Source organism: Pseudomonas sp. BNK-7 (assembly GCF_048072025.1).
Classification (GTDB): Bacteria; Pseudomonadota; Gammaproteobacteria; order Pseudomonadales; family Pseudomonadaceae; genus Aquipseudomonas; species Aquipseudomonas danubii.
Genome location: NZ_CP182252.1, coordinates 487,705 through 936,803, shown reverse-complemented (window position 1 = coordinate 936,803; position 449,099 = coordinate 487,705). Strand labels below are relative to the sequence as shown.

The 449,099-nt window shown below is 63.0% G+C and carries 416 protein-coding genes, 1 other RNA gene, 5 pseudogenes and 1 riboswitch (2 of these 423 only partly in view); of the genes and pseudogenes, 230 read left to right on the top strand and 192 right to left on the bottom strand.

Annotated elements, in window-relative coordinates:
- The 3 genes from ACMGF8_RS04400 to ACMGF8_RS04390 all read left to right on the top strand — a co-directional run.
- Positions 1-221: the 3' end of a 5-(carboxyamino)imidazole ribonucleotide synthase gene (locus ACMGF8_RS04400; RefSeq protein WP_102862324.1), read on the top strand. It extends 862 nt beyond the left edge of the window; 221 of the gene's 1,083 nt are visible here — the last part of the coding sequence; its start codon lies beyond the left edge, outside the window; it ends in the stop codon at positions 219-221.
- 108 nt (positions 222-329) lie between these two features.
- Complete coding sequence (locus ACMGF8_RS04395; protein WP_102862323.1) at positions 330-575, top strand: GlsB/YeaQ/YmgE family stress response membrane protein; 246 nt, start codon at positions 330-332, stop codon at positions 573-575.
- 138 nt (positions 576-713) lie between these two features.
- Positions 714-1,250: a DUF3299 domain-containing protein gene (locus tag ACMGF8_RS04390; protein ID WP_102862322.1), complete on the top strand. Its 537-nt coding sequence runs from the start codon at positions 714-716 to the stop codon at positions 1,248-1,250.
- A 163-nt stretch (positions 1,251-1,413) separates the two neighbouring features.
- On the opposite strand, the gene ACMGF8_RS04385 is transcribed toward ACMGF8_RS04390, so the two are convergent.
- Positions 1,414-2,313 (bottom strand): D-hexose-6-phosphate mutarotase, encoded by a 900-nt coding sequence (locus ACMGF8_RS04385; protein WP_416758802.1) that lies wholly within the window; start codon positions 2,311-2,313, stop codon positions 1,414-1,416.
- Positions 2,314-2,353: 40 nt separating this feature from the next.
- Complete coding sequence (locus ACMGF8_RS04380) at positions 2,354-2,758, bottom strand: acyl-CoA thioesterase (RefSeq protein ID WP_003229628.1); 405 nt, start codon at positions 2,756-2,758, stop codon at positions 2,354-2,356.
- A gap of 394 nt (positions 2,759-3,152) precedes the next feature.
- Between ACMGF8_RS04380 and ACMGF8_RS04375 the strand changes: the two genes are divergently transcribed.
- The 10 genes from ACMGF8_RS04375 to ACMGF8_RS04330 all read left to right on the top strand — a co-directional run bounded on the left by ACMGF8_RS04375 (position 3,153) and on the right by ACMGF8_RS04330 (position 14,846).
- On the top strand, positions 3,153-4,451 hold the full coding sequence (locus ACMGF8_RS04375; RefSeq protein WP_102862320.1) for an MFS transporter: 1,299 nt from the start codon (positions 3,153-3,155) through the stop codon (positions 4,449-4,451).
- A gap of 262 nt (positions 4,452-4,713) precedes the next feature.
- Positions 4,714-5,697 carry a phosphate ABC transporter substrate-binding protein PstS gene (locus tag ACMGF8_RS04370; RefSeq protein WP_102881328.1) on the top strand — a complete coding sequence of 328 codons (984 nt, stop codon included), beginning with the start codon at positions 4,714-4,716 and terminating at the stop codon, positions 5,695-5,697.
- Positions 5,698-5,919: 222 nt separating this feature from the next.
- On the top strand, positions 5,920-8,205 hold the full coding sequence (locus ACMGF8_RS04365) for an ABC transporter permease subunit (protein WP_102862318.1): 2,286 nt from the start codon (positions 5,920-5,922) through the stop codon (positions 8,203-8,205).
- A gap of 15 nt (positions 8,206-8,220) precedes the next feature.
- Positions 8,221-9,891, top strand: coding sequence for a phosphate ABC transporter permease PstA (gene pstA / locus ACMGF8_RS04360; RefSeq protein WP_102862317.1), 1,671 nt, complete (start codon positions 8,221-8,223; stop codon positions 9,889-9,891).
- A gap of 90 nt (positions 9,892-9,981) precedes the next feature.
- A complete protein-coding gene (gene pstB, locus ACMGF8_RS04355) occupies positions 9,982-10,815 on the top strand; it encodes a phosphate ABC transporter ATP-binding protein PstB (RefSeq protein WP_102862316.1) in 834 nt (277 codons plus the stop codon).
- 113 nt (positions 10,816-10,928) lie between these two features.
- Positions 10,929-11,690 carry a phosphate signaling complex protein PhoU gene (gene phoU / locus ACMGF8_RS04350; protein ID WP_025130765.1) on the top strand — a complete coding sequence of 254 codons (762 nt, stop codon included), beginning with the start codon at positions 10,929-10,931 and terminating at the stop codon, positions 11,688-11,690.
- Positions 11,691-11,856: 166 nt separating this feature from the next.
- Positions 11,857-12,810 (top strand): response regulator, encoded by a 954-nt coding sequence (locus tag ACMGF8_RS04345; RefSeq protein WP_102862315.1) that lies wholly within the window; start codon positions 11,857-11,859, stop codon positions 12,808-12,810.
- 435 nt (positions 12,811-13,245) lie between these two features.
- The gene (locus ACMGF8_RS04340; protein WP_416758797.1) at positions 13,246-13,581 is read left to right on the top strand and encodes a type II toxin-antitoxin system RelE/ParE family toxin; all 336 of its coding nucleotides are present in this window, start codon (positions 13,246-13,248) and stop codon (positions 13,579-13,581) included.
- A complete protein-coding gene (locus ACMGF8_RS04335) occupies positions 13,574-13,888 on the top strand; it encodes a helix-turn-helix domain-containing protein (RefSeq protein WP_102862313.1) in 315 nt (104 codons plus the stop codon). The genes ACMGF8_RS04340 and ACMGF8_RS04335 overlap by 8 nt, the downstream gene beginning before the upstream one ends.
- A 61-nt stretch (positions 13,889-13,949) precedes the next feature.
- Positions 13,950-14,846, top strand: coding sequence for a peptidoglycan DD-metalloendopeptidase family protein (locus tag ACMGF8_RS04330; protein WP_102862312.1), 897 nt, complete (start codon positions 13,950-13,952; stop codon positions 14,844-14,846).
- A gap of 48 nt (positions 14,847-14,894) precedes the next feature.
- Here the strand turns inward: ACMGF8_RS04330 and ACMGF8_RS04325 are convergent, their stop codons facing one another.
- The 3 genes from ACMGF8_RS04325 to phoB all read right to left on the bottom strand — a co-directional run bounded on the left by ACMGF8_RS04325 (position 14,895) and on the right by phoB (position 18,462).
- Entirely contained in the window at positions 14,895-16,235 is a 1,341-nt protein-coding gene (locus ACMGF8_RS04325) for a hemolysin family protein (protein WP_102862311.1), read from the bottom strand.
- A gap of 117 nt (positions 16,236-16,352) precedes the next feature.
- Complete coding sequence (gene phoR / locus ACMGF8_RS04320; RefSeq protein ID WP_102862310.1) at positions 16,353-17,681, bottom strand: phosphate regulon sensor histidine kinase PhoR; 1,329 nt, start codon at positions 17,679-17,681, stop codon at positions 16,353-16,355.
- 91 nt (positions 17,682-17,772) lie between these two features.
- Entirely contained in the window at positions 17,773-18,462 is a 690-nt protein-coding gene (gene phoB / locus ACMGF8_RS04315) for a phosphate regulon transcriptional regulator PhoB (protein WP_003177195.1), read from the bottom strand.
- 151 nt (positions 18,463-18,613) lie between these two features.
- Here phoB and ACMGF8_RS04310 point away from each other — a divergent pair, with 151 nt between their 5' ends.
- Positions 18,614-18,997, top strand: a complete 384-nt coding sequence (locus ACMGF8_RS04310) for a hypothetical protein (RefSeq protein WP_102862309.1) — start codon at positions 18,614-18,616, stop codon at positions 18,995-18,997.
- A 107-nt stretch (positions 18,998-19,104) separates the two neighbouring features.
- Here the strand turns inward: ACMGF8_RS04310 and ubiA are convergent, their stop codons facing one another.
- Together ubiA and ACMGF8_RS04300 are read right to left on the bottom strand one after the other, a co-directional pair.
- Positions 19,105-19,995, bottom strand: a complete 891-nt coding sequence (ubiA, locus tag ACMGF8_RS04305; protein WP_416758793.1) for a 4-hydroxybenzoate octaprenyltransferase — start codon at positions 19,993-19,995, stop codon at positions 19,105-19,107.
- Entirely contained in the window at positions 19,995-20,558 is a 564-nt protein-coding gene (locus tag ACMGF8_RS04300; protein WP_416758791.1) for a chorismate--pyruvate lyase family protein, read from the bottom strand. Before ACMGF8_RS04300 ends, ubiA begins: the two co-directional genes overlap by 1 nt.
- Positions 20,559-20,761: 203 nt before the next feature.
- Between ACMGF8_RS04300 and ACMGF8_RS04295 the strand changes: the two genes are divergently transcribed.
- From ACMGF8_RS04295 to ACMGF8_RS04260, 8 genes are all read left to right on the top strand, one after another.
- Positions 20,762-20,929, top strand: a complete 168-nt coding sequence (locus ACMGF8_RS04295; RefSeq protein WP_025130776.1) for a rubredoxin — start codon at positions 20,762-20,764, stop codon at positions 20,927-20,929.
- Positions 20,930-20,971: 42 nt separating this feature from the next.
- Entirely contained in the window at positions 20,972-22,120 is a 1,149-nt protein-coding gene (locus ACMGF8_RS04290; RefSeq protein WP_102862306.1) for an NAD(P)/FAD-dependent oxidoreductase, read from the top strand.
- A gap of 189 nt (positions 22,121-22,309) precedes the next feature.
- A complete protein-coding gene (locus ACMGF8_RS04285) occupies positions 22,310-22,585 on the top strand; it encodes an HU family DNA-binding protein (protein ID WP_102862305.1) in 276 nt (91 codons plus the stop codon).
- A 166-nt stretch (positions 22,586-22,751) separates the two neighbouring features.
- A complete protein-coding gene (locus ACMGF8_RS04280; protein ID WP_102862304.1) occupies positions 22,752-23,276 on the top strand; it encodes a hypothetical protein in 525 nt (174 codons plus the stop codon).
- The gene (locus ACMGF8_RS04275) at positions 23,264-23,635 is read left to right on the top strand and encodes a hypothetical protein (RefSeq protein WP_102862303.1); all 372 of its coding nucleotides are present in this window, start codon (positions 23,264-23,266) and stop codon (positions 23,633-23,635) included. The genes ACMGF8_RS04280 and ACMGF8_RS04275 overlap by 13 nt, the downstream gene beginning before the upstream one ends.
- A 129-nt stretch (positions 23,636-23,764) precedes the next feature.
- Positions 23,765-24,199, top strand: a complete 435-nt coding sequence (locus ACMGF8_RS04270) for a DcrB-related protein (protein WP_102862302.1) — start codon at positions 23,765-23,767, stop codon at positions 24,197-24,199.
- Positions 24,200-24,221: 22 nt separating this feature from the next.
- Positions 24,222-25,481 (top strand): PAAR domain-containing protein, encoded by a 1,260-nt coding sequence (locus ACMGF8_RS04265; RefSeq protein WP_102862301.1) that lies wholly within the window; start codon positions 24,222-24,224, stop codon positions 25,479-25,481.
- 8 nt (positions 25,482-25,489) lie between these two features.
- Positions 25,490-25,753 (top strand): hypothetical protein, encoded by a 264-nt coding sequence (locus ACMGF8_RS04260; protein ID WP_102862300.1) that lies wholly within the window; start codon positions 25,490-25,492, stop codon positions 25,751-25,753.
- Between the two features lie 18 nt (positions 25,754-25,771).
- On the opposite strand, the gene ACMGF8_RS04255 is transcribed toward ACMGF8_RS04260, so the two are convergent.
- From ACMGF8_RS04255 to tssA, 13 genes are all read right to left on the bottom strand, one after another.
- Entirely contained in the window at positions 25,772-26,200 is a 429-nt protein-coding gene (locus ACMGF8_RS04255; protein ID WP_207166763.1) for an imm11 family protein, read from the bottom strand.
- 4 nt (positions 26,201-26,204) lie between these two features.
- Complete coding sequence (locus tag ACMGF8_RS04250; protein WP_416758786.1) at positions 26,205-26,831, bottom strand: hypothetical protein; 627 nt, start codon at positions 26,829-26,831, stop codon at positions 26,205-26,207.
- A gap of 15 nt (positions 26,832-26,846) precedes the next feature.
- On the bottom strand, positions 26,847-31,307 hold the full coding sequence (locus ACMGF8_RS04245; RefSeq protein WP_416758784.1) for an RHS repeat-associated core domain-containing protein: 4,461 nt from the start codon (positions 31,305-31,307) through the stop codon (positions 26,847-26,849).
- 9 nt (positions 31,308-31,316) lie between these two features.
- Positions 31,317-31,742, bottom strand: a complete 426-nt coding sequence (locus tag ACMGF8_RS04240) for a DcrB-related protein (protein WP_060844974.1) — start codon at positions 31,740-31,742, stop codon at positions 31,317-31,319.
- Positions 31,743-31,760: 18 nt separating this feature from the next.
- The gene (locus ACMGF8_RS04235) at positions 31,761-33,698 is read right to left on the bottom strand and encodes a type VI secretion system Vgr family protein (RefSeq protein ID WP_102862296.1); all 1,938 of its coding nucleotides are present in this window, start codon (positions 33,696-33,698) and stop codon (positions 31,761-31,763) included.
- Positions 33,699-33,880: 182 nt separating this feature from the next.
- Positions 33,881-36,556, bottom strand: a complete 2,676-nt coding sequence (gene tssH, locus ACMGF8_RS04230) for a type VI secretion system ATPase TssH (RefSeq protein ID WP_102862295.1) — start codon at positions 36,554-36,556, stop codon at positions 33,881-33,883.
- Entirely contained in the window at positions 36,549-37,601 is a 1,053-nt protein-coding gene (tssG, locus tag ACMGF8_RS04225; protein WP_102862294.1) for a type VI secretion system baseplate subunit TssG, read from the bottom strand. The genes tssH and tssG overlap by 8 nt, the downstream gene beginning before the upstream one ends.
- Positions 37,565-39,424, bottom strand: coding sequence for a type VI secretion system baseplate subunit TssF (tssF, locus tag ACMGF8_RS04220; RefSeq protein WP_102862293.1), 1,860 nt, complete (start codon positions 39,422-39,424; stop codon positions 37,565-37,567). Before tssF ends, tssG begins: the two co-directional genes overlap by 37 nt.
- Positions 39,421-39,936 carry a type VI secretion system baseplate subunit TssE gene (tssE, locus tag ACMGF8_RS04215; protein ID WP_102862292.1) on the bottom strand — a complete coding sequence of 172 codons (516 nt, stop codon included), beginning with the start codon at positions 39,934-39,936 and terminating at the stop codon, positions 39,421-39,423. The genes tssF and tssE overlap by 4 nt, the downstream gene beginning before the upstream one ends.
- A 171-nt stretch (positions 39,937-40,107) precedes the next feature.
- Positions 40,108-40,596: an Hcp family type VI secretion system effector gene (locus ACMGF8_RS04210; RefSeq protein WP_011064257.1), complete on the bottom strand. Its 489-nt coding sequence runs from the start codon at positions 40,594-40,596 to the stop codon at positions 40,108-40,110.
- A 118-nt stretch (positions 40,597-40,714) separates the two neighbouring features.
- Positions 40,715-42,208: a type VI secretion system contractile sheath large subunit gene (tssC, locus tag ACMGF8_RS04205; RefSeq protein WP_102862291.1), complete on the bottom strand. Its 1,494-nt coding sequence runs from the start codon at positions 42,206-42,208 to the stop codon at positions 40,715-40,717.
- Between the two features lie 16 nt (positions 42,209-42,224).
- Positions 42,225-42,740, bottom strand: coding sequence for a type VI secretion system contractile sheath small subunit (tssB, locus tag ACMGF8_RS04200; RefSeq protein WP_025130792.1), 516 nt, complete (start codon positions 42,738-42,740; stop codon positions 42,225-42,227).
- An 81-nt stretch (positions 42,741-42,821) separates the two neighbouring features.
- Positions 42,822-43,841: a type VI secretion system protein TssA gene (tssA, locus tag ACMGF8_RS04195; protein ID WP_102862290.1), complete on the bottom strand. Its 1,020-nt coding sequence runs from the start codon at positions 43,839-43,841 to the stop codon at positions 42,822-42,824.
- A gap of 392 nt (positions 43,842-44,233) precedes the next feature.
- Between tssA and tagH the strand changes: the two genes are divergently transcribed.
- From tagH to ACMGF8_RS04130, 13 genes are all read left to right on the top strand, one after another.
- The gene (gene tagH, locus ACMGF8_RS04190) at positions 44,234-45,697 is read left to right on the top strand and encodes a type VI secretion system-associated FHA domain protein TagH (protein ID WP_250329728.1); all 1,464 of its coding nucleotides are present in this window, start codon (positions 44,234-44,236) and stop codon (positions 45,695-45,697) included.
- 63 nt (positions 45,698-45,760) lie between these two features.
- Positions 45,761-46,267 (top strand): type VI secretion system lipoprotein TssJ, encoded by a 507-nt coding sequence (tssJ, locus tag ACMGF8_RS04185; protein WP_102862288.1) that lies wholly within the window; start codon positions 45,761-45,763, stop codon positions 46,265-46,267.
- 15 nt (positions 46,268-46,282) lie between these two features.
- Complete coding sequence (gene tssK / locus ACMGF8_RS04180; RefSeq protein ID WP_102862287.1) at positions 46,283-47,617, top strand: type VI secretion system baseplate subunit TssK; 1,335 nt, start codon at positions 46,283-46,285, stop codon at positions 47,615-47,617.
- Between the two features lie 6 nt (positions 47,618-47,623).
- Positions 47,624-48,949, top strand: coding sequence for a DotU family type VI secretion system protein (locus tag ACMGF8_RS04175; protein WP_102862286.1), 1,326 nt, complete (start codon positions 47,624-47,626; stop codon positions 48,947-48,949).
- Complete coding sequence (gene tssM, locus ACMGF8_RS04170; RefSeq protein WP_250329729.1) at positions 48,946-52,452, top strand: type VI secretion system membrane subunit TssM; 3,507 nt, start codon at positions 48,946-48,948, stop codon at positions 52,450-52,452. Before ACMGF8_RS04175 ends, tssM begins: the two co-directional genes overlap by 4 nt.
- Positions 52,449-53,102, top strand: a complete 654-nt coding sequence (gene tagF / locus ACMGF8_RS04165) for a type VI secretion system-associated protein TagF (RefSeq protein WP_416758776.1) — start codon at positions 52,449-52,451, stop codon at positions 53,100-53,102. The genes tssM and tagF overlap by 4 nt, the downstream gene beginning before the upstream one ends.
- Entirely contained in the window at positions 53,103-53,837 is a 735-nt protein-coding gene (locus ACMGF8_RS04160) for a PP2C family protein-serine/threonine phosphatase (RefSeq protein WP_102862283.1), read from the top strand.
- 2 nt (positions 53,838-53,839) lie between these two features.
- Positions 53,840-56,941, top strand: coding sequence for a serine/threonine-protein kinase (locus ACMGF8_RS04155; RefSeq protein ID WP_416758773.1), 3,102 nt, complete (start codon positions 53,840-53,842; stop codon positions 56,939-56,941).
- Entirely contained in the window at positions 56,941-57,657 is a 717-nt protein-coding gene (locus ACMGF8_RS04150) for an ABC transporter ATP-binding protein (protein ID WP_102862281.1), read from the top strand. Before ACMGF8_RS04155 ends, ACMGF8_RS04150 begins: the two co-directional genes overlap by 1 nt.
- Positions 57,657-58,859, top strand: a complete 1,203-nt coding sequence (locus ACMGF8_RS04145; RefSeq protein ID WP_102862280.1) for an ABC transporter permease — start codon at positions 57,657-57,659, stop codon at positions 58,857-58,859. The genes ACMGF8_RS04150 and ACMGF8_RS04145 overlap by 1 nt, the downstream gene beginning before the upstream one ends.
- Complete coding sequence (locus ACMGF8_RS04140) at positions 58,852-60,564, top strand: formylglycine-generating enzyme family protein (RefSeq protein WP_102862279.1); 1,713 nt, start codon at positions 58,852-58,854, stop codon at positions 60,562-60,564. Before ACMGF8_RS04145 ends, ACMGF8_RS04140 begins: the two co-directional genes overlap by 8 nt.
- Positions 60,565-60,647: 83 nt before the next feature.
- Positions 60,648-61,577 carry a type VI secretion system-associated lipoprotein TagQ gene (gene tagQ, locus ACMGF8_RS04135; protein WP_102862278.1) on the top strand — a complete coding sequence of 310 codons (930 nt, stop codon included), beginning with the start codon at positions 60,648-60,650 and terminating at the stop codon, positions 61,575-61,577.
- Between the two features lie 140 nt (positions 61,578-61,717).
- Complete coding sequence (locus ACMGF8_RS04130) at positions 61,718-62,101, top strand: helicase (protein WP_102862277.1); 384 nt, start codon at positions 61,718-61,720, stop codon at positions 62,099-62,101.
- Positions 62,102-62,135: 34 nt separating this feature from the next.
- Here ACMGF8_RS04130 and ACMGF8_RS04125 read toward each other — a convergent pair whose 3' ends face one another.
- The 6 genes from ACMGF8_RS04125 to exbB form a co-directional block, all read right to left on the bottom strand.
- On the bottom strand, positions 62,136-63,536 hold the full coding sequence (locus ACMGF8_RS04125) for an aminoacyl-tRNA deacylase and HDOD domain-containing protein (protein WP_102862276.1): 1,401 nt from the start codon (positions 63,534-63,536) through the stop codon (positions 62,136-62,138).
- 79 nt (positions 63,537-63,615) lie between these two features.
- Positions 63,616-65,691 (bottom strand): ATP-dependent DNA helicase RecG, encoded by a 2,076-nt coding sequence (gene recG / locus ACMGF8_RS04120; protein WP_102862275.1) that lies wholly within the window; start codon positions 65,689-65,691, stop codon positions 63,616-63,618.
- Positions 65,692-65,700: 9 nt separating this feature from the next.
- Positions 65,701-66,621: a hydrogen peroxide-inducible genes activator gene (locus ACMGF8_RS04115; protein ID WP_102881293.1), complete on the bottom strand. Its 921-nt coding sequence runs from the start codon at positions 66,619-66,621 to the stop codon at positions 65,701-65,703.
- 147 nt (positions 66,622-66,768) lie between these two features.
- Entirely contained in the window at positions 66,769-67,521 is a 753-nt protein-coding gene (locus tag ACMGF8_RS04110) for an energy transducer TonB family protein (RefSeq protein WP_102862273.1), read from the bottom strand.
- A complete protein-coding gene (gene exbD, locus ACMGF8_RS04105; protein ID WP_102862272.1) occupies positions 67,518-67,946 on the bottom strand; it encodes a TonB system transport protein ExbD in 429 nt (142 codons plus the stop codon). The genes ACMGF8_RS04110 and exbD overlap by 4 nt, the downstream gene beginning before the upstream one ends.
- A 6-nt stretch (positions 67,947-67,952) precedes the next feature.
- Entirely contained in the window at positions 67,953-68,957 is a 1,005-nt protein-coding gene (gene exbB / locus ACMGF8_RS04100) for a tonB-system energizer ExbB (protein WP_416758767.1), read from the bottom strand.
- Between the two features lie 190 nt (positions 68,958-69,147).
- Here exbB and ACMGF8_RS04095 point away from each other — a divergent pair, with 190 nt between their 5' ends.
- Positions 69,148-70,005 carry an SDR family oxidoreductase gene (locus ACMGF8_RS04095; protein WP_416758765.1) on the top strand — a complete coding sequence of 286 codons (858 nt, stop codon included), beginning with the start codon at positions 69,148-69,150 and terminating at the stop codon, positions 70,003-70,005.
- Positions 70,006-70,047: 42 nt separating this feature from the next.
- Here the strand turns inward: ACMGF8_RS04095 and ACMGF8_RS04090 are convergent, their stop codons facing one another.
- The 6 genes from ACMGF8_RS04090 to ACMGF8_RS04065 form a co-directional block, all read right to left on the bottom strand.
- Entirely contained in the window at positions 70,048-70,788 is a 741-nt protein-coding gene (locus ACMGF8_RS04090) for a hypothetical protein (RefSeq protein WP_115581209.1), read from the bottom strand.
- Between the two features lie 55 nt (positions 70,789-70,843).
- Positions 70,844-71,224 carry a RidA family protein gene (locus tag ACMGF8_RS04085; protein ID WP_007921133.1) on the bottom strand — a complete coding sequence of 127 codons (381 nt, stop codon included), beginning with the start codon at positions 71,222-71,224 and terminating at the stop codon, positions 70,844-70,846.
- 24 nt (positions 71,225-71,248) lie between these two features.
- Positions 71,249-73,354 (bottom strand): bifunctional GTP diphosphokinase/guanosine-3',5'-bis pyrophosphate 3'-pyrophosphohydrolase, encoded by a 2,106-nt coding sequence (gene spoT / locus ACMGF8_RS04080; RefSeq protein WP_102862268.1) that lies wholly within the window; start codon positions 73,352-73,354, stop codon positions 71,249-71,251.
- A gap of 57 nt (positions 73,355-73,411) precedes the next feature.
- Entirely contained in the window at positions 73,412-73,675 is a 264-nt protein-coding gene (rpoZ, locus tag ACMGF8_RS04075; protein ID WP_007921129.1) for a DNA-directed RNA polymerase subunit omega, read from the bottom strand.
- Positions 73,676-73,842: 167 nt separating this feature from the next.
- Positions 73,843-74,463 (bottom strand): guanylate kinase, encoded by a 621-nt coding sequence (gene gmk, locus ACMGF8_RS04070; protein WP_102862267.1) that lies wholly within the window; start codon positions 74,461-74,463, stop codon positions 73,843-73,845.
- A gap of 10 nt (positions 74,464-74,473) precedes the next feature.
- The gene (locus ACMGF8_RS04065) at positions 74,474-75,337 is read right to left on the bottom strand and encodes a YicC/YloC family endoribonuclease (RefSeq protein ID WP_102862266.1); all 864 of its coding nucleotides are present in this window, start codon (positions 75,335-75,337) and stop codon (positions 74,474-74,476) included.
- 272 nt (positions 75,338-75,609) lie between these two features.
- On the opposite strand from ACMGF8_RS04065, the gene rph reads away from it, so the two are divergent.
- Positions 75,610-76,332, top strand: a complete 723-nt coding sequence (gene rph / locus ACMGF8_RS04060) for a ribonuclease PH (RefSeq protein WP_016964145.1) — start codon at positions 75,610-75,612, stop codon at positions 76,330-76,332.
- 30 nt (positions 76,333-76,362) lie between these two features.
- Complete coding sequence (locus ACMGF8_RS04055) at positions 76,363-76,731, top strand: DUF4870 domain-containing protein (RefSeq protein WP_102862265.1); 369 nt, start codon at positions 76,363-76,365, stop codon at positions 76,729-76,731.
- Positions 76,732-76,788: 57 nt separating this feature from the next.
- Here ACMGF8_RS04055 and ACMGF8_RS04050 read toward each other — a convergent pair whose 3' ends face one another.
- The gene (locus ACMGF8_RS04050) at positions 76,789-77,568 is read right to left on the bottom strand and encodes an exodeoxyribonuclease III (protein ID WP_102862264.1); all 780 of its coding nucleotides are present in this window, start codon (positions 77,566-77,568) and stop codon (positions 76,789-76,791) included.
- Between the two features lie 81 nt (positions 77,569-77,649).
- On the opposite strand from ACMGF8_RS04050, the gene pyrE reads away from it, so the two are divergent.
- The gene (pyrE, locus tag ACMGF8_RS04045; RefSeq protein ID WP_102862263.1) at positions 77,650-78,294 is read left to right on the top strand and encodes an orotate phosphoribosyltransferase; all 645 of its coding nucleotides are present in this window, start codon (positions 77,650-77,652) and stop codon (positions 78,292-78,294) included.
- Positions 78,295-78,462: 168 nt separating this feature from the next.
- Here pyrE and argB read toward each other — a convergent pair whose 3' ends face one another.
- The 4 genes and pseudogenes from argB to coaBC all read right to left on the bottom strand — a co-directional run bounded on the left by argB (position 78,463) and on the right by coaBC (position 82,726).
- Positions 78,463-79,368, bottom strand: coding sequence for an acetylglutamate kinase (argB, locus tag ACMGF8_RS04040; protein WP_011064225.1), 906 nt, complete (start codon positions 79,366-79,368; stop codon positions 78,463-78,465).
- 24 nt (positions 79,369-79,392) lie between these two features.
- Positions 79,393-80,793: pseudogene (locus tag ACMGF8_RS04035) on the bottom strand (phosphomannomutase/phosphoglucomutase); the annotation flags it as partial.
- Positions 80,794-81,056: 263 nt separating this feature from the next.
- Entirely contained in the window at positions 81,057-81,512 is a 456-nt protein-coding gene (dut, locus tag ACMGF8_RS04030; RefSeq protein ID WP_102862261.1) for a dUTP diphosphatase, read from the bottom strand.
- 5 nt (positions 81,513-81,517) lie between these two features.
- Positions 81,518-82,726 carry a bifunctional phosphopantothenoylcysteine decarboxylase/phosphopantothenate--cysteine ligase CoaBC gene (gene coaBC / locus ACMGF8_RS04025; RefSeq protein WP_102862260.1) on the bottom strand — a complete coding sequence of 403 codons (1,209 nt, stop codon included), beginning with the start codon at positions 82,724-82,726 and terminating at the stop codon, positions 81,518-81,520.
- 132 nt (positions 82,727-82,858) lie between these two features.
- Here coaBC and radC point away from each other — a divergent pair, with 132 nt between their 5' ends.
- Positions 82,859-83,533, top strand: a complete 675-nt coding sequence (radC, locus tag ACMGF8_RS04020; protein WP_102862259.1) for a RadC family protein — start codon at positions 82,859-82,861, stop codon at positions 83,531-83,533.
- 48 nt (positions 83,534-83,581) lie between these two features.
- Here radC and ACMGF8_RS04015 read toward each other — a convergent pair whose 3' ends face one another.
- Positions 83,582-85,165 carry an ABC transporter substrate-binding protein gene (locus ACMGF8_RS04015; RefSeq protein ID WP_102862258.1) on the bottom strand — a complete coding sequence of 528 codons (1,584 nt, stop codon included), beginning with the start codon at positions 85,163-85,165 and terminating at the stop codon, positions 83,582-83,584.
- Positions 85,166-85,640: 475 nt separating this feature from the next.
- Between ACMGF8_RS04015 and rpmB the strand changes: the two genes are divergently transcribed.
- Together rpmB and rpmG are read left to right on the top strand one after the other, a co-directional pair.
- Complete coding sequence (gene rpmB, locus ACMGF8_RS04010; RefSeq protein ID WP_011064219.1) at positions 85,641-85,877, top strand: 50S ribosomal protein L28; 237 nt, start codon at positions 85,641-85,643, stop codon at positions 85,875-85,877.
- 11 nt (positions 85,878-85,888) lie between these two features.
- Positions 85,889-86,044 carry a 50S ribosomal protein L33 gene (rpmG, locus tag ACMGF8_RS04005; protein ID WP_003177274.1) on the top strand — a complete coding sequence of 52 codons (156 nt, stop codon included), beginning with the start codon at positions 85,889-85,891 and terminating at the stop codon, positions 86,042-86,044.
- 58 nt (positions 86,045-86,102) lie between these two features.
- Here rpmG and ACMGF8_RS04000 read toward each other — a convergent pair whose 3' ends face one another.
- A complete protein-coding gene (locus ACMGF8_RS04000; protein WP_102862257.1) occupies positions 86,103-86,465 on the bottom strand; it encodes a cupin domain-containing protein in 363 nt (120 codons plus the stop codon).
- Positions 86,466-86,703: 238 nt separating this feature from the next.
- Here ACMGF8_RS04000 and ACMGF8_RS03995 point away from each other — a divergent pair, with 238 nt between their 5' ends.
- Both ACMGF8_RS03995 and ACMGF8_RS03990 read left to right on the top strand, forming a co-directional pair.
- Positions 86,704-88,197, top strand: coding sequence for an aldehyde dehydrogenase (locus ACMGF8_RS03995; protein ID WP_102862256.1), 1,494 nt, complete (start codon positions 86,704-86,706; stop codon positions 88,195-88,197).
- A 173-nt stretch (positions 88,198-88,370) separates the two neighbouring features.
- Positions 88,371-89,519, top strand: coding sequence for an MFS transporter (locus ACMGF8_RS03990; RefSeq protein WP_102862255.1), 1,149 nt, complete (start codon positions 88,371-88,373; stop codon positions 89,517-89,519).
- A gap of 4 nt (positions 89,520-89,523) precedes the next feature.
- On the opposite strand, the gene ACMGF8_RS03985 is transcribed toward ACMGF8_RS03990, so the two are convergent.
- Complete coding sequence (locus tag ACMGF8_RS03985) at positions 89,524-91,095, bottom strand: phospholipase D family protein (protein ID WP_102862254.1); 1,572 nt, start codon at positions 91,093-91,095, stop codon at positions 89,524-89,526.
- A gap of 69 nt (positions 91,096-91,164) precedes the next feature.
- Positions 91,165-92,588, bottom strand: a pseudogene (locus tag ACMGF8_RS03980) (PLP-dependent aminotransferase family protein).
- 180 nt (positions 92,589-92,768) lie between these two features.
- On the opposite strand from ACMGF8_RS03980, the gene ACMGF8_RS03975 reads away from it, so the two are divergent.
- On the top strand, positions 92,769-93,011 hold the full coding sequence (locus ACMGF8_RS03975) for a DUF1127 domain-containing protein (RefSeq protein WP_102862252.1): 243 nt from the start codon (positions 92,769-92,771) through the stop codon (positions 93,009-93,011).
- 27 nt (positions 93,012-93,038) lie between these two features.
- On the opposite strand, the gene ACMGF8_RS03970 is transcribed toward ACMGF8_RS03975, so the two are convergent.
- A complete protein-coding gene (locus tag ACMGF8_RS03970) occupies positions 93,039-94,352 on the bottom strand; it encodes an NAD(P)/FAD-dependent oxidoreductase (RefSeq protein ID WP_102862251.1) in 1,314 nt (437 codons plus the stop codon).
- Positions 94,353-94,500: 148 nt separating this feature from the next.
- On the opposite strand from ACMGF8_RS03970, the gene ACMGF8_RS03965 reads away from it, so the two are divergent.
- Positions 94,501-94,854, top strand: a complete 354-nt coding sequence (locus ACMGF8_RS03965) for a YkgJ family cysteine cluster protein (RefSeq protein WP_102862531.1) — start codon at positions 94,501-94,503, stop codon at positions 94,852-94,854.
- A gap of 47 nt (positions 94,855-94,901) precedes the next feature.
- Here the strand turns inward: ACMGF8_RS03965 and ACMGF8_RS03960 are convergent, their stop codons facing one another.
- Entirely contained in the window at positions 94,902-95,390 is a 489-nt protein-coding gene (locus ACMGF8_RS03960; protein ID WP_011064210.1) for an Lrp/AsnC ligand binding domain-containing protein, read from the bottom strand.
- Between the two features lie 157 nt (positions 95,391-95,547).
- Between ACMGF8_RS03960 and dadA the strand changes: the two genes are divergently transcribed.
- From dadA to ACMGF8_RS03930, 6 genes are all read left to right on the top strand, one after another.
- On the top strand, positions 95,548-96,849 hold the full coding sequence (gene dadA / locus ACMGF8_RS03955; RefSeq protein WP_102862530.1) for a D-amino acid dehydrogenase: 1,302 nt from the start codon (positions 95,548-95,550) through the stop codon (positions 96,847-96,849).
- Positions 96,821-97,174: a RidA family protein gene (locus ACMGF8_RS03950; protein ID WP_102862250.1), complete on the top strand. Its 354-nt coding sequence runs from the start codon at positions 96,821-96,823 to the stop codon at positions 97,172-97,174. Before dadA ends, ACMGF8_RS03950 begins: the two co-directional genes overlap by 29 nt.
- A gap of 92 nt (positions 97,175-97,266) precedes the next feature.
- Positions 97,267-98,340: an alanine racemase gene (alr, locus tag ACMGF8_RS03945; RefSeq protein WP_250329735.1), complete on the top strand. Its 1,074-nt coding sequence runs from the start codon at positions 97,267-97,269 to the stop codon at positions 98,338-98,340.
- Between the two features lie 132 nt (positions 98,341-98,472).
- The gene (locus ACMGF8_RS03940) at positions 98,473-99,021 is read left to right on the top strand and encodes a cupin domain-containing protein (protein ID WP_102862248.1); all 549 of its coding nucleotides are present in this window, start codon (positions 98,473-98,475) and stop codon (positions 99,019-99,021) included.
- A 182-nt stretch (positions 99,022-99,203) separates the two neighbouring features.
- The gene (locus ACMGF8_RS03935) at positions 99,204-99,620 is read left to right on the top strand and encodes a c-type cytochrome (RefSeq protein ID WP_416758751.1); all 417 of its coding nucleotides are present in this window, start codon (positions 99,204-99,206) and stop codon (positions 99,618-99,620) included.
- 136 nt (positions 99,621-99,756) lie between these two features.
- The gene (locus ACMGF8_RS03930; RefSeq protein WP_207166750.1) at positions 99,757-101,685 is read left to right on the top strand and encodes an acetyl-CoA hydrolase/transferase family protein; all 1,929 of its coding nucleotides are present in this window, start codon (positions 99,757-99,759) and stop codon (positions 101,683-101,685) included.
- A 113-nt stretch (positions 101,686-101,798) separates the two neighbouring features.
- On the opposite strand, the gene ACMGF8_RS03925 is transcribed toward ACMGF8_RS03930, so the two are convergent.
- Together ACMGF8_RS03925 and rep are read right to left on the bottom strand one after the other, a co-directional pair.
- Positions 101,799-102,371 (bottom strand): xanthine phosphoribosyltransferase, encoded by a 573-nt coding sequence (locus ACMGF8_RS03925; protein ID WP_016968070.1) that lies wholly within the window; start codon positions 102,369-102,371, stop codon positions 101,799-101,801.
- A gap of 55 nt (positions 102,372-102,426) precedes the next feature.
- A pseudogene (rep, locus tag ACMGF8_RS03920) lies at positions 102,427-104,437 on the bottom strand (DNA helicase Rep).
- A 267-nt stretch (positions 104,438-104,704) separates the two neighbouring features.
- Between rep and ACMGF8_RS03915 the strand changes: the two are divergent.
- A complete protein-coding gene (locus tag ACMGF8_RS03915) occupies positions 104,705-106,378 on the top strand; it encodes a putative bifunctional diguanylate cyclase/phosphodiesterase (protein WP_102862244.1) in 1,674 nt (557 codons plus the stop codon).
- Positions 106,379-106,432: 54 nt separating this feature from the next.
- Here the strand turns inward: ACMGF8_RS03915 and ACMGF8_RS03910 are convergent, their stop codons facing one another.
- Entirely contained in the window at positions 106,433-107,833 is a 1,401-nt protein-coding gene (locus ACMGF8_RS03910) for a NorM family multidrug efflux MATE transporter (RefSeq protein WP_205413492.1), read from the bottom strand.
- A gap of 157 nt (positions 107,834-107,990) precedes the next feature.
- On the opposite strand from ACMGF8_RS03910, the gene ACMGF8_RS03905 reads away from it, so the two are divergent.
- On the top strand, positions 107,991-108,911 hold the full coding sequence (locus ACMGF8_RS03905) for a LysR substrate-binding domain-containing protein (protein ID WP_102862242.1): 921 nt from the start codon (positions 107,991-107,993) through the stop codon (positions 108,909-108,911).
- Between the two features lie 193 nt (positions 108,912-109,104).
- Positions 109,105-111,081 (top strand): methyl-accepting chemotaxis protein, encoded by a 1,977-nt coding sequence (locus ACMGF8_RS03900; protein WP_102862241.1) that lies wholly within the window; start codon positions 109,105-109,107, stop codon positions 111,079-111,081.
- Positions 111,082-111,167: 86 nt separating this feature from the next.
- On the opposite strand, the gene ACMGF8_RS03895 is transcribed toward ACMGF8_RS03900, so the two are convergent.
- Positions 111,168-112,094: an ABC transporter six-transmembrane domain-containing protein gene (locus tag ACMGF8_RS03895; protein WP_205413491.1), complete on the bottom strand. Its 927-nt coding sequence runs from the start codon at positions 112,092-112,094 to the stop codon at positions 111,168-111,170.
- 113 nt (positions 112,095-112,207) lie between these two features.
- On the opposite strand from ACMGF8_RS03895, the gene ACMGF8_RS03890 reads away from it, so the two are divergent.
- Positions 112,208-112,786 (top strand): TetR/AcrR family transcriptional regulator, encoded by a 579-nt coding sequence (locus tag ACMGF8_RS03890; RefSeq protein WP_416758746.1) that lies wholly within the window; start codon positions 112,208-112,210, stop codon positions 112,784-112,786.
- 113 nt (positions 112,787-112,899) lie between these two features.
- Positions 112,900-114,114, top strand: a complete 1,215-nt coding sequence (locus tag ACMGF8_RS03885; RefSeq protein WP_102862238.1) for an aldose 1-epimerase family protein — start codon at positions 112,900-112,902, stop codon at positions 114,112-114,114.
- A 4-nt stretch (positions 114,115-114,118) separates the two neighbouring features.
- On the opposite strand, the gene ACMGF8_RS03880 is transcribed toward ACMGF8_RS03885, so the two are convergent.
- Together ACMGF8_RS03880 and ACMGF8_RS03875 are read right to left on the bottom strand one after the other, a co-directional pair.
- Positions 114,119-115,612 carry a YifB family Mg chelatase-like AAA ATPase gene (locus tag ACMGF8_RS03880; RefSeq protein WP_416758743.1) on the bottom strand — a complete coding sequence of 498 codons (1,494 nt, stop codon included), beginning with the start codon at positions 115,610-115,612 and terminating at the stop codon, positions 114,119-114,121.
- Positions 115,613-115,790: 178 nt separating this feature from the next.
- Entirely contained in the window at positions 115,791-116,051 is a 261-nt protein-coding gene (locus tag ACMGF8_RS03875) for an accessory factor UbiK family protein (RefSeq protein WP_072451854.1), read from the bottom strand.
- A 415-nt stretch (positions 116,052-116,466) separates the two neighbouring features.
- Here ACMGF8_RS03875 and glnK point away from each other — a divergent pair, with 415 nt between their 5' ends.
- The 4 genes from glnK to sutA all read left to right on the top strand — a co-directional run bounded on the left by glnK (position 116,467) and on the right by sutA (position 119,237).
- Complete coding sequence (gene glnK, locus ACMGF8_RS03870) at positions 116,467-116,805, top strand: P-II family nitrogen regulator (protein ID WP_002555808.1); 339 nt, start codon at positions 116,467-116,469, stop codon at positions 116,803-116,805.
- A gap of 33 nt (positions 116,806-116,838) precedes the next feature.
- On the top strand, positions 116,839-118,176 hold the full coding sequence (locus ACMGF8_RS03865) for an ammonium transporter (protein WP_416758741.1): 1,338 nt from the start codon (positions 116,839-116,841) through the stop codon (positions 118,174-118,176).
- 209 nt (positions 118,177-118,385) lie between these two features.
- A complete protein-coding gene (locus tag ACMGF8_RS03860; RefSeq protein WP_102862235.1) occupies positions 118,386-118,811 on the top strand; it encodes a secondary thiamine-phosphate synthase enzyme YjbQ in 426 nt (141 codons plus the stop codon).
- Between the two features lie 102 nt (positions 118,812-118,913).
- Positions 118,914-119,237, top strand: a complete 324-nt coding sequence (sutA, locus tag ACMGF8_RS03855; protein ID WP_007926654.1) for a transcriptional regulator SutA — start codon at positions 118,914-118,916, stop codon at positions 119,235-119,237.
- 124 nt (positions 119,238-119,361) lie between these two features.
- Here the strand turns inward: sutA and ACMGF8_RS03850 are convergent, their stop codons facing one another.
- The 6 genes from ACMGF8_RS03850 to lptM are packed head-to-tail and all read right to left on the bottom strand — an operon-like array spanning position 119,362 to position 123,954.
- A complete protein-coding gene (locus ACMGF8_RS03850) occupies positions 119,362-120,066 on the bottom strand; it encodes an HAD family hydrolase (protein WP_207814966.1) in 705 nt (234 codons plus the stop codon).
- On the bottom strand, positions 120,066-120,962 hold the full coding sequence (xerC, locus tag ACMGF8_RS03845) for a tyrosine recombinase XerC (protein ID WP_102862233.1): 897 nt from the start codon (positions 120,960-120,962) through the stop codon (positions 120,066-120,068). The genes ACMGF8_RS03850 and xerC overlap by 1 nt, the downstream gene beginning before the upstream one ends.
- Before the next feature lie 2 nt (positions 120,963-120,964).
- A complete protein-coding gene (locus ACMGF8_RS03840) occupies positions 120,965-121,690 on the bottom strand; it encodes a DUF484 family protein (RefSeq protein WP_102862232.1) in 726 nt (241 codons plus the stop codon).
- A gap of 13 nt (positions 121,691-121,703) precedes the next feature.
- The gene (gene dapF, locus ACMGF8_RS03835) at positions 121,704-122,534 is read right to left on the bottom strand and encodes a diaminopimelate epimerase (RefSeq protein ID WP_102862231.1); all 831 of its coding nucleotides are present in this window, start codon (positions 122,532-122,534) and stop codon (positions 121,704-121,706) included.
- Between the two features lie 4 nt (positions 122,535-122,538).
- Positions 122,539-123,786 (bottom strand): diaminopimelate decarboxylase, encoded by a 1,248-nt coding sequence (gene lysA / locus ACMGF8_RS03830; protein WP_102862230.1) that lies wholly within the window; start codon positions 123,784-123,786, stop codon positions 122,539-122,541.
- A 9-nt stretch (positions 123,787-123,795) separates the two neighbouring features.
- Positions 123,796-123,954 (bottom strand): LPS translocon maturation chaperone LptM, encoded by a 159-nt coding sequence (gene lptM, locus ACMGF8_RS03825; protein ID WP_082729310.1) that lies wholly within the window; start codon positions 123,952-123,954, stop codon positions 123,796-123,798.
- Positions 123,955-124,193: 239 nt separating this feature from the next.
- Here lptM and cyaY point away from each other — a divergent pair, with 239 nt between their 5' ends.
- From cyaY to rnk, 3 genes are all read left to right on the top strand, one after another.
- The gene (gene cyaY / locus ACMGF8_RS03820; protein WP_102862229.1) at positions 124,194-124,526 is read left to right on the top strand and encodes an iron donor protein CyaY; all 333 of its coding nucleotides are present in this window, start codon (positions 124,194-124,196) and stop codon (positions 124,524-124,526) included.
- Positions 124,527-124,530: 4 nt separating this feature from the next.
- The gene (locus ACMGF8_RS03815; protein WP_102862228.1) at positions 124,531-124,764 is read left to right on the top strand and encodes a DUF1289 domain-containing protein; all 234 of its coding nucleotides are present in this window, start codon (positions 124,531-124,533) and stop codon (positions 124,762-124,764) included.
- 142 nt (positions 124,765-124,906) lie between these two features.
- A complete protein-coding gene (gene rnk / locus ACMGF8_RS03810) occupies positions 124,907-125,320 on the top strand; it encodes a nucleoside diphosphate kinase regulator (RefSeq protein ID WP_011064182.1) in 414 nt (137 codons plus the stop codon).
- 7 nt (positions 125,321-125,327) lie between these two features.
- On the opposite strand, the gene ACMGF8_RS03805 is transcribed toward rnk, so the two are convergent.
- From ACMGF8_RS03805 to ACMGF8_RS03795, 3 genes are all read right to left on the bottom strand, one after another.
- A complete protein-coding gene (locus ACMGF8_RS03805; protein ID WP_102862227.1) occupies positions 125,328-128,174 on the bottom strand; it encodes a class I adenylate cyclase in 2,847 nt (948 codons plus the stop codon).
- 167 nt (positions 128,175-128,341) lie between these two features.
- A complete protein-coding gene (locus tag ACMGF8_RS03800) occupies positions 128,342-128,587 on the bottom strand; it encodes a TIGR02647 family protein (RefSeq protein ID WP_025130885.1) in 246 nt (81 codons plus the stop codon).
- A gap of 193 nt (positions 128,588-128,780) precedes the next feature.
- A complete protein-coding gene (locus ACMGF8_RS03795) occupies positions 128,781-129,065 on the bottom strand; it encodes a hypothetical protein (RefSeq protein WP_416758734.1) in 285 nt (94 codons plus the stop codon).
- A 125-nt stretch (positions 129,066-129,190) separates the two neighbouring features.
- On the opposite strand from ACMGF8_RS03795, the gene ACMGF8_RS03790 reads away from it, so the two are divergent.
- Positions 129,191-129,838, top strand: coding sequence for a glutathione S-transferase (locus tag ACMGF8_RS03790; RefSeq protein ID WP_102862225.1), 648 nt, complete (start codon positions 129,191-129,193; stop codon positions 129,836-129,838).
- Between the two features lie 60 nt (positions 129,839-129,898).
- Here ACMGF8_RS03790 and argH read toward each other — a convergent pair whose 3' ends face one another.
- Positions 129,899-131,293, bottom strand: coding sequence for an argininosuccinate lyase (gene argH / locus ACMGF8_RS03785; protein ID WP_102862224.1), 1,395 nt, complete (start codon positions 131,291-131,293; stop codon positions 129,899-129,901).
- Positions 131,294-131,914: 621 nt separating this feature from the next.
- On the opposite strand from argH, the gene ACMGF8_RS03780 reads away from it, so the two are divergent.
- From ACMGF8_RS03780 to rsd, 7 genes are all read left to right on the top strand, one after another.
- Positions 131,915-132,661 carry a LytR/AlgR family response regulator transcription factor gene (locus ACMGF8_RS03780; protein WP_102862223.1) on the top strand — a complete coding sequence of 249 codons (747 nt, stop codon included), beginning with the start codon at positions 131,915-131,917 and terminating at the stop codon, positions 132,659-132,661.
- Positions 132,662-132,787: 126 nt separating this feature from the next.
- The gene (gene hemC, locus ACMGF8_RS03775) at positions 132,788-133,729 is read left to right on the top strand and encodes a hydroxymethylbilane synthase (protein WP_102881262.1); all 942 of its coding nucleotides are present in this window, start codon (positions 132,788-132,790) and stop codon (positions 133,727-133,729) included.
- On the top strand, positions 133,726-134,493 hold the full coding sequence (locus ACMGF8_RS03770; protein ID WP_207166745.1) for a uroporphyrinogen-III synthase: 768 nt from the start codon (positions 133,726-133,728) through the stop codon (positions 134,491-134,493). Before hemC ends, ACMGF8_RS03770 begins: the two co-directional genes overlap by 4 nt.
- A gap of 17 nt (positions 134,494-134,510) precedes the next feature.
- Entirely contained in the window at positions 134,511-135,650 is a 1,140-nt protein-coding gene (locus ACMGF8_RS03765; protein WP_170002945.1) for a uroporphyrinogen-III C-methyltransferase, read from the top strand.
- Positions 135,647-136,885, top strand: a complete 1,239-nt coding sequence (locus tag ACMGF8_RS03760) for a heme biosynthesis protein HemY (RefSeq protein WP_102862219.1) — start codon at positions 135,647-135,649, stop codon at positions 136,883-136,885. The genes ACMGF8_RS03765 and ACMGF8_RS03760 overlap by 4 nt, the downstream gene beginning before the upstream one ends.
- Before the next feature lie 166 nt (positions 136,886-137,051).
- On the top strand, positions 137,052-137,573 hold the full coding sequence (locus tag ACMGF8_RS03755) for a disulfide bond formation protein B (protein ID WP_102862218.1): 522 nt from the start codon (positions 137,052-137,054) through the stop codon (positions 137,571-137,573).
- Between the two features lie 209 nt (positions 137,574-137,782).
- Complete coding sequence (gene rsd, locus ACMGF8_RS03750) at positions 137,783-138,241, top strand: sigma D regulator (protein ID WP_102862217.1); 459 nt, start codon at positions 137,783-137,785, stop codon at positions 138,239-138,241.
- Between the two features lie 61 nt (positions 138,242-138,302).
- Here rsd and ACMGF8_RS03745 read toward each other — a convergent pair whose 3' ends face one another.
- Positions 138,303-138,968, bottom strand: a complete 666-nt coding sequence (locus tag ACMGF8_RS03745) for an FKBP-type peptidyl-prolyl cis-trans isomerase (protein ID WP_416758728.1) — start codon at positions 138,966-138,968, stop codon at positions 138,303-138,305.
- 193 nt (positions 138,969-139,161) lie between these two features.
- Here ACMGF8_RS03745 and ACMGF8_RS03740 point away from each other — a divergent pair, with 193 nt between their 5' ends.
- Positions 139,162-140,265, top strand: a complete 1,104-nt coding sequence (locus ACMGF8_RS03740; protein ID WP_102862215.1) for an AlgP family protein — start codon at positions 139,162-139,164, stop codon at positions 140,263-140,265.
- Here the strand turns inward: ACMGF8_RS03740 and ACMGF8_RS03735 are convergent.
- Positions 140,262-140,726, bottom strand: coding sequence for a TIGR02444 family protein (locus ACMGF8_RS03735; protein ID WP_102862214.1), 465 nt, complete (start codon positions 140,724-140,726; stop codon positions 140,262-140,264). The two genes, ACMGF8_RS03740 and ACMGF8_RS03735, sit on opposite strands and share 4 nt — an antisense overlap.
- A 50-nt stretch (positions 140,727-140,776) precedes the next feature.
- On the opposite strand from ACMGF8_RS03735, the gene ACMGF8_RS03730 reads away from it, so the two are divergent.
- The 3 genes from ACMGF8_RS03730 (at position 140,777) to ACMGF8_RS03720 (ending at position 144,090) form a co-directional block, all read left to right on the top strand.
- Positions 140,777-142,687, top strand: a complete 1,911-nt coding sequence (locus ACMGF8_RS03730; protein ID WP_102862213.1) for an ATP-binding cassette domain-containing protein — start codon at positions 140,777-140,779, stop codon at positions 142,685-142,687.
- The gene (locus ACMGF8_RS03725) at positions 142,687-143,268 is read left to right on the top strand and encodes a mechanosensitive ion channel family protein (RefSeq protein WP_305949114.1); all 582 of its coding nucleotides are present in this window, start codon (positions 142,687-142,689) and stop codon (positions 143,266-143,268) included. The genes ACMGF8_RS03730 and ACMGF8_RS03725 overlap by 1 nt, the downstream gene beginning before the upstream one ends.
- A gap of 189 nt (positions 143,269-143,457) precedes the next feature.
- Positions 143,458-144,090 (top strand): LysE family transporter, encoded by a 633-nt coding sequence (locus tag ACMGF8_RS03720; protein WP_102862211.1) that lies wholly within the window; start codon positions 143,458-143,460, stop codon positions 144,088-144,090.
- Between the two features lie 58 nt (positions 144,091-144,148).
- Here ACMGF8_RS03720 and ACMGF8_RS03715 read toward each other — a convergent pair whose 3' ends face one another.
- The 5 genes from ACMGF8_RS03715 to ACMGF8_RS03695 form a co-directional block, all read right to left on the bottom strand.
- On the bottom strand, positions 144,149-144,892 hold the full coding sequence (locus ACMGF8_RS03715; protein WP_102881252.1) for a penicillin-binding protein activator LpoB: 744 nt from the start codon (positions 144,890-144,892) through the stop codon (positions 144,149-144,151).
- A gap of 3 nt (positions 144,893-144,895) precedes the next feature.
- Positions 144,896-145,483: a penicillin-binding protein activator LpoB gene (gene lpoB / locus ACMGF8_RS03710; protein ID WP_060841666.1), complete on the bottom strand. Its 588-nt coding sequence runs from the start codon at positions 145,481-145,483 to the stop codon at positions 144,896-144,898.
- A gap of 33 nt (positions 145,484-145,516) precedes the next feature.
- A complete protein-coding gene (locus ACMGF8_RS03705) occupies positions 145,517-145,888 on the bottom strand; it encodes a YcfL family protein (RefSeq protein ID WP_060841665.1) in 372 nt (123 codons plus the stop codon).
- Positions 145,889-145,900: 12 nt separating this feature from the next.
- A complete protein-coding gene (locus ACMGF8_RS03700; RefSeq protein ID WP_305949113.1) occupies positions 145,901-147,394 on the bottom strand; it encodes a COG3014 family protein in 1,494 nt (497 codons plus the stop codon).
- A 204-nt stretch (positions 147,395-147,598) separates the two neighbouring features.
- Positions 147,599-147,871 (bottom strand): hypothetical protein, encoded by a 273-nt coding sequence (locus ACMGF8_RS03695; protein ID WP_416758723.1) that lies wholly within the window; start codon positions 147,869-147,871, stop codon positions 147,599-147,601.
- A 47-nt stretch (positions 147,872-147,918) separates the two neighbouring features.
- Between ACMGF8_RS03695 and ACMGF8_RS03690 the strand changes: the two genes are divergently transcribed.
- Entirely contained in the window at positions 147,919-149,817 is a 1,899-nt protein-coding gene (locus ACMGF8_RS03690) for a cytochrome c/FTR1 family iron permease (RefSeq protein ID WP_102862207.1), read from the top strand.
- 82 nt (positions 149,818-149,899) lie between these two features.
- Positions 149,900-150,355, top strand: coding sequence for a YaiI/YqxD family protein (locus ACMGF8_RS03685; protein WP_102862206.1), 456 nt, complete (start codon positions 149,900-149,902; stop codon positions 150,353-150,355).
- Between the two features lie 42 nt (positions 150,356-150,397).
- On the opposite strand, the gene elbB is transcribed toward ACMGF8_RS03685, so the two are convergent.
- Positions 150,398-151,066: an isoprenoid biosynthesis glyoxalase ElbB gene (gene elbB / locus ACMGF8_RS03680; protein WP_416758720.1), complete on the bottom strand. Its 669-nt coding sequence runs from the start codon at positions 151,064-151,066 to the stop codon at positions 150,398-150,400.
- A gap of 49 nt (positions 151,067-151,115) precedes the next feature.
- The gene (locus tag ACMGF8_RS03675) at positions 151,116-151,742 is read right to left on the bottom strand and encodes a DedA family protein (RefSeq protein WP_102862204.1); all 627 of its coding nucleotides are present in this window, start codon (positions 151,740-151,742) and stop codon (positions 151,116-151,118) included.
- A gap of 207 nt (positions 151,743-151,949) precedes the next feature.
- Here ACMGF8_RS03675 and hemB point away from each other — a divergent pair, with 207 nt between their 5' ends.
- Both hemB and ppk1 read left to right on the top strand, forming a co-directional pair.
- Positions 151,950-152,963: a porphobilinogen synthase gene (gene hemB, locus ACMGF8_RS03670; protein ID WP_060841658.1), complete on the top strand. Its 1,014-nt coding sequence runs from the start codon at positions 151,950-151,952 to the stop codon at positions 152,961-152,963.
- Positions 152,964-152,981: 18 nt separating this feature from the next.
- Positions 152,982-155,195, top strand: coding sequence for a polyphosphate kinase 1 (gene ppk1, locus ACMGF8_RS03665; protein WP_102862203.1), 2,214 nt, complete (start codon positions 152,982-152,984; stop codon positions 155,193-155,195).
- A 177-nt stretch (positions 155,196-155,372) separates the two neighbouring features.
- On the opposite strand, the gene ppx is transcribed toward ppk1, so the two are convergent.
- From ppx to ACMGF8_RS03640, 5 genes are all read right to left on the bottom strand, one after another.
- Complete coding sequence (gene ppx / locus ACMGF8_RS03660; RefSeq protein WP_102881245.1) at positions 155,373-156,875, bottom strand: exopolyphosphatase; 1,503 nt, start codon at positions 156,873-156,875, stop codon at positions 155,373-155,375.
- Positions 156,876-157,029: 154 nt separating this feature from the next.
- On the bottom strand, positions 157,030-157,764 hold the full coding sequence (locus ACMGF8_RS03655; protein WP_102862201.1) for an amino acid ABC transporter ATP-binding protein: 735 nt from the start codon (positions 157,762-157,764) through the stop codon (positions 157,030-157,032).
- Positions 157,751-158,401, bottom strand: coding sequence for an amino acid ABC transporter permease (locus tag ACMGF8_RS03650; RefSeq protein ID WP_102881244.1), 651 nt, complete (start codon positions 158,399-158,401; stop codon positions 157,751-157,753). The genes ACMGF8_RS03655 and ACMGF8_RS03650 overlap by 14 nt, the downstream gene beginning before the upstream one ends.
- The gene (locus tag ACMGF8_RS03645; protein WP_213665230.1) at positions 158,398-159,066 is read right to left on the bottom strand and encodes an amino acid ABC transporter permease; all 669 of its coding nucleotides are present in this window, start codon (positions 159,064-159,066) and stop codon (positions 158,398-158,400) included. Before ACMGF8_RS03645 ends, ACMGF8_RS03650 begins: the two co-directional genes overlap by 4 nt.
- 21 nt (positions 159,067-159,087) lie before the next feature.
- A complete protein-coding gene (locus tag ACMGF8_RS03640) occupies positions 159,088-159,873 on the bottom strand; it encodes a transporter substrate-binding domain-containing protein (RefSeq protein WP_102862198.1) in 786 nt (261 codons plus the stop codon).
- A 255-nt stretch (positions 159,874-160,128) separates the two neighbouring features.
- Here ACMGF8_RS03640 and ACMGF8_RS03635 point away from each other — a divergent pair, with 255 nt between their 5' ends.
- The 6 genes from ACMGF8_RS03635 to ACMGF8_RS03610 all read left to right on the top strand — a co-directional run bounded on the left by ACMGF8_RS03635 (position 160,129) and on the right by ACMGF8_RS03610 (position 166,213).
- Positions 160,129-160,833 (top strand): FadR/GntR family transcriptional regulator, encoded by a 705-nt coding sequence (locus ACMGF8_RS03635; RefSeq protein ID WP_416758715.1) that lies wholly within the window; start codon positions 160,129-160,131, stop codon positions 160,831-160,833.
- Positions 160,834-160,953: 120 nt separating this feature from the next.
- Positions 160,954-161,283 (top strand): thioredoxin TrxA, encoded by a 330-nt coding sequence (gene trxA, locus ACMGF8_RS03630; protein WP_016967174.1) that lies wholly within the window; start codon positions 160,954-160,956, stop codon positions 161,281-161,283.
- A gap of 247 nt (positions 161,284-161,530) precedes the next feature.
- Positions 161,531-162,790 (top strand): transcription termination factor Rho, encoded by a 1,260-nt coding sequence (rho, locus tag ACMGF8_RS03625; protein ID WP_017125454.1) that lies wholly within the window; start codon positions 161,531-161,533, stop codon positions 162,788-162,790.
- Positions 162,791-162,915: 125 nt separating this feature from the next.
- Entirely contained in the window at positions 162,916-164,382 is a 1,467-nt protein-coding gene (ubiD, locus tag ACMGF8_RS03620; RefSeq protein WP_011064155.1) for a 4-hydroxy-3-polyprenylbenzoate decarboxylase, read from the top strand.
- The gene (locus tag ACMGF8_RS03615) at positions 164,382-165,350 is read left to right on the top strand and encodes a CDP-6-deoxy-delta-3,4-glucoseen reductase (protein WP_102862196.1); all 969 of its coding nucleotides are present in this window, start codon (positions 164,382-164,384) and stop codon (positions 165,348-165,350) included. The genes ubiD and ACMGF8_RS03615 overlap by 1 nt, the downstream gene beginning before the upstream one ends.
- A 212-nt stretch (positions 165,351-165,562) precedes the next feature.
- Positions 165,563-166,213: a gamma-glutamylcyclotransferase gene (locus ACMGF8_RS03610; protein ID WP_102862195.1), complete on the top strand. Its 651-nt coding sequence runs from the start codon at positions 165,563-165,565 to the stop codon at positions 166,211-166,213.
- 12 nt (positions 166,214-166,225) lie between these two features.
- On the opposite strand, the gene ACMGF8_RS03605 is transcribed toward ACMGF8_RS03610, so the two are convergent.
- Positions 166,226-167,203, bottom strand: a complete 978-nt coding sequence (locus ACMGF8_RS03605) for an NADPH:quinone oxidoreductase family protein (protein WP_102862194.1) — start codon at positions 167,201-167,203, stop codon at positions 166,226-166,228.
- A 158-nt stretch (positions 167,204-167,361) separates the two neighbouring features.
- Here ACMGF8_RS03605 and ACMGF8_RS03600 point away from each other — a divergent pair, with 158 nt between their 5' ends.
- Positions 167,362-167,769 (top strand): flagellar basal body-associated protein FliL, encoded by a 408-nt coding sequence (locus ACMGF8_RS03600; RefSeq protein ID WP_102862193.1) that lies wholly within the window; start codon positions 167,362-167,364, stop codon positions 167,767-167,769.
- Positions 167,770-167,870: 101 nt separating this feature from the next.
- On the opposite strand, the gene ACMGF8_RS03595 is transcribed toward ACMGF8_RS03600, so the two are convergent.
- The 4 genes from ACMGF8_RS03595 to ACMGF8_RS03580 all read right to left on the bottom strand — a co-directional run bounded on the left by ACMGF8_RS03595 (position 167,871) and on the right by ACMGF8_RS03580 (position 173,299).
- The gene (locus ACMGF8_RS03595) at positions 167,871-168,989 is read right to left on the bottom strand and encodes an ABC transporter permease (RefSeq protein ID WP_115581180.1); all 1,119 of its coding nucleotides are present in this window, start codon (positions 168,987-168,989) and stop codon (positions 167,871-167,873) included.
- Positions 168,989-171,703, bottom strand: a complete 2,715-nt coding sequence (gene rbbA, locus ACMGF8_RS03590) for a ribosome-associated ATPase/putative transporter RbbA (protein ID WP_115581179.1) — start codon at positions 171,701-171,703, stop codon at positions 168,989-168,991. Before rbbA ends, ACMGF8_RS03595 begins: the two co-directional genes overlap by 1 nt.
- A complete protein-coding gene (locus tag ACMGF8_RS03585; RefSeq protein WP_416758709.1) occupies positions 171,700-172,665 on the bottom strand; it encodes an HlyD family secretion protein in 966 nt (321 codons plus the stop codon). Before ACMGF8_RS03585 ends, rbbA begins: the two co-directional genes overlap by 4 nt.
- Positions 172,666-172,849: 184 nt before the next feature.
- A complete protein-coding gene (locus tag ACMGF8_RS03580; RefSeq protein ID WP_416758707.1) occupies positions 172,850-173,299 on the bottom strand; it encodes an EVE domain-containing protein in 450 nt (149 codons plus the stop codon).
- A 47-nt stretch (positions 173,300-173,346) separates the two neighbouring features.
- On the opposite strand from ACMGF8_RS03580, the gene ACMGF8_RS03575 reads away from it, so the two are divergent.
- Positions 173,347-173,643: a hypothetical protein gene (locus ACMGF8_RS03575; protein ID WP_102862188.1), complete on the top strand. Its 297-nt coding sequence runs from the start codon at positions 173,347-173,349 to the stop codon at positions 173,641-173,643.
- 33 nt (positions 173,644-173,676) lie between these two features.
- Here ACMGF8_RS03575 and ACMGF8_RS03570 read toward each other — a convergent pair whose 3' ends face one another.
- The 4 genes from ACMGF8_RS03570 to ACMGF8_RS03555 all read right to left on the bottom strand — a co-directional run bounded on the left by ACMGF8_RS03570 (position 173,677) and on the right by ACMGF8_RS03555 (position 175,103).
- Positions 173,677-174,282: a 5-formyltetrahydrofolate cyclo-ligase gene (locus ACMGF8_RS03570; protein WP_102881235.1), complete on the bottom strand. Its 606-nt coding sequence runs from the start codon at positions 174,280-174,282 to the stop codon at positions 173,677-173,679.
- Between the two features lie 89 nt (positions 174,283-174,371).
- Positions 174,372-174,550, bottom strand: a non-coding RNA gene (ssrS, locus tag ACMGF8_RS03565) — 6S RNA.
- Between the two features lie 23 nt (positions 174,551-174,573).
- Complete coding sequence (locus ACMGF8_RS03560; protein ID WP_016962902.1) at positions 174,574-174,897, bottom strand: cell division protein ZapA; 324 nt, start codon at positions 174,895-174,897, stop codon at positions 174,574-174,576.
- Complete coding sequence (locus ACMGF8_RS03555; RefSeq protein WP_011064144.1) at positions 174,894-175,103, bottom strand: TIGR02449 family protein; 210 nt, start codon at positions 175,101-175,103, stop codon at positions 174,894-174,896. The genes ACMGF8_RS03560 and ACMGF8_RS03555 overlap by 4 nt, the downstream gene beginning before the upstream one ends.
- A 234-nt stretch (positions 175,104-175,337) precedes the next feature.
- Between ACMGF8_RS03555 and ACMGF8_RS03550 the strand changes: the two genes are divergently transcribed.
- From ACMGF8_RS03550 to gcvH, 9 genes are all read left to right on the top strand, one after another.
- Positions 175,338-175,895, top strand: a complete 558-nt coding sequence (locus ACMGF8_RS03550; RefSeq protein ID WP_102862186.1) for a YecA family protein — start codon at positions 175,338-175,340, stop codon at positions 175,893-175,895.
- Positions 175,896-175,918: 23 nt separating this feature from the next.
- Complete coding sequence (gene pepP, locus ACMGF8_RS03545) at positions 175,919-177,253, top strand: Xaa-Pro aminopeptidase (protein ID WP_102862185.1); 1,335 nt, start codon at positions 175,919-175,921, stop codon at positions 177,251-177,253.
- Positions 177,250-178,437 carry a 2-octaprenyl-6-methoxyphenyl hydroxylase gene (gene ubiH / locus ACMGF8_RS03540; RefSeq protein WP_102862184.1) on the top strand — a complete coding sequence of 396 codons (1,188 nt, stop codon included), beginning with the start codon at positions 177,250-177,252 and terminating at the stop codon, positions 178,435-178,437. Before pepP ends, ubiH begins: the two co-directional genes overlap by 4 nt.
- On the top strand, positions 178,430-178,915 hold the full coding sequence (locus ACMGF8_RS03535; protein ID WP_250329747.1) for a DUF4442 domain-containing protein: 486 nt from the start codon (positions 178,430-178,432) through the stop codon (positions 178,913-178,915). Before ubiH ends, ACMGF8_RS03535 begins: the two co-directional genes overlap by 8 nt.
- A 9-nt stretch (positions 178,916-178,924) precedes the next feature.
- Positions 178,925-180,142, top strand: a complete 1,218-nt coding sequence (locus ACMGF8_RS03530; RefSeq protein ID WP_250329826.1) for a 2-octaprenyl-3-methyl-6-methoxy-1,4-benzoquinol hydroxylase — start codon at positions 178,925-178,927, stop codon at positions 180,140-180,142.
- A gap of 137 nt (positions 180,143-180,279) precedes the next feature.
- Entirely contained in the window at positions 180,280-181,281 is a 1,002-nt protein-coding gene (locus ACMGF8_RS03525) for an extracellular solute-binding protein (RefSeq protein WP_102862181.1), read from the top strand.
- A gap of 241 nt (positions 181,282-181,522) precedes the next feature.
- Positions 181,523-183,139 carry an ABC transporter permease gene (locus ACMGF8_RS03520; RefSeq protein ID WP_102862180.1) on the top strand — a complete coding sequence of 539 codons (1,617 nt, stop codon included), beginning with the start codon at positions 181,523-181,525 and terminating at the stop codon, positions 183,137-183,139.
- A 154-nt stretch (positions 183,140-183,293) separates the two neighbouring features.
- Positions 183,294-184,376, top strand: a complete 1,083-nt coding sequence (gcvT, locus tag ACMGF8_RS03515) for a glycine cleavage system aminomethyltransferase GcvT (protein WP_102862179.1) — start codon at positions 183,294-183,296, stop codon at positions 184,374-184,376.
- Positions 184,377-184,428: 52 nt separating this feature from the next.
- A complete protein-coding gene (gene gcvH, locus ACMGF8_RS03510) occupies positions 184,429-184,812 on the top strand; it encodes a glycine cleavage system protein GcvH (protein WP_102862178.1) in 384 nt (127 codons plus the stop codon).
- A 58-nt stretch (positions 184,813-184,870) separates the two neighbouring features.
- Here the strand turns inward: gcvH and ACMGF8_RS03505 are convergent, their stop codons facing one another.
- Positions 184,871-186,010 carry a DegT/DnrJ/EryC1/StrS family aminotransferase gene (locus ACMGF8_RS03505; RefSeq protein WP_207814967.1) on the bottom strand — a complete coding sequence of 380 codons (1,140 nt, stop codon included), beginning with the start codon at positions 186,008-186,010 and terminating at the stop codon, positions 184,871-184,873.
- Between the two features lie 191 nt (positions 186,011-186,201).
- On the opposite strand from ACMGF8_RS03505, the gene gcvP reads away from it, so the two are divergent.
- Positions 186,202-189,075 (top strand): aminomethyl-transferring glycine dehydrogenase, encoded by a 2,874-nt coding sequence (gene gcvP, locus ACMGF8_RS03500; protein WP_250329749.1) that lies wholly within the window; start codon positions 186,202-186,204, stop codon positions 189,073-189,075.
- A 7-nt stretch (positions 189,076-189,082) separates the two neighbouring features.
- Here gcvP and ACMGF8_RS03495 read toward each other — a convergent pair whose 3' ends face one another.
- The 6 genes from ACMGF8_RS03495 to ACMGF8_RS03470 all read right to left on the bottom strand — a co-directional run bounded on the left by ACMGF8_RS03495 (position 189,083) and on the right by ACMGF8_RS03470 (position 195,435).
- The gene (locus ACMGF8_RS03495; protein WP_207166732.1) at positions 189,083-190,015 is read right to left on the bottom strand and encodes a fumarylacetoacetate hydrolase; all 933 of its coding nucleotides are present in this window, start codon (positions 190,013-190,015) and stop codon (positions 189,083-189,085) included.
- A 6-nt stretch (positions 190,016-190,021) separates the two neighbouring features.
- Complete coding sequence (locus ACMGF8_RS03490) at positions 190,022-191,299, bottom strand: MFS transporter (RefSeq protein WP_416758698.1); 1,278 nt, start codon at positions 191,297-191,299, stop codon at positions 190,022-190,024.
- A gap of 110 nt (positions 191,300-191,409) precedes the next feature.
- Entirely contained in the window at positions 191,410-192,459 is a 1,050-nt protein-coding gene (locus ACMGF8_RS03485) for a type III polyketide synthase (protein WP_102862173.1), read from the bottom strand.
- A 208-nt stretch (positions 192,460-192,667) separates the two neighbouring features.
- Entirely contained in the window at positions 192,668-193,108 is a 441-nt protein-coding gene (locus ACMGF8_RS03480; RefSeq protein ID WP_102862172.1) for a Zn-ribbon domain-containing OB-fold protein, read from the bottom strand.
- A 12-nt stretch (positions 193,109-193,120) separates the two neighbouring features.
- Positions 193,121-194,317 (bottom strand): thiolase family protein, encoded by a 1,197-nt coding sequence (locus ACMGF8_RS03475; RefSeq protein ID WP_102862171.1) that lies wholly within the window; start codon positions 194,315-194,317, stop codon positions 193,121-193,123.
- Between the two features lie 29 nt (positions 194,318-194,346).
- Positions 194,347-195,435: a hydroxymethylglutaryl-CoA synthase gene (locus ACMGF8_RS03470; protein ID WP_102862170.1), complete on the bottom strand. Its 1,089-nt coding sequence runs from the start codon at positions 195,433-195,435 to the stop codon at positions 194,347-194,349.
- Between the two features lie 463 nt (positions 195,436-195,898).
- Between ACMGF8_RS03470 and ACMGF8_RS03465 the strand changes: the two genes are divergently transcribed.
- Positions 195,899-196,501 carry a TetR/AcrR family transcriptional regulator gene (locus ACMGF8_RS03465; RefSeq protein WP_102862169.1) on the top strand — a complete coding sequence of 201 codons (603 nt, stop codon included), beginning with the start codon at positions 195,899-195,901 and terminating at the stop codon, positions 196,499-196,501.
- 52 nt (positions 196,502-196,553) lie between these two features.
- Here ACMGF8_RS03465 and phlG read toward each other — a convergent pair whose 3' ends face one another.
- Positions 196,554-197,438: a 2,4-diacetylphloroglucinol hydrolase gene (gene phlG / locus ACMGF8_RS03460; RefSeq protein WP_416758694.1), complete on the bottom strand. Its 885-nt coding sequence runs from the start codon at positions 197,436-197,438 to the stop codon at positions 196,554-196,556.
- A 142-nt stretch (positions 197,439-197,580) separates the two neighbouring features.
- Between phlG and ACMGF8_RS03455 the strand changes: the two genes are divergently transcribed.
- Positions 197,581-198,255, top strand: coding sequence for a TetR/AcrR family transcriptional regulator (locus tag ACMGF8_RS03455; RefSeq protein ID WP_416758692.1), 675 nt, complete (start codon positions 197,581-197,583; stop codon positions 198,253-198,255).
- 72 nt (positions 198,256-198,327) lie between these two features.
- Here ACMGF8_RS03455 and ACMGF8_RS03450 read toward each other — a convergent pair whose 3' ends face one another.
- The 7 genes and pseudogenes from ACMGF8_RS03450 to ACMGF8_RS03420 all read right to left on the bottom strand — a co-directional run bounded on the left by ACMGF8_RS03450 (position 198,328) and on the right by ACMGF8_RS03420 (position 204,143).
- The gene (locus tag ACMGF8_RS03450) at positions 198,328-198,645 is read right to left on the bottom strand and encodes a DUF2388 domain-containing protein (RefSeq protein WP_016966055.1); all 318 of its coding nucleotides are present in this window, start codon (positions 198,643-198,645) and stop codon (positions 198,328-198,330) included.
- 71 nt (positions 198,646-198,716) lie between these two features.
- Positions 198,717-199,166, bottom strand: coding sequence for an NfeD family protein (locus tag ACMGF8_RS03445; protein WP_102862165.1), 450 nt, complete (start codon positions 199,164-199,166; stop codon positions 198,717-198,719).
- 10 nt (positions 199,167-199,176) lie between these two features.
- Entirely contained in the window at positions 199,177-200,097 is a 921-nt protein-coding gene (locus tag ACMGF8_RS03440; protein WP_102862164.1) for an SPFH domain-containing protein, read from the bottom strand.
- Positions 200,098-200,235: 138 nt separating this feature from the next.
- Complete coding sequence (locus ACMGF8_RS03435) at positions 200,236-200,949, bottom strand: methyl-accepting chemotaxis protein (protein WP_371826187.1); 714 nt, start codon at positions 200,947-200,949, stop codon at positions 200,236-200,238.
- 141 nt (positions 200,950-201,090) lie between these two features.
- Positions 201,091-201,417, bottom strand: a pseudogene (locus tag ACMGF8_RS03430) (HAMP domain-containing protein); the annotation flags it as partial.
- Between the two features lie 506 nt (positions 201,418-201,923).
- Positions 201,924-203,702, bottom strand: a complete 1,779-nt coding sequence (locus ACMGF8_RS03425; RefSeq protein ID WP_416758689.1) for a GspE/PulE family protein — start codon at positions 203,700-203,702, stop codon at positions 201,924-201,926.
- A 111-nt stretch (positions 203,703-203,813) separates the two neighbouring features.
- On the bottom strand, positions 203,814-204,143 hold the full coding sequence (locus tag ACMGF8_RS03420) for a hypothetical protein (RefSeq protein ID WP_102881221.1): 330 nt from the start codon (positions 204,141-204,143) through the stop codon (positions 203,814-203,816).
- 124 nt (positions 204,144-204,267) lie between these two features.
- On the opposite strand from ACMGF8_RS03420, the gene ACMGF8_RS03415 reads away from it, so the two are divergent.
- Positions 204,268-204,738: an Lrp/AsnC family transcriptional regulator gene (locus ACMGF8_RS03415; RefSeq protein WP_065902318.1), complete on the top strand. Its 471-nt coding sequence runs from the start codon at positions 204,268-204,270 to the stop codon at positions 204,736-204,738.
- Positions 204,739-204,747: 9 nt separating this feature from the next.
- Here the strand turns inward: ACMGF8_RS03415 and ACMGF8_RS03410 are convergent, their stop codons facing one another.
- Positions 204,748-206,115 (bottom strand): inorganic triphosphatase, encoded by a 1,368-nt coding sequence (locus ACMGF8_RS03410; protein WP_102862160.1) that lies wholly within the window; start codon positions 206,113-206,115, stop codon positions 204,748-204,750.
- A gap of 159 nt (positions 206,116-206,274) precedes the next feature.
- Here ACMGF8_RS03410 and argE point away from each other — a divergent pair, with 159 nt between their 5' ends.
- The 11 genes from argE (at position 206,275) to coaA (ending at position 217,678) form a co-directional block, all read left to right on the top strand.
- Complete coding sequence (gene argE / locus ACMGF8_RS03405) at positions 206,275-207,432, top strand: acetylornithine deacetylase (RefSeq protein ID WP_102881220.1); 1,158 nt, start codon at positions 206,275-206,277, stop codon at positions 207,430-207,432.
- A gap of 136 nt (positions 207,433-207,568) precedes the next feature.
- The gene (argA, locus tag ACMGF8_RS03400) at positions 207,569-208,867 is read left to right on the top strand and encodes an amino-acid N-acetyltransferase (RefSeq protein WP_102862158.1); all 1,299 of its coding nucleotides are present in this window, start codon (positions 207,569-207,571) and stop codon (positions 208,865-208,867) included.
- A 499-nt stretch (positions 208,868-209,366) separates the two neighbouring features.
- Complete coding sequence (locus ACMGF8_RS03395) at positions 209,367-210,740, top strand: OprD family porin (protein WP_102862157.1); 1,374 nt, start codon at positions 209,367-209,369, stop codon at positions 210,738-210,740.
- Positions 210,741-211,014: 274 nt separating this feature from the next.
- Entirely contained in the window at positions 211,015-211,653 is a 639-nt protein-coding gene (locus ACMGF8_RS03390) for a peroxiredoxin (protein WP_102862156.1), read from the top strand.
- Positions 211,654-211,965: 312 nt separating this feature from the next.
- The gene (gene ssuE, locus ACMGF8_RS03385) at positions 211,966-212,559 is read left to right on the top strand and encodes an NADPH-dependent FMN reductase (RefSeq protein ID WP_102862155.1); all 594 of its coding nucleotides are present in this window, start codon (positions 211,966-211,968) and stop codon (positions 212,557-212,559) included.
- Between the two features lie 90 nt (positions 212,560-212,649).
- Positions 212,650-213,615, top strand: a complete 966-nt coding sequence (locus ACMGF8_RS03380) for a sulfonate ABC transporter substrate-binding protein (RefSeq protein ID WP_102862154.1) — start codon at positions 212,650-212,652, stop codon at positions 213,613-213,615.
- Positions 213,616-213,639: 24 nt separating this feature from the next.
- Positions 213,640-214,788, top strand: coding sequence for an FMNH2-dependent alkanesulfonate monooxygenase (gene ssuD / locus ACMGF8_RS03375; RefSeq protein ID WP_102862153.1), 1,149 nt, complete (start codon positions 213,640-213,642; stop codon positions 214,786-214,788).
- Positions 214,789-214,797: 9 nt separating this feature from the next.
- Positions 214,798-215,586 carry an aliphatic sulfonate ABC transporter permease SsuC gene (gene ssuC, locus ACMGF8_RS03370; protein ID WP_102862152.1) on the top strand — a complete coding sequence of 263 codons (789 nt, stop codon included), beginning with the start codon at positions 214,798-214,800 and terminating at the stop codon, positions 215,584-215,586.
- Complete coding sequence (gene ssuB, locus ACMGF8_RS03365; protein ID WP_416758683.1) at positions 215,583-216,389, top strand: aliphatic sulfonates ABC transporter ATP-binding protein; 807 nt, start codon at positions 215,583-215,585, stop codon at positions 216,387-216,389. Before ssuC ends, ssuB begins: the two co-directional genes overlap by 4 nt.
- Positions 216,390-216,424: 35 nt before the next feature.
- Positions 216,425-216,640: a TOBE domain-containing protein gene (locus ACMGF8_RS03360; RefSeq protein WP_011064106.1), complete on the top strand. Its 216-nt coding sequence runs from the start codon at positions 216,425-216,427 to the stop codon at positions 216,638-216,640.
- A gap of 120 nt (positions 216,641-216,760) precedes the next feature.
- Positions 216,761-217,678: a type I pantothenate kinase gene (gene coaA, locus ACMGF8_RS03355; protein ID WP_416758681.1), complete on the top strand. Its 918-nt coding sequence runs from the start codon at positions 216,761-216,763 to the stop codon at positions 217,676-217,678.
- Positions 217,679-217,682: 4 nt separating this feature from the next.
- On the opposite strand, the gene ACMGF8_RS03350 is transcribed toward coaA, so the two are convergent.
- Positions 217,683-218,321, bottom strand: a complete 639-nt coding sequence (locus ACMGF8_RS03350; protein WP_110594277.1) for a TetR/AcrR family transcriptional regulator — start codon at positions 218,319-218,321, stop codon at positions 217,683-217,685.
- A gap of 133 nt (positions 218,322-218,454) precedes the next feature.
- The gene (locus ACMGF8_RS03345; protein WP_085581012.1) at positions 218,455-219,831 is read right to left on the bottom strand and encodes a glutamine synthetase family protein; all 1,377 of its coding nucleotides are present in this window, start codon (positions 219,829-219,831) and stop codon (positions 218,455-218,457) included.
- Between the two features lie 278 nt (positions 219,832-220,109).
- Between ACMGF8_RS03345 and ACMGF8_RS03340 the strand changes: the two genes are divergently transcribed.
- From ACMGF8_RS03340 to ACMGF8_RS03305, 8 genes are all read left to right on the top strand, one after another.
- A complete protein-coding gene (locus tag ACMGF8_RS03340) occupies positions 220,110-220,892 on the top strand; it encodes a gamma-glutamyl-gamma-aminobutyrate hydrolase family protein (protein ID WP_102862148.1) in 783 nt (260 codons plus the stop codon).
- 38 nt (positions 220,893-220,930) lie between these two features.
- Complete coding sequence (locus tag ACMGF8_RS03335; protein ID WP_102862147.1) at positions 220,931-222,289, top strand: glutamine synthetase family protein; 1,359 nt, start codon at positions 220,931-220,933, stop codon at positions 222,287-222,289.
- Between the two features lie 56 nt (positions 222,290-222,345).
- Positions 222,346-223,710: an aspartate aminotransferase family protein gene (locus ACMGF8_RS03330; protein ID WP_102862146.1), complete on the top strand. Its 1,365-nt coding sequence runs from the start codon at positions 222,346-222,348 to the stop codon at positions 223,708-223,710.
- Between the two features lie 185 nt (positions 223,711-223,895).
- Positions 223,896-224,993 carry a polyamine ABC transporter substrate-binding protein gene (locus tag ACMGF8_RS03325; RefSeq protein WP_102862145.1) on the top strand — a complete coding sequence of 366 codons (1,098 nt, stop codon included), beginning with the start codon at positions 223,896-223,898 and terminating at the stop codon, positions 224,991-224,993.
- Positions 224,994-225,182: 189 nt separating this feature from the next.
- Positions 225,183-226,277 carry a polyamine ABC transporter substrate-binding protein gene (locus tag ACMGF8_RS03320; protein ID WP_110652456.1) on the top strand — a complete coding sequence of 365 codons (1,095 nt, stop codon included), beginning with the start codon at positions 225,183-225,185 and terminating at the stop codon, positions 226,275-226,277.
- Between the two features lie 71 nt (positions 226,278-226,348).
- Positions 226,349-227,491, top strand: a complete 1,143-nt coding sequence (locus tag ACMGF8_RS03315; protein ID WP_041120308.1) for an ABC transporter ATP-binding protein — start codon at positions 226,349-226,351, stop codon at positions 227,489-227,491.
- A 35-nt stretch (positions 227,492-227,526) separates the two neighbouring features.
- Positions 227,527-228,408, top strand: a complete 882-nt coding sequence (locus ACMGF8_RS03310) for an ABC transporter permease subunit (RefSeq protein WP_177431301.1) — start codon at positions 227,527-227,529, stop codon at positions 228,406-228,408.
- Positions 228,405-229,295, top strand: a complete 891-nt coding sequence (locus ACMGF8_RS03305) for an ABC transporter permease subunit (protein WP_102862142.1) — start codon at positions 228,405-228,407, stop codon at positions 229,293-229,295. The genes ACMGF8_RS03310 and ACMGF8_RS03305 overlap by 4 nt, the downstream gene beginning before the upstream one ends.
- A gap of 187 nt (positions 229,296-229,482) precedes the next feature.
- On the opposite strand, the gene ACMGF8_RS03300 is transcribed toward ACMGF8_RS03305, so the two are convergent.
- Both ACMGF8_RS03300 and ACMGF8_RS03295 read right to left on the bottom strand, forming a co-directional pair.
- A complete protein-coding gene (locus ACMGF8_RS03300) occupies positions 229,483-231,891 on the bottom strand; it encodes a penicillin acylase family protein (RefSeq protein WP_416758675.1) in 2,409 nt (802 codons plus the stop codon).
- Positions 231,892-231,998: 107 nt separating this feature from the next.
- Positions 231,999-232,577: a DUF6436 domain-containing protein gene (locus tag ACMGF8_RS03295; protein ID WP_110652454.1), complete on the bottom strand. Its 579-nt coding sequence runs from the start codon at positions 232,575-232,577 to the stop codon at positions 231,999-232,001.
- A gap of 111 nt (positions 232,578-232,688) precedes the next feature.
- On the opposite strand from ACMGF8_RS03295, the gene ACMGF8_RS03290 reads away from it, so the two are divergent.
- Positions 232,689-233,627, top strand: a complete 939-nt coding sequence (locus ACMGF8_RS03290; RefSeq protein WP_416758673.1) for an alpha/beta hydrolase — start codon at positions 232,689-232,691, stop codon at positions 233,625-233,627.
- Between the two features lie 147 nt (positions 233,628-233,774).
- On the opposite strand, the gene ACMGF8_RS03285 is transcribed toward ACMGF8_RS03290, so the two are convergent.
- Positions 233,775-234,527: a DUF2059 domain-containing protein gene (locus ACMGF8_RS03285; RefSeq protein WP_102862138.1), complete on the bottom strand. Its 753-nt coding sequence runs from the start codon at positions 234,525-234,527 to the stop codon at positions 233,775-233,777.
- Positions 234,528-234,689: 162 nt separating this feature from the next.
- Between ACMGF8_RS03285 and ACMGF8_RS03280 the strand changes: the two genes are divergently transcribed.
- Positions 234,690-235,322 carry a 2OG-Fe(II) oxygenase gene (locus ACMGF8_RS03280; RefSeq protein WP_162884161.1) on the top strand — a complete coding sequence of 211 codons (633 nt, stop codon included), beginning with the start codon at positions 234,690-234,692 and terminating at the stop codon, positions 235,320-235,322.
- Between the two features lie 2 nt (positions 235,323-235,324).
- Positions 235,325-235,813, top strand: coding sequence for a DUF523 domain-containing protein (locus ACMGF8_RS03275; protein ID WP_207166722.1), 489 nt, complete (start codon positions 235,325-235,327; stop codon positions 235,811-235,813).
- 151 nt (positions 235,814-235,964) lie between these two features.
- Here ACMGF8_RS03275 and ACMGF8_RS03270 read toward each other — a convergent pair whose 3' ends face one another.
- Positions 235,965-236,750, bottom strand: a complete 786-nt coding sequence (locus ACMGF8_RS03270) for a transporter substrate-binding domain-containing protein (protein ID WP_102862136.1) — start codon at positions 236,748-236,750, stop codon at positions 235,965-235,967.
- 132 nt (positions 236,751-236,882) lie between these two features.
- Between ACMGF8_RS03270 and ACMGF8_RS03265 the strand changes: the two genes are divergently transcribed.
- Positions 236,883-237,320, top strand: a complete 438-nt coding sequence (locus ACMGF8_RS03265; RefSeq protein ID WP_102862135.1) for a DUF4399 domain-containing protein — start codon at positions 236,883-236,885, stop codon at positions 237,318-237,320.
- A gap of 123 nt (positions 237,321-237,443) precedes the next feature.
- Here ACMGF8_RS03265 and serA read toward each other — a convergent pair whose 3' ends face one another.
- Positions 237,444-238,673, bottom strand: coding sequence for a phosphoglycerate dehydrogenase (gene serA / locus ACMGF8_RS03260; protein WP_011064084.1), 1,230 nt, complete (start codon positions 238,671-238,673; stop codon positions 237,444-237,446).
- Between the two features lie 204 nt (positions 238,674-238,877).
- Between serA and ACMGF8_RS03255 the strand changes: the two genes are divergently transcribed.
- The 4 genes from ACMGF8_RS03255 to ACMGF8_RS03240 all read left to right on the top strand — a co-directional run bounded on the left by ACMGF8_RS03255 (position 238,878) and on the right by ACMGF8_RS03240 (position 243,082).
- Positions 238,878-240,272 (top strand): FAD-binding oxidoreductase, encoded by a 1,395-nt coding sequence (locus tag ACMGF8_RS03255; RefSeq protein WP_115581162.1) that lies wholly within the window; start codon positions 238,878-238,880, stop codon positions 240,270-240,272.
- Between the two features lie 43 nt (positions 240,273-240,315).
- Positions 240,316-240,981: a fumarylacetoacetate hydrolase family protein gene (locus tag ACMGF8_RS03250; RefSeq protein WP_102862133.1), complete on the top strand. Its 666-nt coding sequence runs from the start codon at positions 240,316-240,318 to the stop codon at positions 240,979-240,981.
- Positions 240,982-241,143: 162 nt separating this feature from the next.
- The gene (locus ACMGF8_RS03245) at positions 241,144-242,076 is read left to right on the top strand and encodes an SdiA-regulated domain-containing protein (RefSeq protein WP_102862132.1); all 933 of its coding nucleotides are present in this window, start codon (positions 241,144-241,146) and stop codon (positions 242,074-242,076) included.
- Between the two features lie 97 nt (positions 242,077-242,173).
- Entirely contained in the window at positions 242,174-243,082 is a 909-nt protein-coding gene (locus tag ACMGF8_RS03240; RefSeq protein ID WP_102862131.1) for an SdiA-regulated domain-containing protein, read from the top strand.
- An 87-nt stretch (positions 243,083-243,169) separates the two neighbouring features.
- Here the strand turns inward: ACMGF8_RS03240 and rpiA are convergent, their stop codons facing one another.
- Positions 243,170-243,841: a ribose-5-phosphate isomerase RpiA gene (rpiA, locus tag ACMGF8_RS03235; RefSeq protein WP_102862528.1), complete on the bottom strand. Its 672-nt coding sequence runs from the start codon at positions 243,839-243,841 to the stop codon at positions 243,170-243,172.
- A gap of 227 nt (positions 243,842-244,068) precedes the next feature.
- On the opposite strand from rpiA, the gene ilvA reads away from it, so the two are divergent.
- From ilvA to ACMGF8_RS03215, 4 genes are read left to right on the top strand one after another with little or no spacing between them, the layout of a single operon-like run.
- Entirely contained in the window at positions 244,069-245,583 is a 1,515-nt protein-coding gene (gene ilvA / locus ACMGF8_RS03230; protein ID WP_102862130.1) for a threonine ammonia-lyase, biosynthetic, read from the top strand.
- A gap of 40 nt (positions 245,584-245,623) precedes the next feature.
- Positions 245,624-246,052: a DUF2269 family protein gene (locus ACMGF8_RS03225; RefSeq protein ID WP_102881203.1), complete on the top strand. Its 429-nt coding sequence runs from the start codon at positions 245,624-245,626 to the stop codon at positions 246,050-246,052.
- Positions 246,053-246,067: 15 nt separating this feature from the next.
- Positions 246,068-247,324, top strand: coding sequence for an SDR family oxidoreductase (locus ACMGF8_RS03220; protein WP_416758667.1), 1,257 nt, complete (start codon positions 246,068-246,070; stop codon positions 247,322-247,324).
- Positions 247,321-247,788, top strand: coding sequence for a DUF2269 family protein (locus ACMGF8_RS03215; RefSeq protein WP_102862127.1), 468 nt, complete (start codon positions 247,321-247,323; stop codon positions 247,786-247,788). The genes ACMGF8_RS03220 and ACMGF8_RS03215 overlap by 4 nt, the downstream gene beginning before the upstream one ends.
- A gap of 52 nt (positions 247,789-247,840) precedes the next feature.
- On the opposite strand, the gene ACMGF8_RS03210 is transcribed toward ACMGF8_RS03215, so the two are convergent.
- Positions 247,841-248,497, bottom strand: a complete 657-nt coding sequence (locus ACMGF8_RS03210) for an HAD family hydrolase (RefSeq protein ID WP_102862126.1) — start codon at positions 248,495-248,497, stop codon at positions 247,841-247,843.
- A gap of 144 nt (positions 248,498-248,641) precedes the next feature.
- Here ACMGF8_RS03210 and ACMGF8_RS03205 point away from each other — a divergent pair, with 144 nt between their 5' ends.
- Complete coding sequence (locus ACMGF8_RS03205; protein ID WP_011064073.1) at positions 248,642-249,121, top strand: RNA pyrophosphohydrolase; 480 nt, start codon at positions 248,642-248,644, stop codon at positions 249,119-249,121.
- A gap of 22 nt (positions 249,122-249,143) precedes the next feature.
- On the top strand, positions 249,144-251,423 hold the full coding sequence (gene ptsP / locus ACMGF8_RS03200; protein WP_102862125.1) for a phosphoenolpyruvate--protein phosphotransferase: 2,280 nt from the start codon (positions 249,144-249,146) through the stop codon (positions 251,421-251,423).
- A 73-nt stretch (positions 251,424-251,496) separates the two neighbouring features.
- Here ptsP and ACMGF8_RS03195 read toward each other — a convergent pair whose 3' ends face one another.
- On the bottom strand, positions 251,497-252,243 hold the full coding sequence (locus ACMGF8_RS03195; protein WP_110652445.1) for an NRDE family protein: 747 nt from the start codon (positions 252,241-252,243) through the stop codon (positions 251,497-251,499).
- Positions 252,244-252,366: 123 nt separating this feature from the next.
- On the opposite strand from ACMGF8_RS03195, the gene ACMGF8_RS03190 reads away from it, so the two are divergent.
- The 3 genes from ACMGF8_RS03190 to ACMGF8_RS03180 all read left to right on the top strand — a co-directional run bounded on the left by ACMGF8_RS03190 (position 252,367) and on the right by ACMGF8_RS03180 (position 255,058).
- Entirely contained in the window at positions 252,367-253,149 is a 783-nt protein-coding gene (locus tag ACMGF8_RS03190; protein WP_102862123.1) for a sulfite exporter TauE/SafE family protein, read from the top strand.
- A gap of 81 nt (positions 253,150-253,230) precedes the next feature.
- Positions 253,231-254,040, top strand: coding sequence for a prolipoprotein diacylglyceryl transferase (lgt, locus tag ACMGF8_RS03185; protein ID WP_102862122.1), 810 nt, complete (start codon positions 253,231-253,233; stop codon positions 254,038-254,040).
- A 46-nt stretch (positions 254,041-254,086) separates the two neighbouring features.
- Complete coding sequence (locus ACMGF8_RS03180) at positions 254,087-255,058, top strand: thymidylate synthase (protein ID WP_015637397.1); 972 nt, start codon at positions 254,087-254,089, stop codon at positions 255,056-255,058.
- 82 nt (positions 255,059-255,140) lie between these two features.
- Here ACMGF8_RS03180 and ACMGF8_RS03175 read toward each other — a convergent pair whose 3' ends face one another.
- Together ACMGF8_RS03175 and cadR are read right to left on the bottom strand one after the other, a co-directional pair.
- Positions 255,141-256,241, bottom strand: a complete 1,101-nt coding sequence (locus ACMGF8_RS03175) for a hypothetical protein (protein ID WP_305949100.1) — start codon at positions 256,239-256,241, stop codon at positions 255,141-255,143.
- 100 nt (positions 256,242-256,341) lie between these two features.
- On the bottom strand, positions 256,342-256,791 hold the full coding sequence (gene cadR, locus ACMGF8_RS03170; protein WP_092308673.1) for a Cd(II)/Pb(II)-responsive transcriptional regulator: 450 nt from the start codon (positions 256,789-256,791) through the stop codon (positions 256,342-256,344).
- A gap of 88 nt (positions 256,792-256,879) precedes the next feature.
- Here cadR and ACMGF8_RS03165 point away from each other — a divergent pair, with 88 nt between their 5' ends.
- The 7 genes from ACMGF8_RS03165 (at position 256,880) to ACMGF8_RS03135 (ending at position 266,049) form a co-directional block, all read left to right on the top strand.
- Complete coding sequence (locus ACMGF8_RS03165; RefSeq protein WP_305949099.1) at positions 256,880-259,189, top strand: heavy metal translocating P-type ATPase; 2,310 nt, start codon at positions 256,880-256,882, stop codon at positions 259,187-259,189.
- Between the two features lie 115 nt (positions 259,190-259,304).
- A complete protein-coding gene (locus tag ACMGF8_RS03160) occupies positions 259,305-260,168 on the top strand; it encodes a LysR family transcriptional regulator (protein WP_102881471.1) in 864 nt (287 codons plus the stop codon).
- Between the two features lie 232 nt (positions 260,169-260,400).
- Positions 260,401-261,477 (top strand): putative 2-aminoethylphosphonate ABC transporter ATP-binding protein, encoded by a 1,077-nt coding sequence (locus ACMGF8_RS03155; protein WP_102881196.1) that lies wholly within the window; start codon positions 260,401-260,403, stop codon positions 261,475-261,477.
- Between the two features lies 1 nt (position 261,478).
- Positions 261,479-263,203 carry a putative 2-aminoethylphosphonate ABC transporter permease subunit gene (locus ACMGF8_RS03150; protein WP_416758661.1) on the top strand — a complete coding sequence of 575 codons (1,725 nt, stop codon included), beginning with the start codon at positions 261,479-261,481 and terminating at the stop codon, positions 263,201-263,203.
- A 48-nt stretch (positions 263,204-263,251) separates the two neighbouring features.
- Positions 263,252-264,277 carry a putative 2-aminoethylphosphonate ABC transporter substrate-binding protein gene (locus tag ACMGF8_RS03145; RefSeq protein WP_207814976.1) on the top strand — a complete coding sequence of 342 codons (1,026 nt, stop codon included), beginning with the start codon at positions 263,252-263,254 and terminating at the stop codon, positions 264,275-264,277.
- A 90-nt stretch (positions 264,278-264,367) separates the two neighbouring features.
- Positions 264,368-265,501: a TIGR03364 family FAD-dependent oxidoreductase gene (locus ACMGF8_RS03140; RefSeq protein ID WP_102862116.1), complete on the top strand. Its 1,134-nt coding sequence runs from the start codon at positions 264,368-264,370 to the stop codon at positions 265,499-265,501.
- Positions 265,501-266,049: a phosphonate degradation HD-domain oxygenase gene (locus ACMGF8_RS03135; RefSeq protein WP_102881192.1), complete on the top strand. Its 549-nt coding sequence runs from the start codon at positions 265,501-265,503 to the stop codon at positions 266,047-266,049. The genes ACMGF8_RS03140 and ACMGF8_RS03135 overlap by 1 nt, the downstream gene beginning before the upstream one ends.
- Before the next feature lie 125 nt (positions 266,050-266,174).
- On the opposite strand, the gene ACMGF8_RS03130 is transcribed toward ACMGF8_RS03135, so the two are convergent.
- Positions 266,175-267,554, bottom strand: a complete 1,380-nt coding sequence (locus tag ACMGF8_RS03130) for a GTPase/DUF3482 domain-containing protein (RefSeq protein ID WP_207814977.1) — start codon at positions 267,552-267,554, stop codon at positions 266,175-266,177.
- A complete protein-coding gene (locus ACMGF8_RS03125; RefSeq protein WP_416758657.1) occupies positions 267,547-268,926 on the bottom strand; it encodes a DUF2868 domain-containing protein in 1,380 nt (459 codons plus the stop codon). The genes ACMGF8_RS03130 and ACMGF8_RS03125 overlap by 8 nt, the downstream gene beginning before the upstream one ends.
- A 96-nt stretch (positions 268,927-269,022) precedes the next feature.
- Here ACMGF8_RS03125 and ACMGF8_RS03120 point away from each other — a divergent pair, with 96 nt between their 5' ends.
- A complete protein-coding gene (locus tag ACMGF8_RS03120; RefSeq protein WP_102862112.1) occupies positions 269,023-269,535 on the top strand; it encodes a dihydrofolate reductase in 513 nt (170 codons plus the stop codon).
- A 57-nt stretch (positions 269,536-269,592) separates the two neighbouring features.
- On the opposite strand, the gene ACMGF8_RS03115 is transcribed toward ACMGF8_RS03120, so the two are convergent.
- Entirely contained in the window at positions 269,593-270,984 is a 1,392-nt protein-coding gene (locus ACMGF8_RS03115; RefSeq protein WP_102881188.1) for an L-cystine transporter, read from the bottom strand.
- Between the two features lie 240 nt (positions 270,985-271,224).
- Here ACMGF8_RS03115 and ACMGF8_RS03110 point away from each other — a divergent pair, with 240 nt between their 5' ends.
- The 4 genes from ACMGF8_RS03110 (at position 271,225) to ACMGF8_RS03095 (ending at position 276,427) form a co-directional block, all read left to right on the top strand.
- Positions 271,225-272,280 (top strand): phosphorylcholine phosphatase, encoded by a 1,056-nt coding sequence (locus tag ACMGF8_RS03110; protein ID WP_102862110.1) that lies wholly within the window; start codon positions 271,225-271,227, stop codon positions 272,278-272,280.
- A gap of 383 nt (positions 272,281-272,663) precedes the next feature.
- Complete coding sequence (locus tag ACMGF8_RS03105) at positions 272,664-274,064, top strand: MBOAT family O-acyltransferase (protein WP_240322051.1); 1,401 nt, start codon at positions 272,664-272,666, stop codon at positions 274,062-274,064.
- Positions 274,051-275,202 carry a DUF459 domain-containing protein gene (locus ACMGF8_RS03100; protein ID WP_115581152.1) on the top strand — a complete coding sequence of 384 codons (1,152 nt, stop codon included), beginning with the start codon at positions 274,051-274,053 and terminating at the stop codon, positions 275,200-275,202. Before ACMGF8_RS03105 ends, ACMGF8_RS03100 begins: the two co-directional genes overlap by 14 nt.
- Position 275,203: 1 nt before the next feature.
- A complete protein-coding gene (locus ACMGF8_RS03095; protein ID WP_110594312.1) occupies positions 275,204-276,427 on the top strand; it encodes an SGNH/GDSL hydrolase family protein in 1,224 nt (407 codons plus the stop codon).
- 148 nt (positions 276,428-276,575) lie between these two features.
- Here the strand turns inward: ACMGF8_RS03095 and ilvD are convergent, their stop codons facing one another.
- Positions 276,576-278,417, bottom strand: coding sequence for a dihydroxy-acid dehydratase (gene ilvD / locus ACMGF8_RS03090; protein ID WP_102862106.1), 1,842 nt, complete (start codon positions 278,415-278,417; stop codon positions 276,576-276,578).
- Positions 278,418-278,730: 313 nt separating this feature from the next.
- Here ilvD and ACMGF8_RS03085 point away from each other — a divergent pair, with 313 nt between their 5' ends.
- Complete coding sequence (locus ACMGF8_RS03085; protein WP_416758653.1) at positions 278,731-279,297, top strand: hypothetical protein; 567 nt, start codon at positions 278,731-278,733, stop codon at positions 279,295-279,297.
- Positions 279,298-279,509: 212 nt separating this feature from the next.
- Here ACMGF8_RS03085 and ACMGF8_RS03080 read toward each other — a convergent pair whose 3' ends face one another.
- Positions 279,510-280,706: a class I SAM-dependent rRNA methyltransferase gene (locus tag ACMGF8_RS03080; protein WP_102862104.1), complete on the bottom strand. Its 1,197-nt coding sequence runs from the start codon at positions 280,704-280,706 to the stop codon at positions 279,510-279,512.
- A 214-nt stretch (positions 280,707-280,920) separates the two neighbouring features.
- Between ACMGF8_RS03080 and ACMGF8_RS03075 the strand changes: the two genes are divergently transcribed.
- Positions 280,921-281,733 (top strand): HDOD domain-containing protein, encoded by an 813-nt coding sequence (locus ACMGF8_RS03075; protein ID WP_416760263.1) that lies wholly within the window; start codon positions 280,921-280,923, stop codon positions 281,731-281,733.
- 33 nt (positions 281,734-281,766) lie between these two features.
- On the top strand, positions 281,767-282,579 hold the full coding sequence (gene mutM / locus ACMGF8_RS03070) for a bifunctional DNA-formamidopyrimidine glycosylase/DNA-(apurinic or apyrimidinic site) lyase (RefSeq protein ID WP_416758650.1): 813 nt from the start codon (positions 281,767-281,769) through the stop codon (positions 282,577-282,579).
- 84 nt (positions 282,580-282,663) lie between these two features.
- Here the strand turns inward: mutM and ACMGF8_RS03065 are convergent, their stop codons facing one another.
- The 5 genes from ACMGF8_RS03065 to ACMGF8_RS03045 form a co-directional block, all read right to left on the bottom strand.
- Positions 282,664-282,915: a YfhL family 4Fe-4S dicluster ferredoxin gene (locus ACMGF8_RS03065; RefSeq protein ID WP_011064042.1), complete on the bottom strand. Its 252-nt coding sequence runs from the start codon at positions 282,913-282,915 to the stop codon at positions 282,664-282,666.
- Between the two features lie 133 nt (positions 282,916-283,048).
- Positions 283,049-283,528: a pantetheine-phosphate adenylyltransferase gene (gene coaD / locus ACMGF8_RS03060; protein WP_003195136.1), complete on the bottom strand. Its 480-nt coding sequence runs from the start codon at positions 283,526-283,528 to the stop codon at positions 283,049-283,051.
- Between the two features lie 115 nt (positions 283,529-283,643).
- Complete coding sequence (locus ACMGF8_RS03055) at positions 283,644-285,239, bottom strand: GMC family oxidoreductase (RefSeq protein ID WP_102862101.1); 1,596 nt, start codon at positions 285,237-285,239, stop codon at positions 283,644-283,646.
- A 175-nt stretch (positions 285,240-285,414) separates the two neighbouring features.
- Positions 285,415-285,960: a twin-arginine translocation pathway signal protein gene (locus ACMGF8_RS03050; protein ID WP_102862100.1), complete on the bottom strand. Its 546-nt coding sequence runs from the start codon at positions 285,958-285,960 to the stop codon at positions 285,415-285,417.
- Positions 285,961-285,987: 27 nt separating this feature from the next.
- A complete protein-coding gene (locus ACMGF8_RS03045; protein ID WP_102862099.1) occupies positions 285,988-287,418 on the bottom strand; it encodes a coniferyl aldehyde dehydrogenase in 1,431 nt (476 codons plus the stop codon).
- 145 nt (positions 287,419-287,563) lie between these two features.
- On the opposite strand from ACMGF8_RS03045, the gene ACMGF8_RS03040 reads away from it, so the two are divergent.
- Positions 287,564-288,235 carry a TetR/AcrR family transcriptional regulator gene (locus ACMGF8_RS03040; RefSeq protein WP_102862098.1) on the top strand — a complete coding sequence of 224 codons (672 nt, stop codon included), beginning with the start codon at positions 287,564-287,566 and terminating at the stop codon, positions 288,233-288,235.
- A 33-nt stretch (positions 288,236-288,268) separates the two neighbouring features.
- Positions 288,269-289,123, top strand: a complete 855-nt coding sequence (locus ACMGF8_RS03035) for a sulfurtransferase (RefSeq protein WP_102862097.1) — start codon at positions 288,269-288,271, stop codon at positions 289,121-289,123.
- A 102-nt stretch (positions 289,124-289,225) separates the two neighbouring features.
- Here the strand turns inward: ACMGF8_RS03035 and ACMGF8_RS03030 are convergent, their stop codons facing one another.
- From ACMGF8_RS03030 to ACMGF8_RS03010, 5 genes are all read right to left on the bottom strand, one after another.
- Positions 289,226-290,056 carry an AraC family transcriptional regulator gene (locus ACMGF8_RS03030; protein WP_207166712.1) on the bottom strand — a complete coding sequence of 277 codons (831 nt, stop codon included), beginning with the start codon at positions 290,054-290,056 and terminating at the stop codon, positions 289,226-289,228.
- Positions 290,049-291,050, bottom strand: a complete 1,002-nt coding sequence (locus ACMGF8_RS03025; RefSeq protein WP_416758645.1) for a hydrolase — start codon at positions 291,048-291,050, stop codon at positions 290,049-290,051. The genes ACMGF8_RS03030 and ACMGF8_RS03025 overlap by 8 nt, the downstream gene beginning before the upstream one ends.
- A gap of 74 nt (positions 291,051-291,124) precedes the next feature.
- Entirely contained in the window at positions 291,125-291,745 is a 621-nt protein-coding gene (gene rsmD, locus ACMGF8_RS03020) for a 16S rRNA (guanine(966)-N(2))-methyltransferase RsmD (protein ID WP_305949092.1), read from the bottom strand.
- Positions 291,745-293,235, bottom strand: coding sequence for a M16 family metallopeptidase (locus tag ACMGF8_RS03015; protein ID WP_102862093.1), 1,491 nt, complete (start codon positions 293,233-293,235; stop codon positions 291,745-291,747). Before ACMGF8_RS03015 ends, rsmD begins: the two co-directional genes overlap by 1 nt.
- Positions 293,228-294,583 (bottom strand): M16 family metallopeptidase, encoded by a 1,356-nt coding sequence (locus tag ACMGF8_RS03010; RefSeq protein ID WP_207166710.1) that lies wholly within the window; start codon positions 294,581-294,583, stop codon positions 293,228-293,230. The genes ACMGF8_RS03015 and ACMGF8_RS03010 overlap by 8 nt, the downstream gene beginning before the upstream one ends.
- 355 nt (positions 294,584-294,938) lie before the next feature.
- On the opposite strand from ACMGF8_RS03010, the gene ftsY reads away from it, so the two are divergent.
- From ftsY to rpoH, 4 genes are all read left to right on the top strand, one after another.
- Complete coding sequence (gene ftsY / locus ACMGF8_RS03005) at positions 294,939-296,474, top strand: signal recognition particle-docking protein FtsY (RefSeq protein ID WP_416758642.1); 1,536 nt, start codon at positions 294,939-294,941, stop codon at positions 296,472-296,474.
- Positions 296,471-297,142 (top strand): cell division ATP-binding protein FtsE, encoded by a 672-nt coding sequence (gene ftsE, locus ACMGF8_RS03000; protein WP_016967614.1) that lies wholly within the window; start codon positions 296,471-296,473, stop codon positions 297,140-297,142. Before ftsY ends, ftsE begins: the two co-directional genes overlap by 4 nt.
- The gene (gene ftsX, locus ACMGF8_RS02995) at positions 297,139-298,161 is read left to right on the top strand and encodes a permease-like cell division protein FtsX (RefSeq protein ID WP_102862090.1); all 1,023 of its coding nucleotides are present in this window, start codon (positions 297,139-297,141) and stop codon (positions 298,159-298,161) included. The genes ftsE and ftsX overlap by 4 nt, the downstream gene beginning before the upstream one ends.
- A 113-nt stretch (positions 298,162-298,274) precedes the next feature.
- Positions 298,275-299,129 (top strand): RNA polymerase sigma factor RpoH, encoded by an 855-nt coding sequence (rpoH, locus tag ACMGF8_RS02990; protein ID WP_016967616.1) that lies wholly within the window; start codon positions 298,275-298,277, stop codon positions 299,127-299,129.
- 97 nt (positions 299,130-299,226) lie between these two features.
- Here rpoH and mtgA read toward each other — a convergent pair whose 3' ends face one another.
- Positions 299,227-299,949, bottom strand: a complete 723-nt coding sequence (mtgA, locus tag ACMGF8_RS02985; RefSeq protein ID WP_102862089.1) for a monofunctional biosynthetic peptidoglycan transglycosylase — start codon at positions 299,947-299,949, stop codon at positions 299,227-299,229.
- 74 nt (positions 299,950-300,023) lie between these two features.
- Between mtgA and ACMGF8_RS02980 the strand changes: the two genes are divergently transcribed.
- From ACMGF8_RS02980 to trmB, 4 genes are all read left to right on the top strand, one after another.
- On the top strand, positions 300,024-300,404 hold the full coding sequence (locus ACMGF8_RS02980) for a DUF423 domain-containing protein (protein ID WP_102862088.1): 381 nt from the start codon (positions 300,024-300,026) through the stop codon (positions 300,402-300,404).
- Between the two features lie 71 nt (positions 300,405-300,475).
- Positions 300,476-300,676 carry a sulfur carrier protein ThiS gene (gene thiS / locus ACMGF8_RS02975; protein WP_162884096.1) on the top strand — a complete coding sequence of 67 codons (201 nt, stop codon included), beginning with the start codon at positions 300,476-300,478 and terminating at the stop codon, positions 300,674-300,676.
- 162 nt (positions 300,677-300,838) lie between these two features.
- Positions 300,839-301,633 (top strand): thiazole synthase, encoded by a 795-nt coding sequence (locus tag ACMGF8_RS02970; protein WP_011064024.1) that lies wholly within the window; start codon positions 300,839-300,841, stop codon positions 301,631-301,633.
- A gap of 9 nt (positions 301,634-301,642) precedes the next feature.
- On the top strand, positions 301,643-302,368 hold the full coding sequence (gene trmB, locus ACMGF8_RS02965; RefSeq protein WP_102862086.1) for a tRNA (guanosine(46)-N7)-methyltransferase TrmB: 726 nt from the start codon (positions 301,643-301,645) through the stop codon (positions 302,366-302,368).
- Positions 302,369-302,447: 79 nt separating this feature from the next.
- Here the strand turns inward: trmB and ACMGF8_RS02960 are convergent, their stop codons facing one another.
- The 11 genes from ACMGF8_RS02960 to ACMGF8_RS02910 all read right to left on the bottom strand — a co-directional run bounded on the left by ACMGF8_RS02960 (position 302,448) and on the right by ACMGF8_RS02910 (position 309,996).
- Positions 302,448-302,996: an RNA 2'-phosphotransferase gene (locus tag ACMGF8_RS02960; RefSeq protein WP_207166709.1), complete on the bottom strand. Its 549-nt coding sequence runs from the start codon at positions 302,994-302,996 to the stop codon at positions 302,448-302,450.
- 26 nt (positions 302,997-303,022) lie between these two features.
- The gene (locus ACMGF8_RS02955) at positions 303,023-303,346 is read right to left on the bottom strand and encodes a DUF3392 domain-containing protein (RefSeq protein WP_011064021.1); all 324 of its coding nucleotides are present in this window, start codon (positions 303,344-303,346) and stop codon (positions 303,023-303,025) included.
- A gap of 9 nt (positions 303,347-303,355) precedes the next feature.
- The gene (hemW, locus tag ACMGF8_RS02950; RefSeq protein ID WP_242553889.1) at positions 303,356-304,558 is read right to left on the bottom strand and encodes a radical SAM family heme chaperone HemW; all 1,203 of its coding nucleotides are present in this window, start codon (positions 304,556-304,558) and stop codon (positions 303,356-303,358) included.
- Complete coding sequence (gene rdgB, locus ACMGF8_RS02945) at positions 304,555-305,151, bottom strand: RdgB/HAM1 family non-canonical purine NTP pyrophosphatase (RefSeq protein ID WP_025131031.1); 597 nt, start codon at positions 305,149-305,151, stop codon at positions 304,555-304,557. Before rdgB ends, hemW begins: the two co-directional genes overlap by 4 nt.
- Complete coding sequence (locus tag ACMGF8_RS02940) at positions 305,148-305,582, bottom strand: DUF4426 domain-containing protein (RefSeq protein ID WP_060841544.1); 435 nt, start codon at positions 305,580-305,582, stop codon at positions 305,148-305,150. Before ACMGF8_RS02940 ends, rdgB begins: the two co-directional genes overlap by 4 nt.
- Before the next feature lie 26 nt (positions 305,583-305,608).
- Positions 305,609-306,229 (bottom strand): methionine biosynthesis protein MetW, encoded by a 621-nt coding sequence (metW, locus tag ACMGF8_RS02935; RefSeq protein ID WP_011064017.1) that lies wholly within the window; start codon positions 306,227-306,229, stop codon positions 305,609-305,611.
- 7 nt (positions 306,230-306,236) lie between these two features.
- Positions 306,237-307,376, bottom strand: a complete 1,140-nt coding sequence (metX, locus tag ACMGF8_RS02930) for a homoserine O-succinyltransferase MetX (RefSeq protein WP_102862082.1) — start codon at positions 307,374-307,376, stop codon at positions 306,237-306,239.
- Between the two features lie 163 nt (positions 307,377-307,539).
- Positions 307,540-307,833 carry a DUF167 domain-containing protein gene (locus ACMGF8_RS02925; protein WP_102862081.1) on the bottom strand — a complete coding sequence of 98 codons (294 nt, stop codon included), beginning with the start codon at positions 307,831-307,833 and terminating at the stop codon, positions 307,540-307,542.
- On the bottom strand, positions 307,833-308,420 hold the full coding sequence (locus ACMGF8_RS02920; RefSeq protein WP_102862080.1) for a YggT family protein: 588 nt from the start codon (positions 308,418-308,420) through the stop codon (positions 307,833-307,835). Before ACMGF8_RS02920 ends, ACMGF8_RS02925 begins: the two co-directional genes overlap by 1 nt.
- 24 nt (positions 308,421-308,444) lie before the next feature.
- Positions 308,445-309,263, bottom strand: a complete 819-nt coding sequence (gene proC, locus ACMGF8_RS02915; RefSeq protein ID WP_102862079.1) for a pyrroline-5-carboxylate reductase — start codon at positions 309,261-309,263, stop codon at positions 308,445-308,447.
- Between the two features lie 34 nt (positions 309,264-309,297).
- Positions 309,298-309,996, bottom strand: coding sequence for a YggS family pyridoxal phosphate-dependent enzyme (locus tag ACMGF8_RS02910; RefSeq protein ID WP_102862078.1), 699 nt, complete (start codon positions 309,994-309,996; stop codon positions 309,298-309,300).
- 183 nt (positions 309,997-310,179) lie between these two features.
- Between ACMGF8_RS02910 and ACMGF8_RS02905 the strand changes: the two genes are divergently transcribed.
- Positions 310,180-311,214 (top strand): type IV pilus twitching motility protein PilT, encoded by a 1,035-nt coding sequence (locus tag ACMGF8_RS02905; protein WP_115581139.1) that lies wholly within the window; start codon positions 310,180-310,182, stop codon positions 311,212-311,214.
- Between the two features lie 94 nt (positions 311,215-311,308).
- Here ACMGF8_RS02905 and ACMGF8_RS02900 read toward each other — a convergent pair whose 3' ends face one another.
- Entirely contained in the window at positions 311,309-311,932 is a 624-nt protein-coding gene (locus ACMGF8_RS02900; RefSeq protein WP_102862076.1) for a C40 family peptidase, read from the bottom strand.
- A gap of 251 nt (positions 311,933-312,183) precedes the next feature.
- On the opposite strand from ACMGF8_RS02900, the gene ACMGF8_RS02895 reads away from it, so the two are divergent.
- Positions 312,184-312,603 carry an NINE protein gene (locus tag ACMGF8_RS02895; protein WP_102862075.1) on the top strand — a complete coding sequence of 140 codons (420 nt, stop codon included), beginning with the start codon at positions 312,184-312,186 and terminating at the stop codon, positions 312,601-312,603.
- Between the two features lie 127 nt (positions 312,604-312,730).
- On the opposite strand, the gene ACMGF8_RS02890 is transcribed toward ACMGF8_RS02895, so the two are convergent.
- The 7 genes from ACMGF8_RS02890 to gshB all read right to left on the bottom strand — a co-directional run bounded on the left by ACMGF8_RS02890 (position 312,731) and on the right by gshB (position 318,789).
- Positions 312,731-314,002 (bottom strand): dihydroorotase, encoded by a 1,272-nt coding sequence (locus ACMGF8_RS02890; RefSeq protein WP_102862074.1) that lies wholly within the window; start codon positions 314,000-314,002, stop codon positions 312,731-312,733.
- Complete coding sequence (locus ACMGF8_RS02885; RefSeq protein WP_011064007.1) at positions 313,999-315,003, bottom strand: aspartate carbamoyltransferase catalytic subunit; 1,005 nt, start codon at positions 315,001-315,003, stop codon at positions 313,999-314,001. Before ACMGF8_RS02885 ends, ACMGF8_RS02890 begins: the two co-directional genes overlap by 4 nt.
- Before the next feature lie 25 nt (positions 315,004-315,028).
- Complete coding sequence (pyrR, locus tag ACMGF8_RS02880; protein ID WP_060841533.1) at positions 315,029-315,535, bottom strand: bifunctional pyr operon transcriptional regulator/uracil phosphoribosyltransferase PyrR; 507 nt, start codon at positions 315,533-315,535, stop codon at positions 315,029-315,031.
- A gap of 116 nt (positions 315,536-315,651) precedes the next feature.
- Positions 315,652-316,089, bottom strand: coding sequence for a Holliday junction resolvase RuvX (gene ruvX, locus ACMGF8_RS02875; protein WP_102862073.1), 438 nt, complete (start codon positions 316,087-316,089; stop codon positions 315,652-315,654).
- Positions 316,089-316,658, bottom strand: a complete 570-nt coding sequence (locus ACMGF8_RS02870) for a YqgE/AlgH family protein (protein ID WP_102862072.1) — start codon at positions 316,656-316,658, stop codon at positions 316,089-316,091. Before ACMGF8_RS02870 ends, ruvX begins: the two co-directional genes overlap by 1 nt.
- Before the next feature lie 129 nt (positions 316,659-316,787).
- Entirely contained in the window at positions 316,788-317,687 is a 900-nt protein-coding gene (locus tag ACMGF8_RS02865; protein ID WP_102881163.1) for an energy transducer TonB, read from the bottom strand.
- Positions 317,688-317,817: 130 nt separating this feature from the next.
- Positions 317,818-318,789 (bottom strand): glutathione synthase, encoded by a 972-nt coding sequence (gene gshB / locus ACMGF8_RS02860; RefSeq protein WP_102862070.1) that lies wholly within the window; start codon positions 318,787-318,789, stop codon positions 317,818-317,820.
- A 236-nt stretch (positions 318,790-319,025) separates the two neighbouring features.
- Between gshB and pilG the strand changes: the two genes are divergently transcribed.
- From pilG to ACMGF8_RS02830, 6 genes are all read left to right on the top strand, one after another.
- Entirely contained in the window at positions 319,026-319,430 is a 405-nt protein-coding gene (pilG, locus tag ACMGF8_RS02855) for a twitching motility response regulator PilG (protein WP_025131048.1), read from the top strand.
- 57 nt (positions 319,431-319,487) lie between these two features.
- Complete coding sequence (pilH, locus tag ACMGF8_RS02850; RefSeq protein WP_011064000.1) at positions 319,488-319,853, top strand: twitching motility response regulator PilH; 366 nt, start codon at positions 319,488-319,490, stop codon at positions 319,851-319,853.
- 10 nt (positions 319,854-319,863) lie between these two features.
- Positions 319,864-320,403: a chemotaxis protein CheW gene (locus ACMGF8_RS02845; RefSeq protein ID WP_102862069.1), complete on the top strand. Its 540-nt coding sequence runs from the start codon at positions 319,864-319,866 to the stop codon at positions 320,401-320,403.
- A 140-nt stretch (positions 320,404-320,543) separates the two neighbouring features.
- Positions 320,544-322,607, top strand: coding sequence for a methyl-accepting chemotaxis protein (locus tag ACMGF8_RS02840; RefSeq protein ID WP_102862068.1), 2,064 nt, complete (start codon positions 320,544-320,546; stop codon positions 322,605-322,607).
- A gap of 55 nt (positions 322,608-322,662) precedes the next feature.
- Positions 322,663-328,578, top strand: a complete 5,916-nt coding sequence (locus ACMGF8_RS02835) for an Hpt domain-containing protein (protein WP_102862067.1) — start codon at positions 322,663-322,665, stop codon at positions 328,576-328,578.
- Positions 328,571-329,020: a chemotaxis protein CheW gene (locus ACMGF8_RS02830; RefSeq protein WP_102862066.1), complete on the top strand. Its 450-nt coding sequence runs from the start codon at positions 328,571-328,573 to the stop codon at positions 329,018-329,020. The genes ACMGF8_RS02835 and ACMGF8_RS02830 overlap by 8 nt, the downstream gene beginning before the upstream one ends.
- A gap of 73 nt (positions 329,021-329,093) precedes the next feature.
- Here the strand turns inward: ACMGF8_RS02830 and ACMGF8_RS02825 are convergent, their stop codons facing one another.
- On the bottom strand, positions 329,094-329,654 hold the full coding sequence (locus tag ACMGF8_RS02825; protein ID WP_102862065.1) for an NADAR family protein: 561 nt from the start codon (positions 329,652-329,654) through the stop codon (positions 329,094-329,096).
- Positions 329,655-329,847: 193 nt separating this feature from the next.
- On the opposite strand from ACMGF8_RS02825, the gene mdcA reads away from it, so the two are divergent.
- The 9 genes from mdcA (at position 329,848) to madM (ending at position 337,130) form a co-directional block, all read left to right on the top strand.
- Entirely contained in the window at positions 329,848-331,524 is a 1,677-nt protein-coding gene (mdcA, locus tag ACMGF8_RS02820; RefSeq protein ID WP_102862064.1) for a malonate decarboxylase subunit alpha, read from the top strand.
- Positions 331,524-332,399, top strand: a complete 876-nt coding sequence (locus ACMGF8_RS02815; protein WP_207814992.1) for a triphosphoribosyl-dephospho-CoA synthase — start codon at positions 331,524-331,526, stop codon at positions 332,397-332,399. The genes mdcA and ACMGF8_RS02815 overlap by 1 nt, the downstream gene beginning before the upstream one ends.
- On the top strand, positions 332,399-332,698 hold the full coding sequence (locus ACMGF8_RS02810) for a malonate decarboxylase subunit delta (RefSeq protein ID WP_102862062.1): 300 nt from the start codon (positions 332,399-332,401) through the stop codon (positions 332,696-332,698). The genes ACMGF8_RS02815 and ACMGF8_RS02810 overlap by 1 nt, the downstream gene beginning before the upstream one ends.
- On the top strand, positions 332,691-333,542 hold the full coding sequence (locus ACMGF8_RS02805) for a biotin-independent malonate decarboxylase subunit beta (RefSeq protein ID WP_102862061.1): 852 nt from the start codon (positions 332,691-332,693) through the stop codon (positions 333,540-333,542). The genes ACMGF8_RS02810 and ACMGF8_RS02805 overlap by 8 nt, the downstream gene beginning before the upstream one ends.
- Complete coding sequence (gene mdcE, locus ACMGF8_RS02800; protein ID WP_416758625.1) at positions 333,539-334,342, top strand: biotin-independent malonate decarboxylase subunit gamma; 804 nt, start codon at positions 333,539-333,541, stop codon at positions 334,340-334,342. Before ACMGF8_RS02805 ends, mdcE begins: the two co-directional genes overlap by 4 nt.
- Complete coding sequence (locus ACMGF8_RS02795; protein WP_102862059.1) at positions 334,339-334,965, top strand: malonate decarboxylase holo-ACP synthase; 627 nt, start codon at positions 334,339-334,341, stop codon at positions 334,963-334,965. Before mdcE ends, ACMGF8_RS02795 begins: the two co-directional genes overlap by 4 nt.
- A complete protein-coding gene (gene mdcH / locus ACMGF8_RS02790) occupies positions 334,962-335,897 on the top strand; it encodes a malonate decarboxylase subunit epsilon (protein ID WP_115581132.1) in 936 nt (311 codons plus the stop codon). Before ACMGF8_RS02795 ends, mdcH begins: the two co-directional genes overlap by 4 nt.
- Positions 335,898-335,964: 67 nt before the next feature.
- Positions 335,965-336,357, top strand: a complete 393-nt coding sequence (madL, locus tag ACMGF8_RS02785; RefSeq protein WP_047306475.1) for a malonate transporter subunit MadL — start codon at positions 335,965-335,967, stop codon at positions 336,355-336,357.
- A 5-nt stretch (positions 336,358-336,362) separates the two neighbouring features.
- A complete protein-coding gene (gene madM, locus ACMGF8_RS02780; RefSeq protein WP_016968745.1) occupies positions 336,363-337,130 on the top strand; it encodes a malonate transporter subunit MadM in 768 nt (255 codons plus the stop codon).
- A 126-nt stretch (positions 337,131-337,256) separates the two neighbouring features.
- Here madM and ACMGF8_RS02775 read toward each other — a convergent pair whose 3' ends face one another.
- Positions 337,257-338,174, bottom strand: coding sequence for a LysR substrate-binding domain-containing protein (locus ACMGF8_RS02775; protein WP_047306474.1), 918 nt, complete (start codon positions 338,172-338,174; stop codon positions 337,257-337,259).
- Positions 338,175-338,329: 155 nt separating this feature from the next.
- Here ACMGF8_RS02775 and trhA point away from each other — a divergent pair, with 155 nt between their 5' ends.
- On the top strand, positions 338,330-338,947 hold the full coding sequence (trhA, locus tag ACMGF8_RS02770; protein ID WP_102862057.1) for a PAQR family membrane homeostasis protein TrhA: 618 nt from the start codon (positions 338,330-338,332) through the stop codon (positions 338,945-338,947).
- Here trhA and ACMGF8_RS02765 read toward each other — a convergent pair.
- Positions 338,942-339,847: a LysR family transcriptional regulator gene (locus ACMGF8_RS02765; protein WP_102862056.1), complete on the bottom strand. Its 906-nt coding sequence runs from the start codon at positions 339,845-339,847 to the stop codon at positions 338,942-338,944. The two genes, trhA and ACMGF8_RS02765, sit on opposite strands and share 6 nt — an antisense overlap.
- A gap of 106 nt (positions 339,848-339,953) precedes the next feature.
- Here ACMGF8_RS02765 and ACMGF8_RS02760 point away from each other — a divergent pair, with 106 nt between their 5' ends.
- Genes ACMGF8_RS02760 through ACMGF8_RS02750 form a run of 3 tightly spaced genes read left to right on the top strand, consistent with a single transcriptional unit; the run spans position 339,954 to position 342,499 of the window.
- Positions 339,954-341,195, top strand: coding sequence for a D-amino acid dehydrogenase (locus ACMGF8_RS02760; RefSeq protein ID WP_207814994.1), 1,242 nt, complete (start codon positions 339,954-339,956; stop codon positions 341,193-341,195).
- A 21-nt stretch (positions 341,196-341,216) separates the two neighbouring features.
- On the top strand, positions 341,217-341,567 hold the full coding sequence (locus ACMGF8_RS02755) for a RidA family protein (RefSeq protein ID WP_102862054.1): 351 nt from the start codon (positions 341,217-341,219) through the stop codon (positions 341,565-341,567).
- A 29-nt stretch (positions 341,568-341,596) separates the two neighbouring features.
- Positions 341,597-342,499 carry a transporter substrate-binding domain-containing protein gene (locus ACMGF8_RS02750; RefSeq protein ID WP_102862053.1) on the top strand — a complete coding sequence of 301 codons (903 nt, stop codon included), beginning with the start codon at positions 341,597-341,599 and terminating at the stop codon, positions 342,497-342,499.
- A gap of 126 nt (positions 342,500-342,625) precedes the next feature.
- Here the strand turns inward: ACMGF8_RS02750 and ACMGF8_RS02745 are convergent, their stop codons facing one another.
- Positions 342,626-343,345 (bottom strand): 16S rRNA (uracil(1498)-N(3))-methyltransferase, encoded by a 720-nt coding sequence (locus tag ACMGF8_RS02745; RefSeq protein WP_102862052.1) that lies wholly within the window; start codon positions 343,343-343,345, stop codon positions 342,626-342,628.
- A gap of 121 nt (positions 343,346-343,466) precedes the next feature.
- Positions 343,467-344,873 carry an adenosylmethionine--8-amino-7-oxononanoate transaminase gene (locus ACMGF8_RS02740; protein WP_207814996.1) on the bottom strand — a complete coding sequence of 469 codons (1,407 nt, stop codon included), beginning with the start codon at positions 344,871-344,873 and terminating at the stop codon, positions 343,467-343,469.
- A gap of 298 nt (positions 344,874-345,171) precedes the next feature.
- Between ACMGF8_RS02740 and ACMGF8_RS02735 the strand changes: the two genes are divergently transcribed.
- The gene (locus ACMGF8_RS02735; protein WP_016968753.1) at positions 345,172-345,723 is read left to right on the top strand and encodes a cytochrome b; all 552 of its coding nucleotides are present in this window, start codon (positions 345,172-345,174) and stop codon (positions 345,721-345,723) included.
- Positions 345,724-345,755: 32 nt separating this feature from the next.
- Positions 345,756-346,352 carry a YceI family protein gene (locus ACMGF8_RS02730; RefSeq protein WP_031320659.1) on the top strand — a complete coding sequence of 199 codons (597 nt, stop codon included), beginning with the start codon at positions 345,756-345,758 and terminating at the stop codon, positions 346,350-346,352.
- 303 nt (positions 346,353-346,655) lie between these two features.
- On the opposite strand, the gene ACMGF8_RS02725 is transcribed toward ACMGF8_RS02730, so the two are convergent.
- The 4 genes from ACMGF8_RS02725 to ahcY form a co-directional block, all read right to left on the bottom strand.
- Positions 346,656-348,524 (bottom strand): DEAD/DEAH box helicase, encoded by a 1,869-nt coding sequence (locus tag ACMGF8_RS02725; RefSeq protein ID WP_102862050.1) that lies wholly within the window; start codon positions 348,522-348,524, stop codon positions 346,656-346,658.
- 223 nt (positions 348,525-348,747) lie between these two features.
- A complete protein-coding gene (locus ACMGF8_RS02720) occupies positions 348,748-349,563 on the bottom strand; it encodes a substrate-binding periplasmic protein (RefSeq protein ID WP_102862049.1) in 816 nt (271 codons plus the stop codon).
- A gap of 120 nt (positions 349,564-349,683) precedes the next feature.
- Positions 349,684-350,529 (bottom strand): methylenetetrahydrofolate reductase [NAD(P)H], encoded by an 846-nt coding sequence (gene metF, locus ACMGF8_RS02715; protein WP_102862048.1) that lies wholly within the window; start codon positions 350,527-350,529, stop codon positions 349,684-349,686.
- Between the two features lie 189 nt (positions 350,530-350,718).
- Entirely contained in the window at positions 350,719-352,128 is a 1,410-nt protein-coding gene (gene ahcY, locus ACMGF8_RS02710; RefSeq protein ID WP_102862047.1) for an adenosylhomocysteinase, read from the bottom strand.
- Between the two features lie 21 nt (positions 352,129-352,149).
- Positions 352,150-352,256: riboswitch (S-adenosyl-L-homocysteine riboswitch) on the bottom strand.
- A 199-nt stretch (positions 352,257-352,455) separates the two neighbouring features.
- Between ahcY and ACMGF8_RS02705 the strand changes: the two genes are divergently transcribed.
- Both ACMGF8_RS02705 and ACMGF8_RS02700 read left to right on the top strand, forming a co-directional pair.
- Positions 352,456-352,851 (top strand): acyl-CoA thioesterase, encoded by a 396-nt coding sequence (locus ACMGF8_RS02705; protein ID WP_060841501.1) that lies wholly within the window; start codon positions 352,456-352,458, stop codon positions 352,849-352,851.
- 118 nt (positions 352,852-352,969) lie between these two features.
- Positions 352,970-353,857: a formate/nitrite transporter family protein gene (locus ACMGF8_RS02700; RefSeq protein WP_102862046.1), complete on the top strand. Its 888-nt coding sequence runs from the start codon at positions 352,970-352,972 to the stop codon at positions 353,855-353,857.
- On the opposite strand, the gene ACMGF8_RS02695 is transcribed toward ACMGF8_RS02700, so the two are convergent.
- The gene (locus tag ACMGF8_RS02695; RefSeq protein WP_102862045.1) at positions 353,858-355,117 is read right to left on the bottom strand and encodes a cation:proton antiporter; all 1,260 of its coding nucleotides are present in this window, start codon (positions 355,115-355,117) and stop codon (positions 353,858-353,860) included.
- 365 nt (positions 355,118-355,482) lie between these two features.
- On the opposite strand from ACMGF8_RS02695, the gene ACMGF8_RS02690 reads away from it, so the two are divergent.
- Positions 355,483-356,316, top strand: coding sequence for an EamA family transporter (locus ACMGF8_RS02690; protein ID WP_416758616.1), 834 nt, complete (start codon positions 355,483-355,485; stop codon positions 356,314-356,316).
- 34 nt (positions 356,317-356,350) lie between these two features.
- Positions 356,351-356,734, top strand: a complete 384-nt coding sequence (locus tag ACMGF8_RS02685; RefSeq protein ID WP_102862043.1) for an MAPEG family protein — start codon at positions 356,351-356,353, stop codon at positions 356,732-356,734.
- Between the two features lie 66 nt (positions 356,735-356,800).
- On the opposite strand, the gene ACMGF8_RS02680 is transcribed toward ACMGF8_RS02685, so the two are convergent.
- Positions 356,801-357,976, bottom strand: coding sequence for a murein transglycosylase A (locus tag ACMGF8_RS02680; protein ID WP_110652415.1), 1,176 nt, complete (start codon positions 357,974-357,976; stop codon positions 356,801-356,803).
- A 132-nt stretch (positions 357,977-358,108) separates the two neighbouring features.
- Between ACMGF8_RS02680 and ACMGF8_RS02675 the strand changes: the two genes are divergently transcribed.
- A complete protein-coding gene (locus ACMGF8_RS02675) occupies positions 358,109-358,558 on the top strand; it encodes a c-type cytochrome (RefSeq protein WP_025131121.1) in 450 nt (149 codons plus the stop codon).
- Positions 358,559-358,625: 67 nt separating this feature from the next.
- On the opposite strand, the gene ACMGF8_RS02670 is transcribed toward ACMGF8_RS02675, so the two are convergent.
- The 4 genes from ACMGF8_RS02670 to ACMGF8_RS02655 all read right to left on the bottom strand — a co-directional run bounded on the left by ACMGF8_RS02670 (position 358,626) and on the right by ACMGF8_RS02655 (position 363,250).
- Positions 358,626-359,021, bottom strand: a complete 396-nt coding sequence (locus ACMGF8_RS02670) for a DUF1090 domain-containing protein (RefSeq protein WP_416758613.1) — start codon at positions 359,019-359,021, stop codon at positions 358,626-358,628.
- A 125-nt stretch (positions 359,022-359,146) separates the two neighbouring features.
- Positions 359,147-360,829, bottom strand: a complete 1,683-nt coding sequence (gene ligB, locus ACMGF8_RS02665; RefSeq protein ID WP_416758611.1) for an NAD-dependent DNA ligase LigB — start codon at positions 360,827-360,829, stop codon at positions 359,147-359,149.
- 216 nt (positions 360,830-361,045) lie between these two features.
- Positions 361,046-362,236 (bottom strand): methionine adenosyltransferase, encoded by a 1,191-nt coding sequence (metK, locus tag ACMGF8_RS02660; protein ID WP_102862039.1) that lies wholly within the window; start codon positions 362,234-362,236, stop codon positions 361,046-361,048.
- 18 nt (positions 362,237-362,254) lie between these two features.
- Positions 362,255-363,250, bottom strand: coding sequence for an ArsR/SmtB family transcription factor (locus tag ACMGF8_RS02655; protein WP_110594379.1), 996 nt, complete (start codon positions 363,248-363,250; stop codon positions 362,255-362,257).
- 259 nt (positions 363,251-363,509) lie between these two features.
- Between ACMGF8_RS02655 and tkt the strand changes: the two genes are divergently transcribed.
- From tkt to fba, 6 genes are all read left to right on the top strand, one after another.
- Positions 363,510-365,507, top strand: coding sequence for a transketolase (gene tkt, locus ACMGF8_RS02650; RefSeq protein WP_102862037.1), 1,998 nt, complete (start codon positions 363,510-363,512; stop codon positions 365,505-365,507).
- Positions 365,508-365,664: 157 nt separating this feature from the next.
- Positions 365,665-366,744 (top strand): erythrose-4-phosphate dehydrogenase, encoded by a 1,080-nt coding sequence (gene epd, locus ACMGF8_RS02645; RefSeq protein ID WP_102862036.1) that lies wholly within the window; start codon positions 365,665-365,667, stop codon positions 366,742-366,744.
- Positions 366,745-366,761: 17 nt separating this feature from the next.
- A complete protein-coding gene (locus tag ACMGF8_RS02640) occupies positions 366,762-367,925 on the top strand; it encodes a phosphoglycerate kinase (protein ID WP_102862035.1) in 1,164 nt (387 codons plus the stop codon).
- 32 nt (positions 367,926-367,957) lie between these two features.
- Entirely contained in the window at positions 367,958-368,179 is a 222-nt protein-coding gene (locus tag ACMGF8_RS02635) for a hypothetical protein (protein WP_102862034.1), read from the top strand.
- Between the two features lie 60 nt (positions 368,180-368,239).
- The gene (locus ACMGF8_RS02630) at positions 368,240-368,569 is read left to right on the top strand and encodes an MliC family protein (RefSeq protein WP_305949077.1); all 330 of its coding nucleotides are present in this window, start codon (positions 368,240-368,242) and stop codon (positions 368,567-368,569) included.
- A gap of 209 nt (positions 368,570-368,778) precedes the next feature.
- A complete protein-coding gene (gene fba / locus ACMGF8_RS02625; protein WP_416758606.1) occupies positions 368,779-369,843 on the top strand; it encodes a class II fructose-bisphosphate aldolase in 1,065 nt (354 codons plus the stop codon).
- Between the two features lie 73 nt (positions 369,844-369,916).
- Here the strand turns inward: fba and ACMGF8_RS02620 are convergent, their stop codons facing one another.
- A complete protein-coding gene (locus ACMGF8_RS02620) occupies positions 369,917-370,588 on the bottom strand; it encodes a polysaccharide lyase family 7 protein (RefSeq protein WP_102862032.1) in 672 nt (223 codons plus the stop codon).
- Positions 370,589-370,907: 319 nt separating this feature from the next.
- Between ACMGF8_RS02620 and ACMGF8_RS02615 the strand changes: the two genes are divergently transcribed.
- Genes ACMGF8_RS02615 through ACMGF8_RS02605 form a run of 3 tightly spaced genes read left to right on the top strand, consistent with a single transcriptional unit; the run spans position 370,908 to position 373,906 of the window.
- Complete coding sequence (locus tag ACMGF8_RS02615) at positions 370,908-373,031, top strand: putative bifunctional diguanylate cyclase/phosphodiesterase (RefSeq protein ID WP_102862031.1); 2,124 nt, start codon at positions 370,908-370,910, stop codon at positions 373,029-373,031.
- A gap of 42 nt (positions 373,032-373,073) precedes the next feature.
- Positions 373,074-373,586, top strand: coding sequence for a M48 family metallopeptidase (locus ACMGF8_RS02610; protein ID WP_102881129.1), 513 nt, complete (start codon positions 373,074-373,076; stop codon positions 373,584-373,586).
- 23 nt (positions 373,587-373,609) lie between these two features.
- On the top strand, positions 373,610-373,906 hold the full coding sequence (locus ACMGF8_RS02605; RefSeq protein ID WP_102862029.1) for a winged helix-turn-helix domain-containing protein: 297 nt from the start codon (positions 373,610-373,612) through the stop codon (positions 373,904-373,906).
- Between the two features lie 3 nt (positions 373,907-373,909).
- Here the strand turns inward: ACMGF8_RS02605 and ACMGF8_RS02600 are convergent, their stop codons facing one another.
- A complete protein-coding gene (locus tag ACMGF8_RS02600) occupies positions 373,910-374,362 on the bottom strand; it encodes a GNAT family N-acetyltransferase (RefSeq protein WP_102862028.1) in 453 nt (150 codons plus the stop codon).
- A 277-nt stretch (positions 374,363-374,639) separates the two neighbouring features.
- Between ACMGF8_RS02600 and ACMGF8_RS02595 the strand changes: the two genes are divergently transcribed.
- Entirely contained in the window at positions 374,640-375,377 is a 738-nt protein-coding gene (locus ACMGF8_RS02595; RefSeq protein ID WP_416758602.1) for a substrate-binding periplasmic protein, read from the top strand.
- Between the two features lie 92 nt (positions 375,378-375,469).
- Here ACMGF8_RS02595 and yccS read toward each other — a convergent pair whose 3' ends face one another.
- From yccS to betI, 9 genes are all read right to left on the bottom strand, one after another.
- Entirely contained in the window at positions 375,470-377,662 is a 2,193-nt protein-coding gene (gene yccS, locus ACMGF8_RS02590; protein ID WP_115581123.1) for a YccS family putative transporter, read from the bottom strand.
- Positions 377,663-377,891: 229 nt separating this feature from the next.
- Positions 377,892-379,070, bottom strand: coding sequence for an NAD(P)/FAD-dependent oxidoreductase (locus ACMGF8_RS02585; protein ID WP_416758600.1), 1,179 nt, complete (start codon positions 379,068-379,070; stop codon positions 377,892-377,894).
- 160 nt (positions 379,071-379,230) lie between these two features.
- Entirely contained in the window at positions 379,231-380,568 is a 1,338-nt protein-coding gene (gene dbpA / locus ACMGF8_RS02580; RefSeq protein ID WP_242553955.1) for an ATP-dependent RNA helicase DbpA, read from the bottom strand.
- A 242-nt stretch (positions 380,569-380,810) separates the two neighbouring features.
- Positions 380,811-382,241, bottom strand: coding sequence for a multidrug transporter subunit MdtD (gene mdtD / locus ACMGF8_RS02575; RefSeq protein ID WP_102862025.1), 1,431 nt, complete (start codon positions 382,239-382,241; stop codon positions 380,811-380,813).
- A gap of 64 nt (positions 382,242-382,305) precedes the next feature.
- Positions 382,306-383,643 carry a TldD/PmbA family protein gene (locus ACMGF8_RS02570; protein ID WP_416758597.1) on the bottom strand — a complete coding sequence of 446 codons (1,338 nt, stop codon included), beginning with the start codon at positions 383,641-383,643 and terminating at the stop codon, positions 382,306-382,308.
- A complete protein-coding gene (locus ACMGF8_RS02565; protein WP_416758595.1) occupies positions 383,643-385,085 on the bottom strand; it encodes a TldD/PmbA family protein in 1,443 nt (480 codons plus the stop codon). Before ACMGF8_RS02565 ends, ACMGF8_RS02570 begins: the two co-directional genes overlap by 1 nt.
- Positions 385,086-385,326: 241 nt before the next feature.
- Complete coding sequence (gene betA, locus ACMGF8_RS02560; protein WP_102862022.1) at positions 385,327-387,030, bottom strand: choline dehydrogenase; 1,704 nt, start codon at positions 387,028-387,030, stop codon at positions 385,327-385,329.
- Positions 387,031-387,204: 174 nt separating this feature from the next.
- The gene (gene betB, locus ACMGF8_RS02555; RefSeq protein ID WP_250329779.1) at positions 387,205-388,677 is read right to left on the bottom strand and encodes a betaine-aldehyde dehydrogenase; all 1,473 of its coding nucleotides are present in this window, start codon (positions 388,675-388,677) and stop codon (positions 387,205-387,207) included.
- An 81-nt stretch (positions 388,678-388,758) separates the two neighbouring features.
- Positions 388,759-389,379 carry a transcriptional regulator BetI gene (betI, locus tag ACMGF8_RS02550; RefSeq protein WP_016966359.1) on the bottom strand — a complete coding sequence of 207 codons (621 nt, stop codon included), beginning with the start codon at positions 389,377-389,379 and terminating at the stop codon, positions 388,759-388,761.
- A 486-nt stretch (positions 389,380-389,865) separates the two neighbouring features.
- Between betI and ACMGF8_RS02545 the strand changes: the two genes are divergently transcribed.
- Positions 389,866-391,818: a BCCT family transporter gene (locus ACMGF8_RS02545; protein WP_240322063.1), complete on the top strand. Its 1,953-nt coding sequence runs from the start codon at positions 389,866-389,868 to the stop codon at positions 391,816-391,818.
- A 181-nt stretch (positions 391,819-391,999) separates the two neighbouring features.
- Here the strand turns inward: ACMGF8_RS02545 and choV are convergent, their stop codons facing one another.
- From choV to ACMGF8_RS02530, 3 genes are all read right to left on the bottom strand, one after another.
- Entirely contained in the window at positions 392,000-393,178 is a 1,179-nt protein-coding gene (gene choV, locus ACMGF8_RS02540) for a choline ABC transporter ATP-binding protein (protein WP_207166690.1), read from the bottom strand.
- Complete coding sequence (gene choW, locus ACMGF8_RS02535; protein ID WP_102862017.1) at positions 393,175-394,020, bottom strand: choline ABC transporter permease subunit; 846 nt, start codon at positions 394,018-394,020, stop codon at positions 393,175-393,177. The genes choV and choW overlap by 4 nt, the downstream gene beginning before the upstream one ends.
- A 65-nt stretch (positions 394,021-394,085) precedes the next feature.
- Complete coding sequence (locus ACMGF8_RS02530; protein WP_102862016.1) at positions 394,086-395,033, bottom strand: choline ABC transporter substrate-binding protein; 948 nt, start codon at positions 395,031-395,033, stop codon at positions 394,086-394,088.
- 427 nt (positions 395,034-395,460) lie between these two features.
- Between ACMGF8_RS02530 and ACMGF8_RS02525 the strand changes: the two genes are divergently transcribed.
- Positions 395,461-396,837, top strand: coding sequence for an L-serine ammonia-lyase (locus ACMGF8_RS02525; protein ID WP_102862015.1), 1,377 nt, complete (start codon positions 395,461-395,463; stop codon positions 396,835-396,837).
- Positions 396,838-397,283: 446 nt separating this feature from the next.
- Positions 397,284-398,387 carry a GlxA family transcriptional regulator gene (locus ACMGF8_RS02520; protein WP_060841469.1) on the top strand — a complete coding sequence of 368 codons (1,104 nt, stop codon included), beginning with the start codon at positions 397,284-397,286 and terminating at the stop codon, positions 398,385-398,387.
- Here the strand turns inward: ACMGF8_RS02520 and aac(6') are convergent, their stop codons facing one another.
- Positions 398,388-398,834 (bottom strand): aminoglycoside 6'-N-acetyltransferase, encoded by a 447-nt coding sequence (aac(6'), locus tag ACMGF8_RS02515; RefSeq protein WP_416758590.1) that lies wholly within the window; start codon positions 398,832-398,834, stop codon positions 398,388-398,390.
- Positions 398,835-398,899: 65 nt separating this feature from the next.
- The gene (locus ACMGF8_RS02510) at positions 398,900-399,163 is read right to left on the bottom strand and encodes a hypothetical protein (protein WP_025131152.1); all 264 of its coding nucleotides are present in this window, start codon (positions 399,161-399,163) and stop codon (positions 398,900-398,902) included.
- Between the two features lie 313 nt (positions 399,164-399,476).
- Between ACMGF8_RS02510 and ACMGF8_RS02505 the strand changes: the two genes are divergently transcribed.
- Complete coding sequence (locus tag ACMGF8_RS02505) at positions 399,477-399,905, top strand: DUF4952 domain-containing protein (protein WP_115581120.1); 429 nt, start codon at positions 399,477-399,479, stop codon at positions 399,903-399,905.
- Between the two features lie 245 nt (positions 399,906-400,150).
- Here the strand turns inward: ACMGF8_RS02505 and ACMGF8_RS02500 are convergent, their stop codons facing one another.
- The 5 genes from ACMGF8_RS02500 to ACMGF8_RS02480 all read right to left on the bottom strand — a co-directional run bounded on the left by ACMGF8_RS02500 (position 400,151) and on the right by ACMGF8_RS02480 (position 404,966).
- Positions 400,151-401,311, bottom strand: coding sequence for a gamma-butyrobetaine dioxygenase (locus ACMGF8_RS02500; protein ID WP_115581119.1), 1,161 nt, complete (start codon positions 401,309-401,311; stop codon positions 400,151-400,153).
- Between the two features lie 25 nt (positions 401,312-401,336).
- Positions 401,337-401,813: a thioesterase family protein gene (locus tag ACMGF8_RS02495; protein ID WP_102862011.1), complete on the bottom strand. Its 477-nt coding sequence runs from the start codon at positions 401,811-401,813 to the stop codon at positions 401,337-401,339.
- 109 nt (positions 401,814-401,922) lie between these two features.
- Positions 401,923-402,888, bottom strand: coding sequence for an L-carnitine dehydrogenase (locus ACMGF8_RS02490; RefSeq protein ID WP_207166689.1), 966 nt, complete (start codon positions 402,886-402,888; stop codon positions 401,923-401,925).
- Between the two features lie 157 nt (positions 402,889-403,045).
- Positions 403,046-403,933, bottom strand: a complete 888-nt coding sequence (locus ACMGF8_RS02485; protein ID WP_102862009.1) for a 3-keto-5-aminohexanoate cleavage protein — start codon at positions 403,931-403,933, stop codon at positions 403,046-403,048.
- Between the two features lie 88 nt (positions 403,934-404,021).
- A complete protein-coding gene (locus ACMGF8_RS02480) occupies positions 404,022-404,966 on the bottom strand; it encodes a choline ABC transporter substrate-binding protein (protein WP_102881109.1) in 945 nt (314 codons plus the stop codon).
- Between the two features lie 194 nt (positions 404,967-405,160).
- Here ACMGF8_RS02480 and ACMGF8_RS02475 point away from each other — a divergent pair, with 194 nt between their 5' ends.
- Both ACMGF8_RS02475 and ACMGF8_RS02470 read left to right on the top strand, forming a co-directional pair.
- Entirely contained in the window at positions 405,161-406,120 is a 960-nt protein-coding gene (locus ACMGF8_RS02475; protein ID WP_207166688.1) for a GlxA family transcriptional regulator, read from the top strand.
- A gap of 68 nt (positions 406,121-406,188) precedes the next feature.
- Entirely contained in the window at positions 406,189-407,364 is a 1,176-nt protein-coding gene (locus ACMGF8_RS02470; RefSeq protein ID WP_207166687.1) for an AAA family ATPase, read from the top strand.
- A gap of 318 nt (positions 407,365-407,682) precedes the next feature.
- Here ACMGF8_RS02470 and ACMGF8_RS02465 read toward each other — a convergent pair whose 3' ends face one another.
- From ACMGF8_RS02465 to ACMGF8_RS02455, 3 genes and pseudogenes are all read right to left on the bottom strand, one after another.
- On the bottom strand, positions 407,683-408,099 hold the full coding sequence (locus tag ACMGF8_RS02465; RefSeq protein ID WP_102862005.1) for a DUF3010 family protein: 417 nt from the start codon (positions 408,097-408,099) through the stop codon (positions 407,683-407,685).
- Between the two features lie 34 nt (positions 408,100-408,133).
- Positions 408,134-408,214 (bottom strand): annotated as a pseudogene (locus ACMGF8_RS02460) (transcriptional regulator); the annotation flags it as partial.
- 33 nt (positions 408,215-408,247) lie between these two features.
- Complete coding sequence (locus ACMGF8_RS02455; RefSeq protein WP_207166686.1) at positions 408,248-409,162, bottom strand: LysR family transcriptional regulator; 915 nt, start codon at positions 409,160-409,162, stop codon at positions 408,248-408,250.
- Positions 409,163-409,343: 181 nt separating this feature from the next.
- Here ACMGF8_RS02455 and ACMGF8_RS02450 point away from each other — a divergent pair, with 181 nt between their 5' ends.
- The 3 genes from ACMGF8_RS02450 to ACMGF8_RS02440 are packed head-to-tail and all read left to right on the top strand — an operon-like array spanning position 409,344 to position 411,596.
- Entirely contained in the window at positions 409,344-410,681 is a 1,338-nt protein-coding gene (locus tag ACMGF8_RS02450) for a nucleobase:cation symporter-2 family protein (RefSeq protein ID WP_102862003.1), read from the top strand.
- A 58-nt stretch (positions 410,682-410,739) separates the two neighbouring features.
- Positions 410,740-411,249 (top strand): nucleoside deaminase, encoded by a 510-nt coding sequence (locus tag ACMGF8_RS02445; protein ID WP_102862002.1) that lies wholly within the window; start codon positions 410,740-410,742, stop codon positions 411,247-411,249.
- Positions 411,250-411,257: 8 nt separating this feature from the next.
- Positions 411,258-411,596: a hydroxyisourate hydrolase gene (locus ACMGF8_RS02440; RefSeq protein WP_180988538.1), complete on the top strand. Its 339-nt coding sequence runs from the start codon at positions 411,258-411,260 to the stop codon at positions 411,594-411,596.
- Between the two features lie 116 nt (positions 411,597-411,712).
- Here the strand turns inward: ACMGF8_RS02440 and ACMGF8_RS02435 are convergent, their stop codons facing one another.
- Positions 411,713-412,114: a lysozyme inhibitor LprI family protein gene (locus ACMGF8_RS02435; protein ID WP_102862000.1), complete on the bottom strand. Its 402-nt coding sequence runs from the start codon at positions 412,112-412,114 to the stop codon at positions 411,713-411,715.
- 236 nt (positions 412,115-412,350) lie between these two features.
- Here ACMGF8_RS02435 and ACMGF8_RS02430 point away from each other — a divergent pair, with 236 nt between their 5' ends.
- The 9 genes from ACMGF8_RS02430 to ACMGF8_RS02390 all read left to right on the top strand — a co-directional run bounded on the left by ACMGF8_RS02430 (position 412,351) and on the right by ACMGF8_RS02390 (position 428,137).
- Entirely contained in the window at positions 412,351-413,328 is a 978-nt protein-coding gene (locus ACMGF8_RS02430) for a dipeptidase (RefSeq protein ID WP_102861999.1), read from the top strand.
- Positions 413,329-413,489: 161 nt separating this feature from the next.
- Entirely contained in the window at positions 413,490-414,020 is a 531-nt protein-coding gene (locus ACMGF8_RS02425; protein WP_115581111.1) for a 4-vinyl reductase, read from the top strand.
- 15 nt (positions 414,021-414,035) lie between these two features.
- On the top strand, positions 414,036-416,096 hold the full coding sequence (gene dgcA / locus ACMGF8_RS02420) for a dimethylglycine demethylation protein DgcA (protein ID WP_416758583.1): 2,061 nt from the start codon (positions 414,036-414,038) through the stop codon (positions 416,094-416,096).
- A 147-nt stretch (positions 416,097-416,243) separates the two neighbouring features.
- Entirely contained in the window at positions 416,244-418,193 is a 1,950-nt protein-coding gene (dgcB, locus tag ACMGF8_RS02415) for a dimethylglycine demethylation protein DgcB (RefSeq protein WP_416758581.1), read from the top strand.
- A complete protein-coding gene (locus tag ACMGF8_RS02410; RefSeq protein ID WP_207166684.1) occupies positions 418,193-419,413 on the top strand; it encodes an electron transfer flavoprotein subunit alpha/FixB family protein in 1,221 nt (406 codons plus the stop codon). Before dgcB ends, ACMGF8_RS02410 begins: the two co-directional genes overlap by 1 nt.
- Positions 419,414-419,422: 9 nt before the next feature.
- Positions 419,423-420,193, top strand: a complete 771-nt coding sequence (locus tag ACMGF8_RS02405) for an electron transfer flavoprotein subunit beta (protein WP_102861994.1) — start codon at positions 419,423-419,425, stop codon at positions 420,191-420,193.
- 1,180 nt (positions 420,194-421,373) lie between these two features.
- The gene (locus ACMGF8_RS02400) at positions 421,374-424,826 is read left to right on the top strand and encodes a GMC oxidoreductase (protein ID WP_416758578.1); all 3,453 of its coding nucleotides are present in this window, start codon (positions 421,374-421,376) and stop codon (positions 424,824-424,826) included.
- Between the two features lie 129 nt (positions 424,827-424,955).
- A complete protein-coding gene (locus tag ACMGF8_RS02395) occupies positions 424,956-426,824 on the top strand; it encodes a hypothetical protein (protein ID WP_250329792.1) in 1,869 nt (622 codons plus the stop codon).
- A gap of 47 nt (positions 426,825-426,871) precedes the next feature.
- Positions 426,872-428,137, top strand: a complete 1,266-nt coding sequence (locus ACMGF8_RS02390) for a metallophosphoesterase family protein (protein ID WP_207166681.1) — start codon at positions 426,872-426,874, stop codon at positions 428,135-428,137.
- A gap of 196 nt (positions 428,138-428,333) precedes the next feature.
- On the opposite strand, the gene gbcA is transcribed toward ACMGF8_RS02390, so the two are convergent.
- Positions 428,334-429,629: a glycine-betaine demethylase subunit GbcA gene (gene gbcA / locus ACMGF8_RS02385; protein ID WP_102861990.1), complete on the bottom strand. Its 1,296-nt coding sequence runs from the start codon at positions 429,627-429,629 to the stop codon at positions 428,334-428,336.
- Positions 429,630-429,919: 290 nt separating this feature from the next.
- Here gbcA and gbcB point away from each other — a divergent pair, with 290 nt between their 5' ends.
- Positions 429,920-431,020 carry a glycine-betaine demethylase subunit GbcB gene (gene gbcB, locus ACMGF8_RS02380; protein WP_102861988.1) on the top strand — a complete coding sequence of 367 codons (1,101 nt, stop codon included), beginning with the start codon at positions 429,920-429,922 and terminating at the stop codon, positions 431,018-431,020.
- A 70-nt stretch (positions 431,021-431,090) separates the two neighbouring features.
- Here gbcB and ACMGF8_RS02375 read toward each other — a convergent pair whose 3' ends face one another.
- From ACMGF8_RS02375 to ACMGF8_RS02365, 3 genes are all read right to left on the bottom strand, one after another.
- The gene (locus ACMGF8_RS02375) at positions 431,091-431,918 is read right to left on the bottom strand and encodes a nitrilase-related carbon-nitrogen hydrolase (RefSeq protein WP_250329794.1); all 828 of its coding nucleotides are present in this window, start codon (positions 431,916-431,918) and stop codon (positions 431,091-431,093) included.
- Positions 431,915-433,360, bottom strand: a complete 1,446-nt coding sequence (locus ACMGF8_RS02370) for a purine-cytosine permease family protein (RefSeq protein ID WP_115581106.1) — start codon at positions 433,358-433,360, stop codon at positions 431,915-431,917. The genes ACMGF8_RS02375 and ACMGF8_RS02370 overlap by 4 nt, the downstream gene beginning before the upstream one ends.
- Positions 433,361-433,713: 353 nt before the next feature.
- Positions 433,714-434,754 carry a threonine aldolase family protein gene (locus ACMGF8_RS02365; RefSeq protein ID WP_102861985.1) on the bottom strand — a complete coding sequence of 347 codons (1,041 nt, stop codon included), beginning with the start codon at positions 434,752-434,754 and terminating at the stop codon, positions 433,714-433,716.
- A gap of 116 nt (positions 434,755-434,870) precedes the next feature.
- On the opposite strand from ACMGF8_RS02365, the gene ACMGF8_RS02360 reads away from it, so the two are divergent.
- The 8 genes from ACMGF8_RS02360 to fdhA all read left to right on the top strand — a co-directional run bounded on the left by ACMGF8_RS02360 (position 434,871) and on the right by fdhA (position 445,001).
- Positions 434,871-435,611, top strand: a complete 741-nt coding sequence (locus ACMGF8_RS02360) for a TraX family protein (protein WP_250329795.1) — start codon at positions 434,871-434,873, stop codon at positions 435,609-435,611.
- Between the two features lie 393 nt (positions 435,612-436,004).
- On the top strand, positions 436,005-437,258 hold the full coding sequence (locus ACMGF8_RS02355) for a serine hydroxymethyltransferase (RefSeq protein ID WP_047289636.1): 1,254 nt from the start codon (positions 436,005-436,007) through the stop codon (positions 437,256-437,258).
- Between the two features lie 23 nt (positions 437,259-437,281).
- Entirely contained in the window at positions 437,282-438,532 is a 1,251-nt protein-coding gene (locus ACMGF8_RS02350) for a sarcosine oxidase subunit beta family protein (protein ID WP_060841439.1), read from the top strand.
- Between the two features lie 14 nt (positions 438,533-438,546).
- The gene (locus ACMGF8_RS02345) at positions 438,547-438,849 is read left to right on the top strand and encodes a sarcosine oxidase subunit delta (protein ID WP_011063902.1); all 303 of its coding nucleotides are present in this window, start codon (positions 438,547-438,549) and stop codon (positions 438,847-438,849) included.
- Positions 438,846-441,863 carry a sarcosine oxidase subunit alpha gene (locus ACMGF8_RS02340; protein WP_102861983.1) on the top strand — a complete coding sequence of 1,006 codons (3,018 nt, stop codon included), beginning with the start codon at positions 438,846-438,848 and terminating at the stop codon, positions 441,861-441,863. The genes ACMGF8_RS02345 and ACMGF8_RS02340 overlap by 4 nt, the downstream gene beginning before the upstream one ends.
- Before the next feature lie 158 nt (positions 441,864-442,021).
- The gene (locus ACMGF8_RS02335) at positions 442,022-442,654 is read left to right on the top strand and encodes a sarcosine oxidase subunit gamma (protein ID WP_016964293.1); all 633 of its coding nucleotides are present in this window, start codon (positions 442,022-442,024) and stop codon (positions 442,652-442,654) included.
- Positions 442,655-442,772: 118 nt separating this feature from the next.
- Positions 442,773-443,630, top strand: a complete 858-nt coding sequence (gene purU, locus ACMGF8_RS02330) for a formyltetrahydrofolate deformylase (RefSeq protein ID WP_161758537.1) — start codon at positions 442,773-442,775, stop codon at positions 443,628-443,630.
- 171 nt (positions 443,631-443,801) lie between these two features.
- Positions 443,802-445,001, top strand: coding sequence for a formaldehyde dehydrogenase, glutathione-independent (gene fdhA, locus ACMGF8_RS02325; RefSeq protein ID WP_047289632.1), 1,200 nt, complete (start codon positions 443,802-443,804; stop codon positions 444,999-445,001).
- 611 nt (positions 445,002-445,612) lie between these two features.
- Here fdhA and ACMGF8_RS02320 read toward each other — a convergent pair.
- The 3 genes from ACMGF8_RS02320 to ACMGF8_RS02310 form a co-directional block, all read right to left on the bottom strand.
- The gene (locus ACMGF8_RS02320; RefSeq protein ID WP_416758572.1) at positions 445,613-446,176 is read right to left on the bottom strand and encodes a hypothetical protein; all 564 of its coding nucleotides are present in this window, start codon (positions 446,174-446,176) and stop codon (positions 445,613-445,615) included.
- 151 nt (positions 446,177-446,327) lie between these two features.
- On the bottom strand, positions 446,328-447,002 hold the full coding sequence (locus tag ACMGF8_RS02315; protein ID WP_207166672.1) for an anti-sigma factor: 675 nt from the start codon (positions 447,000-447,002) through the stop codon (positions 446,328-446,330).
- Positions 446,999-447,643, bottom strand: a complete 645-nt coding sequence (locus tag ACMGF8_RS02310) for a sigma-70 family RNA polymerase sigma factor (protein WP_060841432.1) — start codon at positions 447,641-447,643, stop codon at positions 446,999-447,001. Before ACMGF8_RS02310 ends, ACMGF8_RS02315 begins: the two co-directional genes overlap by 4 nt.
- A gap of 185 nt (positions 447,644-447,828) precedes the next feature.
- Here ACMGF8_RS02310 and ACMGF8_RS02305 point away from each other — a divergent pair, with 185 nt between their 5' ends.
- From ACMGF8_RS02305 to ACMGF8_RS02295, 3 genes are all read left to right on the top strand, one after another.
- Positions 447,829-448,392: a DUF2780 domain-containing protein gene (locus ACMGF8_RS02305; RefSeq protein WP_416758569.1), complete on the top strand. Its 564-nt coding sequence runs from the start codon at positions 447,829-447,831 to the stop codon at positions 448,390-448,392.
- Between the two features lie 160 nt (positions 448,393-448,552).
- Positions 448,553-448,981, top strand: a complete 429-nt coding sequence (locus ACMGF8_RS02300) for a DUF350 domain-containing protein (protein ID WP_016963056.1) — start codon at positions 448,553-448,555, stop codon at positions 448,979-448,981.
- Between the two features lie 10 nt (positions 448,982-448,991).
- Positions 448,992-449,099, top strand: partial view of a DUF1190 domain-containing protein gene (locus tag ACMGF8_RS02295; RefSeq protein ID WP_416758567.1) — the 5' end (the start) only. It continues 648 nt past the right edge of the window; 108 of the gene's 756 nt are visible here — the first part of the coding sequence; its start codon is at positions 448,992-448,994; its stop codon lies beyond the right edge, outside the window.

The window sequence follows — 449,099 nt, the reverse complement described above, 5'->3', positions numbered from 1 at the left end:
CTCTGGGTTCCACAGCCAAAGTCGGTGAGAGCGCCATGATCAACTTCATCGGCCAGGTGCCGCCAGTGGACAAGGTCATCGCCATCGACGACTGCCACCTGCATCACTACGGCAAGGCCTTCAAGGCCGGGCGCAAGGTCGGCCACGCCAACCTGCGTTGCGCCGATCAGGCGACCCTGCAAGCGCAGATCCTCAAGGTGCAAGCGCTGATCGCCGAGTAACAAATCCTCCGGCTGGCGGGAACCTTCGTTTCCCGCCGTTCTCTGATAGCAGGATGCCAAAGTGCTGGCTAGGCTTTGGCTTGATCCCCCCCTTACAGAGGAACAGCCATGGGCATTATTGGAACCATTTTCATCGGCTTGATCGTTGGTCTGCTGGCGCGTTTCCTCAAGCCGGGAGACGACAGCATGGGCTGGATCATGACCATCCTGCTGGGTATCGGCGGCTCGCTGGCGGCCACTTATGGCGGTCAGGCGCTGGGTATTTATCAGGCTGGCCAGGGCGCCGGTTTCATCGGTGCGCTGGTGGGCGCGGTCGTCCTGCTGGTGATCTACGGCTTCGTCAAGAAAAGCTGATTCCCCCCTGCAAGCCCCCTCTGCCGCTCGTGCCGAGGGGAGCCCTTTTCTTCATCTGAAACTTCAACGCAGCCGACGCTTTGGGCACTAGAATGCCCGGGTTTTTCCGTCCTTCCTTTTTGACCGAGCCACCCTCTCATGCGCCGTCTTCTATTGACCTTTGTTCTGCTGGGCTGCGGCCTGGCCCAGGCTGGCGAACTGCCGGAAACCGACTGGCTGGAGCTGATGCCCAAGTCGGACCAGAAAGCCCTGGAGCAGATGCCTGAAATCGACCACAACTCCCCCGAAGCCAATGGCACCTTCACCGAAAAGGGCGGCCTGAAGCAGAGCAAGGGCTTGCCGGCGGTGATGTATTCCACCAAGACCGTGCCGGCGATGAACGACAAGCAGATCCGCCTCGGCGGCTATCCGGTGCCGCTGGAGGCTGATGCCAAGGGGCGCAGCACGCTGTTCTTCCTGGTGCCGTACCCGGGCGCCTGCATCCACGTGCCGCCACCGCCGCCCAACCAGCTGGTGCTGGTGCGCTTTCCCAAGGGCGTGAAGCTGGAGGACATCTACACGCCGCTGTGGGTAACCGGCACCTTGAAGATCGAGTCGGTCAGCAATGACCTAGCCGACGCGGCCTACGCCCTGGATGCGGCGAAGGTGCGGGTGGTGCAGGAATCGGATCTCTGAAGCCGCAGCGCTGAATGTGCCTTCCAAACGGCTCTGTTGAACTGGACCGCTGAAGGCATTTGTGAACGGTAGAGCCGGCTTGCCGGCGCTAGCGGCCTCAAGAACGCTGACGGTCCTGAGGGCCTCTTCGCTGGCAAGCCAGCTCCTACGCAGCTAGGTGGGGTCAGAGCGGGGCGGCGCCGATGCTCACGCTCAGGGTGTGGCGGGCGCCAGGTGCCAGGGTGACGATGTCGTCCATCACGTTGGCGGTCTCGATGCACAGCATGCGCTGCCAGCCGTCGTTGGCCATGTCGCTGAACTGCGCGGCGCGGTCGATCCAGGGGTTCCAGATCACGGCGGTGCGTGAGCCTGCGCTGGTCAGGCGAATCCGTCGTTGCCAGTCCGGATCGACGATATCCAGCTGCGCCGGGACGTTCAGGTAGATGCGGTCGGTCTCGCCGCTAAAGTGCAAGGCGCCGCTCTGGACCTTGGTGGTCCAGTCTTCCAGGGTTTCGATGTAGTTCAGCCCGTCCAGGCCTTCGACCTGCACGTTGCGCACATCGCTGACCGCGAAATAGCTGTGCAGCGCCTGGCTGATGCTCACGCTTTCTGTGCTCAGGTTATGGCTGGTGAGGCTGATGTGCAGTTGCTCGTCGAGGCGGATGCTCAGGCTCGGTTCCACCTGATGGGGCCAGCCAGGAAAGCCGCCAGCGGGGCAGGGCAGGCGCAGCCGTACCAGCAAGCTGTCGCCGTCGCTTTCGATGCCTTGCAGTTCCCAGTCGCTGGCCCGCACCAGGCCGTGGGCCGGTGCCGGTTCAGCGTTTTGGCGCATGGCCTGCACGCTTTGCGGGTTGCGTGCAAAGTTGCCGAACCAGGGCCAGCACACCGGAACCCCGGCGCGGATGCTCTTGCCGGTCTTGAACTGCGCCTCGTCGTTGAGCCAGATCAGCGGCTGTTGCCCGGCTACTTGATAACTGAGGATGTGCGCGCCTTGCTGGGCCACCAGCAGTTCGGCATCACCGTGGCGGATGCGCCAGCAGTTCAGTTCATCCAGTTTCACCGTTTCAACGTGGGGCGTGGGCATGCTGCTGATCTCGTTAGAGTGGCTTGGGCGTTGTAGGAACCTAGCGCGCTCGGGGCGGAACCGAACGGGTGCGGCCGCTGCCGTCGATGGCGACGAACACGAACACCGCCTCGGTGACCTTGCGCCATTCGCTGGACAGCGGGTCGTCGCTCCACACTTCCACCATCATCTGGATCGAGCTGCGGCCGATCTCCAGGGTCTGGGTATAGAAGGACAGTTGCGCGCCCACCGCCACCGGCACCAGGAACGCCATGCGATCGATGGCCACGGTAGCGACTCGGCCACCGGCGACGCGGCTGGCCATGGCAGTGCCCGCCAGGTCCATCTGCGCCACCAGCCAGCCGCCGAAAATATCGCCAAAGCCGTTGGTTTCCCGGGGCAAAGCGGTGATTTGCAGGGCCAGGTCGCCTTGCGGGATTGGATCTTCTTGTTCGAGTTCTATCATGCCGAGGGGCCTCTGACCCGTGACGCTTCATGGTGACTTCAGGTGAATAGCCGTCTTCAGGAAAAACGATTCAGCCCGAACACACTGCGTTCGTCACGTTCTTTCTAAGGCGTGCTAAAGGGAAACTCTGCGAAATCGACTGGCACTGTCCAGGGACTGGGGCGCGCAGCAGCGTTTTCGCACAGCAACCCTTGCCAGAAGCGGCTTTGCGCTTCGAGGTTTGCGAGTATATCGGTCGATAGACTCCGCGACGACCCACTCAGTTCGCAAATTTGTGAGTCATTTGTGCGCTGCTGTGTACGCATTCGAACAATTTGCTATCGTGCCGAACCTGCCAGGCCCCAACCAGCGCTGTTGCGGTTGCCGGAACCGACTAATAAGAGAAGCCCTTGCCATGACCACTGTGCCCTCGAGCGCCGCGCAGCCAGCGCAGCCCGCCCGTCCCTTGACCCGTAGTGATTACAAGACCCTGTCGCTGTCTGCCTTGGGCGGCGCGCTGGAGTTCTACGACTTCATCATCTTCGTGTTCTTCGCCACCGTGGTCGGCAAGCTGTTCTTCCCGGCGGACATGCCCGAGTGGCTGCGCCTGATGCAGACCTTCGGCATCTTCGCCGCCGGCTACCTGGCCCGTCCTCTGGGCGGGATCGTCATGGCGCACTTCGGCGACCTGCTGGGGCGCAAGAAGATGTTCACCCTGAGCATCTTCATGATGGCGGTGCCGACCCTGATCATGGGCCTCTTGCCGACCTACGCGCAGATTGGCCTATGGGCGCCGATCCTGCTGTTGCTGATGCGGGTAATCCAGGGCGCGGCCATCGGTGGTGAAGTGCCCGGCGCCTGGGTCTTTGTTTCCGAACACGTGCCTCAGCGGCATATCGGCTACGCCTGCGGCACCCTGACGGCGGGCCTGACCGCCGGGATTCTCCTGGGCTCGCTGGTGGCCACCGCCATCAATAGCATCTACACCCCGGTGGAAGTGGCCGACTACGCCTGGCGGATCCCGTTCCTGCTGGGCGGGGTGTTCGGCCTGTTCTCGGTGTACCTGCGCCGCCTGCTGCACGAAACCCCGGTGTTCGCCGAGCTGCAATTGCGCAAGGCCCTGGCCGAAGAGCTGCCCCTGCGTACCGTGCTGCGCGATCACCGTGGCGCCATTGTCATTTCCATGCTGCTGACCTGGCTGCTGTCCGCCGGGATCATCGTGGTGATCCTGATGACCCCGACGGTGCTGCAGACCGTCTATAAGTTCCCGGCCATCACCGCCCTGGAAGCCAACAGCCTGGCCATTGTGTTCCTGAGCCTGGGCTGCGTGATCTCCGGGGTTCTGGCGGATCGTTTCGGCGCTGGCAAGGTGTTCGTGTTCGGCAGCGCCTTGCTGCTGGCCACTTCCTGGACCTTCTATCACGGCTTGCTGGATAACCCGCAGTGGCTGTTCCCGATGTATGCCCTGACCGGTCTGTTTGTCGGCACCATCGGCGCGGTGCCTTATGTGATGGTCAAGGCGTTCCCGGCGGTGGTGCGTTTCAGCGGCCTGTCGTTTTCCTACAACCTGGCCTACGCGATCTTCGGTGGCCTGACGCCGATGGTGGTGACCTGGCTGCTCAAGGAAAGCCCGATGGGCCCGGCCTATTACGTTGCAATCATCTGCGGCATCGGCCTGCTGGTCGGCCTGTACCTGTGGGCCAAGGGCCGCTGATCGCCGCCAGCTTGTAGCCGCTGCCGCAGGCTGCGACAGGGCCGCAGGCCCTGCTGGGCGCTGAAGAGTGTCGCGACCCTGCGGGTCGGTCGCAGCCTTTGGCGGCGGCTACAGAGGTTTTTATCGCCTTATAAAGAAAGGCCAGCTTCCGTTCAGGAGTGCTGGCCTTTCATCTAATTGTCATATTCCGGACATAGAGTGTTCACACGGCCTACAGATACTTGGCCCCGACTTAACACACCCTATCTGCTAGGAGTAAGGCATGAAACTGAAGCGTTTGATGGCGGCAATGACCTTTGTCGCCGCTGGCGTTGCGACTGCCCACGCGGTTGCCGCTGTTGACCCTGCTATCCCGAGCTACACCAAGACCACTGGTGTGTCGGGCAACCTGTCCAGCGTCGGTTCCGATACTTTGGCGAACCTGATGACCCTGTGGGCCGAGAACTACAAAAAGGAATACCCGAACGTCAACATTCAGATTCAGGCCGCCGGCTCCGCCACCGCGCCACCGGCGCTGACCGAAGGCACCTCCAACCTGGGCCCGATGAGCCGCAAGATGAAGGACACCGAGCTGGCGGCCTTCGAGCAGAAGTACGGCTACAAGCCAACCGCTATCCCGGTGGCCGTGGACGCCCTGGCGGTGTTCGTGCACAAGGACAACCCGATCCAGCACCTGACCATGGAACAGGTCGACGCGATTTTCTCGTCCACCCGTCTGTGCGGCGCCAAGGCTGACGTAAAAACCTGGGGCGACCTGGGTGTGAAGGGCGATCTGGCCAACAAGCCGGTGCAACTGTTCGGCCGTAACTCGGTATCCGGCACCTACGGCTACTTCAAGGAAGAAGCCCTGTGCAAAGGCGACTTCAAGCCTAACGTCAACGAGCAGCCAGGTTCGGCTTCGGTGGTGCAGTCCATCAGCTCCTCGCTGAACGGCATCGGCTACTCGGGCATCGGCTACAAGACCGCCAGCGTGAAGACCGTGGCCCTGGCCAAGAAAGGCAGCAGCGACTTCATCGAAGACACCGAAGAAAACGCCCTGAACGGCAAGTACCCGCTGTCGCGCTTCCTCTACGTCTACATCAACAAAGCCCCGAACAAGCCTCTGGCCCCGCTGGAAGCCGAGTTCGTGAAACTGGTCCTGTCCAAGCAGGGTCAGGAAGTAGTGGTCAAGGACGGCTACATCCCGCTGCCAGCCAAGGTGGCCGCCAAGGCCCTGGCTGACCTGGGCCTGAAAGAAGGCGCATAAGCCGCCGCAGAAGGTCCGGGCTCCCCGGACCTTCTCGTTTTCGTAGGAGCGGGCCGGGCGGCGCAAGCGCCCGCAAGGGCGACCCAGGCTCAAGGCCGGCTCGTCGGCCAGCCGGCTCCTGCAACCTCATTTTTCAACCCGCTGCCGGCTTTGCCACGTGGCGGATTTGCTGCGTCACTGCATTGTCATCTTTCTGTCATACAGGATCGCTAGGGTGTGCGCATGAATGATCTGGCCAATTCCCCCATGACTACGACTTCTCCCCCCAAGCGCATTGACTTCAATACGCCTGAACTGCAACGCAAGCGTCGCATTCGCGCGCTCAAAGACCGCCTGACCCGCTGGTACGTCCTTGTTGGCGGACTGGCGGTACTGGGTGCGATCACCCTGATCTTTTTCTTCCTCGCCTATGTCGTGGTGCCGCTGTTCCAGGGCGCCGACCTGACCGTCAAGGACCCGCTGACCCCGGCCTGGATGCAGGACGCCGGCAAGCCGCTGATGTTCTCCCTGGAAGAGCAGAACCAGGTCGGCATGCGTGTCTCCGACAAGGGCCAGGCGCTGTTCTTCGACATCGACAGCGGTGCCGAGCTGCGCAAGGTCGACCTGCCGATCCCGGCCGGCGCCAACGTGGTGTCCATCGGCAAGGACCAGCCCGGCAATCCGCTGGTGGTGGTCGGTCTGTCCAACGGCCAGGCCCTGGTGTTCCGCCACACCTACAAGGTCAGCTACCCGGACGGCAAGAAGACCATCTCACCGGCCATCGAGTACCCCTACGGCGACAGCCCGATCACCCTGAACGAGCAGGGCGGTGCCCTGGAGCACGTCAACCTCAACGCCACTGATTCGTCGCTGATCATCGCCGGTTCCACCGGTGCGCAACTGCATGTGCTGAAGCTGACCCGCGAAGAAAACATGATGACTGGCGAGGTCACCAGCGAGCAGAGCCGCATCGAGCTGCCGCAGATGACCGAGGCGGTGAAGGCCATGTACATCGATCCGCGCCAGCAGTGGCTGTATGTGATCAATGGCCGGGCCCAGGCCGACGTGTTCAGCCTGCGGGACAAGAGCCTCAACGGTCGCTACAAACTGCTGGAAGACGCTGACACCGAAGTTACCGCCAGCACCCAGCTGGTGGGCGGCATCTCGCTGATCATCGGCACCTCCAAGGGTGGCCTGGCCCAGTGGTTCATGGCCCGCGACCCGGATGGCGAACTGCGCCTGAAGCAGATCCGCACCTTCCAGATGGGCACCGCGCCTATCGTTGAAATCACTGCCGAAGAGCGTCGCAAGGGCTTCGTTGCCCTGGACGCCGCCGGCAAGCTCGGGGTGTTCCACAGCACCGCCCACCGCACCCTGCTGGTGGATCAGGTGGTGGATGGCCAGGGCCTGTTCGGCCTGTCGCCACGGGCCAACCGGGTGATCGTCGAGGCCGGTGGCAAGCTGCAGCCGCTGCTGCTGGACAACCCGCACCCGGAAGTGTCCTGGAGCGCGCTGTGGAGCAAGGTCTGGTACGAGAACTACGACGAGCCTAAATACGTCTGGCAATCCACCGCGGCCAACACCGACTTCGAACCCAAGCTGAGCCTCTCGCCCCTGACCTTCGGCACTCTGAAGGCGGCGTTCTACGCCATGCTGCTGGCGGCACCATTGGCCGTGGCGGCAGCGATCTATACCGCCTACTTCATGGCCCCGGGCATGCGCCGCAAGGTCAAGCCGGTGATCGAGCTGATGGAAGCGATGCCCACGGTGATCCTCGGCTTCTTCGCCGGCCTGTTCCTGGCGCCCTATGTCGAAGGTCATCTACCGGGCATCTTCAGCCTCTTGATGTTGCTGCCAATCGGCATTCTGGTGGCCGGTTTCATCTTCAGCCGCCTACCGGAGTCGATCCGCCTGAAAGTGCCGGATGGTTGGGAAAGTGCGCTGCTGATTCCGGTGATCCTGTTCGTGGGCTGGTTGTCGCTGTACATGAGCCCCTTCATGGAAAACTGGTTCTTCGGCGGCGACATGCGCATGTGGATCTCCCACGACCTGGGGATCACCTACGACCAGCGCAACGCCCTGGTGGTCGGCCTGGCCATGGGTTTTGCGGTGATTCCGAACATCTACTCGATCGCCGAAGACGCCGTGTTCAGCGTGCCTCGCGGCCTGACCCTGGGCTCTCTGGCCCTGGGCGCCACGCCGTGGCAGACCATGACGCGGGTGGTGATCCTCACCGCCAGCCCGGGGATCTTCTCGGCACTGATGATCGGCATGGGCCGCGCCGTGGGCGAGACCATGATCGTGCTGATGGCCACCGGCAACACCCCGATCATGGAAATGAACCTGTTCGAAGGCCTGCGCACCCTGGCCGCCAACGTCGCGGTGGAAATGCCCGAATCGGAAGTCGGCGGCAGCCACTACCGCGTGCTGTTCCTCTCGGCGCTGGTGCTGCTGTTGTTCACCTTCGTCATGAACACCCTCGCAGAACTGATTCGTCAGCGTCTGCGCAAGAAATACTCGTCGCTTTAAGAAAGGTAGAAGTCTGTGAAACAGAACTCCCTAAAAGACTGGTTCAAGAGCGGCGCCCCGGGCGTCTGGATCAGCGGTGGCGCGGTGTCCATCGCGGTCATCATGACCATCGGCCTGTTGGCGGTGATCGCCGTGCGCGGCCTCGGCCACTTCTGGCCGGCCGACCTGGTGCACGCCAGCTATGACGTGCCGGGCCAGGCCAACCACCTGGTCATCGGTGAAGTGGTGCAGAAGGAAGAAGTGCCCCGCGCGCGCCTGAAGAGTGCCGGTTTGCCGGTGCCCGACCAGGGCCCGGAGTTCATGACCCGGGAGCTGATCAAGGTCGGCAACCGTGACCTGAACGGCAACGACTTCACCTGGATCGTCGGTGAGTGGCTGACCAACCAGAGTTACCCCAAGGAGCTGATGGCCATCGAGCGCCGTGAGTGGGGCAACTTCTACGGCTACCTGGTCAACGTCAAGGAAAGCGGCAAGGTGGTCGCCGAAGGCGAGGCCGCCTGGCCTGAGCTGCAAGCACGGATCAACCGCGTGAACCAACTGGCGGCCCAGCTCAAGAGCCTGGAGAAGTCCGACATCGGCGCGATCAACGCCGGTCTGGAGCGCCTCCGCCTGCACGGTCGCAAGCTGGAGCTGGAGGGCCGGATGAGCCCCGCCGCTCAAGCCGACATGGACGCCGAGCGGGCCGAACTCAATGCCCGTTACCAGGACATCGAAGCCCGGCTCAATGACCTGCACGCCCAGTTCAATCGCGACAGCCTGACCGCCCGCGATGCCAACGGCAAAGAGCTGGAGATCAGCCTGGGCAAGGTGGTGCACGCCTACCAGCCGAATGCCATGGGCACCTTCACCAAGATCGGTTTCTACTTCAGCAAGATCTGGGAATTCCTCAGCGACGACCCCCGTGAAGCCAACACCGAAGGCGGGATCTTCCCGGCGATTTTCGGCACCGTGATGATGACCTTGATCATGGCCATGATCGTCACCCCGTTCGGCGTACTGGCGGCGGTCTACCTGCGTGAATATGCCAAGCAGAACACCCTGACCCGGGTGATCCGCATCGCGGTGAACAACCTGGCAGGGGTTCCGGCCATCGTCTACGGCGTATTCGGCCTGGGCTTCTTCGTCTACGTGCTGGGCGGTTCCGTGGACCGGCTGTTCTTCCCCGAAGCTTTGCCGGCGCCGACCTTCGGCACCCCGGGCCTGCTCTGGGCTTCCCTGACCCTGGCGCTGCTGGCAGTGCCGGTGGTGATCGTGGCCACCGAGGAAGGCCTGGCGCGGATTCCCCGCACCGTGCGTGAAGGTTCCCTGGCCCTGGGCGCGACCAAGGCCGAGACCTTGTGGAAGATCGTCCTGCCGATGGCCAGCCCGGCGATGATGACCGGCATGATCCTCGCGGTGGCCCGTGCCGCCGGTGAAGTGGCGCCGCTGATGCTGGTGGGTGTGGTGAAACTGGCGCCGTCGCTGCCAGTGGACGGCAACTACCCGTACCTGCACCTGGACCAGAAGATCATGCACCTGGGCTTCCACATCTATGACGTTGGCTTCCAGAGCCCCAACGTCGAGGCGGCGCGGCCGCTGGTGTACGCCACCGCGCTGCTGCTGGTGCTGGTGATCGCCGTGCTCAACCTGTCGGCCGTATGGATTCGCAACCACCTGCGCGAGAAGTACAAGGCGCTGGACAGCTAATCGGCTGGTTTCTACAGAACAGAATGATGTCACCGCAGGCCAGACGCCTGCGGTTCACGACAAACGAATTGGTAGCACAGGGAGCATCCCATGCAACACGAAGCACATACTCACGGCATCAACATGTCCGCCCTGGGCCGCGACAAGCAGAGCCTGAGCCTGGAACAAGAGACCGTGGCCATCGAAGTGCCCGGCCTGAGCCTGTTCTACGGCGAGAAACAGGCACTGTTCGATGTCAGCATGAACATCCCCAAGCAGCGTGTGACCGCTTTCATCGGCCCGTCCGGTTGCGGTAAGTCGACCTTGCTGCGGACCTTCAACCGCATGAACGACCTGGTGGACGGCTGCCGTGTAGAGGGTGCGATCAACCTTTACGGCAACAACATCTACCGCAAGGGCGAAGACGTGGCCGAGCTGCGTCGTCGGGTCGGCATGGTGTTCCAGAAGCCCAACCCGTTCCCCAAGACCATCTACGAAAACGTGGTCTACGGCCTGCGTATCCAGGGCATCAACAAAAAGCGTGTGCTCGACGAAGCCGTAGAGTGGGCGCTCAAGGGCGCGGCGCTGTGGGATGAGGTCAAGGACCGCCTGCACGAATCGGCCCTGGGCCTGTCCGGCGGCCAGCAACAGCGTCTGGTGATTGCCCGGACCATCGCCGTGGAACCTGAAGTGTTGCTGCTGGACGAACCCTGCTCGGCCCTGGACCCGATCTCGACCCTGAAGGTCGAAGAACTGATCTACGAGCTCAAATCCAAGTTCACCATCGTCATCGTGACCCACAACATGCAGCAGGCGGCGCGGGTTTCCGACTACACCGCGTTCATGTACATGGGCAAACTGGTGGAATTCGGCGATACCGATACGCTGTTCACCAATCCGGCGAAGAAGCAGACCGAAGACTACATCACCGGGCGTTACGGCTAGAAAGCAGCTGCAAGCCGCACGCTTCAAGCGGCAAGTAACAGCAGTTCAACGCGACGAAACCTATCAACTGGCAGCTTGTAGCTTGCGGCTTACAGCTTTTGTGGAGCAGAACCATGATTTCGAAGGAAGGCCTCACCCACCACATCTCCGCGCAGTTCAATGCCGAGCTGGAAGAGGTGCGCAGCCACCTGCTGGCCATGGGCGGGCTGGTGGAGAAGCAAGTCAATGACGCGGTCACCGCGCTGATCGAAGCCGACTCCGGGTTGGCCCAGCAGGTGCGCGAGATTGACGATCAGATCAATCAGATGGAGCGCAATATCGACGAGGAATGCCTGCGCATCCTCGCCCGTCGCCAGCCGGCGGCTTCCGACCTGCGCCTGATCATCAGCATCTCCAAGTCGGTGATCGACCTGGAGCGCATCGGCGACGAAGCCACCAAGATCGCCCGTCGGGCCATCCAGTTGTGCGAAGAGGGCGAAGCTCCTCGTGGCTACGTGGAGGTGCGGCACATCGGCGACCAGGTGCGCAACATGGTGCGCGATGCCCTGGACGCTTTTGCCCGCTTCGATGCCGACCTGGCACTTTCCGTGGCTCAGTACGACAAGATCATCGACCGTGAATACAAGACCGCACTGCGCGAGCTGGCCACCTACATGATGGAAGACCCGCGCTCTATCTCGCGGGTTCTGAGCATTATCTGGGTGCTGCGTTCGCTGGAGCGGATCGGCGATCACGCGCGCAACATTTCCGAGCTGGTGATTTATCTGGTGCGTGGCACCGACGTGCGCCATTTGGGGCTCAAGCGCATGAAGGAAGAAGTTGAAGGCACAAGTGGCGAATCCGCTAATGTTCCGGATCAAGCTGACGATAAGTAAGAGTGCCCGAGAAGAGCGCCCGGCCCTTTGGCCGGGCGTTTTTGTTTGTGCTCCTCGAATTTGAAAAGCAGCACCCGCGAACGAAAAGTCCCGGCGTGACTGAAGAGTTTTGGCAAAGTGCCATCAGCCAGCGTTATGCTTGCCGGGATTTTTAAAGGGGTGGTCGATGAGTAAGGTAAGTGTGTTGGTGGTGGATGACGCTTCGTTCATTCGTGACCTGGTGAAGAAGTGCCTGCGCAACTACTTCCCTGGCATCAAGATCGAAGACGCGATCAACGGCAAGAAGGCCCAGGCGATGCTCGCCCGCGAAGCCTTCGACCTGGTCCTGTGCGATTGGGAAATGCCGGAAATGTCCGGCCTTGAGCTGCTGACCTGGTGTCGTGAGCAAGAGGCGCTGAAAACCATGCCGTTCGTCATGGTCACCAGCCGTGGCGACAAGGAAAACGTGGTGCAGGCGATCCAGGCCGGGGTTTCCGGCTATGTGAGCAAGCCTTTCACCAATGAACAGCTGCTGACCAAGGTCAAGCAGGCGCTGAACAAGGTCGGCAAGCTCGACACCTTGATGAACAGCGCGCCGACCAAGATGAACTCGGCCTTCGGCAATGACTCCCTGAGCGCCCTGACCGGCGGCAAGCCGGCGGTGGTGGGGGCGGCTTCGGCCCCGGTCAATCCGTTTGCCAAGCCGGCCGCCCCTGCGCCGGCCTCGGCAGCCGCAGCGCCGGCGCGTGGTTTGCTCAACAGCCCTCCGGTCAAGGCGCCGACGCCCGCAGCAGCGGCCAGTGGCGGTCGTGGCCAGGGCCAGCTGCGGTTGTCCAGCGGCAATCAGCCGTGCGTGATCAAGGCCCTGAGCATCAAGGAAGCGTTGCTGGTGGTGAAGCGTACCGACAGCCTGCCTCAAGTGCTGGAGAGCGCGGTGCTGGACCTGGAGCAGGGCGACAACGCTGAAGTGGCGCGGCTCAACGGCTACCTGCATGCGGTGGTGGCGTTGGAGCCCAAGCCGGACAGCGATTGGCTGCAACTGACCTTCCGTTTCGTCGACCAGGATGCCCAGAAGCTCGATTACATCTCGCGCCTGATCGCCCGCGGCACCGCGCAGAAGCATTTCGTTCCCGGCGCCTGATCCTCCCAGTCCGCTTTGTAGGAGCTGGCTTGCCAGCGAAAGCGTCCACAAGAGCAACACAAGGCTTGCGGGTCTCTTCGCCGGCAAGCCGGCTCCTACGAGGATCTAAGCTGCGGAAATCTGCGGAAAACACTTTTCCCGTTGCGGACTTTTGCCTTGCGCTGAGACGGCCTGCTGCACCATCCCGCTATCGAGCGAACCACTCGCAACATAGGCCGTAACCCTCAAGCCGCAAGGCTTTCGCCGTACCCCTCGATACTTTCTGGCGTACGTCCGATTGGTCTTTTTGTCCTTGATTTATATCTGTTTGGATATAGATCGTGCGTAGCGCTAAGTGCCTTTCAGCGCTTGTGGCCATGCCTTGAAACAACCCGGCGCGGCCGGTCCTGGCCGTGTTGATTAGCCTTGTTCCTGGTCATTAACAGGAGAGGTTCGATGCCCAGGCACAAGGATGTGGTGTTTGTCGGGAGCGCGCTGCGAGATCTCCGGGCGTTCCCTGAAGATACCCGTCGGGCCGCCGGTTTGCAGTTGGATCTGCTGCAGCAGGGTGAACAGCCCTACGATTGCAGGTCGGTGAAAACCATCGGCCCGAGCGTTTTCGAGATCAGGGTCCATGAGGATTCAGGGGCGTTTCGGGTGTTCTATGTGGTCAAGCGGCCGGCAACCATCTATGTGCTGCATGCGGTGCGCAAGACCACCCGCAAGACCGAAGCGCGGGAGATCGAACTGGCTCGCGCCAGATATCAGGAAGCAGGTTCACGCCATGACTGATTCACCGGTTACTCAGCGGTTCACCAGTGTCTGGGATGCCCTTGAGGCCACTCCCCAGGAAGCCGCCAACATGCGCCTGCGGGCCAAGCTGATGCTTGAGCTGGGCAAGACCGTACAAGCCTGGGGCCTCTCGCAGAAGGAGGCGGCCAAGCGCCTCAATATCTCCCAGCCACGTCTCAATGACGTACTCAGCGGCAAGATCAACAAGTTCTCCCTCGATGCCCTGGTCAACCTGTCGGAGGCCGCGCAACTGGGCGTGGATATCCATTTCGATGCGTCGGGCACGCACCCTCTGGCCCCGGCCTGATTCACACAAGCTCCATATCCGGCTGTTAGCGTGCCTGCATAACCTGCCAAGAGGCTGCCCAATGCTTGTGCGCCTGCTGCTGTTGTGCGGACTGTCCCTGCTGGCCACCTCGCTGGCGGCGATGACCGTCTACAAATCCGTCGACGCCGATGGCGTGGTGTCCTACAGCGACCGGCCTTCGCCGGGAGCCCAGGCGTTCGTGTTCCGCGATCGCATGGAGGAACACCTGGAGCGCCAGGTGCGCCTGGATATCCAGAAGCACAAGGACGGGGACGCGGTGTATGTGCGCAACGACCTCTACGCGCCGGTGGAGATCGAGTTGGGCTTTGCCGGTTTGCACAACGTCAGTGGAGCGCCCGGACGCCCGATCCGACAGGTACTGCCGGCCCGCAGCAGGCAGCGCCTGGCGCTGCTCACGGCGATTCGCGCCGATCAGCCCTTGAGCTATGTCCCCAGGTTCCGTTATTCCCTGGGCGACCCGGCAGGCGCCACCCAGGCCTATCGCTACCCGCTGCCCTGGCGCGGCGGGCCGTTTCGCCTGACCCAGGGCGCCAATGGCCAATACAGCCATTTCGGTCCCAGGAGCCGTTATGCCATGGACATCGCCATGCCCGTAGGCACGCCGATCATCGCCGCCAGGGGCGGGGTGGTGGTCAAGACCGAGAATGCGCAGAACGGGCGGGGCGACAACCCGGCGGGCAACTTCGTCCGGGTGCTGCACGACGACGGCACCATGGGCGTGTACCTGCACCTCAAGCAAGGTTCAGTGACTGTGCGCGAAGGGCAGCGGGTGGCGGTGGGCAGCCCGTTGGGGTTGTCGGGCAATACCGGCAACAGCAGCGGGCCGCACCTGCATTTTGTGGTGCAGCGCAATACCGGGCTGGGGCTGGTGTCGATTCCCTATCAGTTCAACCAGCCGCTGGGGGACCTGCCGAATTTTGCCTTGGGCAAGAAATGACCTGCTGCTGTAGGCGCCGGCGTGCCGGCGAACGGGCCGAGGGGCCCGTCAATCCAGCATCAACACCTTGGCCAGGATGATCTTCGGTCCCTTCATCTTCTTGATGATGATGCGCAGGCCTTCGACTTCCAGCACTTCTTCCTCTTCCGGCACCCGTTTCAGGGTTTCGTACACCAGGCCGGCGAGGGTTTCGGCTTCGATATGGTCCAGGTCGATGCCCAGCAGGCGCTCGACCTTGAACAGTGGCGTGTCGCCGCGCACCAGCAGCTTGCCTGGCTGATAGGCGAGGATGCCGCGCTCGGTCTTGCGGTGTTCGTCCTGGATGTCGCCCACCAGTACTTCCAGCACGTCTTCCATGGTCAGGTAGCCAATCACCTTGCCGTCGGCTTCTTCCACCAGGGCGAAGTGCGAACCGCCCTTGCGGAACTGCTCCAGCAACTGCGACAGCGGCATGTGCCGCGACACACGCTCCAGCGGGCGAGTCAGCTCGGCCAGGTTGAACGACTCGGGAATATGGTCCAGGGCCGCCAGTTCCAGCAGCAGGTCCTTGATGTGCAGCAGGCCGACGAACTCGTTGCGCTCGCTGTCGTAGACCGGATAGCGGCTGAACTTGTGGCGACGGAACAGGGCAAGGATTTCCTTGAGCGGCGCGTTGAATTCGACGCTGACCAGGTCCTCTCGGGAGTTGGCCCAGTCCACCACTTCCAGTTCGCCCATTTCCACGGCCGAGGCCAGTACGCGCATGCCCTGGTCGCTGGGGTCCTGGCCGCGGCTGGAGTGCAGGATCAGCTTGAGTTCTTCACGGCTGTAGTGATGCTCGTGGTGCGGGCCGGGCTCGCCCTGGCCGGCAATGCGCAGGATGGTGTTGGCGCTGGCATTGAGCAGGTAGATGGCCGGGTACATCAGCCAGTAGAACAGGTACAGCGGTACCGCCGTCCACAGCGACAGCAGCTCGGGTTTGCGGATCGCCCAGGATTTGGGCGCCAGCTCGCCGACCACGATGTGCAGGTAGGAAATGATGAAGAACGCGGTGAAGAACGAAACGCCGCGGATCACTTCCGGGGAGTTCACGCCTACGGCGCCCAACAGCGGCTCCAGCAGGTGGGCGAACGCCGGCTCACCGACCCAGCCCAGGCCCAGGGAGGCCAGGGTGATGCCCAGCTGGCAGGCCGACAGGTAGGCGTCCAGCTGGCTGTGCACGGTACGCAGGATCTGCCCGCGCCAGCCGTTCTTGTGGGCGATGGCTTCGACTCGAGTCGAGCGCAGCTTGACCATGGCGAACTCTGCGGCAACGAAAAAGCCGTTGAGCAGGACCAGGATCAGAGCAAAAAGAATCATGCCGAAGTCGGCGAACAGAGACGCGAGGGTGAAACCAGGGGAAGGGTCCATGATGGAGTTTTGCGGGTTCCGTGTATTCGAAGAAGAAGGAAAGGCGGTGCCTGAATGGCAGGCACAAGTGACGCAATGTAGCGGCTGACGGGGCGATTGCCTAGGGGCAAACCACGGTCAGCGCTGTTCGGTAAGGCTGCCAGCTGCGGCTTTTTTAACCTGGGCCGGGGCGAAATGGCAGGTAAAGGTACTGCCGTGGCCCAGTACGCTGCTGATTTCCAGGCGTGCGCGATGACGCAGCAGCACGTGCTTGACGATGGCCAGGCCCAGGCCCGTGCCGCCGGTATTGGAGTTGCGGCTCGAATCCACGCGGTAGAAGCGTTCGGTGAGGCGCGGCAGGTGCTTGCTGTCGATGCCGATCCCGGAGTCTTGCACGCTCAGGTGCGCGCCTTGGTCGTCGCCCCACCAGCGGATGCGGATATTGCCTTCGGCCGGGGTGTATTTCACCGCGTTGAACACCAGGTTGGAGAAGGCGCTGCGCAGTTCCGCCTCGCTGCCCTTGAGCTGTACCGAGGCGTCGGCTTCCAGGGTGATGCGCTGGTTGCGCTCCCCGGACAGGGCCTGGGCATCGCTCTTGATCGATTGCAGCAGCCCATCGATGGGCACCGGCTGGTTGTCCGAGGGATAGTCGGTGGCTTCCAGCTTGGCCAGCAATAGCAGGTCGTTGAGCAGGGTCTGCATGCGCCCGCCTTGCTGCTGCATCTGTTGCAGGGCACGGCTCCAGCGCGGATTCACTTCCTCGACGTTGTCCAGCAGGGTCTCCAGATAGCCGCAGATCACCGTCAACGGGGTACGCAGTTCGTGGGACACGTTGGCGATGAAGTCCTTGCGCATCTGTTCCAGCTGGTGGATGCGGGTCACGTCGCGCACCAGCATCAGGTGCTCATTGTTGCCGTAGCGGGTGATGTACAGCTGGATGCGCACCCGGTCGTTGGCCGGGGAGGGGATCTCCAGCGGTTCGGCGTAGTTGTCTTGCTCGAAGTATTCCTTGAAGCGCGGATGGCGCACCAGGTTGGTCACCGGCTGACCGCTGTCCTGGGGCGTCTTGAGGCCCAGCAGGGTTTCGGCGGCGCGGTTCCACCATTCCAGGTTGCCGTCGCTGTCGAGCATGATCACCGCGTCTTTCAGGGCCGCGGTGGACTCCTGGACCCGGTCGATCACCGCCTGCAGGCGCCCGCGCACCCGTTGGTCGCGGCGTTGCAGGTGATAGATGCTGTCGAACACCTCACCCCACAGGCCATAGCCGTCGGGCGGTGCTTCGTCGGGTTGATGCAGGCGCAGCCATTCGTGCAGGCGCAGCAGCTGCTTGAGGGTCCAGGCCAGGTAGAGCCCTAAGCCGGCGGCCAGGCTCCAGCCGTAGTAACCACTGATCAGGCCCACCAGCAGGCAGCCGGTGATCAACAGCAGCAGGTGGCGAATCAGGGTGCCATGCCAGTTTTGATTCACTTGAAACACGTCCGTGGGGGTGAAGCAGCTCCGAGCTGCAAGTGTTGAAGCGGTCACTCATCGGCGCGCCGCTTGTTGCTTGCCGCTGTTCTCAGGCCTTGGTGGAAAAACGATAGCCGGTGCCGCGCACGGTTTGTACCAGATTCTCGTAGGCGTCACCCAGGGCTTTGCGCAAGCGGCGGATGTGCACGTCTACGGTGCGTTCCTCGACATACACATTGCCGCCCCAGACCTGATCCAGCAGCTGGCCGCGGGTGTAGGCACGCTCCTGGTGGGTCATGAAGAATTGCAGCAGGCGGTATTCGGTGGGGCCCATTTCTGCTGGCTTGCCGTCGATGGTCACCCGGTGGCTGATGGGGTCCAGCAGCAGGCCGCCGACTTCGATCGGCGCTTCGCCATCGGTAGGGCCGGCGCGGCGCAGCACGGCCTTGAGGCGGGCCACCAGCTCACGGGGCGAAAACGGCTTGGTGATGTAGTCGTCGGCGCCGACCTCCAGGCCCTGGATCTTGTTGTCCTCTTCACCCTTGGCGGTGAGCATGATGATCGGGATGTCCCCGGTCAGCTCGTCGCGCTTGAGGCGTCGGGCCAGCTCGATGCCGGAGGTGCCGGGGAGCATCCAGTCCAGCAGGATCAGGTCCGGCTTGCGGTCGACGATAATGGCATGGGCCTGCTGAGAGTTCTCTGCCTCCATGCAGTCATAGCCGGCCATTTCCAACGCAACGGCGATCATTTCGCGAATCGGCGCTTCGTCGTCAACGATCAGAATGCTTCTGCCAACCATGCTGGAACCTCTTGTCATTTAACTGTCTTGCGCCGCATTAGATAACGGAATTATTGCAGTCGTGTGACAGTATTTCAGGTCGCGAGGCGCGGTGCAGCTTCGTCGACTACGCTTTGGGTCCGATTCCTGACAACCACAAAAGAAGGTTTCCATGACTCTGTTCAAGCAATCGTTGAAAGTCCTGCTGGTAGGCGCTGTCCTGGCCTTGCCGACATTTGCCCTGGCCGCCGACCCGGCGATGAGCAAGGACGGCGTGCTGGTCAATCTCCAGGGCATGACCCTCTACACCTTTGCCAAGGACACCGGTGGCAAGTCCATGTGCAACGACAAATGCGCCGCCAACTGGCCGCCGCTGATGGCCGAGGGCAGCGACAAGGACATGGGCAAGTGGACGGTGATCAAGCGTGACGACGGCAAGATGCAATGGGCTTATGACGGCAAGCCGCTGTACAGCTTCGTGATGGACAAGAAGGCCGGCGACATGACCGGTGACGGCAAGATGGACGGCGCCTGGAAGGTCGCCAAGTCCGACTGACCTTTTCGGGTCGTTCGCAGCCTGCGGCAGCGGCTACACCGATCTCTGTAGCCGCTGCTGAGCCATGGCGAAGCTGCGAAAAGGCCCGCAGGGCCTTGCTTGACGCTCTAGCGCAACGTGTAATCCAGGACCACGCCGATAAAGATCGCCATGCCGGCCCAGTGGTTGTGCAGGAAGGCCTTGAAGCATTTCATCCGATCGCGATCTCGGGTGTACCAGAACTCCCAGGCAAAACACGCCGCCGCCACCAGCAGCCCCAGGTGGAACCAGCCCCCCAGATGGAAGCGTGCGCCGGCCAGCAGCAGGCAGCCCAGGGACAAGCCCTGCAGGGTCAGGATGATCACCCGGTCGGCATCGCCGAACAGGATCGCCGTGGACTTGACCCCGATCTTCAGGTCGTCGTCGCGGTCGGTCATGGCGTAGTAGGTGTCGTAGCCCACGGTCCACAGCAGATTGGCGATGTACAGCAGCCACGCACTGGCTGGCAGTTCGCTGTTCTGCGCGGTGAAGGTCATCAGAATGCCCCAGGAATAGGCTGCGCCCAGGACCACCTGTGGGTAATAGGTGTAGCGCTTCATGAAGGGGTAGCAGGCCGCCAGGGCCAGGGCGCCGAACGACAGCCAGACCGTGGTGGCGTTGGTGCACAACACCAGCAGGAAGGCTGCGCCCATGAGGAGCGCGAACAGTGCCAGGGCTTCCTTGGCGCTGACCTTGCCGGTGGCCAGGGGCCGTTGGTCGGTGCGCTTGACCTGGCCGTCGACCTTGCGGTCGGCGAAGTCGTTGATGGCGCAGCCGCCGGCTCGGGTCAGGATCACGCCGAAGGTAAAAATCAGCACATGGCTCAGGGAGGGCTGGCCCTCGGCGGCGATCCACAGGGCCACCAGGGTCGGCCACAGCAGCAGGTAGATGCCGATGGGCTTGTCCATGCGGGTCAGTTGCAGGAAGTCCCAGGCCCGTGGATGCAGGCGATTGAGGGATTTGAGCAGGCTCAGGTACATCAGTAGGCCTCCGGTTGGGCTTCGATGGCGCGCCACAGGCTGGGCAGGAAGACCTCGGCGACCAGCAGGCTCAAGGGGCCGCGATCGAAACGCGAACGCCGGCCCCAGAGCCCTTCGGTGGCCACGGCGGTGGGCAGCCAGGCTTGCGGATAGCGGCAGACTTCGATGGGCTGGCGGGTAAAGGCTTCATCGCAGAACAGCAGTTCCCCGAGGGAGCGGCTGCCCAGTTCGTCGATGTTCAAGCCGCCTTGCTGCAAGGCGCTGCGGGCGGCCACGCTGCGGGCGAACACCCAGGCTTCGCCGTGGCCCCGCAGGTACACCTCGCGAACCCAGCCTTCACTCTGTTCGGGCAGGCCCAGGGCCACGCACTCGTCGTTGCGCAGGGTTTGCCATTCCTCCACCAGCGGCGTGACGCTGAAGCCGTCGCGGGAGAGTCGGGTCAGGCGCCGGGTCAGCGACCCTTCATCGAACAGCCAGTTGGCAACGGCTGAGCCGGGGAATGGGGACAGACGGCTTTGCACCAGCCAGGTCGGGGCCGGTGCGGGGGGCATTGAGTGCGGCACAGTGGGTCAGTATTGGCAGCAAATGAGGCGGCGAGCTTAGCATGGCAATCGCCGGTTTTGATTGATCCAGGACGCCTGGCAGCACGAACGTGCTTGCATCTGCCGGTAGTGATCAGTAAAAAACCCCCAGTGCCGGACGCTGATCAGCGTGGCCTTTAGAGTCGATCCATCGACCGAGCCTGAACTCCCGAGGAAATGCATCAATGAAAAAGTGGCAATGTGTGGTCTGCGGCCTGATTTATAACGAAGCGGAAGGCTGGCCGGACGACGGTATTTTGCCGGGTACCCGTTGGGAAGATGTGCCTGAAGACTGGCTCTGCCCGGACTGCGGCGTGGGCAAGATGGATTTCGAAATGATCGAGATCGCCTGATCGAATTCTGTGGATTGAACGACCAATAACAAGGAGCAGGGAATGAGCGCACCGGTGGTGATCGTGGGAACAGGTCTGGCGGGTTACAACCTGGCCCGGGAATTTCGCAAGCTCGACGGCCAAACGCCGTTGTTGCTGATCACTGCCGATGACGGCCGTTCCTACTCCAAGCCGATGCTGTCGACCGGTTTTGGCAAGAACAAGGACGCCGACGGCCTGAGCATGGCCGAGCCCGGCGCCATGGCCGAGCAGCTCAAGGCCGAGGTTCGCACCCACACCCGCATCAGCGGCATCGATCCGGGCCACAAGCGTTTGTGGATTGGTGAGGAGGCGGTGGCCTACCGGGATCTGATCCTGGCCTGGGGCGCGGAAACCGTACGGGTGCCGGTGCAGGGCGACGCATCCGAACTGATTTTTCCCATCAACGACCTGGAAGACTACGCACGCTTTCGCGCCGCGGCGGCGGGCAAGCGGCGGGTGCTGTTGCTGGGGGCCGGGCTGATCGGCTGCGAGTTTGCCAACGACCTGATCCTTGGCGGCTACAGCGTGGATCTGGTGGCCCCGTGCGAACAGGTGATGCCGACCCTGCTGCACCCGGCTGCTGCGGCGGCGGTCCAGGCCGGACTGGAAAGCCTGGGCGCGCGCTTCCACCTGGGACCGGTGCTCAACCGCCTGCAACGCTGCGCCGACGGCCTGGAAGCCCATCTGTCCGATGGCCAGGTGATCGCCTGCGATCTGGTGGTCTCGGCCATTGGCCTGCGCCCGCGCATTGATCTGGCCGCGGCTGCCGGGTTGGTGGTCAATCGCGGCGTGGTGGTGGACCGCGAGCTGAAAACCTCCCACGCCAATATCTATGCCCTGGGCGATTGCGCCGAGGTCGACGGCCTCAACCTGCTGTACGTGATGCCGTTGATGAGCTGCGCCCGGGCCCTGGCGCAAACCCTGGCCGGCAAGCCCACCGCAGTCAGCTACGGGCCGATGCCGATCACCGTGAAGACCCCGGTCTGCCCGCTGGTGGTGTCGCCACCGCCACGGGGCGCCGAAGGTGTCTGGACCGCTGAAGGGCAAGGGGCCGACATCAAGGTGCTGTGCCGTGACGCTAGCGGCCAGCTGCTGGGTTACGCCCTGACCGGGGCGGCGGTGATGGAGAAACTGGCCCTGAACAAGGAACTCCCGGCCCTGCTGGCTTAAATACCGGTCGTTCTGTCGGAATAACCGGGTTTTTGCACCTACAAAGGTCGTGGCAAGACTGGCGCCACTCTCAAGCGCGTGCCATCCTCACTCCCGTCTGCCGCAGCGTAGAGCCTGCGGCGCCTTGGGCGCTGTTCCCGTGAACAGCACGGACATAACAACAAAAAACCGTCAAAGAGGCTTCACACTATGCGTAAACCAGAACTCGCCGCAGCCATTGCTGAAAAAGCGGACCTGACCAAAGAGCAGGCCAATCGCGTGCTCAATGCCATCCTTGAAGAGATCACCGGGGCTCTGCACCGCAAAGACAGCGTCACCCTGGTTGGTTTTGGCACCTTCCTGCAACGCCACCGTGGCGCCCGCACCGGCAAGAACCCGCAAACCGGCGAGCCGGTGAAGATCAAGGCCAGCAACACCGTGGCATTCAAACCGGGCAAGGCGCTGAAAGACAGCGTCAACCCATAAGCATTGAGCGAGCTCCCGGCAGCGGGAGCTCGCAGGGGAAAATAGGCACGCCGAGCGCATCGGGTGCCTATTTTTTTTGCCCGCTGATTGCTTGCGGATCAGCTTGCGAAGCCGCGGTGGCGTGGCTAGGATGCGCGATTGTCCGACACGTGATCTAAGGCCAAGGATGACCCGTTCCACTGACAAACCCCCGGCACGGGTGGCCGCGTTGCGCTACCTGGGGCGCCCCGATATCGCCGCCATGCTACTGGGCTGCATCCTCTCCCTTGGCCTGTCATCGGCCTTTGCCGGCAGCGACTCGCGACTGGCCCAGATCGGCTATCGCGAGGCCCTCAACTGGTTCCACAGTCAGAAATACGACAGCGCCGGCGTCTGGCTCTGCGGCTATTCCCTGGCCCGCGAGGACTACAGCGTGGCGCCCAAGGCGCCGCGTTTGCTGGTGGAAGTGGATGAGCGCTTTCTCTACCTCAAGACCGGCGGGCAACTGGTGGAACTCACCGGCGCCGCCCAGGGCCCCGAGCGCAGCGAGTACCAGAATGCCGGCGCCCATATCCGCGTCACCCTGAACATCCTCAAGCGCAACAACTTCAGCGAGTACCAGGAATCCCACGACCGCCAGGTGCTGGCAAAGATCGAGATGAACGATCAGATCCAAACCCTGACCCTCAAGGGGCAATCATGCGGTACTTGAACCGGGTGGGCCTGAGCCTGCTGCTCAGCGCTTGCACCCTGCCGGCCCTGGCCGATGAGGCCAATCCGGGTCAAGGCTGCTACGGCTACCTCACCGAAATGGTCAGGAGCAGTGATTTTCCCTACCGCGACTTCACCACCCCAGAGCGACTCAAGCTGCTGATCGACCGCGATGATGGCGATGAACTGAGCCTGCAGCTGTTCTACGAAACCTCCGGCAGCGGGATCATCGGCTGGGTTCGCTACGACGTGCCGCAGCAAGCGCTGTGGAATGTCAGCATCGATCCCGAAGAGCCCCAGGCCCTCAAGTTCGACCGGCGCTTTGCCCAGGCTTACGCCTCCTGTCTGAAAGCACGCTGAGCCTGATCCGGGTGCCTTTGCCGGGGTGGATCGGTTTGTTCAAAGTTGCCGACGGGTTCCTTGATTGTTGCCGGTCATTGCTTGAAAATCCGCCGCTGTCCGACCCCCTCAGCATGGAACGCGAACCTCTTGTCCTCTTACCGCATTCAAGAAGCCGACCTCGACATCCCTGACGCCTGGCAGGACCAGAGCATCAATATCTTCAAGCTGCCGGCTGTGGGTGGCGCCCAGGAAGCCAGCTTCGTCATCAGCCGCGACCCGAGCCAGGGCGACGCTTCATTCGCCGATTACGTGGCCCGGCAGCTGAGCGGTGCCGAGCAGCAACTGCCGGGCTTCACCCTGATCAAGCGCTGGGAGTTCGACATGCACGGCCACGCCTCGGTCCTGCTGGACTACAGCTGGAAACGCGAAGGTCGCGAGCTGATGCTGCGCCAGGTGTTCATCGAGCGTAAGCCGGCGGTGCTGATCACCACCCTGACCACCACGCCGCAAGACCTGGTGCACCACGAGCCGGCCTGGAAACAGGCCATGCAGAGCCTCAAGCCTCAGCCTTCGCGGGCCTGATCCCTTCGCTGAGTAGCGCACCATGGATATGTTGGCAGCAGCGCGCCTGGGGGATGAGATCGCCCACGGTTTTGGCGTGGCGGCGATGGTGGCGGGGGCCGTTGTCGGTGCCCTGATTGGCGCCGCGGTGGTGGCGGCGACCGTGGCCACCGGTGGCGTGGCGATCGCCATCATCGCCGGGTCGGTTGCGGCCGGCGGTTTGTCGATGTTCCAGATCGCCAAGGGCCTGAGCACGATCTTCAACCTGCCCGAACCCAGCACGGGGGTGCTGGTGGAGGGCAGCTTCAATGTCCGCATCAACCTGCGCAACGCCATGCGCGCGGGCCAGGATCATTCGTCCTCGTGCAGTGGCCTGCCGCTGAATCATCCGATCTGGCCGTTCCCGGTGCTGATCGCCGAGGGCAGCGCCAAGGTCACCATCAACGGCAAGCCCGCCGCGCGCCTGCAAAGCAAGATGGTTTGCGGCGCCCACATCAAGACCGGCAGTGAAAACACCTTCATTGGCGGGCCCACGGTGCAGGTGGCCTTCGTCCTGGATATCGAAGGCTGGATGCACACTGGGCTGGAGGCATTGGGGCTGTTGGCGGCCGGCGGGGCCCTGGTATTGGCGGCCTGCGCCGGAGCGGCGGCATTTTTCGGGGCCCTGGCCATTGGTGGGGTGATGTTCGCCGGGATGTCCCTGCTGGGTGACCTGGGCGATCGCCTGGGCCCCGGCTATCGTGACTTGCTGCAAGGCGTTGCCGGCATGGCCTTGCTGGGCCTGGGGCCGAAGATGGCCAAGGGCATCAAGCCGCCCCAGTTCAAGCCCGGCTTCAGCGAGGCGGATATCCTGGCGATTCCCAAGGGCTCGCGCCCGGACCCTTCGGAATACCTGACGCCCCAGTTTATGTCCAAGCACCTGGCGCAGTTCGACAAGGGCGCCTCGCGCCTGATGAGCAAGGGCAACCTGGACAAGTACGGCATCGGCCAGAAGGACGGCACCTCGTTTATCGCCCCCAGGCACGAAATCGACCAGTTGCTGGCCCGCACCAAGGGCAATCCCCGGGCGCTGGAAGACGCCCTGGGCCTGCCGAAGAACTTTTTCGAATCCGGTGGCGAGCTGGTGCGTGTCGACCTGCCGAAGCCCCGGGACATGAACCTGCGCATTCCCTCAGGCAACGAGGCCGGCGCCAACGAGAGCTGGATCCCCGGTGGTAAGCTGCCCGAGGGCACCAGCGAGGCAGTGATCGACGCCGGCGGCCTCAAGACCAGTGACCTGGACTGGAAAATCCTCACCTTCTAAGGACCGAAATGAAATTCAACGATCTGTTTGTCAGCCGTGAAGAGATGTTCTCGATGGGCATCGAAGAAGTCTCCGGCCAGCACTACGTCTCCTTTCCGGTCAGCAACGGCATGGTCGATTACGAGGAGTACTACGCCATCGACCAGGCGACCTTTGAGCTGTTCCAGAACGACCTGCAAGCCGCGCTGGAATTTGTCGCCCGCGCCAGGAAGCGCGAGCTGGATCAGTTGCTGATCATCCAGCCGGGGAAGAATCGCGGTACCGCGATCTGACCCGGCTTCGCCTTGGCATCAGGCCTGGTTGCGGTATGGCATGAAGCGACCTTCGGCCCGGTAGAGGCCCAGGCCTTTATCGCCCTTGAAGCCTGTGTCGATCAGGCCATCGGCCAGGGCGCCCGAGATCAGCAGGTCTCCCGAATCCGGTTCCCTGGCGATCTGCTCCATCCCGGCGACGCTGTCGAGGAACCAGGTCTTGTTGAAGTAGAGAAGGGTGCCGTCGTCCGTCCGTTCCGCTTCGGAGCACGTGTGGTCGATGGCCTTGACGGCCTGGATGGCGTTGACGATGTAGTACGGCTGGCTGACCTCCTGGTGGTCGGCCACCAGGCGCAAGGGCTGGATCAGCTCGACATCGGCCGGCGCCTGCTGGTGGAGAAAGTCCGCCAGGCGCGCCGACACCAGGGGAATGCCCCCCAGCAGCCACAGGCAATCATGCTCCAGCAAGCGCTCAGCTCAGCGCCGCCAGGAGTTGCTTGTTGAACGACTCTTTCAGTTCCTGGTTGTTGGTGTAGCCCAGGGTCTGCTCGCTCAGAATCTTCGCTAGCGTTGCGTCGTCCGGTTGGATTGCGTTGGTTTTCAAGGCGATAACAATCAGCGGGACCGGATAGGCGTAATACTTTGGCCTCTCGATGACATCGCTCACCAGTGCGGGGCTGACGTTGAAGAGGTTGAACAGGATAGGCAGGTGAACATCCTGGAGCCGGCGCAGAATCACCTGGCAGGTATTTTCAATGCCTTGTTCGGTCACGGGCAGCAGTGGACAGCTGTCTTTTTCGCTGACCGTCGACATGCAGTAGAGCAATTTCGGATTGGCCAGGTTGGACGGGTAGGGCGGGCTTATCCGCTCGATCTCCGCCTGCAGGGCCGGGTGTTCGACAAAGATGATGATTTCGTAGGCGCGGGTGTTGGCCAGGTACTCGAAATGCAAGGTCGCCACGGCGCCCGATTCTTTATGTGCAATCACCACTTTGTTCCGGGTGACTTTGACTCCGGGATAAGCCGAGAGCTCGCTCTTCAAGAAAAGCTGGAGTGCCTTTTCGAAGTTGCTGCGCAATTCCTTGGTGTCTGCTTTCATTTCTCGATTACTCGTTCAATAGCGAAGAAGCCAGAAGTTGGCCGGATGCTGTGCGCCATTTCCACCGAACGGTGTGCCTTTGCCGCTTTTGGTCGCAACTTCGAACTGGCCTTGGGTGGCGCCCGACGGCTTGATCAGGCCGCCGCCCAGGCCACCGTTGGTATTGGCCGGGTTGCTCATGTCGAACATCCCCGATCCCTGTTGGTTCTTGGTCAGTTTGCCGCTGCCATTTTTGACTTCGAACACGTGGTAGTTGCCGGCTTTGTCCTTGGCGATGATATCTGCCCTGATGCGGTAGGACTTCTGGGTGACAGGATGCTTGACCTTCATGGTCAATTCTTCACCTACCACCGTGAAACCGTTCCTCTCGAGGTCGGCCTTGGCCTTTGTGGTGCCCCTTCTGCCGCTGTAGGCCGATTTGCAGATCCAGCCCAGCGGGTCGATCCAGCCGATGGGGTTGGGAGCATAGTGATAAAGGTTCAAGCCTCCGGCCAGGCCGATGGGGTCCGGCGTGGTGAAGCGCCCGATATCCGGGTCGTAGAAACGGAACGTGTTGAAGTGCAGCCCGGTCTCGCGGTCCAGGTACTGGCCCTGGAACCTGAGATTCTGTTCCTCGATGTAGTAGGGCTCGCGTATTTCTTCGAGGGTGTTGCCCCAGACCTGATAGCGGGCCTGCCAGACGCTGTGGCCGTCAGGCTCGCAAAGCTGGTGAGGCAGGCCATTCAGGTCGTTGTGGTAGTAGCGGATCTTCTGCTGCGCGCCGAGGCCATCGACCCGCGCCAGGGGCGCGTGGCCCAGGTCTTCATAGACATAGAGGCTGGTCTGTTGATTGCGCTGTTCCTGCAGCAGCCGCAGGCCATCCCAGATGAATCGGGTTTCACCCAGAAGGTTGCCCTGGCTGTCGTACTCACGCTTGCTGATGCGTCGACCCAGGACGTCGTAACGCATCCTGACCAGGGTTTCGCCGCTGGCGGTCTGATTGCGCACTTCGATCAAGCGGTGTTCGGCATCGTAGGCAAACCGTTGCACGCCTCGCCGACCACTGCGTTTTTCAATCATTCGCCCAAAGGCATCGTAGCGGTAGCGCTTGTCCTGGTAGGTCAGCAACTTGTTGTGCACCACCAGCCCGGCGCCTGCTTTCGGGCCGTCAAGCAAATTGGCGGCGGCGTCGTAGGCGAAGGTTTCCTTCTGGCCCTGCAGGCCGTCCTGGCTGGCGATGATTCGCCCGGTCGCGTCGTAATGGAACAGTTGCCGATATTGCCCGTTGACATGCCGCTCGGCCAGGCCCACCAGGTTATCGCTGTCGTCGTACTCGAGGTGCCGTTCCGGGGCTGTCGGCAAGGTGTTTGCCAGCAGGCTGGAATGCCGCAGGCGTGCGCGCAGGCGGCCACAACGGTCGTATTCGCTGTGGGTGCTGATCTGACCCTGGGTGCGCAGCACTTCACGGTGCAGGCGATCACGTTGAAAATCGCTGATTACCTGGCCATCGAGATTGATCTGGTGCAGATGGCCGCTGCCGTAATAGAGCCGATTGAGCCAGCGCGCGTCCGGTAGCTGGGTCTGAGTCAGATTGCCCAGTTCGTCGTATCGGTGTTTCAGGCTGCCGGCCGCTGTGTGTTCTTCGAGTAATTGGCCCAGGGCGTCGTAGCTGAAACTCAGTGCCTGCTGGTTGCCGAGGTTGTCGGTAAAGCTGGCGGCGGTCAGTTGGTTCAAGGGATCGTAGGTGTATTGGCTGCGCCCATCGTCCGTGATCTTGGCCAGCAGCCGCCCCACGGCATCGCGCTCGAACCTGTGGATGATCGGCGCGACTGGTTGCGCGGGCACGGCGCTCAGTCCGGTGCCATAAGGCGCGGCATGAGCCTGGAGTTCGACGACGTTGTTCAGTGGGTCATAGCCATAGCGCTTGGCACTGCCGTCGAGGTCCTGCTGTTCGCTCAGACGGTTGCCGGCATCCCAGGCAAAGCGATAGCTTTCGCCGTTTTCGTTGGTGAGTGCCAGCAGCCGTCCGAACGCGTCATAGTCGAACCGGACCTGCCGGCCGTGGGCGTCGGTGCGCTGGCGTATCTGCCCGCGCCGGTTGTACTGGTAGAGCGTGGTGTAGCCGGACGGGTCGGTGTAGCCCTGCAGTTGGCCGTTGCTGCTGCGTTGAAAATGCTCGGCGCGGCCATCGGCCAGTTGGCTGCTCAGCAACCGTCCCTGGCCGTCGTAATGGAACCGGGTGTACTCGCCAAGGGCATCGATGATGGCTTTCACGTTGCCACGTCGATCGTATTCGAAGCGGGTCGGATAGCCCGAGCAATCCAGGTGTTCAAGCAGTTGTCCGGACGAGTTCCAGCGCATCTTCCGGCTTCTTCCCGCGGCATCGATGATCTCCACCACCTGCCCGTGTGCGTCGTGGCGGTACTGAGTCACCTGGCCTAACGGGTCTGTTTCGGCGATGCAATTGCCTCGGGGGTCGTAGCGCAAGTGCCAGCTTTTGCCGGCAGGGTCGGTCAGGGTCTGTGGCAGCGACCAGTGCTCCAGCCACAAGGTCGAGTGGCTGTGTCCCAGAGGATCGGTCTCGGCGATCAGGTTGCCGGTTTCGTCGTAGCTATAGGCATAGCGCCCTCCCAAGGGGTCGGTGGCGCTGAGCAGTTGGCGTTCGTCGTTCCACTCGAAGGCCCATGTCTGGTTGAGGTTGTCGGTGTACTCGACGATCTGCAACTGGCTGTTCCAGCGACGGCGGCTGAGGCGTTGCAGGCTGTCGGTGACCTGGGTGATTCCGGCCTCCAGATCATAGTCGTACTGATAGCTATCGCCTTCGTCGGTCCAGTGACGGGTCACTCGCCACTGCTGGTCGGCGAACAGTGTCCACTGGTAGAAGCAGCGCAGTCCGGTGGCCAACTGGTGCTCGGTCATCCGGTGGCCGGCGTCATAGGCGAAGCGCCGCTGGACCTGCCCTTCGCTATCGCGGACCTGTGCCAGGTTCCCTGCGGCATCGTAGTCATAGCTGACCATCACTTCCCGTTGCTGGTCGGGGTACAGCCGTTCAACCTGGGCAATCCGACCGGGCCAGCGCGTGCTGTAGCCCAGTTCGAGCTGCGCCTGTTCAAAGGTATCGCGCAGCAGCCAGAGCCGCCCGGACGAGTCGTATTCCAGGTGCAGGCGATTGTCGTTGCGGTCCCCCAGCTGGCTCAGGCGCAACCGCGAAGGGTCGCCCGCCAGCGGCTCGAACAGACGGTAGAGGCCGTCGCTGCTTTCGATCAGCAACTGCCCGTTGTCGTTGCGTCGCACGCTCAAGCCTTCACCGGGGCTGAAGGCTCCGCCGCCCAGGGCAATGGCACCCATGTCGATGCGGCGTCCCTGCTCATCAATGTAGAGCAGGCGTTCGCCGCCCTCGGGATGGGGCTCGATCTGGATGCTGACCTCGTAAGGCAGGCTCCAGCCGGCCCCGAGCAGGCCGTCACGGCGTTCGTCGCGGCTGTTGTAGAAGCGTTGCCATTCGATGGGCATCAGCCCTGGCAGGGTGAAATCCAGATCGTCGTCGGCCCCGAGCACCTTGGCCCCGGTTGCGGCATGCACCGGATGGGTCGAGGCGACGACGGCCTGGGTCAGCGCATTGGTGGCCTGGCTGACGACAAACGAATTGACCCCGGCCATCAGCATGCACGGCAGGTTGCTGAGGAACTTGCCCTTGCCGCCCTTGAGCATCATCAGCGCGCTCACCGCCAGGCCAACCCCCGGGGTCTTGCCGCTGCGGATCTCGCGCACCACCACCGAGCCGCCGCCGATGGTCACGTCGGGAGAGATCGGTCCGGCGGACACCACCTTGGCGTCGCAGGTGCTGCGGTCGCCGCTGCGCACCGCCGGCTGGCCGTCGATGCTGACCTTCTCCGAGCCTTCGGCCAGGTACTGCAGGGGCATCGGCGGGTGCTTGGTGCAGGTCACCAGGTCCAGTTCCTTGGTCTGCGAGCCGGGCGCCGGGGAGGCCACGGTGGGCCGCCACATCTGCGAGAAGAATTCCTTGGCCATGTCGAGAAAGCCCGGGCCTTCTTCCGGGGTCGCCGAAGGGGTGTCGGTGGCTTCGCCTTCTTCGGCGCCGTCGCCGTTGATATGCGACGGCGGGGCGATACCGGCCGCGCGGGCCGCCGGTTTGTTGTTGGTCAGGACCTTTTTCGAACCGCTGGCGATGGTGGCCTGGATCGAGGGCGGGAACAGGGCATTGGCGATGCCCTCGCATAAATTGCTCAAGCCCTTGTCGGCGCCGGTCTTGCTCATGACCACGCCGACCACCACGCCCACCACCAGCCCCAGTACGCAGGCACCGAGGCCGCCGGTGGCCACGGTGATGCCCGCCGCCGCGGCCACCGCCATGGTCGCCAGGGCGCCGATGGCGACGTTGGCCGCCACCTCCAGCACGCCGCCGAGGATGTCGGCCATCATCGAGGTGTGTTCCAGCCCGTCGCCCAGTCGGGCGGCCCACAGCGCGTCAGACATGCCCCGGTCTCAGCCCAGCACCAGGCTGTGCTTGATCTGCGCCCAATGCGCGGCTTCGGCGTCGCCGAGTTTCTGCGCCTTGACGTAGCTCATGGCGAGCATCTGCCGGGTGCCCGGCAGCACCAGGGCCAGCTGGAACTGGAACACCTTTTCGCTGCCCTTGCTGAACTGGCTGCGCAGCTCCAGGCCCGGAATGTCCTGGGCCGGGCCCAGCAGCACCGGCTGCGGACCCTTGACCCGCAGTTCCTGCACTTGCTGTTCCAGCCGCTGCAACTGGCTGGCCAGGCTGCTCTCCAGGGTTTCGCCGTCGCCCAGCAGGCTGCGGCTGACGATCAGCGAAGTGCCCAGGGCCGGGAACTTGAGGATGTTGATCGAGGCGTCCTGCAGTTCGCCGGCAGGGGGCTGGAACTGCAATTCATTGAGGCGATAGGTCATGGCATGGGCATCCGTTCGTTAGCCTTTGGGGGCGGAAAAGGGGGCTTTGGCCTTGGCGCTGATGGCGCCCTGCACACCCTGGCCCTCGGTGGTGGTGCCCGGGCCGCCGCCGTTGTTCAGGTGCAGCACGCCACCGGTATTGATCTCGGCATCGGCCGAGGCATGCACGCTGATGTTGACCCCGCACAGGTTGATCTGGCCGCTGGCATTGAGCTCCAGGATGCTGGCCCCGCACACCAGGCGCAGGCGTTCGCCGACCTCGATCACGTAGCTCTGGCCGATGCTGTCGAGCTTCTTCTCGCCCACCGTCAGCTCATCCACGTGCTGGACGATGCGCGTGCGCTTGTTGCCGATGGTCACGTACTCGTCGTGGCCGATGCTCTTGTTGCGGTTGTTGCCCACCGAGTGGCTTTCGTTGACCTCGACCACGATGTCCTGGTTGCGCTCGGCGTGGATGTACAGCTGCTCGGCGCCCTTTTTGTCTTCCATGCGGATTTCGTTGAAGTTGGCCGGGCTGCCGCCCTTGCTCGAACGACTCTTCATCCCGCTCTGGGTGGCGTTGGCCGGCAGGTCGTAGGGCACGGTCTGCTCGGCGTTGTACACCCGGCCGGTGATGATCGGGCGGTCGGGGTCGCCTTCGAGGAAGCTGACGATCACCTCCTGGCCGATGCGCGGGATCTGCATCGAGCCCCAGTTCTTGCCGGCCCAGGCCTGGGACACGCGAATCCAGCACGAGCTGTTCTCGTTGGACTGGTCGTGGCGGTCCCAATGGAAGTGCACCTTGACCCGGCCATATTGGTCGGTCCAGATCTCTTCCCCGGCCGGGCCCACCACCCGCGCGGTCTGCGGGCCCTGGACGATGGGTCGCTGGGTCTTGGCCAGGGGGCGGAAACTCTGCTGGGCGTCGATGCAGGTCAGGTGGCTTTCGAACTGTGCCGAGCCGCCGCTGCCGCCGGTCTCCAGGCTCTCCTGGACCACGTAGTAGTGGATGCCGACGATCAGGTACTCGCGGTTCTGGTCCTGGCGGCTGAAGCCGGTGAGGTTGAACAGGTTGCCCACCCCCAGGCCACGGGCATTGCCGCTCAGTTCGATGCGCTCGTGCAGGCTTTGCAGGGCTTCGATGCGGGTCTGCGCGTAGTGCTCGCCGTCGCTGCTCTGCACGTAGGTGCCGGGGTAATCGTAAAGCGGGTAGTCGCCGGCGCTGTGGGGGCGCGGCATGGCCGAGCGCACGTCGATCCGTGCGCTGGGGCGCTGGAAGTCGTAGTCGTTGAGCTCAAGGGAGCCGGGCTGGACTTCCTGGGCCAGGTGCCAGTCGAAGATATGGTCGCGCTCGCGCTGTTGCTCGTCCCGGGGGTAGTAGGGCACCGAGGCGTAGCCGGGCACGCTGCTGTGGGCGCCGTAGGCGTCAGCCAGCACCAGCACGTGGCGGTCCTTCTCGTGGCGGAAGAAGTAGTAGATGCCTTCCTGTTCCATCAGCCGGCTGACGAAGTCGAAGCTGGTCTCGCGGTACTGCACGCAGTATTCCCACTCCCGATAGGGACGGCTCAGGGCGTCTTCGAAATCGGAAAAGCCCAGGTCGCGAAACACCTGCTTGATGATCTGCGGGATGCTCAGGTGCTGGAAAATCCGGCAGTCGGAGGTGCGGCTGAGCAGCCACAGCCAGGGGCGCAGGGTCACCTGGTAACTGGCGAACTGGCCGCTGTCGACGTTCTGGCTGCAGCGGGCCACGATGCCGTGGAAATAGCGCTGGCTGCCGTCGTCCAACTGCACGCTCAGGCCCATGGGTTTGCCCAGCAGCTGGTTGAGGTCGATGTTGGCGTCGCTGGAAGTCAGCTGCAGCTGGTAATCGAACAAGCGCCCCAGCTCTTCGCCGCCGCCCATGCTGTTGAGCAGCAGGACATCCGGTCCCAGTGGGCAATTGACCTGTGCCAGTCGTGTGGATTGCTGAAATAGCATCGTCAGTCTCGTTGAATGCGTGGTGTGCCTGAACACTGCGTTCGGCGCGCTCCCTGTAGCCGCTGCCGCAGGCTGCGACAAGGCCCGAAGGGCCTTCTCTGGCCCTCAAGGGCGCGACCGCTGCGGCGCAGTGCCGCCCAGCTCGTTCGCAGCCTGCGGCAGCGGCTACAGGGAACCCGGGCTCAGGCCGGCTCGCTGAAGTCGTAGTGCAATTCGTTGTCCCGCTGGCGAATGCGCACCCCGGCCAGCGCGCGGCCTTCGAGCATGCGGGTGAGGAACTCGCGGCTCATGTCCGGCAGCAGGCTGTTGGTGAGGATGGCGTCGATCATGCGGCCACCACTCTCGGTCTCGGTGCAACGGGAAACGATCAGGTCGATGACCTCGTCGTCGAAATCGAAATCCACCTTGTGGGTGCTTTCCACGCGCTTCTTGATCCGTCCCAGTTGCAGGCGGGTGATCGCCTTGAGCATGTCGTCGCTCAGCGGGTAGTAGGGGATGGTCACCAGGCGCCCCAGCAGCGCCGGCGGAAAGATCTCCAGCAATGGCTGGCGCAGGGCCTTGGCGATCTCTTCCGGCTCGGGCAGGGTCTGCGGGTTCTTGCAGACGTTGGCGATCAGCTCGGTGCCGGCGTTGGTGGTGAGCAGGATCAGGGTGTTCTTGAAGTCGATCATGCGGCCTTCGCCGTCTTCCATGACGCCTTTGTCGAACACCTGGAAGAAGATCTCGTGCACATCCGGGTGAGCCTTTTCCACTTCGTCCAGCAGCACCACGCTGTACGGCTTGCGCCGCACCGCTTCGGTGAGCACGCCGCCTTCGCCGTAGCCGACATAGCCCGGCGGGGCGCCCTTGAGGGTGGACACGGTGTGGGCTTCCTGGAACTCGCTCATGTTGATGGTGATGACGTTCTGCTCACCGCCGTACATGGCTTCGGCCAGGGCCAGGGCGGTTTCGGTCTTGCCCACCCCGGAGGTGCCCGCCAGCATGAACACACCAATCGGCTTGTTGGGGTTGTCGAGGCCGGCGCGGGAGGTCTGGATGCGCTTGGCGATCATCTGCAGGGCGTGGTCCTGGCCGATGATGCGTTTCTTCAGGTGCTGGTCGAGGTTGAGCACGGTTTCCAGCTCGTTGCGGGCCATGCGGCCCACGGGAATCCCGGTCCAGTCGGCGACCACCGAGGCCACCGCCTGGTAATCCACGGTCGGCAGGATCAACGGGGTTTCGCCTTGCAGGGCCGTCAGGCGCTGTTGCAGGTCCAGCAGCTTTTCCCGCAGGCCGTGGCTTGCGTCGCCAACGTCGCTGTCCACCAGGCCGACGTTTTCCCGCAGTTGGGCGCGGGTCGCCAGCAGTTCGTCCACCAGGGTCTTCTCTTGCGCCCAGCGGCTTTCCAGTTCGGCCAGGCGCTCGCGCTCGGCGGCCAGGAGGTTTTCGCTGTTGACCTGACGGTTGCCGATGGCCACGCCGATCGCCTGTTCCCGGGCGATGATCTGCAGCTCGGTTTCCAGGGCCTCGATGCGCCGGCGGCTGTCGTCCACCTCGGCCGGCACGGCGTGCAGGCTGATGGCGACGCGGGCGCAGGCGGTGTCCAGCAGGCTGACGGATTTGTCTGGCAACTGGCGCGCCGGAATGTAGCGATGGGACAGTTTGACCGAGGCTTCCAGGGCTTCGTCGAGGATCTGCACCTGATGGTGCTGCTCCATGGTCGAGGCCACGCCGCGCATCATCAGCAGCGCCTTGTCTTCCGACGGCTCGGCCACTTGCACCACCTGGAAGCGCCGGGTCAGGGCCGGGTCTTTCTCGATGTGCTTCTTGTACTCGGCCCAGGTGGTGGCGGCCACGGTACGCAGGGTGCCGCGGGCCAGGGCTGGTTTGAGCAGGTTGGCCGCATCGCCGGTGCCGGCGGCGCCACCGGCGCCCACCAGGGTGTGGGCTTCGTCGATGAACAGGATGATCGGCTTGGGCGAAGCCTGGACGTCTTCGATGACCTGGCGCAGGCGCTGTTCGAACTCGCCCTTCATGCTGGCACCGGCCTGCAGCAGGCCGACATCCAGGCTGCGCAGCTCGACGTCCTTGAGCGCGGGCGGCACGTCGCCGGCGACGATGCGCAGGGCGAAACCTTCCACCACCGCGGTCTTGCCGACCCCGGCTTCGCCGGTGAGGATCGGGTTGTTCTGGCGGCGGCGCATGAGGATGTCCACCAGTTGGCGAATCTCTTCGTCACGGCCGACGATGGGGTCGAGCTTGCCGCTACGGGCCTGCTCGGTGAGGTCAACGGTGAAGCGCTTGAGGGCTTCCTGCTTGCCCAGGGCGCTGGGGGCCATGGCGCCGCTGGCTTCGCCCGGCACCGCGCCGGCAGTGAAACCGTCGCTGGCGCTCAGGGCGTTTTCCGGCGAGTCGCCGATGTACTCGTCAAAACGCTCGCACAGGGCCTCGATCTTGATCTTGTCGAACTCCCGGGACAGCCCCAGCAGCGCGTGGCGCAGGCTCGGCGTCTTGAGGATGCCGATCACCAGGTAGCCGGTGCGCACCTGGCTTTCGCCGAACATCAGGCTGCCGTAGACCCAGCCGCGTTCCACCGCTTCCTCGACGTGGGACGACAGGTCGGTGATCGAGGTCGAGCCCCGGGGCAGGCGATCCAGGGCTTCGGTCAGGTCCTTGGCCAGGCGCGCCGGCTCCAGGTTGAACTGGCGGATGATGCGGTGCAGGTCCGAGTCCGTAAGTTGCAGCAACTGGTGCAGCCAGTGGGCCAGTTCCACATAGGGATTGCCCCGCAACTTGCAGAAGACCGTGGCGGCTTCGATGGCTTTGTAGGCAACGCTGTTGAGTTTGCCGAACAGCGCCGCGCGACTGATTTCACCCATGCTCTGTGCTCCTTGGTGTACGTGAGGTAGTGGCCAGGTCGGCGTAGTGCCGGGCCAGTATGAGATCCTTGGCATCACTGCCGGGTTGACCGAGCCAGGTGTTGAAACCCAGGCGCTGGCGGCCGTTGAGTTGCAGCCTGGGCACTTCGTCCTTGAGCAGGACCAGGTTCAGGTCCCAGTCCAGCTCGAAGCCCAGGTATTCGGCGACCCAGGCCACCAGTTCCTTGAACGGCTGGCCGTCGGGCAGCATCCCCTGGTAGTCCTCCAACTTCAGCGGACCCAGGCGAATGCGGAATTTGTGCTGGCGGTCCCAGACGTGGCTGCCCAGGCAGAAGTCCACCCCCAGCTGATGGGACTGCACCCCGACCCGGCTGCGCTCGGGCAGCTCCAGCCACTGGCCGACGTATTCCTCGATCGCCACCGGCAGGCCGAAGTACTCGCCGATGATGGCGCGCAGGCCGTCCGGGTAGCGGGTCTGGGCCGCCAGGTGGCCGCTGTAGTGCAGCTTGGCGGTGTCGGGAATCAACCCCTGCTTGAGCAGGCTGGGCATGCCCCGGCCACTCAGGGCCGCTAGGCGCGCGGACCAGTAGTCGTCGTCCGGGCGGTCGTGGCTCACCGTCGGCCGGGCTTCGGCCCAGGCGCGGTAGAACAGGCTCAGCAGGCGATGGTGGAACACATCGAGAAAGCGCTTGCTGGTGCTGTCGGCGTTGTTGCGCTGGCGTTCGCGCACGTACTCGGTGATGTGCAGCGGCAGGGGGCCGTTGGGCCCGCCCAGGCCGAAGAAGAACTGCTCCAGGCGCGTGGCCGCGCCGTCGCTGCCCGGGGTGACCGAAGCCAGGGTCGAGGGCGCGAAGGTGCAATCGGCCTGTTGGCCCAGGCGCAGCGGATCGTCCGCCAGGCGCAGGGAGTGACCGAAGCGCGGCAGTTGCGGCGACAGGCATTCGATACGCCGCAGGGCCTGGAAGAAGTCGTACTCCCAGGGCTCGGCGTGCATCGCCGTCAGCGTATTCAAAGAGTCGGACGACGTCCGGGCTTGGCTTTCCATCGCATGATCTCGCCGCGTTCGGTGGTACGGATCACCGTCTCGGTAAAACTGTTGATCGACACGTAACGTGCCAGGAAGCGCTCGAAGACCGCGCCGAGCAGGAACACCCCGGTACCGCGAAACGCGTTTTCGTCGAATTGCAGGGTGATCTCCAGGCCCCGGCCGAAGACGATCGGCCCGGGCATCGGCAGGCGCCGGGTCACCGCCTTGCTGCTGACTTCCCGCAGGCCCTCAATCTGCAATTGCAGAGCCGCGTCGTTGCTGTCGCCATACAGCCGCAACAGCTCGCGCAGGGCCGCTGCGCCCTGGCCCTGTTCGCTCAGGGACAGGTAGTTCAGCGACAGCTGGCTGATCAGGCGCCAGGCCTTGCCGTCATGGGCGTGGCTGGGGCGTGGTCGGCTGGGGCCGGCCAGGCAGCGGATGGCCTGCACCGGGGCGCTGTCGGCCAGGGTGAAGTCGGTCTTGGCGTTGCCGGTGTTCATGAACAGCGGCAGGTCGCGGTTGGTGCACAGGGCACTAACCCCGAGCTGGCGCAAGTCATGGCGGTAGGGCGCCTGCTGGCTGTCCACCAGGCTGACGAAGGATTCGCTGCCGATGTAAGTGGAGCGCGGGCCGTTGCGGCGCTGGTCGCTGGACAGCACCCGGGGTTCGCGGCGGACGATGTAGTAAGCCTGGTCGCGGCCGTAGCGGGACGGGTCGCGCACCGCGTAGAACGGCAGGAATGGCTGCTCCGGCCCGGTGCCGTGGCCACTGATGGCGGTCAGCGAGTGCACTTCGAAATCCATGGGCCGGGTGCGGTCGGCGATCACATGGTGCTCGTTGACCCGGTCGGACAGGTGGATGCGGTCCAGTCGCTTGGGAAACAGGTTGATCGCCGGGGTGCAGAAGGGCACGAACTGGGCGGTGCCGACGCCGCCTTCCAGGCTCTGGTCGAAGCGCTCGAAGAGTACGATCAGCTCCAGCTCCTGGCCGGCGCAGCGTTGTACCGCACGGCCCAGCTGGGCGAATTCGACGAACAGGAAGCGGTTGGGCAGGGCGAAGTATTCTTGCAGCAGGCGATAGCCCTGGAAGGCCTGGGGCACCACTGGCAGGGCCGCGTCGCGGTCGTCGAAGCCACGGGAGCGCAGGGCGTCCAGTGGCAGGCGCTCGACCCAGTCGCTGCCCGGAGCCCGGGCGAACACCGCACAGGCGTTGCCCAGCAACTGTTCGTAGAGACGGAACGGCAGCTCGTCGTTGCCATTCAGGTACAGCGGCAACTGCTCCAGGGCCAGGCTGTTGAACGGCAGTTCGGCGCCGGTGCGCAGGGTCAGGCGCAGCCCGGCCTTGGCCTTGGGCTCGTTGGCGGCCAGGCGTCCGAGCACCGCTGCCGGGTTGCCGAAGTATTCGGCCTGGCTGACTTGCAGCGGCCACAGCGTCACCGCGTGGGCGGTGCGGTACTCGCAGCAGGTCTGGGTGTCGCGGCTCAGGGCGGCCCGCAGGCTGGTGTCGCGCTCCAGGGTGAAGCCGCTGCTCAGGGAGCCTTCATCGGGATCGGCCTGTAACTGCACCACGGTCATCGACGGGGTCGGCGCCAGGTAGTGCGGGTAGGCGATCTCCAGCAGGTTGTGGGTGAAGGTCGGGTACTCGGCATCGAGCTTCAACTGCACCCGGGCGGTCAGATAGGCGAAGCCTTCCAGCAGGCGCTCGACATAGGGGTCGGCGCAGTCCATGCCCGACAGGGTCAGGCGGCTGGCGATCTTCGGGTATTCCTTGGCGAACTCCGCGGCGCTTTCGCGCACGTGGTGCAGTTCCTGGTTGTACAGCTCCAACAGGCGCGGATTCATGAGCGCCTCCGGGAGTCGGCTTGCACCACCCGGACATGCCCGGATTCCAGGTCCATGTCGGTTTGCAGCAGCAGGCGCAGGGGCATCGGCTGGGCCCACAGATCGCCCTCGATCTCGAAGCTCAGGGCGTTGTGGTTCATCTCGCCGGGCGCGGTGCGCGCGCGAACCCGCAAGGTGCTGCGCAGGATGCGTGGTTCGAAGGTGGCGATGGCCTGGTGGATCAGGCTTTCCAGGGCCGGAATATCGATGCTCGACGCGCTGTACCCGGCCAGGGCCGGCAAGCCGTAGTTGACCACCGACGTACCGGCGGGGGTGTGCAAGGTGGCATCGGCTTCCAGCAGGGAAGTGGTGTTGAGCAGCCAGGCCAGGTCGCGCAGTACCGAGGCCTTGAGCTGGCTCAGGGACAGCACGCGCTTGTCCGGGCTTTCTTTCAGGTTGCCGGGTTCATCGTCGGTCAGACGATCCAGCAAAGAGGGTTGCAAGCGATCGCGGGCGGCGATGTCGGTTACCAAAGGGTTCGCTCCAGGATCGGATTGCGCAGGCATGACGTCACGAAAAGGGGCACAGGCGCACACCCCTGTAGCCGCTGCCGCAGGCTGCGAACGAGGACAACGTCCTCGCAACCCGGGCCAAGCATGCAGCATGGCCCGGATCTTTCGCCGCCGCGGCGCGACCGCAGCGGATCAGCGCTTGGTGTTCGAGCGGATGTTCCAGCCGTACTTGATCGGGCCGCCGTCCTTGGTGCCGTCGGCTTTCTGCGGCTGGTACTCGACCATCACCTGAGCGAAGTTCAGGGTGATGTTTTCGGTCAGGCGGTCATCGCTGCCCGAACCGCCGGTGCTCAGCGAGGTGATCAGCACTTCTTCCAGGTCGATGATCATGTACTCGACCTGGCTTTCGCCGCCGGCCTTGCGCACGGTCAGGCGCACCTTGTCGATGTGCTTGCCGCTGGAGCAATGCATCATCAGGTTCGGCGAGGCCTTGTCGACGTACTTGGTCAGCGACAGGTCCTGGATGTTCACCTTGCCCGCACCGCCGCCGCCACCCACGTGCATGTTGCCGGACTGGGACATGCCCCAGCTCCAGTTCAGCACGTCGATTTCGTCTTTGTGGGCTTTGTCCATGGACTCGCCCTTGATGTCACCGATCTTGATGAAAATATCAACAGCCATGTTTTCTCCCTGTGTGGCACTTGCCACGATGTTGATTCAGCGTCTGGCGCCGCTGCGCGAGGCCCTGGGGACCTTGCGCGGCTTGTGGCGACGGCGACAGGTTTGAGTCGGTTATGGGTCAGGCGCCCTTGGCGGACGGCAGTTTGGATACCAGGCGCAACGACACGGTCAGCCCTTCGAGCTGGTAGTGCGGGCGCAGGAAGAACTTCGAGTTGTAGTAGCCCGGGTTGCCTTCGACTTCCTCGACCACCACTTCCGCCGCGGCCAGTGGGTGCTGGGCCTTGGTGGTTTCGGTGGAGTGCGCCGGATCACCGTCGACGTAGTTGAGGATCCAGTCCTGCAGCCAGCGCTGCATCTCGTCCTTCTCTTTGAAGGAGCCGATCTTGTCGCGCACGATGCACTTCAGGTAATGGGCGAAGCGGCAGGTGGCGAACAGGTACGGCAGGCGCGCGGCCAGGTTGGCGTTGGCGGTGGCGTCCGGGTCGTCGTACTCGGCGGGCTTCTGCAGCGACTGGGCGCCGATGAAGGCAGCGAAGTCGGTGTTCTTCTTGTGCAGCAGCGGCATGAAGCCGTTCTTCGCCAGTTCCGCTTCACGGCGGTCGGAGATGGCGATCTCGGTCGGGCACTTCATGTCCACGCCACCGTCGTCGGTGGGGAAGGTGTGGGCCGGGAGGTTTTCCACCTCGCCACCGGATTCCACGCCGCGAATCCGCGAGCACCAGCCGAAATGCTTGAACGAACGGTTGATGTTCACCGCCATGGCGTAGGCCGCGTTGGCCCAGGTGTACTTGGAGCTGTCGGCGCCGTCGGTGTTTTCTTCGAAGGCGAAGGCTTCCACCGGGTCGGTCTTGGCGCCGTACGGCAGGCGCGCCAGGAAGCGCGGCATGGTCAGGCCGATGTAGCGCGAGTCTTCCGACTCACGCAGCGAACGCCAGCCGGCGTATTCCGGGGTGGTGAAGATCTTGGTCAGATCGCGCGGGTTGGACAGTTCCTGCCACGAACCCATGCCCATCACGGTCGGCGAAGCCGCGGCGATGAACGGGGAGTGCATGGCGGCGCAGACTTTCGACAGCTCGCCCAAGAGCTCGACATCCGGTGGCGACTGGTCGAAGTAGTAGTCGCCCACCAGGCAGCCGTAAGGCTCGCCGCCGAACTGGCCGTATTCCTCTTCGTACATCTTCTTGAACAGCGGGCTCTGGTCCCAGGCCGTGCCCTTGAATTTCTTCAGGGTCTTGTGCAGCTCCGGCTTGGAGATGTTGAGCACGCGGATCTTCAGCTGCTCGTCGCTCTCGGTGTTGTTGACCAGGTAGTGCAGGCCACGCCAGGCGCTTTCCAGTTTCTGGAATTCCGGGTGATGGATCACCTGGTTGACCTGGGCGGTGAGCTTGGCGTCGATGGCGGCGATGATCGATTCGATCGACTTGATGGCGTCGTTGGACACCAGGTCGGTCTGCGCCAGGGCCTGTTCGGCCAGGGTCCGCACGGCGGTTTCCACGGCTTCGCGAGCGCGCTCGGTCTTGGGTTTGAATTCCTGCAGCAGCAGCGAAGCGAATTCGCTGGCCTGCTCGGTGGCGCCGGGTTGGGCCTGATTGTCACGCATCAATTCGGTCATGATCGTTGGTCCTGATTTACGCGTTCGGCTCGGAGTCCACAGGTTTTGGCGCACTCGCCAGGGCCTGGAGCAACGCCGGATCCTTGATGGCTTTCATGATGATTTCTTCAGCGCCGGTCTTGCCGTCCATGTAGGTCAGCAGGTTGGCCAGTTGGGTACGGGCCTCCAGCAACTGGTTCAGGGAGTCGACCTTGCGTGCCACCGCGGCGGGGCTGAAGTCGTCCATGCTCTCGAAGGTGATGTCCAGGCTCAGGTTGCCTTCGCCGGTCAGTTCGTTGGGCACGTGGAACGCGACCCGTGGCTGCATGGCCTTGAGGCGCGAGTCGAAGTTGTCGACGTCGATTTCCAGGAACTTGCGATCGGCCACCGCCGCCAGAGGCTCTGCAGGCTTGCCGGCCAGGTCAGCCATCACGCCCATGACGAAGGGCAGCTGGACCTTTTTCTCGGCGCCGTAGAGTTCGACGTCGTACTCGATCTGCACCCGGGGCGCGCGGTTGCGCGCGATGAACTTTTGAGAACTTTGCTTCGCCACGTTGTGCTCCTGGTCGCTGTTGCGACGGTGTTGGCGTCGGTCGGTGATTGCCGCTGACGATACTGTTCGGCCGTACCGGGGTTAGTCGGATTCGGGGCCGCGCAGGTTTTCAAATTGGGACATGCCATCGGGGATCAGATTGCGCACGATGGCCGCGAAATCGGCGTTGACCAGATTCTTGGCTCGGTTGAGCAGCACCGGCAGCGGGCTCGAAGGCTCGTGACGGCTGTAGTAGGCCAGCAGCCGGTCAAGGCTGCGCAGCACGTCCTCACGGCTGTTGATCTCGCCGGAAATCCGCGTTGCGGCTGGCGCCACGGGCGCGTTGCCGGCCTCGTTCGCGGGGGCTTCGGCGGGCTCATCGGCCGGGCTTTCGCTGGTTTGCGGGGCGTGCAGGCTTAGCACCTGCAGCGCCAGGCGCAGGGGCTGCTTGAGGGCGCTGAGGTCAACGCCGCTGGCGGAACCCACTTGTTCGCTGACCTGCTTTTCGATGGATTCGGCCGCCGAGCGAGCGCTGCTCAAGGCGTGGCGAATGGCTTCCAGGTGCTCTGGGTCGCTGTCTTGCAGGGCCCCGGCCAAGTGATCGGAACCCAGGCTTTCGCCCGAGAAGTGCTGCAGGCCGGCGGCGTTCAGCGCCGCGCGCACGCTCACCGGGCCGAAGGTCCGGGAACGGGTGAGGATGGCTTCGCGCAACAGGCCGATAGTGGAGTCTGCTGCCAGGCCGGCCAGGGCATTGATCCGCACCGTGGGGTCGTTGTCGTCGTCGGCGTCCAGGCGCGGGTGCAGCTCGGCCCAGTAATCACGGAGCAAACCGTTGATCAGGTCGAGACTGGTGGCCAGGCCCGGCAGGCCTTCAAGGGCCAGGGTACTTTGCAGGAGGAAATGGGTGATGCGCAGGTCTTTGCTGCGGGCCAGCAAGTCCAGGCTCTGTTGCTGGACGCTGCGCCAGTCCGGCGGCTCGGCCGGCAGGATCGAGTCGCCCATGCTGCGCTCGGGCTGGCCTTGTGCGGCCCGCTCCAAGTGCAAGAAATCCGCGTCATATTCCAGGTCTTCGCCACAAGGCGAAGTTGCTGAAATAGCGGCGAGCAACATCGGTACATCCACCTGGTTCGATCTCCCTATCAGCCTGCAGGACAGTCAGGCAATTAATGCACTAGTTGTTTGTGAACTCGCGCACATTTCTTGGTTAACATGGACTCATTGATATTAGTGAGCCATCATCCGTGTTCAAGAAGTTGTGCATTTTTGGTGTAGTAGTTGTGGCTTGTCAAGGTAAGCTATTCGCCCCGCATGACACTGTTATGTCGACTTACTTAGTTCCTTGACCGGCGAGTCAGATTGGGGCGGGACGAAAGGCTTTTGTCATCTGTGTAGTTTAAGTTGAGCGATCATGCTGTGAACGGTGCTGTTTAAAGGATTTTTTGCGGGTTTTTCTTTTTTTACGGAACTTTTTCCCCGCCGCCGGTTCGCACGCGGAAGTACAGCAAGGAGGCGCAATGTCGCTGTGTTTGACTATCACTAGTTATCACAAGATCACCCCTGGTCAATGCCCTGAGAAACTAATGGATCAGGGAATGATGGCAATTGGCCGCAGTTCCGATAATGACTGGGTACTTCCTGATCCCGAGCGCTTAGTTTCAGCGCGACATTGTGTCATCCAATACAAGGATGGCCGTTATTATTTGACCGATAACAGTACTAATGGTGTGGAGTTAGTCCGTGCCGGTATTCGTATGCGCCGGGGTAGCAGTGAGCCATTGGAAGATGGCGAGGTTATTCGCATTGGCGATTATGAAATCAGTGCGCGGATCGATTTCAGTCTCAATCGCGCCCAGGTTGAGGCCTTTTCCGGGGACAGCTCCAACAGTTTCGAAGCGCTGATGGGGCGCCACTCGTCGCCTCCCACGCCGATCGAGCCGATTGCCATGGCGCCGGTGGCGCATTTTCAGGGGGCTTCTGCCCAGGACACCTTTCCTGACCTGTTCGATTTCCTGACTCCGAGCGCCACGCCTCCGGCCACTCAGCCCGATCATGTGCCCGCCGAGCAGCACGACTTTCGCCCGCCGACCCCCACGACCGTGCCTCAGCCCGTAGCTGCGCCTCAGCCGGCTGCGCCCCAGGGCGCGGCGGTGATTCCGGAGGACTGGGACCTGTTCGGCGAAACACCGGCCCGACCGGCTCCGGTGGCGAGCGCAGCGCCAGTGGCAGCGCCGCCTGTTGTCCCGGACCCCTTTGCCAGCGTCGCTGAGTTCAGTGCAGTTGCGCCGCAACCGCAACTGCAACCGCAACCGATCGAGGTCGCAGCCGTGGTGCCCGTTGCCCCAGTCGCCCCTGCGGCTCCCGTTGCGCCAGCGGCCGAGCCGGAGCCACACACTGACCTGTTGCAAGCCTTCCTGCGGGGCGCCGGGCTGGACCAGCTGCGCATCGACCCGCAGCAGGCCCAGGCGCAGATGGAAAGCCTGGGGCGCAGCTACCGCTTGATGGTGGAAGGCCTGATCGATGTGTTGCGTGCCCGCAGCAGCCTCAAGGGCGAGTTCCGCATGCAGCAGACCATGATCCGCCCGGTGGAAAACAACCCGCTGAAGTTCGCCCCTAACGTGGACGAAGCCATGCTCCTGCTGTTGCGCCACAGCAACCAGGCGTTCATGGCCCCGGACCAGGCGGTGCAGGAGAGCTTCGACGATTTGCGGGCTCACCAGCTGGCCGTCATGGCCGGCGTGGAAGCCGCGATCAAACACCTGCTGGGGCGCTTCGAACCCACTGAGCTGGAAGCCCGCATGGCCCGCCCCGGTGGCCTGGGCAACCTGTTCAGCGGTTCGCGGCAGGCGCAGAACTGGCAGCAGTTCACGGCGCTCTACAAACAGATTTCCCAAGAAGCCCAGGACGATTTCCAGGACCTTTTCGGTCGTGAATTCAGTCGCGCCTACGAAGAGCATACCCACCGGCTGCGCCGTTCCTGAGCGCGCCTGGACCCCCCGAACACACGGATACACGGACAGCTGACACGTCATTGAGGACGCAGGATGATTCAACGATTACTGACATTGGTCGCCATGCTGGTACTGGCAGCCTGTGCCAAGGACGCACCAACGCCCGCCGAGCCGGCCAAGGACGAACCTGGCGCCACCACCGTGGAGCTGCGTTTCCAGGCCGTGGCCGGGCTCAACCCGGGCCCTGACGGCCTGAGCACCCCGGTGCGGGTGCGGATCTTCGAACTCAAGAACCCGGCCACCTTCATGCGCGCCGACTACTTCGCCCTGGCGGAGCGGGCCCCGGCCACCCTGGGCCCGGACCTCATCGACCAGGATGAAGTGCTGGTCAAGCCCGGCGACCAGTTCACCCTCAAGCGCACCCTGGACCCGGCCACCCGTCAGGTCGGCCTGTTGGTGGGCTATCGCGAAGTGGACCAGGCCCTGTGGCGAGTCGGGGTCAACACGGCGCAGCGCCTGAACAATCAGTATCAGATCGTCCTCGATGTCCGCGCGATCAGCGCCGAGCTCGTGGCCCCCCCATCCAGCCCTGCCCAATAGGCAATCGGAGCAACCATGTCCTGGAACAATCGCGTGGTCTGGTCGGAAGGCATGTTCATTGGAACCCAGCACTTCCAGCAGCATGACCGTTACCTGGAAAACCTCATCGATGCCCGCAGCCGTCCGCTGTCGGCGGGGGCCTGGGGATTCTCCGAGCTGCGTATCGATCAGGGCCTGCTGGCCCAGGGCAAGCTGGCCATTGTCAGCGCCCGCGGCCTGTTGCCCGACGGCACACCGTTCAACATTCCCCATGACGACCTGGCGCCGAGCCCGCTGAGCATCGACGACAGCCTGCGCGATGGCCTGGTGTACCTGGCGCTGCCGCTCAAGCGCGCTGGCGCCCGGGATACCGTGGACGAAGGCGAGGAACTGGGCGCTGCCCGCTACCTGAGCCAGGTGCGCGAGGTGCGGGACGACAACGCCCCCTTTGAAAACCGTGCGCCGGTGGCGGTGGGTTCCCGGGCCTTGCGCCTGCTGACCGCGGCGGACGGCCTCAGCGACTACGCCGCCATCGGTGTGGTGCGGGTCAAGGAAAAGCGCGCCGACCGTGCCCTGGTGCTGGATGACAGCTACATCCCGCCGCTGCTGGATGTGGCCGCGTCCAAGCCCTTGAGCGCCTTTCGCAGCGAGCTGCTGGGCCTGCTGCACCAGCGGGGCGAAGCCCTGGCCGGACGGGTGGTGGCTTCGGGGGCCGGAGGCGCTTCGGAAATCGCCGACTTCATGCTGCTGCAACTGGTCAACCGCGCCCAGCCGCTGGTCAGCCATCTGAACCAGATCAGCCCGCTGCACCCCGAGCGCCTGTACAGCGAGCTGGTGAGCCTGGCCGGTGAATTCTCGACCTTCTCCAACAGCGCTCGACGCCCCGCTGAGTACCCGCAGTACCAGCACGATGAGCTGGCCCTGAGTTTTGCCCCGGTGATGCAGGCCCTGCGCGAGGCCCTGTCGATGCTGATCGACAGCAAGGCGACGCCGATCCCGATCGTCGAGAAAGCCTATGGCGTGCATGTGGCGATGCTGGCCGACCGCACCCTGTTGGAGAGCGCCAGCTTCATCCTGGTGGTGCGCGCCGACGTGCCCGGCGAGACCCTGCGCGGGCGCTTTGCCCAGCAGAGCAAAGTGGGCTCGGTGGAGCACATCCGCGATCTGGTCAACCTGCAGTTGCCGGGCATCGGCCTGTTGCCGCTGCCGGTGGCGCCACGGCAGTTGCCGTATCACGCCGGCTCCACCTACTACGAGCTCGACCGTGGCAGCGAGCACTGGAAGCAGCTGGTTCATTCCGGCGGCTTCGCGTTCCACGTCGCCGGGGAATTCCCGGGCTTGAACCTGGCCTTCTGGGCCATTCGAGGATAAGTCGCGATGCATCCTTTCGACGATTCGGCAGGGCAGCCGTCCCCGGCCAATGACCGCACCCAATTCATGCCGCGCCCCGGTGGCCGTGCTCCCGAGCCCGGGCGTCCGGCTCCGGCGCCAGCGCCGTCCCTGGCCATGCCGGCGGCGCCGCTGCCGGCCGGCCAGGCCCAGGGCCTGAACCCCCTGGAGAGTGCTGCCGGCCCGCTGCTGGCCTTGCTCACCCGGCTGCGCAACACCCTGGCCCATCCGGCCCCGGCCAGCCTGCGGGCGCAACTGCTGGCCTACCTGCGCCAGTTCGAGGAGCGGGCCGAGGCCGCTGGCGTGCCGCGCAACGATGTGCTGCTGGCCCGCTATGCGCTGTGCACTGCCCTGGATGAAGCGGTGCTCAGCACCCCCTGGGGCAGCACCAGCGACTGGGGCAAGCAGAGTCTGCTGATCACCGTGCACAACGAAGCCTGGGGCGGCGAGAAGGTCTTCCAGTTGCTGGAGCACTGCCTGCAAAGCCCCCGCGAGCGCCTGTACCTGCTGGAGCTGCTGTACCTGTGCATGTGCCTGGGTTTCGAAGGCCGCTACCGGGTGATGATCGACGGTCGCAGCCAGCTCGAAGCGCTGCGCGAGCGCACTGCGGCGATCATCCGCAGTGCCCGCGGCGAGCACGAGCGCGAGCTCTCGCCGCATTGGCGCGGGGTCAGCGTGGCCCGTGACCGGCTGGCCCAGTTCATGCCGCCCTGGGTCGGTATCGCCATCGGTGTGGCCCTGCTCCTGGCGCTGCTGTTCGGCCTGCGCCTGAAGCTGGCGGCGGACGCTGAGCCGGTGTTCAAGAACATCCATGCCCTGGGCGAGATCCCGGTGCAGACCCTGGACCGCCCAGTGATCCAGCCCAAGATTGTCGAGCGTCCGCGCCTGGCGGGCTTTCTTGCCGAGGACATCAAGGCCGGGCGGGTGGCGGTGGAAGACGCCGTCGACCGTTCGGTGGTGACCATCCGTGGCGACGAGCTGTTCGCCTCGGCCAGCGCCAGCATCCTCGACGACTATCAGCCGCTGATGCTGCGCATCGCCGACGCGGTGCGCAAGGTCAAGGGCCAGGTGCGCATCACCGGCCACAGCGACAACCGCCCGATCGCCACCTTGCGCTTCCCGTCCAACTGGAAGCTGTCCCAGGCCCGCGCCGAATCGGTGTTGCAGATTCTCGCAGCGAAGACCGGCCAGCCGGAGCGCTTCAGCGCCGAAGGCCGCAGCGATACCGAGCCGTTGGCAACCAATGCCACCGCTGAAGGGCGGGCGCGCAATCGTCGGGTAGAAATCAGCGTATTGGCGGAGGGAGTCGAGTGAAGGCGTTTTTCAGTTTTGTGACGCGCTGGGTGATTCCACTGCTGGGGCTGATCGCCCTGAGCCTGATCATCTGGTTCATTGGCCCGCTGCTGGAGTTCCTGGTGCCGGAAGGGCGGCGTTGGGCGCTGATCATTGTCATTTTCGCGGTGTGGATCGGCTACCGGGTGTTTCGCATCATCCAGGCCCGCCGGCACGCGGCCAAAGTCCTGCAAAGCCTGGCCGCCGATACCCCGCCGGACCCGGACAGCGTGGCCACCGCCGAGGAACTGGCGGCCCTGCGCCAGCGCATGGACGAAGCCCTGGCGCTGTTGAAGAAGGCCAAGCTCGGCGGTGACGAGCGGCGCAACCTCTACGAGCTGCCGTGGTACGTGATCATCGGGCCACCGGGCTCGGGCAAGACCACCGCGCTGGTCAATTCCGGCCTGCATTTTCCCCTGGCCGCGCAGATGGGGGCCGGTGCCGTGCGCGGCGTCGGCGGCACCCGCAACTGCGACTGGTGGTTCACCGACCAGGCGGTATTGCTGGACACCGCCGGGCGCTACACCACCCAGGACAGCCATGCCGCGGTGGACAAGGCGGCCTGGCTGGGCTTTCTCGACCTGCTGAAAACCCAGCGTTCGCGGCGGCCCATCGATGGCGCCTTCGTCGCCATCAGCCTCTCCGACCTGCTGCTCAGCAGCGAAGCCGAGCGGGCGGCGCATGCGGCGGCGATTCGCCTGCGTATCCAGGAGCTGTACACCCAGCTGGGAGTGCGCTTCCCCATCTATCTGATGCTCACCAAGCTCGATCTGGTGCCGGGTTTCATGGAGTTCTTCGATTCCCTGAGCAAGGAAGAGCGGGCCCAGGTCTGGGGCATGACCTTCGCCCTGGACGACGGCAAGAGCGGCGACAGCCCCCTGGCCCAGTTGCCGGCGGAGCTGGCGGCCCTGGAGCAGCGCCTCAACGAACGCCTGGTGGAGCGCCTGCAACAGGAACGCGATCCGGCCCGGCGCGACCTGATCTACGGCTTCCCGCAGCAATTCGCGGCGCTCAAGGAGTCCTTGCAGGGCTTCCTCGAAGGCGTGTTCAAACCCAATGCCTTCGAAGAGCGCGTGCTGCTGCGCGGGGTGTATTTCACCAGCGGCACCCAGGAAGGCAGCCCTATCGACCGCCTGATCGGCGCCATGGCCCAGAGCATGAATCTGGACCGCCAGCACCTGGCGCGGCAGACCGGTACCGGGCGCAGCTACTTCATCGAGAAACTGTTCAGCGCGGTGGCCTTTGCCGAGCGCGGGCTGGTGGGGGTCAACCCCAAGGTCGAGCGGCGGCGCAAATGGATCGCCCGGGGCGCCCTGGCGGCCACCGTGGCCCTGGTGCTGGTGGTCAGCACCCTGTGGATCATCAGCTACCGGGCCAACCAGGCCTATATCGCCCAGGTCGACCAGCGGGTCGGCCCGGTGCGTCAGGACGTGCAAAGCCTCAGCCCGGCCCAGCGCGATGTGCTGGCGGTGCTGCCGCTGCTCAACGCCACGCGCAACCTGGCCGGCGATGCGCCGGGCTGGGCCGAGGGCCTGGGCCTGTATCAGGGCGACATGCTCGAGGCCGAGGCCGCCAGCGTCTATCGCAAGCTGCTGGTGGCGGTGTTCGCCCCGCGTCTGATGACCCGCATCGAAGAGCAGCTGCACAGCGGCGGCAACTCGGACTTCCTCTACGAGGGGCTCAAGGCCTACCTGATGCTGGCGGACAGCGAGCACTACGATCCGGACTTCATCAAGGCCTGGATCACCCTGGATTGGGACCGCACCCTGGCCCGCGACCTGCCGCCCGAGCAGCGCCAGGCCCTGACCGGCCACCTGCAGGCGCTGTTCGAAAAACATCCACCCAATGCGCGGCTGGACCAGCGCCTGATCGACGACCTGCGCCGCCAGCTGCAACAGCTGCCGGTGGCCCAGCGCGTATATGACCGGGTCAAGCGCGCCAAGCTGCCGGACGGTGTGCCGGACTTCCGCCTCAGCGAAGCCGGTGGCCGTGACGCGGCGCTGGTGTTCACCCGCAAGAGCGGCAAGCCGTTGAGCGAACCCCTGAGCGGGCTGTTCACCGCCAAGGGCTACCGCGAAGGCTTCCTCCTGGCCAGTCTCAACCAGGCCGGCACCCTGGCCGAAGAGCAGTGGGTACTGGGCCGCGATCAGGCCGACCAGCAGAACGTCGCCAGCCTCGCCGCCGACGTGCGCCGCCTGTACTTCCAGGACTACCTGCGCCAGTGGGACGCCTTGCTGGCGGACATCGACTTCGTGCCGATCACCAGCGTGGCCCAGGCCGCCGACGTGCTGCGGATTCTCTCCGGGCCCACCTCGCCGCTGAAGAAGCTGCTGGTGGCGGTGGCCAAGGAAACCGATCTGCAACAGGAAGAACGCCTGTTGGCGGCCCAGGGCCAGAAGGTCGAGGGCGGTGTGGATCAACTCAAGCAGCGCCTGGGTTCCCTGCTGGGCCAGGAACAGGCAGGCAATCCGGCGGCCGTGGCCAGCAGCGAAGACCCGGTAAGCGCGCACTTTGCCGAGCTCAACAGCCTGGTGAGCAAGGGCGAAGGCGAGCCGGCGGCCATCGACGGCCTGCTGGCGGACATGAATGCCCTGTACGTGCAGGTTAGTGCCATGGTCGGGGCCAGCGGCGATGCTCTGCTGGGCGAGGCCAAGAACCAGGCCAGTGCCGCGGCGGCGCGGGTCAGCCTGACCGCCGAGCGCCAGCCGCCGGTGGTCCAGGGGCTGGTGAAATCGGTGGTCAGTTCCACCACCAACACCATGATGGGCGGGGTGCGCAACCAACTGAATGCGGCCTGGGTCAGCGAGGTGGTGAACGTTTATCGCCAGTCCCTGAGCGGGCGTTATCCGATGTCGCCGGGCAGCTCGCGGGACGCGACCCTGGAAGACTTCGGGCAGTTCTTCGGCACCGGCGGGGTGATGGACAACTACTTCCGCAAGTACCTGCAGCCTTACGTCAACACCTCGACCACCACCTGGAGCTGGCAGCCGGGCGCGGCGCAGAAGCTGGGCATTTCCCCCGGCGTGCTGCAAACCTTCCAGCGCGCCTCGAACATCCGCGATGCGTTCTTCCGCTCCAGTGGCGGGACCCAGCCGGCGGTGCGTTTCGAGCTCAAGCCGGTGGCCATGGACGCCAACATCAGCCAGTTCCTGCTCGACCTGGATGGCCAGCAACTGAGCTACGACCACGGTCCGAGCCGGCCGGTGGCCATGCAATGGCCGAACCCGGGGAGCATCGGCGTGGTGCGCCTGTCGATCATGCCGCCATCGGCCACTGGGCGCTCCGGGATCACCCTGGACGGTCCCTGGGCCTGGTTCCGTTTGCTGGAGCAATCGGACCTGACCGCCACCAACTCGCCGGACCGCTTCAACCTGCGGCTGCGGGTGGATGGTGCGAGCATCTCTTACGAACTGCGGGCCAGCAGTGCCTTCAACCCGTTCAAGAGCCGGGTGCTCAGCGGCTTCAGCCTGCCGGAGCGGCTATGACGGTGGTCGGCCTGTACGGCAAGTTGGCCAGCCGCGGCGATTTTGTCAGCCGTGGCTTGCCGCAGAGTTTCATCGGCCCTTGGGACAGTTGGCTGGCGGCGGGGTTGCTGGCCAGCCAGAACGCCCTGGGCGAGCAGTGGCTGAACGCCTACCTGGTCAGCCCGCTGTGGCGTTTTGCCCTGGCCCCCGGAGTCTGTGGGCCCCAGGCGGCGGTGGGCGTGGTGATGCCGAGCATCGACCGGGTCGGGCGTTACTTCCCCCTGACCGTGGCCGCCTTGCTGGAGCCTGAAAGCGATGTGGCCTCCCTGGTGAGTGGTCCGGAGCTGTGGTTCGAACAGGTGGAAGAGCTGCTGCTGGCGACCCTGGACCAGGACGCCAGTTTCGAAGCCCTGGAGGACGGGTTGCAGGCCCTGGGAGCGCCGAGCCCGGCGACTCACGCCGAATGCAGCCATTTCGCCGGCCTGCAGCGGTTTTATGTCAGCGATCCACAGTCCCGTGGCGCGGTCCTCGCGACCCAGGGCAGTGAAGGGTCGAGCGCCTGGTGGGGCCGGGGTTCGCCGTCCATCAGCCCGATGCTCCTGCGTTGCCAGGGGCTGCCGCCGGCCAGCGATTTTGCGCAATTTTTGCTCGGACAAGAAGGTGCCGTCTAAATGGGTTCAGCGCCACAACTGTCCTACCAGTCCGCCAGCTACAGCCATGTCGGCATGGTGCGGAAAATCAATGAAGACGCCTGGCTCGAAGCCCCGGAAGCCGGCCTCTGGCTGGTGGCCGACGGCATGGGCGGGCACGCTGCCGGGGATTACGTCAGCAGCCTGATTGTCGATAGCCTGCGCGGCATTGCGCCGGTCGACAGCCTCGACCATTACGTCGCCGCGCTGCGCAATGGCCTGGCGGCGGTGAATGCTGCCGTGCGCGAGGAAACCGCCAATCGCGGGGTGACCATGATGGGCAGCACCGTGGTCCTGCTGGCGGTGCGCGGTGCTCGGGCGGTGTGCCTGTGGGCCGGCGACAGTCGCCTGTACCGGCTGCGGGACGAGCAACTGGAAAGCATTTCCAGGGATCACAGCTACGTTCAGGACCTGCAGGACAGCGGCCTGCTCAGCGAAGCCGAGGCGCGGGTGCACCCCCGGGCCAATATCGTCACCCGGGCCATTGGCGTCGAAGCCCAGTTGGAGCTGTCCCAGGTCGACCTGCAGGTGGAGGACGGCGACACCTTCCTGCTGTGCAGCGACGGCTTGAACAAGACCGCCGAAGACTTCGAGCTGCGCGATGTGCTCAGCCACAGCGAGCCCAACGACGTGGTGCGCAGCCTGATTCACCTGGGCCTGACCCGGGGTGCGCCGGACAACATCACCGCCATCGTGATCAAGGCCGCAGGACAGTGACCATGGACATTCTGATTCCCGGCTTTGACATCCAGGGCGAGATTGGCGAAGGCGCCATGGCCACCGTGTACCTGGCGACCCAGCGTTCGCTTGAGCGCAAGGTGGCGCTCAAGGTGATGGCCGCGGCGCTGGCCGCCGACCCGAGCTTCTGCGAGCGCTTTTTGCGCGAGGGCAAGACCCTGGCGCGCCTGTCCCATCCGCACACCGTGACCATCCACGACATCGGCAATGTCGGCGAGCTGTACTACATGGCCATGGAGTACCTGCCCAACGGCACCCTCAAAGAGCGCATTGCCGCCGGGCTGACCCCGGAGCAGGGCCTGGCCTACATCCGCCAGATCGCTTCGGCCCTGGGTTATGCCCACGCCCAGGGGTTGGTGCACCGTGATGTGAAGCCGGCCAACATCCTGTTCCGCGCCGACGGCACGGCGGTGCTTTCGGACTTCGGCATCGCCAAGTCCCTGGATGACCGTACCCAGTTCACCCAGGCCGGTTTTGCCGTGGGCACGCCGAGCTACATGAGCCCGGAACAGGCCCGTGGCCAGGACATCGACGGGCGCGCCGACCTCTATGCCCTGGGCGTGGTGCTGTATGAAATTCTCGTCGGCGAGTTGCCTTACAACGGCACCGACGCGCTGTCCACGGCCCTGGCCCACCTCACCGAGCCCTTGCCGGAGCTGCCGCTGCACCACGGGCGCTACCAGCACATCCTGCGCAAGCTGCTGGCCAAGGACCCGGCGGAACGTTATCCGGATGCGGCGGCCTTGCTGACGGCCCTGGACAACCTGCCGCCTGAGGCGACCGAGGTCGAGGCGACGCTGATCCAGCCGTTGCCGCTGCCGCCTCAGGCTGCACCTCAGCCTGTACCTCAGCCTGTAACTCAGAGCCACGACCTGGCCGGGTTGACCCCGGTGTCGATCGAGATTCCCCGGCAGGCGCCTGCGCCACAACCGGCGCCGCGCCGCGAGCCGCCCAAGGAGCCAGCGGCGCCGCCGCGCACCTCCAATCTGCCACCAGCCGGCAGTGGGGCTTCCGAACAGCACCGTGGCCCGGTGCTGGCCCTGGCCGGCGTCGCCGTGGCCGTCGCCCTGGCGGTGGCCGGCGCTGGTTATTGGTGGCTGTCCGGTGACAGCCCGGCGCCTGCGCCCAAGACCGCTTCGACGGTCAGCACCCCGCCTGCCGTGGTGGCGCCGCCGGTGGAGCAGCCACTGGCAGCGGATGTCGATGGCGGCCAGCGACCGTTGCTCATGCCGGGCAAGAAGACCCTGTTCCAGCGGGTGCTGAGCAAGCCGGGGGCGAGCTTTTCCAGCGAGCCGGGGGCCACGCCGGACAAGTCGGTGCCGGCGTTCTCGGTGCTTTACGTGTACCAGCGCAAGAACCTCGACGGCCGCTCCTGGCTGCGCCTGGGCGCCGCCAGTGACGGGCGCAGCGCCGGCTGGCTGCCGGCCGAGCAGGTCAGCGACTGGAAGCAGAGCCTGGTGCTGAAGTTCACCGAGCGTTCCGGTCGTGCACCGGTGATGTTCGTGCGTCAGGCCAGCGAACTGGAGCGTTTGCTGGCGGACCCGGCGGCGGCCAAGAACCTGCTGCTCAGGGCGCAGAAGAATCCTCAGGACGAGCAGCAGGTGCTGGCCCTGGAACCCAATGCCAGCGCGGTGCCCCAGGAGCAGTTCTACCTGCTGCCGATCTTCGATTCCAAGGAGAGCTTCGACGAGAGCGGCCAGCCGGTGCAGTTGCTCAATGTCGCCTCGATCGACCCGGGCAACAGCCCGCAGAGCATCAGCGACAGCAGTGGCCAGCGCCTGCCGGCGAACAGCCCGCCGGCCGCCGCCGATGCCTTCCGCACGGCAGTGGTGCTGGTGGTGGACACCTCGGTGTCGATGCAGCCGTACATCGATCAGGTGCGCGACGTGGTGCACGAGCTGCAGAGCAAGATCGCCGAGCGTGGCGAGCTGGACAGTGTCAGCTTCGGCCTGGTGGGGTTTCGCAACAACACCAGCAAGACCCCGGGCCTGGAGTACGTGACCAAGACCCTGGTGACCCTTGATCAGGGTCGTGACCCGCAGCGTTTCCAGGAGCTGGTGAGCCAGGTCAAGGCCACCAGTGTCTCCAGCCACTCGTTCAACGAAGACGCCTTTGCCGGGGTGATGCAGGCCGTGGAAGGCATGGACTGGAAGGGCTACGGCGGACGCCTGATCCTGCTGGTCAGTGATGCCGGGGCCCTGCGCAAGAACGATCCTTACAGCCGTACCCAGATGAACGAAGCGGAAGTGCGCCAGGCGGCTTTGGGCAAGCAGATCAAGATCTATGCCCTGCACCTGCGCACCGATGCCGGCAAGAAAAACCACGCCCAGGCGGAAACCCAGTACCGGGTACTGACCGCCGACGCCAACCCGAAGATCGGCGACCTGTACATTCAGGTGCCCGGCGGCGATGTGCGCAAGTTCGGCGAGCAGGTCGACGAGATCGGCACGGTGTTCGCCGACCTGGTGCATCAGGTGCGCAGCAACCAGAACCAGGACGTCCCGCAGCTGGCGGCGGCGCCGAGCATCGCGCAGAAGTCGGCGGCCATCGGCTACGCCATGCATATGGATTTCCTCGGTCGCAAATCCGCGAGTCAGGCGCCGCAGCTGGTCAGCGCCTGGACCGCCGACCGCGACCTGACCAACCCGGCGCTGCCGGCGTTCCAGGTCTGCGTGATGCTCACCAAGCTGCAGCTCAACGACTTGCAGCAGTCGCTGAAACTGATTGTCGATGCGGCACGCAAGACCCAGACTTCGCCCAAGGATTTCTTCCAGGAAATCGCCAGCGCCAGCGCCTACATGAGCCGCGACCCCTCGGCCCTGCGCAAGGGCGGCAACCTGGCCGACGGCGGCGTGCTGGGGGAATACCTGGAAGGGCTGCCGTACCGCAGCAAGTCGCTGAACATGACCCAGGACCTGTGGCTCTCCCTGAGCGTGGCCGAGCAGGAAGATTTCATCGACGAGCTGGATTCGAAGATCCGTCTCTACGAGACCTTCCACAACGACCTGGCCAACTGGGTGCGCTTCGGCGATGCCGAGCCGGGTGATGCCCTGTACCGCGTTCCGTTGTCGACCCTGCCGTGATGCTCGATCTGGCAGAGGTGCGCAAGAGTCGCGGCGAGGGTCGCCAGCGCTACAGCCTGGTGATCCCCAGGCTGCAATTGCGGGCGGGCGATCAACTGGCGGTGGTCGGCCCCAGCGGCTGCGGCAAGAGCACGCTGCTCGATCTGCTGGCGCTGGTGCTGGCTCCGGACTCGGCGGCGCGCTTTGAATTCGCGCCGGCCAATGACCCCATCGACATTGCCGGCATCTGGCGCGGCACTGGTCACAGCGCCCTGGCGCAGTTGCGCAGCCAGCACCTGGGTTATGTGCTGCAGACTGGCGGTCTGCTGGGGTTTCTTGATGTGCGCAGCAATATCAGCCTGCCCCGGCAGTTGCTGGGGCTGGCGGACGAGGGCATTCCACGGCGTTTGGCCGAACGCCTGGAAATCGCCGATCAACTGCACAAGAAACCCGCCGCCCTGTCGGTGGGCCAGCGTCAGCGGGTCAGTTGTGCCCGGGCCTTGGCCCATGGCCCGCAGGTGCTGCTGGCGGATGAGCCGACCGCGGCCCTGGACCCCTTGAACGCTCAGCGGGTGATGCAACTGTTGGTGCAACAGGCGCGGGATCAGCGGCTGTGCTGCGTGATCGCCACCCACGATGAGGTGCTGGCCCGGGCCAACGGCTTGCAGGTGCGGCGCATTGCCTGCCAGCGCGATGCCGACGGCGGAGTCACCGCGACGCTGGGGGAGGCCTGCTGATGCGTGCGTCCCTGACCGCTGCCCTGGCCTGGCAGGACTACCGCGCCGATACCTGGTTGTCGGCCTGTTCGGTGCTGGCCCTGGTGGCAGTGATTGCGCCGTTGCTGGTGCTGTTCGGGCTCAAGTTCGGGCTGGTGAGCAGCCTCACCGAGCGCCTGGAAAAGGACCCGGCGGTACGCGAGATCATTCCCCTGGGCGGTGGACGTTTCAGCGCCAGCTTCATTGCTGAACTGGGCCAGCGTCCGGACGTCGCCTTTGCCTTGCCGCGCACCCGGCAGATTGCCGCGACGGCGGACTTGTCCCGGGGCACGGGGGATATCGGACTGACCGTGGAAATGTTGCCGACCGCTGTCTCGGACCCCTTGCTCGGGCGTTTGCCGGTGCCGCGGAACATGAGTGGCGTGCTCCTGAGTCGTACCGCCGCCGAGAAGCTTGGCGTACAGCCTGGAGATTGGCTGCAGGCAAGCTTCGGCCGGCAGGTGGCGGGGCGCAGCGAAGTGCAGCGGACCCGGGTCCAGGTGGAGGGTGTATTGCCTCTGGAGGCCTTTGCCCGGGATGCCCTGTTCGCCCCGCTGGCCTTGCTGGAGGCCGCCGAGGACTATCGCGACGGCCGTGCCGTGGCGGCCCTGGGCTGGCTCGGCGAAGCGCCGGCCGCGTCCGCGCAGCGGGTCTACCCGGCCTTTCGCCTGTATGCCCGCAGCCTGGATGACGTCGAACCCTTGCGCCGCTATTTCGCCGAGCGTGGCCTGTTGGTGGCGACCCAGGCCCAGACCATCGCCCAGGTGCAGTCCTTGAGTCGCAACCTGTCCATTGTCTTCTGGGTGATCGCCGGGCTGGCCCTGGCGGGCGCCTTTGCGGCGATCTTCGCCGGGGCCCTGGCGGCGGTGGAGCGCAAGCGCCGGGAGTTGTCGGTGCTGCGCCTGCTGGGATTCTCCACCGGCGCCCTGTTGTTGTTCGTGGTGGCCCAGGCGCTGTACAGCGCCGGTTTCGCTGCGTTGTTGAGTGGCGCTCTGTATGGCCTGGCCCAGGCCGGGCTGAATCATTTGTTCATGCAGGTGCCCGGCGAGTACGCCAGTCATTTGCTGCCGGCCCATTACGGGCTGGCCCTGTTGGCGACGCTGGGCGTCAGCACCCTGGCCGCCGCGCTGGGCGGCTGGCGGGTGTCGCGCATTGAAGCCTGTGAAGGAATTCGCGATGTATAAGTTGATCGGCACCGTGTTGGCCATGACCCTGGCCGGCGCCGCGTGGGCGCAAGAGCCCGGTAACAAGATGGACAACCCCAAGCCCTTGCCGGACGACGTCAGTCTGCCGCTGCCCTGTGAAGGCGAGATGGTGTTCCGCTATGTCTACGTGTTGGCCCAGGGCACCCTGGACGACCGTGAGGTCAACCTCGGCTATCCCTTCAGCGAAGGTGAGAGCGGCTACCAGCAATCGTTCATCTCCGGTTATCGCCGGGACTACATCAATGGCCAGTTCACCCTCAAGGACCTGCCTGGTGCCTGGAGCAAGACCATTGCTCCGGCCTTGCCGAAAACCGGTGCCGGGGTGCCTCTCAAGCCGATGCTGTATTTCATCGGCAAGTACGAAGTCACCGCTCGCCAGTATGCCCAGGTGATGGCCCAGGCCCAGTCCCTGGCCAGCGGCGAGCCGGCCCCGGCCTGTGAAGCCTCGGAGGGGATGCAGGGGCGTTTGCCCAAGGTCAAGCTGTCGCGCTTCGAGGCCGAGCGTTTCGCGGCGGTGTACAGCGCCTGGCTGATGAAGCATCACCGTGACTTGCTGCCGGTCAGCGGCCGCGGCGGCTCCTCCGAAGACGGCGGCCTGGGCTTTGTGCGCCTGCCCACCGAAGTGGAGTGGGAATACGCCGCCCGTGGCGGTCAGGCGGTGAGTCGCCAGGAGCTGGAAGGGCGGCTGTTTCCACGGCGCCTGGAGGGCAGCGAGAGCGATGGCCCGCTGGCGGACTGGGCGGTGTTCAATCAGGTGGCCGGCGGCACGGGTCAGGCGGCGCGGCTGATGCCGATCGGCACCAAGCTGCCCAACCCCATCGGCCTGTTCGACGTGATCGGCAATGCCGCCGAGATGGTCCAGGAGTCGTTCCAGCTGGTGCGCGCCGGACGGCGCCAGGGCACCTACGGTGGCTTCGTGGTCAAGGGCGGCAATTACCTGGAAGGCGAGGGCACGCTGTTTACCGGCATGCGCCGCGAGTACCCGCTGTTTGGCGCCGACGGCACCGAGCAGAGCAATGAAACCACGGGTTTTCGGGTGGCCATCGGCGCCTTGTCGGCCCCGCGTTCGCGCTACAAGGAGCTGTTCGCCCAGTGGCAGAAGGAAGGCCGCCTGGCGTCCCTGACCGACGCCATCGATGACGCCCAGGACCCCACCAAGCGCCTGGACGCCATCATCGCCGCCAGTGTCGACCCGCGTCTGCAGGCGGAGCTGGGGCTGGTCAACGAAGAGCTCAAGCGCAACGTCTCGCTGATCGCCCAGCAGCGCGAGGAGGCGGCGGGCAACCTGATCCAGTCGTCGGCCCTGGTGGCCGAGACCATCAATAACTACAACATCCGCCTGACCAACCTGAAGAAGAGCCAGCAGCAGGCCATCGATGCCAAGGACGAACCCAGCGCCAAGCTGTTCGCCGAAGCCATCGACAACGGCCGCAGCGCGCTGGACGGGGCGGTGGCGATCTACATCGACAACCTGGCCACGGGCACCCGTTACACCGACGCGGTGATCCAGGCGCAATTTCAACGGATCAAGGAAGAACTCAATCGCAAGCCGGTGCTCGGCAAGAGCCTGGTGACGCGCGCTACGTTATTCGTCCGCCATGTCGGGAATTATCGCCAGCAACGGCGAGCCGACCCAGCGACGATTTTGAAGGAACTGCTCGCATCGACCGGTCAGAAGTCATGACCGGCCGCTGTCTGTCGAGCCTGGAGGAGCTCGGACGACCTGGCGTCGTACCGAGTTGGTCAAACTTAATCGAGATCACGAACATGCTTTTTTCCCGCAACCCATTTGCTTCAACATCCAAGCGTCACCTGCTGTTGGTTGCCGCCGGGTTCAGCACCGTATTGACCGGTTGCGCGACCTCTCCGGTGTCCAAGGTCGCCTCCACCACCAAGGTCGAGTACTACCCGAGCTGCTACGAGCCGGTGCAGCACCTGCGCGCCACTGATTCGGACATGACCAAGTCGGTGGTCACCGGTGCCGCCCTGGGCGCTGCTGGCGGTGCCTTGCTCGGCGCCCTGACCGGCGACGGCGACAACCGTGGTCGCAATGCGGCCATCGGTGCGGCCGGTGGTGCCCTGGCCGGTGGTGCCGCCGGTTACTACACCGAGCGCCAGAAGCAGATCGCCGATGACAATCAGCGCATCGCTTCCTACGCCGCCGACGTCAACAAGAGTGCTGCCGACATCGATCGCAGCACCGCCTACGCCCGTGCTTCGCAGACCTGCTACCAGCGTGCCTTCGACAGCCTGATCACTGCCCGCAAGGCCAACAGCATCAATGATGTGGAAGGGCGCAAGCGCCTGGCGGAGATCGTCAGCGGCCTGAAAGAGTCCAATGACCTGATCGCCGCGGTGAACGGCCGGGCCAGCGAAGACCTGAGCAAGTACAACCAGGCCTACGAGCAGGATCTGCAGCAAGTGGGCGTGCAACGTACCGACGTGGTGAAAGTTGCCACCGCCGACACCACCCCGGTGACCACCACCGGTGGCAGGAAGAAGCAGCAGAAGGTCAAGCAACCCAAGCTGCCGACTGTACCGACGGAAGCGGTGAGCACCGAGAAGTCGATCCAGCAGGCCAAGACCAAGCAGGCCGAGAGCAACAAGGTCGCTACCACCGGCCAGACCCAGGTCAACAGCATGTGCAAGAGCCCGGACCTGGGTGATTGGGCACCGGTGCCTTGCCCTAACGTGTGAGTCAGTGATTGTCTGACAAGATGTAGCGATAAGCGTTGAACGCCAGTCGATCTCCGAGTAATCGAGCAGATCGGCTGGCGCTCTTCGAGTTACAGGTTAAACTGCGGCGGCCATCCAATAATTCCACTGAGGCGCCGTGCATGAAATTCCGTTTTCTTCTCTGGGTGCTTGGCCTGTTGATGGGCAAAGCCAGCCGCAACAATCCTGCTTTTCAGCAACAGTTGGGTGACAAGGAACTGGTATTCCAGTTGCAGACGCTCGACGGCAAGGTTGCTCGACACTTCTTCGTCAAAGACCAGCGCGTGACCAGTCGTTCGGGGTTCTATCCGGAGCCGGCGTTCGCCATTGCCTTCAAGGATGCCGCTTATGGCTTCGCCACGATGCAGGCGAAGAACAAGCAGTTGGCGTTCATGACCGGGATTCAGGACAAGTCGATTCAGATCAAGGGCAATCCGGCGCTGGTGATCTGGTTCCAGGGCCTGACCAAGTATTTGAAACCGAAGAAGGCCAAGCCCAAGGCTTGAGGGTGGGACTTCGCCGGCTAGCCGGCGAATGGGGTCAGGCCTGGCTGAACTGCGAAGCCAGTTCCCGCAGCAGCACTTCCGCTTCCAGCACTTTGCTCACCACGTCTTCGGCCTTGTCACGGCTCAGGCCCAGGCGCTCGAACAGGGCGTCGGGAATTTCCTCGTGGGGGCCGGAACCGATGCCACGGCTGCGCAGCAGGCGCACCGCCAGGCACACCAGATTCGGGTACTCGGCGTAGGCGCCGTCGTAGCTCGGGTCGTGCTGGAAGCGCAGGGCGGTGGACAGCTCGTCCGGCATGTCCCAGTAACGCATCAGCCAGGAACCGATCTGTTCGCGGCTGATGCCCAGCAGGTGCTGCTCGACATAGCTGTGGCACAGGTGCGGGTTGACCTCCAGGTGCCGGCAGATCAGCGAGAAGTGCGGTGGGAATACGTGGGCCAGCAGCAGGTAGCCGAAGTTGTGCAGCAGGCCGGCGAGGTAGGTCAGGCCGGCTTCCGGGCGCTGTGCGCGGGGCATGGCGCGGGTCAGGCCTTCGATCACCGCGGCGGTGTAGATCGATTGCTGCCAGTAGGGAGTGGCGTGCTGCGGCTGGTCCTTGGGCAGGCTCAGGGTCTTGCCCAGGGCCAGGCCCAGGGCGAGGTTGATCACCAGGTCAAAGCCCAGCACGCGGACGATGGCGTCCTCCACCGAGCGGATCTTGCCCGGCGACGCGTAGTAGGGCGAGGCGGCCCAGCTGACCACTTGCGCGGCCAGGGCCGGGTCGGTCTCCACCACGCCGGTGATGTCGTCGATGGTGGCGTTGGGGTCGACCCGCAGCTTGATGATCTTCTGCGCGGTTTCCGCCAGCGGTGGGATCTCGATGGTGGCTTCCAGGCGTTGCTGGATACGCCGCGCGGTGAACGCCTGCATGGCCTGGGTGATTTCCTCGCGGTCGTCATCCGGGCGATCGAGGTTGGGGCGGATGCTGCTCAGGGGTTCGCCGAAATGCCCGGCGCTGGCCTTGTTGAGCATGCTCTTGAAGGCTTCGCTGGTGATTTCCAGAAGCACGCCCGGCTCGCCCGAATAGATCAGCAGGCTGGGTTCGCGCAGCAGGCTTTCTTCGTACAGGCAGGGGGAACTGGTGAGTGCCGGCAGGCCGGGCAGCAGGCTCAGGCTGTGTTTGCCGAGCATGCGCTCCAGGCGTTCGGTGGACACCGCGGTGAGACGGCGGCCGGTGAGTTCGGTGAGGCGGTTGAGGTCCAGTAGCTGGCTCTGCGGAAACAGCACCATCAGCGCGCCGACGGCATCGTCCAGCAGCACCGCCTGGACCTTGCGCGCAGCCGGCAGGCCCGGCTGGTCGAGCACTTCGTTGTAGCTGATGGCCAGCTTGCCGAGCAGCAACCGGATAACAGACGGAGCGTGTGGGGTTGCAATGTCGAGGGCAACTTCTGTCATGGTCTGGTATCCGTTTTTCTACAATTTGACGAGTATAACCAGCTTGGTTATGCCCATGGTCCATTAACTGAGCGTTGGTTCACACTTGGCCGTATTGCTGGCCGTGGCGCAGCCAGCGTTCCAGCAGCGGGCTCACATGGTCCGGCCAACGCTCCAGCAAGGCCTGCGCGGCGTCGCGCACGGCCGGTAGCAGGTCAGCGTCACGCATCAGGTCGGCGACCTTGAATTGCAGCAGGCCGGTCTGGCGGGTGCCGAGCATTTCCCCGGGGCCGCGCAGTTCCAGATCCTTTTCGGCGATGACGAAACCGTCGTTGGTCTCGCGCATGATGCCCAGGCGCTGCCGCCCGATTTGTGAAAGCGGCGGATGGTAGAGCAGCACGCAGTGGCTGGCGGCGCTGCCGCGTCCGACCCGGCCGCGCAGCTGGTGCAACTGAGCCAGGCCCAGGCGCTCCGGGTTTTCGATGATCATCAGGCTGGCATTGGGCACATCGACCCCGACCTCGATCACGGTGGTGGCCACCAGCAGTTGCAGGTTGCCGGCCTTGAACTCGGCCATCACCGCGGCTTTCTCCGCCGGTTTCATGCGGCCGTGAATCAGCCCCACCCGCAGTTCGCCCAGGGCGCTGGAGAGGTCTTCGAAGGTGGTTTCGGCCGCCTGGCAGGTGAGTTCTTCAGACTCTTCGATCAGGGTGCAGACCCAATAGGCCTGGCGCCCTTCGGCGCAGGCCGCGCGCACCCGCTCGATCACTTCGACGCGGCGACTGTCGGTCACCAGCACGGTGTTGACCGGGGTCCGGCCGGGGGGCAGTTCGTCGAGGATCGAGGTATCCAGGTCGGCGTAGGCGCTCATCGCCAGGGTTCGCGGAATCGGTGTGGCGGTCATGATCAGCTGGTGCGGACAGAGGCGGCCACCCACGCCTTTCTGGCGCAGGGCCAGGCGCTGCTGGACGCCGAAGCGGTGCTGTTCGTCGATGATCACCAGGGCCAGGTTCTTGAACTGCACTTCATCCTGGAACAGGGCGTGGGTGCCCACCACCATCGGCGCGCCGCCGGCAATCTGTTCCAGGGCCGCAGCGCGGTTCTTGCCCTTGAGCTTGCCCGCCAGCCAGGCGACTTCCAGGCCCAGGGGCTCGAGCCAGCGCTTGAAGGTAATGAAGTGCTGCTCGGCGAGGATTTCCGTCGGCGCCATCAGCGCCACCTGGTAACCGGCTTCCAGGGCCTGCAGGGCGGCGAGGGCGGCGACCACGGTCTTGCCGGCCCCAACGTCGCCCTGGATCAGGCGCAGCATGGGCTCCGGCTGGCTCAGGTCGTAGGCGATTTCGTTGCCGACTCGCTGTTGCGCGCCGGTGGGGGCGAAGCCGAGGTTCTTCAGGTATTTGGCCGGCAGCTTCTTGGCCAGGGGCAGCACCGGGGCGCGCTGGGAGCGCAGGCTGTCGCGCAGGCGTTGCTGGGACAGCTGATGGGTCAGCAGCTCTTCGAACGCCAGACGGTGCTGGGCCCAGTGGTGCCCCAGGGCCAGTTCGTCGACATCGGCGTCCGCCGGCGGGTGATGCAGGTAGCGGATCGCATCGTCCAGGGGCGCCAGCTGATAGTCGCGGGCCAGTTCTTCGGGCAGCCAGTCGGGCAGGCTACGCGGGCCCAGCAGCGCCAGGCTCTGCTGGCAGAGCAGGCGCAGGCGCTGTTGGGTCAGGCCTTCGGTCAGGGGGTAGATCGGCGTCAGGGTCTGATCCACCGGCGGCGGCTCGTCACCACTGATGGCGCGGTATTCGGGGTGGTAGATCTCCAGTCCTGAGGCGCCGGGTCGGGCTTCGCCGTAGCAGCGCACGCGGGTGCCGCGTTTCAGGCCGTCTTTCTGGGCGTTGCTGAAATGGTAGAAGCGCAGGCTCAGGCCGCCGGTGCCGTCTTGCAGGCGCACCAGCAGGCTGCGGCGTTTGCCCATGACCACATCGGCGCCGCTGACGGTACCTTCGATGACCGCATCCTGGCCGGGGCGCAGAGCGCCGATCGGCACCACTCGGGTACGGTCCTGATAGCGCAGGGGCAGGTGGAACAGCACGTCCTGAAGGTTCTCCAGGCCGACCTTGGCCAGCTTCTCGGCCATGGCTTCGCCGACGCCCTTGAGTGCCGTGACCGGCACTTTCGACAGCTCAGTCATTGCGCTTGCTTAGCTCGCGGCGGGCGGCTTGGCCACCGAGCACAGGCGGATCGAGTCGGCGAGGATCTCGATGGCCTTGGGCCGCGGGAAGCTGGCGCGCCAGGCGATGGCGACGGTGCGAAACGGCACCGGCGGGGTCAGTGGGCGGACTTCGATCACGCCGGGAGCGTAGTGATGGCTGTCCACTGCCGACAGCGGCAGGATCGAGATGCCCAGGCCGGAGGCGACCATGTGGCGGATGGTTTCCAGGGAACTGGATTCCACGGTGGTGTGCTTGGCGCCGTCGTTGCCCTTGGTCAGGGTCGGGCAGGCTTCCAGTACCTGATCGCGGAAGCAGTGGCCTTCGCCCAGCAGCAACAGGCTCTTATCGTTGAGCAGGCTGGCGTCGATGGTTTCCTTCTTGGTCCAGGAATGGCCGCTGGGCATCAGCACATAGAAGGGTTCGTCGTACAGCGGCAGGGTCAGGACATCGGCCTCGTTGAACGGGAGGGCGATGATGATGGCGTCCAGCTCGCCGTTGCGCAGTTTGTCGCGCAGGACGTGGGTGAAGTTCTCTTCGATATACAGCGGCATCTGCGGAGCGACCCGGTGCAGCTGGGGAATCAGGTGCGGGAACAGATAAGGGCCGACGGTGTAGATGGCGCCCACCTTCAGCGGTGCGGTCAGCTGGTTCTTGCCGGCCTGGGCCAGTTCGCGGATGCCTTGGGCCTGTTCCAGGACCTTCTGCGCCTGGGCAACGATGGTTTCGCCTACCGGCGTCAGGCGTACCGCGCTCTTGCTGCGCTCGAAAATCAGCACACCGAGTTCGTCTTCAAGCTTCTTCACGCCTACCGAAAGGGTCGGCTGGCTGACATGGCAACGCTCGGCGGCGTGGCCGAAGTGCTGCTCTTGGGCGAGGGTAACGATGTAGCGCAATTCTGTGAGAGTCATAGCGGGCGTCCATGAGGTTGCGGCCAAGCATAACGGCTGCAATCGATAGACGCACGTTATCAGACAGAGGGTGGAGTGCGACACCCGCCAATGTCTGCTTCAGGCTGCACAAGCGACAAGGGCACCCTGAGGTGCCCTTGCGTTGTATCAGCGGCGGCCGCGGCTTCTGTCGATCTCGTAGTTGTACGAGGCGGTGATTTCCACGCTGCCGTTGGTGAGCATGTCGGCCGGTGGCTTGGGCAGTGGCTGGGCCCGCCGGATCATGTCCAGGGTGGCCCGGTCCAGATCAGCGTTGCCCGAGCGTCCCACCAGCTCGTAGGACAGCACCTTGCCTTCGGCATCCACCACGAAGCGCAAGGAGTTGGTGCCTTCCTTGCCGCGCCGCTGGGCTTCGCCCGGGTAGCGCTTGTACTTCGCCAGGTGGGCCTGCAACTCACCCTGCCAGTTGGCCTTGGCGGCGGCCTGGGCCGGTGATGGGCCTGGGGTCGCTGGAGCGGGCTGCTTGGACGGCGACGGGGTTACCGGAGCGTCGCTGGGCTTTTCCTCGGAAGGTTTCTCCTTGGGCGGCTCGGGCTTGACCACCGGTTTTGGCGGCTGCGGCTTGGGCTTCTGCTTGGCCGGCTTGGGCACCGAAATAGTCGGCTTCGGTGCTTCGGCGAGCTTGGGCAGCGGCAGTTCTTCCACGGGCGCCGGCGGTTGCGGCGGGGTCACCACTTTCGGTGGTGCCGGGGGAGGCGGCACAGGGGCAGGCGCCAGTTCGACCACCATGGCTTGTGGTGGAATGGGCATCGGCTGTGGCTTGGACCAGTTGAGGGCGAGCAGGATCGCCACCGCATGGACGCCCAGCACCACCGCCAGGCTACCGCTGTAACGCGTCAGTCTTTGGCGCGTCGTGATCATTTCTTGGCTGCCGTCTCAAGTCCGACCAGGCCGACTTTCAGGTAGCCGGCGGCGCGCAGGGTGTCCATCACGCTCATCAGGTCGCCGTAGTCCACGCCCTTGTCAGCCTGGAAGAAGATCGTGGTGTCCTTCTTGCCCTGGGTACGGGCGTCAAGGATGGCCCCGAGGGTTTCGGCCTTGACCTCATCTTCACCCAGGAACAGACGCTGATCGGCCTTGACGCTGAGGAACACCGGTTTCTCTGGGCGCGGCGCCGGCTTGGCGCTGGAGGCAGGAAGATCAACCTTGATGTCCACGGTGGCCAGAGGGGCGGCCACCATGAAGATGATCAGCAGCACCAGCATCACGTCGATGAACGGCGTGACGTTGATTTCGTGGTTTTCGGCCAGGTCGTCGCCTGCGCCTTCTTTCAAATGCAAGCCCATGGCTGATTACCCCACTTTCACCATGTGCGGTTGTGCGGAGCGCTCGGTCGGCTGGTGATCCAGGTCACGGCTGACCAGCAGCAGGACTTCTGCCGAGGCGTCTGCCACCTGGGCCCGATAACCGGTGATGGAGCGAGCGAAGACGTTGTAGATCACCACCGCGGGAATCGCTGCGACCAGGCCCAGGGCGGTGGCCAGCAGGGCTTCGGCGATACCCGGGGCGACCACGGCGAGGTTGGTGGTCTGGGTTTTGGCGATGCCGATGAAGCTGTTCATGATGCCCCAAACGGTACCGAACAGACCGACGAACGGTGCGGTAGAGCCGATGGTGGCCAGTACCCCGGTGCCGCTGCTCATGTTGCGGCCGCAGGCGGCTACCAGGCGCTCCAGGCGGAAGCTGACCCGTTCCTTGATGCCTTCTTTCTCACGGCTGTTGGTCGACAGGCGCATTTCTTCCAGGGCGTCGTGCACCAGCAGGTGGGCGAGGGTGCCCTCCTTGGCGGCCGTGGCGCTGGCTTCTTTGAGCGTGGTGGCTTTTTTCAGGGCGGCGATTTCGCTGCGCAGGCGGCGCTTGGCGCCCAGCAGTTCGAAGCCTTTGGCGATCCAGATGGTCCAGGTGATGATCGAGGCGATGGCCAGCCCGATCATTACCAGTTTCACGATGATGTCGGCGTTCTGGTACATGCCCCACGGCGACAGGTCGTGGGCCATGCCCAGGCTGTTGTCGGCTTCGAGGACTTCGGGAGCGTCTTCAGCAAGCACTGGCTGGCCTTCGACCTGAGCCGGTTCGCCAGCCACTGGGGCGGCGGAGGGAGTTGCCGGGTTGGCAGCCGGAAGCTCGGCGGCCGGGGCCGTCGCGGTCGGTGCGGCGGCGGTGGCCGGTGCGTGTTGGTCGGCGAAGGCTGCGGTCGGTGCCAGCAGCAGGCTGCACAGCAGCGCTGCAACCGCGCTCACGGCGCGCAGTGGGCTTGGGCGTTTGGTTGGCGAGGCGGAGAGTTGATTGCTTGTCATGCTGGCCGGACCTGAGAGGAAAAAAGGGTGAAATGTCCTTCTAGGCCTCGCAGGGCCGAGAACAAAATGGGTGGGCATTATTGCAAGTAATTCTTGTTAACAGAAGTAATAGAGTATCTTTTTTTCCTTGATTGCTAGCCGTTCGTCCAGTGCCGAGGCTAGTCTTGACCTTTCTGAAAGGAGTTTTCTGATGTCCTTCCCCTCTGTTTTGATCGCCGGTTGCGGTGATGTCGGGAGTCGCCTGGCGACCCAATTGCTGGCCGAGCAATGGCAGGTTTATGGCCTGCGTCGCAACGTTTCGCGCTTGCCGCAGGGGGTGGTGGGTGTCGCCGCAGACCTGTTCAGCGAGCAATGTCCGGCCCAGTGGCCGCAAGCGCCCGTGGATTATCTGGTGTACTGCGCGGCGGCCACGGAGCATGACGAGGCCGGGTATCGTGCGGCCTATGTCGAGGGCTTGCAGCATGTCCTGAGCTGGCTCCAGCAGCATGGCCAGCAGCCCAAGCGCTTGTTGTTCGTGTCCAGCAGCAGTGTTTACGAGCAAAAGGGCGGCGAGTGGGTCGACGAGAACTCCCCGACCCTGACGACCGGCTACTCGGGCCGTTTGATGCTGGAGGCGGAGCAGGTGGCCTTGAACAGTGGGATTCCTGCCAGTCGGGTGCGTCTGACCGGTATCTATGGACCGGGCCGTGAATGGTTGCTGACTCAGGTGCGTCGCGGCTATCGGGTGGCGATTGATCCGCCGTTGTATGGCAATCGCATTCATGCCGACGATGCGGCGGGGTTGCTGGCGTTTTTGCTCAAGGCTGACCAGGGTGGTGCTGTCCTGGACGACTGCTATATAGGCGTGGATGACGCGCCTGCGCCTCTGGCGGAAGTGGTTGGCTGGCTGCGTGAACGCCTGGGCGTGACTGAGTGGTCCGATGATGCCAGCGTTCGGCGCACGGGCAGCAAGCGTTGCAGCAATGCCCGGGCCCGGGCCTTGGGCTGGGTGCCGCGTTACTCGAGTTATCGCGAGGGGTATGCGGAGATTCTTCAGGGCCAAGCTTGAACCGGGCTGTAGCCGCTACCGTTGGCAGCGGCTACAGGAGGGTCATTGTTTTTCCAGCAGCCATTGCTGACTGCCCGGTGTCAGCGAGGGCACTTCATCCGCCAGTGCGGTATTCACCGCCTGGAAAATTTCCAGCTGCTGATCCTTACGGACGAAGATCCAGGAGTTGCCCTGGCCATTGAGCTGCAGCCAGATGCTGTCGTTGCCACCGCTCATGGAGGCGCAGTCACCGGCCAGGCACAGGGCGTAGCGATCGGCGCCTGGCAGGCCTTGCACGGCGCCGTTGGCCTGGAACTGTACTTCGTTGCCCAGCCCCGGACCGCTGACGATTTTCCATTTGCCACCCAGATAGGCCGCATACAAGGCCCGCTCGAAGTTGGCGCCCAGTGGTGCGCCTTCAGGTGCCGGGTCTTTGGGCGTGGCAAACACTTGTTCAGGCTCGTTGTCGTTGGCCACTTGCAGCAATTGCTTGCCGTTGCGTTTGAGTTCGGTGGCGGCGCTGCCATAGAACTCGACCTTTGTGGTGTTTGAGCCGTCGCCGATGATCTTGCCTTCGATGGTCTCGAAGCCATTGGTGTAGCGTGCCTGGCCGGCTTTGGTGTTGAGTTCCCATTCCAGGTTCGGGCCGTAAGCCTGGAGGGCTTCACGCAAAGGGCCGCCCTTGGAGGCTGCGTCGATCGCTACCTGATTGATCCAGATGCCGCCTACATCGTTTTTGGCGGGGTCGCTGGCACAACCGCCGAGCAATAAGGCGAGCAGCGAAACAGCTAGCGCTTGGCGCATGACGAAATCCTTTCAGAACGAAAACGGCGCAGCCTGAAGAGCTGCGCCGCGGGTGTTACTCGATGACCAGAATGGCATCCATTTCAACCTGTGCGCCCTTGGGCAGGGCGGCCACGCCGATGGCGGCGCGGGCTGGGTAAGGCTGTTGGAAGTACTTGCCCATGATCTCGTTGACCTTGGCGAAGTGGCTCAGGTCGGTGAGGAAGATGTTCAGTTTGACGATGTCCTTGAACGAACCGCCAGCGGCCTCGGCTACCGACTTGAGGTTCTCGAAGACCTGGACGGTCTGGGCTTCGAAGCCCTCCACCAGTTCCATGGTTTTTGGATCGAGGGGAATCTGGCCCGACATGTAGACAGTGTTGCCCGCCTTGATGGCCTGGGAGTAGGTGCCGATGGCGGCCGGGGCCTTGTCGCTGGTGATAACGGTCTTGGTCATGAATGACTCCTTGTAATGGACGGGCTACGCGCGCATGCGGGTGATGCGGATGACCCCGGTCAGGGCGCGCAGTTTCTTGATCACGCGAGCCAGGTGCACGCGGTCGTGCACGCTGACCACCAGTTGGACCACGCTGATGCGACCATCGCGTTCGTCCATGCTGATTTTCTCGATGTTGCCGTCGGCGGCATTGACGCTGCTGGCCAGCAGCGCGATCAGGCCGCGCTGGTGTTCCAGCTCGACGCGCAGTTCGACGTTGAATTCGCCGGTGACATCCTTGGCCCAGGACAGCTGGATGCATTTTTCCGGGTTGTGACGGATTTCGCTGATATTGCGGCAGTTGTCCAGGTGCACCACCATCCCCTTGCCGGCGGACAGGTGGCCGACGATCGGGTCGCCGGGGATCGGCGTGCAGCATTTGGCGTAGCTCAGCACCAGGCCTTCGGTGCCGCGGATCGCCAGCGGGCCTTCCGGGCTCGGCAATTGTTCGCCTTCGCCCAGCAGGCGGCGGGCGACCACGTAGGCCATGCGGTTGCCCAGGCCGATGTCTTCCAACAGGTCTTCGATCAGCTCCAGGCGGTACTCCTGAAGAATCGCCTGGATACGCTCCGTCGGGATTTTTTCCAGGGAGCTGTCGAAGCCGTTGAGCACCTTGTTCAGCAGGCGTTCGCCAAGGCTGATGGACTCGGAGCGACGTTGCAGTTTGAGGGCGTGGCGAATGTGGGTGCGGGCCTTGCCGGTGACCACGAAGTTGAGCCAGGCCGGGTTCGGCCGTGCTCCCGGGGCGCTGACGATCTCCACGGTGGAACCGCTTTGCAGGGGTTCCGACAGCGGGGCCAGGCGGCGGTTGATCCGGCAGGCGATGCAGCTGTTGCCTACGTCGGTGTGCACCGCATAGGCAAAGTCCACCGCGGTGGAGCCTTTGGGCAGCTCCATGATCCGGCCTTTGGGCGTGAACACGTAGACCTCGTCCGGGAACAGGTCGATCTTCACGCTTTCGATGAATTCCAGGGAGTTGCCAGCGCGCTGCTGCATCTCCAGAACGCCCTTGACCCATTGGCGGGCGCGGGCATGGGTGCTTTTCGGCTGTTCGTCGCCACTGGATTTGTACAGCCAGTGAGCGGCGATGCCGTTGTTGGCCATTTCTTCCATTTCCCGGGTACGAATCTGGATCTCGATTGGTACTCCGTGCATACCGAACAGCGTGGTATGCAGCGACTGATAGCCGTTGGCCTTGGGAATGGCGATGTAGTCCTTGAAGCGCCCCGGCAGTGGCTTGTACAAATTATGTACAGCGCCGAGCACGCGATAGCAGGTGTCTACTTTGTCGACGATGATACGGAACGCATAGACGTCCATGATCTCGTTGAAGGCCCGGCGTTTGCCGCGCATCTTCTTGTAGATGCCATACAGGTGCTTCTGGCGACCGCTGACCTCGCCCTGTATGCCGTCGATGGCCAGGCAGTGGCTGAGGGACTCTTCGATCTTGTTGACGATTTCCTTGCGGTTGCCCCGGGCGCGCTTGACCGCCTGGTAGATCCGCGCGGAGCGCATCGGGTGCATCGCCCTGAAACCCAGGTCTTCGAATTCGATGCGGATGCTGTGCATGCCCAAGCGGTTGGCTATGGGAGCGTAGATCTCCAGGGTTTCCTTGGCGATTCGCCGACGTTTTTCGCCGGACAGCACTTCCAGGGTGCGCATGTTGTGCAGGCGGTCGGCCAACTTGACCAGGATCACGCGAATGTCGCGAGCCATGGCCATGGCCATCTTCTGGAAGTTTTCCGCCTGGGCTTCGGCCTTGGTCTCGAAGTTCATCTGGGTCAGTTTGCTGACCCCATCCACGAGTTCGGCCACGGTTTCACCAAACTGCGCACTGAGCGCTTCCTTGGCAATTCCGGTGTCTTCGATCACGTCATGCAGCATCGCGGCCATCAGGCTCTGATGGTCCATGTGCATGTCGGCAAGAATGTTCGCTACCGCGAGTGGGTGCGTGACGTACGCCTCGCCGCTGCGACGGCGTTGACCGTCATGGGCTTGTTCGGCGTAGAAATACGCTCGGCGGACCAGATTGACCTGGTCCGTGCCGAGATAGGTCGATAAGCGATCGGCGAGGGCGTCTATGCTCGGCATGATATCTCCTGCCGTAAGCTGTGATCCCGCGCCGTGCTACGTCGACCAGGCATAGGCTCAGACGGCCTCGTTGGACTCGTCCTCGAAAGCAGCAAAAAGCGGTTCATCTTCAACGATTTCGGCTTCGGCGATAGCTGCGTAGTCGATCAGGCCTTCAGCGATTTCGCGCAGGGCGACAACGGTAGGCTTGTCGTTTTCCCATGCTACTTTCGGCTCTTTGCCGCCGGTTGCCAGTTGACGGGCACGCTTGGTAGAGAGCATGACCAGCTCAAAGCGGTTATCCACGTGTTCTAGACAGTCTTCAACGGTTACGCGGGCCATGGTCTTCCTCGTAGCAAATGCAATATGCGCGCTGCCCGGATGGGCGAGCGGACTCAACAGTTTAAAAAATCACCAGCGTTTAGGGAAGCGCTGATTTTTTGACCAAGCTCTTCAACGCGCTGCAAGTGCCAATGTAAAGCGCTTGCAGCGGTTTTGGGAAGTGCTGTTTAACCAAGCAATTCAGCGAGCAGTTTGCCAAAGCGCTGCTGCTGACGTTTCTGTTGCAGCTGATTGGAGCGGAAAATCGCTTTCAGATCTTCCAGCGCGTGGGCGAAGTCGTCGTTGATGATCAGGTAGTCATAGTCGACGTAGTGGCTCATTTCGCTGACGGCTTCACGCATCCGCCCTTCGATGATTTCGTCGCTGTCCTGCCCGCGGTTGGTCAGGCGCTGGTGCAGGGCCTGCAGTGACGGCGGCAGAATGAAGATCGAGCGTGCCTGAGGCATGAGCTTGCGCACCTGCTCGGCACCCTGCCAGTCGATTTCCAGGATCAGGTCGTGGCCTTCGTCCAGGGTCTGCTGCAGGTGGCTTTGTGAGGTGCCATAAAGGTTGCCGAAGACTTCGGCGCGTTCGAGAAAGTCGCCGTGCTCGATCATCTTCACGAACTCGCTACGTTCGACGAAGTGATAGTTCACGCCATTCACTTCACCTGGGCGCATGGCGCGGGTGGTGTGGGAGACGGAGACGCGGATCTCCTGGTCGGCGTCGGTCAGGGCCTTGACCAGACTGCTTTTGCCCGCGCCCGACGGGGCGGAAATGATGTACAGGGTGCCGGTGCTGTGGGTCATGTCAGTTGCCTTACTCAATGTTCTGCACTTGTTCGCGCATCTGCTCGATCAACACCTTGAGGTTGACCGCAGCCTGGGTGCTGCGCGGGTCGAAGGCCTTGGAGCCCAGTGTGTTGGCTTCGCGATTGAGCTCCTGCATCAGGAAGTCCAGGCGCCGACCGGCAGCGCCGCCGGACTTGAGCACGCGGCGTACTTCGATGATGTGGGTGCTCAGGCGGTCCAGTTCTTCAGCGACATCGCTCTTCTGCGCCAACAGGACCATTTCCTGCTCGAGACGGGTAGGGTCCAGTTCGGCCTGCATGTCGGCGAAGCGGTCGAGGACTTTCTGGCGCTGGGTCGCGAGCATCTGCGGGACCAGCTCACGCAAGGTCGCCACGTCTTCTTCAATGGAGGACAGGCGCTCGTTGATCAGCCGGGCCAGTTCGGCGCCTTCGCGCTCGCGGCCATTCTTCAGGTCTTTCAGGCCCTGGTTGAACAGGGCCAGGGCATCGCTGTTCAAGGCTTGCGGGTCGGTGGCATCGGCCACCAGCACGCCGGGCCAGGCCAGGACTTCCAGTGGATTCAGGGCTGCCGGCTGCTTGATCAGGCTGGCGACGGTTTCAGCGGCGGCCACCAGTTGTGCCGCACGTTCACGGTCGACTTGCAGCGGCTTGCCGGTGGTCTCTTCAGTGAAGCGCAGGGTGCATTCGACCTTGCCCCGGGACAGGCCCTGGCGCAAGGCTTCGCGGACTGCGCTTTCGAGGTCGCGAAAGGCTTCCGGCAAACGCAGGTGCGGCTCCAGGTAGCGGCTGTTGACCGAGCGCAATTCCCAGCTCAGGGTGCCCTGAGTGCCGGCCCGTTCGACTCGGGCGAAGGCGGTCATGCTGTGCACCATGGAGGTACCTCCGATTCAGCGCCGGCACCAACCCCAGGAGGATTGAGCGGGCCTGATAGTGATGAATTGAAGCCGACAGGCTGCGAAGGCGCAGGATTGTAGCGCAGTGCGGCCGGAGGCCCCAATCCCTGGCGCTGACAATGGGCTGCAGGTCATCGCTACAGGACCGATCTGACGCGTAAATATGCCTTTGGCCGTTTTAGGCGTGCCCTGGCGCGGTTGCGGGCTTTATAATGCTCGGCAGTTTTCCGTCCTCGTACAGGTGTTCCCCTATGAAACGTCCAAGTGGTCGCGCTGCCGATCAGCTCCGCTCGATCCGCATCACCCGCAACTACACCAAACACGCCGAGGGATCTGTACTGGTCGAGTTCGGTGATACCAAGGTGATTTGCACTGTCAGTGTCGAGAATGGCGTGCCGCGCTTCCTCAAGGGACAGGGTCAAGGTTGGCTGACAGCCGAATACGGCATGCTGCCGCGGTCCACCGGCGAGCGTAACCAGCGTGAAGCCAGCCGTGGCAAGCAAGGCGGCCGCACCCTGGAGATCCAGCGCCTTATCGGTCGCTCCCTGCGCGCCGCCCTGGACATGTCCAAGCTGGGCGACATCACCCTGTATGTCGATTGCGATGTGATCCAGGCTGATGGTGGCACCCGTACCGCGTCGATCACTGGCGCGATGGTGGCTCTGGTCGACGCCTTAAAAGTGATCAAGAAGCGCGGTGGCCTGAAAGGCGGCGATCCATTGAAGCAGATGATTGCGGCAGTATCGGTGGGTATGTACCAGGGTGAGCCGGTCCTGGACCTGGATTACCTGGAAGACTCGGCCGCCGAAACCGACCTCAATGTCGTCATGACCAGCACCGGTGGTTTCATCGAAGTGCAGGGCACTGCCGAAGGTGCGCCGTTCCAGCCGGCCGAACTGAATGCGATGCTGGCCCTGGCCCAGCAAGGCATGAATGAAATCTTCCAACTGCAGCAGGCGGCACTCGCCGATTGATGGGCGCCGGTCTTCAGCAAGGAGAGCAGCATGAGTGATGAGCAGCTACCCCAGCCCACCCCGAGCCATGAAGTTCGGCAATGGGCAATGTTTTGTCACTTGTCCGCCTTGCTGGGGATCTGGGTTCCATTCGGTACATTGATCGGGCCGCTGATTCTTTGGCAGATGAAGCGCGAGACCGATCCCTTCATTGATGCACAAGGTAAGGAAGCGCTGAACTTTCAGTTGACTGTCGCTATCGCTTCGGCAGTCTGTTTCCTGCTGATGATCGTGATAATCGGTTTCTTTATGTTCGGCCTGCTGGCGATTGGTGCCCTGGTGTTGACCATCATCGGCGGAGTCAAGGCTGGAGAGGGAGTGCCATATCGGTACCCTTTCACCTGGCGCCTGATCAAATAGAGCGAGCACAAAAAAGCCGACTGTGATGTCGGCTTTTTTGTGGCTGTGAACGGACGCTTAGATGGTCAGTGTCCAGTCATAGTCCACGATCAGCGGCGCATGCTGCGAAAAACGCGGCTGACGCGGCAAGCGTGCGCTGCGGACAAAACGGCGCAGGCCGGGAGTCAGCAACTGATAGTCGAAGCGCGAGCCCAAGTTGAGCATCTCAGCCTGTTCGTTGTCCGGCCACCAGCTGTACTGGTCGCCTTCGCGACTGACTTCGCGCAGGGCATCGACATAGCCCATGTTGCCGATAATCTCGTCCATCCAGGCGCGCTCAGGTGCCAGGAAGCCCGGAGATTGCTGGCCGTCACGCCAGTTCTTGATATCCAGCTTCTGTTGCGCCACGTACAGCGAGCCACAATAAATGTACTCGCGACGTTTGCGTCGCTGCTTATCCAGATAGCGGGCGAAGTCGTCCATTAACTTGAACTTCTGGTTCAAGTCTTCATCGCCGTTCTGCCCTGATGGAAGCAGCAAGGTCGCGATGCTGACCTTGTCGAAATCGGCTTGCAGGTAGCGCCCGTAACGATCGGCTGTCTCGAAGCCGAGGCCGCTGATGACCGCCTTCGGCTGCAACCGCGAATACAAAGCCACACCGCCTTGGGCAGGGACTTCAGCATCGCAGGCATAAAGGAAGTAGCCATCCAGTTGGAAGGCTGGGTCGTCCAGTTCAAAGGCAGAGGCGCGGGTGTCCTGCAGGCAGATGACGTCGGCATTCTGTGCCTGCAGCCAACTGAGCAAACCACGCTCCACTGCAGCCTGAATACCATTGACGTTCACACTGATGATCCGCATAAATGGCCCCAAAAATCACGTGCGTGTATGATACCCGAGCTCTACCTAATTAGCTAAATCCGTGGTATCTGGGGTTTTTTCATGCAGGCGTATCAGCGCGATTTCATTCGTTTTGCCATCGATCGCGGGGTTTTGCGCTTCGGTGAGTTCACCCTGAAGTCCGGGCGCACCAGCCCTTACTTCTTCAATGCCGGCCTGTTCAACAGCGGTTCGGCCCTGGCCCAGCTGGGGCGTTTCTATGCGGCGGCGATTGTCGACAGCGGCATTCCCTTCGATGTGCTGTTTGGCCCGGCTTATAAAGGCATTCCCTTGGCAGCAGCCACTGCAGTGGCTCTGGCTGAACATCATCAGCGCGATCTGCCTTGGTGCTTCAACCGCAAGGAAGCCAAGGCGCACGGTGAAGGCGGTAGCCTGGTGGGTGCGCCATTGACCGGCGATGTGCTGATCATCGATGACGTGATCACCGCCGGCACGGCAATTCGCGAGGTGATGCAGATCATCGAGTCCCAGGAAGGCGCCAAGGCGGCAGGTGTATTGATCGCACTGAACCGCGAGGAGCGTGGCAACGGTGAGTTGTCGGCGATCCAGGAAGTCGAGCGTGACTTCGGCATTCCAGTGGTGAGCATCGTTTCCCTGACCCAGGTCCTGCAGTTCCTGGCGGACGATCCGGCGCTCAAGCAACATCTGCCGGCAGTGCAAGCCTATCGCGCGCAGTACGGAATCTGACACTGTAGGAGCCGGCTTACCGGTGAAGAGACCTTTGAGTCCTGAGTTGCGCGTGTGAGCGCCTTCCCTGGCAAGCCTGCTCCTACACGAGCCAGCTCCTACAAAGATTGCGTAAATAAAAAAGCCCCCGCCCGAGATACCGGGCGGGGGCTTTTTTGTGGCTGTCGCTTAAGGGCGCTTGCGGTTGCTGATCAGGGTGCCGACACCGGTATCGGTGAAGATCTCCAGCAGAATCGCATTGGGTACGCGACCGTCGATGATCAGGGAGCTGCCGACGCCACCTTGTACCGCTTCCAGGGCGCAGCGGATTTTCGGCAGCATGCCGCCGTAGATAGTGCCATCGGCGATCAGTTCGTCCACCTGCTGGGTGCTAAGGCCGGTCAGGACCTTGCCGGACTTGTCCATCAGGCCAGCGATGTTGGTCAACAGCATCAGCTTTTCAGCTTTCAGTGCTTCAGCCACCTTCCCGGCGACCAGGTCGGCGTTGATGTTGTAGGACTCACCGTTGGCGCCCACGCCAATCGGCGCGATCACCGGAATGAAATCGCCCTTGACCAGCAGGTTCAGCAGATCGGTGTTGATCCCGACCACTTCGCCCACATGGCCGATATCGATGATTTCCGGCGTGGTCATCTCTGGAGTCTGGCGGGTCACGGTGAGCTTTTTCGCACGAATCAGCTCGGCATCTTTACCGGTCAGGCCGATGGCGCTGCCGCCGTGACGGTTGATCAGGTTGACGATGTCCTTGTTGACCTGGCCGCCGAGGACCATCTCCACCACGTCCATGGTTTGCGCGTCGGTCACGCGCATGCCATCGACGAAGTGGCTTTCGATCGACAGGCGCTTGAGCAGGTCACCGATTTGCGGGCCACCGCCGTGCACCACCACCGGGTTGATCCCGACAGCCTTCATCAGGACGATGTCGCGGGCGAAGCCGGTTTTCAGCTCCTCGCTCTCCATAGCGTTGCCGCCGTACTTGATCACCAGGGTCTTGCCGACATAGCGGCGAATGTAAGGCAGCGCTTCGGATAGGACCTTGGCGGTATTGGCGGCGGCATCGCGTTCGATGGTCATTCAGGGCTCCGGTGCTTCAAACAGTCAAAACGGTAGTTGGAGGTCAGGTGCAACACGTTTCAGCTGGACGTGGAACACGTCCTTAATCCGCTGCAGCTCGGCTTCGTCATCAGCCTCGAAGCGCAGCACCAGCACAGGGGTAGTATTGGAGGCGCGAACCAGGCCCCAGCCCTTGGCATAGTCGACTCGCACCCCGTCAATGGTGGTCAGGTCAGCGCCTGCGCCCCACTGCGCGTCGTGCAAGGCATCAATGATGCTGAATTTGCTCTCTTCGGTCACATGGATATTGATTTCCGGCGTAGAAATATCGTTCGGGAAGGTCGCGAACAGCTCTTCTGCGGTGGATGTTTCCTTGCTGAGAATCTCCAGCAACCGTGCGGCGCTGTAAATGCCGTCGTCGAAACCGAACCAGCGCTCCTTGAAGAACACATGGCCGCTCATCTCGCCGGCCAGCAGGGCGCCGGTTTGTTTCATTTTCTTTTTGATCAACGAGTGACCGGTTTTCCACATTAGCGGGCGACCGCCATATTCCTTGATCAGCGGAATCAGGCGCCGAGTGCACTTGACGTCGAAGATGATCTCCGCATCCGGGTTGCGCGCCACCACGTCCTTGGCGAACAGCATCAGCAGGCGATCGGGGAAGACGATGCTGCCAGTGTTGGTCACCACGCCGACGCGATCGCCGTCACCGTCGAAGGCCAGGCCCAGGTCGGCGCCGGTTTCCTTGACCTTGGCGATCAGGTCTTCAAGGTTCTCGGGTTTGCCCGGGTCCGGGTGATGATTGGGGAAGTTGCCGTCTACCTCGCAGAACAACGGAATGACTTCGCAGTTCAAGGCCTCGATCAGTTGCGGAGCAATGACCCCGGCGGCGCCGTTGCCGCAATCCACCACGACTTTCAGGCGGCGAGCCAGCTTCACGTCTCGGGCGATCTCTTCGGCGTAGCGCGGCAGGATATCGACCTTGGTGATGCTGCCCTGGGCGCTGCTCAGGTTGTTGGTCTTGAGGCGCTGGTGCAGGGCTTGGATCTGTTCGTTGGCCAGGGTGTCGCCGGCGATGACGATCTTGAAACCGTTGTAGTTCGACGGGTTGTGGCTGCCGGTGAGCATCACCCCGGACTTGCCGGCCAGGACGTTGGCGGCGTAGTACAGGGCGGGGGTCGGCACCAGGCCGACATCGCTGACGTGGCAGCCGCTGTCGTGCAGGCCCTGAATCAGTTGCTCCACCAGCTCCGGGCCGGACAGGCGGCCGTCCCTGCCTACGCAGACGTTGGGTTCGCCCTGAGCCAGGCTCTGGGAGCCAACGGCGCGGCCGATCCAGTAGGCGGTCTCTGCGGTCAGGGTTTGCGGTACAACACCGCGGATGTCATAGGCGCGGAAGATGCTCTCGGGAAATGTCGGGGCGACTTTGGCTGCGTTGCTCATCACTGAGGGTGCTCCATTTGAAGAGGGGGCAGTACGGCCGGGGAAATGACGGGCCGGCGGGCTCAAACTGAAGGGTATGACGGCGTTTTCAGCGTAGAGTTCGTACTGTGTAAGTGCCATCTGGAGGGCACTTGCCGCTCCGCGGACGCTCAAGGGCCTGATTTGACGGGCCCGAGGGGGCATGCGGAAACCGGCGGTCATTTATCCTGAAGTGCCCTGCCGTCACCCTGGGGGCGGACCAGGTGTCCGGCCCCAGGGTGACGCAATCAGTGACTGCCGGAGTGGCCGAAACCGCCTGCGCCGCGCTGGCTTTCATCAAAAGCCTCAACCACTTCGAAGTGCGCCTGCACTACCGGCACCAGCACCAGTTGGGCGATACGCTCGCCGACGGCGATATTGAAGGCGGTCTGGCCGCGGTTCCAGCAGGAAACCATCAGTTCGCCCTGGTAGTCCGAGTCGATCAGGCCGACCAGGTTACCCAGCACGATGCCGTGTTTGTGGCCCAGGCCGGAGCGCGGCAGGATCAGCGCCGCCAGGCCCGGATCGCCAATGTAGACCGACAGCCCGGTCGGGATCAGCAGCGTCTGGCCTGGCTCCAGGATGGTGTCTTCCTTGAGCATGGCGCGCAGGTCGAGGCCGGCGGAGCCCGGCGTGGCGTACTGCGGCAGAGGGAATTCGTTGCCGATGCGTGGGTCGAGGATCTTGGCTTGTAGAGCGTGCATTGAAGTTAAACCTGGTTCAGCCGTTCGGCGATAAAAGAGATCAGTTGGCGGGCAATCTTGCCCTTGCTGGTCTGGGCGAAGAGAGTTGCGTGCAACTCCCGGTCAATCACGCTGCAGGCGTTTTCCTCGCTGTTGAAGCCAATGCTCGGGTTGGCTACGTCGTTGGCGACGATCAGGTCGAGGTTCTTGTCCTTCAATTTGCGTGCAGCGTAGTCGAGCAGATTTTCGGTTTCGGCGGCGAAACCGACACTGAATGGCCGATCCGGCCGCGTAGCGATGGTGGCCAGGATATCTGGATTGCGCACCATCTGTAGTAGCAGGCCGTCACCTTTCGTAGGGTCTTTCTTTAATTTCTGTGGGGCGACGACTTCCGGGCGGTAGTCCGCGACCGCCGCGGAGGCGATGAAAACGTCACACGGAATGGCCGCCTCGCAGGCCGCGAGCATGTCGCGAGCGCTGACTACGTCGATCCGAGTGACTCTGTCGGGGGTCGGCAGGTGCACCGGTCCGGTGATCAGGGTGACCCGGGCGCCGGCCTCGACGGCTGCCTCGGCCAGGGCGAAGCCCATTTTTCCTGAGCTATGGTTGGTGATGTAGCGCACCGGATCGATGTTTTCCTGAGTCGGCCCGGCGGTGATCAGCAAGTGTTTGCCGGTCAGTGCCAGGTGCTGGAAGCAGTCGGCGGCGCACAGCGCCAGATCGTTGGCTTCCAGCATGCGGCCCAGGCCGACGTCGCCACAGGCCTGGCTTCCGGAGGCTGGGCCGAAGACTCGCAGGCCACGGCTTTGCAGCAATTGGGTGTTGGCCTGGGTGGCCGGGTCGCGCCACATGGCCTGGTTCATCGCTGGAGCGATGGCGACGATGGCGTCCGTGGCCAGGACCAGGGTGGTCAGCAGGTCATCGGCGATGCCCTGGGCCAGGCGGGCGATCAGGTCGGCCGTGGCGGGGGCGATCAGCACCAGATCGGCCCATTTGGCCAGTTCGATGTGACCCATGGCGGCTTCGGCGGCCGGGTCCAGCAGGTCGAGGTGGACCGGGTGCCCGGAGAGGGCCTGCATGGTCAGCGGGGTGATGAACTCACTGCCGCCCCGGGTCATGACCACACGCACTTCGGCGCCCTGGTCGAGGAGTCGGCGAACCAGCTCCGCGCTCTTATAGGCGGCAATGCCGCCGCCGACGCCGAGCACGATGCGTTTCCGATACAGCCGCTGCATAGGCCTGTTTTTCCGTTAAGTGATTGCTGCGTGGCATGCCCCCTCCCCAGGTGAAATACCACGCAAAAAAGAGGGGGCTAAGATAGCACAGCGCCCGCTGCCGAACAGCGGCGCCATGCACAGGGAGGTGTGATGAGTATTCGTGATTGGCCTGCGGCGGAGCGCCCGCGGGAACGGCTTCTGGAGCAGGGCGCCATCAGCCTTTCCGACGCCGAATTGCTGGCTATTTTCTTGCGCACCGGGGTGGCTGGAAAAAGTGCGGTCGACCTGGCGCGGCACCTGTTGCATCGCTTCGGCAGCTTGCGCAGTCTGCTGGAAGCCGATCAGCTGACCTTCACCCGCCAGCTGGGATTGGGGCCGGCCAAGTACGCACTGTTGCAAGCGGTGTTGGAGATGGCGCGTCGGCATCTGGCAGAAAAACTCCACCGCCAGTCAGCCTTGGAAAGTCCGTTGGTGGTGCGCGATTACCTGAAGTCGATGTTGCGACATGAGCCCCACGAGGTGTTTGGCTGTCTGTTTCTCGACACCAAGCATCGGGTGCTGGCCTTTGAGGTGCTGTTCCACGGTTCCATCGACAGCACCACGGTGTACCCGCGACAAGTGCTCAAGCGCACCCTGGCGCATAACGCCGCAGCAGTGATTCTCTGTCACAACCACCCATCGGGTATCTCTGAGCCCAGCCCGGCCGATCGGGTGGTGACCCGGCGTTTGCAAGAAGCCCTGGAGTTGATCGATGTAAGGGTGCTGGATCACTTCATCGTGGGAGAGGGCGATCCGTTGTCCATGGCCGAGTATGGCTGGATCTGAAGGAAGCCAGCCTCAAGGTCGGTACTGACCCTGAAGCTGGCCGACGTGTCACTTGACGCTGACCTTCGAGTAATCCTGGCGGCCGAAGGGGCTCACTTGATAGCCCTCGACCTGTTTGCGGGTCAGGGCGAAAGCGGTCGGGTGAGCCAGAGGGAGCCACAGCGCTTGCTGCTGGATCTGGGTCTGGGCCTGCTGGTACAGCTTGCTGCGCACACCCTGTTCGCTGGTGGTCTTGCCGGCGGTAATCAGCTTGTCCAGGTTCTGATCGCAGTAGCGTGCGAAGTTGGTGCCGGATTTGACTGCTGCGCAGGTGAACTGTGGTGTGAGGAAGTTATCCGGGTCGCCATTGTCGCCGGCCCAGCCCATGAACAGCAGGTCATGTTCGCCGGCCTTGGCCCGGCGGATCAGCTCGCCCCATTCGATCACGCGGATTTCTGCCTGGATTCCCACTTGGGCCAGGTCCGCCTGCAGCAGTTGGGCGCCCAGGCTCGGGTTGGGGTTGAGCAGGCTGCCGGAAGGGCGGGTCCAGATTGTGGTCTCGAAGCCGTTTTTAAGGCCTGCCTTGGCCAGCAGCTGACGAGCCTTTTCCGGGTCGTGGGTGTAGCCCGGCAGCTCTTTGGCGTAGCTCCAGGTATTAGCCGGGTAGGGGCCATTGGCGGCCTCGGCGGTGCCTTCGAACACAGTCTTGAGGTAATGGGCCTTGTCAAAGGCCAGGTTGATCGCCTGGCGCACTTCGGGTTTGTCCAGGGGCGGATGCTGGCTGTTGATCGCAACGAAGGCTGTCATGAAGGCTGCCGTTTTCTCGATCTTCAGCGTTGGATCATCACTGGCGGCTTGTACGTCCAGGGGCTTGGGTGACAGGGCGATCTGGCACTCATTGCGCCGCAGTTTCTGCAGGCGCACGTTGGCGTCCGGAGTGATGGCGAAAATCAGGGAGTCCAGCGCCGGTTTGCCAGCAAAGTAGTCGCGGTTGGCCTTGTAGCGGATCGAGGCGTCTTTCTGGAAGCGCCCGAAAATGAACGGGCCGCTGCCGATGGGCTGGCTGTTGAGCTTCTCCGGGGTGCCGGCCTTGAGTAACTGATCGGCGTACTCCGCGGAGTAGATCGAGGCAAAGCCCATGCTCAGGGTGGGGAGAAAGGTCGAGTCGGCGTGATCCAGGGTAAAGCGCACCGTCAGCGGGTCCAGGGCGTCGATCTTCTTGATCAGGCTGGGCAACTGCAGGGATTGTGCGTGTGGGAAGCCGCTCTGGGCGATCTTGTGCCACGGGTGGGCTGGGTCGAGCATGCGCTCGAAGCTGAATTTGACGTCTTCGGCGGTCAGCTCGCGGCTGGGATTGAAGTAGTCGGTACGGTGAAACTTGACCTTGGGATGCAGCTTGAAGACATAGCTCAGGCCATCCGGTGAGACTTCCCAGCTATCGGCGAGGCTGGGGACCACCTTGCCGCTGACGGCGTCGAATTCCACCAGGCGGTTCATCAGCACGTCGGCGGACGCGTTGGTGGTGGTCAGCGAGTTGTACTGCACCACGTCGAAGCCCTCCGGGCTGGCTTCGGTGCAGACGCTCAACGCGGCGGCCTGGGCCAATGGGCTCAGAAGAGGGGCGAGCAGGAGCGGGAGGGCGGCAAGACGCATGGTCGGGTTCCTTGTGCAGATCGAAAGCCCATCTGCGAGTGCAGTCTGGAAATGCCTTACCCTAGTGGCCTCTTTGTAAAATGACTATCCCTTTTGTATTCGACATTGAAACCTGGGACGCGGTCAGGGCTGGAGCCGTGATTTTGTGTAGGGATGCCCGTGTTCAGCAGCAGATTTTTTCCCGAGGTTTCGAGAGAAATATATTCTGCGACGAGCGGTAGATTTCTGCGGTAGCCTTTGCCGCAGGCGTCCGGCGCAAGAAAATCAGGACTTTTCATCATCCTGCACACAGCGGCTGTTGTTGCTATGGGGTCTTTCTGGTATAAAGCAGCGCTCTTTTCTAGGGGCCCGGTTCCTTCGCTTGTAGGTGTAGCCGGTAAGACCCTAAAGAAACGCGGCGCCTGGCGCCAAATGACTGAGAGATTAAGCGGCCAACCCATGCCGGGTTGGGCATGTGGTTTTAGAGGGCTGAGGCATGTCTAGAGTCTGTCAAGTTACCGGTAAGGGTCCGGTGACTGGGAATAACATTTCCCACGCAAACAACAAAACCCGTCGTCGTTTCCTGCCGAACCTGCAGCATCACCGCTTCTGGGTTGAGTCCGAGAAACGCTTTGTGCGTCTGCGCGTATCTGCCAAAGGCATGCGTATCATCGACAAGCGCGGCATTGATGTCGTGCTGGCCGAAATCCGTCGCGATGGCGGCAAGGTTTAAGGGAGCTAATCATGCGTGAATTGATTCGTTTGATCTCGAGCGCCGGTACTGGTCACTTCTACACTACCGACAAGAACAAGCGTACTACTCCGGACAAAATCGAGATCAAGAAATATGATCCGGTTGTTCGTAAGCACGTGATCTACAAGGAAGGCAAAATCAAGTAATTGATTTTTCTTCTGACAAAAAAACCCGCCTTCAAGCGGGTTTTTTTGTGCCTGGGATTCAGGCCTTCTGTTCGAAGGCCACGTAGACCTTGCGGCAGGGCTCCAGCACTTCCCAGGTGCCTTTGAAGCCGGCCGGGATCACAAAGCGGTCGCCAGAGCGCAGGGTCTTGGCGTTGCCATCGTTGTCTCGCAGCACCGACACGCCCTGGAGAATCTCGCAGTATTCGTGCTCGGTGAAGTTCACCGTCCATTGGCCCACCGCGCCTTCCCAGATCCCGGCATTGAGTTGCCCGCACGGGCTGGCGTAATGGTTGAACACCGCTTGCTCGGGATCGCCCTTGAGCACTTTTTCCGGAGCGGGGCGGTAGCGTTCGCCCTCGGTGTTGGCCTGGCTGAAGTCGACGACGTTGTGGATGCTCATTCTTGTATTCCCCCGTGATTGCGGCGCGAGTGGCTATGAAGGCCAGAGTCTATGTTTATTAAAATGCACATAGCAATGCTGTTTTCCCGGGCTTTGTCAAATATATTGAAAGTACAGGGGTCGCTGGTTTAGGGTGGCGGGTGCCTTTGGCCGAAAACAGGCTGGCCGGGCAGAATTCTTCATGAGTGCCGGCGTAGTTCGCATGGCGCTTGTATTCAAATAAGAGGAGGACACTCGTATGACCACCCTGACTCGTGCCGATTGGGAACAACGTGCCCGCGACCTGAAAATCGAAGGCCGCGCCTACATCAATGGTGAATACACCGCTGCTGTTTCCAATGACACCTTCGAGTGCATCAGCCCGGTAGACGGTCGTGTGCTGGCAACCATTGCCAGCTGTGACGCCGCCGATGCCCAGCGTGCCGTGGACAATGCCCGCGCCACCTTCAACTCTGGCGTCTGGTCGCGCCTGGCGCCGGCCAAGCGCAAGTCCGTCATGATTCGTTTTGCCGGCCTGCTCAAGCAACACGCCCAGGAGCTCGCGCTCCTGGAAACCCTGGACATGGGCAAGCCCATCACCGACTCCCTGGAAATCGACGTGCCCGGCGCGGCGCAAGCCCTGAGCTGGAGCGGCGAGGCCATCGACAAGATCTACGACGAAGTCGCGGCCACCCCCCATGACCAACTGGGCCTGGTAACCCGTGAGCCGGTGGGTGTAGTCGCGGCCATCGTGCCGTGGAACTTCCCACTGATGATGGCCTGCTGGAAGCTGGGGCCGGCGCTGTCCACCGGTAACTCGGTGATCCTCAAGCCTTCGGAAAAATCCCCGCTGACCGCAATCCGCATTGCGGCTCTAGCGGTGGAAGCCGGGATTCCGGCTGGCGTGTTCAACGTGCTGCCCGGCTACGGTCACACCGTTGGCAAGGCCCTGGCCCTGCACATGGACGTGGACACCCTGGTGTTCACCGGCTCCACCAAGATCGCCAAGCAACTGCTGGTGTACTCCGGTGAATCCAACATGAAGCGCGTCTGGCTGGAAGCCGGTGGCAAAAGCCCGAACATCGTATTTGCCGATGCCCCGGACCTGCAGGCCGCCGCCGAATCCGCTGCCAGCGCCATTGCCTTCAACCAGGGCGAAGTCTGCACCGCCGGTTCCCGTCTGCTGGTGGAGCGTTCCATCAAGGACAAATTCCTGCCGCTGGTGATCGAGGCCCTGAAAGCCTGGAAACCGGGCAACCCACTGGACCCGGCCACCAACGTCGGCGCCCTGGTGGACACCCAGCAGATGAACACCGTGCTGTCCTACATCGAGGCCGGTCACGCCGATGGCGCCAAGTTGGTGGCCGGTGGCAAGCGCACCCTGCAGGAGACAGGTGGTACCTACGTCGAACCGACGATTTTCGACGGCGTCAGCAACGCGATGAAGATTGCCCAGGAAGAAATCTTCGGCCCAGTGCTGTCAGTGATTGCGTTCGACAGCGTGGAAGAGGCGATCCAGATTGCCAACGACACTCCGTACGGATTGGCGGCGGCGGTCTGGACTGCAAACATCTCCAAGGCGCACCTGACGGCCAAGGCGCTGCGTGCCGGCAGCGTCTGGATCAACCAGTACGACGGTGGCGACATGACCGCGCCGTTCGGCGGCTTCAAGCAGTCGGGCAATGGTCGGGACAAGTCGCTGCACGCGTTCGACAAGTACACCGAGCTGAAAGCGACCTGGATCAAGCTCTGAGTCTTCGGGGTTGAGGCAATGGCGTCCGCAAGGGCGCTTGCGCCGGCAAGCGCCACGCCTTACAGGCGTCTTTGTCCGAAGCTGTTGATCCACAGCGCAGCCGGACTTCCCGCGAGGGGAGTCCGGCTGTGTTGTCTGTGGCTTGCAGAATAATCATCCACAGGAGTGTGGAAATGCCTTGGGCGACTTATTTCGCCGTTTTATCCGCTGTCTTGAGTGTCGGCCTGGCCTTGGGCATGACCATGCCGCTGGTGTCCTTGCGCCTGGAAAGCTGGGGCTACGGACCCTTTGCCATCGGCGTGGTAGCGGCGATGCCGGCCATTGGCGTGCTGCTGGGCGCGAAGATTTCCAGTCGGCTGGCGGCCCGCTTCGGTACCGCCAACCTGATGCGCCTGTGCCTGTGGGCGGGTGCGCTCTCTATTGGACTGCTGGCGCTGTTGCCCAGCTATCCGGTGTGGCTGGCGTTGCGCCTGATTCTGGGCGTGGTGCTGACCATCATCTTCATTCTGGGGGAAAGCTGGATCAATCAGCTGGTGGTGGAGCAGTGGCGGGGACGGCTGGTGGCGTTGTATGGCAGCGGCTATGCCCTGAGTCAGCTGGCCGGCCCCTTGCTGCTTGGCGTCCTGGGGACCACGCAGGACTACGGCTTCTGGGTCTCGGTGGGATTGCTGGTGGCGGCGCCCTTGCTGCTGTTGGGGCGTAGCGGAGCGCCGAGCACCGAGTCTTGCAATGTCACCCTGATCGACCTCTGGCGCTTCTGTCAGACGTTGCCGGCGATTGGTTGGGCGGTGGCCTTGTTCGCGACTTTCGAGGCTCTGATCCTGACCTTGCTTCCGGTTTATTGCTTGAGCCAGGGCTTCACCGAGGACGTGGCCCTGGCCATGGTCAGCACCGTAGTGGTGGGCGATGCATTGTTGCAGCTGCCGATCGGCGCCTTGGCTGATCGCGTCTCCCGGCGCGGCCTGTTCACCGGTTGCGCGGTGATCCTGCTGTGCTCCAGCCTGGCCATTCCCCTGCTGTTGGACAGCGTATTGATCTGGCCGTTGTGGGTGCTGTTCGGGGCCAGCGCTGGTGGGCTGTTCACCTTGTCGCTGATCCTGATCGGCGAGCGTTATCGCGACGATGCTTTGGTACGAGCCAATGCTCATGTGGCGCAGCTGTGGGGTATCGGTTGTCTGATCGGTCCCTTGGTGGCAGGTGCGGGCAGCCAGTGGGTCAGCGGCCATGCGATGTTGCTGCTGGTGGCGGCGGGCGCCTTTGGCCTGTTGCTTCTGCTGCTGCGTCAGGGCGCTTTTGGCAGCGTCCAGGCGCAACCCTTGTAGCGCTTCAAAGCATGCGCTCCAGACCGATGCGAGTGCTCAGCCAGGCATTGATGCGTCGCCACCAACTGCCGGGCTCGTGGCTCAGACTGTGCAGCTGCCCATGGTCCTCGGTGATCCAGACCAGCTTGCCGTCCTCCAGTTTGACCTGGTAGCTGAGGGGCGGCGCCATCCCTTGCAGGGCCAGGGCGCGTACATGCTCGGCCAGTTCGGGGCTGTCCACCAGCACCCCGACCTCGGTGTTCCACAGCACTGAGCGTGAATCGAAATTGAATGAGCCGATAAAGCTCTTCTGTCGGTCGAAGACCATCGCCTTGCTGTGCAGGCTGGAGTCCGAGCCCTTCAAGGAACGGCTGTGGAACAGCCGCGGACCGCTGCCGCCGCCCCGCTCTGCGGGTTGCCTGCGCAACTCGTAGAGCTTCACGCCGTGTTCCAGCAAGGCCTTGCGATAGGGCGCGTAGCCGCCATGCACCACCGGCACGTCGGTGGCTTCCAGCGCGTTGGTCAAGAGGCTGACCGCGACCCCGGCGTCAGCCCGGCCGGTCAGGTACACCAGCCCCGGCTGGCCCGGGACGAAGTAGGCCGAGACCATGATCAGTTCCTTGCTCACGCCCTTGAGTTCCGGTGCCAACTGGGTGGTCAGCAGCAAGTGCGGGTCGGGATCGCCCTTGGCCAGGACCTTGGTGGGTGCGTCCCACAGGGCCTGGTTCCAGGCCCAGATCAGTTCCTTGCGCCAGATATCCATGCGCGGCTGGGTCTGGTAGGTCATCAGCTGGCGATACAGGGCCTGGTTTTGCCGGTGGCTGTCCTGTAGCGACTCTTCCAGGCGCTGGCGGGTGTTGTTCAGAGCCTGGGTTGAAGGTGCGTAAGACAGGAACTCGCCTATGGGCCGGCTCAGGGCACTGTTCCAGTATTGATCGAAGCTATGGCCCAGTTGTTCGGCCACGGGGCCTGCGCTGAACATGTCGATGTCGGTGAAGTTGAGATTGGGTTCGGCATCGAAGTATTCATCGCCGATGTTGCGCCCGCCGACGATGGCCACGCTGTTGTCCGCCAGCCACAGCTTGTTGTGCATCCGGCGATGCTGTTGCGACAGGTTGAACAGGCGGCCCACGGCTCGGGTAACGCCGGTGCTGCGGCCCAGGTGCAGCGGGTTGAACAGGCGGACCTGGATCTGCGGGTGGGCGGCCAGGGTGGCGATGATCTGGTCCAGCCCGTCGCTGGTGGTGTCGTCCAGCAGGATGCGTACCCGCACACCTCGATCGGCAGCCTTGAGCAACTCGTCCACCAGCATCCGTGTGCTGATGCCGTCATGAACGATGTAGTACTGCAGGTCGAGGCTGCTCTGGGCGTTGCGGATCAGCTCGGCGCGGGCCATGAAGGCTTCGGTGCTGTTGGGCAGCAGGCGAAAGCCGGAGCGTCCCTGGTAGGGGGCGGCCTGGGCCCGGATGGACTGGGCGAAGCTGGAGTCACTGGCGGCCAACGCTTGGCTGGGCTGGTAAGGCACTTCCTGGGTGGCGCAGCCGCCTAGCCCGAGGGTCAGGATCAGCGGCAGGATAAACCCCTGTTTACGGCTCAAGTCAGGTCGTCTCGCATCGCGGCGCGGGTTGGCATGGGGCAGTGGGCTTCCTGCAACGTGACCCGGGGTTCAGTCCTGGGTTTCGCTGAGCAGCTTGATGGCTGCGGAGCCGACTTTGCGTACCGCGTCTTCGATCTGCGCGGTTGGCTTGGCAGCGTAGTTCATCCGCAGGCAATTGCGGTATTTGCCCGAGGCGGAAAAGATACTGCCCACGGCGATCTGCACGCCTTGGTCGAGCAATGCCCGGTTGAGTTTCAGAGCGTCGAAGCCTTCGGGCAGTTCGATCCACAGCATGAAACTGCCCTGGGGGCGACTGGCGCGGGTGCCCGTGGGGAAATAGCGGCTGACCCAATCGAGCATCAGGTCGCGATTGCGCTGGTATTGAGTGCGCATCTTGCGCAAATGTGGCTCGAAATGACCGCTTTTCAGGAATTCGGCGATGGCCACCTGGGGTTGCGGGGCGGTGGAGCCGGTACTGATGTACTTCATGTGCAGCACCCGCTCCAAGTAGCGGCCGGGTGCGACCCAGCCGATACGCAGGCCGGGGGCCAGGGTCTTGGAGAAGGAACTGCACAGCAGAACCCTGCCGTCATCGTCGAAGGACTTGATGGTTCGCGGGCGTGGATAGGTGTAGGCCAGTTCGCCATACACGTCGTCCTCGATGATCGCCACGTCGAAGCGCTGGGCCAGGGTCAGCAGGGCCCGCTTGCGCGACTCCGGCATGATGTAGCCCAAGGGATTGTTGCAGTTGGGGGTCAACTGTATGGCCTTGATCGGCCACTGCTCCAGGGCCAGTTCCAGGGCTTCCAGGCTGATCCCGGTAATAGGGTCGGTGGGGATTTCCAGGGCCTTCATGCCCAGCCCCTTGAGGGTCTGCATGGCGCCGTGAAAGCTCGGCGAGTCTACGGCGACGATGTCCCCGGGCTCGCAGATAGCGCGAATGCTGGAGGACAGGGCTTCATGGCAGCCAGTGGTGATCACCAGGTCATTGGCCCCCAGCTGGCAGCCCGAATCCAGCATCAGCCGCGCCACTTGCTCGCGCAATTCCAGCACGCCGTAGATGTTGTCGTAGTGCAGGCCGGGCATGTCCTGGCGCCGGCTGAGCCGGGCCAGGGCCCGTAGCAAGGGCTTCATGGTTGGCGTGGTGATGTCCGGCATGCCGCGGCCCAGTTGCACCACATCCTTGCGCGGCACCGCGCGGATCAATTCCAACACCTGGTCCCACTGGGAGATTTCCACCGGCCGCTGGGCCGGGCGACCGACTGCCGGCAGCGCAGGCAACTCACGGCTGGGGGGACGAAGTACCCGGATTTTGGCTTGGGCATGGCCAGGCCGTTGTCTTCCAGTACACGGTAGGCCTGCTGCACGGTACTCAGGCTGACCCCGTGTTCTACGCTCAGCGCGCGCACCGAGGGCAGTCGATCACCGGGGCGATAGAAGCCCTGTTCGATGCGGGTGCCCAGGAGTTCGGCGAGGTTCACGTAGAGGGTCATGGCGTTGGCTCGAAGTGGCAGTCATGGAGGACCAGTACAGATGAGGCAAAAATACGGCATTCAGCGGGAATTTTGGCAAATCTGTATGGAAGTAATGCCGCTGTATTGGGTCTGTATTGGTTTTGCTATGGCGCCCATCATGCTCGCTCATGGCAACTTGAGTAAACAGGAGCAATGGAGATGAACGGCTTGAGCGATGTGCGGCTGTCGTTACGCGGTCAGGAGCTGGAAGTCGAGCAGGAGCGGGCGGCGGCGACCCTGTCGCGCACTACGCCGTCCGGGCTGGGAACCTGGGACCTGTACTGGCATCGATTGCGTACCCGCAAGGCGTTGCTGGAGTTGACCGCCGAGGAGTTGCGGGATGTGGGGCTGAGCCGCGAGGAGGCGCGGGCCGAAGGCCTCAAGCCTTTCTGGCGGCTGTAATCCGCGGCGACAAGGAGCCGCGGAAGATCAGGCCAGCTCTTTCAGGCGATGCCAGAGCATGCCCAGGGCCAGCAGTGGCGAGCGCAGGTGCTTGCCGCCAGGAAAGGTGATGTGCGGCACCTTGGCGAACAGGTCGAAGCCGCCGCCCTGTTGACCGCTGATGGCCTCTCCCAGCAACTTGCCCGCCAGGTGCGTGGCGTTCAGCCCATGGCCTGAATAGGCCTGGGCGTAATACACATTGGGCTGGTCCTTGAGTCGGCCGATCTGTGGCAGGCGGTTGGCGCCGATGCCGATCATGCCGCCCCACTGGTAGTCGATCTTCACCTTGGCCAGTTGCGGGAACACTTCCAGCATCTTCGGCCGCATGTACGCGGCGATGTCCTTGGGGTCGCGTCCCGAGTAGTGGCAGGCACCGCCGAACAACAGGCGCCGATCGGCCGAGAGCCGGTAGTAGTCCAGAGCGACGCGCTGGTCGCAGACCGCCATGTTCTGTGGCAATAGCTCTTGCGCCTGGGCCTCACTCAAGGGTTCGGTGGCAATGATGTAGCTGCCGGCCGGCAGCACCTTGCCCCCCAGCTCCGGGTTGAGGTCGTTGAGGTAGGCGTTGCAGCCCAGCACCAGGGTCTTGGCGCGGACCGTGCCGCGATGGCTGTGGACCTTGACCTCGGGCCCGTAGTCGATGCGAGTCACCGCCGAATGCTCGAACAGACGCACGCCCATCTGCTGCGCCGCCCGGGCTTCACCCAGGGCCAGGTTCAGTGGATGCAGATGGCCCGAGCCCATGTCGATCAGCCCGCCAACGTAGCGTGTGGAGCCCACTACGCTGTGCATTTCACTGGGCTGCAACAGGCGGGTTTCGTGGCGATAGCCCAGGCTGCGCAGCTCTTCGGCGTCTTCGGCAAAACCCTCAAGGTCTGCTGGCTTGTTGGCCAGGTCGCAGTAGCCCCAGGTCAGATCGCAGGGGATCTGCAGGCGTTCGATACGCTGGCGGACGATTTCCACCGCCTCCAGGCCCATGAGCTTCATCTGCCGCACGCCGTCGCTACCGATCACCTTGGTGAACTGCTCCAGGCCGTGGCCGACCCCGCGAATCAACTGCCCACCGTTGCGGCCGCTGGCGCCCCAGCCGATCTTGCGGGCTTCCAGCAGGATCACGCTGAACCCGCGTTCGGCCAGTTCCAGCGCGGTATTGAGCCCCGAGAATCCGCCGCCTACCACGCACACGTCCGCCGTCAGCTCGCCTGCCAGTGTCGGGTAGTCCGGCTGCGGCAGGCTGCTGGCGGCATAGTAAGAGGCGGCGTGCCGATCGCTGGCGGCGGATGGCTGAGCACTGGCGGGCATGGAAAGTGTCCTGATCAGGGGGTCTTTAAAAATTGCCGGAGCATAAGCCGCGGCTTTCGTTTGCGGCAACCGCAGGACGCCCGGCCCTGTCTGCTGCCAGGCATTTAGGGCAGAATTCATGGCTATTCATGCCCCGGTAGCCTTTTTCATGAGCTGTAACCGTCAAATCGTCCGTAGTTTGCGTCAGCAGATTCCCTCGTTCGAGTGCGTTCCTGGTTGCCACGACTGCTGCGGCCCAGTCACCACTTCGCCTGAGGAGATGTCCCGCCTGCCGCGCAAGACCGCTGCCGAGCAGGACGCCGCCATGGACGAGCTCAACTGTGTGCACCTGGGCCCCAATGGCTGCACGGTGTATGACGAACGCCCGCTGATCTGTCGCTTGTTTGGCACCACGCCGAGCCTGCCGTGCCCCAACGGCCGGCGTCCCGTGGAGATGATCCACCCCCGGGTCGAGAAGCAGATCCACGACTACATGGCCAGCAATCGTCAGGTCCTGGTCTAGCCCCTGGCGCTCCGAGCCAGCTTGCCGCGGAACCGGCGCCCCTCATCTCAATCCGGAATCGGCAGGCTCAGGCTTTCCTTCACTTCCTCCATCACGATGTAGCTCTTGGACTCCCGTACATGGGGCAGCTTGAGCAGGATGTCCCCCAGCAGCTTGCGATAGGACGCCATCTCCGAGATCCGCGCCTTGACCAGATAGTCGAAGTCCCCGGACACCAGGTGGCACTCCAGCACGTGCGGCAGCTTCAGCACCGCCCGGCGAAACTCCTCGAAGGTATCCCCTGACTTGTAGTCCAGGCTGATCTCGACGAACACCAGCAGGCTGCCCTTCAAGTGCTGCGGGTTGAGCCGGGCGTTGTAGCCCATGATGATTCCTTCGCGTTCCAGGCGGCGCACTCGCTCGGTGCAAGGGGTGGTGGAGAGTCCGACCCGTTCCCCCAGCTCGGTGAAGGAAATGCGTCCATCGGCCTGCAGAATTCGCAGGATATTGCGATCTATCTTGTCCAGGGCACGACGGGTCTGATGATTGGTGCGCATAGGGGATGCCCCTCCGTGAAAAGCGATATTGCCGAGAATTCTCGCCAAATATAGGCGGTTATATAGTGAAAATCACTGCTCAATGTTTCTTACACTGCGCCCATCTTTGCTCTGAATAACAAACGTCAGCGGTCAAGCCGCGATGAGGGATATGAAAATGCGCGTTCTGGTCTTGGGCAGTGGCGTTATCGGAACCACCAGTGCCTATTACCTGGCTCGAGCCGGGTTTGATGTGACCGTGGTGGACCGCCAGCCGGCTGCAGCCATGGAAACCAGTTTCGCCAACGCCGGTCAGGTTTCCCCTGGCTATGCCTCGCCCTGGGCTGCTCCGGGCGTGCCGCTCAAGGCCATCAAATGGCTGCTGCAGCGCCACGCACCGCTGGCAATCAAGGCCACCGCCGATATCGACCAATACCTGTGGATGGCGCAGATGCTGCGTAACTGCACTGCCAGCCGTTATGCAGTGAACAAAGAGCGCATGGTGCGTCTGTCCGAATACAGCCGTGACTGCCTCGACGAATTGCGCGCGGAAACCGGCATCGCCTACGAAGGTCGCAGCCTGGGCACCACCCAGCTGTTCCGCACCCAGGCGCAACTGGACGGTGCGGCGAAAGACATCGCCGTGCTCAAGGAATCCGGCGTACCGTTCGAGCTGTTGGATCGCGAGGGCATCGCCCGGGTCGAGCCGGCTCTGGCCAGCGTCACCGACATCCTTGCCGGTGCCCTGCGCCTGCCGAATGACCAGACCGGCGACTGCCAGATCTTCACCACGCGCCTGGCTGAAATGGCCATCAAGCTGGGTGTGGAGTTCCGTTTTGGCCAGGACATCCAGCGCCTCGACTTCGCCGGCGACCGGATCAATGGCGTGTGGATCGACGGCAAACTGGAAACCGCCGACCGCTACGTGCTGGCCCTGGGCAGCTACTCGCCGCAATTGCTCAAGCCGCTGGGCATCAAGGCCCCGGTGTACCCACTCAAGGGCTACTCCCTGACCGTGCCGATCACCAACCCGGCCATGGCCCCGACTTCGACCATCCTCGACGAGACCTACAAGGTCGCGATCACTCGTTTCGATAACCGTATCCGGGTCGGTGGCATGGCCGAAATCGCCGGTTTTGACCTGTCGCTGAACCCACGCCGGCGTGAAACGCTGGAGATGATCGTCAACGATCTCTATCCTCAGGGCGGCGATCTGTCCCAGGCCAGTTTCTGGACCGGGCTGCGTCCTACCACCCCGGATGGCACGCCCATCGTCGGTGCCACGCCGTTCCGCAATCTGTTCTTGAACACCGGTCATGGCACCCTCGGTTGGACCATGGCCTGTGGTTCCGGTCGTTTGCTGGCGGACCTGATGGCCAAGAAAAAGCCGCAGATCAGTGCCGAAGGCCTCGATATTTCCCGTTATGGCAACCCTCAGGAGTCAGCTAAACATGTCAATCCAGCGCCAGCTCACCAATGAGCGCATGAGTCAGATCGTCGTTCACAGCGGTACGGTGTATCTGTCCGGGCAAGTCGGCGATGACATGAGTGCCGGGATCGAACAGCAAACCCGGGAAACCCTGGCCAACATCGAGCGTCTGCTGGACCTGGCGGGCACCGACAAGAGCAAGCTGCTGTCGGTGACCATCTACCTCAAGGACATCGATGCCCACTTCGCAGGCATGAACAGTGTCTGGGACCAGTGGCTGCCAAAAGGCGTGGCCCCGGCCCGGGCCACTGTGGAGGCCAAGCTCTGCGAGCCGGAAATCCTCATCGAGCTTTCCGTGGTGGCTGCTCTGCCTTGAGCGACAAGATCCCTCTCCCGGTGCCGGTGGCGGCCAGCCGTTATCCAGCACCGGTTTTTTATTCCCCCATGACCGCCTAGAAGTCTGCCGCCATGCGCCCTGCCCGTGCCCTGATCGATCTCCAAGCCCTGCGTCACAACTACCAACTGGCCCGTGAAGTCTCGGGTGTTCGCGCCCTTGCGGTGATCAAGGCTGATGCCTACGGTCATGGCGCCGTGCGTTGCGCCCAGGCGCTGGAGGCCGAGGCCGACGGCTTTGCCGTGGCCTGCATCGAAGAGGCCCTGGAACTGCGCGCCGCCGGTATTGGTGCGCCGATCCTGCTGTTGGAAGGTTTCTTTGAGGCCTCCGAGTTGGCGCTGATCGTCGAGCATGATTTCTGGTGTGTGGTGCATTCGCTGTGGCAGCTCGAGGCTATCGAGCAGACACCGGTGGCCAAGCCGCTGACGGTCTGGCTCAAGCTGGATTCGGGCATGCACCGGGTTGGCCTGCATCCCAAGGATTACCAGACGGCCTATCAACGGCTGCAGGCCAGCGGCAAGGTCGAGAAGATCGTGCTGATGAGCCACTTCGCCCGTGCTGACGAGCTGGACTGCCCGCGCAGCAGTGAACAGGTCGCGGTATTCGAGGCGGCTCGTCAGGGGCTGGGGGCTGAAATCAGCTTGCGTAACTCGCCGGCGGTCATGGGCTGGCCGAGCGTGCCCAGTGACTGGGTGCGTCCCGGCATCATGCTTTATGGCTCTACGCCGTTCGAAGAAAACAACTCCGTGGCTGAGCGACTGCAGCCGGTCATGACCCTGGAATCCAAGGTGATCTGTGTGCGTGAGCTGCCCGCCGGCGAGCCGGTGGGCTATGGCGCCAAGTTCATCACCGACAAGCCGATGCGCATCGGCGTGGTCGCCATGGGTTATGCCGATGGCTATCCGCGCCACGCGCCGACCGGCACTCCGGTGCTGGTGGACGGCCAGCGCAGCCGCCTGCTGGGCCGGGTGTCCATGGACATGCTGTGTGTCGACCTGACGGATGTGCCACAGGCCGGGCTGGGTTCCCGGGTGGAATTGTGGGGCAAGAACATCCTCGCCAGCGAGGTTGCCCTGGCCGCCAATACCATCCCTTATCAGCTGTTCTGCAACCTGCGTCGGGTGCCGCTGGTGTACTGCGAAGACTGAGATTACGCGGGTTGTACCGAAAGTCGCCTGCCCTCGGGGGAATCGGGGCCAAGTGTTGTAAATACTGAACGCTGTCGCCATGATAACGCTCAATTACAACAACGCCTGATTCCCGCCTAGGAGGCTGCCGCATTGGACGTCGGTGAACGACTACAATCCATCCGTAAACTGAAAGGTCTTTCCCAGCGTGAACTCGCCAAGCGTGCGGGCGTCACCAATAGCACCATTTCAATGATCGAAAAGAATAGTGTCAGCCCCTCGATCAGCTCGCTGCGAAAGGTGCTGGGCGGCATTCCCATGTCCATGGTCGAGTTCTTTTCCGAGGAAATCCTCCAGGAAACGCCTTCTCAGATTGTCTACAAGGCCCACGAACTGATCGATATCTCCGATGGCGCAGTCACCATGAAGCTGGTGGGCCGGGCGCATCCGAGTCGTGCTATTGCGTTTCTCAACGAAATCTACCCGCCCGGCGCCGATACCGGGGAAGAGATGCTCACCCACGATGGCGAGGAAACCGGCATTCTTCTCGAAGGTCGCCTGGAACTGGTGGTAGGGCTGGAGACATTTGTCCTGGAGGCCGGTGACAGCTACTACTTTGAGAGTACGAAGCCGCACCGTTTCCGTAATCCGTTCGATGCTCCGGCGCGACTAATCAGCGCAGCCACTCCGGCAAATTTCTAGACCAAGAGGCATCCTGCAAGGTTTGCAGAGAGGCCCCCAGCGACATTTCGCCGCGATTAAGACCCCTTCGACTTTGGGGTTGTTTCAGTGTGGCGGGCTAACCGTTATACTTTCGCCCGCCTGCGAAACCGTGGCCGCAGGCGTGACTAGCCACCATTGAGGGTGTACGCGTGAACCTAATTATGAAAATGCTGGCCGCACCAGCAACCGTATTGGCCCTTTGGGCAGTCAGCGCTCAAGCTGCGACTAATGATGACATTGCCAAGCGTCTTGAGCCTGTTGGCCAGGTCTGCGTTCAGGGGCAGGAATGCAAGGGTATGGAAGTCGCTGCTACTGCAGGTGGTGGCGGTGGTGCGAAATCCCCGGATGACGTGATTGCCAAGCATTGCAATGCTTGTCACGGCACCGGCCTGTTGGGTGCGCCGAAAATCGGTGACACCGCAGCCTGGAAAGAGCGCGCCGATCACCAGGGCGGCCTCGACGGCATCCTGGCCAAGGCCATCACCGGTATCAACGCCATGCCGCCTAAAGGCACCTGCGCCGATTGCAGCGATGATGATCTCAAAGCTGCTATCCAGAAGATGTCCGGCCTGAAATAAGTCGCCATCTTCAGCGAAAAAGCCGCTTACGAGCGGCTTTTTTGTGGGCGTAATTCAGCCAGTGCACTGTTCAAGGCAGCAAACTCCCGGCAAGCTCGGTCCAACCTCAATTCATGGATGGTCCCCGGAGGGTCAGATGCTGCAATCCTGTTCTATCGAGCATGCGGTAGATGAAGTGCTCGCCCGTTTGCCGCAACACATTCACATGGGCATGCCCCTGGGCCTGGGCAAACCCAACCGTTTTGCCAACGCTCTGTATCGCCGCATTGGCCAATTGCCCGAACGCCAACTGACGATCTATACCGCCCTGAGCCTGGGCCGTCCGTCCCTGGGCGACGGTTTGCAGAAGCGCTTTCTCGAACCCTTCGTGGAGCGGGTGTTCGGCGACTATCCGGAACTGGATTTCCTTGCCGACCTGCACCGTGACAGCCTGCCGGCGAACATCCGCGTCGAGCAGTTCTTCATGCAGCCCGGCAGCCTTTTGCACAGCGCCGCAGCGCAGCAGGACTACGTCAGCAGCAACTACAGCCATGCCGCCCGGGACATCAACGCCGCCGGTCTCAACCTGGTGGCGCAACTGCTGGCCCGCGATCCGCAACACCCCGGCCGCCTGAGCCTGAGCTGCAACCCGGATATCACCCTCGACATGCTGCCGATGATCGCCAAGCGTCGTGCGGCGGGGGAGACCATCCTGATTCTCGGCCAGGTCCACAGTGACCTGCCTTATATGCCCGGGGACTCCGAGATCGATGCTGCGGACCTCGATCTGCTGATCGACGAAGAAGAGCGCAGCACCCTGTTTTCCACGCCGAACATGCCGGTGGGGATTCAGGATCATTGCATCGGCTTGCATGCCAGCACCCTGGTGCGCGACGGCGGCACCTTGCAGATCGGCATTGGCTCCATGGGCGACGCGCTGACCGCAGCCTTGCTGGCACGGCAGGCCGACAACGACGGTTATCGTGCCCTGCTGGCGGATCTGCAGGTTGACCACTGGCAGGCGCTGATCGACCGCGAAGGCGGCGTCGAGCCCTTTGCCCAGGGGCTCTATGGTTGCAGTGAAATGTTCGTCAACGGCCTGCTGGCCCTGGCGGATGCCGGCATCGTGCGGCGCAAGGTCTACCCGACCCTGGAGCTGCAACAGCAAGCCAACGCCGGCACTCTGGATGCGGCCACGGCTGGCGGGGTCTCGGTCCACGGTGGTTTCTTCCTTGGCCCGCGCAGTTTCTATCAGCGGTTGCGCGAGCTGCCCAAGAGCAAGCTGGCGCAGTTCAACATGACCGCCATCAGCTACATCAACGAGCTGTATGGCCATGAAGAACTCAAGCGCCTGCAGCGCCGGGATGCGCGATTCATCAACAGCGCGTTCACCATGACCCTGATGGGCGCGGCGGTGTCCGATCAGTTGCAGGGCGGGAAGGTGCTCAGCGGTGTGGGCGGGCAGTACAACTTCGTTGCCCAGGGACATGCTTTGGCAGATGCCCGATCGGTGCTGATCCTGCGCAGTTGGCGCGAATCCGCTGGCGAGGTCAGTTCCAACATTGTCTGGGAGTACGGCCATTGCACCATCCCGCGCCATCTGCGGGACATCGTGATCACCGAGTACGGTATTGCCGATCTGCGGGGTAAAACGGATGCGCATGTGATCGAGGCGCTGCTCAACATCAGCGACTCACGCTTTCAGCCGGGGTTGCTGGAGCAGGCACAGAAGGCCGGAAAACTGCCGAAGGATTTTCGTCTGAACCCGCGTTTTACCGACAACAGCCCACAGCGTTTGCAGAGCATTCAGGCGCGTCATCGCCACCTGTTTCCCGAGTATCCGTTGGGCAGTGATTTCAGCGATGAAGAGCGTGACCTGCTGCGGGCGCTGAACTGGCTCAAGAGCAAGTTCAAGCTCAGCGAGATCCTTGAGCTGGGCAAGGCGGCACTCGATGCGCCGGAGCCTGAGGCATTTGCGGCGCACCTTGAGCGCATGGGGCTGGAGCAGCCCGATGGGCTGCGCGAGGAACTGTATCAGCGCTTCCTGCTGGCCGGGCTGCAGGCCACGGCACCCACCTTGTCGTAGGTGCCGGCTTGCCGGCGAATGGGCCATCAAGCCTTGCGCTGCTCTCAAGGGCGTCTTCGCTGGCAAGCCAGCTCCTGCACAATTCAACTCCTGAGCAGGCCTGGCGGGCGAGGTTACTCGATGAAGGTGACCACGCCACCGGCCAGGGATTTGACCCGGGCCAGGGATTCCACGCGGTAGCCCTGGGCGTCCAGCTCGGCACGGCCGCCCTGGAAGGACTTCTCGATCACGATGCCCAGGCCGGCCACGGTGGCACCGGCCTGCTTGATGATCGAGATCAGTGCCTGGGACGCCTTACCGTTGGCCAGGAAGTCATCGATGATCAGCACACGATCGCTGCTGGTCAGGTGCCGTGGGGAGATGGCGACGGTGCTTTCCACCTGTTTGGTGAAGGAGTACACGGTGGCCGACAGCAGGTTCTCGGTCAGGGTCAGGGACTGGTGCTTGCGGGCGAAGATCACCGGCACGCCCAGGTTCAGGCCGGTCATGATGGCCGGGGCAATCCCCGAGGCTTCGATGGTGACGATCTTGGTGATGCCCGAGTCCTTGAACAGCGTGGCGAATTCATCGCCGATCAGCTTCATCAACTGCGGGTCGATCTGATGGTTCAGAAAGGCGTCGACTTTCAGTACTTGATCGGAAAGCACGATGCCTTCTTCGCGAATTTTCTTGTGCAGTGCTTCCACGGAGCTTCCTCAAATAGCGCCTGTTGCGCCAAAGGTCAGTTAAAAATAGTCGATTTTAGCGCTTTAACATCGCGCGTATATCCGCCAAAGCGCTATTGCCGCGAACGGCTTTGACTTCGGTCGGCGTGTCGTCGTTGCCTTCCCAGGCCAGGTCGTCCGGGGGCAATTCATCGAGGAAGCGGCTCGGTGCGCAGTCGATGATTTCACCGTATTGCTTGCGCTTGGCCGCGAAAGTGAAGGCCAGGGTCTGGCGAGCACGGGTAATGCCCACGTAGGCCAGGCGTCGTTCTTCCTCGATGGTATCGGCTTCGATACTGGAGCGGTGCGGGAGGATTTCCTCTTCCATGCCCATGATGAACACGTAGGGAAACTCCAGCCCCTTGGAGGCATGCAAGGTCATCATTTGTACACCTTCGGCGCCGTCTTCCTCTTCCTGCTGGCGTTCCAGCATGTCCCGCAGGACCAGCTTGCCGATGGCGTCCTCGACGGTCATTTCGCCGTCTTCGTCTTTTTCCAGGGTGTTCTTCAAGGCCTCGATCAGGAACCAGACGTTGCCCATCCGGTAGTCCGCGGCCTTGTCGCTGGAGCTGTTGGTGCGCAGCCAGTTCTCGTAGTCGATGTCCATGACCATGCTGCGCAGGGCAGATATCGGGTCTTCGCCGGCGCATTGTTCACGGACGCGGTCCATGAAGCGCTTGAAGCGCGCCAGGCGATCAGTGAAACGGCTGTCCAGGTGCTCGCCCAGGCCGATCTCATCGGTGGCGGCGTACATCGAGATCTTGCGCTCGGTGGCGTAGTTGCCGAGTTTTTCCAGGGTCGTGGAGCCGATTTCCCGGCGCGGCACGTTGATCACTCGGAGGAAGGCGTTGTCGTCGTCCGGGTTCACGATCAGGCGGAAGTAGGCCATCAGATCCTTGACTTCCTGGCGTCCGAAGAAGCTGTTCCCGCCGGACAGGCGATAGGGCACCTGGTGGTGCTGCAGCTTCAGTTCGATCAGCTTGGCCTGGTAGTTGCCCCGGTAAAGAATGGCGAAGTCGCTGTAGGGCCGGTCGGTGCGCAGGTGCAGGCTGAGGATCTCCATGGCCACCCGTTCGGCCTCGGCGTCTTCGTTGCGGCAGCGGATCACGCGGATCTCGTCGCCGTGGCCCATCTCGCTCCACAACTGCTTTTCGAACTCGTGGGGGTTGTTGGAGATCAGCACGTTGGCGCAGCGCAGGATACGGCTGGTGGAGCGATAGTTCTGCTCCAGCATCACCACTTTCAGGGACGGGTAGTCGTCCTTGAGCAGCATCAGGTTTTCCGGGCGCCGCGCCACGCCAGGCGTAGATCGACTGGTCGTCGTCGCCCACCACGGTGAACTGGTTGCGTTTGCCGATGAGCATTTTCACCAGCAGGTACTGGCTGGCGTTGGTGTCCTGGTATTCGTCCACCAGCAGGTAGCGGACCTTGTTCTGCCATTTCTCCAGGATGTCGGCGTGTTCTTCGAACAGCTTCACCGGCAGCAGGATCAAGTCATCGAAGTCCACCGCGTTGAACGCTTTGAGCGTGCGTTGGTAATGGGTGTAGACGATGGCTGCGGTCTGTTCCTTGGGGTTGCGGGCATTTTCCAGGGCTTGGGCCGGCAGGATCAGGTCGTTCTTCCACGAACCGATCATGTTCTTGATCTCGTCGACACCGTCGTCCCCGGAGTACTCCTTCTGCATGATGTCGGTCATCAGGGCCTTGACGTCGGCTTCGTCGAAGATCGAGAAGCCCGGCTTGTAGCCCAGCCGCGCATGCTCCTTGCGGATGATGTTCAGGCCCAGGTTGTGGAAGGTCGACACGGTCAGGCCACGGCCTTCGCCGGCGCGCAGCAGGGTGCCGACCCGCTCCTTCATTTCTCGCGCGGCCTTGTTGGTAAAGGTCATGGCGACGATGTACTGGGCGCGGATGCCGCAGTTCTGGATCAGGTGCGCGATCTTGCGGGTGATCACGCTGGTCTTGCCGGAGCCTGCGCCGGCGAGCACCAAAAGAGGGCCGCCGACATAGTTCACGGCTTCTTGCTGCCGGGGATTGAGTCGGGACATGACGGTAAAAAGGGATCGGTTACGAAAAGGGCGGGCATTTTAACAGGCTGGACAGATTCTGCTGCTCTCTCCGACTTGTGACGCACAACGCTATCTAAATTTGCCGGTTTTGATACTTTCCCTCAGGATGCGCGCTGAATATGCGTCTAATGTTCGAGTTAGAGCGGTACAAGAAATTGCGTATGATAATCAATATCAATTGTTATTGCTTATTTGCGCGCCATAATGCCCGCCGCCAACTCATTTTGCAGAGTCTAGGGAGCTAGCTTGTCTAAGCCTGTCGAACCCTTGCGTTTGCTGCTACTGGCCGAAGAGCCTGTGTGGACAGCGTTGTTGCGCGAGTGTGTCGCTCCGTTGGGAGACTCGGTGGTATTGATCAGTGCTCCCACCTGGGAGTCGGTCAGTCGTTTGTTCGAAGACGATCGCAATGCGGTCCTGTTGACCATTCCACGCCTGCAGCCCGGTCCCGGGCGTTGCAGTTTGCCCACCATTCTATTGCTGGACCATGAGCCCTCAGTAGCCCCGGTGGGTGTCAGCGACTGGCTGGTGGGTTCTTGCCTGAGTACCGACGCCCTGCGTCGCTGCCTGCGTCATGTACGCGAGCGCGGTGTGCTGGAAAACACCCTGCAACGCCTGGCCGAGCAAGACCCCCTGACCGGCATCGCCAACCGCCAGGGCTTCCAGACCCTGCTGGCCGCACGGCTGGCGGAAAACGACGGTCGCGGCCTGGCCCTGGGGCACCTGGACCTGGACAACTTCCGCCACGCCAACGACGCCCTCGGCCACCAGGCCGGCGACCGCCTGATCTTGCAGGTGGTGTCGCGGCTCAAGAGCCAACTGGAGGCTGGTGACCAACTGGCCCGCCTGGGCAGCGACGAGTTTGCCCTGCTGATCGACACCCGCCGCGCGCCGCAGCGCGCCGAATGGATGGCTGAACGCATCACCGAAGCCATGGCCGAACCCTATTGGGTCGATGGCGAAAGCTTGTTGATCGGCTGCAGCCTGGGGATTGCCCATGCCCGAGCCAATGCCGGCGCCGACCCGTTGATGTGGCATGCACATATCGCCATGCAGCAGGCCAAGAGCACCCAAGGCTGCACCTTTCATATCTTCAATGAGCGGATCAACCGCAACGCCCGCAGCCTCGCCGATCTGGAAAGCGAACTGCGCCGAGCCTTGCGCCGTGATGAGCTGGAGCTGCATTACCAACCCCGGCTGAACCTGCATGACGGCAAGATCGTCGGCCTCGAAGCCCTGGTGCGTTGGCGCCACGGCGAGCGCGGCTTGCTGCCTCCCAGCGAGTTTGTGCCCCTGGCGGAACAGAGCGGGCTGATCGTGCCCTTGGGCTACTGGGTGATTTCCCGTGCTCTGCGAGACATGCAGGCCCTGCGCGAGCGTGGGCTGCCCTCGCTGCACATGGCGGTCAACCTGTCGTTCCGCCAGTTTCAGGACAGCCAGTTGCTCTCGACCCTGAGCCGGCTGATCGCCGAGCGCGGGGTTGAGGCCCAGTGGCTGGAGTTCGAGCTGACGGAAACCGCAGTGATGCGCCGCAGCGATCTGGTGAAGCAGACCATGGATGCCCTGGGGCGCCTGGGGGTGCGTTTTTCCCTGGACGACTTCGGCACCGGTTTCTCTTCCTTCGTCCACCTCAACAGCCTGCCGATCACCCTGCTCAAGGTCGACAAGAGCTTTGTCGGGGGCATGGAGCAGCGTGAAGAGAACCGCAAACTGGTACACGCCATGATCAACCTGGCCCACAACCTCAATCTGGATGTGGTGGCCGAAGGTGTGGAAACCGCGGAGCAACTGGCGTTGCTACGAGGCTTTGGCTGCGATCAGGTCCAGGGCTACCTGATCAGCAAGCCGTTGCCCCTGGCGGACCTGATGGAGTACCTGACGTTCGGCAGCAGCCAGCAGTCGCTGCAGGAGGGGATGCTTTAAGCGACGGATACCGGTGCTGATCCAGCGCCTTGGGCGGCGGGGACCCGCTCCCCGTCAATCCGCGCTGCTGGCTTGAACGTTCATCGCCGCAACCACGGGCTCGTGCTTGATCATGCGGCGCATCCGCCACTCGAACGCCAGGGTCAGGCTGATGGCCGCGCAGGCCAGGCCCAGGGCCAGTCCCCACCAGACACCGGTCGGTCCCCAGCCCAGGGTAAAGGCCATCAGCCATGCCGATGGGGCACCGATCAGCCAGTAGCAGCCCAGGCCCACCAGGAAGGTGGTCTTGGCATCCTTGAGACCGCGGATGGCGCCCATGGCGATGGTCTGGGTGCCATCGAACAGCTCGAACCAGGCCGCTACCGCCAACAGGCTCACCGCCAGTTGAATCACCTCGGCGAAGGCCGGGTCGTTATGGTCGAGGAACAGCCCGATCAACTGGTTGGGCAGCAGCCAGAAAACCATCGCGAACCCCAGCATCGCCACCGCGCCGAAGGCGATGCCTACCCGTCCGGCCAACCGTGCATCCAGCAGTTGTCCGGCGCCGTAGTGCTGGCCGATGCGCATGGTGATGGCGTAGGAGATACCCGCCGGCACCATGAACGCCACCGACACGATCTGCAGGGCGATCTGGTGCGCCGCCAGCTGGGTGCTGCCCATGGTGCCCATGCACAGCGCGGCGAAGGCGAACAACCCGACTTCCACCGCATAGGTGCCGCCGATGGGCAGGCCCAGGCGCCACAGTTCGCGCAGGTAATGGGTGTTCAGCCGGGCCAGGCCCTGGCGCAATGGGTACGCGGCATAGGCTGGATGGCGCTTGATGTGCCAGGCCAGGGCCAGCGCCATGCAGTTGGCGACGATGGCGGTCACCAGGCCGATGCCCATCAGGCCGAGTTTCGGCAGGCCGAACATGCCGGTGATCAATGCATAGTTGAGCAGGAAGTTGGCCACAGTCCCTGCCAGGCTGATGACCATCACCGGCGTCGCCCGGCCGATGGCGCTGGTGAAGCCGCGCAAGGCCATGAAGCTCAAGTAGCCGGGCAGGGCGAACGGCAGGATCAGCAAGAACTGGCCGGCAGCCTGGACGTTGCTTTCAGTCTGGCCAAAAAGCAGCAACAGCGGTTTGAGGTTCCACAGCAGCAGGCCGGCGACCAGGGCCATGATCCAGGCCAGCCACAGGCCGGCCTGGGTCAGGCGGGCGGCGCCCTGAATGTCTCCGGCGCCCTGACGAATCGCCACCAGGGTGCCGACCGCGGCAATCACGCCGATGCAGAAAATCGAGACAAAGGAATAGCTGGCGGCGCCCAGGCCACCGCCGGCCAGGGCTTGCGGGCTGAGGCGGGCCATCATCAGGGTGTCGGTGAGAACCATCAGCATGTGCGCCAGCTGGGAGGCGATCAGCGGCCCCGCCAGCCGCAGGATGGCCCAGAGTTCGGTACGTGCTGGATGCTGCATGGTCATCAGGCTCGATCAGGGTAAAGTCGGGGAGAGCGCTGATTCTCGGCGCTTCCGGGCCATAGCACAAAGGGATAAAAATACTTGCTGGCATGATAAAAACTCATGCGAATATCTTTCTGGTAGCGTTGCGTCATTCCGCTGCTGGAGCGCGTCCATGTCCCGTCGTCTTCCTCCTCTTTATGCCCTGCGCGCTTTTGAAGCGGCGGCGCGGCACAGCTCGTTCACCCGCGCGGCCGAGGAACTGTCCATTACCCAGAGCGCTGTCAGCCGGCATATCCGCACCCTGGAGGAGCACTTCGCCTGCCGGCTGTTCCAGCGCAGCGGGCGCAATCTGCAACTGACCGAAGCGGCGCGCTTGCTGCTGCCGGGTATCCGCGAGGGTTTCGGTGCCCTGGAGCGGGCCTGCAATACCCTGCGGGCCGAAGACGACATCCTGCGCATGAAGGCGCCGTCGACCCTGACCATGCGCTGGTTGCTGGCCCGCCTCAGCCGCTTCCGCCATCTGCAGCCGGGCAACGAAGTGCAGCTCACCAGTGCCTGGATGGACGTGGACTCCGTGGACTTCAACCAGGAGCCCTTCGACTGCGCGGTACTGCTGAGCAACGGACACTTTCCACCGGACTGGGAAGCCAGCTACCTGTTCCCGGAGTTGCTGATCCCGGTGGGTGCTCCGAACTTGCTCGAAGACCCGCCCTGGGATGTGGCGCGGCTGGCGGCCACGGAGTTGTTGCACCCGACTCCGGACCGGCGGGACTGGCGCAGTTGGCTGGAGCAGATGGGGCTCACGGATCAGGTTTCCCTCAAGGGCGGGCAGGTGTTCGACACCCTGGAACTGGGGATGATTGCGGCGGCTCGGGGTTACGGCGTGTCCATGGGGGATCTGCTGATGGTGGCCGAAGATGTGGCTCAGGGTCGCTTGAGCCTGCCCTGGCCGACCGCCGTCGCCAGTGGCTTGAACTATTACCTGGTGTGGCCCAAGACCCGGCCGGGAGGCGAACGTTTGCGTCGCCTCAGCGACTTTCTCCAGGGCGAGGTCCAGGCCATGCAACTGCCCGAGGTAGAGCGCCTCGGCTGAAACGATGCAGTGCCCGGCCGACGGGGGCGCGGAGATATCCTTGCTAGGCGCTCAAGTATTCGTGGGCGCCGCCGAATCCATGGGTTATGGAACCAGCGTTCAGGAAGGTCCTAAATTACTAAAAATCCTAGAATAATTACTGCCGAGTGTGCTGATCGATCAGGATGATCCGCCTTCTCGGGAAGGAGCCATCATGTCCCAACCCCGTGCCCGGATAGCCTCCCAGCTAGGGCTTGCCCTTGCCCTGATACTCGCTCTGGTGATCAGCGGCAGTACCCTGTTTGCCCTGCGTTCTCTGGATTCGGCGAATCTCGACACTAGAGAGGAGCACCTGGCCAGCGAAGCGCGCCTGCTGGCCGATCAGCTCAACACCTTTCACAGCAGCCTGCGCGAAAGCACCCAGCGCCTCAGCGGCTTGTTTGAAAACCGCTTCCGCAGCGGCCTGAGTCTGCATCCCGAACAACCGGTGAGTGTGGCCGGGGTCCAGACCCCGGGCCTGCACCTGGGGGACGTGGTGCTGAACAACAACTTCGAGGAAGTGGACGAGTTCAAGCAGATGACCGCCGGGGTGGCGACCCTGTTCGTGCGCAGCGGCGACGACTTCATCCGGGTCAGTACTTCCTTGAGCAAGCAGGACGGCAGCCGGGCCATTGGCACCTTGCTCGACCACGCCCACCCGGCCTATCAGAAACTCATGGCGGGGCAGGGTTATGTCGGCCGGGCGCTGTTGTTCGAACGTTTCTACATGACCCAGTACACCCCGGTGCTGGATCGTGCCGGCAAGGTGATTGCCGTGTTGTTCGTTGGTTTTGACTACACCGATGCGCAGAACGCTCAGTTCGACAATCTCCAGCGCTTTCGCATCGGACACAGCGGCTCCCTGGCCTTGCTGGACGAACAGCACAAATGGCTGGTGCCACCGGCGGGCGTGCAAGGCCTGGATCAGGCCGCGCAGGTCATGACCGATGCAGCGCAGCAGCCGGGCAAGGGCCGCTTCTGGAGCGACCAGGGCGAAGACTTCTACAGCCTGGCGGTGCCTTTTGCCGGTGGGCCCTGGTCGGTGGTGGCGAGCATGCCCAAAGCCGAGATTCGGGCGGTGACCTGGAGCGTCGGCATCCGTCTGGTGATCGGCAGCCTGTTGGCGATGTTGTTGGCGGTGGGCGCTACGGTCTGGCTGCTGCGCAGCAAGCTGGCGCCCTTGAGTGATCTGGTGCGTCAGGCCCAGGCCTTGGGCGGCGGCGACCTGAGTGCGCGGTTGAATGTGTCCAGCCACGATGAGATCGGCCAACTGGCTCGCAGTTTCAACCAGATGGGTGAAGCCTTGTCGACCATGGTCGAGCACATCCGCCGTTCTGCCGCAGAGGTCAACGGTCGGGCCCAGGCCTTGTCTGGCCTGTCCAGCGGTGCCTATGAAGGCATGGAGCAGCAGTCGGGCGAGATCACCAGCATGGCGGGGGCGGTTGAGGAGTTCAGCGCCACGTCGCTGAACATCGCCGACAACATGGGCAGCACCCAGCGCCTGGCCGAGGAAAATGCTCAGCAGACCCATATCGGCCGCGAGTCCATGGAGCAGGCGTCATCGTCCCTGGAGCAGATTGCCGGGGCGCTCAACAGCACGGCTACGGTAATCAATACCCTGGGCCAACGCTCCCAGGAGATCGGCGGAATTGTCGGGGTGATCACCGCGATTGCCGACCAGACCAACCTGCTTGCTCTCAACGCCGCCATCGAGGCGGCCCGTGCCGGCGAGCAGGGTCGCGGCTTCGCCGTGGTGGCGGATGAGGTGCGCAACCTGGCGTCGCGTACCCGCGAGGCCACCGACGAAATCTCGCAGATGATCAACAGCATCCAGCAGGAAACCGGCCATGCCATCGAGACCATGGAACAGGGCAACCGGCTGATGCAGGAAGGCTTGTCGCGCAACGCCGATGTGGCTTCGGCCCTGGCCCTGATCGACGAGCAGAGCCGCAGCGCCGGCGAGCAGTTCGCCGCCATCACCACGGCCACCCAGGAGCAGAGCAGCACCGCCACGGTGCTAAGCAGCAACCTGCAGAGCATTGCCCAGGCCAACAGCGAGCAACGGGAGGTGGTGTCCAACCTGGCGCTCACTGCTCGTGAGTTGGAAACACTGGCCGCCGACCTGCGACAGGAAGTCGACCGCTTCCGCTGACAGTGGCCCTTTCGCCCCGCAACCCTGGGTTGCGGGGCAAGGTCCTGCTGCACGCCGGCGGCTATCGCGTCCGGCGGTTCTGAGGTTTAGCGGGGTTCGGTCGGTTCACCCAGCCCCGGGTCAACGCGCTTGCCGATGTCCCGCAGGCGTGCCAATTGATCGACCATGGTCGGGGCCTCGTCGACGCTGCTGACGAAGGTCCACAGATAAGTCATTACCGCATACACATGCCCGGCCTTGACCTCGGGTGACAGCGCCAGCTGACTGATGGCGATGACGAACAGAATCGCCGCCACGGTGCCCAGAAACAGATAGGCCGCCGCCTCCCGGTCCGAGAGCCAGATGCGCAGCCGCGACAGCAGCCGATAGTGACGCTTCAGCGAGGCGGCGCCGACCTTGGCCACCAGGCCGATTTCCTTTTCCAGTCGATCGTTCAGGCGTTCGTGCAACTGCTGATTGCGCCGTGCAAAGCGCGGCAGCAGGGTGACGCACAGCAGCAGGGCGCCCAGGCAGGCCAGGCCGATCCAGGGCTCGATCACCAGCAGCATGACCGCGGCACCGACAATCGATACCAGGGCGGTGGCGATGGTCGGCACATGCTTTTCGAAGAAGTCGACGAACTCCCTGGCCAGCACCACCCGCGCCGCTGCCGTGGAAGTGTTTTGCTGCTGCAGGCGCTGATTGAGGATCACCGGCACCGCCAGGTCGGCGTAGATGCGGGTGAAGGTGCGGGTGTCCACCGCTCGCCGCGCGGCCCCCACGACCCAGAAGCCCAGCACCACCAGGGCGTAGATCAGCGCGTGGGTGGTGTCACCCCGCAGGATCGAGTCTACGGCGAACCCGGCAAACAGCGGGTAGGCCAGCAGCAGGGCGTTCTCTAGCGCCACCAGGGACAACGTGACAAACAGCTTGCCCGGGTACGCCCGGGCAATGGCCTTGAGCGTCTGGCCGGCCGATTGCTGGCCGATCTTTTGTGTGGAGTCGACGATAACGGATGGGGTGACGACAGACATGAGTGCACCACAGGTGTGATAACGGTTAATATTGAGCGACTGCTCAATTATCTTTGAGCGATCGCTCAAAATGCAAGCGCCGTCCATCTCGGCGTCAAGAGGCCCGATTGCCCATGTCCCGTAACGACCGTAAAGACCAGATCATCGGCGCGGCCCTGGAGTTGTTTCGCAGCAAGGGGTTCGCCGATGTCTCCACTCGCGACCTGGCCGAACATGCCGGGTTGTCCCGCAGTCATGTCTATCACTACTTCAGCGATTGGAAGGAGCTGCGTCGCGAGGCCTTCGTCCGTTTTGCCAATGAGCAACTGGAGGCGGTGGGCGAACCGCTGCAAGGCGTCGCGCCCTTGGAGGCGCTGCAGGGTTTTCTTCGCGATTGCCTGCCCGATTCCGCCGAGGACGGCTGGGCGCTGTGGCTCGATGCCTGGGACGAGGCCATGTATGACCAGGAGCTGGCCGAGGCCTACCTGAAGATCAACGGTCAGTGGCAACGGATGTTGGCGCAGATCGTCCACCGTGGGGTCCAGGCCGGAGTGTTCCGCTGCTCCAGCCCCGAACGCGTGGCACGACAGTTGTTCGCGCAAACCATGGGCTATGCCGATGACCTGCTGCTGCGGGCCTCGCCCGAAGCTGCCGAGGCTGCCTTGGCAGAAGTCTTGGAAGTGGCGGGCTTGCTGTTGGGGTTCGAGGACTGAGGGCCTCAGTACAAATGATGGGATCTTGTGGTGGTTAGCGCGATTTATTGGCTTGCTGAAACGATTCTTCAGCGCTATAAAAATCGTACAACTCCAATAAAGGCAATCCCTCGATGAAGTCCCTCAAACTGCTTGTTTCCCTCGCCGCGCTGAGCGCCGCTTCCCATGCCATGGCCTGGGACTATGTATTGCTCGACAGCGACAAGGCCGCCGACAACCTGCACCTCACCAGCCAGCAACTGGGGGTAAAGACCGAGCGGCCTTTTTCCGTGACCTTGCGCACCTTGCATGGCGGTCGCCAGGAAGGGGTGAGCATCATCGACATCGACAATGGTGTGATGAAGCTCTCGGTGGTGCCGACCCGGGGCATGAATGTGTTGCAGGCCTCGGTGGGCGATGTGCGCCTGGGCTGGGATTCACCGGTCAAGGAAGTGGTCAATCCGGCGTTCATCGAACTCAATGGCCGTGGTGGCCTGGGCTGGCTGGAAGGCTTCAATGAGCTGGTGACGCGTTGCGGCTACGAGTGGGTCGGGCACCCTGGCCTGGACAATGGCGAGTTGCTGACACTGCATGGCCGCGCGGCGAACATTCCCGCCAGCAAGGTCACCCTGCATATCGACGAGAAACCGCCTTACGCCATTCACTTGCGGGGCGAGCTCAAGGAGCAGGCGTTCAAGAAGGTCGATTTCAGTGTCGCCACCGAACTGGTTACCGAGCCCGGCAGCACCAGTTTCACCCTCAATGACCGGTTGACCAACAACGGTGATTATCCGAAGGAATACCAGGCGCTGTACCACAGCAACTTCAGCACGCCGTTCCTCGAGCAGGGGGCCAAGTTTGCGGCACCGGTGAAACAAGTCTCGCCCTTCAACGACAAAGCAAAGGCCGATCTGGCGGACTGGCAGACCTATCGCGGCCCGACCCGCGACTATGACGAGACCGTCTACAACGTCGTGCCTTATGCCGACGCCAAGGGCGAGACCCTGGCGGTGCTGCATAACAAGGCGGGTAGTCTCGGCGTATCGCTGGGCTTCAATACCCAGCAGTTGCCGGTGTTCTCGCTATGGAAGAACACCGACACCCAGGGCCAGGGTTATGTGACGGGACTGGAGCCGGGCACCAGTTTCTCTTACAACCGCCGCTATCAGCGTCCGCTGAATCTGGTGCCGACCATCGGCGCCAAGGAGCAACGTCAATTCCAGATCCGCTACAACCTGCTGGCGGACAAGGCTGCGGTGGATGATGCGCTGAGTCTTGTCGGCAAGATTCAGGATGGACGCCAGACCGAAGTGCGTCCCACGCCGCTGGTGGATCTGTCCAAGGAGTGACCCTTCAACCTGTGCTCGGCCGGTAATGCAGGGCTTCTGCCAGATGCTCGCGGTTGATCCGTGCCGCCTGCTCCAGGTCGGCCAGGGTCCGGGCCACCTTCAGCAGGCGGTGGGCGGCTCGTAGCGACAGGTCCAGGCGTTCGCAGGCCGCTTCCAGCCAGCGTTCGTCTGCCGTGGATAGCCGGCAATGGCGCCTCAGGCCGGGGAGGTCGAGATGGGCATTGGCGCAACCCTGGCGTTGGCGTTGCAGCTCGCGAGCTTGAGCCACCCGGGCGGCGGCGCTGGCACTGTCGTCCCCCGGTTGCGGCTCGTGGTTCAGGGCGGTGGCTTCGCGGGCCACGGTCAGGTGCAGGTCGATGCGATCGAGCAAGGGGCCGGACAGCTTGTTGCGATAGCGCTGGATCTGTTCCGGCGTGCAGCGACACCGTCCGTTGGGGTCGCCAAGGTAGCCACAGGGGCAGGGGTTCATGGCGGCTACCAGTTGGAAGCGCGCTGGAAACTGTAGCCGGTCGCGGGCGCGCGCGATGACGATCTGGCCCGACTCCATGGGCTCGCGCAGAACCTCCAGGACCTTGCGGTCGAACTCCGGCAGTTCATCGAGAAACAACACACCGTGATGGGCCAGGGTGATTTCTCCCGGACGAGGTTTCGAACCGCCACCCACCAGTGCAGGGCCTGATGCCGAATGATGGGGCTGGCGGAAGGGGCGCTGCGGCCAGTGGCGCAGCGGCTTGTGGCTGCTCACCGATTGAATGGCTGCGACTTCCAGGGCTTCGTCTTCCTGCAAGGGTGGCAGCAGGCCGGGCAAGCGACTGGCCAGCAAGGTTTTGCCGGTGCCGGGCGGGCCGCTGAACAGCAGGTTGTGGGCACCGGCGGCAGCGACCAGCAAGGCACGCTTGGCGGCCAGTTGGCCCTGGACTTCCCGCAGGTCGGGGTAGGGCGTCTGATTCTCCTGCAAGCCGTCGCTGACGTAAGCCGCGATGGGGACGTGGCCATTGAAGTGGGCGACGGCCTCCAGCAGATGGTCTACGGCGATCACCTCCAGGCCCGAGGCCAGGCAGGCTTCCTCGGCATTGGCCCGGGGCACCAGCAGGGTGCGTCCCGCCTTGCGTGCCGCCAGCGCAGCCGGGAGCACACCGCGTACTGCTCGCACCGCGCCGGACAGAGCCAGCTCACCCAGGCATTCGATGTTGTCCAGCGCCAGGGCCGGCACCTGCACGCTGGCGGTGAGGATGCCCAGGGCGATGGCCAGGTCGAATCGTCCACCGTCCTTGGGCAAATCCGCCGGAGCCAGGTTGAGGGTGATGCGTCGCGGCGGGAAGTTGAATCCGGCGTTGAGGATGGCGCTGCGCACCCGGTCCTTGCTTTCCTTGACTGCAGCTTCCGGCAGCCCGACCAGGGTCAGGCTCGGCAGGCCGTTGGCCAGGTGCACTTCAACGCTGACAGCCGGAGCCTGTACGCCCACTTGGGCACGGCTGTGGATGATTGCCAGGGACATGGGAAGATCTTCCTTGAGACAGCGGGAACCGCGTCCTGCGGTGCTGCAAGGATAGATGAGGGCTTTGGCGGGAGGAGCTTTGAATGCGCACAGGATATGTCGCCGGCGCTACGGCTTTCGTTGGCAAACCGGCTCCAGGTTTGTAGGAGCCGGCTTGTCGGCGAATCGCGGGTTCAGCTCATTGCGCTGCCGGATTGAGCCGGGCTTCCAGCTCCGCCACTTTGGCCTCCAGGCTTTCCAGGCGTGCCCGGGTGCGGGCCAGGACCACCATCTGGCTGTCGAATTCTTCCCGGCTGACCAGGTCCAGTTTGCTGAAGCCGCTTTGCAGCAGGGCCTTGAACTGGCTTTCGATTTCATTGCGAGGCAGAGGTGTTTCACCGCTGAGCAAACGCGAGGCGTGGCCGCTCAGGGCATCGAGAAGGTCTTTGGGCGCGAGCATGGGAGTGTCCTGAATAGCAGATGGACCGCAGTGTATCACGCACGGCTCAAGGGCTTGGTGGTGCCCGCTCTGCACGTTTTTCGCGCATCCGGGCGGGCGCTCGCGCACCGTTATTGTGCGTATCCGCGGTGCCGATTTGTGCAAGCCCGAACGGCTGTGGGCAAGAGACTGAAATCACTGATTTTTCCCGAGCTGGCAAGCTTTCTGCTTAGACCTTGGTGACCCATGCACTGATGCAGTCGCTGTGACGAATGCAGTGCGGCAGGCGGAGCGGGGAGTGTTTCGTCAGAAGCGGTTAGCTGGCGTCGGTCTGGCTGAGGAAGGCCGACGATGCGTTACAAAGCCAGGCACTGCGCTTAGACTTGAGTCGGGTTTGTTTTCCTGGGGCAAGTCCACCAATTCGGGAGAGAGTTTCATGAAGCTAGTCACTGCCATCATCAAGCCGTTCAAGTTGGACGACGTGCGCGAGTCGCTGTCCGAGATCGGCGTGCAGGGCATTACCGTCACTGAGGTCAAAGGCTTCGGCCGGCAGAAGGGTCACACCGAGCTGTATCGCGGTGCGGAGTATGTGGTGGATTTCCTGCCCAAGGTGAAGATCGATGTCGCCATTGACGACAAGGATCTTGACCGGGTTATCGAGGCGATAACCAAGGCCGCCAACACCGGCAAGATCGGTGACGGCAAGATCTTCGTGGTCAATCTGGAACAGGCTATTCGCATCCGTACCGGCGAAACCGATACCGACGCAATCTAAGCCGCCAAACCCAACGCCCCAGGAGAAAACAATATGACTCTGCGTAAATTCGCAGGGCTAGGAGCCCTTTTGTCCCTCGTAATGCCTGGCCTGGCCATGGCGGCAGACGAAGTGGCAGCTCCAGTCCTCAATTCCGGCGACACCGCCTGGATGCTGACTTCCACAGCCTTGGTGCTGTTCATGACCATTCCTGGCCTGGCGCTGTTCTACGGCGGCATGGTGCGGTCGAAAAACATTCTTTCGGTGCTGATGCAGTGCTTTGCCATTACCGGCCTGATCAGCATTCTGTGGGTCATCTATGGCTACAGCATTGCGTTCGACACGACGGGCATGGAACAGGGCGTCGTCAACTTCAACTCCTTCTTCGGTGGCCTGGGCAAGGCCTTCCTGGCGGGCGTGACCCCAGCCAGCCTAACCGGCCCAGCGGCGCTGTTCCCTGAAGCGGTGTTCATCACCTTCCAGATGACTTTCGCCATCATCACTCCGGCGTTGATTGTCGGTGCCTTCGCCGAGCGGATGAAGTTCTCCGCCATGCTGATCTTCATGGGCGTCTGGTTCACCCTGGTGTATGCACCGATCGCGCACATGGTCTGGTCCGGCAACGGCGGCCTGATGTGGGACTGGGGCGTGCTGGATTTCGCCGGCGGCACCGTGGTCCACATCAATGCCGGTATCGCAGGCCTGGTGGCGTGCCTGGTACTGGGCAAGCGCAAAGGCTTCCCTACCACGCCGATGGCTCCCCACAACCTGGGCTATACCCTGATGGGCGCGGCCATGCTGTGGGTCGGTTGGTTCGGCTTTAACGCCGGCTCCGCTGCTGCGGCCAACGGTACTGCCGGCATGGCCATGCTGGTGACGCAGATCGCTACTGCCGCCGCGGCCCTGGGCTGGATGTTTGCCGAGTGGATCACCCACGGCAAGCCAAGCGCGCTGGGTATCGCTTCGGGCGTGGTCGCCGGCCTGGTAGCCATCACTCCGGCAGCGGGCACCGTTGGCCCGATGGGCGCCCTGATCATCGGCCTGGCCGCTGGCGTGGTGTGCTTCTTCTGTGCCACTAGCCTCAAGCGCAAGCTGGGTTATGACGACTCCCTGGATGCCTTCGGCGTTCACGGCATCGGCGGTATTCTTGGCGCGATCCTCACCGGTGTGTTCGCCGCTCCATCTCTGGGCGGCTTCGGCACCGTGACCGACATCGCCGCGCAAGTCTGGATTCAGTGCAAAGGTGTGGGCTTTACCGTGATCTACACCGCGATCGTGACCTACATCATTCTCAAGGTCCTGGATGCCATCATCGGGCTTCGGGTTACCGAGGAAGAAGAAGCGGTCGGCCTCGATCTGGCACAACACAACGAGCGGGGTTACAACCTGTAATCGCGCCTGAAAAAACGCCCGGCTCCGGCCGGGCATTTTTTTGCCTGGCATTTGTCATTGAGAAAGGCTGAATGGATTTACTGACAAGCATTGGCGTGTATGCCGTGGCGATTTCCAGCAGGACAAATGCTTACACTAAAGCAGGATTATTCGGCGCTTTGTTTTTTCCCTGAGCGCGCTAGAATGCGCGCCGAAGCGTGGAGATCGGTATGTGGCAACAGACCCTGATTACCCTGCGGGCCAGGCCCCGGGGCTTTCATCTGGTGACGGACGAGTTGCTCGCCGGCCTGCCTGAGTTGAGGGCATGTCGGGTTGGTCTGCTGCATTTATGGCTGCAACATACCTCGGCCTCGTTGACCATCAACGAGAACGCCGATCCGGCGGTACGGCGTGACTTCGAGCGTTTCTTCAACACCCTGGTGCCTCAAGGCATGGCCGGGTACGAACATGACGACGAGGGCGCGGACGACCTTCCGGCGCACTTCAAAGCCAGTTTGCTAGGCTGTCAGCTGACTTTGCCGGTAGCGGCGGGGCGCTTGGCGCTAGGCACCTGGCAAGGTGTTTATCTGGGCGAGCATCGCGATCATGGCGGTGCTCGCAAAGTCCTTGCCACCCTGCAGGGTGATAGGGCATAAGCCGCTGAGTATCAGTGGACGTTGATTTTTTTCCGGCAGCCTTCGACAGTCGGCGCAGCTGGGCTATAACTAATCTGCTTTTCGCAAGTCATGAGGTAGAACATGAGCGACGATGATCTGGAAAACGACGACCTCGAAGTAGGTGACGAAGACGAAACCGAAGAAGGTCTTGAAGCGGCCGCCGACGATGTGGCGGAAGACGACGGCAGTGATGTTCCTGCTCCGACCGCCAAAGGCAAGGCCAAGGCCGCGGTCTCGGTAGACGAGCTGCCGAGTGTCGAAGCCAAGAACAAGGAGCGTGATGCACTGGCGCGTGCCATGGAAGAGTTCCTGGCCCGTGGCGGCAAAGTGCAGGAAGTCGAGGCCAATGTGGTCGCCGATCCGCCCAAGAAGCCTGATAACAAGTACGGCAGCCGGCCGATCTGAGCCTTGTTACTTGCTTGCTGAAAAAGCCCGCCGTCGCTGCGGGCTTTTTCATGGGCGCGTGCCGGGTAAATGGCGCCGCGTGGCGGCGATCGCGAGCAAGCTCGCTCCTACAGAACGAGCCGCATCAGGTGCCGCTGTGCCAGCGACCCAGCAGTGCTGGCAGTTCTTTGAGGCTGCGAATCTCGGCATCAGGGGCGCGCTCGGCTTCCCAGGCCTTGCCCGCAGGATTGAACCAGATGGCCCGCAGGCCCGCCTGCTGGGCGCCGGCAATGTCGTCGCCCGGGTGATCGCCGATGTGCACGGCAGTATCCGCGGTGGCACCACCGCGCTGCAGGGCTTCATGGAACAGCCGTGCATCCGGCTTGGCGACCCCGATGTCTTCGGCGCACAGGGCGAACTTGAAGTAGTCCGCCAGGCCCAGGCGACGTACGTCGGCATTGCCGTTGGTGACGACCCCTAGGGCGAAATGATTGGCCAGGGCCTCCAGGGTCGGCAGCACCTCGGGGAAGATGTCCAGCTGATGCCTGGCATGCAGGAACACTTCGAAGCTCTGATCGGCCAGCTGGCTGGCTTGGCTGTGCTCATACCCGGCCTCTTGCAGGGCATGGAACAGCACCCGGCGGCGCAGGGCGCTGATCCGGTACTTGAGCGTCGGCTCGTCCTGCAGCACCCGTTCGCGAATGGCCCACAGATGCTCCACCGGCACGCCGCCGAGATTCGGTGCGTGATCGGTCAACCACTGGCGCAGGGTGGCTTCGGCGCTGACAATCACCGGCGCGGTATCCCACAAGGTGTCGTCGAGGTCGAAGGTGATCAGCTTGATGGTCATTACTCACCGCCTTTGTTGCGTTTGGCCCGTGGATGGGCGCTGTCGTAGACCGCTGCCAGGTGCTGGAAGTCCAGGTGGGTATAGATCTGTGTGGTCTTGATGTCCGAATGCCCCAGCAACTCTTGCACGGCTCGCAGGTCCTGGGAGGACTCCAGCAGGTGGCTGGCAAAGGAGTGGCGCAGCATGTGCGGGTGCAGGTTCTGCCCCAGTTCCCGCTCGCCGGCGGCCTTGACCCGCAACTGAATGGCTCGTGGCCCCAGGCGGCGCCCCTTCTGGCTGACGAACAGGGCGCCGTCCGGCGGGTTGCTCAGGGCTCGCAGCGGCAGCCACAGCGTCAGGGCTTCCCGGGCCTTCTTGCCCACCGGCAGCACACGGGTCTTGCTGCCTTTGCCCAGCACCTGCACCAGGCCGTCGGCCAGATCCAGCTGTTCGAGGTTCAGGCTGGTCAGCTCGGAGAGACGCAAGCCGCAGGAGTAGAACAGTTCCAGGATCGCCTGGTCGCGATGGGCCAGGAAGTCGTCTTCTACCGCGCCGTCGAGCAGTTGCAGGGCGCGATCGGTATCCAGGGTCTTGGGCAGGCGGCGTTCGCCCTTGGGCGGTGCCAGGCCGTTGGCCGGGTCGTGATCGCACAGCCCTTCGCGGTTCAGGTAGTGATAGAGCCCGCGCACGGCGGACAGAAGGCGTGCCAGGCTGCGTGATGACTGACCTTGCTGGTGCAGGCGGGCAATCATGCTGCGCAAGCCCTGGATATCCAGGTCGGTCCAACTGCGCACCTGCTGCTTTTCACAGAATCCCAACACCTTGTCGAGATCGCGCCGGTAGGCCAGCAGGGTATGGGCCGACACCTGGCGCTCACTGCGCAGGTGTGCGCAGTAGGCATCCAGTTGCTGCTGCATGGTCAGCGTACCGAGCGCAGCGAGTGAGTGAAGCGCGGCAGCACACGGCCGGTGACTTCAGCAATGTAATTGAGGAACAGGGTGCCTACCGAGCTCTTGTAGTGCTGCGGGTCACGGCTGGCGATGGCCAGTACACCGTGCATGCCCTGGTGCGCCAGGGCGACTACCGCAGTGGAGCCGATCTGCTTGCGCTGTTCTTCGCCGAAGAGAAAGTCCAGTTCGTGCTCGCGCAGACTGCCACTGACACTCTTGCCTTCTGAAAGCAGGCCGCCGATGGCGCCCTGGGCTTCGGCGGCGCAGACCCAGCGGCCTACCGGCATGGGGCTGTCGCTGAACAGAATCAGGCTGACGAAGGGCACCTGGAAATCCTGGCGCAGGCTGTCTTCGACACTCATCACCACCTCTTCCAGGCTGGTGGCGTCCATCAGGGCCAGGATCAGGCGTCGGGTCTTGTCGAACAGCCGATCGTTGTCCCGGGCCACGTCCATCAATTGCGACAGGCGATGGCGCATCTCGATGTTGCGCTCGCGCAGGATCTTCATCTGCCGCTCCACCAGCGATACGGTGTCGCCGCGCTGGTGTGGAATGCGCAAGGCCGGGAGCAACTCGTCGTGCTCGACGAAGAAGTCCGGATGGGCCTCCAGGTACGCGGCAACGGCGGCTGCGTCCAGGTCGGCAGAAGGCGTTGGGTCGGGCTTTGCGGCGGGAGCCTGCGGCTGATCAGTCATGGATTTCGCTCACTTAAAGACGCACCTGTCCTTCGTATACGCGCACTGCCGGACCGGTCATCATCACCGGTTGGCCAGGGCCTGCCCATTCAATGGACAGGCGCCCGCCCGGCAGGTCGATCAATAGGGGCGAATCCATCCACCCCTGGCTGATCGCGGCCACTGCGGCTGCGCAGGCGCCGGTACCGCAGGCCTGGGTTTCCCCGGCGCCACGTTCCCAGACCCGCAACTGCGCGCGTTGACGGTCCAGCACCTGGAGAAAGCCGACATTGACCCGCGCCGGGAAGCGCGGGTGATGCTCGATCTTCGGCCCCAGTTCGTGTACCGGCGCGCTGTTGATGTCATCCACCCGCAACACGGCGTGAGGGTTGCCCATGGACACGGCGGCCAGCTCGACCTGCAGGCCATCGACGTCCAGCGTGTAGCTGTCGGCCTGGGCCGGGGCCTGGAACGGAATGTCCGCCGGCACCAGGCGCGGAGCCCCCATGTTGACGCTGATCTGTCCGTCGTTGCGTACATCCAGTTCGATGACGCCGCTCTTGGTCTCGACGCGGATCTGACGCTTGGTGGTCAGGCGCTTGTCCAGTACGAAACGGGCGAAGCAGCGGGCGCCGTTGCCGCACTGTTCCACTTCGGAGCCGTCGGAGTTGAAGATCCGGTAGCGGAAGTCCACGTCCGGGTTGCTCGGGGCCTCGACGATCAGCAGTTGATCGAAGCCGATTCCGGTATGGCGATCACCCCATTGTTTGGCGTGCTTGGGCAGAATATGCGCGTGCTGGCTGACCAGGTCGAGAACCATGAAGTCATTGCCCAGGCCATGCATCTTGGTAAAACGCAGCAGCATGGTCTTACTCCGGCAGCAGGCTTTCGCCAGCGAATAACTCGGCTACCGTCTCGCGGCGACGCACTTCAACAGCCTGGTCACCATCGACCAGTACTTCAGCGGCACGGCCGCGGGTGTTGTAGTTCGAGCTCATGACGAAACCATAGGCACCAGCAGAATGCACCGCCAGCAGATCGCCCTCGGCCAGGGCCAGGTTGCGTTCCTTGGCGAGGAAGTCGCCGGTTTCGCAGATCGGTCCGACGATGTCGTATGTGCGGGGTTCGGCATCCCGCGGCTGGACGGCACTGACATCCATCCAGGCCTGGTACAGCGCTGGGCGGATCAGGTCGTTCATGGCGCCGTCGACGATGGCGAAATCCTTGTGTTCGGTGTGCTTGAGGTACTCGACACGGGTCAGCAGTACACCGGCGTTGGCCACGATGAAGCGGCCCGGTTCGAACACCAGGGCCAGGTCGCGGCCATCCAGGCGTTCACGCACGGCCTTGATGTAGTCGGCGGCCAGTGGCGGCTCTTCGTCGCGATAACGCACGCCCAGACCGCCACCCAGATCGATGTGGCGCAGGTAGATGCCGCATTCTCCAAGACGGTCCACCAGATCCAGCAGGCGGTCGAGGGCGTCGATGAAAGGGGCCAGGGTGGTGAGTTGCGAGCCGATGTGGCAGTCGACCCCGACGATATCCAGGTTCGGCAGCTGCGCGGCGCGGATGTACACGTCCTCGGCAGTCGCAATGTCGATGCCGAACTTGTTTTCCTTGAGCCCGGTGGAGATATACGGGTGAGTGCCGGCATCGACGTCGGGATTGACTCGCAGCGAGATTGGCGCGCGAACACCCAGTTCGGCGGCCACCAGCTGCAGGCGCTCAAGCTCTTCTGCGGACTCGACGTTGAAGCAATGGACGCCCACTTCCAGGGCTCGGCGCATGTCGTCACGGGTCTTGCCGACACCGGAAAAGACAATCTTGTCGGCTTGGCCGCCAGCCGCCAGGACGCGCTCCAGCTCGCCCCGGGAGACGATGTCGAAGCCTGCGCCCAAGCGCGCCAGGACATTCAGCACACCCAGGTTGGAGTTGGCTTTTACCGCGAAGCAGACCAGGTGCGGCATGCCGGCAAGCGCCTCGGCATAGGCCAGGTACTGGGCCTCGATGTGCGCTCGGGAGTAGACGTAGGTCGGCGTGCCGAAACGCTCGGCAATGGCGGACAGGGCTACGCCTTCCGCGAACAGCTCACCGTCGCGGTAGTTGAAAGCGTCCATGGTGAGCCCTTAGTAGGTGTCGTGCTTGTGCGACTTCGACTGCGATTTCGCCTGTTCTTCTGGGGATTTGCTGTCATCGGGCAGATACAGCGGGCCTTTCTGGCCGCAGGCGGTAACAAGGCAGGCAACCGCGACGAGCGCAGCAAGGGAAGAGATCAGGCGCTTCATGGCGAAATCCTTGAGAATGCGTAAATTGCGCCCGAGTATACCGGCCACCCGGCAGCTTGCCTATGCAGCGTAACTCCCGTCCAGCGGGCCTTTGCCAGGGGCTGCTCAGAGGCTTTGGTCGGCTTCCGACACAATGGGCGTCGCATTTATCCACCTGTTCGGTATCCTTTGCATTCGCCGGGGAGCGTCCGTATCTTGCGGCGCTTGAGCGTGAGTAGACACTTTTTGAGGTTCCTGCAATGAGTTTGACCGAAGCCCGTTTTCACGACCTGGTGGACGCCACCCAGCAGACGCTGGAGGATATTTTCGATGAGAGCGACCTGGACATTGACCTGGAAAGTTCCGCCGGAGTGCTCACCGTCAAGTTCGACAACGGCAGCCAGGTGATCTTCAGTCGCCAGGAACCTTTGCGCCAGCTGTGGCTGGCCGCCCGCTCCGGTGGTTTCCACTTCGACTACGACGAGGAAAGCGAGCGCTGGATGTGCGACAAGAGTGAAGAGCAGCTGGGGGAGATGCTGGAGCGCATCGTTCTCGAACAGGCGGATATCAAACTCGATTTCGAAGGGCTCTGAGGTCGTGACTCAGCCCGCCGCAGCCCGACCGCCCAAGCCGCTCTACAGTAATGTCAGCCCGGCGGTCAGTTCGCCGTGCATCAGTCTGTGCCGTCTCGATGAGGAGAAGGTCTGCCGCGGCTGTTTCCGCCATGTGGAGGATATTCGCGAGTGGCGTTCGGCCGATGACGAGCGGCGGCGAGTGATCTGCGCACAAGCGCTGCAGCGCAAACAGAGCGGTACAGCCGGGGGACTTTAGGTTCGTACTGGTACGGTTTGTTTATTCAGTGTGCTGTGATAGTGTCCGACTTCGCCTCGCTACATCGAGGCCGGTGAGAACCCCGTCTTATTTGGCGGGGTTTTGCTTTTTTGTGCAGAAAAAATAGGAGTCAGCCAGGATCATGAGTACTGCACCATCCATCATCCTTACCCGCCTTGACGTGCAACGTCTGGAGCGCCTGATCGACAGCCTGGACGACTCGCTGCCAGGCGTCATTGCACTGCAAACCGAGTTGGATCGTGCCGAAACGCTGGTGGGTCACGATGAAGTACCGGCCGGTGTCGTAACCATGAACTCGCGTGTGCATTGCCGTGAGGAAAGCAGTGGCAAGGACTATCACCTGACCCTGGTTTATCCACAGGACGCCAACGCCGACGAAGGCAAGATTTCGATCCTTGCACCCGTGGGCAGTGCCTTGCTGGGCTTGCAGGTGGGTCAATACATCGACTGGCCGGCGCCGGGTGGCAAGACCCTGAAGCTGACTCTGCTGGAAGTGGAATACCAGCCGGAAGCCGCGGGCGACTACCACCTCTGATTTGCGGCTAGACCTGCTCGAGCGCGTCGTTCAGTGCGCGCTCCAGGCTGGCCTTGTAGCGCAGATACACAATGCTCGAACTTTGCATATCACCGAGCAGGCCGGACAGGTCCAGGTCGGTGATGTAGCAGCGATAGCGTTCCGGTTCACGGCGCTGTCCGACGATTTCCTGGGCCACCGCGCTGAATAGCTGGTTGCCATATTCCAGTTCGGAAAACTCCCGTTGATTGCAGTACAGCGAGACTTGCACCTGGCCAGGTGCAGCCTTGCCGATGATCGCCTGCACGTCATAAAAGGCTTTGTCCACCGGGGTCGCAGGTGCTGGTCGCGGCTCTACCCGGCGCGCCCGACCGGTGCCTGAGGGCAGTATCTGCAAGTAGAGTGTGTCCAAAGGTTTCTCGCCCTGGCTACTGTCCATCGACTGTAGCGCTTCACGGCGGTAGAGGATCGACTGCAGGAAGCGCTGCAGGGGCACCAGCAGGCTTTGTTCGTCGTGGTACGCCAGGGTCTGCTGCCACAGGGCGTTGTGCTCGTCGAGGATATAGAGTTCGGCGTGCTGCTCGATGATCCGATAGAACACCTGAATGCAGTCTGGCTGGCCCATGGGCAGGATCAGCGCCAGGTCGTGATCTTCCAGGGCCATGGGATCGAGGTGCAGGGGGCTATAGCGGGCTTGCTCCTGGCCCAGGTATTCAAGCAGTGCGGCGGGTGTCGCCATGGCCCGATGCCGAACCTGGCCGGGTACCAGTTCGAGGACGTGAAAGTGCTGCTGGACCTGGATCAGGTAGCGGTAGTTGAGCTGACTGAGCAGGAGGTGGTGCGCGGTTTCGAACAGCTCCTCCACCCGCCGAGCGATGAACTGTGCGCGGTTGTGGCAGAAGCAGCGGACCCGCAACCGTGGTTGTGAGTCGGACGGCAGGTTATTGAGGTAGTCCCGCAGGCATTCGAGCAAGGCATGTTCAGCGTCATAGCGCCCGACCATGACCTCGTTCCAGCTATTGAGGGTGACCTGATCCAGGGTCAGCACCAGGTTTTCCCGCACCCCGGCGTAGCTCAGGGAGTCGGTGCGCTCGGTGGTCATGAGAATGTTCAGGTCGCGGTGATGCTTGAGCGGGTCGACTCCGACGTTCACCAGGATCAGCACTTCGCCGGGTACGCTGGCATGCAGCAGCTGTTCTTCGTCGACGGTGGTCAGTGGCAGGGCCACCGTCTGTTGCAGGCTGCCAAGCAAGTTGAACAGCTCGAACTCGCTCAGGTCGCTGCTGCCAGGGTGCAGGGCCAGGCGCGTGCTGCTATCGATCACCCCATTGCGATGGCACCAGGTCAGCAGCTCAAGCAATTCACGGCTGCGCTTGATAGGCGCGAAGTGCTCCCACTCCAGGGCGGTCAGATTGCCGTTGTACAGGCCCCAATGAGTCTGCCCTGGTTCTTTCTTGTTCGGCGATTGCACCAGGGTCAGGGTGTCTTCCGCGAGGTCCGGGGCGATGCCGGGATTGATGAACTCGATTTTCCCCGCCTTGCGTTCGAATGCCGCGTACAGGCGTCGGCCCAGCACGTTCAAGTCGCGTTTATTGATCAGGCTGGCGGCCTGTTCGGTGCGGGCGAACTGGGTCAGGAAGCGGTAGCTGTAGTTGAGCTCGTTGACCAGCGCCCGGCGCTCGCTGCTGACTTGGCGCACTTTCCATTGGCTGCGACTGTCCAGCAGGGCCAACTGGCGCTGATCCCAGCCCCATTCGCTGGCCAGGCGCTCAAGCAGTGCCCGCTGCCAGCTCGGGCTGCGAGCGCCATTGCCGCTGGAAAGCTTGCGGTTGACCTTGAGGTACAGGCTGCGCCGTACCAGTTCCAGACGCTCGGGCTCGCCACGGGCCTTGAGGTATTCCTCGATGCGTCGGTAAACCACGATATAGGGGTCGAGCTCGTCCAGGTCCAGGCGGTTGGCGAACACCGCCTGCTTGAAGCGCAGGCTCAGGCACTGGACCCTGGGATGCTCACTGGCGTAGACCTCGATCAGCAGCAGCTTGAGTACTGATTTGTAGGGGGACTCGATGCCCTTGAACAGCTGCCAGAGTCCGGCTCCGATGAACTCGCCGGGCGGAATGCGTGCCATGTGGCCCAGGTCCAGATTCTCTTCGGCGGGTACGAAGCGCTTGGAGAGCAGGGTGTGGATGTAGCGCTCGTAGCGGGACTCCTCGTACACCGGCACCAGCCACCACAACGGCGTGCGTCCGGCCAACCAGATGGCGGTGCGGTAGAACTCGTCGAGCAGCAGGTAGTGCTGGGTGGTGCCGCAATCATCCGAACTCAGCTGTGTATCCCGCTCACCGCGGACAAAGCGGTTGGGGTCGATCAGGAAAAAATGCGCCTCGGCGCCCTGGCCCGCGGCCCAGGCTTCCAGCAACTGGCATTTCTTCTGCAGTTCGGCCAGCTCGGTTTCGCTCAGGTCCGGCGCATGGCACACCCAGACATCCATGTCGCTCTGGTCCGCCTGGGCCAGGGTGCCCAGGCTGCCCATGAGAAACAGGCCGTGGATAGGTCGAGGTGGATTGCCATGACGAGGCTTGTAGGAAAAGGAACGGGTCAGGCGCTGGGCTTCAGCCAGGGCTTGCGGGTCGGGCTCGTAGTTGGACAGTCCCGCGGGGGTAGCGCCGGAAACGTAGCCGGGCAGCAGGGGGTGATTGACGTGAAAGAACAGTGGCAGCAGGTTGAGGACCAGCTGCTGGCGTGCCGACAACCCTTCCATTGCCCGAGCCATGCGTCCGGCATTGAGGGTGAGAAAACGCGCGCGCAGTTGACTGAGAACCTTGCGATCGATTCCTTCATCCAGATCGGGACGGATTTCATGGGTATGGGGCATTTCAAGCTGAGCTCGAACGTGGCGGTTTGAGGACGGCAGCAGTTTATCGTCAGACAAGACCGAGCCTTAAGCTGATTTTGTTTTTTGACGCCAGATTTCTAGCGTATTGGCGGGAGGGTGCCTACGGAATCCGACAGACGGGAACCCCGCAGGCCGAGGAACGGTGTTCAGGCGGTTTCTTTGACGCTCAGGATGGTCAGCAGGCCTTGAGCATGTTCAGCAGCATCCCGGCCAAGGCTGGTCAGGTAGCCCCCATCGGGCTGGGTAATCAGTTCTTTGTCAAACAGGCGTTGGGCGGCGGCGATGGCAGAAGGGGCGGCGGTCTGATGGATTTTCAGGCCTTCCTGGGAGTTGTCCAGGTTGAAGAGTGCAAGGATTTCCAGTTCGGCAACCAACTCAGGGGTATACGACATAAGGACTCCAGACTTTCTAGGAATGAGAGGTCAGCGTTCTTAAGGTGACCGCAGAACGGCGGCGTGTCCAGCATTCGCTGAGGACTTTTGTACCTGGGGGCAGCGGTCTTTGGCCGCAGGGTGCCTGCAGTGTAGTCAGGTCGGGAGTGGCGTGCCGGAGCGTTGCTGCGGGCAGCGCTCCGGTGGTAGCGGCTTACTGCTTCTCTGGAGGCAGTTCCGGCAGGGCGCGCAGCGCGGCTTCGTACCATTGGGTATCGAAGGCGCGGTCTTCCTCGAGGATCGCATCGATCTCGACAGCCAGGACGTGGGCCATCAGGTTGAGGATTTCTTCCCGCTCGTAACCCACCAGAGTCAGCTTATTGAAGGTGGCCTTGGCTGCTGGCGGATTGTCGCTTTCGATCTGGTTCACGATCGCTTCGATCAGGGTGTTTTCGGCGAACTCTTCTTCGTCGTTGTCGATATCGGTTGGCTCGCTCATGGCAGGCTCCTCAAGGAAAGGTCGCCAGTTTACTCGTATTCAGAGGCTGGATGCTGCTGGTCAGAAGTGGATTAACCTTCTATAAAAAGTCCTGCCGACCCCCTGCACGGCCTGGAGGCTATGGGATGTTCAAGCTTTATGGGTTCGCCATCAGCAACTACTACAACATGGTCAAACTGGCCCTGCTGGAAAAGGGCCTGCCCTTCGAGGAGGTGTTGTTCTACGCCGGCCAGAGCCCCGAGGCGCTGGCCATCAGTCCTCGGGGCAAGGTTCCGGTGCTGGAAGTGGAGCAGGGCTTTATCAGTGAAACCAGCGTGATTCTCGATTACCTGGAGCAGGTCCATCCCGAGCCGGCGTTGCTACCGGGAGATGCCTTCGAGAGGGCACAGGTGCTGGCACTGGCCAAGGAGATCGAACTCTATATCGAGCTGCCGGCCCGAGCCTGTTTCCCCGAAGTGTTCTTCGGTGCAACGCTGCCCGAGGCCATCAAGGAAAAGGCTGGAGTCGAACTGCTGCAGGGGTTTGCGGCATTGCGCCGGCATGCTCGGTTCGCGCCTTATGTGGCGGGTACCAGCCTGAGCGTGGCGGACCTGTATTTCCAGTACAGCGTGAACCTGGCCCTGGTCGTTGGGGACAAGCTGTTCGGGATCGATTTTCTGGCCGATATGCCAGAGGCCAGGGCCCTGTTGGAGCGCCTGGAACAGACGCCCAACGCCAGGCGGATTGCCGCTGACAAGGCTGCGCTCATTACCGCCAGGCGATCGGGGCGCTAGCGTCGGGTAGCCCGCTTGTAGGGACCGGCAGAAGGGTTGCCGGCCCCTAAGGGCAGGGGCTTAGCGGCTGGCCAGCAACGCCTGGCCGCGAGCCACGGCAGCCCGGACCTGGGCTGGAGCGGTGCCGCCGATGTGATTACGAGCATTCACCGAACCTTCCAGGGTCAGCACGGCAAACACGTCCTGCTCGATCTGGTCGCTGAATTTGCGCAGTTCTTCCAGGCTCATTTCTGCCAGGTCCTTGCCAGTCTCCACACCGTACTTCACGGCGTGGCCGACGATTTCGTGGCAGTCACGGAACGGCAGGCCACGGCGCACCAGATAGTCCGCCAGGTCGGTAGCGGTGGAGAAGCCACGCAGGGCCGCTTCACGCATGATGGCGTGCTTGGGCTTGATGGCCGGGATCATGTCGGCGAAGGCCCGCAGTGAGTCGCGCAGAGTGTCAGCGGCGTCGAACAGCGGTTCCTTGTCTTCCTGATTGTCCTTGTTGTACGCCAGGGGCTGGCCCTTCATCAGGGTCAGCAGGCCCATCAGTGCGCCAAACACTCGGCCGCTCTTGCCCCGCACCAGCTCCGGTACGTCGGGGTTTTTCTTTTGCGGCATGATCGAACTGCCGGTGCAGAAGCGGTCCGGCAGATCGATGAACTGGAACTGCGCGCTGGTCCACAGCACCAGCTCTTCGGAGAAGCGCGACAGGTGCATCATTGCCACGCTGGCGGCGGCGCAGAATTCGATGGCGAAGTCACGGTCGGAGACGCTGTCCAGGGAGTTGCCGCCCACGGCTTCGAAGCCCAGCAGTTGGCAGGTCAGCTCGCGGTCGATGGGGTAGGTGGTGCCGGCCAGCGCAGCGCTGCCCAGGGGCATGCGGTTGGTGCGCTTGCGGCAGTCCACCAGGCGCTCGTAGTCGCGGCTGAGCATTTCGAACCAGGCCAGCATGTGGTGCCCGAAGGTCACGGGCTGGGCGGTCTGCAGGTGAGTGAAGCCTGGCATGATGCTTTCGGCTTCGCGCTCGGCCAGCTCCAGCAGGCCTTTTTGCAGGCGGGTGATCTCGGCCAGGATCAGGTCGATTTCGTCCCGCAGCCACAGGCGGATATCGGTGGCCACCTGATCATTGCGGCTGCGTCCGGTGTGCAGCTTCTTGCCGGTGATGCCGATGCGGTCGGTCAGGCGCGCTTCGATGTTCATGTGCACGTCTTCAAGGTCCACGCGCCAGTCGAAGCTGCCGGCCTCGATCTCGCCCTGGATGGTCTTCAGGCCGTCGATGATGCTGTCACGCTCGGCGTCAGTGAGCACGCCAACCTTGGCCAGCATGGTGGCATGAGCGATGGAGCCCATGATGTCGTGGCGATACAGGCGCTGGTCGAAAGTGACAGAGGCGGTGAAGCGGGCGACGAAGGCGTCGACGGGTTCACTGAAGCGGCCGCCCCAGGACTGATTGGTCTTGTCAGTGCTCATGAATTCGCTCGTGATCTGCTGAAGGAAGATGGCGTAAAAAACAGGCGCCGATAATAACAGGGTTGCCTGGGCTGTCGCTGGCACTGGTCGGCAGCTTTTTTCTCCGGGCCTGTCTGCGTGGCTTGTCGCCGGTCCCGAGGGCGCAGAGACTGAGGTCGGCACAATCCGGAGTGGATCAGGACAGGGGGCTTGAGTGCGGAAGGTGATATCGATCAAACGATATTTATCGATTGGGCAATATCGTCTTGGCAACCGTCTACAGTTGGACAGGAGGACCGGCACAATTGCGTAACACCCCTCGCGTGTTCGCAGTGAGTCTGTCCATCGAGTTCACTCCGCGCAGGTCCATGCAACCCGCCCACGAAACGAGGCAGGTGCGGCCAGGGTGGACACCGACCACAGTAACGAGGGGGGCTTTGTGTTGAATACCAGCATTCCCTGCAACGCCGTCGCGCATCCACCGACCTTGGGCGGTATCGGGCAGGTCCGGGTAAATATTGGTGCCCGACTTGCGGCACTTTTTGGCCTTCGCACTAGTCTTATCGTGGATCGCCGTGACGGACGTCACTCCACCTGTCTACGCTATCCTTGTGCGAGACTCACGCAGGAATCCAGCGCAATATGAATGTCCTGATCGTTGATGACGAACCCCTAGCCCGCGAGCGCCTGAGCCGGATGGTCAGTGAGCTTGAGGGATACAGTGTCCTGGAGCCCAGCGCCACCAATGGCGAAGAGGCACTGAGCCTGATCGACAGCCTGAAGCCGGATATCGTCTTGCTCGATGTCCGTATGCCGGGTCTGGACGGTCTGCAGGTCGCCGGAAAATTGTGCGAACGCGAGACGCCTCCGGCGCTGGTGTTTTGCGCGGCCCCGGACGAATTCGCCTTAGAGGCCTTCGATGCCAGCGGGGTCGGGCACCTGGTCAAGCCCGTGCGCCCAGAACTGCTGCTGGAGGCGCTGAAAAAGGCCGAGAAGCCCAATCGTGTGCAGTTGGCGGCCCTGACCCGGCCGGCGGCGGAAAGCGGCAATGGCCCGCGTAGTCACATCAGCGCCCGCACCCGTAAGGGTATCGAGCTGATTCCTCTGGCTCAGGTGGTGTATTTCATTGCTGACCACAAGTATGTGACCTTGCGCCACGAAAGCGGCGAGGTGCTTCTGGATGAGCCATTGAAGGCATTGGAAGACGAATTTGGTGAGCGCTTTGTGCGTATTCACCGCAATGCGCTGGTGGCGCGAGAGCGGATCGAACGACTGCAGCGTACGCCCCTGGGACATTTCCAGCTGTACCTCAAGGGGCTCAATGGTGATGCCCTGATCGTTAGCCGACGTCATGTGGCGGGTGTACGCAAGATGATGCAGCAGCTCTAGAACGCGACTCAAGGCCCACAAAAAGGCAAGCCTGGCGTCGGGAGGGCGCTGCGTTTCTGATACAAGTCAAAGCTGCTTTGGCTGAGCTGTTATTATCTGCCGTATCTATTCAGTACGGATTGATCCATGTCCTCTCGCGAAATCCGCATCGCTACCCGCAAAAGTGCACTGGCCTTGTGGCAGGCCGAATACGTCAAAGCCCGTCTGCAAGAGGCCCATCCGGGCCTCGTCGTGACCCTGGTGCCCATGGTCAGTCGCGGTGACAAACTGCTGGACTCGCCCCTGTCGAAAATCGGCGGCAAGGGCCTGTTCGTCAAAGAGCTGGAAACCGCACTGCTGGAAAACCAGGCCGACATCGCTGTGCATTCGATGAAAGATGTGCCCATGGACTTTCCCGAAGGCCTGGGGTTGTTCTGCATCTGCGAGCGTGAAGATCCACGTGACGCCTTTGTTTCCAATACCTACGCCAGCCTTGAGCAATTGCCGGAAGGCAGCGTGGTGGGTACCTCCAGCCTGCGCCGCCAGGCCCAACTGCTGACCCGTCGCCCTGACCTGCAGATTCGTTTTCTGCGGGGCAACGTCAATACTCGGCTGGCCAAGTTGGATGCCGGTGAGTACGACGCCATTATCCTGGCCGCCGCCGGCCTGATCCGTCTGGGCTTCGAAGACCGCATCAGTTCGTCCATCAGTGTCGATGAGAGTCTGCCCGCCGGTGGCCAAGGCGCAGTCGGCATCGAGTGCCGTAGTGCCGATACTGAAATTCACGCGTTGCTGGCGCCTCTGCATCATGCCGACACAGCCAGCCGGGTGACTGCCGAGCGAGCGCTGAACAAGCATTTGAACGGTGGCTGCCAGGTTCCGATTGCCTGCTACGCGGTGCTCGAAGGCGATCAGATCTGGCTGCGAGGCCTGGTCGGTGAGCCTAGCGGTGGACTGTTGTTGAGCGCGCAAGCGCGTGGCCCGCGAGCGTCGGCCGCTGAACTGGGGGTGAAGGTGGCAGACGACCTGCTGGCCCAGGGCGCCGATGACATCCTGCGCGCGGTGTACGGCGAGGCGGGCGAAGAGTGATCGGGTGGCGCCTGCTGCTGACCCGGCCGAGCGAGGATAGTGCTGCATTGGCAGCGACCCTGGCCGAGGTCGGTGTCTTCAGCAGCAGCCTGCCGCTACTGGAGATTCAAGCCTTGCCTGTCAGCGATTCGCAGCGGGCGATCCTGCTGGAACTGGATCGTTACTGTGCGCTGATCGTGGTCAGCAAGCCTGCCGCGCACCTTGGCCTTGGCTTGCTGCGAGCCTATTGGCCTCAGCCTCCCGCTCAAAGCTGGTTCAGTGTCGGTGCCGGTACCGGGCAGATCCTTGCGGATGCCGGTCTGCAAGTTTTCTACCCTCAAACAGGTGATGACAGCGAAGCCTTGCTTGAGCTTCCCCAATTGCGCGAGGCTATCCGGCGACCTGAGCCACGGGTGCTGATCGTCCGCGGAGAGGGCGGTCGCGAGCTGCTCTCTGAGCGCTTGCGTGACCTAGGTGCTAGTGTCGATTATCTGGAACTCTACCGCCGGTGCCTGCCGCATTACGCCAAGGATGCGCTGCTTGAGCGGATTCAGGGGGAACGCTTGAACGGCCTGGTGGTCAGCAGTGGACAGGGTTTCAGCCACTTGCAGCAGTTGGCCGGCCCAGCCTGGTCGCAGTTGGCGAAGATGCCGTTGTTTGTTCCAAGTCCCCGGGTCGCCGAAATGGCACGTGCCGCCGGGGCGGAAAAAGTTGTGGATTGTCGCGGCGCCAGTGCCGCGGCTTTGCTAACGGCGTTACGGGAGCAACCCGTGCCCGTTCTCTAAACGCAAAGGATGGATACGTGAGCGAAACAGCCTTGCCTAAAGATGAAGTGCGGCCGGTGCCTGAAGCACCTGCCGAGCCCACGACCCCAACCGTTGAGCGTCGTGGCAACGGGTTGGCGATACTGGCCCTGCTGCTGGGGGCGGCGGGTGTCGCCGCGGGCGGCTGGGGGATCTGGCAGGTGCGCAGCCTGCAAGCCAACAACCAGCAGCAACTGAGCCAGCTGCAGGCCCTGGGGGATCAGGCGCAGAGTTTCAAACTCAGTGAACAGCGCCTGAGTGCACGCCTGGAACAACTGCCGGCAGCCGATGAGCTGGAGGACCGGCGGCGGCTGGTGGCCCAGTTGCAAGGTGATCAGCAGCGCTTGAGTCAGCGCTTGGAAACCGTGCTCGGCGCCAGCCGCAAGGACTGGCGCCTGGCCGAGGCCGAGCATCTGCTGCGTCTGGCCAGTCTGCGTCTGTCTGCACTGCAAGACATCAGCAGTGCTCAGGCACTGGTCCAGGGCGCAGACGATATCCTGCGGGAGCAGAACGACCCGGGCTCTTTCGCTGCACGCGAGCAGTTGGCCAAGAGCCTGGCGGCCTTGCGCAGTACCGAGCAACCAGATCGCACCGGCCTGTTCCTGCAACTGGGAGCCCTGCGTGATCAGGTCCTTGAGCTCAGCGCCGTGGCTCCGGAGTACAAGGACCGCGGCGAGTCACTGCTGGGGCTGACCGCCGACGGTGACGGCGCGAGCCGCTGGGCGCAGTGGTGGGATCAGATCTCCCGCTATTTCCGCATCGATTTCAATGCCGACAAGAACATCCGTCCGTTGCTGGCCGGCCAGGGGCTGACTCAGGTGCGCCTGGCCCTGAGCCTGACGTTGGAGCAGGCACAGTGGGCCGCCTTGAATGGTCAGGCGGCGGTCTATACCCAGGCACTGACCGAGGCACGTGATGTACTGACCAGCAACTTCAATCAGGACAATCCGCAAAGCAAGATCATGCTTGAGCGCTTGTCCGAACTGAGCAAGCAGCCCGTGACCGTTGTCACCCCGGATCTGGCCAAGACCCTGAGCACGGTCCAGGCCTATCTCGAGCGGCGCAATCTGAACGCTGAAGATTCAGTCAAGCCTCTGGCCAAACCTGCGGCGAACACCGCCCAGGAGACGAGCCCATGAAGCGCGTCTATGTGATCGTTCTACTGCTCATCGCAGCCATCGGCCTGTTGGGGTTGGCCATTGCCGAGCATCCCGGGTACGTGCTGATCGCCTACAGCAACTTCCGCTACGAATCGAGCCTGTGGGCAACCCTGGCCCTGGTGGCGCTGATCTGGTTGGTGATCTGGGGCATCAAGCTGCTGATCGAATTGGTGATGGTCTCTGGTGGTGTGGTCAATCCCTGGTCGCGGCGCAATCGGAGTCGCCGGGTACAAATCGCCATCGAGCAGGGCCAGATGGACCTTGCCGAAGGTCGTTGGGCCAGCGCGCAAAAACACCTGCACCGTGCTGCAGAGGCCGAACGTCAACCACTGTTGTATTACCTCGGTGCGGCCCGCGCCGCCAACGAGCAAGGCCACTATGAGGAGTGCGACCAGTTGCTGGAGCGGGCACTGACTCGCCAGCCCCAGGCCGAGCTGGCGGTCGCCTTGAGTCATGCCCAGTTGCAGACCGACCGCGGTGATACCGAAGGTGCCCTGAGCACCCTGCAAGCGATGCATGAGCGCCATCCCCATAGCGTTCAGGTCCTGCGCCAGTTGCAGCGCCTGCATCAACAGCGTGGTGACTGGTCGGCGCTGATCCGTTTGCTGCCCGAGTTGCGCAAGGACAAGGCCCTGCCGGCCAGCGAGCTGCAGGAGCTGGAGCGTCGCGCCTGGGGTGAGAACCTGACCTTGGCGGCACGGCGCGAAGAGGATCAGGTGGCAGGCCTGCAGTCTCTCAATCGAGCCTGGCAGCAACTGACTTCGGCCCAACGCCAGGAGCCACAGCTGGTGCTGGCCTACGCCGAACAACTGCGTCAGCTGGGGGCAGGAGCCGAGGCTGAAGAGGCCCTGCGCACAGCCCTCAAGCGCAAATATGAAAGCCACCTGGTACGGCTCTACGGATTGGTGCGCGGCAGCGATCCATCGCGCCAGTTGCAGACTGCCGAGCATTGGTTGAAGGAGCATGCGGACGACCCGAGTTTGCTACTGACCCTGGGCCGTCTGTGTCTGCAGAACAGTCTGTGGGGCAAGGCCCGGGACTACCTGGAAAGCAGCCTGCGACTGCAGCGCAATCCTGAAGCCTGTGCCGAGCTGGCTCGTTTGCTGGCTCAGTTGGGCGATACCGAGCGCAGCAACCAGCTGTTCCAGGAAGGCCTGGGAATGCTCGACGAGCGCCTGCTGGCGTCACCGTTGCCGGTTCCGGTACGGATCTGAAGCGTCTTCAGGGCCGGTTGCCGGTTGCAGGCAGCCGGCCTGTTTTTATTTGGGGTTGATGGCTCATTCACGGTTGATTGTCGATCCGCTGCGGCATAGCGCTTCTTGAAAGGAGCGAGCGCTTTCTCTACCGTGGCTGCCTGTTTCTCTCCGTTACGGATATCTCATGTCGCTGGCCGGCTCTCGCTTGCTGTTCTCCCTGGTGTTCCTGGTGGGGGCTTTTGCCTCGTGGGCGGCGTTCAACCTGCAATCCGGTGGTGGCCTGGAATCCTGCACCTTGTGGGGCGTGCAACGCTTGCTGCTGATGATGTTCGCTGGCGTCAATCTACTGGCTGTGGTGCAGGGGCCGGGGCGCATGGGACGAGCTGTCTACTGGGCGCTCAACCTGATACTGGGCCTGTTCGGAGTGATCACTGCCGGGCGTCATGTGTTGTTGCAGAACATTCCTTCCGAGCAACTCCTGGCCTGCCTGCCGGACATGCCGTTCATGCTGCGCAACCTGTCCTGGTGGCAGGCACTGCAATTGACCTTCGTGGGGACATCGGACTGCGCGGAGGTCACCTGGACCCTGCTCGACATGAGTCTGCCGGAGTGGAGCCTGCTGTTTTTCGTAATCATGCTGATCTTCAGCGGCTACCGTCTGCTGCGCCTGTCTCGAGCCAGTCGCAAGGCTGCAGCGTTGCCCTGAGTCATGGTTTGGTGGGAGGGCGCGGATTAAACGCTTGTATGAACTTTATCTCCTGCGTACCTTGATGCTGTTGTCGAGCGGGCATAATCTGGCCCGCACGCGTCACTGGAATTATGTTGCTCGATGCTGTTGCGCCTGACCGGATCCAGAGTCTCCAGAAGGGGGGGCGGCGGGCAAGCGGCATGACCCATAAGGGAAGAGAGATCACCATGCTCGAAAGTTGTCAGAATGCTCAGGAACGCTGGGGTGGAGTGCATCTGCTGATCGACCGCTGGTTGCAGGAGCGTCACGAACTGGTTCGAGCCTATGATGCGTTGGGTGCCGAGCCCGAAGCCCTGAGTGAGAGCAAGAAATCGCTGCAGGAATTCTGCGGGATTCTGGTGGACTACGTTTCCGCCGGTCATTTTGAAATCTACGAGCAGCTCACCAGCGAGGCCAAGGCCTTTGGCGACAAGCGCGGGCTTGAGCTGGCCGATACCCTCTATCCGCGTATTGATGTGATCACTGAAAAGCTCCTGGCGTTCAACGACCTGTGTGATGCGGGTCAGTGTGTGGCGCAGAAGTTCAAGGAGCTGGGCGGCCTGTTGCACGAACGCTTCGAACTGGAAGATTGCCTGATCGAAGTGCTGCATAACGCCCACAAGCAGGACGCGGTGGCTCAGGCCTGAAAACAGGGCGGAGCAATACAGGAACGGCACGCCTTGGCGTGCCGTTTTTCGTTCCTGTGCCTTAGTCAGCAACGCCCAGCAGTTCGATCTCGAATACCAGGGGGGTGTAAGGCGCGATCAGGTCGCCTGCGCCTTCGGTGCCGTAGGCCTGATTCGAAGGAATCACCAGTCGCCATTTGGCGCCGGTGGGCATCTGCGACAAGGCGCTGCGCCAGCCTTCGATCACACTGTCCAGGCGAAACCACTGCGGTTGCTGGGTCTGGTCGAACACGGTGCCATCGGGCAGGCGTCCGGTGTAGCGCACCTGGACTGAACCGTTGGGGCGGGCCTTGTTGCCACTGCCAGGTACCAGCTCGGTCAGGAGAATGCCATCGGCCAGTTGGCGCACGCCGGGCTTGGCCTTTTCCTGGTCGAGAAAACGTCGTTCGTTTTCCAGGGCCGCTTCAGTTTTCGACTGGCTCGACTGCTCGCTGATCCGTGCATCGTGCTGAGCCAGGATCTGTTCGATGCGTTCGGTTTTTAGGGTCAGTGGCTTGCCTTGATAAGCGGCTTTCAAACCCTCGACCAATGCCTGGATCTGCAGATCGGGCACTTCGTCACGCAGTCGTTCACCGAGGCTTGCGCCCAGGCTGTAGGCAAGGTCGTGAGCGTCATTGGGCGGCGCTTCGGCAGCAGCCTGAGCCAGTGGCAAGAACAGGCTCAGGGATAAAAACAGGTAACGCGACATGGGCACTCTCCGGCCTGAGTAGCGGTGGATTATGCCAGCGACAAAGCACGGGTTGGTGAGCAACTTCGATGACGGCGAAGAACATTTTCAATCCGCTGCAACGCCGGGCTTTCGATACTGTCAACATGCCCTAGCGGCGGTAGCAGCAGAGGTCTAGTATGAGCCGCAACTCACGTCAGCCAGGAGGTAAACCATGTCGGCCAATAAGAAGCCTGTAAATACTCCGTTGCATTTGCTCCAACAGCTGTCGGGCAGCCTGCTCGAACATTTGGAAAACGCTTGTTCCCAAGCCTTGGCTGATGCTGAAAAACTGCTCGCCAAGCTGGAAAAACAACGGGGTAAGGCGCAGGAAAAACTGCACAAATCGCGCACCAAATTGCAGGACGCTGCGGCGGCCGGCAAGGCCAAGGCACAAGCCAAGGCCAAGACCGCGGTGAAAGAACTCGAAGACTTGCTGGACGCATTGAAAGAGCGCCAGGCACAAACCCGCAGCTACATTCTGCAACTCAAGCGCGATGCCCAGGAAAGCCTGAAACTGGCTCAAGGCGTTGGTCGTGTGAAGGAAGCAGTGGCTAAGGCATTGAGCACTCGTGATGCCAAGCCGGTAGCTGTCGCAGCGAAGAAACCAGCGGCCAAGCCTGCAGCTAAAGCACCTGCCAAATCTGCCGCCAAACCAGTGGCGAAAAAAGCGTCTGCCAGCGCAGCTAAACCCGCGGCGAGCAAACCCGCAGCGGCTAAACCTGCCGCCAAGCCTGCGCCTGCCAAACCTGTTGCCGCCAAGACCGCTGCCGCCAAGCCAGCAGCCAAAGCCGCCGCAGCCAAGCCTGCCGCCGCCAAGCCAGTGGCCAAACCTGCCGCCAAATCTGTAGCAGCCAAACCTGCCGCTAAACCAGCAGCCAAGCCTGCGGCCAAACCCGCAGCGGCTAAAACAGCTGCCGCTAAACCTGTAGCAGCCAAATCCGCAGCCAAACCTGCCGCCGCAAAAGCGCCGGCCAAACCTGCTGCCAAACCCGCCAGCAAACCTGCAGTAGCTGCCAAGCCAGCAGCATCGTCGGCTGCTAAACCAGCAGCCAAGCCGGCCGCCAAACCGGCTGCGAAAAAGCCGGTGGCCAAGCCTGCAGCAGCCAAACCCGCTGTGGCCAAACCCGCCACCCCGGCAGCCAAGCCAGCGGCTCCAGCACCTGCTGCGGCCAAGCCAGCTGCACCCGCGCCAGCAGCCTCGCCAGCAGCGGCTGCGAGCACAGCTCCTGCCGCTCCCGCTCCGGTAACTGCCGGTACTCCTTCCAGCGCTTCTTAAGCGCCGGTCGCCGCGACGCGCAGCACCTGCAGCGCGTCGCGGTTGCGTTCGGCGGCTCCGGCCGCCAATCCTTCAAGCCAGTCTTCCAGGCTCTTCGCTTGAACCTCCGGCCATTCCCGTACCCGCTCCTGCAAACGCAACAGCAATTGCCGTTCGGCTTCCAGTTCCAGGGTCTTGACCTGTTCGCGCAAGGCACTCAACTCAAGGTCTTCGCGGGCCGCATCGCGCCAGCCAATGCGCAAGTCGCGCAAGGGTTGAACCACGTCCCGGTGCCAGGGCGCCGCGAGCTCATTCAACTGCTCCAGGCGCTGGCTATCGCAGCGGACGCCACGCTGGCCAAGCCAGGCTCCACAGAGCAGCAGGCAGACATTGGCCCCTTCGTCCTGGAGTTGCAGGCAGGCTTCCTGCACGCCGGAAAGGGCATAAGTGGTCAGGGAAAAATTCCACAGGTCAGAGGACATAGTGCTACTCGCGCCAGTTGCGAGCGAAGCTGGTAGACTCCGCCGCCATTATGATTCGACTTCAGAACCTGACTTTACAGCGTGGCCCGCAACGTCTGCTAGAAGACGCCGAGCTGACCCTGCACGCCGGCCAGAAAGCCGGCCTGATCGGTGCCAACGGCGCCGGCAAATCCAGCCTGTTCGCCTTGCTGCGCGGCGAGTTGCATCCGGATTCGGGTGACTGCTTCCTGCCCGCCGATTGGCGCATTGCCCACATGCGTCAGGAGGTCGACACCCTCGAGCGCCTGGCCGTGGACTATGTGCTCGACGGCGACCTGCGTCTGCGCCAGGTGCAGCGTGAACTGGCCGCCGCCGAAGCGGCCCATGACGGTGGCGCGCAAGCGCGCCTGCATGCCGAGCTGGATAGCGCCGATGGCTACACCGCTGACGCGAGGGCGCGCAAGCTGCTGGCCGGACTGGGCTTCACCAACGAACAGATGGACCGCCAGGTCGGCGATTTCTCCGGGGGCTGGCGGATGCGCCTGAACCTGGCCCAGGCGCTGATGTGCCCGTCGGACCTCTTGCTGCTCGACGAACCCACCAACCACTTGGACCTCGATGCCATCATCTGGCTCGAAGACTGGCTCAAGGGTTACCCCGGCACCTTGCTGTTGATCTCCCACGATCGGGATTTCCTCGATGCCGTGGTCGATCACGTGGCTCACGTCGACCAGCGCAAGATCACCCTCTATCGCGGTGGCTACAGCGCCTTCGAGCGGGCCCGTGCCGAGCGACTGGCCCAGCAACAGCAGGCCTACGAGAAGCAGCAGGCGCAACGGGCGCACATGGAAAGCTACATTGCCCGCTTCAAGGCCCAGGCCACCAAGGCTCGCCAGGCCCAGAGCCGGATCAAGGCCCTGGAACGGATGGAAGAGCTGTCGGCGGCCCATGTGGACTCGCCGTTCGACTTCACCTTCCGCGAGTCGACGAAGATCTCCAGCCCGCTGATCGACCTCTCTGATGCCCGTCTGGGGTATGGCGAGCGCGCGGTGCTGGAGAAGGTCAAGCTGCAACTGACGCCGGGCGCACGGATCGGCCTGCTGGGCCCCAACGGCGCCGGCAAGTCGACCCTGATCAAGAACCTCTCCGGTGAGCTGCAGCCGTTGTCCGGCCGCCTGACCCGGGGCGAGAACACCGTTGTCGGCTACTTCGCCCAGCATCAGCTTGACTCCCTGGATTCCAAGGCCAGCCCCTTGCTGCACCTGCAGCGGCTGGCGCCCACCGAGCGCGAGCAGACCCTGCGCGACTTCCTCGGCGGTTTCGACTTCCGCGGCGCGCGGATCGACGAGCCGGTGCTGAATTTCTCCGGCGGTGAAAAGGCTCGCCTGGCCCTGGCCCTGATCGCCTGGGAGCGGCCGAACCTGTTGCTGCTCGACGAACCCACCAACCACCTGGACCTGGAGATGCGCCTGGCCCTGACCATGGCCCTGCAAGAGTTCAGCGGCGCGGTATTGGTGGTCTCCCACGATCGCCATCTGCTCAAGAGCACCACGGACAACTTCTTCCTGGTGGCCGACGGCAAGGTCGAGGAGTTCGACGGCGACCTGGATGACTACACCCGTTGGCTGGTGGACTACCGCCAGCGCAATGCCCCGGTCAGCAACACGCCGGTCAACCCGGACAAGACCGACAAGAAAGCCCAGCGCCAGGCCGCGGCTGCTTTGCGTCAGCAGTTGGCACCGCACAAGCGCGAGGCCGACAAGTTGGAAGCCGAACTGGGCAAGGTCCATGAGCGCCTGGCCAAGATCGAGACCAGCCTGGGTGACAGCGGCCTTTACGAAGCGGCGCGCAAGGACGAGCTGCGGGACCTGTTGGCTGAGCAAGCCAAGCTCAAGACCCGCGAGTCCGAACTGGAAGAGGCCTGGATGGAAGCCCTGGAGTTGCTGGAAAGCATGCAGGCAGAACTCGAGGCACTGTCCTGATGGAAGCGTTGCAACTGCCATTGCCGGCGCAGTGGGTCGCTCCGTTGTGGGTGGGCGTGCAGATCCTGCTGATTCTCCTGGCGGGCTATCTGGCCCAGCGTTTTGTCGCCCGTGGCCTGACCCGCCTGGGCGAGCGTTACCCGTTCCCGCCGCAGTTGCTGATGCCCCTGCGGGGCGGTCTGCGCTGGCTGATCATGGGCAGCGCGGTGATCTTCGTCCTGGAGCGCCTGGGGGTTTCCGCCACGGTGTTGTGGACAGCCCTGTCCGGCTTTGTCGCCGTGGCGGCGGTGGCCTTCTTCGCCATGTGGAGTGTGCTCTCCAACCTGCTGTGCGCGATCCTGATCTTCACCGTTGGCCCCTTCCGCCTGGGTGACGTGGTGGAGTTGGTGGACACCGTCGACAAGCCTGGCGTCAAGGGCCGGGTCGTGGCGATCAACCTGCTGTACACAACCCTGATCGAGTCCGAAGAGGCCGGCACCGGCAGCGCCATGGTCCAGGTGCCCAACAGCCTGTTCTTCCAGCGCTCGGTGCGTCGCTGGCGCGGCAGCGATGTGCTGCCGGTAGGAACTGGCGAAAAGTAACCCCTTCCTCTGTAGCCGCTGCCGCAGGCCGCGAACGGCTGTGCAGCTATTGCCCCGTCCTGCGGACCTATCGCAGCCTGCAGCAGCGGCTACAGGGCCGTGCATCACCTTTGGGCGAAAAAAATATAGTCAGCCGCGGGTCGGAGGATTAGCTTAGGCAGTCACGACCAATCCGATCCGAGGTGTGCGATGGTGCTTGAAACATGGCTGGCGTTCTTTGCCGCCAGTTGGGTAATCAGTCTTTCTCCGGGCGCCGGCGCCATTGCGTCGATGTCCTGTGGCTTGCAATACGGTTTCTGGCGCGGCTACTGGAACGCCCTGGGCCTGCAACTGGGCCTGGCCCTGCAGATTGCCATTGTCGCCGCCGGTGTTGGCGCCATCCTTGCTGCTTCTGCCACCGCCTTCTATGCAATCAAGTGGTTTGGTGTGGCCTACCTGGTGTACCTGGCGGTCAAGCAATGGCGCGCGCTACCCAGCGATCTCAGCGATGACGCGGCCATCCGTCCCCTTGGTAAGCCCCTGGCCCTGGTGTTTCGCGGCTTCCTGGTGAACATCAGCAACCCCAAGGCCCTGGTGTTCATGCTGGCGGTACTGCCGCAGTTCATCGACCCCCATGCGCCCCTGGTCAAGCAGTACCTGATTCTCGGCGCCACCATGATCGTGGTCGACCTGATCGTGATGGCCGGCTACACCGGGCTGGCGTCCAGGGTCCTGCGTCTGTTGCGTACCCCGGTTCAGCAGCGGCGCATGAACCGTACCTTCGCCGGTTTGTTCCTCGGCGCGGCGGGCTTCCTGGCGACCATTCGCAAAGCCGCGGCCTAGGTTTTCCAGAGACAAAAAAAGGCGACCCCACGGGTCGCCTTTTTCGTTTGCGTACGGCTTAGCGCAGGATTACCGGCGCTGTGTCCGGCGGCAGGTTGTTGCGCATCGGCGCTTGCCCCGGTTGCTCGTAGCCACCGCGACCCAGCTGCTCGGCCATCTGCCGGGTAACGTCTTCGCCCAGGGCCTTGGAGACTTCGCGTACCACCCGTGGCCGGTTCAGCGAGACACGGATGTCGCGGCTGTTCACCAGCTTGGTGTCCTGGCCTTCGCCCATGGCGGTGAACGCCGAGGTGATCTCGAAGGTGCGGGTGTTGATCAGGCTGAAGTCCGCCACCAGGGTCAGGCCCAGCACCGCCGAGTAGCTGTTGGTATTGGCCAGCTCGTTGATGTCCTGGGTGAAGTCGATGTCCGACACCGTGCCGAACAGCACGTAGTCGGCACCCTTGAAGTTGCCCGCCTTGATACGCTTGATGATGTCGTAGACGTTGGTCTTGGACGCGTCGGTGTGGGGCGAACCCTGCACCAGTTGGAACATCCCGGACTTGAGAATCCCGCCCTTGATATCACCGGTGAACTTGCGCAGTTCGCCTTCTTCGATGTAGCTGGTGCTGGCTTCCAGTTCGTTGTAGCTGGCCGAACCGCTGGAGCTGTAGTAGCCCTCGCGGTAGTTCTGCTGGGCCGAAACCACGTGGATGTATTCCTGCACACGTTCCTGGTAGGCCAGGTCCATGACTGCGACTTTCGGGGCCGCCTGGGCGCTGAACGCACAGGCCAGGGCCAGGATGCCAATCCATGCACGCATTGCTTAGCGCTCCGTGGTCTTGCGGATCTCTTTCTCGTCCATCCACTCGGCCAGACCGCTCTCGACGTCGATCAGTTGCAGGCTGAATTTGTAGAAGACGTCCTTGTAGTCGCTGCTGCGCTTGACGATCGAGCTGATGGAGCCCTCAAGACGGTACTTGGCGGCGACCATGTTGCCGGTCTTGGCCACGGTGGACTTCTTGTACAGGCCGCTCTGGTTCTGCAGCTTGAGCTGGTCGACCTGGCTCTGCATGGCGGTGTTGTCGCTGGCGAAGCGGGCGGTGCCGGATTTCATCAGCTGGGTCTTGATCGAGGTGGTGATCTCGCGCGTATCGATGTACTCGCTGGTCTTGTTCTTCACGTCGTAGACCTGCACCACCGGGCGGCCCTGGAGGATGCCGGACTGGGCCAGGGAGCGGGTCATGGATTCGGCGATCATCTGCAGGTCGGTGGAACCGAACTCGTTGGTCACCAGTTCCACGGCCTTGCTGTCGCCGTAGCTGATGTTCTTGCCGCCCAGGACCGGGGAATTATTGGCGCAGCCGCTGGCCAGCAGGGCGACCACGGCGAGGAAGGAAAAGCGTGCAAACATGGAAGTGCTCTCTTGATCGGGTTCAGGAACGGCTTATTGGGTTTTGACTTCCAGGCGGAAGTCAGTGGCCTTGGGCACCGGCGCGATGGCCGGCAGGAAGGTGGCCTGGGCCGCGTACAGGTTGAAGACTTTCCAGCTTTCTTCATCGGCAACCGGGAAACCGTCGTCACCCAGCCAGACAAAGCGGTAGTACATGGTCATGTTGGTGTGGCTGGTGTTGTTCAGTGCCACCTTGACCGTCAGGAAGCCGTTTTCACGGGCGACCCGCATCGCGCCGATGGCGATGTTGTTGAACTTGTTCATCACCACCACCTTGCTCGCGGCGCTGCCGGGAGCAGGAGGTGGCGGGGTGGCGCAACCGGCCAGAAGGGCCAGTGCGGCAACAGCGAGGAGTTTCAGGCGCATGGAGGGCTCCGCTTAAGGACGTTGGTTGCTGGCCATGTTCTGGCCGGCGTTGTTCGGGATGACATGAGCGGCCAGGCCGCTGCTGAACACCTGGTTGCCCACCACGCGCAGGGCGATCACCTGATAGCGCTGATCAACCTTGACCTGCACTTGAGTGCCGCCCTGGGCGTTAGGCAGGCTGAGGCTGTGCTCGCCCTGCTTGAGACGCAGGCGGGCGACCTGGGTGTTGTCCGGCAGGGTGCGCCAGGTGCGGGTATCGGCCCCTTCGGTCACCGCCGAAGCCAGGCCCACGGCCAGGCCGGCCAGGGGGTTGACCTCGTTGAGGTTCTTTTGCGCCACGCCACGGGTCACTGCACGCACAGTGGTGCGCAGGATGATCCCCGGCATGTCGTCACGCAGGGCGCGGCGGGACATGGCGGTGGTGCTGTTGAGCAGGGTCAGGTTCTGCTGCTGACCATCGATGCCGATCTGGGTGAAGGTCTGGGTCGAGGTATCGGCCTTGATCACCGGGAACGACAGTGGAGTGATGACCAGGTTGCCGTTGATTGGCAGCGGCAAGGGAATGCGCACCGAGTCCCGGGCCGGGGCCAGGCCGCTTTGCACCACGATCAGCACGTCGCTCTCATCGGCCGCCAGGGCCGCTACCACCGGAGCCTTGACCGGAGCCTTGGCGGGCGTCTTGCGTTTGGACTTGGTCGAGGATTTGCCCGGGGCTTCGACTTTCACCGGTTCCACGGGGGTGTCCAGGTTCAGCAGGGCCTGTTCCAGCAAGGGCGTGTTGGGACGCAGTTCCGCAGCCTTGCGGTAGCCGGGAGCCGCCAGGTCCTTCTCGCCCAGGGCTTCATAGACGAAGCCGGCCAGGTAGTGGCTGAACGCACTCTGGTAGCTGTTCTTCAGGTTGACCACATCGGGAGCGTCGAGGGCTTCCACGGGATAGCCCTTGAGGTCCTTGTACTCGGTTTTAACCCCTTGCTTCTCGGCTTCGTCCTCGCGCTTGAGGTATTCCTTGTCCCGCAGTTCGGCGATCACCGCTTCGCGTTCGTGGGTCTTCTTGATCGCCATGCGGGCGCCGTCGAAGTCGTTGCTGGCCAGCAGGTTCATGGCCATCTGGGTCGTCAGCATGACCTTTTCGTAGTCATAGCCTTCGTAGCGACGGACTTTGTCGTTGACCAGGAAACTGCCGAACTGGGCCAGGTACTTGTCGGTGTCGAGCTTGACCGAGTCTTCCCAGTTGCCCACGACCTGATCGGCATGGCCCCAGGCGGCCTGGCTGCCATTGAGGTCGCCCTTGGCCCGCAGCAACTCGCCCTTTTCGAAGTAATAGAGCAGGTCCTTGTCTTCACCCTTGTTGTTTTTTTCCAGCAGGGTCAGGGCGGCATCTAGGTTGCCGGCACGCAGTTGCTGGTTGGTTTCCTGAAGCTCGTTGTCGTAGCTGCGGAAGGCCGAACAGCCTGCGAGCAGGGTGACTGCGCCGAGCGCAATCGAGGTGAGGACGCGGGATGCCATGGGTACTTCTTCTTCCCTGAATGAGACAGCCTGGCGTGCGGGTCGGGCTGGACGAACCCATTGGCAGGAACTGCGGCTACGCTGCCAATTCCTCATAAAAAGAGGAGCTTAAATGCCGTCTCGCTATAACGAGGGCGCGGCATTATAAACGTGGATTCTGGCGCTGTAATGGCTTTTTAACTTCAATTTGATTGGTGTTTGCCACTATGTGAGCGGCTGCTCATTGGTGGTCGAACCAGGCTGCCAGCGGGCTCTTTTCCAGGGTCGCGGGGCGATGACGAACAGCTCATCGCCCACGCGCCTCAGGCTGATGACCTGGTAGCGCTGGTCCAGCTTGAAGCGCAGTTCGCCGGTCTTGCCCAGGGGCAGTCGGTGTTGGCCTTTTCTCAGGCGCAGGCGGGTCACCTGGGCGGTGTCGGGCAGGCGCTGGTCGGCGCAAGTGTTGCAACAGGCGGATAAGCCTTGAGTGAAACTCATTGGGAGTGAACAATATGTTACTTCGTATTTCCATTTGAGATTCGTTCATGACTGGCCCTTCCCGTTTACTGGCATTGCTGGTGCTGCCGCTGCTCGCACTCTGCAGCTTCAACCTGCTGGCCGATACCGTCGATGGCGCGCCCAAGGCCCTGCATCTGCTGGATTACATTGGCGCCGACTACCCGCCCACGGTTGAAGCCGGCAAGGTCATCGACGAGTCCGAATACCGCGAGCAGGTGGAGTTTCTCGGGGTCCTGCAGGGGCTGATCGCCGACCTGCCGGCCAAGCCGGAGAAAGCCGAGCTGGAGCAGGGCATCGTCAACTTGCGCAAGGCGGTGGACGACCGCGTCGAGGGCAGCCAAGTGGCACGCCTGGCGCGGCAGATGGGGGCCAAGCTGGCGGTGGCCTATGAGGTCAGCCAGGCGCCGGTCATCACCCCGGACCCTGCTCGCGGTGCGCCGCTGTATGCCCAGCATTGCTCGGTCTGCCATGGGGAGAAAGGCGCAGGCGATGGTCCGGCAGGTGTGGGCATGACCCCGCCGCCGGCCAATCTGCGGGATGCCGAGCGCCTTGATCGCCTGAGCCTGTACGCGGTCTACAACACCCTGGGGCTGGGTGTCGAAGGCACCGACATGCCGGCCTTCGCCGATCAGTTGGATGACCGGCAGCGCTGGGACCTGGCCACCTACATAGCCGGGTTCAGCGCCGATCCTGCGGCGGCCAAGGGCGAGCAGAGCTTCAATCTAGCCGACCTGGCCCGGCAGACGCCTGCTGAAGTGCTGGCTGCTCAGGGGCCGCAGGCAGCGGCCACTTTCCGTGCCCAGCGGGCCCAGCCGCCTCAGGTCAAGCGTGGCCCGGCGCAGTTGCTGGACTACACCGCTTCGACCCTGGACAAGAGTCTCGCGGCTTATCGCAACGGCGAGCATGAGCAAGCCTACGATCTTTCGGTAGCGGCTTACCTGGAAGGTTTCGAACTGGTGGAAAGCTCCCTGGACAACGTCGATGCCACGGTGCGCAAGGACACGGAGAAGGCCCTGATGGCCTACCGGCAGTCGTTGCAGGACGGATTGCCGGTGGCCCAGGCCGAACAGCGCCTGGACGCCGCCAAGGCCAAGCTCAAGGCGTCCGCCGAGTTGTTGGGTGGCGACAGCCTGAGCTGGTCCCTGAGTTTTATCTCCGGTTTGCTGATCCTCCTGCGCGAAGGCCTGGAAGCCATTCTGGTGCTGGCGGCGATCCTTGCGTTCTTGCGTAATACCGGCCAGCAATCGGCGGTGCGCAGTGTCAACGTCGGCTGGGGCCTGGCGCTGTTGGCCGGCCTGGCCACCTGGGCCCTGGCGGCTTATGTGATCGACGTCAGCGGTTCCCAGCGGGAGCTGCTGGAGGGGGCCACGGCGTTGTTCGCCAGTGTCATGGTGCTGTGGCTCGGGGTATGGATGCACGATCGTCGGCATGCGGCGGCCTGGCAGGATTACATCAAGAGCAGCCTGGTGGGCGGCGGCGGGCGTTTCGGTTTTGCCGTGCTGGCGTTCTTCTCGGTGTACCGCGAGCTGTTCGAGGTGATCCTGTTCTACGAGACCCTGTGGCTGCAGGCAGGCCCAGCCGGACATAACGCGGTCATGGCGGGTGGTGCCACCGCTCTGGTGTTGCTGGTGGGCCTGGCGTGGGTGATCCTGCGGGGCTCGGCCAAGCTGCCTCTGGCGCTGTTCTTCGGCATCAACGCGGCGTTGCTGTGTGCCTTGTCGGTGGTATTTGCCGGCCACGGGGTCAAGGCGTTGCAGGAAGCGGGCATCTTCGGCACCCGGCCAGTAGCCTTCTTCGATTTCGACTGGCTGGGCATTCATGCCGATGCCTACTCGCTGGGGGCTCAGGCTGTGGCGATCCTGGCGATCGTGGTGCTGTACAGTCGCAGCCGCATGAGTGAGAAGCAGCGACTGCGCGCGTCTTGAGTCGACAGCGTCGCTGATCGCGGGCGAGCCCGCTCCTGCGGGGGCTGGCTTGCCCGTTTTGCATTTTGTGAGGAGAACATCAATGCGTGTCTGGATCGATGCCGACGCTTGCCCCAAGGCGGCCAAGGATCAGGTGGTGCGCTTTGCCTTGAAGCGCCAGTTCGAGGTGGTGCTGGTGGCCGGGCAAGCGCAGATCAAGCCGGCTTTCGCCTGCGTCAAACTGATTGTGGTGCCCAGCGGTCCGGATGCTGCCGACGATTATCTGGTGGAGCATGCCGTGCCCGGTGAGCTGGTGATCTGCAGTGATGTGCCCTTGGCCGACTGCTTGGTGAAAAAGGGTGTGTCGGCCCTGGACCCGCGTGGCAAGGAATTCGATGCACAGAACATGGGGGAGCGCCTGGCGGTGCGTAATCTGTTCACCGATCTGCGGGAGCAGGGGCAGGTCAGTGGCGGACAGGCGCCTTATGGCGAGCGGGAGAAGCAGGCCTTCGCCAATGCCCTGGACCGGATTCTGACCCGGCTGGCGCGTCAGGCCTGAGGGAGGAACCAGCGGCTCCTCCTGAAGCGGGGTGTCAGGGAGTCACTGCTCGCCTTCGTGGGTCAGTTCCAGCACCCGGTCGACCAGTTTGTTGATCCCGGAGGCGGCTTCGCTGATGGATTGCGCCAGCATATAGGCCGGGGTGCTCACCAGTTTGCGTGCTTTGTCTTCGACGATGTCGCCTACTGCGCATTCGGTGTGGCTGGCGCCCATCTTGCCCAGGGCCGCTGCGGTATCGGCATCGTTGCCGATGGTGCAGGTCACGCCAGGACCATAGATCTTCGCCGCCAGGGCCGGAGCGATGCACATCAGGCCCACCGGTTTGCCCGCTTCGGCAAAGGCTTCGGCCAGAGCCAGGATGTCCGCCTGGACTGTGCAGGCCGCGCCTTCGGTGGCGAAGCTGGAGAGGTTCTTGGCTGCCCCGAAACCGCCGGGCACGATCAGCGCGTCGAAGTCTTCGACATTGGCCTCGCGCAGGTCCTTGACCTGGCCACGAGCAATGCGCGCCGATTCCACCAGCACGTTGCGGGTCTCGGGCATGGCTTCGCCGGTCAGGTGGTTGAGCACATGCATCTGCGGGATGTTCGGGGCAAAGCACTGCACCTGGGCGCCGCGTTGGTCGAGGCGCAGCAGGGTCATCACGCTTTCGTGGATCTCGGCACCGTCGAACACGCCGCAACCGGAAAGGATCACTGCAACTTTTTTGCTCATGGTTTTTCTCCAGGTTCAGGGTGCTGACAGCATGCCAATGACCGGCGCGTTACTCCACTGATGTCGTCGAAGCCTTGGCCTTGGCCTGTTCGGCGGCTTGTTCGGCGTCATAGATCTGCTTGGCCAGACGGGCGTTCTTGAAGCGTCGGCGCAGCCACAGGCCGAAACCCAGCACCAGCAACGCGCCCAGCACCCACAGCTCGTACTTCTTGATGCTGCCGAGCATGCCTTCCATGACCGCGCCGAAATGGTAGGCGGCCTGGGCCAGGGCCACGGCCCAGACGGCCGCGCCGATGCCGTTGAGCAGCAGGTAGCGGCCCGGCGGATAGCCTGACAGACCAATGGCCACTGGCATCACGGTGCGCAGGCCATAGACGAAGCGGAAGCTCAGCACCCAGATATCCGGATGCTTGCGGATATGTTCCAGCGCCCGATCGCCCATCATTTGCCAGCGCGGTTTGCGCGCCAGCAACTTGCGGCCATGCTTGCGCCCCAGGAAGTACCACAGCTGGTCACCGGCGTAGCTGCCGAAGAAGGCAACCACCATCACCAGGTTGATATCCATGTATCCGCGGAACGCTAGAAACCCGGCTAGAACCAGAATGGTTTCGCCTTCGAAAAACGTACCGAGAAAGAGGGCGAAATAGCCGAAATCCTGAAGAAATTGTTGGAGCATTGTCTGGATGCTGGCGAAATGAACGCGCAGCCTACCCCTTCGACGACGTTGGGGAAAGTATCGAAATGTGTCTCGACGTGAACAATTGGGCCAATGACAATGAGTGTTGCTGCCGGTCAACAGCTTGAGCACAACTGTCATCTGTTCGTCATAATGCCCGCTTATAACTGTCACGCTCGCCCGCCAGCGCGGGCTCTGGAGTCCGCCGTGAGCTTTACCCCTGCCAGCCGCCTGTTCCCTGCCACTCGTCTGCGGCGTAACCGCCGTGATGATTTCTCGCGCCGTCTGGTTCGCGAAAACCGGCTGAGCGTGGACGACCTGATCCTGCCGGTGTTTGTGCTCGACGGTGAGAATCGCCGTGAGGCGGTGGCTTCGATGCCGGGCGTGGAGCGCTTGACCATCGACCTGTTGCTGGAAGAGGCGGCGCATTGGGTCGAGCTGGGGATTCCGGCCCTGGCGCTGTTCCCGGTGACGCCGGCCGGGCTCAAGTCCCTGGATGCGGCCGAGGCCTGGAACCCTGAAGGGATTGCCCAGCGTGCCACCCGCGCCTTGCGCGAGCGCTTCCCGGCGCTGGGCGTCATCACCGATGTGGCCCTGGACCCGTTCACCACCCATGGCCAGGACGGCATTCTCGACGAGCAGGGTTATGTACAGAACGACATCACTGTCGATGCCCTGGTGCGTCAGGCCCTGTCCCACGCCGAGGCCGGCGCCCAGGTGGTGGCGCCGTCGGACATGATGGACGGGCGGGTCCAGGCGATCCGCGAAGCCCTGGAACTGGCGGGACACGTCAACGTGCGGATCATGGCCTACTCGGCCAAGTACGCCAGCGCCTATTACGGCCCCTTCCGCGATGCGGTGGGTTCGGCGCTGAACCTGGGCAAGGCCGACAAGGCCTCGTACCAGATGGACCCGGCCAATGGTGACGAAGCCCTGCATGAAGTGGCGGCGGACCTGGCGGAAGGGGCGGACATGGTCATGGTCAAGCCGGGCATGCCGTACCTGGATATCCTTTTTCGGGTCAAGGATGAATTCAAGGTGCCGACCTTTGTCTATCAGGTCAGCGGCGAATACGCCATGCACATGGCGGCGATCCAGAATGGCTGGTTGGGTGAAGGGGTTATTCTTGAATCCCTGACCGCTTTTAAACGTGCAGGTGCTGATGGCATCCTGACTTACTTTGCCGTTCGTGCTGCTCAATTGTTACGAGAGCAAAAATAGCCCTCCCAGGAACACGCGATGAATACTGAAGGACTCTCAGAAGTTGCCGTAAAAGACGCTCAGCCGGTGGTCGAGCCAGTGGTTGAAACCTCGCCGGAGCTCGAGCCCGTGCCCGTAGTGGCCGAGGTGCAACCGACGCCGGCCATTGTCATCCCCAACCTGGATGACAGCAGCCTGTACATTCACCGCGAACTCTCGCAACTGCAGTTCAATATCCGCGTGCTGGAACAGGCGCTGGACGAATCCTACCCGCTGCTGGAGCGCCTGAAGTTCCTGCTGATCTTCTCCAGCAACCTGGACGAGTTCTTCGAGATCCGTGTCGCGGGCCTGAAGAAGCAGATCACCTTTGCCCGGGAACAGGCCGGTGCCGACGGCCTGCAACCGCACCAGGCCCTGGCCCGCATCAGCGAGCTGGTGCATGGTCATGTCGATCGCCAGTACGCGATCCTCAACGACATTCTGCTGCCGGAACTGGAGAAGCATCAGATTCGCTTCATCCGTCGCCGTCACTGGACCACCAAGCTCAAGACCTGGGTCCGGCGCTTCTTCCGCGACGAGATCGCGCCAATCATCACCCCCATCGGCCTCGACCCGACGCACCCGTTCCCGCTGCTGGTGAACAAGAGCCTGAACTTCATCGTCGAGCTGGAAGGCATCGATGCCTTCGGTCGCGATTCGGGCCTTGCGATCATCCCGGCTCCGCGTCTGTTGCCGCGCATCATCAAGGTGCCGGAAGAGGTCGGCGGCCCTGGCGACAACTATGTGTTCCTTTCGTCGATGATCCACGCCCACGCCGACGACCTGTTTCAGGGCATGAAGGTCAAAGGCTGCTATCAATTCCGCCTGACCCGTAACGCCGACCTGGCGGTGGACACCGAGGACGTCGAAGACCTGGCCCGCGCCCTGCGCGGCGAGTTGTTCTCCCGTCGCTACGGTGACGCGGTGCGTCTGGAAGTGGCCGACACCTGTCCGAAACATCTGTCGGACTACCTGCTCAAGCAGTTCAACCTGCACGAGACCGAGCTCTATCAGGTCAACGGTCCGGTGAACCTGACGCGACTGTTCAGCATCACCGGCCTGGACAGTCATCCGGAGCTGCAATACACCCCGTTCACCCCGCAGATCCCCAAGCTGCTGCAGAACAGCGAGAACATCTTCAGCGTCATCAGCAAGCAGGACATCCTGCTGCTGCACCCGTTCGAGTCCTTCACCCCGGTGGTCGACCTGCTGCGCCAGGCCGCCAAGGACCCGCATGTGCTGGCGGTGCGCCAGACCCTGTACCGCAGCGGCGCCAACTCGGAGATCGTCGACGCCCTGGTGGACGCGGCGCGCAACGGCAAGGAAGTCACCGCGGTGATCGAACTGCGTGCGCGGTTTGACGAAGAGTCCAACCTGCAGATGGCCAGCCGCCTGCAAGCGGCCGGCGCGGTAGTGATCTATGGCGTGGTGGGCTTCAAGACCCACGCCAAGATGATGCTGATCCTGCGTCGCGAAGCCGGCGAGATCGTGCGTTATGCCCACCTGGGCACCGGCAACTACCACGCGGCCAACGCCCGTCTGTACACCGACTACAGCCTGCTGACCTCCGACGACGCCTTGTGCGAAGACGTCGGCAAACTGTTCAGCCAGCTGATCGGCATGGGCAAGACCCTGCGCATGAAGAAGCTGTTGCATGCGCCGTTCACCCTGAAGAAGGGCATGCTCGACATGATCGCCCGGGAGACCCAGTTCGCCCTGGACGGCAAGCCGGCGCACATCATCGCCAAGTTCAACTCGCTGACCGATCCGAAAATCATCCGCGCGCTGTACAAGGCCAGCCAGTCCGGCGTGCGCATCGATCTGGTGGTGCGCGGCATGTGCTGCCTGCGTCCGGGGATTGCCGGGGTGTCGCACAACATCCATGTGCGCTCCATCATCGGTCGCTTCCTGGAACACACTCGGGTGTTCTACTTCCTCAACGGCGGCGAGGAGCAGATGTTCCTTTCCAGTGCCGACTGGATGGAGCGCAACCTCGACAAGCGGGTCGAGACTTGCTTCCCGGTGGAAGGCAAGAAGCTGATCCTGCGGGTCAAGAAAGAGCTGGAGAGTTATCTCACCGACAACACCCACAGCTGGAGCCTGCAGTCCGACGGCCGTTACATCCGCAACACGCCGACCGGCAATCAGAACCCGCGCAGCGCCCAGGCGACTTTGCTGGAGCGTCTTGGCAGCCCGGTGTTGCCAGTGCGCTAAGCGCCACAGGCGCCGTAGACAAAAAGGCCAGCCCGTTTACCGGGCTGGCCTTTTTTATTGGCTTGCGTTGGGTGTTTGGTAGGAGCTGGCTTGCCAGCGAAAGCCCCGGCAAGAGCGATTCAGGGCTTGGGGCCTGTTCGCTGGCAAGCCGGCTCCTAAGGTCGGCTTGTTCAGGTCTCAGCGAACGTTGAGCACGATGCCGACCCGGGTCAGCCATTCGGCTTCCAGGGCGAAGTCGGCCTGGGTCAGCTGGTTTTCATCCAGCCAGTTTTCCGGGAACTCCACATCCAGATGGTCGCCTTCGGCGCTCAGGCTCACCTGAGGCATCTGCTGGGTGCCACGGATGTGATGGAACAGGATGGCGAAGCGCAGCAGCACGCACAGGCGGATCAGCTTGATGCCGTCATCGCCGAACTCGGCGAATTTTTCCTTGGGAATGTTGCGGCGGTGGCCGCGCACCAGCAGCGCCAGCATCTGCTGGTCTTCCCGGGAGAAGCCGGCCAGGTCCGAGTGCTCGATCAGGTAGGCGCCATGCTTGTGGTAGTGGTAGTGAGCGATATCCAGTCCCACTTCGTGGACCTTGGCGGCCCAGCCCAGCAGCTCGCGCCAGACACCGTCCTCCAGGTCCCAGTCCGCCGCCACCTGGTCGAAGGCGCGCAGGGCCTTGCCTTCGACTCGCGAGGCCTGCTCCAGGTCCACGTGGTAGCGCTCCATCAGCGAGCTGAGGGTACGTTCACGGACGTCTTCGTGATGATGGCGGCCCAGCAGGTCGTAGAGCACGCCTTCACGCAGGGCGCCTTCGCAGTGGTCCATGCGCTGCAGTTCCAGGGCGTCGAAGATGGCTTCGAGAATCGCCAGGCCCGCCGGGAAGATCGCCCGCCGATCGGGCTTGATGCCTTCGAAGTCGATTTTCTCGGCATCCCCCAGCTTGAACAGCTTGCGCTTGAGCCAGGCCAGCCCCTCGGCGTTGACCTCGCCACTGCCCTGGCCGCCGGCCTTGAGGGCCAGGCCGATGGCGCGGATGGTTCCGGAAGAGCCGATGGCTTCGTCCCAGGTCAGGCGATGCAGGGCATGTTCGATGCTCATGATCTCCAGCCGCGCGGCGGTGTAGGCCTGGGCGTAGCGGGCCGGGGTGATCTTGCCATCGCGGAAATAGCGCTGGGTGAAGCTGACGCAGCCCATCTGCAGGCTTTCCCGCAGCAGGGGTTCGAAGCGCTGGCCAATGATGAATTCGGTACTGCCGCCACCGATGTCGGCAACCAGGCGCTTGCCCGGGGTATCGGCGAGGGTGTGGGACACCCCGAGGTAGATCAGTCGGGCCTCTTCACGGCCGGAGATGACCTCCACCGGGTGGCCGAGGATCTCCTCGGCGCGGCGAATGAACTCGCCACGGTTGCGGGCTTCACGCAGGGCGTTGGTGCCGACGATGCGTACGGTGCCCGGTGGCATGCCGTTGATCAGTTGGGCGAAGCGCTTGAGGCAGTCGAGCCCGCGCTGCATGGATTCTTCGTTGAGCTGGCGTTCTTCGTTGATTCCGGCGGCCAGTTGAACCTTTTCACCGAGCCGCTCGAGAATGCGGATTTCACCGTTCCGGGCCTTGGCCACGACCATGTGAAAGCTGTTGGAGCCCAGATCGATCGCGGCGATCAGGGACAGATTCTTGGCTTGGGATTGGGGCATGGTTGGGGGTCTCGGTCGATAACCTCGCCATCCTGCCACGATCAACGGCTCGCGCCAACGCGCAGTGTCCAATGCGTTGATTCAACGCATAAAACCCTCGGCAGGCTGTGCTGTCGCTGTGCGCCGGCCAGCCGGCTCCTACGACACGGGAGCCTCAAGCCTGCTCGGTGCTGCCAATGAAGTTCGCCAGCTCGGCGGTCTGCGGATGAGCGAACAGCTGCTTGGGATCTCCCACTTCATGCACCTTGCCCTGGTGCATGAACACCAGCTTGTCGCCCACTTCCCGGGCAAAGCGCATCTCATGGGTGACCATGATCAGGGTCATGCCGTCCCGGGCCAGTTGGCGCACCACGCTGAGCACTTCATTGACCAGTTCCGGGTCCAGGGCCGAGGTGATCTCATCGCACAACAGCACCTTGGGCGACATCGCCAGGGCTCGGGCAATGGCGACCCGCTGCTGCTGGCCGCCGGACAGTCGATCCGGAAACGCATCGAACTTCTCCGCCAGGCCAACCCGGGCCAGCATCTGCCGCGCCAGCTCGGCAGCCCGGGCCTTGGGCACCTTCTGCACCACTTGCGGGGCCAGCATCACGTTCTCGCCCACGGTCAGGTGAGGGAACAGGTTGAACTGCTGGAACACCATGCCGACCTTCTGTCGCAGGCTGCGCAGATCGGCGCGGGCGGCGTCCAGGTACTCGCCGTCAACCTCGATCACCCCGTCGTTGATCGACTCCAGGCCGTTGAGGGTGCGCAGCAGGGTGCTCTTGCCCGAGCCACTGCGACCGATGATTGCCACTACCTGGCCCTCCTCGATGCTCAGGTCGATGCCTTTGAGCACATGGTGCTCGCCGTAATATTTATGCAGGGCGGAGATTCTAAGCAGAGGCATGCAGTTTCCTTTCCAGGTAGCGCGCGCTGAGGGACAGGGGGTAGCAGAGCAGGAAGTAACCGAGGGCCACCAGGCCGTAGACCATGAAGGGCTCGAAGGTGGCATTGGCCAGCATGCCGCCGGTCTTGGTCAGTTCGGTGAAACCGATGATCGAGGTCACCGCGGTGCCTTTGACCACTTGCACCGAGAAACCCACGGTGGGCGCCACGGCGATACGCAGCGCTTGCGGCAGGATCACGTAGCGCAGTTGCTCATAGGGATTGAGCGCCAGGCTCGACGAGGCTTCCCACTGCCCGTGGGGGATCGACTCGACGCAACCGCGCCAGATCTCTGCCAGGTAGGCGCTGGTGAACAGGGTCAGGGCGATAGCGGCCGCCAGCCAGGGCGAGATATCCACACCCAGCAAGGCAATACCGAAGAACACCAGGAACAACTGCATCAACAGCGGTGTGCCCTGGAACAGCTCTATATAGGTGCGGGCGAAGGCGCGGGCAAAGGTCTTGTCGGAGATCCTCAGGGTCATGACCAGCAGGCCGATCAGGCCGCCGCCAACAAAGGCCACCAGGGACAGCAACAGGGTCCACTGCAGGCCGCTGAGCAGGTTGCGCAGGATGTCCCAGAAGGTGAAGTCGCTCATCGGCCGTTCCTCAGGATGTAGCGTTGGCCGAACCAGTTCAGTAGTTGGCGGATCAGCAGGGCCATGCACAGGTAGATCAGGGTGGTCAGGGCGTAGGTTTCAAAAGCGCGGAAGTTGCGCGACTGGATGAAGTTGGCGGCGAAGCTCAGCTCTTCGGTGGCGATCTGCGAGCACACCGCCGAGCCCAGCATGACGATGATGATCTGGCTGCACAGGGCCGGCCAGACCTTGCCCAGGGCCGGCAGCAGCACCACGTGCCGAAAGGCTTCGAAGCGGCTCATGGCCAGGGCTGCGGCGGCTTCCAGCTGGCCCTTGGGAATGGCCTGGATGCCGGCGCGGATGATTTCCGTGGAGTAGGCGCCGAGGTTGATCACCATCGCCAGCACCGCCGCCTGCCACTCGGAGATCTGCAGGCCCAGGGATGGCAGGCCGAAGAAGATGAAAAACAACTGCACCAGGAACGGCGTGTTGCGGATCAGCTCGACGTAGACGCCGAAGATCGCCGCCAGGGGCTGGATCTTCCAGGCCCGCACCAGAGCCCCGGCTATCCCCAGGCTGACCCCCAGCAGGGTGCCTATGGCGGTCAACTCCAGGGTGAACAGGGCGCCGCGTAGCAGCAGGCCGGTATTTTCCAGCACCGGCAGGAAGTCGAACTGATAAGCCATGCTCAAGCTCCGGGGCGCCGATCAGAGGTCAGCCGGCAGCGGCTCTTTGAGCCACAACTGGGAGTTCTTCTCCAGGGCGCCGTCAGCCTTGGCGGCACTGAGGATCTGGTTGACCTTGTCCAGCAACTCCGGCTGGTTTTTGTTGACGCCGACGTAGACTGGGGAGTCCTTGAGCTTGATCTTCATCGCCGGGATGCGTTTCGGGTTGCGCTGGCTGATGGCGACCATCACCACGTTACCGCTGGCGATCAGGTCGACCTGGCCGGCGAGGTAGGCGGCGATGGTGGAGTTGTTGTCCTCGAAACGCTTGATGGTCGCGCCTTGTGGGGCCACGGCGCTCAGCTCGATGTCTTCGATGGCGCCTCGGGTGACGCTGATGGTCTTGCCCTTGAGGTCGTCAAGGCCGGCGATGGCCGCCTCGGGCGGGCCGAAGACTGCGAGGTAGAAGGGTGCGTATGCCTTGGAGAAGTCGATGACCTTTTCCCGTTCCGGGTTCTTGCCGAGGCTGGAGATCACCAGATCCACCTTGCCGGTGGTGAGGAACGGAATGCGGTTGGTGCTGTTGACCGGGGTCAGCTCCAGCTTGACCTTGAGCTGCTCGGCCAGCAGGCGCGCGGTGTCGATGTCCAGGCCCCGGGGCTGCATATCCGGGCCTACCGAGCCGAAGGGCGGGAAGTCCTGAGGCACGGCGACCTTGAGGGTGCCGCGGGCCACCACGTCGTCCAGGGCATTGGCCTGGGCTGGGGCCTGGGCCAGCAGCAGGCTGGCAAACAGGGCAGAGAGCAGGGCGCTACAGCGTTTGGTCATGGCGAATCTCCGCAAGTCGTGGGAAGTGGTTTCTGTGTGGCGACAGAGCACAGGCCATGCCAACACGCGGAAAAGGCCCTGGAAATATGGGTTTTATTGGCTTTGGTCGGTCTTACTGGTCTGAACAGTTGGGTGTTTTTTCGCACTCGGATCGGGCATGGGGTCGTACCCTCGAACCCCCTTGGGGCACGACTTGCCGGGTTCGGCGAATAGCTTTACAAGGGAGCTTTTCCTGCACTGGCCAGCCTCAAGCCCATGAATTCGATTACTCGTGCCGTACCCGAAGTGGCGCTGCAAGCCATTCGCCAGTTGATCAGCGAGCAGGGCTTCGGCCCCGGTGATGCGCTGCCTTCGCAGCGGGATCTGGCGCTGCAGTTGGGGGTCAGTCGGGCGTCGCTGCGTGAGGCGTTGTCATCCTTGAGCGCGCTGGGGGTGATCAGTGTGCAGCCGGGCAAGGGGGTGTTCGTCCAGGCTCCCGAGGCAGCGGCAGCCGGTGCCGGCTTGAGTTGGCCGTTCGCCGCTCAGGCTTCGCCTGTGGATATCTTTCAGTTGCGCTATGCCCTGGAGGGGTTTGCCGCGGGGTTGGCGGCAGTGACCCTGACCGCCGATGAGCTGGATGCCCTGGAAGACAATGTCGAGGCCATGCGTTGCCAATTGCGGGTCGGGGATTTCGAGTCGGCGGCGCGGCTGGATTTCGAGTTCCACCAGAAGATCCTCCTGGCCAGCGGCAACCAGGCGATGTTGAGCATCCTCAGCACCAGCGCCGAGATCTTCCTGGAAAGTCAGAAACTACCGTTCATCCGACCCGAGCGGGCCATGGAGACGTGGCAGGAGCACCGCAAGATCCTCCGCGCCCTGGCCCGGCACGCTTCGGGGGCGGCACAAAAGGCCATGCAGGAGCATGTGCGCAATGCCGCTCTGCGCACTGGAATCGCCTTTGTCACCCCCACATCTTCGTGAGCTGAGCTATACCCAAACTCATGGGGCACCATAGTTAGAGTCAATCATCTCCGGCTTCCTGAACGCGGGAAGGGCGGATATGATGGGCCACGTTTTTTTGCTTACAACCTGGAGAATTCCATGAGCAGCGATCTTATCAAACACGTCAGCGATGCCAGCTTCGAGGCCGACGTACTCAAAGCCGAAGGCGCTGTACTGGTCGACTACTGGGCTGAGTGGTGCGGCCCATGCAAAATGATCGCTCCGGTTCTGGACGAAATTGCTGAAACCTACAAAGGCAAACTGACCGTTGCCAAGCTGAACATCGACGAAAACTCGGAAACCCCGGCCAAGCATGGCGTGCGTGGTATTCCGACCCTGATGCTGTTCAAGAACGGCAACGTCGAAGCCACCAAGGTCGGCGCACTGTCCAAGTCGCAGTTGGCAGCGTTCCTCGACGCCAACATCTAAGCGTCGATTTTCAGTGCCCTGGAAAAGCCCCGCAAAACGCGGGGCTTTTTCGTAATTGAGGGCTAGACGCTCCGAAACTCAGGTGTTACATTCGGCCCCGCACTGGTTTCTCCAGTGCCCCCTGCAAGCCGTCGCCGACGCTCTCCTTTTCGAATAAGTACGCGATCCTGTCGCCTTCTCTGCGGCGCGGCCTCATTAAGCCAAAAGCTTAATTTCCCCCCTCTATAAATGATTACGTCATTCCTATATGAATCTGACTGAACTCAAGCAAAAGCCGATTACCGAACTGCTCGAATTGGCCGAACAGATGGGCATAGAAAATATGGCCCGTTCGCGCAAGCAGGACGTGATTTTCTCCCTGCTGAAAAAGCACGCGAAAAGCGGTGAGGAAATCTCCGGTGATGGCGTGCTGGAGATCCTCCAGGACGGCTTCGGCTTCCTCCGCTCCTCCGACGCCTCCTACCTGGCCGGCCCGGACGATATCTACGTCTCGCCAAGCCAGATCCGTCGCTTCAACTTGCGTACCGGTGACACCATCGTTGGCAAGATCCGCCCTCCGAAGGAAGGCGAGCGGTACTTCGCGCTGCTCAAGGTCGATACCATCAACTACGACCGTCCCGAGAACGCCAAGAACAAGATTCTGTTCGAAAACCTGACGCCGCTGTTCCCGACCGTGCGCATGAAGATGGAAGCCGGCAACGGTTCCACCGAAGACCTGACCGGTCGTGTCATCGACCTGTGCGCTCCGATCGGTAAAGGCCAGCGTGGTCTGATCGTTGCTCCGCCAAAGGCGGGCAAGACCATCATGCTGCAGAACATTGCTGCGAACATCACCCGCAACAACCCTGAAGTTCATCTGATCGTGCTGCTGATCGACGAGCGTCCGGAAGAAGTGACCGAGATGCAGCGCACTGTGCGCGGCGAAGTGGTTGCCTCCACCTTCGACGAGCCGCCAACCCGTCACGTGCAAGTGGCCGAGATGGTGATCGAGAAGGCCAAGCGCCTGGTCGAACACAAGAAGGACGTGGTGATCCTGCTGGACTCCATCACCCGTCTGGCCCGTGCCTACAACACCGTGATCCCGAGCTCCGGCAAGGTCCTGACTGGTGGTGTGGATGCCCACGCCCTGGAGAAACCGAAGCGTTTCTTCGGCGCCGCGCGGAACATCGAAGAAGGCGGCTCGTTGACCATCATCGCCACCGCGCTGGTTGAAACCGGCTCGAAGATGGACGAAGTGATCTACGAAGAGTTCAAGGGTACCGGCAACATGGAACTGCCCCTGGATCGCAAGATCGCTGAAAAGCGCGTCTTCCCGGCCATCAACATCAACCGTTCCGGCACCCGCCGCGAAGAGTTGCTGACGGCCGACGACGAGCTGCAGCGCATGTGGATCCTGCGCAAGCTCCTGCATCCCATGGATGAAGTCGCTGCCATTGAGTTCCTGGTCGACAAGCTGAAACAGACCAAGACCAACGATGAGTTCTTCCTGTCGATGAAACGCAAGTAAATCGATCAGGCCAGCAAGAGCCGGGGAAACCCGGCTTTTTGCTATCTGACATTCTCTATTCTGAACCTGTGGGTTCGGCGCTAAACTGCCTGCCCCGAATGCCACGGCGAAAACGAGGCTCACGCATGCAGTATCGCGACTTGCGCGACTTTATCAGCGGCCTGGAACAGCGCTCCGAACTCAAGCGCATCCAGGTTCCGGTGTCCCCAGTGCTGGAAATGACCGAGGTCTGCGATCGCACCTTGCGTGCCAAAGGCCCGGCCCTGTTGTTTGAAAACCCCACCGGTTATGACATCCCCGTGCTCGGCAACCTGTTCGGTACCCCCGAGCGTGTGGCCCTGGGTATGGGCGCCGAAGCCGTCAGCGAACTGCGCGAGATCGGCAAGCTGCTGGCGTTCCTCAAGGAGCCGGAGCCGCCCAAGGGCTTGAAGGATGCCTGGTCCAAGCTGCCGATCTTCCGCAAGATCATTTCCATGGCGCCCAAGGTGGTCAAGGATGCGGTCTGCCAGGAAGTGGTGATCGAAGGCGACGACGTCGACCTCGGCATGCTGCCGGTGCAGACCTGCTGGCCAGGCGACGTCGGTCCGCTGATCACTTGGGGCCTGACGGTGACCAAGGGGCCGAACAAGGACCGGCAAAACCTGGGCATCTATCGTCAGCAGGTAATCGGCCGCAACAAGGTGATCATGCGCTGGTTGAGCCATCGTGGTGGCGCTCTGGATTACCGCGAGTGGTGCGAGAAGCACCCGGGCCAGCCGTTCCCGGTGTCCGTGGCCCTGGGCGCGGACCCGGCAACTATCTTGGGCGCCGTGACCCCGGTGCCGGACAGCCTCTCCGAATACGCTTTCGCCGGCCTGCTGCGGGGCAACCGCACCGAACTGGTGAAGTGCCGTGGCAACGACCTGCAAGTCCCGGCCACCGCCGAAATCATCCTTGAAGGGGTGATCCATCCCGGCGAGATGGCCGACGAAGGCCCGTACGGCGACCACACTGGCTACTACAACGAAGTCGACAGCTTCCCGGTGTTCACCGTGGAGCGCATCACCCATCGCATCAAGCCGATCTATCACAGCACCTACACCGGCCGGCCGCCGGATGAGCCAGCGATTCTCGGCGTGGCGCTGAACGAAGTCTTCGTGCCGATCCTGCAGAAGCAGTTCCCGGAAATCACCGACTTCTACCTGCCGCCAGAAGGCTGCTCGTACCGCATGGCGGTGGTGACCATGAAGAAGCAGTACCCGGGCCACGCCAAGCGGGTAATGCTGGGGGTCTGGTCGTTTTTGCGACAGTTCATGTACACCAAGTTCGTTATCGTCACCGACGACGATATCAATGCCCGGGACTGGAACGATGTGATCTGGGCCATCACCACGCGCATGGACCCCAAGCGCGACACGGTGATGATCGACAACACCCCGATCGACTACCTCGACTTCGCCTCGCCGGTGTCCGGCCTGGGCTCGAAGATGGGGCTCGATGCCACCCACAAGTGGCCCGGAGAAACCACCCGAGAGTGGGGCCGGGTCATCGTCAAGGATGAGGCGGTCACCCGCCGGATCGATGCCATCTGGAATCAGTTAGGAATAGATTGATGCGTGTAACCTTGCAGCCCTCCGGAGCGGTGCTTGAGACGCTGCCCGGCGAGCGGATTCTCGATGCGGCGCGGCGCTTGGGCTATGAATGCCCGCAGAGCTGCCGCAATGGCAACTGTCACGTGTGCGCGGCCCTGCTGGTGGAGGGCAGTGTGCAGCAAGCCGGCGATGTGCGTGATCATGGTGAGTTCTACACTTGCATTGCAGAGCCGCTGGAAGACTGCATTGTGCTGTGGGATGGTGTCCTTGCGCTGGGAGAGTTGCCGGTGCGCAGCTTGTCGTGTCAGCTCACTGAGTGCCTTGAGGTCGGCGGCGATGTCTGGCGGGTCAGGCTGCGAGCGCCGGCCGGCAAGCCACCCCGCTATCATGCGGGCCAGTACCTGATGCTGGAGCGGGATAACGGCGAGAAGTCGGCCTTCTCCCTGGCTTCAGCACCCCATTGCGGGCGTGATCTGGAGCTGCATGTGCTGGTGCGCGAAAACAGTGCGCAGAGCTTGATGGAGCAGTTGCAGCGCAACCGCATGGCTCGGGTCGAATTGCCTTTTGGCGACACTCACCTGGCCGAGTTGCCGCAGGGCCCGCTGGTGCTGATCGCTGCCGGTACCGGTATGGCGCAGATGCACAGCCTGATCGAGCACTGCCGGGCCAAAGGCTTCAAGTATCCGGTGCACCTGTATTGGGGCGTACGCCGGCCGGAAGATTTCTATCAGTTGGAACACTGGGATGAGTGGCAGCAACTGCCTAATCTCTATCTGCACAAGGTGGTCAGCGACCTGTGTGGTTGGGAGGGGCGCTGCGGCATGTTGCATGAGGCGGTTTGCGAGGACATCACCGACCTGTCGTCGGTGCATGTCTACGCCAGCGGCTCGCCAGCCATGATCTACGCCACCCTGGACGCTCTGGTGAATGCCGGGATGGATGCCCATCAGATGCGTGCGGACGTGTTCGCCTACGCCCCGCGGCCCTGATTGCATCGGGTCCGTGCCCTTCGTTATAACTCTGTATATAGCCCATCGGTATTTATCTAATTAAATAAATGCCGGTAGGTTATATATAAGCCTTCAACTTGAGTGCTGCTCTAGTGGCACTTAACTTGCCTTGAAACTTATGTGTCTTGTAGTTACTGCCAAGCGTTCTATTAAGTAACTTCTTTTACGCGGGGAGCCGAACGCTATTCGCCATGACAGCCCTTGAATCCAGTTATCTGAATCTGGCTTACCCTCCGCGGCTCGATCTGGGGCCGCAGCTGACCCACGAACAACTTCTCAGCTCCATGCAGTCCACCATGGCCCGGCACAAGGGCGGCCCTGTCTGGCTGTTCGCCTACGGTTCATTGATCTGGCGCCCGGAGTGTTCGGCGGTCGAGCGCATGCGTGGCCGGGTGCATGGTTATCATCGCGGTCTGTACCTGTGGTCCCACGAGCATCGCGGCACGCCTGAACTGCCGGGGCTGGTGTTTGGCCTGGATCGTGGCGGCTCCTGCAGCGGCTTCGCCTACCGGCTGCCGGAGGAGCATCTGGATGCCTCGTTGTATGCCCTGTGGCAGCGTGAAATGCCTTATCCCTCTTACCGTCCGCACTGGCTCAACTGCCGTCTCGAGGATGGCAGTCAGGTCCAGGCCTTGGGTTTTGTGCTGGAGCGGCACCTGCCCAGCTATGCCGGCAATCTGCCGGATCATGTACTGAGCCAGGTGTTCGAAAGCGCTTGCGGGCGTTATGGCACCACCCGCGATTATGTTGAACAGACCATTCAAGCCCTGCGCAGCCACGCCATGCCGGATCGCAACCTGGAGGCACGGCTCAAGCGCTGCAAGGGTGCTGTGGCCTATTGACGGAAGCCGGCCTCAGCGGACCTGCACCACCACTTTGCCCACTGCCTTGCGCTGCCCCAGATCATCGATGGCCCGGGCGGCTGCCGTCAGAGGATAGACCTGGGACACCAGCGGCTTGAGCTTGCCTTCGGCGAACCAGCCGAACAGCTGCTGGAAGTTCGCCGCGTTGTCCTGAGGCTGGCGCTGAGCGAAGGAGCCCCAGAACACGCCCACCACCGCCGCGCCCTTGAGCAGCGCCAGGTTCACCGGCAATTCGGGAATGCGTCCGCTGGCAAAGCCCACCACCAGCAAGCGACCGTTCCAGGCGATGGAGCGCACCGCCTGATCGAACAGGTCGCCGCCCACCGGGTCGTAGATCACGTCGGCACCGTTGCCATCGGTCAGGCGCTTGATCTCGTCCTTCAGGTTGCTTTCGCTGTAGTTGATCAGCTCATCGGCACCGGCGGCCTTGGCCACGGCGAGCTTTTCTGCGCTGCTGGCGGCGGCGATCACCCGGGCGCCCATGGCCTTGCCGATTTCCACCGCCGCCAGCCCGACCCCGCCCGAGGCACCGAGCACCAGCAGGGTCTCACCCGGCTGCAGGTTGCCCCGTTGCTTGAGGGCGTGCATCGAGGTGCCGTAGGTCATGCTGAAGGCGGCAGCGGTGTTGAAGTCCATGGCGGCGGGAATCGGCAATACGTTGTAGCCCGGCACCGCCACCTGTTCGGCAAAACTGCCCCAGCCGGTCAGGGCCATGACCCGATCGCCGACCTTGAGATGGCTGACTTTCTCGCCCACTGCGCTGATGACACCGGCCGCTTCACCGCCCGGGGAGAAGGGGAAGGGTGGCTTGAACTGGTATTTGCCCTCGATGATCAGGGTGTCCGGAAAATTCACCCCTGCGGCATGCACGTCCAGCAGGACCTCGTTCTTCTTCGGCACGGGACTTGCGACCTCTTCCAGCACCAGCGTTTCGGCGGGGCCGAAGGCTTTGCACAGCACGGCTTTCATCAGGGCTATTCCTTTGGGAGTGGTGGCCGATAAGTGTAGGAGTGTGAATCAGGCGGTCAACGAGCATGCCCGGCCCTGATGGTCAGCCATAAGCTTGTGCTTGGGCTCAGGCGGGCGGGCCTTTATGCTAGGCCGCAAACCGGATTAAGGAGCGAATTGTGAAAGCGTGGATCATGTTGCTGCTGGCCCTCTCCCTGCCGATGGCAGCCGGGGCTGAAGAGGCTAAAGAAGGCGAAGCACCGAAAGTCAGTTACATCAGCCTGAGCCCGCCCTTTGTCGGTAACTACGGCCTGGATGGCGGCCCCAAGCTCAAGGTCTACAAGGCTGACGTGGCCCTGCGGGTGACCGGCGACGCTTCGGCCCAGGCGGTCAAGGCCAATGAGCCGCTGATCCGCAACCAGTTGGTGGCGCTGTTTGCCCAGCAGACCGTCGACACCATGAACAACGTCGAGGCCAAGGAAAAGCTGCGCCAGGAAGCCCTCAAGCAGGTGCAGCAAGTCATGAATGACGAAACCGGCAAGCCGGTGGTGGAAGACCTGTTGTTCAACAACCTGATCATCCAGTAACGCTCAGCTGTTGGAGCTGGCTGGCCAGCGAAGGCGTCCGAGAGGGCGACGTGGGGCTTGAGGGCCCTTTCGCCGGCCAGTCGGCTCCAACAGCGTGTGGCTCATGAGGCGAGGCTTTTGCGAAAGCGCGCCAGGGCAATGGCGAAGAACAGCAGACCGATCGTCGCCAGGGCCAGCAGGTCGGGCCAGACCACACTGACGCCCGCATCACGAAACAGGATCGCTGCGCTGAGGCTGACGAAGTGTGTTGATGGCGAGCCCTGCATCACCCATTGCAGCCATTGCGGCATGCTGTCCAGCGGTGTGCTGCCACCGGACAGTAGCAGCATCGGGATGATCACCGGGATCGCCAGCAGGCCGAACTGCGGGGTGGAGCGGGCCAGGGTGGCAAGGAAGATCCCCAGTGCGGTGCTGGCGAACAGATACAACGCGGTGACCATCAGGAACAGCCCCATCGAGCCCGCCAGCGGCACGCCCAGCACGCCTTTGACTATCACTTCCAGCGATATCCAGGTGCACAGCACCACCACCAGCATATTGCTCCAGATTTTCGCCAGCATGATCTCCAGGGCCGTCAGCGGCAGTACCAGCAAGTGGTCGAGGGTACCGTGCTCGCGCTCGCGCAGCAGCGCGGTTCCGGTGAGCACGATGGCCAGGATGGTGATGTTGTTGACAATCTGGATCACCGCAAGAAACCAGCCTCCCTCCAGGTTGGTATTGAACAGCGCGCGGGTGGTCAGCAGGGCCGGGGCCTTGCTCGCGGCATCCGCCTGGTTGGCATAGTTGAGCAACTCGCGCTGGAAGATTCGGCCAATGTAGCCGGCGCCCATGAACGCCTGGCTCATGGCGGTGGCGTCGACGTTGACCTGCACCGCCGGCTGACGGCCGGCCAGCAGGTCGCTCTGGAAGTTGGCAGGGATGTTGATCACGAAGGTGTACTGGCCGCTGTCCATCACCTTGTCCAGTTGGTCGTAGGGCAGGGCGACCGGGTTCTGGAACTCCGGCGGTTGCAGGGCCTCTGCCAATTGTCGTGACAGTGCGCTGTGGTCTTCATCCACCAGGGCCACGCTGGCGTTGTGTACGCCAATGACCGAGCCGGCTGCCGGCAGGTAGATGGCCACGGTGAAGGCGTAGAACAGGAACAACAGCAAGACACTGTCGTGACGCAGGCTGGTGAGCTCCTTCAGACCCAGGCGCAGGATATGGGCGAGCCTGTTCATCAGACCTCCTGCTTTTTCAACATGACCAGGCTAAGCCCGGTGAAACCGAGGAAGAACCCGATCAGTGCCAGGCACTGAGGCCATAGCTCCCGCAGGTCCAGGGCCTTGGTGAAGGTGCCGACGGCGATGTCGAGGAAGTGCCCGGCGGGGAACAACTGCCCCATGATCGCCGCCGAGCCTTCCAGGGACGAGCGCGGCACGATCAACCCGGAGAACTGGATGGTCGGCAGGCTGGTGATGATCATGGTGCCGAGGATCGCCGCGATCTGGGTGCGGGTGAAGGCCGAGATCAGCAGGCCCATGCTGGTGGTGGCCAGCACGTAGAGGACGCCGCCCAGGGCCAGGGTCAGTCCGCTGCCCTTGAAGGGCACGCCGAACAGCCAGCGGTTCATGGCCACCAGCAATCCCAGGTTGATCAGGCTCACGGCCAGGTAGGGCGCCTGCTTGCCCAGGAGGAACTCCAGGCGGGTCAGGGGCGTGGCATAGAAGTTGGTGATCGAGCCCAGTTCCTTCTCGCGAACGATGCCCAGGGCGGTGAGCATGGCCGGAATGAACGCCAGGATCAGCGCCATGACCCCGGGCCCGATGGCGTTGACGCTGACCACGTCCTGGTTGTAGCGAAAGCGTGTTTCCAGCTTGGCGGCGGATCTTGTGTTCAGTGCCGGGCTGCTGTGTTCGGCCAGGAGTTCGAGGTTGGCCTGGTGTACCGCCTCGACATAGTTGCGGCTGGTTTCCGCGCGAAACGGCATGCCGCCGTCCAGCCAGGCGGCCACCGTCGGTTGGCGCCCGGCATACAGATCGCGGCCAAAGCCGGAAGGGATTTCCAGGGCCAGCTTGATCTCCGAGCGCTGCAGGCGCCGATGCAGTTCGGCGGAGCTGCGGATGGTGGGTTTTTCCTCGAAGTAGCGTGAGCTGCGAAAAGCCTCCAGATAGGCGCGGCTTTGCGGCGTCTGATCCTGGTCGTAGACGGCGAAGGCGAGCTTTTCCACATCCAGGGAAATGCCGTAGCCAAAGATCACCATCATGAAGATCGCCCCCAGCAGGGCAAAGCCCAAGCGCACCTTGTCCCGCAATAGCTCCTTGCCTTCCCGGGTGGCCACTGCCAGCAGCCGGGCCAGGCTCAGGCCCGAGCGCGGAGGCGCGATGGCGTGGCTGGCGGCAGCCGCCGGAGGTGGCGCTGTATCCGCGGCTCCTTGGGCTTCTTCCAGGCAGCGGACGAAGGCGGCTTCCAGGGTGTCGCCGGAAAACTGCTGTTGCAGCGCCGCTGGTGTGTCACAGGCCAGTACCTTGCCGGCGTGCATCAACGAAATGCGGTCGCAGCGCTGGGCTTCGTTCATGAAATGAGTGGACAGGAAGATGGTCACGCCCTGTTCCCGGGACAGTTCGATCAGCAGTCGCCAGAAATCGTCACGGGCTGCCGGATCAACCCCTGACGTGGGTTCGTCGAGGATCAGCACTTCCGGGCGGTGCAGCACCGCCACGGCCAGGGACAGGCGCTGGCGCAGACCCAGGGGCAGGGCGCCGGATTGCTGCTCGGCGATTGCGCCCAGGTCGAAGCGCTGGATCAGTTCCTCGATGCGTGGGCCGCTCTCGGCTTTCGGCAGGTCGAACAGGCGGGCATGCAGCTCCAGGTTCTGGCGCACGCTGAGTTCGCCGTACAGGGAAAAGCTCTGGGACATGAAGCCGACCCGCTTGCGGGTGGCCAGGTCCTTGGCGTCCACCGGATTGCCCAGCAACTTGGCGCTGCCTTCAGTGGCGGGCATCAGCCCGGTGAGGACCTTCATGGTGGTGGTCTTGCCGCAGCCGTTGGAGCCGAGGAAGCCGAAGATCTCCCCGCGACCGATGGCGAAGCTGACTTTGTTGACGGCGGTGAAGTCGCCGAAGCGCAGGGTCAGCTCGTGGGCCTCGATGGCGATGTCCTGGTTATCGCCAGAACGTGGCGGGATCACCAGTGGCTGATTGTCATGGCCGCTGTCGCCCTGGTAGTGAGTGAAGGCATCGTCCAGCTTGCCGCTGCCCGTTACCTGCGCCAGCTCCCGGCTCAGGCCCTGGGCGATCAACTTGCCTTGGTCGAGCATCAGGCAATGCTCGAACTGTTCGGCTTCTTCCATGTAGGCGGTGGCCACCAACAGGGTCAGTTGTGGTCGTTGCTGGCGCACATCCTCCACCAGTTCCCAGAAGCGTCGGCGGGAAAGCGGGTCGACCCCGGTGGTGGGCTCGTCAAGGATCAACAGATCCGGTTCGTGGATCAGCGCGCAGCACAGGCCGAGTTTCTGTTTCATCCCACCGGACAGCTTGCCCGCCGGGCGTTCGGCAAAGCGCAGCAGGTCGGTGGCCAGCAACAGGCTGTGCATGCGCTGGTCGCATTCGTCACGTGGCAGGCCGAACAGGGTGGCGAAGAAGCGGATGTTCTCGCTAATGGACAGGTCGGGATACAGGTTGCCCCCCAGCCCCTGGGGCATGAAGGCGATGCGCGGGTATAGGCTTCTGCGGTGGCGGCGCTGGGAGATGGCTCCGCCGAGTACCTCGAGCTCGCCTTGCTGAAGCTTCTTGACCCCGGCAATCAGCCCGAGAAGGCTCGACTTGCCGGCACCGTCAGGACCGATCAGGCCGCAGCGTGTGCCTGCCGGCAGGCTGAAACTGATGTCGATCAGAGCCTGCTGGGCACCGTAGCGATGGCTGATGCCGGTGGCGTGCAGCGCCAGGGCATTCATTGCAGGTTAGCCGGCCAGTCCACGGTGGCTGTGCGCACATAACCGGCACCGGGCATGCCCGGTTTGGCCTGGGGCACGGCGGCGGGTTGAGTCAGGCGCACCTTGACCCGGAATACCAGTTTCTGGCGTTCGTCACGGGTTTCCACTTCTTTGGGGGTGAATTGCGACTTGGCCGCGACGAAGCTGATCTTTGCCGGCAGTGGCTGGTTGGGCAGGGCGTCGAGAACAATCCGCGATTCATCGCCCACCGTCAGGCGCCCGGTGACCGAGGCTGGCAAGTAGAGGTTCATGTATTGGTCGTAGGGGTCGATCAACAGCAGTACTCGGCCGCCGGCACCCAGGACTTCGCCAGGCTCGGCCAGACGCAGTTGGATGATGCCGTCGATGGGGGCTCGCAGGCTGCTGTCGTCGATCTCGCTGGTGAGCTGCGCAACCTGGGCCAGGGCGGCGCCGATAGCGGCCTTGACCGCCGCTACCTGGGCCTGGGCCGCCAGCACGGCGGCATTGCCGGTGTTCAGCCGTGCCTGTTGCTGATCGATGATCTGCTGGCTGGCGAAGCCGCGCCTGAACAATTCCTGGGAGCGCTTGAGTTCCTGATTGGCCAGGAGCAATTCGCTCTGGCGCAGTTGCACGTTGGCTTCTGCGGCGGAGAGGTTTTCCCGGGCGCGCAGCACTTCGGCTTCGGCCTGGCTGCGCTGGGCTTCCAGGGTGCGGGTATCCATCCGGGCCAGCAGTTGGCCCTGGAGCACTTTGTCGCCTTCATTGACCCGCACTTCCGCCAGGCGTCCGGGAATCTTGCTGGCGATCTGCACCTCAGTGGCTTCGAGACGGCCATTGCCCATGCTCAGCCCTTCCGGCAGACGATCCTGGAGGGATTTCCAGTAACCGAAGCCACCAGCGGCGAGCAACAGAATCAAGAGGGAGACAGCGAAAAGGCGGGAAGAACGGTGGTTCGTCGACATGTGTTCTGCGTCCTGCGGCTATAGCGTCCTAGTCTGACGTATCAAGGCTTTTACCCGCTTGATGCTCGTCAAATGAAAGGGCCAAGCCTAAACCTATTGTTCGCAGGCTGCATGGCGATCGGGGCAAAAAACTGGCGCCAGTGCCGTTGCGCTTGCCAGGCCACGGCACACCGGGGCGGGTTGCTCAACGTAGAGAGAGCACAGCCGCCCATTGCTCTGCGGTCACTGGCATGACTGACAGGCGACTGCCTTTTTGCACCAGGGGCATTTCAGCGAGGGCAGTCTGCTGCTTGAGATAGTCCAGGCGCAGGACCTTGTTGAAGGTTTCCACGTGGGCTACGTCGATTGCGCTCCAGGCATTTTTCTCGGCGCTGGACTTGGGGTCGAAATAGACGCTGTCCGGTTCCAGGGCGGTGGGATCCGGGTAGGCCGCCTTGATGATTTGGCCGATGCCAGCGATGCCTGGCTCCGGACAACTGGAGTGGCAGAAGAAGAACTCATCGCCGACGGCCATGGCGCGCAGGAAGTTGCGTGCCTGGTAGTTGCGCACACCGTCCCAACGGGCCTTTCCAAGCTTGTTCAGGTCCTGGATCGAGAGTTCGTCTGGCTCGGATTTCATCAGCCAATAGGCCATGTTTCTTACCCTCCAAAGGGTGGTTGGGCAGGTTGTCGGAGGATTTTATGACAAACCGACAGTCGGTTGACGCCAGCATTTGCGTGTCGGTTCACGTTATCGCAGAATGCCGGGATTTTAAGCTTGACGCTGCTGCACGGCCTGTTATGGAAACCGTTGCTGTCATCGTGTGTGACTTGCCCGAGGGGGGGCAATCGATGAAACGCCAACCGGATTTACTATGGATTTTGGTTATTTTGTTCGGTTTGGGCGTTGTGACCACTGGTTATGCGCAGAGCTTATGGGCCAACAAGACCGATGCCCCGATCGAGATTGCCCAACAGCCGCAACCCTTCAAGCGCTGAATCCGTCCCGGCGTCGCTGAGCCAGCGCGACGTCTATCGGGCGCAGTACCATCCCTGATCAGTCACGGTGCCCTGTAGCGGCACATCCCAGCTGGCCTGATCCAGTCTCGCGACCTTCTGACATTCATGGGCCAGCCCCAGCAGCTTCGGCTTGCGCCAGCTCTTGCGCCGCGCCAGGTAAGCCAGGCTGCGGTCGTAGAAGCCGCCGCCCATTCCCAGGCGTCCACCGTCTTCGTCAAATCCCACCAAGGGCAGGAGCACCAGATCCAGCGCCCAGACCTTGCGTTGGCGTGCGACGTTGATCCTGGGTTCGAGGATGCGAAAGCGGTTGGGGCGCAGTTTTTCTCCGGGCCGTACGCGCTGGAAGACCATCTTGGTCCGTGGCCAGGCACTGAGCACTGGCAAGTAGGTGGCCTTGCCCCGGCGTTGCGCGGCACGTAGCAGCAGGCGCGGATCGATCTCTCCGTCAGTGGGCAGGTACAGGGACAGGTGTCGGGCTCGGCGAAACACTGGATTCTGCGCCAACTGGCGGTACAGCCCGCTGGCGGCCTGGCGTTGCTGGGCAGGTGTCAGGGAGCGACGGGCTTTACGCAGCATGCGTCGAAGTTGCGGGCGGGAAAGCGGCGCAGGTTCGGTCATGGATGAGGCTATGGAAAGTCGGACATGGCAGAACAGCCTACCCGGAAAAACCAATGCCAGCATGGATAACTGGCATTGGTTGAGAATTCAGGCTCCCCAGGCGAACCGCTGTCGACTTAGCCCTTGAACCCGAAAGTTCAAGGCGGAAGATGCAGCAGGCTTTAAGGCTTTCCGTCTAGCGGACATGCACACCAGCCCAACGTGCAACTTCCAGGGTAGTGCGAATCGGCTCAGGGACATCGCCAACTGGCAAGCACCCCAGGGAGTGGCGGGAGTATACCGCAACCGCTGTCAGGAATCAGCCTTGCTTGCGTCCGAATCGGTGGCCAGGACCAGGTCGACGCGTTCCAGAAGATCGCGCACTTGTTCGCGAGTGGTGGCGCTGGCCTGCACGTCCGGACGCTCCTGGCGGTGCAGCAGATCGTGGGTGATGTTCAGCGCGGCCATGACCGCGATGCGATCGGCACCGATGACTTTGCCGCTGCTACGGATCTCGCGCATCTTGCCGTCCAGGTAACGGGCTGCGCTCACCAGATTGCTGCGCTCTTCCTGGGGGCAGATGATCGAATACTCTTTGTCGAGGATCTGCACGGTAACGCTATTGCTTGAACTCATGAGTCTTGCTCCAGGGCCTTGAGGCGCGAAATCATCGATTCGACCTTACGCCGGGCGATTTCGTTTTTTTCAATGAGGTGCGCGCGTTCCTCGCGCCAGGTCTTTTCCTGAGCTAATAAGAGTGCGTTTTGACTCTTTAGTTGCTCGACCCGGGTAATAAGCAGTTCGAGTCTGGCCATCAGTGCGTGCAGGTCGGTGTCTTCCATTGTGTCCCACTGAAGTTGGTCTGATGAGTGGCAACTGGCTGGGCAGCGCCTGGACGGCCCGAACAGTCCTGGCGCATCGGGTGCTGTCGGTCGGCAATCTGTCCGTCGCCCCAGGCCCCGCGGACCGCTGTAACGGGGCGCAAGGCGCAACGCGGCGCTGGCAATGAATGATGACACGCCCTACGATACAAGGCCTTCATTCTAGACATTGCGCCGCTTGGCGCCTAGCTGCCCATGCCCATTCAGAATTCCCCGTACAACGCCTTCGCCACCCTGCTCAGCAGCAGCGGTCATCCTGTTTCTCCTGCCGAATTGCACGGCCTGTTGCTGGGCCGTAGCTGCGCTGGCGCCGGCTTCGAGGTCGACGGCTGGCTGGTGGATGCTTCCGAGCTGCTCGAAGGCGAGCCACAAGAAAATGTGCGCAACGCCCTGATCGGCCTGCAGGAAATGGTCAAGGGCGAGCTCACCAGCGACGACATGACCGTGGTCCTGCTGCTGCCCAGCGACGACGCGCCATTGACCGAACGTGCCGCGGCCCTGGGCCAGTGGTGCCAGGGTTTCCTCGCCGGTTTCGGCCTCAATTCCCGTGACAGCAGCGCCCTGAGCGTCGAGGCCACGGAAGTGTTGCAGGACCTTGCAGCCATCGCTCAGGTACAGGATGCGCTGGAAGAGTCCGACGACGGTGAAAGCGACTACATGGAAGTGATGGAGTACCTGCGGGTCGCGCCATTGCTGCTGTTCACCGAAACCAACAAGACCGTTGCACCGGCTGCCAAGCCTTCTCTGCACTGACTGACAGGGAACTGCATCTGCCCATGATTCATATCCCTAGAGCGGAATACAGCCGTCGCCGCAAGGCGCTCATGGCGCAGATGGAGCCCAACAGCATCGCGATCCTGCCGGCGGCGGCCGTGGCCATTCGCAACCGCGATGTGGAGCACGTCTACCGCCAGGACAGCGATTTCCAATACCTCAGCGGTTTTCCCGAGCCCCAGGCCGTGATCGTGCTGATGCCCGGTCGCGAGCATGGTGAGTACGTGCTGTTCTGCCGTGAGCGCAATGCCGAGCGGGAACTGTGGGATGGCCTGCGGGCTGGTCAGGAAGGCGCGATCCGTGACTACGGTGCGGACGATGCGTTTCCCATCACTGATATCGACGACATTCTCCCGGGGCTGATCGAAGGTCGTGACCGGGTCTATTCGGCCATGGGCAGCAACCCCGAGTTCGATCGCCACCTGATGGACTGGATCAACGTGATCCGCTCTAAAGCGCACCTTGGCGCCCAGCCGCCGAACGAATTCGTTGCCCTGGATCATCTGCTGCACGATATGCGCCTGTATAAATCGGCGGCGGAAGTGAAGGTGATGCGCGAAGCCGCACGGATTTCCGCCCAGGCCCATATCCGGGCCATGCAGGCCAGTCGCCCCGGATTGCACGAGTTCAGTCTGGAAGCCGAGCTGGACTACGAGTTCCGCAAGGGCGGGGCGAAGATGCCGGCTTATGGTTCCATCGTCGCTGCCGGGCGCAACAGCTGCATCCTGCACTACCAACAGAATGACGCCCTGCTCAAGGACGGTGATCTGGTATTGATCGACGCTGGTTGTGAAATCGACTGCTATGCCAGTGATATCACCCGGACCTGGCCGGTCAACGGTAAGTTCTCGCCCGAGCAGAAGGCGATCTACGAACTGGTGCTGGCGGCCCAGGAAGCGGCGTTTGCCGAGATCGCCCCGAACAAGCACTGGAACCAGGCCCATGAGGCAACGGTCCGGGTGATCACCGCCGGTCTGGTGAAGTTGGGTCTGTTGGAAGGCGCAGTCGACGAGCTGATTGCCAGCGAGGCTTACAAGACGTTTTACATGCACCGCGCCGGGCATTGGCTGGGCATGGATGTACACGATGTCGGCGAATACAAGGTCGGCGGCGAGTGGCGGGTGTTGGAGGTCGGCATGGCGCTGACCGTGGAGCCGGGCATCTACATCTCCCCGGACAACCAGCAAGTGGCGAAGAAGTGGCGCGGCATTGGCGTGCGCATCGAGGACGACGTGGTAGTGACCAAGCAGGGCTGTGAAATTCTGACAAGCGGCGTGCCCAAAAGCGTCGCCGAGATCGAGGCGCTGATGGCAGCAGCCCGAGTTCAGGCCTCATGAGCCGGGTCAATCTGGCCATCATCGGTGGCGGCTTGGTCGGCGCAAGCCTGGCCCTGGCTCTGCAGGCCGGAGCCAAGGCCCGGGGCTGGAAGATCGTGCTGATCGAACCCTTCGCCCCCGGCGACAGCTTCCAGCCCAGCTACGATGCGCGTTCTTCGGCACTGTCCTTTGGCGCCCGACAGATCTACCAGCGCCTGGGCTTGTGGCAAGCGATCTCCCGGCGCGCCGAGCCGATCAAGCAGATTCATGTGTCCGACCGTGGGCGGTTTTCCACTGCGCGCCTGTCGGCCATGGAAGAAGGGGTTCCGGCCCTGGGTTATGTGGTGGAAAACGCCTGGCTCGGTCAATGCCTGTGGCAAGGACTGGACAAGGACGTGATCAGCTGGCGCTGTCCGGCGGAGGTCACTCGCCTGGAGCCTCTGGAAGGCGGCTATCGCCTGACCCTGAATGACGAAACCACACTGGAATGCGACCTTGCGGTGCTCGCCGACGGTGGCCGCTCCGGCCTGCGCGAACAATTGGGTATCGGGGTCAAGAATCGCCCCTATAACCAGAGCGCGCTGATTGCCAACATCACCCCCAGCGAAGCCCACAACGGCATGGCCTTCGAGCGCTTCACCGATGACGGACCGATGGCGTTGCTGCCATTGCCGGAAAATCGCTGCGCGCTGATCTGGACCCGCCAGGGCATGGACGCTCAGCGTCTGGCCGACCTGGATGACCGTAGTTTCCTCAGCGAATTGCAGGGCGTGTTCGGTTACCGCCTGGGCACCTTGAAACAAGTGGGGGCGCGGCATTTGTATCCGCTGTCCCTGGTAGAAGCCGAAGAGCAGGTGCGCTCCCATCTGGTGGTGCTGGGCAATGCCGCCCACAGCCTGCATCCGATTGCCGGACAGGGCTTCAACCTGTCGCTGCGTGATGCCCAGGCCCTGGCGGATGCCTTGCTGGCCAGCGAACAACTGCCGGGCGATTTTGCCGTGCTGCAGGCTTATCGCGAGCGCCAGCGCCTGGACCAGAGCCTGACCGTGGGTTTTTCCGATCAGGTCACGCGGCTGTTCGGCAGCAAGCTCCCCCTGCTGTCGGTGGGGCGCAATCTTGGCTTGCTCGGACTGGACCTGCTGCCCCCGGCCAAGCGCTGGTTCGCGCGCCAGGCCATGGGCCTGGGTACTCGTCCGGATGCGTGAGTGGCTGACTCGACGCGTCGGCAAGGCACGCTTGCTGCGCTGGGTGATGAACCTGTATCCGCCCTATCTGGGGGCAGGTGTGCGGGTTCGCCAGATCAGCGTGGATTTCCGCGAAGTCCAGGTCTCCATGGGGCTGGGCTGGTACAACCGCAACTATGTCGGCACCCAGTTCGGCGGCAGCCTGTATTCGATGGTGGACCCGTTTTTCATGCTGATGCTGATGGAGAACCTGGGACGCGATTACATCGTCTGGGACAAGGCCGCGGCCATCGACTTCATCGCCCCGGGCAAGGGGCCGGTGTTTGCTCGGTTCAGCATTGACCAGGCGCTGCTCGACGAAGTGCGCCAGCAGACCGCAACGGGCGAGAAGTACCTGCCGCAGTTGCAGGTAGAGATTCATGACGGCTCCGGCACCCTGGTGGCGCGGGTCGATAAAACCCTTTATGTGCGGCTCAAGCCGCAAGCGAGACAGGCCTAAAGCATGGAAATGCGCGCAGATGTGCTGATTGTCGGAGCTGGAATGGTCGGCAGTGCCTTGGCGTTGGCGTTGCAGGGCAGCGGCCTGGAAGTGCTGCTGCTCGATGGCGGCTCCCTGAGTGTCAAACCCTTCGACGCCGAGTCGCCGTTCGAACCCCGGGTCAGTGCCTTGTCGGCCGCCAGCCAGCGGATTCTGCAGCGCCTTGGCGCCTGGGACGGTATTGCCGCACGGCGCAGCAGCCCCTACTGCGACATGCAGGTCTGGGACGGCAGCGGCACCGGGCAGATTCACTTCTCGGCCTCCAGCGTGCATGCCGAGGTGTTGGGGCATATCGTCGAGAACCGCGTGGTTCAGGATGCCTTGCTTGAGCGTTTGCACGAGTGCGACATCGGTTTGTTGGCCAATGCCCGCCTGGAGCAGATGCGCCGCTCCGGCGATGACTGGCTGCTGACCCTGGCGGACGGCCGGGTCCTGCGAGCGCCTTTGGTCATCGCCGCCGATGGCGCCAACTCGGCCGTGCGTCGCCTGACCGGTTGTGCTACCCGGGAGTGGGATTACCTGCATCACGCCATCGTCACCAGTGTGCGCAGCAGCCAGCCCCATCAATTGACCGCCTGGCAGCGTTTCACCGACACCGGCCCGTTGGCGTTTCTGCCGTTGGTACGGGACGGGCAGCACGACTGGTGCTCCATTGTCTGGTCCACCACGCCCACCGAGGCCGAGCGCTTGATGGCCCTGGATGACGCCGCGTTTTGTGCTGAGCTGGAGCGCGCCTTCGAAGGTCGCCTGGGCACCGTGCTCAGCGCCGACCCTCGGCTTTGCGTGCCGCTACGCCAGCGCCACGCCAAGCGCTACGTGGCCGAAGGCCTGGCCCTGATCGGCGACGCCGCCCATACCATTCATCCGCTGGCGGGACAGGGGGTCAACCTGGGTTTCCTCGATGCCGCAGTGCTGGCCGAAGTGCTGCTGCAAGCGGCCAGCCGTGGCGAGCGCTTGGCCGAGGTCAAGGTATTGAGCCGTTTCGAGCGTCGGCGCATGCCTCACAACCTGGCGCTGATGGCGGCCATGGAAGGCTTCGAGCGGCTGTTCCAGGCCGATCCGTTGCCGCTGCGCTGGCTGCGCAACACTGGCCTGAAGATGGTCGACCAGATGCCCGAGGCCAAGGCGCTGTTCGTGCGTCAGGCACTGGGCCTGAGCGGCGATCTACCAGAGCTGGCCCAAGCGTAGGCGCCGGCTGGCCGGCGAAGCTTCCTGGCGGACGGCTCTACGCAACATCTGGTAACGCCTCGGCGTCAGGTTCGGTTGAGAAGGCAAATGGGAGTCCTTATCATTTCGCCTCATTTTATAATCGAGAGACTGCTCCCATGTTGGCACCGAAGCGTCTACTGACCGCCCTGGCACTCACTTTCATCGGCACCGCCGCCCATGCTGCCGATGAAGTCGTGGTCTACTCCTCGCGTATCGATGAGCTGATCAAGCCGGTGTTCGATGCCTACACCCAGAAGACCGGGGTGAAGATCAAGTTCATCACCGACAAGGAAGCGCCGCTGATGCAGCGGATCAAGGCCGAGGGCGAAAACGCCACCGCCGACCTGCTGCTCACCGTGGACGCCGGCAACCTCTGGCAGGCCGAGCAGATGGGCATCCTGCAACCGTTCACCTCCAAGGTCATCGACAGCAACATCCCTCTGCAATACCGCTCTTCCAACCACGCCTGGACCGGCCTGAGCCTGCGGGCGCGGACCCTGGCCTACTCCACCGAGCGGGTCAAACCTTCCGAACTGACCACCTATGAAGCCCTGGCCGACAAGCAGTGGGAAGGCCGTCTGTGCCTGCGTAGCGCGAAGAAGGTCTACAACCAGTCGCTGACTGCCACCCTGATCGAGACCCACGGCGCGGCGAAGACCGAAGAGATCATCAAGGGCTGGGTCAACAACCTGTCCACCGATGTGTTCTCCGATGACATCGCGGTGCTGGATGCGATCAACGCCGGCCAATGCGACGTTGGCATCGTCAACACCTACTATTACGGCCGCTTGCACAAGCAGAAGCCCGACCTGGCGGTGAAGCTGTTCTGGCCGAACCAGGGCGATCGCGGGGTGCACGTCAACCTGTCGGGTATTGGCCTGACCAAGTACGCGCCGCATCCGGAGGCGGCCAAGGCGCTGGTGGAGTGGATGACCACGCCTGAAGCGCAGAAGATCTTTGCCGACGTCAACCAGGAGTTCCCGGCCAACCCGGCGGTGGCGCCTTCTGCGGAAGTGGCCAGCTGGGGCAAGTTCGTGGCCGATACCCTGCCGGTTGAGATCGCCGGCAAGCGCCAGGCCGAGGCCATTCGCTTGATGGACCGCGCTGGCTGGAACTGAGACTGCCGTTATACTGCGCCCCGCTTTTGCGGGGCGTTTTGTTTAACGGTTGGGCTTTTGTGGCGAGGGAGCTTGCTCCCGTTCCACCGCGTAGCGGTGGCAAGCCCTGAATACGTGATTCAACTGGCGTAACGTGGTTGCAGCCGTTGGGGCGGCCATGGCACCCAGCGGGAGCAAGCTCCATCGCTCCACGCGTTTTGCGCAAGTATTTTTGTCTGTTCCACCTGCCCGAGAGTTCTTTGTGGCCCATCCTGCCCAACGTCGCTGGTATCCCCTGGTCTTCGCCGTAGCGGCCCTGGTCCTGTTGCCGCTGAGTGTGCTGCTGCTGTCCTGGCAGGCCGTCGACCAGCAGATCTGGTCCCACCTGTGGGACACGCAGATGCCGCGTCTGTTGAGCAACACCCTGACCCTGGTGTTCGGGGTCGGCGTTGGCGTCACGCTGCTGGGGGTGAGCCTGGCCTGGCTCACCAGCCTCTGCGAGTTTCCCGGACGGCGCTGGCTGGATTGGGCGCTGATGCTGCCCTTCGCGATCCCGGCCTATGTACTGGCCTTTGTCTTCGTCGGCCTGCTGGATTTTTCCGGACCGGTGCAAAGTCTGCTGCGGGAATGGTTCGGCACAGGCTTGCGGCTACCGAGAGTGCGCTCCACCGGCGGCGTGATCCTGGTGCTGGTGCTGGTGTTCTATCCCTACGTCTACCTGTTGGCACGCAACGCCTTCCTGGCCCAGGGCAAAGGCTTGATGGAGGCCGCTCGGGTGCTTGGGCAGTCGCCCTGGCAGGCCTTTTGGCGCGTGGCGCTGCCGATGGCGCGGCCGGCCATCGGCGCTGGGGTCGCCCTGGCGCTGATGGAGACCCTGGCGGATTTCGGCGCGGTGTCGGTGTTTAACTTCGACACCTTCACTACCGCTATCTACAAGACCTGGTACGGGTTTTTCAGTCTATCCAGTGCCGCGCAACTGGCCAGCCTGTTGCTACTGGCGGTGATGCTGGTGCTGTACGGCGAGCGACGCGCCCGCGGCGCCAGTCGCACCGGCAACGAGCGGCCCCGGGGCAAGGCGCTGTACCACCTGTCTGGGCTCAAGGCCATGGCGGCTACGGGCTGGTGCCTGCTGGTATTTGCCTGTGCCTTCGTGATCCCGCTGCTGCAACTGCTGGTGTGGTTCTGGCAGCGCGGGCGCTTCGACCTGGATGAGCGCTATGCCGGGCTGATTGTCCACACCCTGTACCTGGGAGGCATGGCGGCGCTGATCACCGTCTGCGTGGCTTTGCTGTTGGCATTCGCCCGACGCTTGGCGCCGACCCGAGGCATCCGCGCCGGGGTCAGCCTGGCCAATCTCGGTTACGCCTTGCCCGGCTCGGTGCTGGCGGTATCGATCATGCTGGCCTTCAGCTATCTGGACCGGGAACTGGTGATTCCGTTGTCCGGCTGGTTGGGCGGGGCCGGCAAGCCGCTGTTGCTGGGTAGCCTGTCCGCCTTGTTGCTGGCCTACCTGGTGCGTTTTATCGCGGTAGCCTACGGACCGCTGGAAAACAGCCTGGAGCGGATTCGCCCGTCGCTGCCCGAAGCCGCGCGCAGCCTGGGGGTGGGTGGGCCGCGACTGTTTTTCAAAGTGTATCTACCGTTATTGCTGCCCGGGACCCTGAGCGCGGCCTTGCTGGTGTTCGTCGATGTGCTCAAGGAAATGCCCGCCACCTTGCTGATGCGCCCGTTCGGCTGGGACACGCTGGCGGTGCGGATCTTCGAAATGACCAGTGAAGGGGAGTGGGCGCGAGCTTCGTTGCCGGCGCTGACCCTGGTACTGGTTGGCCTGCTGCCGGTGATTGGCCTGATTCGTCGCTCAGCCCATCGAATCGGTTAGGTGCCAGCCTTGCACCTTGCGGCTACAATGCGCGGCATTCGGTGCGGCCTGTTGTTTGGCCGGGACGCTGAAATCGGCTGCAAGCCATCTATTTCAAGGCTTTCACCCTAGCAGCGCCAGTCCGCACCCTCGCCACGCCCGGAAGGAGAAACCCATGGGACAGCGTACGCCTCTGTATGACCTGCATCTCGCCCTCGGCGCGAAAATGGTCGATTTTGGCGGTTGGGATATGCCTTTGCATTACGGCTCGCAGGTCGAGGAGCACCATCAGGTGCGACGTGATTGCGGTGTGTTCGATGTATCGCACATGACCGTGATCGATGTCAGCGGCGCCCAGGCCAAGGCCTGGCTCCAGCACTTGCTGGCCAATGATGTCGAACGTTTGCAGCACCCTGGCCAGGCCTTGTACAGCACCATGCTCAATGAGCGCGGCGGCATCGTCGACGACATGATCGTCTACCGCCTCGAGGACGCTTATCGCCTCGCGCTCAACGCCGCCACCCGGGATCAGGACCTGGCCTGGATGCAGGCGCAGTTGGGTGAGTTCCAGGTGCAACTGCGCGAGCGACCGGAGCTGGCCATGCTGGCGATCCAGGGACCTCAGGCCCGGCACAAGATCGCCGAGTTGGTGACCCAGTCCCGTGGCGCCCTGATTCAACAGCTCAAGCCTTTCGAAGCCGGCACCGACGGTGACTGGTTCATCGCCCGTACCGGTTACACCGGTGAGGATGGACTGGAAATCGTCCTGCCCGCCGATCAGGCGCCGGCCTTTTTCAACGATCTGGTGGGAGCGGGGATCTCGCCTATCGGCCTGGGCGCCCGGGATACCCTGCGCCTGGAAGCCGGCATGAACCTCTACGGCCAGGATATTCACCAGGATGTTTCGCCCTTGGCAGCGAACATGGCCTGGAGCATTGCCTGGGAGCCGTCGTCACGCAAATTCATCGGTCGTACCGCTCTGGAGGCTGAGCGAGCGTCCGGGGTGAAGCAAAAGCTGGTGGGGTTGGTACTGGAAGAGCGTGGGGTTTTGCGCGCGCATCAAGTGGTTCGCATCGCCGATGTTGGCGAAGGTGAGATCACCAGTGGTAGTTTCTCCCCTACGCTGAGTAAATCGATCGCACTGGCGCGGGTGCCGATGGCCACCGCTGACCGTGCCGAAGTGGAAATCCGCGGCAAGTGGTACCCGGTCCGGGTGGTCAAACCGACCTTCGTGCGCCACGGCAAGACCTTGATCTAACTATTTCCAGCCGGCATTGCGCCGCTGACACTTCTTCTTGAGGACACAGAACATGAGCGATATCCCTGCCCACCTGCGTTTTGCCGATAGTCACGAATGGGCCCGTCTGGAAGCTGACGGCAGTGTGACCGTGGGTATTAGCGACCACGCCCAGGAAGCCCTGGGCGATGTGGTATTCGTCGAGCTGACGGAAGTTGGCAACGTGTTTGGCGCAGGGGACCAGGCGGGCGTGGTGGAGTCGGTCAAGGCCGCTTCCGACATCTATGCCCCGGTGGCCGGTGAAGTGATCGCGGTCAACGAAGATCTGAGCACCAGCCCCGAGCTGCTCAACAGCGAGCCTTACGACGCCTGGATCTTCAAGCTCAAGCCGAGCAACCCGGCCGATCTGGAGAAACTGCTGGACGCCGCCGGCTACAAGGCCGCCATCGGCGAGTAAGGCATTCCTGCAAGCAGGCCCGCTCTTGTTGTGCAGGAGCGAGCTTGCTCGCGAAGGCCTAAGCCTGCAACACCTCTTTCACCGCCGCCACCGCACGTTCCACGTCGGCCTTGCTCATGGCGGTGAACATCGGCAACGAGACGATCAGACGACCGACCCGTTCCGCTACCGGGAACATTCCCTCCTTGAAACCGCGCTCGCGGTACAGGCTAAGCAAGTGAATCGGCGGATAGTGATAGCCGATGCCGATGCCCCGTTCCTGCATCTGCTCCATGAAGGTGGCGCGGGCCGGCTTGCCGTCCTTGCGCTCCGGAAGCACCAGCTGGAACAGGTGCCAGTTGCTGTTGCTGAAATCCGCCGGCGGTAGCTGGGCGCCATAGCGGGCCTCGAAGTCGCTGCCGAAGCATTCGAAGTAGTGCCGGGCCAGCTCACGGCGATGGGCGGTGATCGCCTCGATATGGGCAAACTGCCCCAGGCCGATGGCGGCGGCGACGTCGGTCATGTTGAACTTGCCCCCCAGCACATCCACATCCAGACCGTCGAAGCCGTTGCGGGTGACCCCTTGCAGGCGGTACTTCTCGGCCAGGCGCACTTCTTCAGGGGTATTGAGGACCAGGCAGCCGCCCTCGGACGAAGTGACGTTCTTGTTGGCCTGGAAGCTGAAGGACACGAAGTCGCCACCGGCGCCGATGCGTTGGCCATTCCAGCTGGAACCCAGGGCCTGGGCCGCGTCTTCCACCACCCGCAGGCCGTGTTTCTTGGCCAGGGCATACAAGCGGCTCATGTCCACCGGCAAGCCGGCCAGGAACACCGGGATGATGGCTTTGGTGCGTGGCGTAATAGCAGCTTCCACCTGGGCCAGGTCGATGTTGCGGGTGATCGGATCAATGTCGGCGAACACCGGCGTGGCACCCACTTCGAGAATCACGTTGGCGGTGGCCACCCAGGAAATCGGCGTGGTGATGACTTCATCTCCAGGGCCGATGCCGGCAATGCGCAAGGCGATCTCCATGGTGCAGGTGCCGGAGTTGAAGGTACGCACGCTGCGTCCGCCGAAGAACGCCGAGAGCTGGGCTTCGAACGCCTGGACCTTGGGGCCGCTGGTGATCCAGCCCGAACGCAGCACTTCGCCGACGGCGGCGATGGTGGATTCATCGATGGTGGGTTTGGAGAACGGCAGGAAAGACGGTTGGCTCATGACGATGGGGCACCCGATAAGCGGACGATGAGAGCAGGGGTTGCGGCGCACCGGGGCCGGCGCGCGGACGCCCTGCATGATGGTACCGATTGCCTCGGGATGCCAGCGCGTCGACGCGCAGAATCGGCTGCTATGCTGCTTGGCACCCTGTTGCATCGACGCTGAGCGCCGCTTATCGGAGAGAGCCTGCCATGTCCCTGTCGCCATCCCTGAGCCAGTTACGCGAGCCCAACGCATTTCTCCACCGGCACCTGGGGCCCGATTTCGAGGAGCAGCAGGCGATGCTTGCCAGCCTCGGGCTGGGGAGTCGGATCGAGCTGATCGAGCAGACGGTGCCGCCGGGCATCCGCCTCAATCGCGCCCTGGACCTGCCACCGGCACTGGATGAGCAGGCGGCCCTGGCCAAGCTCAAGGGGTATGCCGCGCAGAACCAAGTCTGGACCAGCCTGATCGGCATGGGTTACCACGGCACCCTGACGCCGACGGTGATCCTGCGCAACGTGTTGGAAAACCCCGGTTGGTACACCGCCTACACGCCCTACCAACCGGAAATCGCCCAGGGCCGACTCGAAGCCCTGCTGAATTTCCAGCAGATGACCATCGACCTCACTGGCCTTGATCTGGCCAACGCCTCCTTGCTGGACGAGGCCACCGCAGCGGCCGAAGCCATGGCCCTGGCCAAGCGCGTGGCCAAGTCCAGGAGCAATCTGTTTTTTGTCGATGAACACTGCCATCCCCAGACCATCTCCGTGGTGCGCACCCGGGCTGAGGGGTTCGGTTTCGAGGTGATCGTCGACGCTGTGGATAACTTGCCCGCGCATCAGGTGTTTGGCGCGCTGTTGCAGTACCCGGATACCCACGGCGAGATCCGCGACCTGCGGCCGTTGATCGATCAGTTGCATGCCCAGCAGGCCCTGGCCTGTGTGGCCACCGATCTGCTCAGCCTGTTGGTACTGACCCCGCCCGGCGAGCTGGGGGCCGATGTGGTCCTGGGCTCCTCCCAGCGCTTCGGCGTGCCCATGGGCTACGGCGGTCCTCATGCAGCGTTTTTCGCTTGTCGCGACGAGTACAAGCGGGCGATGCCCGGGCGCATCATCGGCGTGTCCAAGGATGCCCGCGGGCAGGTGGCCTTGCGCATGGCTCTGCAAACCCGCGAGCAGCATATCCGCCGCGAGAAGGCCAACTCCAACATCTGCACCGCCCAGGTGCTGCTGGCCAACATCGCCGGCTTCTATGCGGTCTATCACGGTCCGGCTGGCCTCAAGCGCATTGCCCAGCGGGTGCATCGATTGACCTGCATCCTCGCTGCGGGCCTTGAGCGCCACGGCATCACGCGGGTCAACCGGCACTTCTTCGACACCCTGACCCTGGAGGTGGGCGGCAGTCAGACCGCGATCATCGAGAGCGCCAAGGCGCTGCAGATCAACCTGCGGATTCTCGGCCGTGGCCAGTTGGGCCTGAGCCTTGATGAGACCTGTGACGAAACCACCGTGGCCCGGCTGTTGGACGTGTTTCTCGGCGCGGATCATGGATTGGACGTCGCCGAACTGGATGCCGAGGTGCTGGCCTCGGGTCTTCCTGACAGCCTGTTGCGCCGCAGCCCCTACCTGACGCATCCGGTGTTCAGCGCCCATCACAGCGAAACCCGGATGCTGCGCTACCTCAAACAACTGGAGAACAAGGACCTGGCGCTCAACCAGTCGATGATCCCCTTGGGCTCCTGCACCATGAAGCTCAATGCCAGCAGCGAGATGATCCCCATCACCTGGCCGGAATTCGCCAACCTGCACCCCTTTGCCCCTCGGGAGCAGGCCGTCGGCTACACCTTGATGATCGAGGAACTGGAGCGTTGGTTGTGCGCCATCACCGGCTTCGATGCCATCTGCATGCAGCCCAACTCCGGTGCCCAGGGCGAATACGCGGGGTTGCTGGCCATTCGTCGTTACCACGAGAGCCGCCAGCAAGGCGGGCGGCACATTTGTCTGATACCGGCCTCGGCCCATGGCACCAACCCGGCCTCGGCCCAAATGGCCGGGATGCAGGTGGTGATCGTCGAATGCGATGAGGCCGGCAACGTCGACCTGGAGGATCTGACGGCCAAGGCCCAGGCCGCCGGTGATCGGCTGTCCTGCCTGATGGCCACTTACCCCTCGACCCATGGCGTCTATGAAGAGGGCATCAGCCAGATCTGTGAAGTTATCCACAGCCACGGCGGCCAGGTGTACATGGACGGCGCCAACCTCAATGCCCAGGTGGGCCTGACTCGGCCTGCGGACATCGGCGCCGATGTCTCGCACATGAATCTGCACAAGACGTTCTGCATTCCCCATGGCGGCGGCGGGCCGGGGATGGGGCCGATCGGCGTGCGCGCCCATCTGGCGCCCTTTGTCGCCAATCACCCGGTGGTGCCCATCGACGGGCCGCTTGCAGAGAATGGCGCGGTCAGTGCGGCGCCCTGGGGCAGCGCCAGTATCTTGCCCATCAGCTGGATGTACATCGCTTTGATGGGGCCGCAACTGGCGGATGCCAGCGAGGTGGCGATCCTCGCTGCCAACTACCTGGCCGCCCAGCTCAGCGGCGCCTTCCCGGTGCTCTATAGCGGGCGTAATGACCGAGTGGCCCATGAATGCATCCTCGACCTGCGGCCGCTCAAGGCGCTGACCGGGATTACCGAGGAGGATGTGGCCAAGCGTCTGATGGATTACGGCTTTCATGCCCCGACCATGTCCTTCCCGGTGCCGGGCACGCTGATGGTGGAACCCACCGAAAGCGAGTCCAAGGCTGAGCTGGACCGCTTTGTCGAGGCCATGCTGAGCATTCGTGCCGAGATCGCCCAGGTCCAGGAGGGCAACTGGCCGGCCGAGGACAACCCGCTCAAGGGCGCTCCCCATACCCTGGCGGACATCACCGGGATCTGGGAGCGGCCCTACAGCATCGAGCAGGCGGTGCTGCCCAGTGGCCATGCCCGGGCCCACAAGTACTGGCCTGCGGTGAACCGGGTGGACAACGTCTACGGCGATCGCAACCTGTTCTGCGCCTGTGTCCCGGTGGCGGCCTATCGCTGAGTCCGCCTCAGTAGTGCTGGCGTAGCCGCGTGGGACGGCTGCCGTGGGCGCGGCCCCGGTGTGGCTGACTCTCCAGGGGATAGAGGTGCAGCAGCTCTTCTTCGCTGACCTGGTTGCTCAGGCCCAACTCCAGCTCCGGGCAGTCCAGGTCCAGCCAGTCGCCGTGCTGCAGCTGCAGTTCGTTCTCACGCCGGCAGGCACTGTGGAACACGTAGTGGACCATGCCCGGTTGCAGGAACTGCTCATGCTGTTCGAGGAAGGCCTGGGAGTATTTGCGGATCGCCCACCAGTTCTGCAGATCAAGGCGATAGCTGAGGTAGGACAACTGCACGCCCTGGCGTTCAACCCGTACATTGAGTGACAGGCTGCTCTGCAGCTCGCCGAGGATCAGCGCCGGAGTGATGGCGCACTGGCGCAGGCGTGATTGTGCGCAGGAACTGGCGTCCTGGCGGCTGAGCAGCGGGTCATGGATGTCATGACCCAGGCTGAAGCCGACAAAGCGCAGTTGCTTGAAGTGGTCCACCAGATACACGCAGAACACGCCCGGCTGACTGCAAATGCTCAGGGCGTGATACGGGATCATCAGCGCCTCGCCGTCGGTCTTGAGCAGGCTGCCGTTGCCCTTGTAGAACCAGCCCTGGCGGGTGTTCGGGGTGTTCAGGCTGACCTCGCTGACCTGGGCCAGGAGGCTGTCGCTGGGTTTGAGTGGCGGACGCAGCGGCCCTTGCGGGTGTCCCTCGCAAGGCTGTTGCGGATGGGCTGGCAGGCTGCGCAGGTACTCGCTCCAATCCAGGTGCCGGCGGGCGCAGAAATGCAGGGTTTCGTATAACCCACCGTGTTCGGACAGGGCATGCATGCTGCGACCATTGTGCAAGTCGAACAGCCCGATGGCGCGCTGTTCCTTGTGGCAGGCATCCAGCAACAGCAGGTAATCGTCCATGATTCTCTAGTCCTTCAGGGGCAAGGGGGCGGGGAGGATGGGCAGCGGCTCGGGGGCTCGCGTCCGGCGAGGTTCGAGCGCACTTTCCTTGAGCAGAAATGACATCAGCAAGCCGATCAGGCTGCCGCTCAGGGCCACGTACAGGATCGACGGCAGGCCGAAATAGCTGGCGGCAAACCCGGCCACGGCCGGGGACAGCCCGCCCCCGAGAATCTCGCCGAAACCCACGACAATCCCGGTCGCCGTCGGCAGCAGGGCCGGGGCCACGGATTCACTGGTCAGCGGGCCGACCGTCATGCAGATCAGGCTGAAATTGAAAAACGACAGCAGGAACAACAGCAGAAACAGCAGCCAGGGAATCGCCGGGCTGACGATCAGCAGGCCCACCAGGGTGCTGCTGGTCATGAAACAGGCCGATACCACCGGTTTGCGTCCGAGGCGGTCGGACATTCCGGGAATGATCAATTGGCCGATGAAACCGCCCAGGCCGATGGCCGAGATGACAAAGGCCATGGACAGGGTTTCCAGGTGCAGGTGGTCGGTCAGGTAACTGGGCAGCATGGCGCAGAGCACGAACTGACAGGTGAGGATGCAGAACATGATCAGGATGTTCAGGCTGACGTTGCCGCTCTTGAACGCCGCCAGCCAGTTGCGCCCGGCGCTGCCAGACAGGCCTGCGGTGGAGGGCGCCGGCAGCGGCCGGTAGACCTTCCACAGGTAGCCGGCCAGCAGCAGGCCCGGCAGGGAAATGATGGCGAACACCGCCCGCCACGAGCCGGAAAGCTGCAGCAGGTAGGCGGCGATCAGTGGCCCCAGGCACAGGCCGAGAATCGGGAACAGCGCCTGCTGGATACCCAGGTTCAGCCCGCGTCGGTCAGGGCGCGAGACTTCGTTGGTGACAATGATGCTGGTCGGGGTAAAGGCGCCTTCGCAGATGCCCATCAACCCGCGCAGGATCACCAGCCCCAGCACGCCGGTGGCCAGCGCGGAGAAGCCGGACAGCAGCGACAGCACGGCAATCGAGGCCACCAGCACGCGGCGGGTGCCCAGGCGTTCGATCACGCCGCCCATGCCCAGGGCGGACAGCCCCCAGGTGAAGGCCAGCGCGGCGGACAGGTAGCCCAGGTCCTGATAGTCCAGTTGCAGGTCGTGCATGATCACCGGAAACAGCGGCAGGATGATGAAGCGATCAAGCCCCACCAGCCCGAAACTCAGTGACAGCAACAGCACCATGGATCTTTCGTAACGGCTGTCGGCAGCCGTGGTTGGTATTCCAGCGTTCATCGCTCTGCTTCCTTGAAAACCATGAACCCGGCGCGGCGCGCCGTGAGGGTGCGGCCTGACGTTGCCTTACAGCCCGGCAACGTCAGGTCGGACAGACGCAGGTTTTCCCGTCAGGCGGTCCACTCACCGACGGCCATTTCCGCAGTGAAGCCTGGGCCGAAGGCTGCCAGCAGGCCGATATCGCCTCGATTCAGGTTGGAATCGAACTGCCGCTTGAGCACGTCGAACACCACCACGCTGGCGATGTTGCCGGCTTCCGAGAGGCTGCTGCGCGATTGCGAGACCCGGTTCGAGGCCAGGTCCAGGTGCATCACCAGCTCGTCGAGGATCTTGCGTCCCCCGGTGTGGAAGATGAAGAAGTCGTTGTGCGCGCAGTTCTGTTCGAACGTCTCGTAGTTGAGCTTCTCCATCACCGGCGCCACATCCTTGATGGAGTTCATCACCGCCTTGTCCAGGGTGAAGTGGAAGCCGGTGTCCTTCACGTCATATTTGATGTAGTGCTCGCTCTTGGGCAGGAAGAACGACTCGGTCTTCTTGATCTTGAAACCGCCGGCCTGGTCGTCGGCGCGCAGCACGCAGGCCGACACCGCATCGCCGAACAGGGCCGCGGAGATGAAGGCATGCAGCTTGGTGTCGTCTGGCTGATAGCACAGCGAAGAGAACTCCAGGGACACGATCAGCACATGGTTGCGAGCATCGAGCCGGGCGAAATCGTTGGCCCGGTTGATGGCCGCGGCCCCGGCCACGCAGCCCAGCTGGGCGATGGGCAGTTGCACGGTGGAATTGGGCAGGCCGAGGTCGTTGATCAGGTGCGCGGTCAGCGACGGCATCATGAAGCCGGTGCAGGAGGTGACGATCACCATGCGGATGTCGCTGATCTGCAACCCGGCATTTTCGATGGCCTGGCGCGCCGCCGCCGACGACATCTGCCGGGCTTCACGCTCATAGACGATGCTGCGGTGGGTGAAGCCGGTGTGCACCGCCAGTTCGTCGATCGGCAGCACCAGATGGCGCTCGTTGACTTCAGTGTTGGCGATCATGCGTTTGGCCAGGGCCATGCGCGGATGGTCGGCGTGGAGGTTTTCCAGGTGATCAACCATCTGCTGTTGGGTGATCTTGTGTTGCGGAAACATGACGTGTGGAAGGCAAAGAGTAGACATGATGGGTCCTTGGCTCTAAGTAAGCCAATAAGTTAAGGGGTGGGGATAGTCCCCGTTCATAGGCACAGGAATCTGTAGGCCCTAAAGGAAATCAGGGCCTTAAGGCAACTTCGAGGCGTGAAGCGGCCGTTGATGTAACTTTTAAGTTGGATTTTATTTTAATGGCTAACTTCAAGGTGCCTTATATAAAGGCACCTTGAACAACAACTTATATATCCAGTACGAACTTATAAGCGTATTGCCAGGCCAGGTTGCTTTCGCGCACATGCTTGCGAATCACCATGCGCACTGGCGCGCCGACTTTCAGCTGCTGTGGATCGCAGACATCGACGATCTCCGAGGCAATCACCAGGCCGTCATCCAGGCGCACCATGGCCATGACGCGCGGCACGGTTTCGCCATAACCCATGGCGGCCAGGACCGGGTTCTCGGCGTGGGCCATGACTTCGATCTTGCCCGTGCGCTTGCAGCGGTAAGGCTTCACGCTCAGGGAATTGCAGGCGCCGCAGACGGTGCGCCTTGGGAAGAAGATTTCGTTGCACTCTTCGCACTGGCTGCCTTCGAGGCGGTACTTGCCGCCATGCTCGCGCCATTCGCGGAGCATGCTGGCAGTGGTCATTCTGTGGATCTGTTCTGGGTACATGGACATGGTCCGGGCTCCTTAGTCGTTCGAGAGGACAATCACTGAGTTGTGCGCCGCATAACCGCCAAGGTTCTGCGACACGCCGATGCGTGCGCCCTTGACCTGGTTGTCGGATTCACCCCTCAGCTGCCGGAACAGCTCGGTGATGTGCAGGATGCCGTCGCAGCCCGAGGCGTGGCCGCGGCCGATGTTGCCGCCGTCGGTGTTCAGTGGCAGTTGGCCGTCCAGGGCGATGCCGCCTTCGAGTACGAAGTCGCCGGCCTGGCCCTTGCCGCAGATGCCCATGGATTCCATCTGGATCAGCCCGGCGCCGAGCAGGTCGTAGACCTGGGCCACGTCGATGTCCTTGGCGGTGATCCCGGCTTTCTTGTAGGCAATTTCCGCGCAGGCGATGGAGTTGGCCGAGACGGCCATGCCCACGTCCTTGGGCAGGCCCGGGTGATGCAGGGTCGGATTGTGGAAGCGCGTGCCGAAGTAGTGTGAGACCCCGGTGTAGGCACAGCCGCGCACGAACACCGGCTTGTCGGTGTACTTGTGGGCCAGGTGTTCGGCCACCAGGATGGCGCAGCCACTGGCTTCGCCCCAGGCCAGCATCGAACCGCAGGCTTCGCTGTTCTTCAGCGCTTCCAGGGTGGGAATCGGCTGGCCATAGCGGGTGGCGGTCGGGGTGTTGTGGGCATAGATGCGCATCTGCCGGCCAAATGTGGCCAGTACATCAGCCTCGCGACCGGCGTAGCCGAACTTCTGGAAGTACTCGGCGGTGGCCAGGGCGAAGGCGTCGGTATGGGAGATGCCGAGGAAGTAATCGTATTCACATTCAGTGCTGGAGCCGATGTACTCGGCGTAGTTGAAGTGATCGGTCATCTTCTCGAAACCGCCGCACAGGACGATGTCGTACTCACCGGACGCGACCATCTGGTGACCCATCTGGAACGACACCGAACTGCTGGTGCAGTTGGCGGTGCTCATGAAGGTCGGCGCCGGGCTGATGCCCAGGGCGTCGGAAATGGTCGGCCCCAGGCCGCCATATTCGGAAATGCCTTCACCGTGATAACCATAGGCGACCCCCTGGATTTCCCGGGGGTGCATCTTGGCGTCCTTGAGGGCTTTATAGGCGGACTCGACGATCATTTCCTTGAACGTCTGCCGAACTCGTGAACTTCCGGGCTTCGGCGTATAGGCGGCCGAAACGATTGCAACACGACGTGCGCACATGTACATGCTCCTTGCGTAGACAGGCGTAATCAGAGGTAGGCGGTCAGGGCGTAGTCAGCCCGCAGGTACTTGAACTCGTACTTGATGGAGGTGCCGTAATCGACATAGGTCTTGGCTTCGAGCAGTTCGCGCAGGGGCGTGTTGTGCTTCTGGTACTGCTCGATGGCGTCGGTGACGGTCAGGGCGATGGCGTCACTGCCGGCCCCGAAACCATAGGACACCATGAGGATCTTCTGCCCCGGACGGGCCTGGTCCAGCACGTTGATCAGGCCGAGCAGCGGGCTGGCGGCGCCAGTGTCACCCACATCGCCGGCGTAGATCCCCGGTTCGATCTGCTTGGTGTTGAAACCCAGGTGCTTGCCCAGGGAATAGGGCGTGGACACCAGGTTCTGCTGGAACACCACGTAGTCATAGTCGGCGGCGCTGGTGCGCAGTTTGGCCATCAGGCCCTCGGCAGCGCGGCGGGTCTGATCTTCCAGGCCGATGCTGTTCTTGTCTGAGCCCAGGCCCATCCCGGAACGAATGTAGCGATCGCCCTGGGGGCGGATGTTGTCGGCGATATCGGCGGCGCAGGAAAAACTGCCGTCAAACTCGGCGATGACGTTCTGATTGCCGATCAGCAGGGCGGCGGCGCCGGCTCCAGCATAGGACTCGGTCAGGTCGCCCGGCGCGGTGTTGCGGTTGATGGTGTCGGCGCCGATGGCCAGGGCGCTGCCGGTCATGCCGGAGGCCACCAGGGCCTGGCAGATCTGCAGGGCGGAGGTGCCGGACTTGCCGGCAAACTGCACGTCGGCGCAATAGGCGTCGTAACCGCTGCCGAGCATTTCCAGGATGATCGAGGCCGAGGCTCGTGAGTCGTAGGGGTTGGTGCAGGTACCCAGGTACAGGGCTTCGAGCTCATGGCCGGGGACTTTATCCAGGGCCCGTTGCGCCGCCAGCACACCGAGGGTGATGACATCTTCATCGGGCTGCAGCACGGCTCTTTCAGTGACGCCGAGGTTTTCCTCGACCAGCTTGAGCTCGGTGTTTTTCCAGACGTTGATCACGTCCTGGACTTTGAGGCGGCATACCGGAATACCCGCGCCATAGCTGACAATGCCTACTTTTTTCACGTTCATTTTCCTCTTGATTCCATTCTTTTTGAGAAAACTGGGTCGTGCCTGCTCAGAAGCACCCTTGAAACATACGGAAAACAATTTTGCTGTCTGTCTCGTGGCGACACCGCATAAACCGGCGGCCCAGAGGGGGGGGGACAGCAGACTCCGAATAGGGGAAAACCCACTCGAAAGCTGTTTTTCTTAACCTCTCTATGTTATGATACGGAACGTTTCGTTTAGTAATAATTTCAGACGATCTAGTCTCTTTTTGGGAAGCGGGCCGCAGCCTCGAATCCGAGGGACTCGCAGTTGCAGGGCCTGATTTACTCAACCCTAATGAGATACTTTAAAAACTAGATAGATCGGTGCAAGAAGTTCATGATTCTTTTAAGAATGAAACGAAACGGACCGTTTCATTTCGATTCGGAGGAATCCTATACCCTGCGTTGCGTTTGTCAAGCGCCCTGCCTGGAGATTTTTTATTGTGGCTCGTACCCCATCTCGCAGCTCCATCGGCTCGTTGCGAAGTCCCCATACCCATAAAGCCATCCTCAGTTCCACCATCGAAATCCTTAAGGAATGCGGTTATTCCGGGCTTAGTATCGAGTCCGTCGCCCGCCGGGCGGGTGCCAGCAAGCCGACGATCTATCGGTGGTGGTCGAACAAGGCGGCATTGATCGCGGAAGTTTATGAAAACGAGAGTGAACAGGTCAGGAAATTTCCTGATCTCGGCTCGTTCAAGGCTGATCTCGACTTTTTGCTACGCAATCTCTGGAAAGTCTGGCGAGAAACCATATGCGGAGAGGCTTTCCGCTGTGTCATCGCTGAAGCGCAGTTGGATCCAGCAACATTGACCCAGCTCAAGGATCAATTCATGGAGCGCAGAAGGGAGTTGCCGAAAAAGCTGGTGGAAAATGCCATCAGCAATGGCGAGCTCCCCAAGGACACCAACCGTGAATTGCTGCTGGATATGATTTTTGGTTTTTGCTGGTATCGGTTGCTGACCGAGCAGTTGACGGCGGAACAGGACATTGAGGAGTTCACTTCTCTGCTGATCAACGGTGTTTGTCCTGATACGCCACGTTGATTCATTGCCAGCCATTAAGCCCTTGAGTTGTGCGGGCTTAATGGCTGTTGTTTCAGGCTGAAGTCGCGCCGAACTCCCGATACAGGTCCGGCAGGAAGCTGGCCAGATGATTGAACTCGCACATATCGTGCACGGCAAATTCATAGGCCAGGGTTTCCAGCTCGGCTTCGCCAAAGCCACTTTCCTTGAGCAGCGCCGATGCTTTTTCAGCTCCGGGAAAGCGGGCCATCGATGGGTGCGATCCGACCCAGTAACGGCTGGTCAGGTACATGCCGCCCGGCACCTCCTTGAACAGATGCACCATCAATGACACCGGCACCTCTGGGTGATCGGCCAGGCTCATCAAGGCACTGACGCTGCCGTCGATTTTCGCTTCGCGATACAGGTCAGGGTCAAGGCCCAGGCTGGCTGGTTCCTGAAAATCGATGTGCAAGTGCATCAGGCGATCGCCGACATACTCCGATGCGCAGAAAGTGTTGCCATACAGCCGCTCCTCGAAGCTAAAGGATTCGTCGCTCAGGCGCTGATGGTTCACGCAGGGGTTGCTGACATGGGCGTAGGGGAACCACAGGGTATAGCGCTCCGATTCCGCCGGGTGCCACATGAACCACCACTTGAACATCTGTGCGGTGCAGCCGGGGAAGAACTTGCGGCTTTGCACATAAGCCATCGGCCCCGGTATCAGGGCGTAGCCGGACTCCTCACTGACGAAGTCCGGGTCGAGCAGACGATTGATGTCCTCGACGCTTGGGGTCAGGGTGTCTTTCAGGTCCATCGGGCCTTGTTGGATCTTGCGTACAGCGGACAGCGGCACGCGCATTTCCGAGCGGAAATACTTGGCGTAGGGCTTGTTTCGGATTGCCACCTGGTTACGCAGGAAGAGCTTCTGCATGGGCAGTGAGAAGTAGGTGAAGGGAGTCATGATGCGCGCTTCCATGCTGATATCCTTTGGCGTGAATTGACGAGTAGCCGCCACGTTCGTGCAATCCGCTCGCGGAGTTGAACGAGAAACTGGCGCTTTTTAGCTAAGCAGTCCATAAACAAAAGTCAAATTTGAATTTAACTTAGTGAGAGCGTCTATGGTCGTTTCCGCTTCCCCGCCGCCTGCTGCGGCCCGTGCGCCGCGTCAGGATGGCCAGGCAACTCGCCAGCAGATCCTGGAAACGGCTGGCCAGCTCTTTGCCGAGCTGGGGTACGCCAACACCACCAGCAAGCAGATTTGCGAAAACTCCAAGGCCAACAACGCCTCGGTCAACTATCACTTCGAGAACAAGGACGGCCTGTACCGGGCGGTGCTGCGCGAAGCCCACGATCGCCTGGTGCGGATCGAGACCATGATCAGCCTGAGCGAGAGCCAGGACAGTGCCGAAGACAAGCTGCGGGCGATCATCACTGTGCTGATCGAGGGGCTGAACAATCAGCGCGAGGGCTGGGCACTGAAAGTGCTGACCCGCGAGCTGCTGTCGCCTTCGTCGGTGCTGCCGGCGGTCCTGGAGGAGCAGGCGTTCCCCAAGGCGAAGATCGTGCGCACCATTCTCGGCCAAATCATGCACCTGTCGCCGGAAGATCCGGCCACGTTGCGCAGTGCCGTCAGTGTGTTCGCGCCCTGCCTGTTCCTGCTGATCGCCCATCAGCCGCTGGCGCGCAACGTACTGCCCGGCCTGGAGCTGGACCCGCCGGCCCTGATCGAGCACATGATGAGCTATGCCCTGGCTGGCCTGGCGGCGGTGGCCCTGGCTTCTGGCAGAGCCTAGCGTGTCATTCGGGCGAAAAAAAACGCCGACCCTGAGGTCGGCGCTTTCTGTCAGCCATCCCTGGGACGATCCTTACTCCTGTGCGACGGCGTTCTTCGCCAGGATCGCGTTGGCCAGTTCCATATCAGTGGCCTTGAGGCCGGGATTGTCGGCGCGGACTTTCTGCATCGCGGCTTCCAGGTACGGGCCGCGAATGCTGCCTTCGCTGGCGACGAAGCTGCCGGCGTCGTCCTGGGCGGCGACGATCAGCTTGTGATCCTTGAAGGTCAGGTAAGTGGAGCCGGTGGTGGCGCCGGAGGAAATGACGTTACGCCAGAAGGTGTCGGCCATTGCCGAACCAACGGGAAGAGAAAGCAGGGCAAGGGTGGCGACAGCTATTTTCAGACGCATGATGGGTGACTCCAACTGGGGGTTATCTGCACCGTTTGATTCTAGATACCCCAGCGGAGTTCCGTGACCCATCAGTCAAGGTTTTCGACCAGCAGAATGGCGCCTTCCTGGCCAATCACACGCACCCGGGCGCCCACAGGCGCGTCGGCGCCCTTGGCGATCCACACCCCATCGGCGACCTTGATCCGGCCACGGCCGTCAACGATCGCCTGATGCACCACGAAGGTCTTGCCGACCAGCTCCTGCCCTCGCAGGTTCAGGTTCGGCTGGTCGCTGGGGCGCACCACACTGCGTTGGCGACGCCACCAGTACAGGGCAGTCAGCACCGATAGCAGGCCGAACAGGAGGAACTGCACCTCCCAGGTCAGGCCGGGAATCAGAAAGGTCAGGACCCCTACGGCGGCAGCCGCCAGGCCGATCCACAGCAGGTAGCCGCCGGCACCGAACACTTCGAGAATCAGCAATACGGTGCCCAGGGCCAGCCAGTCCCAGAACGATAGGGCGTGCAGGAATGCCAACATGGATCGGGCCTCAGACCTTCTTGCCGTCGAACGTGGCCTTGACGATTTCGCCAATGCCGCCCACGGCGCCTATCACCTGGCTGGCTTCCAGTGGCATCAGGATCACCTTGCTGTTGTTGGCCGACGCCAGCTTGCCCAGGGCATCGATGTACTTTTGCGCGACGAAGTAGTTGATCGCCTGGACGTTGCCGCTGGCGATCGCCTCGGATACCACCTGGGTCGCCCGGGCCTCGGCTTCGGCCTGGCGCTCCCTGGCTTCGGACTCAAGGAAGGCTGCCTGACGTTCACCCTCGGCTTCCAGAATCTGCGCCTGCTTCTTGCCTTCGGCGGTCAGAATGGCCGCTGCCCGCAGGCCTTCGGCTTCGAGGATCTGGGCGCGCTTGACCCGTTCGGCCTTCATCTGCCCGGACATGGCCGCCATCAGGTCGGCAGGCGGGCTGATGTCCTTGATCTCGATACGGGTGATCTTGATTCCCCAGGGCGCGGTGGCTTCGTCAACGGTTCGCAGCAGTTTCTCGTTGATGCCGTCACGTTGGCTCAGCATCGCGTCCAGTTCCATGGAACCGAGCACGGTACGGATATTGGTCTGCAGCAGGTTGCGGATGGCGTGCTCTAGGTTGTTGACCTCGTAGGCCGCCTGGGCGGTGTTGACCACCTGGAAGAAGCACACGGCGTCGATCTGCACCGTGGCGTTGTCGGCGGTGATGACTTCCTGAGGGGGAATGTCCAGCACGCTTTCCATGACGTTGATCTTGCGACCGATGCGGTCCATCACCGGAATGATGATGTTCAGCCCCGGCTTGAGGGTGTTGGTGTAGCGACCAAAGCGCTCCACTGTCCACTGGTAGCCTTGGGGCACGACCTTGAACCCCATGAACACCAGGGCCACCGCGAGGCCGACAAAAAGTAACAGTACGCTTCCGATCTGCATAACATTCACCTGTTCAGTCATTGCTCAAGGGCTCGAGGAGCACGAGTGTACGGCGGTGTCCGGCCCGGCGCCGGCATACCTTGGTCCTTGCATCATCAGGACACACATCACCGGCGCGATTCGGGCACGCCGCAAGGTTCAAAGCTGGAAGCGGGTGACCGAGGTTTGCAGGGTCGCCACAGAGTTTTCCATCTGCTCCACCGTTTGGGTCAGCTCACGCATGGCCTGGCTGTTGCGCCGGGCTACCTGACTGATCATTTCCACCCGTTGCGCCACTTCGCTGCTGGCCTTGGACTGCTCGCCGATGGTGTGGGAAATCTCTTCCACCATCAGCGCCGAACGTTGGGCACCCTGGCGAATCTCGTTGATCGAAGTCCCCGCCTGCTGGGCCATGTGCACCCCGTCGCTGACCCGGCTGACCCCGGTTTGCATGCTGCTCACTGCTTGCTCGGTGGTTTCACGGATGCGCTCGATCATGCCGGTGATCTCCCGGGTGGATTGCGCGGTGCGCGCCGCCAGGTTGCGCACCTCGTCGGCGACCACGGCGAATCCGCGTCCGGCCTCGCCGGCCCGGGCCGCTTCGATGGCGGCATTCAGGGCCAGCAGGTTGGTCTGCTCGGCGATGCCATTGATCACCTGGATGATCGAATGGATCTCCTCCGAGGACTGGCCCAGGGCGGTGATGCTCTGGGACGACTGGTTCACCGCCTCGGCGATGTGGCTCATGCCGTCCACGACCCCGAGGATCACCTGGCCGCCGCTGCCGGCCAGGGACTCGGACTGGGCGGCAATGCCCTGGGCGTTGCGGGCGTGCTCGGCGACCTGGGCAATGTTGCTGATCATCTGCTCCATGGCTGCTGCCATGTCGGTGGCGCCGTCGGCCTGCTCGGTGGCGCCGTCGGCGATGCCCAGCGAGGTGTCGCTGAGGCTGTGGGAACGCCCCCGCAACTCCTCGCTCTCATGGCGGATGGTGGTGATCATCTGCCGCAGGTTGTCCTGCATTTCGCCAAGGGCCTGTTGCAACTGGCCGGCTTCGTCCCGGCTGTCGACACTGATGGGCATGGTCAGGTTGCCCTGGGCGATGGCCCGGGCCGTGGCGACGGATTTTTCCAGGGGCTTGAGGACCCGGATGAGCAACTGGCGGGTCAACAGGCACAGGGCCAGGGCGGCAATCAGACTGCCGCCGATCAGCCACCAGGCGGCTTGGCGTACGGCGGTTTCACTGTCTGCGCTGGTCTGTGCGGTAGCGGCTTCGATCTTGCTGCTCAGTGCCGAGTTGCGGGTCTCCACTTCACTGAAACGCTGAGAAAACTCCGGCATTTGCAGGCGCGCGGCCTGGGGGTCCTTGAGGGCCTGTTCGGCGATGCTTTCGGCCGCATGAATGTAGCTTTCCAGGACTGGCTGCAACTCGCTGATGGCATCGCGGATATCCGGCGCCAGGGGCAGCCGGGCGTTTTCCGCCAGGGCCTTGCGGAACCAATCGCCGTGTTCGCGCAGACTGTTGCGCACCTCCTCTGCGGCCGCGCTGTCGCCAGGCTGGCTGCTCAGAGCCTCCAGCACATCGGCCCGCAGGGCGTCGTGCATCATGTCGGCTTCCAGGTGATTGCGCAGGGCACTGGCATTGACTTCATTGTCATGCAGGGCCTTGGCCAGGCGTGACTGTCCCCAGAGGCCGAGGCCGGCTACCAGGGCAATGGCCAGCAGGCTGAGAACCCCGGAGGCGATCATGTTGTGACGAATATTCATGCCTGGCTTCCTGCTTGTCTTGGCGGTGGTTAAAGCGTAGCCCAGCACTTGGGGTTCGCCTCCGGGCGAGCGGGGTCTGGTTACTGGTTTTCGCTTTGAGGTGTCACCCGCAGCACTTCCTCCAGGCTGGTCAGGCCATCGGCAAGCTTTTGTGCGGCGGCCAGGCGCAGGCTGCGCATGCCGTCGTCGCAAGCCTGGCGACGCAGGCCGGCGAGGTCGAGGTCGTCTCGAACAAGGGCTTTGAGCGGGGTACTCAAGGGCATGATTTCGTAGACGCCGGTACGTCCGTGATAGCCGGTGCCACGGCACTCTGCGCAGCCCACGGCCTTTTTGCTCAGGGGCGGGAGCGGCAATTGTCGGGGGGAGGTCAGGCTCTGCCAGTCATCCGGGGCGAGGGCGGCGGGCGCCTTGCAGTGGGGGCACAGGGTACGCAGCAAGCGTTGGGCCATGACGCCGATCAGGGTGGCCTTGATCAGATAGTGAGGCACTCCCAGTTCCAGTAGGCGGCTGATGGCTCCGGGGGCATCGTTGGTGTGCAGGGTGGAGAGCACCAGGTGCCCGGTGAGTGCAGCCTGGATAGCCATTTCGGCGGTCTCCAGGTCGCGGATCTCGCCGATCATGATGATGTCCGGGTCCTGGCGCATCAACGCACGCACGCCGCTGGAAAAACTCAGGTCGATATTGTGCTGCACCTGCATCTGGTTGAACGCCGGCTCGATCATCTCGATCGGGTCTTCGATGGTGCACAGGTTGATCTCGGGGCTCGCGAGCTTTTTCAAGGTGGTGTAGAGGGTGCTGGTCTTGCCCGAGCCTGTGGGGCCGGTCACCAGGATGATGCCGTGGGCCTGCGCGGTCATGGCTTGCCAACGGTTCAAGTCGTCGGCGCCGAAGCCCAACTGATCGAAATCCTTGAGCAGCACCTGCGGGTCGAAGATGCGCATCACCAACTTTTCGCCAAAGACCGTGGGCAGGGTCGAGAGCCGCAACTCGATCTCGCTGCCTTCTGGAGTACGGGTCTTGACCCGGCCATCCTGGGGTTTGCGTTTTTCCGCGACGTTCATCCGTCCCAGGCTCTTGAGGCGGCTGACGATGGCCAGGGTCACCTGGGGCGGGAACTGGTAGACGCCGTGCAGCACCCCGTCGATGCGAAAGCGCAGGGTGCCGTGCTCGCGGCGGGGCTCGATATGGATATCGCTGGCCCGTTGCTGGAAGGCGTACTGAAACAGCCAGTCGACGATGTTGATGATGTGGGCGTCGTCGGCATCCGGCTCCTGGTCGCTGGCCCCGAGCTTGAGCAGTTGCTCGAGGTTGCCCGGGCCGCTTGTCCTTTGCTCGCTGCTGGCCCCGCTGACCGATTTGGCCAGGCGATAGAACTCCAGGGTCAGGCGCTGGATATCCACCGGGCTGGCCACCACCCGGTGGATCGAGCGCTTGAGGACATGGGCCAGATCGGCCTCCCAGGCGCTGACATAGGGCTGGGCGCTGGCCACGGTGACGCTTTGGGCATCCACCGCCACGGCGAGGATCTTGTGCCGCTGGGCGAAGGCGCAGGACATCAGCGGGGTGATGCTGGCGACGTCGATCTGCAACGGGTCGATGCGCAGGTAGGGCTGGCCGGCGCGCCGGGCCAGCCACGCGGTGAGGCTGTCCAGGTCCAGATGCTGGCCGGGACGCTGCAAGTCCGGCAGATGCTGACTGGCAATCAGTTCCAGGGGATGCAAGGGGGGGCTGGTGCCATGACGTCGGGTGCTGAGGGCCTGTTCGGCGGCATCCTGGCTGATGCGGCCCTGGGCCAGCAGTTCACGCAGCAGCTCACTGAGGTCCAGCCAGTGATCCTGGGCAATGTGTGCGGCAGCCATGGGGGCTCCTCGGGGCTGTTGTCCAGACGCGGGTCTCTGACCACAAATGGCCAAGAATAGCCCCGCCAGACTAGGCCGCCGCCTGCCAAGGGTTGCAGGGTTTTTCCGGCCTCAGCCAGCGGCCTGCAGTTGCGCCGGCTCTGCCCGTTCCAGTTCTACCGAGCAGACGCTGATCAGGTTGCGCAACTTGTCGCCGATCACCCGAGCCCGGTGCCAACTCAGGCCGTCGAGTTCCACGTCGATGTGCAGCGTGGCGTCTTGCTGGATCACCGTGACCCGCTGGGGCACCAGAAATTGCAGGGCGAAGTGGTTGAGCACCCGACACAGGACATCGGCTTCGGCCTCGGCCGTCATCTGATAGTGCACGCGACAGTGGACATTGTTCTGGTTCCAGACATCGGCGCGGGATGATTGGCCAGGGGCGGGTTCGAGATGGGGCATGGCAGTCTCCAGATCAGTGGAGAAATTTTTACATTCGGTTTCGGGTATTTCTTATCTAAGATTGAGCGGAATTCATGAAAGTAGAATTGTTTGATTCAAGTTTCTATAGATAAGGGAATTTATTATGCATAGCGAGCTGGACGCCTACGACCGCCGGATACTCGCGTTGCTGCAAGAGGACGCGTCACTTTCCAGTGCGCAGATTGCCGAACAGGTGGGCTTGTCCCAGTCACCGTGCTGGCGGCGGATTCAACGCTTGAAGGAAGAGGGGGTGATCCGTGGCCAGGTGACCTTGCTTGATCGCAAGAAGATCGGCCTCAACACGCAGATCTTTGCCGAGATCAAGCTCAACGCCCACGGACGCTCCAACTTCACCGAGTTCACCGAGGCGATTCGCGGTTTTCCGGAGGTGCTGGAGTGTTATGTGCTGATGGGGGCGGTGGATTTCCTGCTGCGCATCGTGACCGCGGACATCGAAGCCTATGAGCGGTTTTTCTTCGAGAAACTGTCCATGGTGCCCGGCATTCAGGAGGTGAACTCGATCGTTGCCCTGTCGGAGATCAAGTCCACCACCAGCCTGCCGGTACTGCGCTGAGGGGGCGGCTTACATGCGCAGCAGGGTTTTCCAGGCGCGGTTCTGGAACACCGCGATGGCCTGTTGCTTGCGGGCATCGAGGGCTTCGTCGGTAATGGGCTCGTTGGCCAGTTGTGCCAGCTTGTTCAGTTCACCGTAGAGGCGGTCCAGCTCCGGAATGTCCAGCGCGGCGCGGGCGTGGTGCAGCCAGGCCTGGATACGTTCGATCCGCGGCAACTGCTCGGCCAGATCTTCCGGCTGCTGCTGGTAGCGCGGCAGTTGCAGGGAGGTCGCTTCCTCGGCCAGCAGGCGTGGCAGCCAGCTGCCCAGTTGCGCTGCACCCTGGCGGTTGCCACGGGTGTTGCGCTCGGCGGTCCAGGCTCGGGCCAGCAGCCAGCGCGAGGTGTTCAGGGAGAACAGGCCCCAGCGTACGTCCTGCAGTTCCTCGATGAACTGCTCCGGCGCGGCTTTGCGCACGTCTTCATCGTCGAGGCCGGCTTGTACCAGCGGACGCCAGTCTTCCAGCAGGGCATCCAGGGCGCTACGCAGCTCAGCGGTGGATTGGCGTGGCGCCGCTTGGCCCAGGCTGCTGGCCAGAGCTCGCAGCTCGGCGAGGTTATCCACCCAGTCCTGCAGCAGGCGCCAGTGACCGTTGAAGCGATACTGTTCGGCCAGGCGCTGGCTGCTGCCCAGCAGGTGCCAGGCCAGGGCGGCGAAGGCATCGTCCAGCGGGGTTTCGGCGCTCAGTTGTGGCGCCGGCAGGCTCAAGGAGTAGCTACCGGCATCGAACAGGCGATAGCCACGCTCGGCCTTGCTGATGTCGCAGGGCATCAGGGGCAGGGTGAGGGCCAGCTCCGCCGCCAGTTCCAGCAGAGCAGCGGGTTCGCCTTCACGCAGTTCCAGCTCCAGCTCGCAGATTTCTTCCTTGTGCTTGCCGGCGATCACCTGGCCCAGGTCCAGGGCCGCCTCGATCACCACTTTGGCCTTGCCACGGCCCCAGGCGATTTCCGCGCGTTCACGGACAAAGTCGGTGGTGAACAGCGGCTTGAGGGTCTTTTTGTCCAGCTCGGCCAGGGCTTCGGGCCAGCATTCGCCGTCGAGTTTTTTCACGTCGAGCTTGGCTTTGGCCAACGACCAGTCGTACTCGTTGCGCTCGGACAGGCCGGCAACGCTCTGGCCGCTGGTCTTGAGGGTCTGGATCACTGCGTCACCGTCACGACGCAGGCGCAGGGCGACTTTGGCCCGGGCCAGATCGCGCTCTGGGGTGTCGAAGTACTGGTTCATCAGCTCACGGCGTTCCCAGCCACTTTTGTTGCGTTTTTTCAGTAGCGGGTGCTCGCGCAGGGCGGCGAGGGTTTCGCGGCTGACGCGGAGTTTGATTTCGGTTTCTTTCTGCATGGCCGGAAAATCCAGGATCGGGAGTGCAGCCGGGGGAAGAGTTGGCTGCCAAGGCCGTGCAGTGTACAGGACCAGGCGCCCGGAGGCGCCACGACGGTTCCTTCCTCTCACAAGATGCCTCTATGATGGTCCTCATCTTGGGATTTGCGGAGCCAGTTCATGCCATTGCCGTCCATGAAAGATCAGTTCGCTGCACTGATCGCCGCGCCGTCGGTGAGCTGCACTCAAGCGGCGCTGGACCAGTCCAACCGTCCGGTCATCGACTTGTTGGCCAGTTGGCTTGGCGACCTCGGTTTTGCCTGCGATATCCAGCAGGTCAGCCCCGGCAAGTTCAATCTGCTGGCCAGCTTCGGTAGCGGTCCCGGTGGCCTGGTACTGGCCGGGCACAGTGATACGGTGCCGTTCGATGCCGCTTTATGGCAGACCGATCCGCTGAAGTTGACCGAGGTCGACGGCCGCTGGGTCGGTCTGGGCAGTTGTGACATGAAGGGCTTTTTCGCCTTGATCATCGAAGCGGTGCGACCGTTGCTGGAGCAGCCATTCAAGCAGCCGCTGCTGATCCTTGCGACCTGTGATGAAGAAAGCTCCATGGCCGGTGCTCGGGCCCTGGCGGAAGCCGGGCGGCCCCTGGGGCGCGCGGCGGTGATCGGCGAGCCCACGGGCCTCAAGCCGATCCGCCTGCACAAGGGGGTGATGATGGAGCGCATCGATATCCTCGGGCGCAGTGGTCATTCCTCTGACCCGCGCCTGGGGCGTAGCGCTCTGGAGGCCATGCACGACGCCATCGGTGAACTGCGGGGGTTGCGGCTGCTGTGGCAGCGCGAGTACCGCAATCCACAGTTCAGCGTGCCGCAACCGACCTTGAACTTCGGCTGCATCCACGGTGGCGACAACCCCAACCGTATCTGCGGCCAGTGCTCCCTGGAGTTCGACCTGCGTCCCTTGCCGGGCATGGACCCGCAAGTGCTGCGCGAGGCGATCCGGCAGAAACTTCAACCCATTGCCGAGCGGCATGAAGTGCAGATCGACTATGCGCCGCTGTTCCCTGCGGTGCCGCCGTTCGAGCAGCCCGAGGACGCTGAGCTGGTGCGGGTGGCGGAGCGGCTTACTGGGCATCGTGCCGAAGCAGTAGCGTTTGGCACTGAAGCGCCTTATCTTCAGCGCCTTGGCTGCGAGACGCTGGTGCTGGGCCCGGGCGATATTGCCTGCGCCCACCAGCCTGGGGAGTACCTCGAAATGTCACGCTTGCAGCCTACTGTGCAGTTGCTACGAGAGTTGATTGAACATTACTGCCTGACGCCGGCCCAATTTCAGTAAATTACCGGCGTCCTGATCCGTACCCATGAGGAGAGTAAGCGTGTTGCCAAGCCTGTTCCGACGATAACCATCAGCCCGCTGTGCGTTTTCCGTTTCGTCCTTTTATAGGCTGCTTTTTATTTACAGGCTCAGGTTCATGCCCGAATACGTCAATTGGCTCCGCCACGCGTCTCCCTATATCAACGCTCACCGTGACTGTACCTTCGTGGTCATGCTCCCCGGCGACGGCGTTGAGCACCCCAACTTCGGCAATATCGTCCACGACCTGGTGCTGCTCCACAGCCTGGGGGTTCGCCTGGTGCTGGTGCACGGTTCACGGCCACAGATCGAAGCCCGTCTGGCGGCTCGCGGTCTGGCGCCCCATTACCATCACGGCCTGCGGATTACCGACGCGGCGACCCTGGAGTGCGTGATCGACGCCGTGGGCCAGTTGCGCATTGCCATCGAGGCGCGTCTGTCCATGGACATGGCCTCCTCGCCCATGCAGGGCTCGCGGTTGCGGGTCGCCAGCGGCAACCTGGTGACGGCCCGTCCGATCGGCGTGCTGGAAGGTGTCGACTACCACCACACCGGTGAAGTGCGTCGGGTCGATCGCAAGGGCATCAATCGCCTGCTGGACGAGCGCTCCATCGTGCTGCTGTCGCCTTTGGGGTATTCGCCCACTGGCGAAACCTTCAACCTGGCTTGCGAGGACGTGGCCACTCGCGCCGCCATCGATCTGGGGGCCGACAAGCTGCTGCTGTTCGGTGCCGACCCGGGGCTGCTGGATGAAAACGGCAAGCTGGTGCGCGAGTTGCGCCCGCAACAGGTTCCGGCCCACTTGCAGCGTCTGGGCAGCAATTACCAGGCCGAACTGCTGGATGCCGCTGCCGAGGCCTGTCGTGGGGGTGTGGGACGTAGCCACATCGTCAGTTATGCCGAAGATGGCGCCCTGCTGACGGAACTCTTTACCCGTGATGGCGGCGGCACCCTGGTGGCCCAAGAGCAATTCGAGCGGGTGCGCGAGGCGGCGATTGAAGATGTCGGTGGTTTGTTGGATCTGATCAGCCCGCTGGAAGAACAGGGCATCCTGGTACGGCGCTCCCGGGAGGTGCTGGAGCGTGAGATCGAACAGTTCAGCGTGGTCGAGCGCGAGGGCATGATCATTGCCTGCGCTGCCTTGTACCAGATTGCCGACTCCGACGCCGGCGAGCTGGCCTGCCTTGCGGTGAACCCGGAGTATCGTCATGGCAAGCGCGGTGATGAACTGTTGGAAAGGATTGAAACCCGGGCCCGTGCTCAAGGGTTGAAGACCTTGTTCGTCCTCACTACCCGCACCGCCCACTGGTTTCGCGAGCGGGGTTTTGTGCCCAGCAGCGTCGAACGTCTGCCGTCGGCCAGGGCCTCGCTGTACAACTACCAGCGCAATTCGAAGATCTTCGAAAAGGCCCTCTGAGTCCATTTCTGTTCTGCAATACACAGCGCCTCGACCCCAGGATCGAGGCGTTGTCGTTTTCTGCACATGTCAGAAAAATTTCATTTCGACACAAAAACTGTAACAAATTGACGGGAGGATAGGCTCTTAGCCATGATGCGTCGCTTTTTCGATCCTCCATGACGTTTTACGCCTCTGGCGCGGGGAGGACCTTGAAGGGCTGAATCGGGGAAAAATTTTCAGAAATAAGCTTGCGAGTGCCTAGGCCGGGACTCTCGGCTTTACAGTGGCTAGCGTTATTCCTGAAAAGCATGAAAAAGGACTAAACAATTCTTTTTGGGTTTATGAGTAATTCATTACCCTGCATGGACCAAATCACTGCGATTAGACCATGGTCGTAGACATAGATAGTTACGATTGACTTGTCGGTCACGGTCTGGCGCTAATCGCGCATCTGTGGCACCCGGGCGTTCGATCTGGGGCCAGGAACCACAAGAATTAGAAACGAGAGGAGCGAAACATGAACAAGTCCACCTTGGCCCTGGCTGTGGCCGTAGGGGTTTTGGCGCAGCAGGCAGGCGCCGCCGGTTTCATCGAAGACAGCAAGGCTACCTTGGGGCTGCGCAACTTCTACATCAATACCGATAACCGCGATGGCGATGCCAAAGCTGCGGGTGCCCAGAGTAAGCAGGAAGAGTGGGGCCAAGGCTTCCAACTCAACTTCACTTCCGGTTACACCGAGGGCACCGTCGGTTTCGGTCTGGATGCAATCGGCTTGCTGGGCATCAAGCTGGACTCGGGCGGCGGTACTAACGGCGCCACCTCCACTTCCTATGGCGGCACCGTCTTCCCAAGCAAGTCTAATGGCGAAGCCGTTGATAACTATTCCAGCCTGGGCCTGACTGCCAAAGCCAAGGTCTCGCAGACCGAACTGAAGCTGGGCACCCTGCAGCCAAAACTGCCGGTTATCGTGACCAACGATGGTCGCATGCTGCCGCAAACCTTCCAGGGCGGCCAGATCACTACCAACGAGATCAAGGATTTGACTCTGGTCGGTGGCCAGATCGAGCACGCCAAAGGTCGTAACTCCAGCAACAACGAAGAGTTGTCCATTGCTGGCGCCAATGCTCACACAGCAGCAGGCCGTGATAGCAACAAGTTCATCTACGGTGGCGGTGACTACAAAATCACCAAAGACCTGACGGCTCAGTACTACTACGGCAACCTGCAAGACTTCTACAAACAGCACTTCGTGGGCCTGCTGCACAACTGGGCTATCGGCCCGGGCGTATTGAAGTCTGACCTGCGCTACTTCAACAGCCGTAACGACGGTGCCAATGGCCACGACTCGGCTTACTACACCACCGGTGACTACGGCACTGGCATCACCAAGGGCAAGGTTGATAACCGTCTGCTCAGTGGCTTGTTCCTGTACTCGGTTTCCGGCCACACCTTCGGCGGCGGCTATCAGGTCAGCAACGGTGACAGCGATTTCCCTTGGCTGAACCAGGGTGACGGCTCGTCGGCTTACCTGACCACCGACATGCAGATCCAGAAATTCGCCCGTGCCGGCGAACGCACTTGGCAAGCTCGCTACTCCTACGATTTCGCCAAAGTGGGTCTGCCAGGTCTGACCGCAGGTGTGGTTTACCTGCGTGGCGACAACATCGATACATCCGGCAAGGTGGGGTCTACCACTCCTCAACGTACAGTTTCGGCCACTGGCCGCTCCGAGTGGGAACGCGACCTGACCGTTGCCTACGTGATTCCGGAAGGTCCGTTGAAAAACCTCGGCCTGACCTGGAAGAACGCCATGTGGCGTAATGACATCCCGGGCCAGCGCGATCAGGACGAAAACCGTCTGATCGTCAGCTACTCGATCCCGCTGTTGTAATAGCGTGATAAAGCCTCGCCCGGCGCAATGCCGGGCGAGGTATTGCTTCAAGTCAGGCCCACCCCCGTGAGCCCTTCCTGAATCCCCCTCTTTGTACAGCTACTCAAGGCCTTCTCGAACCTTGTTGAGAAGGGTGGTCTTCGCCTGCGCGCGCGTCCAGTGAAGAGATTTTTAATATTCAATTTGGTTATGAATAAATCGATATTTATTCTTTTTAAATAAGCTCCGGTGCAGGCAGAGTAGCTCCATCACGCACTCACAGGAGCAGCACCCCATGAGCCTCAGACTGGGCGACATCGCCCCCGACTTCGAACAGGATTCCAGTGCCGGCAAGATTCGTTTCCACGAGTGGCTGGGCGATAGCTGGGGCGTGCTGTTTTCCCACCCCGCAGACTTCACGCCGGTGTGCACCACCGAGCTGGGTTTCACCGCCAAGCTCAAGGACGAGTTCGCTCAGCGCGGAGTCAAAGCCATTGCCCTGTCGGTGGACCCGGTGGATTCCCATCACCGCTGGATCGAAGACATCAACGAAACCCAGCACACCATCGTCAATTTTCCGATCCTGGCGGACGCCGATCGCAAAGTGTCGGACCTCTATGACCTGATTCATCCCAATGCCAGCGACACGCTGACCGTGCGTTCGCTGTTCGTCATCGACCCGAACAAGAAGATTCGCCTGACCATCACCTATCCCGCCAGTACTGGGCGCAACTTCCACGAAATTCTCCGGGTGATTGACTCGTTGCAACTCACCGACAACTACAAAGTGGCCACTCCGGCCAACTGGCAGGACGGTGACGAGGTGGTGATAGTGCCCTCGCTCAAGGACGAGGAAGAGATCAAACGCCGCTTTCCCAGAGGTTATCGCGCAGTGAAGCCTTACCTGCGCCTGACGCCGCAGCCCAATCGCTGACCCACTCACCGCTGTAGGAGCCGGCTTGCCGGCGAAGGCGGTGGTGAGGCCGGTGCAGGTTTTGCGCAGCCTTTCGCAGGCAAGCCCGTTCCTACGCAGAGCGCCGAGGTAACAGAACCACAAAGCAGGGGTTTTAAGGCCGTTTCGACGGCCTATTTTTTTGCCTGGAAATCATCGTTCCTTATATTCATTTAAGGAATAAACAAATGAATAAATAAGATTTATGGATATAAAAATAGACTGTTAAGGTCTGTCCAGTCCGGCGAGATCGCATCCCGCGAATCGCTTTATCTTGTTCAAGGAATCCCCTGCATGCTGGTGGTCTCTCTCGGTGGCAGTCCCAGCCAACGCTCCCGTTCCGGGGTGCTGCTGGAGTTGGCCAAGCGCTGGTTGCAGCAACAAGGCGTGGAAGTGGTCAGTTACCAGGTGCGGGACTTCCCGGCCGAGGATCTGCTTCACGCTCGCTTTGACAGCGCCATGGTCATCAACCTGCTGCAACACATTGAACAGGCCGACGGCCTGCTGATCGCCACACCGGTGTACAAGGCGTCGTTTTCCGGGGCGCTGAAAACCCTGCTCGATCTGCTGCCGGAACGCGCACTGAGCCACAAGGTGGTGCTGCCCATGGCCACAGGCGGCAGCATCGCCCACATGCTGGCGGTGGATTACGCCCTCAAGCCTGTGCTCTCGGCACTCAAGGCTCAGGAAATGCTCCAGGGCATCTTTGCCGAGGACAGCCAGATCGCTTATGGCGAAGGCAGTGTGCAGCCGCAGCTGGCCGAGGCTCTAGAGCTGCGTTTGAAAGAGGCTCTGGAGCAGTTTCACAGCGCCATGGCCCGTCGCCCCAAACCGCTGGACCCGCATGTATTGAATGAACGGCTGTTGAGTGCTCGCTGGAGCATTTGAGCCACACCCCTGATTTGAAGTACTGGCCTTACTCGCCCGCCAACGGGCAAGCAGGTGCAGCCACAACCCCACAGCAAAAAGGAGAGCGCCATGCGCCCTGTCATTTTGCGTCGCGGTCTGGTCGCTCTGTTTGCTGCGGCTGTGTCCTTCGGCGCCATTGTTCAAGCTCAAGCCGAGACCTTGCGTATCGGTTATCAGAAATACGGCACCCTGGTGCTGCTCAAGGCCAAGGGCACCCTGGAAAAACGCCTGGCACAGCAGGGTGTGGACGTGAAGTGGACCGAGTTTCCTGGTGGTCCGCAGTTGCTGGAAGGGCTGAACGTCGGTTCCATCGACTTCGGCGTGACCGGCGAAACCCCGCCGGTGTTCGCCCAGGCCGCCGGTGCCGACCTGCTCTATGTGGCCTACGAACCACCGGCGCCCCATAGCGAAGCGATCCTGGTGCCCAAGGACTCGCCGATCAAGTCGGTGCAGGACCTCAAGGGCAAGAAAGTGGTGCTGAACAAGGGCTCCAACGTTCATTACCTGCTGGTCCGCGCCCTGGAAGACGCCGGCCTCAAGTACAGCGATATCCAGACCGTGTTCCTGCCTCCGGCCGATGCCCGAGCGGCGTTCGAGCGTGGCAGCGTCGACGCCTGGGTGATCTGGGACCCCTACCAGGCGGCAGCCGAGCAGCAACTGCAGGCACGCACGCTGCGTGACGGCAGTGGCATCGTCGACAACCACCAGTTCTACCTGGCGACCAAACCCTACGCACAGCAGCACCCCGAGGTGATCAAGGCCCTGGTGGAAGAAGTGCGGGCCGTGGGCGAGTGGTCCAAGGCCAACCCGCAGGAGGTCACCCAGCAAGTGGCGCCGCTGCTGGGTCTGTCTACCGACATCACCCTGACCTCGGTGAAACGCCAGGGCTACGGTGCGGCCTTCCTGACCCCGGAAGTGATCGCCGCGCAGCAGAAAATTGCCGACAGCTTCTATCAGCTCAAGCTGATTCCCAAGCCGCTGAGCATCAAAGACGTGATCTGGACGCCCCCTGCCGCCGTGGCCAAAGCGCCGTAAATCGACCCCTTAGGAGACAACTCCATGAGCCTCAACATCTTCTGGTTTCTGCCCACCCACGGCGACGGCCATTACCTTGGCACCGCCGAAGGCGCTCGCGCCGTGGATCATGCCTACCTGCAGCAGATCGCCCAGGCCGCCGACCGCCTGGGGTTTGGCGGGGTGCTGATCCCCACCGGGCGCTCCTGCGAGGATTCCTGGTTGGTAGCGGCTTCGCTGATTCCGGTGACCCAGCGTCTGAAGTTCCTGGTCGCCCTGCGCCCCGGGATCATTTCTCCGACGGTGGCGGCGCGTCAGGCGGCAACCCTGGATCGCTTGTCCGGTGGCCGGGCGCTGTTCAACCTGGTGACCGGGGGTGATCCGGACGAACTGGCCGGCGATGGCCTGTTCCTCGACCATGAAGAGCGTTACCAGGCCTCCGTGGAATTCACCCGTATCTGGCGCCGGGTGCTGGAAGGCGAAACCGTGGACTATGACGGCCAACACATCAGCGTGAAGGGCGCCAAGCTGCTCTATCCACCGCTGCAGCAACCGCGTCCGCCGCTGTATTTCGGTGGCTCTTCGGAAGCCGCCCAGGATCTGGCCGCCGAGCAGGTGGACATGGTCCTGACCTGGGGCGAGCCACCGGCCGCCGTGGCCGAGAAGATCCAGCAAGTGCGGGACAAGGCAGCCAAGCTCGGACGCTCCGTGCGCTTCGGCATCCGCCTGCACGTGATTGTGCGCGAAACCAATGCCGAGGCCTGGCAGGCCGCCGAGCGCCTGATTTCCCATCTGGACGACGACACCATCGCTCGGGCCCAGGCGTCCCTGGCGCGCTTCGATTCCGTGGGCCAGCAGCGCATGGCGGCCCTGCATGGGGGGCGTCGCGACAAGCTGGAAGTCAGCCCCAATCTCTGGGCCGGGGTGGGTCTGGTGCGTGGCGGGGCCGGCACCGCACTGGTGGGCGACGGCCCTACGGTGGCGGCGCGGATGAAAGAGTACGCGGACCTGGGCATCGATACCTTCATCTTCTCCGGTTATCCACACCTGGAAGAGTCCTATCGCGTGGCCGAGTTGCTGTTTCCGCACCTGGATATCGAACGGCCTAAGCTGCCCGAAGCCGCCGGTTACGTCAGCCCGTTCGGGGAGATGGTCGCCAATGACATCCTTCCCAAAGCCGCGTCCCAGAGCTGAGGTGCGGCCATGAATGGACAACGCATAGTGCATCGGCTGGCGCCCTGGGGGCTGCCGTTGCTGTTGCTCGCGGTGTGGCAACTGTCGGTGTCGGCGGGTTGGCTGTCGACCCGCATCCTGCCGGCTCCCAGCGCGGTGATCGAAGCCGGGATCAGCCTGGTCCGCAGCGGTGATATCTGGACCCACCTGGCTATCAGTGGCTGGCGTGCGGGGCTGGGCTTTGTCATCGGTGGCGGTATCGGCCTGGTGCTGGGCTTCATCACCGGCTTGTCGAAATGGGGTGAACGCTTGCTGGACAGCTCGGTGCAGATGATCCGCAACGTACCGCACTTGGCGCTGATTCCCCTGGTGATTCTGTGGTTCGGCATCGACGAGTCGGCGAAGATTTTCCTGGTGGCGCTGGGCACTCTGTTTCCGATCTACCTCAACACGTACCACGGCATTCGCAACGTCGATCCGGCGCTGGTGGAAATGGCCCGTAGCTATGGCTTGTCGGGGTTTGCGCTGTTTCGCCAAGTGATCCTGCCGGGAGCCTTGCCCTCGATCCTGGTGGGCGTGCGTTTTGCCCTGGGCTTCATGTGGCTGACCCTGATCGTCGCGGAAACCATCTCCGCCAGCTCCGGCATCGGCTATCTGGCCATGAATGCCCGGGAGTTCCTGCAGACCGATGTGGTGGTGCTGGCCATCGTCATGTATGCGCTGCTAGGCAAGCTTGCAGACCTTGCGGCGCGGGGCCTGGAACGAGTCTGGCTGCGCTGGCATCCGGCCTATCAAGTGGCCAGGGGAGATGCCCAATGACGGCTCAACAACCTCCACGGCTGCTGCGGGGCATTCCCCTGGCCGTGCGCAAATTGCAAAAGACCTTTGGGACGCGGCAGGTGCTGCGGGAAATCGATCTGCACATTCCTGCCGGTCAGTTCGTGGCTGTGGTGGGCCGCAGCGGTTGCGGCAAAAGCACCTTGCTGCGCCTGCTGGCCGGTCTCGACCAGCCTTCGGGCGGTGAGTTGCTGGCCGGTTCCGCGCCCTTGAGCGCAGCCATCGAAGACACCCGGCTGATGTTCCAGGAGGCGCGTTTGCTGCCCTGGAAGAAAGTCATCGACAACGTTGGGCTCGGCCTCAAGGGCCACTGGCGGCCCCAGGCCCTGGAAGCCCTTGAGGCGGTGGGCCTGGCCGATCGCGCCCATGAATGGCCGGCGGCGCTGTCAGGTGGCCAGAAGCAGCGGGTGGCCTTGGCGCGAGCCCTGATTCACCAGCCGCGACTGTTGCTGCTGGACGAGCCGCTGGGAGCACTGGATGCCTTGACCCGGATCGAGATGCAGCAGTTGATCGAACGTTTATGGCAGCAACATGGCTTCACCGTATTGCTGGTGACCCACGATGTCAGCGAAGCCGTGGCAATTGCCGATCGGGTGATCCTGATCGAGGACGGCGAGGTGGGCCTTGACCTGCACGTCGAGCTGCCACGCCCGCGGGTGCGCGGTTCCCATCGCCTGGCGGCCCTGGAAACCGAAGTCCTCAATCGCGTGCTGTCACTGCCAGGCTCACCGCCGGAGCCGGAACCCGTTTCACCCTTGCCCACGCAGTTGCGCTGGGCTCTTTAAAACAGCGACTCATATTCGACCCCAGGAGAAATACCATGACCATTAAAGCCATCAACGTACGCAATCAGTTCAAAGGCACCATCAAGGAAATCGTCGAAGGTGATGTGCTGTCGGAAATCGATGTGCAGACGGCTTCCGGGATTGTCACTTCGGTGATCACCACCCGCTCGGTCAAGGAGCTGGAACTGTCCATCGGCAGCGAGGTGATTGCCTTCGTGAAATCCACCGAGGTGTCGATCGCCAAGTTGTGAGCGATGCAGTGCAACAGCCCCGAAGGGTGCAAGTCCTTCGGGGCTTTTTTCATGGACGCTGTAAATAACGGTCAGATTTGATACTTTCCCTGCTTTCGGCAAGGCCTGAACAGTACAAACATGACAACAGAGCAGGGTCCAAACGTAGGGTATCTGGAGTTTGATCGCGAGCGCTGGTCAGCTCTGCGGGCCGCAGAACCCATGAGTCTGTCACCGTCCGAGATGGAGACGCTGACCAGTCCGACCCAGCCCATGGCGCCCGAGGAGGTGAGGCAGATCCTGCTCCCGCTGTCGCGCCTGCTGCATTTGCATGCGGCCCAGGTAGAGTCACTCAAGGCCCCCCAGGCAGGTTTCAAGGCGCCTTATGTCATAGGTGTTTCCGGCAGTGTCGCGGTGGGCAAAAGCAGTTTTGCCAGGGTCCTGGCGGCCCTTCTGGCCTATTGGCCGGACAAGCCCAATGTGCATCTGGTGACTACGGACTCCTTTCTTTTCCCCCTGGCGACCCTTCAGGAAAAAAATATCCTGCACCGCAAGGGATTTCCCGAGTCCTACGATGAGCCGTTGTTCGTGGATTTTCTGCAATCGGTGTGCAGGAAGGGTGAGTCCGTGAAGATCCCCATCTACTCCCACGTCCGCTACGACATCCTGGCCGATGAGGCGCAGTCGGTGGAGGCTCCGGACATCATCATCCTCGAAGGCCTGAATGTACTGCAGGGGGAGCAGGGGCAAGGCCTGAGCTCCCTGGATTTCATCGACTTCTCCATTTACGTCGATGCGTCCGAGGAGGCGATCAAAGCCTGGTACCTGGAGCGCTTTGTCTACTTGAAGAACACCACTTTTCAGGCGGCAGATTCCTATTTCAACAAGTACAAGGGGCTTTCGGACCTTGACGCCTTGTCGGTGGCGTCCGATACCTGGGACCGGGTCAATCTGAAGAATCTCGTCGAAAACATCCTGCCGACCCGGGAACGGGCGAACCTGATCATTCACAAATCAGCGGATCACAGCATCGACAGGTTGCTGCTGCGGCAGGTGTGAGCGCTCAGAGCGGCGTTGGGCGCTTGGGCAGGTAGGGCGGCAAGTAAAGGCTCAGGTAGGCATCGAAGACCCGCATGCCTTCCTCCGCCATGCGCGGGGTGATCTGCCCGTGCTGCTGCACCGATCGCGCGTACACCCGGTCTCCCAGCTCCATGGCCAGGGCGAATACATCCACATCCTGGGGCAGTGTCGGCAGCTCGAAGTGGTGATTGAACAGCTTGTGCATCAGGTCACCCAGCTCAATGTCGTGCTGGCGATCGGCCTGGGTGACTTCCGTCAAACCGTGCTGGGCAAGGATCAACTGGCGGGCCGCCGCGTCCTCGCCGTAGATGTCGAGCATGCGTTGTTCGACCAGGCGTGACAGGTCCCGCCAACTGTCGAGCCGGTCGTGGTCGATGGGCGCTTGCAGGCAGGCGCGAAACGCTGCGTGGACATCGGCGGTCAGGGCTTCCAGCAGGGCCGGGACACTGGCGAAGAAGTGATAGACCGAGGACGGTGGAATCTGCGCCCGTTCGGCCACGCTGTAGATCGACAGGCTGGCCACACCCTCGCTGGCGAGCAGGGTCCGGGCGGCGTCGAGTATCGAGTCGATCCGGGCCTGGCTGCGTGCACGGGGTTTGCGAAGAGGGGCGGTGCGCGTCATCGGTGTCTCCTACTGGGCAGCGGGCATTGTACGCGAGAGCGTCAGAATTCCTGTATCCGCCGGCCATGGATCAGTAGCACAAAAAAACGCCGCGGGGCTGTCAGCTCCGCGGCGTTTTTTTTGCAACAACCGCTTAAACGGTGTGCAGGTACCAGTTGTACTCGAGGTCGGAGATGGAGTGTTCGAACTCTTCCAGCTCGCTCTCTTTGCAGGCCACGAAGATATCGATGTACTTCGGATCGATGTACTTGGCCATTACCTCACTGTCGTCCAGCTCGCGCAGGGCATCGCGCAAGTTGTTCGGCAGGCTCTGCTCGTTCTGCTCGTAGCTGTTGCCTTCGGTCGGCGCCGGTGGCTCGATCTTGTTGGTCAGGCCGTGGTGCACGCCCGCCAGGACCGAGGCCATCAACAAGTACGGGTTGGCGTCGGCGCCGGCGACCCGGTGTTCCAGGCGCACGGCATCGGCCGAACCGGTCGGCACCCGCAGGGCCACGGTGCGGTTGTCCAGGCCCCAGCTCGGCGAGTTCGGCACATAGAACTGTGCGCCGAAACGACGGTAGGAGTTGACGTTCGGGCAGAGGAAGGCCATCTGCGCCGGCAGGGTCTCGAGCACACCGCCGATCGCGTGACGCAGTGCGGCGTTCTGCTCGGGATCCTCGCTGGCAAAGATGTTCTTGCCATCTTTATCCAGAACCGAAATGTGGACGTGCAGACCGTTGCCCGCCTGGCCTGGGTAAGGCTTGGCCATGAAGGTGGTATCCATCTCATGGTCGTAGGCGATGTTCTTGATCAGGCGCTTGAGCAGTACCGCGTAGTCGCATGCCTTGATCGGGTCGGCCACGTGGTGCAGGTTGACTTCGAATTGTGCCGGGGCACTTTCCTTGACGATGGCGTCGGCCGGGATGCCTTGTTCCTTGGCACCTTCCAGAATGTCCTGGAGGCAGTCGACGTATTCGTCGAGATCGTCGATCAGGTAGACCTGGGTGGAGTGCGGGCGTTTGCCGGAGATCGGCGAACGTGGCGGTTGTGGACGGCCGTTCACGTTCTCCTGGTCGATCAGGTAGAACTCCAGTTCGAAGGCGGCGCAGATGGTCAGTCCCAGTTCGTCGAACTTGGCCACGACCTGGCGCAGTACTTCTCGTGGATCGGCGAAGAACGGATCGCCTTCAAGCTCGTGCATGGTCATCAGCAGTTGCGCGGTAGGACGCTTCTGCCAGGGCTCGTTGCACAGGGTATCGGGGATTGGATAGCAGATTCGGTCAGCATCGCCGATGTCCAGGCCCAGGCCGGTGCTTTCCACCGTAGAGCCATTGATATCCAGGGCAAACAGGGAGGCCGGCAGGTTGATGCCTTTCTCGTAAACCTTGTGGAGGCTGGTGCGTTCGATGCGCTTGCCGCGCACCACACCATTCATATCCGCAATCAGAAGGTCAACGTACAGAACCTCAGGATGTTCCTTAAGGAACGCGTTCGCTTCGTTGAGCTGAACGGCACGCGGGGGTACCGACATGATGCAACACCTTTGTTGTTAAAAATATCAATCATTGATCTTTTCTGGTTTCAGTCAACCCGAACGGCATGCCGAAGTCAAGTAAGGCTCTTTACGCCCTAATAAAGGGCTGGCGAGGCTCTTTTGGGGCAAAACAGGGCGTTTTTTGGGACTCGACTGCCTCGGGTAGCGCAGACTTGAGCGGGCCGTGTTGTATTTTTTACGGGGGTGTTGTGTAAAAAAATGAACAAGGCTAAGCTCGAATCAAACCCATAACAGCAATAATACCGGGGTGTTTCATGTCTCGCCTGCCGTTAATCGGCATCACCGCCTGCTCCAGGCAGATCGGTCTGCATGCCTATCACATCAGTGGCGACGAGTATGTACAGGCAGTAGCCAGCGCAGCCCAGGGCGTGCCGGTGATTCTTCCGTCCGTGGCGCAGTTGCTTTCCCCGTCCGATATTCTGGACGGTCTGGACGGCATCCTCTTTACCGGTTCTCCCTCCAATATCGAACCTTTCCATTACCAGGGGCCTGCCAGCGCGCCGGGCACTGCTCATGATTCTGCACGGGACGCGGCCACTCTGCCGCTGTTGAATGCCGCCGTCGAAGCCGGTGTTCCGGTGCTGGGCATCTGTCGTGGATTCCAGGAAATGAATGTAGCCCTGGGCGGCAGCCTTCATCAGAACGTGCATGACGTGCAGCCGTTCATGGATCACCGCCATGATGACGAGCCTGGTCAGCCCCTGGATGCCTGGTACGCGCCTGCCCATGATTTGCACGTCCAGGCGGGTGGGGTCCTGGCAAATCTGGGCCTGCCGCAGAAGATTCAAGTCAACTCGATTCATGCTCAAGGCGTTGAACGTCTGGCGCCGGGCCTGCGGGTCGAGGCGCTGGCGCCTGACGGTCTGGTGGAAGCCATCTCGGTCGAGGGAGGCAAGGCATTTGCTTTGGGGGTGCAATGGCACCCCGAATGGCAGGTAAGCTGCAATCCTCACTATCTGGCCATCTTCCAGGCTTTTGGTGATGCCTGCCGCAAACGGGCAAAACAACGCGACGCCGAAGCGTCACACAACGCCTGACTTAATAGAGAGTCAGGAAACTCAGCCTAGAGGCATTTATGAGTAACAACCTCGACCAGCTCACCGATTGGTTGAAAGACCACAAGATCACAGAAGTCGAATGCATGATCGGCGACTTGACCGGTATCACCCGGGGCAAGATCTCGCCGACCAACAAGTTCATTGCCGAAAAAGGCATGCGCCTGCCCGAGAGCGTGCTGTTGCAGACCGTGACCGGCGACTATGTCGAAGACGACATCTATTACGAGTTGCTGGACCCGGCGGACATCGACATGATTTGCCGCCCCGACCAGAACGCGGTGTACCTCGTGCCCTGGGCCATCGAACCCACTGCCCAGGTGATCCACGACACCTACGACAAGCAGGGCAACCCTATCGAGCTGTCGCCCCGCAACGTCTTGAAGAAGGTGCTCAAGCTCTACGCCGACCACGGCTGGCAGCCCATCGTGGCGCCGGAGATGGAGTTCTACCTGACCAAGCGCAGCGACGACCCGGACTACCCGCTGCAGCCGCCGATCGGCCGTTCCGGCCGCCCTGAAACCGGTCGCCAGTCGTTCTCCATCGAAGCGGCCAACGAATTCGATCCGCTGTTCGAAGATGTCTACGACTGGTGCGAACTGCAGGAGCTGGACCTGGACACCCTGATCCATGAAGACGGCACGGCGCAGATGGAGATCAACTTCCGTCACGGCGACGCCCTGTCCCTGGCCGACCAGATCCTGGTGTTCAAGCGCACCATGCGCGAGGCGGCCCTCAAGCACGACGTGGCGGCCACCTTCATGGCCAAGCCCATGACCGGCGAGCCTGGTAGCGCCATGCATTTGCACCAGAGCATCATCGACATCAACACCGGCAAGAACGTCTTCTCCAACGAAGACGGAACCATGAGCCAGCTGTTCCTCAACCACATTGGCGGGCTGCAGAAGTTCATCCCCGAGTTGCTGCCGCTGTTCGCTCCCAACGTCAACTCGTTCCGCCGCTTCCTGCCCGATACCTCGGCGCCGGTAAACGTCGAGTGGGGCGAAGAGAACCGCACCGTGGGCCTGCGGGTGCCGGATGCCGGACCGCAGAACCGTCGGGTGGAAAACCGCCTGCCGGGCGCCGACGCCAACCCTTACCTGGCCATTGCTGCCAGCCTGCTGTGCGGTTTCATCGGCATGGTCGAAGGCCACAACCCGAGCGCGCCAGTGGTCGGTCGTGGTTATGAACGACGCAACCTGCGCCTGCCGTTGACCATCGAGGACGCCCTGGAGCGTATGGAAAACAGCAAGACCATCGAGAAGTACCTGGGCCAGAAGTTCATCACCGGCTATGTCGCGGTGAAGCGGGCCGAGCACGAAAACTTCAAGCGCGTGATCAGTTCGTGGGAGCGGGAATTCCTGCTGTTCGCCGTCTGATTCGCCGGGCGCCGCTGCCCCCCAGCGGCGCCTTCACTGACACTTAGGAGAGATTGATGACTCATAAAAACCCGCAAACCCGCGAGTGGCAAACCCTCAGCAGTGATCACCACCTGGCGCCTTTCAGTGACTTCAAGCAATTGAAGGAGAAGGGGCCGCGGATCATCACCCATGCCAAGGGTGTGTACCTCTGGGACAGTGAAGGCAATCAGATTCTCGACGGCATGGCCGGCCTGTGGTGCGTAGCCATTGGCTATGGCCGTGATGAACTGGCGGAAGCGGCCAGCAAGCAAATGCGCGAACTGCCCTATTACAACCTGTTCTTCCAGACCGCCCACCCGCCGGTGCTGGAGCTGTCCAAGGCGATCGCTGATATCGCGCCAGAAGGCATGAACCACGTGTTCTTCACCGGTTCCGGCTCCGAAGGCAACGACACCATGCTGCGCATGGTCCGCCATTACTGGGCGATCAAGGGCCAGCCGAACAAGAAGACCATCATCAGCCGGGTCAATGGCTACCACGGTTCCACCGTGGCCGGTGCCAGCCTCGGCGGCATGACCTACATGCACGAACAGGGCGACCTGCCGATCCCGGGTATCGTTCATATCCCGCAACCGTACTGGTTCGGTGAAGGTGGCGACATGAGCCCCGAAGAGTTCGGTATCTGGGCGGCCAACCAGTTGGAAGAGAAGATTCTGGAACTGGGTGTGGATAACGTCGGTGCCTTTATCGCCGAGCCGATCCAGGGCGCTGGCGGCGTGATTGTGCCGCCGGACAGCTACTGGCCGCGGATCAAGGAAATCCTCGCCAAGTACGACATCCTCTTCGTCGCCGACGAAGTGATCTGTGGCTTCGGCCGCACCGGTGAGTGGTTCGGTAGCGATTTCTACGACCTCAAGCCCGACATGATGACCATCGCCAAGGGTCTGACCTCCGGCTACATCCCCATGGGCGGCCTGATTGTCCGTGACGAAGTGGTGGCGGTGCTCAACGAGGGCGGCGATTTCAACCACGGTTTCACCTACTCCGGCCATCCGGTGGCCGCAGCCGTGGCCCTGGAAAACATCCGCATCATGCGCGATGAAAAAATTATCCAGCGCGCCCACGAAAAAGCGGCACCCTATTTGCAGAAACGTCTGCGTGAGCTGAGTGATCATCCGTTGGTGGGTGAGGTTCGCGGGGTAGGCCTGCTGGGGGCGATCGAGCTGGTCAAGGACAAGGCCACCCGCGCGCGCTATGAAGGCCGCGGCGTGGGCATGATCTGCCGACAGTTCTGCTTCGATAACGGTCTGATCATGCGTGCCGTGGGCGACACCATGATCATTGCGCCACCGCTGGTGATCAGCGAGGCGGAGATCGACGAACTGGTGGCCAAGGCGCGCAAGTGCCTGGATCTGACCTTGAGTGTGCTGCAGAACTGAGTGCTAGGCTTTGAGCGTGGTGCTTGCGGGCACGGCGCTCGAAGCAGATATAAAGGATGGGTCTTTCCTTGAAAGCCGGCCTTGGATCTTGCCAGACTACCCGCCGTTTTGGTTGCCCTGAGACTGGCCGCTGAGCGAGTGGTTAAAAAAGAATAATTGGAGCATTACGCATGAAGGCATTAGGTATGAAGTTAGCTGGCAAGACCCTCCTCGCCATGTCCCTGATGGGCGTGATGGCGGCGGCAGCGCAGGCGGACGATAAAGTACTGCACGTTTATAACTGGTCCGATTACATCGCCCCGGACACCATCAAGAAATTTGAAGCCGAGTCGGGCATCAAAGTGGTCTATGACGTGTTCGACAGCAACGAAACCCTGGAAGCCAAGTTGCTCGCCGGCAAATCCGGTTACGACGTAGTCGTGCCTTCCAACAACTTCCTGGCCAAGCAGATCAAGGCCGGTGTCTATCAGGAACTGGACAAGTCCAAGTTGCCGAACTGGAAAAACCTCAACGAATCGCTGCTCAAGGCGGTATCGGTGAGCGACCCGGGCAACAAGCACGCCTTCCCTTACATGTGGGGTTCGATCGGCATCGGTTTCAACGCCGAGAAGGTCAAGGCGGTATTGGGTGCCGACGCACCGACCAACTCCTGGGACCTGCTGTTCAAGCCGGAAAACGCCGAGAAGTTGAAGGCTTGTGGCGTCAGTTTCCTCGATTCGCCAACCGAGATGATTCCGGTGGCGCTGCACTACCTGGGCTACCCGACCGACAGTCAGGACAAGAAGCAACTGGCTGAAGCCGAAGCCCTGTTCCTCAAGATCCGTCCTTCGATCGCCTATTTCCACTCGTCCAAGTACATCTCCGACCTGGCTAACGGCAATATCTGCGTCGCCGTGGGTTACTCGGGCGATATCTATCAGGCCAAGGCCCGTGCCGCCGAAGCCGGTGACAAGGTCAAGGTCAGCTACAACATTCCGAAAGAGGGTGCTGGCAGCTTCTACGACATGGTCGCCATCCCTAAAGACGCGGAAAACGTCGACGGCGCCTACAAGTTCATGACCTTCCTGCAAAAGCCTGAAGTCATGGCCGAAATCACCAACGCCGTGCGTTTCCCCAACGGTAACGCGGCTGCAACCCCGTTGGTCGATAAAGACATCACCAGCGACCCGGGCGTTTACCCGCCAGCTGACGTACAGGCCAAGCTGTACGCGATTGCTGACCTGCCGGCCGCGACCCAGCGCATCCTGACCCGCAGCTGGACCAAGATCAAATCCGGCAAATAAGCCAATTTGCAGCACGACCTGTTGCCGTCATCGTGGCGAGGGCGGCAACAGGTAACAATTAAATGACAGAAAGTTTTGCTGGATTGGTTTATCGAGGGTAAGTTGCGCGCCGGTTTTGTTGCTGGGCAGCTCGGAGGCTGTCAGGTAGCGCGGGGCAACTTGGGCCCAACTATTTAAGAGGACCTCCACTTGCCTATTTCTTTATTTCGCAAAGCCATGCTGGTCGCCGCCAGCCTGACGCTGGTGGCTGGCGCGCAGGCTGCACCGACCGTGCATATTTATAACTGGTCCGACTACATCGGTCAGAACACCCTGGCCGAATTTGAAAAAGCCACGGGCATCAAACCGGTGTATGACGTTTTCGATTCCAACGAAACCCTGGAAGGCAAGTTGCTGGCCGGTCGTACCGGTTATGACGTGGTGGTGCCGTCCAACCACTTTCTGGGCAAACAGATCAAGGCCGGGGCCTTCCAGAAACTCGACAAGAGCCTGCTGCCTAACTACTCCAATCTCGATACGGCGCTGCTCAAGCGTCTGGAGATGAACGACCCGGGCAACCAGTACGCGGTGCCGTACCTGTGGGGCACCAATGGCATTGGCTACAACGTCGACAAGGTCAAGGCCGTGCTGGGCGTGGACAAGATCGACTCCTGGAGCGTGCTGTTCGAGCCGGAGAACATCAAGAAGCTCAACAGCTGCGGCGTCGCCTTCCTTGATTCTGCCGATGAAATGATGCCCACGGTCCTCAATTACCTGGGCCTGGATGCCAACAGCACCAACCCCCAGGACTACAAGAAGGCCGAAGCCAAGTTGCTGGCGGTGCGTCCCTACGTGACCTACTTCCACTCGTCCAAGTACATCTCGGACCTGGCCAACGGCAATATCTGCGTGGCCATCGGCTTTTCCGGCGACGTGTTCCAGGCCAAGGCCCGGGCCGCCGACGCTGGCAAGGGCGTGAACATCGCCTACGCGATTCCGAAGGAAGGCGGTGCCCTGTGGTTCGACATGCTGGCGATCCCCAAGGACTCGACCAACGTCAAGGAGGCTCACGCCTTCATCAACTATTTGCTGCAACCTGAGGTGATTGCCCAGGTCAGTGACTACGTCGGTTACGCCAACCCCAACCCCGGGTCGGACAAGCTGATGGAGCAGTCCATTCGCACTGACGAAGCGGTTTATCCACCGCAAGCTGTACTCGACAAGACCTACGTGTCCATCGAGTTGCCACCCAATATCCAACGCTTGATGACCCGTAGCTGGACCAAGGTCAAGACGGGTAAGTAGTTCCACAGGCTCAAACTATCCAAGGTCCGCCCACGTGGGGCGGGCTGCAAATTTTGTTGGGAGTTTCGCAAATGGCAGTTGCCTCCGGCGCCTATAAGAAAGCCCTCGAGGGCGACCAGACACCTAAGCAGGTGCTGGTCAAAATCGACCGGGTCACGAAGAAGTTCGACGAGACGGTTGCCGTGGACGATGTGTCCCTGGAAATCAAGAAGGGCGAGATCTTCGCCCTGCTCGGCGGCTCGGGTTCGGGCAAGTCCACCTTGCTGCGGATGCTGGCCGGTTTCGAACGGCCAACGGAGGGGCGAATCTTCCTCGATGGTGTGGACATCACCGACATGCCGCCCTATGAGCGGCCGATCAACATGATGTTCCAGTCCTACGCGCTGTTCCCGCACATGACCGTGGCCCAGAACATCGCCTTCGGCCTCAAGCAGGACAAGATCCCAGCGGCCGAAATCGACGCCCGGGTGGCGGAGATGCTCAAGCTGGTACAGATGAGCCAGTATGCCAAGCGCAAGCCGCACCAGCTGTCCGGTGGCCAGCGCCAGCGCGTGGCCCTGGCTCGCTCCCTGGCCAAGCGTCCCAAGCTGTTGCTGCTGGACGAACCCATGGGCGCCCTGGACAAGAAGCTGCGCTCGCAGATGCAGCTGGAACTGGTTGAGATCATCGAGCGCGTAGGCGTGACCTGCGTGATGGTGACCCACGACCAGGAAGAGGCCATGACCATGGCCGAACGCATCGCCATCATGCACCTGGGCTGGATCGCCCAGATCGGCAGCCCGATCGATATCTACGAGACTCCGGTCAGCCGCCTGGTCTGCGAATTCATCGGCAACGTCAACATCTTCGAAGGTGAAGTGGTGGACGATGCCGAAGGTCACGCCCTGATCACCTGCAAGGACCTGGACCGCAGCATCTATGTCGGCCACGGCATCAGTACCTCGGTGCAGGACAAGTCGGTGACCTACGCGATCCGCCCGGAAAAGCTCCTGGTGACCGCCGAGATGCCGACCTGCGAGTACAACTGGTCCAGCGGCAAGGTGCACGACATTGCCTACCTGGGCGGCCACTCGGTGTTCTACGTCGAGCTGCCGAGCGGCAAGCTGGTGCAGTCCTTCGTGGCCAACGCCGAGCGTCGCGGCGCCCGGCCGACCTGGGGTGACCAGGTTTACGTGTGGTGGGAAGACGACAGCGGCGTGGTACTGCGCTCATGAACATGCGAAAGCTCAAGCGCCGACTCAATCGAATAATTCCCGGTGGCCGTCAGCTGGTCATCGGGGTTCCGTTCATCTGGCTGTTCCTGTTCTTCATGCTGCCGTTCTTCATCGTGCTGAAGATCAGCTTCGCCGAAGCGGACGTGGCCATTCCGCCGTATACCGAGATCTACAGCTACGTCGACCAGAAGCTGCAGGTGCTGCTCAACCTGGGCAACTACGCGATGCTCGGCGACGACGAGCTGTACATCGCGGCTTACCTGGGCTCGCTGAAGATGGCGTTCTTCAGCACCATCCTCTGCCTGCTGATCGGCTACCCGATGGCCTATGCCATCGCCAGTGCCCGTAAAGAGCTGCAGACGGTGCTGGTGCTGCTGATCATGATGCCGACCTGGACCGCGATCCTGATTCGGGTCTATGCCTGGATGGGCATCCTCAGCAACAACGGCCTGCTCAACGGCTTCCTGCTGTCCATGGGCTGGATCAACGAGCCGCTGCAGATCCTCAACACCAACATCGCGGTGTACATCGGCGTGGTCTATTCCTACCTGCCGTTCATGATCCTGCCGCTGTACGCCAACCTGGTGAAGCACGACACCAGCCTGCTGGAGGCCGCGGCCGACCTGGGTTCGAGCACCTTCAACAGCTTCTGGAAGATCACCGTGCCGCTGTCCAAGAACGGCATCATCGCCGGTTGCATGCTGGTGTTCATCCCGGTGGTGGGCGAGTTCGTGATTCCGGAACTCTTGGGCGGCCCGGAAACCCTGATGATTGGTAAGGTGCTCTGGCAAGAGTTCTTCAACAACCGTGACTGGCCGGTGGCATCCGCCCTGGCGGTGGTGATGCTGGCGATCCTGATTGTGCCGATCATCCTGTTCAACCGCAGTCAGGCCAAAGAAATGGAGGGCAAGGAATGAAGCGCTTCAGTTTCTCAAGCATGATGCTGGTGCTGGGCCTGTTGTTCATCTACCTGCCGATGCTGATCCTGGTGATCTACTCGTTCAACGCCTCGAAACTGGTGACGGTCTGGGGCGGCTGGTCGATCAACTGGTACATCGGCCTGCTGGATAACACTCAACTCATGGGCTCGGTCCTGCGCTCCCTGGAAATTGCCTGCTACACCGCCGTTGCCGCGGTGGCCCTGGGCACCCTGGCGGCGTTCGTCCTGACCCGGATCACTCACTTCAAGGGACGCACCCTGTTCGGTGGCCTGGTGACGGCGCCGTTGGTGATGCCTGAAGTGATCACCGGCCTGTCGCTGTTGCTGCTGTTCGTGGCCATGGCTCAGGCGGTCGGCTGGCCTCAGGAGCGTGGCATCGTCACCATCTGGATTGCCCACACCACGTTCTGCGCAGCTTATGTGGCGGTGGTGGTGTCGGCTCGCCTGCGCGAGCTTGACCTGTCCATCGAAGAGGCGGCCATGGACCTGGGCGCGCGGCCGTGGAAGGTGTTCTTCCTGATCACCATCCCGATGATCGCGCCGTCCCTGGCAGCGGGGGGCATGATGTCCTTCGCCCTGTCCCTGGATGACCTGGTCCTGGCGAGCTTCGTCTCTGGCCCTGGCTCCACCACCTTGCCGATGGAAGTGTTCTCGGCGGTGCGCCTGGGGGTCAAACCGGAGATCAACGCCGTGGCCAGCTTGATCCTGCTGGCGGTGTCCCTGGTGACCTTCCTGGTCTGGTTCTTCAGCCGCCGCGCCGAAGAAGCTCGCAAGCGCGCGATCCAGCAAGCCATCGAAGAAAGTGCTGCCGACTCCTGGAAGCAGCCGGACGTACGTCGGGCCCAGGCGCCGGAAGCGGTCTGACCTCAGGTTCGCAACACCTCAGGTTCGCAATAAAAAACCTCGCCCCGTAACCGGGAGCGAGGTTTTTTATTGCCTCATGCCGCCTGTTTCGCCGTAGGAGCCGGCTTGCCGGCGAAAGCGTTCGCGAGATGTACGCCAGGCTTGCAGGCCTCTTCGCTGGCAAGCCAGCTCCTGCGGGGCGGGGCGCTCAGGGGCGGCGCGCCGGCAGCAGCTTCAGGGTGCTGCGGGTGTTGGCGGTGACTTCCTCTTCGCTGAAGTGCGCCTGTTGGTAGACCCCTTCGATGTAGGCCTCGGCCTGGTCGTCGTAGTGCTTGTCGAACAGCACGCCGCTCTGGCCCACCGGGTTGATGGTCAGGCTGTGGGCCGGGTCGGCGAAGTCGATGATGCGCCGGGTCGAGGGGCCATACACCACGGACCAGGGCGCCGGACCGATCTTGGCAGTGAGGTTGTTCGGCACTTCATGGCTGCCTGGGGCGTCCAGGGGGCCGACGTTGAATACCCGGTCCAGAGGCTTCTGCATCCCCAGCGGGTGGCCGTGGGTCAGGGTATGGGCGCTGCCCCAGCGCCATTGCGCGGGGTTGGCGCCCAGGGTGCGCTTGAGGTGGTCGATGCTGGCGTGCCAGGCCACCTTGACCGTGTCGGCCCGGCTTTCACGCTGGGGCGTGGTGCGGTTGTCCCACCAGGGGGAATCGGGATCGGCCGCCAGCCGGGGCAGGGCAGCATCCACCACTCGGGCCTGGATCAGGGCGTCGAAGTAGGCGTCGCCGAGTTTTTCATGGAAGGTGGCGTTGGCCAGCTCGAACAGGAATTGGTTGAACAGGGTGGCGCTGGTGGAGTCCAGCGGGTAGTCGCCCTGCCACTTGGCCAGTTGCTCCACCAGTTTCAGTTCCTCGGGGGCGTCGACCACTTCCCGCAGCACGGGCAACAGCGGTGCCAGCACGCGCGGCCCGTAGGCGGTTGTCGTGCCCAGCTGCAGCTTCTGGGTGTTTTCCAGGTCCCATTTCACGCTTTTGTCACTGAGCTGACGGTCCAGTTGCTGGCCCCGGTCGGCGAGGTTGTAGTAGCCGGGGATCTCCATGCCGGTCGGGGAGACGGGCTGGAAGTTGGCGGAGACGATATAGCCCCGGGCCGGGTTCTCTTCCTGGGGGTTGGCGCTAAAGGGGTAGAAGCCCTCCTTGTCAGCCATGGCGGTGCTGCCGTCGAGCAGGAACGCCGGTTTCGCCCCGGTCGGGCGCTTGGGCAGCAGCGCCGCCGCCCACCAGCCGATATCGCCCTTGGCGTTGGCCCAGACAATGTTCAGGCCGGGGGCGTGGATCTTGGCGGAGGCCGCTCGGACCTTGGCCAGGGTATCGGCGCGGTTGAGCTGGTAGAAACCATCGAGGATCGGGTTGGGGGTTTCCAAAAAGCCCCACCACATGGCCACCGGGGCCTTGCCCACGGTGGTGCCGAGCATGTCGTTGATGATCGGGCCGTGGGGCGACTGGCGCAGGGTCAGGGTCACCGGCGCCTGACCCTTGACTGCAATCTGCTGCTCGCTGCTGATCAGATCGACCCATTTGTCATGGAACCAGACCTGATTGGGGTTTTCCGGGTTGACCTTCTCGACGATCAGGTCGAGATCGTCGTTCTGGAACATGGTCAGGCTCCAGCCGAAGTCCAGGTTGTGGCCCAGGAAGGCGAAGGGCACCAGGGCCTGATGATGGCCGTAGAGCTCGAAGCCCGGTGCCGAAAGCTGCGCCTCGTACCACACCGACGGCAGGGAGTAGCGGATGTGCGGATCGCCGGCCAGCAGCGGGCGTCCGCTCTTGGTTCGAGCGCCGGCCACGGCCCAGGCGTTGCTGCCTTCAAATTGCGGCAGTCCGGCCTCGCTCAGGGCTTGCTGGCTCAGGAGGGCGATCTGCCCCAGGTCCTGCCAGTCGACAGCGGCCAGGGGCTGTGAAGGTTGCGGCTTGCCTTTGGCCAGCACGCCCTTGGGCTGCCAGTCGAGGTCGAAGACCTTCAGGTAATCGTTGCCCAACTGGTCGCGGATGTAGGTCAAGAGCGGTTCGGTGCGAAAGGCCATGGCGAAGCTGTAGGCCATGAAGCCGGCGACGCTGACGGTGTCTTCTGCGGTGAATGGCCGCTTGTGGATGCCCAGGACATCGAACTCCATGGGGCTGGCGTGGCTCTCCTGATACTGGTTGATGCCATCCAGATAGGCTTCCAGGGCCTTCCAGGCGGGAGACTGACGGTCGAGCCCGGCCACATAGCTGTCAGCGCGCTCGCGGATGCGCAGGCTGCGGAACAGTTTGTCGGTATCCAGTAGCTTGGGCCCCAGGACCTCTGCCAGTTCGCCCCGGGACAGGCGCCGCAAGACTTCCATCTGGAACAGTCGGTCCTGGGCGTGGACGTAACCCAGGGCGCGATACAGGTCGGTTTCGTTCTCCGCGCGGATATGGGGCACGCCACGCTCGTCGTAACGCACAGTGACCGAGCCTTGCAGGCCACGGACTTCCACCTGGCCCTGCCGCGTCGGCTGCTTGCTGTAGAGATAACCGACGACACCCGCCAGCAGGGCGAGGATCAGGACAGCGACGACGGTCAGGCTGCGTTTCATGCGGGCTCCTTGCTGTTGTTTTCAGTGCCGCCCTGGAAGAGCAGCAGAGATTTAGCACAAGTCATGGGCCTCGCGCAGGAGGCAGTCCTTGAATAGTCGCGAATGCCTTAATTGGCAGTGACTGGCCAGGGACAGTAGCAGCCTACCGCCAGGGTGTGGGTGGCATTGATCTGGCGATGGTTCTCGAGCGCCTGGAGGATAGGCTCGATGAAGCTGTTGCTGGAGTTGCAGGTCAGGCCTTCGCTGTAGGGCCCGAAGTAGGCCAGCTTGCCGTTGCGGTCCCAGATCGCCACCGCCGGACTGGCGGGAATCTGTTCGGCACCGGGCAGGCTGTCGAGGGGCTTCAGGCGGCCCAGGGTGGCGGGCAGTTGGCCTTGGCTGCCGGGCTTCTGCACGGAATAGAACTCCACGCCCCGCGGACCATAGGTTTCGATCAGTTCAGCCAGGTGCTGCTGGTTGCCGACGTTGCAGGGGCAGGCCGGGTCCCAGAAGTGCACCAGGCGGATGGCGCCGGGGCCGGCCAGCTCGGCGGGTAGTTGCAGCGGGTCGCCGGAGAACACCGCGGTGTGCTCACTGAAGGCCCGCAGATAGCGTCCCTGGAACCAGTCGTAGGCGCACCACAGCACCACGGCGCAGATCAGGACGAGCAGGCTGGCAAGCAGGGAGGTGCGGTAAGGCTGGCGCATTAAGATCGGTCCTCGAAGGTCGCGTAGCTTGCCATGCTTGCCGCGACAGATGAATATCGCAGGCCTAGAAAGCCTGTTTTATCCCCGGTGCCCCCCGCTTTGGAAAATCCCATGTCCGTGACCTTCGACCCCGACCACCTGCGTGCCAGTCTGCAACCTCTGGTGGCTGGGCAGCCCTTGTCGGTGGAGGCCCAGGCCTATCAGCGCTTCTATGGGCTGGACTTCGCCGGACGGGCGCTCGTGCCACGCAGTCGCCTGGGGCGCTTTCAAGTGGAGGGCTACGAGGTGGTCACGCAGGTGTGGTGGCCGGAACAGCCACAGGCAACGCTGTTTCTGTTCCACGGTTTCTACGATCACATGGGCTTGTACCGGCATGTGATCGAGTGGGCTCTGCAGCGCCGCTTCGTGGTGATTTCCTGTGACCTGCCCGGGCACGGCCTGTCCAGTGGCGAGCGCGCCAGCATCGATGATTTCGCGGTGTATCAACAGGTACTGCAAGGCCTGTTCGCCGAGGCGCGGTCTCTGGAGTTGCCCCAGTCCTGGCACTTGTTCGGGCAAAGCACCGGTGGCGCGATCATCATGGATCACTTGCTCAACCAGGGCGCCGAGAGCCCGGCCCAGGGGCAAGTGGTGCTGCTCTCGCCCTTGGTACGGCCGCGGGCCTGGGGCTGGTCGATGCTCAGCTATTACCTGTTGCGGCCATTTGTCAGCGGCATTGCCCGGCGCTTCAGCGAGAACTCCAACGATCCGGATTTTCTTGCCTTCCTTCAGGCCGATCCGTTGCAGCCACAACGTTTGCCCACTGCCTGGGTCGGCGCGTTGGCGCGTTGGATCAAGCGGCTGGAAGCGGCCCCGCGCAGTTCAAGGCAGCCGCTGATCGTGCAGGGGCAGGCGGACATGACGGTGGATTGGGAGCACAACCTGCAAGTGATTCGCGGTAAGTTCACGGCCCCCGAGGTCTTGATGCTGCCGGAGGCGCGGCATCACCTGGCCAATGAAATTCCCTTGTACCGCGATCAGTACTTCGCCTTTCTGACCCAGCACGTCTGAGCCCCGGGAGATGGGTGTAGCCGCTGCCGTAGGCTGCGAACGGCCCGAAGAGTCGCTGGAGGTTCGGCGCTGGATTGCCAGGCAAGGTCCTGCGGAGCTTTGCGCAGCCTCGCGGGCTCGGCAGCGGCTACAGGTGAGTTGGCTGGATCAGGGGGCGAGGCTGGAGGTGCTCTGGCCGACCGCCAGACCGGCGCGAATCGCTGCCAAGGCTGCCTGGTAATAGGCCTTGCCCTCAGTGGATTCGGCGAAGGTTGCGAACTCTTCCAGCTCGGTGTCGGACAGGTCCCGGTAAACGTACAGCAGGGTGTTGTTCAGGTCGTTGCCGATCTGCTGCATCAATCGCTGGCGCTGACCGTTGAGCATGCCCTGGGCCTGCCCCCCTCCCAGCAGGCCGGGAATCATCTGGCTCAGGCTGTCTGCGGCGACTCCGGCGATCGCCAGGCTGACTTCCGCGCCGGCCTCCTTGGCCGGCAGTGCCTGGGCCAGGTGGCCGATGATCAATTGGCGGTTATCGCTGACTTGCATCTTCGGCAGGCCCTGAGCATTCTTGGCCAACTGGTCGCGACGGGTGGCCAGCAGTTCGGCGGCGACGATCTTGCGGCCCAGGGGCGACTGGAAGAAAGCCAGGGCGGGGGCGGGATTGGCGAGATGCCGGCGCAGTTGCTCTTCGGCGCGACGGTCCACGGCCTGGGGCGCAAAGCGCTGGTTGCTGTTGTCCACCAGGGCCTGGTAGACCGCTGGCGGCAAGCTGTTCTGGTAGCGCTGCTGGGCGGCGCTGAGGGCATCGTTGAAATGCGCGCGCTGTTCCGGCCAACCGGCGACCTTGTACAACTGGTCGTGGCTGTCTGCCCAGGCAGGCAAGGCGCAGAACATCAACAGTGAGAAAAGCAAACGGCGCATAAGGACTCCTGTCAGCAGGCGACTATTCTCCGGGGCAAGGCGATGGTTGTCGAGAATTCGTATCAGGATCGCCCGCTAAAGTAATGAGTGGAAAGTGCATTGGAAAAAAATGCGTGATCCTCCGCTCTGTGGCTCTGTCAGATTTATCTGATGCTGGATACTATGCGCGCCATGCAAATACCCTCTGATCATCCGCTGTTGTTGCGTATCGTCGACGACCTGGCCGCCTGTGGCTGGTCGCAGCAGAATATTTTCCTGCCCGAGGGTCTGACCCTCGAACTGGCGGCTGAGTGCCGTAAACGTGCAATAGAAGGTGAACTGGCGCCTGCGGCGGTAGGGCGAGGCCCGGCTCAGGAAATACGCGAGGGTATTCGCGGCGACCATATCCAGTGGCTCGAGCCCGGCCAGGCCGAGGCCGTCGATACCTATCTGGGGTTGATGGACAGCCTGCGCGAGGCCCTCAATCGAGGCCTGTTTCTCGGGCTTGAGGATTTCGAATGTCACTTCGCGATGTACCCGCCGGGCGCCTTCTACAAGCGTCACGTGGATCGCTTTCGCGATGACGACCGGCGCATGGTGTCGGCAGTGATCTACCTCAACTCGCAATGGTTGCCCGAACACGGCGGGCAACTGCGCATGTACCTGAACGATCAGGAACCATACGATGTAGCCCCCGTCGGGGGCCGGCTAGTGGTGTTTCTCTCTGGCGAGGTACCCCATGAAGTCCTCCCAGCGACCCGGGAGCGCCTGTCCTTGACCGGTTGGTTCCGGCGTCGTGGCAACGAGCCGTTCTGAACATGCACAAGATCCTGGTCAGCCGCTGCCTGTTGGGCCACCGCGTACGTTACGACGGCGGCGCCAGCGGCCCGTTTGATCAACTGGCCGCCTGGCTGCAAGAGGGGCGGGTGGTTGCGCTCTGTCCGGAAGTGGCCGGTGGCTTGCCGACGCCACGGGCGGCGGCGGAGATTCCCGGTGGTCAGGGCGGCGATGTGCTTGCAGGGCGGGCACCGGTGATGACCACGGAAGGCGAAGATGTCAGCGCCCAGTTCCTCTCTGGGGCGCGCCAGGCGCTTGAGCTGGTGGAACAGCACGGGATTCGCGTTGCCGTGCTCAAGGCCAACAGCCCATCCTGCGGCAACCTGCTGACCTACGACGGCACCTTCAGCGGGGTCAAAGTCCAGGGCGAAGGGGTGACCGCGGCTTTGCTGAAGCGGCACGGGGTTCAGGTCTTCAGCGAACTGCAACTCCCCGAAGCCGCTGCCGCCCTGGCCACATTGTCCTTGTAGCCGCTGCCGAGCCCCGGCGAGGCTGCGAAAAGGCTCGCAGAGCCTTGCCTGGCGGTCTCTCGCCGACCTCTAGCGGCCAAATCCCTGCGTTCCTTCGGGCCGTTCGCAGCCTGCGGCAGCGGCTACAGGTCAATCCGGCAGGTTGTGTCGTTTACTGCCCGGCGTCGCTCTTGGGCGGTTTGCTGGCATCCATGCCGAACCATTTTTCCGACAGGGCCATCAATCGCCCATCGGCCTTGATTCGCTGCAGGGCGCTGTCCAGGCTCGCCTGGAACGCCGGGTTTCCTTTCTGGAAGGGAATCGCCAGGCTCAGGGTCGGGCCCACCTTGGCGCCTTCCTTGACTGGCAGGCGACTGTCGCGAATGGCGTAGGGAATCAGCAGGCGGTCGCTGATGGCCGCGTCGATCTGTTTGTCCGCCACATCCTTGATCGGTTGCTGGGCATCGGCATAGCTGCGCAGGTTGATGCCTTCCACGGTCCGTGCCTGATCAACGAACTGGCTGCCCTGAGCCACGCCCAGCGCCTGGCCACGCAGGGCCTGGAGGGAGAGCAGCGGGCGTTGTTCTTCCTTGCGCACGATCAACTGGGCGCTGGAATAGCTATAGGGCTCGCTGAAATCGAAACGATCCTTGAGTTCCGGGGTCACTGCTATGTGGTTGATGGCCACGTCGAACTTGCCGCTCTCCACACCTGGCAGCAACTCGGCCGCCGCGGTCACCACGAAGTCCGCGCGCACGTCCAGCTCACTGGCCAGCAACTGCCCCAACTCCACCTCGAAGCCGGTGAGTTTGCCGTCGTCCTTGAAGTTGAAAGGTGGCGTATTGGCTTCCAGGGCGATGCGCAGTTCCCCGCGGTCATTGATGTCGTCCATCAGTTCGGCTTGAGCGCCAGTGCTCACAAGGGGTAGCAAAAGTATCAGGCCAGGCAGGAAACGCATGGTCACTCCTTGAATTTATATGAGCGATGCGCCGTTCAGGCTCGCTTTGCTAAGGTGTTGAGTGCCTTCGACAACGAATCGCCACGAAGTTGTCATAACCGTAAAAGATTTGCGGAAAAACTGGAGAAGATAATGAAAAATTTTATGTCCCGTGCGGCCTTGGCCAGTCTGTTGCTTGGAGCTTCGATGCTGGCGGGCGCGGCGGATATTCCTCGTACTCAGGCACCAGCGGGCGCCAAGGTGTTCATCGTTTCACCTGCTGATGGAGCCACCGTGGACAAGACCTTCAAGGTCAAGTTCGGCGTTGAAGGCATTGCCCTGGCACCGGCGGGCGATCAGACCGCCAATACCGGCCACCATCACCTGCTGATCGATGTCGATCAACTGCCGGCCGAGAACCTGCCGATCCCGATGGACGCCAACCACCTGCATTTCGGCAAGGCCCAGACCGAGACCGAAGTGACCCTGACCCCGGGCAAGCACACCCTGCAGCTGGAGCTGGGCGACAAGAACCACGTGCCGTTCAGCCCGGTCATCGTCTCCAAGAAAATCACAGTAATAGTGAAATAATCGTAAACGCTGCGCAAAAAAAGGGAGCCTTGATGGGCTCCCTTTTTTGCGCAGCTAGCTGCAAGGTTTCAGCTACAAGCTGCAAGCCAGTTATGGCTTGCAGCTTGAAACTTGCCGCAGCTCTTAGAACAGCACACGGCAACGGATGGTGCCGTTGATGTGCTGCAGCTTCTCTTGCGCCAGGTCCGAGTACTCGGCGTCGACGTCGATTACCACGTAGCCGACCTTTTCGTTGGTCTGCAGGAACTGACCGGAGATGTTGATGCCGTTTTCGGCGAAGACCTTGTTGATCTCGCTCATCACACCCGGGATGTTCTCGTGGATGTGCAGCAGGCGGTGCTTGCCTGGGTGGGCCGGCAGCGCCACTTCCGGGAAGTTGACCGAGGAGACCGAAGTACCGTTGTCGCTGTACTTGACCAGCTTCTCTGCCACTTCCAGGCCGATGTTGGCTTGGGCTTCAGCGGTGGAGCCGCCGATGTGCGGAGTCAGGATCACGTTGTCCAGGCCGCGCAGCGGGCTTTCGAACTCTTCGTCGTTGGAGCGCGGTTCAACCGGGAACACGTCGATGGCCGCGCCGATCAGGTGCTTGTCCTTGATCGCGTCCGCCAGGGCGTCCAGCTCAACCACGGTGCCGCGAGCGGCGTTGATCAGGATGCCGCCTTTCTTGATGGCACGGATTTCCTTTTCGCCGATCATCCACTGAGTGGCCGCGGTTTCCGGCACGTGCAGGGTGACGATGTCGGACATGCCCAGCAGTTCGTGCAGGTTGCCCACCTGGGTGGCGTTGCCCAGTGGCAGCTTGGTCACGGTGTCATAGAAGAACACCTGCATCCCCAGGCCTTCGGCCAGGACCGACAGCTGAGTACCAATGGAGCCATAACCGACGATACCCAGCTTCTTGCCGCGGATTTCGAAGGAGTTGGCCGCGCTCTTGATCCAGCCGCCACGGTGGCAGGAAGCGTTTTTCTCAGGGATGCCGCGCAGCAGCAGGATGGCCTCGGCCAGTACCAGTTCGGCGACCGAACGGGTGTTGGAGTAAGGCGCGTTGAACACCGCGATGCCGCGCTCGCGAGCGGCGGACAGGTCAACCTGGTTGGTGCCGATGCAGAAGCAACCCACTGCGACCAGTTTCTTCGCGTGGTCGAAGATCTCTTCGGTCAGTTGAGTGCGGGAGCGAATGCCGATGAAGTGTGCATCGGCGATCTTTTCCTTGAGCTGGGCTTCCGGCAGAGAACCGGTGAGGTACTCGATGCTGGTGTAGCCGGCGGCCTTGAGGACGTCGACAGCGGATTGGTGGACGCCTTCGAGGAGAAGGAACTTGATCTTGCTCTTATCGAGAGAAGTCTTGCTCATCTGCGTAAACCTGTGTCCCGGAGAAAAATGGCAGGGAAATGGACAGCTTGAGCTGACCTGGACGGCATGCAACCGCCACCGCAGAAAGGCCCTTGGGCACTCTCCTGCGGGGGCGGTATGCTAGCATACGCGCCCCGCTAAACACTCATTCCTGCGACGTGAAGCGTTCTCAGGATGACCATGAATTGTTCGAGAGTTCTGTCGATGACCAATCCTGCCCTGATTGATGAACTGAAGACCCTGGTTGAGCCTGGCAAGGTGCTGACCGACGCTGACTCCCTGGAAGCTTACGGCAAGGATTGGACCAAGCATTTCGCCCCGGCCCCCACGGCCATCGTGTTTCCCAAGACCATCGAGCAGGTTCAGGCCATCGTGCGCTGGGCCAATCAGCACCGGGTGGCCCTGGTGCCTTCCGGCGGACGTACCGGGCTCTCGGCCGCCGCCGTGGCAGCCAATGGCGAAGTGGTGGTGTCTTTCGACTACATGAACCAGATTCTCGACCTGAACCTGACGGATCGCACGGCGGTGTGCCAGCCGGGTGTGGTCACCGAACAACTGCAGAACCTGGCGGAAGAAAACGGCCTCTACTACCCGGTGGACTTCGCTTCTGCCGGTTCCAGTCAGATTGGCGGCAATATCGGCACCAATGCCGGTGGTATCAAGGTGATTCGCTACGGCATGACCCGCAACTGGGTGGCCGGCATGAAAGTGGTGACCGGCAAGGGCGACGTGCTGGAGTTGAACAAGGATCTGATCAAGAACGCCACCGGCTATGACCTGCGCCAGTTGTTCATCGGCGCCGAAGGCACCCTGGGCTTCGTGGTCGAGGCCACCATGCGTCTGGATCGGGCGCCAAAGAACCTCACCGCGATGGTGCTTGGCACCGCCGATTTCGACTCGATCATGCCGGTGCTGCACGCTTTCCAGAGCAAGCTCGACCTGACCGCCTTCGAATTCTTCTCCGACAAGGCCCTGGCCAAGGTCCTGGCCCGTGGTGACGTGCCGGCTCCCTTCGAGTCCGACTGCCCGTTCTACGCCTTGCTGGAGTTTGAAGCGACCACTGAAGAAGTGGCCAACCACGCCCTGGAAACCTTCGAGCATTGTGTCGAACAGGGTTGGGTGTTGGACGGGGTGATGAGCCAGAGTGAAACCCAGTTGCAGAACCTGTGGAAGTTGCGGGAATACATCTCCGAGACCATTTCCCACTGGACCCCTTACAAGAACGATATTTCGGTCACTGTTTCGAAAGTGCCGGCTTTCCTCAAGGAAATCGACGCCATCGTCGGTAAACACTATCCGGACTTCGAAATCGTCTGGTTCGGTCACATTGGCGACGGCAACCTGCACCTGAACATCCTCAAGCCGGACAACCTGAGCAAGGACGAGTTCTTCGCCAAGTGCGCCACGGTCAACAAGTGGGTATTCGAAACCGTCGAGAAGTACAACGGTTCGATTTCCGCCGAGCATGGCGTGGGCATGACCAAGCGTGATTACCTGACCTACAGCCGCTCGCCGGTTGAGATCGAGTACATGAAGGCAGTCAAGGCAGTGTTCGATCCGAACGGCATCATGAACCCGGGCAAGATCTTCGCTGTTTGAGTGCAAGCAGCGCCCTGATGAAGCACACGAGCAGGAGTCGGTAATGAGCTATCAGCACCAGTATGTCGACGGTACCCGGATTCATTTCCCTCTGGGCAAGGTGGTTTGCATCGGTCGTAACTACGCCGAGCACGCCAAGGAGCTGGACAACCCGGTTCCCACGGAGCCCCTGCTGTTTATCAAGCCCGGCAGTTGCGTGGTGCCGCTGGAAGGTGGTTTTGCCATTCCCACCGAGCGCGGCTCGGTGCACTACGAGGCGGAAATCGCCGTGCTGATCGGCAAGCCATTGTCCACCAAGCCCAGCCGCGAAGAAGTGCTGGACGCCATCTCCGGTTTCGCCCCGGCCCTGGACTTGACCTTGCGCGACAAGCAGGCCGAGCTCAAGGCCAAGGGCCTGCCTTGGGAAATCGCCAAGTCGTTCGATGGCGCGGCGGTTATCGCGCCATTCGTGGTGGGCAGCAGTTTTGCCGACCTGACGGATATCGGCATTCGCCTGACCATCAACGGTGAGGTACGCCAGGACGGCAACAGCAGCGATATGCTCAATCCCATCGTGCCGATGATCCAGTACATGGCCGGCTGCTTTTCCCTGCAGGCCGGCGATGTAATTCTCACCGGCACCCCGGTTGGCGTCGGGCCGCTGAATGTCGGTGATGAACTGGTGCTGGAGCTGCCGGGCGTCAGTCGATTCACCAGCAGCGTCCGTTGATCGGGAACTTTCTACGAGGACCCGGGAATCCGGCACACCTCGTAGAAAGATCATGGCCTTTTACTGTTTTTTCACATTCGTTCCGGATAATTCTTAGGTCTATGGTTCGCCGATCTGAACACTGCGTGCTATTAACCATGGCCGACCTCTGGAACTCTTGTGATGGATGCTCCTCCCCTGACTAAGCCTCTCGGCAGTCGTATGTCGCGTATTCGCCTGCGCATGCGCTGGTACTCCTGGCTGCTGCTGGCGGGTGTGATCTGCTATGGCGTTGCCAGTCTCCTGCATTGGGACGACCGTGGCGCGCTCTGGGTGCAGGAGCGGTTTGTCAGTCCTTCCGAGCGCAGCGCCAGCATCTGGCTACCCGGTTACCGCGTGGTCATCGATGCCAAGGCGCTGCCTGGCATGGAGAGCGATGAAGCGTCGGATCTCTCCTACAACCCGCAGACCAAAACTTTATTTTCGGTCATGGGCAAACATCCGTTCCTGGCGGAGCTGACCCTGCAAGGCGACGTCCTGCGCAAGATCCCTCTGGTGGGCTGGAGCAACCCGGAAGGGGTGGCAGTCCTGGAGAATGGCTTACTGGCGATAGTCGATGAGCGTCAGCATTCGCTGGTGATCGTCAAAGTTGATGCCAGTACCAAAGAGCTGAATATCGCCGATTTTCCGCGCTACGACCTGGGCCCTTCGGAAGATCAGAACAAGGCTTTTGAAGCCATTGCCTGGAACCCGCGCAAGCAGCAACTGCTGTTGGGCGAGGAGCGTCCAGCGGCACTCTTCACCTGGAGCAGCGATGGCAGCCAGGTGCTCAAGGGCAGCAAACAGAAACTCGCCAGTGAGGAGCTCGATTTGCGCAACCTCTCGGCCCTGGGCATTGACCCGCGCACCGGTCATACCCTGGTGCTGTCCGCCGATTCTCATCTGTTGCTGGAGCTGGACGAGCAGGGTGAGCAAGTCAGCTTCATGGCCTTGCTCGGCGGCTTCAACGGCCTGCAGAACACCATTCCCCGGGCCGAAGGCGTGGCCATGGATGAGGCCGGCAACCTGTACATGGTCAGCGAGCCCAATCTGTTCTATCGCTTCGAGAAGCAATGATCTCCTGGTCCGGCGCCTTTGCCGGATCGTCGATTAAGCTTGAATTCAGACGGCTGTGATATTTCATCAGCCTGTCCTGATTTCGAGTTCGTCCGCCATGTATCGTCTGACCCGCTTGCAACCTCTCTATCTGATCCTCTGCCTGATGGCGGTGCTGCTTGCCGCGTTTGCCCACAACCATCGGTTGTGGCAGCGCGCCTGGTTCGACTGGCAATCCTACTGGCAAGTGACGGCCCCGCAATCTCTGGGCCTGGGTGATTATCGAGTGGTACTGGAGGCGCAGCCTATTGAGGGGCTGGATGAGGTTTCGGCACTGACCTACGATCCGCTGCGCAACAGCCTGTTCACCGTGACCAACAAGAATTCCGAGCTGGTAGAGCTGTCCCTGGACGGGCAGGTCCTGCGGCGTATTGCTCTGCTGGGCTTTGGTGATCCGGAGGCAGTGGAGTTCATCAGCGCCAATACCTATGTGATCAGCGATGAACGGCAGCACCGGTTGATCAAGATTCAGCTGGACGACGAAACCACCGTGGTGGATGCGGCAGAGGCCGAGCAGATCACGCTCGGCGTGCACCTTTCGGGGAACAAGGGCTTTGAAGGCCTGGCTTACGATTCACAGGGCCAGCGCTTGTTCGTCGCCAAGGAACGCGACCCGATGCTGATCTATGAGGTGCAGGGCTTTCCCCATCACGATCCGGAAAAGTCCTACGGGGTGCATGTGCTGAACAACCCCAAGCGGGATGCCGGGCTCTTTGTACGCGACCTCTCCAGCCTGCAATACGACGAGCGCAGCGGCCATCTGCTGGCCTTGTCGGACGAGTCGCGCCTGGTGGTGGAACTGGACGTCGACGGGCGCCCGCTGAGCACCCTGGCATTGGGCAAGGGCCGCCAGGGCCTGAGCAAGGCCGTGCCCCAGGCCGAAGGAATAGCCATGGATGACGACGGCACCCTGTATCTGGTGAGCGAGCCGAACCTGTTCTACGTCTTCAAGAAGCCTGAACTGTAGAGGCGGTCGGGCGGCATTCTGCTTGCCGGCGAAGAGGCCCTTGGGACGTCCCTCGCCGGCAAGCCTGAGCCTACCCGCAGGGCAGGCTCAGGCCTTGAGGGTTTTCACCCCTTCGGCCGTACCCAGCAGCAGTACATCCGCGGGGCGCGCGGCGAACAGACCGTTGGTGACCACGCCAACGATGGCATTGATCTGGCGTTCCAGCTCCACCGGGTTGGTGATCTGCATGTTGTGCACGTCGAGGATGATATTGCCGTTGTCGGTGATCACCCCTTCGCGGTACACCGGGTCGCCGCCCAGTTTTACCAACTCGCGGGCTACGTGACTGCGGGCCATCGGGATCACTTCCACCGGCAGTGGGAAGTTGCCCAGCACCGGTACCAGCTTGCTGGCGTCGGCGATGCAGATGAAGGTCTTGGCCACGGCGGCGACGATCTTTTCCCGGGTCAGGGCTGCGCCGCCGCCCTTGATCAGGTTCAGGTGCTCGTCGCTCTCGTCGGCACCGTCGATGTAGAACTCCAGGTCGCTGACGGTGTTGAGCTCGTACACCGCAATCCCGTGGCCCTTGAGGCGTGCGGCGGTGGCTTCAGAGCTGGCTACGGCGCCGTCGAAGGCGCCCTTGTGCAGGGCCAGGGCATCGATGAAGCAGTTGGCGGTGGAGCCGGTGCCGACCCCGACGATGCTCTTGTCATCGAGTTTCGGAAGGATAAGGTCGACGGCGGCCTGGGCGACTGCCTGTTTGAGTTGATCCTGGGTCATGCGGGCTCCGAAGCGGGCAATGGGGGGCACAAAGGCCGGCATTATAGGCGCCGCGACAGATCCGGTCATTGCCCGTTTGGCTAATCGGCCAGGCCGGGCAGGAGAGTTGGCAATCCGCAGGAGGGCGGCGAGGGCGCCGGCTAAAACCTCTGTATTCGTGTGGTCGCCCGGGCAAACGCTGGGTTAGACTCCTTGGCCCTGCCCAACCCGCTCAGTGATGCTTTCCGATGCTCGAACAGTACGTCAAGAAGATCCTCACCTCGCGCGTTTATGACGTTGCCGTAGAAACCCCATTGCAGACTGCCCGCCAGCTCTCCGAGCGGCTGGGCAATCAGGTCTGGCTCAAGCGTGAAGACTTGCAGCCGGTGTTCTCGTTCAAGATTCGCGGCGCCTACAACAAGCTGACCCAACTCAGCGACGCCGAGCGCGCCCGTGGGGTGGTCACCGCATCGGCGGGTAACCATGCTCAAGGCCTGGCCCTGGCGGCCAAGGTGCTGGGGGTCAAGGCCACCATCGTGATGCCCAAGACCACGCCGGAGATCAAGGTTGAAGGCGTGCGCTCCCGCGGCGGCAAGGTGGTGCTGCATGGCGACTCTTTCCCCGAAGCGCTGGCCTATTCGCTGAAGCTGGTGGATGAAAAAGGCTACGTCTATATCCATCCTTACGACGATCCCCACACCATTGCCGGGCAGGGCACTGTGGCCATGGAGATTCTGCGCCAGCACCCGGGGCCACTGGACGCGATTTTCGTGCCGGTGGGCGGCGGCGGGCTGATCGCCGGTATTGCCGCTTATGTGAAGTACCTGCGTCCTGAGATCAAGGTGATCGGTGTCGAGCCGGACGACTCCAACTGCCTGCAAGCGGCCATGGCAGCGGGGGAGCGGGTCGTGCTGCCGACGGTGGGCATTTTCGCCGACGGCGTGGCGGTGGCGCAGATCGGTCAGCACACCTTCGATATCTGCAAGGACTATGTGGATGAAGTGATCACCGTCAGCACCGATGAAATCTGTGCGGCAATCAAGGACATCTACGACGATACCCGCTCGATCACCGAACCTGCCGGCGCTTTGGGCGTTGCGGGGATCAAGAAGTACGTCGAGCAGCGCGGTATCACCGGGCAGACCCTGGTGGCCATCGATTCCGGGGCCAACGTCAATTTCGACCGCCTGCGCCACGTCGCCGAGCGCGCCGAGCTGGGCGAGGGCCGCGAAGCCATCATCGCCGTGACCATTCCCGAGAAACCGGGCAGCTTCAAGGCGTTCTGCGAGGCAGTGGGCAAGCGTCAGATCACCGAATTCAACTACCGCTACAACACCGGCAGCGAAGCCCATATCTTTGTCGGCGTTCAGACCCACCCGGAAAATGATCCACGTAGCGCCCTGATCGCCAGTCTGACCGAGCAGGGTTTTCCGGTGATCGACCTGACCGACAACGAACTGGCCAAGCTGCATATTCGCTACATGGTCGGTGGCCATGCCGAGAAGGTCAGCGACGAAGTGGTGCTGCGCTTCGAGTTCCCGGAGCGTCCGGGGGCATTGTTCAACTTCCTCAACAAGCTGGGCGGGCGCTGGAATATCTCCATGTTCCATTACCGTAACCATGGTGCGGCCGATGGCCGAGTGGTCGCCGGCCTGCAAGTACCGGCCGATGAGCGTCATCTGGTACCGGCGGCTCTGGAGCAGATCGGCTATCCGTACTGGGATGAAAGCGATAACCCGGCTTATCAGTTGTTCCTCGGCTGAACGACTACGCTGAGGATCGGAGTCTTAAGGAAGCGAGAACATGGAAACACTGACCACGCTGAAGACGCTTCATGTGCTGGCCACCGTGCTGCTCTTGGGCAGTGCGCTGGGTTTGGCGATCTGGGTCTGGCGCCTGCGCCGCCAAGGTGATGCGACGGTCTACAGCCGCGTGCTGCACCGCCCGGGACTGTTCGGCTGGCTGCTGCTGGCGGTGGGTTTGCTGGCCCTGCCATTCAGCGGCTGGTGGCTGGTGCATCTGGTGGGTTGGCCGCTGGGGCAGACCTGGATTCTGGGCTCCAGTGTGCTCTACACCCTGGGCGCTCTGGCCTGGCTTTGGCTGATGGTGCGCCTCAACCGCCTGCGTCTGGCCAAGGCGGCCAGTGGCCTGACCTTCACCCTGGCACTGGCAATCTTCAGTGCGGTGTGTTTCGTCACCATTGCTGGCCTCATGGGCGCCAAGCCGGTCTAAGCCTTAAGGATTGCCATGAAGGTTGTTCTGGTGGGGGCGACAGGGTTTGTCGGCCGTCATCTGCTGGCGGCGTTGCACGCCGCCGGCCATCAACTCATCGCCACCAGTCGCCATCGGCAAACCCGGAGTCTGCCTGGCGTGGAATGGCGGCAACTGGACCTCGATCGCCTGGGCCTTGAGCCCCAGCCTTTTGACTTGCCCGCTGATACCGACCTGTTGATCAACGCTGCGGGGTTGTTGAGCAATGATGCCCAGGCGTTGACCCTGACTCAGGATCTGGGGACTCGTGCGCTGTTTGATCTGGCGGCGGCCCGGGGTGTGCGGGTGTTGCAGATTTCCGCCTTGGGCGCCGGCCAGCAGCCGCAAGTGCCGTTTCTGGCGAGCAAGGCGGCTGCGGATGATTACCTGCTGCGCCTGGGGATTCCGGCCGTGGTGTTGCGGCCATCCCTGGTGCTCGGCGCGGGTGGCGCCAGCAGTGGCTGGCTGGCCCGGCTGTCGCCCTGGCCGCTGATTCCGTTGTTGTCCGCCAAGGCCCGAATGCAGCCCCTGCATGTGGATGACTTGAGCGCTGCCGTGCTTGCGTTGATCGGGCAATGGCCTGCGCAGTCCATGGTGCTGCCGCTGGTTGGCCCTGAACGGATGACCATGGCGCAGTTGCTGGATCGTCTGCGTGCGGCCCAGGGCTGGGCCCCGGCGCGCTACTTCCAGTTGCCCTCAGTGGTCCTGGCGCTGGTCGCAAGGGTGGGGGAGCGCCAGGGCTGGCGGGCCCTGAACCGGCAGAGTCTGAGCATGGCTCGTTGCGACAACCTGGGGGACCCAGAAGTACTGGCGTCGGTCTGCGGTTATCACGCCGCGCCCTTGGCAGCCCGGCTGCAAGACTGGCCGCAGGCCGCGCAGAGCACCCAGTTGGCCCTGCGACCGCTGCTGCTGGCGGTCATGGTGCTGATCTGGCTGGGTACGGCGGTGGTGTGCATCGGTCCCGGCTACGACTGGGGCCTGCGGATCATGGCCGAGGCCGGGGTGCAGGGCGCCTGGGCGGTACTGGCGGTGATCGCGGGATCGCTCTGCGACGCGGTGCTGGGTGTCGGTCTGCTGCTGCGGCGTTGGCGCCGGCGGGCCCTGCAGGCGCAGCTCGCACTGATGCTCGGCTACACCCTGATTATCAGCCTGATCCTGCCGCATTTCTGGTTTGACCCTTATGCCGCCGTGGCCAAGAACCTGGTGCTGATGGTGGCGACCCTATGGCTGTTGTGGACTGAACCCCGTCGATGAGTGCTTATCTGCTGTTGAAAACCCTGCATATCCTGTCCTCGACCGTTCTTTTCGGCCTCGGCGCGGGCTCGGCCTATTACGCACTGCGGGCCTGGCGCAGCGGCAAGCTGGAAGTGATTGCCGTGACGTTCAAGCATTTGGTGTTCGCCGATTGGGCCTTTACTGCAACGACGGCCGTCTTCCAGCCGTTGAGTGGGCTGGGATTGGTGCATCTGGCGGGCTGGCCAATCCAGCAAGCCTGGCTGATGTGGAGCTTGGGGCTCTATGTCCTGGCGGGGCTGTGCTGGTTGCCGGTGGTCTGGTTGCAGATCCGGGTGCACAAGATGGCTGAGCAGGCGCTGCGGGACGGCGTGCCGATGCCACTGCGGGCCAATCTTTACATGCGCTGGTGGTTCGCCTTGGGCTGGCCGGCGTTTCTGGCCTTCATGGCGATTTTCTATCTGATGGTGGCCAAGCCGGTTTAGCAGCCTTCGCCGGCAAGCCGGCTCCTGCGGCTTGCAGGAGCCGGCGAAGTGCTCAATCCCGCAGGCTGATCACCTGCCAGCCGCGCTTGAGAGCCTCGGCACGCAGGTTTGGATCAGGGTCGACGGCCACTGGGGTGGCCACTTGCTCCAGCAACGGCAGATCGTTCATCGAGTCGCTGTAGAAGTAGCTGCCTTCCAGGTCATGACCGGTTTCTTCCAGCCAGCGCTGCAGGCGGATGACCTTGCCTTCACGGAAGCACGGTACGTCGGTGCTGCGTCCGGTGTAGCGGCCGTCCTGCATTTCGCATTCGGTGGCGATCAGGTGTTCCACCCCCAGGCGCTCGGCGATCGGCGCGGTGATGAAACGATTGGTGGCGGTGATGATCACCAGCTTGTCGCCGGCCTCGCGGTGCTGGGCCAGCAGGGCCTGGGCCTTGGGCAGCAGGATGGGCTCGATGCAGTCGCGCATGTAGTCGCGATGCCATTGCTCGAGCACGGCCATCTCGGTGCGGCCGAGGATTTCAAGGCAGAAGTTCAGGTAGGCGGCGTTGTCGAGTTTGCCGGCCAGGTAGTCCTGGTAGAACTCGTCGTTGCGGGTCTTGTAGGCGACGGCGTCGAGGAAGCCCCGCTCGCACAGGTAGTCGCCCCAGGCGTGGTCGCTGTCGCCGCCCAGAAGCGTGTTGTCCAAGTCGAATAAAGCCAGGCGCATTGCAGTTACTCGCTGAAAAGTCGCGGAAAAAGGTGCCCAGAATACGGTCTTTTCACAAGAGTGCACATAAGGTAAGCAGCCTCGTTGCTGCATTCCCAAGCTTTGTGGAACAATGCGGCGACATGCGTTTGCGAGGTTGTAGCCGTGATCGACCCCGATGGTTTCCGCCCCAATGTCGGGATCATTCTGACCAATGATGCCGGACAGGTGCTATGGGCTCGCCGTATCAATCAAGATGCCTGGCAGTTTCCTCAAGGGGGCATCAACCCCGACGAGACGCCGGAAGACGCCTTGTATCGCGAGTTGAACGAAGAAGTAGGGCTGGAGCGCGAAGATGTGCAAATTCTCGCCTGCACCCGGGGCTGGTTGCGCTATCGTTTGCCGCAGCGCCTGGTCCGGACCCACAGCCAGCCGCTGTGCATCGGCCAGAAACAGAAATGGTTTCTCCTGCGCCTGATCTCCAACGAGCAGCGGGTGCGGATGGATTTGACCGGTAAACCGGAATTCGATGGCTGGCGCTGGGTCAGTTATTGGTATCCGTTGGGCCAGGTGGTGACATTCAAGCGCGAAGTGTATCGCCGCGCTCTCAAAGAGCTTGCCCCGCGCCTTTTAGTGCGCGACTGACGACGGAGTTCGACCCCGAGCCATGCTCAATACGCTGCGCAAGATCGTCCAGGAAGTTAACTCCGCCAAGGATCTCAAGGCGGCGTTAGGGATTATTGTATTGCGCGTCAAAGAGGCCATGGGCAGCCAGGTCTGCTCGGTCTACCTGCTGGACCCGGAAACCAACCGTTTTGTGCTGATGGCCACTGAAGGCTTGAACAAGCGTTCCATCGGCAAGGTCAGCATGGCCCCCAACGAAGGCCTGGTGGGCCTGGTGGGCACGCGGGAAGAGCCCCTCAACCTGGAAAACGCCGCCGATCACCCGCGTTATCGCTACTTCGCCGAAACCGGTGAGGAGCGTTACGCCTCGTTCCTCGGCGCCCCGATCATTCACCATCGCCGCGTAGTTGGCGTACTGGTCATCCAGCAGAAAGAGCGCCGCCAGTTCGACGAGGGTGAAGAAGCCTTTCTGGTGACCATGAGCGCGCAACTGGCCGGGGTGATCGCCCACGCCGAGGCCACCGGTTCGATCCGCGGCCTGGGGCGTCAGGGCAAGGGGATTCAGGAAGCCAAGTTTGTCGGCGTGCCAGGTTCCCCCGGCGCCGCGGTAGGTAGCGCGGTGGTGATGTTGCCACCGGCTGATCTGGATGTGGTCCCTGACAAATACATCACCGACATCGACGCTGAACTGGCGCTGTTCAAGACCGCCCTGGAAGGGGTGCGCGCCGATATGCGCGCGTTGTCGGAAAAACTTGCGACCCAACTGCGTCCGGAAGAGCGCGCGCTGTTCGACGTCTATCTGATGATGCTCGACGACGCCTCCCTGGGCAGCGAAGTGAAGACCGTGATCAAGACCGGGCAATGGGCCCAGGGTGCGTTGCGCCAAGTGGTCACCGATCACGTCAACCGTTTCGAACTGATGGACGACGCCTACCTGCGCGAGCGCGCCTCGGACGTCAAGGACCTGGGGCGGCGGCTCCTGGCCTATCTGCAGGAAGAGCGCCAGCAGACCCTGGTCTACCCCGACAACACCATCCTGGTCAGTGAAGAACTGACCCCGGCCATGCTCGGCGAAGTGCCGGAAGGCAAGCTGGTGGGGCTGGTCTCGGTGCTGGGTTCGGGCAACTCCCACGTGGCCATCCTGGCCCGGGCCATGGGCATTCCCACGGTGATGGGCCTTGTCGACCTGCCGTATTCCAAGGTCGATGGCATTCAGATGATCGTCGACGGCTATCACGGCGAGGTCTATACCAACCCCAGTGACGTGCTGCGCAAGCAGTTCGCCGATGTGGTGGAAGAAGAGCGGCAACTGGCCCAGGGCCTGGACGCCTTGCGCGACCTGCCTTGCATCACCCCTGATGGCCACCGCATGCCGCTGTGGGTCAACACCGGCCTGCTGGCCGATGTGGCCCGGGCGCAGAAACGCGGTGCCGAGGGCGTAGGCCTGTATCGCACCGAAGTGCCGTTCATGATCAACCAGCGCTTTCCCAGCGAGAAAGAACAGCTGGCGATCTATCGCGAGCAGCTGGCGGCCTTCCATCCGCAACCGGTGACCATGCGCAGCCTGGACATCGGTGGCGACAAGTCGCTGTCGTACTTCCCGATCAAGGAAGACAACCCCTTCCTCGGCTGGCGCGGCATCCGCGTGACCCTCGACCACCCGGAAATTTTCCTGGTGCAGGCCCGGGCCATGCTCAAGGCCAGCGAGGGCCTGAACAACCTGCGCATCCTGCTGCCGATGATTTCCGGTATCCATGAGCTGGAAGAAGCCCTGCACCTGATCCACCGTGCCTGGGGTGAAGTCCGCGATGAAGGCACCGACGTGCCCATGCCGCCAGTGGGGGTGATGATCGAGATTCCGGCGGCGGTGTATCAGACCCGGGAACTGGCGCGCCAGGTGGACTTCCTCTCGGTGGGCTCCAACGACCTGACCCAGTACCTGCTGGCGGTAGACCGCAACAACCCGCGGGTCGCCGACCTCTACGACTACCTGCATCCGGCCGTGCTGCAAGCGCTGCAGAACGTGGTGCGTGATGCCCATGCCGAAGGCAAGCCGGTGAGCATCTGTGGCGAAATGGCCGGCGATCCGGCGGCGGCGGTGCTGCTGATGGCCATGGGTTTCGACAGCCTGTCGATGAACGCCACCAACTTGCCGAAAGTGAAGTGGATGCTGCGTCAGATCAACATGAGCAAAGCCAAGGAACTGCTGGACGAGATGATGACCATCGACAACCCGCAAGTTATCCACAGCTCGCTGCAATTGGCGCTGAAGAAACTCGGCCTGGCACGGATGATCAATCCGGCTTCGAGCAAGACCCTGTAATCGAAGTATTTGCTTCGCCGGCCAGCCGACTCCTACAACGGCCTGTGTAGGAGCCGGCTGGCTGGCGAACGTTTCACACTTTCAGCTCGACCTCTCCCAGATGCCCGCCATAAGGGCCAAAACTGCGCTCCAGCAGATGCCGCGAGCCGTCCGCGTTGACGATCAGCGCGGTGCTGGCGCGGGTGCCGTAGCTGGGGCTGGCGATGAATACGCTGGACAGCAGGCTTTCCGTAGCCAAACCCACTCCGGTGTCCGGCAGTTCGGCGAAGGGCGCGGTGTGCGGATCGCTGAGTAACGCCAGCAGGGCTTGGGGTTGTGGATTGGACAGCACTTCCTGCAGCGCGGCCTTGGCCTTGAGCAGCTTGGGCCACGGCGTATCGAGCCCGGCATTGGACAGGCCGTAGACGCCGGGCTTGAGCAATTGCGGTTGCACATCCTGGGCGTTGTAGTGCCACAGTTGCTCTGCTGTGCCCAGCAACAGGTTGAACCCGGCGTACTCCACCGAGCGGCCCACCACATCGTGCAGATAATCTTCCAGGGCTACGTCGCCTTCGAGAAAGCGCGCCACCAGTTCGCCCCGGGAGCGTCGTGCCGGGGGCTGATGCGGGTTGCGGATATTGGTCAGGGCGGCAAAGCGGCCATTGGCACCGACACCAAGCCAGGTGCCTCCGGCCTCCAGGTCGCGTCCGGCGTGGATCTGCGGCGACTCCGGCCATTGCCCCAGGGGCAGGCTGGGCCGGGCGTAGAATTCGTCACGGTTGGCCGCGACGATCAGTGGCTGAGCATGACCCGGCCGCCAGGCGAATACGATCAAGCACATTAAGGTGGCCCCCTGTGTGTTTTTGCCCACTTTACGCACAGATCCAATGGGTATCCATCGCCATCCAGTGGAGTCCGGGGCGGCGCATCCGTTACCATGCCGGTCTTATTTTCGGATGCTCCCATGGAATTTCTGCTCTATCTGCTGCTGGGCGCCTGTGCAGGTGTGCTGGCCGGGCTGTTCGGCGTGGGCGGCGGGATCATCATTGTCCCGGTGCTGGTGTTCAGTTTCACCCTGCAAGGCTTCGATGCCTCGGTGCTGACCCATCTGGCGGTCGGCACTTCTTTGGCCAGCATCATCTTTACCTCGGTCAACGCCGTTCGCGAACACCATCGCCGTGGCGCGGTGCGCTGGCCGATCTTCGCCTGGATGGCCCTGGGCATCCTGCTGGGGGCCGGTTTCGGCGCGCTGACCGCCGAAGCGATTTCCGGCCCGCACCTGCAAAAAATCATCGGCGTCTTCGCCCTGGTGGTGGCCTTGCAGATGACCCTGGAGCTCAAGCCCAAGGCCAGTCGCCAGGTGCCCGGCAAGCTGGGTTTGGCGGCGGCCGGCGGTGTGATCGGCTGGGCTTCGGCGATCTTCGGCATTGGCGGCGGTTCGCTGACGGTGCCGTTTCTCACCTGGCGCAGCGTACCGATGCAGCAGGCGGTGGCTACATCCTCGGCGTGCGGCTTGCCCATCGCCCTGGCCAGCGCCTTAAGTTTCATGATTCTGGGCTGGCATGATCCGCAGCTTCCGGCTCATAGTCTCGGCTTCGTTTATCTGCCGGCGCTGCTGGGCATTGCCCTGACCAGCATGGTGTTCGCCCGTATCGGTGCGCGCCTGGCCCACACACTGTCGCCACGCCTGTTGAAACGCTTGTTCGCCGCGCTACTGTTCTGCGTGGGGATCAGCTTCCTGTTCTGAGTGGTGACGCAATCCTGGCTTAATCCTGGGCTGGCAGTTTGCCCCGGGACATTTGAGTTCTAACCCTTACGAGGAGTCGCAATGCTGCCTTACCCGCAGATTGATCCGGTGGCCCTGGCCATCGGCCCGCTGAAAATCCACTGGTACGGCCTGATGTACCTGATCGGCATCGGCGGTGCCTGGCTGCTGGCCTCGCGCCGGCTGAACCGTTTCGATCCGACCTGGAGCAAGGAAAAGCTCTCGGACATGGTGTTCTGGATGTCCATGGGGGTGATCGTCGGTGGGCGACTGGGTTACGTGCTGTTCTACGACCTCAGCGCCTATCTGGCCAACCCGACCCTGATCTTCGAGGTGTGGAAGGGCGGCATGTCGTTCCACGGCGGTTTCATCGGAGTAATGCTGGCGGCCTGGTGGTTCGGCAAGCGCAACAACAAGACGTTCTTCGAACTGATGGACTTCGTCGCGCCCATGGTGCCAATCGGCCTGGGTGCCGGGCGAATCGGCAATTTCATCAACGCCGAATTGTGGGGTAAACCCACCGACGTGCCATGGGCGATGATCTTCCCGCCGTTCAGCGATCCGGCGCAGTTGCCGCGTCATCCGTCGCAGTTGTATCAGTTCGCCCTGGAAGGCGTGGCGTTGTTCCTGATCCTGTGGCTGTTCTCGCGCAAACCCCGGCCGACCATGGCGGTTTCCGGTATGTTCGCCCTGTTCTACGGGATCTTCCGTTTCATCGTCGAGTTCGTCCGGGTGCCGGACGCACAGCTGGGCTACCTGGCATGGAACTGGCTGACCATGGGTCAGGTTCTGTGCGTGCCGATGATCCTCGGCGGCCTGGGACTGATCTGGCTGGCTTATCATCGCGCTCCGGCCCAGAGCGCGGCGCAATAAATTCGAATCCCGGGGCGTGCCCCGGGTTCAAGGATGCAGGTAATTCATGAAGCAATATCTTGATCTGGTGGCCCATGTCATCAACAACGGCACCAAGCAGGCCAACCGCACCGGTGTGAACACCATCAGCTTTCCCGGGGCCATGCTGCGCTACGACCTCAAGGAAGGTTTCCCGGCCATCACCACCCGCAAGATGGCCTTCAAGTCGGCCATCGGCGAGATGGTTGGCTTCCTGCGTGGGGTGAACAACGCCGCCGAGTTCCGTGCCCTGGGCTGCAAGGTCTGGGACCAGAACGCCAACGAAAACGCCCAGTGGCTGGCCAACCCGTTCCGCCAGGGCGATGACGATCTGGGCGAGATCTACGGCGTGCAGTGGCGCAAGTGGCCGGCCTACAAGCAGATCAAGACCAGCAACCAGGCCGCCATTGACCTGGCGTTGAGCCAGGGCTACCGGCAGATCGCCGCCGGCGAGGAAGACGGCCAGGGTTACGTGGTGCTGTACAAGGCCATCGATCAGGTGCGCCAGTGCGTTGACACCATCATCAACGACCCGGGCAGCCGGCGAATCCTGTTCCACGGCTGGAACTGCGCGCAGCTGGATGAAATGGCCCTGCCGCCGTGCCATCTGCTGTATCAGTTCCACCCTAATGTCGAGACTCGGGAAATCTCCCTGACCCTCTACATCCGCTCCAACGACCTGGGGCTGGGGACGCCGTTCAACCTCACCGAGGGCGCCGCGCTGCTGAGCCTGATCGGTCGCCTGACCGGCTACACGCCGCGCTGGTTCACCTACTTCATCGGTGATGCCCACGTTTACGAAAATCACCTGGACATGCTCAACGAACAGCTCAAGCGCGAGCCGTTCCCGATGCCCAAGCTGGTGATTTCCGAGCGCGTGCCGGAGTTCGCCAAGACTGGCGTCTACCAGCCGGAGTGGCTGGAACTGATCGAGCCGAGCGATTTCTCCCTGGAAGGCTATGAGCACCACGCGCCGATGACCGCGCCGATGGCGGTGTAGTTTTCACTTCCTGTGATTATTAAAGCAGAGCGTAAATTGACGCTCTGCTTTTTACTTCATAGGGCTAAGATAGATGTTATTTCTAATTGAACGGATTCAAGACCTTTTCAAGTTCAGCCTCTCTAAGGCTGAGCGGTTTTCGTTTTGTAAGATGATTTATCTTTTTTAGTTCTTTGTTTTTTCTATCTTCACTTAGGTCTTCGCATAGTTTTATTCGCAGGTCATCGAAGATCGATGTGTCATACTCACCCAGTGTCGAGTGCTCGTAGAAGAATTGATAGTCTCTGACGATGTGGTTTGCTTTCTCTTCTGACCAGCTTTTGACAACGTCAGGTGCTATCCAGAATTCTGCATCATGTATCATCGCCCATTCTACAAAGCATAGTGTGTCGATTGGGCTTGATAGTTTAGCTGCGAAAAGATCAATCTGTGATTCATGGCTGATGACTATTATATGGGTCTGATGTGATTCTGGGATTACGGTGATATAGCTGTCAGAAGCTTTGTCAAGTAATCGAATTGTTAAGCGTTTTTCAATCGCAACGGGATAAGCGACATCCAGTTTTCTGTAAAGCAACTGGTAATTGGCCTGACATGCTTCTGTTAATGAAATCACCATTGTTGCTGAGGGTGGTATATCGATCTCTTGGTGTAGGTTTTTGCCATTTTCGATAAGGTCGATGAGTGATTCTGTCAGCTTGCTAGAATTTATTACTTTCTCTGATTCTATATTTGGGTTGAACACGATGTTGCTTTTTTGGGACTTTAGTTCACTCTGCGTTAATAAGTTTCTTGTGAAGCTGTCTTTGCTTATACTTCTATAGCATTGTAAGAATATGTCTTTTAGCGTGGATATGCCGCGAGTATCTATGCTGTGAAATATTTTTTCGTGAGTACTGCAGAATCCCTTGAATGTTGTGGCGTTGTTGATCCCTTCACTGCAGATTTCTATGTCTCTGAGATCTTTTGTGTCATCTCTTTTTGGCTGTATCGTTAATAGGTTGCCGTCTGTGGAAATAGGGCGAAGAGAAGTCTCTTTGGATATGGAATGCGAATGTACAGCTAGATTTGAGCAGTTAGGATACAAGCAGTTATATTTGCGTTTTGTGTGGTATCTCGAACTGACTTCTTTGTAGAAGCTTGAGTTGATCTGTTGTTTGACTTTTGCTGAAAGTTTGAACATCTCCAAGTCCTTTGGTCATATTGTCGTTTGAACGGGTGTATTTTACTGAGCGAAAAGCTGCGCAATCAGTCTCTTTAGCATGGAAAAGGAGCCGATTCCCTCAATGCCCGTGGCTGCGGCCGACATGGGACGGCTCGGCCTCGCTGGGAGCCACCGAACCGCTGACTTCCAGGCGCTGGAGGATGCCGCAGTGATCCAGGTCCGGCCCTTCGCTGCAGCGCTGGCGCAGGTCCAGCAGTTGTTCCTGGAGCACCAGTAGCCCGTCGATGCGCGCCTTGACGTGGTGGATGTGCTCGTCGATCAGGGCGTTGACGCTGGCGCACTGGCCTTCGGGGCTGTCCCGCAGGTTGAGCAGGCTGCGGATTTCCTCGAGGGTCATGTCCAGGCTGCGGCAGTTGCGGATAAAGGTCAGGCGCTCGGTGTGGGCCTGGGTGTAGAGGCGGTAGTTGCCTTCGCTGCGGGCCGGTTCCGGCAGCAGTCCTTCGCGCTCGTAGTAACGGATGGTCTCGACCTGACAGTCGGTGAGTTTCGCCAGTTCGCCAATCTTCATTGCCGTCGTCTCCGAATGGGTGCTTGACCCTATAGTGGCTACAGGGTGTTCACTTGGCAACAAGCACCTTTATACGGACGCGACCCCTATGAGCGACTCCATTCACAACCCGCGCAAACCCGACGCCCAGCACGCCCATGCTGATCACGATCACAGCCATTCCCATGCCCCTGCCTCTGCGGGCAAGCTGCAGCCGGTCAAGGCGCACGATCACGCCACCCACGGTGCCTCCTGCTGCGGTTCTGCCGGCCCGGCGCCTTCCAAGGTCACCCTGAGCGAAACACCGACTGCCGGCGCGCGTCTGAGCAGCTTCCGCATTGAAGCCATGGATTGCCCCACCGAGCAGACCCTGATCCAGAACAAGCTGGGCAAGCTGGCGGGGGTTCAGGCGCTGGAGTTCAACCTGATGAACCGCGTGCTGGGGGTGACCCACGACCTGCCGAGCACGACGCCGATCATCGAAGCGATCAAATCCCTGGGCATGCACGCCGAGCCTCTGCAGCAGGATGGCGCCGAAGTCGCGCCTGCCGCAGCGCCGGTGAAGAAAGCCTGGTGGCCGCTGGCCCTGTCCGGTATCGGCGCGCTGGCCGCCGAAGTCATTCACTTCACCAATGCCGCACCCGACTGGGTCGTGGCGCTGGTGGCCCTGGTGTCGATCCTCAGTGGCGGCCTGGGCACCTACAAGAAGGGCTGGATCGCCCTGAAGAACCGCAACCTGAATATCAATGCGCTGATGAGCATTGCCGTGACCGGTGCAGTGCTGATTGGCCAATGGCCGGAAGCGGCGATGGTGATGTTCCTGTTCACCGTGGCCGAGTTGATCGAGGCCCGCTCCCTGGACCGGGCGCGCAACGCCATCAGCGGCCTGATGCAGATGACCCCGGAACAGGTCACGGTGCAGCAGGCGGACGGCAGCTGGAGCGAACTGGAGGCGAAAAACGTCGAGCTGGGCGCCCGCGTGCGAGTTCGCCCGGGAGAGCGCATCGGTCTGGACGGCGAGGTCGTGTCCGGCAGCTCCACCATCGACCAGGCGCCGATCACCGGTGAAAGCCTGCCGGTGGAAAAAACCGTGGGCGACAAGGTGTTCGCCGGCACCATCAACCAGGCCGGTTCCCTGGAATATCGCGTGACCGCCGCCGCTAACAACTCGACCCTGGCACGGATCATCCACGCCGTGGAGCAGGCCCAGGGCGCCCGGGCGCCGACCCAGCGCTTCGTCGATACCTTCTCGAAAATCTACACCCCGGCGGTATTCGCCTTCGCCCTGGCCGTGGCGCTGATTCCACCGCTGTTCATGGGTGGCGTCTGGTTCGACTGGATCTACCGCGCCCTGGTGTTGCTGGTGGTGGCCTGTCCCTGTGCCCTGGTGATCTCCACCCCGGTGAGCATCGTCAGCGGCCTGGCGGCTGCGGCCCGCAAGGGCATCCTGGTCAAGGGCGGGGTCTACCTGGAGGGCGGTTACAAGCTCGACTACCTGGCCCTGGACAAGACCGGCACCATCACCCACGGCAAACCGGTACAGACCGATTTCCTGTCCCTGGACCCGTTGGCGCAGGACACGGCTCCGGCCCTGGCCGCGAGCCTGGCGGGACGTTCCGATCATCCGGTGTCCCTGGCCATCGCCCAGGCGGCTGTGGATAAGCAGCTGGCGCTGCATGCTGTGGATAACTTCGAAGCCCTGACCGGGCGCGGAGTGCGCGGCGAGATAAACGGCCAGCTGTATCACCTGGGCAATCACCGCCTGGTGGAAGAGCTGGGCCTGTGCTCCCCGGCCCTGGAGGAAAAACTCTTCGCCCTGGAGAAGCAGGGCAAGACCGTGGTCCTGTTGCTGGACAGCAATGGCCCCCTGGCTCTGTTCGCCGTGGCCGACACGGTCAAGGAATCCAGCCGCGAGGCCATCCAGCAGTTGCATGAGCTGGGGATCAAGACCCTGATGCTCACCGGCGACAACCCTCACACCGCCCAGGCCATTGCGGCCCAGGTGGGCATCGATCAGGCCCGGGGCGACCTGTTGCCCACCGACAAGCTGCAAGCCATCGAGGCGTTGTATGCCCAGGGGCATCGGGTGGGCATGGTGGGCGATGGCATCAACGACGCCCCGGCCCTGGCCCGGGCCGAGATTGGTTTCGCCATGGCCGCGGCGGGCACCGATACGGCCATCGAGACTGCGGATGTAGCGCTGATGGACGACGATCTGCGCAAGATTCCGGCTTTTATTCGCCTTTCGCGCCAGACCTCGGTGGTGCTCAAGCAAAATATCGCCCTGGCCCTGGTCATCAAGGCGATCTTTCTTGGGGTAACCTTTGCCGGGCTCGCCACCATGTGGATGGCGGTGTTCGCCGACATGGGCGTCAGCCTGCTGGTGGTATTCAACGGCCTGCGCCTGCTGCGCAAATAGGCCACCGTAGCGGCAAGCAACAAGCAACTGAGGGGAGAACCAGAGTGATGAACTCACACGCACCGGCTTCAGCTTGCGGCTTGCCGCTCAAAGCTTGCAGCTGCGGCAAGCCGCCATGCTGAGTGCCGAGCTGAAGGCTTTTTACATGGTCGCCCGCCTGGGCAGCATCACCCTGGCGGCGAAGAAGCTTGGCCTCAGTCAGCCGACGGTGACCACGCAGATCCGCAACCTGGAAAGCCAGTATTCGGTGGAGCTGTTCTACCGCGGCGGTCGGCGCCTGAGCCTCAGCGACGAAGGCACGCGCCTGCTGCCCATGGTCAAGGACCTGTTGCAGCAGGAGGCTGACATCGAGTTCTTCCTGCGCAACAGCGGGCAGGTGCAGGGCACATTGCGCATCGCTGCCACCGCGCCGTACTACATCCTCGATCTGGTGAAGACTTTCCGCGAGCGTTTGCCCCAGGTCGAAGTGTCGGTGGAGATCGGCAACTCCCAGCAAGTCCTCGAAGCCCTGGAAGACTACCGGGTGGATGTGGCGGCCTCCTCGCAACTGCTGGAGGATGCGCGGCTGATCCGCCGGGTATTGGGCAGTGATCCGCTGGTGCTGGCGGTGCATCGCAACCACCCCCTGGCGGCGCTGGATCACGTGCCGCTCAATGCCCTGGCCGGGCATACCCTGTTGATGCGTGAACCGGGCTCCACCACCCGCAGCCTTACTGAAACCTTGCTCAAGGACGCCCACGTCAGCTTTGGCCCGCTGCTGGAAATCGGCAGTCGCGAATCGATCCGCGAGGCGGTGCTGCGCAATATCGGCATCAGCATCATTGCCCGTCAGGAAGTGCCCCACGATCCGCAACTGCGGGTCCTGACCATCGAGCATGCGCCGCAGATCGTCGAGTACCTGTACTGCCTCAAGGAGCGCAAGAACGCGCGCCTGCCCGCGGCCTTCCTCGGCCTGGCCCAGGAAATGGCTCCCGCCTGAAAGACCTGCATCGGCCATGCCGATGCCTTCGCGAGCAAGCTCGCTCCTACATTGAAATGCATTCCCCCTGTGGGAGCGAGCCTGCTCGCGAAGGCGTCAGATCAGGCAGCACCTGACTTACAGGTTGAACCAAAATCCCTGAATACCACTATCGGTCGTTTTTGCCTTACTGCCATATGGCCGACGCATTACAACTCTAGGATTTGCCTCATCTGCTAGATGAGGTCCGTCCATGAACCACTCCACTGCAACTGCCCTGAGCAACCCCGGCGCGCCGATGAAGGTGCGGGGTATCCAGAAGCGTTTTGGCGCCTTCACCGCCCTGGACAACGTGTCCCTGGACGTCGCGGCCGGCGAACTGGTGTGTCTGCTGGGCCCGTCCGGCTGCGGCAAGACCACACTGCTGCGCTGCATCGCCGGCCTTGAGCGCCAGGACCAGGGCGAGTTGTACCTGGGGGATCGGGATGTTTCGCTGCTGGCGCCACAAGCCCGGGACTACGGCATCCTGTTCCAGTCCTATGCGCTGTTTCCCAATCTCACGGTGGAAGCCAACATCGCCTACGGCCTGGCCGGTAGCGGCCGTGAGGAAGTGCGCAAGCGTGTGGCACAGATGCTGGAACTGGTCGGGCTGACCGGCAGCGAGAAGAAATACCCCGGCCAGCTGTCTGGCGGCCAGCAGCAGCGCGTCGCCCTGGCCCGTGCCCTGGCGCCGTCACCGTCGCTGCTGCTGTTGGACGAACCGATGTCGGCCCTGGACGCCCGGGTCCGCGAGCACCTGTGCACCGAGCTGCGCCAGCTGCAACGGCGTCTGGGGATCACCACCCTGATGGTCACCCACAATCAGGACGAGGCCATGTTGATGGCCGACCGCATCGCCGTGATGAACAACGGCAAGGTCGAGCAGTACGCCACGCCCCAGGAAATCTACGATCGTCCGGCCACGCCCTTCGTCGCCGAGTTCGTCGGCCAGGGCAACTGGCTGCCTTTTAGCCGCAACAGCGACAGCCACGCCCAGGTCGGCGGGATGAATGTGCGCCTGGCCGACGATTCGGCCAAGGCCGCTTCGGGTCGCCTGTTCTGTCGTCCGGAAGCCATCAGCGTGAACCCGCCGGTGCATGAGGAAAACCTGTTCCCGGCCAAGGTCCGCGAGATCACTTTCCTCGGCAATCGCTGCCGCATGAGCTTTGAACTCAACGAGCTGCCGGGGCATGCACTGCTGGCGGAGCTGGCCCCGGAAGCCATGCCGCGCCTGGGCGCCCAGGACATCTGGGTGGCCTTGCCGCCGCGCAGCCTCCAGGTGTTTGCCTAAGATGAGCGTGCCAATGTCCCTGCCGCTACCTGCCAAGCGGGCGCGCCAGGCTTCTCGTGCCGAGATCGGCGACCGTATCTTTGTTGTCGGCGGCAAGGTTCTGCTTCTGCTCCTGCTGGGTGTAGCGGTGCTGTTGCCCCTGTTGGCGATCTTCTGGCGCGGTTTCAGCGCCGAGGCCGGGCAGGGCGGTGGCTGGGTGGCGGCCCGTGAACTGGTGGCCAGCGACAACTTCCACTGGTTGCTGGGCAACAGCCTGAAAGTCTCCCTCAGCGTGGCCGCCATCGTGGTGCCCCTGGCTTATCTGTTCGCCTACGCGCTGCAACGCACGCTGATTCCCGGCAAGGGCCTGTGGCGTGGTCTGTCGCTGTTGCCGCTGATGGCGCCGTCGATGCTGCCGGGCATTGCCCTGGTCTATCTGTTCGGCAACCAGGGGATGCTGCGTGGCCTGTTCGCCGAGAACATCTACGGCTTCTGGGGCATCGTTCTCGGCGAAGTCATCTACACCTTTCCCCATGCCCTGATGATCCTGCTCTCGGCCCTGTCCCTGGCGGATGCGCGGCTGTTCGATGCCGCATCGAGCATGGGCGCCAGCCCCGCCAAGGCCTTTCGCAGCATCACCTGGCCGGCCACCCGGCAAGCGGTGTTCGCCGCGTTCTGCCTGGTGTTCACCCTGACCATCACCGACTTCGGCGTGCCGGTGGTGGTGGGCGGCGACTATCAGGTATTGGCCCTGGAGGCCTACAAGGCGGTGGTGGGCCAGCAGCAGTTCGGCCGCGGCGCCTTGATCGGCATGGTGTTGCTGCTGCCGGCGTTGTTCAGTTTCGGCGTCGATGCCTGGTTGCGCCGTCGTCATGGCGACTCCATGAGCGGTCGTGCCCAGGTGTTCAAACCGGCGCCGTCGCGGCTGCGCGATGGTTGCTACCTGACCATCGTGCTGCTGATCTGCGCGACCTTGCTGCTGGTGTTCGGCATGGCGGTGTATTCCTCCCTGGTGAAGTTCTGGCCCTACAACCTGTCACTGTCGCTGAATCACTACCAGTTCAACGACACCGCCGGTGGCGGTTGGCTGGCCTACCGCAACAGCCTGACCATGGCCCTGTGCACAGCGTTGATCGGCAGTGTGGTGATCTTCACGGGGGCCTACCTGATGGAGAAAACCAGCGGCCAGCGTGGCCTGAACCTGGCGTTGCGCATGCTCAGCTTCGTGCCGATGGCGGTGCCCGGTTTGGTGCTGGGCCTGGGCTATGTGTTCTTCTTCAACCTCAACGGCAATCCGCTGCATGTGTTCTACGGCAGCATGGCCCTGTTGGTGGTGTGCACCATCGCCCACTACCTCACCACCGCGCAGATGACTGCCACCACCGCCCTGCGCCAGCTGGATGCCGAGTTCGAGGCCGCCGCGCTGTCGCTCAAGGCGCCGCTGTACCGGCACTACCTGCGGGTTACCGTACCGATCTGCCTGCCGGCGTTGCTGGACATCGTGCGCTACCTGTTCGTCTCGGCCATGACCACGGTGTCGGCAGCGATCTTCCTCTACAGCCCCGACACCATCCTCGCCGCCGTGGCCGTGCTGAACATGGACGACGCCGGCAATGTGGGCGGCGCTGCGGCGATGTCGACCCTGATCCTGTTCACCTCGGCCGGCGTCTCGCTGCTGCTGGCCGGGGCTTCCCGCGGGCTGTTGCGCCGCTCCCAGGCCTGGCGGCAAAGCGCCCCGGGCCACTGATTTCCTGCTCACTCACCCTCTGATCTGCACTCACTAAGGAACCGCACCATGTTCAAGCCCCTGGCTCTTGCCGCTGCCGTCCTCTCTGCTGTCAGCCTGAACGCCTTTGCTGCGAAAACCGAACTGACGGTCTACACGGCCCTTGAAGCCGAGCAATTGAAGTCCTACAAGCAAGCCTTCGAAAAGGCCAACCCGGACGTGGAGATCAAGTGGGTGCGTGATTCCACCGGGATCATCACCGCCAAGCTGCTGGCGGAAAAAGCCCGTCCACAAGCGGACGCGGTCTGGGGCCTGGCGGCGTCCAGCCTGGCGATCCTCGATCAGCAGGGCATGCTGCAAAGCTATGCGCCCAAGGACCTGGGCAAGATCGGCCCGAACTACCGCGACGCCGCCAACCCACCGACCTGGGTCGGCATGGACGTGTGGGCCGCGACCATCTGCTTCAACACCGTGGAGGCCGAGAAGCAGGGCCTGAGCAAACCGGTGAGCTGGCAGGACCTGACCAAGCCCGAGTACAAGGGCAAGATCGTCATGCCCAACCCGGCGTCTTCGGGCACCGGCTTCCTTGACGTCAGCGCTTGGCTGCAGACCTTCGGCGAGAAACAGGGCTGGCAGTACATGGACGACCTGCACCAGAACATCGGCCAGTACGTCCACTCCGGCTCCAAGCCGTGCAAGCTGGCCGCCGCCGGCGAGTTCCCGATTGGCATTTCCTTCGAATACCCGGCCGTGCAGCTCAAGCGCCAGGGCGCGCCGTTGGACATCATCCTGCCCAAGGAAGGCCTGGGCTGGGAAATCGAAGCCACCGCAGTGATCAAGGGCACCCCTCATGAAGAGGCGGCGAAGAAGCTCGCCGACTTCTCCGCCAGCCCCGAAGCCATGGAGCTGTACAAGGAAAACTTCGCCGTCCTGGCTCAGCCGGGCATCGCCAAGCCGCAGACCGAGCTGCCAGCGGACTACGAGCAGCGCCTGATCAAGAATGACTTTGCCTGGGCCTCGAAGAACCGCGACCAGATCCTCGCCGAATGGCGCAAGCGCTATGACGGCAAGTCGGAAAAAGTTGCCAAGCAGTAACCGATCAATCGCTTTCGCCGGCCAGCCGCTTCTACCGGGTTTGTAGAAGCCGGCTCGCCAGCGAAGGCGCTTCCCACCAGGACACCACTCATGACCCATCACAGCGATCTACTGATCGTCGGCGCCGGCATCCTCGGCCTGTCCCACGCCTACGCGGCTGCCAAACGCGGTCTGCGGGTGCGAGTTTTCGAGCGCAGCGCCACGCCTTTGGGCGCTTCGGTGCGCAACTTCGGCCAGGCCCTGGTCACCGGCCAGCCACCGGGCCGCATGCTGGAGCTGGCCCGTGCCAGCCGCGATATCTGGGCCGACTGGCAGCAACTGGCCGGCTTGCCACTCAAGCGCAACGGTTCCTACCTGTTCGCCCGCAACGAAGCCGAAGAGCAGTTGCTGGAGGCCTTCTGCGCCGGCCGCGCGCGCGAGCACGGCTACCGCGTCGAGCTGCTTCAGGGCGCGGCGCTGAATGATCTGTACGGTGGCCAGTTCCGCCATCATCGGGCGGCCTTGCATGGCTTGGACGACCAGCAGCTGTATTCCCGGGAAGCCATTGCGCTGTTGATCGACTACCTGCGCCGCGACCTGGGGGTGCAGTTCCACTTTTCGACCCTGGTGCGTGACATCGAGCCGGGGCAACTGCACAGCACCGCTGGCCGCTTCCAAGCGCCACGCATCGTGCTGTGTTCGGGGCACGATTATCAGACCCTGCTGGCCGAGCAGATCGCGGCCTTGCAACCGCAGATCTGCCGCTTGCAGATGCTTCGCGCCCGGCCCCAGGTCAACCTGAACCTGCAACATGCGCTGCTCACCGGGCTCAGTTGCGTGCATTACGGCGCCTTTGCCGATCTGCCGGAAGCGGCCGCCGTACAGGCGCAGATCCTGCGTGAGGCGCCACACCTGCATGAGCACGGCATTCACTTGCTGATCAGCCCGACTCCTTATGGCGAGGTGATCATCGGCGATTCCCATGATTACGGCAGCGATCCGTCGCCTTTCAATAGCGAACAGGTGGATAACTGGCTGATCGAGCTGGCCGAGCAGACCCTGGGCTGCAAGGTCCAGGTGGTGGAGCGCTGGCAGGGCGTCTATGGTGCTCGCGGGCCTGGGCCGTTCTCCTTCCTGGAGGCGGCCCCCGGGCTCTATGTGGCGCTGATGCACACTGGGGTGGGCATGAGCGTCGGTCCGGCCATGGCCGAGGGCAATATCGTCCGGGTACTGGAGGAGGCGTGATGAGTCGCCAGCAAGTGATTGATGAGGTTTTCGGCCTGTACGAGCGCTTTGGCGATGACGACTACATCGGCGAGCCGGTGTCGCAGATCGAGCATATGTCCCAGGCGGCGCAGTTGGCCCTGGCGGAAGGTTATGACGACGAAGTGGTGCTGGCGGCGTTCTTCCACGATATCGGGCACATCTGTCAGCAGGATGCCGAGAACATGGGCGGTTTTGGCGTGGTCAGCCATGAGCGCCTGGGGGCCGATTATCTGCGCCGGGCGGGCTTCAGCGAGCGCCTGGCGCGACTGGTGGAATACCACGTCCAGGCCAAGCGTTACCTGACGTTCAAGGAGCCGGGGTATTACCAGCGGCTGAGCGAGGCCAGCCGACGTACCCTGGCGTATCAGGGTGGGGTGATGAGCGCGGCAGAGGCGGCGGCCTTTGAACTCGACCCGCTGTGTGCGTTGAGCTTGCGCATGCGTCACTGGGACGAGCAGGCCAAGGAAATGTGGGTGCCGGTGATGGACCTGCAGATCCTCAAGGACAAGGCCTTGGCGCTGCTTTGATCGTGGTTCAGGCTTGGTTTTTGTAGCTGCTGCCGCAGGCTGCGAACGGCTGCGCAGGAGGCGCCGCTTCTGGGAGTGTTGAAGGTCCTGCGGCCCTTGGCGCAGCCTCGCGGGCTTGGCAGCGGCTACAGCAGATGTTGAGCCAGGGCCTCGATCTGCTCCTGGCGCTCGGCCTGGCTCAGGCGCGCATGGGGATTGAGCGATGACCACTGCGGATGAGCCCGAGCCTTGCTCAAGGCTTCCGGCAACTTGCCCTCGCGCCAGCTCTTATCCTCCGGCGTGGCCAGGCGGATGCTGTCCATGGCCGCGTGTCCGCGCAGGTTCAGCGCCTGCACCAGCTGCCGCTGACGCAGGGCCAAGAGGCGCAGCACGCTGTCGTCCACGGTCAATTCGCGCTGGCCCTTGAGCTTGCCCAGCAGGCGACTGCCATAACTGCGTGCGGTCTGCAGCGCGCCGCCGGCAATGGCCCCGGCCAACGCCGCGGCGCCCAGGGTCAAGCCGCCCACCAGCAGATCCACGCCGGCCCCGGCCGCCGCGCCCGCGGCGATTCCGCCACCGACACGCACCCCCAGTTGCTTGAGGGTTTCCGGGTTGAACAGGTCGTCGCCCCAGCGCCCGTCCAGCAGCGGCAGATCGCTGGCCGAGGCGTCCTGAGGGCGGAAAGCGTAGAGCTTGAGCAGGGCTTCGACGCAGCGCTGTTCACGCTGGCGAATCGCCTGACGCAACTCACTGATGGCTTGCTGTTCCTGCTGAGTGTCGCTGGCTACGCTGCGGCGGCAGGCGGCGCAGTCCACCAGCAGTTCGGCAATCAGCCGTGCCGCACTTTGCTGGCGCACCAGACGTTGGGCCTGCTGGTCGTCGATCAGCCGTTGCAGGGCCGGGCGCGCATGCTCCAGCAGCAGGGACAGGCTTTCATACAGGCGCCGTTCGCCGTCTTGCGGTGGCGCCACGCTGTCGAACCGCACCAGGGCGTGCAGCCCCAGGCGGGCCAGGGCTTCGCGCCAATCGCCTTCACGCTGCTCGGCGCTGCTGACGAAGTTCAGCACCGGCAGCAGCGGCTTGCCGCAGCCGCTCAGCACTTCCAGCTCATCCCGGTACTTGGCCAGCACCGGTTCCCGGGCGTCGATCACATAGAGCCCGGCGTCCGAGGCCAGCAGCTGGCGCAGGACCTTGGCTTCCTGCTCGAAGCGTTGCCGAGCCTCACTGCCGTCGAGAAAGCGTGCCAGCCGGGCCGGGCCGTCCATGCGCTCGCCCGGGCGTTCCAGGCGCTCCAGATAGTCCAGCAGGGCGATGGCGTCTTCCAGGCCCGGGGTGTCGTAGAGCTCCAGCAGGGGTTGGCCATCCACCGACAGGCGGGCGCCCTCCACATGCCGGGTGGTGCTGGGGCGGTGGGAGACTTCGCCAAAGTCCACGTCCCGGGTCAGGGTGCGCAGCAGCGAGGTCTTGCCGACGTTGGTGTGGCCGACCACCGCCAGTTTCAGGGGCTTTTGGCGAACATCAGTCATGACCGGTCTCCAGCCAGTTGAGGGGCGCGCAATCGGCGAACGGCAGCTCCAGCTGCTGCAGGGCGGTGTGCCAATCCCCCAGGCGGTCGGCATCCAGGGCCTGGCCGGGCGGAGCTTGCAGCAGCCAGACCCGGGTGGCGCTGGCGCTGCGGGCCAGTTCGGCGATCAGCCCCAGGCTGCCGCGATCCGGCGAGCGTCGTGGATCACAGGCGATCACCAGGCGCGCCGGGGGAAAGCGGCTCATCTGCTCCAGCAGGCGGTTGCGCGACTCGCGGCTGTCGAGGATACCGGCATCCTTGACGCTCTCCGGCAGTTGCGGCGGCCAGGGGCGCTGGTCGTCCAGTTCGATGGCCACCAGCAGGGCACCGCTGCTGTCCTGGGCGCTGACCCCGCCTTCGACGCGGTGCAACTGCTCGGGTGCGGCATCGTTGACCCCCAGGCGCTCGCTACTGGGCATCAGGCGCTCACGCAATTGGGCGTAGCCCGGCAGCTTGAGGTCCAGTTGCAGGCGGGCCTGTCCGCGTTTCCAGCGCCAGCGGCAGAACAGCATCAGCAGCAGGCGCGGCAGCACGCCGTAGATCATCACCAGCACCACCAGCCAGATGGCCCAGGACTGGCGGATCAGCTCGGTGTTGTAGACGTCCCGGGTGCTGGCCTGGATGCTCGCCACGCTCGGCGCGCCAAAGCCCAGGCCACGGGGCAGGGCACTCAAGGCGTTGGTAATGGCCACGAAGGCATCGGCGCCCAGCAGGGTGCTTTCCCAGACAAAGCTGTAGCGGTGGGTGGTCAGCAGCAACAGCAGCATGACCACGGCGCTGAACAGGGCCAGGCACCACAGGCCGTTGACCAGGGCGCCCAGGGCCCAGCGATTGAGCTTGCGCCGCTGCAGCAACAGCAACAGGGCCGGTGGCAACTGCGCGGCTTTGGCGTCGCGGGAGAACTTTTCACTCAGCCATAGCCACAGCCGGCCCAGGCTGGCGCTGTGCTCGCCGGCGAACAGCAGGCCGATCAGCCAGCTCAGCAGCAGGATCAGGTTCAGGCCCAGCAGGCTGCCCAGGGCCCAGAACACATTGACCGGTTGCTGGGTGTTGCCCAGGGCGCTGAAGGCCAGGCCGGCACCGCTGAGGACCGCCAATACTGCCAGCATCAGCAAGGCCAGGCGGGCGCCTTGCAGCCAGTGCAGCAAAGCGCTGTGCAGACCGTCGCGCTGGGCCAGCCACAGGGCTCGGGTCTGGATGCGGGTGGCCAGGTCGCCGCCCTGGTTGCGGGCCAGGCGGTTGGCTTCCTGATCGTCCAGTGGCCCGGCGTGCTCCTCGCGCAGGCGCACGGTTTCGGTCAGCCACAGTCGTTGCAGGGGAGTCAGTGCAGTCACGCGTCATTCCATCGCTTTAAAGTGCGCTGAGCATAACTGCTGCAGCGGCGGTCGGGTGAAGTTGCCAGGCTTGGGTCCTCTGGTATCCTCGCCGGCATGAAAAAATCTCTCCCTCTCAGCCTGATCGCGGCCCTCGGTGAAAACCGCGTGATCGGCGTCGACAACAGCATGCCCTGGCACTTGCCGGGGGATTTCAAATACTTCAAGGCCACGACCCTGGGCAAGCCGATCATCATGGGGCGCAAGACCTGGGACTCCCTGGGCCGGCCCTTGCCGGGGCGGTTGAATATCGTGGTCAGTCGTCAGACCGATCTGGTGCTCGAAGGTGCCGAGGTTTATCCGTCATTGGAGGCCGCGGTGGCCCGGGCCGAGGAGTGGGCCCTGGAGCAGGGGGCCGACGAGCTGATGCTGATAGGCGGCGCGCAGCTCTATAGCCAAGGCCTGGAGCAGGCCGATCGTCTGTATCTGACGCGGGTGGCCTTGAGCCCGGAAGGGGATGCCTGGTTTCCAGCGTTCGATCTGGACCAATGGCAGTTGGTGTCGGATGTGCCGAATCCGCCGGAAGGGGACAAGCCGGCGTACCGCTTCGAGGTGTGGGAGAAGCGTTAAGCGCTTCGCCGGCAAGTCGTCCCTCGTCGGGGGGGGGCTTGCCGGCGAAGAGGTCAATCAAGCCTGAGCCAGTTCCGCGTGCTCATCGGCGTCCAGCAACGCCTTGTCGGTTTGCTGCATCACTTGGCTGGTGATGGCGCCGGCGGTCATCGAACCGCTGACGTTCAGCGCCGTGCGGCCCATGTCGATCAGCGGCTCCACGGAAATCAGCAACGCCACCAACGACACCGGCAAGCCCATGGCCGGCAGCACGATCAGTGCGGCGAAGGTCGCGCCACCGCCCACGCCGGCCACGCCCGCGGAACTCAAGGTCACGATAGCCACCAGGGTGGCGATCCACAGCGGGTCCAGCGGGTTGATGCCTACGGTGGGGGCAACCATCACCGCCAGCATGGCCGGGTACAGGCCGGCGCAACCGTTCTGGCCGATGGTGGCGCCGAACGAAGCGGCGAAGCTGGCGATGGACTGGGGAATGCCCAGGCGCCGGGTCTGGGCTTCGATGCTCAGGGGAATGCTGGCGGCGCTGGAGCGGCTGGTGAAGGCGAAGGTCAGCACCGGCCAGATCTTGCGGAAGAAGCGCAGCGGGTTGATCCCGGCCAGGGCCACCAGCAGGCCGTGGACCACGAACATCAGGCCCAGGCCGAGGTAGGACACCACCACGAAACTGCCGAGCTTGATGATGTCCTGCAGGTTGGAACCGGCCACCACCTTGGTCATCAGCGCCAGCACGCCGTACGGGGTCAGCTTCATCACCAGGCGCACCAGGCGCATTACCCAGGCTTGCAGGGTGTCGATGGCGTTGAGCACCTTCTGGCCCTTGTCGGCGTCATCCTTGAGCAGTTGCAGCGCCGCGACACCGAGGAAGGCGGCGAAGATCACCACGCTGATGATCGAGGTCGGCTTGGCCCGGGCCAGGTCGGCGAAAGGGTTCTGCGGGATGAACGACAGCAGCAGCTGCGGCACGTTGAGGTCGGCGACCTTGCCCGCGTAATCGCTCTGGATCACTTGCAGGCGGGCCATTTCCTGGGTGCCGGCCACCAGCCCTTCGGCCGTCAGGCCGAACAGGTTGGTCAGGCCGATGCCCACCAGCGCCGCGATGGCGGTGGTGAACAGCAGGGTGCCTATGGTCAGGAAGCTGATCTTGCCCAGGGACGAGGCGTTGTGCAGGCGGGCCACGGCGCTGAGGATCGAGGCGAACACCAGTGGGATCACGATCATCTGCAGCAACTGCACGTAGCCATTGCCCACCAGGTCGAACCAGCTGATGGAGGCCTTGAGCACCGGGTGGCCGGCGCCGTAGAGGCTGTGCAGGGCGATGCCGAAGACCACGCCCAGCACCAGGGCCAGCAGGACCTTCTTGGCCAGGCTCCAGGTGGTGTGGCGGGTTTGTGCCAGGCCCAGCAGCAGGGCCAGGAACACCAGCAGGTTGAGGATCAGCGGCAGATTCATTGGGGCTCCGATAAGACTTGTGTCAATCGCGGCTCAGGGCGATTGCGAACCGGCAAGCCTAACAGCTTGAAATCTATTGAATTAATAACGATATCGCATGGCAACTGTCGTTTTTGGAATAAGCGGCTGACGCTCAGGCGCATGTGGTTGGCGCTCTCGGGACGCAAGCGGTCGCGTAGAGACGGGAACTGTCACAGGGATTTGTTAGCGTCGAACCTTTCACTCAGGGAGAAACCGCAGATGAAGTTCGCGCCGAAATTTCTAGCCGTTGCACTCTGCCTGGGCCTTGCCGGCCAGGCCTTCGCTACCGAGTTGAAGCACTGGCCGCAGGAGCAGGCCAAGCAGCTGGACGCGATGATCGCGGCCAACGCCAACAAGGGTAACTTCGCGGTGTTCGACATGGACAACACCAGTTACCGCTACGATCTGGAAGAGTCCCTGCTGCCCTTCATGGAAAACAAGGGGCTGATCACCCGCGAGACCCTCGACCCGTCGCTGAAACTGATTCCGTTCAAGGACACCGCCGAGCACAAGGAAAGCCTGTTCAGCTACTACTACCGCCTGTGTGAAATCGACGACATGGTCTGCTACCCCTGGGTGGCGCAGGTGTTCTCCGGCTTCACCCTCAAGGAACTCAAGGGCTACGTCGACGAGCTGATGGCCTCCGGCAAGCCGGTGCCGAGCACCTATTACGACGGTGACGTGGTCAAGACCATCGAGGTCAACCCGCCCAAGGTCTTCACCGGCCAGACCGAGCTGTACAACAAACTGATGGAGAACGGCATCGAGGTCTATGTGATGACCGCCGCCTCCGAAGAGCTGGTGCGCATGGTCGCCTCCGATCCCAAGTACGGCTACAACGTCAAGCCGCAGAACGTGATTGGCGTGACCACCCTGCTCAAGGACCGCAAGACCGGCGCCCTGACCACCGCGCGCAAGCAGATCACCGACGGCAAGTACGACGAGAAAGCCAACCTCGGCCTGGAGCTGACGCCTTACCTGTGGACCCCGGCCACCTGGATGGCGGGCAAGCACGCGGCGATCCTGACCTACATCGACGAGTGGAAGAAACCGGTGCTGGTAGGTGGCGACACCCCGACCAGCGACGGCTACATGCTGTTCCATGATGTGGACGTGGCCAAGGGCGGCATCCACCTGTGGATCAACCGCAAGGACAAGTACATGACCCAGCTCAACGGCATGATGGCCAAGCACGCCGCGGCCCAGGCCAAGGAAGGGCTGCCGGTGACCGCCGACAAGAACTGGGTGATCGTCAAGCCCGAAGACATCCAGTAATCCTGCCCCTACACCGCCCCTCTGTAGGAGCCGGCTTGCCGGCGAACAGGCCTTTGGGTCTGGCGTCGCCCTTGTGGACGCTTTCGCTGGCAAGCCAGCTCCTACGGTAAACCGATCCGCCAAGCCGCTTTCATCCGTAGGAGCCGGCTTGCCGGCGAAGAGGACCTTGGATCTGGCATCGCCCTTGTGGACGCTTTCGCTGGCAAGCCAGCTCCTGCAAGGGGCGCCTGTCGTTCGGTGCGGAGCCGGCGTCCGCTCCAGGCGGAGGATGTTTCAACTTGTGACTGCCAAACCCCCTCTGCCATAATCGCGCCCGTTTCCACTCCTCCTGCCTGCTCTCCCTGTGCCGGGTTTGTCCCCGTCTGCACGTAATGGACTACGTTGTGAGCTATCTCTCGATCGAATTCGGCCTCTGTTTCATCCTGTTCTTCATTCTTTATTGGGGGTTGGGCTTCAGCCTGCGCCTGCAGAACGGCCTGCTACTGGCCGCCAGCTACGCGATCCTCGCCAGCTTCAGCCTGAACTTCCTCTACATCCTGCTGGGCTATACGGCCCTGGTGTATCTGCTCGGCCTGTTGAGCCAGCGTTACCCCGGGCGGGGCTGGGTCAATGGCCTGATGTTGCTGCTGGTGCTCGGGGCCTTTTACCTGTTCAAGTACCAGGATTTCTTCACCAGCACGGTGCAGAACGCCTTCGCCCAGTTCGGTATGGAAGTGTCGTTGCCGCTGCTGGAGGTGCTGTTGCCGGTGGGGCTGTCGTTCTATGCCTTCCACTCGGTCAGCTACCTGGTGTCGATCAACCGTCGAGAGCTGACGCCGGGTTCGCCCTTCGACCTGGCGCTGTACCTGGCGTTTTTCCCCAGCCTGATTGCCGGTCCGGTGAACCGGGCGATCCCCATGCTGGAACAGATCAACCCGCCGCAGTTGCGTCAGGTGCTGGAGCCGCAGCGGGCCCTGGGCCTGATCGCCGTGGCGGTGGTCAAACTGTTCTTCCTCAGCTCGTGGCTGGCCAATGAATGGGTCGACCCGGTGTTCGACAGCCCGGTGGCCTTCTCGGCCGAGCAGATCCTGCGGGCGGTGTACGGCTATTCGTTCCTGATCTACTTCAACTTCAGCGGCTACACCGATCTGGTGACCGGTATCGCCCTGTTGCTGGGCTTCCGCCTGCCGTTGAACTTCAATTACCCCTATGCGGCGCGCAACCTCAAGGAGTTCTGGGGGCGCTGGCACATCAGCCTGTCGACCTTCATCCGTGACTACGTGTACATCCCCCTGGGGGGCAACCGTGGCCCGGTGTGGCGCGGCAACCTGAACATGCTGCTGGCGATGCTGATCTCCGGCCTGTGGCACGGCGCCAGCGCCAACTTCATTATCTGGGGCGCGCTGCACGGCGTTGGCCTGGCGCTGTACAAACTGTGCAGCCCGTTGCTGGCCCGGGGGCCGAGCTGGATCGGTTCGGATCTGATGGCTCGCCTGCTGACCTTCCACTACGTGGCTTTTGCCTGGATCTTCTTCCGCTGTGCGACCTTGTCCGACGCCATGGACATGCTCAGTGGCCTGGGTGGCCTGTCCTTCAGCGGGCTGGCCAGCAGCGCCTTGAGCCTGTTGGGCTGCCTGTTGTTCGTCGCCTTCTACCCACGGATCGTGGCGCTGCTGCAGCGCCTGTTCGCCGCTGCCACCGGCTTGCCATGGCTGTTGTATCCAGTGCCGCTGGGGCTGTTCATCTGCGTAGTCATCTTCGCCTCACCGTCGGGCGTGCCGGGGTTCATCTATGCCAGTTTCTAACCGTTCGCCCTTATCGGTCAGCCTCGGCAGCGCAGCCAAGGTGTTCTATGCCCTGGTGGTGACCAGCCTGTTACTGGTGTGGTTCAACCAGCAGTCGATCCGTCTCTACTGCCAGCAGAAGTACCACGATGACTGCGAGATCCCGGGGCTGTCGCAGAACCCGCAGTGGCGCTTTGGCGCGCAGCTCAACCAGGCCCTGGAAAATGCCCGGGTGGCCTTTGTCGGCAGCTTTGCCGCAACCGCCGACCTGAGCCTGGTGGCCCAGGCTGAAGCAGCCGCGGACGAAGAGCCTGCGCCGTTGCCGAAGGTCGCGGCGGCACCGGCGCCCGAGCACCCGCCGCTGAGTGCTGCTCACGCGGCACCGACCCATACGGCCACCCAGGCTCCTGTCCCGGCCCCGGTGCATCCGCAGCCAGTGGCCGTGGCTCCCGTGGTCAGCCATCCGCCTCAGGTCGAGCCGGGACGCACGGCGCCGCTGATGGCCAGCCTGGCCACGGGGGATGAGGTGTTCTTCGTCGGTGACTCCTTGATGCAGGGCGTGGCGCCGCACATGGCCAACACCTTGCGCAAACGCTACAACGTCAAGAGCCTGAACCTCAGCAAGCAGAGCACTGGCCTTGCCTACCCGAGCTTCTTCAACTGGCCCAAGACCGTTGAGAGCACCTTGGCCAGCAACCCCAACATCCGCCTGATGGTGATCTTCCTCGGTCCCAACGATCCGTGGGACATGCCGGTGGTCAAGGGCAAACCGTTCCTGCGCTTCAAGACCCCGGACTGGGAAGCAGCCTATCGCCAGCGCATCGATTCGATCCTCGACACCGCCCAGGCCCACAATGTGCAAGTGATCTGGGTCGGTCCGCCGAACATGGAGAAGCCCAAGCTGTCTACGGCCATGGCTTACCTGAGCGACCTGTACAAGAGCCAGATCGAGCGCTATCAGCAGCATTTCGTCTCGGCCAACGAGATTCTCGGCTACCAGAACGACGAGTTTTCCTATTACCGCACCACCGGCGATGGCAAGAAGGTCAAGACCCGGGTCGACGACGGTATTCATTTCACCACCACTGGGCAGAAGCTGATCGCTGAGCGTGTGATCTCGCTGATCAACTTTCCCAGTCAACAATTGACGGAGCACTGATATGGGGCGACTGCAAGGCATTGCGCTGTTGCTGGGCATTACCTTGCTGAGCAGTTGCAGCCCGACCACCGAGGTCCAGGCCACTCCGGCCTCGGCCCTGGCCCGGTCCGGGAGCGGAACCAAGAAAGTCGTGACCACCGGCACCGACCCGAACCTGGCACTGCTGGCGCGCAAGTTCAGCACCTCCAACCGCACCCCCATCAGCATCGTGCAACTGGGTGACTCCCATACCGCCGCCGACCTGTTCAGCGGCGAGATGCGCCGCCTGTTGCAAGCGCAGTACGGCGATGGCGGCATTGGTTTCGTGGCGGCCACACCGGTGCCCGGCACCCGCTATGAACGGGTGATCCTCGGGGCGGCCAAGCGCCAGTGGTCCCTGGTATCGGCGCGCAACCAGCAAAGCAACCAGTTCCCTCTGGGGGGCTACCTGTCGCTACCGATGACCCCGGGGGCTCGGGTGCATATCGCCGAGCGCCAGCCGAGCAACCAGCAGTACCGGATTTCCGCGCTGTACCAGGCGTCCAGCAACAACACCCTGACTGCTCGGGACAACCTCAACAAAAGCAGCCGCATGCTGGCCGCCACCGGGGGCCAGTGGCGCTTCAGCCCGCCATTCAACAACCTGACCCTGCCGCTGGACTTCAACGTGGCCAACAACCAGGGCCTGGCCCTGGGCGGCTGGAACATCCTCGGGCAGAAGAGCGCCGGGGTGATCTACTCCTCCCTGGGCATCAATGGCGCGCGCCTGGATGTGCTGGACAAGTGGCAGCCCGGCTGGCTGGAAACCCTCAAGGCCCTGCGCCCGGACATGGTGGTGCTGGCCTATGGCACCAACGAAGCCTTCGATGACGATCTGGACCTGCAGCTGTACCGCAGCCAGTTGCAGGAAAAGGTCAGGCTGCTGCGCAAGAACCTGCCCAAGGCCGTGATCCTGCTGGTGGGGCCGCCGGACTCCATCAAGCGCCGCAATGCTGGCAGCTGCGCGGCTTCCCAACCGCAACCGCTGCGGCAGATCGTGCAGATCCAGAAGGACGTGGCGAAGACCAGCCGCACCCTGTTCTGGGACTGGCAGGCGTTCATGGGCGGGGATTGCTCCATCAGCAAATGGCAGGGCAGCGACCTGGCGCGTAACGACCTGGTGCATCTGACCGCCGACGGCTACCGCAAGAGCGCCGATGGCCTGTACCGCTTCCTGCGCGGGCAGTTGGGCGAACGCATGCCCTGAGAACCCAGAACCGGCTCCTACGGTGGCGGCGCCAGCACCTCGAATGCTGCTGTGGGAGCTGGCTTGCCAGCGAAGGCGTCCGCAAGGGCGATGCAAGGCCAAAAAAATGCCCCGCACTTGGCGGGGCATTTTCATTTGCGGGCGACGATCACAGGCCGTCGAGCATGGCCTTGTTGCGTACCGCGCCCTTGTCGGCGCTGGTGGCCAGCAGGGCGTAAGCCTTCAGCGCGGTGGTCACTTTGCGTGGGCGAGCTTCCACGGGCTTCCAGCCTTTCTTGTCCTGTTCGACGCGGCGCGCCGCCAGTTCCTCATCGCTGACCAACAGGTTGATCGAACGGTTGGGAATGTCGATCAGTACCTTGTCGCCGTCCTGCACCAGGCCGATGGCGCCGCCGGCCGCCGCTTCTGGCGAGGCGTGGCCGATGGACAGGCCTGAAGTGCCGCCGGAGAAGCGGCCGTCGGTGAGCAGGGCGCAGGCTTTGCCCAGACCCTTGGACTTCAGGTAGGAGGTCGGATAGAGCATTTCCTGCATGCCCGGGCCGCCTTTCGGACCTTCGTAACGGATGATCACGATGTCGCCTTCTTTCACTTCGTCGGCGAGGATGCCGCGCACGGCGCTGTCCTGGCTTTCGAAGATCTTGGCGTTGCCTTCGAACACGTGGATCGACTCGTCGACACCGGCGGTCTTCACCACGCAGCCGTCCAAGGCAATGTTGCCGTAGAGCACGGCCAGGCCACCTTCTTTCGAGTAGGCATGCTCGACACTGCGGATGCAGCCGTTTTCACGGTCGTCGTCCAGGCTGTCCCAACGTGTCGACTGGCTGAACGCGGTCTGGGTCGGGATGCCCGCCGGGCCGGCCTTGAAGAAGTGGTGTACGGCTTCGTCGCTGGTCTGGGTGATGTCCCACTGGGCGATGCCCTCGGCCAGGGTCTTGCTGTGCACGGTGGGCAGGTCGGTGTGCAGCAGCCCTCCACGGGCCAGTTCGCCGAGGATGCTGAAGATGCCGCCGGCGCGGTGCACGTCCTCCATGTGGTACTTCTGGATGTTCGGCGCCACTTTGCACAGCTGCGGCACGTGGCGCGAGAGGCGATCGATGTCGCGCAGGTCGAAGTCGATCTCGGCTTCCTGGGCGGCGGCCAGCAGGTGCAGGATGGTGTTGGTGGAACCGCCCATGGCGATGTCCAGGGTCATGGCGTTCTCGAACGCCTTGAAGTTGGCGATGTTGCGCGGCAGCACCGACTCGTCGTTGTCGCCGTAGTAACGCTGGCACAGCTCGACGATGGTGCGCCCGGCCCGCAGGAACAGCTCTTCGCGGTCGCTGTGGGTGGCCAGGGTCGAACCGTTGCCCGGCAGGGCCAGCCCCAGGGCTTCGGTCAGGCAGTTCATGGAGTTGGCGGTGAACATGCCGGAGCACGAACCGCAGGTCGGGCAGGCGCTGCGCTCGTACTCGGCAACCTTCTCGTCAGAAGCGCTGGAGTCGGCGGCGATGACCATGGCGTCCACCAGGTCCAGGCCGTGGCTGGCGAGCTTGGTCTTGCCGGCTTCCATCGGGCCGCCGGAGACGAAGATCACCGGGATGTTCAGGCGCAGGGCGGCCATCAGCATGCCGGGGGTGATCTTGTCGCAGTTGGAGATGCAGACGATGGCGTCGGCGCAGTGGGCGTTGACCATGTATTCCACGGAGTCGGCGATGATCTCGCGGCTCGGCAGGGAATACAGCATGCCGTCGTGGCCCATGGCGATGCCGTCGTCCACGGCGATGGTGTTGAATTCCTTGGCCACGCCACCGGCGCGTTCGATCTCACGGGCCACCAGCTGACCCAGGTCCTTCAGGTGCACGTGCCCCGGGACGAACTGGGTGAAGGAGTTGGCAATGGCGATGATCGGCTTCTTGAAGTCGGCATCTTTCATCCCCGTGGCGCGCCACAGGGCGCGAGCACCGGCCATGTTGCGGCCGTGGGTGGATGTTTTCGAGCGGTAATCAGGCATGGAGCACTCCGGGCGGCTAATCAGGGAACAAATGGGGAGTGAGCTTCTATTGACCTTGGGAACACTCAGAAATGGCCGTGTGTCCGAAAGCTGCCGATGACGCCGCGGGATCGCCGCGCGCCTCAGCCTGAGCTCATAAACCCGCCGGGGGATGACTGGCGATGAATTCGCCGATTCTACACCGCTGGCGTCAGGAAGGAATGCCGTGGCCGCTCTGTGGCGTGCGATTGCCAGGATCTGAGAGGGAGGCTGCCCGTCTGGCCGCTCCTGGTTTAGACTCGCCGCCCCTCGATCACCTTCCAATGGAGCTGGAATGTCCGCGAACATGCGATCCCTGAGGTTCTACCTCGGCACGGGCCTGCTGCAAGGGCTGATGCTGATGTGGCTGGTGCTCTATAGCGACTGGCCCGGCAGCACCATGGCCGTGGTGGGCGCGGCCCTGCTGACGGGCGGCGGCTTCGTGCAACTGCTGGCCGGGCAGCGGCGCCAGTGGCGCACCTGGAAGGCCGCGCTGTTGCTGGCCTTTGCGGCGGCGGTCGTGGTGCAGGCCTGCAGTGAGTTGCCCTTCACCCGCGGGGTGATCTACAGCGTGGTGGCGCTCCTGCTGCTGATGACGCTGCTCAGCGCCACCTGGCTGCCGGGACGTGACGGTTTTAAACGACGGCTGTTGGGTGACGGAGCCTGGATGCTGGTGGCTCTTTGCGCTGCGTGGCTGGTGCAGGCGTTGTTCGATTTCTGGACCCGCGAGCACCATCTGGACCCCTTCAAGAGCGGGTTTTTGTCCTTGCGCTACTTCACTGGCCCGCCCTTGGCGTTTTCCTTCCTGCTGTATCTCAGGGATCTGTGTCGTCTGCGCGATCTTCAGACGCAAGCGTCCTGATAACGACGGTTGACCGGGCTGTTCAGGCCCAGGGCGGCAGCGCTCAGCAGCAGAATGACTACCGAGGTCTTTTTCGTGGTCGCGGGGGAGTGGCCCATGGTGTGGCGCTCTCGGTCCTTGAGAAGGTGCCGAGAATCGAACCATGGTCGTGCAAAGTCAATCGAGGGCGGTGGCCATTCCCGCGCTGGGCAGGAATGGCCGTCGGCCCGGGCTCAGCTGTTAGGCAGCAGGCGGCAGGTGATGCTCTTGATGTAGCGGGTTTCCGGGATGGCTGGGTGCACCGGATGATCCGGGCCCTGGCCGCCGCGTTCCAGCAGTTGGATATTGCGGTCCAGGTGACGGGCACTGGTCAGCAGAATGTTCTGCAGGTCGTCCTCGGGCAGGTGCATTGAGCACGAGGCGCTGACCAGGATGCCGTCCTTGTTGAGCAGGCGCATGGCTTGCTCGTTCAGGCGGCGGTAGGCGCCTTCGCCGTTCTTCAGGTCTTTCTTGCGCTTGATGAAGGCGGGTGGGTCGGCAACGATCACGTCGAAGCGCTCTTCACTGGCTTTCAGTTCTTTCAGGGCTTCGAAGACGTCGCCTTCGATGCAGGTCATTTTTTCGGCGAAACCGTTCAGCGCGGCGTTGCGCTCCACGCCATCGAGGGCGAAGGCCGAGGCATCGACGCAGAACACTTCACTGGCGCCGAACGCCGCGGCTTGCACACCCCAGCCGCCGATGTAGCTGTACAGGTCCAGCACGCGCTTGCCCTTGGCGTACGGCGCCAGGCGGGCGCGGTTCATGCGGTGGTCGTAGAACCAGCCGGTTTTCTGGCCCTGGATCACCGGGGCTTCGAACTTGACGCCGTTCTCTTCCAGGGCAACCCACTCCGGCACCAGGCCGAACACGGTTTCGACGTAGCGGTTCAGGCCTTCGGCGTCACGGGCGGCGGAATCGTTCTTGAACAGGATGCCGCTGGGCTTGAGCACCTGGGTCAGGGCGGCAATCACGTCGTCCTTGTGGGTTTCCATGGTCGCCGAGGCGATCTGTACCACCAGGATGTCGCCAAAACGGTCGACCACCAGGCCCGGCAGCAGGTCGGAGTCGCCGTAGACCAGGCGGTAGAACGGCTTGTCGAACAGGCGCTCGCGCAGGGACAGGGCCACGTTCAGGCGGTGCACCAGCAGCGACTTGTCCAGGGCCAGCTTGGCGTCCCGGGACAGCAGGCGGGCGCAGATCAGGTTGTTCGGGCTCATGGCGACGACGCCCAGGGGCTTGCCGCCGGCGGCTTCCAGTACCGCCTGGTCGCCTGCCTTGAAGCCGTGCAGAGGGGTGGCGGCTACATCGATTTCGTTGCTGTAGACCCACAGGTGGCCGGCGCGCAGGCGGCGATCGGCGTTGGCTTTGAGGCGCAGGCTTGGCAGGGACATGACGTCGCTCCGGAAAAAAGGGCGCGATTATACCTTGCTGCGCAACTTCAGCGACGGCCAATGGACCTGCGGCTAAAGGCGCAGGGTAAAGTTCCTGTCCGTTCGCCCAACATTGGCTCGTTAGAGGTTAGAATCGCCGCCTCAGCCAGAGTGTGTACTTATGTCCCAAGAGCTATCAGCCGAACAGATTCAGCAGGCCCTGCAAGGCATCAGCGTGCCGCCTCAACCGCAAATCATGGTGGATTTGCAGATGGAGCAGTACATGCCCGACCCCGACCTGGAAGTGATTGCCAAGCTGATATCCCAGGACCCGGGCCTGTCCGGCGCGCTGCTGAAGATCGTCAATTCGCCGTATTACGGCCTCAGCAACAAGATCGCCTCGATCCAGCGCGCGGTGAATCTCTTGGGCAGCCGCTCGATCATCAACCTGATCAACGCGCAGTCGATCAAGGGCGAGATGAGCGATGAAACCATCGTCACCCTCAACCGCTTCTGGGACACCGCCCAGGATGTGGCCATGACCTGCCTGACCCTGGCCAAGCGCACCGGCTCCCAGGCGGTGGATGAAGCCTATGCCCTGGGGCTGTTCCACGACTGCGGCGTGCCGCTGATGCTCAAGCGTTTCCCCGACTACATGAGCGTGCTGGAAGAAGCCTATGGCAGTGCCGGGCCGGAGCAGCGGGTGGTGGACACGGAAAACCATGCCTTCAACACCAACCACGCGGTGGTGGGGTACTACACCGCCAAGTCCTGGCGCTTGCCGGAGCATGTGACCAATGCCATCGCCAATCACCACAACGCCCTGGCGATCTTCAGCGACGAGTCCTCGCGCAACAGCCAGCTGAAGAACCTGCTGGCGATCCTGAAAATGGCCGAGCATATCTGCGCGTCCTACCGGGTGCTGGGCAACCAGGTGGAAGATCACGAGTGGAACAGCATTGGCCATCTGATTCTCGACTACGTCGGTCTGTCGGATTACGACTTCGAGAACCTCAAGGAAACCGTGCGCGAGCTGGGCGCACACTGATCGTTCATTTCGCAATGAGTGCCAGGGGCGGACATGCCTGAATTACCTGAAGTCGAAACCACCCGGCGCGGGATCGCACCGCACCTGGAAGGCCAGAAGGTCAGTCGGGTCATCGTCCGTGACCGGCGTTTGCGCTGGCCGATCCCCGAGGATCTGGATGTGCGCCTGTCCGGGCAGCGCATCGTCCAGGTGGATCGTCGGGCCAAGTACCTGCTGATCAATGCCGAGGTCGGCACCCTCATCAGTCATCTGGGCATGTCGGGCAATCTGCGCCTGGTGGAAATCGGCCTGCCGGCGGCCAAGCACGAACATGTGGATATCGAACTGGAGTCGGGCCTGGCCCTGCGCTACACCGACCCGCGCCGGTTTGGCGCCATGCTCTGGAGCCTGGACCCGCTGAACCACGAGCTGCTGGCGCGCCTGGGGCCGGAGCCGCTGACCGACCTGTTCGATGGTGAGCGCCTGTTCCAGTTATCCCGGGGACGCTCCATGGCGGTCAAACCGTTCATCATGGACAACGCGGTGGTAGTGGGGGTGGGCAATATCTATGCGAACGAGGCACTGTTCGCCGCAGGCATCGATCCACGTCGTGAAGCCAAGGGCATTTCCCGGGCCCGCTATCTGCAACTGGCGATCGAGATCAAGCGCATCCTGGCGGCGGCCATCGAGCGGGGCGGCACCACCTTGCGCGATTTTATCGGCGGCGACGGCCAGCCTGGGTACTTCCAGCAGGAGCTGTTCGTCTACGGACGTGGCGGGGAGCACTGCAAGGTCTGCGGCACGGGGCTGCGGGAGATCAAGCTGGGCCAGCGGGCCAGCGTCTATTGCCCACGTTGCCAGCGCTGAGAAGCTGCGCCGGCAAGCCGGCTCCTACGAACGCCGTAGGAGCAGGATTGCCGGCGAAAATGCCCTGAAGGGCCGCTGAATTCCTCAAGCCTTGCCGGTGATCTTCCGGTACTTGGCCATCAACTCTTCTTCGGTTTCCGGACGCGCCTCGTCCAGCGGAATGCAATCCACCGGGCATACCTGTTGGCATTGCGGCTCGTCGTAGTGGCCGACGCACTGGGTGCACAGGTTCGGATCGATGACGTAGATCTCCTCGCCTTGGGAGATGGCCGCGTTGGGGCACTCGGGTTCGCAGACGTCGCAGTTGATGCAATCGTCGGTGATGATCAGGGACATGGGGGACTCCGGCCTGGGCGGCAGGCCCGGGCATGTAAAAACGAATGCGCGCAATTGTGCCGTATTGACGCCCGCAGTGCACGCGGGCGCGATGGCTGACGCCTGGCAAGGGCCCTCTGCGGGGCCGCACGGCTTATTTCTTGAAGCGCAGGGTCAGTGCATCGGCGACGGCCGGATGGACGAACTTGGTGATATCGCCACCCAGGGCAGCAATTTCACGAACCAGCGTCGAGGAAATGAACGAGTAGCGCTCCGACGGCGTCAGGAACAGGCTTTCCACGTCCGGCGCCAGTTGGCGGTTCATGTTGGCCAGTTGGAACTCGTATTCAAAGTCCGAAACTGCTCGCAGGCCCCGCAGAAAGACATTGGCGTTCTGCTCCTTGGCAAAGTGCGCCAGCAGGGTGGAGAAGCCGACGACTTCAACGTTGGGCAGGTGCTTGGTCACCTCTTGCGCCAGTTCCACGCGTTGTTCCAGGGGGAACAGCGGGTTTTTCTTGGGGCTGGCGGCAACGGCGATGATCACGTGGTCGAACAGCCGGGAGGCGCGCTCGACCAGATCGCCGTGGCCCTTGGTAATAGGGTCGAAGGTACCTGGGTACAACACTCGGTTCATCGCGTCGTCCTGGCGGGAATCCGTTGGGGAGTCGGATGGTATCGCAGCCTTCCCGGTCGGCCAAGTCGCCTTTTAGGGAAGAAAGCACTATAGACGACGAAAATACCCCGCTTTTTCACGCCGTTTTCAAGCGCTCCGCCAGGGCCGTGGCCAATTGCGCGGTCAGGCCGTAGACCGACAGCTGCGGGTTGGCACCGATGCTGGTGGGAAACAGCGAGCCGTCGTGGATCGACAGATTGCGCAGTTGATGGTGGCGCCCGAGGCTGTCGGCCACGGCGTTTTTCGGGTCTTCGCCCATGGCGCAGCCACCCATCACGTGGGCGCTGCCCAGGCGGGTGCGGTACAGCGTCAGGTCCAGGCCGTCGATCTGGGTGCGGACTTCATTCAGGGTCTTGGCGAAGCGGGCGTCGCTGTGCAGCGGCTTGACCGCCTTGGCGCCGCCGGCGAACTGGATCTCCGCCATGCTGTGGAAGGCCCGGCGCAGGCCGTCCCAGGCGTAGGGCGAGACCTGATAGTCGAGCACCGGGGTGCCGTCACCGCGCAGCTCGACGTTGCCGCCGGTGCTGTCGGGGTGGAAGCCGTCCCGCAGCAGGGCCAGCATGGCGTGGGTGTGGGGCAGTTGCTCCATGGACAACCCGCTCTGCGGCCCGAAACCACCTAGCAGGGTGCTGGCCAGGGCCGGTTGCAGGGGTGGCACTTCAAGTTTGTAGGACATCTTGCCGGTGGTGCCGTCCTGCCACTGGAAATGGTCGGAGTAGATCGATTGCGGCGCGCCGTAGAACGGGTTGATCACCTCGTCGAACTGGCCGGCGGAGAAGTTCACCAGGTGCAGGAAGGTGCGTTTGCCCAGGCGCGAATGCGGGTCCGGGGCATCGGAGCGCAGCAGCAGGGCGGGGCTGTTGATGCCGCCACCAGCCAGCACGTAGTGCCTGGCCTTGACCGTGATGGTGCGCCCGGTGGGGGCGACGCAGCGGGCGTCCATGGCCTGGCATTGCAGGCCGCTGACCTTGTCATCCTTGATCAACAGGCGTTCGGCCCGGGCCAGGTACAGCAGCTCACCGCCTTTCTCCAGGGTTGCCGGAATGGTGGTCACCAGCATCGATTGCTTGGCATTGGTGGGGCAGCCCAGGCCGCAATAGCCCAGGTTCCAGCAGCCACGGACGTTGCGCGGAATCACGTGCCAGCTGTAGCCCAGGGCTTCGCAGCCCTTGCGGATCACGTCGTTGTTGGCGTTGGGCGGCATGACCCAGGGCGCCACCCCCAGGCGCTGCTCCATTTTCTCGAACCAGGGCGCCATCTCCGCCGAGCTGTGGCCCACCACCCCGTGTTCCCTGGCCCAGTGTTCCAGGGTCGGGTCGGGAGTGCGGAAGCTCGATGTCCAGTTGATCAGGGTGGTGCCGCCCACGGCGCGGCCCTGGAGGATGGTGATGGCGCCGTCCTTGCTCATGCGCCCGATGCCTTCCTGATAGAGGCTGGTGTAGGCCTGGTCCTCCAGCATCTTGAAGTCGTCGCTGGTCTTGAGCGGGCCTTCCTCGATCAGCAGCACCTTGTAGCCGGCGGCGCTGAGGATTTCGGCGGTGGTGCCGCCACCGGCGCCGCTGCCGATGATGGCGACATCGGCTTCCAGGGTCAGGTCCTGCTCCAGCTGCGAGCCGTTGTAGGTTTTCCAGCCACGGTTCAGGCCTTCGCGGAACAGATCAGGTACAGGCATATCGGACGCTCTCTTATTATTGAAGGCTCGGCGCGGATCCACTGTAGCCGCTGCTGAGCCTGCGAAGCTGCGAAAAGGCCCGTAGGGCCTTGCTTGACGATCCCCAGCCGCTGCCCCATCGCCCCACGAACCTAAGCGCTCGTGCGCAGCCTGTGGCAGCGACTACAAAGGCCGGTCAGACCTTCGGTGGCCCGGGATAACCGCAATGGGCCCAGGACTCAGGGCGGGTGTACCAGGCCATCATCACCAGTTGCAGCAACGAGGCATGGCCCATGCGCAGCAGGGCCAGGAAGCTGTTTTCCCAGCGGCTGAGGAAGTTGCGGATGGCCTCGGCGCTGGCGTTTTCCCAACTGCCCCAGATCCCCGTCAGCGGGCCGCGGGTGACCGCCATGCCCAGCACATCGAACAACTGCTGGGTGAGCTTGAACATTTCCGGCGATAGGTGATTGAGGGCGTTGTCCAGGTTGGCCAGGGTGCCGTCGATGGCGGCGGGCATCTTGTCCGCCGCCACGGCGCCTTCAAGCATCACCGGGATCAGCGCCCGCAAAAACGGCAGGTCATTGCTGCGCAGCATGGCGAAGCCGCTGGCGGGCGTGCTGGCAGAGCAACCGCTGAGGCTCGCGCCCAGTCCTGCGGTGGCCAGGAAGGCGCTGGCGCAAAGGCTGATTTTCAGCAATCCGCGCCGTGACAGCGCGGGTGTTTCAGACAGGCTAGGGGTCATTGTTGTTATTACCCGGCGATGTACTGGTTAACGAATGAACAGCTTCTGGATGAGTTTCTGGATCGATTTTCCATAAGGCGGGTAGATCAGGCGCGCCGCGTTGAAGCGCTGCTTGATGAACACTCCCTTGGCCTTGCTGAAGGTCAGGAAGCCTTCATGCCCGTGGTAGTGGCCCATGCCGGAAGGGCCGACACCACCAAACGGCAGGTCATCCTGGGCCACATGCAGCAGGGTGTCGTTGAGGCACACGCCGCCGGAGTGGGTTTCGTTGAGCACCCGCTGCTGTTCGGACTTGTCGTAGCCGAAGTAGTACAGGGCCAGGGGGCGCGGACGCTGGGTGATATAGGCGAGGGCCTGGTCCAGGGTCTTGTAGGGCACGATGGGCAGGATCGGACCGAAGATCTCGTCCTGCATCACGGTCATGTCGTCGGTGACATTCAAGAGCAGGCTATGGCCCAGGCGCCGCTCCTGGCTCTGTTCGAACAGCGGCACCAACAGCGCGCCCTTGCTGGTGGCGTCGCTCAGGTAGCCGTTGAGCCGGGTCAGCTGGCGCTGGTTGATGATCGCGGTGTAGTCGGGGTTGTCCGCCAGGGTCGGGAAGAAACCACGCACCACCTGGCGATAGGCTTCGACAAAGGCACCGATGCGTTCTTCCGGCACCAGCACGTAGTCCGGGGCGACGCAGGTCTGCCCGGCGTTCAGGGTCTTGCCGAAGGCGATACGTTCGGCGGCGTCCTTGAGGGGCACGGTGTGGGACACGATGGCCGGGGACTTGCCGCCCAGCTCCAGGGTCACCGGGGTCAGGTTTTCCGCGGCGGCGCGCATCACGTGCTTGCCGATGCTGGTGGCGCCGGTGAACAGCAGATGATCGAAACGCAGCTTGGAGAACGCCATGCCCACTTCGGCTTCGCCCAGCACCACGCACACCAGATCCTCGGGGAACACCCGGGCCAGCAACTGTTTGAGCAACTGGCCGGTGGCCGGGGTGGATTCACTGAGCTTGAGCATCACTCGGTTGCCGGCGGCCAGGGCCCCCACCAACGGGCCCATGCACAGGTACAGCGGGTAGTTCCACGGCACGATGACGCCCACCACCCCCAGCGGCTGATAAACCACCTTGGCCGAGGCTGGCTGGAAGGCCAGGCCGACGGCGCGACGAGACGGCTTCATCCATTTTTTCAGGTGCTTGCTGGCGTAGTGAATGCCATGCAGGCTGGGCATCAGCTCGGCCAGCAGGGTTTCATCGGCGCTGCGGTTGCTGAAGTCCTGGCTGATGGCATCGATCAGCGCCTGGCGTTCGGTGTCGAGCAGGTTCTGCAGTGATTTGAGCCATTGTTGGCGTTGTGCGGCCGGTGGCATGGGATTGGCGGCGAAGGCCCGGCGCTGGGCTTCGAACAGCGCATGCAGCTCGTCCTGTTGCTGAAGGGAATCCTGCAGGTAAGCGATTTCGGCAGACATGGACGGGCTCCGGTTTTTATAGGGTGGCTAGTTTTTTAGAGCTTATGCTCTAAATTGTCAAATGCCATCCGGTGCCGGTCGCGATTTATCCACAGGGGGATAGAACGTAAGATGCACCCCAGCCTTCTGATTAAAGCCCACGCCCATGGCCCCACGTATAAAAACCCGCGAGCGCATCGTTCAGTTCAGTCTTGAGCTGTTTAACCAACAGGGCGAGCGCAACGTCAGTACCAACCATATTGCTGCGCACATGGAGATTTCTCCGGGCAACCTGTACTACCACTTCCCCAACAAGCAGGCGATCATCGCCGTGTTGTTCGCCGAGTACGAGAGTCTGGTGGACAGCTTCCTGCGCCCGCCCCCCGGGCGTGCGGTTACCGTCGAAGACAAGCGCTATTACCTGCAGGCGCTGCTGGCGGCCATGTGGCGCTACCGCTTCCTGCACCGCGACCTGGAGCACCTGCTGGACAGCGACGCCGAACTGGCGGCTCGCTACCGGCGCTTCTCCCAGCGCTGCCTGATCCAGGGCATGGCCATCTACGGACGTTTCGTCGAGGCCGGGATCGTCGCCATGGACAAGGTGCAGATCGAATCCCTGACCCTCAATGCCTGGATCATCCTCACCTCCTGGGTGCGTTTTCTGTGCACCACCCGGGAGAACTCCACCCACCTGAGCGAGGAAGCCATCAAGCGCGGCGTCTATCAGGTGCTGGTGCTGGAAGCCGGTTTTGTCACCGAGCAGGCCCGGGAAGCGGTCAACGGCCTGTTCGAAGAGTTTTACGTGCCGCTGGCCCAAGCCCTGGAAGAAGTGCAGTAGGATCAATCTCCGACTTACTCACAGGAGCCCGCTATGCCCCTCGCGCAGTTGATCAGCCCGCTTGCCCTGGACCAGAAAAAACAACAGCCCGGCCTGGTGATTCTGGATTGTCGCTTTGCTCTGGAAGACCCGGATTACGGCCAGCGCAGTTACGCCGACGGGCATATCGCCGGGGCCCATTTCGCCGATCTGAACCGGGATCTGAGCGCGCCGGTGATCAAGGGCGTGACCGGCCGGCATCCGTTGCCGGAACCGGCGCAACTGGTGGCCCGCCTGCAGGCCTGGGGCATCGATAACGACAGCGAGATCGTGCTCTATGACGACGGCCCCGGTGCCTACGCTGCCCGCGCCTGGTGGTTGCTGGCCTGGTTGGGCAAGCGTGATGGCGTGTTCATTCTCGATGGCGGCCTCAAAGCCTGGCACGCCGCGGGCCTGCCCCTGAGCCTGGATGCACCGCAAACCGTGCCGGGCCGGTTCGCCGGCCAGCCCGACCACAGTCTGCTACTGGATGCCGAGCACTTGCGCCAGCGCCTGGGCCAGGCGGACCTGACCCTGCTGGATGCCCGTGGCCTGCCGCGTTTTCGTGGTGAGGTGGAGCCGATCGATCCGGTGGCCGGGCATATTCCCGGTGCCCAATGCGCGGCATTCACCGACAACCTGGGCGAGGACGGGCGCTTCCTTGCGGCCGACCGACTCAAGCAGCGATTCGCGCAAAAGCTCGCCGGACGCTCCCCGGAGCAGTTGGTGGCTTACTGCGGCTCTGGCGTCACCGCTTGCCACAACCTGTTCGCCTTGTGCCTGGCCGGCTACCCGCTGGGGCGCCTGTATGCCGGTTCGTGGAGCGAATGGATCACCGATGCCCAGCGGCCTGTCGCCACCGGCGATTGACGGGCTGCCCCCGTCGGCCTCTTCGCTGGCAAGCCAGCTCCTGCGGCCCGCAGGCCCCCGCGAACCTGTAGGAGCGAGCTTGCTCGCGAAAGCCGCGCCGCCCTACTTCAGAGCGGCGCTGCGATAAGCCGCCGGCGTCACCCCATACACCTGCTTGAACTGCCGGCTCAGATGGCTTTGGTCGGCAAATCCCAACTGTGTCGCCACTGCCAGCGGCAGGCAGCCATCACGCAACAAGGCCCGGGCTTTGGCGATGCGCTGTTGCATCAACCAGGTATGGGGTGCAATCCCGGTGGTCCGGCGAAACACCCGGGCGAAATGAAACGGCGACAGGTTTACCGCCGCCGCCAACTCTTCCAATGACGGCGGCGCGGCCAGTTGCGAGCGCAGCAGTTCCTTGGCTTGGACAATCGCCCGGTGTTCCTGCCCAGGTTCACCCAGTGCCCGGACGCCGGCGTGGCGCTGCAACAGCATCAGCAGCATTTCCCGCCACTGGGTCTGTTGTTGCAGGGCGGTGGCCGGGCTTTCCAGCAGGTGGTGCAGGCGGGCAAAACCCTGCACCAGATCCGGGTCTCGATACAGGGTGGCGCCAAAGGCCGGCAGGCTGCCGCTGGGCAGTTCCAGTTCATCCAGCAAGCCGAGAATCTGCCGGTTGTCCGGGTAAAAGGCCCGATACAGCCAGCCGTCTTCAACACCCTTGGCCCCGGTGTGCAATTCGTCCGGGTTGATCAGCACCAGGGTGCCGCTGCCCGCCAGGTGTTCGGCCCCGCGGTAGCGGTAACGCTGAGCGCCAGCCATGATCATGCCGATCACATAACCCTCGTGCACATGGGGCACGAAGCGCTGTTCGATATAACGCGCGGCCAGCAACTCGACCCCGGCCAGGGGCGCGGTCTGCCAGAAGCGGATCGACTCCCGGGCGGGCTTATCCATGGCGGTCCAGGCCGGTCAGCCATTGCGGGATGCGTTGTTCCAGGTAGTAGCTCGGGTGTTTCAGGCTGCCTCCGACAAAGCCTACGTGGCCGCCCTTGGCCTGCAGTTCGAACTGGGTACTGGCGGACAGTTCGCCGGCCTCGGGCAGGCTATGGGGGAACACAAAGGGATCGTCCGCGGCCTGGATGATCAGGGTCGGGGTACGGATTTCCCCGAGGTAATAGCGGCTGGAAGCGCGGCGGTAGTAGTCCTGGGCATCGGCAAAGCCATGCAGCGGCGCGGTGACCCGGCCATCGAAGTCCCAGAAGGTGCGCATCTTGGTCAGCGGGCCCAGTTGCGCCAGGGTCGCCAGGCCTTCATGGCGGCCGTCGTGCTGGAACTGGCGTTGCTTGTCCTTGATGTAGGCCAGCATCTCGCGCATGAAGTGGGCCTGATAGACCTTGGAGAACCCCTGGCCAATGCGGTCGGCGCACTGGTCCAGGCGAAACGGCACCGACACCGCCGTAGCCCCTTGCAGCGGACTGGCGCTGCCGCTTTCCCCCAGGTACTTGAGCAGTACATTGCCTCCCAGGGAGTAGCCCACCGCGAACAGCGGTGCCTGGGGGCGCTTGGCCCGCAGATGGGCAATGGCCGAAGCCAGGTCTTCGCTGGCGCCGGAGTGGTAGCTGCGGGGCAGCAGGTTGGGTTCGCCGGAGCAGCCGCGCCAGTTCAGCGCTGCGCTGGCCCAGCCTCGGGCGGCGAGGGCCTGTTGCAGGCCGGCCACATAAGGTGAATTGGAAGAACCGGTCAGCCCATGCAGCACCAGCACCAGCGGGGCCTCGGCGCTATGGGGGCCGTGCCAGTCAAGATCGAGAAAGTCGCCGTCATCCAGCCACAGACGTTCGCGCTGGCGCTCAAGGTGGGTGGTCGGGCGCCACAGCGGACCCCACAGCGTCTGCAGGTGCGGGTTGCCAAGGCCGAAGGCGGGGATGAAACGATCAGGCGAGTTGGGCACGGGGTGAGTCTCGATGCGGCGCTGCGCAGCCCGGGTGGGCTGCGCAGCTTGTTCCGGCCGAGCGTAAACAGGTTCTACGCGGCGCTGTCTGCCATACGTTGCCACAAGGAGTAATACACCTGCCCGGATTTTTGTTCACGGTGCAGGCGCCAACTGCCGGGCAGACCCAGGGTCGATGGCGCGGTTTCGCTTTCGGTGTAGATCCAGGCGTCGTCCGCCAACCAGCCGCGTTCCTCCAGCAGGGCGCAGGCGGCGGGCAGCAGGTTCTGGTTGAACGGCGGGTCCAGAAACGCCAGGTCGAACGGCGTGGCCGGCTGGGTTTCCAGGTAGCGCAGGGCGTCAGCGGTCTGCGCCTGGCCCACAGAGCAACGCAGCGTTCCCAGGTGCTCGCGCAGGCTGGAGACCGCTACGTTGCTGCTGTCCAGGGCCAGCCCCGAGGCGGCGCCGCGGGACAGGGCTTCAAGGAACACCGCCCCGCTGCCGGCGAACAGGTCGATGACCTTGGCCCCGGCCACATAGGGGGCCAGCCAGTTGAACAGGGTTTCGCGCACCCGGTCCGGGGTCGGGCGCAGCCCCGGCAGATCGGGGAAGCTCAGCTTACGGCTGCGCCATTCGCCGCCGATGATGCGCAGCTGGCCCACGCCATTGTGCTGGTTGTGGACGGGCTTCTTGCTGGGACGGGCTGGACGGGCCATCAGTGCTCCGGAACCCCGAGCGGCTGCTCGGCGGGTTTGTCAGTGGGGGGCGGCAACGGCTTCTGCGCGACGGTGGGGCCGGCGCTGACGATGACCATCTTGTCGACGCCGAGGTGTTTGTTCATGGCGGCCTTGACCTGTTCCACCGTCAGTGCCTGGGATTGACGCATGAAGTCTTCCAGGTAGCTCAACGGCAGGTTGTAGAAGCCCATGGCGCCCAGCTGGCCGACGATATCGGCGTTGCTGGCGGTGGACAGCGGGAAGCTGCCGGCCAGTTCGCGCTTGGCGTCATCCAGTTCCTTCTGGGTCGGGCCGTTTTTCAGGTAATCGGCGAACACGTCCTGCACCAGTTTCAGGGTGCCTTCGCTCATTTCTGCGCGGGTCTGCAGGTTGATCATGAACGGCCCGCGGGCCTGCATCGGGGTGAAGCCCGAGTACACGCCGTAGGTCAGGCCGCGTTTCTCGCGCACTTCACTCATCAGCCGGGTGCCGAAGCCGCCACCGCCGAGGATCTGGTTGCCCAGGGACACGGCGGCGTAATCCGGATCGTCACGGTCGATCCCCAGTTGTGCCAGCAGCAGGTTGGTCTGGCTCGACGGGAATTCGATGTGGCCGATGCTGGCCTTGGGTTCAGTGGGTTGCTCGACCTTCGCCAGGGCCGGGCCTTTGGGCAGGGCGGCGGAGACTTGCGCGGCAATTGCCTCGGCGTCGCTGCGGGACAGATCGCCGACCAGAGCGATCACCACGTTGCCGGCGGTATAGGCCTTGGCGTGGAAGGCCTGCAGTTGCGCCTGGGTGATAGTCGGAACGCTCTTGGCATTGCCTTCGCTGGCATGCGCATAGGGATGGCTGCCGTACAGGCGCTGCATCAGCTCCAGGCTGGCCAGCTTGCCGGGGTTCTGCTTCTGGTACTCGAAGCCGGCTAGCAACTGGTTCTTGATCCGCGCCAGGGAGTCGGCAGGGAAGGTCGGCTTGCCCACCACTTCGGCAAACAGCTCAAGCGCCGGTTCGCGTTTATCCACAGCGCTGAGGCTGCGCAGCGAGACCACGGCCATGTCCTTGTAGGCACCGTTGCCGATATCCGCGCCCAGGCTTTCAAAGCCCTGGGCGATGGCGCCCACATCCTTGCCGGGCACGCCTTCGTTGAGCATGGCGTTGGTCAGCAGGGCCAGGCCGGAAGTGTTGCCGTCCTGGCTGCTGCCGGCGGCGAAGATCAGGCGCATGTCGAACATCGGCAGCTCGCGGGCTTCGACGAACAGCACCTTGGCGCCTTCGGCAGTGTTCCAGGTCTGCACATTGAGGTTGCGATGGCTGGGGGCCTTGCCATCCAGCTCGGCCAGAGATTGCAGCTTCTGGCTGCTCTTGGCGTTGTCCAGGGCCTGGCTGGCATTGCTCTCGCCGGAGCGCGACAGGTACAGGCCACCGGCGGTGAGCAGGGCGACCAGGGCCAGGCCCAGCAGGACCGGTGAAGCATTCTTGCGCTTACTCATGAGCGGACTCCTCAGGCAGTACATGGGCCACGCTCATACGCTCCCGGGTGAAATAGGTGCGGGCGGCTTTCTGGATGTCTTCCGGGGTCACGCTTTGCAGTTCCGCCAGCTCGGTGTCCATCAGCTTCCAGGACAGGCCGACGGTTTCCAGCTGGCCGATGGCGCTGGCCTGGCTGGTGATCGAGTCACGCTCGTAGACCAGCCCGGCAATCACTTGTGCCCGGACCCGCTCCAACTCTGCGGCCGACGGCGGGGTGGTTTTCAGTTGGTCCAGCAGGCGCCACAGCCCGGCTTCGGCCTGGGCGATGGTTTTCTTCTTCTGGCTGTTGGGGGTGGCCGAGAGCATGAACAGGCTGTCGCCTCGGGTGTAGGCGTCATAGCTGGTGGAGCCGTTGGACAGCAACTCTTCGCCGCGCTCCAGCTGGGTCGGAATGCGCGCGCTGTAGCCGCCGTCCAGCAGGGCCGCGGCCAGGCGCAGGGCGTTGACCGAACGCTTGTCTTCAGCTGTGGCGATGCTGGGCACGTTGAAGGCCAGCATCAGACTCGGCAGTTGGGTCTTCACATGCAGGGTGATCAGGCGCTCGCCGGGTTCGGCCAGCTCCAGGGGGATCTTCGTCGGTGGCACGTCGCGCTTGGGGATGGCGCCGAAATAGCGTTGGGCCAGAGCCTTGACCTCATCCGGGGTGACATCGCCCACCACCACCAGGGTGGCGTTGTTCGGCGCGTACCAGGATTGGTACCAGTGGCGCAGTTCCTCGACCTTCATCCGGTTCAGGTCGGCCATCCAGCCGATGGTCGGCGTGTGGTAGCCGCTGGCGGGGTAGGCCATGGCCTTGAAGCGCTCGTAGGCCTTGGACAGCGGCTTGTCGTCGGTGCGCAGGCGGCGCTCTTCCTTGATCACTTCGATCTCGCGGGCGAACTCGTCGGCCGGCAGGCGCAGGCTGGCCATGCGGTCGGCTTCCAGCTCCAGGGCCACGCCCAGGCGGTCGCGGGCCAGGACCTGGTAATAAGCGGTGAAGTCGTCGCTGGTGAAGGCGTTCTCTTCGGCGCCAAGATCCCGCAGGATCAGGGACGCTTCACCCGGGCCGACCTTCTCGCTGCCCTTGAACATCATGTGTTCCAGGGCGTGGGACAAACCGGTCTGACCCGGGGTTTCGTAGCTGGAGCCGACCTTGTACCAGACCTGCGACACCACTACCGGTGCGCGATGGTCTTCGCGGACCACCACTTTGAGGCCGTTGTCGAGGGTGAATTCGTGGGTGGGTTGCGGGTCGGCAGCCAGGGCTGCAAGGGGCAGACAAACTGTGCTGAGCAGCAGGCCTGCAGCGCGGCGGGCTAGAGCATTCATTCGTTTTTAAACCTGTTGGGCTGCCCGCTTGGTCTTAGCCTGTGCGGGCGAGGAGGTGCTAGGATACTGATCCGTTTTACTGGCGGCCACGCCTATCAGGCTTGCACGAATCAGAGTGTGCTTGAGCAGGTTGTATGAGTTACCGGCAAAAAGCCTTGATTTGTCAGCTAAACTTCGACTTTTCGCCGATTTTGCCGTTCCAGTCCTTAAGTAAAATCGATCCTTGAAGTGCTTTTGGGCATTTCGACAACATGTTGCGCGTGAACAAGCTGGATGAAACACAGTCTGTTCTGCATCGAATATTTATTTACCGAAGCGCCCACTGGCGCATCGCTACCTTGAGATAGCCGTCTCCATGTTTGGTTCCAACGACGACAAAAAGACCCCAGCCGCGGCTGGCGAGAAGAAAGGCCTGTTCGGATGGCTGCGCAAAAAGCCGCAGGAACCCGTCGTCGAACAGCCGCAAGTGCCTGTCGAGCCGGTGCCGGCTCCAGTTATTGAAACCGCTCCCGGCGTTGCCCCGAGTGAGCCGGTTGTGCTGTCGACCGGCGAGCCGGTGCTGCAACCCCGGGGCGAGGCCGAGCCGGTAGCGGCCGTTGCGCCCGAGTTGCCCCTGACTCCGAGCCCGGAGCACAAGCCCTGGCTGACTCTACCGGTAGCGGAAGAGCCGGTGGCCCTGGTGGAGGACGCTCAGGCGGAGCACGTCACTCCGCCGATTCCAGCCCTGACCCCAGCATCTGAACCGGTGGTCGAAGCGCCGGTTGTCACCCCGGCTCCGGTGCTCGAAGTGCAAACGCCGGTAGCGCCGGTATTCGTCGCGCCGGAGCCTGTTGCTCCTGCTCCTGCTCCTGCTCCTGCTCCTGCTCCTGCTCCTGCTCCTGCTCCTGTTGCCGAGCCGGTTGCCCAGGTGGCGGAGCCCGAGCCCGTGGTCGAGCCGGTCCGTCCTGTTGAAGAGAACAAGGTCGGTTTCTTCGCCCGCTTGAAGCAGGGCCTGTCCAAGACCAGCGCCAGCATTGGCGAAGGCATGGCCAGCCTGTTCCTGGGCAAGAAGGCCATCGATGACGAGTTGCTGGAAGACCTGGAAACCCGTCTGCTGACCGCCGACGTCGGGGTCGAAGCGACTTCGGTGATCATCCAGAACCTGACCCAGAAGGTGGCGCGCAAGCAACTCACCGACTCCGATGCGCTGTACGCCTCGTTGCAGGCCGAACTCACCAGCATGCTCAAGCCGGTGGAGCAGCCGCTGAAAATCGTCGCCCAGAACAAACCCTTCGTGATCCTGGTGGTGGGCGTCAACGGCGCCGGCAAGACCACCACCATCGGCAAGCTGGCGAAGAAACTGCAGCTGGAAGGCAAGAAAGTCATGCTGGCGGCCGGCGACACCTTCCGCGCCGCGGCGGTGGAGCAACTGCAAGTCTGGGGCGAGCGCAACAAGATCCCGGTCATCGCCCAGCACACCGGAGCCGATTCCGCTTCGGTGATCTTCGACGCCGTGCAGGCGGCCAAGGCTCGTGGTATCGATGTGCTGATCGCCGACACGGCGGGGCGCCTGCACACCAAAGACAACCTGATGGAAGAGCTGAAGAAGGTCCGCCGGGTGATCGGCAAGCTCGACGCCGATGCGCCGCACGAGGTGCTGCTGGTGCTGGACGCCGGTACCGGCCAGAACGCCATCAACCAGGCCAAACAGTTCAACCAGACCGTGGAATTGACCGGCCTGGCCCTGACCAAACTCGATGGCACGGCCAAAGGCGGGGTGATCTTCGCCCTGGCCAAGCAATTCGGTCTGCCGATCCGTTATATCGGGGTCGGTGAAGGCATCGATGACTTGCGTACTTTTGAAGCAGAACCCTTTGTCCAGGCACTGTTTGCCGAGCGGGAGCGTTCATGATTCGTTTCGAACAGGTCGGTAAGCGCTATCCCAATGGCCACGTTGGCCTGCATGAGCTGAGCTTTCGCGTCCGTCGTGGCGAATTCCTGTTTGTCACCGGCCATTCCGGCGCCGGCAAAAGCACCTTGCTGCGCCTGCTGCTGGCCATGGAACGCCCTACCTCCGGCAAATTGCTGCTGGCGGGTCAGGACCTGGGTCAGATCAGCAATGCACAGATCCCTTTCCTGCGGCGGCAGATTGGCGTGGTGTTCCAGAATCACCAGTTACTGTTCGATCGCACGGTGTTCAACAACGTCGCTCTGCCGTTGCAGATCCTCGGTCTGTCCAAGGCGGAAATCGCCAAGCGCGTGGATTCGGCCCTGGAGCGCGTGGCCTTGTCGGACAAAACCGATCTTTACCCAGGTGATCTGTCCACCGGTCAGCAACAGCGCGTAGGTATTGCTCGAGCCATCGTCCACCGTCCAGCCTTGCTGCTGGCGGATGAGCCCACCGGTAACCTCGACCCGCGTCTTGCGGCGGAAATCATGGGCGTGTTCGAAGACATCAACCGCCTGGGCACCAGCGTACTGATCGCCAGTCACGACCTGGCGCTGATCGCGCGCATGCGTCACCGCATGCTGACCCTGCAGCGCGGCCGATTGATTGGCGACGGGGAGGCCGGCGTATGAGTGCCACACGTACCCCTAAAGTGGCGGAGCGCGTAGCGCCCAAGGCCTCCGAAGCACCGCCACCGAAGAAAAAACGCGACGAGGACGACGGTCCGGATTTCGCCACCCTGTTGCATGCCTGGATCGAAAGCCATCGCGCCAGCTTGCTGGACAGCCTGCGGCGCCTGGGCAAGCAGCCCATCGGCAGTTTCTTTACCTGCCTGGTGATGGCTGTGGCCCTGAGCTTGCCCATGGGCCTGTCGTTGCTGCTCAGCAACGTCGAGCGCCTGGGCGGTTCCTGGCAGCGGGCAGCGCAGATTTCGCTGTACCTGGATCTGGGGGCTTCAGCCAGCGAAGGTGAGAAGCTTGGCGAAGAGATCAAGGGCCTGCCCGGTGTGGCGGATGCCGAGTTCATCAGTAAGGAAAAGGCGCTGGAAGAATTCCAGCAGCAGTCCGGCCTGGGTGAGGCTTTGCGCGAGCTGCCCCACAATCCGCTGCCGGGCGTAGTGCTGGTCACGCCGAGCGAAGTGGACAAGGCGACTCTGGAGGCCTTGCGTCAGCGGTTGTCGGAAATGCCCAAGGTGCAACTGGCGCAGTTGGACCTGGTATGGGTCGAGCGGCTGGCGGCCATCCTCAAGCTGGGGGACCGTTTTGTCTTCGGCCTGACGGTGTTGCTGGTTTCTGCATTACTTTTGGTGATAGGCAATACCATTCGTCTTCATATTGAAAACCGCCGCACAGAGATAGAAGTGATTAAACTCGTCGGCGGCACAGACAGCTATGTGCGCCGTCCCTTCCTTTATATGGGCGCGTTGTATGGCTTCGGTGCGGGGATTCTGTCCTGGGGCGTATTGGCGTTTGGCCTGAACTGGCTGAACGACGCGGTGATCGGCTTGGCCGGCTTGTATGGCAGTGATTTTGCCCTGGCAGGGGTGCCGGTTGCTGATGGTCTATCGCTCTTGCTTGGTGCGGTGCTGTTGGGTTATATCGGTGCGTGGATTGCGGTGGCCCGCCACCTGAGGGAGCTGGCACCGAAGTAATGTCATTTTGCTTGTATTGACCTTTCAGAATATTTGGGAACTTGTTTCGCGGTTTCCGGTCAATTTTCGCAGTGCTGAACTGCACGAGTTATGTGAGTCGGAGGTTTTTTCGTATGACCACTTCTTTGCAACCTGCTTACGCATTGGTTCCAGGCGCAAACCTGGAGGCCTATGTGCACACGGTGAACAGCATTCCATTGCTGACGCCCGAGCAGGAGCGTGAACTGGCCGAGAGTCTCTACTATGAGCAGGATCTTGAGGCGGCTCGGCAGATGGTGCTCGCCCACCTGCGTTTTGTCGTACATATCGCCCGTAGCTATTCCGGCTACGGGTTGGCCCAGGCTGACCTGATCCAGGAAGGCAACGTTGGCCTGATGAAAGCCGTGAAGCGCTTCAACCCGGAAATGGGTGTGCGCCTGGTGTCCTTTGCGGTGCACTGGATCAAGGCGGAGATTCACGAGTTCATCCTGCGTAACTGGCGGATTGTGAAAGTCGCGACCACCAAGGCTCAGCGCAAGCTGTTCTTCAACCTGCGCAGCCAGAAGAAGCGTCTGGCCTGGCTGAACAATGAAGAAGTGCATCGCGTGGCGGAGAGCCTGGGCGTTGAGCCCCGTGAAGTGCGCGAGATGGAAAGCCGTCTGACCGGCCAGGACATGGCCTTCGATCCGGCTGCTGAAGCGGATGATGACAGCGCCTTCCAATCGCCGGCCAACTACCTGGAAGACCATCGCTACGACCCGGCGCTGCAACTGGAAGATGCCGATTGGAGCGACAACTCCACCCACAACCTGCACGAAGCGCTGGAAGTGCTGGACGAGCGCAGCCGTGACATCCTCTACCAGCGCTGGCTGGCCGAAGAGAAAGCCACGCTGCACGACCTGGCGCAGAAGTACAACGTTTCGGCCGAGCGTATCCGCCAGCTGGAAAAGAGCGCGATGAACAAGTTGAAGCTGTCCATCGCCGCTTAAGCCTGAAGCGTCATGCAAAACGCCCCGAGATGATCGGGGCGTTTTTGTTTGCGCGTCTTTTGTAGGGGTGGCTTGTCGGCGAATAGGCCTGGTTTACCTAACCCGCCCACGGCGCTTTACGGGCTTCATTCAACCGATTCAGGTAATCGGCCCCACCCAACTGGCTCATCTGCCGCCGAACCCAGCCCGCCCGCTGCATCACATAAGTGCTGGGCCGCGCTGCGCTCCACACCCTTGGATTGGGCAGGACAGCGGCCAGCAGGCTGGCTTGCTGGCGTGACAGGTTGGCCGCGCTGACGCCGAAGTGATGGCGCGCCGCGGCTTCTGCCCCGAACACCCCTTCATCCCATTCGACACTGTTGAGGTAGACCTCAAGAATCCGCTGCTTGGGCCAGAACACCTCGATCAGCGCGGTGAACCAGGCTTCCAGCCCCTTGCGCAAGTAGCTGCGGCCGGACCAGAGGAACAGGTTTTTCGACACTTGCTGACTCAGGGTGCTGGCACCACGGATCGAACCGCCCCGTTCGTTGTGGATCAACGCTGCCTGGATTGCATCGATATCGAAGCCCCAGTGCTCGGGGAATTTCTGATCCTCGCCGGCGATCACCGCCACCTTGAGGTTGTCGGAGATTTCATCCCAAGGCTTCCAGGTGCGTTGCAGGTCGATGGGGTCGTTGTCGATCCAGGATTCGACCTTGCGCTCCACCATCAGGGCGGTGCCCGGCGGCGGCACGAAACGGAACAGCAGCACCAGCAGCACGCTACCGACGACGAACCACATCAAGGCTTTTACAAGGCGACGAAACAGATAACGCAGCATAGAGATGGCTTGGCCGAACCCGTTGAGCGCGCCATTATACAGACCCTTTGCGCTGAATCTGACTGGAGTTCCTCATGTTGCGTGGCTTCCTGATGCTGGCCGCTTTCTTCGGTTTCACCGGGGTCGCCCTGGGTGCCTTTGCCGCTCACGGTCTGAAAAACCGCCTGAGCACCGAGTACCTGGCTATTTTTCATACAGGGGTCACTTACCAGCTGGTGCATACCCTGGCGCTGTTCGGCGTCGCCTTGCTGGCGGCGCATATTCCAGGGCGGCTGGTGACCTGGGCCGGTATCGCGTTCACCCTGGGCATCCTGTTGTTCTCCGGCAGCCTGTACCTGCTGACCCTGAGCGGCATCAGCAAGCTGGGCATCATCACCCCCTTCGGTGGCCTGGCCTTCCTGGTTGGCTGGTTTCTGCTGGGCCTTGCCGCCTGGCGCCTGCAAGGGGCCGGCTGACGCTTGTAGCTGACCTTTAGGTCACGATCGGGCTAGAATGCTGGCCCCTAAAAATGATGGCGGCCTCGAGCATGCGCATTCAGTTGAACGGTGAATCCTTTGAACTGCCCGACGGCTCGACCGTTGCGGCCCTGCTGACCCGTCTGGACCTGACCGGACGCCGGATCGCGGTGGAACTCAATCTGGATATCGTTCCGCGCAGCCAGCACGCCGAGACCGCCCTCAACGAGGGCGACCAGGTGGAAGTGGTCCACGCCATCGGCGGCGGCTAGCCACTGGCGTCAATCGCGCTGCTACGTATTCCGCGCAGCGCCCTGGCCCGGCTCCGGGCCTCTCCCATGGAAGACGCGTTCACCGGCCCCGGAATGAGGGCTCCAGGGCCCCGGGCCTGATACAGAATTCTGCAAGAACCTCACCCCAACAGAGGATTTCCGATGAGCAACGTTCGTAGTGACAAGCCTTTCGTCCTGGCCGGTCGGACGTACCAGTCGCGTTTGCTGGTAGGCACCGGCAAGTACCGCGACATGGAAGAAACCCGCCTGGCCATCGAGGCCTCGGGTGCCGAGATCGTCACCGTCGCCGTGCGCCGGACCAATATCGGCCAGAACCCGGGCGAACCGAACCTGCTGGATATCCTGCCACCGGATCGCTACACCATCCTGCCCAACACCGCCGGCTGCTATGACGCAGTGGAAGCGGTACGCACCTGCCGCCTGGCTCGCGAACTGCTGGACGGCCACAACCTGGTCAAGCTGGAAGTCCTGGCCGACCAGAAGACCCTGTTCCCCAACGTGCTGGAAACCCTCAAGGCCGCCGAAGTGCTGGTCAAGGAAGGTTTCGACGTGATGGTCTACACCAGCGATGACCCGATCATCGCTCGCCAACTGGCGGAAATGGGCTGCATCGCGGTCATGCCCCTGGCGGGCCTGATCGGCACCGGGCTGGGGATCTGCAACCCGTACAACCTGCAGATCATTCTTGAAGAAGCCAAGGTTCCGGTGCTGGTGGATGCCGGTGTCGGCACCGCTTCCGATGCCACCATCGCCATGGAGCTGGGCTGTGAAGCGGTGCTGATGAACTCGGCCATCGCCCACGCGCAGCAGCCGGTCATGATGGCCGAAGCCATGAAACACGCAATTGTCGCGGGCCGCCTGGCGTACCTCGCCGGTCGCATGCCGAAGAAACTCTATGCCAGCGCCTCTTCGCCGCTGGATGGTCTGATCAAGTAAGAGCCATTGATGACTGAATCAAACGACACGCCAATCCAGCCGGAAGCCGGCGACGAGCGCCAACACCGCCGCATCAAGAGTTTCGTGATGCGCGCCGGGCGCATGACCGAAGGCCAGCAACGTGGCCTGGATCAGGGCGCGCCGCTGTATGTGCTGCCCCTGGCTGACGCCCCGGTGGACTACGACCAGGTGTTCGGCCGTTCAGCGCCGCGCTCTTTGGAAATCGGCTTCGGCATGGGCCATTCGCTGCTGGAAATGGCCGCGGCGGCTCCGGAGCAGGACTTCATTGGTGTGGAAGTTCACCGTCCGGGCGTCGGCGCGCTGCTCAATGGCGTGCTGACTCAGGGCCTGACCAACCTGCGGGTCTACGATTGCGACGCCATTGAAGTGCTCAATCGCTGCATCGCCGACAACAGCCTGGATCGGCTGATGCTGTTCTTCCCCGATCCGTGGCACAAGAGCCGGCACCACAAGCGCCGCATCGTCCAGGCCTCCTTCGCCGAGCTGGTGCGCAGCAAGCTCAAGGTGGGCGGCATTCTGCACATGGCCACCGACTGGGAGCCCTATGCCGAATACATGCTGGAAGTGATGAACGTTGCCCCGGGTTACCGCAACCTGGCCGAAGACGGCAAGTGCGTGCCGCGCCCGGCTGAACGCCCGATCACCAAGTTCGAGCGTCGTGGCGAGCGCCTGGGCCATGGTGTGTGGGATCTGAAGTTCGAAAAGCTCGACTGAGCCCCGTACAGCCGCTGTTGTAGGCGCTGGTTTGCTAGCGAAGGTGCCCTCAAGGACGCCTTCGCCAGCCAGCTGACTCCTACAAGGCTTGGATGAAACTGACCGGCACCTGGTCGGTCAGCCACACCCCATTCTCTGCCTGATAGAAGGTGAAACCCTGGGCCTGCATGGCCTGGGCGTCGACCTGCAGGATCACCACCTTGCCGTAACGCTGGCCCACGGCCCGGGCGGTGTCGATTTCCTGGGACAGGTGCACGTGATGGCGTGAGCCCGGGATCAGCCCCTTCTCATTGATCGACTCCATGAAGCGCGTGGCAGTGCCGTGGTAGAGCACGGCGGGCGGTTGCTTTGCCTCAAGCTGCAATTGCACGGCCTTGTTGGAGTGTCCCTGAACGGCGCGGATTTGCTGGCCGTCAGCGGAGAGGGCGAAGCGCTTCTTGTCGTTGCCTTCGACCACCCGCTCGATCAGTTCCCGGTTCAGTTGCCGGCCGTTCTTGGCGGCGCCGCTGATCAGCGCTTCGATATCGCCCCAGCCTTGGCTGTCCAGCTCAAGACCGATGGCCTGGGGCTCGTGGCGCAGCACGTAGCTGAGGAACTTGCTGGTGTCTTCGATGACTTTCTTGCTCATGTTCTTCCTTGAATAGCGGCTGCAGGTCAGCGGCGGTCGGCGACCACGCCAATCAGCACCAGCACCACCAGCAGCACTGGCGCCAGGCTGTAGTTGTTGAACTGGCTCAGGCCGCGGACGATCCACGGCGTGGCGTAGATCAGCGCCAGGCCGCTGCCGACCATGCACAGCAAGGCCATCAGCGGCACGCGCAGGGCGCCGGCGATGCCGCCCAGGCGCTGCTCGACCCAACCCTTGATGTCCGCGCCGAACAGCACCAGCAGGCAGCCCACCAATGCCAGGGCGATTTCCGAGAGGTTGCTGCGACTCCAGCGGGACACGGTGGCAAGCAGGTCGAGTACCAGATCCATGTGATTTCCTTAGATCAGAAAGTATTGCAGCAGGTCATTGAGGAAGAGTTGCCCGCGGGCCGTGGCCGCCAGGCGTGACGGTTCGACCTGCAACAAGCCACTTTGTTCGGCCTGACGCCGACCTTCGGCAAGGCTGGCCAGATCCAGGCCGGTGCGCTGGGCGAACAGTGCGGCGTCGACGCCATCGGTGAGGCGCAGGGCGTTCATCAGGAACTCGAACGGCAGCTCGTCGTTGCCCAGGGTCTTCTCGCCAGCCTTGAACGGCTTGGCCGGGTTCAGGTAGTCCTTGGGCAGGCGGGTCTTCCAGGTGCGCAGAATGCGCCCGTCCGGGTGGCTGAGCTTGCCGTGGGCGCCGGCACCGATGCCGATGAAGTCGCCGAAGCTCCAGTAGTTCAGGTTGTGCCGCGCCGCACGTCCGGGCTGGGCGTAGGCCGACACTTCATACTGGGCGTAGCCATGCTCGGCCAGCAGTGCCTGGCCGGCTTCCTGGATATCCCACAGGGTGTCGTCCTCCGGCAGCACCGGCGGCTGGTTCCAGAACACCGTGTTGGGTTCCAGGGTCAGCTGATACCAGGACAGGTGGGTCGGCTTCATGGCGATGGCCTGACGCAGATCGCCCAGGGCATCGTCCAGGGACTGATCCGGCAAGCCGTGCATCAGGTCCAGGTTGAAGTTGTCGAACCCGGCCTGGCGCGCCATGCCGGCGGCCCGTACTGCTTCGTCACCGTTGTGGATGCGGCCCAGGGCCTTGAGCTTCTGTTCCTGGAAGCTCTGGATGCCGATGGACAGGCGGTTGATCCCCAGGGCGCGGTAGGCGGTGAACTTCTCCTGCTCGAAGGTCCCGGGATTGGCTTCCAGGGTGATCTCGATATCGCCGGCGAAGGGGATGCGCTGTTCCACGCCCTTGAGCAGCCGACCCAGGGCCTGGGCGCTGAACAGGCTCGGGGTGCCGCCGCCGAAGAAGATCGAACTCAGCTCGCGGCCATAGACCGCGTGCAGCTCCAGATCGAGGTCGGCCAGCAGGGCGTCGACGTACTCTTCTTCCGGCAGCGTCGGGCTGGCGGCGTGGGAGTTGAAATCGCAATAAGGGCATTTGCGTACACACCACGGGATGTGGATGTACAGCGCCAGGGGCGGCAACTGGGGCAGCGCCGCCCGAGGCGTTGGCGCGCCGCCGAGAATCAGCGGCGACGCGGATCGGTCCTGGCTCATTTCAGGCCCAGGCGTTGCCGCAGAATGGCCATGGCGCGGGCGCGGTGGCTGAGCTGGTTTTTCTCCACGGGGCCCAGCTCGGCGCTGGAGCAGTCACGTTCCGGCACCCAGAACAGCGGGTCGTAGCCGAAACCGTGTTCGCCACTGGCGGCGGTGAGGATGCGCCCGTGCCACAGGCCTTCGCAGAGGATCGGCAACGGATCGTCGGCGTGCCGCACCAGGGCCAGGACGCAGACGAACTGCGCGCCGCGCTGGGCTTCGGGGACGTCTTTCAGGGCTTCGAGCAGCTTGGCGTTGTTCGCCGCGTCGCCCTGGCCGTCGGCATAGCGCGCCGAGTAGATGCCCGGCGCGCCGCCGAGAAAGTCCACCGCCAGGCCGGAATCGTCCGCCAGTGCCGGCAGGCCGGAAATGCGTGCGGCATTGCGCGCCTTGAGGATGGCGTTTTCGACGAACGACAGACCGGTTTCTTCCGGCTCGACGCTGCTGAACTCGCCGATCGAGCGCAGTTGCACCGAGGCGCCGAGCATGGCCTGGAGTTCTTTGAGTTTGCCGGCGTTGTGGCTGGCCAGTACGAGTTGCGTAAGGTTCATTATTCGCCCGGGAATAGCTCTTGGTTGAAGCTGAAGCTGTTGGTATCGCCACCCGTTTGCACGGTGATGGTGAAGGTACGGGTTTCCTGCTGTTCCACTGGGAACTGGGCGATGTAGTAGATCGCGCCCTGTTCGGTGATCTGGCGGAATTTCAGCGGGATGCTCTTGCTGGTCAGGTCCTTGACCGTACCGCTGACCTGGCCGACCAGCGGCTTGCCATCCTTGATCAGGGAGACGTTGATCACGCCCTGGTTCTTGCTGCGAACCAGCTCCGCGGCCCTGGCGACGTCAGGTTGCAGGTAGGTGGAGTTGAAGGTGTTGTAGTGCACGGTGATGTCACCGAACACCTCCTTGCGCTCGCTCTTGATCGGATCTGCCGCCAGGGCACTGAAGCTCAGGCAGGCAGCCAATAGAAATGTCACCAGACGTCCCATGATGGTTCTCCTCGATGCAACGTGGTTTATACCGCGACCTTGTGATCTTGCAGGCCGGGACTGCTGACGCGGTAGATGCCGATCTCTCCCAACAGATTAGGCCATAGCTTACTGGCCCACCCGTGACGGTGTTGTTGATCGACGGCAAGGCGGTTGATCACCCGGGCTTGGCGCTCGCGGCACAGCTCTTCGAAGTCCTCGAAGGTGCAGAAGTGGATGTTCGGCGTGTTGTACCAGGTGTACGGGAGGAACTCCGAGACCGGCATCCGACCCTTGCTGGCCAGGTACCAGCGGCAGCGCCAGTGGCCGAAGTTGGGGAAAGTGATGATGCACTGGCGGCCGACCCGGAGCATTTCGTCGAGGATCTTGTCCGGGTAGTGCACGGCCTGCAGGGCCTGGGTCATGACCACGATATCGAAGCTGTTGCTGGCGAAGTTGCCCAGACCCTTGTCCAGGTCCTGCTCGATCACGTTGATGCCCTTGGCCACGCACTCGGCAATGTTGTCCGGGTCGTTTTCCAGGCCGTAGCCGGTGACTTGCTTGTGTTCCTGCAGCCAGCTCAGCAGCTCGCCGTTACCGCAGCCCAGGTCGAGGACGCGGCTGCCGGCGGGGATCCATTCCTGGATGATTTCCAGATCGGCTCTCATCGTGTCCTCACAAGGTAATGCGGTTCATGTAGTGACTAAAGGCCTGCAAGTAGCGCGGGATCGGGATCAGGAAGGCGTCGTGCCCCTGGGGTGCGTCGATCTCCAGGTAGCAGACGTCCTTGCGCGCCGCCATCAGCGCGTCCACCAGCTCCCGGGAACGGGCCGGGGAGAAGCGCCAGTCGGTGGTGAAGGACATCACGCAGAACTTGGCGCTGGCGTTGGCGAAGGTCTTGGCCAGGTCGTCGTCGAAGTTCGCCGCCGGGTCGAAATAGTCCAGGGCCTTGGTCATCAGCAGGTAGGTGTTGGCGTCGAAACGCCCGGAAAACTCTTCGCCCTGGTAGCGCAGGTAGCTTTCCACCTGGAATTCGACGCTGTGGAAGTCGTAGTTGAGCTTTTCGCTCTTGAGGCCGCGGCCGAATTTCTCGCCCATGGAGTCATCGGACAGGTAGGTGATGTGCCCGACCATGCGCGCCAGCATCAGCCCGCGTTTAGGGATCACGCCTTGTTCCTGGAAAGAACCGCCGTGGAACTCCGGGTCGGTGAGAATCGCCTGGCGTGCCACTTCGTTGAAGGCAATGTTCTGCGCCGAGAGCTTGGGCGCCGAGGCGATGGCCAGGCAGTGCCGTACCCGGTCCGGGTAGGTGATGGTCCATTGCAGGGCCTGCATGCCGCCCAGGCTGCCGCCGATCACCGCTGCCCACTGGGCAATGCCCAGGCGGTCCGCCAGGCGCGCCTGGCTGTGCACCCAGTCTTCCACGGTGAGCACCGGGAAATCGGCGCCGAACGGCTTGCCGGTTTCCGGATTGAGGCTGCTGGGGCCGGTGGAGCCGTTGCAACCGCCGAGGTTGTTGAGGCTGACCACGAAGAACTTGTTGGTATCGATGGGCTTGCCGGGACCGATGCAGCTGTCCCACCAACCGGGCTTGCGGTCATCGACGCTGTGGTAGCCGGCGGCGTGATGATGGCCGGACAGGGCGTGGCAGATCAGCACCGCGTTGCTGGCGCTGGCGTTGAGCTGACCATAGGTTTCGTAGATCAGGTCGTAGGCCGGTAGCGCGCGTCCGCAGGCCAGGGCCAGAGGATCGCTGAAGTGCGCTATTTCTGGCGTGACCAGACCAACAGAATCGGGGGGAAAGGCAGTTGGCATCGACCCTGCTCTCATTTAAATGAGGCGTAAGTCTAAAGACCGCTGCCCCCAGCGGCAAGCAAAGCCCGGGGCTGTATTTGGTTGGAGAAATGGCGGGGTGAGATTCGCTGGCAAGCCAGCGCCTACAGCGGACCTGGGGCGTAGGAGCCAGCTTGCCGAAGAATCAGGCAGGGCGCGCCAGCCCCGGCAGATCCGGCAGCTTCTTCGGCGCTTGCAGGCGCACGCGCTTCTGCCGGTTCAACTCGCCACTGACCAGGCTGACGTGGCTCTTGGGAATGCCGAAAGCCTTGGCCAGGAACCCCATCAAGTGAGCATTGGCCTTGCCCTCCACAGGCGGGGCGGTGAGGCGGATCTTCAGCCGCTCCCCATGCAGGCCAGCGAACTCGTCGCTGCTGGCCTTGGGTTGCAGGTGACAATCGAGAATCAGATCGTCACCGTCCCAGCGGAAGTAGCTCATCAGATCAGCCCGAACAACTCAGGGGGCATGAAGGTGTAGAGCGCCAGGCGCGGAATCAGCCACTGTTGCACCAGCTGGATCACGATGAAGGCCAGGATCGGCGAGATGTCCAGGCCGCCCAGGTTGGGCACGATGCGCCGGAATGGGGCCAGCAGCGGCTCGCTGATCTGGTAGGCCAGTTCCGCGCCCGGGCTCTGGCTGCCAGGAGCGACCCAGGACAGGATCACGCTGATGATCATGGCGAAGAACCAGATCTTCAGGAACAGCGCGAAGATCCCGATCGGCGCCCACAGCAGCAGTCCCAGGGCATTGAAGGAGATTTGGCTGAGGGTCAGGACGATGGCGAACAGCGCCATTTGGACGATCAGGGCCAGGACCAGCGAGGACATGTCGAGCCCGAACATGCTGGGGATCACCCGGCGCAGGGGTTTGAGCAATGGCTGGGTGGCGCGCACGATGAACTGGCAGATAGGGTTGTAGAAGTTCGCCCGCACCACTTGCAGCATGAAGCGCAGCAGGACCACCAGCAGGTACAGGCTGCCCAGGGTCTGAATCACAAAAATGGCAGCGTCGTTGAGTCCGAACATTATCGATTCCTTTGTAGGGGCGAGTTAACGACCGAGTTGTTCGGCCATTTCGGCCGAGCGGTGCGCGGCGGCACCCAATGCTTTTTCCACCAGGGCTTCAAAGCCGTTGGCCTGGAACGATTTGATCGCGGCTTCCGTGGTGCCGGCTGGCGACGTTACGCGGCGGCGCAGCTCGGCGGCGTCGACGTCACTGGACACTGCCATGTGAGCCGCCCCCAGGGCGGTCTGCAGGGTCAGTTGGGCGGCGGTTTCCCGAGGCAGGCCGAGCTTTTCGCCAGCGGCGGTCATGGCTTCGATCAGCAGGAAGAAATACGCCGGGCCGCTGCCGGACACCGCGGTCACAGCGTCCAGTTGTTGCTCTTGATCCAGCCACAGGGCGATGCCCACGGCGGACAGCAGTTCTTCGGCCTGATGGCGCTGTTCAGGGCTGACCTGGGCGGTGGCATACAGGCCGCTGACGCCCTGGCGCAGCAGCGCCGGGGTGTTGGGCATGCAGCGCACGATCGGTTGCTCGCCGAGCCAGTGGTTCATGCTGGCGCAGGTGATGCCGGCGGCAATGGACACCACCAGCTGCTGCGGCTGCAGGCTCGGGCGCAGGGCTTCGCACACGGCTTTCATGGCCTGGGGTTTGACCGCCAGGACGATCACATCGACGCCGGCGATGGCTTCGGCGTTGTCGGCGAACACCTGGATGCCGTGTTCGGCAGCCACCTTGGCCCGGGTTTCGGCGCCGGGGTCACTGGCACGGATCTGTGCTGCCTCAAGGCCTTTGGCCCGCAGGCCACCGATGAGGCTGGCCGCCATGTTGCCGGCGCCGATAAAAGCGATACGAGTCGTGTTCATGACAGGTCCTTATGAGAGGTCAGGGTCAGTCGCATCAGGACTGACTGTAGTCGCGGGCACCAAACAGTGCGGTACCGATCCGCACCCAGGTGGCGCCCTGGGCGATGGCCGCTTCGAGGTCGTGGCTCATGCCCATGGAAAGGGTGTCCAGGGGCAGCTTGAGGTTGTCGCGCAGTTGGTTGTTCAGGGCCTGCACCGCCGCGAAGGCGGCTTCCTGGGCGGCGCGGTCCTCGGTGGGCTCGGGAATCGCCATCAGCCCGCGCAGTTGCAGGCGTGGCAAGGCGCTGATGGCCCTCGCCAGGTCTGGCAGGTCGGCCGGGGTACAGCCGGACTTGCTGGCTTCGCCACTGACATTCACCTGGATGCAGATGTTCAGCGGCGGCAGCTCGGCGGGGCGTTGCTCGGACAGGCGTTGTGCGATTTTCAAGCGATCCACGGAATGCACCCAGGCAAAGTGCTCGGCAATGGCGCGAGTCTTGTTCGACTGAATGGGGCCGATGAAGTGCCAACTCAAGGGCAGGTCCGCCAGTTCCTGTTGTTTGCCCAGGGCTTCTTGCAGGTAGTTCTCGCCGAAGTCCCGCAGGCCGGCGGCATAGGCTTCGCGCAGGGCGGCGGCGGGTTTGGTCTTGCTCACGGCCAGCAGCATGACGCTGTCCGGGGCACGCTGTACGGCCTGGCAGGCGCTGCGGATACGCTCGGCTAGCTGGGCAATGTTGTCTGCTATCGTGGACATTCGATTTCTTCTCAAAAGTACCGGCGACCGGGAGCCTGTGACCTTGGCCGCCAACCGCCGCATGAATCCACCAGACCCTGATTGTCGACCGGCCCGAGCATCGCTCAAGGGCCGCGCCGGTCATTGCCCGGCATGGCGGCTGGGTCTGAAGCTCGCGGCATTCTACTGGAATTGGGGGGCACTATGGACATCACCGAACTCCTGACTTTGAGCATCTCCCGGGGTGCTTCCGACTTGCATCTGTCTGCCGGACTGGCGCCGATGTTGCGCATTGATGGCGATATTCGTCCGCTGGACAGCCCGGCCCTGGATGCACAGCAGGTGCTGTCCTTGATGCATGGCCTGATGAGCGAGCCACAGCGGCAGGTATTCGCCAGCCAGCAGGATCTGGACTTTGCCTACGAACTGCCGGGCGTGGCGCGGTTCCGGGTCAATGCCTTCCAGCACGTCCGGGGAGCGGCTGCAGTGCTGCGCCTGATCCCGTCACGGGTACAGAGCCTGGAGGCGTTGGGACTGGGGCAAGTGTTTCAGCAGATTGCCGAAGCGCCTCGGGGGCTGGTGCTGGTCACCGGGCCCACCGGTAGCGGCAAGTCCACCACCCTGGCGGCGATGATCGATCACCTGAACCAGCATCGGCAGCAGCACATCCTCACCCTCGAAGACCCCATCGAGTTCATTCATCCGCAGAAAAGTTGCCTGATCCACCAGCGCGAGGTGCCGCGTGATACCCGCAGTTTCGCCACCGCCTTGCGTGCGGCGCTGCGGGAGGACCCGGACGTGATCCTGCTGGGAGAGTTGCGCGATCTGGAAAGCATTCGCCTGGCCCTGACCGCCGCCGAAACCGGGCACCTGGTGTTCGCCACCCTGCACACTGCATCCGCGGCCAAGAGCATCGACCGGCTGGTGGACGTGTTCCCGGGGGAGGAAAAGGCCCTGGTGCGCTCGATGCTGGCCGAGTCGCTGCAGGCGGTCATTGCCCAGGTGTTGCTGAAGAAAGTGGGCGGTGGGCGGGTGGCGGCTCACGAAATCATGCTGGGCAATGCGGCGATCCGTAACCTGATTCGCGAGGACAAGGTGGCGCAGATGTATTCGGCGATCCAGACCGGCGGGGCCCAGGGCATGCGCACCCTGGACATGAGCCTCAAGGCATTGCTGGGGCAAGGGCTGATCAGCCGTGAACAGGCGCGGGAGCAGGCCCGGATGCCGGAGAGCTTTTGACAGGGCTGGAAATGCATTCGCCGGCAAGCCGGCTCCTACAGGTGGGTGTAGGAGCCGGCTTGCCGGCGAATGGGCGAATCAGCAGATCAGCAGATCAGCGCTGCACGACCCGCAGAGGTGCCTGTTCCTTGGGCAGTACCCGCTTGGCAACCACGTAGTGGCTCTGCCAGTAGGGTTTCTTCAGGGTGTCGATGGTCACTGCCTTACCGCGCCGTGGGGCGTGGATAAAGCGGTCTTCGCCCAGGTAGATGGCGACGTGGTTGACCTTGCGGCTCTTGATGTTGAAGAACAGCAGATCGCCCGGCTTCAGGTCCTTGCGCTCGACCTTCTGCCCGTGGCCGCTGGCCATGGCGTTGGAGGTGCGTGGCAGGTCCACGGCGGCGACGTCATTGAAGGCGTAGCGCACCAGGCCGCTGCAATCGAAGCCTTTACTTGGGCTGCTGCCGCCCCAACGATAGGGGGTGCCCAGCACATTGACCGCACGGCTGAGGACAGTGGTGCTTGGCCGGCCGGCGTTGTTGGCCACCAGCTTGCTGTCGGCCTTGCTCAGGCGGGTGGGGTGCTTGATGGTGGTCTTGTTCTTGGCGGTGACCGTCGAAACATGGGGTTTCGGGGTGTAGCCATTAACGTTGGGAAGTCGTTGCTCACGGTTGGTGGCGTGGGCGGCCAGTGGCATTAATAGGCAAATGGTTAGCCATGTCTTGAAAAATGGTCGCATTAGGCAAGGCTCTTATTTGGTTAGCGCGCAACTTTATAACAGCTTTCAGGTCACTTCCGTGGCCGTTTGTCGATTCAACCTTGGGGTCAACTTCGGCAAAGAGGTGGCAACTTGACGCAGAAAACCGTCAGAAGTCAGGCAGTACAAGGCTTTGGCGGAACAGAAGGTAACATTGTCCACACGTCGAAAGCCTGTAAAAAAGTCACAAAGATTTTAAGAATATTTATCTATCACCTAGCAAGAGGCTCTTAATGAACACCTATCGTCAGGATGCATCCGCCCATGACACCCACAGCAAGGTGATCGGTTACCTGTTGTGGATTCTCGGTTTTACCGGCGCTCACCGCTTCTATTACGGCAAGCCGGTGACCGGGACCATTTGGTTCTTCACCCTTGGTCTATTGGGCATTGGCTGGCTGATCGACTTGTTCCTGATCCCGTCCATGGACCGGGAAGCGGACTTGCGCTTTACCTCTGGTCCCGTGGAATACAGCGTGGCTTGGATTCTGCTGACCTTCCTCGGGGTATTTGGCGTACATCGCATGTACCAGGGCAAATGGCTGAGCGGTGTGCTCTACCTGTTCACCGGTGGTTTGTTCTTCCTGGGGGTGCTGTACGACTTCTGGACCCTGAACGACCAGGTCTCCCTGGAAAACGCCAAACGCCGCTGATCCAGTCAGCGGCGCAGGCGGTGATGGCGTTGCATGGGGCTGTTGCCGCAGGCCGCCATCAGGAGCGGCGGCTCCTTCGGAGCCGTTCGCAGCCTGCGGCAGCGGCTACAGGGCGCCAGCCAGGCAATCAGCCTTGATAGCTGATATGCCCATCCACCAGGGTGTAGCGCACGGCGCCCGGCAGGCTATGGCCGAGGAACGGGCAGTTCTCGCCCTTGGACAGCCAGCGCTCGCCGGCCACGGTGGAACTGGCCGGGTCGAACAGCACCAGGTCCGCTGCACCCCCTTCCACCAGCTTGCCCGCCGGCAGGCGCAAGGCCTCGGCAGGACCCGCGCTGAGGCGCGCCAGCAGGGTCGGCAGGTCCAGTAAACCGTCCTGAACCAGGGTCAGGGCCAGTGGCAGCAGCAACTCGACGCTGCTGATGCCGGGCTCGGTGGCGCCGAACGGCGCCAGCTTGGCATCGCGCTCGTGGGGCTGGTGATGGCTGGAGATGGCTTGCACCACCCCGGACTTCACCGCTGCACGCAGGGCATCACGGTCGGCCCGCGAGCGCAGTGGCGGCTGCACGTGATACAGGCTGGAGAAGTCGATCAGCGCCTCATCGGTGAGGATCAGCTGATACAGCGCCACATCGGCGGTCACTGGCAGGCCGCGGGCCTGGGCCTGGGCGATCAGCTCAACGCCCCGGGCGCTGGTCAGCTGGCTGAAGTGAGCGCGCACGCCGCTTTGTTCCACCAGCAGCAGGTCCCGGGCCAGGGCCACGGTTTCCGCGCTTTCGGGAATCCCCGGCAAACCGAGGAAGCTGGCGGTAGCACCTTCATGGGCCAGGCCGCCTTCGGCCAGGTCGCGGTCCTGGGAGTGGAAGATCACCGTCAGGTCGAAGGTGGCGGCGTATTCCAGGGCGCGGCACAGGGTGCGGGTGCTGCGGAAACCGTCCAGGCCATTGCCGAAGGCCACGCAGCCGGCGTCACGCAACGCGATCAGCTCGGCTAATTGCTCGCCTTCCAGGCCCTTGCTCAGAGCCCCGATCGGGAAGACTTTGCTGTTGCCGGCTTCCCGGGCGCGGTCGAGGATCAGTTCGGCCACGGCCGAGGTATCCAGTACCGGTTTGGTATGCGGCGGGCAGCACAGGCTGGTGACGCCACCGGCCGCGGCGGCGCGGGTTTCGCTGGCGATGCTGCCCTTGCGGCTGTAGCCCGGCTCGCGCAGGGCCACGCTCAGGTCCACCAGGCCAGGCGCGGCCACCAGGCCCTTGGCGTCGATGATAGTGACGGCATTGAAACCATTGGGGGCGGCGCCGATGGCGACGATCTTGCCGGCTTCCAGGTGCAGATCAGTGGTTTGATCCAGGCCGCTGCTTGGATCGATGACGCGGGCGCCGAGAATGCTGAGCTTCACTGGGCGTTCTCCTGCTCGAATTGTCGCTGGGCGGTCTGCCCGCTCATGGCCATGGACAGCACGGCCATGCGCACTGCAATGCCGTAGGTCACCTGATTGAGGATCACCGAGTGCGGACCGTCGGCCACCGCCGATTCGATCTCCACGCCGCGGTTAATCGGGCCCGGGTGCATGACGATGGCGTCGGGCTTGGCCCCGGCCAGGCGTGCGGTGGTCAGGCCGAACAGGCGGTAGAACTCGCCTTCGCTGGGCAGCAGGCCGCCCTGCATGCGTTCACGCTGCAGGCGCAGCATGATCACCACGTCCACGTCTTTCAGGCCTTCGGTCATGTCGGTGTAGACCTTGACCCCGTACTGCTCGATGCCGATGGGCAGCAGGGTTTTCGGTGCGATCACGCGGATGTCCGGGCAGCCGAGGGTTTTCAGCGCCAGCATGTTGGAGCGCGCCACCCGCGAGTGCAGGATGTCGCCGACGATGGCCACCGAGAGGTTCTCGAAGCCGCCCTTGTGCCGGCGGATGGTCAGCATGTCGAGCATGCCCTGGGTCGGGTGGGCGTGACGGCCGTCGCCGCCGTTGATGATCGCTACCTGAGGGCACACGTGTTCGGCGATGAAGTGCGCGGCGCCGGAGTCGCCGTGGCGTACCACGAACATGTCGGCGGCCATGGCTTCCAGGTTGCGCAGGGTGTCCAGCAGGGTTTCACCCTTGCTCGCCGAGGAGGTCGAGACATTCAGGGTGATCACGTCCGCCGACAGCCGCTGGGCCGCCAGTTCGAAGGTGGTGCGGGTCCGGGTGGAGTTCTCGAAGAACACGTTGCACACGGTCTTGCCGCGCAGCAGCGGGACTTTCTTGACCGCCCGGGCGCCGACTTCGAGGAAGGAGTCGGCGGTGTCGAGGATTTCTGTCAGCAGCTCGCGGTTCAGGCCGTCGAGGGACAGGAAATGGCGCAGCTGGCCCTGATCGTTGAGCTGCAGCGGGCGCTTGGCGTCTAGAGGCGTCATCGCAATGGACTCTTAAAAGGGCGAGTTAGAGGGCGAGGTCTTGGAGCTCGAGTTGAAGCGGCGCAGGACCGGACAATTTTACCCGCTCGTGGGCGGCCAGCGACAGGGTCGCGCCCACCACATTCGGACGAATCGGCAGCTCGGCGGCGTTCAGGTCCAGCAGGCAGACCAGGGTCACGCTGGCTGGACGGCCATAGTCGAACAGCTCGTTGAGGGCGGCGCGGATGGTCCGGCCGCTCATCAGCACGTCATCGATCAGCACCAGATGCTGGCCTTCGATCTCGAACGGCAGTTCCGAAGGGCGAACTTGCGGGTGCAGGCCGTTCTGGCTGAAGTCGTCGCGGTAGAAGGACACATCCAGGGTGCCCAGGGGGGCGTCGCTGCCCAGGGCTTCCAACAGGGCCTGGGCCACCCACACGCCACCGGTACGGATACCGATGAAGCGCGGCTCGCTGATGGCGCGCTGGGCCAGGTGGGCGTTGAGATCAGTGGCCATCTGGCTGATCAGGGCGGCGGGATTGGGCAGGCTCATGGTGGCTCCTTCGTGGGCTCGCGCCTGCTGCCGGGCAGCAGGGCACGGGAACTTACGGCTGGTGTTGGGCCAGGAGGCGCGCAGCCTTGGGCCGCGCATCTTCAGGATTCGGGATCTCAGGTATTCAACAGCGTGGCGTTTTCGTCGAGCCAGCCCTGCAGCAGCAGGGCTGCGGCGATGGCGTCTACCGGGTTGTCGCGGTAACTGCCTTTCTGCCCGCCCCGGGCCAGGCGTTCGCCCTTGGCCTCGAAGGTGGTCAGGCGTTCATCGTGGGTATAGAAGGGCACATTGAAGCGGCCGTTCAGGCGCCGGGCGAACTTCTCGGCGCGCACGCACATGTCGCTGGGGCTGCCGTCCATGTTCAGGGGCAGGCCCACCACCACGGCGTCGGGTTTCCATTCCGTCATCAGCGCTTGCACCTGATTCCAGTCCGGCACGCCGTTCTGCGCCTTCAAGGTGCACAGCTCCCGGGCCTGGCCGGTGATGGCCTGGCCGACGGCAACGCCGATCTGCTTGGTGCCGTAGTCGAAGCCCAGGATCAGTCGCAAGGCCATCAGGCGTGCCCCGCCTGGCTGGTGAGCAGGCTGAGGTTGACCCCCAGGTGCCGGGCGGCGGCTTCCAGGCGCAATTCGCTGCTGGTGTTGAACAGGATGTCGGCGTCGAAGGGGCAGGTCAGCCAGGCGTTGTCCGCCAGTTCGGCTTCCAGCTGCCCGGCTTCCCAGCCGGCATAGCCCAGGGCGATCAGGCTCTTGGCCGGGCCCACGCCGTCGGCAATGGCGAACAGCACATCCTGGGAGGTGGACAGGGACAGTCCTTCGAATTCCACTGTGGCCTGATAGATCGGGCCGTTGGGGTGCAGGACAAAACCGCGATCAGTCTGCACCGGGCCGCCGCTGAAGATCGGCACATGCTGGCACAGCAGCGACGGTTCTTCGTCGGGGCGCAATTGTTCGAGGATATCGGCCAGGCTCAGGTCCAGGGGCCGATTGATCACCAGGCCCATGGCGCCGCTGGCATTGTGCTCGACGATATAGGTCAACGTCTGGGCAAAATTCGGGTCGGCCATATGGGGCATGGCGATCAGGAAGTGATGCTTGAGATAGCTGGGGCTGACATTTTTCATGAGCGCTAGTGTGGCGGTGGCGGGCCCGGCTGACAAGCGCGCCCTGTGCAGGAGCTGGCTTGCCAGCGAAGGCGTCATTGGGATTTGCGCCACTCTGTCGGGCCTCTTCGAGGCCGCAGGGGCGAACGATCAGTTGCTGGACAGTTTGTCGCCCCGGGCGAAGCGCCAGGTGCGGATGATTTCCAGGCGGTCGATGTCCGACAGGTCGCCGGTAAAGGGGGCGAACGGCGCCGCCAGGCGCACGATGCGTTGGGCGGCCTGGTCCAGCAGCGGCTGGCCGGAGGACTCCAGCACCAGCACTTCGTACAGGGAACCGTCGCGGTTGATCGAGACCATCAGCCGCAAGTTGCCGTAGATCTGCTTGCGCCGGGCTTCCTCGGGGTAGTTGAGGTTGCCGATGCGCTCGACCTTCTTGCGCCACTCGTCCTTATACCAGGCGCCCTTGTCGCGCATGGTGGAGGCGGCGCTCAGGCGGTGGATGCGTGGACGCTTGGCGTACAGCTGCTGTTCGTTGGCCAGTTCGGCTTCCAGGCTGGAAATCTCGCTGGACAGTTGGGCGCTGTCGAAACGCGGGGTATCGGCCTTGGGCGTCGGGTCTTTCTTGACCTCTTCACGCTGGGTCACGGTCTTTTTCGGCTTCGGCGCGGTGGTGGCCACGGCCGCTTTGGGCGCGACTTCCTTGACTTCAGGTTTGACTGACGGTGGCGGCACGACCTTTTTCACCGAGTTGTCCTGAAAGGGGGCGACTTCGGTGGTTTTCGGAATGGCTTTCTTGTCCAGGGTGCCGCTGCCTTCCTGATTTTCCTGGGCGAGGAAGTCGGCCTTCTTCGGCTTGGTCTCGCTCTTGAAGGTGGCCAGGGTGATTTCCAGGGTCTTGCTGATCGCCTTGGGTTCGGCAAAGGAAAAGCCCAGGCCGAGGATCAGTGCCAGGTGCAGGAGCGCCGCCAGGAACAGGGTAAATCCCAGGCGATCGGCCGCGCGCACGCCGCTATGGGCCAGCTCGGGGGGCAGATCGGACGGGAGGTTCATCGACGGTTCGACATCACAGGGGGCATCACACAACCAACATCACGGTTTCACAGGCGGCGCATGATAACGCAATGTTGGTTTCAAGCCTTGAGTGCCAAGCTTCAAGCGACAAGCTGCAGCTTGATGCAGATCAAGCTTGCGGCTTGTTGCTGGCGGCTTGCAGTTTGCGTTCGATGGTATCCATCAGCCGCGCGCCGATCTGGGTGCCGAAGGCATTGTCGATTTCACGGATGCAGGTGGGGCTGGTGACGTTGATTTCCGTCAGGTGCTCGCCGATCACGTCGAGGCCGACGAACAGCAGGCCCTTGGCCCGCAGGGTCGGGCCGACCTGGGCGGCAATCCAGCGATCCTTGTCGCTCAGTGGACGGGCCTCGCCACGACCGCCGGCGGCCAGGTTGCCACGGGTTTCACCGGCGGCGGGGATGCGCGCCAGGCAGTAATCCACCGGTTCGCCATCGATCATCAGGATGCGCTTGTCGCCGTCCTTGATGGCCGGCAGGTAGGCCTGGGCCATGATCTGCTGGCTGCCGAGCACGGTCAGGGTTTCCAGGATCACCGACAGGTTCGGGTCGCCGGCGCGGTGACGGAAGATCGAGGTGCCGCCCATGCCGTCCAGGGGCTTGAGAATCACATCGCCATGCTGGGCGGCGAACTCGCGCAACACATCGGCGCGACGGCTGACCACGGTGGGCGGGGTGCACTGGGGGAACAGGGTGGCAAACAGCTTTTCATTGCAGTCGCGCAGGCTCTGGGGCTTGTTGACCACCAGCACGCCGGCGCTTTCGGCCTGTTCCAGCAGGTAGGTGGAGTAGACGAACTCCATGTCGAAGGGCGGGTCCTTGCGCATCAGGATCACGTCCAGATCGCTCAGCGGGCAGTCGATCTCGGCGTCCAGCTCGAACCATTTCTCCGGGTTGGCGAACACCTGCAGCGGCCGCATGCGCGCCCGGGCCACGCCGGCGCCCTGGTACAGGTCGCGCTGCTCCATATAGAAGAGGGTCCAGCCGCGCTCCTGGGCGGCCAGCAGCATGGCCAGCGAGCTGTCCTTCTTGTAGGAAATGCTGGCGATAGGGTCCATGACAATCCCGACGCGAACGCTCATGGGTGGATTCCTTTAAGAAAATGAGTGGAAGCAAGGCAAAAAAAGTGGCGTCAGAGTGGCGCTGACAAGGGCCTGGGTCAAGGAAAAACCACTGCCTGGCGTGGTCCATAGATTGCAGGGGGGAGAGTGTGCTAAAAAGGCTCGCAGGCCGGGCCGAGGCCTTGAAGTTCAAGGGTTTGGGGCGTTGGCCAGCAGTACCGGATCAAATCATTCGCTGGGGCGATGGCAGAGCAGATATGGAACAGCATTCCAACGCCTTGAAGGTGATGGTGATCGACGATTCGAAGACGATTCGCCGCACGGCCGAAATGCTGCTGAAGAACGTCGGCTGTGAAGTCATTACCGCAGTGGACGGCTTCGAAGCGCTGTCGAAGATCGTCGACCACCACCCCGGAATCATTTTCGTCGACATCATGATGCCGCGGCTCGACGGTTATCAGACCTGTGCGCTGGTGAAGAACCACAGCGCGTTCAAGTCCATTCCCGTGATCATGCTGTCCTCCAAGGACGGCCTGTTCGACAAGGCCAAGGGGCGTATCGTCGGCTCCGACCAGTTTTTGACCAAACCCTTCAGCAAGGAAGAACTGCTGAGCGCAATCAAGGCCCACGTTCCGGACTTTGTCGCGCTTGCGCCACAGTAGACACGCACAATGGCGTCCGGCCCGCGGGCCGCGCGCCTATACCGTATGGGGAAGACCATGGCTCGTATTCTGATCGTCGATGACTCGCCGACTGAAATGTACAAACTCACCGGCATGCTGGAAAAGCACGGCCATGAAGTGCTCAAGGCCGAGAACGGTGCCGACGGCGTGGCCCTGGCCCGGGAAGAAAAACCCGATGCGGTGCTGATGGACATCGTCATGCCCGGCCTCAACGGCTTCCAGGCCACCCGGCAGTTGACCAAGGACGCCGAGACCAGCCACATCCCGGTGATCATCATCACCACCAAGGATCAGGAAACCGACAAGGTCTGGGGCACCCGCCAGGGCGCCAAGGACTACCTGACCAAGCCGGTGGACGAAGAGACCCTGATCAAGACCCTGAACAACGTCCTGGCCGGCTGATCGCCCGGCCATGAGCGAATCCCAGACCGCCTTCGAGCTGCTGCTGGAGATCGACCAGCGCTGCCGCCTGCTGGCTGCCGACCTGCCGTCCCAGGAAACCCGCCAGCACAGCTGGAGCGGTATCGGTTTCCGCCTGGGAGAGCACTGGTACGTCGCGGCCATGGGCGAGATCAGCGAAGTCCTGCACGAGCCGCGCTACACCCTGCTGCCCGGGGTCAAACCCTGGGTCAAGGGCGTGGCCAACCTGCGTGGGCGCCTGCTGCCGATCATGGACCTGTGCGGTTTTTTCGGTCATGAACTGTCGCCCCTGCGCAAGCAGCGGCGAGTGCTGGTGGTGGAGTACAAAGAGCTGTTCGCCGGCCTGCTGGTGGATGAGGTGGCCGGCCTGCAGCACTTTGCCCAGGACAGCCTGGAGCCCGGCCTTGGCGGATTCTCCGACGCCGCGATCAATCCCTACCTGCAAGGGCAGTTCCGTCGTGATCAGGTCTGGCAGGTGTTCAGCCCCTTCGCCCTGGCCCGTTCTCCCGGGTTCCTGGAGGTGGCGGCATGAATGACTCCCCGACGGCTGTGCAGCCCGTTTGCAGTGCCATGGCAGGCCCGTGCCTTCCTGGATCAATCCATGCTGCCCTGGCGATGCGTGCGTCCCGGGGACCCGAACGCGGGACCGCCCGCTCGCCACAGGCCTGATCGATGACCAACGCCAAAACCGGCAAGCCCCTGGAGGGCTCCCGCAGTCGCTCGCAGATCATCGTGCTGTTCATCGCACTGATCGTGTTCATCATGCTGCTGTTCGCCAACTTCGCTTACCTCAATACCCAGGCCACCTACGACAAGCAGTACATCGGCCATGCCGGCGAGCTGCGGGTGCTGTCCCAGCGCATCGCCAAGAACGCCACCGAAGCGGCGGCGGGCAAGGCCGCGGCGTTCAAGCTGCTGGGGGATGCACGCAACGACTTTGCCCAGCGCTGGGGCTATCTGAAGAAGGGCGACCCGGCCACCGGCCTGCCCGGGGCCCCGGTGGCCCTGCGCCAGGAAATGCGCGCCGTGCAGTTGGACTGGGAAAAACTGCTGAAGAACACCGACGCGATCCTGGCCAGCGAACAGACGGTGTTGTCCCTGCATCAGGTGGCTGCGACCCTGGCGGAAACCGTGCCGCAGTTGCAGGTGGAATACGAAAAGGTGGTGGAGATCCTGCTCCAGCGCGGCGCCCCGGCAGCCCAGGTGGCAATGGCCCAGCGCCAGTCGCTGTTGGCCGAACGGATTCTCGGTGCGGTGAATACGGTGCTGGCCGGCGACGAAAACGCCGTGCAGGCCGCCGATGCATTCGGCCGCGATGCCGCGCGTTTCGGCCAGGTGCTCAACGGCATGCTGCAAGGCAACCCGGGGCTGAAGATCAGCCAGGTCGAAGACCTCGACGCCCGGTCCCGCCTGACGGAGATTTCCGAACTGTTCGAGTTCGTTTCCGGTTCCGTAGACGAGATCCTCGAAACCTCGCCCGAGCTGTTCCAGGTCCGCGAATCGGCGAGCAACATCTTCAGCCTGTCCCAGACCCTGCTGGACGAAGCCTCGCTGCTGGCCACCGGCTTCGAGAACCTGGCCGGCAGCCGCAAGCTGGACACCATCGGCGGTTATGTCCTGGGCCTGCTGGCACTGGCGTCGATCATCCTCATCGGCCTGGTGATGGTCCGCGAAACCAACCGCCAGTTGCGGGAAACCGCCGAGAAGAACGAGCGCAACCAGAACGCGATCATGCGTCTGCTGGATGAGATCGAGGACCTGGCGGACGGCGACCTGACAGTGACCGCTTCGGTGACCGAGGACTTCACCGGCACCATTGCCGATTCCATCAACTATTCCGTCGACCAACTGCGCGACCTGGTGGCCACCATCAACCTCACGGCGGGTCAGGTGGCCGGCGCGGTGCAGGAAACCCAGGCCACCGCCATGCAACTGGCGGAAGCCTCGGAGCATCAGGCGCAGCAGATTTGCGAAGCCTCCACGGCGATCAACGACATTGCCCAGTCCATCGATCAGGTCTCGGCCACCGCGGCGGAGTCCTCGGCGGTGGCCGAGCGCTCGGTGGAGATCGCCAACAAGGGCAACGAAGTGGTGCACAACACCATCCACGGCATGGACAACATTCGTGAACAGATCCAGGACACCGCCAAGCGCATCAAGCGCCTGGGTGAGTCTTCCCAGGAAATCGGCGATATCGTCAGCCTGATCGACGACATTGCCGACCAGACCAACATCCTGGCCCTCAACGCGGCGATCCAGGCCTCCATGGCCGGGGATGCCGGGCGCGGTTTTGCCGTGGTGGCCGATGAAGTGCAACGGTTGGCGGAGCGCTCCTCGGCGGCTACGCGACAGATCGAGACCCTGGTGCGGGCGATCCAGACCGATACCAACGAAGCGGTGATCTCCATGGAGCAGACCACCACCGAAGTGGTGCGCGGTGCGCGCCTGGCCCAGGACGCTGGGGTGGCCCTGGAAGAAATCGAAGGCGTATCCAGGACCCTGGCGGCGCTGATCCAGAGCATCTCCAATGCGGCCCAGCAACAGACCTCCTCGGCCGGTCAGATTTCCCTGACCATGAACGTGATCCAGCAGATCACCTCGCAAACCTCGTCCGGCTCCACTGCGACCGCCGAGAGCATCGGCAACCTGGCGAAGATGGCCAGCCAACTGCGCCGCTCTGTATCCGGCTTTACCCTGCCGGCGACCCGGGGACCGGCCCCGAATGACAACCGCTGACGCTGGGAACCCGTTTGCGATCTGGCGAGCACAGAAGGTTTTGACTGGAGTGGTTATGGTTGACCGGCATGACTATGTGGCCCTGGAATGGGTCAAGGGCGAAATTGCCGAGACCTTGAAGCAGGCCTATCAGGCACTGGAGCACCTGGCGGACGATCCCCAGGCCTTGGACGCCCTCGACCAGTGCCTGGAGGGGATTCATCAGGTCCATGGCAGCCTGCAGATGGTGGAGTTCTACGGCGCCGCGCTGTTGGCCGAGGAGATGGAGAAACTCGCCCTGGCCCTGCAGCAACAGCGGGTGGCCCAGCGTGACGAAGCCCTGCGCCTGCTGCGCCAGGCCATCAGCCAGTTGCCCCAGTACCTGGACCGGGTGCAGAGCGCCCGGCGCGACCTGCCGTTGGTGGTGTTGCCACTGCTCAACGACCTGCGCAGCGCCCGGGGTGAAAGCCTGCTTTCGGAAACCAGCCTGTTCAGCCCGCAATTGCCCAGCCTGCCGCCTCTTTCCGACAAGGCCCTGGCAGCCCTGGAACCCCTGGAATTCCCGACCCAGTTGCGCAAGCTGCGACACATGCTGCAGACCGCGCTGGTGGACCTGCTGCGTGAGCAGGACGCCGACATTTGCCTGGGCCACATGGCCAAGGTCTTCGAGCGCCTGGAGGCCCTGTGCCAGGATGCGCCGCTGGCGCCCTTGTGGCATATCGCCTCGGCCCTGGTGGAAGGCATGCGCCAGAACGAAATCGCCAACAGCCCGGCGGTGCGCAGCCTGCTCAAGGACGCCGACAAGGAACTCAAGCGGCTCCTGGAGCAGGGCATGCCCGGCATCAACCAGGCGGCGCCCGCCGAGTTGCTCAAGAGCCTGTTGTTCTACATCGCCAAGGCGCGCCATCCCACTCCATTGATGCTGACCATGAAAGAACGTTACGGACTGGACGATGCCTTGCCCGACAGCGCGGTGGTCGATGAGGAGCGGGCCCGCATGGCCGGCCCCGATCGCGATGCCATGCGTTCGGTGCTGGCGGCCGTGTGCGACGGCCTGGTGCGGGTCAAGGAGCGCCTCGACCTGTTCGTGCGCAGCGATCGCCAGCATGCCGGCGACCTGGACAGCCTGCTGTCGCCGCTGCGGCAGATCGCCGACACCCTGGCGGTGCTGGGGTTCGGCCAGCCGCGCAAGGTGATCATCGACCAGTTGGCGGTGGTGCAGAGTCTGGCTCAGGGCCAGCGGGCGCCGGACGACGCGGTGTTGATGGATGTGGCCGGTGCCCTGTTGTATGTCGAGGCGACCCTGGCCGGCATGGTCGGCACTGTGGAGCCGGAGAGTCGCGAAGAAAGCCGCCTGCCCACCACCGACCTGACCCAGATCCACCAACTGGTGATCAGGGAGGCACGGCTCTGCCTGCAGCAGGCCAAGGACCTGATCATCGAGTGCATCGAAGGTGACTGGGAGCGCGAGCTACTGGTTTCGCTGCCAGAGCTGCTGACCCAGGTGCGCGGTGCCCTGGCGATGATTCCGCTGCCCCGTGCCGCCAGCCTGATGGAGGCCTGCAACCAGTTCATCGTCGAGCATCTGCTGCTGGCGCAACCCAGGCCGGCCTGGCAGCAACTGGACCATCTGGCTGACGTGATCACCAGCCTGGAGTACTACCTGGAGCGCTTGAGCGAGGACCATGAAGCCCCGGGCGAAAAGATCCTCGACGTTGCCGAGCAAGGCCTGGCCGCCCTCGGCTATGTACCGGTGGAACAGGTGCCGTTGCTGGATCAGCCCCTGAGTCCCAACCAGGCCCAAGTGGCGCAGGACCTGCAGGCTCAGGATGATCCCCAGGTGGCGCAGTCCCTGGCGGATGCGCTGGCGCTGCCGGTATCGGCCCTCAACCCGCCGGCCCTGATCACCCCGGGCAGCCTGCTGCCGCCCCCTCGGGACGAGGAGCCCGTGGACGACGAACTGCGGGAAGTGTTCCTCGAAGAAACCGAGGAAGTGCTGGAAATGCTTCGCGAGTACCTGCCGCGCTGGGCGGCCGACCCCCAGGGCACGTCCGCCCTGAGTGAGCTGCGGCGGGCCTTTCATACCCTCAAGGGCAGCGGCCGCATGGTGCGCGCGCTGGTGCTGGGGGAGTTGGCCTGGGCGGTGGAGAACCTCCTCAATCGGGTGCTGGAACACAGCGTGGCCCCCGGCCCCGAGGTCCTGCAGCTGGTGGCGGACACGCTGGAGCTGTTGCCTGAGCTGATTGCCGAATTCGCCGTCCAGGGTCAGCGTCAGCGCGATGATGTCGATCGCCTGGCGGCGCGTGCCCATGCCCTGGCCAAGGGCGCCGAGGAGCCTGCCAGCGTGGCGCCGGACGACCACGCCCTCGACCCGCAGTTGCTGGAAATCTTCCGTGCCGAAGCCCAGACCCACCTGGACAGCATCCAGCGTTTTCTCGATCAGGCCGCCGAGCACGTGCCGTTGCAGGCCAGCGACGCACTGCAACGTGCCCTGCACACCCTCAAGGGCAGCGCCTCCATGGCCGGAGTGCTGCCCATCGCCGAGCTGGCCGGGCCCTTCGACCAATTGGCCCGGGAGTACCGGGCGCACCTGATTCCCCTGGACCTGGACGAAGTGGAACTGCTGCTGGAGGCCGAAGGCCTGCTGCGCCGTGGCTTGCGGCAGCTGGACAGTGATCCGCTGGCGCCCATCGATGGTGCCCGCTCATTGGTCGGCCGCGTCCTGGTGCTGCTGGGGGAGCGGCTGGAAGCCTTGCTCAACGCCCCGGACAGTGCCCCTCGGGCCAAGCGCGATCCGCAACTGATCAACAACTTCCTGGCCCAGGGCATGGACATCCTGCTGGATGCCGAAAGCCTGTTGCGGCGTTGGCAGCAGCATCCCGGCGAGCGCCAGGAGCTCAGCGCCTTGCTGGACGAGTTGACCACCCTTGGCGAAGGCGCTCACCTGGCCGACCTGCATCCGGTGGATGAGCTGTGCGAGGCCCTGCTCGATCTCTATGGCGCCGTGGAGGAAAGCAGCCTGGCGGTCAGCGAGGGCTTCTTCAATGAAGCCGAAAGCGCCCATGAAGCCCTGATCAACATGCTCGACGAGCTGGCGGCGGGCCAGGAAGTCAGCCCGCGGCCGGAGCGGGTCGAGGCCCTGCGCGAACTGTTGCACCAGGGCCTCGACCCGTCCGCCACCGGCTTGATCAGAAGCGACGGCAGCCGTGTCCTGAGTATCAGTGAACTGGGGACGGCCACCGCTGGCCTGGAGCAGGTTGCAGATCCTCTGCAAGCCGATGACGAGATCGTCGAGATCTTCCTCGAAGAAGCGGTGGATATCCTCGAAAGCGCCGACCAGGCCTTGCAGCGCTGGCTGGCCGATCCTGAAAATGCTGCACCGCTGTCGTCCCTGCAGCGGGACATGCATACCCTCAAGGGCGGTGCGCGCATGGCCGAAGTGGCCCCGGTGGCGGAACTGGCCCATGAGCTGGAGTCGCTGTACGAGGGGCTGGTGGACCGGCGCTACAGCCACAGTCAGCACCTGGGCCTGCTATTGCGCAGCAGCCATGAGCAGTTGGCGCTGCTGCTGGAACAATTGCAGGGGCAACGGCCGCTGGACGAGTCCCGGGCCCAGGTCGATGCCGTGCGGGCCTACCGGCAGCAGGCCGCAAGCCCTGCGGAGCCGGTGCCGAGCGCGGCGCAGGAAGACAGTGCCGCCCAGGACCCGGAGCTGCTGGAGATCTTCCTCGAAGAGGGCTTCGACATCATCGACAGCTCCGCCGCGGCCCTGGGGCGCTGGCAGGCCGACCCCCAGGCCCGCCAGGAGGTGGAAACCCTGCTGCGGGACCTGCACACCCTCAAGGGCGGTGCGCGGATGGTGGAGATTGCTCCCATCGGCGATCTGGCCCACGAGCTGGAGTTTCTCTTCGAAGGCCTTTCCGCCGGCCTGCTGCAACCCAGCCCGGCGCTGTTCACCCTGTTGCAGAAAAGTCACGACCGTCTGGCGCAGATGCTCGACGCAGCTCGGGCTGGCCAGCCCATCGAGGCGGCGCAGAAACTCATCGACGCCATCCACGACCTGAGCCATCCCCGTGTGCCGTCCACGTCTGGGGTGCCAACCCCGCTACCGGCGAGCAAGCCCGAGCCTGTTGCACCCGCTCCAGAAGCGGCGGCAGCCGGGGACATGGTCAAGGTATCGGCGGAGTTGCTGGACGACCTGGTGAACCTGGCCGGGGAGACGTCGATCTTTCGTGGCCGCATCGAACAACAGGTCAACGATGCCCGGGTGGCCCTCGGCGAGATGGAAACCACCATCGAGCGGATGCGTGACCAGCTGCGCCGCCTGGACACCGAAACCCAGGGACGGATTCTCAGCCGCCAGCAGGTGGAGGCCGAGCGCCTGGGCTACGAAGAGTTCGATCCCCTGGAAATGGATCGACACTCGCAGTTGCAGCAGCTGTCCCGGGCCCTGTTCGAATCGGCCTCGGACCTGCTGGACCTCAAGGAAACCCTCGACCGGCGCAACCATGACGCCGAGAACCTGTTGCAGCAGCAGGGGCGCATCAACACCGAGTTGCAAGAAGGCCTGATGCGCACCCGCATGGTGCCTTTCGAACGCATGGTGCCAAGGCTCAAGCGCATCGTGCGCCAAGTGGCCGAAGAGCTGGGCAAGGACGTGGAATTCGTGGTGGGCAATGCCGAGGGGGAAATGGACCGCAACGTGCTCGAACGCATGGTCGCGCCCCTGGAGCACATGCTGCGCAACGCCGTGGACCACGGCCTGGAATCCGTCGAGGCGCGGCTGGCCGCCGGCAAGCCGCGACAGGGGCGGATCACCCTCGACCTGTCCCGCGAGGGCGGCGACATCATCTTCGACATGCGCGACGACGGTGCCGGAGTGCCCCTGGAGGCGGTGCGCAACAAGGCCATCAAGCGCGGCCTGCTGGACCCGCAAGCCCCCATCAGCGACCGCGAGGTGCTGCAGTTCATCATGCAGCCGGGCTTTTCCACCGCCGAGAAGATCACCCAGATCTCCGGGCGCGGCGTCGGCATGGACGTGGTCCATGAAGAAGTACGCCAACTGGGCGGCAGCATGAGCATTGATTCGGTGGCCGGGCAGGGGGTGCATTTTCGTATCCGTTTGCCATTCACCGTCTCGGTCAACCGGGCATTGATGGTGCAGTGCGCCGACGAGCAGTACGCCATCCCGCTGAACACCGTGGAAGGCATCGTCCGGGTGCTGCCGGGTGAGCTGGACGCCTATTACCAACTCGACCCGCCGCGCTATGAATACGCCGGCCAGCGCTATGACCTGTGCTACCTGGGGGAGCTGCTGCACACCGTGCCGCGGCCCAAGCTCCTGGGCCAGGTGCTGCCGTTGCCGGTGCTGCTGGTGCACTGCAACGAGCAGCGTATCGCGGTGCAGGTGGACACCACGGCCGGCACCCGGGAGATCGTGGTCAAGAGCCTGGGCCCGCAGTTCGCGGCGGTGCAGGGCCTGTCCGGTGCGACCATTCTCGGCGATGGCCGGGTGGTGCTGATTCTCGACCTGCTGGCGCATATCCGCGCACAGCAGTTGCAAGCGCCCGTGCCGCGTCCGGCCGGGGAAGAAGCGCTCAGCGAGGTGGAGCCGCCACGGCCGATGCTGGTGCTGGTGGTGGATGACTCGGTCACCGTGCGCAAGGTCACCAGCCGCTTGCTGGAGCGCCACGGCATGAACGTGCTCACTGCCAAGGACGGAGTCGATGCCATGGCCGTGCTGGCCGAGCACACCCCGGACCTGATGCTGCTGGATATCGAGATGCCGCGCATGGACGGCTTCGAAGTGGCGATCCAGGTGCGTAACGATCCCCGTCTGCAGCACTTGCCGATCATCATGATCACCTCCCGTACCGGCCAGAAACACCGCGATCGGGCCATGGCCATTGGGGTCAACGACTACCTCGGCAAGCCTTATCAAGAGTCGGTGTTGCTGGAAAGCATCGCCCTGTGGAGCAAGAACCATGCTTGATCACCGCTCCAGCACTCTCACCGGGCTGTTGTTGCCCCTGGCCGACCGCACCCTGATCTTGCCGAACGTGGCGGTGGCCGAGTTGATCGACTACCAGCAGGGCGCCTTCGACCTGGACTCGCCACCCTGGTACCTGGGCCAGGTGCTCTGGCGCGAGCGGCGGATTCCGTTGATCAGTTTCGAATCGGCCTGTGGCAACAAGACGGTGATCGGCGAGCGGGCTCGCATCGTGGTGCTCAATGCCCTGGGCGGGCGCCCGGAACTGAAGTTCATCGCCTTGCTGGTGCAGGGCATTCCCCGCTCTTGCAAGCTCGACAGCCAACTGAGCTATGTCGACGTGCCCCTGGCCCCCCTGGAAAAAGCCGCGGTGCAGGTGGCCGAGCTGGTGGCCAAGGTGCCGGATCTGCTGGCGCTGGAAGAGTTGCTGGTGGGGGGGCTTTAGGGCCGCTTCGCCGGCAAGCCGGCTCCTGCACAAAACCGCCTGTAGGCGCGGGCTTGCCAGCGAAAGCAGCGCCTCAGGCAGTACGCAACCTGTCCCGCACTTCCATCAGCGCATAGCCCAGCAGGTTCAGGCCGCGCCATTGCTCCGGCCGGCTGGCCTTGGCGTCCTCGGCGGCCAGGCCAATGCCCCAGATCCGGTCCACCGGGCTGGCTTCCACCAGCACCTGGTCCCGGGTGGACAGCAAGTACTCGCCCAGGGCCGAGTGCTGGCTGAACTTGGCCAGGTTGCCCTGGACCACGATGTCGAAGCGCGCCGCTTGCCATTGCGTGTCATCGAAACCACGAACCTCACGGCCCAGTTGCTTCACATCGGCGGGCGTCACGGCCTTGAGGATGCGCCCGTGGGTTTCCCGGTCGTCGAACAGCAGGGCCTTGCCGGCCATCATGAAGTGCTCGGCGCTGGGATAGTGGATGCCCTCGATCTCGAAACCGGCGGCAAACCACTGGCTGAAGCAACTCGGGGAAATGCGCCCGTCCCGGGTCGGCTGGTGCCCCCAGAACATCAGGTAGTCGGGCTTCAGGCCGTGCTTGATCTGTTCCAGCAACGCCTGGTTCGAGCGAATCGGTGTGTCCATGCTGACTCTCATTGTTGTCTGCTCAGGCCATTGGCTGGCCGGTCCGGTGGGCATTGTGTACCGAGAGCGAGAAACGGCGCCATTGGCTTGGCAATCGTTACGCTCAGCGTAACTATCCAACGCCGGGCTTGATTGATGACCCCAGGTTTCACTCCTATGGTGACTGCCACGACAGCGAACCCGTGGAGTGAGCATGACAACAATAATTTCCCCCGACGCGCGCTGGTCGCGGCGGCGCAGCGAAAAGCAGCGGCGCCTCGAGCAGGTGCGGGCCATCGCCGATGGCGTGGTGTTGCCGAGCGACAAGATCGTCGCCGCCCTGGAAGCCCTGATCCTGCCCGGCGACCGGGTGGTGCTGGAAGGCAACAACCAGAAGCAGGCGGACTTTCTCTCCCGCTCCCTGGCCAAGGCCGACCCGGCCAAGCTGCATGACCTGCACATGATCATGCCCAGCGTCGGTCGTTCCGAGCACCTGGACCTGTTCGAGCGTGGCATCGCCCGCAAGCTGGACTTCTCCTTCGCCGGCACCCAGAGCCTGCGCATCAGCCAGTTGCTGGAAGACGGGCTGCTGGAAATCGGCGCCATTCATACCTACATCGAACTCTATGCGCGGCTGGTGGTGGACCTGATCCCCAATGTGGTGCTGTCCGCCGGCTTCATGGCCGACCGCGCCGGCAACATCTACACCGGCCCCAGCACCGAGGACACCCCGGCACTGATCGAGCCGGCGGCCTTCAGCGACGGCATTGTCATCGTCCAGGTCAACCAGTTGGTGGATGACGTCAGCGAGCTGCCCCGGGTCGACATCCCCGCCTCCTGGGTCGACTTCGTGGTGGTGGCCGACAAGCCGTTCTACATCGAACCGCTGTTCACCCGCGATCCACGGCATATCAAGCCGGTGCACGTGCTGATGGCGATGATGGCGATCCGCGGCATCTACGAAAAACACAAGGTGCAGTCGCTGAACCACGGCATCGGTTTCAACACCGCGGCCATCGAGCTGATCCTGCCGACCTACGGCGAGTCCCTGGGGCTCAAGGGCAAGATCTGCCGCAACTGGACCCTCAATCCTCACCCGACCCTGATCCCGGCCATTGAAAGCGGCTGGGTGGAAAGCGTGCATTGCTTCGGCACCGAACTGGGCATGGAGAACTACATCGCCGCGCGTCCGGACGTGTTCTTCACCGGCCGCGACGGCTCGCTGCGGTCCAACCGGATGTTCTGTCAGCTGGCCGGGCAATACGCGGTGGACCTGTTTATCGGCGCCACCTTGCAGGTGGACGGCGACGGTCACTCTTCCACCGTGACCCGCGGCCGCCTGGCTGGTTTCGGCGGCGCACCGAACATGGGCCACGACCCACGCGGGCGGCGCCACGGCACTCCGGCCTGGCTCGATATGCGCCAGGATCAGAGCGATGCACCCCAGGCCATGCTCGAACGCGGCAAGAAGCTGGTGGTGCAGATGGTGGAAACCTTCCAGGAAGGCGGCAAACCGACCTTTGTCGAGACCCTGGATGCCGTGGAGGTGGCGCGCAAGAGCGGCATGCCCCTGGCGCCGATCATGATCTACGGCGACGACGTCACTCACCTGCTCACCGAGGAAGGCATCGCCTACCTGTACAAGGCCCGCTCCCTGGAAGAACGCCAGGCGATGATTGCCGCCGTGGCTGGGGTGACCGCCATCGGTTTGCGCCACAACCCCAAAGACACCGCGCGCATGCGCCGTGAAGGGCTGATCGCCTTGCCCGAAGACCTGGGCATCCGCCGGACCGACGCCAGTCGCGAGCTGCTGGCGGCGAAAAGCGTCGCCGATCTGGTGCAGTGGTCCGGTGGCTTGTACAACCCGCCCGCCAAGTTCAGGAGCTGGTAATGCACGCACTCAACCTGCAATCACAACCCCTGAGCCTGGCCGAACGCCTGGCGGACCTGGCGGTGGACGCGCTGATCGACGAGGCCGACCTGTCGCCCAAGCCGGCCCTGGTGGACCGCCGTGGCAATGGTGCCCATACCGATCTGCACCTGGGCTTGATGCACGCTTCGGCCCTGGCCCTGTGGCCGGCCTTCAAGGAGATGGCCGAAGCGGCGCTGGCGTTCGGTGAAGTCGGCCTGCCTCTGCGCGAAGCCCTGGGCCGCATCGGCCGCGAAGGCGAACAGGCCATGCTCGCCACCACGGCGGGGGTGAATACCCATCGTGGGGCGATCTGGGCCCTGGGCCTGCTGGTGGCCGCCGCCGCGCTGGAACCACGATCCACAGGTGCCGGCAGTGTTGCGCTGCGGGCTGCGCGCCTGGCCCTGCTGGAGGATCGCTATGCACCACGGCCCTTGAGTCATGGCGCCCAGGTGGCGCTGCGCTACGGCGTGCGCGGTGCTCGGGAAGAAGCCCAGCAAGGCTTCCCCGCGGTGCTGCAATGGGGGCTGCCACAGCTCAAGCGCAGCCGCGCCCAGGGCCATGGCGAACAGAACGCCCGACTCGATGCCTTGCTGGCGATCATGAGCCGTCTGGCGGATACCTGCGTGCTGTACCGCGCCGGTGAGCAAGGCTTGCAGGCCATGCAGCAGGGCGCCCAGGCGGTGCTCGATGCCGGTGGCAGCGCCAGCCTTGCCGGTCGTCGTCGTTTGCATGAGCTGGACCTGCAACTGTTGACCTTGAATGCCTCGCCCGGCGGTGCTGCTGATTTGCTGGCGGCCAGCCTGCTGTTGGACCGGATCGAATCCGCCGACGCCTTTATCCAGGGAGCGCTGTAATGGAAACCTTGTCTTTTCAATTCCCCGCCGGCCAGCCCGGCCGTGGCCGCGCCCTGGTGGGCTGTGTGGGCTCCGGCGACCTGGAAGTGCTGCTGGAGCCGGGTCAGCCCGGCACATTGACCATCCAGGTGCAGACTTCGGTAAACGGCAGCGCCGCCCGCTGGCAGCACCTGTTCGAGCGCATGTTCGACGGCCAGTTGCCGCCGGCGCTGCTGATCGACATCCATGATTTCGGCGCCACTCCCGGGGTGGTGCGCCTGCGCCTGGAACAGGGCTTCGAGGAGATCGGCCATGACTGACAGCGCACGTTTATTGAACAAGCACAGCTTCGTCGAGCTGGGTGCTCGGCAGCGGGCCCGGGCCTTGCTGGATGCCGGCAGTTTTCGCGAGCTGCTGGACCCTTTCCAGCGGGTCATGTCGCCCTGGCTGGCGCGTCAGGGCGTGGTGCCCCAGGCCGACGACGGCGTGGTGATCGCCAAGGGCAGCATCGCCGGTTTGCCGGTGGTGATTGCCGCCATCGAAGGCGCGTTCCAGGGCGGCAGCCTGGGTGAAGTGGGCGGGGCGAAGATCGCCGGAGCCCTGGAACTGGCTGCCGAGGACAACCGCAACGGCATCCCGACCTGTGCCGTGCTGCTGCTGGAAACCGGTGGCGTGCGCCTGCAGGAAGCCAACCTCGGGCTGGCGGCGATTGCCGACATCCATGCGGCGATTGTCGACCTGCGCCAGTACCAGCCGGTGATCGGCGTGGTGGCCGGCAGTGTCGGCTGTTTTGGCGGCATGTCGATTGCCGCCGGGCTGTGCAGTTATCTCGTGGTCACCCAGGAAGCGCGCCTGGGGCTCAACGGCCCGCAAGTGATCGAGCAGGAAGCCGGGCTTGAGGAGTACGACTCCCGGGATCGGCCGTTCATCTGGAGCCTGACCGGCGGCGAGCAGCGTTTTGCCAGCGGCCTGGTGGACCGTTACGTGGCCGACGACGTGGCGCAGATCCAGGCCCAGGTCCGCGAGTTGCTGGCCCTTGGCTTGCCCGAGCGGCAACGCAGCCGCGAGGCCGATCTGTACCTGCAACGCCTGGCCCGTTTGGACACCACGCCGCAAATCGATGCGGCGACGGTTCGCGATCTGTATCAAGGAGACCGCTCATGAGTGCTTGTTCTTTGCGGGGTTTGAACTGGTTCAACGCCTTGAGTGGCGGCGCCGCGCTGGTGGCCGGCCTGCCGCCGTCGCTGCGGGTGGCCGATGGTGAATTGGCGGGGCAACCGGTGCGTTTTATCGCCGTGGTGGCCGACCCGGAAAATCGCTTTCCCCGTGCCCGTCAGGGCGAGGTTGGATTACTGGAAGGCTGGGGCCTGGCCAAGGCCGTGGATGAGTTGATCGATGCCGACTCCGACCAGCCTCACAAGCGGGCGCTGCTCGCCATTGTCGATGTGCCGAGCCAGGCCTATGGCCGTCGCGAAGAGGCCCTGGGCATCCATCAGGCCCTCGCGGCGGCGGCCGACAGCTACGCCCGGGCGCGGCTGGCCGGGCACCCGGTGATTGCCCTGTTGGTGGGCAAGGCCATGTCCGGAGCCTTTCTGGCCCACGGTTATCAGGCCAACCGCTTGATCGCCCTGCGCGATCCCGGGGTGATGGTGCATGCCATGGGCAAGGCCTCGGCGGCGCGGGTCACCCTGCGCAGTGTCGAGGAACTGGAAGCCCTGGCCGCCAGCGTGCCGCCCATGGCCTATGACATCGGCAGCTACGCCAGTCTCGGGCTGCTCTGGGAAAGCGTATCGGTGCGGCAGATTGAACAGCCGGCAGTGGAGGATCTGGCGGTCGTCGAGGAATGCCTGTTGGCGGCGATTGCCGACGTGCGGGCCAAAGGTGTCGATCTGAGCTGCCGTCTGGGGGCGTCGAACCGGGCGGCGTCGAGCCGGGTTCGCCAATTGCTGCGGGAACAGTGGTGAACGGCCTCGGCCCCTGGCTGCCCCACGACTTGCTGTGGGGCATGACCCCGGCGCAGTTGGCCGCCGATGCGCCGGATTGGGCCTTTGCCGTGCTGGAGGCCGGGCAGCCGGTGGTGGTGCGGCGGGCGCTGACGGCGCCGGGGCAGATTGCTGTCGGCCTGCGCGGTCGCACCCGTGAGCAGCGCTACCCGGCTGTGCTGGCGTTGGAGTCGGTGCAGCGTGGGGTACATCCCGAGGCGCTGTGCCGGATGTCCGGCTCGCGCTCATTGCCGGCGCTTCGGGCGTTGCAGCAGTTACGCGGCGAGCTGGATGCCCTGGGCCTGGTCTGGGGCGTCAGCGGCAGCGCCGGTTTTGAGTTGGCCTGTGGGATTGCCGCGCTGCATCAGCACAGCGACCTGGACCTGATCCTGCGCACGCCGGAACCTTTTTCCCGGGCTCAGGCCCGCGAGTTGCTGGCCCTGCTGGAGTGCGCCGAGTGCCCGGTGGATCTGCAATTGCAGGTGCCGGCCGGCGCTCTGGCCCTGCGGGAATGGGCGGGAACGGCGCCTCGGGTGCTGCTCAAGAGTGCCGGGGGCGCACGCTTGGTCAGCGACCCCTGGTGCGCGCTGGAGCAAGCGGCATGAGCAGCTTGCTGGTGTTTCCGGGCCAGGGCGCGCAGCAGCCGGGGATGCTCCAGCGTTTGCCGCCAAGCCCTGAAATCCGCGCCTGCCTGGACGAGGCCAGCGAAGTGCTGGGCGAGGATGTGCTGACCCTGGATTCGCCCCAGGCCCTGGCCAGCACACGGGCCGTGCAGTTGTGCCTGTTGATCGCTGGCGTGGCCTGTGCCCGGACCCTGCTGCAAGCGCCGGTCAAGGCGGACTATGTGGCGGGCTTGTCCATCGGCGCCTACCCGGCGGCGGTGGTGGCCGGGGCCCTGGGGTTTGCCGATGCGTTGCGACTGGTGAGCCTGCGTGGCCAGTTGATGCAGCAAGCCTATCCGCAGGGCTATGGCATGACCGCATTGATCGGCCTGGATCTGGCGCAGGTGGAGGGGTTGCTGGCCCAGGTCCACAGCCCGCAAACGCCGGTGTACCTGGCCAATATCAACGCCGACAGCCAAGTGGTGATCGCCGGCAGCGATGCGGCGATGCATGCCGTGGCCGAGCTGGCCCGGGGGTGTGGAGTCGGCGTGGCCAAGCGTCTGGCGGTCAGCGTGCCGTCCCATTGCCCGTTGCTGGAACAACCGGCCCAGATCCTGGCCGCCGCTTTTGCCGAAGTGCCCTTGCAGGTGCCCGCCCTGGGTTATCTGAGCGGCAGTCGGGCCCGACCGTTGCGCACGGTGGAACAGGTGCGCGATGACCTGGCGTTCAACATGTGCCGGGTGGTGGACTGGCGCGGCACCGTGCAAAGCGCCTACGAGCGCGGGGTGCGCCTGCAGATCGAACTGCCACCCGGCGCGGTACTCACCGGGTTGGCCCGCCGGGTGTTTGCCCAGGGGACGGTGATCGCCTTCGACGGCGCGCGCCTGGACACCTTGCAGGCGCTGATGCGTGAGGAGGGAAGCCGCGACCGATAGAGCACCGACTCAGGCTGACGAAGCACAAGAACAACAACTTCGACGATGCACTTTGAGGACAACAACAATGATTATCTACGGTGTGGCCTTCCTGGCCTTTTGTACCCTGGTGGGTATTTTCATCGGTGAGCTGCTGGGCAAATTGATCGGCGTGCCGGCCAATGTCGGCGGCGTCGGTATTGCCATGCTGCTGTTGATCGGCCTGGGCAGCTACCTGCACAAGCGCGGCTTGTTCGCCGGCAAGTCCGAGCAGGGCGTGGAGTTCTGGGGCGCGGTGTACATCCCCATCGTGGTGGCCATGGCCGCCCAGCAAAACGTGTATGGCGCGCTCAAGGGCGGGCCGATGGCGATCCTCGCGGGCACCCTGGCGGTGGTGATCGCCTTTGCCCTGGTGCCGGTGCTGGTGCGCATCGGCAACAAGGCGCCGGATGCGGCCGTTGCTCAGAAAACAGCGGGGTAAGGGCCATGTACGAATCGATGATGAAGGTCATTACCGGCTACGGGCTGATCAGCGGTTTTGCAGTGATCGGAATCACCATGTGGGTCTCCTACTGGATCTCCAACACCTTTACCAAGGGCCGCCTGCATGGCTCGGCCATCGCCATTCTGCTGGGGCTGGTGCTGTCCTACGTGGGCGGCGCCTTCACCGGTGGGCAGAAGGGCGTGGTGGATATCCCGCTGCTCTCGGGCATCGGCTTGTTGGGCGGAGCGATGCTGCGGGACTTCGCGATTGTCGCCACCGCCTTCGGTGTCAGTGTCGAGGAGCTCAAGCGCGCCGGATTCGTAGGGGTGCTGGCGCTGTTCGTCGGGGTTGGCTCGTCCTTTGTGGCGGGAGTGGGGGTGGCCATGGCGTTTGGTTACACCGATGCGGTGAGCCTGACCACCATTGGCGCCGGGGCGGTGACTTACATCGTCGGGCCGGTGACTGGCGCAGCCATCGGCGCCAGCTCCGAGGTCATGGCGCTGTCGATTGCCGCGGGGTTGATCAAGGCGATTCTGGTGATGGTGATGACACCCTTCGTGGCACCGCTGATCGGCCTCAACAACCCGCGCAGCGCGGTGATCTTCGGCGGTTTGATGGGCACTTCCAGCGGTGTCGCCGGGGGCCTGGCGGCCACCGATCCGAAGCTGGTGCCCTATGGTTGCCTGACGGCGGCGTTCTACACGGCCCTGGGCTGCCTGCTGGGGCCGTCGCTGCTGTTCCTGCTGATGCGTGGCCTGCTGGGCGCGTAGGCGCCGGCTTGCCGGCGAAGGGGCCTTTGAGACGTGCACAGGTCTTATGGACGCCTTCGCTGGCAAGCCAGCTCCTACGGCGGGTTGCGGTGTTGCCAATGACGCGTTTTGGCAGGAACCGGCTTCCTACGTGATTTGCCGATTGGCGTACATCCGGCATTCGGCCAACAGTGCCAACAGGTTCGGGTCGCGTTCCTTGGCCTTGAGAAACACCACGCCGATATGTTGCTGCAGGCGGTAGCGCGCCTGCAGCGGTATCAGTTTCACGCGGTTCTCGTAGACGGCCGCGATCCTCCCCGGCAGCAACGCGTAACCCACCCCTGAGCTGACCATGCTCAGTAAGGTGAAGATGTCGTTGACCTGCATCGCTACCTTGGGTTCGAACCCCGCCTGCTTGAACACCCGCACCCCATCCTGATGAGTGGCAAAGCCTTGGGTCAGGGTGATGAAGGTGGCATCGCGCACGTCGGCCAGGTCCACTTCACGCTGCTGGGCGAAGGGCGAATCGGCGGGAGTGGCAAGGAAAATGTCGTCGGAAAACAGCGGCAGTTGTTCACAGTCCGGGTCGTTGACGCTGTCGTCCAGGGAAATCAGGATGGCGTCCACTTCCATGTTCTTGAGCTTGTACAGCAGGTCGATGTTGGAGCCCAGGATCAGGTCGATGTTCAGTTCGCTGCGGCGCAGCTTCAGGCCCATGATCAGCTGCGGCACGGTTTTCACCGTCAGCGAATAAAGCGCGCCGAGCTTGAAACGTTCTGCGGAAAAGCCCGCCGCTTCACGGGTCAAACGCACGCTCTCGACCACGTCCTGGACCAGCTTCTGGGCGCGTTCTTCGAGGACGAAGGCGCTTTCCAGCGGCGTCAGGTTGCGCCCCTCATGCTTGAACAGCGGGCAGCGCAGAGCGTTTTCCAGGGAGTGGATGGCGCGGTGCACGCTGACATTGCTGGTCTGCAACTCGGCGGCAGCGCGGGCCAGATTGCCGGTGCGCATGAAGGCCAGAAACACTTCGAGCTTTTTCAGGGTCAACTCTTCGTCGATGAGCATGGACTGGCCTCGGCTGATGAGGGGCTGATAATGCCCGATGAGTCAGGGCGTGGCCGCTGGTTTTTTATTGGCCGTGCCCCAATAGACATGTTGCGCTTTCAAGCTGCAGGCCTGAGCCTTGCGTGTTTTTTCAATGTTTCAAGGGTGAGCGACAGATGTATCACGGAGAAAGATTCAACGCCTGGACCCACTTGCTGGGTGCGATCGCCGCGTTTGTCGGCGGGATCTGGCTGGTGGTGCTGGCCAGCCTCGATGGCGACCCGTGGAAGATCGTCGGTGTGGCGATCTATTCCTTCACCTTGCTGGTGCTCTACAGCGTGTCCACGGTCTACCACAGCGTGCGTGGGCGGGCCAAAGGCATCATGCAGAAGGTCGATCACTTTTCCATCTATCTGCTGATTGCCGGCAGCTACACCCCCTTCTGCCTGGTGACCCTGCGCGGGCCCTGGGGCTGGACCCTGTTCGGGATTGTCTGGGGGTTGGCGCTGATTGGCATCCTGCAGGAGATCAAGCCGCGTTCCGAGGCGCGAATTCTGTCCATCGTGATCTACGCAGTCATGGGCTGGATCGTGCTGGTGGCGGTCAAGCCGCTGCTGGCGGCTTTGGGCCCCGCCGGTTTTGCCTGGCTGGCCTCGGGTGGCGTGCTGTACACCGTGGGCATCATCTTCTTTGCCCTGGATAGCCGCCTGCGTCATGCCCATGGCATCTGGCACCTGTTTGTGATCGCCGGCAGTCTGCTGCACTTCATCGCCATCCTGTTCTACGTCCTATAAGGGGTGGTCCAGCTGGGCCTGGGCCTGGTGGGCGAAGATCTCCAACAGGCTGGCCAGGGTGTGGGGCGGTGGTTCGGCGGCGCGGGTCACGGCGTACAGGGTGATGGGCAGCGGCGGGCTCAGGGGGCGGATGGCGGTGCTGGCGGTTGACGCGCCCAGGGCGGTGAACGGGTCGATCAGCGCCAACCCGGCGCCGGATTCGACCATGGCCCGGGCCAGGGAATAGGTCTGTACGGCAATGCTGATCCGCGGCGGCGGTTCCACGGCCTTGAGGTAGCTGTCGAGCCGGGCCGACAGCGGGTCGCTGCTGCTCAGGCCAATCAGTGGTGCATCCGCCAATTCCATCAACGCCAGCGGCTGGCCGCGCATGGCGGGCGGCCAGTAGTCCTGCGGGGCCAGGGCCACCAGCACGCCCTCGGCCAGGGGCTGTGCACAGAGCCCGGGGTGGTCCGGGCGCTGCAGGGTCAGGGCCACATCGATTTCCCGCATCAGCAGGTTCTGCACCAGTTCGCGGCTATGGGCGCTGGACAGTTCGCACAGGCTGTCCGGGTAGCGGCGGGTCCATTCGCTGATGGCCGGCGGCAGCAGTGCCAGGGCCAGGGCCGGGGTGGCGCCGATGCGCAGGCTCTGGCCCGGCGCCCGGCGCAGGTTCTGCGCCAGCCGCCTGACCCCTTGCAGGCTTTCGCTGACCTTGTCCACTTCCCGCTCCAGCTCCAGGGCTTCGGGCGTGGGTTGCAACTTGCCCCGTACCCGCAGGAACAACGGAAAACCCAGTTGCAGTTCGGCGTGCTGCAGGACCTTGCTCACTGCCGGCTGGGAGACGTGCAGCAGCTGCGCGGCGCCGCTGATGGAGCCGGTCTGGCGAATGGCCTGGAAGATTTCGATGTGACGCAGTCGCATGGGTAGTCCATAACCTTTGTTTATGGGTGGTCCATCTTTATTCATTGTTCGGCGCCTGTCACCTGCCCCTAACCTTGCGCCATTCAACAAGCGGTCGGGGACAGTCATGAGTCAGCGGGTTTGCATCATCGGCGGTGGCGTCATTGGCCTGGCCAGCGCCTATGCCCTGGTTCGCCAGGGCCTGGAAGTGACGCTGGTGGAGGCCCAGGATGCCCTCGGCAGCCAGACCAGCTTCGCCAATGGCGGGCAGTTGTCCTATCGCTATGTAGCGCCCCTGGCCGATGCCGGTGTGCCTTGGCAGGCCCTGGGCTGGATGCTCAAGGGCGACTCGCCGCTCAAGCTGCGCCCGCGCCTGGACCCGGCGCAATGGCGTTGGTTGGCGGGGTTTCTCGGCGCCTGCCGGCATTCGGTGAACCAGCGCAATGCTGCTCATCTGCTGCGCCTGGCGCTGCTCAGCCAGAGCACGATGCAGAGCTGGCGCGAGGACGACGGCTTGGCGGGCTTCGACTGGCGGCGCAATGGCAAGCTGGTGACCTTTCGTGAGCGTGGCAGCTTCGACCACGCTCGGCACAACCTCGCGGACCGCCGCCAGCAGCAGGTGTTGTCGGCCGCCGAGTGCGCGGCGCTGGAACCGACCCTGGGCGACGCGCCCTTTGTCGGCGGCATCCACACCCCCGACGAGGAAGTGGCCGATTGTCATGGCTTCTGCCAGCAGTTGGCGGCGCGGCTGCGGGCTTCCGGGCGTTGCGAGATTCTCCTGGGCCAGCGGGTTCGGGGCATTCATCACCAGGGCGACCGGGTGCAGGCCATCGATCTGGGCGACCGGCTCTTACCGGTGGAGCACCTGGTGCTGGCGGCCGGTCACCGCAGCGCCGAGCTGCGCCTGCCCGGGCTCAAGCTGCCCCTGTATCCGCTCAAGGGCTATAGCCTCAGCGTGCCCATCGGTCCTGAGCACCGCGCACCGGATATCAGCATCACCGACTACAACCGCAAGATCGTCTACGCCCGGATCGGCCAGCAGTTGCGGGTGGCGGCCATGGTCGACATCGTCGGCTTCGATCCGTCCCCGGACCCGGCTCGGCTGGCCTTGATGCGGCGTCAGGCCGAGCAGACCTTCGCCGCCGCCGGTGATTATGCGGCGGCCAGCGAATGGGCCGGGATGCGTCCCGCCACTCCCAGCGGCGTGCCGCTGATCGGCGCCACCGCTTATCGCAATCTGTGGCTCAACCTTGGTCACGGCGCGCTGGGATTCACCCTGGCCTGTGGCAGTGGCCAGCTGCTGGGCGAACTGATTGGCCAGCGTTCCACCAGCATCGACATGCAGGGCCTGGCGCCCCGCGTCGCCTGAACGTTCAACAGGAGTCTTCAGATGAGTATCCAGCGTATCCACAGCAACCATCGCCTCAGCGGTGCCGTCACCTTTGCCGGACTGGTGTTCCTTTCCGGCCAGGTGCCGGGGGCCAGCAGCGACATCGGCGGCCAGACCCGGGAGGTCCTGGAGAAGATCGACGCCTTGCTGGCCGAGGCGGGCAGCGACAAGGATCATCTCTTGAGCGCGACGATCTACCTCAAGGACATCCAGGCCGATTTCGCGGTGATGAACGAAGTCTGGTCGGCCTGGCTGTCCCCCGGGCAGGCGCCGGCGCGCACGACCTTGCAGGCGGCCCTGGCGCGCCCGCAGATCCTCGTCGAAATCAGCGTCATCGCTGCTCGCCGCTGAATCACCTCTACCCACAACGGAGAATAACAATGCATAAGATCACGTTGCTCGGCTGCACCCTGGGGCTGTTGTTCAGCGCCGTTTCCCAGGCCAACGAGGCGCCCCTGGATGGCACCCTGGCCAAGATCGCCAATAGCTCCAGTATTACCTTAGGTTATCGCGATGCCTCGGTGCCCTTTTCCTACGTCGGCGACAACAGCGGCCAGCCCATGGGCTATTCGGTGGAGCTGGCGGGCAAGGTGGTGGAGCGCATCCAGCAGCAGTTGCACCTGCCCAAGCTGAAGGTGAAGTACAACCTGGTGACGTCCCAGACGCGCATTCCCCTGGTGCAGAACGGCACCGTGGATCTGGAGTGCGGTTCCACCGGCGTGACAGCCGAGCGGCAGAAGCAGGTGGCGTTTTCCTACGGTTTTATCTACGTCAAAGGGCAACTCTTGACCGCCAAGGACAGCGGGATCAAAAGCTTCGCCGATCTGCGGGGCAAGAACGTGGTGACCACGGCGGGGACCACCAACGAGCGGTTTCTCAAGAGCTACAACGTCGAGCACAAGATCGACATGTTCGTGATCAGCGCCAAGGACCACGGCGAGGCATTCCAGATGCTGCAGTCGGGGCGTGCGGCGGCGTTCTACATGGATGATGCGCTGCTCTACGGCGAACGGGCCAAGGCGCGGGACCCGCACAATTGGGTGGTGGTGGGGGAGGAGCAGTCGCGGGAGATCTACAGCTGCATGGTGCGCAAGGATGACCCGCAATTCCTGGCCCTGGTGAATGGGGTCCTGGCGGATCTGTATCGCAGTGGCGAGATCAACGGCATCTACCAGCGCTGGTTCCAGCAGCCGATTCCGCCCAAGGGCCTGAACCTGGAGTTCCCCATGACTGCCGAGCTGAAGGCGATCATCGCCCAGCCCACCAGCGACCCGGTGCAATAACCGGCTGTTGCGCCGCCACCTGTAGGAGCCGGCTGCCGGCGAAGGGTCTTTGATACGTGTACGGGACTGATGGGCGCCTTCGCTGGCAAGCCAGCGCCTACGGTGGGTATTTGAACGGGGACTGTTTTAGAAGTCGCCCCACAGTTGCTGGGCCACGGCCAGGGCGACCACGGGGGCGGTTTCGGTGCGCAGCACGCGAGGACCAAGACGGGCAGGCAGAAAGCCTGCACCGTGGGCCTGATCCACTTCGGCATCGGACAGACCGCCTTCCGGGCCAATCAGGAAGGCCAGGGTCTGGGGTTTGGCGTGGCTTTCCAGGGGCTGGGCCACGGGATGCAGGACCAGTTTCAGGTCCGCCTGGGTCTGCTTGATCCAGTCCGCCAGCAATACCGGTGGATGAATCAGCGGAACGCGGGAGCGACCGCATTGCTCACAGGCGCTGATGGCCACCTGGCGCCAGTGCAGCAGGCGTTTGTCGGCGCGTTCGTCCTTGAGCCGCACTTCGCAGCGCTCGCTGAAGATCGGGGTGATTTCGCTGACCCCAAGTTCCGTGGCTTTCTGGATCGCCCAGTCCATGCGTTCGCCCCGGGACAGGCCCTGGCCCAGGTGAATCTGCAGCGGCGATTCGTCCTGGCCGGCAAAGCGTTCATCCAGCTGCACCCGTACCCGCTTCTTGCCCACTTCCAGCAGCGTGCCGCGAAACTCCATCCCTGAGCCGTCGAACACCTGCAAGGCATCACCTTCGGCCATGCGCAGCACGCGTCCGATGTAATGGGCCTGGGCTTCCGGCAGTTCGTGTTCGCCAAGGCTCAAGGGGGCGTCGATAAAGAAGCGGGACAATCTCATCTGGTTTCTCTGTGCTGTAGGAGCCGGCTTGCCGGCAATAAACGATGGTGCGCTGCGTGGCGAAGCGCTTCGCTGGCAAGCCCGCTCCTGCGCCAGAGGGTGCAGGAGCGGGGCGAGGGACTCAGCCCGGATCGCGGAAGCCCGGGTGGAAGTCCTTGGGCACGGCCATGCTGACGCTGTCGCGGGTGGCGATGTCGATGCCTTCGCTGGCGACTTCGGCGAGGAAGTCGATCTGCTCCGGGGTGATCACGTAGGGCGGCAGGAAATACACCACGTTGCCCAGGGGACGCAACAGGGCGCCGCGCTCCAGGGCGTGCTGGAAAACCTTCAGGCCGCGACGTTCCTGCCACGGGTAGGCGCTCTTGCTGGCCTTGTCCTGGACCATTTCGATGGCCAGGACCATGCCGGTCTGGCGCACTTCGGCCACGTGGGGGTGATCCACTAGATGCGCAGTGGCGCTGGCCATGCGCTGGGACAGGGCGCGGTTGTTCTCGATGACGTTGTCCTGCTCGAAGATGTCCAGGGTCGCCAGCGCCGCCGCACAGGCCAGCGGGTTGCCGGTGTAGCTGTGGGAGTGGAGGAAGGCGCGCAGGGTCGGGTAGTCATCGTAGAAGGCGCTGTAGACCTCATCGGTGGTCATGCACGCGGCCAGGGGCAGGTAGCCGCCGGTCAGGGCCTTGGACAGGCACAGAAAGTCCGGACGGATGCCGGCCTGCTCGCAGGCGAACATGCTGCCGGTGCGGCCGAAGCCCACGGCGATCTCATCATGGATCAGGTGCACGCCATAGCGGTCGCAGGCTTCGCGCAGCAGCTTGAGGTACACCGGGTGGTACATGCGCATGCCGCCGGCGCCCTGGATCAATGGCTCGACGATGACCGCGGCTAGCGTGTCGTGGTGTTCGGCCAGGGTCTGTTCCATGGCGGCGAACATGTTTCGCGAATGCTCTTCCCAGCTCATGCCGTCGGGACGCAGGTAGCAGTCCGGGCTAGGCACCTTGAGGGTGTCCAGCAGCAGGGCCTTGTAGGTCTCGGTGAACAGCGGTACGTCGCCCACCGACATGGCGGCGATGGTTTCGCCGTGGTAGCTGTTGCTCAGGGTGACGAAGCGCTTCTTGGCCGGCTGACCGCGGTTGAGCCAGTAGTGGAAGCTCATCTTCATCGCCACTTCGATGCACGACGAACCGTTGTCGGCGTAGAAGCAGCGGGTCAGGCCTTCGGGGGTGATCTGCACCAGGCGCTCGGACAGCTCGATCACCGGCTGGTGGCTGAAACCGGCGAGGATCACATGCTCCAGCTGGTCCACTTGATCCTTGATGCGTTGGTTGATGCGCGGATTGGCATGGCCGAATACATTGACCCACCAGGAACTGACCGCGTCTAGGTAGCGTTTGCCTTCGAAGTCTTCCAGCCAGACGCCTTCACCGCGCTTGATGGGGATCAAAGGCAGTTGTTCGTGGTCTTTCATCTGGGTGCAGGGATGCCACAACACCGCGAGATCGCGTTGCATCCACTGGTTATTCAGGCCCATGTAGAGTCTCCTGGAGGCGGAATCGGGCAAGCCTATGCAATGCATGGCCGCGGGACAACCTATTGTGTGGGGCGACGGTCAGACAAATGCGCCCTGTACGCAAAGACGTGTCTGAGAGCTGCCAGGGCACCCGCCCTTGGTTATCCCTGAGTCTTCTGAAACGGTCCTTAATCTTTTCTTAACGAGCTCGGCCCAGACTATCGATCGTATTTCTCGATATTTCAAAGCAAAATTTTTCGCTTTAATTCGATAGGTAAATCGCTAGTCTTGGTCAGCGTTTCTTACAGGATGCAACTCGATGCAGTTACGTAATTCTTCTTCGCGCTACGGCTGGGTAAGCATTGTTCTGCACTGGGGCGTGGCCCTGGCCGTCTTCGGATTGTTCGCTTTGGGCCTGTGGATGGTCGGTCTCGACTACTACAGCACCTGGCGCAAAGACGCCCCGGACCTGCACAAGAGTATTGGCCTGACGCTGTTTGCGATCATGCTGCTGCGGGTGCTGTGGCGTTTTGTCAGCCCACCACCACCGGCACCGGCCAATCATGGGCGTCTGACCCGCCTGGGGGCCAAGTTGGGACATGGGTTCCTGTACCTGGGTCTGTTCGCGGTCATGATTGCCGGTTACCTGATCTCCACCGCAGACGGCGTCGGTATCCCGGTGTTTGGCTTGTTTGAAGTTCCTGCCCTGGTTTCCGGACTGCCGGACCAGGCAGATGTAGCAGGCGTGGTGCATCTGTACCTGGCCTGGGCGCTGGTGATCTTTGCCGGCATCCATGGTCTGGCGGCCTTGAAGCACCACTTTATCGATCGTGATGCGACCCTCACCCGTATGCTGGGTCGCAAAGCCTGATGTTCAACCTCGACTCAAAAGGAATAGAAAGCATGTTGAAAAAGACTCTCGCCGCTCTGGCAATCGGATCGGCTGTATTGGCGGCCGGTCAAGTGATGGCAGCGGACTACGTGATCGACAAGGAAGGCCAGCACGCCTTCGTCGACTTCAAGATCAGCCACCTGGGCTACAGCTTCATCACCGGTACCTTCAAGGACCTGGACGGCAAGTTCAGCTTCGACGCGGCCAAGCCTGAAGACGCCAAGATCGAAGTCAATGTGCGCACCGCCAGCGTGTTCACCAACCACGCCGAACGTGACAAGCACATCACCAGCAAGGACTTCCTCGACGCTGGCAAGTTTGCCGATGCCAAGTTCGTCTCCACCAGCGTCAAGCCTACCGGCAAGAATGCCGACGGCAAGCTGACCGCTGATGTGGCCGGCGACCTGACCCTGCACGGTGTGACCAAGCCGGTTGTGGTCAAGGCCACCTTCCTGGGTGAAGGCAAGGACCCATGGGGCGGCTACCGTGCCGGTTTCGAAGGCACCACCAGCATCAATCGCCAGGATTTCGGCAAGATGATGGACCTAGGCCCGGCGTCCAACAACGTCGACCTGTACATCACCTTCGAAGGTGTGAAAGCGAAGTAATGCTTCGTCTGTAGCCGCTGCCGCAGGCTGCGATAAGGCCCGCAGGGCCTTCGCGATTCAATTCGCACAGCCCTTATTGGACTGATCGCAAGCTGCGCCAGGGCAAAAAAACGCCCCCGACCACAAATCGGGGGCGTTTTTTATTGCCCGTCATGCAACCCGGTGAGCCTGGCAGGCCCTTGCGCCGGGCTCCCCGTCGTTCGCAGCCTGCGGCAGCGGCTGCAGAAAGCGCCCTCGACCAGCCGCCACAAAAAACGCCCCGGGTCTTGCGACCAGGGGCGTTTTTCATTGCAGCCTGCGGACTCAGCGATTGCGGGTCAGCAGTGCCGGCTTCTCGCCCCGTGGGCGGCTCGGTAACTGGTCCAGTTGCTCAGGCGTCGGGAAGCGATCGGCCTTGGACTCCTTGTGCATGATCTTCGGCTGGTTGCCCCGAGGATTCTGCACTGCCGGCTCCTGGCGTGGCTGTTCGTCACGGTTCGGACGACGATTGCGCGACTCGTCGCGACGACCCTGGCTGTCACGAGGGGCGCCGTTGCGTGGACCGCCGCTGCGCTTGGCCGGTGCGGTGCCGGTGGTGCTGCCGTTGCTGTTGCGTGGGTTGCCGGAGCGACCCTGACCACCACCAGCGCCACCGCGTGGCGGATTGCCGGCACCGGCGCCCTGGGCCGGAGCCCCTGGACGGCGACCACGGCCCTGGTTGTTCTTGTTCTGGTATGGGCTGACGTAGTCAGCGCGGTTACCGAAGTTGTCCACGTCGTCGTCGAGGAACTCATCCGGTGCCCGGTCGGCACGTGGCGTCGGCTGGCGCTGTTCGCGGGCCGGAGTGCCTTCACGCGGTTTCTGCTCGCGGGCCGGGCGCTCGCCACGGGCCGGCTTGTCTTTGCCGCCCTTGTCCTTGCCCTTGTCCTTGCGACCACCGCCGCCACCGCCGCCGTTCGGGCCGTCGCCACGTGGGCCACGAGGATTGCGCGGGTTGCGTACGTCCGGACGCTCGCGCACTTCCGGCTTCTCGGCTTCCACGGCGCTGGCATCGAAGCCCATCAGGTCGCCATCGGCGATCTTCTGCTTGGTCATGCGCTCGATGCTTTTCAGCAGTTTCTCTTCGTCCGGAGCCACCAGGGAGATGGCCTCGCCCGAGCGACCGGCACGGCCGGTACGACCGATACGGTGCACGTAGTCTTCGTCGACGTTAGGCAGCTCGAAGTTGACCACGTGGGGCAGTTGGTCGATATCCAGGCCGCGGGCGGCGATATCGGTGGCTACCAGAATGCGTACGTCGCCGGCCTTGAAATCGGCCAGGGCCTTGGTGCGGGCGTTCTGGCTCTTGTTACCGTGGATCGCCACAGCGCTCAGGCCGTGCTTGTCCAGGTACTCGGCCAGGCGGTTGGCGCCGTGCTTGGTACGCGTGAACACCAGCACCTGTTCCCAGGCGCCGGCGGTGATCAGGTGCGCCAGCAGCGAGCGTTTGTGGCTGGCGGGCAGGCGGAACACCCGCTGCTCGATACGCTCAACGGTGGTGTTGGGCGGGGTGACTTCGATGCGCTCGGGGTTGTGCAGCAGCTTGCCGGCCAGGTCCGTGATGTCCTTGGAGAAGGTCGCGGAGAACAGCAAGTTCTGGCGCTTGGCCGGCAGGCGCGCGAGGACTTTCTTCACGTCATGGACGAAGCCCATGTCGAGCATGCGGTCGGCTTCGTCGAGCACGAGGATTTCCACGTGGGACAGGTCGACGCTGCCTTGGCCGGCCAGGTCCAGCAGACGGCCGGGGCACGCCACCAGCACATCGACGCCACGGGCCATGGCCTGGACCTGCGGGTTCATGCCGACGCCGCCGAAGATGCAGGCGCTGACGAACTTCAGATCGCGGGCATACAGCTTGAAGCTGTCATGCACTTGCGCGGCCAGTTCGCGAGTCGGGGTCAGGACCAGTACGCGCGGTTGGCGCGGGCCGTGACGCTGGGATTTGTCCGGGTGACCGTTGGGAAACAACCGCTCCAGGATCGGGAGGGCGAAACCGCCGGTTTTACCAGTACCTGTCTGTGCCGCGACCATCAGATCGCGACCTTGCAACACGGCGGGAATGGCCCGCTGTTGCACCGGAGTAGGCTGGGTGTAGCCGGCGGCTTCGATGGCACCGACTAAAGCCTCGGAGAGACCGAGGGAAGCAAAGGACATGAGTAATCCTGTTTTAGTGAGGGCTTGGCCCAAAGGGATAATCTTGCCGGGCGTGAATGGCGTTTAAGAGGACGCAATCCCGTCCGGTCCTGCTGGCCTGAAGACTCATCCAACACAGGCTCGCGCGGGCCGGTTGGCTGCGCCGTAGCGGGGTGGAGAGGCCTTGAACAGGTTCCAGCGTCCGGGCGTGAGCCTGGCGGGAGGCGGGAGTATAACAGAGCAATCAGTATGCGCTGCTTTCCTGCTGCTCAACGGTTTTTTCTGACCCCCGGGTAGAGGATGACCTGACAGGGGGCAGAACAGGTTCCGCTCCGTACTTGGCGCTCAACTCGGCGTAGGCCGGCTCGCGCTTGAAGCGCTTGAGTTCGGCGCCGAAGCGTTGCACCAAAAGGTCCATCCCGGCGTTGCGGCGCAGCGCCAGGTACTGGCTCTGGCGGCTGATGACCGTAGGGTTCTGGCTAACCTGATCGCGAATGCCCAGGCTGTCCAGCAGATGCTGGCCCACTCGCTTGTCGGTGATCAACAGGTCGATGCGTCCCAGTAGCAGCTTGCCGAAGTTGGCTTCATGGGTCGGTGCCGGCTCGCGGTTGAACAGGGTCGAATTGCTGAAGTCATCGCTGTACAGGTAGCCGGGAGAGGTGCCGATGGTCAGGCCCTTGAGTTCATCCAGGTGCTTGAACGGATGTGGGCGCTGCTTGGCGTAGAACATCACGAACTCCACATCCGAGAGAGGCTCGCTGGGATAGAGCAAGGTATGGTCGCGCTGGTCGCTATGGAAGATATCCAGGGCTCCGTCGGCCTGGCCGGTTTCCAGCATGGCCAGGCAGCGTTTCCATGGCAGGAACTGCCACTCGACTTCTATCCCCAGACGCTGAAAGACAATGGCCGTGGTTTCGTAGTCCAGCCCCAGGGCCTTGCCGTTTTCCTCATAGACATAAGGCGCCCAGGGTTCGGTGACAATGCGCAGCTTCTCGCCATGGGCGGCGACGCTCAGGCAAGTGCAGAGGAGGGCTATCAGCAACTGGGCAATGACGGACATTGCTGGAGATTACGACGAGAGATCATGCAATTGCTAGGGGGAGTTCCAGCCGCTCTGGCTCAAGGCTTGGGCAAATAAAAAGGCCCCGGTTTGCGCCGGGGCCTGGTGAAGGGTTGCCGATCAGCGCGGCAGCTTCAGGTTGTTCCAGATGGCCAGGCTCGGGTCGGCCTGGTTCAGGGTGTAGAAGTGCAGTCCTGGTGCGCCGCCCTGCAGCAGGCGCTCGCACATCTCGCTAATGACCTGCTCACCGAAAGCCTGGATGCTGGTGCTGTCGTCACCGTAGGCTTCCAGTTGCTTGCGGATCCAGCGAGGGATCTCCGCGCCGCAGGCGTCGGAAAAACGCGCCAGCTTGCTGTAGTTGGTGATCGGCATGATGCCCGGCACGATCGGGATGTTTACGCCCATCTTCTGCACGCGCTCGACGAAGTAGAAGTAGCTGTCGGCATTGAAGAAGTACTGGGTGATCGCACTGTCGGCACCGGCATTGGCCTTGCGTACGAAATGGGTGAGATCGTCTTCGAAGTTGCGTGCTTGCGGGTGCATCTCCGGATAGGCGGCGACTTCTATATGGAAGTGGCTGCCGGTTTCTTCACGAATGAAGCTCACCAGATCGTTGGCGTGGCGCAACTCGCCGCTGGCCATGCCCATGCCCGAAGGCAGGTCGCCGCGCAGGGCAACGATGCGCTTGATGCCAGCTGCCTGATACTGCTGCAGCAGACCGCGCAGGTCGTCCTTGCTGTCGCCGACGCAAGACAGGTGCGGTGCGGCAGGGACTTTTACTTCGCTCTCCAGTTGCAGCACGGTGTTGACCGTACGATCACGGGTCGAGCCGCCGGCACCGTAGGTGCAGGAGAAGAAGTCGGGGTTGTAGCTGGCCAGCTGACGGGCAGTGGCAAGCAGTTTTTCATGCCCAGCATCGGTCTTGGTCGGAAAGAACTCGAAGCTGTAGCGACGATCTTGGGACATGGAAGCAACCTCCAGCTACAAGCCGCAAGCTGAAAGCGCCAAGAGAAGCGTGGGTGCGCTCATCTCCTGATTCTGGAGCCTGTTGCCTGACACTGTTTAAGCAAATAGGGGCAAAGCTTGAGGCTCTGTGCGGCAAGCCCGGCTTGTGGCCCTGGCTTGCCGCTTGAAGCTCAACGCTTGCAGCTGCTCTTAGTAGCGATAAGCGTCTGGCTTGAACGGACCTTCGACGGTCACGCCGATGTAGTCAGCCTGTTGCTTGGTCAGTTGAGTGACCACGCCGCCGAAGCCGCGAACCATTTCCAGGGCCACTTCTTCGTCGAGCTTCTTCGGCAGGACTTCAACGGTCAGGCGCTCGGCTTTCTGGGCCGGCGACAGGTCGGCGTACTTCTGGCCGAACAGGAAGATCTGCGCCAGAACCTGGTTGGCGAACGAACCGTCCATGATGCGGCTTGGGTGACCAGTGGCGTTGCCCAGGTTCACCAGGCGGCCTTCGGCCAGCAGGATCAGGTAGTCGTCGTTCTGTGGGTCGAAATCGCCATGGCCGGTACGGTGGATCTTGTGTACCTGTGGCTTCACTTCTTCCCATGCCCAGTGCTTGCGCATGAAAGCGGTGTCGATTTCATTGTCGAAGTGGCCAATGTTGCAGACCACGGCGCGCTTTTTCAGGGCCTTGAGCATGTTGGCGTCGCAAACATTGACGTTGCCGGTGGTGGTCACGATCAGGTCGATCTTGCCCAGCAGGGCCTTGTCGATGCAGGCTTCGGTGCCGTTGTTGATACCGTCGATGAACGGCGAAACCAGTTCGAAACCGTCCATGCAGGCTTGCATGGCGCAGATCGGGTCGACTTCGGACACCTTGACGATCATGCCTTCCTGACGCAGGGACTGGGCCGAGCCCTTGCCCACGTCACCGTAGCCGATGACCAGCGCTTGCTTGCCGGACAGCAGGTGGTCGGTGCCGCGCTTGATGGCGTCGTTCAGGCTGTGACGGCAGCCGTACTTGTTGTCGTTCTTGCTCTTGGTCACCGAGTCGTTGACGTTGATCGCAGGAATCTTCAGCTCGCCTTTGGCCAGCATGTCCAGCAGGCGGTGTACGCCGGTGGTGGTTTCTTCGGTCACGCCGTGAACGCGATCCAGTACTTGTGGGTATTTGTCGTGCAGCAGCTGGGTCAGGTCGCCGCCGTCGTCGAGGATCATGTTGGCGTCCCAAGGCTGGCCATCCTTGAGGATGGTCTGCTCCAGGCACCACTCGTACTCTTGTTCGGTTTCGCCTTTCCAGGCGAACACAGGAATGCCGGCGGCGGCGATGGAGGCAGCGGCCTGGTCTTGAGTCGAGAAGATGTTGCAGGACGACCAGCGTACTTCGGCACCCAGGGCAACCAGGGTTTCGATCAGCACGGCGGTCTGAATGGTCATGTGGATGCAGCCGAGGATTTTCGCGCCCTTGAGTGGCTGTTCAGCCAGGTACTTGCGGCGCAGACCCATCAGAGCGGGCATTTCCGACTCGGCGATGATGGTTTCGCGACGGCCCCAGGCGGCCAGGGAAATGTCGGCGACTTTGTAGTCGGTAAAATCTGCAGGCGTGTTTACAGCGCTCATGAAGAGCCTCCATTCGTAGTGTGCGAATGGGCGCCGTTGTGCGTTTAGTGTCCGTACAGGGAAGCCTGTACCGACAACGCCCCATCCGAGCCTGACAGGTCATGCCTGCTGCAGCGCCCCTCGGACAGGTGGCGGGAAAACGGTATCAAGTGCAGATGACCGTTTTGAAACGGTGGCGATTATAGCCGCCAGAGCCAGACTTCCAAAAGTGTTTCTGTCGCCTGGATGAAGATCGTTAATCGCGACCATAGTCGATGTTGCGTAGAGCATGACCGTCCGGTCTGCCATTATGCCGGGCATCAATTGGCAGGACGGTCAGGAGTGAATATGAATTTCCACACCCGCAAGTGGGTAAAGCCCGAAGACCTCAACCCCAACGGCACGCTGTTCGGCGGCAGCCTGTTGCGCTGGATCGACGAAGAAGCGGCGATTTACGCCATTGTCCAGCTGGGCAACCAGCGAGTGGTCACCAAGTACATCTCGGAAATCAACTTCGTCAGTGCCTCACGCCAGGGCGACATCATTGAGCTGGGCATCACCGCCACCGAGTTCGGTCGCACCTCCATTACCCTGACCTGCGAAGTACGCAACAAGATCACCCGCAAATCCATTCTCACCGTAGAGAAGATGGTCTTCGTCAACCTGGGTGAAGACGGCCTGCCGGCGCCTCACGGGCGCACCGAAATCAAATACGTCAAGGACCAGTTCAAGGACGAAGCCTGAACCCACGCGCCAGCGAGTGCCTTGACCCCATTCGCCAGCCTGAGGCCTCCAATCCGAACGGAACAGCCCTGAACCTCGCGTGTCGTAACTCATACGACCCACCTGGTTCAGGACTCCCATGGACACTCGACACGACGGTAAAACCCCTGGTCTTTCGGCCGCGGAGCAGCAGGACGTCGACCGTAACCAGCCGCCCCGCGCGGCGGTCCTGCATGAAATCATCCGCACCCAGGGCGATCAGGAGCTGGAGCGCAGCGTCGCTGCCCTGTGGTGGTCGGCCTTGGCTGCCGGCCTGACCATGGGCCTGTCCCTGATGGGCATGGGCCTGCTCAACTCCCGCCTGCCGGATGGCGAAGCCTTCAAAGTGATCGCCAGCTTCGGCTACTGTGCGGGCTTTCTGGCGGTGATTCTCGCGCGCCAGCAACTGTTTACGGAAAATACTCTGACCGCGGTATTGCCGGTGATGAGCAAGCCGAGCCTGCAGAACTTCGGGCGGTTGTTGCGCTTATGGGGCGTGGTGCTGGTGGGTAACCTGTGCGGCACCTTGCTGGTGGCCTACGTGATGCTGCACCTGCCGATCTTCGACAGCCGAACCGACCAGGCCTTTCTGGAAATCGGTCGCAAGGTGATGGAGAACGACAGCTCGCAGATGTTCGCCAAGGGCATCATCTCCGGCTGGATGATCGCCACCATGGTGTGGATGATTCCGTCCATGGAGAGCGCCAAGATGTGGATCATCATCCTCATCACCTACCTGATGGCGCTGGGGGACTTCACCCACATCGTGGTGGGCTCGGCCGAAGTCTCTTACCTGGTGTTTGCCGGCGAGTTGGGGTGGCGGGATTTCTGGCAGGTGTTCGCCGGGCCGACCCTGGCGGGGAACATCATCGGCGGCAGTTTCATCTTCGCTCTGATCAGCCATGCCCAGGTGCGCAGCGAGAGCGGCACGCCAAACAAAAACGCGGATCGGGCAGGGGCACCCGATCCGCGACAGATCAAGAAGTGATCAGTGGGCCTCGGTCTTGGTTGCCGGGGTTTCCTGGGTGACGTGGCGCACCAGCTTGCCGATGCTCAGACCCTGCAGCAGGATCGAGGACAGCACCACGATGTAGGTGATGCTCAGCACCAGGTCGCGTTCCGGCCCCAGGGGCAGGGCCAGCGCCAGCGCCACTGAGACGCCACCGCGCAGGCCACCCCAGGTCAGCACGCGAATGGTGCCCCGGGGCACGCTGCGCCAGCGGCGCAGCAGGAGGATTGCCGGGGCCACGGTCAACAGGCGCGACAGTATGATGGCCACTGCCAGCAGGCTCGCGGCCGCCAAGTGCAGCCAGTTGAACGGCAGCAGCAACAGTTCCAGGCCGATCAGGGCGAACAGCAGGGCGTTGAGCATGTCGTCCAGCAGTTCCCAGAAACCATCCAGGTAACGCCGGGTCATGTCGTTCATCGCCAGGTTGCGCCCCAGATTGCCGATGATCAGGCCGGCTACCACCATGGCGATCGGTGCCGATACGTGGATCTCGCTGGCCATGGCCGAACCGCCGATCACTAGAGCCAGGGTCAGCATCACTTCGATCTGGTGCTGCTCGATGCTCTTGATCATCAGGTACACCAGGTAGCCGATCAGCCCGCCGAACACCACGCCGCCGATGGCTTCATGCACGAACAGCCAGGCAGTGGCGCTCACCGTTGGGGTTTCACCCAGTTGGGCGATGCCTAGCAGCACGGTGAACACCACGACCGCCGTGCCGTCGTTGAACAGCGACTCGCCGACGATAGTGGTCTTCAGCGGCTTGGAGGCGTTGGCGGTCCGCAGTACGCCCAGCACCGCGATGGGGTCGGTGGGGGAGATCAGTGCGCCGAACAGCAGGCAGTAGAGGAAGCTCACGTGCCAGCCGAACAGGCCGAAGATCCAGTAGGCCAGGCTGCCGATGACGAAGGTGGCGATCAGCACGCCGACGGTGGCCAACAGGCCGATGGGCCAGCGATAACTGCGCAGATCGTTGAGGTTGACGTGCAGGGCGCCGGCGAACAGCAGGAACGACAGCATCCAGTTCATCAGCAGGTCGCCGAAGTCGATCTTGCCGATCAGTTCCTCGACATGCTCTTCCAGGCCGGGGAAACCGAGGTAGCTCAGTCCTTGCAGCAACAAGGAAAAGAGCAGGGCGGTGACCATCACGCCGATGGTCGGCGGCAGGCCGATAAAACGGAAGTTGACGTAGGTGAGCAGGGTGGTCAGGCAGATAAAAGCAGCGACAAGTTCAAGCATCCGGACTCCTTTGGATGATCGCAGGAAAAACAGCCTGAACTCTTTCAGGCCAAAGGTTTGATGTGCCGGCGACGGGACGGGACACAGTTCGTTATGGCGCGGGAGTCCGCTCCCTTGCCACGGCAATGCTGTTGAGCCGCACCCATTGACCGCAGCGAGGGGGCGACGTTGCAGGCCTGGCGGTAAAAATGCCCCGAGCACGCCCATGCTGCCGAATTCGCTGTCGCCACTGCCAAAAAAGCGGGCAACCAGTGCAAGCCGGGCAGCCGGCATGCGAGGATTCCCGCTCTGTGGTCGGGCACTCTGCCCAAGCATGACCGTGCCGCACGAGATCCGATGACCTTCAGGCAAACAGGGAGTGTGAGGTGCTGGCGACAAGTCTGGTTCTGGTGGCGGCGCTGCTGCATGCGGCATGGAACACCCTGATCAAGTTCAGCGGTGAACGATTGCTGGTGGTGGCCTGCATGGACAGCGTGGCGTTGCTGTTCGTGGCGATCATGCTGTTTTTCCTGCAGTGGCCGCCGCCGCAGATCTGGCCCTGGATCATCGCCTCGGCGGCCTTCGAGCTCTTGTACCGCTATCTGCTGATCCAGGCGTATCGGGTGGGGGACCTGGGGCTGGTCTATCCGTTGATGCGCGGCTTGTCGCCCCTGGTGGTGCTGGCCCTGACCCTGATTTTTGCCGGTGAGGTCCTGAGCACCCAGCAAATCCTCGGCATCCTGCTGATTCCCTTCGGCATGCTGTGTCTGCTCTGGCAAGGCGGGGGCGGCGCGCGCCTGCCCTGGAGCATGCTGCCGGTGGTGGCGCTGATCGGCCTGTGCATCGGTTGCTATACCTTTATCGACGGCCAGGCCCTGCGCCGCTGGTCGCACCCGCTGGACTACCTGACCTGGGTCACGCTGCTCAGCGCCTGGCCTTTTCCCCTGGTGGCCGTGGTGTTGAAACGGCCTGCGTTTGCGCAGTTCTGGCGTGAGCAGTGGCGCCTGGGGCTGAGCGTCGGCTTCTGTGTACTGTTGAGCTACGCTCTGGTGCTTTGGGCCATGCAGTTGGGCTCGATTGCAGAAGCGGCGGCGCTGCGTGAAATCAGTGTGATTCTGGTGGTGCTGTTCGGTATGCGCTACCTGAAAGAACCTTTCGGCCGGCCACGGCTCTTAGCCTGTGGATTGGTGCTGATTGGCATGTTGGTGATGAAGTTCTGAACACTCCCTAAAACTCTAAAAAAGGATTTGCTCCATGACTGTCGCTTTCTGGTGTGTGTTGATCGCAATTGTTCTGCCCTACCTGTGTACCGCCATCGCCAAGGGCGCAGGTAAATACGGGCTTCGTTACAACCATGACCCACGGGCGTTCCTGAGTACCCTGGAGGGGCTGCCCAAGCGTGCCCACAACGCGCAGCTCAATGGCTTCGAGGTGACTCCGGCATTTGCTGCTGCGGTGATCATTGCCCATGTGGCGGGTAACGCCGAACTGGTGACCATCAACGTCCTGGCGGTGCTGTTTGTCACCAGCCGCCTGCTGTACATGATCTGCTACCTGGCGGACTGGGCGATCCTGCGGTCCCTGGTGTGGTTCGTGGGCATGGGCCTGATCGCCAGTTTCTTCTTCGTTTCAGTCTGAAACACCCTCTTGCCGGCGAAAGCGTCTTCATGGTCGCCTCCGCCGGCAAGCTGGCTGCTACTGGGGTCAAGGGGTATCGGGCACTTCCGGTACTTTGGGCAGCGCCGCGCCCTTGGGCCAGAGCATCCAGATCTGCCCCTGCTGCTTCATGTCGCCGGCCAGTTGCCCGGCCGCCTCGCCTGTGCCCCAGAACAAATCGGCACGGACTTCTCCGGTAATCGCGCCGCCCGTGTCCTGAGCGGCCACGGGACGTACCAGGCTGCTGCCGTCGGGACGGGTGGTAGACAGCCACAACAGGCTGCCCAGAGGAATGACCTTGCGATCCACTGCGACGCTGTAGCCGGAAGTCAGCGGCACGTTCAATGAGCCACGGGGGCCTTCGTTGCTGTCCGGGTTGCGATTGAAGAACACGTAGCTCGGGTTGCTGCCCAGCAGTTCGGGAATCCGCGTTGGATGGGCCTTGGCCCAGGCGGCGATGGTGCCCATGGTCACGTCCTCTTTTTTCAGTTCTCCCTGCTCCACCAACCAGCGGCCGATGGGCCGGTACGGGTGGCCGTTCTGGTCGGCGTAGCCGATCCGCAGTTGGCGACCGTCATCCAGCTGGATCCTTCCCGACCCCTGGATCTGCAGGAATTGCAGGTCCATCGGATCGGTCAGCCAGGCCAGCACCGGAGCCTTCACCCCCTTGGCTTCGATGGTCGCGGCATCGTCATAGGGCTTGAGCACCCGACCTTCGAGACGGCCCCTCAGGCGCTTGCCCTTGAGTTCCGGATAGAGGCTGTCCAGAGCGACGATGATCATGTCGTCCGGCACGCCGTACACCGGTACATTGGCCGTTCGGGTCTGGGTCAGGCTGCCGGGATACACCGGTTCGTAATAGCCGGTGATCAAGCCGGTGCTGCTGCCGCTGCCCGAGCGCAGCCCATAGACTTCCAGGTGTTCCTTGAGAAAGTCGCGGATGGCGGCCGGAGTCTGTGGCACGTTGGCTGCTGCAGCGCAGGTGGCGCCCCACACCGGGTCGGCTTTCAGGCGGTTGCAGGCACTGCGCCAGGAGCCGAAGCCGGCCAGCAGGTCGTTGTCGGCTACGCTGGGCAACGACTCCCAGGGCGCACTGTTGTAGGTGGCCAAGGCGTGGGTTGGCGCAGGCTTGCCGTTATCGCCGCCGTTGCAGCCGGCAAGCAGCGCCAGGGCTGGCAGGGTCCAGAGCAGGTGGCGACGCCAGCGGAGGAAGCTCGGGTTCATGCTGTATTTCCTTGAAGGGTCATCCACAGGCTGGGTGGCAGTGGGCAACCCCTATTGTTAATAGGGCTATTGGTGTTTGCCGGGGAGGCGAGGATACTGGCCGCCGTTTCCGTGACCTGACCTGAAGCCACCATGACGCTAAAAAGACTTTCTGTTGTATTGCTGGCCTGCCTGACGCTTTCCGCCTGTGGCGGTGTCGACCCCAACTCTCCCCTGGGTCAGCGCAAGGCGATCTTCAAACAGATGCTCAAGACCGGCGAGGACCTGGGGGGCATGCTGCGTGGGCGGATTCCTTTCGACGGTGCACGTTTTGCCGAAGGTGCGGTCAAGCTCGACAGCCTGTCCCATGAACCCTGGAAGCACTTCCCCGAGGTCAAGGAAGAAGATCACACCAGCGCCACCGATGACGTCTGGCGCAAGCAGGCGCGATTCCAGGAGCTGGCACGCAACCTGGAGGCGGCCACCGGCGAACTGGTGACCATCAGCCAGGTCCAGCCTTACAAGGCCAGTAACCTGGGGCCGGCAGTGCAGAAGGTCGAGGATGTCTGCAGTGCTTGTCACAAAGAATTCCGCAATCACTGAGTGGCGGTTCTGACAAGGTGTTTTGCGCTGGCGAGGGAGCAGTCTCCCTCGCCACGACAAGCGCTGCTTACTTGTCCAGCTCGTCCAGGGCTTGCTGCAGTTCCTTGCGGGATTCGGCGAGTTTGTCCTTGCGCTTGTTGATCTTCTCCGAGTCGCCTTTCTTCATGGCTTTTTCCAGATCGGCCTGGCGCTGGCTGACTTCGTGCTTGGCTTCCAGCACCTTGTTTTCCCGATCCTTCTTCAGCGAGGCATCGGTGCAGTGGGCGTTGACTTCACTCAGGGCGCGCTCCAGGCCGGCTTGCTGATTGCTGTTGCCATGAGCCTTGGCTTGTTCAATCTGGGTCATGATCGCTTGGCGCTTGGCGGCACAACCGGTCAGTTGCGGAGCTTGTTCGGCGGCCAGCAGGGGCGCGCTCATCAGGCTGCACAGGGTCAAGGCAGCGAGGGATGGAAACAGTTTCATGGAAGGCTCCAGGTGGAAAAAAAGATCAAAAAATAACCAATTAAAATATTGACGCTGGCATCGGGAGTGGGGTGTTGGAGCCCAATCCCGCCTGGGTGGTTCAACCTGCGCCCCAGGATGATGGATTAAAAACCTTCGATACCCGCTTCACTCAAGGTGGCACGCAGGGCCAGTACCTGTGGATCACGAAAGAATGCCGTCAGTTGCGCAGCACGTTCCGCTCCTATTCCTGCCTCGTCCTGCCAGTCCTGGCTGCTTTTCAGCGCCAGGGTTTGCCATGGCCCGCTCAGGTCAGCTGAGCCACTGGGTGGCAGCCCCAGGGATTTCAGCCAGCGAGGGAAGGGTTGCTGTCTTGCCCGGTGCAGGCTCTCGAGTAAACGAGAGCTGCTGCGCTTGCCGAAGCCGGCAATGTTAGCAAGCTCCGCCTGATCCAGGGTCAGCCAATCCAACAGGCCTTTGATACGCCCTGTTTCAATCAGCCTGTTCCAGGTTCGCTCGCCGATATTCTGCAGGTCCAGGCCCTGTTTGCTGCTGAGCCAGGTCAGTCGCGCGAGAAACTGACTCTCGCAACCGGGAGAGGGCTGCCAGCAGCTCAAGCCATGAAAGTCCTCCTGGGCCGGAGCCTGGATGGCCTGGCGTTGCGGGCTCCTGAGTACCACGCTCTCCAGGCGCGGAATGGTCAGTCCGGCAAGGCTGATGGCCACCTGATCGCCGGGCGCTATGTCCAGTGCCCGCCAGCGTTGTAGCGAGCCGACGCTGACGCGACGGATCTGTCGGTCGTCGAGGGTGACAGGCTCGATATCCAGCAAAGGGGTGATGCGTCCGGTGCGGCCGATGCGGAATCGCACCTGACGCACATGGGCCAGGGCCTGGGCGTAGGGATACTTCCACGCGGCGATCCAGTGCGGCGCTTTGGCCTGCCAGCGCTCGGCGGCCGGGCGCTGGCTTTGCCGCAGGATGATGCCGTCGCTGGCGAAGGGCAGGGGTGAGCGGTACCAGTGCTCTCGCCATTGTCGAGCTTCGCTGAACCCGGTGATGGGCCGGCTGTATTCACGGCCCTCGGGAAAACCCAGTTGCACCAGTTGCTCCAGGCGTTCACTCAAGGTGGCGGGGCCTTGGGGCCAGTCCCAGACAAACAGGCCGATCTGCTGTGCTTCTGCCATCGACAGGTGTTTGCGTGCCAGCCATCCGGCGACCCGGCTGCGGGCATTGAGGCTGCCCGCGCGGGACTGGATGTGTTGCTCCAGTCGTTGATACAGCTCCCCTTGCAGCAGCAGGTCCACGGGCTGTGGCAATTGTTTGGGGATGGCCGGGATCTGATGGGCGCTGGCGCTCCAGTCATGGCCCAGCAGGCCGTCACCCCGACTTAACGCCTGGTGGAAGCGACCCTGGCGGTAGATCAGGGTCACGGCCACGCCGTCGATCTTGGGTTGCGCCCAAACACCTTCGCGACCTTTTAGCCAGAGCTGGACGGCATTGTCATCGGGGAGTTTTTCCACTCCGGTGTGAGCAATAGGGTGGGGGATGCTGCCCCGGGCGTCGAGCAACGGCCGGTCCGCAGTCACGGGAATCTGTGGAAAACAGTGCCGCAGGTTGGCCAGGCGCTGACGGGACTGGTCGTACAGCTCGTCGGCTACAGGCGATTGGCCGTGCCGGTGGTAGCGGGTGTCCCAGTTCTTGAGCTGTTGTTGCAGGGCGGTGATTTCCAGGTTGGCCTGGGACGTTGGCCAGTCGGGACATTGGGCCTGAGCGGTTAGAGCGGCGAGGGCCAGAAGCAGCAGGAAGAGTCTTGGCGGCATGGGGAGCATCCTTGCTCTGATGGGCATGCGCTAAAGGCTAGAGGGGATTGGCTGTGGGCTTGGACGAAGGTGTTTGCCGGGTGTTTCATCGGGCGCCAAAACTCGTCGTCAATGGCGCAGGGCCCTGTATCGACGGTTGTCGGCTGGCTTTGCAAGGAAACCTTCAGCCACAAAAAAGCCCCGCCGGGCGAGCCGGACGGGGCTTTGGATGTTGCCAGGTGAAGCTTACAGGCCGGCAGCAGCGCGCAAGGCGTCGGCGCGGTCGGTTTTTTCCCAAGTGAAGGTGGTGAAGGTGTCCTCACCCACGGTCTTGGTTTGTGGGGCACGGCCGAAGTGACCGTAGGCCGCGGTTTCCTGGTACATCGGGTGCAGCAGGTCAAGCATGGTGGTGATCGCGTAAGGACGCAGGTCGAAGTGCTCGCGTACCAGCTTGACGATCTTGTCGTCGCTGATCTTGCCGGTGCCGAAGGTGTTCAGCGAGATCGAAGTCGGTTGCGCCACGCCGATGGCGTAGGACACCTGGATCTCGCAACGCTCGGCCAGGCCGGCGGCAACGATGTTCTTGGCCACGTAGCGACCAGCATAAGCGGCGGAACGGTCAACCTTGGATGGGTCCTTGCCGGAGAACGCGCCACCGCCGTGACGGGCCATGCCGCCGTAGCTGTCGACGATGATCTTGCGGCCGGTCAGGCCGCAGTCGCCCACCGGGCCACCGATGATGAACTGGCCGGTCGGGTTGATGTGGAACTGGGTGTCCTTGTGCAGCAGCTCGGCTGGCAGCACGTGCTTGACGATCAGTTCCATCACGCCTTCACGCAGGTCGTTGTAGGACACTTCCGGGTTGTGCTGGGTCGACAGCACCACGGCGTCGATGCCGACCACGATGCCGTTTTCATAGCGGCAGGTGACCTGGGACTTGGCGTCCGGGCGCAGCCATGGCAGCAGACCCGATTTGCGAGCTTCAGCCTGGCGATGGACCAGTTGGTGGGAGAAGGCAATCGGCGCAGGCATCAGCGCTGCGGTTTCGTTGCTGGCGTAGCCGAACATCAGGCCCTGGTCGCCGGCGCCCTGATCTTCAGGCTTGGCGCGGTCAACGCCCTGGTTGATGTCGGGGGACTGCTTGCCAATGATGTTCATCACGCCGCAGGTGGCGCCGTCGAAGCCGACGTCCGAGCTGGTGTAGCCGATGTCGCAGATCACGTCACGGACGATCTGTTCCAGGTCGACCCAGGCAGTGGTAGTGACTTCGCCAGCGACGATGGCCACGCCAGTCTTGACCAGGGTTTCCACCGCGACGCGGGCATGCTTGTCCTGGGCAATGATGGCGTCCAGCACCGCATCGGAAATCTGGTCGGCGATTTTATCCGGATGCCCTTCAGACACGGACTCGGAGGTGAAAAGGGAGTATTCGCTCATCTCGAGAGTTTCCTAAATTTACCGATGGTGAGTGTCGCCAGCCGGTCGCTGAAAGTGGCGGACCTGGATCTGGAAACCATTACGTAAGCCTACATAGAGACTTTCCCCGGGAGTCAGTCCCGCAGCGCTGGCCCAGCGGGCCAAATCATCTTGTTCGAACCCTAGCCAGAGATCGCCGCAAGCCTCTTTGGCCCAACTCTGGTTGTGGCTGCACAAGTCTGTTACCAACAGGCTGCCGCCTGGTTGCAGCAATCGGGCCATCTGCTTGAGGGCTTCGGCCGGTGCGGCGAAATGGTGCAGGACCATATTCAGCACTACGCAATCGGCCGTCAGTGGCACGCCATCCAATGCATCGGCCAATTGCAGGCTGACGTTAGCCAATGTTTCGCGCTCACACAGCTGGCGCGCCAGTTCAAGCATTGCCGGACTGTTGTCCAGAGCGGTGACCTGGGCAAAGCGTCGGGCCAGCTCAGGGAGAAATCCACCGTCACCGGGACCCACTTCAATGGCCGTGGCCATTGGCTTGAAACTCAGCTGGTCCAGCAGCGCGAGAACACTGTCGCGGTACTGCGGCAGTCCTGCGATCAGGTCCTGCTGGGCGCGGAATTTCTCCGCCACCCGGGAAAAAAAGTCCTGGCTGGCTGCGGCCCGTTGCCGGTGCACCAGGCCGATCCGGCCCTGGACATCCGCCGGCAGCCGCACCTGGTCCACTTCGTCCAGCAGTGCTGCGTGAAGCTTGCCCCCCAGGAGCTCGGTATGGGGCAGGGCGCGGCGATAGAAAATCGCATTGCCTTCACGGCGGGTCGCCACCAGGTTGGCCTGGGCCAGGACCTTCAAATGGTGACTCATGCCGGACTGGCCGATGGCGAAGATCTGAGCCAGTTCCAGTACACCGAACGAGTCGTTGCTCAGTGCGCGCAATACATTGAGCCGCAGAGGATCGCCGCCGGCCTTGCACAGGGCGGCCAGTTCGTCGCAATCGTCATGCTCAATGGAGGGTGCGTGCAGGTTCATAGGGGCGCAGTCTAGAGGTGCCTGCAAAGCCCTGCAACACCAATATCAAAACTTTTTGATATTGGTGTTGCAGGGGCCTTTGCCAGAGCCGTTCGTTGCCTTGTCAACGAACGGCGAGCGGGTTTCTCCAGTGGATTGAGTACTTATCCTTGGGAAAAACATGCCTGAGTGACTATCTGTCATTGCCCCCGCCAGACGCCTGAGGGAAAATGCAGGCCTTTTTTCCGTTTCGTTTTATTCAATCCTCAGGAGATCAGCGATGCCCAGCCGTCGTGAGCGTGCCAACGCCATTCGTGCCCTCAGCATGGATGCCGTGCAAAAAGCCAACAGCGGCCATCCAGGTGCCCCCATGGGTATGGCGGATATCGCCGAAGTACTTTGGCGTGACTACCTCAAGCACAACCCGAGCAATCCATCCTTCGCCGACCGTGACCGCTTCGTGCTGTCCAACGGTCACGGCTCGATGCTGATCTACTCGCTGCTGCACCTGACCGGCTACGACCTGTCGATCGATGACCTGAAGAACTTCCGCCAACTGCACAGCCGCACTCCGGGCCACCCGGAATTCGGCTATACCCCGGGTGTGGAAACCACCACTGGCCCACTGGGTCAGGGCCTGGCCAATGCCGTGGGCTTCGCCCTGGCGGAAAAAGTCCTGGCGGCGCAGTTCAACCGTCCAGGTCACGACATCGTTGATCACCACACCTACGTATTCCTGGGTGATGGCTGCATGATGGAAGGCATTTCCCACGAAGTGGCCTCCCTGGCCGGCACCCTGGGCCTGGGCAAACTGATCGCCTTCTACGATGACAACGGCATCTCCATCGACGGTGAAGTCGAAGGCTGGTTCACTGACGACACGCCCAAGCGTTTCGAAGCCTACAACTGGCAAGTGATCCGCAATGTCGACGGCCACGATCCGGAAGAGATCAAGACGGCCATCGACACCGCGCGCAAGAGCCCGTTGCCGACCCTGATCTGCTGCAAGACCACCATCGGTTTCGGTTCGCCGAACAAGCAGGGCAAGGAAGACTGCCACGGCGCGCCACTGGGTGCCGAGGAAATCGCCCTGACCCGCGCCGCGCTGAAATGGAACCATGGCCCGTTCGAAATCCCGGCCGACATCTACGCCGAGTGGGACGCCAAGGAAGCCGGTCGCGCCGTGGAAGCCGAGTGGGATCAGCGTTTCGCCGCCTACTCCGCTGCGTTCCCTGCCGAAGCCAATGAACTGGTACGTCGCCTTGCGGGCGATCTGCCCGCGGACTTTGCCGAGAAGGCCAACGCCTATATCGCTGAAGTCGCGGCCAAGGGCGAAACCATCGCCAGCCGTAAAGCCAGTCAGAACACCCTGAACGCCTTCGGCCCGCTGCTGCCTGAATTCCTCGGCGGCTCGGCTGACCTGGCCGGCTCCAACCTGACCCTGTGGAAAGGCTGCAAGGGCGTCAGCGCTGAAGATGCCAGCGGCAACTACATGTACTACGGCGTGCGCGAGTTCGGCATGACCGCCATCATGAACGGCGTTGCCTTGCACGGTGGCCTGGTGCCTTACGGCGCGACCTTCCTGATGTTCATGGAATACGCCCGCAACGCAGTGCGCATGTCGGCGCTGATGAAACAGCGGGTGATCCACGTCTACACCCACGACTCCATCGGTCTGGGCGAAGACGGCCCGACTCACCAGCCGATCGAGCAACTGACCAGCCTGCGCAGCACCCCGAACCTCGACACCTGGCGCCCAGCCGATGCCGTGGAATCGGCGGTGTCCTGGAAGTACGCCCTGGAGCGCAAGGACGGCCCATCGGCGCTGATCTTCTCCCGCCAGAACCTGCAACACCAAACCCGTGATGCCGGGCAGATCGCCGACATCAGCCGCGGTGGCTACGTGTTGAAAGACTGCGCAGGCGAGCCTGAGCTGATCCTGATTGCCACCGGTTCGGAAGTGGGCCTGGCGGTCCAGGCTTTCGACAAGCTGACTGAGCAGGGCCGCAAAGTGCGCGTGGTTTCCATGCCGTGCACCAGCGTGTTCGACGCTCAGGACGCGGGCTACAAGCAATCGGTTCTGCCGTTGCAGGTCAGCGCGCGGATCGCCATCGAAGCTGCTCACGCCGACTTCTGGTACAAGTACGTGGGTCTGGAAGGCCGGGTGATCGGCATGACCACCTACGGCGAGTCGGCGCCTGCGCCGGCCTTGTTCGAAGAGTTCGGTTTCACCCTGGACAACATCCTGGGCCAGGCCGAAGAGCTGCTGGAAGACTAAAAAAGCACGCGGTGGCCCAGCCACCGCGATCCCTTTGTAGGCGCTGGCTTGCCAGCGATTCGCGGCCTGCCTGACGCGCCGCTGATCGCTGGCAAGCCAGCTACTGCGATGGGGTGCGTATAACAAGTTCGTCTGCCTGTGCCTGATCGAGAACCCCATGCCTCAATCGCGTCCCTATAAAGTTGCACTCAACGGCTACGGCCGGGTTGGTCGTTGCGTCTTGCGTGCTCTGTTCGAGCGGGGGGCTGCGGCTGGATTCGAGATCGTCGCCATCAACGATCTGGCCGACATGGCCAGTGTTGAATACCTGACACGCTTCGACTCGACCCACGGCCGGTTTCCCGGCGAGGTGAAGGTCGATGGCGACTGTCTGCATATCAATGGCAACTGCGTGAAAGTGCTGCGCAGTGCCACCCCTGAAGGCATCGATTGGGCGTCCCTGGACGTCGATCTGGTGCTGGAATGCTCCGGTGCCTACCACACCCGGGCAGACGGCCAGCGTTTCCTCGACGCCGGCGCGCCACGGGTGCTGTTCTCCCAGCCGATGGCCAGCGAGGCGGATGTCGATGCCACTATCGTTTACGGGGTCAACCAGGAGTGTCTGACCGGCGCCGAGCTGCTGGTCTCCAACGCCTCCTGCACCACCAACTGTGGTGTGCCGCTGTTACGCCTGCTGGATCAGGCCATCGGCCTGGAATATGTGTCGATCACCACCATTCACTCGGCGATGAACGACCAGCCGGTGATCGACGCCTATCACCACGAGGATCTGCGTCGGACCCGTTCGGCGTTCCAGTCGGTGATCCCGGTGTCCACTGGTCTGGCGCGTGGTATCGAGCGCTTGTTGCCGGAACTTGCCGGGCGAATTCAGGCCAAAGCTGTGCGAGTGCCGACGGTCAATGTGTCCTGCCTGGATATCACCATGCAGACCGTGAGCGATACCGACGCCACCGAGGTCAACCGGATTCTGCGCGAGGCCGCCACCAGCGGTCCGCTCAAGGGCTTGCTGGCCTATACCGAGTTGCCTCACGCCAGCTGTGATTTCAATCATGATCCCCATTCGGCGATCGTCGATGCCAGTCAGACCCGCGTTTCCGGCCCTCGGCTGGTGAACATCCTGGCCTGGTTCGACAACGAATGGGGCTTTGCCAACCGGATGCTGGATGTTGCTGGGCACTACCTGCAAACAGCCACTCCACGCTCTGACTCTAAACTCTCTGTTTCTGAACAACAGTAACCCAGGAATTGCGACCCATGACCGTGTTGAAGATGACCGACCTCGATCTGCAAGGTAAGCGCGTACTGATCCGCGAAGACCTCAACGTCCCAGTCAAGGACGGTGTTGTCACCAGCGATGCGCGGATCCTGGCTTCGCTGCCGACCATCAAGCTGGCCCTGGAAAAAGGCGCGGCGGTGATGGTCTGCTCGCACCTGGGCCGCCCGACCGAAGGCGAGTTCTCTGCCGAGAACAGCCTCAAGCCGGTAGCCGATTACCTGAGCCGCGCCCTGGGCCGTGAAGTGCCACTGGTGGCCGACTACCTGGGTGGTGTCGAGGTCAAGGCCGGCGACATCGTGCTGTTCGAAAACGTGCGCTTCAACAAGGGCGAGAAAAAGAACGCCGACGAATTGGCCCAGCAATACGCTGCCCTGTGCGACGTGTTCGTGATGGATGCTTTTGGCACCGCGCACCGCGCCGAGGGTTCGACCCATGGCGTGGCCAAGTTCGCCAAAGTAGCCGCTGCAGGTCCTCTGCTGGCTGCTGAGCTGGAGGCGCTGGGCAAGGCCCTGGGCAACCCGGCCAAGCCGATGGCGGCCATCGTTGCCGGTTCCAAGGTGTCCACCAAGCTGGATGTGCTCAACAGCCTGAGCCAGATCTGCGACCAGTTGATCGTCGGTGGCGGCATCGCCAACACCTTCCTGGCCGCTGCCGGGCATCCGGTGGGCAAGTCGCTGTACGAGCCGGACCTCTTGGACACCGCCCGTGCCATCGCCGCCAAGGTCAGCGTACCGCTGCCGGTGGACGTGGTCGTGGCCAAGGAGTTCGCCGAAAGCGCCGAAGCTACCGTCAAGCTGATCGCTGATGTTGCCGCTGACGACATGATCCTCGACATCGGTCCACAGACTGCCGCGCAGTTCGCCGAGCTGCTGAAATCCTCCAAGACCATCCTCTGGAACGGTCCGGTAGGCGTGTTCGAATTCGACCAGTTCGGCAACGGCACCCAAGTGCTGGCCCAGGCCATCGCCGACAGCGCCGCGTTCTCCATTGCTGGCGGTGGCGACACCCTGGCGGCCATCGACAAGTATGGCGTGGCCCAGCAGATCTCCTACATTTCTACCGGTGGCGGCGCTTTCCTCGAGTTCGTCGAGGGCAAGGTACTGCCGGCGGTTGAAGTCCTGGAAGCCCGGGCCAAGGCCTGAGATTCCCGTTGGCCGGGCAAAGGAGTGTTCTGATGGTCAAGACATTGCCACTGTTGATCGCCGCGGCTTTGCTGGCGGGGTGCTCCGGCACTGCGCAGGTAAAATCGGCCGATGAGGCCGGTGAGCCGGACAAAGGCTGCTATCAGGCCGATTGGCAGGCCGAGACGGCGCCGGTGATTAACAAGCGTCTGGGCCCAGAGGGCCTGGAGAAGTACGAGACACCGTCAAAGACCAGGGAACAGGGCTGCCCTTGACGGGTCGGATTGGTTAACGCAACGCGCTGGGGCCTGTGGGCTGTCAGCCGAGGAACATCGATGAAAGGTTTGATCGCCGTGGCGATGCTGGGCTTGCTGGCAGGGTGCGCCAACCTGAACCTGCTCAAGTCGCCGGCTCCCGACAACTGGACGACCTGGGTGTGTGACAGCCAGGCACAAGTGCTTTGGCGCTACACCGACGACAGCCGCAAGGCGGTCGACGTGCGCCTGGGGGGCGACGATCAGGTTCGGCGCCTTAAGCTTGAGCCCAGTGGTTCGGGTTCGCTGTACAGCGATGACATGCTGGCGCTTCACGTCAAGGGTGAAGAGGGCCTGGTTTACTGGGTCGCCACCAATGACTTGATCGGCCGCGGCTGCAAGGCCCAGTAGCAGCTGGCTTGCCAGCCAAGGCGGCGTCCAGGCCGGTGCAAGGTCAAGGGCCCCTTTACCGGCGAACTGGTTCCTGAAGGGCTGTAGAGATTTGGTTTTAACAGATACAACAGGGCGGGCTGACCCCCGATCTGCAATCACTTGAATAGCAGTCGCCGCTACGGCAGGCTTGCACGATTAACGACCCTCGACCGGGAGAGACACACACAATGGCACTCATCAGCATGCGCCAGATGCTGGACCACGCAGCCGAGTTCGGCTACGGCGTCCCAGCCTTCAACGTCAACAACCTTGAGCAGATGCGCGCCATCATGGAAGCCGCTGACAAGACTGACTCCCCGGTGATCGTTCAGGCGTCCGCCGGTGCGCGCAAGTACGCCGGTGCGCCGTTCCTGCGTCACCTGATCCTGGCGGCGATCGAAGAGTTCCCACATATCCCGGTGTGCATGCACCAGGACCACGGCACCAGCCCTGACGTCTGCCAGCGTTCCATCCAACTGGGCTTCTCCTCGGTGATGATGGACGGCTCCCTGGGCGAAGACGGCAAGACGCCGACCGACTACGAATACAACGTGCGCGTCACCCAACAGACCGTGGCCATGGCCCACGCCTGCGGCGTGTCGGTAGAAGGCGAGCTGGGCTGCCTGGGTTCCCTGGAAACCGGCATGGCCGGTGAAGAAGATGGCATCGGTGCCGAAGGCGTGCTGGACCACAGCCAGATGCTGACCGATCCGGAAGAGGCCGCGGACTTCGTCAAGAAGACCCAGGTCGACGCCCTGGCCATCGCCATCGGCACCAGCCACGGTGCCTACAAGTTCACCAAGCCGCCTACCGGCGACGTGCTGGCCATCGACCGCATCAAGGAAATCCACAAGCGCATTCCCAACACCCACTTGGTGATGCACGGTTCTTCGTCGGTTCCGCAGGAGTGGCTGGCGATCATCAACCAGTACGGCGGCGACATCAAAGAAACCTACGGCGTGCCGGTTGAAGAAATCGTCGAAGGCATCAAGTACGGCGTGCGCAAGGTCAACATCGATACCGACCTGCGCCTGGCGTCCACCGGTGCCATGCGTCGCCTGATGGCCACCAACCCGAGCGAGTTCGACCCACGCAAGTTCTTCGGTGCCACCGTGACCGCCATGCGCGACGTGTGCATCGCCCGTTACGAAGCCTTCGGCACTGCCGGCAACGCTTCGAAGATCAAGCCGATCTCCCTGGAAGCGATGTTCCAGCGCTACCTCAAGGGTGAGCTGAACTCCAAGGTCAACTAAGCCTTAGCGTCATCCGGAAAGCCCGCAGCGATGCGGGCTTTTTTGTGCCTGGGATTCCTGCACAGAGACGGGGTTAGATTTTGTTGTGGTCGATATCCAGCTTGGAGAAGGTCACCTTGCCGCCCTCGCTGGTGTAGCCGCTGTTGTCCTGGACATAAACGCCAGCCTTGAAATACAGCGGCTTGTCGCGCCAGGTGGCGCTCAGTTGGCCATCCCATTGATAGCCCGCAGCACTGATCCCCAGGGCACCACCGGGGCTCAGGTGGATCAGGTAGGAAAACTCCCGATCCATGGGCACGTTCCTGGCGATGGTGATGACCCGGCCTTCGTCGTCATCCGGGCGCATGCGCACCTTGGCCACGACATTGCCGCTGCCCTGGCGGGTCTTGTACTGGTACTCCACTTTCACCAGGGGCTTGGTGCTGTTGTAGGCATGGATCTGGCCGACGACGATCTTGCCCGATGAGGGCACCTGCTTCACTGCCAGGGTGGCGTACAACAGGTTGTCGGCCTCGGGATAGGTCCAGTTGCGCAGGTTTCCGTTGGAATAGGTTTCCCGCAGCTCGGTGCGCGGGTAGATGGCGTTCTCGGTTTTTGATCCGGTCACCGGCGACCAGAAGAACAGGGTGCCGCTATCGGAGTGGAAGTACTGGTCCTTGAAGCCTTTGACCAGGGCGGGGGTGTCAATGGTTGCCGGTGGGCTGCCGACGGGAACGCTGAGGTTCCAGGTTGCCAGATCGATCATGGTGAGAGGTTCCGCAAGGAAAGGTCTGGTGCAGGTCGCCGAGGGCTTTAGCCTGCGCTTCTTCGGGCGTCTTTATAACGCAGAACGGATGCCGGGCGAGGTCCGTACGGCGGATATCTGACGTCAGCAAAATATCGAAATGCCATCCTTCCCGGTTTTTATGCTGCACAACTGTGACCGTTAGTCGGGAGTCGGCGCCATTGGCGGAGTGATGGCGTCATGGCGGCTTCTGCTTTTCAAGATCCGGGTCTAGAGTGAATTCACAGTTTTAGCCAGGTTTTCTCACCCGCTCAGTCTTATTACAGGCAAGAGAAGCAGCATGGAATGCGTGCACCCGGAGGTGGCCGAAGGCCACTCCACTCTTCTGATCGTTGATGACTATCCTGAAAATCTCCTAAGCATGCGTGCTCTGTTGCAGCGCCAGGACTGGCGGGTGATGACCGCTGCCTCCGGTGTCGAGGCCCTGGGCCTGTTGCTCGAGCATGAGGTGGATCTGGTGCTGCTGGATGTGCAGATGCCCGGCATGGATGGTTTTGAGGTGGCTCGACTGATGCGCGGCAGCCAGCGTACCCGGCTGACACCGATCATCTTCCTCACCGCGAACGAGCAGTCCCAGGATGCCGTGATCAAGGGCTACGCCAGTGGCGCAGTGGACTACCTGTTCAAACCCTTCGACCCGCAGATCCTCAAGCCCAAGGTCCAGGCTTTGCTGGAGCAACAGCGCAACCGCCGAGCCCTGCAGCACCTCAGTCATGATCTGGAGGTGGCGCGAGCGTTCAACGCCGCGGTGTTGGACAACGCCGCCGAAGGCATCCTGGTGGTGGACGAAGGCGGCCATGTGCGCTTCGCCAATCCAGCGGTCTCGCGCTTGCTCAATGCCCAGGTGCAAGATCTGGAAGGTTCGCCCTTCCTCGATTACCTGCAAAAGCCCCACGTCCCCGACTGGAACGAATCCGAGCTCTACGCCTGCTACCGCAGGGGCGAGACCTATCGTCTGCATGACGCCCTGTTGCGTACCGTCCCCGGCCAGCAGATCTGTGTGGCCCTGTCCTGCGCGCCCCTGCCCAGCGAACAGAAGGCCATGGTGGTGACCTTGCTGGACATGTCCGAGGTTCGACACCTGCATCAACAGCTGGAGTACCAGGCCGTTACCGATCCGCTGACGGGCCTGCTCAACCGGCGCGGTTTCTATCAGACCGTGGAGAACATCCTGCTGCGCAGCGATCGCTCGGGAAAGTCTCTGGTGCTGCTCTACCTGGACCTGGACGGCTTCAAACGAGTCAACGACTCCCTGGGGCACGATGCCGGTGACCGGGTGCTGCGCTGGGTCTCCGAGCAGTTGAAGGAATGCCTGCATTCGTTCGATATTCTCGGGCGCATGGGCGGCGACGAGTTCACGGCCCTGCTGGAGCTGAGCTTCCCGGAGCAGGCGGCAAAAATCGCCGAAAAACTGATCGAACGCCTGTCCATCAGCCAGCAGATCGATGGCATGGAGGTGGTGCTGGGGGCCAGCATTGGCATCGCCATCTACCCTGACTGCGGTTCCAATCTGGATGGCCTGTTGCGCGCGGCGGATATCGCCATGTACGAGGCCAAGCGTGCCGGCCGTCAGCAGTACCGTTACTACGACCATGAAATGAACGGCCGTGCCCGGTCCCGGCTGATGCTTGAAGAAAGCGTGCGCAGCGCGGTGGAGCGCAAGGAGTTCACCCTGGTGTATCAGCCCCAGGTGGCCATTGCCGATGGCCGCTTGCGAGGGTTCGAGGCGTTGCTGCGCTGGCGGCACCCGAGTGTCGGCGATGTACCGCCGGGGCTGTTTCTGCCGTTGCTGGAAGAGGCACGGTTGATCAGCCGCCTGGGCAGTTGGATCTATCAGCAGGGCGCCGCTCAGCGCAAGGATTGGGAACAGGTGTTCAGCCCGGACCTGGTGTTGGGGGTCAGCCTCAGCGCTACCCAGTTCGGCATGCCCAACCTGGCAACCGAACTGCGCCAGGTGTTGTTGCGCCATGGCCTGCTGCCTCGTCAGCTGGAGGTGGAGGTGACCGAGGCGGCACTGACCCAGAACCTGGACGAGACCCGCAAGCAGTTGCAGCAGTTGCATGAACTGGGGGTGCGGGTGGCCCTGGACGATTTCGGATCAGGCAGCTGCTGTCTGGCGTACCTGCGTGACCTGCAGTTGGACACCCTCAAGCTTGACCGGCACCTGATCGCTCGTCTGCTGACTTCGCCGCGAGATGCCGCCATCGCCCGCAGCGTGATCGATCTGTGCAAACAGTTCGGCCTGCTGGTGATTGCCGAAGGCGTGGAAACCCTCGAGCAATTCGAGTGGCTCAAAGCCAATGGTTGTGAATATGTGCAGGGTTTCCTGGTGGCGCGCCCCCTGACTGCCAACAGTGCCAGTCAGTTTGCCCAGCCTTTTGACTGGAGCGCGTTGCCGGCCTGAATTCGCTACACTGGCGCTCTTTGCACCTTGCGCTGCCCCTTCATGACTGCACTCAAATACCTTCAGGCCTACCCCGTCGCCCTGCAACAGCAAGTGCGCCAGCTGATCGACGAAGATCGCCTGGGGGACTACCTGAGCCGGCGCTATCCGCACAAGCACGCGGTACAGAGCGACAAGGCGTTGTACAACTACGCTCTGGAACTGAAGCAGGAATACCTGCGCAACGCCCCGGCCATCGACAAGGTGCTGTTCGATAACCGCCTGGACCTGACCCACCGCGCCCTGGGCCTGCACACCACGGTGTCCCGGGTGCAGGGCGGCAAGCTCAAGGCCAAGAAGGAGATCCGCATCGCCTCCCTGTTCAAGGAGGCGGCGCCGGAGTTCTTGCGGATGATCGTGGTGCACGAGCTGGCGCACTTCAAGGAGTCGGATCACAACAAGGCGTTCTACAAGCTCTGCGAGCATATGCTGCCGGGCTATCACCAGCTGGAGTTCGACCTGCGGGTCTACCTGACCTGGCGCGACCTGCAAGCCAAGGCAGGAGCGGCGGATTAGTGCTTAGTGAAAGGGAGTAGGCGATGGATGTCAGCAAGACCAAGAGCAGTTTCTACCGCCGCCTGTATGTGGCGTATCTGATCGACAGCGGCCTGGCCAGCAGTGTGCCGGCGCTGACCGAAGTCACGGGCATGCCCCGACGCACCGCCCAGGACACCATCGCCGCCCTGGCGGATCTGGACATTCTCTGCGAGTTCGAGCAGCAGGATGGCGCCCGCAATCATGCCGGACGCTACCGGATCCATAGCTGGGGGGCCATCGACAAGGGCTGGATCGAGCCCAATCTGCGGCAGATCAAGACAGTGCTGGGTTATCCCTGAGTCTCAGGCCCGGCGCATGCCGATATGGGGAATGCCGTCCTCAAGGTATTCCTCACCCGCGACGATGAAGCCGTAGCGTCCGTAGTAATCCTGCAGATGGGCCTGGGCCGAGAGGTAGATCGGGGTTTCTGGCCAGTGCCGTTGTGCCTGTTTCAGCGCCTGCTCCATCAGGGCATGACCCAAGCCCTGGCCACGGGCCTGTTCGGCGATCACTACGCGGCCGATCACGACGTCGCCGCCTTGGGAGATCGGGTCCAGCAGGCGCAGATAGGCCAGCAGGCGGTCGTCGTCCCAGGCCATCAAGTGGCAGGTATCGCCTTCAAGGTCGCGGCCGTCCACTTCCTGGTAGGGGCATTTCTGTTCCACGACAAAGACTTCGGTGCGCAGTTGCAGGATGGCGTACAACTGTTCCTTGCCCAGATCGGTGTGATGCTTGCAGACCCATTCGATGGTCATCTTCATATCCTGTAGAAAGTGCTGTGCGAAATACTAGGCACATCGCCGCCGGATGTCTTGTCGAGCAGCACCCAGAGGCTGTTTCTGTGAGTTAGGTCAAAATGCCACCATTGTTGTTACTGGCCTTTGTCTTCTTTGTGTAATCTGTTTTCAAGTCCTGTGCAGCGGTTTTGATGAGCTAGTGTTAGGGGCTGGGCTGCCCTGTCGAATACCGGCAGGGGCCCTCGAGTGTCGGCTGGAATGCGCTGGGCCCTGTGCCCGCTAAGGATCTTTTAGCATGCTGCGATTGCATCGAGCTTTGGCTTTGATCGGATTGCTGTTGCTGGGCCACAGCGCTTCTGCACAGAAGCTGCGCCTGGTCGCTGACGCCTGGCCCCCCTTTACCGACGCGACCCTGGTCAACGGCGGGGTGGCCACCGATATCGTCAGCACCGCCCTGTCCCGTGCCGGCTATGCCAGCGAGTTCGAGCAGGTGCCCTGGGCTCGGGCTCTGATGGGGGTTGGCGAGGGGCGCTACGACGTACTGGTCAATGCCTGGTACAACGAAGAGCGCACCCATCTGGGGCAGTTTTCCTCGGAGTACCTGGTCAACCGAGTGCGCTTCATCAAGCGCAAGGATGCCTCGCTGGAATACAACAACCTCAAGCAACTGCATGAGTACCCGGTGGCGGTAGTGCGTGGCTACGCCTATTCGCCGGAGTTCGACAACGACCCGAACCTGCAGAAAGTTCTGGTGCACAACTTCGCCATGGCCGTGCGCATGCTGGCGGCGGGCCGGGTCAAGCTGACTCTGGAAGACGAATACGTCGCCCGCTACTACCTGGCCCGGGAATCGCCTCGGGTGCGCAACGCCGTGGAGTTCCTGCCCAAGCCCCTGAGCGAGAACGGCCTGCATATCCTGGTCAGCCTGAAAAACCCCGAACACGCGCAGATCGTTGCCAAGTTCGACCGGGAAATTGCCGCCATGAAGGCCGACGGCAGCTACGACCGGCTGTTGCGCCAGCACGGTATGTAACCGAACAGGGGGCTGCATCAGTTGGCTTGCCAGCGAGCGCGGCCCCGGACCTTGCATTAATCTTGCGGCCCCTTTCGCCGACAGGCCTATTCCTACGGTTTTTCGGTGTCGCTGGTGTCTTTGATCAGGTGCGCCGCCAGGGTCCGCAACGGGCCCAGTTGTCGACAGATCAGTGCCAGCTGGGTCTGCACCAGACGCTGGCCTTCGTCGATTTCATCCGGCATCTGCTCCAGCTCATTGGCCAACGCTTCCTCGGCATCGCTCTGGATGGCGATCGGGGTCTTGTTGGCCAGGCCCTGGGCAATCTCGTCGATGCTCGCCGCCAGGCTGACCCCGGCACCGTCGATCAGGTGCTCGCGGACTTCCCCCGGCAGTTGGGTTTCCCGGTGCGCGCCCAACCCCGACAGGTAGCTGAGCAAGGTGTGGGACAGCACCAGGAAGCGGAACCCCACGTCGGCTTCCTTACGGAAATGCCCCGGCTCCATGAGCATGTTGGCCAGGGTGGTGGACAGCGCCGCATCGGCGTTGTGGGCGTTGCGCCGGGCCAGCCGGTAGGCCAGGTCGTCGCTTTTGCCCGCGGCGTACTGCTGCATGATCTGGCGCAGGTAGATGCTGTTGCAGGTCAGGGTGTTGGCCAGCACCTTGTTCAGGCGTCGGCCCTGCCAGTCCGGCAGGAACAGGAACACCGCCAGCCCGGCGATCAGGCTGCCCAGCAGGGTATCGAACAGCCGCGGCAGGAACAGCCCGTAACCGTCGCCCACCTGGTTGAAGCAGAACAGCACCATCAGGGTGATGGCGGCTGTGGCCAGGGTGTAGCGGGTGGTGCGGTTGGTAAAGAACACCACCCCGGCGGCGATGGCGAACAGCGATTGCACCAAGGGGCTCGGGAACAGGTCGAACAGCGCCCAGGCGATGGTCAGGCCGATGGCGGTGCCGACGATCCTTTGGCCCAGCTTGCGCCGGGTGGCGCCGTAGTTGGGCTGGCAGACGAACAGCGTGGTGAGGATGATCCAGTAGCCCTGGGATGGGTGGATCAGATGCACCATGCCGTAGCCGATACTCAGCGCCAGGGGCAGGCGCAGGGCATGGCGGAACAGCAGTGACGTCGGTGTCAGCTGGGTGCGCAGGCGAGTCCAGACATCCTTGAGGTTGCGCGGCGAGCGGTCCAGCAGGCTGCTGTCGGTGGCATCGGCCAGGGCGTCAGGGTTGCTGGCGTCGCTGAGCAGGCGGTCGAGGGTGCCAAGGTTGGCCGCCAGGGCGCGCAGCGAGCGCAGCAGCCCGCGCCAGGCCGGGTTGCTCTGGATGCGCAGGTGTTCCAGGGAGGCGTGCAGGTCGCTCAGGGCCTCGGCGAAGCTGGCGTCATAGACGAACGGCTGACGCAGCTGGATGGATTCGGCCAGGGCGCGGCAGGCCTTGCCCTGCTGGCGCAACAGGCGCTGGCAGCGAAACAGCACGTCGCTGTGGAAGAAGGCGTCGGTCAGGGCGTTATAGGGGTAATGGGACGAACTGGCGCGCTCGTGGATGTCCTGGGCCAGGAAGTACAGCTTCAGGTAGCGGCTGACTTTCGACCCCGGCCGGCCATTGCCCACCCGGTGCAGGATGATCTCCTTGGCGGCGTTGAGAGCTGCCACGACCTTGCCATTTTGCTGGGCCAGCTCCAGGCGCCGGGCTTCCACATCCAACTGGCGGATCGGCTCGAACAGGGATGACTTGAGCTTGAGGTAGAAACCCAGCTCACGAAACAGCCGGGCCAGGCTCTGCTGCACCGGCTGGTTGGAGAACAGCGCCTGCCAGAGGACCGAGAGCAGGCCATACCAGGCCGCGCCGGCTACCAGCAGCAGCGGCTCGTGCCAGAAGTCGATCACCGCGCCGCCGCGCTGGTCGACGCCGATCATGGTGTAGACCGAGAGAATCAGGGTCGCCGAGGCGATGGCGCCATAGCGTTCCCCCAGGGCCCCGAGCATGGTCAGGCCGAAGCTGGCCAGGGCCAGGGCAATGGCGAAGATCCAGGGGTAGGGGAACAACAGTTCCACCGACAGCGCGGCGATGCTGAAGCACACCAGGGTCACGGCCAGGGCGTTGAGCCGGCCTTGCCAGCTGTCGTCGGTTTCCGCCAGGGCGCTGGCGATGATGCCGAGAAACAGTGGAATCAGCAGGCCCATCTCATCCTGATACCAGCACAGCGCCATGCTGCCAGTCAGGGCGATGAACACCCGCACGCTGTAGCTGAATTTATCCAGCGCCCAGAGGCGGCGCAGAGACTGACGAAAAGAAGTCGATGACATGGAGTGGGACAGGCCTTCCGGGGCGATGCAGCTAAATTGAGCCAGTATTGACGACGGCGCAATGCCGTCGTCACATCCGCCGGCAAATTCTGTTGCCGTTGCCGGTCGGGCGCCTGTAGCCGCTGCCGTAGGCTGCGACAGGGCCGTAGGACCTCAGCGGACATTGGATCGCCGCGCCCCTTCGGGGCGTTCGCAGCCTGCGGCAGCGCCTACAGGGATGCACAGCGGCTCAGACGTATTGCGCCGCCGCGTAGCCCGAGGCCCAGGCCCACTGGAAGTTGAAGCCGCCCAGGTGGCCGGTGACGTCCAGCACTTCACCGATGAAATACAGCCCCGGGCTCTTCAGCGATTCCATGGTCTTGGACGACACCTCGCGGGTATCGACCCCGCCCAGGGTCACTTCGGCGGTGCGGTAGCCCTCGGTGCCCGCCGGCACCAACTGCCAGCTGCCGAGTTTTTGCGCCACGTCCGCCAGTTCCGCCGGGGTGTACTGCTTCATCGGCTTGGAGACGAACCAGTGCTCGGCCAGCAGGCCGGCCATCTTCTTGGTGAAGATTTCCCCCAGCAGGGTTTTCAGCTCGCTGTTGGGGCGCTCGGCCTGCTGCTGTTGCAGCCAGCCGAGGGCGTCGTGATCTGGCAGCAGGTTGATCTCGACACTGTCGCCGGGTTGCCAGTAGGACGAAATCTGCAGGATCGCCGGGCCGCTGAGGCCCCGATGAGTGAACAGGATGTTCTCGCGAAAGCTCTGCTCGTTGCAGCTCACCAGACAGTCCACCGAGGTGCCCGACAACTCGCTGCACAGTTCCTTGAGCTGATCGGTGATGGTGAAGGGCACCAGGCCGGCACGGGTCGGCAGCAGTTCATGGCCGAACTGCTTGGCGACCTGATAGCCAAAACCGGTAGCACCCAGGGTCGGGATCGACAGGCCGCCGGTGGCGATCACCAGGGATTGGCACTGCACCGCGCCCAGGGTGGTCTGCAGTAGATAGCCGGCTGCAAGCTTTTCGATCTGCTGGATCGAGGTGTCCAGGCGCAGTTCGACGCCGACCTGATCGCATTCGTCGAGCAGCATGCCGAGGATGTCGCTGGACTTGTTATCGCAGAACAGCTGGCCGAGTTTCTTCTCGTGGTAGGGCACGCCGTGCTTGGCCACCAGGCCGATGAAGTCCCACTGGGTGTAGCGGGCCAGGGCCGATTTGCAGAAATGCGGATTCTGCGAAAGGAAGTTGGCGGGCTCGGTGTACATGTTGGTGAAATTGCAGCGGCCACCGCCGGACATCAGGATTTTCTTGCCGGCCTTGTTGGCGTGGTCCAGCAACAGCACCTGGCGGCCCCGGCCGGCCGCGGTCAGGGCGCACATCAGGCCGGCGGCGCCAGCGCCGATGATCACGACTTCGGTAGAACGCAAAACGGAGTCCTCGTTAGGAGCGAATGACCCTGTAGCCGCTGCCGCAGGCTGCGATAAGGCCGAAGGCCTTCAGCGATCTCAAGATCCAGCGCCCCTTCGTACGGAGTGCCGCCCAGATCGATCGCAGCCTGTGGCAGAGGCTACAGGCCAAGCAGTGGGGTTAGAGGACGCGCACGCGCAGCGAACGGCCCTTGATCTTGCCGTTGTTCAAGCGCTGCAGGGCCTGCATGACCACGCTGCGATCAACCGCCACATACGACTGGAAGTCGAAGATCGCGATCTTGCCGACCTGGGCGCCCGGGATGCCGGCGTCGCCAGTCAGTGCACCGAGAATATCGCCCGGGCGCACTTTGTCCTTGCGCCCGCCCGCGATGCACAGGGTGCTCATCGGTGGCTGCAGCGGGGCGCCGCCCTGGGACTTGAGGTTGTCGACCTGATCCCAGTTCAGCGGGGCTTTCTGCAGCTGTTCGATGGCTTGCGCGCGATGGGCTTCGGACGGTGCGACGAGGCTGACCGCGATGCCTTTTTCGCCAGCGCGACCGGTACGGCCGACGCGGTGAATGTGGATTTCCGAATCGCGGGCCAGCTCGACGTTGATCACCATGTCCAGCGCATCGATGTCCAGGCCGCGGGCGGCCACGTCGGTGGCGACCAGTACCGACGTACTGCGGTTGGCGAACATCGCCAGCACCTGATCGCGGTCACGCTGTTCCAGATCGCCATGCAGGCCGACGGCGGAAATGCCTTTGGAGGTCAGGTGATCGACGGTTTCCTGCACTTGCTGCTTGGTGAAGCAGAAAGCGACGCAGGAAGCCGGGCGGAAGTGGTGCAGGACTTTGGTCACAGCGCTCATGCGTTCTTCCGGGGAAATCTCGTAGAAACGCTGTTCGATCTGCGTGTCGTCGTGGAACGCTTCGGCTTTCACCGTCTGCGGATCACGCATGAACTTCGACGCCAGTTGCTTGATGCCCACCGGGTACGTGGCGGAGAACAGCAGGGTCTGCCGGCGCGACGGGGTCTGCTCGATGATGTCTTCGATGGCGTCGTAGAAACCCATGTCGAGCATGCGGTCGGCTTCGTCGAGGATCAGCGTGTTCAGGCCATCAAGCACCAGCGAACCCTTGCGCAGGTGTTGCTGGATACGCCCCGGGGTGCCGACGATGATGTGGGCGCCGTGTTCCAGGGAGGCGATCTGCGGACCGAAGGACACGCCGCCGCACAGGGTCAGGACCTTGATGTTGTCTTCGGCACGGGCCAGGCGCCGGATTTCCTTGGCCACCTGGTCGGCCAGCTCGCGGGTCGGACAGATCACCAGGGCCTGGCAGCCGAAGTAGCGCGGGTTGATCGGGTTCAGCAGGCCGATGCCGAAGGCCGCGGTCTTGCCGCTGCCGGTCTTGGCCTGGGCGATCAGGTCCATGCCCTTGAGGATCACCGGCAAGCTCTGCGCCTGGATCGGCGTCATCTGGGCATAACCGAGGGAGTCGAGGTTAGCCAGCATGGCGGGAGACAGGGGCAAAGTATTAAAAGCGGTGGCAATGGTGGTCACGGGACTGGCCTGCAAAACAAAATGTCGCGCAGTGTATCAGTCTCGCTCCCACAACCTGCAAATTCTGGACGAGCAACCGCGCAGGGGCGGTGTTGTGTAGGAGCTGGCTGGCCAGCGAAGGCGACCGGGAGTTTGGCGCAGGGCTCGGGGGCTCTTCGCCGGCGAGCCGGCTCCTACGGAGGGAAGTGTGCGGCTCAATGCTCGATGTGCTGTTCCTCGACCTTGCGCGCCCTTCGGCCATCGGTGGGCGACAGCTGGAGGAAGATCGCCGCCGCCAGCATCGCCATGATGCCCACGGTGAGGAAGGTCAGCTGGAAGGCGCCGAGCACGGTGTTCACTCCGTCATTGCCTACTTGTGCAGTAAAACCGCCTAGCAGCGCACCGGCACAGGCCACCCCCAGGCTCAGGGACAGCTGCGCCACCACCGACAACAGGCTGTTGCCGCTGCTGGCGGCGGCATCGTCGAGGTCGATCAGGGTCACGGTGTTCATCGCGGTGAACTGCAGCGAGTTGATCGCCCCCAGCACCGCCAGCATGCCCAGCAGCAGGGGATAAGGCGTGTGCTCGCTGACCAGCCCCATGCTGGCCAGCATCAGCCCCAGGGCCAGGGTGTTGCCGGTGAGCACGATGCGGTAGCCCAGGCGCTCGATCAGGGGCCGGGCAATGGACTTGGCCAGCATCGCCGCGGCCGCCAGGGGCAGCATGCTCATCCCCGCCTGAGACGGTGAATAACCCAGCGCCACCTGCAGCAGTAGCGGCACCAGGAACGGCAGGGCACCGCTGCCCAGGCGGGCGAACAGGTTGCCGAGGATGCCCACGGCAAAGGTTCGTACCTTGAATAGCGAGGGCGCAAACAGCGGGTTATCGGTGTGCACGGCCCGCAGCCAATAGGCCGCCAGGCAGGCCAGCCCACCAAACAGCAGCAACATTACCCGCAGGTGCGGCAGGTGCAATTCCCCCAGGCCTTCCATGGCAATGGTGATCAGCACCATCGCCGCGCCGAACAGCACAAAGCCCAGGCCATCGAAACGGGTGCGCTCGCTGCCTCGCAGGTCTGGGATAAAACGCCACACCGCATAGCAGCCGACGACGCCCACCGGCAGGTTGATCAGAAAGATCCAGTGCCAGGTCAGGTACTGCACCATCCAGCCGCCCATGGTCGGGCCGATCAGCGGGCCCAGCAGGCCGGGAATGGTGATGAAGCCCATGATCCGCACCAGCTCCGAGCGCGGGTAGGCCCGCAGCACCACCAGCCGTCCCACCGGCAGCATCAGTGCCCCGCCCAGGCCCTGGATCACCCGGGCGCCGATCAGTTGGCTCAGGGTGTTGGACATCGCGCACAGCAGGGAGCCGATGCTGAAGATCAAGATGGCGCCGAAGAAGATCTTCTTGGTGCCGAAGCGGTCGGCGATCCAGCCGGACGCTGGGATCAGCAGGGCCACGGTGAGCATGTAGGCAATGATCACCCCCTGCATGCGCAGCGGGTCTTCCGCCAGGTCCTGGGCCATGGCCGGCAGCGCCGTATTGAGGATGGTGCCGTCCAGGGATTGCATGAAGAAGGCGATGGCCACCACCCAGGGCAGCCAGCGGGCGGTGGTAGCGTCGAGAGGCGGGCGTTCGGGCATGGGACCTCTATGTCAATTCAGGTCGGAGCTGGCTTGCCAGCTCCGACAGCTTTGAGGGCAGTTCCTACAGGGTCAGGGTCAGGCGGCTGACCAGGGCTCCAGGCAAATGCATCGAGGCGGTCTGGCGCTGGCCGTAGGTGGTGGCCGAAAGCAGCAGTTCCCGTTGCGCCGTCAGGGCCTCCAGTTGCGAACCCAGCAGGCTGTAGACGCTGTCATCGAAACGCATGGTGCTCACCGGGGCCTGGATCTCGCCGTTCTCCACCCAGAAGGTGGCGAAGCGGGTCATGCCGGTCAGGCGCGCTGCCGGCAGGTCCGAGTAGTTGAGGTACCACAGGTTGCTGATGTACAGGCCGGTGCCCAGTTGCTTGAGGATCTCCTGCTGCGACAGCTGCCCGGCGGCCATGTTCAGTGCACTGGGGTATTCGCCGCTGCCGGCGCCGTTGCTGGTCAGGCCGTACTCGGCGGCGCTGCGGGAGTTGATCAACTGGGCGTTGGCATTGCCGGCGGCGATCAGCGACAGGTCGCTGCGCGGGTAGCCCTCATCGGAAAAGGCCGGACTCAGGGAGCCGCTAACCTGTTCGTCCAGGGACACCAGGGGGCTCAGGGCGGCATCGCCCGCGTAGAGTTTCTGCAGGGGGCTGTGCTTGCTGGCAATGGACTGGGCCGAGAACCCGCCCCAGGCCAGCATGCCCATGATCTCCTCCAGGGCCGCCGGTGCCAGGTAGGCGCGGTACTGTCCCGGCGCCAGGGTGCGCAGCGGTCGACCGAGGAACTCCAGTTGCTGACGGGCCTGGTCGAAGCGCTGGACGAAGGCTGCGTCGTCCCAGGCGTGTCCCGCGTAGCTGGCCTTCACCGCTTCGCCATTGGCGTGGAACAGGCTGAAGTCGAAGTTGAAGCTGTTGGCCTGATGCCAGCCGAACGCTCCGGCGGAACTGGCAAAACCTCGGCTGATGGGGCCGGCGGCATAGATGCCCACCAGATCCAGGCCGGCACCGGCGCGGCCGATCTGTGCCACCACCTGCTCGCTATCGGGCAGTGGATGGTCCTGCACATGGTGGGATTGCCATTGGGCGTGATTGAGCATCAGGTACGGGTCCGCCGGCAGCAGCGGCAGGGTTTCGCGCAACTGTTGCAGGGCTTCGACCAGGCGCTGACGGTCCACCTCGGGGTCGTTGCTCAAGGTGATGCTCAAGTCGGCGTGGCGTCCGTCGTCGATCAGCTTGAAGTGCAGGCTGGCCTGTTGCACCTGCCCGGCCTGACGCACCTTGGCGTGGTTGAAACGGATGAACTCCGAGGACTCGGCCGAGTAGCTCAGGGTGAACTGTTCCGATTCCTTGATCGCGTCCTGCAGCCACTGCACCCATGCCTTGAACTGCTCGGCCTGATTCATCGTCCTGGTCATCAGGCGTCTCCTCCGAATACGTCAATCTTGCTGAACACGCAGGCCGGCGAAGCGTGGCCGACGCGGATTACCTGGTTGGGCTCGCCCTTGCCGCAGTTGGGCGTGCCCAGGACCTGGAAGGTGCTGCGATCGCCCACCGCGCTGAGGTTGCGCCAGAACTGTGCGGAGATACCCCGGTAGTTGGGGTTCTTGACCACACCCTTGAGCTCGCCGTTTTCGATCAACTGGCCCCATTCGCAGCCGAACTGGAACTTGTTGCGCGCATCGTCGATGGACCAGGAGCGATTGGTGGACATCAGGATGCCGTGTTCGATCTGGCCGATCAGGCGGTCCAGGGGCTGGTCGCCTGGCTCGACGTTGAGGTTGGCCATGCGGTCGATGGGCGCGCGGTTCCAACTGCTGGCGCGGCTGTTGGCTACGCCGTCGAGGCCACTGCGGTATTGCGACAGGGCACTGCCCAGGGGACGTACCAGCAGCCCCTCGCGGATCAGGAACTGCTTGCTGGCGGCGCTGCCATCGTCGTCATGCCCATAGCTGGCCAGTTCCTCGGGAATCTCCGGGTCGAAGGTCACGTTGAGCAGCGAGGAGCCGTATTGCAGGCGGCCGAAATCTTCCTGTTTGACGAAACTGGTGCCGGCGTAGTTGCGCTCGTCGCCGAGGATGCGGTCCAGTTCCAGGGGGTGGCCGATGGACTCGTGGATCTGCAGCATCATCTGGTCCGGCATCAGCAGCAGGTCCCGCTGGCCCTGCGGGGTGTTCGGCGCCAGCAGCAGTTGCAGCGCCTGGTCGGCCACCCGTGGCGCCGCGCCTAGCAGGCCACAGCGGCTGATCACATCACCGGCGCCCTGCTGGCCGAAGTTTTCCCGGCCCAGGCTGCGGGTCTGACTGTCGCTACCGTCGTAGGCGGTGACATCCAGGCCCGGGTAGACGAAGCGCTGAGCCTGGCGCAGCTCGGCACCGGCGCTGTTGAGGTAGATCTGCTCGACCTGGGTCACGCCGATGCCCACTTGCCAGTTCACCAGGCGCTCGTCCTTGGGCACCGAGGCCGATTCGTCGCCCAGCAGCTGGTAGCAGTCGCTGAGGGATGGGAAGGGCTGGTCCAGGTTCGGCGAAAGGTAATCGCCACGGTGGCTGGATACCGGTTGCTCGCGCAGGTCCAGCAGGGCGTGGGCGGCGATCACCCGAGCCAGCTGTTCGGCGCGGTCGAGGGCGGCTTGCAGGCCGCCTTGCGAGAGGTCACTGGTGGCGGCGTAGGCTTCCACACCACGCACCCTTGCGGTCAGCATCGCCCCTTGGTCGCGGCCCAGGCTCGGTGGTTCGGCAACGTTCTTGCGTACTGACAGGTATTGGTCCGACTCGCGCACGTAGCGCAGGGAAAAGAATTCGGCGCCCGTGCGCAAGGCAGCAAAGCGCTGCTTGAGCTGGGGGTGAAAGTCGAACATGGAGAACCTCCTTGTGAGACGCGATAGCAGGCGGGTCTTGTCGCCAGCAAACGGAACGCTGCCCGGCGGCTCCTACAGATATAGGCGTCGGTGGACTCCGGGGCGAAGGGGATGGGCAAGTTGCAGAACTGTAGCTGCTGCCGGAGGCTGCGATCAAGGATGCAGTGCGGGCAATGCGGGGGCAGGAAATACGCGGGGAGGTGAAAAAGGCACCGACCCTTGCGGTCGGTGCCCGTGCGGCTTACTGCGCGGTCGGAGTGATATCGCGCATTGGCTTGCCACGCACCGGGGCGTTGCCCGCTACGTAGTAGTCGGCCTTGCTGCGGGGCAGCGGCTGACGGCCACGGATTTTGTCGGCGATTTTCTCGGCCATCATGATGGTCGGCGCATTGAGGTTGCCGGTGGTGATGATCGGCATGATCGAGGCATCCACCACGCGCAGGCCTTGCATGCCGTGCACGCGACCCTGGCCATCCACTACCGCCATGTCGTCGGTGCCCATCTTGCACGAGCAGGATGGGTGGAACGCGGTCTCGGCGTGCTCGCGGATGAACTTGTCCAGTTGCTCGTCGGTCTGCACCTCGATGCCCGGGCTGATTTCTCGACCGCGGAAGGCGTCCAGGGCCGGCTGTTGCATGATTTCCCGGGTCAGGCGGATGCCGTCGCGGAATTCCTGCCAGTCCTGCTCGGTGGCCATGTAGTTGAAGAGGATGCTCGGGTGCTGGCGCGGGTCCTTGGACTTGATCTGCACGCGACCACGGCTCGGCGAGCGCATGGAACCCATGTGCGCCTGGAAACCGTGCTCTTTAACACCGTTGCTGCCGTTGTAGTTAATCGCCACTGGCAGGAAGTGGTACTGGATGTTCGGCCACTCGAACTCTTCACGGGTGCGGATGAAACCGCCGGCTTCGAACTGGTTGCTGGCGCCGATGCCGGTGCCGTTGAACAGCCACTCGGCGCCGATGGCCGGCTGGTTCCACCACAGCAGCGATGGGTACAGCGACACCGGTTGGGTGCAGGCGTACTGCAGGTACAGCTCCAGGTGGTCCTGCAGGTTTTCACCCACGCCCGGCAGGTCGTGGACCACCGGGATGTCCAGGCTTTCCAGCAGGGCGCGGGGGCCGACGCCGGAGCGTTGCAGCAGTTGCGGCGAGGCGATGGCGCCGGAGCTGACGATGACTTCCTTGCGGGCGCGGGCTTCCACGCGCTCCTCGGTGCTGCCTTGCAGGTAGCTCACGCCGACGGCGCGCTTGCCGTCAAAGAGGATCTTGTCGGTCAGGGCGTGGGTGACGATGGTCAGGGTCGAACGCTTCTTGGCGATGTCCAGGTAGCCGCGGGCGGTGCTGGAGCGACGACCTTTAGGGGTGACCGTACGGTCCATCGGGCCGAAGCCTTCCTGCTGGTAGCCGTTCAGGTCTTCGGTGCGCGGGTAACCGGCTTGTACACCGGCTTCGACCATGGCGTGGAACAGCGGGTTGTTGCCGGCTTTGGGCGTGGTCACGCTGACCGGGCCTTCGCCGCCGTGGTAGTCGTTAGGGCCGATGTCACGGGTTTCCGCCTTGCGGAAGTACGGCAGGCAGTCCAGGTAGGTCCAGTCTTCCAGGCCTGGCAGCTTGGCCCAGCCGTCGTAGTCCATGGCGTTGCCGCGGATGTAGCACATGCCGTTGATCAGCGACGAGCCACCCAGGCCCTTGCCGCGACCGCACTCCATGCGACGACCGTTCATGTGTGGCTCTGGATCGGTCTCGTAGGCCCAGTTGTAGCGACGGCCTTGCAGTGGGAAGGCCAGTGCCGCCGGCATCTGGGTACGGAAGTCGAAGCGATAGTCCGGGCCGCCGGCTTCCAGCAGCAGGACGGTGACGCCTTCGTCTTCAGTCAGACGGGTCGCCAGGGTGTTACCGGCAGAGCCGGCACCCACAATGATGTAATCGAATTCTTGGGACATTGAATGCACCCTCTTTGAGATTGGTCAGGTCGCACGATCAATAGGCCTGTAGCTGCTGCCGAAGGCTGCGATCGGCTGCGCAGCGGACGTGCTTCGGTGATCGCAGGAAGGTCCTTCGGACCTTTTCGCAGCCTGCGGCAGCGGCTACAGGGGTTGTCGTTCAGGCTGGGTGTCTTAGAACACCGAGGCGTAGTCGCCCAGCTCGACCTGTACCGACTTGATGCGGGTGAAGTTGTTCAGCGAGCTGATGCCGTTCTCACGGCCAACACCCGATTGCTTGTAGCCGCCAACCGGCATCTTGGCGTCGGATTCGCCCCAGGCGTTGATCCAGCAGATACCGGCTTCGAGCTGATGAATCACGCGGTGGGCGCGGTTCAGATCCTTGGTGACGATACCGGCGGCCAGGCCGAAGTCGGTGTCGTTGGCACGGCGGATCACTTCTTCCTCGGTTTCGTAGGTCAGGATCGCCATCACCGGGCCGAAGATTTCTTCACGGACGATGGTCATGTCGTCGGTGCAGTCGGTGAACACGGTCGGTGCAACGAAGGCACCCTTGGCGAATTCGCCGTCGGTCAGGCGCTCGCCGCCGCACAGTACGCGGGCACCTTCTGCTTTGCCCTTGGCGATGTAGCCCAGCACGCTTTCCATGTGCTGGAAGCTGACCAGCGGACCGAAGTTGGTGTTTTCGTCTTCCGGGTTGCCGATGCGGATGCGCGCTACGCGCTCGGCGATCTTGGCTTCGAAAACGGCTTTCAGGTGGCTCGGTACGAACACGCGAGTACCGTTGGTGCAGACCTGACCGGAGCTGTAGAAGTTGGCCATCATGGCGGTGTCGGCGGCGCGATCCAGGTCAGCGTCGTCGAAGATGATCAGCGGCGACTTGCCGCCCAGTTCCATGGTCACGTCTTTGAGCGAGGAGCTGGAAGCGCTGGCCATGACCTTCTTGCCGGTGTCGGTGCCGCCGGTGAAGGAGACTTTCTCGATGCGCGGGTGCTCGGTCAGCCAGGTGCCGACTTCACGGCCGCTGCCGGTCAGCACGTTGAACACGCCTGCTGGTACGCCGGCTTCGGTGTAGATCTCGGCCAGTTTCAGGGTGGTCAGCGAGGTGACTTCGCTGGGCTTGAAGATCATTGCGTTGCCGGCGGCCAGGGCTGGCGCGGATTTCCACAGGGCGATCTGGATCGGGTAGTTCCAGGCGCCGATGCCGGCGACCACGCCCAGCGGCTCGCGGCGGGTGTAGACGAAGGATGTGGTGCGCAGCGGGATCTGCTCGCCTTCGATGGCCGGTACCAGGCCTGCGTAGTATTCCAGCACGTCAGCGCCGGTGACGATGTCCACGTACTTGGTTTCGGAGAAGGCTTTACCGGTGTCCAGGGTTTCCAGAGCGGCCAGTTCGTCGTTGCGCTCGCGGAGGATTTCCACGGCGCGACGCAGGATGCGCGAGCGCTCCATGGCGGTCATGGCGGCCCAGATCTTCTGGCCTTTTTCGGCGCTGACCACGGCGCGTTCCACGTCATCAAAGGTCGCACGCTGCACTTGTGCGAGAACTTCACCGTTGGCCGGGTTGATGGCATCGAAAGTGGCGTCGCTGCCGGCATCGGTGTAGCCGCCGTCGATGTAGAGTTTTTGCAGTTCGAAACGGGCCATAGTGTCCTCGCAAGTGCATTAAGTAGTGGGCTTGACCACCGGGCGTATCCCGAAGTTCAGGACACGTTGATCAGTGGCGGGTCAGGGGCCGAGCGTCTCTTTTGTGCTCTGGCGCTCCTGCTTAGCCAGTTGTAGATCCATGTATTCGTAAGCGATCCGTATCGCCTGGTCGGTGTCGAATGCATCACCCGACAAGGCACCACGCAGCCACAATCCGTCGATCAAAGCCGCCAGGCCGCGAGCTGCCTTGCGCGCATGGTAGAGCGGCAGGGCACGGCGGAACTGGCAACACAGGTTGGAATACAAGCGGTGGTCGTTGATCCGCTGCAACCTGTGCAAATCGGGCTGGTGCATGCTGGAAGCCCAGAAGGCCAACCAGGTTTTCATTGCCGGGCCGTTCACCTGGCTGGCATCGAAGTTGCCCTCGATGATCACTTTCAGGTGAGCGCGCGGGCTGTCGTCCGTCAGGGCCTGGCGGCGTGCTCTGACGCCTTCGTTGAGCATGCTCATGATGTAACCCATCGTCGCTGCGATCAGGCCGTTCTTGTCCCGAAAGTAGTGACTGATGATGCCGTTTGAAACACCGGCCAAACGGGCGATCAGCGCAATGCTGGCGTCCCCCATTCCGACCTGATCGACCGCTTGCAGCGTGGCTTCGATCAATTGCTGGCGGCGTATGGGTTGCATACCGACCTTGGGCATCTGATACCTCTCCTTAGGCCTGTCGGCGGGCGTATGACGCCGGTCGACTTGTGGGCCAGTCTATTTTGTTTTGATTGAACGTTCAATCAACAAAGAATAAGATCTGCGACAAATCGTCGCTGCCTGGGGAGGTTTTCCTACTCGCGGACGGCGGGAAAACGACCTCCGAAATAGCCCAAAACTTACACGTGGCATGGCGTGGACCGGCAAGAGTAAGGACGTGTTGAAGGGGCAGGACGCTCCGGGGAACAGACGACGAGCTGCAGGTTCGTCACTGACCTTGGATGCGGGTGCGCAACGCGGCTTTTGCGGTTTCGGGCTTTTTCGGGGTGTCTTTATATCACCCGATGATCGGCTGCCAACTAACCGATTGGTCGGGTGCGGTGTTGCCTTGTGTCCTTCTCTCGCACTGCCTGGAGCATCTGTGCAATGAGTTCTGCCTCTCTTATAAAGACCCCACCGGAGAAGGTGCGGGTCAACGGTTGGGTGTTCTACACCTCCACCGCGCTGATCCTGTTGTTGACCGCCATTCTGATCATCGCCCCGCAAGAGGCCGGCAGATTGCTGGGCATTGCCCAGGCCTGGTTGTCTCGCAGCTTCGGCTGGTACTACATGGTGGTGATCGCCGCTTACCTGGTGTTCGTGGTGGGCCTGGCATTCTCCTCCTACGGCAAGCTCAAGCTGGGGACCAAGCAAGACACCCCGGACTTCAGCTACGGTGCCTGGGCCGGGATGCTGTTCTCCTCCGGTATCGGTATCTCGCTGCTGTACTTCGGTGCTTCCGAGCCCCTGGACCACTACTTCAATCCGCCGGAAGGCGTACCCGGCAGCAACCTGGCCGCACGCCAGGCGTTGCAGCTGACCTTCCTGCACTGGGGCCTGCATGGCTGGGCGATCTACGCCCTGGTGGGCCTGGCGGTGGCGTACTTTGCCTATCGTCATAACCAGCCGCTGGCGCTGCGTTCGGCGTTGTATCCGCTGGTGGGCGAGCGCTGGGTCAAGGGCGCGGCCGGCCACGCAGTGGACGGTTTCGGCATGTTCGTGACCCTGCTGGGCCTGGTGACCAACCTCGGGATCGGCTCGATGCAGGTGTCTTCCGGCCTGGAAAACCTGTTCGGCATGGAGCACAGCAACACCAACCTGCTGATCGTGATCATCGTCATGAGCACGGTGGCCACCATCGCCGCGGTGTCTGGTGTGGAAAACGGCATCCGCCGCCTGTCCAACCTGAACATCGTGCTGTTCAGCGGCCTGTTGATTTTCGTCCTGCTGTTCGGCCCGACCCTGCACTTGCTCAACGGCTTCGTGCAGAACATCGGCGACTACCTCAACGGCGTGGTGCTCAAGACCTTCGACCTCTACGTGTACGAAGGCGACAACGCCAAGTCCGACCGCTGGCTGGGCCTGTGGACCCTGTTCTACTGGGCCTGGTGGATTTCCTGGGCGCCATTCGTAGGCATGTTCATTGCGCGTATTTCCCGTGGTCGCACCGTGCGTGAGCTGGTCGCCGGCGTGCTGCTGATTCCCCTGGGCTTCACCCTGGCCTGGTTGTCGATCTTCGGTAACTCGGCCCTGGACCTGGTGGTCAACCAGGGAGCGGTGGAACTGGGCAAGACGGCGCTGGAACAGCCGTCCATGGCGATCTACCAACTGCTTGAGCACTACCCGGCCTCGAAGATTGTCATCGGTGTCTCGATCTTCGTCGGCTTCGTGCTGTTCCTGACCCCCGCCGACTCCGGCGCGGTGATGATGGCCAACCTGTCCTGCAAAGGCGGCAACGTCGACGAAGACGCCCCGCACTGGCTGCGGATCTTCTGGTCGGTGGTGATCACCCTGGTGACCATCGGCCTGTTGTTCGCCGGTAACTTCGAAGCCATGCAGACCATGGTGGTGCTGGCCGGCCTGCCGTTCTCGGTGGTGCTGATCTTCTTCATGTTCGGTTTGCACAAGGCCATGCGCCAGGACGTGCAGATCGAGCAGGAACAAGCGCAATTGGCCGAGCGCGGTCGCCGTGGTTTCAGCGAGCGCCTGACCCAGCTGGACCTGCAACCGACTCAGTCGGTGGTGCAGCGTTACATGGACAAGCACATCAGCCCGGCGCTGCAGGAAGCCGTCGCGCAACTGCGCACCCTGGGCCATGAAGTGCAGACCAACCTGGGCAAGTCCAAGAGTTTGCTGGGCCTGCGGGTGGAAATGGAGGAAGGCAATCCCTTCGTCTATGAAGTGAGCCTGGACGGCTACCTGGCGGCACCGAGCGAATCGGCCCAGCCGGAAGGGGCGGACAGCGAAGTCCGTAGTCGTTTCTACCGCGCCGAGGTGTACCTGCACAACGGCAGCCAGGAATACGACTTGATGGGCTTCACCCAGGAGCAGATCACCCGTGATGTGCTCGATCAGTTCGAAAGCCATCGGCAGCTCCTTGGCCGGGTCTATAGCTGAGTGAAGTGACGGACCGCTCCCGACGGAGCGGCTCCACCCGCTGTAGGAGCCGGCTTGCCGGCGAAGGCGCCCTTAATGGAAGGTTTCAGGGCCTGTTCGCTGGCAAGCCAGCTCCTGCAGAAGGGGGTGTGTCGATAAAGCAAAACGCCGCGATTGCTCGCGGCGTTTTTGTGTCTGCGGCTTAACCCAGGTTCTTGCCAAGCAGCGCGTGGTAGAGCTCGCTGTCGCCAAGGATGCCGACGACTTTCTGGTTGTCGTGGAGCACCAGTTTGTTGCCGGTCTGGTAGCGGATCTGCAGCGCGTCGCGCATGCCGATGTTGGAGTCCACCAGGGTCGGGCGCCGGCCCAGTTCTTCCACGGACTGCCCCGGAACCCAGTTCTGCAGGTCCAAGTGCGAGCCATTGCGCCGCGCGCCCTTGATGGTGTTGCCTTCCGCCAGGTCGAGCCAGGAATCGCCACCCGGGTCCAGGCACACGGAGCCGTTGACCCGCTTGCAGTTGTCCAGGCTGCGCATCAGGCTGCGCCCGCAGAGCACGTTCAGCGGGTTGGTGTGGGCGACGAAGGTGCGCACATAGTCGTCCGCGGGGTTGAGCACGATTTCTTCCGGCTTGCTGTACTGGATGATCCGCCCGTCTTTCATGATGGCGATGCGGCTGCCCAGCTTCAGGGCCTCGTCCAGGTCGTGGCTGACAAACACGATGGTCTTGCTCAGCTTGCGTTGCAGTTCCAGCAGCTCGTCCTGCAGACCCTGGCGGATCAGCGGGTCGAGGGCCGAGAAAGGTTCGTCCATCAGCAGGATATCGGCGTCCATGGCCAGGGCGCGGGCCAGGCCCACACGCTGCTGCATGCCGCCGGACAGCTCGTCGGGCTTCTTGTTGCGCCACTGGGTCAGGCCCACCAGCTCAAGTTTCTCGTCCACCAGCTTGCGCCTTTCCTTCTCCGGTCGGCCCTGCATCTCCAGGCCGAAGCTGATGTTCTCGCGCACCGTCAGCCAGGGCATCAGGGCGAACTTCTGGAACACCATGGCGATGCGCTGGGTGCGCATCATCTTCAGTTCGGCGGGGGAGCAGGAGGCAATGTCGATCTGCTGGCCTTCGTGCTCGACGAACAGCTTGCCGCGGCTCACGGTGTTGAGGCCGTTGATGCAGCGCAGCAGGCTGGATTTGCCGGAGCCGGAAAGGCCCATGAGTACGCAGATCTCGCCTTTCTGGATGTCCAGGCTGGCTTTTTCCACGCCGACGATCTGCCCGGTTTTCTTCAGGATCTCGTTGCGGGTCATGCCCTGGTCCAGCAGCTTGAGCGCCTCCCGTGGGTCCTTGGAGAAGATAACGTCTACGTTATCGAAGCGGATTATGCTCATGCGTCACCCCCTACTTTGGCTTCAGGTTGTTTGCAGATGCGGTCGAGCATGATCGCCAGCAGCACGATCGCCAGACCGGCTTCAAAGCCCAGGGCAATGTCGGCGGTATTGAGTGCGTTGACCACGGGTTTGCCCAGGCCGTCGGCGCCGACCAGGGCGGCGATCACCACCATCGACAGCGACAACATGATGCATTGGGTAATACCGGCGGCGATGCTCGGCATGGCGTGGGGCAGCTCAATGCGCGACAACAACTGACGGCGCGAACAGCCAAAGGCCTTGCCCGCGTCCATCAACTCTTGTGGAACATCGCGAATGCCCAGGTAGGTCAGGCGGATCGGCGCGGCAATGGCGAACACCACCGTGGAGATCAGGCCGGGTACCACCCCGAGGCCGAACAGGGTCAGGGTCGGGATCAGGTAGACGAATGTGGGGACGGTCTGCATCAGGTCCAGGACCGGACGCATCATGGTGTAGAACAGCGGTTTGTGCGCGGCGACGATTCCCAGGGGCACGCCGATCAGCACGCAGACCAGGGTGGCGAACAGCACCTGGGCCAGGGTTTCCATGGTTTCCTGCCAGTACCCCAGATTGAGGATCAACAGGAAGGACAGCACGACAAATACAGTCAGGCCCCATTTGCGCTGGATCAGGTGCGCCAGCAGGGCAATCAGGCCGATCAGGGCCAGGGGATTGAACCAGGTCAGCGCGAACGTCACGCCGTGGATCATGGTTTCCAGGGTGGTAGCGATCGCATCGAAGGTGCTGGCACCGTGTTTCGTCAACCAGTCTACGAAAGCCGCGATGTACTGGCCCAGGGGGATTTTCTGATCAGTGAGCATGGTATTGAACGTCCGCATGCAAGGAAAAAACAGCCCGGGCGGGCAAGCCCGCCCGGCGTAAGCGATTACTCAGCAAGCTTGGCTTTCACGGCTTCCAGGCCGGGTTTACCGTCAATGGTGGTCACGCCAGCGAGCCAGGTATCGAGCACCTGTGGATTCTTCTTCAGCCAGGCCTTGGCGGCTGCGTCAGGCTTCATCTTGTCGTCCAGCACGTTGCCCATCAGGGTGCTTTCCATGTTCAGGGTGAACGACAGGTTCTTCAGCAACTGGCCCACGTTGCTGCACTCGGTGGTGTAGCCCTTGCGGGTGTTGGTGTAGATGGTGGCCTGGCCGAAGTTGGGGCCGAAGAAGTCGTCGCCACCGGTCAGGTACTTCATCTTGAAGCGTGTGTTCATCGGGTGTGGTTCCCAGCCCAGGAACACCACCGCGGTGTCGCGACGCTGAGCGCGCTCAACCTGGGACAGCATGCCCGCCTCGCTGGACTCCACTACTTTGAAGCCGGCGTCCTTGAGGCCAAAGGCGTTCTTGTCGATCATCGTCTGGATGGTGCGGTTGCCGTCGTTGCCCGGCTCGATGCCGTAGATCTTGCCGTCCAGCTCCTTCTTGAACTTGGCGATGTCGGCGAAGTCTTTCAGGCCCTTGTCATACAGCGACTCGGGAACTGCCAGGGTGTACTTGGCGTTTTCCAGGTTGGCGCGCACGGTCTCCACGGTGCCGGCATCGCGGTAGGCCTTGATGTCGTTTTCCATGGTCGGCATCCAGTTGCCGAGGAACACGTCCATGTTCTTACCGTCGGCCAGGGACTTGTAGGTCACCGGCACGGAAATCATCGTGGTCTTGGTCTTGTAGCCCAGGGCGTTGAGCACGACGCTGGTGGTGGCGGTGGTCACGGTGATATCGGTCCAGCCGACATCGGAGAAGTTTACGGTGCTGCATTGCTCCGGTTCTGCGGCGTGTGCCAGAAGCGGCAGACTCAGCATGGCGGCCAACAACAACGACGGGGAACCTTTCATAGGGGAGACTCCTGGATGTTTTTTTGGCGGCGTATGGACCGCGCTTATAAGTGTGGCGGTTGGTGTGCCGGGGACAGCTCTACCACCGTGCCTTGCAATCGAGTCGAGACTGATCATGTACCAGTGAAAAACTGTCGCCTACGGGGTGCGTCGTATCCAGTACAGGGAGGGTCGCATCCAGTGTCGGTGAGGTCGCTTACAGTGTTTCCGGGCATTTTTTCCTGCATCTGAGCCGCAAAAAACGCCCAGAACCCGAGCCTCGCGCCAGGCGGCGTTGGTGGACATGAGTGAGTCGGTGTCAGACGTCGCGAGGCGCAGTAAAAGCCTGATGATGCGCCCTTCTCGGCGGATTGCAGCTTGAGCGTAGCAGCTCCGTCAGAGGGCGTTTTCAGCGCCTGGACTGTGCTCATCGAGGAGTTACGCAGTAATGGCTATCAGTGTTTTCGACTTGTTCAAGATTGGCATCGGGCCTTCCAGTTCCCACACCGTCGGGCCCATGCGCGCCGCGGCGTTATTCGTCCAGGTATTGAAGGAACGCCATCTGCTGGAGCAGGTGCGGCGGATCGAAGTGCAACTGTTCGGTTCGTTGTCGGCCACCGGCATTGGCCATGGCAGCGACAACGCGGTGATCATGGGCTTGATGGGGGAGTGGCCCGATGCGATCGACCCGTCGCTGATCGGCCCGCGCATCGAACGGCTCAGGGAAACCCACACCCTGTTGCTGGACGGACGGCTGGCTGTGCCGTTCATCTGGTCCCGGGACATGCGCCTGCTGGACGAAAACCTGCCCTTTCACCCCAATGCCATGACCCTGGTGGCTGAAGGTGAAGGCGGGGAGCTTTTGCGCGATACCTACTATTCGGTGGGCGGCGGTTTTGTCGTCGACCAGGCCCAGGCCAGTAGCGGCGTGGCGGACCTGGATCGTAGCGAGCTGCCTTACGATTTCTCCAGTGCGGTGGAACTGCTCAGCCTGTGCCAGAAGCACAACCTGCGAGTCGCCGAACTGATGCTGGCCAACGAGAAGGTCTGGCGTTCGGAAGAGGAAATCCGCAGCGGCCTGATGACGCTGTGGCGCGCGATGCAGGATTGCGTGGAACAGGGGCTCAAGCACGAAGGCATCCTGCCCGGCGGGCTCAATGTGCGCCGGCGCGCGGCCAGGCTGCATCGCAGCCTGCAGGAACTGAACAAGCCCAATGTGATCGGCTCCACCTTGAGCGCGATGGAGTGGGTCAACCTGTTCGCCCTGGCGGTGAACGAGGAGAACGCCGCCGGTGGGCGCATGGTCACCGCACCCACCAACGGCGCGGCGGGGATCATTCCGGCGGTGCTGCACTACTTCATGAAATTCAGCGAGGACGTGACTGACGCCAACGTGGTGGATTTCTTCCTCGGCGCGGCGGCCATCGGCATCCTGTGCAAGAAGAACGCTTCGATCTCCGGGGCCGAAGTCGGCTGCCAGGGCGAGGTGGGTTCGGCCTGCGCCATGGCGGCGGCGGGGCTGGCGGAGATTCTCGGGGCCAGCCCCGAGCAGTTGTGCAACGCCGCGGAAATCGGCCTGGAGCACAACCTGGGCCTGACCTGCGACCCGGTGGGCGGGCTGGTGCAGGTGCCCTGCATCGAGCGCAACGCGATTGCCGCGGTGAAGGCGATCAATGCCGCGCAGATGGCCTTGCGCGGTGACGGCCAGCATTTCATTTCCCTGGACCGGGTGATCCGCACCATGCGCGATACCGGCGCCGATATGCACGACAAATACAAAGAGACGTCCCGTGGTGGCCTGGCCGTGAGCGCGGTGGAATGCTGAGCCGCCTTCGCTGGCCAGCCGCATGCGAACCAGGGACGTCGGCGCGCGCAAATGGCTCACTCGGGCCACCGCGCGCCACCTTTTAGCGCGTCGCGAATAGACAAGTTGCCCGGTGCGCCGGCGGACCCGTCCGTGGGTCGGCGCGCTGTGCTTTGAGTGACACTCGCCGGCCTCGGCGCAACGCCTTGGCGGCCCAAGTGCTACCTAACTGCTCACCGCTTTTGTCGGCGCCTGTGCGCCGCGCCTTTCGGCGCTTCTTATCCGCACATTGCCAAGGGCTATATAGACGCGTCGCGACGTCGTTTTCAGGAGTTATTGAATGCCCATTCAACTTTAGGCATGGCAATTGCTCTGTGAATATCAAGCCCGCCTCCGATGAGTCGCAGGGCACATAAAAAGAGCCTCCGCCTGAGGCCATCACCCGCTTTGTGTGAGGAGATATCGCGATGACGTCGTTCAACTCCGGGGCCCAACCCCAGAACCGTGCGCCTCAATCCATCGGCTTTCTGCTGCTGGACAATTTCACGCTGATTTCCCTGGCCTCCGCAGTCGAACCCCTGCGCATGGCCAACCAACTGTCCGGCCGCGAGCTGTATCGCTGGACCACCCTCAGCGTCGATGGCGGTCAAGTCTGGGCCAGTGACGGTCTGCAAATCACCCCCGACGCCTCCATGCACAAAGCCCCCAGCCTCGACACCGTGATCGTCTGCGGCGGCATCGGCATCCAGCGCACCGTGACCCGTGAACATGTGTCCTGGTTGCAAAGCCAGGCCCGCCAGTCGCGCCGCCTCGGCGCGGTGTGCACCGGCAGCTGGGCCCTGGCCTGCGCCGGCCTGCTGGACGGCTTCGATTGCAGCGTGCACTGGGAATGCCTGGCGTCGATGCAGGAAGCCTTTCCCCGGGTGGCCATGAGCACCCGCCTGTTCACCCTCGACCGCAACCGTTTCACCAGCTCCGGCGGCACCGCGCCACTGGACATGATGCTGCACCTGATCAGCCGCGATCATGGCCGTGAGTTGTCGGCGGCGATCTCGGAGATGTTCGTTTACGAGCGCATCCGCAACGAACAGGATCACCAGCGCGTGCCCCTCAAGCACATGCTCGGCACCAACCAGCCCAAGCTCCAGGAAATCGTTGCGCTGATGGAGGCCAACCTCGAAGAGCCGATCGATCTGGATGAACTGGCGGTGTACGTGGCCGTGTCCCGGCGCCAGCTGGAGCGGCTGTTCCAGAAGTACCTGCATTGTTCGCCGTCGCGCTACTACCTCAAGCTGCGGTTGATCCGTGCCCGGCAACTGCTCAAGCAGACGCCGATGTCGATCATCGAAGTGGCGTCGGTCTGTGGCTTTGTCTCCACGCCGCACTTCTCCAAGTGCTACCGCGAGTACTTCGGTATTCCGCCCCGTGACGAGCGCATCGGTTCCAACACCACCCAGCAGGTGGCGATGATGCCGCTGCCGCAAGCCATGGTCTTGGCGCCGCTGTCCGGCCCGCTGTCGGCCTTGAGTCAGGCGCGCAACGAGTCGACCTTCGCCAGCGTGCGTCTGTAGTCACAGACGCTTCTTGAAATACACCACGCGTTCGGTTTCTTCGAAACCCAGCGCGTGGTGCAGTGTCTGGCTGGCCAGATTGTCCAGGCTGGTGTCAGACGCGATCTCCCCACACCCGGCCTGGCGTCCCCACTGGCTGACCTGCTCGATCAGTTGCTGGGCAACGCCCTGGCGACGGTGCTCGGGAGCCACATAGATTCCTTCGAGAAACACCACCGGCGAACTCTCGGTGCCGTTGACGTAGTCGTGGCGCAGCGCCGCCTCGGCCAGGCCGATGGCTTCACCGTTCTGGGCAAAGGCCAGCCAGCAGCCATAGCGCTGGGGGGCGGCCAGCATCTGGCGGATCTCGGCCAGGTGCTCCTCTGGTGGACAGTCGGGCCACAGGCCCAGGCGCAATTGCAGCCAACTGGCCGCGTCGGCGGATGAGCCGGGCTGTATCGGGATCATGAGTGCTTGCCTGTTTTCGCCAGAGGGACGCGCACTCTAGCAATCCGCTCAGGGCACAGGGAGACTCACGCGCGTTTTTGCTGCAGGTACTCGGCCAGGGCCGGCAGCAACTGGCGATCAATGGCCTGGCGCACCGCGGGAAGAATGGTCGCATTACCGGTGAGCATCTGCTCCACCATGCCCTTGAGCGCCTTGGCCCGTGCATCGCTCAAACCGCGCACCGCACATTCACAGGCCTGCTCGGCGCTGGCGCCTGCGGGCATCTCGAAACCCAGGGCCCGGAGTTGTCCCAGCAGGTCGTCCTGATCAATCAAATCCGCATGCATCATGACGCTCATCCTTATTCAGGTAACGTGGTCGTCAGTCGATTCTGGTTGGCCGTCCGGGTGGCGGCAAGGGCAGATGGTCGCGATGGCCTGTTTACCTATGAACAGGTCGTTTTCGGCTAACTCGATGGCTTATGGCCGGTTGCAACAGCGTCTGGAAAAAGACGGTCAATCAAGTCTCGCGGCGCTTGCGTGTGATGGCCCGGGCTTGCATAAGGGTGGATATTGAGTCGTGCTGGCGCTCAAGGACACCCGCCGCAAGCGGCGGGGGGGGGCAGGATGGCCGTTGGGGCAAAAAAATAGGGAGCTGTAGTGGATGAAAGTGATGTTCAACCTGGGTTTGGCCTGTTTGTTGTGGATGGTTTGCAGCGCGGCTGCGGCAGCCACCGAGTGTGGCGATTTTTTGCGGGCCATGACCGATCCGCCGAAATCCCTGGAGTTTTTTCACTGTGAGTCGCAGCCCGAGGATCAGGGCGCACCGCTGACCGCGAGGTATCGGGTCAAAGGTCAGGATGCCCATCAGGTAGAGCGCTATCTGCAGCGGGAACTGGGGCTGCAGGAGGGGCTCAAGTTTGTCTGCTGCGGCTGGGAAACGAAGGGGTTCATTTCCTATAGGGATAAGAAGACCGGGCGTCGTTATCAGATCGGCATGGGCTCTGAAGAGACGCCCTACAACCAGCGCCGGGATTGGCACAAGATCGGCTATTTCTACGTGACGGTGGTGTTCTATACCGAGGACATCTGAACCCCTGCAATGGCCCTATTGCCTACGGGCAGGTCGTTTTCGGCTAACTCGTGAGCAGGCAGAGTGGGCAGACTGCAACCAGCTCGCGTCGTGTTGGTTTGGTCACCTTCTCACCGCAGCTCCTCAGCAGTAGTCCCTGCCTCGATCCTGTCACGGCTTGATCGGGGCTTTTTTTTGCCTGTGGAGGTTTTGCCGGCAAGCTTCGCTGGCCAGCCGGCTCCTGCGGGGAGCCGGTGGGATGGGGATCAGCGCTGCAGCACCAGGATTCTGGAGAGCAGCTCGTCGCGGTCGATGTAGCAACCCTGGAAATGCCGGGCGCCGCTGGACGGGTCGAAGGCGTTGCGGGCATGCAGGGTCCGGCGGTTGTCGAAGCACCAGAGTTGTCCCGGGTCGAGGCGGCGGATGACCCGGAAGCGCGTCTCTCGGGTCATGGCGATAAATCGACGGTAAGCGTGGTACAGCCTGGGCATCTGCTCCACCGAGGTGTCGAAAGGCCCCCGCAGGAAGTTGGCCATGCGGATCTCCGCCACCCGACCCAGGGCATCCAGGGCAATGATCGGCGCCAGGCAGCGGTAGTCGCTGTGGCGGTCCTTGTTGCGAAATTCCACGGGTGTTTCACACAGTGTCAGGAAGGCCTCTGGGTCTTCACGGCGCAAGGCATCGGCGATGGCGAAGCCGTCGACGAAGATGCTTTCGCCGCCCACGGCGTCATTGACCAGGCAATGCAGGAACTGCAGCCCCGGTTGCAGCTCGCGGGTGGGCAGGTCGCTGTGCAGCGGCAGGTTGAAAGCGGTGTAGGCGTTGCTGTCGGCATCGGCCTTGGATTGCACGTTGAACAGCACGCCGAAGTTGCTCTCGCGGATAAACGAGATACGTCGGGCGATCAGCGCCAGCGAACCGGGTTCCGTGGGGGCGCCCCGGACCTGGGTCAGGCCGGTGTCGCGCAGGGCCAGCAGCCATTGCAGCAGAGCCGCAGGATCGTCCATCAGGGCCTGATACTCGAATACCGGTAGTTGCAGGCTGCTGTCCCACAACTGGCTGTGCGCCTTGTGGGCGCGGCGTTCCTCGCGGGATTGCTCGTCATAGGCGTGGGCCCGCAGCCAGCCGGGATCGAAGCGGCTACGGTGGCCGTCCGACCATTCGAGGCACAGGCAACCCTGGCTGTCGATGTGCGCCCCGTGGCAGCCGAGGTCCTCGGCCACATCGACGATTTCCAGTACCTGTTCACGGGTCACGCTGTAGACGCATTCCGGGCAGGGACAGTTGTCCCGCAGCCATTGATGGTGAAAGGGGCTGAGGCGGCCATCGGCCCAGTGCACCTGGACCCGGTCCGGCAGTACCTGGACGGCGCTCAACGGGCTGATCAGCGGATAACGGCGATAGTCGGCAAGGGCGGCGATGTTCACGGCGATCTCCTTTTCGGGCTTGTTGTCATTTTTCCGTTGGCAGGCCAATCACCCGGCCGATGTAGGTGGGGCGCGGCAGCTCGGCCTGCTCGGCCGCCATGGTTTGCAGGCGCTGCAACACCGCTTCGTCGAACGGCGCGGAGCGGGGGCCGGCGAGGTCGACGTGGAGCAGCATCTGTTCGTTGCCGGCCAGCTCCTGGGGATCACCGACCTTGTGCAGGCTGTGATACAGGTGCAGGCGCTTGCGGTCGTGGCCGATGATCTGGGTATGGACCTCGACCTCGGTGCCCTGCTTCACCTCGTGCAGGTAGTTCAGGTGCAGTTCCAGGGTGAACAGCGAGTGGCCGCTGGCGTCGCGGTTGTCGCTGTCGAGCCCCAGGCGATCCATCAAGGCATCGGTGGCATAGCTGAAGATCAGCAGGTAGAAGGCATCACGCAGATGGCCGTTGTAGTCGACCCAGTCTTTGATGATGCGGGTGCTGTAGGTGGTCAGGGCAGGCATAGGATCACCGGATAACGGTAGGAGCCGGCTTGCCGGCGAAGGCGTCCGTTGGGTTTGCGCCTGGCTTGAGGGCCTATTGGTTGGCAAGCCAGCTCCTACGGGGGTTGGGTTAGTCGTGAAAGTGCATGCCGTGCTTGGCCTTGGTGGTTTTCACCGCCTCCAGCACCGCCAGCAGGCAGTCATCACGATAGCGCTCCAGGGCCGAAATGCTGTGGTTGCCCAGTTGCTCGGCGGTACCTTGGACTACGTCATCGATCAGTTTGTCGGTCAGCTCCGGGGCCGGCAGATAGGTCCAGGGCAGTTGCAGCGCCGGGCCGAACTGGGCCATGAAGTGACGCATGCCGGCGTCACCTCCGGCCAGGGTGTAGGTGAGGAAGGTGCCCATGAACGACCAGCGCAGGCCGGCGCCAAAGCGGATCGCGTCGTCGATTTCCCCGGTGGTCGCCACCCCGTCATTGACCAGGTGCAAGGCTTCGCGCCACAGGGCTTCGAGCAGGCGGTCGGCGATGAAGCCCGGGACTTCCTTGCGCACATGCAAGGGGCGCATCCCCAAGGATTCATAGACCTGGATCGCCGCCTGTATCGCCTCGGGTGCGGTGTGCTGGCCGCCCACCACTTCCACCAGCGGTAGCAGGTACACCGGGTTGAACGGATGGCCCACCACGCAGCGTTGCGGGTGGGTCGAGCCCTCATAGAATTCGCTGGGCAGCAGGCCCGAGGTGCTGGAGCCGATCAGGGCGTCGGGCTTGGCCGCGGCGCTGATCTTGCTGTGCAGTTCCAGCTTGAGTTCCAGGCGCTCGGGAGCGCTTTCCTGGATGAAGTCGGCGTCTTTCACACACTCTTCGATGGTGCTGACAAAGCGCAGGCGCTGTGGCGAGGCTCCGGGGGCCAGGCCCTGTTTTTCCAGAGCGCCCCAGGCGTTGGCGACCCGCTGGCGCAGGGCAGCTTCAGCGCCCGGCGCCGGGTCCCAGGCCACCACGTCCAGGCCGTGGGCCAGGGCGCGGGCCACCCAGCCACTGCCGATCACGCCGCTGCCCAGAGCGGCGAAGGTTTTGATGTTGGTGATAAAAGTCATCGCGTCTTCCTGAAAAAAGAGTCTGTAGGTGCTGGCTTGCCAGCGAAGCGCTTGGCGGCCTTGCGGGCCCCTTCGTCGGCAAGCTGGCTGCTACGGGGTCTGATGTGACGGCCTCTTCGCGAGCAAGCTCGCTCCTGCGCAAAGAGGTGGATTGGGGTCAGCCGCGTTGCTTTAGGCCCATTTTCTGGCGGCCCTCGGCCGGGGTCAGGACCCGGGCCCCGAGGCGGCTGAGGATCTCCGTGGCCCGTTCCACCAGTTGGCCGTTGGTGGCGAGCACGCCGCGATCCAGCCACAGGTTGTCCTCCAGGCCGACCCGCACGTTGCCCCCCAGCAGCACCGCTTGCGCGGCCATGGGCATCTGCATGCGGCCGATACCGAAGCCGGCCCAGACCGCATCCGCCGGCAGGTTGTCGACCATGGCCTTCATGGTGGTGGTGTCCGCCGGGGCGCCCCAGGGAATGCCCAGGCACAGCTGGAAGAGCGGGTTGTCCAGCAGGCCTTCCTTGATCATCTGCTTGGCGAACCACAGGTGTCCGGTGTCGAAGATTTCCAGCTCGGCTTTCACCCCCAGCTCCTGGATGCGCCTGGCGCCTGCCCGCAGTTGGGCCGGGGTGGACACGTAGATGGTGTCGCCATCGCCGAAGTTGAGGGTGCCGCAGTCCAGGGTGCAGATCTCCGGCAGCAGTTCCTCGACATGGGCCAGGCGGGTCAGCGGCCCGACCAGATCGGTGTTGGGCCCGAACTCCATGGGATGCTCGCCGGCGCCGATCTCTAGGTCGCCGCCCATGCCGGCGGTGAGGTTGACGATGATGTCGATGTCGGCCTCGCGAATGCGCTCCATGACTTCGCGGTACAGCGCGACATCACGGCTGAACTTGCCGCTCGCAGGGTCCCGGACGTGGCAGTGGACCACCGTGGCGCCAGCCTTGGCGGCCTCTACCGCGGCGGCGGCAATCTGCTTCGGGGTGACCGGCACATGGGGGCTCTTGGCGGTCGTGTCGCCAGCACCGGTGAGTGCGCAGGTGATGATGACGTCGTGGTTCATGGTGCGGTTCCTTACAGGCATGTTTGCTGGGGGCGTGGGGTGGCCGTGCGCAGCCCTGGGCGGGCTGCGGAGCGCGAGTGTGGGTGGTTTATTTACTGGTCAGTTGCAGGTGTTCGGCGGCCGGCTTGCCATCGAAGGTGGTCACCCCTTCAAGCCAGCGCTGCTGGTCCTGCGGGTGGTCCTTGAGCCACTGCCGGGCGGACTCCAGGGCGTCCTTGTGCTCCAGCAGCGGCTGCATCATCCGGCTCTCGTCCTCGGCGCTGAAGGTCAGGTTGGTCAGCAGCCGGTGCACGTTCGGGCACTGCTCGGCATAGTTCGGCGCGGTGACGGTCCAGACCGTGGCCTGGCCCTCGTTCGGGCCCAGGGCGTCCTGGCTGCCGCTGAGGTAGGTCATCTTGAAGTTGACGTTCATCGGGTGCGGCGCCCAGCCGAAGAACACGATGGCTTCATTGCGTTTCACCGCCCGGGCCACCGCCGACAACATGCCGGCCTCGCTGGACTCCACCAGCTGGAACTTGCCCAGGCCGAACTGGTTCTTGGCGATCATGTCCTTGATCTGGGTATTGGCTCCCGAGCCGGGTTCGATGCCGTAGATCTTGCCCCCTAGCTCCTTCTGGAACCTGGCGATGTCGGCGAAGGTCTTCAGGCCCTTGTCGGCCAGGTAGGAGGGGACGGCCAGGGTAGCGCGGGCGTCCTTGAGGCTGGGCTCGGCCAGGACCTTGACCTGATTGGCGTCGACGAACGGGGTGATGGTCTGGGTCATCAGCGGGTTCCAGTAGCCGAGGAACAGGTCCAGGCGCTGGTCGCGGATGCCGGCGAAGATGATCTGCTGCGAGGCGCTGGTCTGCTTGGTCTTGTAGCCGAGGCCGTCGAGCAGGACCTGGGTCATGGCGCTGGTGGCGATCACGTCGGTCCAGTTGACCACGCCCAGGCGTACGTTCTGACAACTGGGGGCGTCGGCGGCCATGGCTCCCGACGTCAGAAAAACGCTACCACTAAGCGCAAGCACACAGCGGCTGATCAGTCGTTTCATGTGGGTTCCCTCGGCAGGTTGTTATTGTCGATCCCGGCGTCTTGGTGCGTCGGTGAGCTCAAGGTACGCAGGCGTCGCCGGCGGTAAACGCACAGCGGCGACCGACTCTTGCACTGCAGCGACCTGGCCCCTTGTGGCAGGGGGGCATTTGGCGTATCACAGGGCCCACGCTGGCCGTCACCGGAGTGCGTTGCATGTCCCAGGACTTCTACTTCCTGCTGATGCCGGGGTTCTCCGCCATCGGTTTCATTTCCGCCATCGAGCCACTGCGGGTAGCCAACCGTTTTCGTGGCGAGCTGTATCGCTGGCATGTGCTCAGCGCCGACGGCGGCGCGGTGCTGGCCAGCAACGGCATGTCGGTCAATGTCGACGCGGCCCTGGAGCCGCTGAAGAAGGGCGCAACCTTGTGGGTGGTGGCCGGTTTCGAGCCGTTGAAGTGCCTGAGTCCCGCCCTGGAACACTGGCTGCGGCGCCTGGACGTGGAGGGGGTGACTCTCGGGGGGATCGACACCGGCAGCGTGATCCTCGCGGAATCCGGGCTGCTGGAGGGGCACCGGGTGACCCTGCACTGGGAGGCCATCGAGGCGTTCAAGGAGTCTTATCCGCAGTTGAGCGTGACCCAGGAGTTGTTCGAGATCGATCGCCGGCGCATCACCTGTGCCGGTGGCACCGCGTCCATCGACATGATGCTCGACCTGATCGCCCAGGCCCACGGCCCGCAACTGGCGATCCAGGTCAGCGAACAGTTCGTCCTGGGGCGCATCCGCCCGCGCAAGGACCACCAGCGCATGGAAGTCGCCAGCCGCTACGGCATCAGCAACAAGAAACTGGTGCAGGTGATCGGCGAGATGGAGCAACACAGCGAGCCGCCCCTGAGCACCCTGGCCCTGGCGGAATCGATCAAGGTCACCCGGCGTCAGCTGGAGCGGCTGTTCCGCCTGCACTTGAACGACACCCCGAGCAACTTCTATCTGGGCCTGCGCCTGGAGAAGGCCCGGCAACTGCTGCGCCAGACCGACATGAGCGTGCTGGAGGTGAGCATCGCCTGCGGATTTGAGTCGCCGTCCTACTTCACCCGCAGTTACCGCGCGCGTTTTGTGCACTGCCCCCGTGAAGACCGACGCCTGCTGGGGAGCGGCCAGGAGTCGGTTTGACAGGGGTTTATAGTCAATTATACTCGCGGCTATAAATTATAGTCCTGGCAATAATTGAGTATAAAACCATGTCGAAAAACACCGGTTTCGTGTTTCGTCGTCCTGCTCTGGCGCTCAATATTGCCGATGGCCTGGTGGGTTCGGGGATTCAGGATTACAGCTCGGGGCTGTTCCTGGCGGCGCCTCGGCGCACCGGGAAAAGTACCTTTCTGCGCGAGGACCTGCTGCCCGAATGCCAGAGCCGTGGCTGGCTGGCGGTTTATGTCGACCTTTGGGCCAATCGCGAAAAAGACCCCGCCGAGCTGATCGCCGCGGCCATTGCCGGGGCGCTGGTGCCTTTCGAGAAAGGCATTCGCAAACTGGCCAAGTCCCTCGGGGTGGAGAAGCTCAGCTTTCTGCGCACCCTGTCCTGGGATTTCAGCAAGTCCCAGTTGCCCGAAGGCGCGACCCTGACCCAGGCCCTGGAATTGCTCCACAGTGCCACGGGCAAGACGGTGGTCCTGATAATCGACGAGGCCCAGCATGCCTTGAGCTCGGAGGCCGGGTTGAATGCCATGTTCGCGCTCAAGGCGGCCCGGGATCAGCTCAATCAGGGGCGGGACATGGATACCAGCGGCTTGCGGCTGGTGTTCACCGGGTCCAATCGCGACAAGCTGGCCCATCTGGTGCTCAACCGTAACCAGCCGTTCTTTGGTTCGAGCATCACCCCGTTCCCGCTGTTGGGACGGGATTTCACCAAGGCCTACACGGCCCATCTGAACGCTCATCTGGCGCCCACCAACCAGTTCAATGCCGATGATCTGGACCAGGCCTTCGAATGGGTTGGCCGGCGTCCGGAAATGCTGCGCAGCATCATTGGCCAGGTGGCCCTGGAGCTGGGGGAGGCGAGCCAGCTCAACGAGTTGTTGCGCAGCAGTGCCGAGATTCTCCGCGCCGGGGTCTGGAGCGAATTCGAAAGCGCCTGGAACGGTCTGACCCTGTCCCAGCGGGCGGTGCTGGAAGTGATGGTGGAGCGTTCGCGCAACAACCTGCCGTTCGCACCCTTTACCGACGACACCCTGGCGGCGGTGGCCAAGGCGTTGCAGGCCATGGGCAGCGATACGCAACCGGGCACCCAGACGGTGCAAGCCTGTATCGATGCCCTGCGGGAAAAGGAGTTGGTGTGGAAGTCCAGCCGGGGCGCCTATGCCCTGGAAGACAATTCATTCGCCGACTGGCTGCAGCATTATCGGCGCCAACTGTAGCCGCTGCCGCAGGCTGCGAACGGCCCGCAGGGACGCGAGGATCTCAGGCGCGCTGGATGTTTGGCGTTAGACCGCCAAGCGAGGCCCTGCGGTCCTTGTCGCAGCCTCGCCATGGCTCGACAGCGGCTACAGGTTTCGTTGCGAACGGTGAGGATCTTAGGCGCGCTGGATGTTTGGCGTTAGGCCGCCAAGCAAGGCCCTGCGGTCCTTGTCGCAGCCTCGCCATGGCTCGACAGCGGCTACAGGTTTCGTTGCGAACGGTGAGGATCTCAGGTGCGCTGGATGTTTGGCGTTAGACCGCCAAGCAGGGCCTCAGGATCATTTCTTCAGCAAGGCCGCGCAAGCGGTCTTGTAGGCTTCGTGCTGGTATTTGTTGAGGCTCGCCCCCAGCTCGAAGCCGTGCTTCTTGTGCTGGGCGTTGATGGTTTGCGGCGACAGCAGGGTCACTTCGCAATTATCCAGCAACTGAAGCACGCCTTCGATCTTGAAGGTGGTAGGGCCGCCGGCGAATTCGCCTTTCTTGCTGCGCTTCTTGATGGCGATGCGGGTAATCCCGTGTTCACGGACAAAGGCGTCGATCCGGGCGGCGAAGTCGCGAACGTTGCCCGCGTCATCGTCGTCTTCCAGGGCGATCTTCTTGATGGCCAGCGCCTGGTGGTGCGGTGCGCCGTCTTGCAGGGAGGCGAGGGCGAAGATGGCTTCGCTGCCCTTGATCTCGATACCGCAGATGCTCATGAGTAACCCTTTCAATCGTTGAGTGGGGCGCAGCTTACAGCTCCAGCTGGTCGGCGCGTATACCGAAGACGGCGGCAATTTTTTCCCGGGTGCTCTTGCGGGGTCGGGCCACGCTCAGAACCTTGTCCCTTTGTTGCCCGCGCCAGCGTTACCAGGTCGTGGACTGCCCGCGCCGATCCACTTCGTACACCTTGTGCCGCAGCAGGCGTTCCTTGAGCCAGCGTTCGGCCTTGCCCATCACCCGTTGCCGGGCCCAGATCAGGTCCACGCCCACCAGCCAGTCGGTGTAGGGATACGCCCCCAGTTGCAGCTCCACCAGCTCGCCCTTGGCCAGTTCACGCTGGATCAGTTGCCGGGGCAGGGTGGCCCAGCCCAGGCCGGCGCGGACCATTTCCAGCAGCGCCAGGTAGTTTTCCGCCTGCCACAGTTGGCTGCAGCGCAGGTACTCGCTGCTGGGCAGCTTGTCGGCGTGGGCGCTGAAGGCCAGGCGCCGATGCCCATGCAGGTCGTCGAAGGTCACGTTGTCCAGCCGGGCCAGGGGATGATCCGGGTGGCAGACGTGCAACATGATCAGCTTGCCCATCTGCTGGAACTCCAGCTCCTGGGGATAGCCCGGTTGCGAAAAGGCGATCCCCAGCACCGCATCGCCTCGGGCCACCAGCTCACTGGCATCTCCGGACAGCGGATGACGGATCAGCAGGTCGACATAGGGGAAGGCCTGCTCGAACTCGCGCAAGACCGGCATCAGCGGGCCGTAAGGGGTTTCGATCACGATGGACAACTGCGGCTCCAGCGCTTCCGACAGACAGTCGGCATTGGCTTGCAGGGTCAGGCAGCGCTCCAGCACCGCCTCGGCCTGCAGCAGCATCTTCTTTCCGCTGGCGGTCAGCACCGGGCTGCGGCTGCTGCGGTCGAACAACTCCACTCCCAGGTCGGCCTCCAGATTGGCGATGGCCACGCTGACCGTGGACTGGGTCTTGCCCAGCTTGCGGGCAGCGGCCGAGAACGAGCCGGTTTGTGCGGCCTGAACGAACATCTGCAGTTGTTCCAGTGAAAAGCGCATCGCGTCTCCCGACCCCAGGACAGGCTTGTCCAATCCATCGTTAAAAACGATGGCTGCTCATTTGTTGCATCGTATTCAAGCACAGATCATGGGCGCCGACGTTCGTACATCCTGCCGGGGCATTGCCCCCGGATGCCTGCCAGAACAACAACAAGAGCTGCACTTTCAGGAGATCTGCGACATGAACATTCCCCGGGTTCACCCAGTGGACGAGGTCCTGCCCGTTCGCCAGTTGTTCACCTTCGGCCTGCAGCATGTGCTGGTGATGTATGCCGGTGCGGTGGCGGTGCCGTTGATTCTAGGCAATGCCCTGGGCTTGACTGCGGCCCAGGTGGTTTTACTGATCAACGCCAACCTGCTGACGTCCGGCGTTGCCACCCTGATCCAGACCCTGGGCTTCTGGCGCTTCGGCGCACGCTTGCCGTTGATCCAGGGCTGCTCCTTCATTGCCCTGGCGCCGATGATCATGATCGGCAAGCAGTTCGGCCTGGCCGAGGTGTTCGGCGCGGTGATCGCCGCTGGGGTCCTGACCATTGCCCTGGCTCCGCTGTTCAGCCGTCTGCTGAGGTTCTTTCCACCGGTAGTGATCGGCAGCCTGATCACCATCATCGGCATTTCCCTGATGCCGGCGGCGGCCGTCTGGCTGGGGGGCGGCAACCCCGCCGCCGAGGATTTCGGCGCACCGGCCAACCTGTTGCTGGGGCTGGCCACGGTGGCGGTGACCCTGGTGATCTATGGCAAGTTCTCCGGCTTTATCGGCAACCTCAGTGTGCTGATCGGGCTGCTGGTGGGCAGCCTGATCGCTGCGGCCTGCGGCATGACCCACTTTGCCCAGGTGGGCGAAGCGGCCTGGTTCGAGCTGAGCCCGCCCATGGCCTTCGGGGCTCCGCAATTCTCCCTGATGCCGATCCTGATCATGACCCTGGCGATGCTGGTGATCATGGCCGAGACCACCGGCAACTGCCTGGCCATTGGCAAGCTCACCGGCAAGCCGACCACCCAGCTCACCCTGGGGGACGCCTTCCGCGCCGACGGCCTGTCCACCCTGCTCGGCGGCCTGTTCAACAGCTTCCCCTACAACGCCTTCACCCAGAACACCGGACTGATCGCGCTCTCCAAGATCAAGAGCCGCTTCGTGGTGGCGGCAGCCGGCGCGATCATGGTGCTCATGGGGCTGTTTCCCAAGCTCGGGGCGCTGGTGGCTGCGGTGCCGACCCCGGTACTGGGGGGCTGCGCCATCGTCATGTTCGGCATGACCACCGTGGCCGGCATCCAGGAGCTGTCACGGGTGAGGTTCGAGGGCACTGGCAACGGCATCATCGTCGCCGTGTCGGTCAGTGTCGGCGTGCTGCCGATGTCCTTTCCGGCGTTGTTCGCCCAGGCCCACGGCCCCCTCAAACTGCTGCTGGAAAGCGGCATCTTCCTCGGCGCCCTCACCGCCATCGTGCTCAACCTGCTGCTCAATCCGCGCATGTCTGCGGCCCAAGAACTGGCCGCCCAGGCCGGGCTTGGTGACTGAAGACTGCTATCAGGCCCGCTTTTTCCCGGCGGGCCCCTGTCCATGAAAAGGAGGTCAAATGACCCAGGTTCTTTCCCCCATCCCTGCCGGCGTCAGCCAGCTGGACTTGCAACTGCTGCGCCAGAGCATTGAACTGGCCGAAGAGGCCAAGGCCCGTGGTCGCCACCCGTTCGCCGCCCTGGTGGCGGACCGCAACGGCAAGATCATTGCCAGTGCCGGCAACAACTCCATGCCTCCCGAAGGCGACCCGACCCAGCACGCCGAACTCGCCGCTGCCGCCAAGGCCGCAAGGCTCCTGGGCCCCGAGGAGCTGGCCCAGTGCACCCTGTACACCAGCGCCGAGCCCTGCTGCATGTGCGCCGGGGCCATCTACTGGACCGGGATTGGTCGGGTGGTCTACGCCCTGTCCGAACACGCCTTGCTGGCACTGACCGGCGACCACCCGGAAAACCCGACCTTTTCCCTGCCGTGCCGTGAAGTCTTTGCCCGCGGGCAGCGGCAGATCCCGGTGCTGGGGCCGATGCTGGAACACGAAGCGTCCCGGGCCCATGTGGGGTTCTGGAAATGAGTGGCGGGGTGTCCATCCACGTGGTGGATGTCGCCAGCGGCCAGGTGGCCGAAGGCATGGCGGTACGGGTGCGGCGCCTGGGCGGCGAGTGGTTGTGCCAGGGGCGGATCGGCAGCAATGGCCTGTTGGATGGCCTGCCAGCGTGCGCGGCCAGCTTCGGGCCGGGCCTTTACGAGGTGGAACTGGACGTGGCGGCGTTCTATCGCCAGCAAGGACAGGTGCTGCCCACGCAGCCCTTCCTGGATGTGCTGGTCTACCGCTTCGGCCTGGACGACCCGCGCCAGCACTACCACCTGCCGTTCAAGCTCACCGCCTGGGGCGTCTCATGCTTTCGCGGCGGCGCCTGACCCGGCGTTGACCCGGCTTGCAGGAGCGAGCTGGCTCGCGAAACCGTCGCAACCGCCGCACCGGGTTCGGCAGGGCGTTTTTTACGGGCAAGCCCGCTCCTACCAGCGCTAGCGGGTCATTCCTGGGCGATGGACTCGATGAACTCCGAGCGCTCGTCGCTCATCCGCGCCAGGCAATCGTTGGTGGCGATGGTGTAGGCCTTGGTTCCGGGCTTGGCCGGGAAGGATTCCACTGCGCAGTCGGCGTCGCGTTGCTTCTGCCACAGCTGCTGGGCGTTCTTGACCTTGGCGCTGATGTCGGCCAGTTGCGCCTTGTCGTTGCCGTACAGGGTGCCCAGGCGTTCCAGCAGGCTTTGCACGTTGTCGCTTAGCAACTGCTCGGCGGTGGTGCGGTTGTAGGTCGCGCATTCCAGGGTCTGCACGTCGTGTTCCACGCCGTCGCAGGGCGTGCTGTCGGCCTCTTCGGCCGCCTGTACGCCGGTGGCTATCAATATCAAGGCCAGGAAGATCGGTTTCATTGCAGCACTGCCCCTCATCCAGTGAAGCTTTCGTTGAAGCGGCGAATTCTGGCGCAAGCCCCAGGCAAAGAACAGAGGGCGCCATGCCCCCACATCCGGCCCTTTGTCGGGTCTTGACGCTTTCGGCAATTCCCCTGTCGTTTTTGCACCGGGGCGCCCCGGCCCTCAAGCATATGCTGACCCCAAAGCGCCGGCAGACGATTCGGCGCATGAATCGCCAATAAGGGGACAGCCTGATGAGCCCAGCCGAATTACACGCCGACAGCATCGTTATCGACGGGCTGATCATTGCCAAGTGGAACCGCGAGCTGTTCGAGGACATGCGCAAGGGCGGCCTGACCGCAGCCAACTGCACGGTGTCGGTTTGGGAAGGGTTCCAGGCCACGGTCAACAACATTGCCGCCAGCCAGAAACTGATCCGCGAAAACAGCGACCTGGTGATGCCGGTGCGCACCACCGCGGATATCCGCAAGGCCAAGGAAGTGGGCAAGACCGGCATCCTCTTCGGCTTCCAGAATGCCCACGCTTTCGAAGACCAGATCGGCTACGTCGAGGTGTTCAAGCAGCTGGGCGTGGGTATCGTGCAGATGTGCTACAACACCCAGAACCTGGTGGGCACCGGCTGCTACGAGCGTGATGGCGGGCTCTCGGGGTTCGGCCGCGAGATCGTCGCCGAGATGAACCGCGTCGGGGTGATGTGCGACCTGTCCCACGTCGGTTCCAAGACCAGCGAGGAAGTGATCCTCGAATCCAAGAAACCGGTCTGCTACTCCCACTGCCTGCCGTCGGGGCTCAAGGAGCACCCGCGCAACAAGTCCGACGCCGAGCTTAAATTCATTGCCGACCACGGCGGTTTCGTCGGCGTGACCATGTTCGCGCCGTTCCTGGCCAAGGGCATCGATTCGACCATCGACGATTACGCCGAAGCCATCGAATACACCATGAACATCGTCGGTGAGGATTCCATCGGCATCGGCACCGACTTCACCCAGGGCCACGGCCAGGACTTCTTCGAATACCTGACCCACGACAAGGGCTACGCCCGGCGCCTGACCAACTTCGGCAAGATCATCAACCCCCTGGGCATCCGCACCGTGGGCGAGTTCCCCAACCTCACCGAGACCCTGCTCAAGCGCGGCCACAGCGAGCGCGTGGTGCGCAAGATCATGGGCGAGAACTGGGTCAGCGTCCTGAAGGACGTCTGGGGCGAATAAGGCCACCCCCCACAGCACATTCCTGTAGCCGCTGCCGCAGGCTGCGATCGGCTCCGAAGGAGACGCGCTGTTGCGGCCCTCGGAAGGCTCTTCGAGCCTTTTCCCAGCCTGCGGCAGCGGCTACAGACGTACTTATCCACAGAATTCCGGAGTTTTGAAACATGGCCAAGATCGCCCCGCAACTGCCTATCGAAGTCGACAGCGAAACCGGTGTCTGGACCTCCGACGCCCTGCCGATGCTCTACGTGCCGCGGCACTTCTTCGTCAACAACCACATGGGCATCGAGGAAGTCCTGGGCGCCGATGCCTACGCCGAGATCCTCTACAAGGCCGGCTACAAGTCCGCCTGGCACTGGTGCGAAAAGGAAGCCGAATGCCACGGCCTGGAAGGCGTCGCGGTGTTCGAGCACTACATGAAGCGGCTGTCCCAGCGCGGCTGGGGGCTGTTCAAGATCCAGGACATCGACCTGGATAAAGGCACCGCCAGCGTCAAGCTCGAACACTCGGCGTTCGTCTACGTCTACGGCAAGGTCGGGCGCAAGGTCGACTACATGTTCACCGGCTGGTTCGCCGGCGCCATGGACCAGATCCTGGCCGCCCGTGGCAGCACGATCCGCACCGTGGCAGAGCAGGTTTACGGTGGTTCCGAAGAAGGCCACGACGATGGCCTGTTCGTCGTCAAACCGTTGTAAGCGGAGTTAAGAAAAATGGCTTTCGAAGCGATGTTCCAGCCGATCCAGATCGGCAAACTGACCATCCGCAACCGTGTGCTGAGCACCGCCCACGCTGAGGTCTATGCCACCGACGGCGGCATGACGACTGAACGGTATGTGAAGTACTACGAAGAAAAGGCCAAGGGCGGCATCGGCCTGGCCATCTGCGGTGGTTCCTCGGTGGTGGCCATCGACAGCCCCCAGGAATGGTGGAGCTCGGTGAACCTGTCCACCGACCGCATCATCCCGCACTTCCAGAACCTGGCCGACGCCATGCACAAGCATGGCGCCAAGATCATGATCCAGATTACCCACATGGGCCGGCGCTCGCGTTGGGACGGCTTCAACTGGCCGACCCTGATGTCGCCGTCCGGGGTGCGTGAGCCGGTGCACCGCGCCACTTGCAAGACCATTGAGCCGGAAGAGATCTGGCGGGTGATCGGCAACTACGCCCAGGCTGCGCGTCGGGCCAAGGCCGGCGGCCTGGACGGCGTCGAACTGTCGGCTGTGCACCAGCACATGATCGACCAGTTCTGGAGCCCGCGGGTCAACAAGCGTACCGACGAATGGGGCGGCACCTTCGAGAAACGCATGCGTTTCGGCCTGGAAGTGCTCAAGGCGGTGCGCGCCGAAGTCGGTGACGATTTCTGCGTTGGCATGCGCATCTGCGGTGACGAGTTCCACCCGGACGGCCTGTCCCACGAGGACATGAAACAGATCGCCAAGTACTACGACGACACCGGCATGCTGGACTTCCTCGGCGTGGTCGGCTCGGGCTGCGACACCCACAACACCCTGGCCAACGTGATCCCCAACATGAGCTTCCCGCCGGAGCCGTTCCTGCACCTGGCGGCGGGCATCAAGGAAGTGGTCAAGGTTCCGGTGCTGCACGCACAGAACATCAAGGACCCGAACCAGGCCACGCGGATTCTCGAAGGCGGTTACGTCGACATGGTCGGCATGACCCGCGCCCACATGGCCGACCCGCACCTGATCGCCAAGATCAAGATGGGCCAGATCGATCAGATCAAGCAGTGCGTCGGCGCCAACTATTGCATCGACCGCCAGTACCAGGGCCTGGACGTGCTGTGCATCCAGAACGCCGCCACGTCCCGTGAATACATGGGCGTGCCGCACATCATCGAGAAAACCACCGGCATCAAGCGCAAGGTGGTGGTGGTCGGCGCCGGTCCTGCCGGTATGGAAGCCGCTCGCGTGGCGGCCGAACGTGGCCACGACGTGACCCTGTTCGAGAAAAAAGAAGCCATTGGCGGGCAGATCACCACCGCCTCCAAGGCCCCGCAACGGGATCAGATCGCTGGCATTACCCGCTGGTATCAGCTGGAACTGGCGCGCTTGAAAGTCGACCTGCGCCTGGGCACCGCGGCGGACACCGCGACCATCCTCGACCTGCGCCCCGACGTGGTGGTGCTGGCCGTGGGCGGCCATCCATTCATCGAGCAGAACGAGCACTGGGGCGCCGCCGAAGGGTTGGTGGTCAGCAGCTGGGACATCCTCGACGGCAAGGTGGCGCCGGGCAAGAACGTGCTGGTGTACGACACCATCTGCGAGTTCACCGGCATGTCGGTCACTGACTTCATCGCCGACAAGGGCTCGCAAGTGGAGATCGTCACTGATGACATCAAGCCGGGCATCGCCGTGGGCGGCACCTCGTTCCCCACCTACTACCGCAGCCTGTACCCCAAGGAAGTGATCATGACCGGGGACCTGACCCTGGAGAAGGTCTACCGCGAGGGCGACAAGCTGGTGGCGGTGCTGGAGAACGAATACACCGGCGCCCGCGAAGAGCGGGTGGTGGATCAGGTGGTGGTGGAAAACGGCGTGCGTCCTGACGAGGAGCTCTACTACGGGCTCAAGGAAGGTTCGCGCAACAAGGGTCAGATCGACGTTGAGGCGCTGTTCGCGATCAAGCCGCAGCCGTGCCTGAGCGAGACGGGGGAGGGCTACCTGTTGTTCCGCATCGGCGACTGCGTATCCCAGCGCAACACCCATGCCGCGATCTACGACGCACTGCGCCTGTGCAAGGATTTCTAAGCCACCTGTAGCCGCTGCCGCAGGCTGCGATAAGGCCCGAAGGGCCTTCCGGGGCCCTCAAGAGCATCTGTCCTGTGACGCAGTGCCGCCCGGGCGCAGCCTGCGGCAGCGGCTACAACGACCGACCCGGTCTTTGGGAGCTCCACCATGTTGAACACCCTTCTTCCCATTCTGTTGTTCGCCGCCGTCGGCCTTGCGGTCCTCGGCGCGCTGCGGCGCGTGGCCCTGTGGCGCCAGGGGCGGGCCTCCAAGGTCGATCTGCTCGGCGGCCTGCTGGCCATGCCCAAGCGCTACATGGTGGACCTGCACCATGTGGTGGCCCGGGACAAGTACATGGCCAACACCCACGTGGCCACGGCGGGCGGCTTTGTCCTGGCGGCGGTGCTGGCGATCCTGGTGCATGGTTTTGGCCTGCATAACCGCATCCTCGGCTACGCCTTGCTACTGGCCACCACGCTGATGTTCGTTGGCGCGCTGTTCGTCGCCAAACGTCGGCGCAACCCACCGGCACGCCTGTCCAAGGGCCCGTGGATGCGCCTGCCGAAAAGCCTGCTGGCGTTCTCGGTGAGTTTCTTTGTGGTGACCTTGCCGGTGGCCGGGATCCTGCCGGAACACTTCGGTGGCTGGCTGCTGGCGACGATTCTGGCGGTCGGTGTGCTGTGGGGCGTGTCCGAGCTGTTTTTCGGCATGACCTGGGGCGGGCCGATGAAGCACGCCTTCGCTGGCGCCTTGCACCTGGCCTGGCACCGCCGCGCCGAACGCTTTGGCGGCGGCCGCTCCACCGGCCTCAAGCCGCTGGACCTGGAAGACCCCAGCGCGCCCCTGGGCGTGGAAAAACCCAAGGACTTCACCTGGAACCAGCTGCTGGGCTTCGACGCCTGCGTGCAGTGCGGCAAGTGCGAGGCGGCGTGCCCGGCCTTCGCCGCCGGCCAGCCGCTGAACCCGAAAAAGCTGATTCAGGACATGGTGGTCGGCCTGGCCGGTGGCACCGATGCGCAGTTCGCTGGCAGCCCTTACCCAGGAAAGCCCATCGGCGAACATGGCGGCCATCCGCACCAGCCCATCGTCAACGGCCTGGTGGACGCCGAGACCCTGTGGTCCTGCACCACCTGCCGGGCCTGCGTCGAGGAATGCCCGATGATGATCGAGCACGTCGATGCCATCGTCGACATGCGCCGCCACCTGACCCTGGAGAAGGGCGCGACCCCGAACAAGGGCGCCGAGGTCCTGGAGAACCTGATCGCCACCGACAACCCCGGCGGCTTCAACCCGGGCGGACGGATGAACTGGGCGGCGGACCTGAACCTGTCCCTGCTCAGCGACAAGCAGAGTACCGACGTGCTGTTCTGGGTCGGCGACGGCGCCTTCGACATGCGCAACCAGCGCACCCTGCGCGCCTTCGTCAAGGTGCTCAAGGCGGCCAAGGTGGACTTCGCCGTGCTCGGCCTGGAAGAGCGCGACAGCGGCGATGTGGCCCGGCGCCTGGGGGACGAAGCGACCTTCCAGCTGCTGGCCAAGCGCAATATCCAGACCCTGGCCAAGTACCGCTTCAAGCGCATCGTCACCTGCGATCCCCACAGTTTCCATGTGCTGAAGAACGAATACGGCGCCTTCAACGGCCACTATCTGGTGCAGCACCACAGCACCTACCTGGCTGAGCTGATCGACGCCGGTGCACTGAACCTGGGCCAGCACAAGGGCAGCAGCGTGACCTATCACGACCCTTGCTACCTGGGGCGCTACAACGGCGAGTACGAAGCGCCGCGCGAAGTGCTGCGGGCCCTGGGCATCGAGATCAAGGAAATGCAGCGCTCGGGCTTCCGTTCCCGTTGCTGCGGCGGTGGCGGCGGCGCGCCGATCACCGACATTCCGGGCAAGCAGCGGATTCCCGACATGCGCATGGAAGACATCCGCGAGACCGGCGCCGAGCTGGTGGCCGTGGGTTGTCCACAGTGCACGGCGATGCTCGAAGGGGTGGTGGAGCCACGGCCGATGATCAAGGACATCGCCGAGCTGGTGGCCGATGCCTTGCTCGAAGACGTCGCCCCGGGCAAAGCCCCGGCGGCGGTGAAACCCGAACCTGCGGAGGTGCATTGATGAGCGAGATTATCCGCCGCGATCCCCGCGCCGAGTGGATCGCCCGCAACCGCCTGCACCCGCTGCACGCGGCCATGCAGCCGGCGCAGCACAGCTGGATGGGGCCCAATGGCCTGATCCGCAAGAACCCCCATGGCATCGGTTTCATCGGCCCCAACGGCCTCAAGCGCATCGACCGCAGCGGCGCCCAGCAGGGCGGCAGTGCCAAGCGCACGGCGGCGGCCGAGGTGCAGTTGCCGCTGCATCAGGTGGCGCAACCGGCGTTCTACATCAACGTGGTGCCGGACATGGTCGGCGGCCGCCTGAGCAGCCACGACCGCGACCTGCTGGGCCTGGCCCGGCAACTGGCGGGCCAGGACGGCGCGGTGCTGGCGGTGGTGTTTGGCGAGCACAAGGAGTCGGCCTTTGCCACCGCGGGCGTCGACCGCCTGCTGGTGCTGCCTGGCAGCGAGTTCGACGGTTATGCACCGGAACAACGGGTGCAGGGCCTGCGGGCTGTGGATAACCAGTTCAGCCCGCGTCACTGGCTGCTGCCCGACAGCCGCACCGGTGGCGGCGAACTGGGTCGGCGCCTGGCCGCGGCCCTGGGCGAACGCCCGGCGACCCGGGTCTGGCAGGTCAAGGACGGGCAATGCATTGGCCGGGCCGGTGCTGGCCTGCAGGACCTGGCGCGGCCGGCGCCACGCCTGATCCTGGCCGCCGCCGAATGCGCCGAGCCGGTCAGCGAAACCCGCCACGAAGCCTTGCCGGTGGAGTTATCCACAAGCGTTGCCCGCAGCCTGGCACGCATCGAGGATCTGGGTGCGGTGGCGGTGGACCCGGCGGCGATTCCCATGGCCGAGGCCGAATTCATCTTTTCCGGGGGCAACGGGGTCAAGGACTGGCCACTGTTTCACCAGACCGCCGCGGCCCTGGGTGCTACCGAAGGCGCCTCGCGGGTGGCGGTGGACGACGGCTTCATGGCCCGGGATCGGCAAGTGGGGGCCAGTGGCATCTGGGTCACCGCGCGGGTCTATGTGGCGGTGGGGATTTCCGGGGCGATCCAGCACCTGCAGGGTATCGGCGCCTGCGACAAGGTGGTGGCCATCAACCTCGATCCGGGCTGCGACATGATCAAACGCGCCGACTTGTCGGTGATTGGCGACAGCGCGGAAATTCTCAAGGCCTTGATCGCGGCGGTAGCGGCTTACCGCAACGATGCCAAGCGCGATGCGGCTTAAGGGGACGTTATGAACAGCACTGTGATCAGCCTGGTATCGATAGGCGCGCACCCGACCTCCGGCCGTCCACGGCGTGCCGAGCAAGACGCCCGTGCGGTGGAACTGGGCCTGCAACTGGCGGGGGACAAACTGCAGGTGCTGCATGCCGGCGACGTCGCCGAACCGGCCCTGCGTGCTTACCTGGGCATGGGCCTGGAACAGCTGCACGTGCTGGAACAGCCAGCGGGCGCTGATGCCCTGCCGATCCTGACCCAGTACCTGCGCGACGCGGGCGCTCAGATGGTGCTCACCGGCAGCCAGGCAGAAACCGGCGAAGGTTCCGGCATGCTGCCGTTTTTGCTGGCGGAGAACCTGGGTTGGCCGCTGGTGGTGGGACTGGCGCAAGTCGAATCCCTGGCCGATGGCGTGGCCCATGTCCTGCAAGCCTTGCCCCGTGGCCAGCGGCGCCGGCTCAAGGTGCGCCTGCCGTTCCTTGCCACTGTGGATAACGCTGCGCCGAAACCGCGCCAGAGCGCCTATGGCCCGGCGCGCCGTGGTCTGTTGCAGGCCGATCAGGTCGTGGTGGTGGAAGACGAGTTATTCACAGCCTCCAGCCTGCAACCGGCCAAACCCCGGCCCAAGCGCCTGAAAGTGATCAAGGCCAAGAGCGGCGCGGATCGCATGAAGGCCGCCACCGCCAAGGCCAGCGGCGGCACCGGCCAAGTGCTCAAGGGCGTGAGCCCCGAGGCCGGCGCCGAGGCCATTCTCAAGTTGCTCATCGAAGAAGGCGTGGTCCGCTGAGCTCAGGTTTATGCACAGCCCCCGGGCCGTGCACCCACCTCTGGGCACCGCCGTTCGCTGGCAAGCCAGCTCCTACCAGGGACATCGCGCCTGCACCCGCCGTAGGAGCCGGCTTGCCGGCGAAGGGGCCGCTAGGGTTTTACTCACCTCTGGGCATCGTCGTTCCCTGGCAAGCCAGCTCCGACAAGAGTAGCGATGGGTTACTCACAATCCCTGTGTGCGTACCTGTGGATAAGGTGTTCGCGCCTTGCTCAAGCCCTTGTGGAACAAGCTCTGCAGCCGTCTGTTCGAATTTTGATCAGTCTAAGCTGGCGATTTTCATGGCTTTTTTTCCAGGGCAGGGAAGTAGCCGAAGAGACTTTTGCACAGCACTTGCCCCCAAAGTCTGTTGGCGCTTCTGTGGATAAGATGTTCGCTTAGCGCTGCAGGCCCCGTAGAACCTGAGCTTGAATGCTTTGATCAAAAAACATCCAAATACGCTGTTCAGGCTCGATTATTCGGGTAAAGCCTCGATATTTCGTGGCCTCCAGGGGTTTTCCACAGTTGCTGATGCTTCTGACCCCAGTTGCCCCCAAAGTCTGTTGGCCGTTCTGTGGATAAGGTGTTCGCCTTCCTCTACAGGCCTCTGAATACGTGCCTTTCAGAGCTTTGTTCAATAATTGATCAATTGCCGGCAAAACTGCTGTTTTCCCATAAGTCACGGATTTTCTTGGCATTGCCTGCTGAAATATCCCCAGCCCTCGCTCATTTGCCCACAGTTGCTGTGGGCCAAGGTGTGGATAACATGTTCGCGGAAGGCTGCACCCCCTGTAATCCATAGCGTGCACGGCAATAGATCAAATTTCGTACAGTTCTAATGGCTTTCTTGACAGTGATAGGTGGCCTGTCTTCACTGATGCCACAAGGACTTAGCGGCAACTTATCCACATCCGGCTCAGGGAGTGCAGGCAATGGATTGTCGTTTATCGCAGGTTTATCCGACCGGGGCCCCCCTCCCTAGACGTACCCGTCGCCGTGCCGCCAACCAGCGCGCACGTCTGTAGCCCTGCCCTTCGTTTTGTCCCTTCACTGCTTGTGTTTCAGGCGCCAAGGCCTGCCTGTTCGGCTGCCTGCGCGCTGACGGATGCACCCATTAGAGGCGACCACAGAGTTGCCCCATCAGCCTGAGAGGAACCCCGCCATGACTCGGATCGCGACCCCCATCAGCGAGATCCAGGAACACTACGACGTTGTTGTCATCGGTTCCGGCTACGGAGGTGGCATCGCCGCTTCCCGATTGTCCCGGGCCGGTCGGCGTGTCTGCCTGCTGGAGCGAGGGCGGGAGATCCAGCCGGGCGAGTACCCCAACACCCTGGCCAGCGCCACCGAAGAGCTGCAGGTGCATGACCCCGACGGCCACATCGGCTCGCGCACCGGGCTCTTCGATCTGCACGTCAACGCCCAGCAGAACGTGGTGGTCGGTTGCGGCCTGGGAGGCACCTCGCTGATCAATGCCAACGTCGCCCTGGAGCCCGAACCCGGGGTCTTCGACGACCCGCGCTGGCCCCGGGCGGTGCGCGAGCATCGCGATACCTTGCTCAAGGAGGGCTATGCCCGGGCCCGGGAGATGCTCAAGCCCAATCCCTATCCCGACTCGGCGCCGACCTTGCCCAAGCTCCAGGCCAACCAGAAGTCCGCGGAGTATCTCAAGCAGGGTGCGCACTTCTACAAGCCGCCGATCAACGTGACCTTCGCCAAGCTGCCCAACAACCTCAACCATGTCGGGGTCGAGCAACTGCCGTGCAACCACTGTGGCGACTGTGTCTCGGGCTGTAACAACAAGGCCAAGAACACCACCTTGATGAATTACCTGCCGGACGCCAGCAATCATGGCGCCGAGATTTTCTGCCAGGCCCAAGTGCGCTACCTGGAGCGGGAGGGCGATGGCTGGATCGTACATTTCCAATACCTGGACAGCGGTCGCGAGAAGTTCTCGGCGCCGACCCTGTTCGTCAAGGCCGACATCGTGGTGCTCAGTGCCGGCACCCTGGGCTCCACGGAAATTCTCCTGCGCTCCAGGGCCAAGGGCCTGTCCACCTCGGACCAGTTGGGTGAGCACATGAGCGGTAACGGCGACATCCTCGGGTTCGGCCACAACTGTGAGCAGACCATCAACGGCATCGGCTTCGGCACCCATTCGGCCAGTGAGATCAAACCCGTGGGGCCGTGCATCACCTCCATCATCGACATGCGCACCGAAGGCGACTGGCGTAGCCGCATGGTCATCGAGGAGGGATCGATTCCCGGTGCCCTGGGCCGGGCCATGGTGCCCAGCATGGCGCTGTTTGCCGCGACCCTGGGCAAGGCCACCGACAACAGCCTCAGCGCTCAGTTGGGCTACAAGGAGCGCGAGGCCGAGAGCTTTCTGCGGGGGCCTTATTACGGTGCGCTGCACAACATGCAGACCTACCTGATCATGAGCCATGACGATGGCCGCGGCCGCATGCTGCTGGACGCCAAGGATCAACTGCGCATCGACTGGCCGGGTGTTGGCCAGCAGCCCAATGTGATTCTTGGCAACGAGCGCCTGTACCAGAGCACCAAGGCGCTGGGCGGAGTCTGGGTGGAGAATCCGATCTGGACCAAGCTGCTCAAGCACAGCATCGTTTCGGTGCACCCGCTGGGTGGCTGCGTCATGGGCGAAGACGCCACCCAGGGGGTGGTCAACCACAAGGGCCAGGTGTTTTGCGGCGCCAGCGGCACCCAGGTCTATCCCGGGTTGTATGTGGCGGACGGCGCGGTGATTCCGACTTCACTGGCGGTCAATCCGCTGCTGACCATCTCGGCGGTCAGCGAGCGCAACATGCGCCTGCTGGCCGAAGACCGGGGCTGGAAGATTGACTACAGCCTGCCCTCGGCCCCCAGCAAGGCGGTGCCGGCGCCGACCCTGGGCGTGCAGTTCACCGAGACCATGAAGGGCTATTTTTCCACGGCCTTCACCCAGCCCCAGGGCACCGATCTGGCGCGCTATCAGGAGGCGGCCAAGCGCGGCGAGGCGCAGAACTCTCCCATCGAGTTCACCCTGACCATCACGGCCAACGACCTCAACCGGATGATCAAGGAGCCCGAGCACGCCGCCACCCTGGTGGGCACCCTGGAGGCTCCGGCGCTGTCGGCTCAGCCCCTGGTGGCCAGCCACGGGGTGTTCAACCTGTTCGAGGAGTTCCAGCAGCAGGTGGGCGTGCGCCACATGAACTACGACATGCGCCTGACCGCCGAGGACGGCAACCAGTATTACTTCAGCGCGTTCAAGACCGTGCCCGAGGATCACGGCGTGCTGAACATCTGGCCCGACACCAGCACCCTGTACGTGACCCTGTACCGCGGCCAGGACAAGAGCGGCCCGGTGCTGGGCTCCGGGGTGATGCACATCCTGCCGGCGGACTTCGCCAGGCAGATGACCACCATGAAGGTGCTCAATGCGCGCAACGAGCGTGAGCGTATCGAGGCCCTGGCGCGCTTCGGCAAGTTCTTCGCCGGGATTCTCTGGGAGAGCTACGGCGGCGTGTTCGCCGGAGACATCTACTTCAACCCCGACGCACCGCCGCGGACCAAACGGCCCCTGGATGCGCCGGTGCCCACGGTGCAGTTCTTCGAGACCGAAGACCACGTGCAGTTGCGCCTGACCCGCTACCAGGCCGGCAGCAAAGGCCCGGTGATGCTGGTGCACGGGCTGGGCGTGGGCTCCAACATCTTCTCCACCGACACCATCCAGACCAACCTGCTGGAGTACCTGTGCAAGCACGACTATGACGTCTGGCTCCTGGATTTCCGGGTCAGCATCCTGTTGCCGGCGAGCAAGCGCGAATGCAATGGCGACCAGATCGCGGCCTATGATTTCAAGGCCGCCATCGGCCAGATCAAGCAGGCGACCGGGGCCCGTGACGTGCAATGCGTGGTGCATTGCTACGGCGCCACGACCTTCTTCATGTCGCTGCTGGCGGGCCTGAAGGATGTGCGCTCGGTGGTCTGCTCGCAGATTGCCGCCGATACCGTGGTGGCCACCGCCACCGGGATCAAGGCCGGATTGCACCTGCCGGGCATGCTCGACGCCATCGGCATCAAGTCGCTGACGGCCTACACCGACAGCAAGGAAAGCCTGTTCAACCGCCTCTACGACACGGCGCTCAATGGCTACGCGCGGATCGAGGCCCAGGGTTACTGCACCAATCCGGTGTGCCACCGCATCACCTTCATGTACGCCTCGCTGTACCGTCACGACACCCTCAACCAGACCCTGCACGACAACCTGCACGAGCTGTTCGGTGCCTCGAATATCGAGACCTTCGAGCATCTGGCACTGATCTGTCGCAAGGGGCACCTGGTGGACTTCAAGGGGCGTGACGTCTACATGCCGCATTTCGATCGGCTGAAGTTGCCCATCTGCTTTATCAGCGGCGCCGACAACCAGTGCTACCTGCCGCTAAGCACGCAGAAGACCTATGAACGCCTGTGCCAACTCCATGGCCCCGAATTGTTCAGCCGCCACGTGGTGCCGGGTTACGGACACATCGACTGCATCTTCGGCAAGAACGCGGTGGTCGATGTGTACCCGCTGATCCTCGCGCACCTGGACAAGACCGCCCGGGGCTGACCCAGGCCAGCCCGCGGCAAGATCGCCGCGGGCCCGCGCCAGATCAGGCAACAGGCACCGCAGCACGCGCGCTTGGAGGCCAAGTGCAGGCTGCGGCGGCCGCTACACATGGATGCAGGGAAGGTTGATATGAACGCTTATATCCGCTGGTTCCAACGCTTCATCTGGCTGGGCATCGCCATGAACATGGTGTTCGCCCTGCCGGCGCTGTTTGCCCCGGCGCTGCTGACCGCGGTGGTCGGCCTGCCGCCGGTGCTGTCGGACCCCTGGCTGGAAAACACCGGCATGCTGCTGGTGGGCATCAGCCTGTTCTACATGCCTTCGGGCTGCAACGCGCCGCGCTTCGTGGTGCATTCCTGGCTGTGCGTGCTGTCGCGGCTGATCGCCGTGGCGTTCTGGATCTACCTGATCAATACCAGCAACCAGTCCCAGGTGTTCGTGCCCATGTTGATGGGCGACCTCAGCATGTTCCTGATCCTCGGCATCCTGCTGTACCTGGGCAGTGCCCCGGCCAACCGGCCCTGGGCCCTGCTCTGTGCCGGGCTGCACGACTGGCGCCAGTACTGGGCCGCCTGCTGGAAGCGCCACAGCTTTCGCGTGGGCAGCCTGGTCCTGCTGCTGGTCCTGGGGGTGGTCGGTTATGCCACGTGGGTCAACATGATTCGCGAGGTGCCCCAGCCGCCGGAAGCCTCGGACGAGGATCACTTCAAGTACGCCGCCATCGGCCTGGGGATCGAAGCGCGGATTCCTTACTACCTGTTTGCCGTGCTGCCGCAGATGTGCCCGGAAAAACTCCCGCGCCCCGGCGGTTACGAGGTCTTCGGCTTCCTCTACGAGAACGGCCGGGACCTGCCGGTGGGCATGGCCAAGCGGCAGTTGGGCTACCCCACGGTGGAGCCCAACTGCGCCCTGTGCCACACCGGTGCCTACCGGGCCAGCGCCAGCGATGTGTCCCAGGTGGTGCCCACTGCACCGGCCAACCTGATGCAGCTCCAGGCCTTCCAGTGGTTTGCCTACGATTGCGCCAGCGATCCGAAATTCACCGTGGATGCGCTGATGAACGCGATCAACGCCAAGTTCCAGCTGGGCTTTGTCGAACGCCTGTACAACCGCTACCTGATCATGCCCATGGCCAAGAGCGCGCTGCTCAAGCAGAAGCAGGCCTATGCCTGGCAGAAGCTGCGGCCGCAGCAAGGGCCGGGGCGCACCGACACCTTCAACCCGACCAAGATGGTGGTGTTCGGCTTCCCCGACGACTCCACCATCGGCACCGTGGACCTGCCGCAGATCTGGAACCAGAAGCCGCGGGAATCGATGTACCTGCACTGGGACGGCAACAACAACCAGATCCGCGAGCGCAACTACGCGGCGGCGATGGCGGTGGGCGCGACCCCGCAATCGGTGCTGCCTGAGAGCTTCAACCGGGTCACCAACTGGCTGCTGGGGCACAAACCGCCGGCTTGGCCGTTCGCCCTGGATCAGGCCAAGGTGGCCCAGGGCAAGCCGCTGTGGGAGGCCAACTGTGCCGGTTGCCATGACTTCGGCAAGGCCGACACCGGCCAGGTCACGACCAATATCCAGACGCTGGGCACCGATCCCCACCGCCTGGACTCCTTCACCACCGGCCTGGTGCAAGCCTTCCATGGGTTCAAGAAGCCGCCTTTCGACTTCGGTGCCTATCGCAAGACCCAGAGCTACAGCAACACCCCCACCGACGGCATCTGGCTGCGCGCGCCGTACCTGCACAACGGCTCGGTGCCCAGCCTCTGGGACCTGTTGCAGGCCCCGGAACTGCGGCCCCAGGTGTTCTACACCGGCTCGGATGTGTATGACCCGCAGAAGGTCGGTTTCATCACCAGTGGCGCGGCGGTCCAGGGGCCGGGCTCCTTCAAGTACGACACCCATCTGGAGGGCAACAGCAACAGCGGCCATCTGTACGGCACGCAGCTTTCCGCAGAGCAGAAGTGGCAGTTGATCGAATACATGAAGACCCTGTGACGCCCGTTCGGCGTTTGGGCAAAGGGACCATCAAGAGGGATGCCGGTATGTCATTTGTGAGCAATCTGGAACATGAATACGAACAGGTGAAAGCCCGGGTCGACGGGCTGCTGGCCAGGCTCGACCTGGCCTGGAAAAAACTCCGTAGCCAGCTTGAGCCGGCGGAGCTGCAGGCGATCGTGCAACTGCTGCAGCGCGCCCATGACCAGGCGCAGTACGCCCTGATTCACGGCGACTTGCCCCCCGGTCAGGCGCCGGTGCCCTGGGAGTTGGCCCACGGCCTGTCGGTGCTGCACCTGGGCAACGCCAAGCCCCTGCCACAAACGGTGGCCGAGCTGCAGACCCAGGTGATGAAGGACGGCACCCTGCTGGGTTGTCGCCAGTGGGAGCTGCTGGACCTGCGCTGGAGCGAGGCCTTGCTCAACTGGATCGAGAACCTGCGCAAGCACGCGACCTTCGGCACCACCCCGGCGCTGATCGAGATGGCCGACAACGTGCTGCTGGACATGGCCGGGGACTGGGGCACCGGCTACTTCCAGCCCAACTCGGCGGCGCAACGTGTGGCGGACCTGATCAAGCAGGACCAGGCGGATTTCACCGTCCACCTGGGAGATGTGTATTACGCCGGTACCGGCAGCGAAGAGAACGCCGACCTTGCCGATTGGCCCATGGGCCGCCAGGCGTCATTCAGCCTCAACTCCAACCATGAAATGTACAGCGGTGCCCATGGCTACTTTGCCGAAATCGCCGCACTGTTTCCCAAGCAGCAGGGCACCAGCTACTTCGCCCTGTTCAACAGCCACTGGCTGATCGTCGGCCTGGACAGCGCCTATGCCGCCGACGAAATGAACCTGTACATGGACGGCAACCTCAATCCCCCGCAGCAGCAATGGCTCAAGGACCTGGTGGCCAGCAAGGGCCAGGGGCGCAAGATCATGCTGCTCAGTCATCACCAGGGGCTGGACATCAGCGGCCAGCAGCAGACCGCGCTGTACAAGCAGGTGGTCGCGGCCCTGGGCCGGGTGCCGGACTACTGGTACTGGGGGCACCTGCACAACGGCATCTGCTATGCGCCCAAGGACGGCATGTACGGGCGCTGCATCGGCCACGGGGCGATTCCCTATGGCGTCACCCGCGAGTTGAAAGGCAACCCTCAGGTGCTGTGGTCGGAAACCCTGTCGGCGGATGATCCGAACTACCCGCTGCGGGTGCGTAACGGTTACGTGAGGGTGAAGCTGGATGGGGCGCAGATCAGCGAAGACTTCATTGGCGAGACCGGCGCGGTCAGTTGGTCACTGCCTCGAAGGCCCTGAAAACCCTGAAAACCTGTAGCCGCTGCCGAGCCCGCGAGGCTGCGACAAGGTCCGCAGGACCTTGCTTGACGGTCGCCAGACGAACCTCTGTCGCCTGCAAGATCCTTACGCGCGTTACGTCGCAATCTCGTCCAAGCCGTTCGCAGCCTGCGGCAGCGGCTACACCAACCCTGTAGCCGCTGCCGAGCCTGGGGGGTCAGCCAGTGACCGGCACGCCCTTGAGATAAGGCGCCGGTTCCGCGCCGAGGTTGCTCAGCATGCGCTCGCTGTACCAGTCGACGAAGTTGACCACGCCGAACTCATAGGTCTTGGAGTACGGACCCGGCTGGTAGGCGGTGGAGTTGATGCCACGCTGGTTTTCTTCCGCCAGGCGCCGGTCCTGGGCGTTGGTGGCGTCCCACACCTGACGCATGCGCTCGACGTCGTAGTCCACGCCTTCCACCGCGTCCTTGTGCACGATCCACTTGGTGGTGACGATGGTTTCCTGAGCGCTGATGGGCCACACGGTGAACACGATGATGTGGTCGCCCATGCAGTGGTTCCACGAATGCGGCAGGTGCAGGATGCGCATCGAGCCCAGGTCCGGGTTCTTGATCCGCCCCATCAGCTTGGCGCAGCCCTGCTTGCCGTCCAGGGTCATGGACACGGTGCCCTTGAGCAGGGGCATGCGCACGATGCGGTTGCGCAGGCCGAAGCTGGCGTGAGCGTAGGGGATCTTCTCGGCTTCCCAGGCGGCGGCGGAGGCGGCCACGTGGTCCTTGAACGCCTGGTCGGCCCGCGGGTCGGTGACGTCGTCCCATTCCAGCAGGGTTTTCAGCAACTCGGGGTGCGAGCCGACGCAGTGGTAGCACTCGCGGTTGTTCTCCAGTACCAGCTTCCAGTTGGCCTTTTCATGCAAGGTGGTCTGCACCGCCACCTTGGTGTTCTCCATGTCGTAGGGCTCCATGTAATGGGCCAGGGTCGCCAGGAAGTCGTCGATGGCCGGCGGATTCTCGGCCAGGGAAATGAAGATGTAGCCGCCGGCGGTCTTCACGTTCACCGGTTTCAGGCCGTATTGCTTCATGTCGAAGTCGGCGCCCATCTCGGTGCCGGCGAACAGCAGGCGACCGTCCAGTTCGTAGGTCCACTGGTGGTAGTGGCAGACCAGCTTGGCGACCTTGCCCTTGTCGCTGGTGCACAGCCGCGAGCCGCGGTGGCGGCAGACGTTGTGGAAGGCGTGGACCACACCGTCGGCGCCGCGGATGACGATGATCGGGTTCTTGCCGATCTGCAGGGTGATGTAGTTGCCCTTGGTGGGGATCTCGCAGGTCATGCCGGCGATCAGCCATTCCTTCTGGAAGATCTCCTGCATGTCGATATCGAACAGCCTGTCGTCGCAGTAGAAAGGCTGCGGCAGGGAGAAGGTCCGCTCGCGCTCCTGCAGCATCTGTGCAGTGGCCTTGCGTGCAGGTTCCAGTGGATCGCCCAAGCTCAGGGTTGCGGTGACGTCCATCGTTCAAGTCCTCATGGCCGTTCTGTGCGGCCGGCGAATTAAATAGTGGCTACGGTGGGTGCTACGCAAGTCACGAAAAATCGGTTGTCGTGTTTGAGGCGAGTGTGGGTCCGCGGGCGCCTTGAACCTTATCCATGGGCGACATGGCCCAATCTGTTCCCGACGGGGGAGCCCCTGTAACTGGGGGCTGGTCGCGATAAGCATGTGAATGTCGCAGATAGGTAAATGGGCGCGAGAAGCCTTACGCAGAATCGCTGACAAGACGCCGACAGTCGGCCGTGGAGAACAGCATGTCCAACACCTTCCTCAACCCGGTAACCACCCAGACCTGGGCCAATGGCCGTCACATCGTCCGTTGCGTCAAAGTCATCCAGGAAACCTGGGATGTGCGGACCTTCTGCTTCATGGCCGACCAGCCGATCATGTTCTTCTTCAAGCCCGGGCAGTTCGTCACCCTGGAGCTGGAGATCGAAGGCCAGCCGGTGATGCGTTCCTACACCATCTCCAGCTCGCCATCGGTGCCCTACAGCTTCTCGGTGACCATCAAGCGCGTGCCTGGGGGCAAGGTCTCCAACTGGTTGCACGACACCTTGCATGAAGGCCAGGAACTGGCGGTGCACGGGCCGGTGGGGCTGTTCAACGCCATCGATTTCCCCAGCCCGAAAGTGCTTTACCTCAGCGGCGGCGTTGGCATCACCCCGGTGATGTCCATGGCGCGCTGGTTCTACGACACCAACGGCAACGTCGACATGGTGTTCATCCACAGCGCCCGCTCACCCAAGGACATCATTTACCACCGCGAGCTGGAACACATGGCCTCGCGGATCGACAACTTCAGCCTGCACCTGATCTGCGAGAAACACGGCCTGGGTGAGCCCTGGGCCGGCTATCGCGGCTACCTGAACCACAAGATGCTGGAGCTGATGGCCCCGGACTTCCTGGAGCGGGAAGTGTTCTGCTGCGGACCGACGCCCTACATGAATGCGGTCAAGCGCCTGCTGGAAGCCGCCGGTTTCGACATGGCGCGCTACCACGAGGAATCCTTCGGCGCGACCCCGCCCGAAGCCCGGGCCGACGCCGTGGAACACGCGGAACAGGCGGCCGAGGCGCCGGAGCCGGATCTGGCCGATCTGCATCAGGTGGAGTTCACCGCCTCCGGCAAGAGCATCCGCGTGGCCCCGGGGGAAACCGTGCACGCGGCCGCAGCCAAGCTCGGCCTGATGATCCCCAAGGCCTGCGGCATGGGCATCTGCGGCACCTGCAAGGTGCTCAAGCTGGGCGGCGAAGTGGTGATGGAGCACAACGGCGGGATCACGGAGGAAGACGAAGCCGAAGGCTACATCCTGTCCTGCTGCAGCGTGCCCAAGGGCGACGTGCGCGTGGAGTTCTGATCGCCGGCAAGCCGGCTCCTACACCCATCTGCTGTAGAAGCCGGCTTGCCAGCGAACAGGGGCAACCCGGCTACTGATACAACGCCGGTCGCCGATCCAGGTGCACATGGTTATGTTGACTGATGGACTTGTGCCAGGCCTGGGCCAGGTCCAGCTCCGCCAGCAGCAACTGCTGCCCGTTTTCCCGATTCTTTCCCGCCAGCGGATAGCCATCGGCATCGACGATGGTCGAGCCGCCCACCCAGTTCACCCCGCGCTCTTCGCCGCAGCGGTCGCAGGCGGCGATGAACATCCGGTTGACCGCCGCGTTGGCCTGGACCCGGACCATCTCCGCCGGCCGCTCGCTGGGCGGGCGCGGGCCGTCCGGCCAGTTCACCGGCGCGCACAAAAGCGCGGCCCCGGCCAGGGCCGGCAGGCGCACCCATTCGGGGAACTCCAGGTCGTAGCAGATCATCATGGCGATCGGCCCGAAGCGGGTGGGCACCACGGGGGGCGGCTCGTCGCCCGGGGTGAAGATCAGGTTCTCCCGGTCCCACAGGTGCGCCTTGCGATACACCGTCAGCGTTCCTTCAGGCTCGATCAGGGCGGCGCTGTTGGCCACCCGCTGATCGTCCAGGCGCTCGCAGAAGCCGCCGACAATCACCACCTGCAGTTCTTCGGCCAGGGTTTTCCACAGGCTCAAGGTCGGCCCGTCGAGGCTTTCCGAAAGCGCCAGGGCTTCTTGCAGGTCGCGGAACACATAGCCGCTCTGCACCAGTTCCGGCAGCACCACCACCTGGGCGCCGTGGGCGGCGGCCTGGCGGATGGCCTCGGTGCTGAGGGTGCGGTTGTAGTCCAGGTCGCCGACTCGTGGTGCCAGTTGCTGGCAGGCCACTTTCAGGGATGTCTGGGGGATCATTGCGCGCCTCCTTCCAGTTGCTGTTCGCTGGCCTGGATAGCCAGGCGTTCGGCTTCCAGGTCCAGGTTGCGGGTCAGCGCCCAGTAGACCAGCCCGGCCACCGCCAGGCCAATCACGAAGGCAATGTCGGCGCCGCCCAGGGCCTGGGACAGTGGGCCCTGGTAGAAGCTCAGGGACATGAACGGCACCATCGCCAGCAAGCCGAGGAAGTAGGCCAGCAACCCGGCGCTGGACCAGCGGCCATAAATGCCGGCGTGATTGAAGATGTGGCTGATGGCGTAGCGGCCTTTGCGCACCAGGTAGAAGTCCGCCAGGTTGACCGCGGTCCAGGGCACCAGGAAGTACAGCATCAGCAGGACAAAGGTATTGAAGCTGCCCAGGTAGCTTTCGGGAATGTTCATGGCGATCAGGAAGATCACCACCGCCACCAGCAGGATGCCGGTTACCCGGCTCTTGAGGGTGGGCTTGATCGACTTGAAACCGTCAATGGCGCTGATGCCGGTGAGCATGGCGCCGTAGCAGTTGACCGCCATGATGCCCACCAGTGCCGGCACCGCGATCAGCACGGTGAAGGTGCCGAAGCCGGGAATCAGGGTGTTGCCCACTTCGCGCACGCTGGCAATGGCGTCCGGCGAGGGCAGGGCGGACGCCAGGAAGGCCCCCAGGGACATCAGCCACAGGGCCGAGCCGGCGGCGCCCAGGTAGGTCCAGAAAATCACCTGGCGCGACGGCGTCTGGTGCGGCAGGTAGCGCGAATAGTCGGAGACGTACACCGAGTAGCTGATCTGGTAGCCGGCGGCGGCCGACAGCTGGATCAGGAACGCCGACCAGGAAAACTGCGGGTCGGCCAGGGCCGAGTCGGCCTGCAAGGTCAGCAGGGCGCTGACGGTGAGCACCGCGAACACGCTGATCATCACGTAGGTCAGCCAGCGCTGCACGGTGTGCAGCAGGTCATGGCCGACCACCGCGATCAGCACCGCCACGGCGATCATCAGGCTGTACCAGGGCGCCCGGGCCCCGGGGATCACCGTGTTGATGGCGTCGGTGGCGAGGATCACGTTGAACACGTTGAAGCCGATGTAGACGAACACCACCGCGGTGAACGGCACGATGGCGCCCCGCAGGCCGAACTGGGCGCGGGACTGGATCATCTGCGGCAGGCCCATGCGCGGCCCCTGGTTGGCGTGGAAGGCCATGCAGAAGGTGCCCAGGCACACGCCAATGACGATCGCCAGAATGGCGTAGGGCAGGGCCAGGCCCAGGGCCGCGCCGGTGAAGCCGGTGACCATGGTGGTGAGCACGAAGTTGCCGGTGAACCAGAACGGTCCCTGGTGCCAGACCTTGCCGTGGCGCTCGTTGCGCGGCACGTAGTCGATGGAGCGGGTTTCGATCGCAAGGCCGGGAGACTGGGCCTTTTCGGTGACGCAAGACTGAGTCGTCATGGGTGGAGCCTTTGTTTTTATAGGTCGACCCCGGAGTCTCGGATAAAGGTGGCGGATGTTGAATCAGCAGGGGCAAATAATCAGTTCAGGAATTTGTGAACTGATGCTTTCGCTGGCCAGCCAGTTCCCATGGAGGAGGGCGTGTCGTTGTAGGAGCCGGCTTGCCGGCGAAGGCGCCCGTGAGATCGGCGCCTGGCTTGGGGGCCTGTTCGCTGGCCAGCCAGCTCCTACTGGGCTGGAGGTGAGCTGGCTGTTGTAGGAGCCGGCTTGCCGGCGAAGGCACCTGTGAGACCGGCGCCCGGGTTGCGGGCCTGTTCGCTGGCCAGCCAACTCCTACATGCGAAGGGGGTGGGTCAGGCGCTCATGACGGTGCGGATGTCCGCTGCCAGTTCACGCACGCGCTCTTCTTCGGTGTCCCAGGAGCACATGAAGCGCGCGCCGCCCTTGCCGATGAAGGTGTAGAAGCGCCAGCCCCTGGCGGTCAGGGCGGCAATCGCCGGTTCCGAGAGTTGCAGGAACACGCCGTTGGCCTGCACCGGGAACATCAGCTCCACGCCAGGGATGTCGGCCACCAGCTGGGCCAGCAACTGTGCGCAGTGGTTGGCGTGGCGGGCGTGCTTGAGCCAGGCATCGTGTTCCAAGAGGCCGACCCAGGGCGCTGAGAGAAAGCGCATTTTCGAGGCCAGCTGGCCGGCCTGTTTGCAGCGGTAGTCGAAGTCTTCCGCCAGCTTGTGGTTGAAGAACAGGATCGCTTCCCCCACCGCCATGCCGTTTTTCGTGCCGCCAAAGCACAGCACGTCGACGCCGGCCTTCCAGGTCAGCTCCGCTGGGGTGCAGCCGAGGAAGGCGCAGGCGTTGGAGAAGCGCGCGCCGTCCATGTGCAGGTTCAGCCCCAGTTCCTTGCAGGTGGCGCTGATGGCGCGGACTTCTTCCGGGGTGTAGACGCTGCCCACTTCGGTGGCCTGGGTCAGGGTCACCACCCGCGGCTTGGGATAGTGGATGTCCTGGCGCTTGAGGGCGATCTCGCGGATCGATTCCGGGGTCAGCTTGCCGTTCTGGGTGCCGGCGATCAGCAGCTTGGAACCGTTGGAGAAGAACTCCGGGGCGCCGCATTCGTCGGTTTCGACGTGGGCGGTTTCCGAGCAGATCACGCTGTGATAACTCTGGCACAGCGACGACAGGGCCAGGGAGTTGGCGGCGGTGCCGTTGAAGGCGAAGAACACTTCGCAGTCGGTTTCAAAGAGCTTGCGGAAATGATCGGCGGCGCGAGCGGTCCACTGATCGTCGCCGTAAGCGCGCTCGTGGCCGTGGTTGGCCTGCTCCATGGCGGCCCAGGCTTCAGGGCAGATGCCGGAGTAGTTGTCGCTGGCGAACTGTTGGCTTTTGTCGGTCATGGCCGGCTTCCGTGTAAGAGAGTTCCGTGGTCGATGATGGTGCGCACTTTACCCAAGAACAATGGCCGAGCACACGCTCTGTTTATGCCGGAATAATGCAGGGCCCATAAGGATTTATGCGTGATGCGATGCTGAAAACCGACAACTGCCAGCGCGATGGGGCGCTGGATGCGCTGAAGTGGCTGGCGCTGCTGAGCATGGTGCTGGATCACCTGCGGTATGTGGGCCTGAGCCTGGACTGGCTGTATGTGCCGGGGCGGCTGGCGTTTCCCTGGTTCTGCCTGGCGATGGCGGTGAATCTGACGCGCTTGGGCGAGCGTGCCGGGCGCCCGTCCGGGCAATGGCGCTACCTGGGCTGGCTGCTGCTGTTCAGCGCGCTCAGTGAGATCCCCTATCGGCTGTTCGTGCCTGATCCCGACACCTTGAATGTGCTGCCGACCCTGGCGCTGGGCCTGCTGGTGGCCCGGGGCTGGCAGCAGCGTCGGGGACTGGCCTTGGCGCTTGGCCTGGTGGCCCTGTTGCTGGCGCTGGGTTTGTCCCGCTGGCTGATGTTTGGCGCCTTCGGGGTGTTGCTGCCACTGGCCTTGCTGCTGGTGCTGCGTCGCCCCTGGTATTTCAGCCTGCTGCCCGGGGCCTTGTGCCTGGCGGCCAACCAGTGGGAAACCTTGTTCCCGGCGGCGCGCCTGGGCAATCCGGTGGCGACCTGCGGTATTGCCGTTTGTCTGCTGGCGCCGTGGCTGGGAGTGAGGCTGCTGCGGGGGCTGCGTGGCAGGTCGGTGCCGGCCATGCGCCGCTGGGCCTACCTGCTGTACCCGGCGCACTTTCTCCTGCTGCTGGCCCTGCGCCAACTCCTGTAGCCGCTGCCGCAGGCTGCGAACGGCTTGGGCGGCATTGCGACGTAGCAGACGCGGCGATCTTGAGGGTGTAGAGGTGTGGCTGGAGATCGCCAGGCAAGGTCCTGCGGACCTTTGCGCAGCTTCGCAGGCTCAGCAGCGGCTACAGGGGCGGGCGCCTTTCGCCTGCGACCCGGACCTGTGCTGCGCCGCAAGGTGTCGATCCAGAGCCTTCGCCCGGCTGTGGCCCGAGGCATTTATCTCCGTGCGCCAAGGCATGTCGTAAACGCACCTTTGCGTGGCGTCCATAGGCATTTGAGTTCCCCTTGCCGGTCATACCATCGCATCCAAAGGGCGCAGCTTTAAGGCTGGCCTCACCGAGACGAAAGGCGCAGCGCCGCCGCTGGGAGAGACGTGATGTTCAGCAAGCAAGACCAGATCCAGGGTTACGACGATGCACTGCTGGCGGCGATCAATGCCGAGGAACAACGCCAGGAAGATCACATCGAGCTGATCGCGTCGGAGAACTACACCAGCAAGCGGGTGATGCAGGCGCAAGGCAGCGGGCTGACCAACAAGTACGCCGAAGGCTACCCGGGCAAGCGCTACTACGGTGGCTGCGAGCATGTGGACAAGGTCGAGGCCCTGGCCATCGAGCGCGCCAAGCAGCTGTTCGGCGCCGATTACGCCAACGTCCAGCCGCACTCCGGTTCTTCCGCCAACAGCGCGGTGTACCTGGCCCTGCTGCAGGCCGGCGACACCATTCTCGGCATGAGCCTGGCCCATGGCGGCCACTTGACCCACGGCGCCAAGGTGTCGTCTTCGGGCAAGCTGTACAACGCCGTCCAGTACGGTATCGATACCCGCACCGGGCTGATCGACTACGACGAAGTCGAGCGCCTGGCCGTGGAACATAAGCCGAAGATGATCGTCGCCGGCTTCTCGGCCTACTCCAAGACCCTGGACTTCCCGCGTTTCCGGCAGATCGCCGACAAGGTCGGGGCGCTGCTGTTCGTCGACATGGCCCACGTCGCCGGGCTGGTGGCCGCCGGTCTGTATCCCAACCCGCTGCCCTATGCCGACGTGGTCACCACCACCACCCACAAGACCCTGCGCGGTCCCCGTGGCGGCCTGATCCTGGCCAAGGCCAACGAAGAGATCGAGAAGAAACTCAACGCCGCGGTATTCCCCGGCGCCCAGGGCGGCCCGTTGATGCACGTGATCGCCGCCAAGGCGGTGTGCTTCAAGGAAGCGCTGGAGCCCGGGTTCAAGGCCTACCAGCAACAGGTGATCGACAACGCCCAGGCCATGGCCGGCGTATTTATCAAACGCGGCTACGATGTAGTGTCCGGTGGCACCGACAACCATCTGTTCCTGGTCAGCCTGATCCGTCAGGGCCTGACCGGCAAGGATGCCGACGCCGCCCTGGGCCGCGCCCACATCACCGTGAACAAGAACGCCGTGCCCAACGACCCGCAGTCGCCGTTTGTCACCTCCGGCCTGCGCATCGGCACCCCGGCGGTCACCACCCGCGGATTCAAGGTCACCCAGTGCACCGAACTGGCGGGCTGGATCTGCGACATCCTCGACCACCTCGGCGATGCCGACGTCGAGGCCAATGTCGCGCGCCAGGTGGCAGCCCTGTGCGCTGATTTCCCGGTTTACCGCTGAGAGCCGCAACTGGAGCAATGACTATGCAACGCTATTCGGGCTTCGGCCTCTTCAAGCACTCTCTCAGCCACCATGAAAACTGGCAGCGCATGTGGCGCACGCCGACCCCGAAGAAGGTCTATGACGTGGTCATCGTCGGCGGTGGCGGGCATGGCCTGGCCACGGCCTACTACCTGGCCAAGGAACACGGCATCACCAACGTCGCGGTGGTGGAAAAAGGCTGGCTGGGCGGCGGCAACACCGCGCGCAACACCACCATCGTGCGTTCCAACTACCTGTGGGACGAGTCGGCGCAGCTTTACGAGCACGCCATGAAGCTATGGGAAGGCCTGTCCCAGGACCTCAACTACAACGTCATGTTCTCCCAGCGCGGGGTCTACAACCTGTGCCACACCCTGCAGGACATCCGTGATTCCGAGCGTCGGGTCAGCGCCAACCGCCTCAACGGCATCGATGGCGAGCTGCTCAACACCCAGCAGGTGGCGGACGAAATCCCCTACCTGGATTGCTCGAAAAACACCCGTTATCCGATCCTCGGCGCCACGGTCCAGCGCCGTGGCGGCGTGGCCCGTCACGACGCCGTGGCCTGGGGTTTTGCCCGGGCTGCCGACGCCCTGGGCGTGGACCTGATCCAGCAGACCGAAGTCATCGGTTTTCGCAAGGAAAACGGCGTGTGCATCGGCGTCGAGACCAACAAGGGCTTTATCGGCGCCAAGCGCGTCGGCGTGGTCACCGCCGGTAACTCCGGGCACATGGCCAAGCTCGCGGGCTTCCGCCTGCCGATCGAATCCCACCCGCTGCAAGCCCTGGTGTCGGAGCCGATCAAACCGATCATCGACAGCGTGATCATGTCCAACGCGGTGCACGGCTACATCAGCCAGTCGGACAAGGGCGACCTGGTGATCGGCGCCGGTATCGACGGCTGGGTCGGCTACGGCCAGCGCGGCTCCTACCCGGTGATCGAGCACACCATCCAGGCCATCGTCGAGATGTTCCCGATCCTTTCCCGGGTGCGCATGAACCGCCAGTGGGGCGGCATCGTCGACACCAGCCCGGACGCCTGCCCGATCATTTCCAAGACCCCGGTGCCGAACATGTTCTTCAACTGCGGTTGGGGCACCGGCGGCTTCAAGGCCACCCCGGGCTCGGGCAACGTGTTTGCCGCAAGCCTGGCCAAGGGCGAGATGCATCCATTGGCCGCCCCTTTCTCCATCGACCGTTTCCACAACGGTGCGCTGATCGACGAACACGGCGCTGCTGCGGTCGCCCACTAAAAGGACAACTCCCTATGTTGCATATCTTCTGTCCTCACTGCGGCGAGCTGCGCTCCGAAGAGGAATTCCATTCGTCCGGCCAGGCCCACATTCCCCGGCCGCTGGATCCCAACGCCTGCACCGACGAGGAGTGGGGCGACTACATGTTCTTCCGTGACAACCCCCGCGGCCTGCACCACGAGTTGTGGATTCACGCCGCCGGTTGCCGCCAGTACTTCAACGCCACCCGCGACACCGTGACCTACGAAATTCTTGAAACCTACAAGATAGGCACCAAACCGCAGTTCACCGCCAAGGCTGCTGGAGAGAAGGTATGAGCCAGACCAATCGCCTGTCCAACGGCGGACGCATCGACCGCAACAAAGTCATCACCTTCACCTTCAACGGCCAGAGCTACAAAGGCTTTGAAGGCGACACCCTGGCCTCGGCCCTGCTGGCCAACGGCGTGGACATCATCGGTCGCAGCTTCAAGTATTCCCGGCCCCGGGGCATCTTCGCCGCGGGCTGCGAAGAGCCCAACGCGGTGCTGCAGATCGGCGCCACCGAAGCCACCCAGATCCCCAACGTGCGCGCCACCCAACAGGCGCTGTACCAGGGCCTGGTGGCCACCAGCACCAACGGCTGGCCCAGCGTCAACAACGACATGATGGGGATTCTCGGCAAGGTCGGCGGCAAGCTGATGCCGCCGGGCTTCTACTACAAAACCTTCATGTACCCGCAATCGTTCTGGATGACCTACGAGAAGTACATCCGCAAGGCGGCGGGCCTTGGTCGCTCGCCTACCGAGAACGATCCGGACACCTACGACAACATGAACCAGCACTGCGACGTGCTGATTGTCGGTGGTGGCCCGGCCGGTCTTGCGGCTGCGCTGGCCGCTGCCCGTAGCGGCGCCCGGGTGATCCTGGCCGATGAGCAGGAAGAGTTCGGCGGCAGCCTGCTGGACAGCCGCGAAAGCCTGGACGGCAAGCCGGCGGTGGAGTGGGTGGCCAGTGTGGTTGCCGAGCTCAAGTCGCTGCCGGACGTGTTGCTGCTGCCACGGGCCACGGTCAACGGCTACCACGACCATAATTTCCTGACCATCCACGAGCGCCTCACCGATCACCTCGGCGACCGCGCGCCGATCGGCCAGGTGCGCCAGCGTATCCACCGGGTCCGCGCCAAGCGCGTGGTGCTGGCCACCGGCGCCCACGAGCGGCCGCTGGTCTACGGCAACAACGACGTGCCGGGCAACATGCTGGCCGGCGCGGTGTCCACCTACGTGCGTCGCTACGGCGTGGCCCCGGGCAAGAAACTGCTGCTGTCCACCAACAACGACCACGCCTACCGCGTGGCCCTGGACTGGCTCGACGCCAGCCTGCAAGTGGTGGCCATCGCCGATGCGCGGCACAACCCCCGCGGCGCCCTGGTGGAAGAGGCCCGGGCCAAGGGTATTCGCATCCTCACCTCCAGCGCGGTGATCGAGGCCCGTGGCAGCAAGCACGTGACCGGCGCGCGCGTAGCGGCCATCGACGTCAAGGCGCACAAGGTCACCAGCCCCGGCGAATGGCTCGATTGCGACCTGATCGCCAGCTCCGGCGGCTACAGCCCGGTGGTGCACCTGGCTTCGCACCTGGGCGGCAAGCCGGTGTGGCGCGAAGACATCCTCGGTTTCGTGCCCGGTGAAGCACCGCAGAAGCGCGTGTGCGTCGGTGGCATCAACGGCGTCTACAGCCTCGGCGACACCCTGGCCGATGGTTTCGAAGGTGGCGTGCGCGCCGCCAGCGAAGCCGGGTTCCAGAGCGTTGAGGGCGTGTTGCCCAAAGCCCTGGCCCGCCTGGAAGAACCGACCCTGGCGCTGTTCCAGGTGCCCCATGAAAAAGGCACCGCTCGCGCGCCCAAGCAATTCGTCGACCTGCAGAACGACGTCACCGCCGCCGCCATCGAACTGGCGACCCGCGAGGGCTTCGAATCGGTGGAGCACGTCAAGCGCTACACCGCCCTGGGCTTCGGCACCGATCAGGGCAAGCTGGGCAACGTCAACGGTCTGGCCATCGCCGCTCGTTCGCTGAACGTCAGCATTCCGCAGATGGGCACCACCATGTTCCGCCCGAACTACACGCCGATCACCTTCGGCGCCGTGGCTGGGCGTCACTGCGGGCACATCTTCGAGCCGGTACGCTTCACCGCGCTGCACGCCTGGCACGTGAAGAACGGCGCCGAATTCGAGGACGTCGGTCAGTGGAAGCGCCCTTGGTACTTCCCGAAAAACGGCGAAGACCTGCATGCCGCGGTCAAGCGTGAATGCCTGGCGGTGCGCGACAGCGTCGGCCTGCTGGACGCCTCGACCCTGGGCAAGATCGACATCCAGGGCCCGGACGCCCGGGAGTTCCTCAACCGCATCTACACCAACGCCTGGACCAAGCTCGACGTGGGCAAGGCCCGCTACGGCCTGATGTGCAAGGAAGACGGCATGGTCTTCGACGACGGCGTGACCGCCTGTCTGGCCGACAACCACTTCCTGATGACCACCACCACCGGCGGCGCGGCCCGCGTGCTGCAGTGGCTGGAGATCTACCAGCAAACTGAATGGCCGGACCTCAAGGTGTACTTCACCTCGGTCACCGACCACTGGGCCACCATGACCCTGTCGGGCCCCAACAGCCGCAAGCTGCTGAGCGAAGTCACCGACATCGACCTGGACAAGGACGGCTTCCCGTTCATGACCTGGAAGGAAGGCCTGGTGGGCGGCGTGCCGGCGCGGGTGTTCCGTATCTCGTTCACTGGCGAGCTGTCCTACGAGGTCAACGTCCAGGCCGACTACGCCATGGGCGTGCTGGAGCAGATCGTCGAGGCTGGCAAGAAGTACAACCTGACCCCCTACGGCACCGAAACCATGCACGTGCTGCGGGCCGAGAAGGGTTTCATCATCGTTGGCCAGGACACCGACGGCTCGATGACCCCGGACGACCTGAACATGGGTTGGTGCGTGGGCCGGACCAAGCCGTTCTCGTGGATCGGCTGGCGCGGGATGAACCGGGAAGACTGCGTGCGCGAGGAGCGCAAGCAACTGGTGGGCCTCAAGCCGATCGACCCGACCCAGTGGCTGCCGGAAGGCGCGCAACTGGTGTTCAACCCCAAGCAGGCGATCCCGATGAGCATGGTCGGTCACGTGACCTCCAGCTATGCCCACAACTCCCTGGGTTATTCCTTTGCCCTGGGCGTGGTCAAGGGCGGCCTCAAGCGCCTGGGCGAGCGGGTCTTCGCGCCCCTGGCCGATGGCCGGGTGATCGAGGCGGAAATCGTTTCCTCGGTGTTCTTCGACCCCAAGGGCGACCGCCAGAACATATGACATGAACCCGGGCACGCACCCTGTAGCCGCTGCCGCAGGCTGCGCCAAGGTCCGCAGGACCTGCCCGGGAGGCAAAACCTTGCGCCCGGTTCCCAAGCGACCGCAGCCCCTGGCAGCGGCAACCGGAACCGGACCACAGAATAAAGGACAGGTGCTCCATGACCGCAGTCAACGTTTACCAACAGCGCCCCACCACCGGGGCCAAGGCCGAGTCGCCCCTGCACCACGCCGACCTGCCGAGCCTGGTGGGCAAGGGGCGCAAGAACGCCGGTGTGATCCTGCGCGAGAAAAAACTCCTCGGTCACCTGACGATCCGTGGCGACGGCCACGATCCGGCCTTCGCCGCCGGGGTGCACAAGGCCCTGGGCATCGAATTGCCGGGCGCCCTGAGCGTGGTGGTCAAGGGCGAGAGCAGCCTGCAATGGCTGGGCCCGGATGAGTGGCTGCTGATCGTGCCCAGCGGTGAAGAATTCGCCGCCGAGCAGAACCTGCGCGCCGCCCTGGGCGACCTGCATATCCAGATCGTCAACGTCAGCGGCGGCCAGCAGATCCTCGAACTGTCCGGCCCCAACGTGCGCCAGGTGCTGATGAAGTCCACCAGCTACGACGTGCACCCCAACAACTTCCCAGTGGGCAAGGCGGTGGGCACGGTGTTCGCCAAGTCGCAACTGGTGATCCGCCGTACCGGCGAAGACACCTGGGAGCTGCTGGTACGCCGCAGCTTCTCCGATTACTGGTGGATGTGGCTGCAGGATGCCGCCGCTGAATATGGCCTGAGCGTGCAGGCCTGAACCCTAATCCTGTGGCCGCTGCCGCGGGCTGCGACAAGGCTCGAAGAGCCGCCCCCTACGGGGCCGAGCGCAGCCTTCGGCAGCGGCTACAGTGCTTTCGTCAACAGGAGCCCATCTGATGAGCCGCGCCCCCGATACATGGATTCTCACCGCCGACTGCCCCAGCGTGCTCGGCACGGTGGACGCGGTGACCCGCTTTCTGTTCGAGCAGGGTTGCTACGTCACCGAGCACCACTCCTTCGATGACCGGCTCTCGGGTCGCTTCTTCATCCGCGTGGAATTTCGCCAGCCCGACGGCCTCGACGAACAGGGCTTTCGCCAGGGGCTGGCCGAGCGCGCCAAAGCCTTCGCGATGAACTTCGAACTGACCGCACCGCACTATCGGCCGAAGGTGGTGATCATGGTCTCCAAGGCCGATCACTGCCTCAACGACCTGCTCTATCGCCAGCGCATCGGCCAGTTGCCCATGGACGTGGTGGCGGTGGTGTCCAACCACCCGGACCTCAAGCCCCTGGCCGACTGGCACCAGATTCCCTACCACCACTTCCCCCTCGACCCCAACGACAAGCCGTCCCAGGAGCGTCAGGTGTGGCAGGTGATCGAGGAGTCCGGCGCCGAACTGGTGATCCTTGCCCGCTACATGCAAGTGCTGTCGCCGGAGCTGTGCCGCAAGCTCGATGGCAAGGCGATCAATATCCATCACTCGCTGCTGCCGGGCTTCAAGGGCGCCAAGCCTTATCACCAGGCCTACAACAAGGGTGTGAAACTGGTGGGCGCCACCGCGCACTACATCAACAACGACCTGGACGAAGGCCCGATCATCGCCCAGGGCGTGGAGGTGGTGGACCACAGTTACTACCCTGAAGACCTGATCGCCAAGGGTCGCGACATCGAGGGCCTGACCCTGGCCCGGGCAGTGGGCTACCACATCGAGCGGCGGGTGTTCTTGAACGGCAACCGCACGGTGGTGCTCTGATGATTCTTGGGGCTGCTGCGCAGCCCTTTGCGAGCAAGCTCGCTCCTACAGGCGTTGCGCCTGTTTGCGTGAAAGCGATTTTGAAAACGAAACAGCATCCGTACCCGAGCAATCCACGTGTTTCCCCCTTTGGGTAACGCGGTTCCATAACAACAACAGCGAGGTGAAAGCATGTCTGGTAATCGTGGTGTCGTGTATCTGGGCAGCGGCAAGGTCGAGGTACAGAAAATCGACTATCCAAAAATGCAGGACCCGCGCGGCAGGAAGATCGAGCACGGCGTCATCCTGCGCGTAGTCTCCACCAACATCTGCGGCTCGGACCAACACATGGTCCGCGGCCGTACCACCGCCCAGGTCGGCCTGGTCCTGGGTCATGAAATCACTGGCGAAGTGATCGAGAAGGGCAGCGACGTCGAGAACCTGAAGATCGGTGACCTGGTGTCGGTGCCGTTCAACGTCGCGTGCGGGCGCTGCCGTTCCTGCAAGGAACAGCACACCGGGGTCTGCCTGACCGTCAACCCGGCCCGCGCCGGTGGCGCCTACGGCTACGTCGACATGGGCGACTGGACCGGCGGCCAGGCCGAGTACGTGCTGGTGCCTTACGCCGACTTCAACCTGCTGAAACTGCCGGATCGCGACAAGGCCATGGAGAAGATCCGCGACCTGACCTGCCTCTCCGACATCCTGCCCACCGGCTATCACGGCGCGGTGACTGCCGGCGTTGGCCCGGGCAGCAGCGTCTACATCGCCGGTGCCGGCCCCGTGGGCCTGGCCGCCGCTGCGTCTGCGCGCCTGTTGGGGGCGGCGGTGGTGATCGTCGGCGACGTCAACCCGGTGCGCCTGGCCCACGCCAAGGCCCAGGGGTTTGAAATTGCCGACCTGTCCAAGGACACCCCGCTGCACGAACAGATCGCCGCCCTGCTGGGCGAGCCGGAAGTCGATTGCGCGGTGGACGCCGTGGGCTTCGAAGCCCGTGGCCACGGCCATGCCGGTGCCCAGCACGAGGCCCCGGCCACCGTGCTCAACTCGCTGATGGGCGTGGTACGCGTAGCGGGCAAGATCGGTATTCCCGGCCTGTACGTCACCGAAGACCCGGGCGCGGTGGACGCCGCGGCGAAGATGGGCAGCCTGAGCATCCGCTTCGGCCTGGGCTGGGCCAAGTCCCACAGCTTCCACACCGGCCAGACCCCGGTGATGAAGTACAACCGCCAACTGATGCAGGCCATCATGTGGGACCGCATCAACATCGCCGAAGTGGTGGGCGTGCAAGTCATCAGCCTCGACGACGCCCCGCGCGGCTATGGCGAGTTCGATGCCGGCGTGCCGAAGAAATTCGTCATCGACCCGCACAAGCTGTTCAGCGCTGCCTGAGGACCGTCAGCCTTTGGCTTGAAGTCTGCCAATAACGAAAAACGCCGCCTTCTCTTGCCGAGAACGCGGCGTTTTTTCTGTGGCGAGGGAGCTTGCTCTCGCCCGGCCGGCGCCCCGGCGCGTAGCGGTCGTAAAACCTACTGCCGTGGCATGTCAGGCTCACCGCGTAGACGCTACCGGGGGGCGCTGCGCACCCCAGCGGGAGCAAGCTCCCTCGCCACATCCAGCGGTTGCAGTCGTGGCCGGTGATCGGCATGTAACGGTTCATGGAAAGTTCTCCGCAGTTCAGTGAGAACCGCCACGGATTCGTCGCCAAACGATGGGTGGCAGCTGTACGCAGGTTGGCGAACCGGGAACTTGCGGAACCGGCAGACCCGAAGGTCTCCCACGCACAGCTGCCATAACGGCAACGTTGCGGGTGCAGAACATCCTGCCAACAAAGCAGGACGCTTCTGACCGAAGTTCATCGGGTCGCCAAACCCGGTCGCTATTTGAGCGACCGGCGGACTATAAGCCGCCGGTGCGTGAGGCAGCAAGGCGTTGGGGGGTGGATGTCTTGCAGGAGTTGTCGGTTGTTCGGCGAGTGCTCGGTAACGGTTGCGGATGGTGAGTCAATAGCCTCTGCCCGGGTAGTCGAACCAGTGTTCGCCTCTCAGGATTTCCTTTATGTCGGTCTCGGCCAGGATGCCTGGCGCATCGCGCTGGAAGCGTGAGCGCCACTGGGGCAGCCACCAGTAGTTCAGCGCCGTGCCTCTTGGTATCAGCACCAGGGTCAGGACGGGGCGGTCCATGGCCCCGCGCTGGTACAGCTGGTGGCTGCGGTCCATGAGGTCCAGGTAGTAGTCGAGGGGCAGGGACAGCATCAGGGCCGTGGTGTGCACCTTTTCGGTCTGGGTTCGCTGTGGGTCCTGCAGCAGGTTCAGGGCTTCGCAGTAGTAACGCTCGGGTTGGCGGGCGAACGGCTGGGCCTCGGCAACGCCAAGAATGCCCAAGGCGCTACCGTCGTCGCGCCAGTCGGCTCCCTGGCGGTCGCTGAAGTGCTGGCGGATAAAGCCGGTCAGGGGGCCCGGGGCCGTGTTGGTGCATTGGCTGCTATCAACCGGGGTGCCGATTCGCCAGAGCAAGACGGCGATTGCCAGGGCCAGCAGCAGGCCGCTGTAGAGCGCAGCTTTCATAAGAGTCCGTTCTGTTGATGGCGCCAGGCGAGGCGGGGGCTTGCATGGCAGGCAAGGGCCTGCCTGCAAGGACGCGGCGGGGGGGCCTGGGCGCGGAGTTTACCCTGACGGCGTTCGCGGGCAAGCCCGTTCCTGCGGTAGCAGGTGCCTGTTACAGCGCCGCCAATTGCCCCTGGTACAACACCGGCCCGGTGGGTTGCCCAGTAGGTGAGCCGCCGTGGGGTTCCAGGCTCACCGCGAGGGCGATCGGGGTGCCCAGCAGTTCGCGTTGGGCCGGGCTCAGGTTGATCTTGCCTTGGCCGCCTACCGGCACCACGCCGAGGGAAATCGGCTGGCCGTCGGCAGGGATCGCCCAGAGTTCCAGGCTGCGGTCCAGGCCAACAGCCGCCAGGGTCAGGGGTTCGACTTGCAGGTACTGGGCATGGGCCTTGATCCGCAGGGCCGGTTGCTGGTCGGCGCTGAGCAGGGTGGCGCTGTAGCGCACCTGGTCGCTCTGCTGGATAAAGCCGATGTACAGGGTCGCCAGCACGGCGCAGGCGGCAAGCGCCAGGCGCAGGCGCATCCACAGCGGTTTCTTCTGCGGTACGTGCAGCACTTGCGGTTCGATGCGTGCCTGGATGCCCGCCCAGACCCGTTCCGGCACCGCGGCTTCAGGCAGGGCTTCGGTCAGGCTGGCGAGGCTTTCCTGCCACTGCGCCAGTTCTTCGCGCAGCGCCGGGTCGTCCAGCAGGAGCATTTCGAAGCGCCGGCGGGCGGCGCCCTGCATCAGGCCGATGGCGTAGTCGGCGGCCAGGGCGCGGCGGCGTTCAGGGGTTCGATAGTTCATGATTCAAGGCACCGGCGCAGGCGTTCCATGCCCCGACGAATCCAGGATTTGACCGAGCCCAGGGGCGCGGCCAGGTGTTCGGCCAGCTCCGAGCAGGACAGGCCCTGGAAGTAGGCCACGGTGATGGATTGGCGCTGCATGCCGTCGAGGCTGTCCAGGCAGCGGTTCAGGGCCCGGGCGGCGCGGGCGCTGTCCAGTTGGTCGTGGGCCGAAGGGCTTTGATCCTCCAGCTGTTGTTCTTCGAGTTCGCCCAGGGGCCGTTCGCGCTGTTTGCGCAACTGGTCGATGGCCTGGTTGCGGGTGATGTTGACCATCCAGGTCAGGGGCGCGGACAGGTGCGGCTGGTAGCGCACGGCGTTGTTCCAGATGCGCACGAAGCTTTCCTGCAGCACTTCCTCGGCCAGATCGCGACGGCCCATGAAGCGCAGGGCGACGCCATGCAGGCGCGGGGCAACCATGCGATAGAGGGTTTCGAAGGCCCGGCGATCACCCAGTGAACACTGGGCCAGCAGGTGCCGCAGCTGATCGGTGTCGAGGCTCGAGATGGCGATTCTCCTGACAGGAACTGGGACAAGGGCCAGCGACAAGCGCCGACTGACGCAGCCAGAGATTAGTCCAGGGTGGGTGGTTGTTCCATTCACGTCCTGCTGCCTCATGCCGGAGCCCGAAGGTGGCGCTTGTGGACGATATACGCAGCAGCAGCGCAGCTGGATGCAGGCGCCGGACGGCAGGGCAGGCGCTGGAACATTCGCCTGGGGTTTCAGTCAAAACACTGGTTTCCCGCCGCCCGAGTCCGGACGGTTTCCCGCCCCATGAGGTTGTTTCGATGAATATTCCACGCGGTTTTGCCCTGGCTACCCTGATGACCCTGGCAGCCGGTTCGGCGTTGGCTGGCGGTTTCAGCTTGAGCGATGCGGCCAACGCCATTGCCGGCATGCAGGGTGGCGACAAGGCCGCTGCCGCCGCGCCGACTTCCCAGACCGCCGGCCTGCTGGGCACCCTGGCGCAACTCAATGTCACCCCTGAGCAGGCCATCGGCGGCACCGGCGCCATGCTCGGCCTGGCGAAGAATCAACTCAGCAGCACCGACTATTCGCAACTGAGCCAAAGCGTACCGGGCCTGGACCAGCTCTCGGGCAGCAACGCCCTGGGCAGCCTGGGCGCCTTGAGCGGCCTGCTCGGCCAGTCTTCCGGCAAGAGCGCCGGCCTGGACAGCGCCCTGGGCAACGTCAAGGACACCCAAGACCTGAACAACGCCTTTGGCGCCCTGGGCATGGACAGCGGCATGATCGGCCAGTTTGCCCCGCTGATCCTGCAGTACCTGGGCCAGCAGGGCGTTGGCGGTTCCCTGCTGCAAAGCCTGGGCGGCATCTGGGGCGTGAACCAGTAACGCCTCCCGGCCCCGGCGCGATCGGCGTCGAGGCCATCGGTGGCGGAGCGCTCGGTGTCGAAGCTTCCCCCGAGCCCTGAAACTTTACCTTTGCGCAGTTTTCGCCCCATCCGGCCTGTGCTATATCTCGCGCCCCGTTTTCCAAGGAAGCTTGAACGCGATGTTCATGGATGCACTGAAGATGTCTCTGCCCGCCGACGCGGTGCTCGGTTTCATGCTCTACATGCTGGGCGCTGCCCTGGTGTTTGCCCTCTACGCGTTCATCTACACGCGCCTGACCCCCTATAACGAATTCGCCCTGATCCGCCAGGGCAACAGTGCGGCGTCAATCGCCTTGTCCGGCGCCTTGCTGGGCTTTGCCATTCCGGTGGCCAGCGCGATTTCCCATTCCATCTCGATCATCGATTTCCTGCTCTGGGCCGGCATCGCCGCGGTGGTGCAATTGCTCACGTTCCTGGTGGTCAGCCTGACCCTCAAGGGCCTGTCCCAGCGCATCGCCAACCAGGAAAATTCCGCGGCGATCCTGGTGGCTTCGGTCTCTGTCGGTGTCGGCCTGCTGAATGCGGCCTGCATGACTCCATCGGTCTGAGGGCGCCGGCATGAAACGCAGTAAAAGCGTGCGCCTGGTGCTGCTGGGCAGTGTGCCGTTCGCCCTGGTTGCCTGTGACGGCCAGCCTCAGGCAACCCGCGAAGTGCGCCAGACCCAG

Coding starts and splice junctions, on each gene's coding strand:
- ACMGF8_RS04395 (WP_102862323.1), top strand. CDS start 330: ATGGGCATTATTGGAACCATTTTCATCGGCTTGATCGTTGGTCTGCTG.
- ACMGF8_RS04390 (WP_102862322.1), top strand. CDS start 714: ATGCGCCGTCTTCTATTGACCTTTGTTCTGCTGGGCTGCGGCCTGGCC.
- ACMGF8_RS04385 (WP_416758802.1), bottom strand. CDS start 2,313: ATGCCCACGCCCCACGTTGAAACGGTGAAACTGGATGAACTGAACTGC.
- ACMGF8_RS04380 (WP_003229628.1), bottom strand. CDS start 2,758: ATGATAGAACTCGAACAAGAAGATCCAATCCCGCAAGGCGACCTGGCC.
- ACMGF8_RS04375 (WP_102862320.1), top strand. CDS start 3,153: ATGACCACTGTGCCCTCGAGCGCCGCGCAGCCAGCGCAGCCCGCCCGT.
- ACMGF8_RS04370 (WP_102881328.1), top strand. CDS start 4,714: ATGAAACTGAAGCGTTTGATGGCGGCAATGACCTTTGTCGCCGCTGGC.
- ACMGF8_RS04365 (WP_102862318.1), top strand. CDS start 5,920: ATGAATGATCTGGCCAATTCCCCCATGACTACGACTTCTCCCCCCAAG.
- pstB (WP_102862316.1), top strand. CDS start 9,982: ATGCAACACGAAGCACATACTCACGGCATCAACATGTCCGCCCTGGGC.
- phoU (WP_025130765.1), top strand. CDS start 10,929: ATGATTTCGAAGGAAGGCCTCACCCACCACATCTCCGCGCAGTTCAAT.
- ACMGF8_RS04345 (WP_102862315.1), top strand. CDS start 11,857: ATGAGTAAGGTAAGTGTGTTGGTGGTGGATGACGCTTCGTTCATTCGT.
- ACMGF8_RS04340 (WP_416758797.1), top strand. CDS start 13,246: ATGCCCAGGCACAAGGATGTGGTGTTTGTCGGGAGCGCGCTGCGAGAT.
- ACMGF8_RS04335 (WP_102862313.1), top strand. CDS start 13,574: ATGACTGATTCACCGGTTACTCAGCGGTTCACCAGTGTCTGGGATGCC.
- ACMGF8_RS04330 (WP_102862312.1), top strand. CDS start 13,950: ATGCTTGTGCGCCTGCTGCTGTTGTGCGGACTGTCCCTGCTGGCCACC.
- ACMGF8_RS04325 (WP_102862311.1), bottom strand. CDS start 16,235: ATGGACCCTTCCCCTGGTTTCACCCTCGCGTCTCTGTTCGCCGACTTC.
- phoB (WP_003177195.1), bottom strand. CDS start 18,462: ATGGTTGGCAGAAGCATTCTGATCGTTGACGACGAAGCGCCGATTCGC.
- ACMGF8_RS04310 (WP_102862309.1), top strand. CDS start 18,614: ATGACTCTGTTCAAGCAATCGTTGAAAGTCCTGCTGGTAGGCGCTGTC.
- ubiA (WP_416758793.1), bottom strand. CDS start 19,995: ATGTACCTGAGCCTGCTCAAATCCCTCAATCGCCTGCATCCACGGGCC.
- ACMGF8_RS04295 (WP_025130776.1), top strand. CDS start 20,762: ATGAAAAAGTGGCAATGTGTGGTCTGCGGCCTGATTTATAACGAAGCG.
- ACMGF8_RS04290 (WP_102862306.1), top strand. CDS start 20,972: ATGAGCGCACCGGTGGTGATCGTGGGAACAGGTCTGGCGGGTTACAAC.
- ACMGF8_RS04285 (WP_102862305.1), top strand. CDS start 22,310: ATGCGTAAACCAGAACTCGCCGCAGCCATTGCTGAAAAAGCGGACCTG.
- ACMGF8_RS04280 (WP_102862304.1), top strand. CDS start 22,752: ATGACCCGTTCCACTGACAAACCCCCGGCACGGGTGGCCGCGTTGCGC.
- ACMGF8_RS04275 (WP_102862303.1), top strand. CDS start 23,264: ATGCGGTACTTGAACCGGGTGGGCCTGAGCCTGCTGCTCAGCGCTTGC.
- ACMGF8_RS04265 (WP_102862301.1), top strand. CDS start 24,222: ATGGATATGTTGGCAGCAGCGCGCCTGGGGGATGAGATCGCCCACGGT.
- ACMGF8_RS04260 (WP_102862300.1), top strand. CDS start 25,490: ATGAAATTCAACGATCTGTTTGTCAGCCGTGAAGAGATGTTCTCGATG.
- ACMGF8_RS04250 (WP_416758786.1), bottom strand. CDS start 26,831: ATGAAAGCAGACACCAAGGAATTGCGCAGCAACTTCGAAAAGGCACTC.
- ACMGF8_RS04245 (WP_416758784.1), bottom strand. CDS start 31,307: ATGTCTGACGCGCTGTGGGCCGCCCGACTGGGCGACGGGCTGGAACAC.
- ACMGF8_RS04240 (WP_060844974.1), bottom strand. CDS start 31,742: ATGACCTATCGCCTCAATGAATTGCAGTTCCAGCCCCCTGCCGGCGAA.
- ACMGF8_RS04235 (WP_102862296.1), bottom strand. CDS start 33,698: ATGCTATTTCAGCAATCCACACGACTGGCACAGGTCAATTGCCCACTG.
- tssH (WP_102862295.1), bottom strand. CDS start 36,556: ATGGGTGAAATCAGTCGCGCGGCGCTGTTCGGCAAACTCAACAGCGTT.
- tssG (WP_102862294.1), bottom strand. CDS start 37,601: ATGGAAAGCCAAGCCCGGACGTCGTCCGACTCTTTGAATACGCTGACG.
- tssF (WP_102862293.1), bottom strand. CDS start 39,424: ATGAATCCGCGCCTGTTGGAGCTGTACAACCAGGAACTGCACCACGTG.
- ACMGF8_RS04210 (WP_011064257.1), bottom strand. CDS start 40,596: ATGGCTGTTGATATTTTCATCAAGATCGGTGACATCAAGGGCGAGTCC.
- tssC (WP_102862291.1), bottom strand. CDS start 42,208: ATGACCGAATTGATGCGTGACAATCAGGCCCAACCCGGCGCCACCGAG.
- tagH (WP_250329728.1), top strand. CDS start 44,234: ATGTCGCTGTGTTTGACTATCACTAGTTATCACAAGATCACCCCTGGT.
- tssJ (WP_102862288.1), top strand. CDS start 45,761: ATGATTCAACGATTACTGACATTGGTCGCCATGCTGGTACTGGCAGCC.
- tssK (WP_102862287.1), top strand. CDS start 46,283: ATGTCCTGGAACAATCGCGTGGTCTGGTCGGAAGGCATGTTCATTGGA.
- ACMGF8_RS04175 (WP_102862286.1), top strand. CDS start 47,624: ATGCATCCTTTCGACGATTCGGCAGGGCAGCCGTCCCCGGCCAATGAC.
- tagF (WP_416758776.1), top strand. CDS start 52,449: ATGACGGTGGTCGGCCTGTACGGCAAGTTGGCCAGCCGCGGCGATTTT.
- ACMGF8_RS04160 (WP_102862283.1), top strand. CDS start 53,103: ATGGGTTCAGCGCCACAACTGTCCTACCAGTCCGCCAGCTACAGCCAT.
- ACMGF8_RS04155 (WP_416758773.1), top strand. CDS start 53,840: ATGGACATTCTGATTCCCGGCTTTGACATCCAGGGCGAGATTGGCGAA.
- ACMGF8_RS04150 (WP_102862281.1), top strand. CDS start 56,941: ATGCTCGATCTGGCAGAGGTGCGCAAGAGTCGCGGCGAGGGTCGCCAG.
- ACMGF8_RS04145 (WP_102862280.1), top strand. CDS start 57,657: ATGCGTGCGTCCCTGACCGCTGCCCTGGCCTGGCAGGACTACCGCGCC.
- ACMGF8_RS04140 (WP_102862279.1), top strand. CDS start 58,852: ATGTATAAGTTGATCGGCACCGTGTTGGCCATGACCCTGGCCGGCGCC.
- tagQ (WP_102862278.1), top strand. CDS start 60,648: ATGCTTTTTTCCCGCAACCCATTTGCTTCAACATCCAAGCGTCACCTG.
- ACMGF8_RS04130 (WP_102862277.1), top strand. CDS start 61,718: ATGAAATTCCGTTTTCTTCTCTGGGTGCTTGGCCTGTTGATGGGCAAA.
- ACMGF8_RS04125 (WP_102862276.1), bottom strand. CDS start 63,536: ATGACAGAAGTTGCCCTCGACATTGCAACCCCACACGCTCCGTCTGTT.
- recG (WP_102862275.1), bottom strand. CDS start 65,691: ATGACTGAGCTGTCGAAAGTGCCGGTCACGGCACTCAAGGGCGTCGGC.
- ACMGF8_RS04115 (WP_102881293.1), bottom strand. CDS start 66,621: ATGACTCTCACAGAATTGCGCTACATCGTTACCCTCGCCCAAGAGCAG.
- ACMGF8_RS04110 (WP_102862273.1), bottom strand. CDS start 67,521: ATGATCACGACGCGCCAAAGACTGACGCGTTACAGCGGTAGCCTGGCG.
- exbD (WP_102862272.1), bottom strand. CDS start 67,946: ATGGGCTTGCATTTGAAAGAAGGCGCAGGCGACGACCTGGCCGAAAAC.
- exbB (WP_416758767.1), bottom strand. CDS start 68,957: ATGACAAGCAATCAACTCTCCGCCTCGCCAACCAAACGCCCAAGCCCA.
- ACMGF8_RS04095 (WP_416758765.1), top strand. CDS start 69,148: ATGTCCTTCCCCTCTGTTTTGATCGCCGGTTGCGGTGATGTCGGGAGT.
- ACMGF8_RS04090 (WP_115581209.1), bottom strand. CDS start 70,788: ATGCGCCAAGCGCTAGCTGTTTCGCTGCTCGCCTTATTGCTCGGCGGT.
- ACMGF8_RS04085 (WP_007921133.1), bottom strand. CDS start 71,224: ATGACCAAGACCGTTATCACCAGCGACAAGGCCCCGGCCGCCATCGGC.
- spoT (WP_102862268.1), bottom strand. CDS start 73,354: ATGCCGAGCATAGACGCCCTCGCCGATCGCTTATCGACCTATCTCGGC.
- rpoZ (WP_007921129.1), bottom strand. CDS start 73,675: ATGGCCCGCGTAACCGTTGAAGACTGTCTAGAACACGTGGATAACCGC.
- gmk (WP_102862267.1), bottom strand. CDS start 74,463: ATGACCCACAGCACCGGCACCCTGTACATCATTTCCGCCCCGTCGGGC.
- ACMGF8_RS04065 (WP_102862266.1), bottom strand. CDS start 75,337: ATGGTGCACAGCATGACCGCCTTCGCCCGAGTCGAACGGGCCGGCACT.
- rph (WP_016964145.1), top strand. CDS start 75,610: ATGAAACGTCCAAGTGGTCGCGCTGCCGATCAGCTCCGCTCGATCCGC.
- ACMGF8_RS04055 (WP_102862265.1), top strand. CDS start 76,363: ATGAGTGATGAGCAGCTACCCCAGCCCACCCCGAGCCATGAAGTTCGG.
- ACMGF8_RS04050 (WP_102862264.1), bottom strand. CDS start 77,568: ATGCGGATCATCAGTGTGAACGTCAATGGTATTCAGGCTGCAGTGGAG.
- pyrE (WP_102862263.1), top strand. CDS start 77,650: ATGCAGGCGTATCAGCGCGATTTCATTCGTTTTGCCATCGATCGCGGG.
- argB (WP_011064225.1), bottom strand. CDS start 79,368: ATGACCATCGAACGCGATGCCGCCGCCAATACCGCCAAGGTCCTATCC.
- dut (WP_102862261.1), bottom strand. CDS start 81,512: ATGCACGCTCTACAAGCCAAGATCCTCGACCCACGCATCGGCAACGAA.
- coaBC (WP_102862260.1), bottom strand. CDS start 82,726: ATGCAGCGGCTGTATCGGAAACGCATCGTGCTCGGCGTCGGCGGCGGC.
- radC (WP_102862259.1), top strand. CDS start 82,859: ATGAGTATTCGTGATTGGCCTGCGGCGGAGCGCCCGCGGGAACGGCTT.
- ACMGF8_RS04015 (WP_102862258.1), bottom strand. CDS start 85,165: ATGCGTCTTGCCGCCCTCCCGCTCCTGCTCGCCCCTCTTCTGAGCCCA.
- rpmB (WP_011064219.1), top strand. CDS start 85,641: ATGTCTAGAGTCTGTCAAGTTACCGGTAAGGGTCCGGTGACTGGGAAT.
- rpmG (WP_003177274.1), top strand. CDS start 85,889: ATGCGTGAATTGATTCGTTTGATCTCGAGCGCCGGTACTGGTCACTTC.
- ACMGF8_RS04000 (WP_102862257.1), bottom strand. CDS start 86,465: ATGAGCATCCACAACGTCGTCGACTTCAGCCAGGCCAACACCGAGGGC.
- ACMGF8_RS03995 (WP_102862256.1), top strand. CDS start 86,704: ATGACCACCCTGACTCGTGCCGATTGGGAACAACGTGCCCGCGACCTG.
- ACMGF8_RS03990 (WP_102862255.1), top strand. CDS start 88,371: ATGCCTTGGGCGACTTATTTCGCCGTTTTATCCGCTGTCTTGAGTGTC.
- ACMGF8_RS03975 (WP_102862252.1), top strand. CDS start 92,769: ATGAACGGCTTGAGCGATGTGCGGCTGTCGTTACGCGGTCAGGAGCTG.
- ACMGF8_RS03970 (WP_102862251.1), bottom strand. CDS start 94,352: ATGCCCGCCAGTGCTCAGCCATCCGCCGCCAGCGATCGGCACGCCGCC.
- ACMGF8_RS03965 (WP_102862531.1), top strand. CDS start 94,501: ATGAGCTGTAACCGTCAAATCGTCCGTAGTTTGCGTCAGCAGATTCCC.
- ACMGF8_RS03960 (WP_011064210.1), bottom strand. CDS start 95,390: ATGCGCACCAATCATCAGACCCGTCGTGCCCTGGACAAGATAGATCGC.
- dadA (WP_102862530.1), top strand. CDS start 95,548: ATGCGCGTTCTGGTCTTGGGCAGTGGCGTTATCGGAACCACCAGTGCC.
- ACMGF8_RS03950 (WP_102862250.1), top strand. CDS start 96,821: ATGTCAATCCAGCGCCAGCTCACCAATGAGCGCATGAGTCAGATCGTC.
- alr (WP_250329735.1), top strand. CDS start 97,267: ATGCGCCCTGCCCGTGCCCTGATCGATCTCCAAGCCCTGCGTCACAAC.
- ACMGF8_RS03935 (WP_416758751.1), top strand. CDS start 99,204: ATGAAAATGCTGGCCGCACCAGCAACCGTATTGGCCCTTTGGGCAGTC.
- ACMGF8_RS03930 (WP_207166750.1), top strand. CDS start 99,757: ATGCTGCAATCCTGTTCTATCGAGCATGCGGTAGATGAAGTGCTCGCC.
- ACMGF8_RS03910 (WP_205413492.1), bottom strand. CDS start 107,833: ATGCAGCATCCAGCACGTACCGAACTCTGGGCCATCCTGCGGCTGGCG.
- ACMGF8_RS03905 (WP_102862242.1), top strand. CDS start 107,991: ATGTCCCGTCGTCTTCCTCCTCTTTATGCCCTGCGCGCTTTTGAAGCG.
- ACMGF8_RS03900 (WP_102862241.1), top strand. CDS start 109,105: ATGTCCCAACCCCGTGCCCGGATAGCCTCCCAGCTAGGGCTTGCCCTT.
- ACMGF8_RS03895 (WP_205413491.1), bottom strand. CDS start 112,094: ATGTCTGTCGTCACCCCATCCGTTATCGTCGACTCCACACAAAAGATC.
- ACMGF8_RS03890 (WP_416758746.1), top strand. CDS start 112,208: ATGTCCCGTAACGACCGTAAAGACCAGATCATCGGCGCGGCCCTGGAG.
- ACMGF8_RS03885 (WP_102862238.1), top strand. CDS start 112,900: ATGAAGTCCCTCAAACTGCTTGTTTCCCTCGCCGCGCTGAGCGCCGCT.
- ACMGF8_RS03880 (WP_416758743.1), bottom strand. CDS start 115,612: ATGTCCCTGGCAATCATCCACAGCCGTGCCCAAGTGGGCGTACAGGCT.
- ACMGF8_RS03875 (WP_072451854.1), bottom strand. CDS start 116,051: ATGCTCGCGCCCAAAGACCTTCTCGATGCCCTGAGCGGCCACGCCTCG.
- glnK (WP_002555808.1), top strand. CDS start 116,467: ATGAAGCTAGTCACTGCCATCATCAAGCCGTTCAAGTTGGACGACGTG.
- ACMGF8_RS03865 (WP_416758741.1), top strand. CDS start 116,839: ATGACTCTGCGTAAATTCGCAGGGCTAGGAGCCCTTTTGTCCCTCGTA.
- ACMGF8_RS03860 (WP_102862235.1), top strand. CDS start 118,386: ATGTGGCAACAGACCCTGATTACCCTGCGGGCCAGGCCCCGGGGCTTT.
- sutA (WP_007926654.1), top strand. CDS start 118,914: ATGAGCGACGATGATCTGGAAAACGACGACCTCGAAGTAGGTGACGAA.
- ACMGF8_RS03850 (WP_207814966.1), bottom strand. CDS start 120,066: ATGACCATCAAGCTGATCACCTTCGACCTCGACGACACCTTGTGGGAT.
- xerC (WP_102862233.1), bottom strand. CDS start 120,962: ATGCAGCAGCAACTGGATGCCTACTGCGCACACCTGCGCAGTGAGCGC.
- ACMGF8_RS03840 (WP_102862232.1), bottom strand. CDS start 121,690: ATGACTGATCAGCCGCAGGCTCCCGCCGCAAAGCCCGACCCAACGCCT.
- dapF (WP_102862231.1), bottom strand. CDS start 122,534: ATGCTGCTGCGTTTTACCAAGATGCATGGCCTGGGCAATGACTTCATG.
- lysA (WP_102862230.1), bottom strand. CDS start 123,786: ATGGACGCTTTCAACTACCGCGACGGTGAGCTGTTCGCGGAAGGCGTA.
- lptM (WP_082729310.1), bottom strand. CDS start 123,954: ATGAAGCGCCTGATCTCTTCCCTTGCTGCGCTCGTCGCGGTTGCCTGC.
- cyaY (WP_102862229.1), top strand. CDS start 124,194: ATGAGTTTGACCGAAGCCCGTTTTCACGACCTGGTGGACGCCACCCAG.
- rnk (WP_011064182.1), top strand. CDS start 124,907: ATGAGTACTGCACCATCCATCATCCTTACCCGCCTTGACGTGCAACGT.
- ACMGF8_RS03805 (WP_102862227.1), bottom strand. CDS start 128,174: ATGCCCCATACCCATGAAATCCGTCCCGATCTGGATGAAGGAATCGAT.
- ACMGF8_RS03800 (WP_025130885.1), bottom strand. CDS start 128,587: ATGTCGTATACCCCTGAGTTGGTTGCCGAACTGGAAATCCTTGCACTC.
- ACMGF8_RS03795 (WP_416758734.1), bottom strand. CDS start 129,065: ATGAGCGAGCCAACCGATATCGACAACGACGAAGAAGAGTTCGCCGAA.
- ACMGF8_RS03790 (WP_102862225.1), top strand. CDS start 129,191: ATGTTCAAGCTTTATGGGTTCGCCATCAGCAACTACTACAACATGGTC.
- argH (WP_102862224.1), bottom strand. CDS start 131,293: ATGAGCACTGACAAGACCAATCAGTCCTGGGGCGGCCGCTTCAGTGAA.
- ACMGF8_RS03780 (WP_102862223.1), top strand. CDS start 131,915: ATGAATGTCCTGATCGTTGATGACGAACCCCTAGCCCGCGAGCGCCTG.
- hemC (WP_102881262.1), top strand. CDS start 132,788: ATGTCCTCTCGCGAAATCCGCATCGCTACCCGCAAAAGTGCACTGGCC.
- ACMGF8_RS03760 (WP_102862219.1), top strand. CDS start 135,647: ATGAAGCGCGTCTATGTGATCGTTCTACTGCTCATCGCAGCCATCGGC.
- ACMGF8_RS03755 (WP_102862218.1), top strand. CDS start 137,052: ATGTCGCTGGCCGGCTCTCGCTTGCTGTTCTCCCTGGTGTTCCTGGTG.
- rsd (WP_102862217.1), top strand. CDS start 137,783: ATGCTCGAAAGTTGTCAGAATGCTCAGGAACGCTGGGGTGGAGTGCAT.
- ACMGF8_RS03745 (WP_416758728.1), bottom strand. CDS start 138,968: ATGTCGCGTTACCTGTTTTTATCCCTGAGCCTGTTCTTGCCACTGGCT.
- ACMGF8_RS03740 (WP_102862215.1), top strand. CDS start 139,162: ATGTCGGCCAATAAGAAGCCTGTAAATACTCCGTTGCATTTGCTCCAA.
- ACMGF8_RS03735 (WP_102862214.1), bottom strand. CDS start 140,726: ATGTCCTCTGACCTGTGGAATTTTTCCCTGACCACTTATGCCCTTTCC.
- ACMGF8_RS03730 (WP_102862213.1), top strand. CDS start 140,777: ATGATTCGACTTCAGAACCTGACTTTACAGCGTGGCCCGCAACGTCTG.
- ACMGF8_RS03725 (WP_305949114.1), top strand. CDS start 142,687: ATGGAAGCGTTGCAACTGCCATTGCCGGCGCAGTGGGTCGCTCCGTTG.
- ACMGF8_RS03720 (WP_102862211.1), top strand. CDS start 143,458: ATGGTGCTTGAAACATGGCTGGCGTTCTTTGCCGCCAGTTGGGTAATC.
- ACMGF8_RS03715 (WP_102881252.1), bottom strand. CDS start 144,892: ATGCGTGCATGGATTGGCATCCTGGCCCTGGCCTGTGCGTTCAGCGCC.
- lpoB (WP_060841666.1), bottom strand. CDS start 145,483: ATGTTTGCACGCTTTTCCTTCCTCGCCGTGGTCGCCCTGCTGGCCAGC.
- ACMGF8_RS03705 (WP_060841665.1), bottom strand. CDS start 145,888: ATGCGCCTGAAACTCCTCGCTGTTGCCGCACTGGCCCTTCTGGCCGGT.
- ACMGF8_RS03700 (WP_305949113.1), bottom strand. CDS start 147,394: ATGGCATCCCGCGTCCTCACCTCGATTGCGCTCGGCGCAGTCACCCTG.
- ACMGF8_RS03695 (WP_416758723.1), bottom strand. CDS start 147,871: ATGAGTTTCACTCAAGGCTTATCCGCCTGTTGCAACACTTGCGCCGAC.
- ACMGF8_RS03690 (WP_102862207.1), top strand. CDS start 147,919: ATGACTGGCCCTTCCCGTTTACTGGCATTGCTGGTGCTGCCGCTGCTC.
- ACMGF8_RS03685 (WP_102862206.1), top strand. CDS start 149,900: ATGCGTGTCTGGATCGATGCCGACGCTTGCCCCAAGGCGGCCAAGGAT.
- elbB (WP_416758720.1), bottom strand. CDS start 151,066: ATGAGCAAAAAAGTTGCAGTGATCCTTTCCGGTTGCGGCGTGTTCGAC.
- ACMGF8_RS03675 (WP_102862204.1), bottom strand. CDS start 151,742: ATGCTCCAACAATTTCTTCAGGATTTCGGCTATTTCGCCCTCTTTCTC.
- ppk1 (WP_102862203.1), top strand. CDS start 152,982: ATGAATACTGAAGGACTCTCAGAAGTTGCCGTAAAAGACGCTCAGCCG.
- ppx (WP_102881245.1), bottom strand. CDS start 156,875: ATGCCCCAATCCCAAGCCAAGAATCTGTCCCTGATCGCCGCGATCGAT.
- ACMGF8_RS03655 (WP_102862201.1), bottom strand. CDS start 157,764: ATGCCTCTGCTTAGAATCTCCGCCCTGCATAAATATTACGGCGAGCAC.
- ACMGF8_RS03650 (WP_102881244.1), bottom strand. CDS start 158,401: ATGAGCGACTTCACCTTCTGGGACATCCTGCGCAACCTGCTCAGCGGC.
- ACMGF8_RS03645 (WP_213665230.1), bottom strand. CDS start 159,066: ATGGCTTATCAGTTCGACTTCCTGCCGGTGCTGGAAAATACCGGCCTG.
- ACMGF8_RS03640 (WP_102862198.1), bottom strand. CDS start 159,873: ATGACCAAACGCTGTAGCGCCCTGCTCTCTGCCCTGTTTGCCAGCCTG.
- ACMGF8_RS03635 (WP_416758715.1), top strand. CDS start 160,129: ATGAATTCGATTACTCGTGCCGTACCCGAAGTGGCGCTGCAAGCCATT.
- trxA (WP_016967174.1), top strand. CDS start 160,954: ATGAGCAGCGATCTTATCAAACACGTCAGCGATGCCAGCTTCGAGGCC.
- rho (WP_017125454.1), top strand. CDS start 161,531: ATGAATCTGACTGAACTCAAGCAAAAGCCGATTACCGAACTGCTCGAA.
- ubiD (WP_011064155.1), top strand. CDS start 162,916: ATGCAGTATCGCGACTTGCGCGACTTTATCAGCGGCCTGGAACAGCGC.
- ACMGF8_RS03615 (WP_102862196.1), top strand. CDS start 164,382: ATGCGTGTAACCTTGCAGCCCTCCGGAGCGGTGCTTGAGACGCTGCCC.
- ACMGF8_RS03610 (WP_102862195.1), top strand. CDS start 165,563: ATGACAGCCCTTGAATCCAGTTATCTGAATCTGGCTTACCCTCCGCGG.
- ACMGF8_RS03605 (WP_102862194.1), bottom strand. CDS start 167,203: ATGAAAGCCGTGCTGTGCAAAGCCTTCGGCCCCGCCGAAACGCTGGTG.
- ACMGF8_RS03595 (WP_115581180.1), bottom strand. CDS start 168,989: ATGAACAGGCTCGCCCATATCCTGCGCCTGGGTCTGAAGGAGCTCACC.
- rbbA (WP_115581179.1), bottom strand. CDS start 171,703: ATGAATGCCCTGGCGCTGCACGCCACCGGCATCAGCCATCGCTACGGT.
- ACMGF8_RS03585 (WP_416758709.1), bottom strand. CDS start 172,665: ATGTCGACGAACCACCGTTCTTCCCGCCTTTTCGCTGTCTCCCTCTTG.
- ACMGF8_RS03580 (WP_416758707.1), bottom strand. CDS start 173,299: ATGGCCTATTGGCTGATGAAATCCGAGCCAGACGAACTCTCGATCCAG.
- ACMGF8_RS03575 (WP_102862188.1), top strand. CDS start 173,347: ATGACAAACCGACAGTCGGTTGACGCCAGCATTTGCGTGTCGGTTCAC.
- ACMGF8_RS03570 (WP_102881235.1), bottom strand. CDS start 174,282: ATGACCGAACCTGCGCCGCTTTCCCGCCCGCAACTTCGACGCATGCTG.
- ACMGF8_RS03560 (WP_016962902.1), bottom strand. CDS start 174,897: ATGAGTTCAAGCAATAGCGTTACCGTGCAGATCCTCGACAAAGAGTAT.
- ACMGF8_RS03555 (WP_011064144.1), bottom strand. CDS start 175,103: ATGGAAGACACCGACCTGCACGCACTGATGGCCAGACTCGAACTGCTT.
- ACMGF8_RS03550 (WP_102862186.1), top strand. CDS start 175,338: ATGCCCATTCAGAATTCCCCGTACAACGCCTTCGCCACCCTGCTCAGC.
- pepP (WP_102862185.1), top strand. CDS start 175,919: ATGATTCATATCCCTAGAGCGGAATACAGCCGTCGCCGCAAGGCGCTC.
- ubiH (WP_102862184.1), top strand. CDS start 177,250: ATGAGCCGGGTCAATCTGGCCATCATCGGTGGCGGCTTGGTCGGCGCA.
- ACMGF8_RS03535 (WP_250329747.1), top strand. CDS start 178,430: ATGCGTGAGTGGCTGACTCGACGCGTCGGCAAGGCACGCTTGCTGCGC.
- ACMGF8_RS03530 (WP_250329826.1), top strand. CDS start 178,925: ATGCGCGCAGATGTGCTGATTGTCGGAGCTGGAATGGTCGGCAGTGCC.
- ACMGF8_RS03525 (WP_102862181.1), top strand. CDS start 180,280: ATGTTGGCACCGAAGCGTCTACTGACCGCCCTGGCACTCACTTTCATC.
- gcvT (WP_102862179.1), top strand. CDS start 183,294: ATGGGACAGCGTACGCCTCTGTATGACCTGCATCTCGCCCTCGGCGCG.
- gcvH (WP_102862178.1), top strand. CDS start 184,429: ATGAGCGATATCCCTGCCCACCTGCGTTTTGCCGATAGTCACGAATGG.
- ACMGF8_RS03505 (WP_207814967.1), bottom strand. CDS start 186,010: ATGAGCCAACCGTCTTTCCTGCCGTTCTCCAAACCCACCATCGATGAA.
- gcvP (WP_250329749.1), top strand. CDS start 186,202: ATGTCCCTGTCGCCATCCCTGAGCCAGTTACGCGAGCCCAACGCATTT.
- ACMGF8_RS03495 (WP_207166732.1), bottom strand. CDS start 190,015: ATGGACGATTACCTGCTGTTGCTGGATGCCTGCCACAAGGAACAGCGC.
- ACMGF8_RS03490 (WP_416758698.1), bottom strand. CDS start 191,299: ATGAACGCTGGAATACCAACCACGGCTGCCGACAGCCGTTACGAAAGA.
- ACMGF8_RS03485 (WP_102862173.1), bottom strand. CDS start 192,459: ATGTCTACTCTTTGCCTTCCACACGTCATGTTTCCGCAACACAAGATC.
- ACMGF8_RS03480 (WP_102862172.1), bottom strand. CDS start 193,108: ATGTCCATGTACCCAGAACAGATCCACAGAATGACCACTGCCAGCATG.
- ACMGF8_RS03475 (WP_102862171.1), bottom strand. CDS start 194,317: ATGTGCGCACGTCGTGTTGCAATCGTTTCGGCCGCCTATACGCCGAAG.
- ACMGF8_RS03470 (WP_102862170.1), bottom strand. CDS start 195,435: ATGAACGTGAAAAAAGTAGGCATTGTCAGCTATGGCGCGGGTATTCCG.
- phlG (WP_416758694.1), bottom strand. CDS start 197,438: ATGGAAGCGCGCATCATGACTCCCTTCACCTACTTCTCACTGCCCATG.
- ACMGF8_RS03455 (WP_416758692.1), top strand. CDS start 197,581: ATGGTCGTTTCCGCTTCCCCGCCGCCTGCTGCGGCCCGTGCGCCGCGT.
- ACMGF8_RS03450 (WP_016966055.1), bottom strand. CDS start 198,645: ATGCGTCTGAAAATAGCTGTCGCCACCCTTGCCCTGCTTTCTCTTCCC.
- ACMGF8_RS03445 (WP_102862165.1), bottom strand. CDS start 199,166: ATGTTGGCATTCCTGCACGCCCTATCGTTCTGGGACTGGCTGGCCCTG.
- ACMGF8_RS03440 (WP_102862164.1), bottom strand. CDS start 200,097: ATGCAGATCGGAAGCGTACTGTTACTTTTTGTCGGCCTCGCGGTGGCC.
- ACMGF8_RS03435 (WP_371826187.1), bottom strand. CDS start 200,949: ATGGAGCAGATGATCAGCAACATTGCCCAGGTCGCCGAGCACGCCCGC.
- ACMGF8_RS03425 (WP_416758689.1), bottom strand. CDS start 203,702: ATGGCTGCCGCACACATTGCCCAGGATCACTGGCTGGACCTCAGTGAG.
- ACMGF8_RS03420 (WP_102881221.1), bottom strand. CDS start 204,143: ATGCCCCATCTCGAACCCGCCCCTGGCCAATCATCCCGCGCCGATGTC.
- ACMGF8_RS03415 (WP_065902318.1), top strand. CDS start 204,268: ATGCATAGCGAGCTGGACGCCTACGACCGCCGGATACTCGCGTTGCTG.
- ACMGF8_RS03410 (WP_102862160.1), bottom strand. CDS start 206,115: ATGCAGAAAGAAACCGAAATCAAACTCCGCGTCAGCCGCGAAACCCTC.
- argE (WP_102881220.1), top strand. CDS start 206,275: ATGCCATTGCCGTCCATGAAAGATCAGTTCGCTGCACTGATCGCCGCG.
- argA (WP_102862158.1), top strand. CDS start 207,569: ATGCCCGAATACGTCAATTGGCTCCGCCACGCGTCTCCCTATATCAAC.
- ACMGF8_RS03395 (WP_102862157.1), top strand. CDS start 209,367: ATGAACAAGTCCACCTTGGCCCTGGCTGTGGCCGTAGGGGTTTTGGCG.
- ACMGF8_RS03390 (WP_102862156.1), top strand. CDS start 211,015: ATGAGCCTCAGACTGGGCGACATCGCCCCCGACTTCGAACAGGATTCC.
- ssuE (WP_102862155.1), top strand. CDS start 211,966: ATGCTGGTGGTCTCTCTCGGTGGCAGTCCCAGCCAACGCTCCCGTTCC.
- ACMGF8_RS03380 (WP_102862154.1), top strand. CDS start 212,650: ATGCGCCCTGTCATTTTGCGTCGCGGTCTGGTCGCTCTGTTTGCTGCG.
- ssuD (WP_102862153.1), top strand. CDS start 213,640: ATGAGCCTCAACATCTTCTGGTTTCTGCCCACCCACGGCGACGGCCAT.
- ssuC (WP_102862152.1), top strand. CDS start 214,798: ATGAATGGACAACGCATAGTGCATCGGCTGGCGCCCTGGGGGCTGCCG.
- ssuB (WP_416758683.1), top strand. CDS start 215,583: ATGACGGCTCAACAACCTCCACGGCTGCTGCGGGGCATTCCCCTGGCC.
- ACMGF8_RS03360 (WP_011064106.1), top strand. CDS start 216,425: ATGACCATTAAAGCCATCAACGTACGCAATCAGTTCAAAGGCACCATC.
- coaA (WP_416758681.1), top strand. CDS start 216,761: ATGACAACAGAGCAGGGTCCAAACGTAGGGTATCTGGAGTTTGATCGC.
- ACMGF8_RS03350 (WP_110594277.1), bottom strand. CDS start 218,321: ATGACGCGCACCGCCCCTCTTCGCAAACCCCGTGCACGCAGCCAGGCC.
- ACMGF8_RS03345 (WP_085581012.1), bottom strand. CDS start 219,831: ATGTCGGTACCCCCGCGTGCCGTTCAGCTCAACGAAGCGAACGCGTTC.
- ACMGF8_RS03340 (WP_102862148.1), top strand. CDS start 220,110: ATGTCTCGCCTGCCGTTAATCGGCATCACCGCCTGCTCCAGGCAGATC.
- ACMGF8_RS03335 (WP_102862147.1), top strand. CDS start 220,931: ATGAGTAACAACCTCGACCAGCTCACCGATTGGTTGAAAGACCACAAG.
- ACMGF8_RS03330 (WP_102862146.1), top strand. CDS start 222,346: ATGACTCATAAAAACCCGCAAACCCGCGAGTGGCAAACCCTCAGCAGT.
- ACMGF8_RS03325 (WP_102862145.1), top strand. CDS start 223,896: ATGAAGTTAGCTGGCAAGACCCTCCTCGCCATGTCCCTGATGGGCGTG.
- ACMGF8_RS03315 (WP_041120308.1), top strand. CDS start 226,349: ATGGCAGTTGCCTCCGGCGCCTATAAGAAAGCCCTCGAGGGCGACCAG.
- ACMGF8_RS03305 (WP_102862142.1), top strand. CDS start 228,405: ATGAAGCGCTTCAGTTTCTCAAGCATGATGCTGGTGCTGGGCCTGTTG.
- ACMGF8_RS03300 (WP_416758675.1), bottom strand. CDS start 231,891: ATGAAACGCAGCCTGACCGTCGTCGCTGTCCTGATCCTCGCCCTGCTG.
- ACMGF8_RS03295 (WP_110652454.1), bottom strand. CDS start 232,577: ATGCGCCAGCCTTACCGCACCTCCCTGCTTGCCAGCCTGCTCGTCCTG.
- ACMGF8_RS03290 (WP_416758673.1), top strand. CDS start 232,689: ATGTCCGTGACCTTCGACCCCGACCACCTGCGTGCCAGTCTGCAACCT.
- ACMGF8_RS03285 (WP_102862138.1), bottom strand. CDS start 234,527: ATGCGCCGTTTGCTTTTCTCACTGTTGATGTTCTGCGCCTTGCCTGCC.
- ACMGF8_RS03280 (WP_162884161.1), top strand. CDS start 234,690: ATGCGCGCCATGCAAATACCCTCTGATCATCCGCTGTTGTTGCGTATC.
- ACMGF8_RS03275 (WP_207166722.1), top strand. CDS start 235,325: ATGCACAAGATCCTGGTCAGCCGCTGCCTGTTGGGCCACCGCGTACGT.
- ACMGF8_RS03270 (WP_102862136.1), bottom strand. CDS start 236,750: ATGCGTTTCCTGCCTGGCCTGATACTTTTGCTACCCCTTGTGAGCACT.
- ACMGF8_RS03265 (WP_102862135.1), top strand. CDS start 236,883: ATGAAAAATTTTATGTCCCGTGCGGCCTTGGCCAGTCTGTTGCTTGGA.
- serA (WP_011064084.1), bottom strand. CDS start 238,673: ATGAGCAAGACTTCTCTCGATAAGAGCAAGATCAAGTTCCTTCTCCTC.
- ACMGF8_RS03255 (WP_115581162.1), top strand. CDS start 238,878: ATGACCAATCCTGCCCTGATTGATGAACTGAAGACCCTGGTTGAGCCT.
- ACMGF8_RS03250 (WP_102862133.1), top strand. CDS start 240,316: ATGAGCTATCAGCACCAGTATGTCGACGGTACCCGGATTCATTTCCCT.
- ACMGF8_RS03245 (WP_102862132.1), top strand. CDS start 241,144: ATGGATGCTCCTCCCCTGACTAAGCCTCTCGGCAGTCGTATGTCGCGT.
- ACMGF8_RS03240 (WP_102862131.1), top strand. CDS start 242,174: ATGTATCGTCTGACCCGCTTGCAACCTCTCTATCTGATCCTCTGCCTG.
- rpiA (WP_102862528.1), bottom strand. CDS start 243,841: ATGACCCAGGATCAACTCAAACAGGCAGTCGCCCAGGCCGCCGTCGAC.
- ilvA (WP_102862130.1), top strand. CDS start 244,069: ATGCTCGAACAGTACGTCAAGAAGATCCTCACCTCGCGCGTTTATGAC.
- ACMGF8_RS03225 (WP_102881203.1), top strand. CDS start 245,624: ATGGAAACACTGACCACGCTGAAGACGCTTCATGTGCTGGCCACCGTG.
- ACMGF8_RS03220 (WP_416758667.1), top strand. CDS start 246,068: ATGAAGGTTGTTCTGGTGGGGGCGACAGGGTTTGTCGGCCGTCATCTG.
- ACMGF8_RS03215 (WP_102862127.1), top strand. CDS start 247,321: ATGAGTGCTTATCTGCTGTTGAAAACCCTGCATATCCTGTCCTCGACC.
- ACMGF8_RS03210 (WP_102862126.1), bottom strand. CDS start 248,497: ATGCGCCTGGCTTTATTCGACTTGGACAACACGCTTCTGGGCGGCGAC.
- ptsP (WP_102862125.1), top strand. CDS start 249,144: ATGCTCAATACGCTGCGCAAGATCGTCCAGGAAGTTAACTCCGCCAAG.
- ACMGF8_RS03195 (WP_110652445.1), bottom strand. CDS start 252,243: ATGTGCTTGATCGTATTCGCCTGGCGGCCGGGTCATGCTCAGCCACTG.
- ACMGF8_RS03190 (WP_102862123.1), top strand. CDS start 252,367: ATGGAATTTCTGCTCTATCTGCTGCTGGGCGCCTGTGCAGGTGTGCTG.
- lgt (WP_102862122.1), top strand. CDS start 253,231: ATGCTGCCTTACCCGCAGATTGATCCGGTGGCCCTGGCCATCGGCCCG.
- ACMGF8_RS03180 (WP_015637397.1), top strand. CDS start 254,087: ATGAAGCAATATCTTGATCTGGTGGCCCATGTCATCAACAACGGCACC.
- ACMGF8_RS03175 (WP_305949100.1), bottom strand. CDS start 256,241: ATGTTCAAACTTTCAGCAAAAGTCAAACAACAGATCAACTCAAGCTTC.
- cadR (WP_092308673.1), bottom strand. CDS start 256,791: ATGAAGATTGGCGAACTGGCGAAACTCACCGACTGTCAGGTCGAGACC.
- ACMGF8_RS03165 (WP_305949099.1), top strand. CDS start 256,880: ATGAGCGACTCCATTCACAACCCGCGCAAACCCGACGCCCAGCACGCC.
- ACMGF8_RS03160 (WP_102881471.1), top strand. CDS start 259,305: ATGCTGAGTGCCGAGCTGAAGGCTTTTTACATGGTCGCCCGCCTGGGC.
- ACMGF8_RS03155 (WP_102881196.1), top strand. CDS start 260,401: ATGAACCACTCCACTGCAACTGCCCTGAGCAACCCCGGCGCGCCGATG.
- ACMGF8_RS03150 (WP_416758661.1), top strand. CDS start 261,479: ATGAGCGTGCCAATGTCCCTGCCGCTACCTGCCAAGCGGGCGCGCCAG.
- ACMGF8_RS03145 (WP_207814976.1), top strand. CDS start 263,252: ATGTTCAAGCCCCTGGCTCTTGCCGCTGCCGTCCTCTCTGCTGTCAGC.
- ACMGF8_RS03140 (WP_102862116.1), top strand. CDS start 264,368: ATGACCCATCACAGCGATCTACTGATCGTCGGCGCCGGCATCCTCGGC.
- ACMGF8_RS03135 (WP_102881192.1), top strand. CDS start 265,501: ATGAGTCGCCAGCAAGTGATTGATGAGGTTTTCGGCCTGTACGAGCGC.
- ACMGF8_RS03130 (WP_207814977.1), bottom strand. CDS start 267,554: ATGACTGATGTTCGCCAAAAGCCCCTGAAACTGGCGGTGGTCGGCCAC.
- ACMGF8_RS03120 (WP_102862112.1), top strand. CDS start 269,023: ATGAAAAAATCTCTCCCTCTCAGCCTGATCGCGGCCCTCGGTGAAAAC.
- ACMGF8_RS03115 (WP_102881188.1), bottom strand. CDS start 270,984: ATGAATCTGCCGCTGATCCTCAACCTGCTGGTGTTCCTGGCCCTGCTG.
- ACMGF8_RS03110 (WP_102862110.1), top strand. CDS start 271,225: ATGAAGTTCGCGCCGAAATTTCTAGCCGTTGCACTCTGCCTGGGCCTT.
- ACMGF8_RS03100 (WP_115581152.1), top strand. CDS start 274,051: ATGCCAGTTTCTAACCGTTCGCCCTTATCGGTCAGCCTCGGCAGCGCA.
- ACMGF8_RS03095 (WP_110594312.1), top strand. CDS start 275,204: ATGGGGCGACTGCAAGGCATTGCGCTGTTGCTGGGCATTACCTTGCTG.
- ilvD (WP_102862106.1), bottom strand. CDS start 278,417: ATGCCTGATTACCGCTCGAAAACATCCACCCACGGCCGCAACATGGCC.
- ACMGF8_RS03085 (WP_416758653.1), top strand. CDS start 278,731: ATGTCCGCGAACATGCGATCCCTGAGGTTCTACCTCGGCACGGGCCTG.
- ACMGF8_RS03080 (WP_102862104.1), bottom strand. CDS start 280,706: ATGTCCCTGCCAAGCCTGCGCCTCAAAGCCAACGCCGATCGCCGCCTG.
- mutM (WP_416758650.1), top strand. CDS start 281,767: ATGCCTGAATTACCTGAAGTCGAAACCACCCGGCGCGGGATCGCACCG.
- ACMGF8_RS03065 (WP_011064042.1), bottom strand. CDS start 282,915: ATGTCCCTGATCATCACCGACGATTGCATCAACTGCGACGTCTGCGAA.
- coaD (WP_003195136.1), bottom strand. CDS start 283,528: ATGAACCGAGTGTTGTACCCAGGTACCTTCGACCCTATTACCAAGGGC.
- ACMGF8_RS03055 (WP_102862101.1), bottom strand. CDS start 285,239: ATGCCTGTACCTGATCTGTTCCGCGAAGGCCTGAACCGTGGCTGGAAA.
- ACMGF8_RS03050 (WP_102862100.1), bottom strand. CDS start 285,960: ATGACCCCTAGCCTGTCTGAAACACCCGCGCTGTCACGGCGCGGATTG.
- ACMGF8_RS03045 (WP_102862099.1), bottom strand. CDS start 287,418: ATGTCTGCCGAAATCGCTTACCTGCAGGATTCCCTTCAGCAACAGGAC.
- ACMGF8_RS03040 (WP_102862098.1), top strand. CDS start 287,564: ATGGCCCCACGTATAAAAACCCGCGAGCGCATCGTTCAGTTCAGTCTT.
- ACMGF8_RS03035 (WP_102862097.1), top strand. CDS start 288,269: ATGCCCCTCGCGCAGTTGATCAGCCCGCTTGCCCTGGACCAGAAAAAA.
- ACMGF8_RS03030 (WP_207166712.1), bottom strand. CDS start 290,056: ATGGATAAGCCCGCCCGGGAGTCGATCCGCTTCTGGCAGACCGCGCCC.
- rsmD (WP_305949092.1), bottom strand. CDS start 291,745: ATGGCCCGTCCAGCCCGTCCCAGCAAGAAGCCCGTCCACAACCAGCAC.
- ACMGF8_RS03015 (WP_102862093.1), bottom strand. CDS start 293,235: ATGAGTAAGCGCAAGAATGCTTCACCGGTCCTGCTGGGCCTGGCCCTG.
- ACMGF8_RS03010 (WP_207166710.1), bottom strand. CDS start 294,583: ATGAATGCTCTAGCCCGCCGCGCTGCAGGCCTGCTGCTCAGCACAGTT.
- ftsY (WP_416758642.1), top strand. CDS start 294,939: ATGTTTGGTTCCAACGACGACAAAAAGACCCCAGCCGCGGCTGGCGAG.
- ftsE (WP_016967614.1), top strand. CDS start 296,471: ATGATTCGTTTCGAACAGGTCGGTAAGCGCTATCCCAATGGCCACGTT.
- ftsX (WP_102862090.1), top strand. CDS start 297,139: ATGAGTGCCACACGTACCCCTAAAGTGGCGGAGCGCGTAGCGCCCAAG.
- rpoH (WP_016967616.1), top strand. CDS start 298,275: ATGACCACTTCTTTGCAACCTGCTTACGCATTGGTTCCAGGCGCAAAC.
- mtgA (WP_102862089.1), bottom strand. CDS start 299,949: ATGCTGCGTTATCTGTTTCGTCGCCTTGTAAAAGCCTTGATGTGGTTC.
- ACMGF8_RS02980 (WP_102862088.1), top strand. CDS start 300,024: ATGTTGCGTGGCTTCCTGATGCTGGCCGCTTTCTTCGGTTTCACCGGG.
- thiS (WP_162884096.1), top strand. CDS start 300,476: ATGCGCATTCAGTTGAACGGTGAATCCTTTGAACTGCCCGACGGCTCG.
- ACMGF8_RS02970 (WP_011064024.1), top strand. CDS start 300,839: ATGAGCAACGTTCGTAGTGACAAGCCTTTCGTCCTGGCCGGTCGGACG.
- trmB (WP_102862086.1), top strand. CDS start 301,643: ATGACTGAATCAAACGACACGCCAATCCAGCCGGAAGCCGGCGACGAG.
- ACMGF8_RS02960 (WP_207166709.1), bottom strand. CDS start 302,996: ATGAGCAAGAAAGTCATCGAAGACACCAGCAAGTTCCTCAGCTACGTG.
- ACMGF8_RS02955 (WP_011064021.1), bottom strand. CDS start 303,346: ATGGATCTGGTACTCGACCTGCTTGCCACCGTGTCCCGCTGGAGTCGC.
- hemW (WP_242553889.1), bottom strand. CDS start 304,558: ATGAGCCAGGACCGATCCGCGTCGCCGCTGATTCTCGGCGGCGCGCCA.
- ACMGF8_RS02940 (WP_060841544.1), bottom strand. CDS start 305,582: ATGGGACGTCTGGTGACATTTCTATTGGCTGCCTGCCTGAGCTTCAGT.
- metW (WP_011064017.1), bottom strand. CDS start 306,229: ATGAGAGCCGATCTGGAAATCATCCAGGAATGGATCCCCGCCGGCAGC.
- metX (WP_102862082.1), bottom strand. CDS start 307,376: ATGCCAACTGCCTTTCCCCCCGATTCTGTTGGTCTGGTCACGCCAGAA.
- ACMGF8_RS02925 (WP_102862081.1), bottom strand. CDS start 307,833: ATGAGCTACTTCCGCTGGGACGGTGACGATCTGATTCTCGATTGTCAC.
- ACMGF8_RS02920 (WP_102862080.1), bottom strand. CDS start 308,420: ATGTTCGGACTCAACGACGCTGCCATTTTTGTGATTCAGACCCTGGGC.
- proC (WP_102862079.1), bottom strand. CDS start 309,263: ATGAACACGACTCGTATCGCTTTTATCGGCGCCGGCAACATGGCGGCC.
- ACMGF8_RS02910 (WP_102862078.1), bottom strand. CDS start 309,996: ATGTCCACGATAGCAGACAACATTGCCCAGCTAGCCGAGCGTATCCGC.
- ACMGF8_RS02905 (WP_115581139.1), top strand. CDS start 310,180: ATGGACATCACCGAACTCCTGACTTTGAGCATCTCCCGGGGTGCTTCC.
- ACMGF8_RS02900 (WP_102862076.1), bottom strand. CDS start 311,932: ATGCGACCATTTTTCAAGACATGGCTAACCATTTGCCTATTAATGCCA.
- ACMGF8_RS02895 (WP_102862075.1), top strand. CDS start 312,184: ATGAACACCTATCGTCAGGATGCATCCGCCCATGACACCCACAGCAAG.
- ACMGF8_RS02885 (WP_011064007.1), bottom strand. CDS start 315,003: ATGACGCCTCTAGACGCCAAGCGCCCGCTGCAGCTCAACGATCAGGGC.
- pyrR (WP_060841533.1), bottom strand. CDS start 315,535: ATGAGCCTGCCCAATCCCGCCGCCCTGATCAGCCAGATGGCCACTGAT.
- ruvX (WP_102862073.1), bottom strand. CDS start 316,089: ATGGCCTTGCGACTGATCCTGGGCTTCGACTACGGCACCAAGCAGATC.
- ACMGF8_RS02870 (WP_102862072.1), bottom strand. CDS start 316,658: ATGAAAAATGTCAGCCCCAGCTATCTCAAGCATCACTTCCTGATCGCC.
- ACMGF8_RS02865 (WP_102881163.1), bottom strand. CDS start 317,687: ATGAACCTCCCGTCCGATCTGCCCCCCGAGCTGGCCCATAGCGGCGTG.
- gshB (WP_102862070.1), bottom strand. CDS start 318,789: ATGAGCGTTCGCGTCGGGATTGTCATGGACCCTATCGCCAGCATTTCC.
- pilG (WP_025131048.1), top strand. CDS start 319,026: ATGGAACAGCATTCCAACGCCTTGAAGGTGATGGTGATCGACGATTCG.
- pilH (WP_011064000.1), top strand. CDS start 319,488: ATGGCTCGTATTCTGATCGTCGATGACTCGCCGACTGAAATGTACAAA.
- ACMGF8_RS02845 (WP_102862069.1), top strand. CDS start 319,864: ATGAGCGAATCCCAGACCGCCTTCGAGCTGCTGCTGGAGATCGACCAG.
- ACMGF8_RS02840 (WP_102862068.1), top strand. CDS start 320,544: ATGACCAACGCCAAAACCGGCAAGCCCCTGGAGGGCTCCCGCAGTCGC.
- ACMGF8_RS02835 (WP_102862067.1), top strand. CDS start 322,663: ATGGTTGACCGGCATGACTATGTGGCCCTGGAATGGGTCAAGGGCGAA.
- ACMGF8_RS02830 (WP_102862066.1), top strand. CDS start 328,571: ATGCTTGATCACCGCTCCAGCACTCTCACCGGGCTGTTGTTGCCCCTG.
- ACMGF8_RS02825 (WP_102862065.1), bottom strand. CDS start 329,654: ATGGACACACCGATTCGCTCGAACCAGGCGTTGCTGGAACAGATCAAG.
- mdcA (WP_102862064.1), top strand. CDS start 329,848: ATGACAACAATAATTTCCCCCGACGCGCGCTGGTCGCGGCGGCGCAGC.
- ACMGF8_RS02815 (WP_207814992.1), top strand. CDS start 331,524: ATGCACGCACTCAACCTGCAATCACAACCCCTGAGCCTGGCCGAACGC.
- ACMGF8_RS02810 (WP_102862062.1), top strand. CDS start 332,399: ATGGAAACCTTGTCTTTTCAATTCCCCGCCGGCCAGCCCGGCCGTGGC.
- ACMGF8_RS02805 (WP_102862061.1), top strand. CDS start 332,691: ATGACTGACAGCGCACGTTTATTGAACAAGCACAGCTTCGTCGAGCTG.
- mdcE (WP_416758625.1), top strand. CDS start 333,539: ATGAGTGCTTGTTCTTTGCGGGGTTTGAACTGGTTCAACGCCTTGAGT.
- mdcH (WP_115581132.1), top strand. CDS start 334,962: ATGAGCAGCTTGCTGGTGTTTCCGGGCCAGGGCGCGCAGCAGCCGGGG.
- madL (WP_047306475.1), top strand. CDS start 335,965: ATGATTATCTACGGTGTGGCCTTCCTGGCCTTTTGTACCCTGGTGGGT.
- madM (WP_016968745.1), top strand. CDS start 336,363: ATGTACGAATCGATGATGAAGGTCATTACCGGCTACGGGCTGATCAGC.
- ACMGF8_RS02775 (WP_047306474.1), bottom strand. CDS start 338,174: ATGCTCATCGACGAAGAGTTGACCCTGAAAAAGCTCGAAGTGTTTCTG.
- trhA (WP_102862057.1), top strand. CDS start 338,330: ATGTATCACGGAGAAAGATTCAACGCCTGGACCCACTTGCTGGGTGCG.
- ACMGF8_RS02765 (WP_102862056.1), bottom strand. CDS start 339,847: ATGCGACTGCGTCACATCGAAATCTTCCAGGCCATTCGCCAGACCGGC.
- ACMGF8_RS02760 (WP_207814994.1), top strand. CDS start 339,954: ATGAGTCAGCGGGTTTGCATCATCGGCGGTGGCGTCATTGGCCTGGCC.
- ACMGF8_RS02755 (WP_102862054.1), top strand. CDS start 341,217: ATGAGTATCCAGCGTATCCACAGCAACCATCGCCTCAGCGGTGCCGTC.
- ACMGF8_RS02750 (WP_102862053.1), top strand. CDS start 341,597: ATGCATAAGATCACGTTGCTCGGCTGCACCCTGGGGCTGTTGTTCAGC.
- ACMGF8_RS02745 (WP_102862052.1), bottom strand. CDS start 343,345: ATGAGATTGTCCCGCTTCTTTATCGACGCCCCCTTGAGCCTTGGCGAA.
- ACMGF8_RS02740 (WP_207814996.1), bottom strand. CDS start 344,873: ATGGGCCTGAATAACCAGTGGATGCAACGCGATCTCGCGGTGTTGTGG.
- ACMGF8_RS02735 (WP_016968753.1), top strand. CDS start 345,172: ATGCAGTTACGTAATTCTTCTTCGCGCTACGGCTGGGTAAGCATTGTT.
- ACMGF8_RS02730 (WP_031320659.1), top strand. CDS start 345,756: ATGTTGAAAAAGACTCTCGCCGCTCTGGCAATCGGATCGGCTGTATTG.
- ACMGF8_RS02725 (WP_102862050.1), bottom strand. CDS start 348,524: ATGTCCTTTGCTTCCCTCGGTCTCTCCGAGGCTTTAGTCGGTGCCATC.
- ACMGF8_RS02720 (WP_102862049.1), bottom strand. CDS start 349,563: ATGTCCGTCATTGCCCAGTTGCTGATAGCCCTCCTCTGCACTTGCCTG.
- metF (WP_102862048.1), bottom strand. CDS start 350,529: ATGTCCCAAGATCGTCGCTACAGCTTCGAGTTCTTTCCGACCAAGACC.
- ahcY (WP_102862047.1), bottom strand. CDS start 352,128: ATGAGCGCTGTAAACACGCCTGCAGATTTTACCGACTACAAAGTCGCC.
- ACMGF8_RS02705 (WP_060841501.1), top strand. CDS start 352,456: ATGAATTTCCACACCCGCAAGTGGGTAAAGCCCGAAGACCTCAACCCC.
- ACMGF8_RS02700 (WP_102862046.1), top strand. CDS start 352,970: ATGGACACTCGACACGACGGTAAAACCCCTGGTCTTTCGGCCGCGGAG.
- ACMGF8_RS02695 (WP_102862045.1), bottom strand. CDS start 355,117: ATGCTTGAACTTGTCGCTGCTTTTATCTGCCTGACCACCCTGCTCACC.
- ACMGF8_RS02685 (WP_102862043.1), top strand. CDS start 356,351: ATGACTGTCGCTTTCTGGTGTGTGTTGATCGCAATTGTTCTGCCCTAC.
- ACMGF8_RS02680 (WP_110652415.1), bottom strand. CDS start 357,976: ATGAACCCGAGCTTCCTCCGCTGGCGTCGCCACCTGCTCTGGACCCTG.
- ACMGF8_RS02675 (WP_025131121.1), top strand. CDS start 358,109: ATGACGCTAAAAAGACTTTCTGTTGTATTGCTGGCCTGCCTGACGCTT.
- ACMGF8_RS02670 (WP_416758613.1), bottom strand. CDS start 359,021: ATGAAACTGTTTCCATCCCTCGCTGCCTTGACCCTGTGCAGCCTGATG.
- ligB (WP_416758611.1), bottom strand. CDS start 360,829: ATGCTCCCCATGCCGCCAAGACTCTTCCTGCTGCTTCTGGCCCTCGCC.
- metK (WP_102862039.1), bottom strand. CDS start 362,236: ATGAGCGAATACTCCCTTTTCACCTCCGAGTCCGTGTCTGAAGGGCAT.
- ACMGF8_RS02655 (WP_110594379.1), bottom strand. CDS start 363,250: ATGAACCTGCACGCACCCTCCATTGAGCATGACGATTGCGACGAACTG.
- tkt (WP_102862037.1), top strand. CDS start 363,510: ATGCCCAGCCGTCGTGAGCGTGCCAACGCCATTCGTGCCCTCAGCATG.
- epd (WP_102862036.1), top strand. CDS start 365,665: ATGCCTCAATCGCGTCCCTATAAAGTTGCACTCAACGGCTACGGCCGG.
- ACMGF8_RS02640 (WP_102862035.1), top strand. CDS start 366,762: ATGACCGTGTTGAAGATGACCGACCTCGATCTGCAAGGTAAGCGCGTA.
- ACMGF8_RS02635 (WP_102862034.1), top strand. CDS start 367,958: ATGGTCAAGACATTGCCACTGTTGATCGCCGCGGCTTTGCTGGCGGGG.
- ACMGF8_RS02630 (WP_305949077.1), top strand. CDS start 368,240: ATGAAAGGTTTGATCGCCGTGGCGATGCTGGGCTTGCTGGCAGGGTGC.
- fba (WP_416758606.1), top strand. CDS start 368,779: ATGGCACTCATCAGCATGCGCCAGATGCTGGACCACGCAGCCGAGTTC.
- ACMGF8_RS02620 (WP_102862032.1), bottom strand. CDS start 370,588: ATGATCGATCTGGCAACCTGGAACCTCAGCGTTCCCGTCGGCAGCCCA.
- ACMGF8_RS02615 (WP_102862031.1), top strand. CDS start 370,908: ATGGAATGCGTGCACCCGGAGGTGGCCGAAGGCCACTCCACTCTTCTG.
- ACMGF8_RS02610 (WP_102881129.1), top strand. CDS start 373,074: ATGACTGCACTCAAATACCTTCAGGCCTACCCCGTCGCCCTGCAACAG.
- ACMGF8_RS02605 (WP_102862029.1), top strand. CDS start 373,610: ATGGATGTCAGCAAGACCAAGAGCAGTTTCTACCGCCGCCTGTATGTG.
- ACMGF8_RS02600 (WP_102862028.1), bottom strand. CDS start 374,362: ATGACCATCGAATGGGTCTGCAAGCATCACACCGATCTGGGCAAGGAA.
- ACMGF8_RS02595 (WP_416758602.1), top strand. CDS start 374,640: ATGCTGCGATTGCATCGAGCTTTGGCTTTGATCGGATTGCTGTTGCTG.
- yccS (WP_115581123.1), bottom strand. CDS start 377,662: ATGTCATCGACTTCTTTTCGTCAGTCTCTGCGCCGCCTCTGGGCGCTG.
- dbpA (WP_242553955.1), bottom strand. CDS start 380,568: ATGCTGGCTAACCTCGACTCCCTCGGTTATGCCCAGATGACGCCGATC.
- mdtD (WP_102862025.1), bottom strand. CDS start 382,241: ATGCCCGAACGCCCGCCTCTCGACGCTACCACCGCCCGCTGGCTGCCC.
- ACMGF8_RS02570 (WP_416758597.1), bottom strand. CDS start 383,643: ATGACCAGGACGATGAATCAGGCCGAGCAGTTCAAGGCATGGGTGCAG.
- ACMGF8_RS02565 (WP_416758595.1), bottom strand. CDS start 385,085: ATGTTCGACTTTCACCCCCAGCTCAAGCAGCGCTTTGCTGCCTTGCGC.
- betA (WP_102862022.1), bottom strand. CDS start 387,030: ATGTCCCAAGAATTCGATTACATCATTGTGGGTGCCGGCTCTGCCGGT.
- betB (WP_250329779.1), bottom strand. CDS start 388,677: ATGGCCCGTTTCGAACTGCAAAAACTCTACATCGACGGCGGCTACACC.
- betI (WP_016966359.1), bottom strand. CDS start 389,379: ATGCCCAAGGTCGGTATGCAACCCATACGCCGCCAGCAATTGATCGAA.
- choV (WP_207166690.1), bottom strand. CDS start 393,178: ATGAGCATAATCCGCTTCGATAACGTAGACGTTATCTTCTCCAAGGAC.
- choW (WP_102862017.1), bottom strand. CDS start 394,020: ATGCTCACTGATCAGAAAATCCCCCTGGGCCAGTACATCGCGGCTTTC.
- ACMGF8_RS02530 (WP_102862016.1), bottom strand. CDS start 395,033: ATGAAAGGTTCCCCGTCGTTGTTGTTGGCCGCCATGCTGAGTCTGCCG.
- ACMGF8_RS02525 (WP_102862015.1), top strand. CDS start 395,461: ATGGCTATCAGTGTTTTCGACTTGTTCAAGATTGGCATCGGGCCTTCC.
- ACMGF8_RS02520 (WP_060841469.1), top strand. CDS start 397,284: ATGACGTCGTTCAACTCCGGGGCCCAACCCCAGAACCGTGCGCCTCAA.
- ACMGF8_RS02510 (WP_025131152.1), bottom strand. CDS start 399,163: ATGATGCATGCGGATTTGATTGATCAGGACGACCTGCTGGGACAACTC.
- ACMGF8_RS02505 (WP_115581120.1), top strand. CDS start 399,477: ATGAAAGTGATGTTCAACCTGGGTTTGGCCTGTTTGTTGTGGATGGTT.
- ACMGF8_RS02495 (WP_102862011.1), bottom strand. CDS start 401,813: ATGCCTGCCCTGACCACCTACAGCACCCGCATCATCAAAGACTGGGTC.
- ACMGF8_RS02490 (WP_207166689.1), bottom strand. CDS start 402,888: ATGACTTTTATCACCAACATCAAAACCTTCGCCGCTCTGGGCAGCGGC.
- ACMGF8_RS02485 (WP_102862009.1), bottom strand. CDS start 403,933: ATGAACCACGACGTCATCATCACCTGCGCACTCACCGGTGCTGGCGAC.
- ACMGF8_RS02480 (WP_102881109.1), bottom strand. CDS start 404,966: ATGAAACGACTGATCAGCCGCTGTGTGCTTGCGCTTAGTGGTAGCGTT.
- ACMGF8_RS02475 (WP_207166688.1), top strand. CDS start 405,161: ATGTCCCAGGACTTCTACTTCCTGCTGATGCCGGGGTTCTCCGCCATC.
- ACMGF8_RS02470 (WP_207166687.1), top strand. CDS start 406,189: ATGTCGAAAAACACCGGTTTCGTGTTTCGTCGTCCTGCTCTGGCGCTC.
- ACMGF8_RS02465 (WP_102862005.1), bottom strand. CDS start 408,099: ATGAGCATCTGCGGTATCGAGATCAAGGGCAGCGAAGCCATCTTCGCC.
- ACMGF8_RS02455 (WP_207166686.1), bottom strand. CDS start 409,162: ATGCGCTTTTCACTGGAACAACTGCAGATGTTCGTTCAGGCCGCACAA.
- ACMGF8_RS02450 (WP_102862003.1), top strand. CDS start 409,344: ATGAACATTCCCCGGGTTCACCCAGTGGACGAGGTCCTGCCCGTTCGC.
- ACMGF8_RS02445 (WP_102862002.1), top strand. CDS start 410,740: ATGACCCAGGTTCTTTCCCCCATCCCTGCCGGCGTCAGCCAGCTGGAC.
- ACMGF8_RS02435 (WP_102862000.1), bottom strand. CDS start 412,114: ATGAAACCGATCTTCCTGGCCTTGATATTGATAGCCACCGGCGTACAG.
- ACMGF8_RS02430 (WP_102861999.1), top strand. CDS start 412,351: ATGAGCCCAGCCGAATTACACGCCGACAGCATCGTTATCGACGGGCTG.
- ACMGF8_RS02425 (WP_115581111.1), top strand. CDS start 413,490: ATGGCCAAGATCGCCCCGCAACTGCCTATCGAAGTCGACAGCGAAACC.
- dgcA (WP_416758583.1), top strand. CDS start 414,036: ATGGCTTTCGAAGCGATGTTCCAGCCGATCCAGATCGGCAAACTGACC.
- dgcB (WP_416758581.1), top strand. CDS start 416,244: ATGTTGAACACCCTTCTTCCCATTCTGTTGTTCGCCGCCGTCGGCCTT.
- ACMGF8_RS02410 (WP_207166684.1), top strand. CDS start 418,193: ATGAGCGAGATTATCCGCCGCGATCCCCGCGCCGAGTGGATCGCCCGC.
- ACMGF8_RS02405 (WP_102861994.1), top strand. CDS start 419,423: ATGAACAGCACTGTGATCAGCCTGGTATCGATAGGCGCGCACCCGACC.
- ACMGF8_RS02400 (WP_416758578.1), top strand. CDS start 421,374: ATGACTCGGATCGCGACCCCCATCAGCGAGATCCAGGAACACTACGAC.
- ACMGF8_RS02395 (WP_250329792.1), top strand. CDS start 424,956: ATGAACGCTTATATCCGCTGGTTCCAACGCTTCATCTGGCTGGGCATC.
- ACMGF8_RS02390 (WP_207166681.1), top strand. CDS start 426,872: ATGTCATTTGTGAGCAATCTGGAACATGAATACGAACAGGTGAAAGCC.
- gbcA (WP_102861990.1), bottom strand. CDS start 429,629: ATGGACGTCACCGCAACCCTGAGCTTGGGCGATCCACTGGAACCTGCA.
- gbcB (WP_102861988.1), top strand. CDS start 429,920: ATGTCCAACACCTTCCTCAACCCGGTAACCACCCAGACCTGGGCCAAT.
- ACMGF8_RS02375 (WP_250329794.1), bottom strand. CDS start 431,918: ATGATCCCCCAGACATCCCTGAAAGTGGCCTGCCAGCAACTGGCACCA.
- ACMGF8_RS02370 (WP_115581106.1), bottom strand. CDS start 433,360: ATGACGACTCAGTCTTGCGTCACCGAAAAGGCCCAGTCTCCCGGCCTT.
- ACMGF8_RS02365 (WP_102861985.1), bottom strand. CDS start 434,754: ATGACCGACAAAAGCCAACAGTTCGCCAGCGACAACTACTCCGGCATC.
- ACMGF8_RS02360 (WP_250329795.1), top strand. CDS start 434,871: ATGCGTGATGCGATGCTGAAAACCGACAACTGCCAGCGCGATGGGGCG.
- ACMGF8_RS02355 (WP_047289636.1), top strand. CDS start 436,005: ATGTTCAGCAAGCAAGACCAGATCCAGGGTTACGACGATGCACTGCTG.
- ACMGF8_RS02350 (WP_060841439.1), top strand. CDS start 437,282: ATGCAACGCTATTCGGGCTTCGGCCTCTTCAAGCACTCTCTCAGCCAC.
- ACMGF8_RS02345 (WP_011063902.1), top strand. CDS start 438,547: ATGTTGCATATCTTCTGTCCTCACTGCGGCGAGCTGCGCTCCGAAGAG.
- ACMGF8_RS02340 (WP_102861983.1), top strand. CDS start 438,846: ATGAGCCAGACCAATCGCCTGTCCAACGGCGGACGCATCGACCGCAAC.
- ACMGF8_RS02335 (WP_016964293.1), top strand. CDS start 442,022: ATGACCGCAGTCAACGTTTACCAACAGCGCCCCACCACCGGGGCCAAG.
- purU (WP_161758537.1), top strand. CDS start 442,773: ATGAGCCGCGCCCCCGATACATGGATTCTCACCGCCGACTGCCCCAGC.
- fdhA (WP_047289632.1), top strand. CDS start 443,802: ATGTCTGGTAATCGTGGTGTCGTGTATCTGGGCAGCGGCAAGGTCGAG.
- ACMGF8_RS02320 (WP_416758572.1), bottom strand. CDS start 446,176: ATGAAAGCTGCGCTCTACAGCGGCCTGCTGCTGGCCCTGGCAATCGCC.
- ACMGF8_RS02315 (WP_207166672.1), bottom strand. CDS start 447,002: ATGAACTATCGAACCCCTGAACGCCGCCGCGCCCTGGCCGCCGACTAC.
- ACMGF8_RS02305 (WP_416758569.1), top strand. CDS start 447,829: ATGAATATTCCACGCGGTTTTGCCCTGGCTACCCTGATGACCCTGGCA.
- ACMGF8_RS02300 (WP_016963056.1), top strand. CDS start 448,553: ATGTTCATGGATGCACTGAAGATGTCTCTGCCCGCCGACGCGGTGCTC.